This is a genomic window from Variovorax sp. OAS795 (assembly GCF_040546685.1).
Lineage (GTDB): Bacteria > Pseudomonadota > Gammaproteobacteria > Burkholderiales > Burkholderiaceae_C > Variovorax.
This window is the reverse complement of sequence record NZ_JBEPOH010000001.1, coordinates 3570822-4018003: the sequence shown is the minus strand read 5'-3', so window position 1 is coordinate 4018003 and position 447182 is coordinate 3570822. Positions and strand designations below refer to the sequence as shown.

421 protein-coding genes, 6 tRNA genes, 10 pseudogenes and 2 riboswitches (2 of these 439 cut by a window edge) are annotated in these 447182 nt (G+C 66.0%); of the genes and pseudogenes, 246 read left to right on the top strand and 191 right to left on the bottom strand.

Translation table 11 applies throughout. The annotated features are described in order from the left end of the window. The 4 genes in view from ABID97_RS19465 to ABID97_RS19450 are tightly spaced (at most 46 nt apart) and all read left to right on the top strand, a layout consistent with a single transcriptional unit that may run on beyond the window. Positions 1 to 37, top strand: the 3' portion of a protein-coding gene (locus tag ABID97_RS19465) for a CaiB/BaiF CoA transferase family protein (protein ID WP_354400109.1). 1139 nt of this gene lie to the left of the window's left edge; the window shows 37 of its 1176 coding nt (coding positions 1140-1176); the start codon falls outside the window, past its left edge; it ends in the stop codon at positions 35 to 37. Next, positions 34 to 1017: a hydroxymethylglutaryl-CoA lyase gene (locus tag ABID97_RS19460; RefSeq protein ID WP_354400107.1), complete on the top strand. Its 984-nt coding sequence runs from the start codon at positions 34 to 36 to the stop codon at positions 1015 to 1017. Before ABID97_RS19465 ends, ABID97_RS19460 begins: the two co-directional genes overlap by 4 nt. Beyond that, positions 1014 to 1394, top strand: a complete 381-nt coding sequence (locus tag ABID97_RS19455; protein WP_354400105.1) for a VOC family protein — start codon at positions 1014 to 1016, stop codon at positions 1392 to 1394. Before ABID97_RS19460 ends, ABID97_RS19455 begins: the two co-directional genes overlap by 4 nt. 46 nt (positions 1395 to 1440) lie before the next feature. After that, positions 1441 to 2418, top strand: a complete 978-nt coding sequence (locus ABID97_RS19450; protein WP_354400103.1) for a Bug family tripartite tricarboxylate transporter substrate binding protein — start codon at positions 1441 to 1443, stop codon at positions 2416 to 2418. A 23-nt stretch (positions 2419 to 2441) separates the two neighbouring features. Here the strand turns inward: ABID97_RS19450 and ABID97_RS19445 are convergent, their stop codons facing one another. Next, positions 2442 to 3008 (bottom strand): LuxR C-terminal-related transcriptional regulator, encoded by a 567-nt coding sequence (locus ABID97_RS19445; protein ID WP_354400101.1) that lies wholly within the window; start codon positions 3006 to 3008, stop codon positions 2442 to 2444. Positions 3009 to 3113: 105 nt separating this feature from the next. Here ABID97_RS19445 and ABID97_RS19440 point away from each other — a divergent pair, with 105 nt between their 5' ends. Both ABID97_RS19440 and ABID97_RS19435 read left to right on the top strand, forming a co-directional pair. Then, positions 3114 to 3917: a CoA transferase subunit A gene (locus ABID97_RS19440; RefSeq protein WP_354400099.1), complete on the top strand. Its 804-nt coding sequence runs from the start codon at positions 3114 to 3116 to the stop codon at positions 3915 to 3917. Between the two features lies 1 nt (position 3918). Beyond that, entirely contained in the window at positions 3919 to 4557 is a 639-nt protein-coding gene (locus ABID97_RS19435) for a 3-oxoacid CoA-transferase subunit B (protein ID WP_354400097.1), read from the top strand. On the opposite strand, the gene ABID97_RS19430 is transcribed toward ABID97_RS19435, so the two are convergent. After that, positions 4481 to 5443 carry a LysR family transcriptional regulator gene (locus ABID97_RS19430; RefSeq protein WP_354400095.1) on the bottom strand — a complete coding sequence of 321 codons (963 nt, stop codon included), beginning with the start codon at positions 5441 to 5443 and terminating at the stop codon, positions 4481 to 4483. The genes ABID97_RS19435 and ABID97_RS19430 overlap by 77 nt on opposite strands. Positions 5444 to 5580: 137 nt before the next feature. Here ABID97_RS19430 and ABID97_RS19425 point away from each other — a divergent pair, with 137 nt between their 5' ends. Genes ABID97_RS19425 through mmsB form a run of 5 tightly spaced genes read left to right on the top strand, consistent with a single transcriptional unit; the run spans position 5581 to position 10720 of the window. Then, positions 5581 to 7104, top strand: a complete 1524-nt coding sequence (locus ABID97_RS19425) for a CoA-acylating methylmalonate-semialdehyde dehydrogenase (RefSeq protein ID WP_354400093.1) — start codon at positions 5581 to 5583, stop codon at positions 7102 to 7104. Further along, positions 7101 to 7499, top strand: coding sequence for a lysozyme inhibitor LprI family protein (locus tag ABID97_RS19420; protein ID WP_354400091.1), 399 nt, complete (start codon positions 7101 to 7103; stop codon positions 7497 to 7499). The genes ABID97_RS19425 and ABID97_RS19420 overlap by 4 nt, the downstream gene beginning before the upstream one ends. Then, the gene (locus ABID97_RS19415) at positions 7496 to 8650 is read left to right on the top strand and encodes an acyl-CoA dehydrogenase family protein (RefSeq protein WP_354400090.1); all 1155 of its coding nucleotides are present in this window, start codon (positions 7496 to 7498) and stop codon (positions 8648 to 8650) included. Before ABID97_RS19420 ends, ABID97_RS19415 begins: the two co-directional genes overlap by 4 nt. 28 nt (positions 8651 to 8678) lie before the next feature. After that, the gene (locus ABID97_RS19410; RefSeq protein ID WP_354400089.1) at positions 8679 to 9794 is read left to right on the top strand and encodes an enoyl-CoA hydratase/isomerase family protein; all 1116 of its coding nucleotides are present in this window, start codon (positions 8679 to 8681) and stop codon (positions 9792 to 9794) included. A 32-nt stretch (positions 9795 to 9826) separates the two neighbouring features. Beyond that, entirely contained in the window at positions 9827 to 10720 is an 894-nt protein-coding gene (gene mmsB, locus ABID97_RS19405) for a 3-hydroxyisobutyrate dehydrogenase (protein WP_354400087.1), read from the top strand. A gap of 17 nt (positions 10721 to 10737) precedes the next feature. Here the strand turns inward: mmsB and ABID97_RS19400 are convergent, their stop codons facing one another. Beyond that, positions 10738 to 11664 carry a LysR family transcriptional regulator gene (locus ABID97_RS19400; protein ID WP_354400086.1) on the bottom strand — a complete coding sequence of 309 codons (927 nt, stop codon included), beginning with the start codon at positions 11662 to 11664 and terminating at the stop codon, positions 10738 to 10740. A 101-nt stretch (positions 11665 to 11765) separates the two neighbouring features. Here ABID97_RS19400 and metE point away from each other — a divergent pair, with 101 nt between their 5' ends. Together metE and ABID97_RS19390 are read left to right on the top strand one after the other, a co-directional pair. Beyond that, positions 11766 to 14111, top strand: coding sequence for a 5-methyltetrahydropteroyltriglutamate--homocysteine S-methyltransferase (metE, locus tag ABID97_RS19395; RefSeq protein ID WP_354400085.1), 2346 nt, complete (start codon positions 11766 to 11768; stop codon positions 14109 to 14111). A 48-nt stretch (positions 14112 to 14159) separates the two neighbouring features. Next, on the top strand, positions 14160 to 15023 hold the full coding sequence (locus tag ABID97_RS19390; protein ID WP_354400083.1) for a hypothetical protein: 864 nt from the start codon (positions 14160 to 14162) through the stop codon (positions 15021 to 15023). Here the strand turns inward: ABID97_RS19390 and ABID97_RS19385 are convergent. After that, a complete protein-coding gene (locus ABID97_RS19385; protein ID WP_354400082.1) occupies positions 14965 to 16476 on the bottom strand; it encodes a short-chain fatty acyl-CoA regulator family protein in 1512 nt (503 codons plus the stop codon). The genes ABID97_RS19390 and ABID97_RS19385 overlap by 59 nt on opposite strands. Positions 16477 to 16655: 179 nt before the next feature. On the opposite strand from ABID97_RS19385, the gene prpC reads away from it, so the two are divergent. The 5 genes from prpC (at position 16656) to ABID97_RS19360 (ending at position 21208) form a co-directional block, all read left to right on the top strand. Beyond that, the gene (prpC, locus tag ABID97_RS19380; protein WP_354400081.1) at positions 16656 to 17822 is read left to right on the top strand and encodes a bifunctional 2-methylcitrate synthase/citrate synthase; all 1167 of its coding nucleotides are present in this window, start codon (positions 16656 to 16658) and stop codon (positions 17820 to 17822) included. Positions 17823 to 17860: 38 nt separating this feature from the next. Then, a complete protein-coding gene (locus ABID97_RS19375) occupies positions 17861 to 19318 on the top strand; it encodes a bifunctional 2-methylcitrate dehydratase/aconitate hydratase (RefSeq protein WP_354400079.1) in 1458 nt (485 codons plus the stop codon). Between the two features lie 4 nt (positions 19319 to 19322). Then, the gene (locus tag ABID97_RS19370) at positions 19323 to 20201 is read left to right on the top strand and encodes an isocitrate lyase/PEP mutase family protein (protein ID WP_354400078.1); all 879 of its coding nucleotides are present in this window, start codon (positions 19323 to 19325) and stop codon (positions 20199 to 20201) included. A 175-nt stretch (positions 20202 to 20376) separates the two neighbouring features. Next, the gene (locus ABID97_RS19365; RefSeq protein ID WP_354400077.1) at positions 20377 to 20718 is read left to right on the top strand and encodes an alpha/beta hydrolase; all 342 of its coding nucleotides are present in this window, start codon (positions 20377 to 20379) and stop codon (positions 20716 to 20718) included. 214 nt (positions 20719 to 20932) lie between these two features. Beyond that, the gene (locus ABID97_RS19360) at positions 20933 to 21208 is read left to right on the top strand and encodes a DUF4242 domain-containing protein (RefSeq protein ID WP_354400076.1); all 276 of its coding nucleotides are present in this window, start codon (positions 20933 to 20935) and stop codon (positions 21206 to 21208) included. A gap of 43 nt (positions 21209 to 21251) precedes the next feature. On the opposite strand, the gene ABID97_RS19355 is transcribed toward ABID97_RS19360, so the two are convergent. From ABID97_RS19355 to ABID97_RS19345, 3 genes are all read right to left on the bottom strand, one after another. Beyond that, the gene (locus ABID97_RS19355) at positions 21252 to 21722 is read right to left on the bottom strand and encodes a cupin domain-containing protein (RefSeq protein WP_354400075.1); all 471 of its coding nucleotides are present in this window, start codon (positions 21720 to 21722) and stop codon (positions 21252 to 21254) included. Positions 21723 to 21786: 64 nt separating this feature from the next. Continuing rightward, positions 21787 to 22146 (bottom strand): group I truncated hemoglobin, encoded by a 360-nt coding sequence (locus tag ABID97_RS19350; protein WP_354400073.1) that lies wholly within the window; start codon positions 22144 to 22146, stop codon positions 21787 to 21789. A gap of 123 nt (positions 22147 to 22269) precedes the next feature. Next, positions 22270 to 25347: a helix-turn-helix transcriptional regulator gene (locus ABID97_RS19345; RefSeq protein WP_354400071.1), complete on the bottom strand. Its 3078-nt coding sequence runs from the start codon at positions 25345 to 25347 to the stop codon at positions 22270 to 22272. Here ABID97_RS19345 and ABID97_RS19340 point away from each other — a divergent pair. Genes ABID97_RS19340 through ABID97_RS19325 form a run of 4 tightly spaced genes read left to right on the top strand, consistent with a single transcriptional unit; the run spans position 25346 to position 29646 of the window. After that, complete coding sequence (locus ABID97_RS19340; RefSeq protein WP_354401817.1) at positions 25346 to 26278, top strand: DUF3348 domain-containing protein; 933 nt, start codon at positions 25346 to 25348, stop codon at positions 26276 to 26278. The two genes, ABID97_RS19345 and ABID97_RS19340, sit on opposite strands and share 2 nt — an antisense overlap. Further along, complete coding sequence (locus ABID97_RS19335) at positions 26275 to 28365, top strand: DUF802 domain-containing protein (protein ID WP_354400070.1); 2091 nt, start codon at positions 26275 to 26277, stop codon at positions 28363 to 28365. Before ABID97_RS19340 ends, ABID97_RS19335 begins: the two co-directional genes overlap by 4 nt. Next, positions 28365 to 29024: an OmpA family protein gene (locus ABID97_RS19330; RefSeq protein ID WP_354401815.1), complete on the top strand. Its 660-nt coding sequence runs from the start codon at positions 28365 to 28367 to the stop codon at positions 29022 to 29024. Before ABID97_RS19335 ends, ABID97_RS19330 begins: the two co-directional genes overlap by 1 nt. 4 nt (positions 29025 to 29028) lie before the next feature. Continuing rightward, positions 29029 to 29646, top strand: coding sequence for a DUF2894 domain-containing protein (locus tag ABID97_RS19325; RefSeq protein ID WP_354400069.1), 618 nt, complete (start codon positions 29029 to 29031; stop codon positions 29644 to 29646). A 9-nt stretch (positions 29647 to 29655) separates the two neighbouring features. Here the strand turns inward: ABID97_RS19325 and ABID97_RS19320 are convergent, their stop codons facing one another. The 5 genes from ABID97_RS19320 to ABID97_RS19300 are packed head-to-tail and all read right to left on the bottom strand — an operon-like array spanning position 29656 to position 32887. Beyond that, the gene (locus ABID97_RS19320; protein ID WP_354400068.1) at positions 29656 to 29967 is read right to left on the bottom strand and encodes a chaperone modulator CbpM; all 312 of its coding nucleotides are present in this window, start codon (positions 29965 to 29967) and stop codon (positions 29656 to 29658) included. A 2-nt stretch (positions 29968 to 29969) separates the two neighbouring features. Next, the gene (locus ABID97_RS19315; RefSeq protein WP_354400067.1) at positions 29970 to 30932 is read right to left on the bottom strand and encodes a DnaJ C-terminal domain-containing protein; all 963 of its coding nucleotides are present in this window, start codon (positions 30930 to 30932) and stop codon (positions 29970 to 29972) included. A gap of 47 nt (positions 30933 to 30979) precedes the next feature. Beyond that, positions 30980 to 31621, bottom strand: coding sequence for a histidine phosphatase family protein (locus tag ABID97_RS19310; RefSeq protein ID WP_354400065.1), 642 nt, complete (start codon positions 31619 to 31621; stop codon positions 30980 to 30982). Between the two features lie 16 nt (positions 31622 to 31637). Then, positions 31638 to 32210, bottom strand: coding sequence for a glutathione S-transferase family protein (locus ABID97_RS19305; RefSeq protein WP_354400064.1), 573 nt, complete (start codon positions 32208 to 32210; stop codon positions 31638 to 31640). Positions 32211 to 32248: 38 nt separating this feature from the next. Then, the gene (locus ABID97_RS19300) at positions 32249 to 32887 is read right to left on the bottom strand and encodes a CDP-alcohol phosphatidyltransferase family protein (RefSeq protein ID WP_354400063.1); all 639 of its coding nucleotides are present in this window, start codon (positions 32885 to 32887) and stop codon (positions 32249 to 32251) included. A gap of 255 nt (positions 32888 to 33142) precedes the next feature. Here ABID97_RS19300 and bla point away from each other — a divergent pair, with 255 nt between their 5' ends. Then, positions 33143 to 34036, top strand: coding sequence for a class A beta-lactamase (gene bla / locus ABID97_RS19295; RefSeq protein WP_354400062.1), 894 nt, complete (start codon positions 33143 to 33145; stop codon positions 34034 to 34036). Between the two features lie 19 nt (positions 34037 to 34055). Here bla and ABID97_RS19290 read toward each other — a convergent pair whose 3' ends face one another. The 7 genes from ABID97_RS19290 to ABID97_RS19260 form a co-directional block, all read right to left on the bottom strand. Next, positions 34056 to 35357 carry a UDP-N-acetylglucosamine 1-carboxyvinyltransferase gene (locus tag ABID97_RS19290; protein WP_354400060.1) on the bottom strand — a complete coding sequence of 434 codons (1302 nt, stop codon included), beginning with the start codon at positions 35355 to 35357 and terminating at the stop codon, positions 34056 to 34058. Between the two features lie 95 nt (positions 35358 to 35452). Next, positions 35453 to 35893 carry a helix-turn-helix domain-containing protein gene (locus ABID97_RS19285; protein ID WP_354400059.1) on the bottom strand — a complete coding sequence of 147 codons (441 nt, stop codon included), beginning with the start codon at positions 35891 to 35893 and terminating at the stop codon, positions 35453 to 35455. A gap of 80 nt (positions 35894 to 35973) precedes the next feature. Further along, complete coding sequence (gene trhA, locus ABID97_RS19280; RefSeq protein WP_354400058.1) at positions 35974 to 36594, bottom strand: PAQR family membrane homeostasis protein TrhA; 621 nt, start codon at positions 36592 to 36594, stop codon at positions 35974 to 35976. Between the two features lie 88 nt (positions 36595 to 36682). Then, complete coding sequence (locus ABID97_RS19275; protein ID WP_354400057.1) at positions 36683 to 38095, bottom strand: GTPase/DUF3482 domain-containing protein; 1413 nt, start codon at positions 38093 to 38095, stop codon at positions 36683 to 36685. Then, entirely contained in the window at positions 38092 to 38958 is an 867-nt protein-coding gene (locus tag ABID97_RS19270; protein WP_354400056.1) for a DUF2868 domain-containing protein, read from the bottom strand. The genes ABID97_RS19275 and ABID97_RS19270 overlap by 4 nt, the downstream gene beginning before the upstream one ends. A gap of 939 nt (positions 38959 to 39897) precedes the next feature. Continuing rightward, positions 39898 to 41757, bottom strand: a complete 1860-nt coding sequence (locus ABID97_RS19265; RefSeq protein ID WP_354400055.1) for an ABC transporter ATP-binding protein — start codon at positions 41755 to 41757, stop codon at positions 39898 to 39900. Between the two features lie 30 nt (positions 41758 to 41787). Continuing rightward, on the bottom strand, positions 41788 to 42729 hold the full coding sequence (locus ABID97_RS19260; protein ID WP_354400053.1) for a LysR family transcriptional regulator: 942 nt from the start codon (positions 42727 to 42729) through the stop codon (positions 41788 to 41790). Between the two features lie 99 nt (positions 42730 to 42828). Between ABID97_RS19260 and ABID97_RS19255 the strand changes: the two genes are divergently transcribed. After that, positions 42829 to 43647, top strand: a complete 819-nt coding sequence (locus tag ABID97_RS19255) for a DODA-type extradiol aromatic ring-opening family dioxygenase (RefSeq protein WP_354400052.1) — start codon at positions 42829 to 42831, stop codon at positions 43645 to 43647. 92 nt (positions 43648 to 43739) lie between these two features. Beyond that, a complete protein-coding gene (locus ABID97_RS19250) occupies positions 43740 to 44615 on the top strand; it encodes an alpha/beta fold hydrolase (RefSeq protein WP_354400051.1) in 876 nt (291 codons plus the stop codon). A gap of 17 nt (positions 44616 to 44632) precedes the next feature. Here ABID97_RS19250 and ABID97_RS19245 read toward each other — a convergent pair whose 3' ends face one another. After that, positions 44633 to 45598: an aldo/keto reductase gene (locus ABID97_RS19245; protein WP_503012782.1), complete on the bottom strand. Its 966-nt coding sequence runs from the start codon at positions 45596 to 45598 to the stop codon at positions 44633 to 44635. 41 nt (positions 45599 to 45639) lie between these two features. Continuing rightward, entirely contained in the window at positions 45640 to 46764 is a 1125-nt protein-coding gene (locus ABID97_RS19240; protein ID WP_354400049.1) for an ABC transporter substrate-binding protein, read from the bottom strand. 116 nt (positions 46765 to 46880) lie between these two features. Here ABID97_RS19240 and ABID97_RS19235 point away from each other — a divergent pair, with 116 nt between their 5' ends. Beyond that, the gene (locus ABID97_RS19235) at positions 46881 to 47810 is read left to right on the top strand and encodes a LysR substrate-binding domain-containing protein (RefSeq protein WP_354400048.1); all 930 of its coding nucleotides are present in this window, start codon (positions 46881 to 46883) and stop codon (positions 47808 to 47810) included. 20 nt (positions 47811 to 47830) lie between these two features. On the opposite strand, the gene ABID97_RS19230 is transcribed toward ABID97_RS19235, so the two are convergent. Then, entirely contained in the window at positions 47831 to 48664 is an 834-nt protein-coding gene (locus ABID97_RS19230; protein WP_354400046.1) for a CmcJ/NvfI family oxidoreductase, read from the bottom strand. 169 nt (positions 48665 to 48833) lie between these two features. Between ABID97_RS19230 and imuA the strand changes: the two genes are divergently transcribed. From imuA to ABID97_RS19210, 4 genes are all read left to right on the top strand, one after another. After that, a complete protein-coding gene (imuA, locus tag ABID97_RS19225) occupies positions 48834 to 49640 on the top strand; it encodes a translesion DNA synthesis-associated protein ImuA (protein WP_354400045.1) in 807 nt (268 codons plus the stop codon). Then, on the top strand, positions 49609 to 50958 hold the full coding sequence (locus tag ABID97_RS19220; protein WP_354400043.1) for a Y-family DNA polymerase: 1350 nt from the start codon (positions 49609 to 49611) through the stop codon (positions 50956 to 50958). Before imuA ends, ABID97_RS19220 begins: the two co-directional genes overlap by 32 nt. After that, positions 50951 to 54307 (top strand): error-prone DNA polymerase, encoded by a 3357-nt coding sequence (locus tag ABID97_RS19215; protein WP_354400042.1) that lies wholly within the window; start codon positions 50951 to 50953, stop codon positions 54305 to 54307. Before ABID97_RS19220 ends, ABID97_RS19215 begins: the two co-directional genes overlap by 8 nt. Before the next feature lie 74 nt (positions 54308 to 54381). Then, a complete protein-coding gene (locus ABID97_RS19210) occupies positions 54382 to 55320 on the top strand; it encodes a hypothetical protein (RefSeq protein ID WP_354400041.1) in 939 nt (312 codons plus the stop codon). Positions 55321 to 55358: 38 nt separating this feature from the next. On the opposite strand, the gene ABID97_RS19205 is transcribed toward ABID97_RS19210, so the two are convergent. From ABID97_RS19205 to ABID97_RS19085, 25 genes and pseudogenes are all read right to left on the bottom strand, one after another. Then, positions 55359 to 55664 carry a hypothetical protein gene (locus tag ABID97_RS19205; RefSeq protein ID WP_354400040.1) on the bottom strand — a complete coding sequence of 102 codons (306 nt, stop codon included), beginning with the start codon at positions 55662 to 55664 and terminating at the stop codon, positions 55359 to 55361. Between the two features lie 145 nt (positions 55665 to 55809). Next, complete coding sequence (locus ABID97_RS19200) at positions 55810 to 56262, bottom strand: OmpA family protein (RefSeq protein WP_354400039.1); 453 nt, start codon at positions 56260 to 56262, stop codon at positions 55810 to 55812. 7 nt (positions 56263 to 56269) lie between these two features. Further along, a complete protein-coding gene (locus tag ABID97_RS19195) occupies positions 56270 to 56716 on the bottom strand; it encodes a hypothetical protein (RefSeq protein ID WP_354400037.1) in 447 nt (148 codons plus the stop codon). Further along, the gene (locus ABID97_RS19190) at positions 56709 to 57710 is read right to left on the bottom strand and encodes a M35 family metalloendopeptidase (protein WP_354400035.1); all 1002 of its coding nucleotides are present in this window, start codon (positions 57708 to 57710) and stop codon (positions 56709 to 56711) included. Before ABID97_RS19190 ends, ABID97_RS19195 begins: the two co-directional genes overlap by 8 nt. Positions 57711 to 58063: 353 nt before the next feature. Beyond that, complete coding sequence (locus tag ABID97_RS19185; protein WP_354400033.1) at positions 58064 to 58273, bottom strand: hypothetical protein; 210 nt, start codon at positions 58271 to 58273, stop codon at positions 58064 to 58066. 82 nt (positions 58274 to 58355) lie between these two features. After that, positions 58356 to 58958, bottom strand: coding sequence for a hypothetical protein (locus ABID97_RS19180; RefSeq protein ID WP_354400032.1), 603 nt, complete (start codon positions 58956 to 58958; stop codon positions 58356 to 58358). A gap of 32 nt (positions 58959 to 58990) precedes the next feature. Beyond that, a complete protein-coding gene (locus ABID97_RS19175) occupies positions 58991 to 59275 on the bottom strand; it encodes a hypothetical protein (protein ID WP_354400031.1) in 285 nt (94 codons plus the stop codon). Between the two features lie 10 nt (positions 59276 to 59285). Continuing rightward, positions 59286 to 60797: a mannose-1-phosphate guanylyltransferase/mannose-6-phosphate isomerase gene (locus ABID97_RS19170; protein ID WP_354400030.1), complete on the bottom strand. Its 1512-nt coding sequence runs from the start codon at positions 60795 to 60797 to the stop codon at positions 59286 to 59288. 46 nt (positions 60798 to 60843) lie between these two features. Beyond that, positions 60844 to 61635 (bottom strand): LuxR C-terminal-related transcriptional regulator, encoded by a 792-nt coding sequence (locus tag ABID97_RS19165; RefSeq protein ID WP_354400029.1) that lies wholly within the window; start codon positions 61633 to 61635, stop codon positions 60844 to 60846. Positions 61636 to 61723: 88 nt separating this feature from the next. Continuing rightward, positions 61724 to 62971, bottom strand: coding sequence for a glycosyltransferase WbuB (locus ABID97_RS19160; protein WP_354400028.1), 1248 nt, complete (start codon positions 62969 to 62971; stop codon positions 61724 to 61726). Next, complete coding sequence (locus ABID97_RS19155; RefSeq protein WP_354400027.1) at positions 62968 to 64233, bottom strand: lipopolysaccharide biosynthesis protein; 1266 nt, start codon at positions 64231 to 64233, stop codon at positions 62968 to 62970. Before ABID97_RS19155 ends, ABID97_RS19160 begins: the two co-directional genes overlap by 4 nt. A 30-nt stretch (positions 64234 to 64263) precedes the next feature. Then, positions 64264 to 65196, bottom strand: coding sequence for a hypothetical protein (locus ABID97_RS19150; RefSeq protein WP_354400025.1), 933 nt, complete (start codon positions 65194 to 65196; stop codon positions 64264 to 64266). Positions 65197 to 65198: 2 nt separating this feature from the next. Further along, positions 65199 to 66158 carry a hypothetical protein gene (locus ABID97_RS19145; RefSeq protein ID WP_354400024.1) on the bottom strand — a complete coding sequence of 320 codons (960 nt, stop codon included), beginning with the start codon at positions 66156 to 66158 and terminating at the stop codon, positions 65199 to 65201. A gap of 8 nt (positions 66159 to 66166) precedes the next feature. Continuing rightward, positions 66167 to 67279 carry a glycosyltransferase gene (locus ABID97_RS19140; RefSeq protein WP_354400022.1) on the bottom strand — a complete coding sequence of 371 codons (1113 nt, stop codon included), beginning with the start codon at positions 67277 to 67279 and terminating at the stop codon, positions 66167 to 66169. Positions 67280 to 67286: 7 nt separating this feature from the next. Beyond that, entirely contained in the window at positions 67287 to 68615 is a 1329-nt protein-coding gene (locus ABID97_RS19135) for a hypothetical protein (protein ID WP_354400021.1), read from the bottom strand. 47 nt (positions 68616 to 68662) lie between these two features. Beyond that, the gene (locus ABID97_RS19130; RefSeq protein WP_354400020.1) at positions 68663 to 69640 is read right to left on the bottom strand and encodes a GDP-L-fucose synthase family protein; all 978 of its coding nucleotides are present in this window, start codon (positions 69638 to 69640) and stop codon (positions 68663 to 68665) included. A gap of 71 nt (positions 69641 to 69711) precedes the next feature. After that, positions 69712 to 70374, bottom strand: coding sequence for a sugar transferase (locus ABID97_RS19125; protein ID WP_354400019.1), 663 nt, complete (start codon positions 70372 to 70374; stop codon positions 69712 to 69714). Further along, the gene (locus ABID97_RS19120; RefSeq protein ID WP_354400018.1) at positions 70371 to 72659 is read right to left on the bottom strand and encodes a polysaccharide biosynthesis tyrosine autokinase; all 2289 of its coding nucleotides are present in this window, start codon (positions 72657 to 72659) and stop codon (positions 70371 to 70373) included. The genes ABID97_RS19125 and ABID97_RS19120 overlap by 4 nt, the downstream gene beginning before the upstream one ends. A 64-nt stretch (positions 72660 to 72723) precedes the next feature. Then, entirely contained in the window at positions 72724 to 73917 is a 1194-nt protein-coding gene (locus ABID97_RS19115) for a polysaccharide biosynthesis/export family protein (protein WP_354400017.1), read from the bottom strand. Positions 73918 to 73949: 32 nt separating this feature from the next. Continuing rightward, positions 73950 to 74906, bottom strand: coding sequence for an alpha/beta hydrolase family protein (locus ABID97_RS19110; protein WP_354400016.1), 957 nt, complete (start codon positions 74904 to 74906; stop codon positions 73950 to 73952). Next, positions 74899 to 75717, bottom strand: a complete 819-nt coding sequence (locus ABID97_RS19105) for a serine aminopeptidase domain-containing protein (RefSeq protein ID WP_354400015.1) — start codon at positions 75715 to 75717, stop codon at positions 74899 to 74901. The genes ABID97_RS19110 and ABID97_RS19105 overlap by 8 nt, the downstream gene beginning before the upstream one ends. Further along, positions 75714 to 76433, bottom strand: coding sequence for a 4'-phosphopantetheinyl transferase family protein (locus ABID97_RS19100; RefSeq protein WP_354400013.1), 720 nt, complete (start codon positions 76431 to 76433; stop codon positions 75714 to 75716). Before ABID97_RS19100 ends, ABID97_RS19105 begins: the two co-directional genes overlap by 4 nt. A 6-nt stretch (positions 76434 to 76439) precedes the next feature. Beyond that, positions 76440 to 79037, bottom strand: a complete 2598-nt coding sequence (locus ABID97_RS19095; RefSeq protein ID WP_354400012.1) for an acyl carrier protein — start codon at positions 79035 to 79037, stop codon at positions 76440 to 76442. 19 nt (positions 79038 to 79056) lie between these two features. Further along, positions 79057 to 81453 (bottom strand): annotated as a pseudogene (locus ABID97_RS19090) (non-ribosomal peptide synthetase); the annotation flags it as partial. Continuing rightward, the gene (locus ABID97_RS19085) at positions 81450 to 88892 is read right to left on the bottom strand and encodes an amino acid adenylation domain-containing protein (protein WP_503012781.1); all 7443 of its coding nucleotides are present in this window, start codon (positions 88890 to 88892) and stop codon (positions 81450 to 81452) included. The pseudogene ABID97_RS19090 and the gene ABID97_RS19085, both read right to left, overlap by 4 nt. 780 nt (positions 88893 to 89672) lie before the next feature. On the opposite strand from ABID97_RS19085, the gene ABID97_RS19080 reads away from it, so the two are divergent. The 3 genes from ABID97_RS19080 (at position 89673) to ABID97_RS19070 (ending at position 93157) form a co-directional block, all read left to right on the top strand. Continuing rightward, positions 89673 to 90557 carry a class I SAM-dependent methyltransferase gene (locus ABID97_RS19080; RefSeq protein ID WP_354400009.1) on the top strand — a complete coding sequence of 295 codons (885 nt, stop codon included), beginning with the start codon at positions 89673 to 89675 and terminating at the stop codon, positions 90555 to 90557. Positions 90558 to 90654: 97 nt separating this feature from the next. Next, complete coding sequence (locus tag ABID97_RS19075; protein WP_354400007.1) at positions 90655 to 92286, top strand: acyltransferase family protein; 1632 nt, start codon at positions 90655 to 90657, stop codon at positions 92284 to 92286. Positions 92287 to 92809: 523 nt separating this feature from the next. After that, positions 92810 to 93157, top strand: a complete 348-nt coding sequence (locus ABID97_RS19070; RefSeq protein WP_354400006.1) for a KTSC domain-containing protein — start codon at positions 92810 to 92812, stop codon at positions 93155 to 93157. A gap of 916 nt (positions 93158 to 94073) precedes the next feature. Here the strand turns inward: ABID97_RS19070 and ABID97_RS19065 are convergent. Next, positions 94074 to 94979: a GntR family transcriptional regulator gene (locus ABID97_RS19065; protein WP_354400005.1), complete on the bottom strand. Its 906-nt coding sequence runs from the start codon at positions 94977 to 94979 to the stop codon at positions 94074 to 94076. A gap of 202 nt (positions 94980 to 95181) precedes the next feature. On the opposite strand from ABID97_RS19065, the gene ABID97_RS19060 reads away from it, so the two are divergent. From ABID97_RS19060 to ABID97_RS18980, 17 genes are all read left to right on the top strand, one after another. Next, positions 95182 to 95640 carry an amidohydrolase family protein gene (locus tag ABID97_RS19060; protein ID WP_354400004.1) on the top strand — a complete coding sequence of 153 codons (459 nt, stop codon included), beginning with the start codon at positions 95182 to 95184 and terminating at the stop codon, positions 95638 to 95640. Then, on the top strand, positions 95525 to 96097 hold the full coding sequence (locus ABID97_RS19055; protein ID WP_354401812.1) for an amidohydrolase family protein: 573 nt from the start codon (positions 95525 to 95527) through the stop codon (positions 96095 to 96097). The genes ABID97_RS19060 and ABID97_RS19055 overlap by 116 nt, the downstream gene beginning before the upstream one ends. Positions 96098 to 96127: 30 nt before the next feature. Further along, positions 96128 to 97498 (top strand): NAD-dependent succinate-semialdehyde dehydrogenase, encoded by a 1371-nt coding sequence (locus tag ABID97_RS19050; protein WP_354400003.1) that lies wholly within the window; start codon positions 96128 to 96130, stop codon positions 97496 to 97498. A 37-nt stretch (positions 97499 to 97535) separates the two neighbouring features. Continuing rightward, positions 97536 to 97952 carry a cupin domain-containing protein gene (locus ABID97_RS19045; protein WP_354400002.1) on the top strand — a complete coding sequence of 139 codons (417 nt, stop codon included), beginning with the start codon at positions 97536 to 97538 and terminating at the stop codon, positions 97950 to 97952. A gap of 31 nt (positions 97953 to 97983) precedes the next feature. Then, the gene (locus tag ABID97_RS19040) at positions 97984 to 99057 is read left to right on the top strand and encodes an isocitrate/isopropylmalate dehydrogenase family protein (RefSeq protein ID WP_354400001.1); all 1074 of its coding nucleotides are present in this window, start codon (positions 97984 to 97986) and stop codon (positions 99055 to 99057) included. 84 nt (positions 99058 to 99141) lie between these two features. Next, positions 99142 to 100113, top strand: a complete 972-nt coding sequence (locus ABID97_RS19035) for a Bug family tripartite tricarboxylate transporter substrate binding protein (protein WP_354399999.1) — start codon at positions 99142 to 99144, stop codon at positions 100111 to 100113. A gap of 30 nt (positions 100114 to 100143) precedes the next feature. Continuing rightward, positions 100144 to 101142 (top strand): Bug family tripartite tricarboxylate transporter substrate binding protein, encoded by a 999-nt coding sequence (locus ABID97_RS19030; RefSeq protein WP_354399998.1) that lies wholly within the window; start codon positions 100144 to 100146, stop codon positions 101140 to 101142. A gap of 87 nt (positions 101143 to 101229) precedes the next feature. Then, positions 101230 to 102216 (top strand): Bug family tripartite tricarboxylate transporter substrate binding protein, encoded by a 987-nt coding sequence (locus ABID97_RS19025; protein ID WP_354399997.1) that lies wholly within the window; start codon positions 101230 to 101232, stop codon positions 102214 to 102216. Between the two features lie 2 nt (positions 102217 to 102218). Further along, positions 102219 to 103397 carry a 2-methylaconitate cis-trans isomerase PrpF gene (gene prpF, locus ABID97_RS19020; RefSeq protein WP_354399996.1) on the top strand — a complete coding sequence of 393 codons (1179 nt, stop codon included), beginning with the start codon at positions 102219 to 102221 and terminating at the stop codon, positions 103395 to 103397. Positions 103398 to 103399: 2 nt separating this feature from the next. Continuing rightward, the gene (locus ABID97_RS19015; RefSeq protein ID WP_354401810.1) at positions 103400 to 104140 is read left to right on the top strand and encodes a transporter substrate-binding domain-containing protein; all 741 of its coding nucleotides are present in this window, start codon (positions 103400 to 103402) and stop codon (positions 104138 to 104140) included. 186 nt (positions 104141 to 104326) lie between these two features. Further along, on the top strand, positions 104327 to 104578 hold the full coding sequence (locus ABID97_RS19010; protein WP_354399994.1) for a hypothetical protein: 252 nt from the start codon (positions 104327 to 104329) through the stop codon (positions 104576 to 104578). A gap of 152 nt (positions 104579 to 104730) precedes the next feature. After that, positions 104731 to 105054, top strand: a complete 324-nt coding sequence (locus tag ABID97_RS19005) for a 2Fe-2S iron-sulfur cluster-binding protein (protein WP_354399993.1) — start codon at positions 104731 to 104733, stop codon at positions 105052 to 105054. Positions 105055 to 105098: 44 nt separating this feature from the next. After that, positions 105099 to 105731: a VOC family protein gene (locus ABID97_RS19000; protein WP_354399992.1), complete on the top strand. Its 633-nt coding sequence runs from the start codon at positions 105099 to 105101 to the stop codon at positions 105729 to 105731. Between the two features lie 7 nt (positions 105732 to 105738). Further along, positions 105739 to 106206: a DUF3237 domain-containing protein gene (locus tag ABID97_RS18995; RefSeq protein ID WP_354399991.1), complete on the top strand. Its 468-nt coding sequence runs from the start codon at positions 105739 to 105741 to the stop codon at positions 106204 to 106206. Positions 106207 to 106244: 38 nt separating this feature from the next. Then, positions 106245 to 107003, top strand: a complete 759-nt coding sequence (locus ABID97_RS18990; RefSeq protein ID WP_354399990.1) for an SDR family NAD(P)-dependent oxidoreductase — start codon at positions 106245 to 106247, stop codon at positions 107001 to 107003. Between the two features lie 455 nt (positions 107004 to 107458). Next, positions 107459 to 108247 carry an SDR family NAD(P)-dependent oxidoreductase gene (locus ABID97_RS18985; RefSeq protein ID WP_354399989.1) on the top strand — a complete coding sequence of 263 codons (789 nt, stop codon included), beginning with the start codon at positions 107459 to 107461 and terminating at the stop codon, positions 108245 to 108247. A 184-nt stretch (positions 108248 to 108431) separates the two neighbouring features. Further along, entirely contained in the window at positions 108432 to 109217 is a 786-nt protein-coding gene (locus ABID97_RS18980) for an SDR family NAD(P)-dependent oxidoreductase (protein WP_354399987.1), read from the top strand. A gap of 93 nt (positions 109218 to 109310) precedes the next feature. Here ABID97_RS18980 and ABID97_RS18975 read toward each other — a convergent pair whose 3' ends face one another. The 3 genes from ABID97_RS18975 to ABID97_RS18965 all read right to left on the bottom strand — a co-directional run bounded on the left by ABID97_RS18975 (position 109311) and on the right by ABID97_RS18965 (position 112182). Beyond that, entirely contained in the window at positions 109311 to 110444 is a 1134-nt protein-coding gene (locus ABID97_RS18975; protein WP_354399986.1) for an ABC transporter substrate-binding protein, read from the bottom strand. Between the two features lie 48 nt (positions 110445 to 110492). After that, entirely contained in the window at positions 110493 to 111479 is a 987-nt protein-coding gene (locus ABID97_RS18970) for a cytochrome P450 (RefSeq protein ID WP_354399984.1), read from the bottom strand. 253 nt (positions 111480 to 111732) lie between these two features. Continuing rightward, positions 111733 to 112182: a nuclear transport factor 2 family protein gene (locus ABID97_RS18965; RefSeq protein ID WP_354399982.1), complete on the bottom strand. Its 450-nt coding sequence runs from the start codon at positions 112180 to 112182 to the stop codon at positions 111733 to 111735. A 207-nt stretch (positions 112183 to 112389) separates the two neighbouring features. On the opposite strand from ABID97_RS18965, the gene ABID97_RS18960 reads away from it, so the two are divergent. From ABID97_RS18960 to ABID97_RS18935, 6 genes are all read left to right on the top strand, one after another. Next, positions 112390 to 113283 (top strand): branched-chain amino acid ABC transporter permease, encoded by an 894-nt coding sequence (locus ABID97_RS18960; protein WP_354399981.1) that lies wholly within the window; start codon positions 112390 to 112392, stop codon positions 113281 to 113283. Then, a complete protein-coding gene (locus ABID97_RS18955) occupies positions 113280 to 114311 on the top strand; it encodes a branched-chain amino acid ABC transporter permease (RefSeq protein WP_354399979.1) in 1032 nt (343 codons plus the stop codon). The genes ABID97_RS18960 and ABID97_RS18955 overlap by 4 nt, the downstream gene beginning before the upstream one ends. Before the next feature lie 551 nt (positions 114312 to 114862). Further along, the gene (locus ABID97_RS18950; RefSeq protein ID WP_354399978.1) at positions 114863 to 115690 is read left to right on the top strand and encodes an ABC transporter ATP-binding protein; all 828 of its coding nucleotides are present in this window, start codon (positions 114863 to 114865) and stop codon (positions 115688 to 115690) included. 19 nt (positions 115691 to 115709) lie between these two features. After that, complete coding sequence (locus ABID97_RS18945; protein WP_354399977.1) at positions 115710 to 116429, top strand: ABC transporter ATP-binding protein; 720 nt, start codon at positions 115710 to 115712, stop codon at positions 116427 to 116429. Between the two features lie 91 nt (positions 116430 to 116520). Beyond that, positions 116521 to 117273 carry a Crp/Fnr family transcriptional regulator gene (locus ABID97_RS18940; RefSeq protein ID WP_354399976.1) on the top strand — a complete coding sequence of 251 codons (753 nt, stop codon included), beginning with the start codon at positions 116521 to 116523 and terminating at the stop codon, positions 117271 to 117273. Between the two features lie 115 nt (positions 117274 to 117388). After that, the gene (locus ABID97_RS18935) at positions 117389 to 117976 is read left to right on the top strand and encodes a hypothetical protein (protein ID WP_354399975.1); all 588 of its coding nucleotides are present in this window, start codon (positions 117389 to 117391) and stop codon (positions 117974 to 117976) included. 207 nt (positions 117977 to 118183) lie between these two features. Here the strand turns inward: ABID97_RS18935 and ABID97_RS18930 are convergent, their stop codons facing one another. The 4 genes from ABID97_RS18930 to ABID97_RS18915 all read right to left on the bottom strand — a co-directional run bounded on the left by ABID97_RS18930 (position 118184) and on the right by ABID97_RS18915 (position 121561). Continuing rightward, complete coding sequence (locus tag ABID97_RS18930) at positions 118184 to 119035, bottom strand: helix-turn-helix domain-containing protein (protein ID WP_354399973.1); 852 nt, start codon at positions 119033 to 119035, stop codon at positions 118184 to 118186. 116 nt (positions 119036 to 119151) lie between these two features. Beyond that, positions 119152 to 119982: an IclR family transcriptional regulator gene (locus ABID97_RS18925; RefSeq protein WP_354399971.1), complete on the bottom strand. Its 831-nt coding sequence runs from the start codon at positions 119980 to 119982 to the stop codon at positions 119152 to 119154. A gap of 21 nt (positions 119983 to 120003) precedes the next feature. After that, entirely contained in the window at positions 120004 to 120606 is a 603-nt protein-coding gene (gene wrbA / locus ABID97_RS18920) for an NAD(P)H:quinone oxidoreductase (RefSeq protein ID WP_354399970.1), read from the bottom strand. A gap of 4 nt (positions 120607 to 120610) precedes the next feature. Further along, entirely contained in the window at positions 120611 to 121561 is a 951-nt protein-coding gene (locus ABID97_RS18915; protein WP_354399968.1) for a quinone oxidoreductase family protein, read from the bottom strand. Between the two features lie 87 nt (positions 121562 to 121648). On the opposite strand from ABID97_RS18915, the gene ABID97_RS18910 reads away from it, so the two are divergent. The 12 genes from ABID97_RS18910 to ABID97_RS18855 all read left to right on the top strand — a co-directional run bounded on the left by ABID97_RS18910 (position 121649) and on the right by ABID97_RS18855 (position 135023). Continuing rightward, positions 121649 to 122350, top strand: a complete 702-nt coding sequence (locus ABID97_RS18910) for an NIPSNAP family protein (RefSeq protein WP_354399967.1) — start codon at positions 121649 to 121651, stop codon at positions 122348 to 122350. Between the two features lie 17 nt (positions 122351 to 122367). Next, a complete protein-coding gene (locus tag ABID97_RS18905; RefSeq protein WP_354399966.1) occupies positions 122368 to 123015 on the top strand; it encodes an NAD(P)-dependent oxidoreductase in 648 nt (215 codons plus the stop codon). 92 nt (positions 123016 to 123107) lie between these two features. After that, the gene (locus ABID97_RS18900; protein ID WP_354399965.1) at positions 123108 to 123830 is read left to right on the top strand and encodes a Crp/Fnr family transcriptional regulator; all 723 of its coding nucleotides are present in this window, start codon (positions 123108 to 123110) and stop codon (positions 123828 to 123830) included. Between the two features lie 133 nt (positions 123831 to 123963). Further along, positions 123964 to 125580: a tannase/feruloyl esterase family alpha/beta hydrolase gene (locus ABID97_RS18895; RefSeq protein WP_354399964.1), complete on the top strand. Its 1617-nt coding sequence runs from the start codon at positions 123964 to 123966 to the stop codon at positions 125578 to 125580. 193 nt (positions 125581 to 125773) lie between these two features. Beyond that, positions 125774 to 127009, top strand: a complete 1236-nt coding sequence (locus ABID97_RS18890; protein ID WP_354399962.1) for a LysR family transcriptional regulator — start codon at positions 125774 to 125776, stop codon at positions 127007 to 127009. Between the two features lie 230 nt (positions 127010 to 127239). Beyond that, positions 127240 to 128733 (top strand): aldehyde dehydrogenase family protein, encoded by a 1494-nt coding sequence (locus ABID97_RS18885; protein ID WP_354399961.1) that lies wholly within the window; start codon positions 127240 to 127242, stop codon positions 128731 to 128733. Between the two features lie 41 nt (positions 128734 to 128774). Further along, entirely contained in the window at positions 128775 to 129977 is a 1203-nt protein-coding gene (locus ABID97_RS18880; RefSeq protein WP_354399959.1) for an ABC transporter substrate-binding protein, read from the top strand. A gap of 43 nt (positions 129978 to 130020) precedes the next feature. After that, complete coding sequence (locus tag ABID97_RS18875) at positions 130021 to 130863, top strand: branched-chain amino acid ABC transporter permease (RefSeq protein WP_354399958.1); 843 nt, start codon at positions 130021 to 130023, stop codon at positions 130861 to 130863. An 8-nt stretch (positions 130864 to 130871) separates the two neighbouring features. Then, entirely contained in the window at positions 130872 to 131897 is a 1026-nt protein-coding gene (locus ABID97_RS18870) for a branched-chain amino acid ABC transporter permease (protein ID WP_354399956.1), read from the top strand. Then, the gene (locus tag ABID97_RS18865; RefSeq protein ID WP_354399954.1) at positions 131894 to 132649 is read left to right on the top strand and encodes an ABC transporter ATP-binding protein; all 756 of its coding nucleotides are present in this window, start codon (positions 131894 to 131896) and stop codon (positions 132647 to 132649) included. The genes ABID97_RS18870 and ABID97_RS18865 overlap by 4 nt, the downstream gene beginning before the upstream one ends. Further along, positions 132642 to 133343 (top strand): ABC transporter ATP-binding protein, encoded by a 702-nt coding sequence (locus ABID97_RS18860; RefSeq protein ID WP_354399953.1) that lies wholly within the window; start codon positions 132642 to 132644, stop codon positions 133341 to 133343. Before ABID97_RS18865 ends, ABID97_RS18860 begins: the two co-directional genes overlap by 8 nt. A gap of 27 nt (positions 133344 to 133370) precedes the next feature. Then, complete coding sequence (locus tag ABID97_RS18855; protein ID WP_354399951.1) at positions 133371 to 135023, top strand: GMC family oxidoreductase; 1653 nt, start codon at positions 133371 to 133373, stop codon at positions 135021 to 135023. On the opposite strand, the gene ABID97_RS18850 is transcribed toward ABID97_RS18855, so the two are convergent. From ABID97_RS18850 to ABID97_RS18805, 10 genes are all read right to left on the bottom strand, one after another. Continuing rightward, positions 134959 to 135435, bottom strand: coding sequence for a GMC oxidoreductase (locus ABID97_RS18850; protein ID WP_354399950.1), 477 nt, complete (start codon positions 135433 to 135435; stop codon positions 134959 to 134961). The two genes, ABID97_RS18855 and ABID97_RS18850, sit on opposite strands and share 65 nt — an antisense overlap. After that, on the bottom strand, positions 135423 to 136571 hold the full coding sequence (locus tag ABID97_RS18845; protein WP_354399949.1) for a GMC family oxidoreductase: 1149 nt from the start codon (positions 136569 to 136571) through the stop codon (positions 135423 to 135425). Before ABID97_RS18845 ends, ABID97_RS18850 begins: the two co-directional genes overlap by 13 nt. A gap of 157 nt (positions 136572 to 136728) precedes the next feature. Then, positions 136729 to 137739: a zinc-binding dehydrogenase gene (locus tag ABID97_RS18840; protein ID WP_354399947.1), complete on the bottom strand. Its 1011-nt coding sequence runs from the start codon at positions 137737 to 137739 to the stop codon at positions 136729 to 136731. An 80-nt stretch (positions 137740 to 137819) separates the two neighbouring features. Then, positions 137820 to 138686 (bottom strand): isocitrate lyase/PEP mutase family protein, encoded by an 867-nt coding sequence (locus tag ABID97_RS18835; RefSeq protein WP_354399946.1) that lies wholly within the window; start codon positions 138684 to 138686, stop codon positions 137820 to 137822. A 12-nt stretch (positions 138687 to 138698) separates the two neighbouring features. Further along, a complete protein-coding gene (locus ABID97_RS18830) occupies positions 138699 to 139412 on the bottom strand; it encodes a FadR/GntR family transcriptional regulator (RefSeq protein ID WP_354399945.1) in 714 nt (237 codons plus the stop codon). Between the two features lie 2 nt (positions 139413 to 139414). Continuing rightward, entirely contained in the window at positions 139415 to 140383 is a 969-nt protein-coding gene (locus tag ABID97_RS18825; protein WP_354399944.1) for a Bug family tripartite tricarboxylate transporter substrate binding protein, read from the bottom strand. A gap of 19 nt (positions 140384 to 140402) precedes the next feature. Continuing rightward, positions 140403 to 141539: a 2-methylaconitate cis-trans isomerase PrpF family protein gene (locus ABID97_RS18820; RefSeq protein WP_354399943.1), complete on the bottom strand. Its 1137-nt coding sequence runs from the start codon at positions 141537 to 141539 to the stop codon at positions 140403 to 140405. Between the two features lie 13 nt (positions 141540 to 141552). Then, on the bottom strand, positions 141553 to 142440 hold the full coding sequence (locus ABID97_RS18815; RefSeq protein ID WP_354399942.1) for a fumarylacetoacetate hydrolase family protein: 888 nt from the start codon (positions 142438 to 142440) through the stop codon (positions 141553 to 141555). 10 nt (positions 142441 to 142450) lie between these two features. Then, positions 142451 to 143527, bottom strand: coding sequence for a cupin domain-containing protein (locus ABID97_RS18810; RefSeq protein ID WP_354399941.1), 1077 nt, complete (start codon positions 143525 to 143527; stop codon positions 142451 to 142453). A 4-nt stretch (positions 143528 to 143531) separates the two neighbouring features. Next, entirely contained in the window at positions 143532 to 145205 is a 1674-nt protein-coding gene (locus ABID97_RS18805) for an FAD-dependent oxidoreductase (RefSeq protein WP_354401809.1), read from the bottom strand. A gap of 183 nt (positions 145206 to 145388) precedes the next feature. On the opposite strand from ABID97_RS18805, the gene ABID97_RS18800 reads away from it, so the two are divergent. The 7 genes from ABID97_RS18800 to ABID97_RS18770 all read left to right on the top strand — a co-directional run bounded on the left by ABID97_RS18800 (position 145389) and on the right by ABID97_RS18770 (position 152657). Next, the gene (locus ABID97_RS18800) at positions 145389 to 145580 is read left to right on the top strand and encodes a hypothetical protein (RefSeq protein WP_354399939.1); all 192 of its coding nucleotides are present in this window, start codon (positions 145389 to 145391) and stop codon (positions 145578 to 145580) included. Positions 145581 to 145631: 51 nt separating this feature from the next. Next, on the top strand, positions 145632 to 146132 hold the full coding sequence (locus ABID97_RS18795; protein WP_354399938.1) for a cytochrome P450 family protein: 501 nt from the start codon (positions 145632 to 145634) through the stop codon (positions 146130 to 146132). 74 nt (positions 146133 to 146206) lie between these two features. Continuing rightward, positions 146207 to 147385, top strand: a complete 1179-nt coding sequence (locus ABID97_RS18790; protein WP_354399937.1) for an alpha/beta hydrolase — start codon at positions 146207 to 146209, stop codon at positions 147383 to 147385. Positions 147386 to 147410: 25 nt separating this feature from the next. Continuing rightward, a complete protein-coding gene (locus tag ABID97_RS18785) occupies positions 147411 to 148922 on the top strand; it encodes an AMP-binding protein (RefSeq protein ID WP_354399936.1) in 1512 nt (503 codons plus the stop codon). A 32-nt stretch (positions 148923 to 148954) separates the two neighbouring features. After that, positions 148955 to 150175: an MFS transporter gene (locus ABID97_RS18780; protein WP_354399935.1), complete on the top strand. Its 1221-nt coding sequence runs from the start codon at positions 148955 to 148957 to the stop codon at positions 150173 to 150175. A gap of 19 nt (positions 150176 to 150194) precedes the next feature. After that, positions 150195 to 151364, top strand: a complete 1170-nt coding sequence (locus tag ABID97_RS18775) for an acetyl-CoA acetyltransferase (protein ID WP_354399934.1) — start codon at positions 150195 to 150197, stop codon at positions 151362 to 151364. Between the two features lie 57 nt (positions 151365 to 151421). Next, positions 151422 to 152657, top strand: a complete 1236-nt coding sequence (locus tag ABID97_RS18770) for an NAD(P)/FAD-dependent oxidoreductase (protein WP_354399933.1) — start codon at positions 151422 to 151424, stop codon at positions 152655 to 152657. 69 nt (positions 152658 to 152726) lie between these two features. On the opposite strand, the gene ABID97_RS18765 is transcribed toward ABID97_RS18770, so the two are convergent. The 5 genes and pseudogenes from ABID97_RS18765 to ABID97_RS18745 all read right to left on the bottom strand — a co-directional run bounded on the left by ABID97_RS18765 (position 152727) and on the right by ABID97_RS18745 (position 156048). Further along, positions 152727 to 152933 carry a type 2 periplasmic-binding domain-containing protein gene (locus ABID97_RS18765; protein ID WP_354399932.1) on the bottom strand — a complete coding sequence of 69 codons (207 nt, stop codon included), beginning with the start codon at positions 152931 to 152933 and terminating at the stop codon, positions 152727 to 152729. Positions 152934 to 152953: 20 nt separating this feature from the next. Beyond that, positions 152954 to 153590 (bottom strand): annotated as a pseudogene (gene leuD / locus ABID97_RS18760) (3-isopropylmalate dehydratase small subunit). Further along, positions 153590 to 154384, bottom strand: a pseudogene (locus ABID97_RS18755) (aconitase family protein). The pseudogenes leuD and ABID97_RS18755 overlap by 1 nt, the downstream one beginning before the upstream one ends. A 115-nt stretch (positions 154385 to 154499) precedes the next feature. Next, a pseudogene (locus ABID97_RS18750) lies at positions 154500 to 154993 on the bottom strand (aconitase family protein); the annotation flags it as partial. A 56-nt stretch (positions 154994 to 155049) separates the two neighbouring features. Further along, positions 155050 to 156048: a quinone oxidoreductase family protein gene (locus tag ABID97_RS18745; RefSeq protein WP_354399931.1), complete on the bottom strand. Its 999-nt coding sequence runs from the start codon at positions 156046 to 156048 to the stop codon at positions 155050 to 155052. Between the two features lie 301 nt (positions 156049 to 156349). Between ABID97_RS18745 and ABID97_RS18740 the strand changes: the two genes are divergently transcribed. The 3 genes from ABID97_RS18740 to ABID97_RS18730 all read left to right on the top strand — a co-directional run bounded on the left by ABID97_RS18740 (position 156350) and on the right by ABID97_RS18730 (position 159747). Continuing rightward, positions 156350 to 157141: an IclR family transcriptional regulator gene (locus ABID97_RS18740; protein ID WP_354401807.1), complete on the top strand. Its 792-nt coding sequence runs from the start codon at positions 156350 to 156352 to the stop codon at positions 157139 to 157141. A gap of 299 nt (positions 157142 to 157440) precedes the next feature. Beyond that, positions 157441 to 158406 (top strand): Bug family tripartite tricarboxylate transporter substrate binding protein, encoded by a 966-nt coding sequence (locus ABID97_RS18735; RefSeq protein WP_354399929.1) that lies wholly within the window; start codon positions 157441 to 157443, stop codon positions 158404 to 158406. Positions 158407 to 158475: 69 nt separating this feature from the next. Continuing rightward, positions 158476 to 159747 carry a cytochrome P450 gene (locus ABID97_RS18730; protein WP_354399928.1) on the top strand — a complete coding sequence of 424 codons (1272 nt, stop codon included), beginning with the start codon at positions 158476 to 158478 and terminating at the stop codon, positions 159745 to 159747. 185 nt (positions 159748 to 159932) lie between these two features. On the opposite strand, the gene ABID97_RS18725 is transcribed toward ABID97_RS18730, so the two are convergent. From ABID97_RS18725 to ABID97_RS18705, 5 genes are all read right to left on the bottom strand, one after another. Then, the gene (locus ABID97_RS18725; protein WP_354399927.1) at positions 159933 to 160919 is read right to left on the bottom strand and encodes a type 1 glutamine amidotransferase family protein; all 987 of its coding nucleotides are present in this window, start codon (positions 160917 to 160919) and stop codon (positions 159933 to 159935) included. Further along, a complete protein-coding gene (locus tag ABID97_RS18720) occupies positions 160916 to 161587 on the bottom strand; it encodes a TetR/AcrR family transcriptional regulator (RefSeq protein WP_354399926.1) in 672 nt (223 codons plus the stop codon). Before ABID97_RS18720 ends, ABID97_RS18725 begins: the two co-directional genes overlap by 4 nt. A 258-nt stretch (positions 161588 to 161845) precedes the next feature. Next, complete coding sequence (locus ABID97_RS18715; protein WP_354399925.1) at positions 161846 to 162778, bottom strand: electron transfer flavoprotein subunit alpha/FixB family protein; 933 nt, start codon at positions 162776 to 162778, stop codon at positions 161846 to 161848. Positions 162779 to 162791: 13 nt separating this feature from the next. Then, the gene (locus ABID97_RS18710; protein ID WP_354399924.1) at positions 162792 to 163541 is read right to left on the bottom strand and encodes an electron transfer flavoprotein subunit beta/FixA family protein; all 750 of its coding nucleotides are present in this window, start codon (positions 163539 to 163541) and stop codon (positions 162792 to 162794) included. Positions 163542 to 163566: 25 nt separating this feature from the next. After that, positions 163567 to 164739 (bottom strand): acyl-CoA dehydrogenase family protein, encoded by a 1173-nt coding sequence (locus tag ABID97_RS18705; protein ID WP_354399922.1) that lies wholly within the window; start codon positions 164737 to 164739, stop codon positions 163567 to 163569. A 107-nt stretch (positions 164740 to 164846) separates the two neighbouring features. Between ABID97_RS18705 and ABID97_RS18700 the strand changes: the two genes are divergently transcribed. Continuing rightward, the gene (locus ABID97_RS18700) at positions 164847 to 165779 is read left to right on the top strand and encodes a LysR family transcriptional regulator (RefSeq protein ID WP_354399921.1); all 933 of its coding nucleotides are present in this window, start codon (positions 164847 to 164849) and stop codon (positions 165777 to 165779) included. Positions 165780 to 165974: 195 nt separating this feature from the next. Here ABID97_RS18700 and ABID97_RS18695 read toward each other — a convergent pair whose 3' ends face one another. Then, positions 165975 to 166142 (bottom strand): hypothetical protein, encoded by a 168-nt coding sequence (locus ABID97_RS18695; RefSeq protein ID WP_354399920.1) that lies wholly within the window; start codon positions 166140 to 166142, stop codon positions 165975 to 165977. Further along, positions 166139 to 166315, bottom strand: coding sequence for a hypothetical protein (locus ABID97_RS18690; RefSeq protein ID WP_354399919.1), 177 nt, complete (start codon positions 166313 to 166315; stop codon positions 166139 to 166141). The genes ABID97_RS18695 and ABID97_RS18690 overlap by 4 nt, the downstream gene beginning before the upstream one ends. 274 nt (positions 166316 to 166589) lie before the next feature. On the opposite strand from ABID97_RS18690, the gene ABID97_RS18685 reads away from it, so the two are divergent. Then, the gene (locus tag ABID97_RS18685; protein WP_354399918.1) at positions 166590 to 167549 is read left to right on the top strand and encodes a tripartite tricarboxylate transporter substrate binding protein; all 960 of its coding nucleotides are present in this window, start codon (positions 166590 to 166592) and stop codon (positions 167547 to 167549) included. A 232-nt stretch (positions 167550 to 167781) separates the two neighbouring features. Here the strand turns inward: ABID97_RS18685 and ABID97_RS18680 are convergent, their stop codons facing one another. From ABID97_RS18680 to ABID97_RS18670, 3 genes are all read right to left on the bottom strand, one after another. Next, entirely contained in the window at positions 167782 to 168759 is a 978-nt protein-coding gene (locus ABID97_RS18680) for an NAD(P)H-quinone oxidoreductase (RefSeq protein WP_354399917.1), read from the bottom strand. A gap of 23 nt (positions 168760 to 168782) precedes the next feature. Then, entirely contained in the window at positions 168783 to 169385 is a 603-nt protein-coding gene (locus ABID97_RS18675; RefSeq protein ID WP_354399916.1) for a hypothetical protein, read from the bottom strand. Between the two features lie 114 nt (positions 169386 to 169499). Further along, entirely contained in the window at positions 169500 to 170093 is a 594-nt protein-coding gene (locus ABID97_RS18670; RefSeq protein WP_354399915.1) for a hypothetical protein, read from the bottom strand. 198 nt (positions 170094 to 170291) lie between these two features. On the opposite strand from ABID97_RS18670, the gene ABID97_RS18665 reads away from it, so the two are divergent. Then, positions 170292 to 171278 carry a tripartite tricarboxylate transporter substrate binding protein gene (locus ABID97_RS18665; protein ID WP_354399913.1) on the top strand — a complete coding sequence of 329 codons (987 nt, stop codon included), beginning with the start codon at positions 170292 to 170294 and terminating at the stop codon, positions 171276 to 171278. Positions 171279 to 171320: 42 nt separating this feature from the next. Here ABID97_RS18665 and ABID97_RS18660 read toward each other — a convergent pair whose 3' ends face one another. Beyond that, on the bottom strand, positions 171321 to 172064 hold the full coding sequence (locus tag ABID97_RS18660; RefSeq protein WP_354399912.1) for an SDR family oxidoreductase: 744 nt from the start codon (positions 172062 to 172064) through the stop codon (positions 171321 to 171323). 100 nt (positions 172065 to 172164) lie between these two features. Between ABID97_RS18660 and ABID97_RS18655 the strand changes: the two genes are divergently transcribed. Continuing rightward, positions 172165 to 173115 carry a LysR family transcriptional regulator gene (locus ABID97_RS18655; protein WP_354399910.1) on the top strand — a complete coding sequence of 317 codons (951 nt, stop codon included), beginning with the start codon at positions 172165 to 172167 and terminating at the stop codon, positions 173113 to 173115. A gap of 166 nt (positions 173116 to 173281) precedes the next feature. Here ABID97_RS18655 and ABID97_RS18650 read toward each other — a convergent pair whose 3' ends face one another. Then, entirely contained in the window at positions 173282 to 173602 is a 321-nt protein-coding gene (locus tag ABID97_RS18650) for a 2Fe-2S iron-sulfur cluster-binding protein (RefSeq protein WP_354399908.1), read from the bottom strand. 162 nt (positions 173603 to 173764) lie between these two features. Between ABID97_RS18650 and ABID97_RS18645 the strand changes: the two genes are divergently transcribed. From ABID97_RS18645 to ABID97_RS18570, 16 genes and pseudogenes are all read left to right on the top strand, one after another. Continuing rightward, positions 173765 to 175054 (top strand): aromatic ring-hydroxylating oxygenase subunit alpha, encoded by a 1290-nt coding sequence (locus tag ABID97_RS18645; RefSeq protein WP_354399906.1) that lies wholly within the window; start codon positions 173765 to 173767, stop codon positions 175052 to 175054. A 2-nt stretch (positions 175055 to 175056) separates the two neighbouring features. After that, on the top strand, positions 175057 to 175542 hold the full coding sequence (locus ABID97_RS18640; protein WP_354401806.1) for an aromatic-ring-hydroxylating dioxygenase subunit beta: 486 nt from the start codon (positions 175057 to 175059) through the stop codon (positions 175540 to 175542). Positions 175543 to 175593: 51 nt separating this feature from the next. Further along, positions 175594 to 176433, top strand: a complete 840-nt coding sequence (locus ABID97_RS18635; protein ID WP_354399905.1) for an enoyl-CoA hydratase/isomerase family protein — start codon at positions 175594 to 175596, stop codon at positions 176431 to 176433. Beyond that, positions 176430 to 177158 carry an SDR family NAD(P)-dependent oxidoreductase gene (locus ABID97_RS18630; protein WP_354399904.1) on the top strand — a complete coding sequence of 243 codons (729 nt, stop codon included), beginning with the start codon at positions 176430 to 176432 and terminating at the stop codon, positions 177156 to 177158. The genes ABID97_RS18635 and ABID97_RS18630 overlap by 4 nt, the downstream gene beginning before the upstream one ends. Next, the gene (locus ABID97_RS18625; protein ID WP_354399903.1) at positions 177155 to 178093 is read left to right on the top strand and encodes an alpha/beta hydrolase; all 939 of its coding nucleotides are present in this window, start codon (positions 177155 to 177157) and stop codon (positions 178091 to 178093) included. The genes ABID97_RS18630 and ABID97_RS18625 overlap by 4 nt, the downstream gene beginning before the upstream one ends. Before the next feature lie 2 nt (positions 178094 to 178095). Further along, entirely contained in the window at positions 178096 to 179571 is a 1476-nt protein-coding gene (locus ABID97_RS18620) for a 3-oxoacyl-[acyl-carrier-protein] synthase III C-terminal domain-containing protein (RefSeq protein WP_354399901.1), read from the top strand. 3 nt (positions 179572 to 179574) lie between these two features. Then, positions 179575 to 180777, top strand: a complete 1203-nt coding sequence (locus ABID97_RS18615) for an acetyl-CoA acetyltransferase (RefSeq protein ID WP_354399900.1) — start codon at positions 179575 to 179577, stop codon at positions 180775 to 180777. A 19-nt stretch (positions 180778 to 180796) separates the two neighbouring features. Beyond that, positions 180797 to 182356: an acyl-CoA synthetase gene (locus ABID97_RS18610; protein WP_354399899.1), complete on the top strand. Its 1560-nt coding sequence runs from the start codon at positions 180797 to 180799 to the stop codon at positions 182354 to 182356. 108 nt (positions 182357 to 182464) lie between these two features. Then, on the top strand, positions 182465 to 183205 hold the full coding sequence (locus ABID97_RS18605) for an enoyl-CoA hydratase/isomerase family protein (protein ID WP_354399898.1): 741 nt from the start codon (positions 182465 to 182467) through the stop codon (positions 183203 to 183205). Continuing rightward, entirely contained in the window at positions 183202 to 183993 is a 792-nt protein-coding gene (locus ABID97_RS18600; RefSeq protein ID WP_354399897.1) for an enoyl-CoA hydratase-related protein, read from the top strand. Before ABID97_RS18605 ends, ABID97_RS18600 begins: the two co-directional genes overlap by 4 nt. Positions 183994 to 183995: 2 nt before the next feature. Continuing rightward, positions 183996 to 185510, top strand: coding sequence for a 3-hydroxyacyl-CoA dehydrogenase (locus ABID97_RS18595; protein WP_354399896.1), 1515 nt, complete (start codon positions 183996 to 183998; stop codon positions 185508 to 185510). Positions 185511 to 185607: 97 nt separating this feature from the next. Beyond that, entirely contained in the window at positions 185608 to 186921 is a 1314-nt protein-coding gene (locus tag ABID97_RS18590) for a phytoene desaturase family protein (RefSeq protein ID WP_354399895.1), read from the top strand. Between the two features lie 59 nt (positions 186922 to 186980). Next, on the top strand, positions 186981 to 188636 hold the full coding sequence (locus tag ABID97_RS18585) for an acyl-CoA dehydrogenase family protein (protein WP_354399893.1): 1656 nt from the start codon (positions 186981 to 186983) through the stop codon (positions 188634 to 188636). 11 nt (positions 188637 to 188647) lie between these two features. Continuing rightward, a pseudogene (locus tag ABID97_RS18580) lies at positions 188648 to 189385 on the top strand (CoA transferase); the annotation flags it as partial. 34 nt (positions 189386 to 189419) lie between these two features. Beyond that, positions 189420 to 189863, top strand: a complete 444-nt coding sequence (locus ABID97_RS18575; protein WP_354401805.1) for a CoA transferase — start codon at positions 189420 to 189422, stop codon at positions 189861 to 189863. A gap of 87 nt (positions 189864 to 189950) precedes the next feature. Beyond that, on the top strand, positions 189951 to 190652 hold the full coding sequence (locus ABID97_RS18570) for a nitroreductase (RefSeq protein WP_354399892.1): 702 nt from the start codon (positions 189951 to 189953) through the stop codon (positions 190650 to 190652). A gap of 9 nt (positions 190653 to 190661) precedes the next feature. Here the strand turns inward: ABID97_RS18570 and ABID97_RS18565 are convergent, their stop codons facing one another. Further along, positions 190662 to 191285, bottom strand: a complete 624-nt coding sequence (locus ABID97_RS18565; RefSeq protein ID WP_354399890.1) for a TetR/AcrR family transcriptional regulator — start codon at positions 191283 to 191285, stop codon at positions 190662 to 190664. Positions 191286 to 191452: 167 nt separating this feature from the next. On the opposite strand from ABID97_RS18565, the gene ABID97_RS18560 reads away from it, so the two are divergent. The 9 genes and pseudogenes from ABID97_RS18560 to ABID97_RS18520 all read left to right on the top strand — a co-directional run bounded on the left by ABID97_RS18560 (position 191453) and on the right by ABID97_RS18520 (position 201341). Continuing rightward, a complete protein-coding gene (locus ABID97_RS18560; RefSeq protein ID WP_354399889.1) occupies positions 191453 to 192733 on the top strand; it encodes an NAD(P)/FAD-dependent oxidoreductase in 1281 nt (426 codons plus the stop codon). Between the two features lie 82 nt (positions 192734 to 192815). Further along, positions 192816 to 193568 carry an NAD(P)H-dependent oxidoreductase gene (locus ABID97_RS18555; protein WP_354401804.1) on the top strand — a complete coding sequence of 251 codons (753 nt, stop codon included), beginning with the start codon at positions 192816 to 192818 and terminating at the stop codon, positions 193566 to 193568. After that, a complete protein-coding gene (locus ABID97_RS18550; protein WP_354399888.1) occupies positions 193565 to 194446 on the top strand; it encodes an acyl-CoA thioesterase in 882 nt (293 codons plus the stop codon). The genes ABID97_RS18555 and ABID97_RS18550 overlap by 4 nt, the downstream gene beginning before the upstream one ends. Before the next feature lie 293 nt (positions 194447 to 194739). Then, a pseudogene (locus tag ABID97_RS18545) lies at positions 194740 to 195571 on the top strand (ABC transporter ATP-binding protein). Then, the gene (locus ABID97_RS18540; protein WP_354399886.1) at positions 195568 to 196359 is read left to right on the top strand and encodes an ABC transporter ATP-binding protein; all 792 of its coding nucleotides are present in this window, start codon (positions 195568 to 195570) and stop codon (positions 196357 to 196359) included. The pseudogene ABID97_RS18545 and the gene ABID97_RS18540 overlap by 4 nt, the downstream one beginning before the upstream one ends. Continuing rightward, positions 196352 to 198214, top strand: a complete 1863-nt coding sequence (locus ABID97_RS18535; RefSeq protein ID WP_354399885.1) for an AMP-dependent synthetase/ligase — start codon at positions 196352 to 196354, stop codon at positions 198212 to 198214. The genes ABID97_RS18540 and ABID97_RS18535 overlap by 8 nt, the downstream gene beginning before the upstream one ends. After that, the gene (locus tag ABID97_RS18530) at positions 198211 to 199083 is read left to right on the top strand and encodes a branched-chain amino acid ABC transporter permease (RefSeq protein WP_354399884.1); all 873 of its coding nucleotides are present in this window, start codon (positions 198211 to 198213) and stop codon (positions 199081 to 199083) included. The genes ABID97_RS18535 and ABID97_RS18530 overlap by 4 nt, the downstream gene beginning before the upstream one ends. Then, entirely contained in the window at positions 199083 to 200129 is a 1047-nt protein-coding gene (locus ABID97_RS18525; RefSeq protein ID WP_354399883.1) for a branched-chain amino acid ABC transporter permease, read from the top strand. Before ABID97_RS18530 ends, ABID97_RS18525 begins: the two co-directional genes overlap by 1 nt. Positions 200130 to 200195: 66 nt before the next feature. Beyond that, the gene (locus ABID97_RS18520) at positions 200196 to 201341 is read left to right on the top strand and encodes an ABC transporter substrate-binding protein (RefSeq protein WP_354399881.1); all 1146 of its coding nucleotides are present in this window, start codon (positions 200196 to 200198) and stop codon (positions 201339 to 201341) included. Between the two features lie 37 nt (positions 201342 to 201378). Here the strand turns inward: ABID97_RS18520 and ABID97_RS18515 are convergent, their stop codons facing one another. Next, complete coding sequence (locus tag ABID97_RS18515; protein WP_354399880.1) at positions 201379 to 201972, bottom strand: TetR/AcrR family transcriptional regulator; 594 nt, start codon at positions 201970 to 201972, stop codon at positions 201379 to 201381. Between the two features lie 142 nt (positions 201973 to 202114). Here ABID97_RS18515 and ABID97_RS18510 point away from each other — a divergent pair, with 142 nt between their 5' ends. From ABID97_RS18510 to ABID97_RS18485, 6 genes are all read left to right on the top strand, one after another. Further along, positions 202115 to 203278: an acyl-CoA dehydrogenase family protein gene (locus ABID97_RS18510; RefSeq protein WP_354399879.1), complete on the top strand. Its 1164-nt coding sequence runs from the start codon at positions 202115 to 202117 to the stop codon at positions 203276 to 203278. Positions 203279 to 203284: 6 nt separating this feature from the next. Further along, positions 203285 to 203962, top strand: a complete 678-nt coding sequence (locus ABID97_RS18505) for a transglutaminase domain-containing protein (RefSeq protein ID WP_354399878.1) — start codon at positions 203285 to 203287, stop codon at positions 203960 to 203962. 36 nt (positions 203963 to 203998) lie between these two features. Next, a complete protein-coding gene (locus ABID97_RS18500) occupies positions 203999 to 205171 on the top strand; it encodes a CaiB/BaiF CoA transferase family protein (RefSeq protein WP_354399877.1) in 1173 nt (390 codons plus the stop codon). Then, positions 205168 to 205725, top strand: a complete 558-nt coding sequence (locus tag ABID97_RS18495; protein WP_354399876.1) for a DUF2889 domain-containing protein — start codon at positions 205168 to 205170, stop codon at positions 205723 to 205725. Before ABID97_RS18500 ends, ABID97_RS18495 begins: the two co-directional genes overlap by 4 nt. Next, a complete protein-coding gene (locus ABID97_RS18490; RefSeq protein WP_354399875.1) occupies positions 205722 to 206537 on the top strand; it encodes an enoyl-CoA hydratase-related protein in 816 nt (271 codons plus the stop codon). Before ABID97_RS18495 ends, ABID97_RS18490 begins: the two co-directional genes overlap by 4 nt. 393 nt (positions 206538 to 206930) lie before the next feature. Further along, a complete protein-coding gene (locus tag ABID97_RS18485) occupies positions 206931 to 207797 on the top strand; it encodes an alpha/beta hydrolase (RefSeq protein WP_354399874.1) in 867 nt (288 codons plus the stop codon). A gap of 99 nt (positions 207798 to 207896) precedes the next feature. Here the strand turns inward: ABID97_RS18485 and ABID97_RS18480 are convergent. The 8 genes and pseudogenes from ABID97_RS18480 to ABID97_RS18445 all read right to left on the bottom strand — a co-directional run. After that, positions 207897 to 207998 (bottom strand): annotated as a pseudogene (locus ABID97_RS18480) (transposase domain-containing protein); the annotation flags it as partial. A gap of 82 nt (positions 207999 to 208080) precedes the next feature. Then, the gene (locus ABID97_RS18475; RefSeq protein ID WP_354399873.1) at positions 208081 to 208461 is read right to left on the bottom strand and encodes a tyrosine-type recombinase/integrase; all 381 of its coding nucleotides are present in this window, start codon (positions 208459 to 208461) and stop codon (positions 208081 to 208083) included. Continuing rightward, positions 208454 to 209083 (bottom strand): tyrosine-type recombinase/integrase, encoded by a 630-nt coding sequence (locus tag ABID97_RS18470; protein ID WP_354399872.1) that lies wholly within the window; start codon positions 209081 to 209083, stop codon positions 208454 to 208456. Before ABID97_RS18470 ends, ABID97_RS18475 begins: the two co-directional genes overlap by 8 nt. Further along, positions 209080 to 210006: a tyrosine-type recombinase/integrase gene (locus tag ABID97_RS18465; protein ID WP_354399871.1), complete on the bottom strand. Its 927-nt coding sequence runs from the start codon at positions 210004 to 210006 to the stop codon at positions 209080 to 209082. Before ABID97_RS18465 ends, ABID97_RS18470 begins: the two co-directional genes overlap by 4 nt. Next, positions 210003 to 211247, bottom strand: a complete 1245-nt coding sequence (locus ABID97_RS18460) for a site-specific integrase (RefSeq protein WP_354399869.1) — start codon at positions 211245 to 211247, stop codon at positions 210003 to 210005. Before ABID97_RS18460 ends, ABID97_RS18465 begins: the two co-directional genes overlap by 4 nt. Before the next feature lie 36 nt (positions 211248 to 211283). Beyond that, positions 211284 to 211763 carry a transposase gene (locus ABID97_RS18455; protein WP_354399868.1) on the bottom strand — a complete coding sequence of 160 codons (480 nt, stop codon included), beginning with the start codon at positions 211761 to 211763 and terminating at the stop codon, positions 211284 to 211286. 191 nt (positions 211764 to 211954) lie between these two features. Continuing rightward, on the bottom strand, positions 211955 to 212578 hold the full coding sequence (locus tag ABID97_RS18450; protein WP_354399867.1) for a hypothetical protein: 624 nt from the start codon (positions 212576 to 212578) through the stop codon (positions 211955 to 211957). A 151-nt stretch (positions 212579 to 212729) separates the two neighbouring features. Further along, on the bottom strand, positions 212730 to 213104 hold the full coding sequence (locus tag ABID97_RS18445; protein ID WP_354399865.1) for a helix-turn-helix domain-containing protein: 375 nt from the start codon (positions 213102 to 213104) through the stop codon (positions 212730 to 212732). 168 nt (positions 213105 to 213272) lie between these two features. Here ABID97_RS18445 and ABID97_RS18440 point away from each other — a divergent pair, with 168 nt between their 5' ends. From ABID97_RS18440 to ABID97_RS18415, 6 genes are all read left to right on the top strand, one after another. Next, complete coding sequence (locus ABID97_RS18440) at positions 213273 to 213686, top strand: zinc ribbon domain-containing protein (protein ID WP_354399864.1); 414 nt, start codon at positions 213273 to 213275, stop codon at positions 213684 to 213686. Between the two features lie 86 nt (positions 213687 to 213772). Then, complete coding sequence (locus ABID97_RS18435; protein ID WP_354399862.1) at positions 213773 to 214642, top strand: toxin-antitoxin system YwqK family antitoxin; 870 nt, start codon at positions 213773 to 213775, stop codon at positions 214640 to 214642. A 233-nt stretch (positions 214643 to 214875) separates the two neighbouring features. Next, positions 214876 to 215223, top strand: coding sequence for a DUF2958 domain-containing protein (locus ABID97_RS18430; protein ID WP_354399861.1), 348 nt, complete (start codon positions 214876 to 214878; stop codon positions 215221 to 215223). Between the two features lie 108 nt (positions 215224 to 215331). After that, positions 215332 to 215790 carry a hypothetical protein gene (locus ABID97_RS18425; protein ID WP_354399860.1) on the top strand — a complete coding sequence of 153 codons (459 nt, stop codon included), beginning with the start codon at positions 215332 to 215334 and terminating at the stop codon, positions 215788 to 215790. 170 nt (positions 215791 to 215960) lie between these two features. Then, positions 215961 to 216959 (top strand): DUF932 domain-containing protein, encoded by a 999-nt coding sequence (locus tag ABID97_RS18420; RefSeq protein WP_354399858.1) that lies wholly within the window; start codon positions 215961 to 215963, stop codon positions 216957 to 216959. Positions 216960 to 217185: 226 nt separating this feature from the next. After that, positions 217186 to 217764 (top strand): YqaJ viral recombinase family nuclease, encoded by a 579-nt coding sequence (locus ABID97_RS18415; RefSeq protein WP_354399857.1) that lies wholly within the window; start codon positions 217186 to 217188, stop codon positions 217762 to 217764. Positions 217765 to 217777: 13 nt separating this feature from the next. Here ABID97_RS18415 and ABID97_RS18410 read toward each other — a convergent pair whose 3' ends face one another. Continuing rightward, positions 217778 to 218011, bottom strand: a complete 234-nt coding sequence (locus ABID97_RS18410) for a hypothetical protein (RefSeq protein WP_354399856.1) — start codon at positions 218009 to 218011, stop codon at positions 217778 to 217780. Positions 218012 to 218261: 250 nt separating this feature from the next. Between ABID97_RS18410 and ABID97_RS18405 the strand changes: the two genes are divergently transcribed. The 5 genes from ABID97_RS18405 to ABID97_RS18385 all read left to right on the top strand — a co-directional run bounded on the left by ABID97_RS18405 (position 218262) and on the right by ABID97_RS18385 (position 220560). After that, positions 218262 to 218786, top strand: a complete 525-nt coding sequence (locus ABID97_RS18405; protein WP_354399855.1) for a hypothetical protein — start codon at positions 218262 to 218264, stop codon at positions 218784 to 218786. Continuing rightward, positions 218783 to 219097 carry a hypothetical protein gene (locus tag ABID97_RS18400; protein WP_354399854.1) on the top strand — a complete coding sequence of 105 codons (315 nt, stop codon included), beginning with the start codon at positions 218783 to 218785 and terminating at the stop codon, positions 219095 to 219097. The genes ABID97_RS18405 and ABID97_RS18400 overlap by 4 nt, the downstream gene beginning before the upstream one ends. Beyond that, the gene (locus tag ABID97_RS18395; protein ID WP_354399853.1) at positions 219094 to 219327 is read left to right on the top strand and encodes a hypothetical protein; all 234 of its coding nucleotides are present in this window, start codon (positions 219094 to 219096) and stop codon (positions 219325 to 219327) included. Before ABID97_RS18400 ends, ABID97_RS18395 begins: the two co-directional genes overlap by 4 nt. Further along, positions 219324 to 219605 (top strand): hypothetical protein, encoded by a 282-nt coding sequence (locus ABID97_RS18390; protein WP_354399852.1) that lies wholly within the window; start codon positions 219324 to 219326, stop codon positions 219603 to 219605. The genes ABID97_RS18395 and ABID97_RS18390 overlap by 4 nt, the downstream gene beginning before the upstream one ends. Positions 219606 to 219822: 217 nt before the next feature. Continuing rightward, the gene (locus ABID97_RS18385) at positions 219823 to 220560 is read left to right on the top strand and encodes a DUF7227 family protein (RefSeq protein ID WP_354401803.1); all 738 of its coding nucleotides are present in this window, start codon (positions 219823 to 219825) and stop codon (positions 220558 to 220560) included. A gap of 478 nt (positions 220561 to 221038) precedes the next feature. On the opposite strand, the gene ABID97_RS18380 is transcribed toward ABID97_RS18385, so the two are convergent. From ABID97_RS18380 to ABID97_RS18365, 4 genes are read right to left on the bottom strand one after another with little or no spacing between them, the layout of a single operon-like run. Next, on the bottom strand, positions 221039 to 221221 hold the full coding sequence (locus tag ABID97_RS18380) for a hypothetical protein (protein WP_354399851.1): 183 nt from the start codon (positions 221219 to 221221) through the stop codon (positions 221039 to 221041). Positions 221222 to 221273: 52 nt separating this feature from the next. Next, positions 221274 to 221507 carry a hypothetical protein gene (locus ABID97_RS18375; RefSeq protein WP_354399849.1) on the bottom strand — a complete coding sequence of 78 codons (234 nt, stop codon included), beginning with the start codon at positions 221505 to 221507 and terminating at the stop codon, positions 221274 to 221276. Positions 221508 to 221536: 29 nt separating this feature from the next. Further along, positions 221537 to 221809 (bottom strand): hypothetical protein, encoded by a 273-nt coding sequence (locus ABID97_RS18370; protein ID WP_354399848.1) that lies wholly within the window; start codon positions 221807 to 221809, stop codon positions 221537 to 221539. Next, on the bottom strand, positions 221806 to 221931 hold the full coding sequence (locus ABID97_RS18365; RefSeq protein WP_354399847.1) for a hypothetical protein: 126 nt from the start codon (positions 221929 to 221931) through the stop codon (positions 221806 to 221808). The genes ABID97_RS18370 and ABID97_RS18365 overlap by 4 nt, the downstream gene beginning before the upstream one ends. A 161-nt stretch (positions 221932 to 222092) precedes the next feature. Between ABID97_RS18365 and ABID97_RS18360 the strand changes: the two genes are divergently transcribed. The 3 genes from ABID97_RS18360 (at position 222093) to ABID97_RS18350 (ending at position 224502) form a co-directional block, all read left to right on the top strand. Further along, positions 222093 to 223058: a hypothetical protein gene (locus tag ABID97_RS18360; RefSeq protein ID WP_354399846.1), complete on the top strand. Its 966-nt coding sequence runs from the start codon at positions 222093 to 222095 to the stop codon at positions 223056 to 223058. 450 nt (positions 223059 to 223508) lie between these two features. Next, a complete protein-coding gene (locus ABID97_RS18355; protein ID WP_354399845.1) occupies positions 223509 to 223733 on the top strand; it encodes a hypothetical protein in 225 nt (74 codons plus the stop codon). Positions 223734 to 223884: 151 nt separating this feature from the next. Beyond that, on the top strand, positions 223885 to 224502 hold the full coding sequence (locus tag ABID97_RS18350) for a hypothetical protein (RefSeq protein WP_354399843.1): 618 nt from the start codon (positions 223885 to 223887) through the stop codon (positions 224500 to 224502). Between the two features lie 139 nt (positions 224503 to 224641). Here ABID97_RS18350 and ABID97_RS18345 read toward each other — a convergent pair whose 3' ends face one another. After that, the gene (locus ABID97_RS18345) at positions 224642 to 225040 is read right to left on the bottom strand and encodes a DUF6876 family protein (protein WP_354399842.1); all 399 of its coding nucleotides are present in this window, start codon (positions 225038 to 225040) and stop codon (positions 224642 to 224644) included. Further along, a complete protein-coding gene (locus ABID97_RS18340) occupies positions 225037 to 225306 on the bottom strand; it encodes a hypothetical protein (RefSeq protein WP_354399841.1) in 270 nt (89 codons plus the stop codon). The genes ABID97_RS18345 and ABID97_RS18340 overlap by 4 nt, the downstream gene beginning before the upstream one ends. Positions 225307 to 225541: 235 nt before the next feature. Between ABID97_RS18340 and ABID97_RS18335 the strand changes: the two genes are divergently transcribed. From ABID97_RS18335 to ABID97_RS18315, 5 genes are all read left to right on the top strand, one after another. After that, complete coding sequence (locus ABID97_RS18335) at positions 225542 to 225907, top strand: hypothetical protein (RefSeq protein ID WP_354399840.1); 366 nt, start codon at positions 225542 to 225544, stop codon at positions 225905 to 225907. Positions 225908 to 226526: 619 nt separating this feature from the next. Beyond that, the gene (locus ABID97_RS18330) at positions 226527 to 227021 is read left to right on the top strand and encodes a hypothetical protein (protein ID WP_354399839.1); all 495 of its coding nucleotides are present in this window, start codon (positions 226527 to 226529) and stop codon (positions 227019 to 227021) included. Positions 227022 to 227085: 64 nt separating this feature from the next. Next, positions 227086 to 227403 carry a hypothetical protein gene (locus ABID97_RS18325; RefSeq protein ID WP_354399838.1) on the top strand — a complete coding sequence of 106 codons (318 nt, stop codon included), beginning with the start codon at positions 227086 to 227088 and terminating at the stop codon, positions 227401 to 227403. Positions 227404 to 227527: 124 nt separating this feature from the next. Next, complete coding sequence (locus tag ABID97_RS18320; RefSeq protein ID WP_354399837.1) at positions 227528 to 228685, top strand: J domain-containing protein; 1158 nt, start codon at positions 227528 to 227530, stop codon at positions 228683 to 228685. Between the two features lie 1037 nt (positions 228686 to 229722). Further along, a complete protein-coding gene (locus ABID97_RS18315; RefSeq protein WP_354399836.1) occupies positions 229723 to 230076 on the top strand; it encodes an H-NS histone family protein in 354 nt (117 codons plus the stop codon). A 490-nt stretch (positions 230077 to 230566) separates the two neighbouring features. On the opposite strand, the gene ABID97_RS18310 is transcribed toward ABID97_RS18315, so the two are convergent. The 3 genes from ABID97_RS18310 to ABID97_RS18300 all read right to left on the bottom strand — a co-directional run bounded on the left by ABID97_RS18310 (position 230567) and on the right by ABID97_RS18300 (position 232401). Further along, positions 230567 to 231313 carry a hypothetical protein gene (locus ABID97_RS18310; RefSeq protein WP_354399835.1) on the bottom strand — a complete coding sequence of 249 codons (747 nt, stop codon included), beginning with the start codon at positions 231311 to 231313 and terminating at the stop codon, positions 230567 to 230569. Positions 231314 to 231439: 126 nt separating this feature from the next. Then, positions 231440 to 231976, bottom strand: coding sequence for a hypothetical protein (locus tag ABID97_RS18305; protein WP_354399834.1), 537 nt, complete (start codon positions 231974 to 231976; stop codon positions 231440 to 231442). 53 nt (positions 231977 to 232029) lie between these two features. Further along, positions 232030 to 232401: a DUF6697 family protein gene (locus ABID97_RS18300; RefSeq protein WP_354399833.1), complete on the bottom strand. Its 372-nt coding sequence runs from the start codon at positions 232399 to 232401 to the stop codon at positions 232030 to 232032. A 773-nt stretch (positions 232402 to 233174) separates the two neighbouring features. Here ABID97_RS18300 and ABID97_RS18295 point away from each other — a divergent pair. The 9 genes from ABID97_RS18295 to ABID97_RS18255 all read left to right on the top strand — a co-directional run bounded on the left by ABID97_RS18295 (position 233175) and on the right by ABID97_RS18255 (position 248569). After that, positions 233175 to 235805: a PD-(D/E)XK nuclease family protein gene (locus ABID97_RS18295; protein ID WP_354399832.1), complete on the top strand. Its 2631-nt coding sequence runs from the start codon at positions 233175 to 233177 to the stop codon at positions 235803 to 235805. Then, positions 235802 to 238993, top strand: coding sequence for a UvrD-helicase domain-containing protein (locus tag ABID97_RS18290; RefSeq protein WP_354399831.1), 3192 nt, complete (start codon positions 235802 to 235804; stop codon positions 238991 to 238993). Before ABID97_RS18295 ends, ABID97_RS18290 begins: the two co-directional genes overlap by 4 nt. 174 nt (positions 238994 to 239167) lie before the next feature. Further along, positions 239168 to 239917: a hypothetical protein gene (locus tag ABID97_RS18285; protein ID WP_354399830.1), complete on the top strand. Its 750-nt coding sequence runs from the start codon at positions 239168 to 239170 to the stop codon at positions 239915 to 239917. Between the two features lie 410 nt (positions 239918 to 240327). Then, entirely contained in the window at positions 240328 to 240597 is a 270-nt protein-coding gene (locus ABID97_RS18280) for a hypothetical protein (protein WP_354399829.1), read from the top strand. Beyond that, positions 240594 to 241826: a DUF6361 family protein gene (locus ABID97_RS18275; protein WP_354399828.1), complete on the top strand. Its 1233-nt coding sequence runs from the start codon at positions 240594 to 240596 to the stop codon at positions 241824 to 241826. The genes ABID97_RS18280 and ABID97_RS18275 overlap by 4 nt, the downstream gene beginning before the upstream one ends. After that, entirely contained in the window at positions 241711 to 243618 is a 1908-nt protein-coding gene (locus ABID97_RS18270) for a phospholipase D-like domain-containing protein (protein ID WP_354399827.1), read from the top strand. The genes ABID97_RS18275 and ABID97_RS18270 overlap by 116 nt, the downstream gene beginning before the upstream one ends. Further along, a complete protein-coding gene (locus tag ABID97_RS18265; RefSeq protein ID WP_354399826.1) occupies positions 243615 to 246590 on the top strand; it encodes a DEAD/DEAH box helicase family protein in 2976 nt (991 codons plus the stop codon). Before ABID97_RS18270 ends, ABID97_RS18265 begins: the two co-directional genes overlap by 4 nt. A gap of 160 nt (positions 246591 to 246750) precedes the next feature. After that, a complete protein-coding gene (locus ABID97_RS18260) occupies positions 246751 to 247122 on the top strand; it encodes a hypothetical protein (RefSeq protein ID WP_354399825.1) in 372 nt (123 codons plus the stop codon). Positions 247123 to 247801: 679 nt separating this feature from the next. Further along, positions 247802 to 248569 (top strand): hypothetical protein, encoded by a 768-nt coding sequence (locus ABID97_RS18255; RefSeq protein WP_354399824.1) that lies wholly within the window; start codon positions 247802 to 247804, stop codon positions 248567 to 248569. Here the strand turns inward: ABID97_RS18255 and ABID97_RS18250 are convergent. The 4 genes and pseudogenes from ABID97_RS18250 to ABID97_RS18235 all read right to left on the bottom strand — a co-directional run bounded on the left by ABID97_RS18250 (position 248509) and on the right by ABID97_RS18235 (position 251078). Further along, complete coding sequence (locus ABID97_RS18250) at positions 248509 to 248994, bottom strand: DDE-type integrase/transposase/recombinase (RefSeq protein ID WP_354399823.1); 486 nt, start codon at positions 248992 to 248994, stop codon at positions 248509 to 248511. The genes ABID97_RS18255 and ABID97_RS18250 overlap by 61 nt on opposite strands. After that, complete coding sequence (locus ABID97_RS18245; protein WP_354399822.1) at positions 248970 to 249446, bottom strand: helix-turn-helix domain-containing protein; 477 nt, start codon at positions 249444 to 249446, stop codon at positions 248970 to 248972. Before ABID97_RS18245 ends, ABID97_RS18250 begins: the two co-directional genes overlap by 25 nt. Positions 249447 to 249745: 299 nt before the next feature. Beyond that, positions 249746 to 249913 (bottom strand): annotated as a pseudogene (locus ABID97_RS18240) (transposase domain-containing protein); the annotation flags it as partial. 94 nt (positions 249914 to 250007) lie between these two features. Next, a complete protein-coding gene (locus ABID97_RS18235) occupies positions 250008 to 251078 on the bottom strand; it encodes a dienelactone hydrolase family protein (RefSeq protein ID WP_354399821.1) in 1071 nt (356 codons plus the stop codon). A gap of 424 nt (positions 251079 to 251502) precedes the next feature. Here ABID97_RS18235 and ABID97_RS18230 point away from each other — a divergent pair, with 424 nt between their 5' ends. After that, on the top strand, positions 251503 to 251778 hold the full coding sequence (locus tag ABID97_RS18230) for a hypothetical protein (RefSeq protein WP_354399820.1): 276 nt from the start codon (positions 251503 to 251505) through the stop codon (positions 251776 to 251778). Positions 251779 to 252213: 435 nt separating this feature from the next. Here the strand turns inward: ABID97_RS18230 and ABID97_RS18225 are convergent, their stop codons facing one another. From ABID97_RS18225 to ABID97_RS18165, 13 genes are all read right to left on the bottom strand, one after another. After that, positions 252214 to 253389 carry a YagK/YfjJ domain-containing protein gene (locus ABID97_RS18225; protein WP_354399819.1) on the bottom strand — a complete coding sequence of 392 codons (1176 nt, stop codon included), beginning with the start codon at positions 253387 to 253389 and terminating at the stop codon, positions 252214 to 252216. A 511-nt stretch (positions 253390 to 253900) separates the two neighbouring features. Next, positions 253901 to 255010: a trypsin-like serine peptidase gene (locus ABID97_RS18220; RefSeq protein WP_354399818.1), complete on the bottom strand. Its 1110-nt coding sequence runs from the start codon at positions 255008 to 255010 to the stop codon at positions 253901 to 253903. Beyond that, a complete protein-coding gene (locus ABID97_RS18215; protein ID WP_354399817.1) occupies positions 255007 to 256140 on the bottom strand; it encodes a hypothetical protein in 1134 nt (377 codons plus the stop codon). The genes ABID97_RS18220 and ABID97_RS18215 overlap by 4 nt, the downstream gene beginning before the upstream one ends. A gap of 131 nt (positions 256141 to 256271) precedes the next feature. Next, a complete protein-coding gene (locus tag ABID97_RS18210) occupies positions 256272 to 256802 on the bottom strand; it encodes a PIN domain-containing protein (RefSeq protein ID WP_354399816.1) in 531 nt (176 codons plus the stop codon). 16 nt (positions 256803 to 256818) lie between these two features. Then, entirely contained in the window at positions 256819 to 257976 is a 1158-nt protein-coding gene (locus ABID97_RS18205) for a helix-turn-helix domain-containing protein (protein WP_354399815.1), read from the bottom strand. A gap of 1 nt (position 257977) precedes the next feature. Further along, positions 257978 to 259375 carry a hypothetical protein gene (locus tag ABID97_RS18200; protein WP_354399814.1) on the bottom strand — a complete coding sequence of 466 codons (1398 nt, stop codon included), beginning with the start codon at positions 259373 to 259375 and terminating at the stop codon, positions 257978 to 257980. After that, positions 259372 to 259788: a hypothetical protein gene (locus tag ABID97_RS18195; protein ID WP_354399813.1), complete on the bottom strand. Its 417-nt coding sequence runs from the start codon at positions 259786 to 259788 to the stop codon at positions 259372 to 259374. Before ABID97_RS18195 ends, ABID97_RS18200 begins: the two co-directional genes overlap by 4 nt. 386 nt (positions 259789 to 260174) lie before the next feature. Further along, positions 260175 to 261422 (bottom strand): YagK/YfjJ domain-containing protein, encoded by a 1248-nt coding sequence (locus tag ABID97_RS18190; RefSeq protein ID WP_354399812.1) that lies wholly within the window; start codon positions 261420 to 261422, stop codon positions 260175 to 260177. Positions 261423 to 261616: 194 nt separating this feature from the next. Beyond that, a complete protein-coding gene (locus ABID97_RS18185; protein WP_354399811.1) occupies positions 261617 to 262516 on the bottom strand; it encodes a hypothetical protein in 900 nt (299 codons plus the stop codon). 252 nt (positions 262517 to 262768) lie between these two features. After that, the gene (locus tag ABID97_RS18180) at positions 262769 to 263794 is read right to left on the bottom strand and encodes a helix-turn-helix transcriptional regulator (RefSeq protein WP_354399810.1); all 1026 of its coding nucleotides are present in this window, start codon (positions 263792 to 263794) and stop codon (positions 262769 to 262771) included. A gap of 164 nt (positions 263795 to 263958) precedes the next feature. Continuing rightward, entirely contained in the window at positions 263959 to 265185 is a 1227-nt protein-coding gene (locus ABID97_RS18175) for a tyrosine-type recombinase/integrase (RefSeq protein WP_354399809.1), read from the bottom strand. 173 nt (positions 265186 to 265358) lie between these two features. Then, positions 265359 to 265432 (bottom strand) — tRNA-Gly (locus ABID97_RS18170). A 162-nt stretch (positions 265433 to 265594) separates the two neighbouring features. After that, complete coding sequence (locus ABID97_RS18165; RefSeq protein ID WP_354399808.1) at positions 265595 to 266005, bottom strand: hypothetical protein; 411 nt, start codon at positions 266003 to 266005, stop codon at positions 265595 to 265597. 40 nt (positions 266006 to 266045) lie between these two features. Here ABID97_RS18165 and ABID97_RS18160 point away from each other — a divergent pair, with 40 nt between their 5' ends. The 3 genes from ABID97_RS18160 (at position 266046) to ABID97_RS18150 (ending at position 268695) form a co-directional block, all read left to right on the top strand. After that, on the top strand, positions 266046 to 266228 hold the full coding sequence (locus ABID97_RS18160) for a hypothetical protein (RefSeq protein ID WP_354399807.1): 183 nt from the start codon (positions 266046 to 266048) through the stop codon (positions 266226 to 266228). Positions 266229 to 266259: 31 nt separating this feature from the next. After that, positions 266260 to 266994 (top strand): SOS response-associated peptidase, encoded by a 735-nt coding sequence (locus ABID97_RS18155; protein ID WP_354399806.1) that lies wholly within the window; start codon positions 266260 to 266262, stop codon positions 266992 to 266994. 66 nt (positions 266995 to 267060) lie between these two features. Continuing rightward, positions 267061 to 268695, top strand: coding sequence for an acyltransferase family protein (locus ABID97_RS18150; RefSeq protein ID WP_354399805.1), 1635 nt, complete (start codon positions 267061 to 267063; stop codon positions 268693 to 268695). Between the two features lie 33 nt (positions 268696 to 268728). On the opposite strand, the gene ABID97_RS18145 is transcribed toward ABID97_RS18150, so the two are convergent. Beyond that, positions 268729 to 269316: a hypothetical protein gene (locus ABID97_RS18145; RefSeq protein ID WP_354399804.1), complete on the bottom strand. Its 588-nt coding sequence runs from the start codon at positions 269314 to 269316 to the stop codon at positions 268729 to 268731. A gap of 128 nt (positions 269317 to 269444) precedes the next feature. Further along, on the bottom strand, positions 269445 to 270266 hold the full coding sequence (locus tag ABID97_RS18140; RefSeq protein ID WP_354399803.1) for a ferritin-like domain-containing protein: 822 nt from the start codon (positions 270264 to 270266) through the stop codon (positions 269445 to 269447). 256 nt (positions 270267 to 270522) lie between these two features. On the opposite strand from ABID97_RS18140, the gene alaS reads away from it, so the two are divergent. Genes alaS through ABID97_RS18125 form a run of 3 tightly spaced genes read left to right on the top strand, consistent with a single transcriptional unit; the run spans position 270523 to position 275496 of the window. Then, positions 270523 to 273147: an alanine--tRNA ligase gene (alaS, locus tag ABID97_RS18135; protein ID WP_354399802.1), complete on the top strand. Its 2625-nt coding sequence runs from the start codon at positions 270523 to 270525 to the stop codon at positions 273145 to 273147. Beyond that, positions 273147 to 274178 carry a 2-dehydropantoate 2-reductase gene (locus ABID97_RS18130; protein ID WP_354399801.1) on the top strand — a complete coding sequence of 344 codons (1032 nt, stop codon included), beginning with the start codon at positions 273147 to 273149 and terminating at the stop codon, positions 274176 to 274178. The genes alaS and ABID97_RS18130 overlap by 1 nt, the downstream gene beginning before the upstream one ends. Beyond that, complete coding sequence (locus tag ABID97_RS18125) at positions 274090 to 275496, top strand: D-amino acid dehydrogenase (RefSeq protein ID WP_354399800.1); 1407 nt, start codon at positions 274090 to 274092, stop codon at positions 275494 to 275496. Before ABID97_RS18130 ends, ABID97_RS18125 begins: the two co-directional genes overlap by 89 nt. Before the next feature lie 36 nt (positions 275497 to 275532). Here the strand turns inward: ABID97_RS18125 and ABID97_RS18120 are convergent, their stop codons facing one another. Then, positions 275533 to 276288: a transporter substrate-binding domain-containing protein gene (locus ABID97_RS18120; protein ID WP_354399799.1), complete on the bottom strand. Its 756-nt coding sequence runs from the start codon at positions 276286 to 276288 to the stop codon at positions 275533 to 275535. A 59-nt stretch (positions 276289 to 276347) separates the two neighbouring features. Continuing rightward, positions 276348 to 277166 carry a substrate-binding domain-containing protein gene (locus tag ABID97_RS18115; protein ID WP_354399798.1) on the bottom strand — a complete coding sequence of 273 codons (819 nt, stop codon included), beginning with the start codon at positions 277164 to 277166 and terminating at the stop codon, positions 276348 to 276350. Positions 277167 to 277447: 281 nt separating this feature from the next. Between ABID97_RS18115 and ABID97_RS18110 the strand changes: the two genes are divergently transcribed. Beyond that, entirely contained in the window at positions 277448 to 277912 is a 465-nt protein-coding gene (locus ABID97_RS18110) for a hypothetical protein (RefSeq protein ID WP_354399797.1), read from the top strand. Positions 277913 to 277998: 86 nt separating this feature from the next. On the opposite strand, the gene ABID97_RS18105 is transcribed toward ABID97_RS18110, so the two are convergent. The 4 genes and pseudogenes from ABID97_RS18105 to ABID97_RS18090 form a co-directional block, all read right to left on the bottom strand. After that, positions 277999 to 278961, bottom strand: a complete 963-nt coding sequence (locus ABID97_RS18105; RefSeq protein ID WP_354399796.1) for an MFS transporter — start codon at positions 278959 to 278961, stop codon at positions 277999 to 278001. Positions 278962 to 279073: 112 nt separating this feature from the next. Beyond that, positions 279074 to 279226: pseudogene (locus ABID97_RS18100) on the bottom strand (MFS transporter); the annotation flags it as partial. 11 nt (positions 279227 to 279237) lie between these two features. Further along, entirely contained in the window at positions 279238 to 280035 is a 798-nt protein-coding gene (locus ABID97_RS18095; protein WP_354399795.1) for a 2OG-Fe(II) oxygenase, read from the bottom strand. Between the two features lie 11 nt (positions 280036 to 280046). Next, positions 280047 to 280865: a 2OG-Fe(II) oxygenase gene (locus tag ABID97_RS18090; protein WP_354399794.1), complete on the bottom strand. Its 819-nt coding sequence runs from the start codon at positions 280863 to 280865 to the stop codon at positions 280047 to 280049. 70 nt (positions 280866 to 280935) lie between these two features. Between ABID97_RS18090 and ABID97_RS18085 the strand changes: the two genes are divergently transcribed. Together ABID97_RS18085 and ABID97_RS18080 are read left to right on the top strand one after the other, a co-directional pair. After that, positions 280936 to 281907, top strand: a complete 972-nt coding sequence (locus ABID97_RS18085) for a LysR family transcriptional regulator (RefSeq protein WP_354399793.1) — start codon at positions 280936 to 280938, stop codon at positions 281905 to 281907. 125 nt (positions 281908 to 282032) lie between these two features. Then, positions 282033 to 282383 carry an alpha/beta hydrolase gene (locus tag ABID97_RS18080; protein ID WP_354399792.1) on the top strand — a complete coding sequence of 117 codons (351 nt, stop codon included), beginning with the start codon at positions 282033 to 282035 and terminating at the stop codon, positions 282381 to 282383. Between the two features lie 77 nt (positions 282384 to 282460). On the opposite strand, the gene bglX is transcribed toward ABID97_RS18080, so the two are convergent. From bglX to ABID97_RS18060, 4 genes are all read right to left on the bottom strand, one after another. Beyond that, positions 282461 to 284734 (bottom strand): beta-glucosidase BglX, encoded by a 2274-nt coding sequence (bglX, locus tag ABID97_RS18075; protein WP_354399791.1) that lies wholly within the window; start codon positions 284732 to 284734, stop codon positions 282461 to 282463. A gap of 120 nt (positions 284735 to 284854) precedes the next feature. Then, positions 284855 to 285733, bottom strand: a complete 879-nt coding sequence (locus ABID97_RS18070; RefSeq protein ID WP_354399790.1) for a bile acid:sodium symporter family protein — start codon at positions 285731 to 285733, stop codon at positions 284855 to 284857. A 97-nt stretch (positions 285734 to 285830) separates the two neighbouring features. Next, a complete protein-coding gene (locus ABID97_RS18065; RefSeq protein ID WP_354399789.1) occupies positions 285831 to 286598 on the bottom strand; it encodes a class II aldolase/adducin family protein in 768 nt (255 codons plus the stop codon). A 23-nt stretch (positions 286599 to 286621) separates the two neighbouring features. Next, entirely contained in the window at positions 286622 to 287212 is a 591-nt protein-coding gene (locus tag ABID97_RS18060) for an HD domain-containing protein (protein ID WP_354399788.1), read from the bottom strand. A 124-nt stretch (positions 287213 to 287336) separates the two neighbouring features. On the opposite strand from ABID97_RS18060, the gene ABID97_RS18055 reads away from it, so the two are divergent. After that, complete coding sequence (locus ABID97_RS18055; protein ID WP_354399787.1) at positions 287337 to 288056, top strand: Crp/Fnr family transcriptional regulator; 720 nt, start codon at positions 287337 to 287339, stop codon at positions 288054 to 288056. 3 nt (positions 288057 to 288059) lie between these two features. Here the strand turns inward: ABID97_RS18055 and ABID97_RS18050 are convergent, their stop codons facing one another. The 3 genes from ABID97_RS18050 to ABID97_RS18040 form a co-directional block, all read right to left on the bottom strand. Beyond that, positions 288060 to 289226: an ABC transporter substrate-binding protein gene (locus ABID97_RS18050; protein ID WP_354399786.1), complete on the bottom strand. Its 1167-nt coding sequence runs from the start codon at positions 289224 to 289226 to the stop codon at positions 288060 to 288062. 76 nt (positions 289227 to 289302) lie between these two features. Beyond that, positions 289303 to 289836 (bottom strand): cupin domain-containing protein, encoded by a 534-nt coding sequence (locus tag ABID97_RS18045; RefSeq protein ID WP_354399785.1) that lies wholly within the window; start codon positions 289834 to 289836, stop codon positions 289303 to 289305. After that, positions 289833 to 290582 carry an NAD-dependent epimerase/dehydratase family protein gene (locus tag ABID97_RS18040; RefSeq protein ID WP_354399784.1) on the bottom strand — a complete coding sequence of 250 codons (750 nt, stop codon included), beginning with the start codon at positions 290580 to 290582 and terminating at the stop codon, positions 289833 to 289835. Before ABID97_RS18040 ends, ABID97_RS18045 begins: the two co-directional genes overlap by 4 nt. Positions 290583 to 290681: 99 nt before the next feature. On the opposite strand from ABID97_RS18040, the gene pdxR reads away from it, so the two are divergent. Then, positions 290682 to 292130, top strand: a complete 1449-nt coding sequence (gene pdxR, locus ABID97_RS18035) for a MocR-like pyridoxine biosynthesis transcription factor PdxR (RefSeq protein ID WP_354399783.1) — start codon at positions 290682 to 290684, stop codon at positions 292128 to 292130. Between the two features lie 16 nt (positions 292131 to 292146). On the opposite strand, the gene trmB is transcribed toward pdxR, so the two are convergent. The 4 genes from trmB to ABID97_RS18015 all read right to left on the bottom strand — a co-directional run bounded on the left by trmB (position 292147) and on the right by ABID97_RS18015 (position 295964). Continuing rightward, entirely contained in the window at positions 292147 to 292896 is a 750-nt protein-coding gene (gene trmB / locus ABID97_RS18030; protein ID WP_354399782.1) for a tRNA (guanosine(46)-N7)-methyltransferase TrmB, read from the bottom strand. Continuing rightward, entirely contained in the window at positions 292896 to 293819 is a 924-nt protein-coding gene (gene gluQRS, locus ABID97_RS18025; RefSeq protein ID WP_354399781.1) for a tRNA glutamyl-Q(34) synthetase GluQRS, read from the bottom strand. The genes trmB and gluQRS overlap by 1 nt, the downstream gene beginning before the upstream one ends. Positions 293820 to 293832: 13 nt before the next feature. Next, positions 293833 to 294921, bottom strand: coding sequence for an NAD(P)/FAD-dependent oxidoreductase (locus ABID97_RS18020; RefSeq protein WP_354399780.1), 1089 nt, complete (start codon positions 294919 to 294921; stop codon positions 293833 to 293835). Between the two features lie 89 nt (positions 294922 to 295010). Next, positions 295011 to 295964 carry a LysR family transcriptional regulator gene (locus tag ABID97_RS18015; RefSeq protein ID WP_354399779.1) on the bottom strand — a complete coding sequence of 318 codons (954 nt, stop codon included), beginning with the start codon at positions 295962 to 295964 and terminating at the stop codon, positions 295011 to 295013. 167 nt (positions 295965 to 296131) lie between these two features. Between ABID97_RS18015 and ABID97_RS18010 the strand changes: the two genes are divergently transcribed. The 4 genes from ABID97_RS18010 to ABID97_RS17995 all read left to right on the top strand — a co-directional run bounded on the left by ABID97_RS18010 (position 296132) and on the right by ABID97_RS17995 (position 298848). Beyond that, the gene (locus ABID97_RS18010) at positions 296132 to 296833 is read left to right on the top strand and encodes a pirin family protein (protein ID WP_354399778.1); all 702 of its coding nucleotides are present in this window, start codon (positions 296132 to 296134) and stop codon (positions 296831 to 296833) included. A 72-nt stretch (positions 296834 to 296905) separates the two neighbouring features. Beyond that, positions 296906 to 297316, top strand: coding sequence for a DoxX family protein (locus ABID97_RS18005; protein WP_354399777.1), 411 nt, complete (start codon positions 296906 to 296908; stop codon positions 297314 to 297316). A 31-nt stretch (positions 297317 to 297347) separates the two neighbouring features. Then, positions 297348 to 297899, top strand: a complete 552-nt coding sequence (locus ABID97_RS18000) for a flavodoxin family protein (protein ID WP_354399776.1) — start codon at positions 297348 to 297350, stop codon at positions 297897 to 297899. A gap of 25 nt (positions 297900 to 297924) precedes the next feature. Next, the gene (locus ABID97_RS17995; protein ID WP_354399775.1) at positions 297925 to 298848 is read left to right on the top strand and encodes a pirin family protein; all 924 of its coding nucleotides are present in this window, start codon (positions 297925 to 297927) and stop codon (positions 298846 to 298848) included. 31 nt (positions 298849 to 298879) lie between these two features. Here ABID97_RS17995 and ABID97_RS17990 read toward each other — a convergent pair whose 3' ends face one another. After that, on the bottom strand, positions 298880 to 299671 hold the full coding sequence (locus ABID97_RS17990; RefSeq protein ID WP_354399774.1) for a sulfurtransferase: 792 nt from the start codon (positions 299669 to 299671) through the stop codon (positions 298880 to 298882). Between the two features lie 61 nt (positions 299672 to 299732). Between ABID97_RS17990 and dnaE the strand changes: the two genes are divergently transcribed. Next, positions 299733 to 303251, top strand: a complete 3519-nt coding sequence (gene dnaE / locus ABID97_RS17985) for a DNA polymerase III subunit alpha (RefSeq protein WP_354399773.1) — start codon at positions 299733 to 299735, stop codon at positions 303249 to 303251. Positions 303252 to 303292: 41 nt separating this feature from the next. Here the strand turns inward: dnaE and tolA are convergent, their stop codons facing one another. From tolA to ribD, 10 genes are read right to left on the bottom strand one after another with little or no spacing between them, the layout of a single operon-like run. Next, entirely contained in the window at positions 303293 to 304213 is a 921-nt protein-coding gene (gene tolA / locus ABID97_RS17980; protein ID WP_354399772.1) for a cell envelope integrity protein TolA, read from the bottom strand. A 3-nt stretch (positions 304214 to 304216) separates the two neighbouring features. Next, positions 304217 to 304654: an ExbD/TolR family protein gene (locus ABID97_RS17975; protein WP_354399771.1), complete on the bottom strand. Its 438-nt coding sequence runs from the start codon at positions 304652 to 304654 to the stop codon at positions 304217 to 304219. Positions 304655 to 304669: 15 nt separating this feature from the next. Next, complete coding sequence (gene tolQ / locus ABID97_RS17970) at positions 304670 to 305392, bottom strand: protein TolQ (RefSeq protein ID WP_012748214.1); 723 nt, start codon at positions 305390 to 305392, stop codon at positions 304670 to 304672. Next, on the bottom strand, positions 305389 to 305847 hold the full coding sequence (locus ABID97_RS17965; protein ID WP_354399770.1) for a YbgC/FadM family acyl-CoA thioesterase: 459 nt from the start codon (positions 305845 to 305847) through the stop codon (positions 305389 to 305391). The genes tolQ and ABID97_RS17965 overlap by 4 nt, the downstream gene beginning before the upstream one ends. Further along, a complete protein-coding gene (locus ABID97_RS17960; protein WP_354399769.1) occupies positions 305844 to 307040 on the bottom strand; it encodes a pyridoxal phosphate-dependent aminotransferase in 1197 nt (398 codons plus the stop codon). The genes ABID97_RS17965 and ABID97_RS17960 overlap by 4 nt, the downstream gene beginning before the upstream one ends. Beyond that, positions 307037 to 307573, bottom strand: coding sequence for a transcription antitermination factor NusB (gene nusB, locus ABID97_RS17955; protein ID WP_055806086.1), 537 nt, complete (start codon positions 307571 to 307573; stop codon positions 307037 to 307039). Before nusB ends, ABID97_RS17960 begins: the two co-directional genes overlap by 4 nt. Next, a complete protein-coding gene (gene ribH, locus ABID97_RS17950) occupies positions 307570 to 308037 on the bottom strand; it encodes a 6,7-dimethyl-8-ribityllumazine synthase (protein ID WP_354399768.1) in 468 nt (155 codons plus the stop codon). The genes nusB and ribH overlap by 4 nt, the downstream gene beginning before the upstream one ends. Before the next feature lie 6 nt (positions 308038 to 308043). After that, positions 308044 to 309198 (bottom strand): bifunctional 3,4-dihydroxy-2-butanone-4-phosphate synthase/GTP cyclohydrolase II, encoded by a 1155-nt coding sequence (ribBA, locus tag ABID97_RS17945; protein WP_354399767.1) that lies wholly within the window; start codon positions 309196 to 309198, stop codon positions 308044 to 308046. Beyond that, on the bottom strand, positions 309195 to 309893 hold the full coding sequence (locus ABID97_RS17940; protein WP_354399766.1) for a riboflavin synthase: 699 nt from the start codon (positions 309891 to 309893) through the stop codon (positions 309195 to 309197). The genes ribBA and ABID97_RS17940 overlap by 4 nt, the downstream gene beginning before the upstream one ends. Positions 309894 to 309939: 46 nt before the next feature. Then, positions 309940 to 311067 (bottom strand): bifunctional diaminohydroxyphosphoribosylaminopyrimidine deaminase/5-amino-6-(5-phosphoribosylamino)uracil reductase RibD, encoded by a 1128-nt coding sequence (ribD, locus tag ABID97_RS17935; protein ID WP_354399765.1) that lies wholly within the window; start codon positions 311065 to 311067, stop codon positions 309940 to 309942. A gap of 166 nt (positions 311068 to 311233) precedes the next feature. Between ribD and pilV the strand changes: the two genes are divergently transcribed. From pilV to ABID97_RS17900, 7 genes are read left to right on the top strand one after another with little or no spacing between them, the layout of a single operon-like run. Continuing rightward, positions 311234 to 311833: a type IV pilus modification protein PilV gene (pilV, locus tag ABID97_RS17930; RefSeq protein WP_354399764.1), complete on the top strand. Its 600-nt coding sequence runs from the start codon at positions 311234 to 311236 to the stop codon at positions 311831 to 311833. After that, positions 311820 to 312785 carry a PilW family protein gene (locus ABID97_RS17925; RefSeq protein WP_354399763.1) on the top strand — a complete coding sequence of 322 codons (966 nt, stop codon included), beginning with the start codon at positions 311820 to 311822 and terminating at the stop codon, positions 312783 to 312785. Before pilV ends, ABID97_RS17925 begins: the two co-directional genes overlap by 14 nt. Beyond that, complete coding sequence (locus ABID97_RS17920) at positions 312782 to 313435, top strand: pilus assembly PilX family protein (protein WP_354399762.1); 654 nt, start codon at positions 312782 to 312784, stop codon at positions 313433 to 313435. Before ABID97_RS17925 ends, ABID97_RS17920 begins: the two co-directional genes overlap by 4 nt. 27 nt (positions 313436 to 313462) lie before the next feature. After that, complete coding sequence (locus ABID97_RS17915; protein ID WP_354399761.1) at positions 313463 to 314245, top strand: hypothetical protein; 783 nt, start codon at positions 313463 to 313465, stop codon at positions 314243 to 314245. A gap of 22 nt (positions 314246 to 314267) precedes the next feature. Next, a complete protein-coding gene (locus tag ABID97_RS17910; protein WP_354401802.1) occupies positions 314268 to 317414 on the top strand; it encodes a pilus assembly protein in 3147 nt (1048 codons plus the stop codon). Then, a complete protein-coding gene (locus ABID97_RS17905; protein ID WP_354399760.1) occupies positions 317411 to 317836 on the top strand; it encodes a type IV pilin protein in 426 nt (141 codons plus the stop codon). The genes ABID97_RS17910 and ABID97_RS17905 overlap by 4 nt, the downstream gene beginning before the upstream one ends. Beyond that, on the top strand, positions 317833 to 318363 hold the full coding sequence (locus ABID97_RS17900) for a GspH/FimT family pseudopilin (RefSeq protein WP_354399759.1): 531 nt from the start codon (positions 317833 to 317835) through the stop codon (positions 318361 to 318363). The genes ABID97_RS17905 and ABID97_RS17900 overlap by 4 nt, the downstream gene beginning before the upstream one ends. A 33-nt stretch (positions 318364 to 318396) precedes the next feature. On the opposite strand, the gene nrdR is transcribed toward ABID97_RS17900, so the two are convergent. The 3 genes from nrdR to ABID97_RS17885 form a co-directional block, all read right to left on the bottom strand. After that, positions 318397 to 318840 (bottom strand): transcriptional regulator NrdR, encoded by a 444-nt coding sequence (gene nrdR, locus ABID97_RS17895; RefSeq protein ID WP_106934830.1) that lies wholly within the window; start codon positions 318838 to 318840, stop codon positions 318397 to 318399. A 19-nt stretch (positions 318841 to 318859) separates the two neighbouring features. After that, positions 318860 to 320104 carry a serine hydroxymethyltransferase gene (glyA, locus tag ABID97_RS17890; protein ID WP_354399758.1) on the bottom strand — a complete coding sequence of 415 codons (1245 nt, stop codon included), beginning with the start codon at positions 320102 to 320104 and terminating at the stop codon, positions 318860 to 318862. Between the two features lie 41 nt (positions 320105 to 320145). Continuing rightward, a riboswitch (ZMP/ZTP riboswitch) is annotated at positions 320146 to 320271 on the bottom strand. 17 nt (positions 320272 to 320288) lie between these two features. Next, positions 320289 to 321137, bottom strand: coding sequence for a lytic transglycosylase domain-containing protein (locus ABID97_RS17885; protein ID WP_354399757.1), 849 nt, complete (start codon positions 321135 to 321137; stop codon positions 320289 to 320291). 596 nt (positions 321138 to 321733) lie between these two features. Between ABID97_RS17885 and ABID97_RS17880 the strand changes: the two genes are divergently transcribed. Beyond that, a complete protein-coding gene (locus tag ABID97_RS17880; RefSeq protein WP_354399756.1) occupies positions 321734 to 325549 on the top strand; it encodes a DUF748 domain-containing protein in 3816 nt (1271 codons plus the stop codon). A 190-nt stretch (positions 325550 to 325739) separates the two neighbouring features. Next, entirely contained in the window at positions 325740 to 328613 is a 2874-nt protein-coding gene (locus ABID97_RS17875; protein WP_354399755.1) for a DUF349 domain-containing protein, read from the top strand. 62 nt (positions 328614 to 328675) lie between these two features. Here the strand turns inward: ABID97_RS17875 and ABID97_RS17870 are convergent, their stop codons facing one another. The 5 genes from ABID97_RS17870 to ABID97_RS17850 all read right to left on the bottom strand — a co-directional run bounded on the left by ABID97_RS17870 (position 328676) and on the right by ABID97_RS17850 (position 332090). Beyond that, complete coding sequence (locus ABID97_RS17870) at positions 328676 to 329467, bottom strand: M90 family metallopeptidase (protein ID WP_354399754.1); 792 nt, start codon at positions 329465 to 329467, stop codon at positions 328676 to 328678. Between the two features lie 8 nt (positions 329468 to 329475). Further along, positions 329476 to 330258 (bottom strand): UDP-2,3-diacylglucosamine diphosphatase, encoded by a 783-nt coding sequence (locus tag ABID97_RS17865; protein WP_354399753.1) that lies wholly within the window; start codon positions 330256 to 330258, stop codon positions 329476 to 329478. A gap of 16 nt (positions 330259 to 330274) precedes the next feature. Further along, positions 330275 to 330787 (bottom strand): peptidylprolyl isomerase, encoded by a 513-nt coding sequence (locus tag ABID97_RS17860; RefSeq protein WP_354399752.1) that lies wholly within the window; start codon positions 330785 to 330787, stop codon positions 330275 to 330277. A 30-nt stretch (positions 330788 to 330817) separates the two neighbouring features. Further along, the gene (locus ABID97_RS17855) at positions 330818 to 331414 is read right to left on the bottom strand and encodes a peptidylprolyl isomerase (RefSeq protein ID WP_503012780.1); all 597 of its coding nucleotides are present in this window, start codon (positions 331412 to 331414) and stop codon (positions 330818 to 330820) included. A gap of 85 nt (positions 331415 to 331499) precedes the next feature. Then, positions 331500 to 332090, bottom strand: coding sequence for a tetratricopeptide repeat protein (locus ABID97_RS17850; protein WP_354399751.1), 591 nt, complete (start codon positions 332088 to 332090; stop codon positions 331500 to 331502). A 192-nt stretch (positions 332091 to 332282) separates the two neighbouring features. On the opposite strand from ABID97_RS17850, the gene cysS reads away from it, so the two are divergent. The 6 genes from cysS to ABID97_RS17820 all read left to right on the top strand — a co-directional run bounded on the left by cysS (position 332283) and on the right by ABID97_RS17820 (position 337768). Beyond that, positions 332283 to 333659, top strand: a complete 1377-nt coding sequence (gene cysS, locus ABID97_RS17845) for a cysteine--tRNA ligase (RefSeq protein WP_354399750.1) — start codon at positions 332283 to 332285, stop codon at positions 333657 to 333659. 17 nt (positions 333660 to 333676) lie between these two features. After that, entirely contained in the window at positions 333677 to 334327 is a 651-nt protein-coding gene (locus ABID97_RS17840; protein ID WP_354399749.1) for a DNA-3-methyladenine glycosylase family protein, read from the top strand. A gap of 16 nt (positions 334328 to 334343) precedes the next feature. Beyond that, a complete protein-coding gene (locus ABID97_RS17835; protein ID WP_354399748.1) occupies positions 334344 to 335324 on the top strand; it encodes an acetyl-CoA carboxylase carboxyltransferase subunit alpha in 981 nt (326 codons plus the stop codon). 11 nt (positions 335325 to 335335) lie between these two features. Beyond that, entirely contained in the window at positions 335336 to 336313 is a 978-nt protein-coding gene (gene tilS / locus ABID97_RS17830; protein ID WP_354399747.1) for a tRNA lysidine(34) synthetase TilS, read from the top strand. A 67-nt stretch (positions 336314 to 336380) separates the two neighbouring features. Then, positions 336381 to 337649 carry an aspartate kinase gene (locus tag ABID97_RS17825; RefSeq protein ID WP_354399746.1) on the top strand — a complete coding sequence of 423 codons (1269 nt, stop codon included), beginning with the start codon at positions 336381 to 336383 and terminating at the stop codon, positions 337647 to 337649. A gap of 26 nt (positions 337650 to 337675) precedes the next feature. After that, positions 337676 to 337768: transfer RNA gene (locus tag ABID97_RS17820), tRNA-Ser, on the top strand. Here the strand turns inward: ABID97_RS17820 and ABID97_RS17815 are convergent. Further along, positions 337736 to 338107, bottom strand: coding sequence for a hypothetical protein (locus ABID97_RS17815; protein ID WP_354399745.1), 372 nt, complete (start codon positions 338105 to 338107; stop codon positions 337736 to 337738). The two genes, ABID97_RS17820 and ABID97_RS17815, sit on opposite strands and share 33 nt — an antisense overlap. A 78-nt stretch (positions 338108 to 338185) precedes the next feature. Here ABID97_RS17815 and ABID97_RS17810 point away from each other — a divergent pair, with 78 nt between their 5' ends. The 11 genes from ABID97_RS17810 (at position 338186) to ABID97_RS17760 (ending at position 346562) form a co-directional block, all read left to right on the top strand. Next, the gene (locus ABID97_RS17810) at positions 338186 to 338935 is read left to right on the top strand and encodes a hypothetical protein (protein WP_354399744.1); all 750 of its coding nucleotides are present in this window, start codon (positions 338186 to 338188) and stop codon (positions 338933 to 338935) included. A 192-nt stretch (positions 338936 to 339127) separates the two neighbouring features. Then, on the top strand, positions 339128 to 339454 hold the full coding sequence (locus ABID97_RS17805; protein ID WP_354399743.1) for a hypothetical protein: 327 nt from the start codon (positions 339128 to 339130) through the stop codon (positions 339452 to 339454). After that, on the top strand, positions 339454 to 339618 hold the full coding sequence (locus ABID97_RS17800) for a hypothetical protein (RefSeq protein WP_354399742.1): 165 nt from the start codon (positions 339454 to 339456) through the stop codon (positions 339616 to 339618). The genes ABID97_RS17805 and ABID97_RS17800 overlap by 1 nt, the downstream gene beginning before the upstream one ends. After that, positions 339615 to 339887, top strand: coding sequence for a hypothetical protein (locus ABID97_RS17795; RefSeq protein WP_354399741.1), 273 nt, complete (start codon positions 339615 to 339617; stop codon positions 339885 to 339887). Before ABID97_RS17800 ends, ABID97_RS17795 begins: the two co-directional genes overlap by 4 nt. Before the next feature lie 306 nt (positions 339888 to 340193). After that, positions 340194 to 340325: a major capsid protein gene (locus ABID97_RS17790; RefSeq protein WP_354399740.1), complete on the top strand. Its 132-nt coding sequence runs from the start codon at positions 340194 to 340196 to the stop codon at positions 340323 to 340325. Positions 340326 to 340449: 124 nt separating this feature from the next. After that, positions 340450 to 341811, top strand: coding sequence for a hypothetical protein (locus ABID97_RS17785; RefSeq protein WP_354399739.1), 1362 nt, complete (start codon positions 340450 to 340452; stop codon positions 341809 to 341811). A 1-nt stretch (position 341812) separates the two neighbouring features. Beyond that, positions 341813 to 342112 carry a DUF2523 domain-containing protein gene (locus ABID97_RS17780; RefSeq protein ID WP_354399738.1) on the top strand — a complete coding sequence of 100 codons (300 nt, stop codon included), beginning with the start codon at positions 341813 to 341815 and terminating at the stop codon, positions 342110 to 342112. Then, complete coding sequence (locus tag ABID97_RS17775; RefSeq protein WP_354399737.1) at positions 342112 to 343302, top strand: zonular occludens toxin domain-containing protein; 1191 nt, start codon at positions 342112 to 342114, stop codon at positions 343300 to 343302. Before ABID97_RS17780 ends, ABID97_RS17775 begins: the two co-directional genes overlap by 1 nt. A gap of 487 nt (positions 343303 to 343789) precedes the next feature. Further along, complete coding sequence (locus ABID97_RS17770; RefSeq protein ID WP_354399736.1) at positions 343790 to 344668, top strand: rolling circle replication-associated protein; 879 nt, start codon at positions 343790 to 343792, stop codon at positions 344666 to 344668. A gap of 379 nt (positions 344669 to 345047) precedes the next feature. After that, positions 345048 to 345641: a recombinase family protein gene (locus ABID97_RS17765; RefSeq protein WP_354399735.1), complete on the top strand. Its 594-nt coding sequence runs from the start codon at positions 345048 to 345050 to the stop codon at positions 345639 to 345641. A 252-nt stretch (positions 345642 to 345893) separates the two neighbouring features. Beyond that, the gene (locus tag ABID97_RS17760) at positions 345894 to 346562 is read left to right on the top strand and encodes a hypothetical protein (protein WP_354399734.1); all 669 of its coding nucleotides are present in this window, start codon (positions 345894 to 345896) and stop codon (positions 346560 to 346562) included. Between the two features lie 55 nt (positions 346563 to 346617). Here ABID97_RS17760 and ABID97_RS17755 read toward each other — a convergent pair whose 3' ends face one another. From ABID97_RS17755 to ABID97_RS17740, 4 genes are read right to left on the bottom strand one after another with little or no spacing between them, the layout of a single operon-like run. After that, positions 346618 to 347427: a PPK2 family polyphosphate kinase gene (locus tag ABID97_RS17755; protein ID WP_354399733.1), complete on the bottom strand. Its 810-nt coding sequence runs from the start codon at positions 347425 to 347427 to the stop codon at positions 346618 to 346620. A 54-nt stretch (positions 347428 to 347481) separates the two neighbouring features. Then, on the bottom strand, positions 347482 to 347916 hold the full coding sequence (locus ABID97_RS17750; protein WP_354399732.1) for an RNA-binding S4 domain-containing protein: 435 nt from the start codon (positions 347914 to 347916) through the stop codon (positions 347482 to 347484). 2 nt (positions 347917 to 347918) lie between these two features. Continuing rightward, positions 347919 to 349340 carry a sensor histidine kinase gene (locus ABID97_RS17745; RefSeq protein ID WP_354399731.1) on the bottom strand — a complete coding sequence of 474 codons (1422 nt, stop codon included), beginning with the start codon at positions 349338 to 349340 and terminating at the stop codon, positions 347919 to 347921. Continuing rightward, entirely contained in the window at positions 349337 to 350017 is a 681-nt protein-coding gene (locus ABID97_RS17740; protein ID WP_354399730.1) for a response regulator, read from the bottom strand. The genes ABID97_RS17745 and ABID97_RS17740 overlap by 4 nt, the downstream gene beginning before the upstream one ends. Positions 350018 to 350144: 127 nt before the next feature. On the opposite strand from ABID97_RS17740, the gene ABID97_RS17735 reads away from it, so the two are divergent. The 3 genes and pseudogenes from ABID97_RS17735 (at position 350145) to ABID97_RS17725 (ending at position 353278) form a co-directional block, all read left to right on the top strand. Further along, entirely contained in the window at positions 350145 to 351104 is a 960-nt protein-coding gene (locus tag ABID97_RS17735) for a Bug family tripartite tricarboxylate transporter substrate binding protein (RefSeq protein ID WP_354399729.1), read from the top strand. Between the two features lie 120 nt (positions 351105 to 351224). After that, the gene (locus ABID97_RS17730; RefSeq protein WP_354399728.1) at positions 351225 to 351761 is read left to right on the top strand and encodes a tripartite tricarboxylate transporter TctB family protein; all 537 of its coding nucleotides are present in this window, start codon (positions 351225 to 351227) and stop codon (positions 351759 to 351761) included. Position 351762: 1 nt separating this feature from the next. Further along, a pseudogene (locus ABID97_RS17725) lies at positions 351763 to 353278 on the top strand (tripartite tricarboxylate transporter permease). Positions 353279 to 353786: 508 nt separating this feature from the next. On the opposite strand, the gene ABID97_RS17720 reads toward ABID97_RS17725, so the two are convergent. The 4 genes from ABID97_RS17720 to ABID97_RS17705 are packed head-to-tail and all read right to left on the bottom strand — an operon-like array spanning position 353787 to position 360329. Next, a complete protein-coding gene (locus tag ABID97_RS17720; protein ID WP_354399727.1) occupies positions 353787 to 356897 on the bottom strand; it encodes an efflux RND transporter permease subunit in 3111 nt (1036 codons plus the stop codon). Further along, positions 356894 to 358117, bottom strand: a complete 1224-nt coding sequence (locus ABID97_RS17715) for an efflux RND transporter periplasmic adaptor subunit (RefSeq protein ID WP_354399726.1) — start codon at positions 358115 to 358117, stop codon at positions 356894 to 356896. Before ABID97_RS17715 ends, ABID97_RS17720 begins: the two co-directional genes overlap by 4 nt. Continuing rightward, positions 358114 to 359607 carry an efflux transporter outer membrane subunit gene (locus ABID97_RS17710; protein ID WP_354399725.1) on the bottom strand — a complete coding sequence of 498 codons (1494 nt, stop codon included), beginning with the start codon at positions 359605 to 359607 and terminating at the stop codon, positions 358114 to 358116. Before ABID97_RS17710 ends, ABID97_RS17715 begins: the two co-directional genes overlap by 4 nt. Next, the gene (locus ABID97_RS17705) at positions 359604 to 360329 is read right to left on the bottom strand and encodes a CerR family C-terminal domain-containing protein (RefSeq protein ID WP_354399724.1); all 726 of its coding nucleotides are present in this window, start codon (positions 360327 to 360329) and stop codon (positions 359604 to 359606) included. Before ABID97_RS17705 ends, ABID97_RS17710 begins: the two co-directional genes overlap by 4 nt. Positions 360330 to 360486: 157 nt before the next feature. On the opposite strand from ABID97_RS17705, the gene ABID97_RS17700 reads away from it, so the two are divergent. The 8 genes from ABID97_RS17700 to ABID97_RS17665 all read left to right on the top strand — a co-directional run bounded on the left by ABID97_RS17700 (position 360487) and on the right by ABID97_RS17665 (position 368734). Next, entirely contained in the window at positions 360487 to 362028 is a 1542-nt protein-coding gene (locus tag ABID97_RS17700; RefSeq protein WP_354399723.1) for a sigma-54 interaction domain-containing protein, read from the top strand. 197 nt (positions 362029 to 362225) lie between these two features. Further along, positions 362226 to 363413, top strand: a complete 1188-nt coding sequence (locus tag ABID97_RS17695; RefSeq protein WP_354399722.1) for a substrate-binding domain-containing protein — start codon at positions 362226 to 362228, stop codon at positions 363411 to 363413. A 173-nt stretch (positions 363414 to 363586) separates the two neighbouring features. Further along, complete coding sequence (locus tag ABID97_RS17690) at positions 363587 to 364351, top strand: ABC transporter ATP-binding protein (RefSeq protein ID WP_354399721.1); 765 nt, start codon at positions 363587 to 363589, stop codon at positions 364349 to 364351. Next, entirely contained in the window at positions 364348 to 365067 is a 720-nt protein-coding gene (locus ABID97_RS17685) for an ABC transporter ATP-binding protein (protein WP_354399720.1), read from the top strand. The genes ABID97_RS17690 and ABID97_RS17685 overlap by 4 nt, the downstream gene beginning before the upstream one ends. Positions 365068 to 365221: 154 nt before the next feature. After that, positions 365222 to 366205, top strand: a complete 984-nt coding sequence (locus ABID97_RS17680; protein ID WP_354399719.1) for a branched-chain amino acid ABC transporter permease — start codon at positions 365222 to 365224, stop codon at positions 366203 to 366205. Between the two features lie 16 nt (positions 366206 to 366221). Continuing rightward, positions 366222 to 367289, top strand: a complete 1068-nt coding sequence (locus ABID97_RS17675) for a branched-chain amino acid ABC transporter permease (protein WP_354399718.1) — start codon at positions 366222 to 366224, stop codon at positions 367287 to 367289. Beyond that, entirely contained in the window at positions 367286 to 368176 is an 891-nt protein-coding gene (locus tag ABID97_RS17670; RefSeq protein WP_354399717.1) for an alpha/beta fold hydrolase, read from the top strand. Before ABID97_RS17675 ends, ABID97_RS17670 begins: the two co-directional genes overlap by 4 nt. A 51-nt stretch (positions 368177 to 368227) precedes the next feature. Next, entirely contained in the window at positions 368228 to 368734 is a 507-nt protein-coding gene (locus ABID97_RS17665) for a DUF1993 domain-containing protein (protein ID WP_354399716.1), read from the top strand. Here ABID97_RS17665 and hemH read toward each other — a convergent pair. Then, entirely contained in the window at positions 368731 to 369765 is a 1035-nt protein-coding gene (gene hemH / locus ABID97_RS17660) for a ferrochelatase (protein WP_354399715.1), read from the bottom strand. The genes ABID97_RS17665 and hemH overlap by 4 nt on opposite strands. Before the next feature lie 15 nt (positions 369766 to 369780). Here hemH and ABID97_RS17655 point away from each other — a divergent pair, with 15 nt between their 5' ends. Beyond that, on the top strand, positions 369781 to 370512 hold the full coding sequence (locus ABID97_RS17655) for an HAD family hydrolase (RefSeq protein WP_354399714.1): 732 nt from the start codon (positions 369781 to 369783) through the stop codon (positions 370510 to 370512). A 9-nt stretch (positions 370513 to 370521) separates the two neighbouring features. Here the strand turns inward: ABID97_RS17655 and ABID97_RS17650 are convergent, their stop codons facing one another. The 5 genes from ABID97_RS17650 to hpnC are packed head-to-tail and all read right to left on the bottom strand — an operon-like array spanning position 370522 to position 374112. Continuing rightward, entirely contained in the window at positions 370522 to 370827 is a 306-nt protein-coding gene (locus tag ABID97_RS17650; RefSeq protein ID WP_354399713.1) for an NIPSNAP family protein, read from the bottom strand. A gap of 36 nt (positions 370828 to 370863) precedes the next feature. Then, positions 370864 to 371166 carry a hypothetical protein gene (locus ABID97_RS17645; protein ID WP_354399712.1) on the bottom strand — a complete coding sequence of 101 codons (303 nt, stop codon included), beginning with the start codon at positions 371164 to 371166 and terminating at the stop codon, positions 370864 to 370866. After that, entirely contained in the window at positions 371163 to 372422 is a 1260-nt protein-coding gene (gene hpnE, locus ABID97_RS17640; RefSeq protein ID WP_354399711.1) for a hydroxysqualene dehydroxylase HpnE, read from the bottom strand. Before hpnE ends, ABID97_RS17645 begins: the two co-directional genes overlap by 4 nt. Further along, entirely contained in the window at positions 372419 to 373258 is an 840-nt protein-coding gene (gene hpnD, locus ABID97_RS17635) for a presqualene diphosphate synthase HpnD (RefSeq protein WP_354399710.1), read from the bottom strand. The genes hpnE and hpnD overlap by 4 nt, the downstream gene beginning before the upstream one ends. Next, the gene (gene hpnC, locus ABID97_RS17630) at positions 373255 to 374112 is read right to left on the bottom strand and encodes a squalene synthase HpnC (protein ID WP_354399709.1); all 858 of its coding nucleotides are present in this window, start codon (positions 374110 to 374112) and stop codon (positions 373255 to 373257) included. Before hpnC ends, hpnD begins: the two co-directional genes overlap by 4 nt. 127 nt (positions 374113 to 374239) lie before the next feature. Here hpnC and ABID97_RS17625 point away from each other — a divergent pair, with 127 nt between their 5' ends. The 13 genes from ABID97_RS17625 to ABID97_RS17565 all read left to right on the top strand — a co-directional run bounded on the left by ABID97_RS17625 (position 374240) and on the right by ABID97_RS17565 (position 389272). Further along, a complete protein-coding gene (locus tag ABID97_RS17625) occupies positions 374240 to 376162 on the top strand; it encodes a potassium transporter Kup (protein WP_354399708.1) in 1923 nt (640 codons plus the stop codon). Positions 376163 to 376260: 98 nt separating this feature from the next. Then, entirely contained in the window at positions 376261 to 377454 is a 1194-nt protein-coding gene (locus ABID97_RS17620; RefSeq protein ID WP_354399707.1) for an efflux RND transporter periplasmic adaptor subunit, read from the top strand. Beyond that, positions 377451 to 380606 (top strand): efflux RND transporter permease subunit, encoded by a 3156-nt coding sequence (locus tag ABID97_RS17615; RefSeq protein ID WP_354399706.1) that lies wholly within the window; start codon positions 377451 to 377453, stop codon positions 380604 to 380606. The genes ABID97_RS17620 and ABID97_RS17615 overlap by 4 nt, the downstream gene beginning before the upstream one ends. Positions 380607 to 380705: 99 nt before the next feature. Further along, positions 380706 to 380792 (top strand) — tRNA-Leu (locus ABID97_RS17610). Between the two features lie 26 nt (positions 380793 to 380818). After that, positions 380819 to 382135, top strand: coding sequence for a trigger factor (tig, locus tag ABID97_RS17605; RefSeq protein WP_354399705.1), 1317 nt, complete (start codon positions 380819 to 380821; stop codon positions 382133 to 382135). Positions 382136 to 382253: 118 nt separating this feature from the next. Continuing rightward, positions 382254 to 382862, top strand: coding sequence for an ATP-dependent Clp endopeptidase proteolytic subunit ClpP (gene clpP / locus ABID97_RS17600; RefSeq protein WP_354399704.1), 609 nt, complete (start codon positions 382254 to 382256; stop codon positions 382860 to 382862). A gap of 120 nt (positions 382863 to 382982) precedes the next feature. Next, positions 382983 to 384248 (top strand): ATP-dependent Clp protease ATP-binding subunit ClpX, encoded by a 1266-nt coding sequence (gene clpX, locus ABID97_RS17595; RefSeq protein WP_307581188.1) that lies wholly within the window; start codon positions 382983 to 382985, stop codon positions 384246 to 384248. Positions 384249 to 384367: 119 nt separating this feature from the next. Next, positions 384368 to 386806 (top strand): endopeptidase La, encoded by a 2439-nt coding sequence (gene lon / locus ABID97_RS17590; protein ID WP_354399703.1) that lies wholly within the window; start codon positions 384368 to 384370, stop codon positions 386804 to 386806. A 54-nt stretch (positions 386807 to 386860) separates the two neighbouring features. After that, positions 386861 to 386936, top strand: a tRNA-Gly gene (locus ABID97_RS17585). Between the two features lie 66 nt (positions 386937 to 387002). Then, positions 387003 to 387076 (top strand) — tRNA-Cys (locus ABID97_RS17580). 105 nt (positions 387077 to 387181) lie between these two features. Beyond that, positions 387182 to 387273, top strand: a tRNA-Leu gene (locus ABID97_RS17575). Between the two features lie 22 nt (positions 387274 to 387295). Then, positions 387296 to 387928, top strand: coding sequence for a DUF6806 family protein (locus tag ABID97_RS17570; protein WP_354399702.1), 633 nt, complete (start codon positions 387296 to 387298; stop codon positions 387926 to 387928). 42 nt (positions 387929 to 387970) lie between these two features. Beyond that, a complete protein-coding gene (locus tag ABID97_RS17565) occupies positions 387971 to 389272 on the top strand; it encodes an MFS transporter (RefSeq protein WP_354399701.1) in 1302 nt (433 codons plus the stop codon). Positions 389273 to 389282: 10 nt separating this feature from the next. Here the strand turns inward: ABID97_RS17565 and ABID97_RS17560 are convergent, their stop codons facing one another. From ABID97_RS17560 to ABID97_RS17550, 3 genes are read right to left on the bottom strand one after another with little or no spacing between them, the layout of a single operon-like run. Continuing rightward, a complete protein-coding gene (locus ABID97_RS17560; RefSeq protein ID WP_354399700.1) occupies positions 389283 to 390077 on the bottom strand; it encodes a PA3715 family protein in 795 nt (264 codons plus the stop codon). Then, the gene (gene murI / locus ABID97_RS17555) at positions 390074 to 390880 is read right to left on the bottom strand and encodes a glutamate racemase (RefSeq protein WP_354399699.1); all 807 of its coding nucleotides are present in this window, start codon (positions 390878 to 390880) and stop codon (positions 390074 to 390076) included. Before murI ends, ABID97_RS17560 begins: the two co-directional genes overlap by 4 nt. A gap of 58 nt (positions 390881 to 390938) precedes the next feature. After that, complete coding sequence (locus ABID97_RS17550) at positions 390939 to 392492, bottom strand: fumarate hydratase (protein WP_354399698.1); 1554 nt, start codon at positions 392490 to 392492, stop codon at positions 390939 to 390941. A gap of 197 nt (positions 392493 to 392689) precedes the next feature. On the opposite strand from ABID97_RS17550, the gene fumC reads away from it, so the two are divergent. Beyond that, the gene (gene fumC, locus ABID97_RS17545; protein ID WP_354399697.1) at positions 392690 to 394087 is read left to right on the top strand and encodes a class II fumarate hydratase; all 1398 of its coding nucleotides are present in this window, start codon (positions 392690 to 392692) and stop codon (positions 394085 to 394087) included. On the opposite strand, the gene ABID97_RS17540 is transcribed toward fumC, so the two are convergent. Continuing rightward, positions 394081 to 394698 carry an NAD(P)-dependent oxidoreductase gene (locus ABID97_RS17540; protein WP_354399696.1) on the bottom strand — a complete coding sequence of 206 codons (618 nt, stop codon included), beginning with the start codon at positions 394696 to 394698 and terminating at the stop codon, positions 394081 to 394083. The two genes, fumC and ABID97_RS17540, sit on opposite strands and share 7 nt — an antisense overlap. A gap of 101 nt (positions 394699 to 394799) precedes the next feature. Here ABID97_RS17540 and ABID97_RS17535 point away from each other — a divergent pair, with 101 nt between their 5' ends. Beyond that, the gene (locus ABID97_RS17535) at positions 394800 to 395717 is read left to right on the top strand and encodes a LysR family transcriptional regulator (protein ID WP_354399695.1); all 918 of its coding nucleotides are present in this window, start codon (positions 394800 to 394802) and stop codon (positions 395715 to 395717) included. A 13-nt stretch (positions 395718 to 395730) separates the two neighbouring features. Here ABID97_RS17535 and ABID97_RS17530 read toward each other — a convergent pair whose 3' ends face one another. Continuing rightward, positions 395731 to 396369 carry a YqhA family protein gene (locus tag ABID97_RS17530; protein ID WP_354399694.1) on the bottom strand — a complete coding sequence of 213 codons (639 nt, stop codon included), beginning with the start codon at positions 396367 to 396369 and terminating at the stop codon, positions 395731 to 395733. 177 nt (positions 396370 to 396546) lie between these two features. Between ABID97_RS17530 and acs the strand changes: the two genes are divergently transcribed. Together acs and ABID97_RS17520 are read left to right on the top strand one after the other, a co-directional pair. Beyond that, on the top strand, positions 396547 to 398544 hold the full coding sequence (gene acs, locus ABID97_RS17525; protein ID WP_354399693.1) for an acetate--CoA ligase: 1998 nt from the start codon (positions 396547 to 396549) through the stop codon (positions 398542 to 398544). Between the two features lie 140 nt (positions 398545 to 398684). Continuing rightward, complete coding sequence (locus tag ABID97_RS17520; RefSeq protein WP_354399692.1) at positions 398685 to 399185, top strand: LapA family protein; 501 nt, start codon at positions 398685 to 398687, stop codon at positions 399183 to 399185. Positions 399186 to 399218: 33 nt separating this feature from the next. Here the strand turns inward: ABID97_RS17520 and ABID97_RS17515 are convergent, their stop codons facing one another. Continuing rightward, on the bottom strand, positions 399219 to 399521 hold the full coding sequence (locus ABID97_RS17515; protein ID WP_354399691.1) for a c-type cytochrome: 303 nt from the start codon (positions 399519 to 399521) through the stop codon (positions 399219 to 399221). Between the two features lie 106 nt (positions 399522 to 399627). On the opposite strand from ABID97_RS17515, the gene ABID97_RS17510 reads away from it, so the two are divergent. Together ABID97_RS17510 and ABID97_RS17505 are read left to right on the top strand one after the other, a co-directional pair. Beyond that, the gene (locus tag ABID97_RS17510) at positions 399628 to 399882 is read left to right on the top strand and encodes a TIGR04438 family Trp-rich protein (protein ID WP_354399690.1); all 255 of its coding nucleotides are present in this window, start codon (positions 399628 to 399630) and stop codon (positions 399880 to 399882) included. A gap of 43 nt (positions 399883 to 399925) precedes the next feature. Then, complete coding sequence (locus ABID97_RS17505; protein WP_354399689.1) at positions 399926 to 400747, top strand: DUF3592 domain-containing protein; 822 nt, start codon at positions 399926 to 399928, stop codon at positions 400745 to 400747. Positions 400748 to 400754: 7 nt separating this feature from the next. Here the strand turns inward: ABID97_RS17505 and ilvD are convergent, their stop codons facing one another. Continuing rightward, positions 400755 to 402449 (bottom strand): dihydroxy-acid dehydratase, encoded by a 1695-nt coding sequence (gene ilvD, locus ABID97_RS17500; protein WP_354399688.1) that lies wholly within the window; start codon positions 402447 to 402449, stop codon positions 400755 to 400757. Between the two features lie 101 nt (positions 402450 to 402550). Here ilvD and ABID97_RS17495 point away from each other — a divergent pair, with 101 nt between their 5' ends. The 7 genes from ABID97_RS17495 to ABID97_RS17465 all read left to right on the top strand — a co-directional run bounded on the left by ABID97_RS17495 (position 402551) and on the right by ABID97_RS17465 (position 410077). Next, positions 402551 to 403489, top strand: coding sequence for a LysR family transcriptional regulator (locus ABID97_RS17495; protein WP_354399687.1), 939 nt, complete (start codon positions 402551 to 402553; stop codon positions 403487 to 403489). Positions 403490 to 403541: 52 nt separating this feature from the next. Then, positions 403542 to 404363 carry a prolipoprotein diacylglyceryl transferase gene (gene lgt / locus ABID97_RS17490; protein ID WP_354399686.1) on the top strand — a complete coding sequence of 274 codons (822 nt, stop codon included), beginning with the start codon at positions 403542 to 403544 and terminating at the stop codon, positions 404361 to 404363. Positions 404364 to 404488: 125 nt separating this feature from the next. After that, the gene (locus ABID97_RS17485; RefSeq protein WP_354399685.1) at positions 404489 to 405157 is read left to right on the top strand and encodes a GntR family transcriptional regulator; all 669 of its coding nucleotides are present in this window, start codon (positions 404489 to 404491) and stop codon (positions 405155 to 405157) included. Positions 405158 to 405206: 49 nt separating this feature from the next. Then, positions 405207 to 406679 carry a malonyl-CoA decarboxylase gene (locus ABID97_RS17480; RefSeq protein ID WP_354399684.1) on the top strand — a complete coding sequence of 491 codons (1473 nt, stop codon included), beginning with the start codon at positions 405207 to 405209 and terminating at the stop codon, positions 406677 to 406679. Between the two features lie 79 nt (positions 406680 to 406758). Further along, entirely contained in the window at positions 406759 to 407751 is a 993-nt protein-coding gene (locus ABID97_RS17475; protein WP_354399683.1) for a Bug family tripartite tricarboxylate transporter substrate binding protein, read from the top strand. Next, positions 407751 to 408530 (top strand): enoyl-CoA hydratase/isomerase family protein, encoded by a 780-nt coding sequence (locus tag ABID97_RS17470; protein ID WP_354399682.1) that lies wholly within the window; start codon positions 407751 to 407753, stop codon positions 408528 to 408530. The genes ABID97_RS17475 and ABID97_RS17470 overlap by 1 nt, the downstream gene beginning before the upstream one ends. An 11-nt stretch (positions 408531 to 408541) precedes the next feature. After that, the gene (locus ABID97_RS17465) at positions 408542 to 410077 is read left to right on the top strand and encodes a malonate--CoA ligase (RefSeq protein ID WP_354399681.1); all 1536 of its coding nucleotides are present in this window, start codon (positions 408542 to 408544) and stop codon (positions 410075 to 410077) included. Between the two features lie 13 nt (positions 410078 to 410090). Here ABID97_RS17465 and ABID97_RS17460 read toward each other — a convergent pair whose 3' ends face one another. Together ABID97_RS17460 and ABID97_RS17455 are read right to left on the bottom strand one after the other, a co-directional pair. Further along, on the bottom strand, positions 410091 to 411152 hold the full coding sequence (locus tag ABID97_RS17460) for a phenylacetaldoxime dehydratase family protein (protein ID WP_354399680.1): 1062 nt from the start codon (positions 411150 to 411152) through the stop codon (positions 410091 to 410093). Positions 411153 to 411168: 16 nt separating this feature from the next. Next, entirely contained in the window at positions 411169 to 412218 is a 1050-nt protein-coding gene (locus ABID97_RS17455; RefSeq protein ID WP_354399679.1) for a carbon-nitrogen hydrolase family protein, read from the bottom strand. 183 nt (positions 412219 to 412401) lie between these two features. On the opposite strand from ABID97_RS17455, the gene ABID97_RS17450 reads away from it, so the two are divergent. Further along, a complete protein-coding gene (locus ABID97_RS17450) occupies positions 412402 to 413364 on the top strand; it encodes an AraC-like ligand-binding domain-containing protein (protein ID WP_354399678.1) in 963 nt (320 codons plus the stop codon). A 28-nt stretch (positions 413365 to 413392) separates the two neighbouring features. On the opposite strand, the gene ABID97_RS17445 is transcribed toward ABID97_RS17450, so the two are convergent. From ABID97_RS17445 to ABID97_RS17430, 4 genes are all read right to left on the bottom strand, one after another. Beyond that, positions 413393 to 413818: a universal stress protein gene (locus tag ABID97_RS17445; protein ID WP_354399677.1), complete on the bottom strand. Its 426-nt coding sequence runs from the start codon at positions 413816 to 413818 to the stop codon at positions 413393 to 413395. Positions 413819 to 413902: 84 nt separating this feature from the next. Next, complete coding sequence (locus ABID97_RS17440; protein WP_354399676.1) at positions 413903 to 414766, bottom strand: sulfite exporter TauE/SafE family protein; 864 nt, start codon at positions 414764 to 414766, stop codon at positions 413903 to 413905. Between the two features lie 239 nt (positions 414767 to 415005). Further along, entirely contained in the window at positions 415006 to 415362 is a 357-nt protein-coding gene (locus ABID97_RS17435) for a cell division protein ZapA (RefSeq protein ID WP_354399675.1), read from the bottom strand. After that, on the bottom strand, positions 415359 to 415583 hold the full coding sequence (locus tag ABID97_RS17430) for a DUF904 domain-containing protein (RefSeq protein WP_145746536.1): 225 nt from the start codon (positions 415581 to 415583) through the stop codon (positions 415359 to 415361). Before ABID97_RS17430 ends, ABID97_RS17435 begins: the two co-directional genes overlap by 4 nt. Before the next feature lie 69 nt (positions 415584 to 415652). Continuing rightward, positions 415653 to 415900, top strand: a riboswitch (cobalamin riboswitch). Between the two features lie 93 nt (positions 415901 to 415993). On the opposite strand from ABID97_RS17430, the gene ABID97_RS17425 reads away from it, so the two are divergent. From ABID97_RS17425 to ABID97_RS17370, 12 genes are all read left to right on the top strand, one after another. Then, positions 415994 to 417931, top strand: coding sequence for a TonB-dependent receptor domain-containing protein (locus ABID97_RS17425; RefSeq protein ID WP_354399674.1), 1938 nt, complete (start codon positions 415994 to 415996; stop codon positions 417929 to 417931). Then, on the top strand, positions 417916 to 419352 hold the full coding sequence (locus tag ABID97_RS17420; RefSeq protein ID WP_354399673.1) for a cobyrinic acid a,c-diamide synthase CobB: 1437 nt from the start codon (positions 417916 to 417918) through the stop codon (positions 419350 to 419352). The genes ABID97_RS17425 and ABID97_RS17420 overlap by 16 nt, the downstream gene beginning before the upstream one ends. Beyond that, entirely contained in the window at positions 419333 to 419920 is a 588-nt protein-coding gene (locus tag ABID97_RS17415) for a bifunctional adenosylcobinamide kinase/adenosylcobinamide-phosphate guanylyltransferase (protein WP_354399672.1), read from the top strand. The genes ABID97_RS17420 and ABID97_RS17415 overlap by 20 nt, the downstream gene beginning before the upstream one ends. Further along, positions 419917 to 420786 carry an ABC transporter substrate-binding protein gene (locus ABID97_RS17410; protein ID WP_354399671.1) on the top strand — a complete coding sequence of 290 codons (870 nt, stop codon included), beginning with the start codon at positions 419917 to 419919 and terminating at the stop codon, positions 420784 to 420786. Before ABID97_RS17415 ends, ABID97_RS17410 begins: the two co-directional genes overlap by 4 nt. Positions 420787 to 420800: 14 nt before the next feature. Next, complete coding sequence (locus tag ABID97_RS17405) at positions 420801 to 421811, top strand: FecCD family ABC transporter permease (RefSeq protein ID WP_354401799.1); 1011 nt, start codon at positions 420801 to 420803, stop codon at positions 421809 to 421811. Further along, positions 421808 to 422590 (top strand): ABC transporter ATP-binding protein, encoded by a 783-nt coding sequence (locus tag ABID97_RS17400; protein WP_354399670.1) that lies wholly within the window; start codon positions 421808 to 421810, stop codon positions 422588 to 422590. The genes ABID97_RS17405 and ABID97_RS17400 overlap by 4 nt, the downstream gene beginning before the upstream one ends. Before the next feature lie 31 nt (positions 422591 to 422621). Further along, on the top strand, positions 422622 to 423191 hold the full coding sequence (gene cobO / locus ABID97_RS17395) for a cob(I)yrinic acid a,c-diamide adenosyltransferase (protein WP_354399669.1): 570 nt from the start codon (positions 422622 to 422624) through the stop codon (positions 423189 to 423191). Positions 423192 to 423195: 4 nt separating this feature from the next. Then, positions 423196 to 424137 (top strand): adenosylcobinamide-phosphate synthase CbiB, encoded by a 942-nt coding sequence (gene cbiB, locus ABID97_RS17390; RefSeq protein WP_354399668.1) that lies wholly within the window; start codon positions 423196 to 423198, stop codon positions 424135 to 424137. Then, on the top strand, positions 424134 to 425165 hold the full coding sequence (locus ABID97_RS17385; RefSeq protein ID WP_354399667.1) for an aminotransferase class I/II-fold pyridoxal phosphate-dependent enzyme: 1032 nt from the start codon (positions 424134 to 424136) through the stop codon (positions 425163 to 425165). The genes cbiB and ABID97_RS17385 overlap by 4 nt, the downstream gene beginning before the upstream one ends. 28 nt (positions 425166 to 425193) lie before the next feature. Further along, positions 425194 to 425547, top strand: a complete 354-nt coding sequence (locus tag ABID97_RS17380; RefSeq protein WP_354399666.1) for a CidA/LrgA family protein — start codon at positions 425194 to 425196, stop codon at positions 425545 to 425547. Further along, a complete protein-coding gene (locus ABID97_RS17375) occupies positions 425544 to 426272 on the top strand; it encodes an LrgB family protein (protein ID WP_354399665.1) in 729 nt (242 codons plus the stop codon). The genes ABID97_RS17380 and ABID97_RS17375 overlap by 4 nt, the downstream gene beginning before the upstream one ends. A gap of 64 nt (positions 426273 to 426336) precedes the next feature. Then, on the top strand, positions 426337 to 426813 hold the full coding sequence (locus ABID97_RS17370) for an OsmC family protein (protein ID WP_354399664.1): 477 nt from the start codon (positions 426337 to 426339) through the stop codon (positions 426811 to 426813). A gap of 22 nt (positions 426814 to 426835) precedes the next feature. Here the strand turns inward: ABID97_RS17370 and ABID97_RS17365 are convergent, their stop codons facing one another. Continuing rightward, a complete protein-coding gene (locus ABID97_RS17365) occupies positions 426836 to 427750 on the bottom strand; it encodes a LysR family transcriptional regulator (RefSeq protein ID WP_354399663.1) in 915 nt (304 codons plus the stop codon). 184 nt (positions 427751 to 427934) lie between these two features. On the opposite strand from ABID97_RS17365, the gene ABID97_RS17360 reads away from it, so the two are divergent. The 9 genes from ABID97_RS17360 to ABID97_RS17320 all read left to right on the top strand — a co-directional run bounded on the left by ABID97_RS17360 (position 427935) and on the right by ABID97_RS17320 (position 439915). Beyond that, positions 427935 to 428816 carry an alpha/beta hydrolase gene (locus tag ABID97_RS17360; RefSeq protein ID WP_354399662.1) on the top strand — a complete coding sequence of 294 codons (882 nt, stop codon included), beginning with the start codon at positions 427935 to 427937 and terminating at the stop codon, positions 428814 to 428816. Positions 428817 to 428966: 150 nt separating this feature from the next. After that, on the top strand, positions 428967 to 430217 hold the full coding sequence (locus ABID97_RS17355; protein WP_354399661.1) for an efflux RND transporter periplasmic adaptor subunit: 1251 nt from the start codon (positions 428967 to 428969) through the stop codon (positions 430215 to 430217). 40 nt (positions 430218 to 430257) lie between these two features. Next, a complete protein-coding gene (locus tag ABID97_RS17350; protein ID WP_354399660.1) occupies positions 430258 to 433533 on the top strand; it encodes an efflux RND transporter permease subunit in 3276 nt (1091 codons plus the stop codon). Positions 433534 to 433551: 18 nt separating this feature from the next. Continuing rightward, complete coding sequence (locus ABID97_RS17345; RefSeq protein WP_354399659.1) at positions 433552 to 435045, top strand: efflux transporter outer membrane subunit; 1494 nt, start codon at positions 433552 to 433554, stop codon at positions 435043 to 435045. Between the two features lie 79 nt (positions 435046 to 435124). Then, the gene (locus ABID97_RS17340) at positions 435125 to 436564 is read left to right on the top strand and encodes a cobyric acid synthase (RefSeq protein ID WP_354399658.1); all 1440 of its coding nucleotides are present in this window, start codon (positions 435125 to 435127) and stop codon (positions 436562 to 436564) included. Further along, positions 436561 to 437610: a nicotinate-nucleotide--dimethylbenzimidazole phosphoribosyltransferase gene (gene cobT / locus ABID97_RS17335; RefSeq protein ID WP_354399657.1), complete on the top strand. Its 1050-nt coding sequence runs from the start codon at positions 436561 to 436563 to the stop codon at positions 437608 to 437610. The genes ABID97_RS17340 and cobT overlap by 4 nt, the downstream gene beginning before the upstream one ends. A 5-nt stretch (positions 437611 to 437615) precedes the next feature. After that, the gene (locus ABID97_RS17330) at positions 437616 to 438410 is read left to right on the top strand and encodes an adenosylcobinamide-GDP ribazoletransferase (RefSeq protein ID WP_354399656.1); all 795 of its coding nucleotides are present in this window, start codon (positions 437616 to 437618) and stop codon (positions 438408 to 438410) included. Then, a complete protein-coding gene (locus ABID97_RS17325) occupies positions 438407 to 438958 on the top strand; it encodes a histidine phosphatase family protein (protein WP_354399655.1) in 552 nt (183 codons plus the stop codon). Before ABID97_RS17330 ends, ABID97_RS17325 begins: the two co-directional genes overlap by 4 nt. 60 nt (positions 438959 to 439018) lie before the next feature. Further along, a complete protein-coding gene (locus ABID97_RS17320; protein WP_354399654.1) occupies positions 439019 to 439915 on the top strand; it encodes an SDR family NAD(P)-dependent oxidoreductase in 897 nt (298 codons plus the stop codon). 16 nt (positions 439916 to 439931) lie between these two features. On the opposite strand, the gene nth is transcribed toward ABID97_RS17320, so the two are convergent. After that, positions 439932 to 440579: an endonuclease III gene (nth, locus tag ABID97_RS17315; RefSeq protein WP_354399653.1), complete on the bottom strand. Its 648-nt coding sequence runs from the start codon at positions 440577 to 440579 to the stop codon at positions 439932 to 439934. A gap of 140 nt (positions 440580 to 440719) precedes the next feature. On the opposite strand from nth, the gene ABID97_RS17310 reads away from it, so the two are divergent. Further along, complete coding sequence (locus ABID97_RS17310; protein ID WP_354399652.1) at positions 440720 to 441907, top strand: aminotransferase-like domain-containing protein; 1188 nt, start codon at positions 440720 to 440722, stop codon at positions 441905 to 441907. A 7-nt stretch (positions 441908 to 441914) separates the two neighbouring features. Here the strand turns inward: ABID97_RS17310 and ABID97_RS17305 are convergent, their stop codons facing one another. Then, positions 441915 to 442142, bottom strand: a complete 228-nt coding sequence (locus ABID97_RS17305) for a hypothetical protein (RefSeq protein WP_055796651.1) — start codon at positions 442140 to 442142, stop codon at positions 441915 to 441917. Positions 442143 to 442213: 71 nt separating this feature from the next. Between ABID97_RS17305 and ABID97_RS17300 the strand changes: the two genes are divergently transcribed. Further along, the gene (locus ABID97_RS17300) at positions 442214 to 442540 is read left to right on the top strand and encodes a DUF6172 family protein (protein ID WP_354399651.1); all 327 of its coding nucleotides are present in this window, start codon (positions 442214 to 442216) and stop codon (positions 442538 to 442540) included. A 319-nt stretch (positions 442541 to 442859) separates the two neighbouring features. On the opposite strand, the gene ABID97_RS17295 is transcribed toward ABID97_RS17300, so the two are convergent. The 3 genes in view from ABID97_RS17295 to mfd are tightly spaced (each overlapping or abutting the next) and all read right to left on the bottom strand, a layout consistent with a single transcriptional unit that may run on beyond the window. After that, positions 442860 to 443927, bottom strand: a complete 1068-nt coding sequence (locus ABID97_RS17295) for an Ldh family oxidoreductase (protein ID WP_354399650.1) — start codon at positions 443925 to 443927, stop codon at positions 442860 to 442862. Continuing rightward, entirely contained in the window at positions 443924 to 444634 is a 711-nt protein-coding gene (gene serB, locus ABID97_RS17290; RefSeq protein WP_354399649.1) for a phosphoserine phosphatase SerB, read from the bottom strand. Before serB ends, ABID97_RS17295 begins: the two co-directional genes overlap by 4 nt. Continuing rightward, positions 444631 to 447182, bottom strand: partial view of a transcription-repair coupling factor gene (gene mfd, locus ABID97_RS17285; protein WP_354399648.1) — the 3' portion only. The gene runs 931 nt beyond the window's last position; only the last 2552 of its 3483 coding nucleotides appear in the window; its start codon lies off the right edge, out of view — the gene reads right to left on this strand; it ends in the stop codon at positions 444631 to 444633. The genes serB and mfd overlap by 4 nt, the downstream gene beginning before the upstream one ends.

Here is a 447182-nt window from a genome sequence, read left to right as displayed (position 1 = left end):
GCCGGCGCGCCGCACCGAAGAAAGCGAGGCCGTATGAAGGCCGGCCACGGCAAGCGGCTCTTCATCAACGAAGTGGCCACGCGCGACGGCTTCCAGATGGAGAGCCGCTTCATTCCGACCGACGACAAGATCGCGCTCATAGATCGTTTGGGCACGCTCGGCTACTCGAAGATCGAGGTGACCTCGTTCACTTCGGCCAAGGCGATTCCGGCGCTGCGCGATGGCGAGGAAGTGATGCAGCGCATCGCGCGCCGGCCCGGCGTGATCTATACCGCGCTGGTACCGAACCTGCGCGGGGCCGAACGCGCGCTGGAAAGCCGCATCGGCGAATTCAACATCGTCATGTCGGTGAGCGAAACCCACAACCTCGGCAACCTGCGCATGACCCGCGAGCAGTCCTTCGCGCAGCTGGCCGAGGTCATCGCCCTGGCAAAGCGGGCCGGCGTGCCCGTGAACGTCTCGCTCTCCTGCGTCTTCGGCTGCCCGATGGAAGGCGAGGTGCCGCTGGCCGCGGTACTCGAATGGATCGACCGCTTCGCCGTGCTGCAGGTGCAGGGCATCACGCTGTGCGACACCACGGGCATGGCTTTTCCCACCCAGGTGCAGGCCGTTTGCGAAGCGGTGCTGGCAAGGCACCCCGCGATGCAATGGACGGCGCACTTCCACAACACGCGCGGCATGGGGCTGGCGAACACGGTGGCCGCGGTCGAAGCGGGCATCGAGCGGCTGGACATGTCGCTGGGCGGCATCGGCGGCTGTCCCTACGCACCCGGTGCCACGGGCAACGTGGCCACCGAGGATGTGGTGCACATGCTGCAGTGCATGGGCTACGACACCGGCATGGATCTTCAGGGGCTGGTCGACGCCGCATCGGCGCTCGAAGCCCTGGTGCAGCACGGCCTGCCGGGCCAGGTATCCCGCGCCGGCCACCGGCTCACGCGGCATGCGCCGCCGGTGGATTTCAACGACATCGCGGCGCGCGCGCATGCGCGCCGCGGCAAGGAGCTGCACGCATGATCGGCCACCTGGACCACCTGGTGCTCACCACCACCGACGAAGAGGCCTGCGTGCGCTTCTACACCGGCGTGATGGGCATGGCGCTGGAAACCTTCGGCCCGGGCCGCAAGGCCTTTCGCTTCGGCAGCCAGAAGATCAACCTGCACGTGAAGGGCGCCGAGTTCGAGCCCAAGGCGCAGTTGCCCACACCCGGCTCGCTGGACCTGTGCTTCATCGCGAGCGTGCCGCTCGAGGACGTGATCGCGCGGCTGCATGACAAGGGCGTGCCGATCCTCGAAGGCCCGGTGATGCGAACCGGTGCCACCTCGCGCATCCGTTCCGTCTATGTGCGCGACCCCGACCTGAATCTCATCGAGATATCCGAGCTGGCGGCCTGAACGCCCGCCGGAGCGCCAACCCTGTAAAAACATCGGAGACAAGACCATGAAACCCACCCGACACCTTCTCTCGGCCGCTAGCCTCGGCCTTGCATTGGCAGCCACCTCGGCCAGCGCCGACACCTGGCCCTCCAAGCCGATCACCTTCATCGTGCCCACCGCGCCGGCGGGGTCCACCGACATCATGGCGCGCATGGTGGCCGACCCGCTGCAGCGCGCACTCGGCCAGCCGATCGTGGTCGACAACAAGCCCGGCGCCAGCGGCAACATCGGCACCGAGGCCGTCGCGCGCGCCGCACCCGATGGCTACACGCTGCTGATGCAGTACTCGGGCTACCACGTCGGCAACCCCGCGCTCTTTCCGCAGATCAAGTGGAACCCGACCAAGGACTTCGTGCCCGTGGCGCTGGTGATGCGCGCGCCGCACGTCGTCGCGGTGAGCGGCAAGCTGCCGGTCGCCTCCCTGAAGGAGCTGATCGAATACGGCAAGAAGAAGAAGGAGGGCGGCCTGTTCTACGCCTCGTCCGGCAACGGCTCCATCCAGCACATCGCGGGCGAGTTGCTGTCGCGGCAGGCCAGGCAGCCGATGACGCACGTGCCCTACAAGGGCTCCGGCCCCGCCATCAACGACCTGATCGCCGGCAACGTCGACATGTTCATCACCACGCCGCCTTCGGTGATCGGCCACTTTGCTGGCGGGCGCATCAAGGCGCTGGCGTACACCGGCAGCAAGCGCCACCCGTCGATGCCCGACGTGCCCACCGCGGCCGAGGCGGGCCTCGCGGGCTACGAGGTGGAATCGTGGTTCGCGGTGTTCGCACCGGCCAAGACGCCGCCCGAGGTGGTCAACAAGCTCAGCGCCGAGATCAGGAAGATCGTCGAGAGCGAATCGTTCCGCAAGAAGGTGGACGAGCAGGGCGCCTTCGCGACCTACATGGACCCCGCGGCGCTGGGCAAGTTCGTCGACCAGGAACTGGCGGCCTGGGCGAAGGTGATCAAGGCGGCGGACATCAAGCCGGATTGAGCGGTTTTGCGGCCGAGGCGCGGTCAGCCCGCGATGAGCTTCTGCACCAGCTCCGCCGTGGTCGCCGCCGCATACTTGCGCATCAGCCGCGCGCGGTGCAGTTCCACCGTGCGGTGGCTGATGCCCAGGGCCTTGCCGATCTCCTTGGACGTGAGCCCGCGCATCACCTGCGCCGCCACCTCGCGCTCGCGCGGCGTGAGCTCGGCCTTCACGGCGCGGCGCGATCCCAGGTCTTCGAAGGTCCAGATGCCGGCCTCGTGCGGCGCGGCGCGGTTCATGGCATGGCCGGTGACGTGGCACCAGAAGGTTTCGCCGGCCATGGCGCCGTGCAGCCCACCCAGGCGCTTCATCATGCGGTTGTCGGCATAGCGGCCGCTGGCGTTGAGGAACGGCTCCATGCGCTTGCCGATGCGCTCGAACTCGACCACGCTCGGGTAGAGAATGCTGAAAGAATGCCCGACCAGCGCCGAGGGCGTTGCACCGAAGATCTCGCACACCCGCTCGTTGCAGGCCACGATGGTGCGGTTGCGCGAAACCACCATGCCGACGGGTGCATGCTCAAAGGCCAGCCGGTAATCGATCTCGTGCATCGGGGGTCACCATTACGAAATACTACGTATGCGACTACGTAGTATCGTTCAAGGCTCTTTCGCAACGCTTTCGCCAACTCTCCACCCATCCATCAAGGAGCCCGAGTGAACAAGATTTATCCCTCCGCAGACGCGGCACTCAAGGGGGTCGTGGCCGACGGGCAGACGCTCGCGGTCGGCGGCTTCGGCCTGTGCGGCATTCCCGAGGCGCTGATCGACGCGCTCAAGGACTCCGGCGTGCAGAACCTCACCGTCATCTCGAACAACGCGGGCGTCGATGGCTTCGGCCTCGGCAAGCTGCTCGAGACGCGGCAGATCAAGAAGATGATCGCGTCGTACGTCGGCGAGAACAAGGAGTTCGAGCGCCAGTACCTCGCAGGCGAACTCGCGCTGGAATTCACGCCGCAGGGCACGCTGGCCGAGAAGCTGCGCGCAGGCGGCGCGGGCATCCCGGCCTTCTTCACCAAGACCGGTGTCGGCACGCAGGTGGCCGAGGGCAAGGAACTGCGCGAATTCGACGGCGAAACCTACGTGATGGAACGCTCGCTGGTGCCCGACGTGGCACTGGTCAAGGCCGACGTGGCCGACAAGTCGGGCAACCTGCGCTTCCGCCTCACGGCGCGCAACTTCAATCCCGCCGCCGCCATGGCCGGCAAGATCTGCATCGTCGAGGTCGAGAAGATCGTCGAAGTGGGCGAGCTGGCCCCTGACGACATCCACCTGCCGGGCATCTACGTGCACCGCATCGTGCTGAACGCCAAGCCCGAGAAGCGCATCGAGAAACGCACCGTGAGCGCGGCCGCACCCACCGACGCCGCAGCCGCCAAGGTCGAGGCGCAGGCCGCCATCGCGCAGGCCGCCGCCGGCAGCGAAGTGCCTTCCACCGTCAAGAACAACAAAGGAGCCTGAGATGCCCTGGACCCAAGACCAAATGGCCGCGCGTGCGGCGCAAGAGCTCGAAGACGGCTTCTACGTGAACCTGGGCATCGGCATTCCCACGCTGGTGGCCAACTTCGTCGGCGACAAGGAAGTGTGGCTGCAAAGCGAGAACGGCATGCTCGGCATCGGCCCGTTCCCGACCGAGGACCAGGTCGATGCCGACCTGATCAACGCCGGCAAGCAGACCGTGACCACCATCCCCGGCTCGGCCATCTTCGGCAGCCACGACAGCTTCGCGATGATCCGCGGCGGCAAGATCAACCTCTCGATCCTCGGCGCGATGCAGGTCAGCGTGAAAGGCGACCTCGCCAACTGGATGATCCCCGGCAAGATGGTCAAGGGCATGGGCGGCGCCATGGACCTGGTGGCCGGCGTGAAGCGCGTCATCGTGCTGATGGAGCACGTCGCGAAGAAGAAGGACGGCACCGAGGACCTCAAGATCCTCGAGAAGTGCTCGCTGCCGCTCACCGGCGTGGGCGTGGTCGACCGCATCATCACCGACCTGGCCGTGATGGACGTGGTGCCCGAAGGCCTCAAGGTGGTCGAGCTTGCGCCGGGCGTGAGCTTCGATGCGCTGCAGGCGAAGACGGGGGCGCAGCTGATCCAGTAGTCGGCAGCAGCAGTCCACGCTGCGCCTGCGCCGTCTCGCGCAGGAAGTTCCACACAGCCTGCATCCGCACCAGGTGCTTGGTCTCCGCCGGCATCGACATCCAGAAGGTGCGCGTGAAATTCGCCTGGCCTTCCAGCACCGGGCGCAGGGCCGCATCCCGCTCGGCCACGAAGGCCGGCAGCACCGCAATGCCGGCGCCCGCGGCCACGGCCTGGTGCTGCGCGAGCACGCTGGTGCTGCGCAGCGCAAAGGCATCGGGGCGGTGCAGTTCGTCGAGATATTGCAGCTCCTTGCTGAAGAGCAGGTCGTCCACGTAGCTGATGAAGGTGTGGCCGCGCAGGTCTTCGCGCGTCGCGATGGGCTTGTGCGCGGCGAGGTACTGCTTCGACGCATAGAGCCGCAGCGTGTAGTCGGTGAGCTTGGTGACGACCACGGCGCCGCGCGCGGGGCGTTCCAGCGAGATCACGATGTCGGCCTCGCGCCGCGACAGGTGCACCAGCCGCGGCATCGCCAGCAGGTCGATGGTGAGCTTGGGGTGCTGCTGCGCAAAGCGTGCGAGCTGCGGCGCCAGCACCACGGTGCCGAAGCCTTCGGTGGCACCGATGCGGATCAGCCCCGACAGACCCTCCTGCGAGGCCGGCGCGGTGCTCTCCACCGCCCGGAACGCGCTTTCCATCGCCTCGACCTGCGGCTGCAGCTTGCGGCCCGCCTCGGTGAGCCGGTGGCCGCCCGCCTCGCGCGAGAAAAGCGGCGCGCCCACTTCCTTTTCGAGCGCCTGGATGCGCCGCGCCACCGTGGTGTGGTCGACCTCGAGCCGGCGCGCCGCGCTCATCAGCGTGCCTGAGCGGGCCAGCTCCAGAAAGTAGCGAAGGTTGTCCCAGTCCATGTGCATGCGTCTCCTTGGCAGACTTTGCGTTTTTGCAAAGCCGTAGCGCAATTTTGTCTATTGTCATGGCAAATCTGCAAAGCTAGGATGCGGCTTGAACCTGCCATCAGGCCCGTATTCACAGGAGACAAAACCCCATGGACGCCACCACCACCCCCAAGACCCAGGTCGCCACCGTCAAGTTGTTGATCGGCGGCAAGTTCGTCGAATCGAAGACCAGCGAATGGCGCGACATCGTCAACCCGGCCACGCAGGAAGTGCTGGCCCGCGTGCCCTTTGCCACCCAGGCCGAGCTCGACGCGGCCGTGGCTTCGGCCAAGGACGCCTTCAAGACCTGGCGCAAGACGCCCCTCGGCGCGCGCGCCCGCATCTTCCTCAAGTACCAGCAACTCATCCGCGAGAACATGGGCGAGCTGGCCGCGATCCTCACGGCCGAGCAGGGCAAGACGCTGCCCGACGCCGAGGGCGACGTGTTCCGCGGCCTCGAAGTCGTCGAGCACGCATCGAACATCGGCAACCTGCAGCTCGGCGAGCTGGCCAACAACGTGGCCAACGGTGTCGACACCTACACGCTGCTGCAGCCGCTGGGCGTGTGCGCCGGCATCACGCCGTTCAACTTCCCGGCCATGATCCCGCTGTGGATGTTCCCGATGGCCATCGTCACCGGCAACACCTTCGTGCTGAAGCCTTCCGAGCAAGACCCGATGGTCACCATGCGCCTTTGCGAGCTGGCGCTCGAAGCCGGCATTCCGCCCGGCGTGCTGAACGTGGTGCATGGCGGCGAGGCGGTGGTCAACGGCATCTGCGACCACAAGGACATCAAGGCGATCAGCTTCGTCGGTTCCACCAAGGTCGGCACGCACGTCTACAACCGCGCCACCTTGGCCGGCAAGCGCGTGCAATGCATGATGGGCGCGAAGAACCACGCCATCGTGATGCCCGACGCCAACAAGGAGCAGACGCTCAACGCACTGGCCGGCGCGAGCTTCGGCGCGGCAGGGCAGCGCTGCATGGCGGTGTCGGTCGCGGTGCTGGTGGGCGAGGCGCGCAACTGGGTGCCCGAACTCATCGCCAAGGCCAGGACGCTGAAGATCGGCGCCGGTACTGAAAAGGGCGTGGACGTGGGACCGCTGGTGTCGTGCGCCGCCTTCGACCGCGTCAACAGCCTCATCGAACGCGGCGTGGCCGACGGCGCCAAGCTCGAACTCGACGGGCGCAAGCCCACGGTGCCGGGCTACGAGAAGGGCAACTTCGTCGGCCCGACGATCTTCTCGGGCGTGAAGCCCGGCATGACGATCTATGACCAGGAAGTGTTCGGGCCGGTGCTGTGCGTGGCCGACGCGGAAACCATCGACGAGGCGATCGAGCTGATCAACAGCAACCCGAACGGCAACGGCACGGCGATCTTCACGCAGTCGGGCGCCGCCGCGCGCCGCTTCCAGGAGGACATCGACGTGGGCCAGGTCGGCATCAACGTGCCGATCCCGGTGCCGGTGCCGATGTTCTCGTTCACCGGCTCGCGTGCTTCCAAGCTCGGCGACCTGGGCCCTTATGGCAAGCAGGTCATCATGTTCTACACGCAGACCAAGACGGTGACGGCACGCTGGTTCGACGACAGCACCGTGTCGCACGGCGTGAACACCACGATCAGCCTCAAATGAGGCGCGGCCTTCGCCTTGCGGCCTGGGGTGCGGTCGCGGCGCTCGCCTTGCTCGCGGGTGGCGCGCAGGCGGCCGGTGACGCCGGACCGGACGACTGCAATCCCGACGGCAACCAGATGCAGCTGAATGCCTGCGCCGCGCGCGATTTTCGTGCGGCCGATGCTGCGCTCAACATCCGCTATGGCGAGGTGATGAAGACGCTGTCGCCGCAGCTGCGCGTCGACTTGCGCACCGAGCAGCGCGCCTGGCTCAGGGGCCGCGACCCGGCTTGCAAACGCGCCTCGAAAGCGAACGAAGGCGGCTCCATCTGGCCGCTGGTGTTCAACTCATGCCTGGAAAAATCGACCCGGAAAAGGACCGCCGAACTGGATCGCTGGAAGGGCCGCGAGCAATGAACTTCGAATTGTCCGAAGAGCAGAACGCCTTCGCGCAGAGCGCGCGCGACTTCGCCGAAGCCGAGTTCGCGCCCCACGCGGCGCAGTGGGACGCCGAGGCCATCTTTCCGAAGGAGGCCATCGCCAAGGCCGGCGAGCTTGGCTTCTGCGGGCTCTACGCACCCGAGCGCATCGGCGGCCTCGGGCTGCCGCGGCTCGATTCCGCGCTGGTGTTCGAGGAGATGGCCGCGGTCGATCCCTCGACCACGGCGTTCATCACGATCCACAACATGGCGACCTGGATGCTCGGCACCTGGGCGACCGACGCGGTGGCGCAGCAGTGGGGCGAAGACCTGACGAGTGGCCGCAAGCTCGCTTCCTATTGCCTCACCGAACCTGGCGCCGGGTCGGATGCGGGCTCGCTCAAGACGCGCGCCGAGCTGCAGGGCGATGAATACGTCATCAATGGCGGCAAGGCCTTCATCTCGGGCGCGGGCGCGACCGACGTGCTGGTGCTCATGGCGCGCACGGGCGGCGGCGGCGCGGGCGGCATCTCGGCCTTTGCGGTGCCGGCCGATGCGCCGGGCGTGAGCTATGGCAAGAAGGAGCACAAGATGGGCTGGAACAGCCAGCCCACGCGCACCATCAACTTCGACAACGTGCGCGTGCCGGCCCGGAACCTGCTGGGCAAGGAAGGCGAGGGCTTTCGCATCGCAATGAAGGGCCTGGACGGCGGGCGCATCAACATCGCGACCTGCTCGGTGGGCGCTGCGCAGGGCGCGCTCGACGCCGCGCGCCGCTACCTGCATGAACGCCAGCAGTTCGGCAAGCCGATCGCGAGCTTCCAGGCCCTGCAGTTCAAGCTGGCCGACATGGCGACCGAACTGGTCGCGGCGCGGCAGATGGTGCGGCTTGCGGCAAGCAAGCTCGATGCAGGCCACGCCGATGCCAGCACCTATTGCGCGATGGCCAAGCGCTTTGCGACCGACGCGGGCTTCAACATCTGCAACGATGCGCTGCAACTGCACGGCGGCTACGGCTACCTGAGCGAGTTTCCGCTCGAGCGTCTGGTGCGCGATACCCGCGTGCACCAGATCCTCGAAGGCACCAACGAGATCATGCGCGTGATCGTTGCGCGAAAATTGCTGGAAGGGGACAGCGACATCCGCTGAAACCCCGCATCCGGAACCCCTCAAGACAATGACCGACTCCGTAGTTCTGTTCGACGAAATCAAGACCGCCGGCGGCAAGCGCTTTGCCACCGCCACGCTCAACGTGCCCGCCTCGCTCAATGCGCTGTCGGTGGACATGGTGCGCCTGCTCACGCCCAGGCTGCGCGAATGGGCAGCCGACGACGCCGTCGTGGGCGTGCTGCTGCAGGCCGCGGGCGAGAAGGCCTTCTGCGCCGGCGGCGACCTGCGCCAGCTCTACCAGACGCTGCTCGAATGCGGCCCTGCGCGCAACCCCTATGCCGAAGATTTCTTCCGCGAGGAGTACGAGCTCGACCACCTGATCCACACCTTTCCCAAGCCATTGCTGTGCTGGGGCCATGGCATCGTCATGGGCGGTGGCGTGGGGCTGATGTCGGGCTGCTCGCACCGCGTGGTCACGGCACAGAGCCGCATCGCCATGCCCGAGATCAGCATCGGCCTGTATCCCGACGTGGGCGGCAGCTGGTTCCTCCGGCGCACGCCCGGCCGCACGGGCTTGTTCCTGGCGCTCACGGCCGCCAACCTCAACGCGGCCGATGCCATCTTCTGCGGATTGGCCGACGTGCTGGTGCCACATGAACGCAAGGGCCAGGTCCTCGAGGCCATTGCGGCGGCAAGCTGGCGCGGCGAGCAGAAGGCCGACCGGGCCGAGCTCTCGCGCATTCTTGCGCGCGCCGGCGAGGGCGCCGAAATGCCGCCCTCGAAGGTGCGCGAGCACTACGACACCATCAACGCGCTGATGGCCGGCGACGACCTGCTCGACATTGCGAACCGCCTGCGCAACCTGCAGAGCGACGACCCGTGGTTGCAGTCCGCATCCAAAACCTTCGTGAAGGGCGCCCCGAGCTCGGCCGCGCTGAGCTTCGAGCTCTGGCAGCGCGTGCACCGCATGTCGCTGGCCGAGGTGTTCCGGCTCGAATACTGGGCATCGCTGGGCTTTTGCGCGCACAAGGACTTTGCCGAGGGCATCCGCGCGGTGCTGATCGACAAGGACCGCAATCCGCGCTGGAACCCCGCCACCCTCGAGGAGATCACGCCGGCCTTCATCGAAGACCACCTGCGCCCACGCGGAGAGATGCCCGCCGAACTGGCTGCGCTGGCCTGAGCCGCTTCAACAAAATACACGGAGACAAGCAAATGAAAATCGCATTCATCGGACTCGGCCACATGGGCGGCCCCATGGCGCTGAACCTGCGCAAGGCAGGCTACACGCTCAAGGCCTTCGACCTTTCCGGCGAGGCCTGCAAGAAGTACGCGGGCGAAGGCCTGGCCATCGCGTCGTCGGCCGCCGAATCGGTGGCCGACGCGGACGTGGTCATCAGCATGCTGCCGGCCAGCGCGCACGTGGAAGCGCTGTTCCTCGGCAGCGCGGGCAAGCCCGCGCTGCTGGACAGCATCCGCGCCGGCGCGCTCGTGATCGACAGCAGCACCATCGCCGCCGCCACGTCGCGCAAGGTGGCCGAGGCCGCCGCGGCCAAGGGCATCGCGATGATCGACGCGCCGGTTTCCGGCGGCACCGGCGGCGCGATCGCGGGCACCCTGACCTTCATGGTCGGCGCCGAGACCGACGACCTGGAACGTGCGCGCCCCGTGCTCGAGAAGATGGGTGCCAACATCTTCCATGCCGGCGGCGTGGGCGCGGGCCAGACCGCGAAGATCTGCAACAACATGCTGCTCGGCATCCTGATGATCGGCACGTCGGAGGCGCTGGCGCTGGGCGTGGCCAACGGGCTCGACCCCAAGGTGCTGTCCGAGATCATGCGCCGCAGCTCCGGCGGCAACTGGGCGCTCGAAAAGTACAACCCCATGCCGGGCGTGATGGAAACCGCGCCCGCATCGAAGAACTATGCCGGCGGCTTCGGCACCGACCTGATGCTCAAGGACCTGGGCCTGGCGCAGGAAAACGCCACCGCCGTGCGTGCCGCCACGCCGCTGGGCGGCCTCGCCCGCAGCCTCTACGCCGCCCACAGCCTGGCGGGCCATGGCGCGCTCGACTTCTCGAGCGTGCTGAAGCTGGTGCAGAAGGCGTAGCGCGGCGCCGCGCCGCGTCAAAGCAGCTCGATCCCCGGCAGGCTCTTGAAGCAGCTCTCGCGCGTGATGCGCACGAAGTCCGCAAGCCACGGCTGGCCCGAAGTGCCCTGCGTGCAGGCCATGTAGAGCCGCCCGGTCAGGCCCTTGCTGCCCACGCGCCGCGCCGTCACGTAGCCGCGGTCCAGGTAGTTCTGCACCGCCCACAGCGGCAATGTCGCCACGCCGCGGCCGCTGGCCACCAGTTGCAGCATCGCGACCGTGAGCTCGGTCGTGCGCCGGTGCGCGGGGGCAACGCCAGCCGGTGCCAGCACCTGCCGCACGATGTCCAGCATCTCGTCCGGCACGGGGTAGGTGATGAGCGTCTGGTCTGCGAAATGCCGCGCCGTGAGGTGCGCCTTGGCAGTGAGCGCGTGGTCGTTGGCCAGCAGCGCCACGATCTCGAAGCGGAACAGCGCGTGGTAGTCCACCGTTTCGTCGGGATCTTGCTCCGAGACGATCGCCACCTCGGCGCGGTTCTGCATCACCAGCGCGATCGGGTCGGGATGAAAGCCCGAAACGATGTCGAGCTCGATCTCGGGCCAGCGCTGGCGAAAGGCGTCCATGGCCGGCATCAGCCAGTCGAAGCAGGTGTGGCATTCGACCACGATGCGCAGTTGACCGCTGCGTCCCAGGGCAAGCCGTGCCACGTCGCGCTCGGCTTCTTCCACCAGCGGCAGCGCGGTATCGGCCAGCTGCAAGAGCCGGAGCCCCGTGGTGCTGAACTGCGGCGGCACCGACTTGCGCTCGAACAGCTGCGCGCCGTACCGGTCTTCGAGCAGCTTGATCTGGTGCGACAGCGCCGACTGCGTGAGGTTGAGCAACTGCGCCGCGCGCACCAGGCTGCCGGTGTCACGCAGCGCCACCAGCGTGCGCAGGTGGCGTATTTCGAGGATCGACTGCAACATGAATGAATTTCAAGTGAAAGGGCAAAACGTTTCGTTTGAATCATATGCCTCAAAGCCCGACCATTGCGGATTCTCCAGATCCAGCGACCGGAATACCTGCAATGACCACCCGCATCCACACCCTCGGCTTTCCGCGCATGGGCGCCAACCGGGAACTGAAATTCGCACTCGAAAAGCACTGGCGCGGCGAGATCGACCGCGCCGCGCTCGAGGCCGTTGGCGAACAGCTGCGCGAGCGCCACTGGCAGGCCCAGCGCGACGCGGGTCTCGACTACGTGACCGTGGGCGACTTTGCTTTCTATGACCACGTGGCCAACCATGTCCAACTGCTCGGCTGCGAGCCGGCGCGCTTCGGCTTCAAGGGCAACGAGCCCGAGCTGCCCCGCTACTTCAGGATGGCACGCGGCGTGGAAAATGAAGCCGGCCACGTGCACGATGCCGGCTGCACCCACGGCAGCGAAGGCACCTTCGCGCTGGAGATGACCAAGTGGTTCGACACCAACTACCACTACCTCGTGCCGGAGTTCACCGCCGCCACGCAGTTCAGGCTCGCATCGGCGCGGCTGTTCGACGAGGTGGCGCAGGCGCAGCAGGCCGGGCATGCGGTCAAGGCCGTGCTGCTGGGCCCGCTGAGCTTCCTGTACCTCGGCAAGGAAAAAGAAGCCGGCTTCGACCGCTTCTCGCTGCTCGACGCAGTGCTGCCCGTGTATGAAGAGGTGCTGAACCGCCTCAAGCAGCAGGGCGTGGAGTGGGTGCAGATCGACGAACCCATCCTCGGACTGGACCTGCCCGATGCCTGGCGCAACGCCTTCGAGCGCACCTACTGGCAGCTGGCCCGCAGCGCCCCCAAGCTGCTGCTGGCCACGTACTTCTCGCCGCTCGCGGAAAACCTGCGCCTGGCCTGCCAGCTTCCGGTGGCCGGCCTGCACGTGGACGCCGTGCGTTCGCCCCAGGAACTGACCGGCGTGGCCGACTGGCTGTCGGCGCACAAGGTGTTGTCGGTGGGCATTGTCGACGGCCGGAACATCTGGCGTACCGACCCCGATGCGGCCCTGGCCGCGCTGCGCCCGGTGGTGGACAAGAACCGCGGCGAGCTGTGGCTCGCACCTTCGTGCTCGCTGCTGCATGTGCCGTTCAGCCTTGCAACCGAAAGCAAGCTCGATGCGGAACTCAAGTCGTGGCTCGCCTTTGCCGTCGAGAAGCTCGGCGAATTGCGCGTGCTGCGTGCCGTGCTCGACGGCCGCGAAGGCTCGGTGGCCGAAGAGCTCCAGGCCGCGCGCGCCGCGGCGGCCTCGCGGCGCGGCAGCCCGCGCGTGCACCGCGCCGACGTGGCGCTGCGGCTTGCACGCAGCGTGGCCGGCGACGACCAGCGGGCGTCCGGCTTCGCGCAGCGCCAGGCCGTGCAGCGCGCGCGCTTCGCGTTGCCCGCGCTGCCGACCACCACCATCGGTTCGTTCCCGCAGACCGCGGAGATTCGTGCGGCCCGCGCCGCATTCAGGCGCGGCGAGCTCGACCTCGCGGGCTACCGCGAGAAGATGCGCGCCGAGATCGCGCTGGCCGTGCGCAAGCAGGAAGCGCTGGGCATCGACGTGCTGGTGCATGGCGAGGCCGAGCGCAACGACATGGTCGAGTACTTCGGCGAGCAGCTCGACGGCTTTGCCTTCACTGCCAACGGCTGGGTGCAGTCTTACGGCTCGCGCTGCGTCAAGCCGCCGGTCATCTTCGGCGACGTGGCGCGCCCCGCGCCCATGACCGTCGAGTGGACCGCCTACGCGCAGGGCCTCACCAGGCTGCCGATGAAGGGCATGCTGACCGGCCCTGTCACCATCCTGCAATGGTCGTTCGTGCGCAACGACCAGCCGCGCAGCACCACCTGCGAGCAGATTGCCTGGGCGATCCGCGACGAGGTGGCCGACCTCGAGGCGGCCGGCATCGGCATCGTGCAGATCGACGAGCCCGCGATCCGCGAAGGCCTGCCGCTGCGCCGGGCGGGCTGGCCGGCCTACCTGAAATCGGCCACGCGCGCGTTCCGCATCAGCGCCTCGGGCGTGCGCGACGAGACACAGATCCACACCCACATGTGCTATTCGGAGTTCAACGACATCCTGCCGGAGATCGCGGCCATGGATGCCGACGTGATCACCATCGAGACCAGCCGCTCGGACATGGAGCTGCTGCGCGGCTTCGGCGGCGAGCAGGACGCGGGCGGCTTTCGCTACCCGAACGAGATCGGCCCCGGCGTGTACGACATCCATTCGCCACGCGTGCCCTCGGTCGACGAGATCGTGCGCCTGATGCGCAAGGCCGCCGGCGTGGTGCCGCACGGCAACCTCTGGATCAACCCCGACTGCGGCCTCAAGACCCGCGGCTGGCCCGAGACCGAGGCGGCGCTCGCGAACATGGTGGCGGCCGCGAAGCTGCTGCGCAGGGAGCTGGCAGCCGCCTGAAGCGGAAGGGACGGAAAGGCCGGGGCAGTGCCAATCAATAATGGCGCCATGCCCGCCTTTCCAGTTTCGACGAGACACTTTCTTCTCGCACCCGTTCTTCTGCTGTCCCTGCTGCTCGCGCCGGCGCTCGCGTCGTCGCAGGACCGCGCCCAGGCCCTGATGCAGTTCGAAGGCGTGCAGGCGCGCTACAAGGGTGCCTATGCGCCGGGCGCGGTGTCGCGCGATGCACGCCAGCTGCTGGAGCCGCCTGATCAGGCGATCGCCGGCAAGGCGCTCCAGGCCCTGGACGCCGCGGCTGCGCGCTCCTTCGACGTGTCGGCTTCGGTGGCCGCCGTCCAGCAGGAAGTGGCCGCTGCCGGCAGGGGCGGCGCAGCGCCGGGCCCGCAGGTGCAGGCCGCGGTGGCCCGCTTCTCGAAGCTGCGCGCCGACTACGCCGCGATGGACGACGCGGGCAAGCTGGAGTTCTTCAACCGCGAGCGCGCCAAGCCGGCCGATCCCGCGCGCACCGAACTGCTCGAGCGCATGGCCGTGGCCGACACGCGCGAAGTCGACTTCTCGAGCCAGCTGCTGCTGAGCTCCGTCGTCAAGCAACTGGCGCGCGGCAATGCCGGCCAGTTCACTTCCTTGCCCGACCGCACGCTCGACATGGCCGTCGACACGCTGTGGTCGCGCGGCATCACGTCGCCGCGCCCGCGCAACCTGCTGACGGTGGCGCGCGAGTTCGAGAAGCAGGTCACGCAGGCCTTGCTCGCGGCACTGCCCGATGCGGACATTGCTGCCTTGCTGGCCTGGCGCAACGACCCCCAGGCCGCGGCCGAGCGCGAAGCGCTGGTGGGGGCCTACCGCGCCGAGGTCAAGGCGAGCGGCGCCGTGGCGATCCGGACGCTGGTGCGCGGCTGGCCGCGTTCTTGACGGGGGCGCGTGCGGTGGCATGCCTGTCGGGCGCCACGGCGTAGGGCATGAAGCGGCTCTGGTTCTCGTCCACGTCGAGCGGCCGGCCCACGAACGGAAAGGCGCGCTGCGGGCAGGCCTCTCGCTCGCACACCTTGCAGCCGGGGCCGATGGGGGTCGGCACTTCGGGGTCGCGCAGGTCCAGCCCCTTGGCGTAGACGAGCCGCGTCGCGTGGCTGATGTCGCAGCCCAGGCCAATGGAAAACGTCTTGTCGGGCGAGCCGTAGCCGCGGAAGCCGTGCGACACCGTGCGCGCGATCCAGAGGTAGGCGCGGCCATCGGGCATGCGCGCCAATTGCGTCAGCACGCGGCCGGGCTGCGCGAAGGCCTCGTACACGTTCCAAAGCGGACAGGTGCCGCCGGTCTTGGAGAAGTGGAAGTGCGTGGCCGATTGCCGCTTCGAGATGTTGCCCGCGCGATCGACGCGCACGAGAAAAAACGGCACGCCGCGCGCCTCGGGCCGCTGCAGCGAGCTCAGGCGGTGGCAGATGGTTTCGAAGCCTACGCCGAAGCGCCGCGCGAGCTGGTCGATGTCGTAGCGCAGCTGCTCGGCCGCTTCGAGAAAGACACCATAGGGCAGCAGCAGCGCGGCCGCGAAGTAGTTCGCCAGGCCGATGCGCGCGAGTGAGCGCGCGGTGTCGCTCGACAGCGGGGCGTCGGCCAGCAGCTTGTCGATCATGCCGCCGGCATCGAGGAGCGCGAGCTGGGTTGCGAGCTGGAACGCATGCTGGCCCGGCTCCAGGTAGCGCGAAAGCCGCAGCACGCGCGTGGCCGGGTCGTAGCGGCGTTGCGCGCCGCCTTCGTCGTCTTCGGCCGGAATCACCCGCACGCCATGCGCGTCGAGCAGCCTTTGCGCCAGGCGGTCGCCGGGATTGCCGTCGCGCAGTAGCCATTGCGTGGAGAACGCCTCGGCCGCATCGTCGAGCGGCGCAATGTGGTTCTGGTGCGCAAAGAAGAAATCGCGCACCTCTTCGAAGGGCATCGGCCGCGCCTGCGGCATGCGCGCGAGATCGCCGCGGCCGTCGCCGAGCTCGGCCGCCAGAGCTTCGAGCCGCTCCATCGCATCGCGGTGCCGCTGGTGAAGCGCCACCAGCGCGCGGCCCACGGCCGGCATCTGCGTGGCCACTTCGCGCAGCTCGGCAAGCGCGACGGCATCGCCGCCGGGGTTGTCGGCCAGCGCTTCGCGCAGGCTGGCCACCAGGCGCGCCTCTTCGTCTTCCGAAAAGGCCTGGATGTCGACGCCCAGCGTGGCGTGCAGGCGCAGCAGCACCGGCACGGTGAGCGGACGCTGGTTCTGCTCGATCTGGTTCAGGTAGCTGGGTGACAGGCCGAGCTGCTGGGCCAGCGCGTATTGGCTCAGGCCGCGCTCCTCGCGCAGGCTCCGCAGGCGCACGCCCATGAAGGTCTTCTTCATCGTCGATCCATTCTTCGCAAGATTCGCAAGTTTGACGACAGTGCCTTCGCAATCATTCGCCAATTCAGTCCTTCATTATGGGCACGATCTTGCGTAAATTGCGAATATGCACTGACCGACCGATCGAGGTGCGTCCCAGGCCCGCCGCAGCTTCATCCACAAACATTCGAGGAGACGGCATGACATTGCTGACAGAGAACGCGCCCGCCACGGGCTTCAAGCCGAAGAAATCCGTCGCGCTTTCCGGCGTGGCCGCGGGCAACACCGCGCTGTGCACCGTGGGCCGCACCGGCAACGACCTGCACTACCGTGGCTACGACATCCTCGACATTGCCGATGTCTGCGAGTTCGAGGAAATCGCGCACCTGCTGGTGCACGGCAAGCTGCCCCATGCCACGGAGCTGCGTGCCTACAAGAGCCGCCTCAAGGCCATGCGCGGCCTGCCCGCAAGTGTGAAGGAGGCGCTGGAGCGCCTGCCCGCCAGCGCACATCCGATGGACGTGATGCGCACCGGCGTCTCGGCGCTCGGCTGCGTGCTGCCCGAGAAGGACGACCACTCGCTGCCCGGTGCACGCGACATCGCCGACCGGCTCATGGCTTCGCTCGGTTCGATGCTGCTCTACTGGTATCACTGGTCCACGCAGGGCCGGCGCATCGAGGTCGAGACCGACGACGAGTCGATCGGTGCGCACTTCCTGCACCTGCTGCACGGCAGGGCGCCATCGGCAAGCTGGGAGCGTGCCATGCACACCTCGCTCAACCTTTACGCCGAGCACGAGTTCAACGCCTCGACCTTCACCGCACGCGTGGTGGCGGGCACCGGCTCCGATGTGTATTCGGCCATCACCGGTGCCATCGGCGCGTTGCGCGGGCCGAAGCACGGCGGCGCCAACGAGGTGGCCTTCGAGATCCAGAAGCGCTACGACACGCCCGATGCAGCCGAGGCCGACATCCGCCGCCGCGTGGAAGCCAAGGAAGTCGTCATCGGGTTCGGCCACCCGGTCTACACCGTGTCGGACCCGCGGAACGCGGTCATCAAGCGCGTGGCGAAAGAGCTCTCGGACGAGGCCGGTTCCACCCGCATGTACGACATTGCCGAACGCATCGAGGCCGTGATGTGGGACGCGAAGAAGATGTTCCCGAACCTCGACTGGTTCAGTGCCGTGAGCTATCACATGCTCGGCGTACCCACCGCCATGTTCACGCCGCTCTTCGTGATCGCGCGCACCAGCGGATGGGCCGCGCACATCATCGAGCAGCGGCAGGACAACAAGATCATCCGGCCCAGCGCCAACTACACCGGCCCTGAAGACCTGGTCTTCGTGCCGATCTCCGACCGCCGCTGAAGGCATCGCACCGTTCAACGCAACAGAGAAGAAAAGCCATGTCCGCTCCCATCAGCAACACCCGCCCCGAACCCGACCAGGTGCTGGTCGACATCGTCGACTACGTGCTTGCGCACCGGCAGATCACCAGCGCGCTCGCTTTCGAGACCGCGCGCCATTGCCTCGTCGACACGCTCGGCTGCGGCCTCGAGGCGCTCGAGTACCCGGCCTGCACCAAGCTGCTCGGCCCGCTCGTGCCCGGCACGCTGGTGCCGCATGGCGCGAGGGTGCCCGGCACGCCGCACCAGCTCGACCCGGTCCAGGCGGCATTCAACATCGGCACGATGATCCGCTGGCTCGACTTCAACGACACCTGGCTCGCGGCGGAGTGGGGCCATCCGAGCGACAACCTCGGGGGCATCCTGGCCACGGCCGACTGGCTCAGCCGCAACGCCGTGGCCGCGGGGCGCCAGCCGCTCGTGATGCGCGACGTGCTCACGGCCATGATCCAGGCGCACGAGATCCAGGGCTGCCTGGCACTGGAGAACTCGTTCAACAAGGTGGGGCTCGACCACGTGGTGCTGGTCAAGGTGGCTTCGACCGCGGTGGTGGCGCGCCTGATGGGCCTCTCGCGCGACGAGATCGTCAATGCCGTGTCGCTCGCCTGGGTCGACGGGCAGAGCCTGCGTACCTATCGCCATGCGCCCAACACCGGCAGCCGCAAGAGCTGGGCCGCGGGCGACGCCACCAGCCGCGCGGTGCGGCTCGCGCTGATCGCGAAGACCGGCGAGATGGGCTATCCGAGCGTGCTCAGCGCCAGAACCTGGGGCTTCTACGACGTGCTGTTCAAGGGCCAGCCCTTCAGGTTCCAGCGACCGTACGGCAGCTATGTGATGGAGAACGTGCTGTTCAAGATCAGCTTCCCGGCCGAGTTCCACAGCCAGACGGCGGTGGAGGCCGGCATGGCGCTGCATGCGCAATTGCAGCGCACCGGCAAGACGGTGGACGACATCGAGCGCGTGACCATCCGCACGCACGAGGCCTGCATCCGCATCATCGACAAGAAGGGGCCGCTCGACAACCCGGCCGACCGCGACCACTGCATCCAGTACATGGTGGCGGTGCCGATGATCTTCGGGCGCCTCACGGCCGCCGACTACGAAGACGGCGTGGCGAGCGATCCGCGCATCGATGCGCTGCGAAGCAGGATCGTGTGCGTGGAAGACCCGCGCTTCACGGCCGACTACCACGATCCCGAGAAGCGCAGCATCGCCAACGCGCTGACCGTGGCGTTCAAGGACGGCACCAGCCTTGCCGAGGTGGTCGTCGAATATCCGATCGGCCACAAGCGCCGCCGCGCCGAAGGCATACCGCTGCTCGAAGCCAAGTTCCGCACCAACCTGGCGCGCCGCTTCGCACAGAAGCAGCAGCAGGCCATCCTCGACGTGTCGCTCGATGCGAAGAAGCTCGACGCCATGCCGGTGCACGCGTATGTCGACCTCTATGCCGCCGCGTGACCCCATGCCGACGAACGACGAGTCGCCGAAGAAAACCCTGCGCCGCCTGGCCGAGGCGCGACGCGGCGTGCTGGTGCCAGGCGCGTTCAACGCGCTTTCGGCCCGCGTGATCGAAGACCTCGGCTTCGAGGCGATCTACGTGACGGGCGCCGGCGTGACCAACATGCACTTCGGGTTGCCCGACCAGGCCTTCATGGGGCTGCACGACATCGCGGAGCACACCGCGCGCATCCGCGATGCGGTGAACCTGCCGCTGCTGGTGGATGCCGACACGGGCTTCGGCAATGCGCTCAACGTGCGGCATGCGGTGCGCGTGCTCGAGCGGGCAGGGGCCGACTGCATCCAGCTCGAAGACCAGGTGAGCCCCAAGCGCTGCGGCCATTTCGCGGGCAAGGCAGTGATCGGCACCGAAGAGATGCTGGGCAAGATCAAGGCCGCGGTGGATGCCCGCACCGATGCCGGCATGCTCGTCATGGCCCGCACCGATGCGGCGGCCGTGCACGGCTTCGAGGCGGCCATCGAGCGCGCGCAGCAGTTCAGCGAGGCCGGCGCCGACATCCTCTTCGTCGAGGCCGTGACGCAGGCCGACGAGGTGCGCGCCATGCCCCAACGCCTGGACAAGCCGCAGCTCATGAACATGGTGATCGGCGGCCAGACGCCCACCTTCGGCGCTGAGGAGCTCGGTGCGCTGGGCTATGGGCTGGTGCTGTACGCCAACGCCGCATTGCAGGGCGCAGTGGCTGGCATGCAACGTGCGTTGACCGTGCTGCGCGACAGCCGCCGCCTGGACGAAGACCCATCGCTGGTGGTGTCGTTCGCCGAACGGCAGCGCCTCGTCGGCAAGCCCTGGCTCGACGAACTGGCGCAACGCTACGCGGGGTGAAGTAGAACTGGGCCTAATTTCTTACGCGGGGGTGCGTACTTTCTTTCTCCTGACCGAAAGTTCCGCGCCATTGTTTCAATTTCATGAACACTGCGATTCGATTGACTAGGGTTTTCCCTTGTAATCGTGGTGCAAACTTCGAGGCATCCAAAGCCCGATCAAGAAGGAAATTGAAATGAAGACCTCGAACATCCTCGCCGCCGCCGCTCTCTCCCTGCTCGCCGCCGCTGGCGCCCACGCAGAAAGCTATCAAGGCGTGCAGCCCCTGACGTCCGGCTACAGCCGCGCCGACGTGGCGCCCCAAGCTGCCGCTGCCGCCCGCGAAGGCAATGTCTACAGCGACGCTGCCTCGGCCAACGTGGCGCCCGTGCTGGCTGCCTCGACCGACCGCGCCGCTGTTCGCAGCGAAGCCGTCGCCGCCGCACACGCACCCGGCCAGAACCTGCGCCGCGAAGCCTTCGCAGGCAGCGTGGTTCCCTCGCAAGCGCGCAGCTTCACGCGCCAGGCCGGCCTGTAAATCAGGCAGGCCCGGGAGCGGCGGCCACGGGCCGCTTGCGCCTGGCAACACGCAAAAGCCGGACGGTGCGAAAGCGCCGTCCGGCTTTTGTGCTTTGGCCCCCTGGAGCAATGGGTAGGCCGCAGGCTAGTACGAACGGCCAGTCGGGCAAAACGCATGCGCCGCAGCGCGTCCGCCGGTCCTACGATGGAAGCCCATCCGTGAAGGAGCTGCCATGCCTCTCTACCTGATCGAACGCAACTTTGCCGAACAGCTCGAGGTCTCGCCCGAGGGCGCGGCCGGCATCATGCGCATCAACGACGACGTCGGGGTCCGCTGGCTCTATTCGTTCCTGAGTGCCGACAAGAAGAAGACCTATTGCCTGTACGAGGCGCCCGGCGCCGAGATGATCCGTGAAGCCGCCCGGCGCAACGGGCTGCCGGCCGACGTGGTGATCGAGGTCGACGAATTGCGCCCGCCGGTGGTGCAGGCGGACTCTGTCGCGGCCTGAGGCCGCACCCGGGGCGGGCGGCGCCTGCCGCTCCCCCGTTCACTTACTTGGCCCGCGGGTCTTCGGCCGCATTGACGTAGGTGACGCCCCAGGGCCCGGTGCCGTGGAGCTGAACCACGGTCGCTTCCTCGGTCCATGCAAAGTGGGGCGTCTTGGGCTGCAGGATCATCATGCCGCCCGCGGTCACGGGCATCGACTTTTGCATGTCGAGCTTGTCGCCGACGCCCATGTGAAAGGTGCCCGACAGCACCGTCACCCGTTCGACGGCCGGGTGCCAATGCGCCGGAATCCGGTAGTTGGCCGGCATCTGGATGCGCACGGTGAACGGCACGGCCTCGCTCATCGGCCCTTCGATGACCGCCAGCTTCGCGCCTGGCGGCAGCGAGGGAACGTCGGCCCATTTCAGGTCGGCGGGCGAGATCATCCGGTGGTCGGGTGCCTGGGCCCAGCTGGTGGCGATCGCCGCGATCAGTGCGGCACCGATCGCCCAGGCGGCAGATGGTTGGCGTGTCATGTCAGTTCCTTTGCGAGTGGCCGGCGAAACGCCGCCGGGGCGCGGGCGAGAGCGCGGCTGTGTTCTACAGCCGCACCACGTCGCCCTTCAACGAATAGAGAATCGCGACCACCTCGTTCTTTTCGGCCTGGTCGTAGCCGTTCTTGGCCATCGCGGCAAGGATGTCGTCGATGGCGGCGACCAGTTCCTGCTCGTTGATGTTCATTCCCTTGTGCGCGCTCACCAGGTCCTTGCCGGTGTAGCACTGCGGGCCGCCGCTGCCGGCGCAAAGAAACTCGACCACGTGGCGCTCCACTTCGGCGCGGTTGCTGTTCGCGAAGCGCGAGCGGATCAGCGGGTTGCTGTAGTGGTTCTCGACGACGTCGGCAACGAGCCGCTGGATGCGCTCCTCGCCGCCGAGCCGTTCATAGAGGGTTGCGGGCATACGAATCACTCCTTCTGGTTGCCAGCCCGGCGGCGCCGGACCTGGAACAGACCATAGGACGGTCCCCCCGGCCGCGCATCGCCCGAATTGACCATTCGGCCGCCCGCAGCCGGTGGCTAATGGCTAGTGGCCCGGCAAGCCTTCGGCGCCCACGCGGTGGCGGTGCGCCCACGCGGCGGCTTCGGTGCGGCTGCGGCAATCGGTCTTCGAAAGGATGTGGCGCACATGGTGCGCGACGGTGTGCGGGCTGATGAACAGGCGCTCGGCGATGGCCTGGTTGGTGTGGCCCGAGCTGATCAGCCGCAGCACGTCGAGCTCGCGCCGGCTCAGGCCCTCGGGTGCCGCGCAAGAGGCCGTGGCGGCGCCTTCGAGTTCGCGCAGCAGCGCCTCCGAGCGGCGCGCGAGGCCGGCCATGCCGAGTTCGCGGGCCAGCGCGAGCGCCGCATCGAGCTGCACCCTCGCGGCGGCCGCGTCGCCGCCGGGCCGCGCCAGCCACCGCGCCCATTCGAAGCGGCTGTGCGCGAGCCAGGGCCGGCCGCCGCCTTGCCCGTCGAGCGCGGCCGCGGCCGCGAAGTGGGCCGCGGCGCTCTCATCGTCGCCCACCAGCGCGGCCAGCATGCCGCGGTAGCGGTCCACGGCGCCGAAGCAGGCGATGTTGGTCCCCGTGACCACGTTGCGCCCCGCGTAGGGCGCAAGCATGCGGTAGAGCGTCGCCGCGCGCGGCGCGTCGCCAAGGCGTGCGCAGACCTCGGCGGCAAAGACGGCGTTGGTGAGCCACATGCCGTCGCGTGCAATGCTCGCGAAGCCGTCGACCGCCAGCGCTTCGTAGGCTTCACGCGCGGGCTCCTGCAGTTCGAGTTCGGCGCAGATCAACGCGAGCCCGGGTTGCCACAGGCTGCTGCGCGGCACGCTGCCGACCAGCCCGCGCAGCACCGGCAGTACCTCGCCCAGGCGCCCCTGCTGGCGCCTGAGCACGAAGATCTGCAGGCTGTAGGCGCCCTGTGCATTGCCCGAGAGAAAGCGCTGCCCGATCGTGAAGGTCTCGCCGGCCAGCCGTTCGGAGTCCGCGAAGCGGCCTTCGTAGGCGGCAAGCAGGGTGAGGCTGGCCAGGCCCATGGCCTGCATGAAAGGCTGGCGGATCGCGTCGGCCACGCGTGCGTGGACCTGCGCGAGCGAGCGCGCCGCCTCCAGGGCGCCTTTCTCGACCAGGTCGCCGAAGTACCAGCCGCTCAGCGCGTCGACCCATTCGACATGGCCCGCGTGCTCGGCCACCTCGAAGGCCTCGCGCGCGCAGCGCAGGCGCTCGTCGAGCTGCTCGGGGTAGCCGCGCGCGGGCAGGATGGCGGCCAGCGCCTTGAAAAGCGGATGTGGCATCGCCAGCTCGCGCGCCAGTGCCACGGCGCGGTGCTGCGCCGCATTGGCCTCGTCCTGCCGGCCGCAGAAGATGCAGGCGCGGCACAGCGCAGCCAGCAGGTCGACACGCAGGGCGGCATCGAAGCGGCCGGCGCTCGCCAGCGCTTCGTCGAGCAGGGCGGCCGCCTGTTCGCCCGGCCCGCTGATGCGCCAGCCGTTGTTCTCGAAGCCGAGCGCCGCCTGCGCGAACAGCGCAGGGTCGCCGAGCGCGCGCGCCAGCGCGGCGGCCTCCAGGAACGTGGCGGCCGCGGCATCGTTCTCGCCGGCATGCGTCTGCACGGCGCCCAGCGCCAGCAGCAGGGCGCCATGCCGCGCGCGCTCCGCCGGCAGCCAGCGCTCCTGCAGCTGCAGGGCGAGCCGGTAGCAGCGCAGGGCTTCCTCGTACGCCATCACCGCGACTGCCTGGGCCGCGGCGCGCTGCGCGATGTCCAGCGCGCGCGCCGGGCTGCCCACGGGCAATGCCGCGGCCGCGTGGTAGGCCAGCTGTGCCAGCACAGCGTCGGACTCGGCGGCGTGGCGCGCCTCGAGCGACCCGGCAATGCGCCCGTGCAGCGCCACGCGCGTCCCGGCGGGCAGCTCGTCGTACAGCACCTCGCGGATCAGCACGTGGCTGAACTGGTACTGCGGCCCCGGCGGCAGGACTTCGATGATCCGGTGCGACAGGGCCTCGTCGAGCCGGCCCAGCAGCTCGGCCTCGCTGCCCGCCCCCGCCAGCTCGGCCAACAGCGGGAGGTCGAAGCCGCGGCCGATGCAGGCGGCAATCGCGAGCAGCGCGCAGCACGGCGCCGAGAGCCGGTTGAGCCGCCGGCCGATCACCGCGCGGATGCCGCTGGGCACGGTTTCGACCAGCGCCGCGGCGGCCTGCGGATCGTTGCCGTGGGGACCCTGGAGCACGAAGCGCAGCGTCTCGACCAGGTACAGCGGATTGCCCTCGGTGCGGCGGTGCATGGTTGCAATCACCGCCTGCGGCGGCGTCACGGCGCTCGCCGCGGCGACCATCCGTTCGGTTTCCTCCAGGCTCAGGCCCTCCAGCGGAAGACGGCAGAACTGCCGCGTGTTCAGCAGGTCGGCCAGCGTTGCGGCCAAGGGGTGCTGGCGCGACAGGTCCGCCTCGCGGTAGGAGCCGAGCAGCAGGATCCGGCTCTCGCCGAGCTCTTGCGCGATGAAGGCCAGGAGCCGAAGCGACGACGCGTCGGCCCAATGCAGGTTGTCCAGGATCAACAGCAGCGGGCGCACGGCCGCCACCTGGCGCCAGAAATGCGCCACCGCGGCAAACAGGCGAAAGCGCGCCTGGTCGCCTTCGCCGATGGCCGGCACCGTCGTGCCGGGCGGCAGGCGGTTGGCGAGCTCGGGTGCGATCTCGACCGCCGCCGCGGCGTCGCGCCCGAGCAGCGCGGGCAGCCGCTCGTCGCGGCAGGCTCGCAGGCAGGCCTGCATCGCGCGCGTCCACGGCAGGAACGGCGGCGCGCCGGGTTCCTCGAGGCAGCGGCCCCACAGGGCCAGCATCCCGCGCCGCACGGCCAGCGTGGCCGCCTCCTGCGCCAGCCGGGTCTTGCCGATGCCGGCCTCGCCACTCAGCATGACCACGCGGCCACGCCCGGCCAGCGCGCCGCCGAGCGCATCGTGCACCAGCTGCAGCTCGCCCCGGCGGCCGACGAAGGGCTCGGTCGCACCCGCCACCAGCGCCGGGCCTGCCGCAGGGGCGGCGCCACAGGCCGGACAGGGCGCCTCCGCGTGCAGGCAAATACGCCCGCAGCGAAGACAAGCGATCCGTTCCAGCGTGGCCATGCCGCTCCTTGTGCTTTGCCGGCCAGGGGCCGGTTGGGGCGAGTCTGCGCGCGGCGAGCGCCGAGAGGACTTAGGAATTACGCCACGCCCTGCACGCAGCCCGGGCCGGTCGGCGGCCGATGGCCTGAAAACGCCCGGTTACCGCCTGCCGCGTTACCGGAAGTTTCACCCGGCCCGGCGCATCTGGCGGGGCCTGTCGGCAGAGGTGGGCGGTGTAGACTGCCAGGTTTTGCGTTCTGGCGGTATGGCGCACGTTTCTCAGCGCACAGTTTTCAACGGTTCGGCGCTCGTTCGCCTGCTTTCCCGACTGGCCGACACCGGCGTTCGCGAACCCGCACAAGCCACTTCGGATCGATTGAGCCATTGGTTCGGCTGGACCGATGCCATTTCGCTGTCCGCGGCGCTGGACGGTGCTGCGTCGGTGCCGTCGTCGCGCCTGCGCACGGCGGCCGGTTCCGAAGAACGGGAATGCGCCGGTGCGCGGACCGCGCTGGCCAACGCCATTGCGGAAGACGGCGCGGTGGCGGCGGCAACCGATTTCGCGCCGCTGCGCCGCCGCTACCTCGCGCTGCAGCAGGCCATGGAAGCCGGCATCGGCCCCTTGCGTGGGCGCTTGCGTGCGACGCTCGCGGCCAGGTCACCGGCCATGGCAAGGCTGGCCGCGGTGGACGTGGTGATGGAACAGGTATTGGCTGCGCGCGAGCACAGCCTTCTGGCCGGCGTGCCCGCATTGCTCGAAAAACATTTCAACCGCTTGCGCGGGAACGGCGCGTCGACCACAGCCGAACCCGCCGGCGAACCCCATGCCGGCGAGTGGCTGCTCGTGTTCCGCAAGGACATGAAGAACCTGCTGCTCGCCGAACTCGATCTCCGATTCCAGCCGATCGAAGGGCTGCTCGAAGCCCTTCGCAAGGCAACCAGAGTGCCATGAACAGATTTCTCCACTACGCAGTTTTTGCCGCCGGCCTCGCCGTCGTGTGCTGGGTCGGCGCGGGCTACGCGGGTTCGCATCCGCTGGCGCTCGCCGTCACGATGATCGTCGGCGCGTTCTACCTCATGGGCGCGCTGGAGCTGCACCGCTTCCAGCAGGCCACGGCCACGTTGAGCCGCGCCGTGGACGGCCTGTCCGCCGCCCCGGCCGACCTTGGCGCGTGGCTGGCCCAGCTGCATCCGTCGCTGCGCAACGCAGTGCGCCTGCGCATCGAAGGCGAGCGTGTCGGCTTGCCCGGCCCTGCGCTCACGCCCTACCTGGCCGGATTGCTGGTGCTGCTGGGCATGCTGGGCACTTTCCTCGGCATGGTGGTCACGCTCAACGGCACCGGGTTGGCGCTGGAAACCGCCACCGACCTGCCAGCCATCCGGGCCTCGCTGTCGGCCCCGGTCAAGGGCCTGGGGCTCGCGTTCGGCACCTCGGTGGCCGGCGTTGCGGCCTCGGCCATGCTGGGCCTGGCCTCGGCCCTGTGCCGGCGCGAGCGGCTGCAGGCCGGGCAGATGCTCGACAGCAAGATCGCCACCGACTTGCGCGTGTATTCCGAGACCCATCGGCGCGAGGCGTCGTTCCAGTTGCTCGCGCAGCAGGCGCAATTGATGCCCCGGCTGGTCGACCAGCTGCAGGCGATGATGGGCGCGATGGAGCGCCAGGCCGAGGCCTTGAACGAGCGGCTCGCCGCGGGGCAGGCGCACTTCCACACGCAGGCCGAGACCGTGTACGCGGGCCTGGCTTCGTCCGTCGACCGGTCGCTGAAGCACAGCCTCACCGAAAGCGCCCGCCTTGCCGGCGCGACGATCCAGCCCGTGGTCGAAGCCACCATGGCCGGCATCGCACGCGAGACGGCGTCGTTGCACGACACCGTCTCGCGCACCGTGCAGCAGCAACTCGACGGGCTCTCGAGCCGCTTCGAGGCGGCGACGACACAGGTTGCCGGCACCTGGACGGCCGCGCTCGCCGCACATGAGCGCACCTCCGACACGCTGGCCACGGATCTGCGCGCGTCGCACGAGCGCTTTGCCGAGACCTTCGAGCAGCGTTCGGCCACGCTGGTCGAAGCCGTGTCGGCCCGCCTCGAAAGCACGGTGGGCAGCGTGTCGGACACCTGGGGCGGCGCGCTCGCGCAGCACCAGCGCGTGAGCGAAAAACTGTCGGAAGAAACGCACCAGTCTTTTGCCGCGGCGGCGGCCGGTTTCGAGCAGCACGCGGCATCGCTGCTGCGCACCGTGGACCAGGCGCACACCGATCTGCAGGCGCAGATCGCGTCGCGCGATGCGCAGCGCCTCACGGCGTGGACAGAAGCACTCGCGGCCATGGCGACCTCCCTGCAACAAGAGTGGCAGCAGGCCGGTGCGCACACGGCGGACCGGCAGCAGCAACTCTTCGAGACGCTGGCCCAGACCGCCCGCGACATGTCGGCCCAGGCCGAGGCTCATGCGAAAGGCACGGTGGCCGAGATCGCGCAGCTGCTGCAGGCCGCGTCCGAGGCGCCGCGCGTCGCGGCCGAGGTGGTGGCCGAACTGCGCCAGAAGCTGTCGGACAGCATGGCGCGCGACAACGCGATGCTCGAAGAGCGCAGCCGCATCATGGAAACGCTGGGCACGCTGCTCGACGCCGTGAACCACGCCTCCACCGAGCAGCGCGCGGCGGTCGATGCACTGGTCGGCGCATCGGCCGATGTGCTGGAGCGGGTCGGCAACCGCTTCACCGGCAAGGTCGAGGCGGAAACCGAAAAGATGGCCGGCGTGGCGGCGCAGATCACCGGCAGCGCCGTCGAAGTGGCGAGCCTCGGCGAGGCCTTCGGCCTGGCGGTGCAGCTGTTCAGCGAATCGAACGACAAGCTGGTGGCGCATCTGCAGCGCGTCGAAGGCGCGCTCGGCAAGTCGATCGCGCGCAGCGACGAGCAGCTGGCCTACTACGTGGCGCAGGCCAGGGAGGTCATCGATCTCAGCATCATGTCGCAGAAGCAGATCGTCGAAGACCTGCAGCAGATCGCCGGCCGGCAGCAGGCCATGGCAAGCGAAGCATGATGCGCGACGACCTCGACGCCGGCCTGGAGCCGAGCGTGCCGGTATGGGCGGTCTTCGGCGATTTGATGTCGGGCCTGGTCGGCGCCTTCGTGCTGATCCTGGTGGGCGCACTCGGCATGCAGCTGGACCTTGCGGCCAAGCTGCAGGCCGAAGTGCAGCAGCGGCAGGCCGAAACGCAGCGCCGCGAAGCGCTCGAGAAAGCGCTGGCAGGGCCGCTCGCGGCCGGCAGGGTCACGCTCGTCAACGGGCGCATCGGCATCAGCGGCAGCGTGCTCTTTGCCTTCAACTCGGCCGATCTGCAGCCCGAGGGGCGGCAGGTGCTCAAGAGCCTGGCCGCGCCCGTGGGCGCGTACCTTCGCGCGCGCGACGAGGTGCTGATGGTGAGCGGCTTCACCGACGACCGGCAGATGCGCCAGACGAAGGAAGGCAGCCGGCCCTTTGCCGACAACTGGGAACTCTCGGCCCAGCGCGCCCTGACCGTGACCCGCGCCCTGATCGAAGAAGGCATTCCCTCGTCCTCGGTGTTTGCCGCGGCCTTCGGCTCCGAGCAGGCCGTGGCGTCCAATGCCGACGCCGAAGGGCGGGCGAAGAACCGCCGCGTCGAGATGGCGCCGACGCCGAGGCAGCAGTCCGCCGCCGCCGCGAAGGCCCGTGAGTAGCGGCATGGACGAACCCGTGGCCACGCTCGATGCCTGGCGCGCGCGCGGCGCGCATCGGGTGGACCCGGTGCGCTTTCGACTCCTCGAGGCGATGGTCCGGCGCGCAGCCGGGCATGAGGGCGATGCGCGTCGCATCCTCGACCAGAAAGTGGCGGGGCTGCTCGCGGCGTATCGCGAGAAACTGGACGAGGCCCAACGCACTGTCGACGGCACGAAGCGGGAGGCCCCGGCAGTTCGGGGACCGCTCGCGCAACTCGTCGAGCACATCGCCCGGCAGTCGCCGCTGCAAGCCGAAGGACCTGGTGCAACCGATGCCGCGGCCGGGCCCGAGCTGAAGACGCTGCGCTACTTCAAGAGCACCTGGTCTCGGCTCAGTGCCGAGCGCCGCATCGCGCAGTCCCTGGCGAAGGTGCCGGAGAACGCCGGTCCGCTCAATTCGCATCACCTGGTGCATCGCTCGCTGATGCTGATGCACGAGCTTTCGCCCGACTATCTGAACCGGTTCATGTCGTACGTCGACACGTTGCTGTGGGTCGACCAGTTGATTGGCAGCAGCAATGCGCCGGCCGCGGCGCCGCGGGCAGAAGGCCAGAAGAAGGCCTCGCGCGGCAAGGCCGGCTGAGGCCCGCCCTCAGCGCAATCCGTGCGCGCGGATCACCGATTTCAGCCGCCGCACCTCGTGCTGCAGATCGAGAATCAACGCAGCCGCGTCCAAGCCCACGCCGAAGTCGCGCTCGAGCCGGCGCGCTTCGAGCGCGCATTGCAGGTCGGCGCTGGAAAACTGCCAGCGCTCGGGCGGCGCCTCGGCGATGGCGGCCTGCACGATGCCGACCTCGACAAGTTGCACCACCCATTGCGTGTCGGCGCCGCAGGCATGGGCCAGTTCGCTCGCGGCCAGCGGCTGCGATGCGCTGATCGCTGTTGTGACGGTAACGGTCGCCATGCTCACACTCCCAGATGCTGGCGTGGGTTGAACGAAGCCGATGCCTGCGCGAGCTGCTCGTAGGCCTTGCGCGTTGCGTCGGCGGTGGCGGGGGGCAGGGCGATCTCGAGCAGCAGGTACAGGTCGCCGGGCTGCTTGCCGCCGAGCCCGCGGCCCTTGAGCCGGAGCTTGAGTCCGTTGCGCGCGTTGGGCGGCACGGTCACCTCGACCGCGCCGCCGGTGGGCACGGGCACTTTCACCTGCGCGCCGAGCGCGGCCTCGGTCGGCGTGACGGGAAGCGTCATGTAGATGTCGCGCTCTTCCACGCGGTAGTGCCTGTGCGGCGCAATGCGCACCTCCAGGTACAGGTCGCCGGCCGGTTCACCGCCGTGGCCGGGCATGCCTTGCCCGGCAAGCCGGATGAACTGCCCCGGATGCATGCCGGGCGGAATCTTGACGCCCAGCGTGCGCGTCTTGAACGCGGGCCGGCCCTGGGCGTCGGGCTCCTGCGAGCGCAGCGTGATCTCGCGCTCGGCGCCGTTGAGCGCATCTTCCAGCGATATCTCGATGGCCGCGTGATGGTCCTCGCCGCGCGCGCGGTAGTTGCGCCTGGCCGCACCACGCCGTTCGGCCTCGCCGAAGAGCGACGAGAAGAAGTCGCTGAAGTCCGCGTGGTCGGCCGGGCCCTGGTTCGGCCCGCGGTGGAACTCGAAGCCGGTGTCCCAGTCCGGTGGCGGCTGGAAATCGCCCCCGGGGCGGCCGCCGCGCGCCACGCGGTCGGCCAGCGCGTCGTAGGCCGCGCGCTTTTCCTTGTCGCGCAGCACGTCGTTGGCTTCGTTGATGTCGCGCATGCGCTTCTCGGCGTCGGGCTCCTTGCTGACGTCGGGGTGGTACTTGCGCGCAAGCTTGCGGTAGGCCTTGCGCACCTCGTCGTCGGACGCGGTGCGCTCGATGCCCAGGGCGCTGTAGTAGTCCTTGAATTCCATGGCGGTCTGTGTGGAGTGAACGCCGAACAGTGCGCGCCCGGTCTCGTTCAGGCCAGGGCTGAATCGCCGTCGGCATGCCGCAGCAGCGGCGTTACGGTCCATGTGGGGCCGCTGCGCGAAAAACGCAATGGCTGCGCATTGCCGAGCAGGTCCAGGTCGATGGGCACCCCGATCAGCGCGGCGAGCGCGTAGAGCGTGCCGCCGTGTGCCACCACCAGCACCGGCGCGGGCTGCGCCAGTGCCGCATCGAGCGCCAGGCGCTTGCGCGCCACGAACTGCGCGAGGGTTTCGCCGCCTTCCGGTTCGCAGGCCCAATCGATGTTGGCCGACGAAGTGCCGATGAGCGCGCCGAAATTGCGTTCGCGCAGGGCCGCCTGCGGCGTGGGTGCCAGCCGGAGCACGGTGGCCACGGCATGCGCCGTGTCGTGCGCGCGCCGCGCGTCGCTGCAGACGATGGTACGGATCGGTTCACCGGCGAGCAGTTGGGCGGCGCGCGCGGCCTGCTGCAGCCCGAGCTCGCTCAGCGGCTCGTCCACCGCCTGGAAGATGCGCTGCGCATTGCGGCCGGTCTGGCCATGGCGCAGGAAGTAGAAGTGATCGCAGGCCGGCGCCAGCGGCTGTTCGGCGGCGGTGCGAACAAGTTGGTCGAGGCCGGCGGTCGCGCCGTGCGGGAAAGGTGCTTGTGACATGGAAAAGGAATGTGCGTCAGCCGAACTTCATGGCCTTGGGCCGTGCCTGCAGCCGGTCGACGTAGGCTTCGATCCTTGGCCGGTGGGTGCGGCCGCCGAAGGCGCGGTGCCAGATGAACATGGCGCCGATCATCACGTCGGCCGCAGTGAACCTGCCGAAGAGATACGGGCCATCGCCCAGTTCGCGCTCGACCGCATCCTTGGCCTGCTCGAAATTGGTCCAGCCGCGCGCGCTGTTGTTGCTGTGCAGGCCCAGCAGGCTGTCGCCCATGGCGGGCTCGAGCTGCGCGGTCGAATAGACCATCAGCGACAGGTAGCGCCCGCGGTCTGGCGAGCCCACGCCCGGCGCCAGCCGGGCCTGCGGAAACTTCTCGGCCACGTACATGCAGATGGCCGCGTTCTCGAACACGCGGGTGCGCCCGTCCACCAGCGCCGGCAGCTTGCCCGCGGGATTGATCCTCAGGTAGTCGGGCTTCTTGTGCGCTTTTTCGCGGATGAGCGTGGGCACGATCTCGTAGTCCGCGCCGGCTTCGTCGAGCATCCACTTGGCGACCTGTGCGCGGCTGTGCGGATCGAAATACAACTTCATGTGGCGTTCTCCTTTCGAGGGGTCGGCACGTGGCCGGATCAGAACTTGGGAATGCGCAATGTCTTGCTGATCATCAGCGTGCCCGACAGCGCAAAGAGCAGCGCGAGCGGATGCAGCTGCCAGGGGCCGAGCACCCATGCGCCGCCCCACACCGCGTCGCCGATGCGGCCCTGCCAGGCGGCGAAAGCCAGCACGCCGACCAGCACCACGCTCGTGGGTATGGGCGTGCCTTCGAAGTACTTCACCTTGTCGGCGCCCGCGGACAGCGCCTCGGCCGTGACGTTGTAGCGCGCGAGCCGGCTCACGCCGCAGCAGACGAAATAGATCAGCAGCAGGCAGTCCCAGCCGCCGTCCAGGCCCGCGGCAAAGGCCAGCGCGGCGGGCGCCACGCCGAAGGAAATCACGTCGGCCAGCGAGTCGAGCTCGCGCCCGAGGGCCGAATGCGTCTGGCGCCATCGCGCGATGCGGCCGTCGAACACGTCGAACACGAAGGCTGCGGGTGCGAGCGCCGCGGCCCAGAAGAAGTGGGCGAGCGAATGGCTCGCCATGAAGGCCATGGCAAGGAACACCGCACCCACGCCGCACGCCGCGTTGCCGAGCGTGAATGCGTCGGCCAGGTGAAAGCCGCGGATCATCGAGAAATGCCTGCGGGCCGGTGCGGGAGTGGGGGTGGTCATGGGGTGCTTCGGAGTCGGCGAATGCCCCGCACCTTAACGCAAGCGCGCACGCTTGCCTGTAGTCGCCATCCGACTCCGTGAGGTGCGCGCGGGCTGCGCTCCATGCGCAGGGTGCCGGCATCGATCCGGGGTTCGAGGCTGCGCCTTGGGTTACACCGGATACAGGCGAGACGCCCCTGCACTGGCTGGCGCTGGAGCCCGGGCGACGGCGCCCCTAGGATCGCTTTCGTTCCATCCACTCCGTCCGCAAACCAGATGACAGCTTTCACCCACCGCCGCACTTTCCTGCTTGCCGCCTCCGCGCTGCCGCTGGCCAGTGCCTGCACCGCATGGTCCGCGAAAGCACAGCTGGCTGCATCCGCCGGGGCAGAGCTCGCGGCGCTCGAACGCGCCGTGGGCGGCCGGCTCGGCGTGTACGCACTCGACACCGGCAACGGCGCACGCGTGCAGCATCGCGCCACCGAGCGCTTTCCGCTGTGCAGCACCTTCAAGGCCATGCTGGCCGCGGCCATTCTCGAACGCAGCACCCGCGAAAGCGGCCTGCTCGAGCGGCGCGTGAGCTACGGCCGGAGCGACATCCTGCCCAACTCGCCCATCACCGAAAAGCACCTGGGCCAGGGCATGAGCGTCTCGGCCCTGTGCGCAGCCACCCTCCAGTACAGCGACAACGCCGCCGCCAACCTGCTGATGAAGATGCTCGGCGGGCCCTCCGCCGTGACCGCATTCGCGCGCACCATCGGCGACCAGGCCTTCAGGCTCGACCGCTGGGAGACCGAGCTCAACAGCGCCATCCCGGGCGATCCGCGCGACACCACCACGCCCGAAGCCATGGCCGCGAGCCTGCAGCGGCTGGTGCTGGGCGATGGACTCGGCGCGGCGCAGCGCGACCAGTTCGCGGCCTGGCTGCTGGGCAACACCACGGGCGCCACGCGCATCCGTGCCGGCGTGCCGGCCGACTGGAAGGTGGGCGACAAGACCGGCGCGGGGTCTTACGGCACCGTGAACGACGCGGGCGTGCTGTGGCCGCCGACAGGCGCACCGCTGGTGCTGGCGGTCTACCTGACGTTTCCAGCGCGAAAGGATGCGGAGGGCCGCAACGACGTCATCGCATCGGCGGCGCGCATCGCGGTGAACGCGCTGCGGGCCTGAGGGCAACTGAGCGCGGCGCCTATTCCTCGCTCGTCCACTCCACCTGCGCGCCCAGGCTGCGGAGGTTCTCGGCAAAGCGGGGGTGGGCGCGGCGGATCGGCGTCGCGTTGCGGATCTCCGAGCGGCCCTCGATGCTGGCCGCCACCATGAAGAGCGCAATCGCCACGCGGATGATGTAGGGGCTCTCGACCACGGCCGGCGTGAGCGGACTGCCGCCGAAGCTGATGAGCCGGTGCGGATCGGACGAGAACACGTGGGCGCCGAACTTCGAGAGTTCGCCGGTCCACCCCAGCGCGCCGTCGTAGACCTTGTTCCAGAACATGGCATTGCCCTCGGCACGAACGCCCAGTGCAATGAAGATGGGCAGCAGGTCGACCGGAAAGTAGGGCCAGGGCGCAGCCTCCACCTTGGTGAGCACGTTGCTGGTGAATGGCGACTGCACCTTCAGCGAGCCCGCGCAGCTGGCGCGCGACCAGCCGTCTTCATGCGCGATGGTGACGCCGAACTTGGCGAAGGTGCGGTCGATCAGCGGAAAGTTCCCGGGGGCGCTGTTGCGCACCACCACGTCGCCGCCGGTGATGGCGCCCAGCGCGAGGAAGGTGGTGATCTCGTGAAAGTCCTCGTCGAAGCGGAACTCCCCGCCGCGCAGCATGCCGCCGCCATGCACCGTGAGCCGCGACGTGCCGATGCCTTCGATGCGCACGCCCAGCATGGCCATGAAGCGGCAGAACTCCTGCACGTGCGGCTCGGAGGCCGCATTGGTGAGCGTGGAGGTGCCGCCTGCTGCCGCGGCGCACAGCACGAAGTTCTCGGTCGTGGTGACGGACGCGTAGTCGAGCCAGTGTTCGGTGGGAGTCAGCGGTCCGTTGCACCGCACCAGCAGCGAGCCGCTGGCGCGTTCGACCTGGCCCCCGAAGCGGCGGAACACGTCGACGTGCGGATCGATCTCGCGCACGCCCAGGGTGCAGCCCTTGACGTTGTCCTCGAGCCGCGCGATGCCGAAGCGCGCGAGCAGCGGGGGCACCAGCATGATCGACGAGCGCATTTCCTCGGGCAGGCGGTCGCGCGTGGCATCGAAAGCGGTTTCGCGGTGGTGCAGGTCCAGCGTGCCGGTGGCATGGTCCATGTGCGCCTCGCTGCCCAGGCTGCGGAAGATGTCGAGGATCTTTCGCACGTCGGTGATGTCGGGCACGCCATGCAGCCGCAGCGGCTCGTTGGTGAGCAGCGTGGCGCACAGCACGGGCAGCACGGCGTTCTTGTTGGCGGAGGGGGTGATGCGGCCGCGAAGGGGCGTGCCGCCGTGCACGATGAGGTTGGACATGGAAGTTGCGGGACCAGGAGCGCGCCGGACTGCGATGGGATGAATGCCCGAACTTTACCCGGCCAGGTGGGCGCCCGCGTGCGGCCTGCCGTGCACTAATCCGCGTTCAGCTGCTCGGCCACTTCACGCAGCCGCAGGCCGCGCACGGATGCCAGGCCTTCGAGCTGCGCCTTGCGCGGCCGGGCCTTGCCCTGTTCCCATTTGTAGATCGTCTGGCCGGTCACGCCCACCAGCTTGCCGTAGGCCGCCGCCGAGAGGCCGAGCTTCTCGCGGTGCGAAGCCAGCCGGCTGGCACTGAAGCGACGGGCCGGTCCCGAGTCGCCCGACTCGTCGGCATCGGCCGCCTCCGGAACGCGTGCAGATGTTCGAGTGGCACGCCGCAATTCCTTCTCCAGTTTCTCGACCTGTCGGCGCAGGGCGGCGATCGAGGCACGATGGTGCGTGGATGCTTTTTTCAGCGTCTCGATCTCTGTGCGCACCTCCTTGCGGGCGACACGGGAAATCTCGGCTTTGAGGATGGAGGCGATATTTGGCATGGGCGCATTTTGCACATCTTGCGTGGTGCCGGGCTCCGCAGGTAGCAAAAAGTGCTAGTCCAAAGGCTTCGGCAACCGTCTCAGAGCACGAAGCAGCCGACCGCCACGCCATGGCTCGCGGTGCCCGCCAGCACGAAGAGGTGCCAGGTGCCGTGCGCATGGCGCAAGCCCCACCGGTTGCTGTAGAACACCGTGCCCACGGTATAGAGCACGCCGCCTGCCAGCAGCCAGGCCAGCCCGCCGCTCGCGAGGCGCGCAGCCAGCGGCACGGCCGCCGCCACGCCGAGCCACCCCATGCCGATGTAGAGCGCCAGCGGCGGCTTCGATGCGGCGCCGCCGCGCTGCAGCAATTCGCGGCCGATGCCGAAGAGCGCGGCGCTCCAGACCGCGGCCAGCAGCAGCCAGCCCCAGGGGCCGCGCAGCGTGACCAGCGCGAACGGCGTGTAGGTCCCCGCGATGAGCAGGTAGATGGCGCAGTGGTCGGCCCGCTCCCAGAAGCGCTTGCGGCGGCCGCGCGTGCTGTGGAACAGCGTGGACGCCGCATACAGCGCCACGGCTGAAAGCGAGAAGACCAGCGCGCCGGCAATCCGCGCCGGATCGCCCGTGGGCACGGTCCTGGCGAGCAGCAGCACCGTCGCGACCAGCGCGAGCACCAGGCCCAGCAGGTGCGTGTAGCCATTGAGCCGTTCGCCGGGATACATCGCTTCGGGGTGCAGTCTGGGTGGTGGAGGCAAAGGCCAGCGGATGCTAGGTTGGCCTTGTGACGGCGCGGTGACCGCCAGGACGCGCTCAGGCCTCGAACGCGCCCTGCAGCGTGCGCGCGATGTCGGCCGCGAGCGCATCGCGCTGCGGCGCCGGACGCCAGAAGCTGCGCATCGACCCGCCCGCCGATTCCCATTCCGGATGGCTGCGCGCGGGCCGCGCGGCGCGCACGGCGGCGGCCGTAGCGCGGGTCGGTGCGTCCTGCGTGGCACTCGTCTCCGCCGCGATGCGTCCGGTGGCCGCATGGCCGCGCCGCTCCAGTGCGCGCGTGAGCTTCAGGTGCCAGGCCACCAGTGCGAAGAGCACGCCGTCTTCCACGGTGAGCTCGTGCACGTTGCGCAGCCTGTTCGCCAGCTTGCGGCCCAACGGCCCCCAGCCTTGCGAGACGGCGCCGCCGATGGCACCGCCCACCGCGGCCCCGGTGCCCAGCGAAATGCCGGCCACCGCGAGGTCCGCCACCACGCCCACCGCCGCGCCGATGACCGCGCCCTTGCCCAGGCGCAGGCCTGCGTCCTTCATCGCTTCGGGGCTGAAGAAGTCGAGCGTCCAGCGCCCTTCGATGAGCGGCAACGGCGCCTCGCCGGCATCGTCGGGGCGAAAGCCATAGAGCGCGAGCAGGTCGTCGGTGCAGCGTTGCGCCTTGTCGAACACTTCTTTCTGCAACGCAGCGATGAAGGCCTTGCGGCGCGCCGCATCGGCGAACGCCTCGGCCGGCATGCTGCGGCGCAAGGCGGCGGCGTCGATCAGCAGCCCGGCGATGCGCGTGCAGGCCGCGCGGCGGCGTTCGGCCGCCTCGGCGGTCAATGCATCTACCACGCCGCGCAGCAACTCGCGCCGGTCGCGCAGCAGGGTGGCGAGGTCGTTGTACAGGTCGCGCTCCGCCCCCACGAACGGCGCTGCGGCATCGAAGCGCACCTGGACGTGCAGGCCGTAGGCCGACAGCAGCTCTTTCCAGGCCGGCTCGCGGCTTGCGGCGTCGCGCACGAAGTTCAGCACCGCCATCACGGGCCGGGCGCAAGCGTTGAGCAGCTCGATCTCGTCGCGAAACTTGGGCAGCACCGGCTCGCGCACGTCGATGACGAGAAAGGCCGCATCGATCTCGAGCATGGTGCGCAGCACCTTGGCCTCCTGCTCGAACACGCCGTGGGCTTCAGGGCCCTGCAGGAACAGCCGGATTCGCTCGGGCGGCGTGGCCTGCGGATCGAGGCCCGCGAGATGCTCGCGAAGCGCCACCGCGTCTTCGAGGCCGGGCGTGTCGAAGAAGCGCACCGCGGGCTGGCCGTTCACTTCGAGATCGGCCGATTCCACATGGCGCGTGGTGCCGGGCCGCTCGGAAACTTCGCCGAAGCTGGCGCGCCGTGTCAGCGTGCGCAGCAGCGAGGTCTTGCCCGCATTGGTGTGGCCGACCACGGCAATGCGGATGGCTTGCGCTGTCGTCATGGCTGGGTTCCCTGGCCCTGTAGCGCGTCTTCGCGTTTGTGCACGGCGGTCACGCGCGGCAGGCCGGTGCCCTGCAGCCACTCGATCCACCGCTGCGGGGCGCCTGCGTCGGCGGTATCCCTGGCCGCATCGGTGAGCCAGAGGCGGCATGCGCCGCAATGGGCCAGCAGGTCGCGCAGGAAGCGTTCGGTGCCGCGGTCGGGACTCGATGCGGCATGGCAGATGAGCAGCACGGAGCGCGGACGCGCCTGTGCCAACCGGTCGAGCAGGGCGCGGCGCGCCGGGGCGCTGCCGTCGATCCGCTGGATCTCGGTGGCCGCATCGGCATGCAGGCCTTCGGGTGGCCAGGGCGCATCCGCGGGCAGCTCGAAGCCGACCACGAAAAGCATGTCGCTGAGCTGCGAAGGCGCAAGCCCGCCTGGCGCCACGCCCGGTGCCCGGCCCGGGTCGGCATCGACGATGGTGGGGGGCGCGAGCACGGCGAAGCGCGCCTTCAGCTTGCTGTAGTAGGGCGCGTTCCAGTCGGGCTGAAGCGCAGCCCGGCGCCGGTGCCACACCATCGCGCTCAGCAGCACGAGCGCGAGCCGCGGCAGCAGTCCGTACACGACGATGCACCCGGTGAGCCACAGCGCCCAGGTGCGCTGGCCCGCGGCGTCGCGGGCGGCCGAGCGCACGGTGTCCGCATCGGGAACCGGAAAGCCCAATTGCGCCGGCGCCCAGCCCAGCATCTGCACGGCGCGCACGAAGAAGTCCGGATCGAGGATCGTCGTTTCCCAGCTCAGCGTGTAGCTGCGAAAAGCCAGCGCGAACAGCAGCGCGGCCAGCACCACCGCGAAAGACAGCGACCAGATGCCGTGGCTCACGAGCCCGAAGGCCCAGGGCAGCAGCCGGGCGCGCGTGAGAAAGCCCGGTGGCGGCGCGCACCAGCACCGGGGCCTGGCCGCGCTTGCCGCCGGCCACGCGCGCGGTCAGCGACAGCCAGATCCAGCCGAGCGAACTCGCATTGAACGAACCCAGCGGCAGCCACAGCCCCGCGAGCCAGAGCAGCAGCGTGAGCAGGTGGATGCCCAGCAGGCTCACGAGCGCGACGATCACGTTGATGTGCCGGTCGCCCCCGCCGGCCACGTTGCCAGCAAGCCCCAGGCCCGCAACGACGACCAGCGCGACCAGGCCGAGCAGCACCCACGGCCCCCATTGGCGCGCGCGGGACAGTTCTGCTTGCAGCCCGACGCGCTCGCCCAGTTCGAGCGCGCGCACCGTGATGCGTGCATGCGCGTGGGGTGTGCGGGAAGCGGCAATGCGCATGGCCTGCGCATCGTCGAGTGGACCCTTTTCCTCGGTCCATCGGATCGCCTCGGTGACTACCGCGTCAGGAAAAGCAGATTCGCGCAACGCGGTGTTGGTCAACAGGGTCCCTTCGCTTTTGGCGCCCCGGGGGAGACCGGGGCGCGCAAATTATGCCCGGCGCGCTGCGAAGGACCCATGAGAAACGGGGCCTCTTACGGCCCCGCTATGGTTCAGCGTGCGAGTCGAAAACGCGTGCGCGGTCTCAGCGAAGGCCGAAGAACGACAGCACGGCCACGACAACCACGATCAGACCGACGATATAGATGATTGAACTCACGGGGGAACTCCTCGTTGATGACGACAGCTTCAGCATGGCGCCCAGGGAGGCTGCCTGCTGTCGGCGAGGGGCGGCCTGTGCTGTAGGACTTGCGAAGACCTGGCCGAGCGCCGTGACCGCGCCACCTCATCCGCGACAAGCTGGCCGCATCTCAGTAACGCTTGCTGACAAGAAGCGCTCAAGCCCGCAGCGCCTCGTCGTCTTCGTCGAGCGAATCCCCCAGGAAGCCGCCGCTCTGGTGGGCCCACAGCCGTGCGTAGAGCCCGCCTTTCGCCATCAGCGAGCGGTGGTCGCCTTCTTCCACCACGCGGCCTCCGTCCAGCACGATGAGCCGGTCCATGGCCGCGATGGTCGAGAGGCGGTGCGCGATCGCGATCACCGTCTTGCCTTCCATCAGCCGGTAGAGGCTTTGCTGGATGGCGGTTTCCACTTCGGAGTCGAGTGCGCTGGTGGCCTCGTCGAGCAGCAGGATCGGCGCGTCCTTCAGCATCACGCGGGCAATGGCCACGCGCTGGCGCTGGCCGCCCGAGAGCTTGACGCCGCGCTCGCCCACATGCGCCTGGTAGCCGCGCCGTCCGCTCGCGTCGCCCAGCGACTGGATGAATTCGTGCGCCTCGGCGCGGCCGGCGGCGGCTTCGATCTGCGCCTCGGTCGCATCGGGCCGGCCGTAGGCGATGTTGTCGGCCACCGAGCGGTGCATGAGCGAAGTGTCCTGCGTGACCATGCCGATGTGGCTGCGCAGCGAATCCTGGGTCACATGCGCGATGTCCTGCCCGTCGATCAGGATGCGGCCGCTCTCCAGGTCATGAAAGCGCAGCAGCAGGTTCACCAGCGTCGACTTGCCCGCGCCCGAGCGGCCCACAAGGCCGATCTTCTCGCCGGGCCGCACGACCAGGTTCAGGTCGTCGATGACGCGGCGGCCCGCATCCGCGTAGCGGAAGCTCGCATGCTCGAAGCGCACCTCGCCGCGCGGCACCTCGAGCACGGCGGCATCGGGCGCGTCGAGCACGGTGCGCGGGCGCGACAGAGTCTTCATGCCGTCCTGCACGGTGCCGATGTTCTCGAACAGGCTGGTCATCTCCCACATGATCCAGTGCGACATGCCCTGCAGCCGCAACGCCATGGCGGTGGCCGCGGCCACGGCGCCCACGCCCACCGTGCCGTTCGACCAGAGCCACAGCGCGGTGCCGGCCATGCCCGCCGTCAGCCCCATGCTGAGCGTGTGGTTGACGATCTCGAAGGCGCTCACCAGCCGCATCTGCCCGTAGCCGGTGTACATGAACTCGCGCATGGCCTCGCGCGCAAAGCCGGCCTCGCGCTGCGTGTGGGAGAAGAGCTTGACGGTCGCGATGTTGGTGTAGGCATCGGTGACGCGGCCGGTCATCAATGCCCGCGCATCGGCCTGCGCCTTGCCCACTTTGCCCAGGCGCGGCACGAAGAACATCAGCGAGGCGGCATACAGCACCAGCCAGACGATGAACGGCAGCACCAGCTGCACGTCGAGCACGCTCACCAGCACGATGATGGTCGCCACGTACACGCCCATGGCCACCACCACGTCGGCCAGCACGAAGAGCGTGTCGCGCACCGCGAGCGCGGTCTGCATCACCTTGGCCGTGATGCGGCCCGCGAACTCGTCCTGGTAGAAGGCCATGCTCTGGCCCAGCATCACGCGGTGAAAGTTCCAGCGCAGCCGCATCGGCAGGTTCACCGCGAGCGTCTGGTGCTTGACGATGGTCTGCAGCGCGACCACGGCGATGCTGATCACCAGCAGCGCGGCCAGCCCCATGAGCGTGTCGCCGCGCTCCGCCCACAGACGTGCCGGCACCTGGCCGCCGAGCCAGTCGACGATGCGTCCGAGCACCGCGAACAGCAAGGCCTCGAAGGTCGAGATCACCGCCGTGAGCGCCGCCATGGCGGCCATCTTGAGGCGCAGGCCATGGGTGCAGGCCCACAGGAAGGCGAAGAGGCCCGCCGGAGGCGGCGACGGTTCGGCGGCGGGGTAGGGGTGGAGCAGTTTTTCGAAGAAGCGGAACAAGGCGGGCAGTCTCCAGGCGAAGCAGCGACTTTAGCCCCGGGCGGCATTCCCTTGCCCCGAAAGGGTGCGTTTGGCGGTGGCCGGCGGTTGGCCGCCCAGCCGCTCGCCCAGAAAGTCGATGAAGCTGCGCAGCTTGGGGGCCATGTACTGGCGGCTGGTGTACACCGCGAACAGCGTGACCGGATGCGGGGCGTGGTCGGGCAGGAGCCGCACCAGCCGGCCCGCCGCCAGGTCGTCGTCGACCAGCCATTCGGGCAGGAAGGCAACGCCCATGTCCGCGCGCACCGCATGCAGGGTGAGCGTGGTGTCGTCCGAGCGCATCACCGGTGCGAGCCGCAGTGGAAACATCCGGCCGCCCGGTCCCTTGAGCGAAAGATTCTCCAGGTTCACGTAGCTCGGCACGATGGCGCCGAGCCGGGCCACGTCGGCCGGCAGTACCGGGCTGCCCATGCGGCGCAGGTAGGCGGGCGTGCCGGCCAGGTGAAAGGGCACGCGGCACAGCGGCCGCGCGATGAGCGCCGGCGAGGGCTCCTGCGTGGCACGCAGCGCCAGGTCGTAGCCATCGGCCGCGAGGTCGACCTTGCGGTTTTCCAGGTGGATGTCGACCAGCACTTCGGGAAAGCGCTCGCGGTAGTCGGCCAGCACGCGCGCGAAGCGCGGCGTGGCACACCACACCGGCGCGCTCACCTTCAATTGCCCGCGCGGCGCCTCGCTCTTCTGGCCGATGGCGGCTTCGGCCGCATCGAGCAGGTCGAGGGCGCGCCGGCTCTGTTCGTACCAGGCGGTGCCGGCTTCGGTCAGGCTCAGGTGGCGGCTGGAGCGGTGCAGCAGGCGTGCGCCCAGCGACTTTTCGAGCTGCGCCACGTGCTTGCTTGCCATGGGCGGCGACATCGCGAGCCGCTCTGCGGCGGCCACGAAGCTGCCCGCTTCGACGACCTCTCGAAACACGCGCAGGCTGGTCAGGCGGTCCATGAAGATTTCCTCAGGAGAAATGAACCGATGCATCCTAGCGTGTCGATTTCTTCATGGGAAATGTCTACAGTCGATGCAACGCTTTCAAGGAGCATCGACTTGACCCACGACCACAATACCTCGCGCCTGCCCACGTACTTCATCTCCCACGGCGGTGGCCCCTGGCCCTGGATGAAGAAGGAGATGGGCGGCGTCTACGACCGCCTGGCCGCCGCGCTGGCCGACATGCCGCGGCAGATCGGCCGCACCCCCGACGCCATCCTCATGGTGTCGGCCCACTGGGAGGCGCCCGTCTTCACGGTGCAGGGCAACCCACGCCCGCCCATGATCTACGACTACGGCGGCTTTCCCGCCCACACCTACGAAGTGCGCTATGAGGCGCCCGGATCGCCCGAACTCGCGCAGCGCGTAAAATCGCTGCTTGCGGTGGCCGGGCTTCCCGCGGCCATCGACCCTGAACGCGGCTTCGACCACGGCATGTTCTCGCCCATGAAGGCGATGTACCCCGATGCCAATGTGCCGGTGGTGCAGCTGTCGCTCAAGCGCGGGCTCGATCCCGCGGAGCATCTCGCGCTCGGCCGTGCGCTGGCGCCCCTGCGGGACGAGAACGTGCTGATCGTGGGCAGCGGCCTCAGCTATCACAACCTGCGCAACTTCGGCCCGCAGGCGCATGGCGTCTCAAAGGATTTTGGCGACTGGCTCGACCACACCGCCGTCGAGGCGGCACCAGGGGAACGCGTGCAGCGGCTGCAGGAATGGGCCTCGGCCCCGTCGGCACGCATGGCGCATCCGCGCGAGGAACACCTGGTGCCGCTGATGGTCGCTGTCGGGGCCGCCGAGCAGGAGCCCGGCGAACGCGTGTATCACGAGGACGACTTCATGGGCGGGCTGGTGGTGTCGAGCTACCGCTTCGGTTGACAAAGCTGCCCGGGTGGGGGCTGCCGCGGATGCCAGGAACGGCATGCCACCGGTTCGCCGCAGCTTCCAATGCCAAGCGGCAGAATCTCACGATGTCTTCCATTTCCGCTCCAGATTCCAATACCGAAGCCCGCCTGCTCATCGAACGCATCGCTGCAAGCGGCACGCGCCATGACGTCGTCCATGGCGGTGTTCGCGTCTGCTGGCGCCGCTTCGGTGCCGAACATGGCGGCCGTCCCCCGCTGGTGCTGCTGCATGGCGGCCATGGCAGCTGGATGCACTGGCTGCGCAACGTCGAGGCGCTCTCGGCCGAGCACATGCTGTGGCTCCCGGACATGCCCGGGTTCAACGACTCCGATGCGCCGCCGCGCGTTGCGCCCGGCGAGGATTCGCTCGGCCCGCTGCTCGATGCGCTCGGCGGATCGCTCGACCAGTTGATTGGCGCGGGGACGCCGATCGACCTGGGCGGTTTCTCGTTCGGCGGACTCACGGCGGCGCGCTTCGCGGTGCGGCGCGGTGCGATCCGGCGGCTCGCGCTCGTGGGCAGCGGCGGGCACGGCACGGTGCGGCGCATGGCGGTGCAGATGATCAACTGGCGTGCCGCGCCGAACCGCGAAGAAGAGCGCGCCGCGCTGCTGCACAACCTTGGCGCACTGATGCTGCACGACAAGGCCGCCATCGATCCGCTGGCTTTCGAGATCCACGACATCTCCTGCCACGGCACGCGCTTTCGCAGCAAGGAGGTGTCGCAGGCGGGCGGGCTGCAGGCCGCGCTCGACACGCTCGGCGGACCGCAACTGCTGCTCTGGGGCGCCTGCGACGTCACCGCCGATCCGCGCCCGCTGGTGGCCAGGCTCACGGCCGGCCATCCGCAGCGCGAAGGCGTGGTGATCGACGGCGCAGGACACTGGGCGCAGTACGAGCGCGCCGACGAATTCAACCGGCTGCTGCTGCGCTTCCTGGGTTGACGGACAAGGGCCCCGGGCTAGGGGAGCCCGATCGCGCCCGCATGGCTGCGCCAGAACGCCGCATCCGGCAGGACACCGGCGCCGGCCGCGGCGTTGTCAGCCATGTGCTCGGCGCGGCTGGTGCCGGGAATGGTGCAGGTCACGGCGGGATGGCCGAGCACGAACTTCAGCAGCACCTGCGCCCAGCTCGTGCAGCCGATCTCGCCGGCCCACGGAGGCAGCGGCTTGTCGCGCAGCCGGCGCAACAGGCCGCCGCCGCCGAAGGGCATGTTGACGATCACCGCCACGCCGCGTTCGGCCGCAAGCGGCAGCAGGCGCTGCTCGGCCTCGCGCGCGTCGATCGAATAGTTGATCTGCAGAAAGTCGAGCTTCTCGGCACGCAGCACGGCTTCCACGTCGCCGTAGGCCGAGGCGGTGTAGTGCGTGATGCCGATGTAGCGCACGCGGCCCTTGTCCTTCCAGCGGCGCAGCGTGGCCAGATGGGTTTTCCAGTCGAGGAGGTTGTGCACCTGCATCAGGTCCATGCGCCCGGTGCGCAGGCGCGTGAACGACTGCGCCATCTGCGCGATGCCGGGCTCGCGGCCCGAGGTCCAGACCTTGGTGGCGAGAAACGCCGCCCCGGTTTTGACCTGCTTCGATGCGGCCAGCAGCTCGCCGGTGGTTTCCTCCGAGCGGCCGTACATCGGCGAGCTGTCGATCACCTTGCCGCCCGCGGCAAAGAGCGCCTCCAGCACGCCGGGAAGGCGCTTGTATTCGTCGGTGCCGGGGCGCTGGTCGAAGCCGATCCAGGTGCCGCAGCCGATCACCGGCAAGGCTTCCTGGGTGCCGGGGATGAGGCGGGAGTTCATTTGCATTGCGGGCCTGCCTTGGTGCTGCGCGAACGCGGGCAGCGCGGCACTGGCGCACAACGCAGCGCCGAGCCTGAGCAGCTGGGCGCGCGTGAGGGCAGGGGGCTGCGCATCGTTCGTGAAGGACGTCGTCATCACGAACGAAATTCTGCGCCAGGAAGCGCGCCCCCGGAAGCTCAGCGCAGGTAGCGCCCGTCGGCCTTGAGCATCGACAGCTCGGAGAACGTGAGGCCGCGGTGCTCGCCGGGCCGGTACGACACGGCAATGCCGCCGATGTCGAGGGTGCGGAACGACTCGAGTCCCTTGTGCAGCGAATCCGGCGTGGGGTTCGCTCCAGCGCGCTTCAATCCCTCGACCATGATCTTGGCCGCCACGTAGCCTTCGAGGCTGGCATAGCTGTACTCGGTCGCGCCGATTTTCTTCATCGCCGCCTGGTACTCGGCAATCACCGGCATGGCGCTGTTCCACGGATACGGTACGACCTGCGAAATGACCACGCCGGCTGCGTCCTTCTTGATGTCCTGGAACAGCTTCTGGCCGTTCAGCAGCGAGAACGAGTAGAAGGCCGTTTCGCCGCCCGCGGCACGGTAGGCCGAGATGAACTTGGCCGCCACCTCATTGGTGGCCGACAACACCACCGCCTTGGGCTTGAGCTTGGCCAGTTCGGCGGCGCGTTCGGCGGCGTCGGATCCGTCGTTCTTGATGGCCACGCTGCCCGCCAGTTTCTCGCCGCGTTCGGCCACGAACTTCTGCGTGCTTTCCAGCGCCGAGCGCGCGCCGGGATTGTCGTTGTGCGCAAAGCCGATGCGGGTGAGGCCGATGGTGAACAGGTGGTTCACGATGCGGGCGTATTCCTCGTCGTAGCTGATGCGTACCGGAAAGCCATACTCCGATGCCTTCACGACCGGGGCCGCGCCGGTGTACGGGCCGACGACGGGGATCTTGAGCTCGTTGGCCGCCTTCAGCGCGCCGACGGACGACGAGGTGCCGATCGGCATGAGGATGCCGATGGCGCCTTCCTTGGCGAAGGTCTTGACGTTCTCGGCGCCCTTGGCGGGATCGAAGGCGTCGTCGAGCTGGCGCAGTTCGACCGGCCGGCCATTGACGCCGCCGTTGGCATTCAGCGTGGTGAAGAAGGCGCGGATGCCGACCAGGGGTTCGGTCGACAGGGACGCGAGCGGCCCGGTCTGGACGTAGGTCTGCCCGATCAGGAGCTTGGTCTGGGCCTGCGCGGCGGGGGAGAGTGCGAGGACGAAGGCGGCCAGGGTCGAGGCGAGCGCGTGAATCTTTTTGTATTTCATGGTCACAAATTGTTAACTGGCTGATCTTAAGACGCCGGTGCCCAGCGGGTAAACCGCTCTGTGGTTGCGGCGCAGCACGTCCGCCGTCAGAATCCCGGCTCATATTCATCATGGGAATGCCACTTTCGCTCCTTCGCCTGTCCTCGCTGGACCTGGTGCGGGGCTTCGTGGCGGTGGGCCGGCGCATGAGCATTTCGCTGGCGGCACAGGACCTGTGCCTGACCCAATCGGCTGTCAGCAAGCAGGTCCACGCGCTCGAAGCGCAGCTGGGCGTGAAGCTGCTGCTGCGCGGGCACCGCTCGATTTCGTTCACGCCCGAAGGCGAGCGGCTTTTCCGCAGCGCGGACGGCGCGGTGCAGCAGCTGCAGGACGTGATGGGCGGCCTGCGCCAGGCCGGCGAGCAGCGCCCCGTGACGCTCAGCGCCAGCATCGGCATGACGGGGCTCTGGCTGCTGCCGCGGCTCAGCCAGGTGCAGAAGCTGCATCCGGGCGTGGACGTGCGCGTGTCGGCCAACAACCGGCTCGCCGACCTGCGCAACGAGGGCATCGACCTGGCCATCCGCTACACCACGCCCGCGCTGGCACCGGCCGGCGCGGTGCGGCTCTTCGGTGAAACCGTGGCGCCCGTGGCGCATCCGTCGCGCGGGTTGGAGCCGCTGCGCTCGGCCGGCGCCGTGTCGCGCCTGCACCTGCTGGACTTCGACGATCCGCAGCATCCGTGGTTGCAATGGAACGGCTGGCTCGCCTCGGTGGGCTGGGCCGATGCGAAGCCGCAGTCGGTGCTGCACTTCAACCAGTACGACCAGCTGATCCAGGCGGCGTTGGCCGGGCAGGGCGTGGCGCTCGGGCGGCTCGAACTGATCAGGCCGCTGCTCGACGAGAAGCGGCTGGTGCGGCTGGTCTCGCCGGTGCCCGCGCAGGCATCGGGGCACGCCTACTGGCTGATCCAGGCCGAGGCCGAGCCGCGCGAAGAGGTGCGCCACGTGGCCGCCTGGCTGGCCGCCGAGGCGCGGCTCTCAGGCGATGCGGCGGACGGCGGTTCCTGAGCCGCAGCACCGCGTCCGGCTCATTCGAACACCACCAGGCAGCGGGCCTCGATGCTCTGCCGCGGCGGCGCGCCGGCCGGTGCATCGGGATGGTCGAAGGCCGCATGCGGCGTGAAGCGCGAGACGCCGCCCAGTTGCGAGTCGTACTGCTTGAAGACCAGCGCCTCGTGCCGGTCCATCGCCGAAAAGTAAGACCACCGGTGCGCGGGCGAATGCGTGGCCAGGTAGATCTCGCCGGTGCGCTCGGGGTAGCGCACTTCGGCGGCCACGAGGTCCCCGGCCGTCACGGTGCGCGCGTCGCAGACGGCCAGCGGCGTGTCCAGCACCGGCCCCCTGATCGAGCGCCAGACGTTGACGATGCAGTAGCGCCGCACGGCCGCGGCTTCATCGGGGTCGGTCAGCACCATGCCGAGCCGGCGGCGGCCGGAGTCTTCGGTGTAGTCGTTGTGGATGCGGCCGTTGGCGGCGGCCTTGCCGTGGGTGGCGCGGCGGCCGAAGCTCAGGGCCGTGCGGTCGGCTTCGCGCTGGCGCACGAGGTGGTCGAACACGAAGGCCCGCGTGCTGCCTGTGACGGCGAGCGCCAGTTCCGCCACCTCGCGGTGGTAGACGGCCGTGACCTCGGCGTCGTCCAGGAAGTCCGAGACGGCGGTGGGCGCATCGCGCAGCACGAAGCCTTCGCACTCGATGTGGGGCGGCGTGGTGGCCGCGCGCGCATCCGCGATCGGCATCGGGCGCAGTTCGTAGCTGCCGCTTTCCCATGGCGTGCCGGGTGGTGGCGGAAAGATGTAGCTGAAGGGGCGCAGCAAGGAGGGCTGGAGGTAGTTGAGGCCGGCGGTGACGGTGGGCGGGTTCATGCGAGCTCCTTTTGCCTGCATTGGAGCCAATCCCGGGCGCCGGCTCAACCGACTTCTGCGCGCATTCACATGAACCATAGGAATATGAAATCAAGGAAACGAAGAATGCCATTCTTCGTTGTTGCGGGCCACGGAATACTGTATAAAAATACAGTTAACAGTCGCAATCATGGGCCTTCCTTTCCTCGACTCCTTTTCCGCTGCCGCCGGCCGCGGCGTCTGGCACGCCGACGAGCTCGGCCTGGCCGACGCACAGGTCGCCGCCACTGGCCACGCCGCGCTGGACGCGGAGTTGCCGGGGGGCGGCTGGCCGGTCGGCGCCATGACGGAGCTGCTGCAAGCCACGCCCGAGGCGCATGTCTGGCGGCTGCTGCTCCCCGCCCTGGCACGCGCGGTGGAAGCGCGGGGCGGCCCGGTGGTGCTGATCGGCGCCCCTTATGAACCTTGCGGGCCCTCGCTGGCGGCGCAGGGGCTGCCGGTGGAGGCGCTGATGTGGGTCCGAAGCGAAGCCCCGGCCGCGAGGCTGTGGGCCTGCGAGCAGGCATTGCGCTGCGCGGACGTGGCGGCCGTGCTGGCTTGGCTGCCGCAGGCGAGGGTGGGCGAACTGCGGCGGCTGCAGTTGGCGGCCGCCCAGCATGAGGTGCTGCTTTTCGTCTGCCGGCCCGAATCGGCCGCGCAGGGCGCGTCGCCCGCGCGGCTGCGGCTTCAGGTGGAAAGCTGCGCGCCCGACAGCGCGCAGATCGAATTGCGCATCCTCAAGCGCCGCGGCCCGCCGCTCGCCGCGCCTGTGATGCTGCCCGCGCGCAACGAGCGCATGGCCGCCTTGCTGGCCGCCGCGCGGCTGCGCCGCAAGCTGCGGCTGCAGCAGCAGGGCACGGTGCCAGCCGGCGAAGCGGCAGCGTCGGCCACGGTGGTGCGCATCGACGCGTGGAAGGGAGGCGCCAATGCACTGGATCGCATTGCGGTGGTCGCCTGAAACCGATGCCTCCGAAGCGCCGGTCCTGCCCACCCCGGAAGCGCTGGGCTGGTGGGCGCTGCAATACACACCGCATGTCGCGTGGCAGGACGAAGCGCTGATGCTCGAGGTCTCGGCCTGCGAGCGGCTGTGGGGCGGGCGCTCGTCGCTGATGCGGCAGCTGGCCCACGAGAACCCCGCGCCGGGCGCCGTGATGCGCGGCGCCCAGGGCGCCACGAGCCTCGTCGCGCTGGCCCGGCTGCGCCTGTTCGAGCGCAACGAGCATCGGCCCAGGGACATTCCCGCAGGCCTGCCGCTGGACACGCTGAGCGCCGCGCGCGAGCACCTCGACCTGCTCGCGCGGCTCGGCTGCCGCACCTGGGGCGATGTGGCTGCCTTGCCGCGCGGCGGCCTCACGCGGCGCTTTGGCGCGGGGCTGCGCGAAGCGCTCGACACCGCCTGGGGCCTGCGGCCCGAAAGCCACCGCTGGCTCACGCTGCCCGACGTGTTCGAGCAGAAGCTCGAGCTGCCCGCGCTGGCCGAAACCGCGCCCGAGCTGATGTGGTCGGCCAACCGCCTGCTCACGGCGCTGCAGTTCTGGCTGCGTGCGCGGCAGCGCGGCGCCCGCGCGCTCGAACTGCAATGGACGCTCGATCTCAAGCGCTTCAACGGCGTGAACCTGCCGCCGCACCAGCAGGTCACGGTGCGCACGGCCGAGCCCACGCAGGACATGGCGCACCTGCGCCGGCTGCTGTCCGAAAAGCTCGCCCTCACCACGCTGGCGGCGCCCGCGAGCTGGCTGCGGCTGCGCACGCTCGAAACCGATCCCTGGGCCGGCGCCAGCACCAGCTTCCTGCCCGAGGACAACCGCAAGGGCGACAAGCTGCACGAAATGGTCGAACGGCTCAGCGTGCGGCTCGGGCCGCAGCAGGTGGTGGTGCCCGCGGCCGCGGCCGACCACCGGCCGGAGCGCAAGCAGGCCTGGAGGCCCGCGCTGCAGAAAGCCAAGTCATCGCCGGACAAGACCCGCAAGGAAGCGAAGGCCGCGGCCTCGCAGCCCGATGCCATCTACCCGCCGTGGCTGTTGCCCGAACCGCTGCTGCTCGAGATGGACGGCGAGCGCCCCTGCTACCGCGGTCCGCTCGGCAAGCTGGTCGGGCCGCAGCGCGTGGAGGCGGGCTGGTGGGGCGGCAAGGAAGACGGCGGCCAACCCGCGATGCGCGACTACTACATCGCCGAAAGCCCCGGGGCCGGCCTGGTGTGGATCTTTCGCGAGCGGCCCTCTGCGCGGTTTTCACCGGGCGAGGTGCGCTGGTACCTGCAGGGGCTCTATGCCTGACCTGAGCGAAAAGCAGCTGCGCGGGCGCAACGCCGCCAAGGTGCATGCGCTGCCGTTGCCGTTGCGCAGGAAGTCTGCGCCGGCATTGCCGGACTATGCCGAGCTGCACTGCCTCACCCACTTCAGCTTCCAGCGCGGCGCCTCGACGCCCGAGGAGCTGGTCGAGCGCGCCTACCAGCTCGGCTACGCGGCACTGGCCATCACCGACGAATGCTCGGTTGCGGGCATCGTGCGCGCCCATGTCTGCCTGCGCGAACTGCCGGCCAAGCTGGAGGAATACGAGCGCGAGCACCCCGACGAGCCGCCGATCCCGCGCAACCCCGGTTTCCGGCTGCTCTTTGGCAGCGAGTTCCGCTTCGAGCGCTTCCGGCTCGTCGTCATCGCGAGCGGCACCGAGGGCTGGGGCAACCTCTGCGAATTCATCACCGCCGCGCGCAACACCGAGCTGCCCAAGGGCCAATACCGCGTGAGCTGGGAAGGCAGCGACGTCGCTTCGCTGCAGGATTGCCAGGTCCTCTTCGTGCCGCACCGCATGCCCGGCGGTGCCCTGGAGGCTGCCACGCTGCATGAAGACCTGATGGCCGCCAAGGCGCTCTACGGGGAGAACCTGTGGCTCGCGGTCGAGATGCTCAACGAGCTCGACGACGACCTGTGGTTCGTCGCGCTGATGGAGGCGGGCGAGCAGGCCGGCGTGCCGCTGGTGGCCGCCGGCGACGTGCACATGCATGCGCGTTCGGCCAAGCCGCTGCACGACGTGCTCACGGCCGTGCGCGAAGGCAAGACCGTGGCCGAGTGCGGCTTTGCGCTGCAGTCGAATGCCGAGCGCCATCTGCGCCAGCGCGTGCGGCTGGCCGAGCTCTACCTGCCCGGGATGCTGTCGAACACGCTGGCGGTGGCCGCGCGCTGCAGCTTCGATCCGGAGGTCATCCGCGAGAACTACCAGTACCCGCTCGAAACCGTGGGCAGCCGCGAGACGCCGGCCGAGACGCTGGTGCGCAAGACATGGGAGGGTGCGAGCGAGCGCTATCCGCACGGTGTGCCCGCCAAGGTGCGCGAGCAGGTGCAGAAAGAGCTCGACCTGATCCTGGAGCTCAAGTACGAGATGTTCTTTCTCACGGTGGAAGACATCGTGCGCTTCGCGCGCTCGCAGCACATCCTCTGCCAGGGTCGCGGCTCCTCCGCCAATTCAGCGGTCTGCTTCTGCCTGGGCATCACCGCCATCGACCCCGAGAAGGGCCACCTGCTGTTCGAGCGCTTCCTGAGCCGCCACCGCCACGAGCCGCCCGATATCGACGTCGACTTCGAGCACCAGCGGCGCGAGGAAGTCATCCAGTACATCTACCAGAAGTACGGTCGCGAGCGCGCGGCCATCGCGGCCGTCGTCATCTGCTACCGCTCGCGCAGCGCCTTGCGCGACGTGGGCAAGGCCCTGGGCATCGACCAGCGCCTGATCGACGAGTTCGCCAAGGACCACTACTGGTTCGACGACACCGTGCTTGGCGACCAGCTGTTCAAGGCGGCCGCGCGCGTCGGCGTGGAAGAAGACGAGCTCAGGCTGGTGCAATGGATCGAGATGACGCGGCGGCTCAAGGGTTTTCCGCGCCACCTGAGCCAGCACGTGGGCGGCTTCGTGCTCACGCACACCAGGCTCACGCGGCTGGTGCCGGTCGAGAAGGCGTCGATGAAAGACCGCTCCGTCATCCAGTGGGAGAAGGACGACCTCGAGGCCATGGGCATGCTCAAGGTCGACGTGCTCGCGCTCGGCATGCTCAGCGCCATCCGCCGCGGGCTCGACCACATGAACCGCTGGCGCGGCTCGGCGGTGCAGATGCACCACATCCGAAGCGACGACCAGAAGGTGTTCGACATGATCTGCGACGCCGACACCGTCGGCGTGTTCCAGATCGAGAGCCGCGCCCAGATGTCGATGCTGCCGCGCTTGAAGCCGCGCCGCTACGAAGACCTGGTGATCGAGGTCGCCATCGTGCGGCCCGGGCCGATCCAGGGTGGCATGGTGCATCCCTATCTCAAGCAGCGCGAGCGCCTGGCCAAGGGCCTGGCGATTCACTACGAGAAGGAAGAACTGCGGCCCGCGCTGGAGCGCACGCTGGGCGTGCCGATCTTCCAGGAGCAGGTGATGCAGATCGCGATGATCGCGGCCGATTTCACCGCCGACGAGGCCGACCAGCTGCGCCGCGCCATGGCGGCATGGAAGCGCAAGGGAGGCCTGGACAAGTTCCACGACAAGCTCGTGCAAGGCATGATCCGCAAGGGCTACAAGGCATCGTTCGCCGAGTCCATCTTCAAGCAGATCCTCGGCTTCGGTGACTACGGGTTTCCCGAAAGCCACGCCGCGAGCTTTGCCTTGCTGGTCACGGTGAGCAGCTGGCTCAAGAACTACGAACCCGCGTGCTTTCTCGCGGCACTGCTCGACTCGCAGCCGATGGGCTTCTACAGCCCGTCGCAGCTCGTGCAGGACGCGCGGCGGCATGGCGTGGAAGTGCGGCCGGTCGATGTCACCTGCAGCGCGCTGGACACCACGCTCGAAGCCCGCGCGCCCGATGCGCCGCGCATGCCGGCAGGCACCGACGCACGCTATGCCGATCGCCTGGGCAACGAGAACCAGCCCGCGGTGCGGCTCGGCCTGCGCCTGGTTTCGGGCCTCGGCGAAGCCGGTGCGAAGCGCCTGCTCCAGGCGCGTGCGCAAGCGCCGTTCACCAGCACCGAAGACCTGGCCCTGCGCGCCGAGCTCGACGGCAAGGACATGGCCGCGCTGGCCGCGGCCGATGCACTGATGCCGCTTTCGGGCCATCGGCGCCAGCAGGTGTGGGATGCCACGGCGCAGCGCCGTTCGCCCGCCCTGCTGCGCGGCGTGCCGATCAACGAGCAGGTGCTGCAGCTGCCGGCCGCACCCGAGGGCGAGGAGATCGTCGGCGACTACGCCGCGCTCGGCCTCACGCTGCGCCGCCATCCGCTTGCGCTGCTGCGCCCGCGCCTCGCGCGCATGAAGCTCATGAGCGCCGAGCAATTGCGCGCACTGCCCAGCGGCCAGACCGTGCGCGCCTGCGGCATCGTCAAGGGGCGGCAGCGCCCGGGCACCGCCAATGGCACCATCTTCGTCACGCTCGAGGACGAGACCGGCAACGTCAACGTCATCGTCTGGAGCCATGTCATCGAAGCCTGGCGCGAGCCGCTCCTGAAGTCGCACCTGCTGGCGGTGCAGGGCACCTGGCAGCGCGACGACGACAGCGGCGGCAAGGTGCAGCACCTGATCGCCACCGGCTTCAAGGACCTGACGCCGCTCATGGGGCGGCTGGCACAGAGCAACACCAGCCGCGACTTCCATTGAGGCAACCGGATCGAATGCAACCGATCGTTCCATGCCTCGCACGCCCCTCGACTTTTCGCTAACCTGCTTCTTCCATGTCCGCACTTGCCATTGATCCTGTCGCTGTCGGTCCGATCGGTCCGCCGCCGCCCGCGCCCGACGTGCCTGTTCCGGTGCCGCCGCCACCGCCGGTCGGCCCTCCGCCCGAAGGCGATCCGCCGCCGGTCCAGCCGCCCTTCACCGACCCCGGGTTTCCGCCGCCCGTGAAAGAGCCGCCCATGCAGCGCGCCGCCGCCGTGCCGTTCGGAAAACTCCATGCGCGGCGGCTGCGCGAAATCTACCGTTCGGCGGGCTGGCCCTGCTGCGACGCCATCGAGGTCGAACTGCTGGCGGGCGGGTTCCTGGAACGCGTGCGCACGCCGCTCGGGCACGAGACCTTGCGCGTGACCGATGCCGGCATTGCGCGCATTGCCACCACGCTCACGCTCAACCGCGCGGCGCTCTCGCCGCATGAAGCGCTGGTGGAACGCGTGGCGCGCGAGATGACGCGCGGCGGCCGCATCGCCTGGCGCGGCCTCGGCTTGCGGGCCCGCCTGCCCCCGCTCGAAGAGGGCGGCAAGCCGCGCTGGTGCGTGGCCCGGCCCGACGTGTTCTCGATCCGCAACACCAGCGTCGAAGCCTATGCGCATCCCATCGTGCACGAGGTGAAGGTGAGCCGGGCCGATCTGCTGGGCGACCTGCGCAAGCCCGACAAGCGTGCGGCCTATCTCGACCTGGGGGGCGAGTGCTGGTACGTGCTGGGCAACGATGCGCGCGGCCGCCCGATTGCCTCGGCCGACGAGGTTCCGCCCGAGTGCGGCGTGCTGGTGCTCGAAGGCGAACGGCTGGTGGTGGCGCGTGCGGCCGTGCATCGTGCCCTGGCGCGCATTCCGTTCGGCGTGTGGATGGCGCTTGCCAAGGCCCAGCCGATTGCGGGCTTCGACGACGATGCGCAGGACATGCTCGGCGAACTGGGCGCGGTGGGCTTGCAGTAGGGCCGGCAAGGCCATGAGGCTACGCCCAACGTCTGCTACTACGCGCCGTAAATTGCCAGCATGACGACGTAGGTGACCCACATAGCGCCCCACCCCAACATCAGCATGGATGCGAGAAAGGCCGCGAGGTAGACCAGCCTGAGCCAAATGGATGGGGCAGCCGGGACACAACGCCAATAGATCACAGCAGCCCATGCCAAAAGTACGACTGCTGTGATTGGAGCAATGTGATCGATGAACCAATTGATTCTGTGGCCCTTAACTGCCCTCGTCGCCGCGAAAATCACGGGCATCGCCAAGAACCACGGGAACACGTTCAGCAGGAGGCGCAATCCGGCTTTCATCGCATCGCCTCGCCCTTGAATGAAGCGGCCCGCGATAAACCGGTCGCAGACTGCGCGATAAATGCGCTCATCTGATTTTCATTAGCTGCAAGGATTCGTTGCACCGCAAAAACGGCATCTGGTGCGCACTCCAAATGCGCCTACCTCATCGCTGAGGCGAGGGCTTGTAGAGAGGATCCCCCATTTGGCATGCGCATTCATGGGGACAGGCTGGAAGGAAATCGATCTCCACCCGCTTGACGTCTTCTTTGCCCAGTGCACCGTTCGGATAGACATGACCCTTCGTAGGGAGGTTGACAGTCGGTGCGGTGAACCGAAGGTCCTCATTGAGGACTCGCGCGACGTTCTTGGCTCGCGCCATCGCCAAATTGCGGGGAGCATGCTCGCCCTGCTCAGCGGTAGCCTCTATGTTCATTTCCTGGCGATTGGGATATCTCTCGCGAAGCATGGCGGTCCAGTTGGCCAGCCTCAACACTTGTTCCGCCGAGACTCTGGAGGAATTCCACTCGAAAAACACGTCGATGCCCTTGACAGGACTGCAAGCGAAGGCCGCTGGTGCGGCGAGTGCAAGAAGAATCGCAACGAATCTACTCAGCATAGCGTTCTCAGCGCTTGACGCCAGGAATCGGAACAGGATTGCAATCTGGCACGTTCAGTGCCTTGAAATCGGGATTTATCTGAATCGTGGCGTAGTCGCTTCCGCCGTCAAGTGCGACCCGCTTTTCGCGATAGCCCTGAGACGTTGTCTCAACAGGAAGATCGAACGGAAGAAGCGCCTTGAGCGCACGCGCAGTGGTATCAGCCCGCTTTCTGGCCAGTTGCCTTGCGTCAACCGATGTTTTCGCGGAAGCGCCAGCCTCGACATAGGCATCCTTGTACCTCGAAAACTGCGAATTCGCGTGGTCGATCCACTCCGCCAGCTTGATGATTTGAGAACGATCCAAATCAGCCGATCCGTCCGCGAACGTCAAAGTTGTTTGCACGATGATTTGGCACGCTGACGAACTTCCGTACACAGCGAACAGTGTGAGCGCCGCCAGAGTTCTACGCATAAAACACCTCATCCCAAATGACGTAGCCGGCAATGTTGTCAGCGTTGGTTTTCACTTTGGCCCGGTCCTCCTGAACTGCTTTGCGGGATTCGCGGAGGTAGTAAATTGAATCGAAACTGCCGAAAGTATCGTCAAAGTGCGTCACCTCATGAATGAGAGTAGACAACTTCGAATCGACACCGGCCGAGGTATCACGAAGAAGGCAAAACGAGGTGTTAAACGCGATGGTATGTGTTGATGTGTCAGGCTTGCACACCATCGCGACCGTGGTCGCGCCATAGCTCGGAACAATACAGCTCAAGGTCTTGCCGTCGGGCGTGAGCCGCACAAAGTTCTTGCAGTTCAGTCCCCGCAGCACCTGTTCGCAGCCAGCCAAGCCTTTTCGAAGGTACTCGCGCATCGACTGGCCGGCAACGCCAAACCATTCTTGAACTCGGGCTTGATCGGCTTTTCCCCACCGTTCAAGTTCTGGAAGACGCTTTTTCGATATGACCGCTACCGCCTTGTCGCGCAAGTCCAGCATCAAAGTGCAGAACTCCTTGTTTGTCATGTTCGGGCAGATGTTTTCGGTCTGCTCGGCTTCCGGTGGGTGCTCCACCATCTCATCGACCACCTTCTTGCTCGCGGCAATGCTCGGCGAGTCTCCGGCGAACCAACCCGGTATGGCGGTATAGCTGGCATTGAACTCGCGAGTGCCTGCCAGCATGTCATCGAAGCTCGTGTTGTGAACCAACGTGGCAACGAGCGGGGGCGGAACGGGGCAGTGACAGATCACCACGTCACCTTCCAGCGCCATTTCGGCCCCGCGAAGCCAGCCTCTTCGGGGGCCCCCGGCCTTGGCGATGATGCCGACGCTGTTGCAGCCTTCGCAGTAAGCGCGTCCGCCGATCAGCGCGATCCGGTGCCCGAAGACGTCCATCATCGGACCGCTGTAGGGCAGCACCGCTCCGCCCGGGGCCGGTGGATCGCCGACGACGATGAATTTGCGCATCATTTTGAGAGTCTCCAGAGTTGGGGATGGAGACTTGTACGCGGGGGCGAGACGTGTCACTGGCAGCCGCAGCGAGCGACCATTGTTAGAGCGGCAATTTGTCACGTCCCTTGTCGGTTTTCGGGCGCAGGGCGCGCCTCAGAACAGCCCGGCCGGCTCGGCTTCCCGGCCGCAGCTGCAAATGATCAGCTCCTGCCGCTCGACCCGATTCGCTCCGCCGCCCACCGTGTAGTCGATGGCCAGGCTCTCCATCTCGAAGCCCTCGAAGCAGCGCCGAATGTTCGGATGGTCGTTCAGGCCGATGATCGCCTTGGCCTTGAGCTGGCGCAGCTTGTCGGGCCAACTGTCTCATCTGCTCACTCGGACGGCGGCCACCATTGATCGGCCGTCGTGCGAATGACGCGCGCCGCTTGGAGGCGGATGTCGCTGCCGTCGCGGTCCTTGTCGGAAGCCACGCGAAAGGGCCAGGTTGAAATGCGGCCCGCCAGCTGGCGCGGTTGCGGACGCCGCAACGGGGACAAAAACAGGACGCGTGCGGAGGGCGCAGGCGGGCTGGCGGTGGTCATGGTGTCGCCTTGAATGTTGCTCTTGGAGACGAGCCATTCTAGAGGAAATACTGTATGAACGTACAGTATATTTGCGCCCGGCTCAGATGTTCAGGAAGGGCGGCGACGCTCTGGGCATGTCAGGTCCGCTGCGCAGGTTCTGCGCAATGAACTCGCGAGCGATCGCATCGACATCGGCCGGCGCCGGCGCGGCGAAGGACATGCGGTATTTCAGCAGCCGGCCGTTGCGCGCCGTGAGGTAAGTGAAGGACTCGTAGCGCTTTCCGGTGCCGGCCTGCTGCACCCGGAAGCCCACGCGGCGCAGCGTCTGTTCCTCGATGCGCACATCGCTCACCGGGCCGACCTCCACCTTGGTGTACACATTGGCGCCGGCCAGGCGGACCTCTTCGACCGTGGCCTTGAAGTGTTCATCGAAGCGCGGGTCGTCCACGCCCGGCATCCATTGGCCCTGCTTCAGGTCGTACACATACACATCCACCCAGCCCACGCGGCTTTCGTAGCGATGGCTGATGCCCAGCCCCGGCTGCCGTGCCTCGTACGAGGTCGATCGCATGTACTGCCAGTACACGGCGCCCGTGCGCGCAGCCGCCGAGGGCGGTGGCTCGGTGGCGGTTGTGCCGGGCGGCACGGCGCAGCCCGAGAGCAGGGCGGCGGCGATCGACAAGGCAGGCCAGAGCTTCGTCATGGAGGGTCTGCCTGGCGCCGGGTGTCCGGCCCTCAGTCGAGCCGGACTTCGAAATACGCCTCGTCGGCTTCGCCCAGCGCGCGAAAGCCTGCGGTCTTGGCGGCATCGTAGGCCTTGGCCCAGCTCGCCGCCAGGGCGATTTCTTCCTTGGTGAGTTCGTTGGCGCTCGACTCGCTGGCGTTCTCGAAGGCTTTCAAGGCCGGCTTCACGCCATCGCCCAGCAGCTTGTCGAGCTCGCGCCGGAAGCGCGCCTCGGCGGCGGAAATGACGTCGGCCGGTGCATCGGGAAAGTCGATCAGGTTCACTGTGTAGCTCATGGTGCGGATGCTACGTGATGCCGATCGACTGCGCCGCCTTTGCCGATGGAATGGCTTCGGGTCCCGCAGCGGCCATGCCCGGCACCGCCTCGGGTTCGCTGCGCGTGCGGATGGCCGCGCAGCGCCCGTAGGTGTCGTCGAAGCGCACGATGTCGTCCTCGCCGAGATAGCCGCCGGTCTGCACTTCGATCACTTCCAGCATCGTCTTGCCGGGGTTCTCGAGCCGATGGATGGCGCCCAGCGGCAGGTAGATGGATTCGTTCTCCCGCACCAGCGAGACCTGGCCGTCGCAGGTGGCCTTGGCCGTGCCCTGCACCACGATCCAGTGCTCGGCGCGGTGATGGTGCATCTGCAGCGACAGCTTGGCGCCGGGAAGGACGGTGAGCCGCTTCACCTGGAAGCGGTCACCGAAGTCCAGCCTGTCGTACGCCCCCCAGGGCCGCACCACGCGCCTGTGCTGCGTCGCCTCGGCGTGGCCGTTGCGCGTGAGCATGCGCACCACCTCACCGACCTGCTGGGCGCAATCGGCGCTGGCCACCAGCACGGCGTCGGGCGTGTCCACGATGATCAGGTTGTCGGTGCCCAGCGCCACCACCGGCCGGTGCGGCGCATGGATGAAGGTGTTCCTTGCCCCCAGCGTGCTGGCCTTGCCGCTCAGCCGGTTGCCGGCGTCGTCCGCCGGATGCAGCGCGGCCACCGCGTTCCAGCTGCCGACATCGCTCCAGTTGCCGTCGAACTTGACGACCGCGATGTCACGGTGCTTCTCGAGCACGGCGTAGTCGATGCTGTCGCTGCGGCAGGCTTCGAAGGCTTCGCGGTCGAGCCGGTCGAAGCTGCCGTCACTCGAAGCGGCGGCGGTGGCGCGCTCGCACGCCTCCAGGATGTCGGGCGCGTGCGCGCGCAGGGCCGCAATGAGCACGCTGGCCCTGGCCAGGAAGATGCCTGCGTTCCAGCAGTAGCCGCCGTGCAGGATCAGCGATTCGGCCACGTCCGCGGCCGGCTTCTCGACGAAGCGCACCACGGCCCGGCTGCGGCCGTCGGCCGAGAGCGCGCCCGCCTCGATGTAGCCATAGGCCGTGCTGGCGAACGTGGGCGAGACGCCGAAGGTGACGATCTGCCCGGCCAGCGCCGCCTCGATGCCGCCGCGCACCGTCTGCGCGAACAGCGCGGTGTCGGGAATGTGATGGTCGGCGGGCGCGAACAGCAGCAGGTCGTCGCGGCCGGCGAGCAGCGCGGCCGCGGCAATGGCGGCGGCCGTGTTGCGCGCCACCGGCTCCAGGATCTGCCGGCCCGTGGCGCCGGCCTTCTCCACCGCCTCGCGCACCAGGAAGCGGTGGTCTTCCGAGGCGATGCAGGTGACGTTCCTGTTCAGGCTGCCGAGGCGCTCCAGCGTCAGTTGCAGCAGGCTCTTGTCGCCGATCAGCGGCGCGAACTGCTTGGGCAGGGTCTTGCGCGAAAGCGGCCACAGGCGCGTGCCGCTGCCGCCGCAGAGCACCACGGGGTGGATGGTCGGGGTGGTCACGGAGTCCGTCCTTCCTGTTGTCTTGAATGCGATGGATGGCGTTCGGTCAGAGCTGCCCCGTGTGGGTGGCCAGGCTCACCGCCTGGGCGCGCGAATGCACGTGCAGCTTCTTGTAGATGTTCTTGATGTGGGCATTGACCGTCTGGCCCGAGATGCCGAGCCGCAGGCTGATTTCCTTGGACACGTAGCCGCGCGCCACGCAGCGCAGCACCTCTCGCTCGCGCGCCGTGAGCGTCGCCTCGCGCACCGGGATCTCCATGGCCGGTGGCTCGCCGCCGCTGTGCAGGTTCATTCGCGACAGCAGCCGGCGCGCCAGCTTGGGCGTGATGGCCGCGCCGCCGTTGACCACCTGCAGAACGGCCTGGGCGAAGCTCTGGAGCCAGGCATGCTTGAGCAGGTAGCCGGTGGCGCCGAGTTCCAGCGCGTGGATCACGTGGGCGTCGTCCTCCAGTGCCGAGATCACGATGATTTCGCAGTGGCGCTGCAGCTTGCGCGCCTCGCGGATGAGGTCGAAACCCGACCCGTCGCCCAGCCGCAGGTCGACCATCAGCACGTCGAACTCGTGGGTCGCGAGGAGGCGCCGGCCGTCGCGTACGCTGCCGGCCTGGCCTTCCAGCTGGATGCGCATGTCGGACAGCAGTTCCTGCGCGATCACGCGCCGCATGAACTCGTCGTCGTCGACCAGCAGCACGCGCACCGGCGCATCTTCCTGGCCTGTGAGGAAGTGCGGCCACAGCGGCTCGGCGGGCGGGCAGACGCCCGGCGAATAGTTCGTGCGGCGTTCTGGCGCGCGGCCGAAATCCGAAACGCCGGAAGAATTCGAGGTGGTGTCGGACATGTGGAATACCCAGGTTGCAGTGGTGGGAGGTTTGCAGTGCTTTGCGGTTTCGCGGGTGGGTCGTTGGGGATGGAGTGAAGGTGCGCTTTCAGTCGGCGACACAGCGCAGCAGTTCCTTCTCCAGGCGCAGCAGGATGGCGTTGCGGTCCAGCTGCGTTTCTGCGAAGGAGCGGCCGGCCGCGCCCATGGCTTCGCGTTGCGGGCGGGACGCGGCGAGCCGCGCGATGGCATCCGACAGCGCATCCGCGTCGCCCGGGGCGACCACGAGGCCGCGCCCGGCCACCACGTTGCTCAGCTCGGTGCCCTCGTGGGCCGTGACGATCACCGCCTTGCCGCTCGCGAGCATGCCGCCCAGCTTCGACGGCATCACCAGGTCGGCCGCGTCGGCGCGCTGCGGCAGCACGTGGATGTCGGCCATGCCGAGCAATTCGTTGAGCCGCTCGGCTGGTTGCAGATCGAGAAAATGCACACGGTCCAGGTTGGCACAGGCGGCCTTCAGCGGCTCGCGGCTCGGCCCGTTGCCGCACAGGACGAAGTGGATGTGTCCGGCCGCGGCCAGTTGCCGCGCCGCATCGGCCAGCAGCTCGATGCCCTGCTTGTTGCCCAGGCTGCCCGCATAGAGCACCACCACGTCATCGGGCGGAATGCCCAGCATGGTGCGGTAGCCGTTCACCGGCGCGGCTGCTTCCGCAGTGCCGGCCGCTTGCGGGTAGATCGAGCGCACGTCCACCCAGTTGGGCAGCAGCACCAGCCGCGTTTCGTCGATGCCCTTGTCCCTGGCCTTGTCCAGCATGGCGGCGGAGATGGTCGAGACGCGGTTGAAGCGGCTCAGCAGCCAGCGTTCGACGGACAGCGCGAAGCGGCGCACCCGCGTGCCGCGCACCAGGCCGAGGCCGAAGGCGGCGTCGACCTCGTAGTCCTGGATGTGCAGCCACGACTTGATGCCCAGCATGCGCGAGAAGAAGAGCACGGTCGGTGCGCAGAACAGCGGCGGCTCCACCACGAAGACGAGGTCCGGCCGCCAGCGCATCTGCGCGAACAGCAGCGGCATGCTCGACAGCATGAAGGAGAAGAGGTGGGCCATGCGCGCGAGTGCACGCGGCCGTGCCGGCACCCACGTGGGTGCGCGCCAGACCGTGATGCCGTCGTACACCGTCTTGCGGTAGGCCCAGGCCGAATGCCCTTCGAATGGCGCCCAGTGCGGAAAGAACGGCGGTGACGCGATCACGCGGACATCGTGGCCCTTGGCATGCAGCCACTGCGCCATCTCGCCCGAATACTTTCCGATGCCCACCAGCTCCGGCGTGAAGTTCATGGAATACAGAAGAATTTTCATGACTGCTTTGTGGAGGAACCGCGAATCAGCCGCACGAGCGGAAAGAAGCCGAGCAACGCATGCATCCGCACCTCGTAGAGAAGGAGCTCGGAGAAGGCCGCAATGAAGAACACGTAGTGCGGCTTGTCCGGAACGACGGAGACAACGACGCCGTAGGACACGAGCCGCAGCGCCACCTCGGCCAGCGCCCAGTACCCCAGGGTGCTCATCGGCGTCTTGAGTGCGAGCAGCATCTCGTGGTGGACCGTGTAGGTGCGCACAAGGAAGTAGGGCGCGATGCACAGGAAGATCTCGAGTGCTTCGCGGCCCACCTTCAAGAGCGGCGCCGCGACCGTGATCACCACCGCAAGCCCTGCGAAGAGAACGCAGCCCAGCAGGAACGAATGCTTCGCCAGCTGCAGCTGCGAATCGTCGAAGTTGCTGGCATCGGAGCCCAGCATTGCCCGCGTCTTGGTGTAGAGAAAGGCCTGCACGAACTGCGACGGGGCTTCCGCCAGCAGGAAGGCGATCTTGAACGCCCCCACGTAGCCCAGCGGCATGAAGAACGCCACGACCAGCAGGTCCGACTTGCGCAAAAGGAACATCAGGATCGCATAGACCGTCGCGCTGCCCTGCGATGCGAGGCCGAGCGCCGGACCGCCGCGCGGCGGTCCGGCGGCCCAGCCCGTGTGCATGCAGGCCGCAGCCACCACCAGCAAGGCCAGCAGGTTGATGAGCAGCAGGTGCGTGACGTGCAGCTCGAGCCCGAGCAGGGAGAGTCCCGCGACCCCCAGTACCAGGATGGTCGAGCGGATGCCCGCTTCGAGGTTGAGCAGGCCCGCGTAGCCAAGGCCGCGGCTGTACGAAAGGCGCAGGCTGACGAACGCGAACACCGCGAGCGTTGCCACGACCAGCACAAAGGGCAGGTCGGCCACGGCCGTTCGCTGCAGCGTCAGGATGGCGGCCACCAGCAGCGTGGCCAACGGAAGCCCGATGGCCAGCGTGCGAACCACGTCGCCGCGGCGCACGCCGGGCGGAACGCTGGCCGCATGGCGCGAGAACAGCAGCGCGCTGCCCAGTGTGCCCACCACCAGTGCCACTTCCAGCACCGACTGGTAGATCGAGTACTGGCCAAAATCGGCCGGCGAGACGTACGCGGCCATCAGGAAGACAGCAAGAAATCCCGACAGGTAGACATAGAGCCGCGAAGCCAGCGCGCCCAAGCCGCGAAGCTGCAGGGTGCGCGCGCCGGCAAGGCCGAAAGTGCGGTGAAGCGGATTCATGGCCGTGCGTCGGTGGCGGTCAGCGGGGCGTCACTTGGGCGCCGAAGCGTCCGCGAGCCGGCCGCCGCCCGGTGCGCGCTGCGCGATCAGGCCGCGGCCGAAGGCCCAGTTCTTGGCGCGGCGCGCCAGATGCAGGACGTACGTGACCATGGCCACCGTGCGCACGCGGCCGTGCAGCACGTGCGGCATCGCGATCTTCGCGCCGCCCTGGAAGTGCAGGGCCATCGCGCCCACCAGCTCGCCGCCGGGCGTGACCAGGCAGGGCTGTCCGTCGACGATCTCGATGCGCTTGGCACCGCCCCGCACCTGGAACTCGTGGCCCATCAGGTTGCGCCCGCCGTTGATGTTGTGGTCGATGACGCGGCCGCCGAAGATCCGGTTGATGGGCGCCGTATTGCCGCTCGCCTGCGCCCACAGATGAAGCAGCGTCATGTCGGACACGCCGCCGCGCTCGCCCCGGCTGGCGAACCGGGCCGCGATGGCGCGCAGCTTCCGGCGTCCGGCGGGCGTTGCGTAGGTGTTGAGCACGAAGGCGATGAAGCTCTGCAGGCCCGCCGAGGTCCAGTAGCTCACGTGCGGCGAGATCTGGCACGGATCCCAGCCGTCCTCCGGGTGCATGAGCGAGCCCGAGAAATCGGCCTTGCCGGCGACGCGGCGGATGTGCGCGCCGACGCCGCGGAACAGCAGCACGTCGCTGTCGATGAGCACGAACTCCTGCAGGTCCGGATGGGCCTTGAGGTGCTGTGCCAGGAGGAAGTAGCGTCGAAAGCAGATCTTCTCGAACTCCGGCGTGTTGCTCGACAGGTGCACATAGCTGCTGCACAGGCGCTCGTAGGCGGGGCCGGCGTCGGTGCCCGACAGCACGATGAGGGATTCCTCTGCCCGCGCCGCGGATTCCCGGCACAGCAGAAGCGTCTTGTTCTGGCGGTCTTCCACCACGATGAAGACAGGGGCGTTGTTCATGGTCATGGCTGGTGATGGGCGTTCGATGCCACGGGTCGGGCGCGGGGGGCGGTGGCGCTGCGGATCAGCGCCAAGTGGGAGGGGAGAAAGCGGAAGCCGGCGTCCAGCGGGAGGTCGAGCGTGAACAGGCCGCCGCGCGCGTTCGCCTCGGCGATCCAGCTGCGCACCTGGTCCGCCGTGAAGCGCGGTGATGTCGGCTGGCCCCACGACTCGCCGAGCGGCGTCAGCACATGGAAGGTCAGTCCGGCCTGCATGCCGGATGTCGCGGCGGGCCTGGCCGGTGGCTGCATGAACTCGCCGGCCATGAGGTTCTGGCATGGTGCGGCCTTGGCGGCGAAGCGATCGGGGCCTTCGCCGGAATTGAAGGCCAGCCAGCGTTTTCCATTGCCGCTGCGGGCGGCGCTGCACAGCGCGTTCCAGCCTTCCGCCGACATGCCCCGGGTGTTGTAGACCCCGTCGAACCACCAGCCGGCGGCGAGCGTGCCGTAGCGCTCCGACCAGTCGCGGATCACCGCGGCCCACCGGCCGACGAAGGCGGCGGGCGGCGGCTGCTGCTCCGAGATGTCGCCCAGGCAATCCATCAGGTAGGCGTCGGACTGCGGGGCCCGGAACGGCAGGTAGAGCACCAGGGCGATGCCGCGGGCCTGCAGCGCACGGCCGATCTCGAGCGGCAGGTCGCGCGGCGGCCGGTTCGCGGCGCTTTGCGGACAGAGCTTCTCGAGCGCCGCATTGGGTGCGATGTACTGGCCGTTGTTCTGCCCGAGCGTGAGGATGAGGTGGGACGCCCGCATCTGGGCCAGCGAATCCGCGAAGCCCTCGACGTCGAACCGGGCAACGTCGGCGATCGAATGCTTGTCGGGCAGGTAGTGCACCATCACGCCGAAGCCCGGGGTCGTGGCCGATGCCACCGAAGCCACGCACGGGAGCAGCCATGCCGCGAGCAGCCGGCAAAGAGTGCGCACGCACCGCTTCATTGCACGGCTCCGGCCAGCGAGACGGCCTCGCGCTTGAGGGTGAGATAGCGCCTGGCCACCGTGCCGGGTGCGCAGGCCTCGGCATGCAGCCAGGCTGGCCGGGTCTCGCGATGCTCGGCCAGGTAGCGCGACAGTTCGCCCAGGTCGCAGGCATCTCCGCCCACGAGGAATGCATAGCCGCCGAACAGCTCCCGGTGCACCGGGATGTCCGACAGCAGGAGCGGCACGCCGAGCGTGGCGGCCTCGGCGGCCGAGAGGTTGAAGCCCTCGAACGCGGACAGCGAGATGAAGGCTGCCGCGCCGCAGTACAGCTGCGTGAGTTCCTTGCGCGACACCAGGCCGCGGTGCCGCACGCAGCGGCTGATCTCGGGTCCCATGGCATCGGCCATTCGCTGGACTTCGGCCGCGCCGTTGCCCGTGATGTCCAGCCAGTCGACGAGGCCCGCGCGCTTCATGCGCTCGAAGAGCTTGAGCGTGCCGATGAAGTTCTTGTGCGGGTAGTAGTGGTAGGACGCGATCAGGTAGCGGTCCGGGGCGCCCTTCGCATCGGCCGGCAGGGCGGACGCCGTGGCGCCGCTTGCCGCGGGAGCGGGCGCGCGCGTGGCATCCACCGGATTGAAGATGACCGTGGCGTGCTCGCAGTGCCTGAAATACCGCTCGAAATCCTGCTGGCTGCTGCGGCTGATGAAGACCACGTCGGCCTGGCTGCGCGCGGCGCGGCGCAGGCACCAGTCGAGCCACAGGCGTTTGGCGCGGCTGAAATACTCGGGGTAGGCCTTGTACTGCAGATCGTGGACGATCACGATCGAATCACGGTGCCGTCCGAACGGCGTGAACGGCAGGAAGTAGTTGGGGAACAGCGAAAACACCTGCTCGCCGGTGACCAGCGCCCGCAGCCGGTGGTAGTTGTAGAGCAGGATCTCCACCAGGAACCGGCTGGCCCGGAGGCGGCGCGCCGCGGCGAAGATGCGCGGATGCAGTTCGCTGACCGGTTGGATGCGGTCGCCCTTGCACAGGCGCATTCTTCGCAGCAGCAGGTCGGACACGTTCAGCACGCCGCCTGCGCCGCTGTTGAGCCGGATCGTGTCGTAGAACAGGTACTTGTACATGGCGATCTCAGATCGTGCGAGGGACGTACGGCCGTGGGGCAGGGCGGGGCCGGCGGAAGCGCGAACTCAGGATCCCGGCGAACGCCGCCGCGATGAGCCCCGATGCCGCAAAGGGTCCCCAGCCCAGGATCGGGCCCCGCATGAACGGCACATAGGCGGCCAGCAGCACCAGTGCGCACAGATAGCTGCCCGACACCGCACCGCGCGGATCGATGAGCCTGTCCAGGTAGCGGGCGCCTGCCGATACCAGGAGGCCGAGCAGCACGGGGCCCGCCAGCCCGAAGTCGAAGTACGCCGTGGTGAAGGGCGGCAGCGACAGGTTGGCCTGCGCAAAGTTGCCCAGGATGGACGGCCATCCGAGCGGATCGAATTCCGGATACAGCTTCAGGTCGCGCGGCAGGAAGAAGGAGAAAGCCGACAGCAGGTAGCGTCCGAATCCGAGATCGGGGTCGGGCGCGCGCTCCAGGATGCCCGCCACGATGAACATCGCATCGAAGTCCTGGCTGTACGGAAAGGTGGCGAGCGATTCGCCCCAGAAGCTCCCGCGCGACACCAGGTTGATCACCGGGCCCAGGGCCGCGATGGTGCCGAAGAGCACCAGTGCCAGTGTCCAGCGCCGGCCGCGGCCCAGCAGATGGATCAGGAGCGGCAGCAGGCCGATCAAGAGGATCTGGCGCGGCGTGTTGACGGGGTTCGCCGCAATGGCGGACATCGCCAGCGCCACGCCCGCGGCGCCCCAAGCCCAGACCGTGCGGCGGCGCAATGCATGGATGGCGAGTGCCACGAAGCACATCAGCACGACCATCTTCGGCATCGTCGAGAAGACGATGAAGTCGATCGGAAGGGCCTCTTCGTTGCCCAGCTCGCCGCGCGCGACGAAGTTCAGGTCGGGGCGGATGAGCAGTGCCCCGAAAGCCGCAAGAAGGCCGCCCAGCAACAGCAGCACCGGACCCGCTGCGCTGGGGGCCCGCGGCTGGGGTGCGGCGGACCGCGCGGGGAACGAAGGCGCCGGCGCCTCGGGCATGCCGAGCCGGGCGAGTTCCACGCCCGCCATGTAGAGCAGCAGGAGCGCCAGCGCCTGTGCGTGCGCCGGTGCGCTCACGACACCCGTGTCCCAGAAGTAGACGTCCTGGGCGATCTGTATCGCCGGCGCCAGCGAGAAGTAGGTGAGGACGGTGGTGTAGTGCAGCAGCAGGAACACGCTGGCGCCCGGCGCACGCAGCATCGCCAGCTGAACGAGCGACAGCACGCACAGGACAGCGTAGCCCCAGGCGGGATCGGCCCAGCCGCACAGGAACGCAGCCGCGATGCCGAACCAGAAGCAGAGTGTTCTCATGGCGTGCCTTGCAAGTCGTGGTTCTGTGAAAAAGAAGGGCGTGCGCCTCAGGCGTGCGCGATCTCCTGGACGGGCCGCAGCGCTTCCTGGTAGTCGGCATAGGTGCGGCGAAGGCCTTCGGCCAGCGGCACCGTGGCGCGCCATCCGAGGCTTGCGGCGCACGACACGTCGAGCAGCTTTCTCGGCGCGCCGTCGGGCTGAGAGGTGTCGAAGCGGATCCGGCCGCGATAGCCGACCACCTCGCGGACCAGCTCCGCCAGTTCGGCAATCGACTGGTCTTCGCCCATGCCCAGGTTGATGTGGGCGCACATGGGCGTGGTGTGCTGCTCGTACTCGGCCCGCGTGAGGCCCATCACCAGCAGGCAGCCATCGGTCATGTCGTCGACGTACAGGAATTCGCGACGCGCGCGGCCGGTGCCCCAGATCAGCACTTCGGGCGCGCCTTCCATCTTGGCGGCATGGAAGCGCCGGATCAGTGCCGGCACCACATGGCTGTTCTCGATGTGGTAGTTGTCGCCCGGGCCGTACAGGTTGCAGGGCATCACGCTGCGGTAGTCGATGCCGTGGGAGGCGCCGTACTGCCGGTTGTAGCTCTCGCAGAGCTTGATGCCGGCGATCTTGGCGATCGCATAGGGCTCGTTCGTCGGCTCGAGCTTGCCGGCGAGCAGCGCTTGTTCGTGAATGGGCTGGTCGGCAAGCCGCGGGTAGATGCAGCTGGAGCCGAGGAACAGCAGACGCTTGACGTTCGCAAGGAACGCCTGGTGCGTGACGTTGGCGGCGATCAGGAGGTTCTGGTAGATGAACTCCGCCGGATAGGTCATGTTGGCGTGGATGCCGCCGACCTTGGCCGCGGCCAGGTAGACCTGGTCGATGTGCTCGGTGGCGAAGAACCGGCGGACCGCCTCCTGGTCCAGCAGATCGAGTTCCTCGTGGCTGCGCGTGACGACCTCGTGCCCGAGGCCCCGCAAACGCTTCATCAACGACTGGCCCACCATGCCGCGATGACCTGCTACGTAGATACGCATACTGTTCTTTCGTTGAGGTTGAGATGTCGAAAAAATGGAGATGCAATCCGTGGCGCGGCGTGGCCCGGCGCCTAGCTGGAGCCGTGCCCCCCCGCCACCACGCGGAAGGTCTTCAGCAGGATCGCGATGTCCTGGTGGATGGACAGCGTGGTCACGTAGTCCACGTCCATCGCCACCCGCCGCCGGTAGCTGACCTGGTTGCGTCCGGAGATCTGCCAGAGGCCCGTGATGCCTGGCCGCACCGCGCAGTAGTGGTCCCAATAGACGCCGTACAGCTCCTTCTGCGCGAACATGCACGGGCGCGGGCCGACCATGCTCATGTCGCCCTTGAGCACGTTCCAGAATTGCGGCAGCTCGTCCAGGCTGTACTTGCGCAGGAAGGCGCCGAAGGGCGTCACGCGCGGGTCGTGGTCCAGCTTCTGGTACATGTCCCACTGGTGCCGGGCAGCCTCGTTCTCGCGCAGGTACCGCTCCAGGACCATGTCGGCATCCGGCACCATGGAGCGGAACTTGTAGAAGCTGAAGACATGCCCGTTGCGGCCATAGCGCGGCTGCTTGTAGATGGCCGGGCTTCCGGACGTCAGCAGCACGCCGATCCAGATCAGCGCATAAGCCCATCCGAAGCACAGGAAGAACGTGCTCGCCATCACGATGTCCGCGAAGCGCTTGGTGCCCATGAGCAGCGGCGAGTTGCCGCGCAATTGCACGTGGGCGCCAGTCCGGACAGTGGTCATGACCGCGCTCCCGCATGCGCGGGCGCGGGAAGTTCGGCCGGCGCGCCCGGGTAGTCATGCATCCTGAGCCGATAGCCTCCATAACGGTAGGCCAGGCCGCCGTAGTAGCGGCGTCGCGTGTCCAGCGCATTCAGCACCACGCCCTGGAAATGCGCGCCCGCATGCCGCAGCAGCTTCGCGCTTTCGGACAGGTCGCCCAACTCGTTCTCGCCGGCGCGCGCCACCATCAGCAGCGTGCCCATGAAGGTCGCCATCTCGGCGGTTTCCGACGCGAGCAGCGTGGGCGGCGTGTCGACGATCACGGTGTCGTAGCGGCCTGAAAGTCGTTCGAGCAGCTTTGCGAACGCTTCGCTCGTGAGCAGTGCCGTCGGGTCCGAGGGCAGCGCGCCGGTGGTGATCACGTCCAGGTTCGGCAGCACGCTGTGGTGGATGGCCGTGTCGACTTCGACCGAGCCCTGGATCAGCTCCGACAGCCCGCCGCGGCGCTTGAGGCCGAAATGGGGTGCCAGGCTGCTGCGCCGCAGGTCGGCGTCGATGAGCAGCACGCGGCGGCCGCTGGAGGCGAGCACGGCGGCGAGATTCGACGACACGAAGGTCTTGCCGGCGCCGGGCGTGGCGCTGGAGATCATGATCCGGTTGTTCGGCGCATTGGGTATCGCGAACTTCAGCGCCGTGCGCAGCCGCCGCAATCCCTCCAGCGCCTGGTCGTCCGGATGGAGCGCCGCCAGCAGGTGCACCCCGGGCTTGCCTTGCTGCACCGCGCGGTCCAGCAGCCGCTGCTGGGGGCTCAGCGGAACGGTGCTGTAGACGGTCAGGCCGGTGTAGGCTTCGATCTCGGCCGAGCTGGCGATGGTGTTGCGCCACGACCTGCGCATGAAGGCCGAGGCTGCGCCGGCAAAAAGACCTGCCAGCAGCGCGAGCACCATAGTGATCGCGGCCTTGGGCCGGATGGGCTTCTCGGGCACCACCGCCTGGTCGAGCACGCGGACATTGCCGATCTTTCCTTCCTTGGCGAGCCGCATCTGCAGCGAGCTGTTCAAGAGCGACACGTACAGGTCGGTGTTCACCTTGATGTCGCGCTGCATGCGCAGCGAGTTCTGCTGCAGGAGCGGCATGCGGCGGATGCGCTGCTCGACCGAGCCCAGGCCCTTCTTGAGCGAGGCGATCTGCGCATCGATCGTCTGCACGCTCGGGTCGCGGGCCGTGAAGCGCTCGGTGAGCTCGAGCCGCTTCTGCGTCGCATCCAGGAGCTTGGCCTGCAGCTCGACGTTCTGCGACAGCGCATTGCGGGCTTCGTCGTCCAGGCTGATCGTGCCGTTCTGGTTGCGGTATTGGTTGTAGGTTTCCTCGGACTGCTCCAGCTGCAGCTTGAGCTTGGGCAGCTCGGTGCCGAGGAAGTTGAGCGCGCGCTGGGCCTGCTCCGTCTTCTGGTCGATGTTGGTCCGCACGTACAGCCGCGCCACCTCGTTGAGCAGGTTCGCCAGCTGCAGCGGGTTGCCGTCGCGCCAGCTCACGTCCATGATCGAGGACTGCTTGCCTTTCTCGATCACGCGCAGGTCCTTCTGCAGCTCGAGCAGGGTGAGTTGCTTGGACTGCCGCACCAGTTCGAAGGCCGCACCCGGCCGGCCCGCGATGGAGCCCACCAGGAGGTGGATCGGCCCGCGCGGGGTCTTCGCATCGAGCGGCGTGCCGACCTTGCCCTCCAGCGTCGCATCCAGCTTGGGATGGGTGAGGGTGTAGGCGCCGTCCGCCTTGGCGGTCAGCAGGAAGCGCGTGCCCTCGAGTTCCGGCGGCACGTCCATCTGCGCCACCACGATCTGCTCGGTGCCGCTGACGTAGCCCGACAGGCCTGCGAAGCCGGGGTCGGAGAGCGTCTTCGAATGGCGCGCCAGCCAGGCACCCACGACCGGGATGTAGTGCGGCTGCGCCTCGATGTAGAGCTTGGTGTCCTCGATCGCCTGCTCGAGCACCAGGCGCGATTTCAGGATCTCCGCCTCGCCCGCGGTCGGCGTCTTGGCGTTCAGCGCGCTGCTGGCGGAATCTCCGACCAGCGTGCCGCCCGAGCGCTCGGAATCCTCGACCTGGATCAGCACGTTGGATTCGTACACGCGCGGCCCGAACATCGTGTAGGCCGCGCCGATCAGCAGCGCGACCGCGGTGATCTTCGCGATCTTCCACCGGTGGTCGAGCAGCAGGTCGAAGTGTTCCCTGAGCCTCGAGGGGGGACGGTCCGCGGCCATCGTTTCGGAAGGAGCGGGAATCATCGGCTGCCAGTGCGCGTTCATAGGGTCACCTTTTGTGTGTTGCCTGGACGGATAAGGGGCGAAGTGGAAGGGTGCGGGGGTTCGCTCAGCGACGGCTGGCGGTGCCTCCGAGGTTCACGACCTGTGCGGCGGGAAGAATCAGGCTGATCACCCGGTTCCATCGCACCAGCGGTACGGGGTCGATGTAGACCACGTCGCGCGGCTGCAGCTCGAAGCGGTCGGCCAGGGCCAGCGCCACAGGGTTCTTCGCGTCGAGATGGAACACCTCGGGCACATCGCCGCGCGAATTGCGGATGACGTAGATCTGCCCGGGCTGCGAGGTGTTCAGATCGGGCGCGCCTGCGTCTCCCAGCGCCTCGTTCAGGCTCAGCCTGCCGTTGCGCATCAGCAGGGCCGATGGATTGCGGATCTCGCCCATCACATAGACGCGGGTGTCCTCGCGGGTGCCGACGTTCACGATGTCGCCGTTCTGCAGCGGGATGCGGCTCGCGTCGTAGCCGAAGCGCTGGAGCATCGGGAGGTCGAGCGTGTAGGTGCGTTCGCCGCGCGTCAGGCTCACCCGCGAACGGTCGCCTACCGCATTGAAGCTGCCGGCGCGGTTGATCGCTTCGGCCAGCGTCATCGGCACGTCGGTGAAGATCTGCAGGCCCGGGGTGCGGACCTCGCCCTCCACGTAGGCGCGCCGGCTGCGGAACGACTGCACCCTGACGCTCACCAGCGGATCCTTCACGAACGGCGAGATCCGGCGCGCGATGAGGTCGGACGCGGCGCTTTCGGTCAGGCCCTCGATCTTCGTGCGGCCGATGTAGGGGAAGCTGACCTCGCCCTGGCCGTCGACGATGAAGCCGGGTGCCACGCTCACGCCCGTCGGGTCCGACTGCTGCGAGATGACGGCGCCCGCATTGGGCATCAGCTCCGGATGGCGGTAGACGACGATGCCCACCACGTCGCCCGGCCCTATGGTGTAGGCCGGCGCCTTGCCGAAGAGCTGCTGCACCTCGCTCGGCAGGGCCTGCGGCTTCTGCGCCGCCATGGTGCGGACCAGTTCGGGCGTGATGGCCACGATCTTCGGCTCGCCGCTCCCATCGCCGCCGGAGCCGCTCCAGCTCCCGCGCCCGGGATTGCTGAAACCCGGGATCCCGCAACCCGCCAGGCACAGCGGCAGCAGCACGGCCGCGATACCCATCCGGGCTCGCATGCGCACGCGTGCGAGCGGCGGAGCGGTGTCGGGTGGAACGCGTGCAACGCGCAAGGAACCGGCTTGATCGAGGTGTGCCATGGGAAGTCCTTTTGCTCTAGGGAAAAACTTGGTCACTGGGGTGCGTAGGCGCCGCATAGCGGTCGTTCGGCGGCCGCCGCGGCGGGGAACGGGCTGGTGCCCGGATTCGTGTGGGTGTTCGGGCTGCGGCGTTCCGTGCTGGCGTTGCGGGCGCAGGCCAGCGCCCAGTCGCCCACGGTCTGCATGTAGATCTGCTGCCCCTCCGCCGTGCAGAACGTGTGGTCCACGTTGCGCATGAACTGGTACTGCAGGGCCTTGGCGAACGGCTCGCGGCCGATCGCACCGAGCTGGTCGCGGTCGCGGTCGCACACATGCAGCGACCCCGAATACAGGAGCTGGAGCGCGACGTTCCGCTCAACGAGTTTCTTCATGGTGCTGCCGAACCAGGCGGCCCTGACTTCGGGCGGCTGCTTCTCAGTGAGAAAGCCGGGCAGCGGCTTTGCGGACGGGTTGCCGGTCAGGTGGCGCACCAGCCAGCGCTTGGCCTTGCCGGGAAAAGAGGGGTGAGCGGGCGCCGCCAGGGCGCGGCGCAGCGTGCGCTCCCAGCGGGCACGGCGTTCGGGGAAGGCAAAGCCGTCGAACAGCGAGAGCGCCACCACGCGGGCGTCCTCGGCCGCCACGGACACCGCATGCTCCACGCCCGAACACATGCCGACGATCACGAACTGCCGGATGCCCAGCATGTTCTCCATCAGGTCCATGGCGGCCTGGAGGTCGTGCACCGACCGGGTCTGCAGGTCGCTGGCCGTATCGAGCGCATCGCTGTCACCGACGCCGCCCAGGTCGAAGCGAAGGCTGGCCATGCCGCGCGCCGCCAGCGCGTTCGCCAGCTTGACGTTGATGCGGCGCGGCCCCACCCGGTGGTTGGCGCCCATGTTGAACAGCAGGCAGGCGGCCGTGGCCGGAGCCTGGTGCGTGGGCATGGCGACCATGCCCACCAGCGAGTTGCCGACTCCGAACCGGACCGGGCTGAGCGTTGCGTCATTCATAGAGAGCACCCTGCAAGCGATTGAGCGCGCCGGCCGGAACCATGGCGCTGTTGGGATAGGGGTCCGACGTCCAGTCGAGCCGGTGCTGGAAATACGCGAGCCGCACCGGCATGTGGCGGGACTGCTGTTCGGCCGCCCATTGCGCCGTGTGCTCGTCGCCGGGCGGCGTCAGCACCAGCGTGTCGTGCAGCGCGGTGAGCGGAAGCGATTCGGCCACCAGCGCAGCGAGCTGCGAACGCAGCTTGGGCGACAGCAGGGTGCCCAGCACTTCTTCCGGCATGGCGTCGGGCTCGCGCGCCAGGCTGCGGCGCCAGGCGAGGTCGGGGATGCAGAAGGTCGTATCGATCGCGGCCACATGGTCCTCGCGCAGGGCACGCGCATAGCGGCGGCCATCGATCACGGGTTCCCACAGCACCAGCCGCGCCGGATCGCAGCGTCCATTGCGCGCTGCCAGCACGGCGATCGTCGCGCCGAGCCGCGCACCAACCCAGACGATGCGGCTCGCCGGCGCCCGGCGGCGCAGCTCTTCGTGCGCCGAGCACAGGTCGCGGCGCCAGCCGTCCAGTTCACCGTCGGTCTCGTCGCCCGGCGAATCGCCCGAGCCGTGGAAGTCGAAGCGCAGCGTGGCCACACCCGCCCGTGCAAGCCGCTCGGCCAGCACCTTGAACAGCCGATGGGTCCGCAGCCCCTCCTGCCCGAACGGCGGGCAGACGAGCACCGCGGTGTCGCCCGGCTGCGCGTCTTCCGCGGCATGGAAGATGCCGAAGATCTGGCGCGAGGCCGGTCCGAACATGAAGGGGTGTGCGGTCACAGGCACATCTCCATGGCCGTGCTCGGAACGCTGGCATGGACGTGCGTCTGGCGCCATTCCGCGAGCGCTCCCACGCTGTCCGAACGGTAGGGCGCCGGCTGCAGCGCGATCCACAGGATGCGGCCGGCGACCGGCACCTCGACGCTGCGGCAGTCGGACTCCAGCCCGACCTCGAAGCATTCCGGCGGCACGATGAGCCCGAGGCCGATGGCCTTGAGGCACGCCTCCTTGCGCGTCCAGCAGGTCAGGAAGGCGCGATGGCGTTCCAGCGCAGGCAGGGCCGCGAGAGCTTCGAATTCCGTGCGCGTGAAATGCCGCTCGGCGAGTTCGAGGGCATCGGGTACCGTGCGCAGCTGTTCGACATCGACACCCAGCGGTCCGCGCCCGCCGATGGCGTAGAAGCCCAGCGCACGGCTATGGCTCAGCGAAAAGCGAACCCGGTGCCGCCCCAGCAGGGAGGGCTTGCCGAACGCGCTGTGGGTGAAGCGCAGTGTCTCGGCGCGTTCGCCCGTGTGCGCGGCCAACGCACGGCGCAGCGCCGCATGCGCCGCCACGTAGTGCCGGCGATCGTCCTCGAACTGGAACCGGCCGGCGCGCTCGCGCTCCTCGGCGGAAAGAATGTCCTCTGCCCCGGGGCCCGCATCGTCGTCCAGGTCGAGGTACCGGCACACCGGCGCCTCGACGGAGGAAAGGCCAAAGAAGTCCGCGTGTCCCATGGCTTGTCACTCCTTGCGCAGCCAGCTGCCGAGGGTGCGGCTGAGCAGGCCTTCGCCGCGTGCCGCGCTCTTCAGGTTGCCCAGGGGCAACTTCCCGAATTCGGAAGTTTCGGACCCGTCTGGCGACTGGTGCCCCGTGGTCGCGATCTGGCCCAGGTTCTCGAACAGGTAGCGGCGCGAATTCACGCGGTAGCCCAGCGTCCGCTCGGTCTGCTGGATCGCGCGCAGCACGAGCAGCGAATCTCCGCCCAGGTCGAAGAAGTTGTCGGTGGCGCGAATCTCGTTGACGTCGATCCCGATCACCGAGGCCCAGATCTGCGCCAGCTTGGCGTGCTCGGGGTTCAGCAGGGTGTCATCGTCCTTCTTCTGCGCACCCGCGGCCGCTGTGCTGCCCGGCGCCAGCGTCTTGATCGGCTCGATCGCGGCGAGCTTGCGCAGGTAGGCGGCGGTGGAAGAGCCCTCGGTGGTGGCGAGCTCCGCCAGCGTTGCCTTGGAGTGGTCGGCCACGCGGTACAGCACCTCGAGGTAGCGGTCGCGCAGTTGCGCCCCGGTCTCTCGCAGGTAGATGTCGGCGTTGTAGATCAGCGCGCCTTCCAGGCCGTGCGACTTGTCCAACAGCCACACGCCGATGTCGTCGGTGGCGCCGCGCTGCATCACGTGCATCTGCTGGTTCTGCAGGCTGCCGATGGCGCGCGGACGCTCGCGCGCATCCTGGAACGAGAACATCGCCTGGTAGGGGCCGACCGCACGGATGTGGTTCTCCAGGCCGGACTGCGCCATCAGCCGCTCGAACGGGACCTGCTGGAAGTTCATCATCGTGAGCAGCTCCTGCTTCACGTAGCGCATGAAGGCCGGCAGCGTGAGGCTGAAGTCGACCTCCAGCGAGACCGGCAGCACGTTGTTGAAGCAGCCCATCACGTCTTCCGTTTCCGGCTGCTGCCGGCCCCGGATCGGGTTCGCGATCACGATGGACCTGGAGCCGATGACCTGGCTCATGGTCAGCGCATAGACGCCGAAGGTCAGCATGCTGAGGGTCACGTCCATGCCGCGCGCAATTTCGCGCAGTTGCGCCGTCATGGTGGGCGTGACGTTGATCCAGTGGGCGCCGCCCTGGCCGCTCTTGCCTGCGCGGCGCGGCATGTCCGTGTTGGGCAGGCGGGGCAGCGGGGCGCTGGAAAAGCGCTGGCGCCAGAACTCCAGCTGCTGCTTACAGGCCGGCTCCTCCATCCACTGCTCGAGCCACTCGGCGTAGTCGCCGTGGGTGGTGGCGATCGCAGGCAGGCTGTGCGGCCGCCCGCGCTCCGCCGCTTCGTAGATGGCCGAGAGTTCGCGTTGCAGCAGGTCGAAGGACCAGCCGTCCCACACCAGGTGGTGCGGCACGAAGATGAACGCGTGGTCCTTCTCGGCGAGCTGGTACAGCGCCATGTGCGCCATCGGCGCGCGATGGATGTCGAAGGGCTCGTCGGCCATCTCCTGCACGCGCTCCATGAGTTCGGCTTCGCGCTGGTCGGCCGGCAGGCTGCGCAGGTCGATCACGGGCAACGAGAACTCCACCTCCTGCGCAATCACCTGGATCGGCTTGCCGGTGGCCGGATCCGTGCCCATGCTGGTGCGCAGCGAGGGCTGGCGGCGGATGATCTCCTTCATCGATGCCTCGAAGCGCGCGGCATCGAGGTCGCCGATCAGCCGGCGCACCGAGGGCGCGTTGTAGACCGAGCGGCCGGGGTACAGCTCTTCCATGAAGCGGATGCGTTCCTGCGACGGCGTGAGCGGCGCCGTCTTGCGGTCGAAGTTGCACGGCAGCGGCGCCTGCGCGCCGACGCCCGCACCCTGGAGCGCCTCGACGACCGTGGCCAGCCGTTCGGCCGTGGGCGCTTCGAACAGCGCCCGCAGCGGCAGCGTGATCTGGAACTCGCGGCTCAGGATCGTGGTGAGGCGCGCGGCCAGCAGCGAATGGCCACCCATCATGAAGAAGTCGTCCTTCATGTCCAGGCCCGGCAGGCTCAGCACCTTTTCCATGGCCGCGAGCACCTTGGCTTCGCGTTCGTCGCGGGGCGCCGCGCCGCGCTTCACCTCGTCGCGCGAGACCGCTTGCGGTGGCGGCAGCGACACCCGGTCGATCTTGCCGTTGGGCAGCGTCGGCAGCTCCTTGAGCGTGACCACATGCTGCGGCAGCATGAACGCAGGGAGGAACTCGCGCAGGTGCGCCATCAGCGCGTCCAGGTCGAAACTGGCGCCGGGGGTCAGCGCAAGGTAGGCCACCAGGCGGACATCGCCCGGATGGTCCTCGCGCGCCACGACCACGCTGCGCGAAACACCGGCCACTTCGCAGCAGCGGGCCTCGATCTCGCCGGGTTCGATGCGGTAGCCGCGCACCTTGACCTGGAAGTCGAGCCGGCCGAGGTGTTCGATCAGCCCGTCGTTGCGCCAGCGTCCGCGGTCGCCGGTGCGGTACATGGGCTTGTTGGTGCCGAAGACGCGAACCGTGACGAAGCGCTCGGCGGTGAGCTCGGGGCGCTCCAGGTAGCCCAGCGCAAGTCCGTCGCCCGCAATGCAGATCTCGCCCTCGCGGCACGCCGATGGGGCAGGGCTGCAGGTCGGCATCGAGGATCCAGATTTCGGTGTTGTCGACCGGATGGCCGATGGAAACACCGCGCGAGACCACCACGTCGGGGTCGACGCACCAGGCCGTGGAATACACCGTGGTCTCGGTCGGACCGTAGCCGTTCCAGAGTTCCGACATGCGCTCGCAGAGCGCGAGCGCCGTGCTTGGGCGCAGCGGCTCGCCGCCGGTCCAGCCCCGGAAGCCGGGCGCACCGGGCCACTGGGCGTCGAGCAGCAGCTGCCACATGCCGGGCGTGGCCTGCAGGAAGGTGATCTGTTCCTGTTCGAGCAGTTTGGACAGGCGGTTGCCGTCCATGGCCGTGTCGCGCTGCACCATCACGATCTCGGCCCCCGTGGCCAGCGGCAGCAGCAGGTCCGGCACCGCCATGTCGAACGACAGGGTGGTCACCGCGGCGATCCGGTCGCCCGCATGCAGACCCGAGACCCGGTGCATCCACTGGAGCAGGTTGGCCACGCCGCGGTGCGGGGCGTACACGCCCTTGGGCAGGCCGGTGGAGCCCGAGGTGTAGATGACGTAGGCGCCATCTTCGGGGCCCGCATCGTCATCGCTGGGCGGCAATGCCTCCGCTGACTCCTGGTGCCACGCGGTGTCGCTGTCGATCTCGAACAGCCGCTCGCCCGGATCGGCGCGCCAGTCGCGCGGCGCGCCCACCACCTCCGACGAGGTCAGCAAGAGGCTGATCGAGGCGTCCTTGGCATAGTGCGCGAGCCGGGCGTGCGGAAACGCGGGATCCAGCGGAACATAGGCCGCGCCCGCCTTGAGCACGGCCAGCAGCGACACCACCATCTCGAGGCTGCGCTCCAGGCACAGCCCCACGCGATGGCCACGGCGCACGCCGCGCGCACGCAGCGCACGGGCCAGCCGGTTGGACAAGGCATCGAGCTCCGCGTAGCTGCAGACGCGTCCGCCGTCGCGCACCGCGGGGCGGTCGGGCTGAAGCGGCACGCGCGCCAGGAAGCCGGCATGCGCGATCGGCGCGCCCCGCAGCGCAATGGGTGGCGGCTGCAGCGCGATCAGTGCCTGCGCCCCTTCGGCCGACAGCACCTCGAGGCGGCCGATCGCTTCGTCCGGCGTGCGCACGCCCGAGCGCAGCACGCACTCGAAGATGTCGAGCCAGCGTTGCACGGTGGTCTCGTCGAACAGGCCCGTGTTGTACTGCGCCTCGATCTGCAGCCCGCCGTCGAGCGGCCGCAGGTTCAGGAACATCTCGGTGTTCTCGTACTGGCGCGCGATCGTGTCCTGCGTGACCTCCAGCCCGGGGAACGCCTGGGCGCCGCTGGCCACGTCGGGGTCCACGTTGAACATCACGCTCACCAGCGGCAGGCGGCTCGGGTCGCGCTGCAGGGAAAGCTTGCCGAGCAGCGCGCCGTAGGTCAGCGCCTGGTGCTCGAAGGCGTCGAGCACGGCGGTGCTGCATTCGCTCATGAGGGCATCGAAGCGCAACTGGGCAGGTGCCGCGATGCGCAGGGGCAGCAGGTTCACACAGTGGCCGACCAGGCCCGGCATGTCGCGCGCAAGCTGGCCGGAGGCCGGAATGCCGACCACGATGTCGTCCTGTCCCGTGAGGCGGTGCAGCGTGGCGACGAAGCCGCTGAGCAGGCCCGCGAAGAGGCTGGCCCCGGCCTTGGCGCTCGCCGTGCGCAGGTTGGCGACGAGGCGGCGGTCGAGCAGGCGCTCGGCACGCCGCGAGTTGAAGGTGCGCGTGGCCGGACGCGGATGGTCCAGCGGGAGTTCGAGCACCGGCAGGGAACCGCCGGAGAAGCGCTCGAGCCAGTAGTCCACGTGCGGCTGCATGTCGGGATGCAGCGCTTCGGCCGCTTCCATGGCGGCGAAGTCGGAATACGAGGGGGCCGGCTGCAGCTGCTGTCCGCCGCCGGTCTGTTCCGCATACAGCTGGCCGAGCTGTTCCGTGATGACCATCCAGGACCAGCCGTCGCAGACCACGTGGTGGGCGGACATCACCAGCTCATGCTCGGCGCCCCCGAGCCGGTACAGCACGGCCCGGAACAGCGGCCCGTGCTCCAGCGAGAAAGGCGTGCACACGGCTTCGGCGTGCGCGGCCTCCAGGGCCTGCTCGCGTGCTTCGGGCGCGAGGCCGCTCAGGTCTTCCTGCTCCAGCGGGCTTTCGCCGGCCTGGCTCACCAGCATGCAGGTGCCGTCAGGCGAGATGGTGGACCGCAGCGACTGGTGCCGGGCGACCAGCCGCGCCACGGCACGCGCCATGGCTTCCCGGTCCAGCGGCCCGCGCAGGCGCAGCAGCACCGACTCGTTGTACGCCAGCGAGGCTTCGGTGCTCAGCGCCGCCCCGAGCCAGATCTCGCGTTGCGACTCCGTCGTGGGAATCACGCATTCGATGAAACCGCTGGTGGCGGGAGGGCGAAGAACGGCGTTCATGCTGCGGCCTTTCCATTGATGAGTTGACTGGGCGATGAGGTGTCCGGCACGTACCAGAAGGGCTGGCCGTCGATGTCGCGGGCCAGCACCGAGCCGTCTTCCTCGTGCGCCTTGCGGTAGTCGAAGCCGGTGATGACGGTGGCCCTGCGCGGCAGGAAGCCGGATTCCTGCATCTCGGCCACCGATTCCTTGAACACGCGGCTGATGGTCGCGATGTCTTCCGCGCTGTGCGCGCTGGTCAGGAAGCAGGGGAAGTTGTCCAGGATGTGGACGCCGCGGCTGCGCATCATGGCGAACAGCAGGTCCTGCAGCGGATGGTCTTCGAGCCAGCTCACGCGCCACAGCGATGCGAAGTGGCGCACGGCGATGGGCGCGCCCACCTCGGCGCACCAGGCCGTGAGTTCGCCGGCCATTGCGGCGGTGTTGGCCGTCAGCCCCGACTGCAGGGCGGGACCGGCTTCCTTCAGGTGCTCGAGCGAAGCCTTGGCCGCCGCGAGCGCCAGCGGGTGCCGCACGAAGGTGCCGGCGAAATAGGTCACCCCCACGCCGGGGATCGAGTCGTCGCCGTACTGCCAGGCGCCGCCGTCCAGCGCGTCCATGAAGGCGCGCTTGCCGGCAATCACGCCGACCGGAAAGCCGCCGCCGATCACCTTGCCGTAGGTGGCGAGGTCGGCGCGCACGCCGAACAGTTCCTGCGCGCCGCCCAGGGCCGTGCGGAAGCCGGTGATGACCTCGTCGAAGATGAGTGCGGCGCCTTGCTTCTCGGTGATGGCGCGCACCTCGTGCAGGAACTCGCGCGGCTGCAGGTCGGGGCGGCGGCTTTGCACCGGTTCGACCAGCACGGCGGCCAGGTCCTCGGCGTTCTCGCGGATGAAGGCCAGCGCTTCGGGGGTGCCGTAGTCCAGCACGCGGATGTCGCCGAACATGCCGCTCATCACGCCCGGCGCGGCCGAGAGGCCCTTGGCGCCCCTGCCGGCGCGCACCAGCACTTCGTCGAAGGTGCCATGGTAGGAGCCGGTGAACACGACCACGGTGCTGCGCCCCGTGACCGTGCGCGCGATGCGCAGCGCGGCCATCACCGCTTCGGAGCCGGTGTTGCACAGGGCGGCGCGGTCGTTGCCCGTGAGTTCGCAGATCAGCCGGGTCACGTCGGCGGCCAGCGGATGCTGCGGCCCGATCTCGTAGCCGGCATCGAGCTGCTTCTTCACGGCTTCCTGCACGAAGTCGGGCTGCCAGCCGAACATGTTCATGCCGAAGCCGTTCAGGGCATCGACGTACTCGTTGCCGTCCAGGTCCCAGAGCTTCGAACCCTTGGAGCGCTCGATGACGATCTGGTAGGTGATCTCCTTGGTCAGCGGCCGGAAGCCGTTGACCACGCGCGGGTCGGCCATGTGCGGGCGGTTGGCCTCGGTGAACTCCTTGCTCTTGCGGGTGCGCTGCACGTAGCGCCGCATGAAGGTGGCCAGCCGCGCCTTCTGCCGGCCGCTCGGCTCGGCGGTGCGCTGCGTGTGGATGCGCGCGATGGCGCCGAAAGCCTTGGTGACGTCGTAGCGCACGGGCTCCTTCGGTGCGCCGCCGTCGTCAGCCGCGGGCTGCGCGACAGGGACCACTGCCGGCTGTGCCGCGACGCCGGCCGTTGGCGCCGGTTGCGAAGGCAGGGCGGACGTGGCCGGGACGGTGTCCGCCGTCATGCCCGACAGCAGCGCGAGCTGCTGCCGCATGAGTTCCATCTGCTGCGCAACCAGCTGCGCGAGCGGCGTGGCACCGATGCCGATGCCACCGGCATGGAGCGCGGCGTTGATCGGCGGCAGGTAGGCGGCGGGCTGCACGGCGATGCTGGCCTGCGCGGCCGCCGGCATGGCGACCGGCATCGACGGCGACACGGCGGCGGGCGCGGCAGGCACGGCAGCTGCGGGCGCCACAACCGCGGCTTCGGGCGGCAGGCTCTCCTGCAGGAACGCCGCGAGCGTGTCGAAGTTGCGGTAGCTTTCCATGAGCTGGCGGAAGCTCAGGTTCACCTTGAAGCGCTTCTTGATCTGCGTGGCCACCTGGGTCAGCGTGAGCGAGTCCAGGCCGAGTTCGCCGAAGGCCGCATGTCCGTCGGCCTGTGCCATGTCGATGCCGGAGATGTCCTCGAACAGGGACCGCAGCCGGGCCCCCATGGGTTCGGCGGCTGGAGTGGACGCGGAAGAAGGTAGTGGCGGGGACGCTGCAGCGGTCACGATCGGCTCCAAGAGAAGAGGTGGAACGAAGGGCGCAGGCGAAGGCTGTGCGACAGCGGGCGCCTCGGGCGGCGAGACGGCCGGCACGGTGGCCGGGGTCGCTGCGGAGGCTGCGATGTCGACCCAGAAGCGCTTGCGCTCGAAGGGATAGGTGGGCAGGCGCACGCGCTGTGCGCCGGCGCGAACGGCGAGCCGCGACAGCTCGACGTCGGCGCCACAAGTCCAGAGGCGGGCCAATGCCAGCCGCAGCGTGCGCGCCTCGTCGGCCGGTTCGCCGTGCAGGAGCGACATCACTTCGGCCGCGCCGTGCTGGCGCACCAGCGTGGCGAGCGTGTTGCGCGGGCCCACTTCGATGAAGAGCGGCCGTGCCGCGTGCGCCATGGCGCTGCGCACCGCCGGCGAGAACTGCACGGTGCTGCGCAGGTGGCGGGCCCAGTAGGCCGGGCTGGTGGCTTCCGAATCTTCGAGCAGGCGGCCGGTGAGCGTCGAGAAGACCGGGATCGCCGGCGCATGCAGCGCCACCTCGCCGACCAGCGCCTCGAACGGCACGACGGCCGCGTCCATCATGGCCGAGTGGAAGGCGTGCGAGGTCTGCAGCGGCCGGGCCGCGATGTCGTCCTTCTGCAGCTCGGCCTGCAGGGCTTCGATGGCCTCGAAGGGACCGGCGACCACGCAGGCCGTGGGGCCGTTGTCCGCTGCCAGGGAGAGCGACGGGCCGAGCCTGGCCGCGAGCTCGGTTGCGCCCAGGCGCACCGACAGCATCGCGCCCGCCGGCTGCGCCTGCATCAGCGCGCCACGCCGGGCCACCAGACGGGCGGCGTCTTCCAGCCGCATCACGCCCGCCAGCACGGCGGCGACGAACTCCCCGACGCTGTGGCCGATGAGCGCATGCGGCCTTGCACCCAGCGACAGCAGCCGGCGTGCCAGCGCGTATTCGAGCGTGAAAATGGCGGGCTGCGTGACGGCCGTGGGCACCAGTGCCTCGGCGTCGGTGCCGAACATGCGCTCGCGCAGGTCGAAGTCGACCGCATCGCCGAAGGCCTTGATGCAGGTGTCGAACGCGGCGGCGAACACCGGATCGTTCGCATGCAGGTTCTTGCCCATGCCGGGGTACTGGGCGCCCTGGCCCGGGAACATCAGCACCGGCTGCGGCGCGCGCGCATCGATGCGTCCGCTGACGCGCCACGGGCCGTCGTTGCCACGCAGCGCGGCCACGGCCTCGGCCGCATTGCTGGCCACCACGGCGCGGCGGAAGGCGTGCGCCTTGCGGCCGACGCCCAGTGTGTAGGCGACGTCGGCCAGCGGCACGCCGGGCGTTGCCTCCAGGTGGGCGGCGAGCTGCTCGGTGGCGACGGCCAGCGCGGCCTCCGAGCGGGCCGACAGCGGCAACACCTGCGGGCCTTTCGCGCAGGTCGATGCGGGCCGCACGGGGGCTTCCTCGACCACGACGTGCGCGTTGGTGCCGCCGACGCCGAAGGAGCTGACGCCGGCACGGCGCGGCTCGCGGGCACGCGGCCACGGCTGCAGGCTGGGCGACACGTAGAAGGGCGTGCGGGCGAAGTCGATGGCCGGGTTCGGCGCGCTGAAATGCGCGGTCGGCGGAATCACTTCGTGGTGCAGCGAAAGGGCCGTCTTGATGAGCCCGGCGGCGCCCGCGGCCGTCACCATGTGGCCCACGTTGCTCTTGAGCGAACCGAGCGTGCAGTAGCCCAGCGCGTCGGTGTGCTCGCCGTAGGCGCAGGTCAGCGCCTCGACTTCGACCGGGTCGCCCATCGGCGTGGCGGTGCCGTGCGCCTCCACGTACGAGATGCTGCGCGCATCCACGTTGGCCGCCGCCAGCGCCGCACGGATCACGGCCGCCTGGCCGTCCACGCTGGGCGCGGTGAAGCTGGCCTTGCTGCCGCCGTCGTTGTTGACGCAGGCGCTGCGCAGCACGGCATAGATGGTGTCGCCGTCGGCCTGTGCGTCAGAGAGGCGCTTGAGCAGGACCACCGCGGCGCCGTCGCTGAACACCGTGCCCTGGGCCTGCGCGTCGAAACTGCGCGTGCGGCCATCGGGCGAGAGCATCGAGCCCTCCTGGTAGAGGTAGCCGCTGCGCGTCGGGCAGGTGACCGAGGCGCCACCCGCCAGCGCCATGTAGCACTGCCCGGTGCGCAGTGCGTGGAAGGCATGGGCCACGGCCACCAGCGAAGTGGAGCAGGCGGTGTGCACGCTGACCGCGGGGCCGGTGAGGTTGAGCCGGTTGGCCACGCGCGTGGTGATGTAGTCCTTCTCGTTCGCCAGCATCACCTGGAATTCGCCCACCGCTTCGATCAGGTCGGGCCGCGTGCTGACATGGCGCTGGAAGTAGCTGGCGTTGTACATGCCGGCATACACGCCGACGGGACCCGGCGCGGCGTCGGGCACGTAGCCCGCGCGCTCCAGGCACTCCCAGCAGATCTCCAGGAACACGCGCTGCTGCGGGTCCATCAGCGCGGCTTCCTTCGGGCCGATGCCGAAGAAGGCGGCGTCGAAATTCTCGATGCCCTCGATCACGCCGCGGGCCCGCACGTACGCCGGGTCGGTGCGCAGGGCCTCGCTCACGCCGGCGTCGAGCGTCTCGTCGTCGAAGAAGCTGATGGTGTCGCGGCCGGCGACGAGGTTGTCCCAGAACTGCTCGACGTCGGCGGCGCCCGGAAAGCGGCCCGCCGTGGCGATCAGCGCGACGGCGTCCGACAGGTCGCCATTGTCCGAAGTGGGCACCGATGCGCGCGATACGGCGGTGGTGGCGCGGGTGGCGGTGGAGGAGGTCGGCGCTGCCTCGCCCTCAGCCGGCTCCAGCGCCGCCGCCATGGCGCTCGGCGTCGGATGCCGGAAGAAAAGGTTGGTCGACAGCGGCTGCGCGCTGTCGCGCTGCAATTCCGCAAGCACCTGCAGAACCCGGAGCGAATCGCCGCCGAGATCGAAGAAGTTGTCGTTCCGCCCGACCTTGCCGAGGTGCAGCGCGCGGGCGAAGGCTTCGCACACCCGCTGCTCGGTGGCATTGCGTGCCTCCTCGAACGGCTGCGCGAGTTCGGGACGGTCGACCAGCGGCTCGGGCAGCGCCTTGCGGTCCAGCTTGCCGTTGGCGGTGACCGGCAGCGCATCGAGCCAGACCTGTGCAGACGGCAGCAGCGCGGCCGGCAGGCGTGCGGCCAGGTGGGTGCGCAGCGCGTCCCACGAGATCTTTTGCGAGCGCGCGACCAGGTAGGCCACCAGCCGCAGCTGGCCGTCGGCGTCCGGACGGGCAACGACCGCGCAGGCCCGCACCGCGGGGTGCGCGAGGATGGCCATCTCCACCTCGCCGGTCTCGATGCGGTGGCCGTGGATCTTGACCTGGCCGTCGCGGCGGCCGATGAACTCGATCGTGCCGTCGGGCAGCCAGCGGGCAAGGTCACCCGTGCGGTAGAGGCGCTCGCCGGCCCGGCCGAACGGATCGGGCACGAAGCGCTCTTCCGTGAGCGTGGGTTGCCCCAGGTAGCCACGCGCCAGTCCATGGCCGCCGATGCAGAGCTCGCCGATCAGGCCGGTCGGCAGCAAGGCCATCGAAGGGCTCAGCACGCGCAGCACCGTGTCCTTGATCGGCCGGCCGAGCGGTACCGAGCGCAGCTCCGCCGGCAGTGCATGGGGGATGCGGTAGGTGGCCGCGAAGGTGGTGCATTCCGTCGGCCCGTAGCCGTTGCTCAGCGTGAGCTGCGGGAGCGCAGACAGGGCACGGCGCACGTGCGGCACGGAGAGCGCTTCGCCGCCGGTGATCAGGTGCCGCAGGCCCGAGAGATGCGCCGGGTCGTCGTCGACCACCGCGTTGAACAGTGCGGCCGTCAGCCACGCGGTGTGCACGCCGTGCCGGGCGATGGTGGCGGCGAGGCCCGCGCCCGTGGGCACGCGTTCGCCGTGGATGACGCAGCAGCCGCCGTTGAGCAGCGGGCCCCAGATCTCCAACGTGGCCGCATCGAAGCCGAGCGGCGCGGCGTGCAGCATGGCGCGTCCTGGCGCCAGGTCGGCGTAGTCGACACCGATCACGAGGCGCAGGATCGCGCGATGGCAGATCTCGATGCCCTTGGGTGTGCCCGTGGAGCCCGAGGTGTACATCACGTATGCCACGGACTCGCCATCGACGGCCGGCGCGTGCCAGGGTGCGAGCTCCGTGCCATGCACTTCGTCGAGCAGCAGCGCAGGCCGCGATCCGGGCACCAGATGGCGCTGCGCGGAGGTCGCGATCACCTGCCGAGCCTCGGCTTCGTCCAGCATGTACGCGATGCGCTCGGGCGGAAAGTCCGTCGGCACGGGCACATAGGCGGCGCCTGCCTTCAGCACGGCGAGCTGCGCGACCACGGCGTCCATCGACCGTTCGAGCACCAGGCCGACGCTGTCGCCCGCCCGCACCCCGAGGTGCTGGAGGCGGTGCGCAAGCGCATCCGAATGCCGGTCGAGCTCGCCATAGCTCATGCGCGCATCGCCTTGCACCAAAGCGGTGGCGTCAGGGGCGGCGGCGGCCTGCCGGGCGAACATTCCGGCCACCGTGAGGCCGGGCTCCAGCGCAGACACCGCGGCGTTCCATCGCGACAGCTGCTGCTCGCGATCCGCGGCCGGGGCGGTGCGGATGTCGCCAAGCCGGGCGTCGCCGCCGTCCATCAGGTGGGCGGCGGTATCGGCGATGGCTGCGAGCAGTTGCGATGCTGACGCGGCATCGAGCAGGGTCGCTGCCGCGTCCGCGTGCAGACGTGGCGAGCCAGAGGCAGTGGAGAGCCAGAGCTGAAGCGGCGCCTGGAGCCCGGGGGCGGCGTTGCCGTTCAGCCAGAGTGAGGCCGGTGCCGCTTCGGCGGGGGCCGCTGTGGCTGTGCGGCGCTGGGCGTCGATCAGGGCCAGCCAGTCGCCTGGCACTTGGCCGGGTTCGAAAGGAACGAAAATCGCGACGGTGCCCGTGGTCCCGTTCACCTGCGCTGCGTGAAGGGCGGGCTCCTGCATGCCGAGCCACCGGGTCTGCAGCAAGAGCCAGGCTGCTGCGAAAGGCGTGTCCGGCAGCTGCGAGGTGGCGGCGATCCATCCGGCCCAGCGCCGGGCGTCTTCCGTTTCCAGCTCCAATACGCTTTCGATCCGTTCTTCCGATGCTTTCGAATTCAGGCGCGATGCAAATACATCATCCAATGAAAGATGAAGGGGCGCGAATTGCACCGGCAAAACGGGTTGGAGTTTCATGGAAGAAATGCAATAAGAAATGCATGCAATAGAACGACGGCGAATTACAATCTATTAAGAAGAATGGATGTAGTACAGAGGTTTGTATTTCGCTGGCAATACTAGAGACTTTGCTAGGGAGGGTGTAGGTCGGAAATCTCCAAGTTGCATTCTGGAAACGATCGTTACATATGCGTACTACCTTCCGTCACTTGAATAGGGTAGCCAGCGCTCTACTGTTGAGTCGGGTGCCAGGCGCAAGCGAGAAGACGGAGGTTTCAGGACTGCGTGGCAGCGCCTTTTCACGGAAAAGCGTTTAGCCTGGGATTGACTGTAGAAATTGCGCCCGTTGCTCGCATGAGCGATGCGCCCCCTTTTGAAGGAGACAATCGCCCCGTTCGGAGGGTGTCAAACCATGACAAAGCGCCTGCCTCCCGATACCGATGCTTGGTTCGGCGTGTGCACTCATTCCCACCGCAGCGCCGTGGGCAGCATCCGCAGTTCAAATTCGGTAGGACGACGGGGGATGGCTAGATGCGCTTCGAGCGCATCGAGGCCGGGTCATTTCGCGCCCCGCGCAATCGGGGCGGTGCGCTCTCCCTGCGGCACCGCGACCGGTGCGGGCGCCGGCGACTACTACCTATGGCCTAGGCTGGGGGGCAATTGGCATGTAGTAGATTTGTTATCAACTACCCGGGTCCTGTAATAGTTTTAAAAAAAACTGCAAGGATTCCGGGAGCCATGTGATTCTCTGCAACAACTCGACTTGCTAGTCTGGGGTCTTTGTTGAAGGAACACGCTATGCTAGGTGATATCTTATTGCCCAATGTGGCTCTCGAGAATTCCGGTAAATATTTCCATTCCAAACTTGAATGGACATCCGAGGCGATGATTGCAAATGCCACCTATTTTGGCAATGCGCAATGGGCCCAGGAATACCTGGATTACTGTCATCGCGACCCGCACTTCAAGAGCCGGTGGCTCGCCGCAGGCGGCGACTGGACCGGCAAGGTGGTCATCGATCTGGGCTGCGGGCCCGGCAACATCTTTGCCACGCTGGGCGGAGATCCCAAATTGCTGGTCGGCGTAGATGTGGCCCCCGGCTCCCTCGAACTGGCGGCGAAGCAGGGCTATACAGCGGTACTGGCCGATGCAGCGAAAACGCCTTTTCGCTCGAACGTGGCGGACATCGTCGCCATCAATGCGTCGCTGCATCATTGCGACGACATGGGTGCCGTGCTGCGCGAAGCCGCCCGGCTGGTCAAGCCGGATGGCCTGCTGATTACCGATCACGACCCGCAGCTCACCGCATGGGATTACAGGGGCGTGGCCAAGCTGATGTGGAATGCGCGCCTGTGGATCTATCGCGCCGCCAGGTATGGCTTTCACAAAACTGGCAGCCAACAATTGTGGGGTCTGCGAACCGAGGTCCACCACCAGCCCGGCGACGGTGTCACCAAAGAGTTTTTTTGTACGACGCTCGAGCCGCTGGGCTTCGAAGTCAGCGTCTATCCCCACAACCATCAAATTGGCGCCGAGGCGCTGTCGGGCCAGGTGGGCGCCGCGCAATGGAAATACCGGCTGGGCAATATGTTGTCCGGCCGCAGGCCATCGTCGCCCAGCAGCGCGCTGTCATTGATGTGCGTGGCCCGGCGACGGGGCGAACCGGCAGCGGTTGGCGCTTGAGCCGCGTGCCACGAGCGCCAACTCCGAGACCTGCCAGCCAGCATCGAGAACAGGAGAGACACGCAGAAGGAAGTATTCAGTTACATTTACCTTCTCCATGCAGAAAAACAGCCTTCGCCTCGAGCAACTCACCTCGCTTCGATTCTTTGCCGCTCTGGCGATCGTGTTCCACCATCTGGCCGGACAAATGGGCGTGGGAGCGGCGAGTGTCAACTTGGGCCAGGGCGTCTCGTTCTTCTTTGTTCTTTCCGGATTCATCCTTGCGTACGTGTACCCGCACCTGCCGGACCGCAAGGCAATCGCAGGTTTCTGGCGCGCCCGCGTCGCCCGGATCTGGCCGGCCCACGTCGCCAGCTTCCTGCTGGGATGGTGGCTGCTCGGCTACAAGATCGAGCCTGCCACGGCCATTGCGTACCTGGCGCTTGTGCAGGCATGGGTTCCGTCCTGGAACTTCTATTTCTCCTACAACGCCGTTGCCTGGAGCATCTCGACAGAGTTCTTCTTCTATCTGTGCTTTCCCTTTTTGCTGCACCGTTGGAGCACGACCTGGCGCGTCAAGCTGGGAGGGGCGGCGCTTCTGCTGCTCGTGCTGCTATGGGCCTGCAGCGCGTTGGCGCTTCCGGCATTGGTCTCCTCCAGTGGCGATGCGTTTCAGCCGTCGCAGCATGGCCTCATCTACATCAACCCACTCAGTCGGGTGCTCGAGTTCATTGTCGGGATGGCTGTCGCCCAGTTATTTCGAAACAAGCGATATGTGGTTGGCATGTCATTGGGCACCGCTCTCGAAATTGGTGGCCTCGTTCTTTGCATACTCAATATCTACGGCTCGAGGTATGCGGTTGAAGTGGTTGCCAGCATGGTTCCGGATGCCCCGGTAATCCAGTGGCTCGTGCACAGTTCTTCCCTCTTTTCGTTTGCGGCGCTCATCTATGTGATGGCACACGGCCGCGGCCGCGTTTCGGCGCTTCTGCAATTTCGCCCTCTGGTTCTTCTTGGCGAGATCAGCTTCTCGATGTACCTGGTTCATCAGATACTGATTTCTTACTATGCAAGCAACAAGGGACGCTTCGTGCGGGTCGACGAACACCTCGATCTTCTTGTCTTCTTCGGGGTGCTGGTTCTTCTCTCCTACCTGATGTGGCGTTGCGTCGAGATTCCTGCCAGGGCCGTGCTGACCGGCTCGCTGGGCCGGGTCAAGGTCGACCTCAAAAGATCGCTCGGCCCGGCGTTCGCCGCGCTCCTGCTGTGCATCACGCTGGCAACCGTACTCACACGGTCCGGCGGCGCCGACTTCATCAGCGAGAGAGAGGCCGCCCTGATGACGCCCGCATCAATGGCCTCGCAAACCGGCTCCGTATTCGGCAACCGCTTCGAGTTGCGGGGGCTCGATGTGCGATGCCTCGCGGATGGCATTGAACTCGACCTTGCATGGCGAAGCAGGATCGACCAGCCTTACGTCTACACGAACGCGATCCACCTGATCGATGCCAGCGGCGCGATCGTCGCGCAACAGGACTACGGCCAGCCAACGGGGGCGCCGGCGAAAATGGGCCAGATGTGGAAGGAGCACGTCTCTCTGCCGGCAAGCAAGCTGCGGCCTTCGATGACGTCGATCGCGCTCGCCGTGTACCGGGGAACCGACCTTCTTGCCATCGACAAGGGGAACACCGACTGGGGAGGCAGGCGACTGATCATTCCGTTGCCTGAATGCCAGCCGCGCCACAGTTGAACCTGCAGCCCGTTCCAAACACAGAGCGACTGCTTTGCGCCTTGCGCCCGTCGAGCGCTTGCGCCAAGGCATCGACCGTCAGGATCTTGGATTCTCGATTGGAGCGGGTGAAGGGAAGCTAAGTGTGGCGCGAAAGCCGCATGAAGCCTAGGTTCCGGCTATTTGATCCAGCTTTGTTCCCCGCCACATTCCCCGCTCTGGCGGGTTCGATTCCGGCCCTTACTGCGGCCGGTGGAGATCGCCGTATCGCGTGCGCTCAGGTTCGCGCATTGGTCAGCAAGACACTGCCGCTCCGCCGTCGCAAGCCCAGACATCCGGAACTAAAACCGCGACCCGATGCGTCAACGACGATGGCGGCCCACAGCGGACTGTCACTGGCTACATCCAATTGGAGGCTCCGTCGCGGCGCACGCACAATCTGAACCATGATTTTATCTGGATGTTGCTCGCTGCTTCGATCGTCTTTGTTAGAAGCAGACATCGCGTCAAGCTCGAACCGAGCAACTTTCATTGGGAGGTCACGTTGAGATTCATCATCCTTTCGGCGCTCGCCTTGATATGCCAGGTCGCCACGGCGGAAACCGTCCAAGTCAAATATCACGGCGTCGTTTCACTTGACGCGTTCGCGTGTGAGGATGTTAAAGAGAGCAGTGACGTTTCGCGCATTTGCTACGACAAAGCCGAGCGGTACATGGTCATTCGGCTCAGGACGACCCACTACCACTATTGCGAAATCGACGCCGCGACAGTGCAAGGCCTCCAAAGGGCCAGTTCGAAGCGGCTGTTCTTCGAAACCCGCATTCGCGGAAGCGGTGCGGACGGACCATTCGACTGCCGAACGCACCCTATCCCGAAGAAGTATCGGCAGTAAATTACTTGCGTCGGTAATCGGGGACCAGGAGCGGACCTTCGACCCTAGTTTTCAATGAAACAGATTTGAAGCCGTTCGATTTGGGAGCGCTACGTACAGGCCTGCTGAGCAGGCTTGAGCGTCAGCTTTCCGACGTCGTACCGCGTGGCCATGATGAGAAGCAACGGAGGTGCGGTCGCAACCGAGAGCGACGACTGGGATCTGTATCCCATCGCGGACGATTCCGACAGAAAGCGGCTCGCCCGGACCCTCAATGGCGTCGTCCCCGAGACACAGCGTGCGAGAGCTTGGCGTGGTTTCCCATCAACCGCGGTGCTTCTGGCGGTAACGGCGAAGGTGATCAGCTCGTCTTTCTCGCGGTTGGGAAAGGGCTTGGTCCGGAGATCTTCATTTGGAGTCATGAGACGTGCGATTTGGTCCGCGTCGCCGACGACTTCGCAGCCCTTGTCACCGGAGCCACTTGACGGCCATGCCTGCTGGTCGCGCCGTCGGGCAAAATTCGGCTATCGGACTACCCGCAGACCGGTGCCGTACTCGACTGTGTCGGCAACCACAGTGAAAACTCTAAGCATTGGCGGGTGCACGGCACCACGGTAGGAGGCCTTCTCTGAGCTGCCTCGGGCTTTGTGCAAACCGGCCGAGGCTCTTCGAGTGAGCTGAGAGGGTGCACTTCCGCTGGGCGTCGCGCCGACCCAGGGTGCCTGAGCGAATGTCATGGCACAGCTGCAGCTTGAACTGCGCAGAGTGCCTGCGATACGGACCTCTTGAAGACATGGACCTTCTCCTTCTATGAAGGCCCAGCCAGCGTATCAGTTCATCTTTCCCCAGTGGTCCAGTCGATGGGGTTCAGTCCAATCTAGGGTCAGAGATCAGCGGAACTCAACAGCTGGGCGTCTCCGGCCGCGCGCCATCGAAGCTAGTTGTGCGCTCGCTCGGCTTCTGCAGCCGCAGCTTTCTCTCTTGCTGCATCTCGAAGGTGCAGGCGCATGAAGTCCGCAGCTGCCTCACGACGATCTGCCAGCAGCATGTCGATCAGCGTCAAGTGTTCCTGGCAACGGCGGGCTGCTTGGTTTCTGTCGACGGCCTTGCGGTATTCCATCAGCCTTCGCACGCGGTTCAAACGCCGAAGCGAATCGAGGATGAAGAGGTTTCCTGAAAAGCTCGCGATGGTCTCGTGCAAATGGGTGTTTGCATCAAAGAGCTGAGCGGGCGATGCCGTATACACCGCCCCATCGACGAGGGCCTGTTGCTCAGCCCGGCAGACCTTCAGAGCGGCTTCGTCGAGGCGGTACGAGCTTTCGAGAAGTGCTGAAGGCTCGAGCAGCAAACGGAAGCGATAACTCTGCACGTACGCGCTTGAAGAAGACAGCGTCGGCAGAAACGCCCAGCCATGGCCTGGCAGTCTTTCGACCCAACCCTCATGGACCATGCGCCGCAGGATGCCTGTGAGCTGGTTGCGTGTAGGCCCGTAACGCCGAATCAATTCGTTCTCAGTCACCCGATCCGGCAATAGGCCGTTCAAGCGATCTTCAGCGATGCGCAGATAGGTCGACTCGCTGCTGTCATTCGCCGCATCCGGCGCAAGCGCCGAGGGGCTCGGGCTCCCCTCTCGGACGTCTGCCACGGCATACCCGCCATCGGCGTGCGCTTCGATCACCGACTGCGCAGCCAGGCGCTTCAAAGCCTCGCGCACCGGCGATCTAGAGACGCGGAAATGTTCTGCCAGCCCCCGCTCGGGCAGGCGTGTGCCCGTGGGCAACTGGTTGGCGGCGATGTACTGCTGAATATCCGCCGCGAGCTGGGTTGCGAGTTGACGCGTCATGCGCTTGTTTCAGAAGTGGGGCCTTGGTCCGAATCGTAGCACGGAGCCGCCATGCTAGTAGTGCTAGGAAGGTGCTTTGACAACTCATAAAACCCCGCGCCGTCGTGCGCTGCCTTGGGTTAATCCCTTAGGAGGTTCAAAGTCGGCCGTCTTGACATGGTCTTATGAGCTCTTAAAATACCATCAACGCTCGAAGCCAATCATGTTGTCCGTCACCACTCCCTCGCGATTTGATCTGCCCCCGGGAAGCACCGACTGCCATGTGCATGTATTCGATCCCGCGCGCTTCCACTTCGACTCGGCGCGGTCCTATACACCGCCAGCCGCCACCGCAGCAGACCTGATCGGCTTCCAGCAAAAGATGCGCATGCACAGGGTGGTCCTGGTGCAGCCCAGTTGCTATGGCTCCGACAACGCGGCCATGCTGGATGCCCTCGCTCAGTTCACCCCAGCTCAGGCCCGTGGCATTGCTGTGCTCGACTTCGAGCGCACCGATGCGACCATGCTGCATGCATTGCACGCCAGGCGGCGTGCGCGGCGTCCGGCTGAACTTCGCGACACAGAAGCAGGCCCGCCGGGGCGACGTTCGCGAGCAACTCGCAAAGGCGCATCGTGTGATAGAGCCACTGGGTTGGAGCTTGCAGCTCCATTGCCAGAGTGACCTGACCGCCGAACTCCTGCCCGAACTGTCCCGCATCGAATGCACGCTTGTGCTCGACCACTTCGCCGGCTTGCCCGCGCAGGACTGGGACCCTCGAGGTTCGGACTGGGCAGCGATCCGAACGCTCCTGAATCTGGGCAGGACGTATATCAAGCTCTCGGCGCCTTACCGGATCTCCGACGATGCGAGGCAGTCGGGCGTTGAACGGTTGGCGGCCGCCCTCGTTTCCGCTGCTCCGGAGCGGATGCTGTGGGGTTCGGACTGGCCGCACACCGGCGGCTCCGGTGTCCGGGCGACATCGTCGCAGGAGATCGAGCCATTCCGCCAAGTCGATGCAGGTGCCACGCTGAATCTGCTGGCCGACTGGGCGCCAACTCCCGAACTTCGCCATCGCATCCTCGTCACCAATCCGGCTGCCGTCTTTGGCTTCGATCCGCATCCCACCACTGCTGCCTAGCCTCTCACCCTTCCTGATCCAAGACCACTCATGATCAACACAACCAATCCCGTCACGGAAGTCATCGAGGCTCGCTTCGACGCCCACACTGCCGAGCAGGTCGAGCAACTATTGGAGGGCGCCGCAAACGCGCAGCGGCAATGGGCGCAAACCCCTTTGAGCGCCAGGTTGCCGCTGCTTCACCGAGTCGCTGGCGTGTTGCGCGAGAACAAGGCAGCGTACGCCCGCCTCATCACCATGGAGATGGGAAAGCCAATCGTCGAAGCCGAAGGCGAGATCGAAAAATGCGCCGTCACCTGCGAGTTTTATGCGGAGAACGCGCCCCGATTTCTGTCCGACATGACCGTCGAGAGCAATGCGACTGAGAGCTCCGTGGTGTTCGATCCGCTCGGCATCGTGCTGGCCGTCATGCCGTGGAACTACCCGTTCTGGCAGTTCGTGCGCTTCGCCGCACCAGCACTGGCAGCGGGCAACGGCGCGCTCCTCAAGCACGCCAACAACGTGCCCCAATGCGCGCTAGCCTTGCAGGACGCGTTCGTAAAGGCCGGCGCGCCCGAGGGCTTGGTCACGACGCTCCTGGTCGAAGCCTCCGAAGTGGCCGGGCTGATCGCCGACCGTCGTGTCGCGGCCGTCACGCTGACGGGTTCCACGGCGGTCGGCAAGATCGTTGCGGCGCAGGCCGGCGCCGTCATGAAGAAGCAGGTGCTCGAACTCGGCGGCTCCGACCCCTTCATCGTGCTGGCCGATGCCGACATCGAAGAAGCGGCCAAGGTGGCGACGAAGGCGCGATTCACGAACACCGGCCAAAGCTGCATCTGCGCGAAGCGCTTCCTGGTGGAGGAATCGGTCGCCGATCGTTTCGTCGAGGCACTGTGTGCGCACGCGTCCGAATTGAAGATCGGTGACCCCATGCAGCGCGACACCTCTGTCGGCCCGATGGCCCGAGGAAATCTCCGGGACGAATTGCACAGCCAGGTCCAGCGCACGATCGCGGCAGGCGCGAAGCTGCTACTTGGCGGCGCCCCGGTGGAGGGCCCGGGCTACTTCTACCCGCCGACGGTGATGGACCACGTTACGCCCGATATGGCGGCGGCGAAGGAGGAAACCTTCGGCCCGGCCGCTGCAGTCATCCGCGTCAAGGACGCCGACGAGGCAGTCCGTCTCGCCAATGCGACCGAGTTTGGCCTGGGCGCGGCGCTGTGGACGCGCGACCTGGAGCGCGCCAAATCATTGGCCCGTCGGATCGAGGCCGGCGCCGTGTTTATCAACGGATTGGTCGCCTCCGATGCGCGGCTCCCGTTCGGTGGCATCAAGCAGTCGGGCTATGGCCGTGAACTGGGCGAGTTCGGCATCCGTGAGTTCACCAATATCAAAACCGTCTGGATCGGCCCGACGCGCTGATCTCACCCCAGCATCTCTGTACCTCAAGGAATTCACCATGACCATCAAGACCCCCTCCGATGCTGTGCTTCTCAAGCCGGAAACCCTGACGACGCACGAGCGCGGTGGCGGGGCCCGGACCACGCCATTGGTCACCAAGGCCATCGGAACGCACAGTTTCATCACGGGCTACACCAGCTTCGACGGAGGCGTCGAGATTCCCTTTCACAGCCACAACTGCGAGGAGAGCGTGGTCCTGATGGAAGGCGATGCGATGCTGGACATCGATGGCTTGGAGTACCAGCTCAAGCCGCACGACGTCACCTACATCCCGCCGAACGTGACGCACCGCTTCCGCAATCTGTCCAAGACGCAGCCCATGAAGATCCTTTGGATCTACGCGAACGTCGATGCCACGCGCACTCTGGAGGCAACTGGCGTCACCAACCCAGTTTCCGCCGAACACAAGCAGTAACCCAACCTCACCTCTCCCGTAGGCACCCCCCATGAAGCTCCTCGTTTTGCCCGGCGACGGCATCGGTCCCGAGATCGTCGCATCCTCCATTGAAGTCCTCGAAGCGGTGAGCCAGCGCTTCGACCTGAACCTCTCATTCGACTATGACGATGTCGGATTCGTCAGCCTGAGGAAGCACGGCACCACCCTGCGCGAAGAGACGCTGGAGAAGGCGCGCAAGTACGACGGTATCGTTCTCGGCACGCAGTCGCATGCGGACTATCCAGCCCCGGAAAAAGGCGGTCGCAACATCTCCGGTTCGTTCCGCGTCCAGCTGGACCTCTACGCCAACGTGCGTCCAGCGCGGACTCGTGAAGCCCTTCCTTCGAACATGAAGGCGGGCAAGACCATGGACCTGGTCATCATGCGCGAGGCCACCGAGGGCTTCTACCCGGATCGCAACATGGCGCGCGGCTGGGGCGAAATGATGCCGTCACCGGATATGGCGCTGTCGGTCCGCAAGGTCACCCGCCACTGCTGCGATCGCATCGCCCGCCGCGCTTTCGAGTTGGCGATGAAGCGCCGCAAAAAGGTCACGGCCATCCACAAGGCCAACAGCTTCCACATGACCGACGGCCTGTTCCTCGAGTGCTGTCGCAACGTCGCGAAAGAGTTCCCAGAGGTCGCCTTCGACGACTTGCTGGTCGACGCATCCACCGCCTATCTCGTGCGCACCCCCGAGCGCTTCGACGTGCTGGTAGCCGAGAACTTCTACGGAGACATCCTCTCCGATCTGGCCAGCGAACTGTCGGGAAGTCTCGGTCTGGCGGGCTCGATCATGGCGGGCGATACGCTGTGCTGCGCCCAGGCCCAGCACGGGTCGGCGCCCGACATCGAGAACCAGGACAAGGCGAATCCGACGTCCATGATCCTGTCGGTCGCCATGCTGCTCGAATGGCTTGGCGAGCATCACAACCTGAAAGCATTCGCCGACGCCGGACTCGCCGTGCATGCGGCCGTCGAAAAGGTGCTGGCCGATCCCGAGACGCGTACCGCGGACATCGGCGGAAAGATGGGCACCAAGGCCTTCAGCCGCGCGGTCGTCGCTGAACTGATCCGGAAGTAATCCCTAGCACCCCTCCGCGCCGGAATCGGTACGCCCATCAGGTGGTACCGCTGGCGGAGCTTTGCCCAGAACAAGGAGACATCCATGCGCTACGTCCAACTCGCGGCCCTCGCGCTTGCGCTTGCGGGTCCTTCGATCGCACTCGCAGCGGGTCCGGGAGGCTATCCCTCGCGGCCCGTCACCGTGGTGGTGCCCTTCGCTCCCGGCGGGGGAAGCGACAACATTGCACGATACATCGTGAGCCGACTCTCAGAGCGCACGAAGGCCACCTTCATCATCGACAACAAGCCCGGCGCCGGCACGAACATCGGCAACGAGTTCGTCAGCCGGGCCGCACCAGACGGCCAGACGCTCCTGTTCGGGCAAGTCACGCTGGCGATCAATCCCTCCGTTTACAAGACGCTGCGCTACAACGTGCAGAAGGATTTCGTGCCGATTGCGCACATCGCGGACTCGCCCACGGTGCTGATCGTCACGAGTTCGTTGCCCGTGAAGAGCGTCAAGGAATTCGTCTCCTACGCGAAGAGCCATCCAGGCACGCTCAACTACGGGTCGGGCGGCAAAGGTACCTCGGTCCATTTGTCCGGGGAGCTGTTTAGCTCGCTGACGGGTGCGCAGATGGTGCATGTTCCATACCGCGGCAGCGCGCTGGCCATGACCGACCTGATCGGTGGCCAAGTGCAGTCGATGTTCGACACGGCGCCGTCGGCCTTGCAGCACATCAAGGGCGGCAAGGTGCGCGCCCTGGCGGTCACAGGAACGAAACGCGTCACCGATCTTCCGGACGTCCCCACATTCGCAGAGGCCGGGTATGCCGAATTCGATGCCCCTGCGTGGTACGGCCTGCTCGCGCCGGCGGCGACGCCCGCGCCAATCGTCCACTACCTCAACGGCGAGGTCGAACAGATCCTCAAGGAGCCAGCGACACAGCAGCGGCTGGCGCAACTGGGAGCGGCGCCGGTCGGCGGCTCGTCCGACGCATTCGGCAAGTTCATTCAAGCTGAATCCGCGCGCTGGAGCGCGGTGGCTCTCAAGGCAAACGTGACCCCCGACTGATCCGACCCAACACTTTCAAAAGGAATGACTATGAACCCCCGTCGCAACCTGATTTGTGCCGCCATCGGTCTCACGCTGACGCTGTCGACCGGCCATTCGATGGCGCAGGATCCCGCTCCGGATTACCCGTCCAAGGCTATCTCGATGGTCGTCCCCTACGCAGCAGGAGGCAGCTCCGACACCAGAGCCCGCCAAGTGGCCGCGAAGCTGGCCACCTACCTGGCCAAGCCGGTGATCGTCGAGAACAAGCCGGGCGCTGCCGGAAACATCGGCACGGAGTACATCGCTCGTGCGAACCCTGACGGGCATGTCATCGGCGTCGGCAACTTCGCGCCGCTGTCGGTGAACAAGGCGCTCTTCCCCAAGCTGAACTACGACCCCGCGACCGATCTGGTGCCAGTGGCGCTGATCGAGAAGGGTCCGTTGGTGCTGATGGTCAGCAACGACAAGTCGGACTTCAAGACCTACGGTGACTTGGTGAAGTGGGGCAAGGCGAACCCAGGAAAATTGAACTATGCGTCCGCTGGCGCGGGCGGCGCTTTTCATTTGGCCGGCGAGTTGCTCGAGGACGCTGCGGGGCTTCAAATGGTCCACATCCCGTATCGCGGTGGCGGCCCTGCAACTACTGACCTCATCGCTGGAAACGTCAACTTCATGTTCGACATGATTCCGGCGTCGCTCCCTTATCTGAAAGCCTCCCCGCCCAAGGCGAGAGCGCTCGCAATCGCCAACGAAAGGCGGCTGCCTCAGTTGCCCGAAGTTCCCACCTTCGCTGAACTGGGTGTCAAAGGAATGGAAGTTTCCAACTGGTTCGGCATCGTCGCGCCGAAGGGAACTCCACCCGCGGTGGTTGCGAAGCTCAATGCGGCCATCAATCGAGCTTTGAAAGAGCCTGATCTGGCCGAGCGCATCACCTCGCAAGGCAACGTGATCGGAGGCGGCACGCCGGAGGAATTCGGCTCCTTCATTACGGCAGAGACGGTGCGGTGGAGCAAGGTCATCAAGGAAAAAGACATCCGCCCGGAATAACGCATGTCGCAGTCCTCAAGAAGGCGCGATGCCGGGCATCTCATCCCGCGCGGATTGCTGTCAAACCCAATCAACTCAGGAGTTCTCATGGAATCAAACATCAAGCGTCGCACCTTTCTGGCTGCGGCGGGCGTCACCACCATAGGTGCACTGCTGCCCGGGCTGTCCGCGGCTGCCGAAGACTGGCCATCCAAGCCTGTCCGCCTCATGGTCCCATTTCCCGCCGGCGCGGGGGCGGATGCCATGGCTCGTCTTATTGGGCGAAAGCTGGAAGAGCAACTCGGCAAGCCCATCGTCGTCGAAAACAAGAACGGCGCTACGGGAACGATCTGTGCGGACTACGTCGCCAAGTCAGCGCCGGACGGCTACACCTTCATGCTTGCCCACGTCAGCGCCAACGCCATCGGTCCTCTGTTGGTAGCAAAGGGTCGCTTCGATCCCATCAAGGATTTCACGCCCATCGGCATGATCGGCATCACCCCGCACGTTCTGGCCGTCAATCCGAAGACAGGCGTCAACTCCGTGCAGGAGCTTATCGCTAAGGCAAAGGCGGAACCCGGGAAACTGACCTTCATGTCTGCAGGTATCGGCAGCGCACCTCATATCGGCGGGGAGGCGTTCAAGAGTCAGGCCCAGGTCGACATGCTCCACGTTCCGTTCAAGGGAACCGGTGAGGCCATGATCGCCTTGTTGGGCGGCGAGGTCGATATGACCTTCAGTTCCACTGGGTCCGCCATGCAGCACATTCGATCGGGAAAGCTGCGGGCCATCGCGGTCACGTCGCCCAAGCGTCTGCCTCAGTTGCCCAACGTGCCGACGATTGGCGAAACGCTCAAAGGCTACGAGTTAATGACGTGGTACGGGATCGCCGGTCCGGCAAAGCTACCACCCGCAATCGTCAGCCGGATGGAGGCCGCTCTGCAAACCGTGCTGAAGCAACCGGATGTCATCAAGAAGCTGGAAGAGCTCGACGCAGAAGTCCGTCCGGGCACCTCGGCGCAATTTGGAAGATTTTGGGCTGATGAAGTCGCTCGCTACCAGAAGCTCATTGTCGATACCAAGCTGAAAGCGTGAGGATGCCTCAACTTCGAATTCAAGCCACCTACATGCGAGGCGGCACAAGCAAGGGTGTGTTCTTCAGTCTGGCCGACCTTCCTGAGAAGGCCCGGAAGCCCGGTCCCGCGCGCGATGCATTGATGCTCCGAGTCACGGGCAGTCCAGACCCCTATGGGAAACAGATCGATGGCATGGGAGGTGCCACGTCCAGCACCAGCAAGGTTGTAATCGTTAGCCCAAGCACCCGTGACGACTGCGATGTCGACTATCTGTTCGGCGCGGTATCTGTCGAATCGCCCGTTGTTGACTGGAGTGGCAATTGCGGCAATCTCACATCGGCCGTCGGTCCCTTCGCGATCGAGCGGGGCCTCGTGCAAGCGCCTAGAGACGGCGTTGGCACTGTGCGCATCTGGCAAGCGAACATCCGAAAGAAGATCGTTGCTCAGGTGCCAATGCGCGACGGCGAAGTTCTCGAGACCGGGGGCTTCGAACTCGACGGCGTGACATTTCCAGCGGCCGAGATCAAGCTGGAGTTCTTGGAACCGGGGGCGGGCGAGGACGGCGAAGGTGGTGCGATGTTCCCGACCGGAAGAACTATCGACACGCTTGACGTTCCAGGTGTTGGAGTGGTGGAGGCGACCCTCATCAACGCCGGGAATCCGACGATCTTTGTCGACGCCGCAAGGCTTGGCCTGACGGGTGCAGAACTGCAACCCGAAGTCAACGCCGACCGCGCTCTGCTTGCCCGGTGTGAAGCGATCCGGGCGAACGCGACCGTTGCCATGAGTCTGGCAAGGACGGCCGCAGAGGCCACCGAAAAGCGTCCGCATACGCCAAAACTCGCGTTTGTCTCTCCGCCAGTTGCATACACGGCCTCGAGCGGCAAGCAACTTCGCACGGAGGACATGAATCTCTCCGCGCGGATTTTTTCTATGGGCAAGCTGCACCATGCCATGACCGGCACGGGAGCCGTCGCTATTGCGGTGGCTGCCGCCATTCCAGGAACCCTGGTAGCTCGCGTCCTTGGTGCGGGACGCTACGAGGCAATCCGGTTTGGTCATCCCTCTGGAACGCTGACCGTTGGTGCGGACGCGTCCGAGGCAAACGGCGCTTGGACTGTAAACAAGGCAATCATGAGCCGAAGTGCCAGGCGACTCATGGACGGTCAAGTCTTCTTGCCCGACGACTGGCACCAGTGAACATGGACTTCTCGCAGCATGACGTCCAGACGCTGGCCCCCACCGGAACCTTGCGTGCCACGATCAATCTTGGCAACCCTGTCCTGGCGCAACAGGTGGGAGACCAAGCCCCCACGGGAGTTTCGGTGGACCTCGCCCGTGCGCTCGCTAACCAACTTGGAATCGATCTTCAACTTGTCGTACTTGATGGTGCCGCCAAGGCCGTTGAGGCGGTGGCGAACGAGCAGGCTGACATCGGCTTCTTTGCTGTCGATCCGGACCGAGCGAAAGGCGTCGAGTTCACCGGTCCTTACGTGCTGATCGAAGGGTGCTACTTGGTGCGGGAGGATTCGCCCATTCAAGACAACGCCGAAGTCGATCGCGCAGGTATTCGAGTCGGCGTCGGGCAGGGCAGCGCGTACGACCTGTACTTGACGCGCATACTTCAGAACGCCGCCGTCGTACGTGGTTCGACATCACCGGCCGTCGTCGACACCTTCATCGAAATGAGCCTAGACGTGGCCGCCGGCGTGAGGCAGCAACTGGAATCGGATGCACTGAGGTTGGGCGGGTTGCGGCTACTTCCTGGTCGATTCATGGTCATACAGCAGGCCATGGGTCTGCCGAAGGCGCGCGGAACTTTGGCAGCATCTCTGCTGCGTGATTTCGTGGAAGACATGAAAGCGTCCGGCTTTGTCCAAGAAAGTTTGAAGCGAAACGGCATTGACGGCGCAATCGTCGCCAGGCCGTCGTGTCGCCCTTGAACGTCCGCTCTCGCCTGCGAATTCAACCGGACGATGCAACACACGGCTGTTCGATAGATCACATTCGTCAGTCGAAGGGATCCTGTCTCGAACAGGCGGAATACCGCCGCCAGAGCGTCGCCGTTGTCAGCGAGCAGCCCGTCGCCGCTTCAGCGATGGGATTGAACGTGGCCCAACGTGAAAGCCATGACATTCGGTATGAGTGCCGTGTATACAGATGTGGCCGGCTCGCCCAGCGCCGTGGCAATGGGCGTCGTGCCCACGGACAGTTTCGGCACGTTTGTCTCGGTGCTCCTGCTGGTTGGGGTGCTGGCGGGCGGACTCGGAACGATCTGGGGCGCGCTCGTTGGCGCGGCGTTCATCCAGTTCGTGCCCCGAAACTGGCCGATTCCATCTCCAAATCGGCACCAGCGGCTATCTTTGCAGCGGCCGTGCTAGCTTCGTTGTTCCTCATGCCGCAGGGGGTCATGGGCTTGATCAGGAAAGGCTTTGCCGGTTCACACGGCGAGCCGAACGTCCCCTGCACGGGGACTGACCTAAGGTGCGAGCGCGTTCACAGTCAGGGCATCGCCACCACACCAGTACAGCGTATGTTCAGGGTCACCTACATCCACCCAGACGGCCAGACCAGCGAGGTCGAAGCAGCCGACGGCGCCAACCTCATGACAGTGGCCACTGCTCACGGCATTGAGGGCATTGTCGGCGATTGCGGTGGCGTCATGAGCTGTGCCACCTGCCACGTGATCGTTCAAGCGCCTTGGGATGAAAAGTTGGGCGCGCGCAGCGAGAACGAGGACCAGATGCTCGACTACACCGCAGCGCCGCGCGAAGCGGCCAGCCGACTGTGCTGCCAGATCGTGATGAATGCCGCCATCGACGGCATCTGCGTGCGGATCGCCGATCCGCAGCTATAGGGCTGCGGCCCCACGCTTATCCATCCTTCCTGGAGATCCATTCAATGCAAGCCACCGTACCCGGACCGCTCGCGTCCGTTTCCCGCGTAAACGGCACTCCCAATCCCGGTCTTACGCCCATGATGCTGAATCATGCTGCGTGGGTGACGCCCGACGCGCAGGCCTCGGCCGATTTCTACACCCGTCTGATGGGCATGGAAATCGCCAGCACGGTGGTGGACGATCACGTCCCGTCCACCGGCGACAAGATCCCGTACTTCCACATCTTCTTCCGCATGGGTGATGGCTCGACGCTGGCTTTCTTCGAGGCGCCCGGTGTGCCGCCACCGGCCAAGGCCACGCATCCGGCCTACAACATCTTCAACCACGTAGCACTGCAGGCCAAGGACAGCGACGAAGTGCTCAAGTGGTATGAGTGGCTCACATCGCAGGGCGTGCCGGTGGTCGGCCCGACAGATCACAAGGGGATGATCCTGTCCATCTACTTCCACGACCCAGCGGGCATTCGCCTGGAGATCACCACGCCGCTGGACACGGAATGGAACCGGCACACCGAGAAGGGCTATGAAGACTTGAAGCGGTGGGTGGCTTGCAAGGAGCAGGCCAAGGCCGAGGGCCGTGACGTGCCCGAGGCATTGACCGAGATGATCGGAAATCTGCGCAAGCGTTATGACTGAGCGCGCCATGACGGCAGTCGCGCTTGAGCCGCTTTTCAGGATTAAGGCCGAAGTCACCGCACCGCCCCAGTTCGTGGGTGCCGTGCCGCACGGTTTCACACGCCGCGTGATGACCGTCAGCGGTGGTTATTTCACGGGCGAGACGCTGAGTGGCAAGGTGCTGCCCGGCGGTGCCGACGTGGTGCTGGAGCGGCCCGACGGCGGGCTGCATCTGGATGTGCGCCTGGTGCTGCAGACCGATCAGGGCGAACTGGTCTATATGACCTACAACGGGCGCCGCAACGGCCCGACACTCGAGGTCATGCGCAAGATCGTCAACCGGGAGTCCATCGAGCCGGGTGAGGACTACTTCCGCGTGGTGGTGCAGTTCGAGACCGCAGCGCCGCGGCTGCTGTGGCTCAACGACAAGGTCGCGGTCGGCACCGGCACCCGCGAATCCGATGGTCCAGTCTATGACGTGTGGGTCGTGGCGTGAGTGGCGGCCTGGGAAGATTCGCAGGCCGACCTGCCATCGTGACGGGCGCGGGCTCCGGCATCGGCAAAGCGATCGCGCTTCGTCTGGCCGACGAGGGCGCGCGCGTGCTGGCGGTGGACATCGACCCTGAGGCGTTGGCCGGTCTGCCGGTGTCAGACGTCTTCCAGACCGAGCTGGCCGACGTCAATGCAATCGATACGCCGGCTCGGATCGTCCAGCGCTGTGTCGATGCCTTCGGCAGCATCCGCGTCTTGGTCAATAACGCTGGCCTGGGCAACTGCCCCGCATTCCACGAAACCAGCGATGCAGATTACGACAAGTGGATCGACATCAACCTGCGCAGCAACTTCCGCATCACGCGGGAGGCTTTCCCCGAGCTGCTGAAGTCACGCGGCGTGGTGCTCAACATTGCGTCGTCGCTGGGCCTCGTCGGCTACCGTAGGCAGGCGGTGTACTCGATGGCCAAGGCCGGCGTCATTGGCTTGACGCGCAACCTGGCCGCTGATTACGCTGATCGCGGGATCCGTGTCAACGCCATCGCGCCGGGCATCATCGCCACGCCCCAGACCGCTACGCGCCTTGGCACCGCACGTTTCCACGCCAGCATCGTCGGCACCATGCCGATGGGCCGCCCAGGCCAGCCAGAGGAGGTTGCGGGTCCAGCGGCATTTCTGTGCAGCGACGACGCCGGCTTCGTGACCGGGCAGGTGCTGACCGTGGATGGCGGCCAAACCACCAGCGCTTACGTCAGCGACGCTATGGTGGCGTGCTGGGTAGACGCCCATCCGGAGTCATGAGCATCCAGGCGGGCCGCGCTGAGCTCCGTGCCTTGGTACTTGCAATCAGCCGTGAATGGGCCGTGGCATTTCGTTCCCCGCGGGGGCACCCAAGCATCCGGGTTCCCGAAAATAGCGACAGAACGTCATCTCGGAGACTTGAATGAAAAACCAGGAGCAGAAAGTTGCCGGTGGCCGCGCAGGAAGCGGCATTGGTGTTCGATTGCCATCGCGCTGGCAACGTCACCACGAACAAAGACAAGCTGAGACCGGCTCTCGGGCGTGTTGCGAACCGGCAGTTCTCGCCGTCCGAAGGGAGCGTGTGCAGACGCTGTTCGGTCCGCAAACAGTAGGCCGGGCATGAGCGATTGCGCTCCCATGCGGGACAGGCTTGGAAGCGCCACGCCGATAAAGCACTCTTGCTCTGCAGCCAGTGGCGCCCTGATGGCGTGCCGGCTTGAACCCCATCCTGAATCATGAAAATCTCATCTCACAGCCTTCCTCGTGTTGCATTGATCACCGGCGGCGCAAGCGGCCTTGGCTTGGCGGCGGGCCACCGGCTGGCGGCGGACGGGCTGACTATCGCTTTGGCAGACCTGGACACCGACAAGGCGCAAGCCGCGGCGCAACAACTGCCGGGCAGCGGCCACATCGGACTGCGCTGCGACGTTGCGGATGAAGCCAGCGTGAAAGCAAGCTTCGAAGCGGTTGTTGCGCGCCTGGGCGAAGTGAGCGTTCTGGCGTGTTTCGCGGGCATCCTGAGTACGGCGAGAAACCCCGGGCGACTGGCCACCACGGAGATCACCCTGGAGGAGTGGGACCGGGTGATGCAGATCAACGCGCGGGGCAGTTTCCTGTGCATTCGCGAGATGCTGCGCCGTGCCGCCGGCCAGCTGATGGAACACGGGCGCATCGTCACCGTCGCCTCGCTCGCGGGACAGATGGGTGGCATGCAAAGCGGCGCTGCGTACAGTGCCTCCAAGGGGGCGGTGCTTGCCTTGTCGAAAGTGGCGGCGCGTGAGGCGGCCTCCCTGGGCATCACGGTCAATACGATCTCACCGGGCCCGGTCGACACGCCCATGCTGCAACTGACCGTACCGCCGGGCCACGGCGACCAGAAATACCTGGGCACCGCCGGCGTGCCGCTCGGCCGAATCGGCCTGCCCGAAGAAATCGCCGCGGCGGTGAGTTACCTGGTGTCGCCGGGCGCGGCCTTCGTGACCGGTTCGACCATCGATGTCAACGGCGGCATGCTGATGCGCTGAATGCCATGAATGGATGCCCTTTTTCTCGCCTCCGGCACTACCCCGCAAGCTGTCCGGACACAGACGCCGTTGCCACTGGCGGCAGCGTACGCTTTCCACGCATGCGCCTGATCGAACCCGACGCCGCTTCTCACATGCACTCCTTCATCTTTCGGGCGCCCAGAGCGCTGCACGTGGCACTGCGATGAGCGAGGCCATCTTTGACGGCAAGGTCGCAGTTGTCACCGGGGCGGGCAGCGGCGTGGGCCTGGCAATGGTGCACCAACTGCTTGGCGCTGGCGCGAGGGTCGCCCTAGTCGACCGGGATGCTGCGGCGCTCGAGGACGCGGCGAGTGGCCTGGACAGGGCGCGCGTGCTGACGGTGTGCGCCGACGTGGCCAACGCTGCCGACGTGCAGCGCTACGTCGACGAGACGCTGGCCCGCTTCGGCCGCATCGACCTATTTCACAACAACGCGGCCATCGTCGGGCCGCAATCGCAACTGCTCGATTTCGACATCGACACCTTCGACCGCATCTTTGCAGTCAACGTGCGCGGCGTGCTGCTCGGCCTTCAGGCCGTGGGCCGCGTCATGCGGGCGGCGGGGCAGGGCACCATGGTCAACACCGCGTCCGTGTCGGGCCAGCGCAGCAGCCGGCCAGAGGCCGGGCTGGCCGTCTACGGCGCGTCCAAGGCGGCGGTGATCCGCATGACGCAACAGGCCGCGCTCGAGCTTGCACCGCACGGCATTCGCATCAACTGCGTCTGCCCGGGCCCCATAGACACGCCGCTGCTGCGTAGCACCTTCCAGATCGAGGGCCGCAGCGCCGAGGAAGCCGAGCGCGCGCTCAAGCTGCACTTTGCCAACCAGCCCTTGGGCAGGGCGGCCACGGCCGACGAGGTGGCTCATCTGGTGTTCTGGTTGCTGGGGCCGCAGGCCAGCTTCGTGACCGGCGGCGTCTACAATGTCGACGGGGGTTTGACGGCTTGACAAGTTGAGGGTTTGAGCCGTGGCCGATGCGCTTGGCCATGGCGCTTTCAGCCGCTGTCCACTGGGCACCCCGCCGGGCGCCCAGCGAGCCGCTCACGGTGTCGCCGAAACGAAGCTGCCGTTCTTGACCTGCAGCAGCACGCCGCCATAGCTGGGGTTGCGCCCGGCATCCACACTCCAAGTGCCATTGCCTAGCACCATAGGCACGTTGTTGAGCTTGGCCAATTCGTCGCGGATCTTCGTGCGGTCGGGCGCTGGACCGGCGTTACGCACCGCCTGAATCGCGACCTGGGCCAGTCCGTAACCCATGCCGGCCCAGTTGTCCGGGGCGATCTTGTACTTGGCAATGTACGCCTTCACGAACGCCTGATTCATCGGCGACGGGTTGGCCGGCGAGTAGTCGGACACGACGTACGTGCCCTCCACCGCCTTGCCGCCCGCCTTGACGAAGCCGGCCGACCCGAGCGTGGAAGGTCCGATGAACCTGACTTTGGGATCGAGCCCGGCCTGCCGGATCTGGATGATCACATTGGCCGACACCTCGGCGGGTGCCGCGATGAAGATGGCGTCGGTCGGGGTGGTGGCCACCTTGGTGGCCAGCGCCAGGAAGTTCGATTCGGACGAGACGAACTTCTCATTGGCTACGATCTGCGTGTTCGCCTTCTTGAAGTAATCGGCCAGCGCGTTGGTCTGCAGCACGTAGCCGTCGTTGCTCTGGTCGTGGATGAGCGTGACACGCTTGATGCCGAGCTGCTCGACAGCCAGCTTGCCCAGGTGGCCCATAAAATCGGTAGGCGTGGACTGGATCTTGAAGGCCCACGGGCCGGTGGCCAGAATGCCGGCCGAACTGCCGATGGCCATGATCGGCACCTTGAGTTCATTGGCCACCGGCGCGCCGGCCAGCGCTTCCCCGCTGATAGTCGGGCCCAGGATCAGCATCACGTTGTCGCGCTTGGCGAACTGGTTGACCAGGCTGATCACCTGCCCTTTCTCGCCGGCGGTGTCGCCTTCCACGATTTTGAACCTGTTGCCGCCCGGCAGGCCCGCCGCATTGGCTTCTTCCAGCGCGAGCTTCATGGCCGCCTGGATTGGGACGCCGCCGAAGGCGTAGGTCCCGGTTTGCGCGTTGAACACGCCGACCGGAATCTCCTTGCCCTGGGCAAAGGATGCGCTGGCCGCGACGAGCAGCACCGAGGCTACGACGGCGGTTTTGCGTGAGATGAGCATGGTGTGTCTCCTGGATGGGTTGCTATGGGATCGGTTTACTGATCCAGATCAGGCTGGCACGAGGCGCAAGGGCAGCGTGTCCAAGGTGCGCAGCGTGTTGACCGGGCGCCAGCGCGGCGTGCCTGCGGGTTCGATGGCTTTCACACGGCGCAGCAGCGCACCCAGAATGGTCTCGGCTTCGGCCCGCGCAATCATCTGGCCGATGCACACGTGCGCTCCGACGCCGAACGAGCGGTGCACTCCGATGGTCTGGCGACGGATGTCGAAGCGGTCCGGGTCGTCCCATTGGCGCGGATCGCGATTGGCCGCGCCCATGTGGTAGCCGACCTTGGTGTCGGCGCGCAGCCGCACGCCGCCCAGTTCCACATCGCGCGTGGTCACCCGGAACATCACCTGCGCCGGGGCCTCCAACCTCAGGGCTTCTTCGAAGGCGCTCTTGATCTTGCCGGGATCGGCCTTCACTGCATCGAGCTGATCCGGATGGCGCGAGAGGTACATCAGCGTGGAGCCGATGCCCGCCATGGTGGTGTCTACGCCGGCCCGAAAGAAGCTGCGCACGTGCAGCGGCGCCGTGCCCGCGGCCAGTTCTCCGGCGTCCTCGGCCAGGTAGATCTTCTCGCCGAAGCCGCCGGGCAGCATGTGCTCGCGCTGCAGCACCTGGGCATACCAGTCCATGATGGGTGAGGTGCGCTCCATGGCCGCGGCCAGGCGGGCGTTGTTAGGCCCGAGCTGGTTGAAGTTGAGCTCGCCGGTCTGCTTGATGCGCTCGGGCGGCACCGACACCCCCAGCACTTCGGGGAACACGCTGAGCACGAAGGATTCGGTGATGTCGGCCACGCCGTCGATCTCGCCGCGTGCGAGCGCGTCGTCGGCCACCTGTTCGGCGCGCGCGGCGAAGCGCTCGCGCCAGCTCTTGACCACCAGGGGCGACAGGATGCGCTGCAGCGCAGCGCGCACGCCGCCGTGTTCGGGCGGGTCCACTTCGCTGATCGGACTGCGCGCGCGCCACGCGCCCGGCTTGCGGATGTCGCTCATGCCCACCCCGCCGGCGACGGAGAAGACGTTCGTAGTCGTTGGCGACAATGCCCGCCTCTTCGTGGCGGCCGACGGCGTAGTAGCCGTGCGGCTGGATCCACACGGCGGGGCCCAGCTCGCGCATGCGCGTGAACAACGGGTACGGGTCGGCGATGTTCTCGTCCGAGAACGGATCCTCATTCAGCACGGGTGCGTCGGGAGCGCCGGTATGAAGGGTTTCGGTTGGCATGGTCTTGATCCTTGAATGGGGGTGTCAGTCCGGAAGCACGCGAACCGTGGCGTCACAGATTCGCCAGCCATCGGCGGTGCGCCTGAATCGCAGCGCGTACGTGCCGAACATGGCGATCCTTCCGGGGCCGTGGCGCCAGTCGGTGATGAGTGCACGGGCATGGCCGAGTGCGTCATCCGCATCCTCGCCGGGCTCGACATAGAAATCGGTGAACTGGTGGTGCATCCGCTGGCAAAACTTCTTCTGCATCACTTCGACCATCAGTGCACCGAGCCGCTCGCGTCCGCGGATGGTTTCAGGCGGCAGCCCGGATCCGCCCAACGACGCCGGCGGCGAGTTGCCGCGCGTCCAGGTCGCATCCGGCGTGAACAGTTCGACGAAGCGGGCGTCGCCGGCGTCCGCCCAGTGGCCATAGCGTGCGAAGAGCGAACGGATTTCCAGCTCGTCGTGGACAGGTAGGCAGGGAAATTTCAAATGGACTCCGATGGCTCGTCGACGTGTCGCAGGCGCGCCCGAGATCGGCGAACCACGGCAGCGGACTGGATGAGCGTCAGCCTATGCGCGGCGCGCAATCGGGTATGTCCCCCTGCGACGGGACGGGCCCTGCCTGGCACCCCCGGGAAAGTGCGTACCGGTCGGAGGGGACATACCGGGCGGCGGGCAACCCATATCCTGCAGGACATGCTGATGCAACAAGTGATCAACGGGATCGTGGTCGGCAGCGTGTATGGCCTCTTCGCGCTGGGCTTCACGTTGCTGTTCGGGATCAACCACATCATGAACATGGCCCATGGGTCCGTGTTCATGTGGGGCGCTTTTGCGGGCTTGTATGCGGTGATCGCATTGGACGCGCCGATCTACGTGGCGCTGCTGGCCGGTATGCTGGCGGGTGGCCTGATCTCGGTGGTTCTGGACTTCGTGGCCTTCCGGCCGCTGCGCAGACGCAATTCACCCGAGTTCTCGGCCATCGTCTCGTCCATCGGCGCCGATCTGGTGCTGCTGGCCATCGCGCAGAAGGTGTCGAACACCGCGATCCTGCGCTTTCCGTTCGATGCCTTTCCGGTGGTCATCTTCACCGTGCTGGGTTTGCGGATCCAGTTGCTTCAGCTGGTGATCATCGGGCTGGTGGTGGTCATGGTGTTCTCGCTGGTCTGGTATCTGTACCGCACCGGCTCCGGCCAGCGTATCCGCGCGGTGGCCTATTCCGAACAGACCTCTCGCCTCTTGGGCATCAACCCGGGGCCAGTGAACATGCAGGTGTTCTTCATCTCCGGCGCACTGGCGGGCATGGCAGGCGTGCTGATCGGTTTGGTCTTCAACTCGGTGCACTTCACCATGGGCGAGCCGCTGTTGCTGCGCGCCTTCGTGATCATCATCATCGGCGGATTGGGCAGCATTCCAGGGGCGCTGATCGCCGGCATGCTGATCGGCATCGTGCAGACGCTCAGCGTCGCTTACATCGGCTCGGGCGTTGCGGAGGCGATCGTATTCCTGTCGCTCTTCATCGTCATCGTGCTGCGGCCCACGGGCCTGTTCGGCCAGACCACTGCAGCGATGCGGGTGCAGCGCGCATGAACTTCCTCGCCACCTACCAGTCGCTGTTCGATCACATGCTGGTCAACATGCTGCTGGCCATGAGCCAGTACATCGTGCTACGCGCGGGCGTGTTCTCGCTGGGCACCGCGGGCTTCACCGCGCTGGGCGCCTACGGCAGTGCCATTCTCATCACCAAGGCCGGCTGGCCACCGGCGTTCGCCATCGTCTTCGGCGTGGCGCTGGGCACGCTGGCCAGTGCCCTGCTGGCCTTGCCGCTCGCGCGGCTGCGCGGCGTGTTCCAGGCCGTCGCCACGCTGGCCTTCGTGCAGATCGTGCTGTCGGGCACCCAGAACTGGCAGAGCCTGACCAACGGCGCGTTGGGCATCAGCGGCATTCCTCATTCGGTCGGCACCGGCACCCTGGTCCTGATCGGGGCGCTCGTCGTCGGGCTGACGGTGAGCCTGGGCCGCTACAGTTTCGGCCGCGCGCTGGACGTGATCCGCGAGGACGAGACCGTGGCGGTTTCCCTGGGCATCTCGGTGCCCTGGCACCAGCGGCGTGCCTTCATCATCAGCGGTGCGCTGGCCGGCCTGGCCGGCGGCCTGCATGCCAGCAGCAGCTACTCGATCATGCCCACCGACTACGGTTTCGCCCTGATGGTGGCAACCCTCGCGATGGTGGTCCTGGGTGGACGCACCACCGTGTGGGGGGCCATCGTGGGCGCGATCGTGTTGACGGCGCTGCCCGAGCTGTTCCGCGTCTTCGCCCAGTACCGCAACGTGGTGCAAGGCCTGCTGCTGATGCTGGTCATCGTCTACCTGCCGCGCGGCGTGGCCGACACGCTGATCGCGATGGCACGCGACCGAAGGCTGCGCGGCGCTCTCAACCCATCCCAATGGACCAACGAGGAGTTTCCCCATGACGAAGAAAGATCCCGCCACCACTATCAGCGCCGCAGACCGGCTGCTCGAGGTGACCACCGATCCGCTGCATCGGCAGATCCTCGAGAACTACCGGCGCCACGCCATTCTCGAAGTCACGGGCGAGTGGGAAGGCATCTTCGATGAAGACTCGGCGGTCGAACATCCCGTCTACCGCTTCAACATCACCGGCTACGAGGGCGTCGTCGCCGACGGTGCGGATGCCGTGAAAGGCATCTACCAGATGCTCAGGAAAACCTCGACCTGCGTCATCCTGGTCGAGGACGAGAAGCTGAACGTGTGCGACTGGGGCTTCGCCTCGGAATCGTTCTTCAACACCTACCAGCGGGGCACGGACCTCATCAAGCTCGGCCTCGCGGCAGAGAAGCCCGACGGTTACTACATCCTGCGCCAGCGCTTCGCGATGATCTGGCCCTACGACGAGCGCGGGCGCATGGCCGGCGAGCACGTCTACGAGGACAAGTCCTTCCGCGAGATCATCGAGATCCCCGTCGAGGACTATGTGACGCCCGACGAGGCGCGGGCGCGTCTGCTGCCGCTCCTTCGGCCGCTGCCGAAGTTCTCGCCTCCGCCCAAGGCGAGCAAGGCAAGCAAGGCAAGCAAGGCAAGCAAGGCAAGCAAGGCAAGCAAGGTGAGCAAGGTGAGCAAGGTGAGCAAGGTGAGCAAGGTCAGCGTTCATGCATAGCGCGCTGCGCGAACGGCCCGTCGTTCGCGCGCCAGCGCACCTTTCGCCACCGGCTGCCGCCGCGCCCGCCACGTTGGAGCTGGAGGGCGTGGCACGCCACTTCGGCGGCGTGCCCGCGGTCGACGGCGTCAGCCTGCGCGCGCCGGCAGGCCAGATCACGGGGCTGATCGGCCCCAACGGCGCCGGCAAGACGACGGTGGTGAACCTGATCACGGGCATCCTGCACCTTACCCATGGGCGAGTGCTGCTGGGCGGTGAAGACGTGTCGCGGCTGGAGGCGCCGCAGCTGGCGCGATGCGGCGTGGCGCGCACCTTCCAGAATATCCGCCTGGTGCCCGATGCCAGCGTGCTCGACAACGTGCTGGTGGGCTTTCACCGGCACGAGACCTCGGGCGCGATGGCCAATCTGCTGGGCCTGCCTTCCGCGCGTGCGGAGAGCCGGCGCCTGAAGGCGCAGGTGATGGCGCTGCTCGAGCGCTTCGGCATGGCCGACCTGGCGCAGCACCGTGCCGGCGCCTTGTCGTACGGGCATCAGCGCCGCATCGAGATGATGCGGGCGCTGGCCACCAGGCCGCGCCTGCTGCTGCTGGACGAACCCGTGGCCGGCATGAACGATGCCGAGGCACAGAGCCTGGCCCACATCTTCCGCGGCGTGGCCGACGAAGGCGTGGCCGTGCTGCTGATCGAACACAACATGCGCTTCGTGATGGCGCTGTGCACGCACATCTACGTCCTGGCCTCCGGACGGCTGATCGCCGAGGGCGGGCCGGATGCCGTCGGGCGCAACCCACGGGTGGTCGAGGCCTATCTGGGCACCTGACAACAGCAAAGCGACTCCCATGCTCGAAATCCGAAACCTCGACGTGCACTACCGCGGCATCCAGGCGCTGCGCAGCGTGAGCCTGAACGTGCGGCAGGGCGAAATCTTCTCGCTCATCGGACCGAACGGCGCGGGCAAGTCCAGCCTGGTTAATGCGATCTCGGGCATCGTGCCCGCGCAGGGCAAGATCCTGTTCGAAGGCCAGGCGCTGGGCCGCATGCCGGCGCACCGGCGCGCGCGCGCGGGCATCATCCAGGTGCCGGAGGGGCGACGCGTGATCGCGCCGCTGTCGGTGCTGGAGAACCTGGAACTAGGCCGGCAGGCGGCCGGCGTGCGCGGCAGCAGCGCGAAGGATCTCGACCAGGTGCACGCGCTGTTCCCGGTGCTGCTGCAGCGGTGCGATCAGCTCTCGGGATCGCTGTCGGGCGGCCAGCAGCAGATGCTGGCGATCGGCCGGGCGCTGATGGGACGCCCCCGCGTGCTGCTGCTCGACGAGCCCAGCCTGGGCCTGGCGCCTGTGATCATCAAGGAGGTGTTCCGGGCCCTGGTCGCGCTCAACGCGGCCGGGCTCACGATCCTGCTGGTCGAGCAGAACGCCCGCCTTGCCCTGGACACCGCGCATCGCGCGGCGGTGCTGGAGCAAGGCAGCGTGGTGCATCAGGGCGACGCCAAGGCGCTGGCCGACGACCCGGTGATCGCCGACCATTATTTCGGTCGCGCCGCGGCCGCCACGGCCTGATCGAAAGGCGCGCAGCACCCGTGCCCTGGGCCCGCGCCACGTGCGGGCCGTCTTGCCGGCACCGCTGGGCTGCAGAAATGGAGGCACCCGCATGTCGGCGCATCTGAACCGACTCCTTCAGCAATCCCTCTGGACGCATTGCCTCACTGCGGCCGAACTGGCACGGGTGCGCGCAGACATTCGTCAGCAACTCGTGCCGGCGGGAGGATTCGTGTGCCGCAACGGAGAGCCCGTCGACCACTGGCATGGTGTTGCCGACGGGCTGGTCAAGATCAGCAACGTGACGAGCGAGGGCCGCACGACCTCATACCAGGGCCTGCGCGCCGGCGGCTGGTTCGGCGAAGGCTCGGTGCTGAAGACGGAACCCCGACGCTATGACGTCGTGGCGTTGCGGGACACGGTCGTTGGCTGCTTGCCACGGAACACCTTTAGCTGGCTGTTCGAGCACAGCCTGCCCTTCGCCCACGTTCTGGTGAAGCTGCTCAATGAGCGCGTGGCGCACATCATGACCACGCTCGAACAGGACCGGCTTCTGGACCCATGCACGCGTGTCGCCCGCACCCTGGCGGCGTTCTTCAACCCCATCCTCTATGCCGAGAGCGACCGCTGCGTCAAGGTCAGTCAGGAGGAACTGGGGCACCTCGCCGGCGTCAGCAGGCAGCGCGTGAACCGTGCACTGCACAAACTCCAGGAACTCGGCATCCTGCGCAGCGACTACGGCGTCGTGACCGTGCTGGACGTTCGTAGGCTTGCATGTTTCGAGCCATTGGCGGGGCGGCAAGCCGAAGGCAATGTTCAGAATGTTTCAACGCGATTCGATGCCCTGCAATTGGTGCCGCGATGACAGTCTCCAGGGCTTTGAAACAGCACACTGGCATCGCGACGAGCGGTCGGCGCTTCTCATCTGGCCGCACCATTACCCGTCGCTCTTTACCAATCCCATGATGGAGACAATTTTCATGACACAGACCACGCACGCGCTGACGTTGAACGGGAACCTGACCTGGATCGAGGTTGAAAAGCGCATCGCAGTTGAGACAGACCCGGTCGTACTCGAGAACCTGAGCCTGGTTCGCGATCACATGAAGTACGAGTCCGTGGGAAACATCGAGGGGGTCCTCCAGACCCTCTGCTCGAGCCCCGAGTACCGGTTTCACCTTCCCGGCTTCGAGAGCGTCCATGGGAACGGAAGCCAGGAGTCGATCCGCAAGTTTTACGATGATCTGCTGGTCAAGGGGGGAGCCTACCAACTCCAGTTCATGGTGGATCGGGTGACTGCGGATCGGAATGCGGTCGTCACAGAGGGAGACTTCCTCTGGGCCTATCCCGGCCGGACTCTTGCCGCGAGGGGAATTTCTGTCGACGATCCCGAAGCGTACTACGCGGCACATTGCAGGCAGCTCATCGTCTGGCCGCGCCACGCCACGGAGCCCAAGCTCACCGGTGAGGAGATATGGGTTGATAGAGACATGTTCCTCGGCATTGCGAAGCGGAAGATCACCCACTTCATCGATGCGAATCCGGGCGACGAATGGCGCCTGAAGTGATTCGCCGTTTGGCGTCGCATCCCGGCCGTCATTCAGAGCCCTTGGTCGGTCGAAACAACCTCTGCACGCCCGCAGAAGTCAGCTCAGCATCTTGGGACGGGCTTCGATATTGGATGCGTTGCCAAGGAACGCCCCTCTTTTCCATTACAGGGATTCTGCGGATCTCCGCGGCCGCATCGAGCAGTCCGCCGGGTAGCGCCTGCGTCGTCAGTGCAGCGGTGCGGTCGCCCATTCGCTGGGCCGCTCCGCATGCCAGCGGCTCCAGCGTGCCAGATACCAGGTCAGCAATTCGCGCTCGCTGCCGATGGCCAGGCGGTGGTAGGCGCGCTTGCGATAGGTCTTAACGGTTTCTTCGCTCACGCCCAGATCCAGCGCGATGCCTACGGAAGACAGGCCATACAGAATGCGCGCGCACACCTCGGCTTCTCGGCGCGGAAGCTCGCTCATCGCAACGACACAGTTCTCTACGTCGACCAACACGGTCAGCGCGCCCGCCACGTTGGGTCGGCCATCGCACACTTCGGCATGCTTGCCTAAAACCGATACCAGCATCCCGGCCGAACGGCCCAGATGCTCGATCGCGCCTGCGGCGAAGGGCGTGTTCATTTCGGCGCGCAACACGGAAAGGCCAAACATACCCGCTGCACTGCGGCCGCACAGCAACACGCGGTCGCGCACGTGCGGATAGACACGAGGACGCAGATCGATGTAGCAGCGGTCGCTGAAATCCACACGGATGAGCGCGGGCGCTGGGTCGTCGGCGCGGCGTTGCGCTTCGCTCATGGCCGGGTCGTTCTTCCACAGCCCCTGGTTGACGTAGCTCTCGACCCTGTCGCGCGCCAAGTGTTCGGTGTCGATGCAGCCGGCGGCCAGCTCGGCCAGCCGGCCGTGGCCCAACCGGAAGGCAGCGAAGTGGTCGGCGCCGCAAAGGCGATGCAGGTAGCCGGCTAGCGCTCGCCCAAAGCCGTCGTGACCGATCGAATCGACCAATTGCGCCAGTGCATCCCCATCGTTGGGAGCCAGATCTGCCGCCTTTTCCTGAACCGTGACCGTCATCATCGTGGTGTCTCCTTTGTCTTGGGCACGCTGTGTCTGCCTGGCCCGGACCACTCCTTATGCCACCATATTCGTAATCAGATTACGGATATCGGAATTCCGATGAAACGGGACATACCCTAGATTGACCATCCCACGTGTCGGGAAATCTCGTCGACGCCTGCGCTCGGTGCCGTGGCAACGGGGCCGTCGTATCGGGTGTCGATCAGGCCGACCGACTCGATCACGGTCACCACTCCGGTAATGGCACCCGCATGGGCGAAGATGGGCGACGACAGTCCATGCAGCCCTGGGGTGAGGCTGCCTTGCACACGCGCCATGCGGTGCTGGCGCACCTGCTCGAACAAGGCGTCCACTTCGGCCGGCTTCATGGCGGCGAAGGCCGGGTTGGGCGTGGCCCCGAGGGGCGCAACGCCCGACAGCTCGCGCGCGATCAAGGCGCCCGTCAGGCTGCGCGGCAGGTAGGCACCGAACACGCGGCCTGTGGACGACCTCAGCATCGGCATCACCGAGCCGGGCCGACCGTTGATGATCGTCGCGTCGTTGGATTCCTCGAAACGCACGAAGGTCGGGCCGCTTGCACCCCATACGGCCAAGGCCACGGTGTGGCCGAACTGGTCGCGCAGTCGGGCCAGGGCGGGGGAGGCGACCCTCACCACGTCCAGATGACGTACGGCCGCCAAACCCAGGCGCACGGCCAGCGGACCCAACTTACAGCCGTCGGACGCGGTATCGCGCTCGGCCAGGCCGCTGCGAACCAGGCTGACCAGATACCGATGCGCCTTGGGCGGCTGCATGCCGGCGCGCTCGGCCACTGTCTTGAGCATCAGCGGCCCGCCCGTGTCGATCAGCGCGGACAGCACACGCACGGCCGTGTCCACGGCTTGCACGCCGCCGAACTCATCGGCGCGCACCGGCTTTTCACTCAGGGCTACTTGCGGCACCGGCATCGACTGCGCGCGAACGCCACCTCAGCCGCGCAGGACGGCCACAGCCTGCGCCGCACGGGCCAAGCGCTGTCCCTGGTAGCGCGCCAGGGACAGCTTCTCCTTGGGCACCTGGCCGCCCGCGGCGGTGAAGCTGAGTCCATACGGGTTTCCGCCTGCCGCCTTCACCAGCGGACTCGTGAAGCCGACCGGTACGATGATTGAACCCCAGTGATAGAAGACGTTTTGTAGGGCTAGCAGCGTGGATTCCTGCCCGCCGTGGGCATTGCCCGCGCCTGTGAAGGCGCATGCGGCCTTGTCCTGCAACTGGCCCGCGGTCCACTGCGGGCCTAGCGTGTCGATGTATTGCTTGAGTTGCGCCGCCGGCAGCCCGAAGCGTGTGGGTGAGCCCAATGCGAAGCCATCGGCCCAGGCCAGATCGTCTGGCGTGGCCTCGGGCACGTCGCGCGTGGCATCGAGGTGCGCTTGCCATTCCGGCCGAGCGGCCAGCGCTTGCTCGCCGGCAAGCTCTCTGGCGCGGCAGAGGCGGGTTTCGGCGCCGACGCTGCGCGCGCCTTCCTCCAAGGCCCGCGCGATCTGCCAGGTGTGGCCTGTGCTGCTGTAGTAGACGATGGCGATGCGGGTCATGGGTTCAGACGGTCAGGACGATCTTGCCGAAATGGCGGTTGGCACTCATGTGTGCGAGGGCCTCGTCGGCTTGCGCCAGCGGGTAGCGCCTGTCGATCGGCAGCTTCAGCCGGCCGGTGCCGATGGCATCTCCCAGGTCCCGCAGCATGCCGGCATTGAGTTCGCGAATCTCAGCAACGGACCGGCTGCGGAAAGTCACTCCGATGTAGGCTAGGCGCCGCAGCGCATGCAGCTGGAAGTCGAAGCTGCCCTCCGCGCCGCCGAGACGGCCGAGGTTGACGATGCGTCCGCCCACGGCCGCCGTCTGCATCGTCTGGGCGAATCCTTTGCCGGTCACCTGGTCGACGATCACGTCGACGCCTTTTCCGTCCGTCGCATCAATAGCCTGCTGATGCCAGCCGGCTTCGGTGGGGTCAAGCGCTAGCGTGGCGCCGAATTCGGCAAGGCGGGCGCGTTTGGTGGCGTCGGTCGAGGTGCCGATGACGTGCCGTGCACCCAGCAGGCGCGCGACTTGCAGTCCCATCAGGCCAACGCCGCTGCTGGCGCCATGAATCAACACGTCGCTGCCAGCCATCAAGCGGCCATGGGTGACCAGCGCATCGTGCATGGCCTGCAGCGCGAGTGTGAGCACGGTAGCCTCGTCGTAGGGCAGTGACGCGTCGGGGATGCGGATGGCGCGGCCGCCGTCGGTGACAGCGTATTCGGCGTATGCGCCGGCACCGGTGCACATCGCGCGGTCTCCTACCCGCCATGGCCCGGCCTGCTCGCCCACTTCAACCACTTCGCCGGCCCATTCCATGCCGATCACCTGGCCATCGCACGCGGCCAGGCCGGCCAGATCCGCACGATTGAGGCTGGCCGCCTTCACCTGGACCAGGATTTCGTGGGGCGCTGGCTGCGGGGTGGGCACATCAGCCAGCCTGGCGCCGTCGGGGGAGGAAACAATGGCTTTCATGCCGCACAGGTTAGGGCGCGGCACGGGTATCGTATGCCCCCCTCGGAAGGGACAGACGGGCGGCCGGCTTGGAGCTAAGGTCGACTCATGATCTACGAACTTCGCCTGTATGCAGTGGCACCGTCGCGCATGCCCGACGTGCATGCCCGCTTCGACGACCATCTGCCCGCGTTGTTCACGCGGCACGGCGTGAATTGTGTGGCCCGCTGGACGGCCCTGGCTGGCCCCGATGCGCCCCGCTTCGTGTATCTGCTGGCCTACAGAGACTACGCGGAAAGGGAAGCCACCTCGGCGTCGTTCTACCAGGACCCGCAGTGGCTGCGCATCCGCACGCAGACCAATGCCGGACACGAGATGGTGCAACGCCATGACCTGCTGTTTCTCAAGCCGCACGCTGCCTGGCTGCCGGACCCTTCGCCCGACACCGCCGTGGATGGCCTGCACGAGCTGGTGCAGCAGGAGATTTCGCCCGGCCTGAACGGCGAGGCCCACCGCTTTCTGGCCGACACGTGGCTTCCCGCGCTGCGTGAAGCCGGCGCGCGCGTGCTCGGTGTATTCGACATGGCCGCTGGCATCGGCATGCAGAAGATCGTGATGCTGTTGGCCTGGCCTGACGCGCAGACTTGGCATGCCGGCCGCAGCCGGATGGACCGCGATCTGGGTATGCAAGCGGCTCTGAGGGACCAGCGAGAGCGGTTGGGCACCACGGTCGTGCAGCGTGCCGAAGTCAACCTGCTGGCGCCCGCGGCCGGCGCGGTGATTCGCGCCGGCCTGGGCCGCCGCGCCTGAATGCAAAGAGCCACACCATGCGTATTGCATTGATCGGCGCCACCGGCCGCATCGGCCGTGCCGTGCTCGACGAGGCCCTGGCGGGTCGCCACGCGGTCCGCGCTCTGCTGAGGCCTGGCCGCGAGACGGCCGGTCTGCCGGCGCACGCGAGCCCTTGCTTCGTCGACGTGTTCGACGCCGCTGCATTGGCGCTCGCGCTGGTCGATGTCGACGCGCTGGTCAGCGCGTACCGGGTGCCGGCCATGGAAGCACATGACCGGCTGCCCGAGCTGACGGCGGCGCTCGTGCTGGCCGCGCAGCGCACAGGCATTGGCCGGCTCATCACGGTGGGCGGTTCGGGCATGCTGGGGCCTGCCGTGGGCCGCGTGCAAGACCAGGCCACGCCCGCCGAAGTCGGCATGCAGCTCAAGGTCAAGGCCCACGCCGACGCTGTCGGGGCGCTTCGCGGCAGTGCGTCCTCTTTGCAGTGGACGTGCGTCGAGCCACCCCGACAGATCGGTGCTTCGCCAGGCACCGGGCAGTGGCGCAGCGACGTCGGCCGCGCGAGCCGGGACGCGGGCCTGGCCCACCCCATCGGCTTCGCCGACTTCGCTGCCGCTCTGGTCGATGAACTGGCGCAGGGCCGCTACCAGCGCCAGGTGATGGCGGTCGGGGGTGCGGCGTGAAGCGCTCGGCCCCCGGGGCTGACGCGTGCTAGCGCGATCGGGCCTCTCCATCTCGGCAGACCCACGGATGCCAGCCTCACCTGCTTCACCACATGCGCCGCCACAACGCTGCCTGGCTTGACGCCTTCATCGACGGGTCGCCCTGGATGGCGCAACTGAGCGCTGCAGAGGCGGGCGTGGTCCGGGCGGCCGTGTTCGGCCGGCACATCGGCGCCGGCTGTACGGCCTGTGTGCGCGGCACACCGTCCCTGCACTGGCTGGGAGTCGCCGAGGGCATGCTCAACGTGGAAACCGTGGGCCTCGACGGACGCAGTGCCGTTTTGGCCGGCGTGCCGGCCGGCTCCTGGTTCGGCGAGGGCGCGGTTCTGAAGGGAGAGTTGCGACCCTATGAGGTCACTGCGGTCCAGGACAGCCTGGTCGCATTCCTGCCCAGAGACACGTTCCTGTGGCTGCTTCATGCCAGTCATCCTTTCGCCATCTGGATGATCGGCCAGCTGAATGCGCGGCTGGGCTACTGTCTCGCCCTGCTGGAGAGCTCGCGTCTCAAGGAGCCGACCGCGCGCGTTGCGCACTGCCTGTCCGAGATGATGAACAGTGACATCTACCCGGGATGCCGTCGGGAGCTGGTGATCTCCCAGGCAAAAGTGGGACAGCTCGCCGGGCTGTCGCGCCAGGTTGCGAACAGGGCCCTGCAGCAGCTGGTTGCCGCTGCAGCCATCCGGATGCAGTACGGCGCGCTCGAAATCATCGATCTGCCGCTGCTGCGCCGCATCGCCTGTGGTGCGCACGACGTTGCGCAGCTTCCGCCGAACTGAACCGAAGCTCCAGCCAGGACAGGCATCGGCAGCAGGGTTTGTCCCTGCCGGTTTTGTATGCGCGATGACATTCTGGCGTGAGGCTCGGGCGTCTACTTTGCTTTCTCAGTAACACCAAGAAAGAGAGACAGAAATGAAAGCTGAATCCTGCACTTATCTGGGGGCCGGAGCCGTCGCGCTCGCCGCTGCCTTACTGAGCGCCTGCGGGGGCGGTGGCAATTCGGGATTTGCCCTGGCGCCCGCAGCGCCGGCGCCCGATGCGCCGGCGCGCGTCACGGCCAAGGAGGCCTGCGACAAGCTGAACGGCAAGACGATTGGCGGGGCCGCCGTGACGGCAGAAGTGATGGCGGCGACCACTGACATCCCCTTGTCCTGCAGGGTGTCGGGAAAGTTGCAGCCATCGCTGAACTTCGAGTTGCGGCTGCCGAATGACTGGAACGGAAAGTTCCACTATCGCGGCGGCGGGGGTTACAACGGCTCGATTCCGTCGCTGAACTACTACGGCCTGCGTGCGCTTCAGTCGGGCTATGCGACAGTGTCCAGCGACAGCGGCCACCAGGGAGCGAATACGGACGCCAGCTTCGCGCTCAACAACGAACTGGCTGCACGGCTGTTCGGCAGTGAGTCCGTTCCGACCGTCACTGCAGCGGCAGTGAGCGTCCTCAGCGCCGCCTACGGACGCGTGCCGACCCGCAAGTACTTCGAAGGATGCTCCAACGGCGGCCGCGAGGGCCTCATGGCCATCCAGCGCAATCCGGATCTGTTCGATGGGGTCATTGCTGCCGCACCGGCCTACAACTGGGTCGGCTTCATCGGCCACTTCCACAAGATGGCCAACACCGTCGAAGCCGCGGACAACTCGTTGACGCGCGACAAAATTCGCCTGGTCGCATCGGCAGTGCGTGCCAGTTGCGACGCGCTGGATGGCGTCGCTGACGGCATCGTTTCCAATCAAAAGGCCTGCAACGCGCAGTTCAACTACCGCTCCCTGCGCTGCCCTGCAGGTGACGATTCGGGCTCGGGCTGCCTGTCTGACAATCAGTTGACCGTGCTGGATGCCTGGACGCAGGACGCCGTCTATCAAGGCAGCCCGAGCTACCGCAATTCGATGCACTCCCTCACCGGCAATGAGGACAGCGGAGGATTCGAAAGGTGGGTGACGGGGGCCAACGGTGTGCGAACCTCGGTGCAATTTGCGTTTGCAGACACGACCGTGAAAAACTATCTCGCACGCGATCCTTCGGCCAGTGCCCTGAGCTACAAGCCCTATGACCAGAACCTCACTGCACTCGATTCCATGGCGGCGCTGAACGACGCCACCAACCCGGATCTCCGGCCTTTCAAGCAGCGCGGCGGCAAGCTCATCCTGTGGCACGGGTCCAACGATGCGGTGTTCAGCCCGGAGAACACCGCGCGGTACTACGAACAGGTCAAGTCGGCCGTCGGAGGCCAGGGTGCACTCGACGAGTTCGTGCAGTACTACGAGAAACCCGGGGTGGAGCACTGCTGGGGGGGGCCGGGCGCCGACTACGTCGACCATCTGAAAGCGCTGGACAGCTGGGTCAGCGACGGCGCGGCCCCCAAGGGTCTGGTGGTCGAACGGCGAACGGTCAGCAACAGCATTTTCTCGGAGAACGTGGAGTTCTCACGGCCGCTGTGCAAGTATCCGGGCTACGCACGCTACGTCGGGCCGGCCAACGATGCGCAAGCCGCAACGCGAGCAAGCAACTTCGTTTGCACGGGCTCCTAGCACGCGATGCGGACAAGACTTGGACTACCACGAGGTAGTTCATTTAATCCTACGAAAAAATCGCATTCGAGCCGTTGAACTGGACATCAAGCTAGGAAAGCAAGTAGGACCACCGACGATCTTCACCGCTTTGCTGGCCCCACAGTGCAGACCATGGAACATGGACTCCTCGAAACGCGAGCCGCCGCACGCCATGACCGGGATGACGACGGTCTTCCAACTGAATCTGCGCCACTTGCGGGGGCTGCTGGCCGTGCAGAAGCACGGGAGCATCAGCGCGGCGGCGGCGGCTGTGAACCTGAGCCAACCGGCGCTCACCCAGGGAATCCTGAAGTTGGAGAACCAACTCGGCGAAGTGCTTCTCGAGCGTCGTTCCGACGGCATCGTTCCCACGTCCGCGGGCGAGCTCGTGCTGCAGCGGGCACAGGCCAGCCTGCGCCACCTGGCCGCGGGCGGCCGCCTGCTGGCCGGTGCCGGCTTTGACGCGGACCGGCGGCTGACCATGACCCAGGTGCGCGCGTTCCTGAGCCTCTTCAGGACCGGAAGCTTCGCGACAGCCGCCATCGAACTCGCGCTCTCGCAGGCCGCGGTTCACCGGGCCGTGCGCGAGCTGGAGGAGGCCCTGGGCCGCAAGCTGGTGGAGAGACGTGGGCGCGGCGTCCACGTCAATTTCGGCGGCCAGCGCTTTGCGCGCAGCTGCAGGCTGGCCATCCAGGAGCTGCAGGCGGCGATGTCCGAGCTCGGCCTGGACCCGCAGAACCCGACGGTCGCCATCGGGACCACGCCGATGGCCCGCGCCTTTTTGGTGCCGGAAGCGATGTCGCGGATGGTGGCCGAGAAATTTCCGGTCCGCTTCCGGGTGCTGGAGGGAAGCTGGGGGGAACTGGTGGAGTCGCTGCGCGATGGACTGGTCGACTTCATCGTCGGCGAACTGCCGGCCGAGAACGTGCCCGACCTGGTCACCACGGCGCTGCATGCCGAAGCGCCCATCATCGTCGCCGGACGGCAGCACGCGCTGAATGGGCAGCCGAGCCCGTCCAGGGAGACGCTCGCTGCCTGTTCGTGGATCATCGCGCCCGACACCTCGCCGCTGCGCGCGCAATGGGAACGCCTGTTTCCCGACAAGTGGCGACCCGAGGCTCCGGTGGAGTGCGAGTCCGTCATGATCATCAGCCGCCTGCTGACGGGCAGCGACATGCTGACGCTGGCCATGCGGGACCAGGTTGCGCTGCAGATTCGCAGCGGGCTGCTGACCCAGATCGGCGAGCCGCTCTCGGAGAACATGTCGACTGTTGGCGTGACCATGCGGCAGGGCTGGCGGCCCGCCCGGGCGCAGGAGCGGTTCCTTCAGCTCTTGCGTGCCGCATCGGCCAGCCTGGTGGCCGATGCGGGCCACGCGTCTGCGACCGAAGCCGCCTGGCGGATCTGACGCTTGGCCCCCGCTGGGCGCACTGCGCCATCAGCAGGACGGGAGCCGGACTTCCGTTTTCTGAATAGCCCACCGACGTTTTGAATGCGGTGATCGGGCGCCCAGGCCTACATTGGTCAGACCAAATAGCGCCGCCTTATGACGGTGCCACAGCGACTAGCAGAGACCAAAAGAGCCAGCCGTGGTGCGCGCGCCAGCGCGTGCTCAGCCATTCATCAGGAACCCACATCATGCAAGACAAGATCCAAAGGCCGCTTCCCGCCTTCCTGGGGCAGGGCCCCAAGCATTTGTTCATCAATGGCAGGCACGAGCCGGCACGTTCCGGCAAGACCTTCCAGACCATCAACCCGGCCACCGGCAAGGTGCTGGCCGAAGTGGCGGATGGCGGCGCCGAGGACATCGACCTTGCAGTCAGGGCGGCCCGCCGGGCGTTCGAAGGGCCCTGGAGCAAGTGGCGGCCCGCGCAGCGCCAGGCGTCCATGCTGCGCTTGGCCGACCTGGTCGATCAGCATTACGACGAGCTGGCGATGCTGGACACCCTGGACCTGGGCAACCCGATCACACGGACGATGGCCAACCGTACGCGCGCAGTCGCGCTGCTGCGCTACTACGCCGGCCTGGCGACCTCCACGCATGGAGAAACCATCCAGAGTTCGGCCATGCCTCACGACTCGCTGACCTACACGCTGAAAGAGCCCGTCGGCGTGGTCGGCGCGATCAACCCCTGGAACGGCCCGAGCGGCATGGCCATCTGGAAGCTCGGCCCCGTGCTGGCCACGGGCTGTACGCTGGTGCTCAAGCCCGCGGAGCAGGCGCCGTTGTCGCCGTTGCGGCTGGCCGAGCTCTGCATGGAAGCCGGCATTCCCGAAGGCGTGTTCAATGTCGTGTCGGGCCATGGCGAAGCCGGTGCCGCGCTGGCCGAGCACCCGGGCGTGGACAAGATCGCGTTCACCGGTTCCACCGAGGTCGGCCGCAAGATCGTGCGCGCCTCGGCGGGTAATCTCAAGCGGCTTTCGATGGAGCTGGGTGGCAAGTCGGCCAACATGGTGTTCGCCGACGCCAACATGGACCTGGCAGTGCCCGGCGCCGCGATGGCAGTGTTCGCGAACTCGGGCCAGGTCTGCGTCGCCGGCACGCGGCTCTTCGTGCAGAGGCCGATCTACGACGAGTTCATGGAGCGCGTCGCCGATTTCGCGAAGAAGCTGCGCGTGGGAGACCCGCTGGATTCCGAGACGCAGTTGGGCCCCCTGGTATCGGCCGAGCAGCTCGACCGCGTGTGCGGCTACCTGCAGGTGGGCATGCAGGAAGGCGCGCGCGCGCTCACCGGCGGCGCGCGACTGACGGAAGGGCCGCTCGCCGATGGCTTCTTCGTGCCGCCGACCGTGTTCGTCGATGCGCATGACGGCATGCGCATCGCCCGCGAGGAAATCTTCGGTCCGGTCGTGACGGCCTTGCCCTTCGACACCATCGAGGAGGCCATCGCCCGTGGAAACGACAGCGAATACGGCCTCGGCGGCGGCGTCTGGACGCGCGACCTCAACACCGCGCACCGCGTCGGCAAGGGCCTGCGTACCGGAACCGTCTGGGTCAATTGCTACAACGTGCTGGACCCGGCGGTCCCGTTCGGCGGCTACAAGATGAGTGGCTTCGGCCGCGAGTCGGGCAACGAGCACATCCAGGAGTACTACGAGACGAAGGCCGTGATGGTCAAGCTGGACTCGTAAGCCCGGCATCCGTCGGTTTCACATTCATGCAGGAGACAAAAATGAACAAGACCCTCAACTTCCTCTCCCGCGTGCGGCACTTGGCCGCCGCCACCCTGGTGCTCGCGGCAGCCGGCACCGCTGCCGCCGAGGATTTGAAAATCGGCACGGTGCTGTCGTTCTCGCAGGTGATGGGCGTGTACGGCAACATGGTGCTTGACGGCATGAACCTCGCTATCGAGGAAGCCGGCGGCAGCGTGGCCGGCCGCAAGATCGTCATCGTCAAGGAAGACGACAAGAACGATCCCAAGGTGGCGCTGCAGCTCGTGCGCCGCTACGTCAAGGACGAAAAGGTGGACTTCCTGGTCGGGCCGATCGCTTCGCATGTCGCGGCCGCGATCCGCGACGAGGTCCACCGTTCCAAGACCTTCCTGGTGATTGCCAATGCCGCGAATGAGGAGCTCACGCGCGAGCTTTGCAGCCCTTACCTCGTCCGCACGTCGTTCTCGACCTGGCAGATCAACCATCCCCTGGGCGAGTACGCGGCTGCCAACCTGGGCAAGCGCGCGGCGATGGTCGGGGCGAACTACGTCGCGGGCAAGCAGATGGGCGCCGCTTTCGCCGAGGGCTTCAAGAAGGCCGGAGGCGTGATCGTGGACGAGCAGTGGCCGGCGATGGGAACGGCCGATTTCGCAAGCGTGCTGACCCGGCTGCGCGGGCTCGGCGACCAGGTGGACGTGGTCTGGACTTTCATCCCCGGCAGCGGCACCGTCAACTTCATCAACCAGTACGCGCAAGCGAAGCTCAAGCCCAGGCAGGTGGGCATCCAGAGCAACGCGGACGAAACCTACTTCGACGCGATGAAGGACAACGCGATCGGGGTGATCGGTTCCGGCATCTACGTGCAAAGCATGGCGACTCCCCGCAACCAGGCCTTCGTCGCGGCCTACAAGAAGAAATACAACCGCGCGCCGACGCCGATCGACCTGGCGGGCTACGACTCGATGCGCCTGATCGTGGAGGCCGTTCGCACACTCAACGGCAAGACGGCGGACAAGCAGGCTGTGCACAAAGCCATCCTGGCGGCGGAGATCGACAGCCCGCGGGGCTACTTCAAGATCGATCCGGCAACCAACAACGCCGTCCAGAACATGTACATCACCAAGGTCGTCAAGCGCCCCGACGGCTCCTACAGCCACGAACTGCTCGAGACCATCGAGAAGGTGCGCGATCCGGGCACGTCGTGCAAGCTGAGCTGGGACTGACCGGGGCCTGGCATGAACACCGGTAGCCCTCATCGAGTACTTGGTGAACGGGTTGCAGGCGGGGCTGCTGCTGTTCGTCATCTCCGCTGGCCTGACCCTGAGTTTCGGCCTGATGCGCGTGGTCAACGTGGCACACGGCTCGTTCTACATGGTCGGCGCATTCGCCGGCATTGCCGTGGCGCAGCGCACGGGGTCGTTCGCGCTCGGCGCCCTCGTGGCGACCATCGCGGCGGCCATTACGGGCTGGCTGGTCGAGCGCACGCTCTTTCGTCGCCTCTATGCGCGGGGGCCGTTCCCGCAGATGCTGGTGTCCTTCGGCCTGATCTTCGTGTTGGACGAACTGGTTCGCATCATCTGGGGCGGCGAGATCCGCAGCCTGCCCAGGCCGGAATTCCTGAGCCATTCGTACGAGTGGCTCGGGGCCAGCATCGAGGGCTACCGGCTCTTCCTGATCGCCTTCGGTGCGCTCGTGAGCATCGGCTTCTTCCTGGGTTTGGTGCGAACGCCTTTGGGCGCCGCGGTGCGCGCCGCGGTGGACGATCGCGAGGCGTCCGAGCTGCTCGGGATGAAGGTGACGACACTCTTCAGCCTGGTGTTCCTTGCGGGCGCAGGACTGGCCGGGGCGGCCGGGTATGTCGCGATCCCGATCGTCAATGCCTTTCCGGGCATGGGGGACGACGTGCTGGTGTCCTGCCTGGTGGTCGTCGTCATCGGCGGTCTTGGATCGGTCTTCGGCTCGCTGCTCGCAAGCCTGCTCATCGGCTATGCGCTCACCGTGGGGCAGGTGCTGGTCGCGGGCTATGCGCCGGCGGTGATGTACGCGGTGTTGACGCTGGTTCTGCTGCTGCGCCCGCACGGACTCCTGGGCAAGGCGGAGGGCACATGAGCGCGGACATGAAAAAGCAGGGCACACGGCTGCACCTGGGCCTTCTGGCCGCAACAGGGGCGGCGTTGCTGTCCGTTCCATTTATTTCGGTCGGCTCGGGGACGGAGTTCACTGCCGACATCCTGATCTTTGCGATCATGGCCATCGGCCTGTATGTGCAGATCGGCCTGCTCGGGCTGGTGAACTTCGGCTTCAGCGCCTTCTACGGACTCGGGGGCTACCTGGGCGCCGTGCTGCTGATGCGAATGTCGCCGTCGATGCTGCCCTCGCTCGCGCTCACCGTGCTCGGCACGGCCGCGATCTCGGGCGTGTTCGGCTGGATCGCGTTGAAGACGCGCGACATCACCTTCACCATCATCACCCTGACGTTCGCGCAGCTCCTGTACGTGCTCGCATTGGCCGAAGACGGCTGGACGGGAGGCCACAACGGCCTGAGCGGCATCCCGCGGCCCAGGCTGCCGCAGTTCATCGCGGAACCGTTGGGACTCACGTTGAACACCGATGCGGGCTTCTACTACTTCGTGCTGGCCGTGTTCGCGCTCGTCGTGCTGTTCGTCCACACGCTCTCACGCTCGCGGCTGGGCGCCGTGTTCGCAGGCATCCGGGAGAACGAGGAGCGCATGACGGTGCTGGGCTATTCCACGCAGCAATACAAGCTGGCCGGCTTCGTCATCTCGGGCGCCATCGGCGGTCTGGCCGGGTACCTGAACGCCACGCTGTTCGGCTTCGTCGGTCCAGGCTCTTTGTTCTGGACCGTTTCGGGCGAAGCGATCCTGATGGTGATCCTGGGCGGCGCGGGCTTCCTGCTCGGGCCGATCGTCGGCGCGGTGCTGTTCGTGGGCCTGTCGCATTACGCCGTGGCCTACACCGACCATTGGAGGCTGTTCGTCGGACTCGCGTTCATCGCGCTGGTGCTTTTCGCGCCCGACGGGCTGGTGCGCATCCTGCGTGACCGGCTACGGCTACCGATGCAGGAGATGCTGAAGATCGGCAAGCGCAAGAGCGTCGCGTCGCCTGAGGAGCACAGGGCATGAATCCCGCCATCGAACTGAAAGGCGTCAGCAAGCGCTTCGGCGACTTCGGCGCCGTGAACGGCGTCGATCTGACGGTGCCGAAGGGACAGCGCTGTGCATTGCTGGGCCCCAACGGCGCGGGCAAGACCACGCTGCTCAACATGGTCAGCGGCCGGCTGTCGCTCAGCGCGGGGCAGATCCACCTCCAGGGCCATGACGTGAGCCGTGCCTCGCCCGGCGAGCGCGCGCGTCTCGGGGTCGGCCGCAGCTTCCAGAAGACGAACATCTTCCCGCAGCTCAGCCTGCTGGAGAACGTGCGGCTTGGCGTGCAGAGCCGCGGCGGCGCCAGGAACTGGGATCCGTGGAGGGCTGCCGGTGCCGACGCGGCGCTGAACGAAAGGGCCGCCGGCTGGCTGCGCCGAGTGAGCATTCGGCGCTCGCACGATGTGCGTGCCGACGAGCTGTCGTACGGCGAGCAGCGGCAGTTGGAACTCGCCATCACGCTCGCGACCGAACCACAGATCGTGCTGCTAGATGAACCGACCGCCGGGATGAGCCATTCCGAGACGGCGGTGATCCTGGAGCTCATGGCCGAACTGCTGGAAGGCCTGACGGTCGTGATCGTGGAGCATGACCTGAGCGTGGTCGACCGCATCGCGCACCGCGTCGTCGTTCTCGAGCGGGGGCGCGTGATCTGCGACGGCACCCCGGTCGAGGTGAAGGCCGACGCGCGTGTGCAGAGTGCCTATCTGAAGGGGGCGCATCATGCTTGAAGTGCGCAATCTCAGTGCTGGCTACGCGCGCTTCGGCGTGCTGGAAGACATCAGCTTCGACCTGGACGAGGGCCAGTTCCTCGGAATACTCGGGCGCAACGGCGTGGGCAAGACCACGCTGCTGAAGGCAATCGCGGGCCCAGTGCGACCGTCGGCAGGCCATGTCAAGTTCTGCGGTCGGAACGTCGCGGGCTGGACCACGTCCGACATTGCGCGCGCCGGCGTGGCAATGGTGCTGGATCGCAAGGGCATCTTCCGCAGCCTCTCGGTGATCGAGAACCTGCGGCTGGCTGCGCGCCTGCACAAGGAGAAGCAGCAGCGCTGGACTGTGGACGACGTCCTGCAGATGTTCCCGCGGCTGGCCGAGCGGGCCAACGCACCCGGCGGCGGACTTTCCGGCGGCGAGCAGCAGATGCTGGCCATCGGACGCGCGCTCGTATGCCAGCCGCGCCTGCTGCTGCTCGACGAGCCGACCGAGGGCCTGGCGCCCAAGATCGTCGAGGAGATGGTGGACCTGCTGCAGCGACTGCGCAAGGCAGGGCTGACGGCCATCGTCGTTGAGCAGCGCCTCGAGACGGTGCTTGACACCTGCGGCGACGTGATCGTCATGAGCCGCGGCATGCCCGCGTTGCGCACCTCTTCCAGCGACCTCCGGCAGCGGCCAGGCGTGCTGGAGGAGCATCTCGGGGTCTGATCTCCACCGCTTACTGGGCAGAACCAAATGCAAGGCTTCGACTACATCATCGTTGGCGGCGGCTCGGCCGGCTGCGTCATCGCGAACCGTCTCTCCGCGGACCCGGCGGTGCGGGTCGCACTGATCGAGGCGGGGCCGTCGGATCTGGGCTTCGCGGCTCGTCTAAAGGCAACGCTTCCGGTCGGCAACATCTTCTTGCTGCCGCATGCCAGGTACAACTGGCAGTACGAGTTCACGGGCGGCGTCGGTGTCGAGAACCGCACAATCCCTTGTCCCCGCGGCCGGATGCTCGGTGGCTGCAGTTCCGTCAACGGGTCCGTCTACATGCGCGGGCATCGCAGCGACTACGACGACTGGCGCGCAGCAGGCAACGAGGGCTGGGGCTTCGACGACGTGCTCCCAGCCTTCAAGAGCCACGAGAAACGTCTCTTCGGCGACTCTGCCTACCATGGGCGCGAGGGCGAACTCGACGTTCAGCAACCGCGCGCTGTCAATCCCCTGACCCGCGCCTTCGTCGGCTCCGCGGTGGCGGCCGGGCATCGCAGGAATGACGACTTCAACGGACCCGAGCAGGACGGCTTCGGGATCTGGGACGTGAACCAGCGCCACGGAACGCGCGTGTCGAGTTCCAGGGCCTTCTTGCATCCCGTGATGTCGCGCCGCAACCTGACGGTGCTCACCGACTGTTTCGTCGAACGCATCGACCTTTCGCATGGATCGGCGACCGGGGTGACCGTCGTGAAGGAAGGTCTTCGCGAATCCATCAGCGCCGCGCAGGAAGTGATCCTTGCCGGCGGCACCATCAACTCACCGCACCTGCTGATGCTCTCGGGCATCGGGTCTGCGCCCGCGCTCGAAACACAGGGTGTTCGCACGCACCATGACCTGCCCGGCGTGGGCCGCAACCTGCAGGACCACGCGTGCGCACCCGTCACGATGATGGACCCGAGCTCCCATGCCTACGCGCTCTCGTGGCAGTCCCTGCCACGGGTGCTCGCCAGCCCCTTCCAGTACCTGCTCGATCGCAGCGGCATGCTGGCGACCAATGCGGCCGAAGGGGGAGGGCTCTTCCGGACCCGCCCCGAGCTCGATCGGCCGGACGTGCAGGTCACCTTGCTCGCCGGCCTGAAAGACACCGCCCGGGCCATTCCGCGCGAGCACGGGATCATGCTGCTCGTCACGCTGCTGCGGCCGAGAAGCCGGGGCTCGGTGACGCTGGCGTCCTCGAACCCTGCGGACCGACCCCTGATCCACCCTGCGTTCCTTGAGCACGGCGAAGACGTGCAGACCCTGGTGGCCGGCGTTCGGGAGACCCGGCGCATCCTCTCCATGGCGCCCATCGCCGAGCACCTCGGCATCGAGCGCCTGCCTGGCCGGGCGCTTGGCTCGGACGAGGAACTGGCGCAGGCGATCCGCCGCACCTTGTTCACGGTGCATCACCCGGTCGGAACCTGCAAGATGGGACCTTCCAGCGATGCCGAGGCGGTCGTCGATGCACGGCTGCGGGTGCATGGGGTGGAGCGCCTGCGCGTCACCGACGCATCGATCATGCCGACCATTGTCGCCGGCAACACGAGTGCGCCGGCAATGATGATCGGTGAGAGGGCCGCATCCTTCATCCTCGGCCGAGAGCCGATGGCGCAGGGCAGCGTTGCCATGCCCAAAGCCGCTGTGGCTTGAGCCGATGCGGGCGTGCCGGCTGGGCGCGCCGCAGGCGAACCTCCCTGTTACCCGGCGGGGCGGGCGCGCCGCGGCCCCTCAGCAGATCAGCGGCCTTCTCTCCGATCATGATGGGCGGCACTTTGGTGTTGCCGCTGGGCGCCTCCGGCATCACGGACGCGTCGGCCACACGCAGGCCTTCGATGCCATGCACGCGCAGCGCGGCATCGACCAACGCCAGGGCATCGAGCCCCATTCTGCAGGTGCCGACAGGATGCGACGGATGCGCCGGGTGGCGCCGGATCAGCTGCGCGAGTTCGGCGTCGCCCTGTACCGTGCTGCCGGGGAAGAACTCGCTGTCCACCATGTCCTTCTGCGGGCTGGTTGCGTAGATGCGGCGACAGGGCCGCACGCCCCTTATCATGGTTGCCATGTCCTGGGGCGCCTGCAGCAGGTTGAACTGGATGCGCGGCGCGGCGCGTCGCGTGCATCAGCCGAGCGCAGCGAAACCACGCCTCGTGACACGGGGTTCAATGCGACTACCCGTATTGAGAAGCCGAACAGCGGCTGCGGCGTCAGGCCCGGGAACCACGGCGTGGCGGTGTTGTTGAGCGACATGCAGATCATCTGCATGTCGGGACGATCCTGCCCGGGCAGCGTGCAAGCGAAGATGTTGGCTGCGGCGCCGTTGGTGGCGAACGCGCCGTCGCGCCGGAGCCACCACCGCGCCCGGGACGTGGCGATGCGGTCGTAGCGCAGCCACTTCGTCAGGCTGACAAGGCCCTTCTCCCTGAACACCATGATCAGGTTGGGGTGTTCGGAAAAATTCTGGCCCATACCTATCAGGTCGAGCACGCAGTGGATGCCCAACGCTTCGAGATGCTGGCGCGGGCCGATGCCCGACAGCATCAGAAGCTGGGCCGAGTTGTAGGTGCCTGAGCAAAGGACGACCTCGCCGCTGGCAAAGGTCTGGTGCACGCCGTCGCCGTCGCGATTGCCGTCGCAGTACTCGACGCGACGGCATGCCGGAACTCCAGGATCAGCCGCTGCGTGCGGGCCTTGACGCGGATGGTGAGGTCGGGCCGCTGGGCGGCTCGCGTCACATAGGCGTGCGACGAGCTCGAACGCCGGCCGGCGCCAATCGTCGCTTCCATGCGGCTGATGCCGTCCTGCACCGCGCCGTTCGGGTCGTCCGTCCGTTCCGAAGCCCGCATAGACGGCGGCCTGGCGCAGCGGTTCGTACAGCATGTCCTCGTGCGTCATGGGTGTCACCTGCACCGGCCCGCCGCCGCCATGGAAAGGCTCCGGGCCGCGCCAGTGGGTCTCCATGCGCTTGAAGTACGGCAGCATGTCGTCGTAGCCCGAGCCTTGGAGCCCGCTCTCCGCGAGCCGGTCGTAGGCGCGCCGACGGCCACGGATGCAGATCAGCGCGTTGATCAATGAGGTGCCGCCGAGGGTCTTGCCGAGCGGGGTGTCGAGTGTGCGGCCGTTCAGCGCGGGTTCGGGCTCGGAACGGTAGTTCCAGCTGTAGGACGGATGGGCGAAGACCTTGCGGAAGGTGAGCGGCATGGCCAGGAAGGGGTGCTTGTCCCGGCCTCTGGCCTCCAGCAGCAGAACCCGCGGGTTCGGTCTTGCTCAGGCGTGCGACCAGCGCCGCGCCCGCGGACCGGGCTCCGACCACGATGAAATCGTAGCTGGTGGTCCATGTCGGTCGCTCGGGTGGCGGTCAACCGCCCAGATCATTCACCAGCACGATCTTGCCGAACTGCTCGCCTCGATCGACGATCCCGTAGGCCTCGTTCGCGCGCGACAAGGGCAACGCCCGGTCGACGATGGGCTGGATGCCGCCGGATTCCACCAAGTCAACCATGGCGGCGAAATCCCGCGGCGATCCCATCTTTGTGCCAAGGATGCTCAGTTGCTTGCGGTAGATGGGCCGCACGTCCACCTGCACGTCACCGCCGGCCGTGAAGCCGAGGAAGGCAATGCGTCCTCCCGGGGCGGCCAGTTCGACCAGGTGCTGGAATCCCGGGCCCATCGCACTGTCGATGATGACGTCGAAGCCCTGCGGCACCTGTTCGCGAAGATGCGCGGGCCAGTTTGGATCGCGGTAGTTCGCCGTGCCCGAGACGCCGAGCGAGCGCACGCGCGCAGCCTTCTCGTCCGAACCGCTGGTGGCGTACACCTGTGCCCCGAGTGCGAGCGCGAATTGCATCGCGAACAACGCAACGCCTCCGCCCACGCCAGTGATCAGGACACGCTCGCCCGCCTTGAGCCCGGCACGTGAGCGGACCGCCCTGAAAGCCGTGACGCCCGACAGCGGCAATGCCGCCGCATGAACCCAGTCGAGGTGCGCCGGCTTTGGGGCGAGCTGCACTGCGGGGACATTGATGGATTCGGCGAAGGTGCCGTCGCGCGGGGATCCGAGAGGGTAGAAGTCCGGTGCCGCCCGATCTTCTTCGGGACCCCAGGAGAGTCCGGGGTTGATGATGACTTCCCTTCCGACCAGCGATGCGTCCACGCCTTCGCCTACCGCGGCCACGATGCCGGCACCGTCCGCACCGGGAACCACCGGATACTTCAGAACGTGGTAGTCCCCCTTCTGAATCCACACATCGCGGTGGTTCAGCGCGGCACAGCGAATCAGCACGGTGGCTTCACCGGGGGCCGGCGGCACGCCGGGACGATCGACGCACACCAGCGGCGTACCGGGTCCCTGCAGAAGCAGTGCCTTCATCGGATTCCCCCGGTGAAGAAAGCAGGTAGAAAGGGGACGGACAACATGCTCAATTCATTCTTCCTTGTGAACGCGCCGCTTCAGCGGCCGTAGTTGCGATCCAGCTCATCGAACAGGTCCTTGCGCACCAGGGCCTGGCGTTCAGCGAAAGTGGCGACCAGCGCCGGGTCTTCGGCTAGGATTCCCTGCTGTTGCAAGTGGCTCAGCGCCGCCGTCATTCCACGCACCGCGCCTTGCAGCGCCGCGTTTGCATAGAGCACCATGCCGAATCCCATGCGGGCGAATTCGGAGGCAGCAAGCGCAGGCGTCTTTCCGCCGATCACCACGTTCACCACCTGCGGCAGCGGCAGCTGCGCGATGCGTTCAAGGTCGCCGACGCGGGTCGGCGCTTCGACGAACGTCACATCGGCACCGGCCTCCGCGTAGCGTTGCGCACGTTCGAGCGCGTCGTCCAGGCCATGCACCGCACATGCGTCGGTACGCGCGATCAGCAGGAAATCGTTCGAGGTGCGGGCATCCACCGCCGCCCGGATCTTGCCGACCATCTCGCTCGCATCGATGACACCCTTGCCAGCGAAGTGCCCGCACTTCTTCGGCATGACCTGGTCTTCCAACTGGATCGCATTGGCACCCGCGCGTTCCAGTGCCCGCACGGTCTGCCGCACGTTCAGGGCATTTCCGAAACCGGTGTCGGCATCCACGATGAGGGGCAACTGCACCGCATCGCGCACCGCTGCGGTGTGCTGGACGACGTCGCCCAGGTGGATGAAGCCGAGGTCGGGAATGCCGTAGAAGCTGTTCGTCACGCCCGCGCCGCTCAGGTAGACGGCTTCGAAACCGAGTGTTTCGATGAGCCGTGCGGCCAGCGCGTTTGCGCAGCCCGGCACGAGCAAACCACGGCGCTCGTTGAGTTTGGCCCGCAGGACGGCGCCGGGTGATGAGTTCATTGCAATATCCAATCAGAGCGTGCCCGGCCCCGCGTTCACGGCGGCCTTGCGGAAATAGGCATGCAGCTTGTCCAGGTGACCGGCCATCAGTGCGATCGCCTCGTCGGCTGACCGGCGGCGAAGGCAGCGCACGATCTTGCGGTGCGTCTGCGTCGTGGTGGGCCGCGGCCCCACGTCGTCCTGAGCCATGAGCTTGAAGACGAGGTCGGTCAGCGCAGAAACCATGATCACGAGCACTTCGTTGCGCGTGGCTTCGGCGAGGAGCCGGTAGAAGTCCAGCAGCTGGATGCGCCGACCCGTGAAGTCGCCTGCCTTGGCGAGCTCCTCGGTCCGCGTGATGCTTTCGTCCAGCCGATCGAACTCCGCCGCGGTCCCGCGCTCGCAGGCGAGCCGCGTCACGGCGGTCATCACGATCGTTCGGCTCTCGGTCAGGCTGGCGATCGACACGGCGCCGCGGCTGATGACATCGTTCAGCGACTGGGTCACGAGCGCAGGGTCGGCACCCCGAATGAAGGTGCCGCCCTTCGGCCCTTTGCGCAGCTCGATCAGGCCGCCGCGCTCCAGGCTGCGGAGCGCCTCCCGCACGCCCGAGCGGGACACGCCGTAGTGCTCAGCCAGGTCCCGCTCGGACATCAGCTTCTGGCCGGGCTTCAGTTCACCGCGCGCAATGCGCTCACGAATGTCGTCCGAAATGCCCTCGAAGAGGCGGGCTTCGCCGATCATCATGCTCACTCCGCAACCACGCCGGCGGCCTTGATCATGGTGGCCGTGACTTCCGCCTCCTTGGCGATCTCCTCGCGCAGCTGTCTGCCGTCCCCGGCAATGACGGTCAGGCCCTTGCTGATGACCTGCTGCTCGGCGAACTGGGGATCGGAGAGCACCTCGCGCACTGCCAAGCGGATCTGGTTGAGGATCTCGGGCGGCGTACCGGCGGGCGCGAAGAGGCCGTACCAGATCGACACCTTCGCATACGGATAGCCTTGCTGCGTCGTCGTCGTCACCTTCGGAAACTGCGAAATTAGAGCGTCGCCAGCGACCGCGATGGGCTTGATCTTGCCCGCTTGCACCAGCGGCAAGATGACGCCTGCGCTGGCTGAGCCGAGCTGCACCTCGCCCGCGGCAAGGGCGGTCAGATTTGGCGTCACGCCGTTGTAGGGGATATGTGTGATCTCGATGTTCTCGCGATCTTTCAGAACCGAGAACAGCAGGTGCGGCTGGCTGCCGTTGCCGAAGGATCCATAGTTGATGGTGCCCGGCTTCTTTTTCGCCAACTCCACGACTTCCTTCAACGTACTGGCAGGCAGCTGCGCGTTGGCGACGATCAACTGGTCGGCCTTCACCATCATGCTGATGGGCTCGAAGCTCTTGTCGGGGTCGTACGCCAGTTTCTTGTAGAGGAAGCGATTGCCGACCATCGTCTGGTTGACGGTGGCGAGCAGCGTGTAGCCATCCGGCGCTGCTCTGGCGACGTGCGCCGTGCCGATGGCCGAGCCGGCTCCCGTCTTGTTCTCCAGTACGACGGGTTGCTTCCAGCGTTCGGAAAGCTTCACGCCGATGGCGCGGGTCAGCACGTCGATCCCGCCGCCCGGGGCGAAGGGAACGATGATCGTGATGGGTTTGATCGGATAGCCCTGGGCTTGTACCGTAAGGGCGGCCGCGGCCAAGAGGCAAGCGGTGGCGAGGCGCCGAAGGATCATGGTAGCTCCTGGTGATTGTTTAGGCGTAGACATGCCCGTCGAACAGGCGGCGTGTGGTGCGATAGAAGGAGCCGTGGGCCACGTGCCAGCCTTCGGCGGTCTGGCCCACTTCCGCCGCCACGGTGAGGACACCTGACGGCATCGCGATGCGCAGCGCCGAGGGATCCCGGGCTGCGCTCGCGAGCCGGGCCGGAACGCTGCCCTCGATCTGCATCGCGACGGCGGTGCACAGAGAGCCGGTGAGGGGGAGGGCGCGGTGCGGCTGCCCGTTGGAGAGCATGCGCACGACGAGGTCGGCATCAGCGGCCTCGATCGTCTTCCCGCTGAGCGTGGTGCTGCGTTGGGGCGCGCTGACGATGGCGATGAGCGGGATCATCCGGATCGCGGCCGCGGCCTCGATGTCAGGAGCGATGCCCATCGCGACCGATGCCTGCAGGCGCAGCTCGGCCAGCGCGCTCATGGCCCGCACGTTCGATGCCAATTCGTCCGGCGACTCTCCGCCGGCCAAGCCCAGCTCGGTTGCGGCGACGAAGACGCAGGCGTTGGCGGCGTCCACCAGCGACGCGGTCACCCGCCCGACGCCGCGAAGCTCGAACTCCTGCGCCACCATGGCCGAGGGCAGCAGCTTGCCGGTGGATGCGCCGCCGGGCGAGAGGAAGTCCAGCCGCACCGGTGCGCCGGTGCCGTCCACGCCCGGGATGGCGAGCGTGCCTGTTTCGACACTTCGGCCCTCACGCACCTCGAAATGCGACGCGATGATCTTGCGGGTATTGGTGTTGTGGATGCGCACGCAGGCTTCGCCACCGGGCGGCGCGTGCACCAATCCCTCATCCACCGCGAACGGCCCGATCGCAGAAGACATGTTCCCGCAGTTGCCGCTGTAATCCACCATGGCGTCCTGCACCTGCACCTGAGCGAAGGTGTAGTCCACGTCGGCACCGGGCACCGAAGGCGGACCCACGACGCACACCTTGGAGAGCGAGGATATGCCGCCGCCCATGCCATTGAGCTGGCGCCCGTAGCGGTCGGGGGTGCCCATCGCCTTCATGAAGATGTCGTCCCATTCGGCGCGATCAGCGGGCAGATCGCGGGCGTGAAACACCAGCGCTTTGCTGGTGCCCCCGCGGATGAACGCTGCTGGATAGCGGCGGCGCATGCCATCCACCTCGTCAGTAAGGCCGCGGCGCGCGCTGTTCGCACTCGCCCACTGCCAGTGCCATGCTGCCGACAGCCTCGATCTCGATGCGCACCTTGTCGCCGACAGCCAAGGGGCCCACGCCCTCGGGTGTTCCGGTGGCAATTACGTCACCCGGCTCCAGCGTCAGTACCGACGAGACCAGCTCGATCAGCTCCGCGATCCCAACGATCATCTCGCTGGTGTTGGCGTCTTGCTTCAATTCGCCGTTGACCCACAGCCGGTTCTTCAGCGAGGAGGGGGCAGCGACGGCGTCGGCCGTCACGATCCACGGGCCGAGCGGGGTGAACGTCTCGAACGACTTGCGCATCGAACGCTCTTCCTCGGCAACGCCCTTTTCGATTCGCAGGGTGGCGTCGATCAGGCATGAGTAGCCGAAGACGTACTCCATCGCCTGCGCCCGCGGCACGTTCCGCGCTCGCTTGCCAATGATCACCGCCAGCTCCGACTCGTGGTCGAAGCGGCGCTCGGAGCCTTTGGGCAACAGCAGGGCCCCTCCCGCGCCGACGAGGGAGCCGGGTGCCTTGAGGAAGAAGCCTTGCTCGCGCGCGGAGCGGCCGCCTTTGGTGACGGCGCGGTCACCGAGTTCGCCGATGTGCTTCTGGTAGTTTGCGGGTGCCGCGAAGACATGCTGGGGGGCGGGATTGGCAGGCAGCAGCTTCACCGAAGCAAGCGGCAGCGCCTGGCCGGCACTGCGATAGTCGGCGAACTTCGAGCGCAACTCTTCCCAATGGCCCACGAGCCAATTGACGCGCTGCCGGGGCAGCTGCGAAAGAAACTCGGGCAGGGCCGAGGTCATGTCATAAACGGTGTTGCCGTCGACGACGCCGATGCGGTGGTCGTTAAAGGATGCGATCTTCATGGTGAGAGGCTCAAAGCAGTTTCTGATGGCCACCGTTGTCGGTGAGGGCTTCTTCGAAGTAGTAGCCGAGTGCCGACATCGCCGGGAAGTCGTTGACCTGGAACAGTTGGGCGTCTCCGCTAGATCGGTTCAGGTGTTCGTGCCAGGCCCAAGGGTTGATGGCGAGGAAGTCGCCGGCACTCCAGTCATAGGTGCGCCCGTCCACGATGGTGGTGCCCCGCCCCTGCATAACGTAGTAGAGCTTGCTGCCGGTATGGCGGCGCGCTTGTGTGTGAACGCCCGGCCGCAGCGTCTGCAAGCGCATCCCCATCGTGCTCATGGCCGGCCCGCCGTTCGTTGGGTTGCGGTACTCCAGCACCACGTCGTCAAAGGGGTCCGCGGGCAGCCCGGCCGCCTGCTCCAAAGCTGCCTGGGCGATGGCGCGTGGATAGGCGAGCAGCGGGTTCATCGATCCTCGCGGGCACTCGCCGGGCGGGCTCATCAGCCCGCTGCCGTAGCGCCGCCAGGAGCTGTCCGGCACCGTATCGACCTGCTGCTGCAGTGCGCCGGCCGGCTCGAAGAACGTTGCGTTCATCGCCCGCATCAGCGAGATGTCCAGCACATCCAGCCAGACCATCGGCGAGTCGCCGTGATACTCATGGTCGTGCCACATCATGCTGGGGGTGAGCACCAGGTCGCCCTCGTTCATCGGATAGCGCTCGCCGTTGACCGTGGTCATGGCGCCGCCGCCCCTCATGATGAAGCGGAAGGCGTTTGCGGTGTGACGATGATTGCCCGCGATTTCGCCCGGCAGGATCACCTGGATGGAGCCCCAGAAAGTGTGCGTCGTCCCGTACGGAAGGCCCGGGTTGTGCAGCCGCAGCGTGCGCCTGTTGCCTCCGGGCTCCAGTGCGAGCTGCTTGCCCAGCCGATCGAGCAGCGGCTTCAGGTCGGACCACTTCCAGTGCACCGTCTGCATCGCTGACTGCGGTGTGCGGGTGAAAAGCGGCGCATCGTCCGGCTGCTGCACGCGGCAGTTGAATTTCGCAAGATCTTCCTTCAGCGCTCGGCGGGCAGCCTCGTCGACCATGGTGTGCTGTTCGGCCATGGCGTCAAGCCTCCGCGATCACCGGCTCGAAGGAGATCGACGGCCGCTCGCCCGCGATCGCGCCGCGCACGGTGTCGACCAGTGTGGCGACGTCTTCGGGAAGGGCGTCGCCGCGCCATGCCACCTGGCCGTCGGGGCGCACCAGCACCAGCCGGCGTTCATAGAGCTTCTCGGCGGCGTCTCCCACGAGGTCGACCACTTGCAGCGGCAGTCGCACCTCGGCGGCTGCCTGCACGAGCAGGTCGGCCGCTGGCGGGTTTGCACCGAAGCGCAGCAGCACGAACGTCTTGCCGAACAGGTCCAGGGTTGATTTGTTCTCGCCGATCCAGGCGTGGGGCGCGCGCGATCCCGGTCGCGATGTCGGCGTGTAGCTGGAGGTCTGCAAGGGTGGCCGTGGCGTGCCGTCCGGCACCACGACGGGGGACCCTTCATAGACGTAGGCGAGATGAATGCCGATGGAATGCCACTCCCGACGCATCATCTCCGTGTACCGCTGGCCGTACTCGCGCCGAGCGGCTTCTGCCGCGGGGTCGCTGCCGTCGAACATGCGTGCATCCGGCTGCAGGAGCCGCGGCGACAGCATGCGTCGCAGGTTCTCGGTGGCTTCGCCGACGTTGCGAACGGCCACCGGCAACTGCTCGACCTCATAGCTGTCCAACAGGTGCTTGCCGCCCCAGCCGTTGATCATGGCGGCCAGCTTCCAGGAGAGATTCACGGCATCGAGCAGGCCGGTGTTCATGCCGAAGCCGCCGGTGGGCGAGGTGAGGTGAGCGGCGTCGCCGGCGATGAAGACGCGTCCCTTGCGGTACTGGCGCGCGACGAGCTGTCGCCTTACCCAAGGCAGCATCGAGAGGATCTCGAAGTCGAAGGGTTTGCCCACGGCTCTGATGATGGCGGCCCGGGCTTCCGCCTCGGTCAGCGTGCGCCTGTCCGCATCGCCGATCAGGGAGAACCGCCATTGGTCCCGGCCGTTGATTGCCACCAGCGTGGCCCAGGTGCCTTCCGGACCGATGAAGATGAAGCGGTAGCCCGGCTTCTTGTCGTGCAGCTGCTCCAGGTTGTCGCAGCGGAAGATGATGTTGGTGGTGTGGGTGAGCACGGCGTCGCCCACCATCTCGATGCCCAACTGATGCCGCACCACGCTGGCACCGCCGTCGCAGCCCACCAGGTAGTCGGCGCGCAGCATGCGCGTCTCGCCGGAAATGACGTCGCGCACGCGTGCTTCCACGCCGTCGCCGGTGTCCTCGAAGTCCAGCAGTTCCGTGTTGAATTCCAGCGCCACGCTGGATGAGCGGCGGGCGAAGCGCTGCAAGACCGGGTCGAAGAAGTTTTGCGGACAGCGCTCGCGCTTCTGCGGGCTGTGAACCGGCGGCTTCTCCTGGCTCGGGGGCAGAAATTCTTCGCGGCCGAACTCGTAGCCGTTGAGGTCGGTGACCCACGCGCAGTCCTGCGGGTAGTCGCGGTTGTAGCCGGCCGATTCGACCCAGTCCACGATGCCCCAGCGGCGGCAGAACTCCATTGATCGGATACCGACCAGATCCATCTTTGGCTGGGCAACGCTGCCGTCTCCTCTCTCGACCAGCGAGCAAGAGATGCCACGCCAACCGAGGTCGCCGGCCAGTGCCAGTCCCACGGGTCCGCCGCCGATGATGAGCACTGAGGGGGAGCAAGTCGTCATGGCGGTAAAGTAGCTGATGGCATCAAGTTGGTAGGACCACAATGGTAAGACCAAAATTGGGAAGATGCAAGGAGTGCGTTGATCACGCGGGGATCTCGTCACATGCGTATCGGTCGTATCGTTCGAGCCAGATCACCGGCCCGGCCTCGCGCAGGCAGGCAAAGAAGGCCGAGGCGATGACTGATGACCTGGTGGCGCGGGGCCATTTCGATGGCATCCACGATGCGGCCGAACACTTCATCATCACGGTGCTCCCGCCGACAGTGGGCATCCGACAACGCGCGGGCCATCGGCGACATGAACTTCAACGTCATGGGCGGCAACAACGCGCTGACACAGGCCGCCCTGGCGCGGGCGCAGCCCTACATGCAGTAGTACGAGGACAGCATGCAGCGCGCCGCGATGCAACCCGGCGGATTCGGCTAGATGATCCATGCGGCCGAGGACGCCGGCGACCTGCCCGAGGGAGTGGCCACGAACCTGACGCGCTCCTTCCCGCGAGGCGGCATCGACACGACGATCAGCGGCATCGGTGCGGCCCTGCACGGGCTGGCCAAGCATCCCGCGCAGTGGCATTGGCTGCGCGAAGACCCTGCGCGCGCGCAGGGTCTTCGACGAGGCGATCCGCCACGAATCCCCGTGCAGGTGATGTTTCGCACCACCTGCGAGGCGGTCACGCTCGGCGGGTGCCGCTGGCGCCCGACACAAACATGGCCGCCTTCATCGGGACGGCCAGTCGGGACACGGACAAATTGCGTAACGCTGACCGCTTCGACATTCAGCGCACATCGGCTGGTGGCCAGCTGGCCTTTGGCCAGGGCGCATACGCTGCGGTTCGACGGCATGCCGAAGTGGCGGCCCATTAACACGCTGCGCATCCTGGATCGCCTTCCGCTGGCGGTTGAGGCGGGCTTAGCCCGCGCGTGATCTGCCCCGGCCGGCCGCTTGGGTCACTCCTCAAGGGGACTGCGCGGGCTCTGCGCGCCACCTAAAGTACGACCATGAGTTCCACCTTCAACGTTCAGGCCGAATGGGTCCACCTGCAGTACAACGAGCAGGCCGCCTTCACCGAAACTTATGGCTTCTCCGGCAACCAGGGCGCCATCAACCTGGAAGCCATTCGCTTTCGGCCCGAAGGGCAGGCGAGTGACACACTGCTCGTCTTCATGCACCCGGCTTCGACGCTGCAACTGTTGCCGGTTCCGCGCGCCATGGCCGATACGGGGGCACACGTGCTGTGTGCCGCGAGCCGCTACGCCAAGAACGACACGGCATTGATCATGGAGAAAGTGCTGCTCGATCTGGGCGCCTACATCCGCCATGCCAAGACCGTCTGGGGTTACCGGCACGTGGTGTTGGTCGGTTGGAGCGGCGGCGGATCTCTGGCCGTCAGCTACCAGGCCGAGGCCGAAGACCCGCAGGTGACCGAGACGCCCGCCGGCGATGCGGTCGACCTCAAGGGGGCGGGGCTCATCCCGGCCGATGCGGTGATCTTCCAGGCCGCGCACCTCTCGCGCGCGCACCTGCTGTCCGAATCGCTGGATCCGTCCGTGAGCGACGAGCTGGACCCCGACACCCGGGATGTCGAGCTGGACATCTACGACCAGCGCAATCCGAATCAACCGCCCTACAGCGCCGAGTACATCGCGAGCTACCGCGCTGCCCAGTTGGCGCGCATGCAACGCATCACGGCATGGGCGCGCCAGCGCCTGCAGGTGCTCAAGGAACGCGATACGGGCGAACTGGAGCGGGGCTTCATCGTGCACCGCACCTTTGCCGATCCGCGCTTCGTCGACCCGACACTGGACCCCAACGACCGCCGGCCTTACTGGTCCTACATGGGCAACCCCGAGACGGTGAACACAGGACCGGTCGGCCTGGCGCGTTTCACCACACTGCGCTCATGGCTGTCGCAATGGTCGCTGGACGACACCTGTGCCAACGGCCTGAAAGCTGTGGCGCGGATGCGCGCACCGCTGCTCGTGATCGAGAACAGCGCCGACGACGCTGTACCGGCCACGCATCCGCAGACGCTCTTCGCCGCCGCAGCATCGCCCGACAAGCAATTCCACATCATCCGGGGTGCCACGCATTATTACGCGGGCCAGGCAGACCAGATGACCGAGGCGACGAAACTGATCCGCGTCTGGCTCGCTCAGCGCGACCTGCTCCCTGCGTGAGCTGGCAGCCCGCAGGAGTGATCCCGTGAGTCTTTTTTCACTGCTCGAGCGCAGCGCGCGCCGCTGGCCCGACGGCACAGCGGTTTGCGTGGGTGAGCGCCAGCACCAGACCTGGGGCGAGCTGAGCCAGCGCGCCCTGCGCCTGGCCGGCCGGCTGGCCTCAGGCAGCCGCATCGCCGTGGCCAGCGAGAACGCACCCGAGTTCCTGGAGCTGATGTTCGGCACCTGGGCCGCACGCGCGGCGATCGTGCCGATCAACTACAAGCTGCATGCGCTGGAGATGGCGCAGGTCCTCGAGGACGCCGACCCGGCGCTGATCTTCGCCTCGCCCGGGCTGGCGCCGGCGCTGCGCCTGGCGCTGCCGGCAGGCGCCGTGAGCCGGGTGGTGGAGATCGGCTCGGCGGCCTACGAGTCGCTGTTCGACACTGCACCCGCAACCGTGACGCATGCCGAACCCGAGACGCTGGCATGGCTGTTCTACACTAGCGGCACCACCGGCCGAAGCAAGGGCGCGATGCTGTCGCATCGCAACCTGATGGCGATGACGTTGGCGCATCTGGCCGACCTGGAACAACTGGACGTGAACGCCAGCCAGGTCCATGCCGCACCGATGTCGCACGGCTCGGGTCTGTACATTCCGGCCTCGGTCGCCTGCGGCGCGCGCCAAGTGGTGCCGGCCTCGCGCGGTTTCGATCCCGACGAATTTGTCGCGCTGTGCAGCGTGCACCCCGGCTGCGGTGCGTTCCTGGCGCCCACGATGGTTCAACGCCTTCGGCTGGCGGTGGAGGCGTCCGGACGCAAGCCACGCAACCTGCGCAGCATCGTCTACGGCGGCGGCCCGATGTACGTGGAAGAGCTGCGCAAGTCGCTAGCCGTCTTCGGCCCCGTGTTCGCACAGATCTACGGCCAGGGCGAATCGCCGATGACGATCACCGGCATGACGCGGGCCGACCACGAGACGGACGACGTGCAGGTGCTCGGCTCGGTCGGCAGCGCGCGCACGGGCATGGTGGTGCGCATCCTCGACGAGCAAGGCCGGCCGCTGGGGCCGAGCGAGATCGGCGAGATCGTCTGCCGCGGCGACACGGTCATGAGCGGCTATTGGAACAACCCTGACGGGACGGCTGAGGCACTGAAGGACGGCTGGCTGCACACCGGCGACATGGGCATGCTGGACTCGCAGGGCCTCCTCACGCTGCGCGACCGCAGCAAGGACGTCGTCATCAGCGGGGGCTCGAACATCTATCCGCGCGAAGTGGAAGAGGCGCTGCTCACGCACGCCGACGTCGCCGAGATCGCCGTCATAGGCGAACCGGACGAGGAATGGGGCGAAGTTGTGGTCGCTTTCGTGGTGCCGGCGCCGGGCAGCGCTCCCAACACGGCGTCTCTGGATGCACATTGCCTGGAGCGCATCGCGCGCTTCAAGCGGCCCAAGCGCTACGTCTTCGTCGACCGCCTGCCCAAGAACAACTATGGCAAGGTCCTCAAGCGCGAGCTGCGCCAGCAGTGCGCTCGCTCGTCGAGGGAAGCATCCTGAACGCTCGCGCCCCAACCGCGTACATCGCGCCCATGGGTGGCGTGCTGGTGGTGCTCGTCGTCACCTTGCTGACCGCGGCTCAGCCCATTGCCACCGACCTCTACCTAGCCGCACTGCCTTCGATCCGCAGCGAGTACGGCGCACCTGTGTCCGTGGTGCAACTCACGCTGTCGCTGGTGGTGCTGAGCTTCGGGTTGTCGCAACTCCTGTGGGGCCCGGCGGCCGACCGCTTCGGCCGGCGCCCGGTTGCCATCGCGGGCTTCGCGCTGTACGCTACCGGTGCGCTGGTGGGTGCATTGGCGCCGTCGATCGACGTGCTGATCGCGGCGCGCATCGCCCAGGGCGTGGGCGTGGCGGCATGCACGGTCTGCGGGCGCGCCATGGTGCGCGACCTGTTCGAACCCGCCCAGGGCACGCACGTGATGGCCTCTGCCATGACCGCGTTGGCCAGTGTGACGATGCTAGTGCCGGTCGTCGGTGCCTTGCTGGCGAGCCATCTGGGCTGGCGCGCGACGCTGCTGGCCATGGCAATCTTCGGCGCAGCGATGCTGTCGCTGGTGGCGCTGCGCGTGCCGGAGACCGTGCGTGCGCTCGACGTACAGGCCATGCGCCCTGTTTCACTGCTGTGTGGCTACGGCCTGATCAGCCGCCATCGCGGCTTTCAGGCATGGACGCTTCTGAGCGCCGCGGGCTACAGCGCCGCCTTCGGTTTCCTGTCGGGCTCGGCCTATCTGTTCATCGACACGTTCGGCGTGTCGCGCCTCGCGTTCGGCGCAGTCATCGGCTGCGCCTCGGTAGCCTACATGATCGGCACCATCCTTTGCCGCCGCTGGATGCGCCAGATCGGCCTGCTGCACGCGGTGCGACGTGCGGGTGCGCTGTCGATGGCGAGTGCAGCGGTGTTCATCCTGCCCCAACTGGTCTGGGTGCACACGCCGCTGACGCTGAGCATCGCCCTGTGGATCTCGTTCTTGGCCTATGGCGTGCACCAGCCCTGCGGTCACGTGGGCATTGCCGCATCCTTTCCGGAACGCGCCGGTGCGGCATCGGCTCTGGGGGGCTTCACGCTGGCCAGCGCCGCCGTCCTGTGCGGAACCTGGCTGGGCGCCATGTTCGTGCCCGGCAGCGCGGCGGTGCTGGCGTACACCATCGGCGTTCTCGTCGGTGCCACGGGCCTGTGCGCCCTCACGCTGGTGCAGCGGCACGGCCAGCCCCGCATCGCGCCGCAGGCCATGCCTGCAACCGTCCCGTAACACTATCCAGAGGTACATCATGAACGACACCGCACACATCGTTGGCTGGGGCCACACACCTTTCGGCAAGCACGACAACATCGACCTCGAACAGCTGATTCGCGACGCGGTGCAACCAGCGCTGGACAGTGCCGGGCTCGCCCCTGAAGACATCGAGGGCATCTTCTTGGGCCATTTCAACGCCGGCTTCGTCGGCCAGGACTTCACGGCGGCGCTGCCTGCCGTGGCGATGCCCGAGTTTCGCCACACGCCATCGGTGCGCACGGAGAACGCCTGCGCTACCGGCTCAGCGGCGATCTGGGCGGCACTGGACGCAATGGGCTCGGGCCGCATGAAGCGCACGCTGGTGATCGGCATGGAGCGCATGAACGGCCTGCGCACACCGGAGGTGGCGGCTACCCTGATCAAGTGCGCCTATGTGGCGGAGGAGGGCGCCGACCCGGCCGGCTTCGCCGGCATCTTCGGCGGCATCGCTACCCGATACTTCCAGCGTTTCGGCGATCAGTCCGACGCTCTGGCCGCCATAGCTGCCAAGAATCATTCGAACGGCATGCACAACCCCTATGCCCACATGCGGCGCGATTTCGGCTTCGACTTCTGCCGCCATCCATCGGACAAGAACCCTTTCGTCTCGGGGCCGCTCAAGCGTTCGGACTGTTCGCTGGTGTCCGACGGCGCAGCTGCGATGGTGCTGTCGAACGAACCAGTGTCCGGCGCCAGGGTCTTGCCGGTGCGCTGGCGCTCGCGCACCCAGGTCAACGACTTCCTGCCGATGTCGCGCCGCGACCCGACGCGCCTCGTGGGCGCCCGGATGGCGTGGCAGAAAGGCCTGGCCGATGCCGGCGCGACGCTTGACGATCTGTCCTTCGTCGAAACGCACGACTGTTTCACCATCGCCGAACTGCTGGCGTACGAAGCCATGGGCTTGGCACCGTACGGGGAGGGCGCGCGTGTCATCCTCGACGGTGTTAGCGCGCGTGATGGGGCGCTGCCGATCAACCTGTCGGGGGGGCTGAAGTCCAAAGGCCATCCCATCGGCGCGACTGGTGTATCGCAACATGTGATGGCCTGCATGCAGCTGTCGGGCACGGCCGGCGGCATGCAGGTGGCCGATGCACGCATGGGCGCCGTGTTCAACATGGGCGGCTCGGGCGTGGCCAACTACCTGAGCGTGCTGCAGCCGGCTTGATAGCAAGGCGCGCGTCGACGCGCGGCGCACCACCATTAGTCAGCCGAGGATCAAATAATGTCTGCCGCCATCGTTATCGCCGGCACGGGCCACGCCGGCTTCCAGCTGGCCGCTTCGCTGCGCCAGGAAGGCCATCGCGGAACGATTCATCTCATCGGCGATGAGGCAGGGCTGCCCTATCAGCGGCCACCTCTCTCGAAAGCGTATCTGCTCGGCAAGACGGATGCTGACGGGCTCCGGTTCCGGCCGCAGAAGTTCTTCGACGACCATGCCATCACGCTGGTACAAGGCCGGGTGGCAGCGATCGACCGCACCAACCGAACGGTCGCGGTCGATGAGGGCAGCACCTTCGGCTACGAACATTTGGTGCTGGCGCTGGGCGCCCACAACCGCAGGCTGCCCGTGCCCGGCTCGGACCTGGACGGCGTGTTCGGGCTACGGACGCAGGCCGATGCCGATCAGTTGGCCGCCCGCCTGCAGTCCGCGCGCGACGTCATCGTGTGCGGAGCAGGTTTCATCGGCCTTGAGTTCGCGGCTGTTGCCAGCGCCAAAGGCTGCAGCGTGCACGTGCTGGAACTCGAGGGCCGTGCCATGGCGCGCGCGGTGTCGATCGAGACCTCGCTGTGCTTCCGCGAGGCACACGAGGCGCAAGGTGTGATCTTCGACTTCGGCCAGGGTCTGGCGCACATCGAGAGCGTTACGGGCCAGGGCGTGACCCACGTGGTCACGACCGGAGGCCTTCGCCTGCCCGCAGACCTCGTGATCGTGGGCATCGGCGTGCTGCCCAACACGCTGCTGGCGGCCGAGGCCGGCCTGGAGATCGACGACGGCATCAAGGTCGACAACGGGCTGCTGACCTCTGATCCCAGCATCTCGGCGATTGGCGACTGCGCATCGTTTCACAGCGTGCATGCCGGACGGCGCTTGCGCATCGAGTCGGTGCAGAACGCCAGCGACCAGGCGCGCTGCGTCGCCCAGCGCTTGAGCGGCAAGGCGCCCGGCGCCTACGGCGCGTTGCCCTGGTTCTGGTCGGACCAGGGTGCGATGCGCCTGCAGATCGCGGGGCTGGCTCAAGGCGCCGACGCCACCGTGACCGTGGGCGACCGGCAAGCCCAGCGCTTCTCGGTGCTGCGCTTCCGGCACGACCGGCTGATCGCCGTGGAATCGGTCAACATGGCCGCCGACCACATGGCCGCGCGCAAGCTGCTGATGGGCCGAACGGCGCTGACGCCGCGCGAGGCGTCGGCGGCCGGCTTCGACCTACGGGCGTTCGAAGTCGCATCGCGCGCGTGAGCGGCGAGCGCAGGCTGGGCCCGTCTGGGCCGGCCTGGCCGAACGATGTCCCTTCCTTCCCCTGCTTCTTCAAGCCGTGGCTCCGCGCCGCGGAGTCGTGTGCTCCTCGCGTCCGAAAAGCTCAAGCACCGCCTGCCTGAGCCAGCGAATCGAAGGGTCTGCGTGGTAACGTAGATGCCAGAACTGCTTGATTGCATACGGCTTGATCTTGATCGGCGGCTCGACGATTCGCAGGTCTTCCAGCTTCGCGCAGTAGTCGGCGATGGAGCGCGGCACGGTGGCCGTGGTGCTGCAGGTCAGTTGAAAAGCCAGGGCGCGGCGACCCGGCGGCGGGCCTCGAACGCACGGATGCATTCGGCGCGTTGCAGCGTCAGGGGATGTCGCCCAGCCCCAGCAGCAGGCGGTTGCGGCGTTCGGAGTCCCATGTCGAAGGGGATTGAGCAGCCGTCGCCCGAGGTGATCGATTGCTTGTACAGGTCGATGGCAAGCATGGAACCCGGGGTGGCGGCCACGGCGGCGAACAGCGCGTTCACGGTGGCGTTGGGCAGCACGATGGGCAGCAGCCCGTTCTTGAAGCAGTTGTCTAAGAAGATGTCTGCGAAGGAGGGCGCGATCAGCGCTCGGATTCCGTGATCGCGCAGCGCCCAGACGGCATGCTCGCGGCTGGACCCGCAGCCGAAATTTTCCCGGGCCAGCAGGATCCGGGGCCGGCATAGCGTGGCTGGTTGAGTGCGAAGTCCGGATTGCGCGGACGCCGCGCAGTGTTCTGTCCGGGCTGACCCAAGTCCAGGTAGCGCCATTCGTCGAACAGGTTGTCGGCGAAGCCGGTTCGCCGGATCGACTTCATGAACTGCTTGGGATCAGTGCATCGGTGTCGACGTTCGCCCGGTCGATCGGCACGACGAGTGAACGCAGCGTGGTGAATGCGTCCATCAATGCGCTCCCGACAGGTCAGCGTTGGGGGACGCAAGCGTCGCCACATCGACGAATTGGCCCGCGATGGCCGCAGCGGCCATCGCGGGGCTGAGCGGGTGGCTGCGGCCGCCACACCCCTGGCGTCCCTCGAAATTGCGGTTCGAGGTGGAGGCACAGCACTCGCTCGGTGCCAGTCGGTCGTCGTTCATGCCCAGGCACATGGAGCAGCCGGGCTGCCGCCACTCGAAGCCGGCTCAGCGAACAGGCGGTCCAGGCCCTCGGCCTCGGCCTGCGCCTGCACAAGGCCGGAACCCGGCACCACCAGCGCCTGCTGCACTGGCCGCCACGCGGCGCCCCCGCACCACGGCCCCCGCGGCGCGCAGATCTTCGATGCGTGCGTTGGTGCACGAACCGATAAACACCTTGTTGATGGCGATGTCGACCATCGGGGTCCCGGGCCGCAGGCCCATGTAGCCAAGGGCGGCCTGGATGCCGGCTCGCCTGACGGCATCGGGCTCCTGCGCAGGGCCGGGCACCTGACCATCTATGGGCACGACCATGCCCGGCGACGTGCCCCAGGTCACCATTGGCCGCAGGCAGGTGGCATCGATCGTCACAGTGGCGTCGAACACGGCCCCGGCGTCGCTGCGCAGCGTGCGCCAGTCGGCCACCGCCGCCTCCTCCCACTGCGCGACGTGTGGCGCGTACGGCCGGCCTTTCAGGTAGGCCAGCGTGGTCTCGTCCACGCCAATCAGGCCGACGCGGGCGCCGGCCTCGATTGCCATGTGGCACATCGTCATGCGGCCTTCCATCGACAGCGCATCGATCGTGTTGCCCGAGAGTTCGATGGCGTAGCCCCGTGCAGCCGCCAGTACCCAGCACTCCGATAATGTGCAGGATCAAGTCCTTTGCGCTCACCCCACCGGGCAGCGCGCCATCGACCTGCACCCGCATGCGGCGCATCGGGCGCATGAGGAGGCATTGCGTGGCCAGCGCGTGCTCCACGTCAGACGTGCCGACGCCAAAGGCCAACGCGGCGAACGCGCCATGGGTGCTGGTGTGCGAGTCGCCGGCCACCACGGTCATGCCGGGCAGCGTAGCCCCTGTTCCGGCCCGACCACGTGGATGAATGCCTTGGCGTGCATCGTTCAGTTCAAAGTAGGTGATGCCAATCTCGCGGAAGTTCTCGCCCAGCTGCTGAACCTGCTGGCGAGACAGCGGGTCGCGATGCTGTCCGCGTTGGCGCGGTGGGCCAGCGTGGTCGGCACGTTGTGATCAGTCATGGCGATCACGGTGTCGCGCCGCCACGACCTGCGGCCGCCGAGCTGAAGTCCTTCGAACGCCTGTGGGCCAGTGACTTCGTAGACGAGGTGCCGATCGACGTAGAGAAGAGCTTCGCCGTCATCGGTTTGGTCGACCAGATGGCGCTGTCAGAGCTTGTCGAAGAGGGTCAGAGGTGCGGCCATGCGAATGCCACTCACGGGATCAGCAGCACCGAGCCGATGGCCTGACCTTGTTCGATGGTCCGATGGGCTTGCGCGGCATCGTCCAGCGCAAAGCGATGACTCACGGTCGGCTGGATCGCTCCTTGGCGCAGCAGGTCGAAGAGTTCGTCACAGGCCGACTGGCGCGTGGACGGCGTTGCACCCCAGAAGCCGAATCCGGGGCGGTGCAGCGCCAGGCAACCCTTCTGCGCCAGAAGCATGATGTCCACCGGCGGCACGGGCCCCGATGCGTTGCCGTAGTTGACTGCGGCACCAAAGGGCTTCAGGCAGTCGAAGGACTTGATGAAAGTATCGCGGCCCACGCCGTCGAACACGGCGGCCACGCCGTCGGGTGCAAGTTTGAGGGTGGCCGCCACGAAGTCCTCATGGCGGTACAGGATGGCATGCGCGACGCCGTGGCGGCGGGCGAATCCGGCCTTGGCCTCGGAGCCCACGGTGCCGATCACCGTCGCGCCCAGATGGCTCGACCATTGCGCAAGCAGGCTGCCCACGCCGCTGGCGGCCGCGTGGATCAGGATCGAGTCGCCGGGTTGTGGCAGATGGCAGCGATGCACGATCACAGCCGCCGTCAGGCCCTTGAGCAGCAGCGCCGCCGCCTGCTCGTCGCTCACGTCCTCGGGAAGATGGATCAGGCAGGAAGCAGGCAGGTTCCGCTGTTCCGCGTAGGCGCCGGTGTCCTGGAAGAACAGGCCGCCCGTGCCCGCGTAGGCCACCCGCTCTCCCACGGCAAAATCCAGCACGTTCGCGCCGACCGCTTCGACCACGCCGGCGGCCTCATTGCCCAGCACCAGCGGGAAGCCCGGGCCGTGGCCCAGATAGAAGCCACCGTTGCGCACGTTGATGTCGGAGAAATTCACGCCCACGGCCGTGTGGCGAACACGGACCTGGCCGGGGCCCGGTGCCGGCAGATCGACGTGCAAGGGCTGCAGGACTTCGGGCCCGCCATTGCGCTGGATACAGATGGATTTCATGTCTGGACAGATGCGTGGAAGGTGGGGCAGGCTGCACGCCTGGGCGCGAGCAGCAGAGGCACGCCGTGCGTGCGACTGGCTTGTACGCGTGAAGCCTGCGCAAGTGTGCGGGAGGCTGGCTCCGTGCGCCGTCCCCTGCGAAGGGGACAGAGCGAACGGCGCGAGGATAATCAGCGTGTGCCGCGTCGCCCCAGCTTGCGGCGACGCGTTTGTCACCGGCCGCAAGACACGGCCTGTGCTTCGGGCGGCCGGGCCTGCCAAGCCGCCCTGGCTCCTACAGATCAGATCGCAGACCTTGAAAATGCTTCGCTCAGAAGAGACTCCGCGCCGCAAGGTTCAGTCCGCCGAAATCGGGCTTGCCGTGCTTCACAAGCTGGCCGTGATGGGCGGAGCCGCCTCCATCACGGCGCTGTCGGCCGAGCTGGAGGAGAACCCGGCCAAGGTGCACCGCTATCTGGTCAGTCTCGTTCAATCGGGATTCGTCTATCAGGACCCGGATTCCTCGAGGTACGTGTTGGGTCCTGAGAGCATCTTTGTCGGTCTGATCGCGCAGCGCCAGGCGCAGCCGCTGCGGGCGGCCACTTCCGAGCTTGCCGCCTTGCTCGATTCATTGAACGTGACCTGCTTCGTCGCGCTGATGGGCGAGAACGGTCCGATGATCATGCGCTGGGATGATCCCCGCGAGCTCGTCACCGTCAACGTGCGCGTGGGGTCGGTGCTTCCTTTGCTCTGGTCTGCGACGGGCCGCGTGTTTGCAGCGTTTGCACCTTCCGCTCAGGTAGACCACCTCATGCGCGAGGAACTGCGGGTGGCTTCGGCTGCGCATCGCCGGGAGATCGGCACGCTCAAGGACGCCCGACGTGTCATCGACACGGTTCGCGAGCAAGGCGCGGCATCCGTCGACGGAACGCTGCTGGCCGGAATCAGCGGGCTGGCGGTTCCTGTGCTTTCAGTGGACGGACGCGCGGTAGCCGCCTTCGGAGCGCTGGGCGTGTCGGGCAATTTCGATGTGTCGCTCGACGGGCCCAACGCCCAGGCACTGAAAGCGGCGGGCTCGCGCGCAAGTCACAAGCTGGGCTTCCAGGCCGGCTGACCCTTCGGTCGAGGAGTGTCCGCCCGCTGCCCGTGTAAGGGCGGCTGCGGCAGGGTTGCCGCTTTCGAGCCAATGCGCCAGCGCATCCGGCGTCGGCCTCTGCCCAGAAGACCTGGGAGCCTGCTGCCCAGACGGCCGCCTGAACTTTCCCTCATCTGCGTTGCTGGCCGTGCCTGCCTGCCTTGTGTTCGAACGGGACAGCTACGGGTTAGTGCCTGTTTTACCTTTAGCGTAATCGATTTATCATTAATCGAGCCCAAGCCGCGTCGGCATGGGCGCCATTACATGGAAACACGAAGATGATTCGCCGTTCCTTCTGCTTTGCGCTCTCGAGCTATGCGGCCTGTGCAGTGAGTCCTGCGTTGGCGCAGGCCTGGCCCTCCAAACCCTTGTCAGTCGTGGTTGGGTATGCCCCCGGGGGCGGCGTGGACTTCGTCATGCGGGCCATCTCGCAAGGGCTCGGCGCGCAGCTCGGGCAGCCGGTGATCGTCGACAACAAGGCGGGCGCCAGCGGCGTCATTGCAGCCACGGCCGTCGCGAAGTCGGCAGGCGATGGCTACACGCTCTTCGGCACCGATGGCGGTGCGGTGGTGTTGAACAAGGTGCTGTTCGACAAGCTGCCGTATGACCCGGACAAGGATCTGGTGCCGGTGTCGCTGGTGATCCGTGCGCCCCTGATCCTGGTTGCGCATCCCTCATTCCCTGCGTCCGATCTCAAGTCGCTGATAGCACTCGCGAGGAGCCAGCGGCTGTCCTACGCCTCTGCCGGCAAAGGCACCTTCCACCACCTCGGCATGGAACTGCTGAAGCGGCGCGCAGGCTTCGAAGCGATCGACATTCCCTACAAAGGCGCTGGGCCGGCCGCCCAGGACGTAATCGCGGGCCAGGTGCCGCTCATGACGGTCGACTCGATCGTCGGATTGCCGCACCTGCGCGCCGGCAAGCTGAAGGCGCTTGCCGTGCTGACGTCATCGCGCGTCCCGGCGCTGCCGGACGTCCCCACGGCTGCTGAGCAGGGTGTGCAAGGCGCAGAAGTCTACGCATGGGTAGGCATTGTGGCGCCCAAGGGCACGTCCGAAGCCGTGGTGACCCGGCTGTCTGCTGCGATACAGGCTGTCGTCCAGAGCCCCGAGGTGAGCCGACGCTTCACCGAACTCGGTATGGAACCCTATGCGAACGCGCCCTCGGAGTTTGCGCAGTTCATCGACGCCGAGAGCAAGCGTTGGCGTCCCCTGGTTCAGCAGCTCGGACTCAAGCTGGACTGACCTTCTGCCGGCGCCACAGCGTGCCGGCCCTGAATCCTCAAGCCTTCATCTCAATAAGGAGCTGTGCTCATGCGCCCGCTGTCCCAAGATGCCTCCGCGCCCAGAACGGGCCCCACCACTCGCGCGAGTGCATTGTTCGACCCATTCTCCACCGCATATCAGAACGATCCGCATCAAGTGCTGGGTGAGATTCGCGAAACCGAACCCATTTTCTTCTCGCCCGCACTCGGCAGTTGGGTGGTCACGCGGCATGAAACGGTCAAGTCGATCCTGAGGGACACGGTGCACTTTTCCTCGAAGATCGTCTCCGACCCGCTCGTTCCGTTGTGCCCACATGCCCGCTCGATCATCAGCGAATCGAGCTACGACGTGCCGCCAATGCTGGTCAACAACGACCCGCCGACACACGCCCGATACCGCAGATTTTTCACGGAGCCGCTCAAGCGGCCGCGGATGCTCGCGCTCGAGCCCTTCGTGCGCAAGACGGTGAACGAAAAGCTCGATGCCCTGCTGGCCGCACCGGGCCCGGCGGATCTGGTGTCTGGCCTGACTTTCGAGACCCCCGCCCTGGTACTCTTTCGTGCCTTGGGCATCCCAGAGGAAGACGTGCCGTCTGTCAAGCGCTGGGCCGACAGCCGCATGGTCCTGCAGTGGGGCAAGCCGACCGAGGACGAACAGGTCCGAATCGCGAAGGGCACGGTCGACTTCTATAGCTACACCGAAGCACTGGTGCGGCGCAAGCTCGATGCGCCAGGCGACGATGTCGTGAGCGACCTCCTGGCCCAGCGCGCCGGCTCGGACGAAAACATGACCTTGCGCGAGATCACGGGCACGGTGTTCAACCTGCTGTTCGCCGGGCACGAGACCACCACCACGGCAGCCACTGGCATGTTCAACAACCTGCTGCGCAACCGGCCAATGTGGGAATCGATCGTCGCGGGCCAGCAGGACTTGGACGCGGTGGTGGAAGAGTCGCTGCGCTATTCACCGCCGATCATCGGCTGGCGGCGGCTGGTGAAAGCGAATGTGGAGGTGCTGGGCCAGCCGCTGGTGGTGGGGGATCGGGTGCTCATGATGTTCGGTTCCGCCAATCGGGATCCCGAAGTCTTCGAAGAGCCGGAGTCGTTCAGTCCGGGCCGCTCCAACATTGCGCAGCATGTGAGCTTTGGCATGGGTATCCACTACTGCGCGGGCGCGCCGCTTGCACGGTTGGAGCTGAGCGTGATGCTCGACATCGTATCCAAACGCCTGCCCGGGCTGCGGATCGTCGATGCACATGCGCTTGAGTACGTTCCCAACACGGTTGCGCATGCGCTGAAGAAGTTGTTGGTCACTTGGTGACCCTGAAGCGTGCAGCCCGTCCGGTTTCGGCAAGCCCACCACAAAGATGCGTCTGATTCAACCCGACACTGTTGGTCACCTGCAGACCTTCGTGTTCCGCGCGCCTCGCTCGCTTCGAGTTGAGTTGCGTAGGGCTGTACTGAGGGAAGGATCGGCGTTGCAGCCTGAGCCGAGATTCGGAAAAGTCATCGGACGGCCTCGCGCAAACGGGCCGCATGAAGATCCATCGAATAGGGACCATTGGAGCTGAGCAGACGTAGATGAGGTTCCCAAACCACCTTCGCGGCAGCCGGATTGATCGAGAGCAAAACGTCGTAGCCCGAGGCCCTCAGCACTTTGTCGAGATAGTAGGGCAGCCGGGTTTTCTTGCCCGGGATTTTGGGATAGTTGGTGGTAAGTGCTATCAGCTCCCCGAACTTCGATACCGTGGTCAGCTTTGCGCCACGGAACGGATGATTCGGAACTGCGCGGGGACTGCCGCTCTCGTCAATGCGGAACGCCGCAGACGTCATCGCGATCGGCGCGTGGCAGATCAGCGAAAGCACGACCTTGTGCTCGTAGGCCAGATTGATAATCTCGCCCAGCCATGGCGAATCCCGAAAGTCGACCATCGGCGCGTGACCGCCAGGAAAATGGATGAAATCGAAATCCGAGAGTGAAAAGGCGTCGTCGGGATTCCGGTGACGTTCGACCACGGTCTGCACCGAAAGATAGTTCGCCTTCGCCGAGCCGGCTAGCACCCTCTCGACCTCGCCTCGAAATTCGGCGACCTCGGGATCGGTGTTTGGCAGAACCCGAGATACCGGAAGGTCGCCGAGATAGCGAGCGGCGAGGCGGAGTTCGGCATCCCTGCGAGCCACGAGATCGGGACGGCGGCGCGCGAAGGATTTGGGCGCGAGCATCTGGGACACCATCGCTCCGGTGAAGCGGTCGGTCGCCATGAAGGGCAACGACAGGCCATTGATGTCGAGCTGGGGCTCGGCGCCATCCGGTGTGCAGAATGTGAACTCGTGGCTGTTACCGAATTCCTTCAGCACCTGCGCCAGTTCAATCAAGAAGAAGCCGGTTGAAATTGGGGCATGACCGGCGGGTTCGCTCAGCGGAAGTTGGTGCGCCGACGAAAGTATGACAAGCGCCTTGCGGGACGTAGAAGGCTGCGGGGAAATGATCATGAGCCGTTGCTGTTCTGTGTTGGGTGATGCGGGTCCGTTCCGCCGGACTGCGCGCCGGCGTCGAACGTGTTTTGGAAGACAGTGCGGAAAAAGGCCGGAAGCACGCTGGCCCCTGTCGTGAGGCCAACCGCTCTATCAAGTGCGAGGCCGCGCTCCATCGCCGTCAATCCTGCGGCGATGTCTTCCAACGGCGCGGGCGGTATCGCTCCGCTGAGCGCAAACATGCGGCGGGCCAGAGCGGCATAGAGCCTGCGTTGCTCAGACATGAGCGATGAATAGGCGACGCCGAAATCGGCATTGCGGACAGCGTGCATGAGAAGCTCGGATGACAGCAGTGCGTGCTCGGGGCTCGCGGACAGCCGCTCGGCCCATGTTTCGAGACTCGATAGCGCCTCCTCCACGTCACCAGCACTGTCAATAATCGCCGCCACGCGGCGCGCTTCGTCGTCCTTGTGGAGCTTGAGGACCTCAAGCAGCAGCGCTTCCTTGCTGGCAAAGTTCGAGTAGAAGGCACCTTGCGAATAGCCAGCGTCCGCCGCAATATCGCGCACCGAGGCGGCGTAGAGACCGCGCAGGGCCACCAGACGGCGCGCAGACTCGACGAGCCGCTGGCGGGTTTGTTCTTGGCTCTGCTCGCGGGTCAGGAAACGCGGTTGAAGATCTCTCATCCCGTTCAGATAGCGATCGACATTTGGTTTGCAAGACCCTGGATAGGTTTTTTGACCACCTGAGCGGGCACCCTGCCGAACCAGCCGAAGTCCCCCTTCACTGCATCGCCCCGCACCACTTATTGGCCGCACGCAGCGGCCGATGGGCAGGGTTGCATGCGCAAGCCGGACCGGCCCATGGGTGGTATGGGCGGAACCTTCGTAAGTGCCCTGACCCCGCGCATCGACGGATTGGGAACCGTCAGTATTCATGGTGTGTCAGAGCGCCTTCACCAGTTCCGGCACGGCCGTGAACAGGTCGGCCACCAGGCCGTAGTCGGCCACCGAGAAGATCGGCGCCTCTTCGTCCTTGTTGATCGCCACGATCACCTTGGAGTCCTTCATGCCGGCCAGATGCTGGATCGCGCCCGAGATGCCCGCGGCGATGTACAGCTGCGGCGCGACGATCTTGCCGGTCTGGCCCACTTGCCAGTCGTTGGGCGCGTAGCCCGCATCGACGGCCGCGCGGCTGGCACCCAGGCCTGCGTTGAGCTTGTCGGCCAGGGGCGCCATCACTTCGGTGAACTTCTCGGCGCTGCCCAGGGCCCGGCCGCCCGAGACGATGATCTTGGCTGCGGTCAGTTCGGGGCGTTCGCTCTTGGTGACCTCGCGGCCCACGAAGCTGGACTTGCCGCTGTCGGCCACGCCTTCGGCGGTTTCAACGGCTGCGCTGCCGCCGGTGGCAGCGGCGGCGTCGAAGCCGGTGGTGCGCACGGTGATCACCTTGGTGGCATCGCTGCTCTGCACGGTGGCAATGGCGTTGCCGGCGTAGATCGGGCGCTCGAAGGTGTCGGGGCTCACGACCAACGTGATGTCGGAGATCTGCGCCACGTCCAGCTTGGCGGCCACGCGCGGGGCGACGTTCTTGCCGTTGGCGGTCGAGGGGAACAGGATGTGGCTGTAGTTGGCCGCGATGGCCAGCACCTGGGCAGCAACGTTCTCGGCCAGGTTCTCGGCCAGGCTCGGGCTGTCGGCCACGATGACCTTGGCCACGCCCGCGATCTGCGCGGCAGCCTTGCCGGCTTCGGCGGCATTGGCACCCGCGACGAGCACATGCACGTCGCCGCCGCAGGCAAGCGCTGCGGTCACGGTGTTGAGGGTCGCGGGCTTGACGGTCGCGTGGTCGTGTTCGGCAATAACTAGTGCGGTCATGTCGTTATGTTCCTCAGATCACTTTGGCTTCGTTCTTGAGCTTGTCCACCAGGGTGGCGACGTCGGGCACCTTGATGCCGGCGCCGCGCTTGGGCGGCTCGCTGACCTTGAGGGTCTTCAGGCGGGGCTTGACGTCCACGCCCAGGTCTTCGGGCTTGAAGATGTCGAGCTGCTTCTTCTTGGCCTTCATGATGTTGGGCAAGGTGACGTAGCGCGGCTCGTTCAGTCGCAGGTCGGTGGTGATGACGGCCGGCAGCGTGAGGGAGATGGTTTCCAGGCCGCCGTCGACTTCGCGCGTGACGGTGGCCTTGCCGTCTGTCACTTCGACCTTGGAGGCGAAGGTGGCTTGCGGCAGGTCGGTCAGGGCGGCGAGCATCTGGCCGGTCTGGTTGGCGTCGTCGTCGATGGCCTGCTTGCCCAGGATGACGAGCTGGGGCTGTTCCTTCTCGACCAGCGCCTTGAGCAGCTTGGCGACGGCCAGGGGTTGCAGCTCTTCGGTGGTCTCGACCAGGATGCCGCGGTCGGCGCCGATGGCCATGGCGGTGCGCAGGGTTTCCTGGCACTTGGCATCGCCGCACGACACGGCGATGACCTCGGTGACCACGCCCTTCTCTTTGAGGCGCACCGCTTCTTCCACGGCGATCTCGTCGAAGGGGTTCATGCTCATCTTGACGTTGGCAATGTCCACCCCGGTGCCGTCGCTCTTCACGCGCACCTTCACGTTGTAATCGACGACCCGTTTGACAGGCACTAGAACCTTCATGTATGAAAGACTTCCGAGAAATGGATCAGTAGGAACGGGGCAGCTTCAGCACATGCTCGGCCACGTGCCCCAGGATCATGTTTGTGGAGATCGGCGCGACCTGGTACAGGCGCGTCTCGCGAAACTTGCGCTCCACGTCGTATTCGCAGGCGAAGCCGAAGCCACCGTGCGTCTGCAGGCAGGCGTTCGCGGCCTCCCAACTCGCCTTGGCGGCGAGGTACTTAGCCATGTTGGCCTCCACGCCGGCGTTCTGGCGCGCGTTGATCTTTTCACAGGCGCGCCAGCGCATCAGGTTGGCCGCCTCCAGCTCGATGAAGCACTCGGCCAACGGAAACTGAATCCCCTGGTTCTGCCCGATGGGGCGCCCGAAGACCTTGCGCTCGCTCGCGTAGTCGCGCGCCTTTTCCAGAAACCAGTAGCCGTCGCCGATGCACTCTGCGGCGATCAGCGTGCGCTCGGCATTTAGTCCGTCGAAGATGACCTTCAGGCCCTTGCCCTCCTGGCCCAGCAGCGCGTCTTCTGGCAGCTCCAGGTTGTCAAAGAATAGCTCATTGGTCTCGTGGTTGACCATGTTCAGGATGGGGCGCACCGTCAAGCCGTTGCCGATCGCCTTCTCGAGCTCTACGATGAAGCAAGAAAGGCCGTCGCTCTTTTTCTGCACCTGGTCCAGCGGCGTGGTGCGCGCCAGCAGGATGAGCAAATCACTGTGCTGCACGCGGGAGATCCAGACCTTCTGCCCATTGATGACCCAGCGTCCATCCTTCTTGACCGCCGTCGTCTTGAGCTTGGTGGTGTCGCTGCCGGTGGTCGGCTCGGTCACGCCCATGGACTGCACGCGCAATTCGCCCGAGGCGATTCGCGGCAGATAGCGGTCCTTTTGCGCTGGCGAGCCGCTGAAGACGATTGTGTTCATCACGTACATCTGTCCGTGACAGGCGCCCGAATTGCCGCCTGAGCGATTGATCTCTTCCATGATCACGGACGCCTCGGCCATCGACAGGCCCGGGCCTCCGAACTCCTGAGGGATCAGCGCTGCCAACCAGCCAGCCTTGGTCAATGCCGTGACGAAGGCTTCGGGGTAGCCGCGCTTTTCGTCAACCTCGCGGTGGTAGGACGCGGGGAACTGCTTGCACAGGTCACCAACCGCATCGCGGATTTCCTGGTACTGATCAGGAGTGGAGAGGGCGAAGTCGGTCATATCGGCACGAAATATTAAGAAAGTGCGCGATACTAATATTTGATCGAACCGTTGAAAAATAGAATTACTTGATGACTCGATCAGCTTTCGAGATAGAGGAGAAAGATGTGGACCTCAAGCAACTGCGCGCCTTCGTCACCGTCGCCGAGACAGGCAATGTCACTCGAGCGTCTGGCCTCCTGAACTTGGTGCAGCCTGCGGTGTCACGCCAGCTGCGCATGCTGGAAGAAGACATGGGGACCGAACTGTTCGATCGCACCCGCCGCGGGATGCAGCTCACCGTCTCGGGGAAAACCATGCTGGAGTACGCCCGGCGCATCCTCAACGAGGTGGCGCGTGCTAAGGCCGAAATCCAGCCCACCGAAGGCCCCGTCTCGGGCATCGTGACCATCGGTCTGCTGGCCAGCACCTCGGACCTTTTGGCGACGAGGCTGGCTGCCGAGGTCGCCCAGCGCTACCCGCACATACGCCTTCGGTTGACGATCGGTTACGCCGGACATCTGCAGGACTGGCTCGAGGCCGGAGACGTGGATGCAGCCCTGCTCTATGGCCAGAAGGAAACCTCCGCGCTGCACGTGAAGGCGCTGCTGGAAGAAAGCCTGTGGGTGGTAGCGCCAGCCTCTGCACAGTTGTCACGGAAGCGGCCGCTGCGGTTAACGCGCGTGGCGCGCGAGCCGTTCATCTTGCCCGCAGCACCACAAGGCTTGCGTGCGGCCATTGAGCACGTTGCGACAGAGGCTGGCGTGATGCTGCAGGTCTTTGCCGAGACCAACTCGCTGAGCGTTCAGAAAGAACTGGTCGCACATGGCCACGGCTGGACGATTCTTCCAGCAGTGGGGGTCACCCAGGAGGTCGAGCAGGGCCTGCTGAGCGCAGCCCCGCTTGCCCCCCCTGGCCTAAAGCGCACAATCGTGCTGGCGGCGCCGAGTAGTCGGCAGGCCACAGCGCCGGTGCGCTGCGTGGTTGCAACGTTGATGGATTGCGTCAAAACCACCTTCGAGGAGGGCAAATGGCTGGACTCGCGCTGGCTGGCCCATTGAGTTCGGAACGGGACATAGTTCATTTTCATCGGCCTTGATGATCTGCACGCTGTCCATCGAACGCACTCGCCCTGATTTGCTGCGCGTAGTGCGCCACCTTGCGCGCAGTGCAAGGCTGCTATCCCACGAAGGCCAGCGGCAAGGGCCGCGTCGTCAACTTCGCATCGCTGGCGGGAGTCCTTAGGCATCGCGCGCTCAGTGTCCGCCAAAAACGGGCGAACGCCGCTCGGCAAATGCGGCCACGCCTTGCGCAAAAGAGCTGTCATCGATCAGCGCCTGCTGGCGCTCGCATTCGAGGGTCAACTGCTGCTCCAGGCTGTTGCGACAGGCGGTCACCGCGAGTGCACGCGACTCCAGGATCACACGCGACGCGGAAGCAGGAAATGCGTGGAATCCAGTGGTCTTGTCGGACTTCTAATCGCGCCACATTCCTTGCTTATTGACATCCAGCGCAGAGTTTCTGGCTGCGAGTAGTGGCCGGCGGTGTCGAGCCAGCCGTCAACGAAGTTCAACTGATCAAGATCGATTTCGCCCATCACTAGCTTTTCGGTGGGCGAGCGCCTGCACGACGCGGCCCGGTTGCCCTGGGTGCAACCGCGCCAGGACAAGCATCGTGCCTCGCTCGAGCGTAACCGGACGACCGTAGTGCGACAGAACCTTGGCGCTTGCGGGCCGCTCGCGTCGGACCTGAAGCTATAGATATACCGGCGTGTCGGACTATTTTGAGCTAAGCTTCTTTCCACCTCCCCACCCATCGAAATGCAGTACAGCAGGAGACAACTTGTGAGCCTTCCGACTCGTCGTTCATTCATGGCGACCGCACTGGCACTTGCTGCAGGCGGCGCTGCGCGTGCGCAGACAACCAAGCCCAAAAGCTTGACCACCCTGATAGTTCCTTATCCGACTGGCGGCGCTTCAGACGCTACCGCGCGCGGTATGCAGCCCACCCTACAGCGCGTTCTTGAGCAGGCAGTAATTGTCGAGAACATCGGGGGCGCGTCCGGAACGATCGGTGTAAACAAGTTGCTTGCAGGCCCGTCCGACGGCTCAGCTCTGTTGTTGGCTGGTCCCACTGAGATTATTCTGGCCCCCCTCGTCGTACTCGGCGTGAAGTACAAATCCGAACACCTGCGCGCCGTGGCAGGCATCGGGTCCCACACCCTGGTTCTGGTAGCGAGGTCAGATCTTGGCGTCGGGACATTCGCGGAACTGGTCGAGCGCATGCGGGACAAATCCAAGCCGTCACTCTCCTATGGCAGCTTCGGAATCGGGTCCTATGCGCACCTGGCGATGGAGGACATGAAGACGCAGCTTTCCGTAGACGCCACACACGTGCCATACAAAGGCTCCGGAGTGCTCGTCACGGATCTTGCCGGTGGACACGTCGACTTCGGCCTCCTCCCGCTTGTCGGAAACGTGGCTGACCTGATCAAGTCCGGAAAGTTTCGCGCTCTCCTCGTCACTGACACATCGCGCAACCCGCAGCTCCCTCATGTCCCGTCGGCTTTGGAAGTCAAGGGTTTATCGAACTTTGAGTATGTCATCCGCGGGTACGTCGTAGTTCCGAGAGCGACGCCAGACGCAGTCGTTGAACGCCTTGCAGCCGCGGTCAACACCTGTATCGCAGATCCCGCTTTTCGGCAGTTCCTAGAAGGAACCGGGGCGACGCCGCCGGCACCGCACGAGCCATCCGAAGCCGAGCGTTGGTACAAGGCGGATATCGACCGATACCGCAAGCTTGCCAAGGCGATCAAGCTGGAGCCCTCTTGATCGATCGAGAATTTGCAGGCCTTGCGGGCCCGCAACATGAATTCCTCGAGAGGGCAGGGCTGCACTGCCATGTCCTGAGCCGCGCGGAACTGCAGGTTGAGCGCGGCCGCATGAGCGCAGTGTTCAACGCAACAGCGGTGGCTCCGCCTTGGCGTCCTATCTCAGCATCCTCACGGCTGCGTGATTGGCGTCGGAGAAGCTGTCGCCGCTTGCCCTCAGCAGAACCTGTTCATCAGACCACCAGCAGGATTTTGCCGATATGACCGCCGGCTTCCAGCGCAACGTGCGCAGCTGCTGCCTCGTGCAGGGCGAACCTGCGGTCGATCACAGGTCGAATTTTGCCGCTCGCGATGTGCGGCCAAATGCGAACCATCAGCGCGTTCACAATTGCAGCCTTGTAAGCAGGCGGCCGAGAGCGCAGGGTCGAACCGGTGATCTTGAGGCGGCGCTTCATCACCTCGTAGATGTCGAAATTCGCCATATGACCACCCAGAGCGGCGATAAAGACCAGGCGCCCGTAGTCCGCAAGTGCTGAAATTTCGCGCGGAACATAGTCTCCGCCGACCATATCGAGGATAACGTTCACGCCGGCTCTTTCCGTCGCGGTGCGCACTGCGGCGGCGAAGTCTTCCTTCCGATAATTAATCGCGCGCGTCGCACCCATTTCAATGCATGCAGCGCATTTTTCATCGGTGCCAGCGGTGGTGTAGACGGGATGGCCGAGTGCTGCTGCCATCTGTATGGCCGCAACGCCAATGCCGCTGGAGCCTCCCTGGACAAGGAGACTTTCTCCAGCCGTGAACTCACCCTCTTGCCACACGGCACCCCACACCGTGCAAAAGGCCTCCGGCAACGATGCGGCGTCAATCAAGGAAACGCCTCGCGGAACGGGCAGGCACTGGGTCGCAGGTACAGCACAGTACTCTGCATAACCCCCTCCTGGAAGCAAGGCGCAGACCTCCTGCCCGGCTTCAAAACCCGTCGTGTGCGGGCCAACTGCGACCACTGTACCGGACACTTCGAGTCCGGGCAGATCTGACGCCCCCGGCGGCGGCGGGTAGTTTCCCTGTCGCTGAACGATGTCACCCCGATTCAGTCCTGCCGCGGCGACCTTGATGAGGAGCTCTCCGGCAAGAACGCTGGGCACCGGCCGCTCGCAAAGGCGCAAGACTTCCGGAAGGCCGGGTTCAGAGATTTCGATAGCGCGCATGGACGCAGGAAGATTGGGAAGGCTCACCTTGATCGGAATGTGGATTGCTGATCGGGATTGAACTCTGGAAGAGGAATAATCAGCGGAATCAGTTTTTCACGAGCCTCTTGTGGGGAAATGAATTCGTCGGCCGGAATCTGAATGAATTCAGAGTCCATGTCGCTGCCGAACTCCCCCGTCAATCGTCCTCGTTTATCAAACGTCCAAAGCGCGACCGCACCTTCCGAGCGCCTCACGTAGTGGCCTGTCGGGTCAGCCTTCCGGCCCATAGCCACCACTTGGGCGCCAGTCACATGCTGAACTAGCGTTGAGCAGTAAGTGAAGGATTGCTCCGAGAGATGGATCACTTGGTCCTCGTGAAGAATCACGGAACCACCAAACTTGTCGTAGAAACCCCTGACTTCCTCGCGCCCTTTGAGTTCCACAAGAGTTCCTCCTAGCTGGATCCTGTAGTGCGGTTCGTCCACCATCATGGCCGGCTCGAAAATCTTGTCGATCAGTCGAACGACCTCCGATAGCGAGTGCCTTTTGTAAACCTGGAGGTAATGCCTTTGGAGAGGCGTCAATGAACTGCTCGCGAGCAAGCGATCCACGGACTGTAGGGATTTAGTGATGTCCGACTTCATTCGTATCTCCTCTTTGTTCGTCCATTAAGCCAAGCGGAAGGATAGGTTCGACAGCTCGTACTGACTATCGCGTGGGCAATGAGCGCAGCGCACAGCTGAACTTATCAATGCTCGCTATCGGCCTTGGAAGCGGATCTGCTCTACGGACTTCATTCTTGGCAAGAGCTTCTCGCGACATTCAGCGACGGTGATGAATTCCTCGGGGGGGCAGGGCCGAACTTTCATATCTGCACCGTGGAAGACCGTCTCGCCGGCCAAGAGGGCATCGCTGTTGTAAGGGAAGAAGCAGATGATGCTTTGGCTGACGATGTAGAACTTCGCGGGATCTTCGACGGTCACGCCCTGCGCCTGCAATTGAGCGCCTTTCCAGAAGCGATGGCTGATGTAGTCAGTCATCAGCCCGTCGTCGGAAACCATGATGTGTTCGTCGGTGTGGTAGATGACGGTGCTCTCGGTATCCACCATCATCCGATAGATTGCGGATACTTCAGTCATCCCCTTCGCTGAGAACAACTGCTCGCAGACATGAATGCGGTACACGGCGTCGGGCGCGGTCATTTCGGGAACCAGAATCTGCTCCCACATGCCGCACACCTCGAGATTGGCGTGGCGACGGTAGTTCTCGAGGATGGCCTTGTGGAATGGGTTAGCGCATCGCTCGATCGCATCGTCGACCACATGCATGCGCTGGTTGATGTCGTATTTCATCTGTCGTCTCCTTAACGGCTTGAGAGTTTCGCGACAAGGATATCCGCGCGAACTACAGCTGTCCCGGTGCGCTTGATGATCAGGCTGCGAAGCTGCACTGATCAATATCGTCTCCATAAAAGACCATGCGGTCGGACAATAGCGGGGCTTCTCTTCCCAATCCCAGGCCGGTGAAAAATCAACTACAGGAGACAACTCGTGAGCCTTCCCACTCGTCGTTCATTCATAGCGTCCGTTCTGGCGTTGATCGCAGCCGATGCGGCGCGCGCGCAGGTAGGCAAGCCCAATCAGGTGGTCACGCTGATCGTTCCATTTCCTGTAGGTGGCTCGGCGGACGCAACCATGCGCAACTTGCAGCCCCTTCTGCAGCGCGCACTCAATCAGACGGTGATTGTCGAGAACATCTCGGGCGCGTCCGGAACGATTGGCGTCGGGAAGTTGCTTGCAGCTCCCGCCGACGGCACGACTCTACTGTTCGCCGGCCCCAGTGAATCCATCCTGGCACCCCTCAGCATGAGCGGTGTGAAGTACAAGGCTGAAGACCTGCGCGCCGTGACAGGCATCGGAGCCACACGCCTGGTTCTGGTAACGCGGGGCAATCTGGGCGCAAACACATTCCGCGAATTGGCCGAGCGCCTGCAGGACAGATCCAAACCGTCGCTTTCTTATGGCAGCTTTGGGATTGGTTCCTTCGCGCACCTGGCCATTGAAGACATGAAGATGCAGCTCTCGCTGGACGCCATTCACGTGCCCTACAAAGGCGCCGGAACTTTCATTACCGATATTGCCGGCGGGCATGTCGATTTCGGCGTGCTGCCCCTGATCGGAAATGTGGTGGATCTGATCAAGAGCGGAAAGCTGCGTGCCCTCCTCGTCACTGATACATCACGCAGTCTCCAACTCCCAGACGTGCCGTCGCTCGCAGAAGTCAGGGAGCTGTCCAACTTCGACTATGTCATCAACGGGTACATCATGGTTCCAAAAGCGACTCCGACCGCAGCCGTGAAGACTCTGTCAGTCGCGCTCAACACCTGCCTTGCGGATCGCAATTTCCGGCAGTTCATGGAAGGATCCGGAGCTTTCCCGGCCGCGGTGAATGAGCCGCCTGAGGCCGAGCGGTGGTACAAGGCCGATATCGACCGATACCGCAAGCTTGCGAAGGCGATCAAGCTGGAACCCTCTTGATCGATCGAGAATTTTGCAGGCCCTTTCCGGACCCGCGATGCCTCAAATCTGCGCCATGCCGCCGTCGGCGGCCAGATCGACGCCCGTGATGAATGAGCTCTCGTCCGACGCCAGGAACAACGCTGCGTTTGCGACTTCGTCGGCCCGGCCCATGCGGCCGACGGGGATTTGTGGGGCCATCGACGCTGCAAAAAGCGCCGCCTTGTCATCCGGAACGCCCAACTTGCCGGCCATGGGGGTCTCAGTTGGCCCCGGGCTGAGGCTGTTGACGCGGATGTTCCGGCTTCGTAGGTCGTTCGTGAGGCTGCGCGCCAACGAGCGTACTGCCGCCTTGGTCGCGCTATAAACGCTGAACAGCGCTGTCCCCCGCGAATTGGCGATGGACGAGGTCAGCACGATGGAGGAGCCATCCTTGAGAAGAGGAAGCGCCTTTTGCACCGTGAAAAAGGCGCCCTTGACATTGATCGCGAACATGGAATCGAGTTGCTGTTCCGTCACGTCAGCGAACGGAATGAGGTTGGCAACACCCGCATTCGCGAACACGATGTCCAAGTGCCCGAAGCGCTTGCCGATCTCGGCATAGAGACGGTCGAGATCCGAAAGAGAGCTGACGTCAGCATGCAAGCCCGTCACGCCCAATTCCGAGGCGGCGACCTCAATTGCCTGCTTGTCGCGCCCACATATGATGACCTGGGCGCCTTCCGCAGCGAAGAGCCGGGCGGCAGCAAACCCGATGCCGCTGTTGCCGCCGGTGATGAGTGCAATCTTGTTGTCCAGTCGTCCCATGGTGAATTCATTCGTAAGTTGATCGAATTCCCAATCTATGTCCGAATAGTCGACCCTTCAACCTCCCAAAGAAGAACACCCTGTGCACCACCCCTTACCAGTGGACCGCTCGCACCTGGACGGTCTGATCGTCTTCCTGGCAGTCGCGGAGCTGCGCGGATTCCGTGGAGCAGCCCGCCATTTGGGCATCACGTCTTCCGCTGTGAGTCAGACCATACGAGCCCTGGAGGGACGGGTCGGCGTGCCACTGCTGTACCGGACGACCCGCAGCGTCGGCCTCACGCAAGCCGGCGAGCAGCTTTTGTCCCATACGCGGCCGGCGATAGAAATGTTGAACGCGGGATTCGCCGAGGCGGCAAACCTGGGAAGCGTTGTGAGCGGAAAGCTTCGGATTACGTCTCCGCGCGGGATGCTCCCGCTGTTGGCGAACAGGCTGTTCCCGGATTTCTTTCGGGCCTACCCGAAAGTCCAGTTAGAACTGTATGGGGAGGAGGGTGTCCTGGACATCGTGGAACACGGATTTGACGCTGGCATTCGGCGGCCCGCGCATGTCCCGGTGGATATGGTGGGTATCAGAATCACGCCGCCGGTGCGGCTTGTGGTGGTGGGCACGCCCTTCTTCTTCCGCAAGATCGGGCGTCCTGCCAGGCCCGAGGATCTGGGCAAGCTGCCCTGCATTCAGTCGCGACTGTCCCTGACCTCGCCCACGGCTTGGCCATTCATGGTGGAAGGGCAGCGCTTGGAGGTCGCGGTCGATGGGCCCTTGATCCTCAATGACGTCGAAATGATCATCCACGCGACATTGCGAGGGGTCGGCCTGGCGAGGGTTCCTTCAGCACTGGTCCTTGACTACTTGGCGCGCGGCGAAATGGAGACGGTGCTCGACGAGTTCGGATTCGATGAGGATGGTCTCATGCTGTTCTACCCGAGCCGGTCCCAGTCATTGCCAAAGCTAAAGGCGTTCGCGGACTTTGCCATCCCGCGGCTGCGGCAGGACTTCAGCGTGAAAGACTATTTGCCGACCTCTTTTCGGGACGGGTTCCCGCAATAGTTCGTTCTGCGGCTCAGGCCTTCTCGGCCATGAACTTGCTTGAGAGACAGGCGCGCCCTGCGCTCGCACAGTTGCGGGCCTTGAACCACGGCGGGATCATGTCATCAACAGGTCCTTACCTGCGCCCTGCAAGGGACGAAACCAAGGGTGTTCGGGTCGCGCCAGCTCAGGCCTGCACTTCCGGCAACTGAACGACGATACCGTCCAGTGCGACTTGCATTTTGATCTGGCAGCACAGCCGGCTGTTCTCGCGCGGGTCTGGCACGCCCTCGAGCATGAAGGTCTCCGTCTCCGATATCGCGGGCAGTTTGTCGGCCCAGTGCGCGTCGACGTAGGCGTGGCAGGTGGCGCAACTGCAGGAGCCGCCGCAGTCGCCGAGGATGCCTGGCACCGCGTTGTCCAGGGCGATCTGCATCAGCGTGCGGTCGGGGGGAGCAGTCACCCGATGGGTGGTGCCATCGTGCTCAATGAATGTCACTTGGAGCATGAGTTTCCTTACATCTCATAGAGGTTGATCGGAGCCGTTGTGGCTGAACTGATCGCTTTGTACTGTTGACATAGACCGTCCAGTCGGACTATTATTGATCCAACAGCGGCGCATCGCAATGCTTTTGCGTCTTGCAGAAACACTCTTTGTGAAGGTGACAACATGAGTACCTGTGCCTCGGTGATTCCCATCACCAACGCAAATCCAGAGCCTCGCGCGTGGGGCGATCTGGTCCGAGAGAACCAGGTGCACGGCTCGCTTTACACCGACCCGACGATCTTTCAAGAAGAGCTGCGCAAGATATGGTTTCGCACCTGGGTCTACGTCGGTCATGAAAGCGAAGTGCCCAAGCCCAATGACTACGTGATGAAGTCGATCGGGCCCGAGCCGATCCTCATGACGCGTGACCGTGAAGGCAGGATCCATCTCCTGCACAACCGTTGCCCGCACCGCGGCAATCGGGTGTGTATGACCGAGAAGGGGTCGGCCCGTTCGTTCACATGCCCGTATCACGGCTGGACCTTCACCAACGATGGTGCACTGCGCGGCTATCCGTTCCCCTCGGGCTATGAAGGTGTCGACAGGTCGGAACTTGGGCTTGGCAAGGTGGCGCGCGTCGCCTCCTACAAGGGCTTCGTCTTCGGATCGATGGCGCAGGAGGGACCTTCGTTGGAAGAGCACCTGGGCGCGGCGATGCAGGCCATCGATGCGCTGTGCCTGACCTCGCCCGAGGGCGAGGTGGAGGTCACGGCCGGCTTCCTGAAGCACAAGGTCAAGTCCAATTGGAAATTCCTGGTGGAAAACGAGACCGACGGCTATCACCCGTCGTTCGTGCATGCCTCGATCTTCGAGGTCGCGAAAAGCGGAATCGGTTCGCTCTACAGCAGCGACTCGACGGCGGTGTCGCGCTACTTCGGCCAGGGGCATTCCGAGAACGACCTGCGGCCCGAGTTCCGCAAGCGCGATGTCCCGATGAGCTGGTTCAACACCACCGCAGATCGTCTGCCCGAGTACACGCGGAGCATGGAAGCCGCCTACGGGGTGGAGCAGGCCCGCAAGATCATGATCGACGGCACGCCGCACATCATGATCTACCCGAATCTCTTCATCGCGGAGATTCAGATCTTCGTGATCCAGCCGTTGGCGTTCAACGAGTCCGTGCAGCACGTCACGGCGCTGCAGTTCAAGGGCGCGCCCGACCTGAATCGTCGTTTGCGTCAGCAGACCATGGGGTCGGTCGGCCCGGCCGGCTTCCTGCTGGCGGACGACGCGGAGATGTACGAACGAACCCAACTCGGCGTTCAGGCGAAGAGTCCGGAATGGCTGTATCTGGGCCGCGGCAAGCACCGCGAGCGCACCGATGAAAACGGCTATCTGATTGGCGACGCCACGGACGAGACGCCCACGCGCGGCATCTGGCGGCACTACCGCTCGCTCATGGAGGCGGCGTGAACATGAATGTCGAAGACCTGTTGCTTCACCATGAGGTGTCGCAGTTCATCTATCGCGAAGCGCGCCTTCAGGACAACCACGAGTACGACGCCTGGGAGGCCCTGTGGACCGACGACGGCGTCTACTGGATCCCCGCCAACGGCGACACCAGCGACCCGGAGCTGGAGATGTCCATCATCTATGACAACCGCTCGCGCATCGCATTGCGGGTGCGCCAGTTCCACACCGGCAAGCGCTACAGCCAGTCGCCGCGCTCGCCGCTGCGCCGGGTGATCTCCAACGTGGAGATTCTTGAAAACGACGGCACCGCCCTGGTGGTCACTGCGAACGCGATCGTGTTCGAGGCGCATGCGCGCGGCGACACGATCTGGGGCTCGCGCAACGAATACCAGCTGCGCCGCGAAGGCGGCACGCTGCGCATGGCCGGCAAGAAGGTGGTGCTGACCAACAACGAAAGGGCCCTCTATTCGATGGCCTTCCTGATCTAGATCCCTGAACCCGAGCCCGCACACCCCACGCCGCGAGGCAGGAGAAAAAAGATGACTGGAGACAAGCGAAGCGACAGCCCCTCGATCGAGGTGCTGGTTGCCGAAGGACCGGCACGGCTGGAATTGCATGCCGACGGCGTGGCCCACGTGCGGCTGAACCGGCCCGAAGCCTCAAACGGCCTCGACATGGAACTGCTCAAGGCGCTGCACGAGGTGCTGATGCAGGTGCACGGCGAGGGCCGTGTGCGCGCCGTGCTGCTCACGGGCGAGGGCAAGCACTTCTGCGCCGGCGGCGATGTTCACACCTTCCTGTCCAAGGGCGAGGCGTTGCCCGACTACATCCGCATGGCAACCTCCTACCTGCAGCTGGTGGTGGCGCTGCTGATGCGGCTCAACGCGCCGGTCGTCTGTGCGGTGCAGGGCTTTGCGGCCGGCGGCGGCGGCATGGGGCTGGTGTGTTCGTCCGATGTGGTCGTGGCGGGCGAATCGAGCCGCTTCCTGGCCGGCGCGACGCGCGTGGCGATGGTGCCCGATGCCGGCGTCTCGGTGACGCTCACGCAGTTGGTCGGTTTTCGCAAGGCGATGGACATCCTGTTGTTCAACCCGGTGATCGACGCCGCCGAGGCGTTGCGCATCGGGCTCATCTCGCGCGTGGTGCCCGACGAAGCACTGGCCGGCGAAGCGCTGTCGTTGGCGCGCCAACTGGCGGCCGGTGCCCCGGCGGCACTGGCGGCCACCAAACGGCTGCTGTGGAACGGGATCGGCCTCGGCGCCGAGGCCGCGATGCCCGAGGAGAACCGCACCCAGGCCCAACTGGCCGGGATGAAGGATGCGCTGGAGGGCCTGGCGGCGGTGATCGAAAAGCGCGCGCCGCGCTTCACGGGGAAATGAGCACCGTGCGCAGCGTGTTCCTCACCGGCGGCGCCAAGGGCATCGGCGCCGCGATCGCACGCCGGCTGGCGGCCGAGGGCGCATGCGTGACCATCGCCGACCTGGACATCGCGAGCGCGCAGGCCTTGGCTGCGGAGATCGGTGCCACTGCCGTCGAGCTCGACGTGGCCGACCTCGAGCGCGCGCATCGCATGGTGCTGGAGACCGGGCCGCACCAGATCCTGGTGAACAACGCCGGCATCGACCAGCATGCCTATTTCACGCAGACCCAGATCGCCGACTGGCGCCGGCTGCTGGCCGTCAATCTCGAATCGGTGTTCGCCACCACGCACGCGGCCTTGCCAGCGATGCAGGCAGCCGGTTTCGGCCGCATCATCAATATCGCCTCCGAGGCCGGCCGCATGGGTTCGCGCGGCGCGGCGGTGTATGCCGCCGCCAAAGGCGGCGTGATCGCCTTCACGCGTTCCATCGCGCGCGAAAACGGCCGCAAGGGCATCACGGCCAACGTGATCGCGCCGGGGCCGATCGACACACCGTTGCTGCGCGAAGCCGTGGCCGCTGGCGGCGACAAGCTGCTGGACGCCATGAGGGGCGCCACGCTGGCCGGCCGGCTGGGCACGCCCGAAGAAGTGGCTGCCGCGGTCGCTTTCCTGGCCTCCGACGCTGCGGCCTTCATCACCGGCGAGACCTTGGGGGTTTCCGGCGGCATGGGGTGCGGCCAATGAGCGAGCGCAAGATCACCGCTTCCGACGAACAGCTCGACGGCGTCATACGCCGCGTGCTGTCGGTCTACCGAAGCTGGGGCCGCAACGCCACGGTGACGCAGATGCGCGCCGATTGGGATGCGCTCTTCGGCGGCCAGCCCGTGGAGGCTGCGGTGCAGCCTGTGACCATCGACGGCCTGAGCGCCGAGTGGATCGCCGGCCCACAGGCAAATCCACAGCGCGTGGTGCTCTACTTTCATGGCGGCGGCTTCCAGGTCGGGTCGGTGCATTCGCACCGCGAGTTGATGGCGGGGATTTCCGAAGCCACCGGCTGCCGCGTGCTGGGCCTGGACTACCGGCTCGCACCCGAGCATCGTCATCCGGCGGCGCTCGATGACGCCTGCGCCGCCTACGACTGGCTGATCACGCAGGGCACGCAGCCCGCCGACATCGTCTTCGCAGGCGACTCGGCGGGTGGCAGCCTCGTGCTGGCCGCCTTGATCAAGCTGCGCGACGCGGGCCGTGCACTGCCCGCGGGCGCGGTGCTGATGTCCGCCTGGACCGACATGACGGCCTCGGGCGAGAGCTACGTCTCGCGCGCCCAGAGCGACCCGATCCACCAACGCCCAATGATCCTCGCCATGGCGCGCAATGCCCTCGGCGCCGAGGGCGATCCCCGGCATCCGTGGGTGTCGCCGCTGTTCGCTGAACTGCATGGCCTGCCGCCGCTGCTGATCCAGGTCGGCGACCGCGAGACGGTGCTCAGCGATTCGGTCGACTTCGCCGCGAAGGCCAAGGCGGCCGGCGTCGATGTGCGTCTGGAGGTGTGGGACCGAATGATCCACGTCTTCCAGCAATTCCCTGACGACCTGCCCGAAGCGCGCGACGCTCGGCGCGCCATCGGTGCCTTCGTTCGAAGCCTTTCTTCAACCCCTTCCATCACGAGAAAGTCCTGACCATGTTCGGAATCATCGGATACGGCGGCTACGTGCCCCGCCTGCGGCTTGTTCGTCGCGCGGCGGCCGAGGCCAATGCGTGGTACGCCCCCCAATTCGTCAACGCTGCCAAGGGCACGCGCGCCTTTGCCAACTGGGACGAAGACAGCATCACGATGGCGGTGGCCGCAGCGCGCGACTGCCTCGGCGCGGCGGACGATCGCTCGCGCATCGCCAGCGTGCTGCTGGCATCGGGCACGCTGCCGTTCGCCGAGCGGCTGAACGCCGGCGTGGTGTGCGAAGCGCTCACCCTGCGCGACGACGTGCAGGCGGCCGACGTCACCGGCTCGCAGCGTGCGGGCGTTTCGGCGCTGGCGCAGGCCGTGGCGCAGGTACGCAGCGGCGGTGGCGATGTGCTCGTGTTGGCATCCGACAATCGCAAGACGCGCGCAGCCAGTTCGCAGGAACTGGATTTTGGCGACGGCGCCGCCGCGCTTCAGATTGGCCGCGACAAGGTGCTGGCCGAGTACCTGGGCGCCGGCACGGTCACGGTCGATTTCGTCGACCACTTCCGTGCCGCGGGGGAGGACATCGACTACGCCTGGGAAGAGCGCTGGGTGCGCGACGAGGGCATCACCAAACTCGTGCCACGGGCCGTGAGGGCTGCGCTGGCCGAGGCGAAAGTCGAAGCTGCGCAGATCGACCACTTCATCTTCCCGACCACCTTCCAGAAGATGGACCAGCAACTGGCCAAGGCCTGCGGCGTGCGCGCCGAGGCGGTCACCGATTCCCTGGCCTCGCGCGTGGGCGACACCGGCCTGCCGCACGCGCTGCTGCTGCTGGCCCATGTGCTCGAGCGCGCCCAGCCTGGCCAGCACATCCTGCTGGCCCAGTTCGGCAGCGGGGCGCAGGCGATGGTCTTCCGCGTCACCGACGAAATCCGCAACTTCCGCCCGGCCAAGGGTGTGAGCGAATGGATCCGCCGCGGTGTCGAGGAGACCGCCTACACGCGTTTCCTGTCCTTCAAGGGCCAGCTCGATCTGGAGCGAGGCATGCGCGGCGAGCAGGAGCGCAAGACGGCACTGTCCACCGCGTACCGCCATCGCAGCGCGATCCTGGGTCTGGTCGCTGGGCGCTGCGAGGTGACCGGCAGCGTGCACTTCCCGCCGTCGCGCATCTCGTACGACCAGGGCAAGCCGCTGCAGGACACGCAGAAGCCCTACAAGCTGGCCGAACGCCGCGGCACCGTGTTGAGCTGGTCGGCCGAGTTTCTTTCGTTCCACCGCTCACCGCCGCACCGCTATGGACAAGTGGACTTCGACGGCGGTGGCCGCGTCCTCATGGAGTTCACCGACACCGGCGAGGGCGAGATCGATGCCGGCAGCGCGGTCGAGATGACGTTTCGCATCAAGGACATCGACGACCGTCGCGGCTACACCCGCTATTTCTGGAAAGCCACCCCGGTGCGCGCCGCCGCAACGGAAAAAGGATCGGAGTAAATCATGGCCGCAGGTATCAAGGACAAGGTCGCCATCCTCGGGATGGGTTGCAGCAAGTTTGGCGAGCGCTGGGACGCGAGCCCGGAGGACCTCATGGTCGAGGCCTACAACGAGGCCATGGCCGACGCCGGCATCGCGCCCGAGCAGCTCGACGCCGCCTGGTTCTCGACCCACATGGACGACGTCGGCACCGGCCGCGGCGGCACACCGATGGGCATCGCGCTGCGCCTGCCCAACATCGGCGTGACGCGCGTGGAGAACTTCTGCGCTGGCGGCTCCGAGGCCATCCGCGCCGCGGTGTACGCGGTGGCCGCCGGCGCGTGCGACGTCGCGATCGCGCTGGGCGTGGAAAAGCTCAAGGACACCGGCTACGGCGGCCTGCCGGTGGCCACGGTCGGCACCTACATTCCGCAGTGGTATCCCAATGCGGTGGCGCCGGCCAACTTCGCGCAGCTGGCGTCGGCCTACCGCAGCAAGCATGGCGTCGATGCGGCTCTGCTCAAGCGGGCGATTGCGCATGTCTCGGTCAAGAGCCATGCCAACGGCGCGAAGAACCCGAAGGCGCACTTCCAGAAGGCCGTGAGCGAAGAGACGGTGCTGAAGGCACCGATCATCGCCGAGCCGCTGGGCCTGTTCGACTGCGCCGGCGTGTCCGACGGTGCGGCCGCAGTGATCGTCACGCGGCCCGACATCGCACGCAGCCTGGGCAAGCGCGAGCTCGTGACCTTCAAGGCGCTGCAGATCGTGACCTCCAACGGCTGGGAGCTGCAGTCCAACGAATGGGACGGCAGCTACGTGCACACCGCGCGCATCGCGGCGCGGCGCGCCTACGCCGAGGCCGGCATCACCCGGCCGCGCGAGCAGATCAGCATGACCGAGGTGCACGACTGCTTCTCGATCACCGAACTGGTGACGATGGAAGACCTGGGCCTGTCCGATGTGGGCGGCGGCGTGAAGGACGTGCTCGACGGCATGTTCGATGCCGACGGAAAGATCCCGTGCCAGATCGATGGCGGCCTCAAGTGCTTCGGCCATCCGATCGGCGCCAGCGGCATCCGCATGCTCTACGAGATGTACCTGCAGCTGCAGGGCCGGGCGGGCCCGCGCCAGCTGAGCAATCCCTCGGTGGGCCTGACCCACAACTTGGGTGGACAACCTTCGCAGAACGTGTGTTCGGTTTCCATCGTCGGCCTGGAAGGCGCCTGACATCGTCCACAAGCAGATCATGACCGTCAGCCTTACTCAATCCATCCACCGCGCCCTGCAGCAGAACCCGCAGCGCGTCGCGACGATCGCCTATGGGCGCCGTCGGACCTACGCCGAGTTTGTCGGCCGCGTCCAGCGGCTGGCCGGCGGCCTGCGCAGCCTCGGCGTCAACAAAGGCGACAGGGTCGGCATCCTGTCGCTCAATTCGGACCGCTACCTTGAAGTCTTCATGGCGGTGTTCTGGATCGGCGCGGCGATCAATCCGGCCAACACCCGCTGGAGCGCAAAGGAGCTCGCCTTCTCGTTCAACGACTGCGAGACCACACAGCTCTTTGTGGACGACGCCCATCTGCCGTTGATGGACGAGGTGCGGGCCGAATCGCGCACGCTGCGCGAGATCATCTATCTCGGCAACGAAGCCTGCCCCGCGGGCATGGTCGACTACGAGCAATTGATGGCACAGTCCGACCCCGTGGACGACGTGGGCGCAGGCGGCTCCGACTTGGCCGCGGTGTTCTATACCGGCGGCACCACCGGCTTTCCCAAGGGCGTGATGGCCTCCCACGACAGCCTGATGGGTGCGGCCTTGAACCGGCTGGCCATGGGCTACCCCTTGGGCCCGGTGTACCTGCACGCCGCGCCCGTCTTTCACCTCGCGGGTGCCATGGGCGTCTGGTGGCAGTTCGTTGCCGGCGGTACGCACGTCCTGCTGCCGACCTTCAACGCGCTGCAGTTCATGGAGACGGTCCAGAACGAGCAGGTGACCGACACGCTGCTCGTGCCGACCATGATCCAGATGGTGCTGGACCATCCCGAGTTCAGCAAGTTCGACCTGAGCAGCCTGAAGTTCATGGTGTACGGCGCATCGCCTATCACCGAAACGCTGCTCGACCGCCTGACCGTCGCCTTCCCGCAGCTGGCACTGATGCAGGGCTACGGCATGACCGAGCTCTCGGGTTGCGTGAGCTACCTGCCGCCGTACTACCACACGGCCGACGGGCGCGAGCTGGGCAAGCTGCGTTCGGCCGGGCGTGCGGCGGCGTTGGCCGAGATCAAGATCGTCGGCGCCGACGGCAAGGAACTGCCACGCGGCATGGTGGGCGAGATCGCCGCACGCGGCATGTCCGCCATGACGGGCTACTGGAATCGCCCGGCAGACGACGCCAGCACCCTGCGCGACGGCTGGGTGCACTCCGGCGACGGCGCCTACATGGACGACGAAGGCTTCATCTTCATCGTGGACCGCATGAAGGACATGGTGGTCAGCGGCGGCGAGAACGTCTACTCGGCCGAGGTCGAGAACGCCGTCCTCAAGCACCCGGCCATCGCGGCGTGCGCCGTGATCGGCGTCCCGAGCGAGAAGTGGGGCGAGAGCGTGCATGCGGTCGTGGTGCTCAAGCCGGGCCAGAGCGTGTCGGAAGCGGAGCTGATCGCTCATTGCAAGACGCTCATCGCGGGCTACAAATGCCCACGCAGCGTCGAGGTGCGGACGGAGCTTCCGTTGTCCGGCGCAGGAAAGATCCAGAAGAACAAGCTGCGCGAGTCGCACTGGGCCGGCCGCGGCCGCCAGGTCGCCTGACCGGGCATGCAAATCCCTTCATCTGAAACGCCAAGGCATATGACTGTCCCTGCGAATCCGAATCCGGTGGTGTTGCTGGACCGGCCGGCCCCCCACGTGGCGCGTCTCTTGATCAACCGCCCCGACAAGCGCAATGCGATCGACCACGACGTGCGGCAGGCGCTCACCGTCGCGATCGCTGGCATCCGTGACGACGCCAGCGTGCGCGCGCTGGTGTTCGGTGGAGCGGCGGGGGTGTTCTCGGCCGGCGGCGATGTGCCGAGCATGCTGGGCCTGGTCGAGGCCGGCGCGCGGGCGCGGATGCAGCACGTTGCGCTGTTGTGCCGCATGGTCGCGGCCTTGCGCATCCCGGTGGTCAGCGCCGTCGAAGGCATTGGCGCCGGTGCGGCTGTCGGCCTCGCGCTGCTCGGCGATCACATCGTCGTTGGGGCGAGCACCCGTATCCTGTTTCCCTTTCTCCAGCTCGGGCTGGTGCCGGACTGGGGGCAGATGCTCACGCTGCCGCGCCGTGTCGGCGTGCGGGAAGCCAGGCGCATCCTCACGGCGGGCGAGCCTGTGCGCGGCGAGGAAGCACTGCGCATCGGGTTGGCCGACGTCTTGGTGGCCGATGACCAGGTGATGACCTGCGCCGTCGCGAAAGCGAGCGACTTCGCGCGGCTTCCGATGGGGGCCTTCGCGCGAATGAAGGACCGGCTCACGTGTGTGTCCTCCTCGCTCAATCTCGAGTTGCAGCGGGAGGAGGACGACCAGGCAGTGAGCCTGACCGGCGACGAATTTCGCGAGGGCTACGACGCCTTCAAGAACAAGCGGACCGCTGATTTCATCGCGCTGCCGGGAGTGAAGGCATGACGGGCAGCAACATGGGACCGGCCCCGGAGGGCGTGCAGGTCGAGCGCGACGGCGCCGTCGGCATCGTCGTGTTGAATCGACCCGAGAAGCGCAATGCGCTCGACATTGCGATGCGCCGTGCGATTGCCGAGGCGGTCATGGCGTTGGATCATGACGACGCGATCCGGGCCATCGTCATCACCGGCGGCACCGTGTTCGCGGCCGGCGCCGACCTGAACCTGCTGGTCGACAAGGGTGCGCAGCAGGTGGCCGGCATTGACCTGGGCCAGTACTGGGCGCCTGTGGCGCAATGCAGCAAGCCGACCATTGCAGCGGTCGCCGGTTTCGCACTCGGTGCGGGCTGCGAGCTGGCCATGATGTGCGACTTCATCGTGGCGGACCCGACGGCGCGCTTCGGCCAGCCGGAACTGGCGGTCGGCATCATGCCCGGCGCCGGCGGCACACAGCGCTTGCTGCGTGCCGTGGGCCGGCCGGTGGCCGCGATGCTCTTGCTGACCGGTGAGCAACTGACGGCCGAACGCGCCTTCCAACTTGGTCTGGTGGCCGAACTGGCCGAAGAGGGCCAGGCACTGGCGCGCGCAACGACGTTGGCCCGCAAGGCCGCGCGCATGCCGCCCAAGGCGGTCGCCGCCACGCGCCGCATGCTGCGCCAGGGCCCCGACCTGCCGCTCGACGCGGCCCTCGCGCTGGAGAACCGCGAGTTCCTGCTGCTCTTCGACACCCCCGACAAGACCGAGGGCATGCGTGCCTTCCTTGACAAGCGACGCCCGGAATTCACCGGCAAATGACCATGACAGACAAACTCAAGATCGCCGTCATCGGCGCCGGGACCATGGGTCGCGGCATTGTTCAGCTCTTCGCCCAGGCCGGACACCGGGTGCATTGCTTCGACAGCTTCGACGGTGCGGCGGACAAGGCCGTGGAATTCGTCGTCGGCATGATCGGTCGCGGTGTCGCGAAGGGCCGCATCGATGCCGATGAATTCGAGCGCATCCGCGGCCAGATCCATGCCGCGGCGACGATGCAGGACTTGGCGGATTGCGACGTCCTGATCGAAGCCATCGTGGAAGACCTGGAGGCCAAGCGCGCACTGTTCCGCAGCCTCGAGGCGGTCGTATCGCCGCAGGCGATCCTGGCGAGCAACACCTCGTCGCTCGTCGTGGCCGAGATCGCGGCCGCGTGCGAGCATCCGCAGCGGGTGGCGGGACTGCATTTTTTCAATCCCGTGCCGCTCATGAAGGTGGCCGAGGTGATTGCCGCGGTGCGTACCGCGCCGGCGGTGGTGACCACCTTGCGCGACCTGGTCGAGGGAGCGGGCCATCGCGCGGTGGTTGCAGCGGACCAACCGGGGTTCCTAGTGAACCATGCGGGCCGCGGCCTGTACACGGAGGGGCTTCGCCTGCTCGAAGAGCAGTCGGCCAGCGTGGACCAGATCGATCTTGTGCTGCGCGAGGCGGCAGGCTTTCGCATGGGGCCTTTCGAGCTGCTCGACCTCACGGGGCTGGATGTGTCGAGCAAGGTGATGAGTTCGATCTACGAGCAGTTTCAGCAGGAGCCGCGCTTTCGTCCTTCGTCGCTGGTGCCGCCGCGGGTGGCGGCCGGGCTGTTCGGTCGCAAGACGGGGCAGGGCTGGTATGCCTACGAGGGCGATGTGCGACAGGTTCGGCCGACGCCTCCGGTGCCGGCGCTGCCGGCCGGCCTTGAGGTCTGGGTGGCGCCGGAGGCCACGCAGCGCGACGCATTGAAGGCGCTGGTGGAGGCCGCCGGCGCGCGATGGGTCGAACGCCCGACGCCCGAGGCGCTTCTGATCGTCCAGCCCTGGGGCGGCGACGCCACCGGCGAGGCGGCGGCGCTCGGGCTCGACGCTGCGCATTGCGTCGCGATCGACCCGCTGCCCGGCCTGGGGCGCCATCGCACCCTCATGCTCACCGTGGCCACCGCGCCGGCCATGCGCGACGCCGCGCATGCGCTGTGCGCACACGACGGGGTGGGGGTCACGGTGATCAACGACAGCCCCGGCTTCATCGTGCAACGCGTGCTGGCAACCGTCGTCAACATCGCGGCACAGATCGCACAGCGCGGCATCGCGTCGGTGGACGACATCGAAGACGCGGTCAAGCTGGGGCTGGGCTATCCGCAAGGTCCGCTGTCCTGGGGTGACCGCATCGGCGGTGCGCAGGTGCTCGCGATCCTTCGACGCATGCTGGCAGTGACTGGCGATCCGCGCTACCGGCCCAGCCCCTGGCTCGAGCGGCGTGTGGCGCTGGGCCTGTCCCTCTGCACGGCCGAGGCTGCACGCCGATGACCGCTGTGCCGCAGGCCGCCACCGCTCGCCCGCGCGCATCGCGCCGCGCCGCCGTCATGCCTTACCCAACGAATCCATCCACAGGAGAAAAATCATCATGAGCGAGACCGTGATTCACCCCATCAGCTACGACGCTGTCGTGATCGGCGCCGGCGCCGGAGGCCTCTGCGTGGCCGCGCGCCTCGTGGCCGCGGGCAAGAAAGTGCTGGTGGCCGAGAGCCTCGGCCGCGTGGGCGGCCGCGCCTCGAGCGAGCAGATCGACGGCTTCACCGTCAACATCGGCGCCATCGCGATCGAGAAGGGGTCCACTTTTGAAGAAACCTTCGCCTTGCTCGATGTCGAGCTCGACCTGCGCGAGCCCAATCCCGCGACCGTCTTCCTGATCGACGGCAAGATCATCAACGTCGCCAAGGGCGGCTGGGGAATGCTGCTGGGCGGTTTCACCAAGCAGGCGGCGAAGATTGGCGCCAAGTTTGCGGATGCGCGCGGCGGCGACCTGCCCGAGGCCAAGCTCACCACCAAGGAGTGGTTGTCGCAGTACACCAAGAACGAGACTGTGCATGCGATCTTCCGCAACCTGTGCGCGGCCATCTTCGCGGCCAACTCGGACGAATTGCCTGCACGGGCCTTTCTGACCTACTTCGCAGTCAAGGGTGCGTTCAAGCGCTTCGGCTTCTGCCCGCGCGGCACGGTCGGGCTGTGGAACGACCTGACCGATGCGATCCGCCGCCGTGGCGGCGAGGTCTGGCTCGATGCGCCGGTGGCGGCGCTGAACGTCGAGCACGGCCGCGCGACGGGCGTCGACCTGGTCAAGGACGGCGTGACGCTGCGTGTCAATGCGCGCGCGGTGATCAGCAACATCGGGCCGCATGCCACGGCCCTGCTGCCGGGCGCAGAAGCCTTCGGCGGCGAATACATCGCGCTGGCGACCACCGGGCCGAAGCCTGCCGCCAACATCGTCATCAACTTCGCGACGCGTGAGCGCCTCTACGATGCGCCGGGCCTGGTCACCTTCGGGCGCACGCGTCGCCTGTGCAACATCGGTGAGCTGACCGCCACCTGCCCCGAGCTGGCGCCCGCAGGCTGGCACCAGTACGTGGCCTATGCCGTGCCGCACCCCGCGCTGGGTGACTTCGACAACGACGCCGAGGTCGAGGCCTCGATGCAGGACCTGCGCGATCTTTTCCCCGGCTTCGCGAACGCCAAGATGCTGTCGGTTCGCGTCATGCGCGACGGCTGGCCGGCGCAGCGCTCCTGCGGCGGCTACGACTTGCCGCAGACCACGCCGCTGCCGAACTTTTGGCATGTGGGCGATGCGGTCAAGCCCTACGGCGATGGCGGCACGCAGGCCTGCGCGGACACGGGCCGTTCCGTGGCCAAGCTGGCGCTCGATGCGCTGGCCGCGGCTTGAGGCGTTACGCCATGGCTGCGAACCAAGACATCCAGGCCTGCGCGTCGCTGCTGGCGCGTTTGCGCCCGCTCTTCGAGCAGGCCACGCAGGCCCTGGCGCAGTCCTGCGCCGAAGACGGCGTCTTCAGTGCGCGTCGCTTCGACGCGCAGCAGGTCGCCAGCTACGAACTGGCCTGGGCCTGCGCCGATTTGCTCGCGGCGGAGACGGCCATCCAGGGCGTCGGCAGCGGCGCGAATGCGCTCGAGACCGGCTTGGCGCTGGTCTTCGGCATAGACGCGATCGGCGCGGTGCTGGCGCGCACGGAAATGCTCTTTCTCGAGCTCGGACTCGACATCTCTCCAGTCCAGGCTTTTGCATCGGACGCCGCGTGGACCGGCTTGCGCCGTTCGGCTGGCAGTGCGGCCGCGCTGCAGGCGACGGGCCGGGCGCTGGCCGATGCTGGCGGCGATGTCGGCGGCGTGGTGCTCGACGAGGCGCATGCCATGGCGCAGGACGCCTTTCGTCGTTTTGCCGCGGATGTGGTGGCGCCGCAGGCGGAGGCGCTGCACCGCCAAGACCTCACCGTGCCAGACAGCCTGTTGCAGCCGCTTCGCGACATGGGTGTGTTCGGCTTGTCGGTGCCCGAGCGCTTTGGCGGCAGCGCGCCGAACGACCGCGACGACACGCTGCTGATGGTGCTGGTCACCGAGGCCCTGTCCGAAGCGTCGCTGGCGGGGGCCGGCAGCCTGATCACGCGACCCGAGATCCTGAGCCGCGCGCTGATGACCGGCGGCACCGAAGAACAGAAATCCCATTGGCTGCCGCGCATCGCGGCAGGTGATCCGCTGTGTGCGATTGCGATCACCGAGCCGGACTACGGCTCGGACGTCGCCAGCCTGATGCTGCGCGGCACGCGTGTCGAAGGCGGCTGGCGCCTGGACGGTGCCAAGACCTGGTGCACCTTCGCCGGCAAGGCGGGGCTGCTGATGGTGGTGGTGCGCACCGACCCAGATCGCTCGGCCGGCCATCGCGGGCTGAGTTTGATGCTGGTGGAAAAGCCGTCGGACGACGGCCATGCATTCGCCTATCGCCAGAGTGAAGCGCAAGGTGGCGGGGGCCTGACCGGCAAGGCCATCGCGACCATCGGCTATCGCGGGATGCATTCGTTCGAGTTGTCGTTCGACAACCTGTTCGTGCCCGACAGCCATGTGATTGGCGGCGCGGCGGGTCTGGGCAAGGGTTTCTATTTCACGATGGCCGGCATGATGGGCGGGCGCATGCAGACCGCGGGGCGGGCTTCGGGCGTCATGCGCGCTGCCATCCGTGCCACCTTGCGCTACACCGAGGATCGCAAGGTCTTCGGCGCGCCGTTGCTCGACTGTCCGCTGACGCTCGCCAAGCTAGCGCGCATGGGCGCCCGCTATGCCGCCTGCCAGCGGCTGGCCTACGCCGTGGCGCGAACACTCGACGAGGGCGGCGGCCGCATGGAGGCCAGTCTGGTCAAGCTGCTGGCGTGTCGCTCGGCCGAATGGGTGACCCGTGAGGCACTGCAATTGCATGGCGGCAATGGCTATGCGGAAGAGAGCCCGGTGAGCCGCTACTTCGTCGACGCGCGCGTGCTGTCGATCTTCGAGGGCGCGGAGGAGACGCTGGCGCTCAAGGTCATCGCACGCAGCCTGCTCGAGCAGGCGCTGGCCGACGCCACCCCCGCCCGAGCGGTAGCCCGCTTGCATTGAGGAGCGGCGCGATGGACAACGCCAACCTGCTGGAGGGCATGCGCGTGATCGAGGCCGCCGCCTTCGTGGCGGCGCCGCTCGGCGGCATGACGCTGGCCCAGATGGGCGCGGAGGTGATCCGCATCGATGCGCTGGGCGGCGGCCTGGACTACCGGCGCTGGCCGGTGACCCAGGACGGCATCAGCTTGTTCTGGGCCGGGCTCAACAAGGGCAAGAAATCCGTCACCCTCGACCTCGGCTCGCCCGAGGGCCGGGAGTTCGCGATGGCCCTCATCGCAGCACCCGGCGAGGATGCGGGCATGCTGCTCACCAACTTCCCGCCGCGCGGCTGGCTGGACCACGAGAGCCTTCGCGAGCGGCGCAGCGACCTGATCCAGCTGACCGTGCAGGGCGACCGCCATGGCGGCTCGGCCGTGGACTACACGATCAACCCCCGCATCGGCCTGCCGTACCTCACCGGCAGCGGCGGGGCCGAAACGGCCGTCAACCATGTGCTGCCGGCCTGGGACCTCGTCACCGGCCAGATGGCTGCGGCAGGGTTGCTGGCGGCGGAGCGGCATCGGCGGCGCCAGGGCGTGGGGCAGCATGTGAAGCTGGCGCTCGAAGACGTGGCGCTCGCTGCCATGGGCAGCCTGGGCTTTCTGGCGGAGGCGCAACTGGGGCAAGAACGAGGCCGCCACGGCAACCATCTGTTCGGTGCGTTCGGCCGCGACTTCTCGACCTCGGACGGCGTGCGCATCATGGTGGTCGGCCTCACAGGCAAGCAATGGCGTTCGCTGTGCGATGCGCTGGCGATGGGGGACGAGATGGCCGCGATCGGGCAGCGCGCCGGGCTCGATCTCGCGCGCGAGGGCAACCGTTTTCTTGCGCCGCGAAGAGATCGCGGCCGTGGTCGCACGCTGGATGGGCGCCAGGCCGTTCGCGGACGTGGCCGCGCAGCTCGATCGCCACGGCGTCTGCTGGGGCAAGTATCAAACCGTGACCCAACTCGTGAGCGGGGACGAATCCTGTTCATTTGCCAACCCGATGTTCGGCGAGATCGTGCAGCACGGCGTGGGCTCCCTGATCGCGCCGGGGCTGCCGCTCGATTTCTCTGCCGTGCCTCGGCGTGCAGTGCAGCCGGCGCCGCGGCTTGGGGCGGACACGGAGCAGGTGCTGTGCTCGGTTCTTGGCGTGGACAGCGCTGAGTTCGGGCGTCTGCATGACAGAGGCGTGGTCGGCGGGTGATTTCCGACGTCCTCGCATGTTTCCCAAACCCAATGAAGAACATCATGGAAAAGAAGTTTGCACTGCGTGTGCACCAGAGGTTCGCGCATGGCTGAAGCCTCCCTTGCATTCGACACGCTGCGTTCGCTGCTGAGCGAACGCCACAGCTGCCGGGCGTTCCTGCCTGCGCCACTCGCCCGCGAGCAGATCGAGCGCGTGCTCGATGCGGCTCAGCGCACCGCGTCCTGGTGCAACGCGCAGCCGTGGCAGGTCTACATCGCCGGTGGTCCGCGCTTGGAGCGGCTGCGCACGGCGCTGTTGGCCGCCGCGTCCGACGTACCAGCGCCCGACCTGTCGTGGCCGCGTGCGTACAACGGCATCTACCGCGAGCGTCGGCGCGAGTGCGCCATGGGTCTTTATGCGGCGGTCGGCATCGCAGAGGGCGACCGCGTCGCATCGGCGCGGCAGGCGAGCGAGAACTTCAGGTTGTTCGGGGCGCCGCATCTGGCCATCGTGACGGCGGACGAGGCGCTCGGCACCTATGGTGCGATCGATTGCGGCGCGTACGTCGCCAACTTTCTGACAGCCGCGCAGGCGCTGGGCGTGGCGGCGATTCCGCAGGCGGCGGTGGCTGCGCATCCCGCCGTGCTTCGTGCGCACCTCGACATTCCGCAAGAGCGCCGCATCGTGTGCGGCATTTCCTTCGGAATGGCCGACGCATCGCATCCGGCGAACAGCTTTCGCACCGCGCGCGCACCGGCCAGCGACTGCGTGGTGTGGGTCGGCGAGGGCGACGAAGGGGGCGGTTGATTCCACCACTCAGCGCTTGGGCGGGGCGGGCGGCACGAAGCGCTGCCCCTTGAACCCGTAAACGAACAACTGCGAGATGCGCGCGGCCAGTTCGCGCGGCGGTATTGCGCCGCTCTTCTCGTACCAGGTGAAGGTCCAGATGATCATGCCGAACAGCAGCATCGCGTAGGGACCGCGTGGCGAGCGCGCGGGCATGAGCTCGGGGTTGATCTCGTGCAGCACGCTCACGAGCAGGTCCACGATGCGGTTTTCGAGCTTGCGCACTTCGCGCCGTTGCGCATCGGGCAGGAACTTGATGTCATTCATCAGCACCAGGTGTTCGTTGCGCGAGTTGGCCCCTCGCGCAACGAAGGTCTCGACATACCGGTTGAAGCGCTCTTCGGCCGGTAGCGCCTGGGTCACAACGGTCTCGAGCTCGGCCAGTTGCGCCGTGATGTGCACGCGCACGATCTCGAAGAGCAGGTCTTCCTTGCGGGCGAAGTAGTGGTAGAGGTGCGACTTCGAGGCGCCGCAGGCTTGCGCGACCTCGATCATGGTGGATCCCTCGAAGCCCTTGCGTGCGAACAGTGCCGCGGCCTGGTCCAGGATCGACTGTCGTTTGTCCTCGTAGTCGTCTGCGCGTACGCGTGTCATGGCTTGGTCCTGTGAGGTGTGGATGCAATGGCAGTGCAGGCCGCGAGTCCTCCGATGAGACGCGGGCACGACTTGTCAATATTCCGCGGCAAGTCTATTATTAGACCGACAAGACGGTCTATATGCATTTGTTTGATTGTGGACGATTGAAATTCTTAGGGGACAGCATGCGTGAAAACGAAAATCTTCTGATCGTGGGGGCGGGCCATGCCGGTGCTGAGTTGGCGATGGCGGCGCGTCAGCAGGGCTGGGTCGGTCGCATCGACTTGATTGGCGACGAGGCCGTGCTGCCGTACCAGCGGCCCCCGCTGTCCAAAACATACCTGCATGGTGCGGCGAGCTTTGAATCGCTTGCACTGCGGCCTGCGTCGGCCTACGAGGCGGCAAGGGTTCAAGTGCATTCGGGCGTGCATCTCGTCCAGATCGACCGGGCGGGTCATCGTGTCCATCTCCAGGACGACCGGGTCATGCCCTACACGAAGCTGGCGTTGTGCATGGGGGGGCGCCCGCGCACGCTCGTGTTGCCTGGGCTGGACGAGGGTGCAAAGCCACGCAACCTGCACTACCTTCGAACGCTCACGGATGCCGATGCGATTCGCGCCGGGCTGAAAGAAGGCGCACGCCTGGTCGTCGTGGGCGGTGGCTATGTCGGGCTCGAGCTGGCGGCGTCGGCGCGAAAGTTCGGCGCCGAGGTGACGGTGATCGAGGCACTGCCGCGTGTGCTTGCACGGGTGACCGGTGCGCAGGTGGCGGCCTTCTACGAAGCCGTGCATCGCGAGGCGGGCGTGCAGCTGCGCACCGGGCTGTCCGTCGAACGCGCAGAACTGGCGGACGATGGCGCGATCACCGCGCTGGTGTGTGCTTCGGGCGAACGCATTGCCGCCGATATCGTGGTGGCCGGCATCGGCATGATTCCCAACGTGGAACTGGCGCAGGCGGCCGGACTCGCCATCGACGGCGGGATCGTGGTCGACGAGTTCTCGCAAACCTCCGACCCCGACATCTTTGCGGCGGGCGATTGCACCGCGCATCACAGTGCGCTCTACAACCGGCGCATTCGCCTTGAGTCCGTACCGAACGCATTGGAGCAGGCCAGGGCCGCCGCCTCGGCGTTGTGCGGCAAGCCCAAGCCCAACCACGCGGTGCCGTGGTTCTGGTCCGATCAGTACGACCTCAAGCTGCAGATGGTCGGCTTGTCGCAGGGGCATGAGGCCTGCGTGCTGCGAGGCGATCCTGCGTCGCGGCGCTTCATCGCCTTCTATCTGACAAAGGGGGTGGTGATCGCAGCCGATGCAGTGAACCGGCCAGCCGATTTCATGCTCGCCAAGCGGTTGGTTGCCGCGGGTGTGGCGGTGGAGGCCTCCGTGCTGGGCGACGAATCCGTGTCCCTCAAGGATTGTCTGCCGGCTTCGCCAGCGGCGCCCGCGACTGCCGCGCAGCTTGGGTAAGCCGGGGCAGCCCCGGTTGAGGCCACTTTCCATTGACTCACTGCAACAACGGATTCACGAGGAGGGCGCAAGCCCCTTGTCTATGAACATACTGATCGTCTACGCCCACCCGGAACCGAAATCCTTCAACCGCGGCCTGTTGGACCGCTCGATACAGGTGCTGCAGGAGGAGGGACACCAGGTCGTGGTGTCCGACCTCTATGGCATGGGCTTCAATCCGGTCGCCAGTGCCGAGGACTTCCGCGAGCGGCGCTTCCCCGATGCGCTGCAGTACGACCGTGAGCAGAAGCATGCCCACGAACACCAGGCCTTCGCGCCGGACATCCAGGCGGAGATCGACAAGCTGCTCGCGTGCGACATGTTGATCCTGCAGTTCCCGCTGTGGTGGTTCTCGGTGCCGGCCATCATGAAGGGCTGGTTCGACCGCGTGTTCGTCAATGGCGTGGTGTACGGCAAGGGCCGGCGCTTCGACGCCGGCGGCATGAAGGGGCGGCGCGCGCTCGTATGCACCAGCACCGCGTGCCTGCCCGGCATGGTCGAGCCCGATGGCTTGCTGGCCCATCTGGACGTGAATCTGTGGCACCTGCTCCATGGCACGCTGGCCTACGCGGGCTTCGAGGTACTGGCGCCGCATGCGTCGTGGTCCATCCACTACGCCACACCCGAGACGCGCGCCGGCTACATCGATGCGTTCTCCCAGCGACTGCGTGGCATCGGCCAGGAGGCGCCCATGCCGTTGCACCGGCTCGATGAATTCGGTGCGGACTGGCGCCTGAAGCCGGGCATCGCACCGCGCACGAACGGCCATCGCCGGCCCGAGCTGGCCGCGGAATGAACGACGGCGCTGTGGACAGCGCCATCACGCTGGCGCAGCGAATGGCGTTGGACCGGATCGCGCCGCAGACCTGGCGCAGCCGCCACAGCGACTCGAACCAGAACGGCCGCTCCTACGGAGGTCAGTTGCTGGGGCAGGCGTTCCATGCGGCGCTGCTTGATGCGCCGCCGCAGCGGGAGCCCACGGCGATGCAATTCCTGTTTCTGCAGGGCGCGATGCCGAACCAGCCGGTCGACTACACGGTGTCGGACCTGCAGAGGGGCAAGCGTTTTCACTCGGTCGGAGTTCGCGGGGCGCAGGGTGAGCGCACGGTGCTCCAGGCTCAGGTGAGTTGCGCGCTGCCTCTTCCCGGGCCGACGCACGCGCGGCCGAGCCTGGCGCCCGCCGACGAAGTTCCCGAGCGCCTGTCTCGTCTGGCGCAGGTGTCGTCGACGCTACGCGACCCGCTGGCGCTGATGGGTGGGTACGGCCGCGATGTAAACGACTGCATCGAGTTCCGCATTCCGGATGCCGAGCGCCAACTGGCCGGAGGCACCGCGGATCATCGTTTTCGGTACTGGATCAGGGTGCCTCACCGGCTGCCCGACGTGCCGCGGCTGCAGGCCGCGTGCTTTGCTTATCTGTCCGATTGGTGGCTCAACTTTTGCTGCATTGCCCCACATCTGAAGCGGGCGGGCGAGCGGCCAATCTATATCACCAGTCTCAACCATGGCGTGTGGCTGCACCGGGTGCCGCGCTGCGATGGCTGGCTGCACGTGGCATCCGAGAGCCTGCATGCGGCGCATGGGCGCGGACTCTGCATCGCGCACTACCACGACGTCCAAGGGCGGCATGTGGCGACAGCCAGCCAGGACTGCCTGCTGGCCTACCTTGACTGAGTGGGCTGCGAGCCGCTGAGCCGGTTGGAAATTGGGTCGTTCCTTAGACGGTCGCAGGCGACAGGACTCAGCTTTCGGTGTCGTTGGAGGACGCGGGCCGCGTCGTCACGCGCGATACGGCATGCGGATGAACGAAGGGGTTGGCATGCGCAGCCTGCAGATCCTAGGGTTAGCACCAGCCCTTTGAGGACTTGCGCCTTGCATAATCGACCTATTCGCAGTCCGACGGGACGGTCTATAAATGTTGTTGTGTTTGCCCATCGCCGACAAGGTCGGCCTCAATTTCTCGACTTATGGCTATCAGTCAACCCTCAAGCGATCCACCGAAGCCTGCGCTCGCCATCCACAACATCCAGGTGGTCTACGGCGGCGCCATCGAAGCCGTGCGCGACGTGTCGCTGGAAGTCCGGCCAGGTCAGATCGTGGCCTTGCTGGGCTCGAACGGCGCGGGCAAGTCCACGGTGCTCAAGGCCGTGTCGGGCGTGCTGGACGCCGAAGACGGCGAGATCGAGAAGGGCTCGATCCTGCTGCACGGCCAGGCCATCGAAAAGGCGCTGGCGCCCCGCCATCGTGCGTCAGGGCATGGTGCAAGTGCCGGAAGGGCGCCGCCTGTTCGCCACGCTGACGGTGGAAGAAAACCTGATCGCAGGCGCGCACCTGCAGGCTGCAGCCAGCCTCGCGCATGGACGCGAAGAAGTGTTCGCGTTGTTCCCGCGGATGGCCGACCTGCGCGGCACGGTCGCAGGCTACCTCTCCGGTGGTGAACAGCAAATGGTGGCCATCGGGCGTGCGCTCATGAGTCGGCCGCGCGTGCTGGCACTCGACGAGCCTTCGCTGGGTCTGGCGCCGCTGATCGTCAGCGAGATCTTTCAGAGCATCCAGAAGCTGCGTGACACCACCGGCCTGACGATCCTGCTGGTCGAGCAGAACGCCAACCGGGCCCTGGCCATTGCCGACTACGCCTACATCATGGAGAACGGTCGCGTCGTGCTGGACGGCACCAGCGAGCAACTGCGCCGCAACGCCGACGTGCGCGAGTTCTACCTTGGCCTGAGCTCGCAGCCCGGGCGCAACAGCATGAAAGACGTCAAGCACTACAAGCGCCGCAAGAGGTGGCTGTCATGAGCACGTCCGCGCAAACCCCCGTCCTGGAGGCGATCGGCATCTCCAAGCGTTTCGGCGGCGTCAAGGCCGTGAACGGTGTCAGCCTGCGGGTGATGCCAGGCGAGATTGTGAGCCTGATCGGCCCCAATGGCGCCGGCAAGACAACCACCTTCAACCTCGTCAGCGGCGTTCTACCGCCCAGCGAGGGGCAGATCCTGTTCAAGGGCCAGGACACGGCGAAGCTCAAGTCTTCCGAGTTCGCCCGCCTGGGCATCGGCCGCACCTTTCAGAACCTGGCGCTCTTCCGTCAAGGCAGCGTGATCGAGAACCTGCTGGTCGGGCGCCACATCCACTTCAACTACTCCGTGCTGGAGTCGCTCGCGTTCTGGGGCCGCCCCCGGCGCGAGGAGATCGCCGCGCGCGAAAAGGTCGAGCAGATCATCGAGTTCCTGGAGATCGAAGAGCTGCGCGACAAGCCGGTGAGCCAGTTGGCCTACGGCCAGCAAAAACGCGTCGAGCTGGGCCGGGCGCTGGCCTGCGAGCCCAGCTTGCTGCTGCTCGACGAAATCGTGGCGGGCATGAACCGTGAAGAGAAAGAAGACATTGCCCGCTTCACCCTGGACATTCGCGACGAATTTGGCGTCGCGGTGCTGATGATCGAACATGACATGCAAGTGGTGATGGACCTTTCGGACCGTGTGTACGTGCTGGATTTCGGTTGCCTGATCGCGCAGGGAACGCCGGCCGAAGTGGCTGCGAGCCCGGCCGTGCTGGCGGCCTACCTCGGCGAGGAGGGCAGCCATGTTTGAGCACGAACAATTGATTCGCGGCGAAGGCACGCTGCCGGCCTTGCTGCGCGCGCATGCCCTGGAGCGCGGCGCGCAGGTGGCGCTGCGCGAGAAGGTCAACGGCATCTGGCGCACGCGCACCTGGGCCGACTACTACCGCGACGCGCGCCGCACGGCGCTGGGCCTGATGAAGCTCGGCCTGCGGCGCGGTGACCGCATTGTCATCGCGGCCGAAGGGCTTCCCGAGTGGTTCTATGCCGACCTGGGTGCCCAGATGATCGGTGTTCAGGTGGTGGGCATCTATCCCACCAACCCCTGGGCCGAAGTGCTGTACATCGCGGGCCACTGCCAGGCGAAGGTGGCGATTACTGGCGACCAGGAACAGACCGACAAGGTGCTCGACGCGATGGCCAGCGACGCCGGCCTGCCGCATCTGCAGCATCTTTTTTGCGTCGACATGAAAGGACTGCGCCGCTATGAGCCGGGCCGGCCGCACAGCTTCGCGCACTTGATGGATCTGGGCGACCAGCTCGCGGCCGAAGACCCCGCCGCGGAAAGGCAGCTCGATGCCAGCATCGAGAGTCTGGTGCCGGACGACGTCAACATCCTGGTCTACACCTCCGGGACCACCGGGCCGCCGAAGGGCGCGATGCTCACGCACCGCAACTTCATCTATGGCACCTACGCCTATCGCGCGGCCCGACAGATGCACGACCAGCCGTTCGAGTCGGTGTGCTATCTGCCGCTGTGCCATGTGGCGGAGCGCGCCTACTCCACTGTGCAGCATCTGATCTCGGGCGGTTGCGTGAATTTTGCCGAGTCCGTCGACACGGTGGCCACCAACATCCGCGAGATCGCGCCGACCTTCTTTCTCGGCGTGCCGCGCATCTGGGAGAAGTTGCAGCAGGGCTTCGAGTTCAAGATGAAGGACAGCACCCGCCTGTCCCGCTGGGTCTACCGCGTCGGCATGAAGCGAGGGCGGGTGCTGTCCGATCGTCGTGCGGCAAAGGGCCGGCTCACGGCGCTGGGTGATCGGCTGGAATTCGGCTTCTGGCACGCCGCGCTGTTTCGCAACATGCAGCGCCACATGGGATTGAACCGTACCCACACCCGCATGTGCGGCGGGGCGTCGGTGTCGCCCGAGACCCTGCGCTTCTTCGACATCATCGGCGTGCCGGTGGGCCAGGGCTATGGACTGACCGAGTCCTGCGGACTGGGGTTCGTGCAAGTGCCTGGGCGCCCTTTCCTGAATGCCAGTTGCGGACCCGCGATGCCGGGGACCGAATGGAAGCTCGGCGCGGATGGTGAAGTCTTCCTGCGCTCGCCGGGCGTCTTCAAGGGCTACCTGTTCGACGACAAGGGCACGAGCGAGATCCTGCAGGCCGACGGCTGGCTCGCCTCCGGCGACATCGTGGAGCTGCGCGGCGAAGATGAAATCGCGGTGGTGGACCGCAAGAAGGCCATCATCATCACCAGCGGCGGCAAGAACATCGCACCATCGGAGATCGAGAACGCGTTGAAGGACAGTCCCTACATCCGCGAGGCCATCGTGGTGGGGGAGGGCAAGAAGTTCCTGGGTGGCCTGATCCAGATCGACTTCGACAGCGTGGGCCGGTGGGCCGCCGAGCGCGACCTGCAATACACCACGTTCAAGTCGGTGACGCTCCTGCCCGATGTCGTGGCGCTCATCCAGGGCGTGGTCGACGAGGTGAACTCGCGGTTTGCACGGGTGGAGAACATCCGCAGGTTCGTGCTCCTCGAAAAAGAGCTGGACCACGACGACGGCGAAATCACCGCCACACAGAAGGTCCGCCGCGGCCTCATCAACAAGAAGTTCGCGCGCGAGCTCGAACAGATCTACGGGCAAGCGTCATGAGCTATTTCATCGAACTGGTCGTCTCGGGCCTGGCGATCGGTGCCATCTACGGACTGGTCGCCATGGGCTTCGCGGTGATCTACAAGGCCACCGGCATCGTCAACTTCGCCCAGGGCGAGATGGGCATGCTCAGCGCCTATACCTCCTGGTCGATCGCGGTCACCCTGGGCACCGGCGCCGTGCTGACGGTGCTCGTGGCGGTGGTGGTGGGCGCGCTCCTGGGCCTGATCTGCGAGCGGCTCATCATGCGACCCATGCTCGGCGAATCGGTGCTGTCCGTCGTGCTGGTGACGGTGGGCCTGTCCGTGATGCTGCGTTCCCTGGTGACCCTGATCTGGGGCGCCTCGCCGCAAAAGTTCGCGGTGGCGGGCGCGGACACCATCGTGCAGCTGGGCGGAATCGGCATGCGTGTCAGCCAGATTGCCGTGATCGTGGTGCTGCTGCTGGCGCTGGCGGGCTTCTGGTTCTTCCTGAGCCGCAGCCGCTTCGGCGTGGCCATGCGCGCGGTGGCGGCGGACGAGAAAACGGCGCGCCTCATGGGCGTGTCCACCGCCCGCGTGCAGGCGGTGGCGTGGGCGGCGGCGTCCGGCCTTGCCGGTCTGGCCGGCGCCTTCTTCGCGGTCATCTATGGCCTGGCGCCCACCATCTTCGAACTCGGCCTGAAGGCGTTTCCCGCCACGGTGCTGGGCGGCTTCGACGCCATCCTGGGCTCGGGAGTCAGCGGCCTGGTGATCGGCGTGCTGGAAAACCTCGTGGGCGGCTACCTGCCCAGCACCCTCAAGGAGATCGCCGGCTTCGTCCTGATCCTGGTGGTCCTGATGGTGCGGCCCTTCGGTCTGTTCGGTGAAAAAAGAATTGAGAGGGTCTGATGCGCAGCGGTTTCTTCAAACAAAAGTACAGCGACCTGGTGGTCCTGACGGATTCGTCCGCGGTGAAAGCCTGGGTCGCGGTCTTGCTGGTCGTGCTGATCGGGGCGCCGTTCGTCATGAGCAACTACGTGCTGTCGCACATGACGGTGATCCTGTTCACGATCGTGGGCGCACTGGGCCTGATGGTGCTCACCGGGTTCACCGGGCTGATCTCGCTGGGCCACGTCGGCTTTCTCATGCTCGGCGGCTACGCCTATGCGATCGGTGTCACGCGACTGGGCCTGCCGCCCGAACTTGCGCTTGTGATGTCGGCAGTCGTGCCGGCCGCCTTTGGGCTGATCGTGGGCATTCCTTCGCTGCGCTTGCACGGGCTCTACCTTGCCATCACGACCCTGGCGTTTGCGCACATCGTGAGCGCCGGCATCCTGGCAGGCGGCAAGTTCACCGGGGCGGGCAGCGGGATCGCCGTCGAGCGCCCGGTGATGTTCGGCATGGATCTGTCCAGTGACAGGGCCTTCTACTGGTTCTGCGTGGCGATGTGCGTGCTGGCGGTGCTGGTGGTGTTGAACCTGCGGCGCTCCTATGTCGGCCGGGCGTTGGTGGCGATCCGCGACAACGACATTGCGGCGCGCACCATGGGTATCAGCCTGGTGCGCTACAAGCTGCTGGCCTTTCTCGTGAGCGCGGCGCTCACCGGCGTGGCCGGGGCGCTGATGGGCATGTACATGAGCATCGTCTCGGTGGAGGGCTATCCCTTCCTGCTGAGCATCGAGGCGCTGGCGGTGATCATCGTCGGCGGCATTGGCTCCGTGCTCGGTGCCATGCTTGGTGCCGTGTTCATCGTCAGCATGCCCGAGGTGTTCTCGGCGCTGATGGCCGGCCTCGGCGGTCGTCTGGCCGAACTGATGACGACCAGTGCGCACGAGGTCAAGACCATTCTCTATGGCCTGGCCATCGTCGCCTTCCTGCGCTTCGATCCGCGTGGCCTGCGCGGCATGTGGCACGACCTGCGCCACGCGTGGGTGTTCTGGCCGCTGCGCTACTGAATTCCGCGAGTTTTCCCAACGGCTGATTGCCACAACTATCAGGAGACATACATGAAGCACAAACTCTTGCGGCTTGCCGCCGCCAGCCTGTTGGCGGCCAGCGCCGCCGCGCCTGCATCGGCGCAGCAGCAGGGCGTGACGGACAGCGAGATCGTCATCGGCGACATCCTGCCGCTGACCGGTCCGCCCGCCATGCTGGGCGTCGCGCACAACCTGGGCGTGAAGGTCGCGGTCGCCGAGGCCAATGCCAATGGTGGCATCCATGGTCGCAAACTGCGCCTGGTCTCCGAGGACGACGGCTATGTGCCTTCCCGCACGATCCAGGGCGTCCGCAAGCTCCTGAACAGCGACAAGGTTTTCGCATTCACCTCGATCTCGGGCACCGCCCAGGCTCAGGCCGCGATGTCGCTCTTCAAGCAGGCCGGTGTTCCGGCCATGGCGCCCATCACCACCTACGAAGGGCTCTACAAGCCGGCCATCAAGAACGTGTTCGCGGTGGGCTACGACATGCGCGAAGCGGTCTACGGCCTGGTGGTCCAGATGGCGGAGCGCTACCCCGGCAAGAAATGGGCACTGATCTCGCAGGACGACGACTACGGGGAGAACGTCCGCGACGGGTTCGAGCGTGCGGCCAAGGAGAAGAAGCTGGAGCTGGTCTCCAGCCAGATTTTCAAGAAGGGCCAGTCTGACTTCTCGTCGGAAATCCTCAAAGTCAAACAGGCCGGCGCGGAAGCGTTGATGGCGGGTGGCGTGCTTGGCGAGAACGTCACCATGGTCAAGGAGCTCGAGCGCATCGGTCACAAGATCCCGGTCGGCGTGACCTACGTTTCGCGCGTGCCCGCCAGCGCCAAGATGATGGGCTCGGCTGGTGAAAACGTGTACACGGTTGACTACGTCTACCTGGAGAGCGCTCCGGAGGCGAAGGGCTTCATGGAGAAGCTCGATCGGCATCTTTCCGCGGAGGAACGCACGCGCGTGAACCGCTACTCGTTCACCGGTTACGCTGCGGCGCGCGCACTGTTCACGGCGATAGAGCAATGCGGCAAGGGGCTAACCTGGGACTGCACCAACGCTGAACTGGCCAAGATCAGCAAGCTGGAAACGGGTGCCATGACGCCGATCACCTTCTCGGCGACGAACCATCTGGCGGCCCCCAAGCTGTTCCTGCTCAAGGCCGATCCGGCCACCTCGACCTACAAACTGGTGCAGTGAGAACGGGGGAAGGGGCGCAGGGCGCGCCCCTCTCGTCTCAGCCCTTCTCTGCCAGAAAGCCGTTGAGAAACAGGCGCGCCATGCGGTCGCACAGTTCCTGGGGCTTCACCGGGCCGGTGGACGAATACCAGAAGTCGGTCCAGTTGAGCATGCCCACCAGCATCATGGTGTAGGGCTTGTACAGGTGGTCGGCCAAATGGGGATTGAGCTCGCGCAACAGGCCCGCGATGAGTTCGGCCAGCTGGCGCTGCAATGCAATGAGCGGCGCCTGCTTGGTCTTGGGAAGAAACTTCACATCGCTCATCGCAACCATGTGGCGGCGGCGCGACTGGACCGACTTCTGCATGTAGGCCTGGACCAGCCGCTGCATGCGCTCGCCCGGCTTGCCCTTGCCGGTCAGCGCTTCTTCCAAGGCCATGATCAGCCGCTGCAGGTGCTCTTGCAGCATCGCAAACAGCAGATCGTCCTTCGCCGGGAAGTAGTGGTAGAGCATCGACTTGGTCGCGCCGCATGCCTTGGCCACATCCTGCATCTTGGCCGCGGGATAGCCCTCCTTGGCGAAAAGGGCGGCAGCGCAGTCCATGATGGACTGGCTCTTGGATTCATAGTCGTCTGAACGTACGCGGGGCATGCGGTCCTCCTTGGGGCGGGAAGTGTAGCAAGCGCTGCTTGCGCAGACCCGATTACGCCTTTAAAATAAACCGACACGCCGGTCTATTAAATGATTCGGCTCGCCCGTTCTTCGAACTGAATCCATCACGCATCCATTTCCAATGACCGAATTCGAATTTCTGGAGCCCGACCTCCTCGACGAAGACTTGCGCATGGTGCGCGAACAGGTGCGGCGATTTGTCCGCGAGCGCATCGTTCCGTTCGCCGATGCCTGGGAAGCCTCGGGCGAGATCCCGCGCGAGCTGTTCCGGGATCTGGGCCGGCTCGGGTTCCTCGGCATGCGCCACCCTGTAGAGTACGGCGGTGGCGGCATGGGCCCGTTGGCATCCGTTGTCCTGGGGGAGGAGTTGGCACGCTCCGGCTACGGCGGCGTGGCCTCGGCCCTCACGGTGCATAGCGACATGTCTATTGGCCACATCGCGCACCGCGGCACGCACGAGCAGAAACTGAAGTACCTGCCCGCAGCCTGCGCGGGTGAGAAGGTGGGCGCCGTGTGCGTCACGGAGCCGAACGCGGGTTCGGACGTCGGCGGCCTCAAGACGCGCGCGCAGCGCGCGCCCGATGGCGGCTGGGTGCTCAACGGTTCCAAGACCTTCATCACCAATGGCGTGTACGGCGATATCTTCATCGTGGCAGCCCGCACCGATCCCGATGCGAAGGGCAGTCGCGGCATTTCGCTGTTCATCGTCGAGAAAGGCAACCCCGGCCTGAAGGTCGCGCGCCAGTTCGAGAAGCATGGCTGGCGCTCGTCCGACACCGCAGAGCTGTTCTTTGACGACATGAAACTGGCGCCCGATGCGTTGCTGGGAGAGGAGGGCAAGGGCTTCTACTACATCATGAGCACGTTCCAGAACGAACGGCTTGTGGTGGGCGCGCTCGTCTCGGGCACCTGCGCCCGCGCCATCGAACTGACGGTGGACTACATGCGGCAGCGCCAGGCGTTCGGCAAGACGCTGTGGGACCAGCAGGTGGTGCGCAACAAGCTTTCCTGGGTCGCGTCCAAGGCGGCAGCTGCACGTGCGCTCACCTACCAGTGCGCCCAGATGATTGCCGAGGGCAAGGACACCGTGCGCGAGGTGTCGATGCTCAAGGCCTTCGCAGCCGAGACCCTGCAGGAAGTGGTCCATACCTGTCTGCAGCTGCACGGCGGCACCGGCTTCATCATCGGCACGCCCGTCGAGCGCATGGCGCGCGACGCCCGCATCCTGACCATCGGCGGCGGTGCCACCGAGGTGATGCTAGAAGAAGTCGCCAAGCGCATGTGAGCGGCAATGAACGAGACGGAATTCACCCCCTACGGATGGCCCGAACCGGGCGACTGCTACCTGGCGGCAACGGAGTTCCTGGACTTCGGCGCTCCTTCGGTCGCGCAGTGTGTGGCCGATGCAGTCCGGGACGCGACGATGACGCCGCAGAAGGCCGTTCGGCTATTTGGCGCGGCGCGCGACCAGGTCCGCTACGACGCGGGCAACGTGCGGTTGACGCCGGCGTGTTTTCAGGCCAGCACCGTGGTGGCGAACGGCGAGGCCTTCTGCATCCGGAAGGCGGCGCTGCTGGTGGCCGCGGCGCGCTGCGCCGGGATCCCGCCGCGATCGGCTTGTCGGATGAGGGCAATCATTTCAGCACGCCGAAGATGCAGCAGGCGATGGGCGGGCGTGATGTGTTCATGCACCACGGCTGGGCCGCGCTCGCTCTACCTGGAAGGGCGCTGGGTGAAGACCGTGCCCGCGTTCAACAAGGAACTGTGCGCGCTGATGGGCGTCCCGCCGACCGAGTTCGACGGCACGCAAGACGCGGTGCTCCAGCAGTTCAAGGCCGACGGATCGGTGCACATGGAATACCTGCGCGATCACGGCATCTGGTCGGACGTGCACTTTCAACGCATCGAAGCCGACTGGACCGGCTACTACCCGCCGACGCTGTGGCGCGACCGCCGCGCCGGCGCATGAATTTTTCTGCTCTCCCTTCTTTTCGAAAGCTGCGTCATGTCCGGGCCTCTCTCCCACATCACTGTCATTGAACTGGCTGGCATCGGCCCGGGGCCGTTCGCCTGCATGATGCTGGCCGACCTGGGCGCCACGGTCGTTCGGGTCGATCGCCTGCCCGGACCTCCTTCCAAGGGTGGCCTGGAAGACCTGATGCGCAACGACAGCATCGTCGATCGCGGCCGGCGCTCGGTGTCGGTGAACATGAAGGACCCGCGCGGCGTCGAGGCGGTGCTCCGGCTGATGGCGCGCGCCGACATCCTGGTGGAAGGATTTCGCCCCGGCGTGGCGGAAAAGCTGGGCCTGGGCCCGTCGGTATGCCATGCGCGCAATCCACGGCTGATCTACGGCCGCATGACCGGCTGGGGCCAGACCGGGCCGCTGGCGCAGGCCGCCGGGCACGACATCAACTACATCTCCTTGTCGGGTGCGCTGCATGCCATGGGCGAGGCCGATCGCCCCCCCATGCCGCCGTTGAACCTGGTGGGCGACTACGGCGGTGGCGGCATGCTGCTGGTTGTGGGCCTGCTGGCTGCGCTGTCGGAGACCCAACGCTCGGGCAAGGGGCAGGTGGTCGATGCCGCCATGACCGACGGTGCGGCGCTGCTGATGGCTGCGCAATACGGGCTCATGGCCAAAGGCTTCTGGCAAGACCGGCGGGAAAGCAACTTTCTGGACGGCGCGGCGCACTTTTACGGCACCTATGAATGCGCGGATGGCCGCTACGTGTCCATCGGCGCCATCGAGCCGCAGTTCTACGGCAAATTGCTGACGCTGTGCGGCATCGACGATCCGCAGTTCCGGCGGCAATGGGCGCAGGAGGAATGGCCTGCGTTGCGCCGCAAGCTCGATGCCGTGATGCGCCAGCGCACACGTGACGAATGGTGCGCGCTGCTGGAAGGCACCGATGCGTGTTTCGCGCCGGTGTTGTCGATGGCCGAGGCACCCCTGCACCCGCACAACCGGGCACGAGGAACCTTCGTCGCCCCGCAGGGCGTCAGCCAGCCCGCGCCGGCGCCGCGATTCGACCGAACCCCTTCGGGGCTTCCGCTGCCCGCGCCGACGGTGGGGGCGCACACTGGGGAGCTGCTCGCCCACGCAGGCTTTGCGCCCGAGGACATCCGCACGCTGCACGAGGCTGGCGTGATACATCTTGCCGGCGCTTCTGCATGAGCCACGCACCGCCTCCCTCCGCACGAACGCCGCTGCATTCTCGTCGCATCCATTGCGAAGGTTTCCGGCGCGAGGATGGTCTGCTCGAATTGGAGGCCACGTTGATCGATACCAAGCCCATGCCGCTGCAATTGGTGAGCCGGATGGTCCCGGCCGAGGAACCCATTCACCAGATGCGCGTGCGCCTGGTGCTCAACGCACAGCGCGAGATCGTGGATGCGAGCGCGTTCAGCGAACACGCTCCCTATCTCACCTGCTCGGGCGTGGAAGCCGCCTATCGCCAGCTGATCGGTCTGCGCATCGAACCGGGCTTCACCCAGCAGGTGAAGCGCTTGTTCCGCGGTATCGCAGGCTGTACCCACATCACGGAACTCCTGCCCGTGATGGCCAGCACCGCCTTCCAGCTGTTCTGGGCCGATGGCAGCTTTGCCGCGCAAGACGCGCGCGCCAGCGAGCAGCGCCAAACGCCGCTGGGCGGCTGCCATGCCCTCCGGCTGGACGGCGAAGTCGTTCGAACCTATTTCCCTCAATTTCACAAGACACCTTCGCCATGAACGACGCCGTGCTTTTCGATGTCCAGGACGGAGTCGCTACGATGACCCTGAATGAGGGCGAGCGGCTAAATCCCTTGACGCAGTCGCTGCTTCAAGGGCTGCTCGGCGGACTGCGCCGCGTGCGCGAAGACCCGAACATTCGCGCCTTGCTGCTGACCGCCCACGGCCGTGGGTTCTGCGTCGGGGCGGACCTGCAGGAGTTCGGGCGCCGCGCCGCCGACCCGGCCAGCGGAACATTGAGCGACTACGTCGGCCAACTGCTGCGCGAGCAGGCCAGCCCGATCATGCTGGAGATGCGCGCACTGCCGGTTCCCGTCGTCTGCGCGATCAACGGAGTGGCCGCCGGCGGCGGCGTGGGACTGGCCTTGTCCGGCGACATGGTGCTCGCCGCGCGCTCCGCCTATTTCTACCTGCCGTTCATGCCTTCGCTCGGGCTGGTGCCGGACATGGGCTCCAGCTGGCTAGTGCCGCGCGCCGTCAGCCCTGCACGTGCGCTGGGCCTGGCACTGACCGGCGAGAAGCTTGATGCGCAACGGGCTGCGGAGTGGGGCTTGATCTGGGCGTGTACGGATGACGAGATTCTGCAAGAGGCGGCCCGGGCATTGGCGCTGCGCCTGGCGCGTCTGCCATCCCATGCGATCTTGGAGGCACGCGCACTCGCGTCGGCCGCCGGCCGCAACAGCCTGGAGCAGCAGCTGATCCTCGAATGCGAGCGCCAGCAGGCGCTGATCGATGGCGACTCTTTTGCGGAAGGCGTGCGCGCGTTCGCCGAGCGGCGTCCGCCTGTCTTTGTCGGGCGAAGAAATGCGTAGAAGCCACGAGGCGGCATGAGCCGCTCGAAGCCAGGCGCAGTCGCACCGGGCTTTTTTCATTGCGGGCCCACATGCGAGAAAGCCCGCCGCGCGATGCCACGGGGATCTTCGCATCCGACGGGCAGCGATGAGCGTGCAGTTTTCCTTGCGAGCTCCTTCGGGATGTCGGAAATGGCGGTGACGAGCGCTCCTTGTGGTTTGCCGGCGTTCACAGGCGCCAGTGGAAGGCCGCATGCCGGACACAGGCAGGATCGCTGCTCATTCGCGACCTCCGGATCGTGGATATAACGCGCGGCACCTGTCTCGTATGCGGCTGGTCGTTCCATCTTGACGAATTGATGTCTCTGGAAGCCGTCGGCTAGACTTCGGCCGTCCGCCAAGAGGAGACATTTGATGCGTGAAAACAAAGCCTCTGTGATCTCGCGCAAATTGCGCCGCTCCTGCGCTGTAGCGCTTGGAGTTTTGGCTGGAGTAACTCTCGCAACACCACCACGAGCTGCAGAAGACCCGACGAACCAGGTCGCACCACCGAACGCTTTGGTTTACCGGAGCATTGCCGGTCGCGATCTTCGAATCTTCGAGTTCCCCCCTGCAGACGCTGCGGGTAGTGCGCGGCCCGCCATCCTCTTGGTACAAGGCGGCGCATGGTCGCGCGGCAGCCCCGAACAGCTCTTCAGATCGGCGCGATACTTTTCTGAAAAAGGGTTTGTATCCGTGGTTCTCGAGTACAGACTGGCGGATGCAACGAATTCGCCAGTCGAATCGTTCTCGGACGTATGCTCCGCGCTCGCTTTCCTGAGAAAAAATGCCGGCAGGCTTGGCCTTTCGCCATCGAGGGTTGCACTGTGGGGAATCTCGTCGAGTGGCCAACTCGTGGCGTCTGCCGCGACGGTTGGCTGCGATTCTGCAGAGGGTAGCTCTGGCAATAGTGGTCCCGACGCAATACTGCTCGTCTCGCCCGTAGTGGACGCCGTCTCAGACGGGTTGTTTCGTGATCTGATGAAAGGACACGGAAAGCCTTCGTCTTTGTCCCCCACACACACTTTGGCCAGAAGTATTGCTCCGACTCTCATCATGCAGGGCGACGCAGATCAAACCACCCCAATCGAGCGGAGCAGGGTGTTCTGCGAGCGAGCGCGAAGCTTAGGAAGCCGGTGCGAACTTATCGCTCTTGAAGGACAGGGGCACGTGCTTGACAGGCCAACTCGAGACGGCGTCCTGGATCGTCAGGCTAGGTTTCTACGAGAGATATGGCAATGAGATGGATGAGGTCCAATAAGACTGCTCGCAGCGGCGCTTGTTGTCGACCCTGTACGGCTGCTCTGGACCTCTAAGCTGCCTCTGAGCTGCTCTGCCAGAGTGCGGAAGCAGCTTGTCGATGCGGCTGTTCAGTTGCGTGGGTAGGCGGGTGAGCACGTCCTTTAGATAGGCCCACGGGGCATGGCCGTGCAGCTTGGCAGATTACGCCGATCGCCGAACTATGCCAAGTGGGCTCGCCTTCTCCGGTAGTCGGCCTGTGATCGGTTCGGCATAGTTCGGCCACTCACAGCGTCTCGAGAAAGGCGAGCAGATGATCGTCTGGACGGAATCGGAGTCGTTTGTGTTGCTTGTACGGCTCGAGCTTTGCCAGAGCTGCCTCTTTGAGGGCGAGGTGGGCATGAAGGTAGGTCTGCGTGGTCTCGATTGATTCATGACCGAGCCACAAGGCGATCACCGAACAGTCGACGCCCGCCTGCAGGAGCTCCATTGCCGCGCTGTGCCTCAGGACGTGTGGTGATACGCGCTTGGACGCCAGCGATGGGCATGTCTTGCTGGCCACGCCCAGATGTTTAGCCAGCAGCGACTGGACGCTGTCAGCGCTGAGCTGGCCGCCGTGCAAGCTGGGGAACAGGGCGCTGGCGCCGTGCCGCACCGGCTCATTCACCCACGCCTGAAGCGCGATTCGGGCGTATCTGGTAAGTGGCGTACACCCGCTCCTTGCGGCCCTTGCCCACACACCGCACATGCGCACCGGTGCCGAGATGAATGGATTCCCGGGTCAAGCCAATCAGCTCTGAGAGGCGCAAGCCGGCCTGGGTCGCGAGCAGCAGCAATGTGTGGTCGCGGCGGCCGAGCCATGTAGTTCGATCGGGCGCGGCGAGGACTGCTTCGATCTCGGGACGCGTCAGAAAATGCACTTGACGCTTGTCGTGTCGTTTGCTCGGTATCGCGAGCACGCGCTGGATGAGGGCGCTGTGCGCCGGCTCCTCGAACGAGACAAACCGGAAGAAGGAGCGGATGGCAGTCAGGCGCAAGTTGCGTGTGACGACGCCGACACCGCGCTTCGTCTCAAGATCACTCAGAAACTCGCCGATGAAGGGCGCGTCCAGCTCATCGAGCGTCAGGGCCGATGGTGTCTTGCGAAGCCTCACCTGCGCAAACATGAACAGCAACCGAAACGTATCTCTGTAGGAAGCGATCGTGTTGGGGCTAACGTTGCGTTGACGCATGAGTCGGTCGGTAAAGTAGCGCTCGATCAAAGTGGCGACGTTGCAGCCGGGCTTCATGGTTGGGCCTCCCAGCGTCGGTCGAGGCGCTGCGCCGCCTCTTGCATCAACTCCGGACAGGCCGAGAGGTACCAATAGGTGTCCCGCACGCAGGTGTGGCCAAGATAGGTGGAAAGTGAAGGGAGCTTGTTCTCGACGTCGAGGCCTTCGCGATACCAGCTCAGCAGCGTGCAAATGGCGAATCGATGCCGGAAGTCATGCACGCGCGGTCCCGCACGATCGCCAGGACGCCGCAGGCCAATCTCACGCGACAAGCGCCAGAAGACGCGAAGAACGTACTGATGCAGCAGTGGTCCGCCTCGCTCCGCAACGAAGAAGTGGGGGTCGCGGCGCGTTGTTAGATGGGCATCGCGCCGTTGTGCGTAATTGCAAAGCGCTGTGCTTGTCGTTGGATGCACGGGTACGAGTCGAGACTTCCCAAACTTGGTCAATCGAATCGTCAGCACACCGGCGTCCAGGTCAACATCGTCACACTTGAGGCCGATCGCCTCGGACAGACGCATGCCTGTTACCGCGATGACGCCGAACAGACAGTGGTAGGTCCAGCGGCGCAGTGCGCCTGCTGGCGGCAAAGACAGGGCGGCCGCCAGCAACGCATTGACCTCTGCATCGCTGTAGACGTAGGGCTTGGCGCGCTTCAGCCCTGGCAGGAGGCCGGCCGGGGGCACTTCCGTCCTCGGATCGATGTTTGCGATGTGGCGCGCGAAGCCGCGCACATCTGTCAGCCGCAATGCCCAGGACGCATGCCGATCGGGCGGTAGTGTTGCCCACTCCATCGCAAGCTTCGTGGTGATGGTCGTGGCCTTGCGCTTCTCCATGAAGGAGACGAAGTCGGCGAGCCGTCGCGTCTGGTGCTGGTATTTGTATCCGAGCCCCTTGCGCATGCTCAGGTAACGCTCCAGCGCCGAATGTAGATCCGTCATTGCGCGCCTCCCGGCCACGGTAGGCTCAATGTGCGGAGCGCCTCGATGTCTACCTTTGCGTAGATCCGGGTGGTGTCGTGGCTCTTGTGCCGCAGCAGTTGGCCGATCTCCGACAAGGTTGCACCGGAGTGCAAGAGCTCAGTGGCGAGGCTATGCCGGAAAATATGGGCACCCTGGTGCGCGTACCCGCGGATGCCGGCGCGCTCCAGAGCGGTCTTGGCGATCATCGTGATCGCGCCCCCAGAGCAAAAGCCGACGTGTGGAGCAAGGCTGCGGAGAAACAGTTCACGACAGGACGACTTGGGTCGGCCGTCACGTAGGTAGGCGACCACGGCCGCGCCGACGTCTGGTGCGAGCGGCATCCTCGCGCGCTGCCGGCCCTTGGCGCGAACAAGCATCTCGCCAGCTCTCCAGTCGACGTCATCCAAAGTGAGAGTGGCGACCTCATCGGCCCGCAGGCCGAGCTTGGACAGCACCATCAAGATGGCGTAGTCACGGCGCCCTGTCGGGGATGCCCGGTCACAACCATCCAGCACCCTCTGAACCTGCGCTGCAGACAGATAAGTCGGAAGACTCGCGAACTTCCACTGCCTGATGGAGGGCACGCAGCCGGCCAGCGCGTGTGGATTCAATCCTGTGTGATGAAGGTATCGGAGAAATGCGCGCAGCGACCAGCACATCGCCTTGGCGGACCTCGAGCTCCAATCCTGGGCGTGACACTCGACATAGCGGATCACATCTTCCTGCTTGATCTTGCCGAGATCGGTAGCGCCAGCGGGGCAGACTTCACACAGAAACCGGCGGATCGCGGGCAGGTGGTGCACGATAGTCCTCGCCGTCAGACCGCGCTCGCTCCGCAGATAGTCGCCAAACTCCGCGAAGATCTGCTCTTGCGGTGTGTTGACCGAGACCGCCGCCGGCGCAATCGTGCCGGCGGTGCGCAGAGTCAACAGCCACCGCTTCAGCGCTGCCCGGTCGCCCAACTGGATGGACTGCTTCGCTCCTTGGTGCCGCAGGTAGCGCTCCACCATGCGCTCATCAAGGTTGGCCAGCCTGGCCCGATGGCTTGCCATCCAATCCAGGAGATTGCCGACCACGTTGAGGCAGCGCCAAGTGCCGATGCGCGACAGCCCGACTTCGACGAGACGTGCTGCATAAAGCTCGACAAGTTGCCCGTGGGCGCCGTTCTTGAGGCGCCGGAACAGCCGGCTCCTCTCCAAGTACTCTTGCGTAATCGTCATCGTGCTCTCCGTTGTTGAGGACGGAGGCAGGATGAACTATGCCGAACCGATCACAGGCCGACTACCGGAGAAGGCGAGCCCACTTGGCATAGTTCGGCGATCGGCGTAATCAGCGTTATGCCGCACGCGGCATAAGGCCGACTGCACCAGGCTCATGACGATCGCGGCGCGCTTGAACTCAAGACGGATCTCCTCGGCAGCAACAGCAGCGACCGCCGGTGCGGGCGCCGGCGCTGAGGGCGACGGTAGCGGGGGCAACGAGAGCGCGATGAACTGCGGTGCCGACTCGGCAATCGTCGTCGACGTTGCCGGTGGAACTGGACTCGCCCCGCGTCCGCGTCGCCATTGATGCACAAGGTTGTCGTTCAGCTGGAACGACAGTGCAACCGCCGCGACCGAAGCTCCTGGCTCTGCGCAGGCGGAGAGAACCTGCGCCTTGAACTCTGCGCTGTGACGGCGCCGTTGCTTCGGATTGACGTTCATTGATGATGTCCAGCTAACATAGATGGACAGCATGGTCTCCGGCTTGGCTTCAGTTCTCAAGGTGGGGCAACTGGCCGCTTACCCTGTCTCGGCATCATGGGCCCACTTCACTGGTACTGAAATTCCATCGCTCGCACCGATGCTGGTCGAGCCCTTCATCTCCACGCGCCATCCAGCGGACATCATCTCCGCATCCTCTGGTTCCTCGCCCGTTCTTGAGCCCGTCAGCCGTAGCTCTTTGCCAGTTGGACGGCTTCGCGCAGCTCTTGGATCGAAAGCTTCTCTTCCGTGTCGAGTTCGCCCGCCTCGAGCATCGTAATGACCTCGTCGACCTTCTTGCCGGTCAGAAACTGTGCGGCAGAAAAGACCGTGATGCGATGGGCTTGCTGCAGCAGGCGGCCTTCGTCCTTCAGTATCCGCGTTCTTTCCTCGTCCATGGCGCGATGCACACGCAACACCGCACCGGCGCAGTCAATGGTCTTCACGCGCCGTTCCTCCAGTTTCATGGCTGCGGCCGTGGCATAGGGAAGATAGCCGAGCAGCGCACCGGCATGGCGTTCACCGAAGGCTGCGAACCGATCCGCAACCAGGCTGTCCCCTCCCAGTGAAGACACCTTGATCACGCGATCGCGTGCCTTGCTGGCAATAGTCGCGGCTGCTTCCGCCGCCTGTCGATCTGTCCAGGTAAGCAATGGAACCGCATGGGTGCCTTTGGCGGACCAACGACCCGTCACGTTCAGGAACCTGTAGTGCTGACCACCATGGCGTTGATCCTCGATCGCAGCCGAGCCGTGCCCCGCATGCTCGATCACGAAGAAGGATTGATAAAGATGATTCGAAGTATCCATCGCCCCATTCTGTCTTTGCTTAGGCCACAAATGCCTTTGGCTCGGGCTTAGAACCCGCAACTGGCGACCATTCAAGCCTCTCTAACCTTCGTGGAAGTTGTATTGCAGAAATTTTCAGACCTATATGACTGAAGTGAGCACGTAGGAGAGTTCAACTCCTGCCAGAGGGTTTGCGCGCAGGCTTTGCGGGTTTGTTCAGGATTGCCTGGTTCTTCCTGCGCAGCAAACCGCCTTCCGATGTGGGCGCGTTCGTAGCAACGATCCCTTCGAAAAGCACAGGCAATGTCGTCCCCAAGCTGTGGCAGAGGGTCGCCAGGGTCATCAGGGAGGGGTTGATGTAGCCGCCTTCGAGCTTGGAGATTCGAGACCGTTCGACCTCCGCATCGAAGGCCAGCGCTACTTGGGTCTTGCCCGCAGCAAGTCTGAGTTTTTTCAAGTTCTTTCCCAGCGCCAGCGTTACCGCGTTTGGCAGTGTTCCGATCGCGGGTTCTGGTGAAGGGGTTGCTTTTCGACTGGCGGTTTTCATCGCCGTTGAGGGTCAAGAAATGTGCACCTCAGGGAAACGTCTTAAAGGACGCATATGAGAAAATGTGTTCTATAAGACATATTTGCGCTGGTTTGAGGATCTGCGGCCTGCAGATCGACAGGGGAGCGCTGCCGAGAACCAACTTCGTTTACCACCAGGAGATTTCCGATGACCAACTTCGTCCACTGCCGCGGCTGCGGTCACCAGATTCACGAAACCGCCCCCACTTGCCCCAAATGCGGCGCACCACAGGTGATCGCGGCGCAGGGCCCGCCAAGCGCGATGGCTCCGCTGGCATCGCTCTCGAGCGCCTACGGCCAAATCCCCTGGTATCGTCAGCGTTGGGCCTTGATCTGCATCTTCTTGCTGTTCGCGCCGGCCGCCGCCGTCATTGCCTGGAGCGGAGAGATCTATTACCTCGCGCGGGGCACCGTGAAGGCCTTTCCCAAAAGCGTGAAGGTCGTCATGACCGGCATGGCCATCTTCCTGTTGATCGCCGCGGGCTCCGACGAGGAGGCCTTGCAGGGCGCTGCCGGCATGGTGCTCATCGGCATGGCCATCGGACTGTCGCTGCGCAAGTGAGCGAGGCGCTTCCGCACCTCGTGTCCGAGGAGGGCGGCCCTCTTGGCCTTCGGCCGACATCCAAATTCAGCTTCCCAGGAAATCACATGCAAACTTTCAATCCCCTCATTCGTGAGCTCATCGCCATTTCCGGCGCCATCGTCTTTCTCAGCGGTTGCGGAGAATCCATCGACGCCCGACAGACGCAGGTTGTCAACGGTCTCATCTACAAGCGCAATGCCACTGATCCCTTCACCGGCACCCTCAAGAACTACCAGGGCATGGCTCGTTATGCGACCGGCTGCGAGGAGCCCACCGAAGTGCCGGTCAAGGACGGCCTCTTCGACGGAAAAATCACCTGCACCACGCAAGGCAGGAAGTCAGCGGAACTGGCCTTCAACGAAGGCAAGAAGCACGGCGACTGGCGAGTGTTCAATGATCGAGGCGAGGTCTACATCCAGGTGGGCTGGGACAACGACCGGAGAGACGGCATCGACAAGCTCTACGGTCCTCATGCCATCAACCCTTCCGAGCCCATCCGCGATCTGGTCTGGAAGAACGGGAAGCAAACCGGAACCGTCATCGACGACGGATCGTTCATGGTGTTTCGCTACCGCGATGGCCTGCGGGATGGAGAGCAGCTGGAGTACGGGGTGCATGGCGGCTCCAAGCTGTACCTGTACAAGAAGATCAACTTCGTGCGCGGACAGGCGCAAGGGATCGCCCAGGTCTTCAATCCACAGGGTCAACTGGTCCAGGAAGAAACCTATGAAAACGGCGATCGCGTTTCCGTCAGGGATGTGGGCAACCCCAAGCCTGCGGCCGAAGCGAAGCCACGTGCCACCATGACGCTTCGCGAGTGCGTGGATAGCAAGATCGCAGCGGTCCACAAAGCGGAGGGCGAAGACGCCATGATCCGCGCCGACACGCTCTCCGAGTTCGAAACGAACTGCACTACCGAACTGATCACAAAGTAGGGTCGGGTCGCCGAGTCGATTGGTATGGCCCGATCGGCCAAGCGCCAATCTACTCGACGATCCACTCAACGAAGCCCCCGCATGGGGGCTTTTTCATGTCCGTCGTTTCATGACTGCTCGGCGACGGGCAGAGCGGCATGCCACGTTCCGATCCGAGGGCAGTACCCCTCCGATCTTTCCTCGACATCCCGGCTGTCTCCATCCGTTCACCAGCCATTCACCCAGGAACTCCCTTGGATCTCATCACCACCGAACTGCGCCAGCAATTGTTGGCCAACGGCGAAGCCTCGCGCGCCAACCCTCACTTCGATCCACATCCCGTGGTCAAGTGGTTCAGCCCCTGTGGCGCCGCCACCTGGCTCATCACCGAGCTGGATCCCAACGACGAAGACACCGCCTATGGGTTGGGCGATCTCGGAATGGGCAGCCCCGAACTCGGCCATGTGTCGGTGCGCGAACTGACGTCCATCCGGCTGATGCGCGGCATGCTGGGCATCGAGCGTGACCTGCATTGGAAGGCGAACAAGCCCTTGAGCACGTACGCGCGCCTGGCGCGGCTTGCAGGCCGCATCGTCGACTGAGATTTTCCCGCCCCAGAACAGCCCGGCACGACCATGCGGTCGGCTGGGATTTTTGCCGTCTGTCCTGTCACTTCGCTTCCATCCACCTCTTGCAAAGGATCTTTCCCCTTGTCCTACATTCAATGTCCCCCATGCGGCTCGGACCGCATCGAAACCCGAGACGTCGCCCAGCGCACCGGCGGCACCCTGGGCGGTCTCGCCGGCGCTGCCGGCGGCATCGCAGGTGCGCTGCGCGGCGGCCGCACCGGCTTCGCCCTCGGCATGGCCGCGGGCCCCATCGGCGGAAGCGTCGGCACCGTGATCGGCGTCATTCTTGGGGGCCTGGGCGGCGGCGCGCTCGGCACCGAAGTCGGTGCCATCTTCGGCCGTGTGGTCGACGACCGTGTCCTGAACAACTGCCGCTGCATGGCCTGCGGCCACAGCTTCAGCGGCCGGCGGGGTGCCTCCGAGCCTCCGTTCTCACCATCGCCTCCGATGTCTTCGGGACCGTCCGGATCACCGTCCGGCATGGGACCCGAGCACGCGGACTTCGAGGACGATCACGATCCGGACTTCGATCACCTCTGATCCTTTGCCCGCGCATCCATGCCGTCTCCGCTGCGGCGTCGGGCATTGCTTTTTTCCTGAGCCCTCGCTCGCGCTCACTTCCCCTTCGTACGCGCACGTGCCCCAGCGCATCTCTGCGACTTCACGCGCAAAGGCTTCGTCGCGTGCGTCTTTCACTCAAGCAATCATCCATGGCACATCTCATCGAAACAATGGCCTTTACCGGCGACACCCCCTGGCACCTGCTGGGCCATCGGCTCCCGCCCAAGCAACCGATCGACGTCTGGGCCCGCAGCGCTGGCATGAACTGGACCATCCGCGAAACGCCCGTGCGCTACATGACCGAGGGTCCGGAGACAGCCCCGGCGCTTCAGACCCTCGAGACCTTTCAGGACCAGAAGGTGCTCTACCGCAGCGACACCCACGCCCCCCTGTCCGTCGTGAGCAGCCGCTACCAGGTCGTGCAGCCCCGGGCCGTGCTCGAGTTCTACCGCGACCTCACCGAGATCGGCGGCTACGAGATGGAAACGGCGGGGGTCCTTAAGGCCGGACGCAAGTTCTGGGCACTGGCACGCACCGGTAAGCAGGCCGTGCTCAAGGGCTCGGACATCGTCGACGGCTACCTGCTGCTCGCCACCTCGTGTGATGGAACCCTTGCCACCACCGTCACCCCGACGACCGTTCGGGTGGTCTGCCACAACACCTTGTCCATTGCGTTGGACGGCACGAGCAACGCGATTCGGGTGCCCCACAACACCCGCTTCGATGCCGACGCTATCAAGCAGAAGCTGGGGATCGCCGTCTCCCAGTGGGACCACTTCATGCACCGCATGAAGCAGCTGTCCGAACGCAAGGTCAAGGGCAAGGAATCGCTGGACTACTTCCTGAGCGTGCTCTGCGGACCGAATGCCAATGAGGTCATTCGCGAGCAGGGCAGCACTGGACAGCTCGGCCTGCCGCACGACCGTGCCCTGAAGACAATGCAAGCCCTTTACGAAGGCAGGGGACGAGGCGCCGAGCTCGCAGCCGCCAAGGGCACGGCGTGGGGCCTGCTGAACGCGGTGACCGAGTTCGTCGACCACGAGCGGAGGGCCCGCAGCCGCGAGTACCGGCTCGACAGCGCCTGGTTCGGCCAGGGCGCGGCGATCAAGCAGCGCGCCCTCGATCGCGCACTGCAGCTCACGTCCTGATCCCTTCCGCAGGGCATTTTCATCACCCCCCGTCCTCCCCTTAGGGGCCGCTCTCCTTCATGAGGGCGGTCCTTGTGCCGGTTGGGGCACGGAACCTTCAAAGGAAAACATCATGGTGAATACAGGTGCGGAGCGTCTGAGAACACCGCGTGCGACGGCCCGCCCTCTGCTCCAGTTGGTCGAGCCTCCGCCGACGCGGGAGCCTGGCCCTCATCGCTGGCCCCATATGTGTGAGACCGGCCTCGGCAACCTCGACGCCGCCGCGGCCCTCGGCCAGGATCCCTTCAAGTCTCAGGTCCGCCTCTGGATGGAGAAGACCGGCCGGCAGGACCTGCTGCACCCCGTCCGGCTCGAGAGCGACAGTCACGCGTACTGGAGCCGGTTGCTCGAGCCGATCGTGGCGGCCCACTACACCCTGCGGACCGGGCGAAAGGTGAGGCGCGTCAACACCACCGTGCGGCATCCCGAGCACCCCTGGATGTCCGGCACCGTCGTTCGCGAAGTCGTTGCCTCCTCCGAGGTCCAATTGCTCGAGTGTTTGTCGGTCGGCATGCAGATGGCCCCTCTGTGGACCCTGGGCGTTCCCGAGTACATCCGGCTTCGGGTCCTGCATCAGCTCGCCGTCACGGGTGCGCAGGCCGCCGATGTGGTCGTGCTGCTGGGCGGCCAGGACCTGCAGGTCTACCGCATCGAGCGCCACGCGTCCGAGATCGCGCGGCTCATCCGGCAGGAGCAGGCGTTCTGGCGCCATGTCGAGCGCGACCAAGCGCCGCCCGCGGTGGACGACGACGGAGCAGTGCCGTGAGCGTCCCGAGCCTTCAGCGTGGTCGCCCGAACGGCCACCACCGCCAGCGCCCCATTGTCCTCGCCTCGAGCGGCCGCAGGTCCAGGGTGTCGTAGCTCGTGAACGGCGCACCGGCGCGCCGGCGCAGTTCTCTCTCGAGTTCATGCGCGATACCGCGGGCGTGAAGGTCTCCGGCAAGTGCCTTCCTGCGCCACTCGGTCGCCATCGTGCTCAACACCTCGTCGGGCAGCTCCTGCTGTGTCGTCATGCCGAGATTGTGCCGTCAGAGCTCGCCGCCAGAGGGTCACCTGTGCGCGCAGGAGGGCACTGTGGTTTTTCTGCTCTTCTCAGCTCTTTTCTTCTCCACCAGCCCGCCTTGCGCGGGCTTTTTGACCTTTGACCCATGCATCACCTTCTCTCTTTCCACATTTTCCTGCTCGAGGTCGTCCGCCCTCGACCTCGCGATCCGAACGGCACGGCCTCCGCGTCGGCGCCTCCGTCCGCCGCGGAGGCCTGACATGGGCACCATCGTCTACCGGGCCACCAAGACCCAGGCCCTCCACGACGAGTTGGCCAGCGTCGGCACCCATGGCACGGTGCTGGCGCACCGCGTGATCGGCAACCGGTTGTGGTTCCTGGCCCAGACCCGCACCGGGGGCAACGCCGGACGCAAGTGGATCGGCCTCACCCTCATCGACTGCCGGCATAGCGAGGCGGCGGTCAAGAGCATGGACGAGACCGTCGGCCCTTGCTACTACGACTGTCCACTCGTGTTCCTTGCGCAGGCCGATGCGCCCATGGGCACATATGCGGGCGCCTGGCGCGAGCAGGTGCGTGCCTTCCACGCGAACCGGATGGCCAGGCGGGCGGCGATCCGGCCTGGCCTGCGCGTCGCGTACGGCGATCACACCTATGTGCTACGCCGCAGCCTCGGACGCCGGGGCTGGGACGTCGCGCGCGAGAGCGACGGCCTGGTCTTCCGCCTCAAATCCCGACAACTCGGCAACGCCACGGTGCTGCCATCTCTGGAAACCCAACCATGAACAACGATTTGCAGCGGCACGAGACGGTGCCGCCTTACACCCGCAACCTCGCGGCGACGGACCAGCTCAAGTGGTCGGCCGAGTTCGAGGTGCCGGCGATCGGCGCCGACATCCTGATCAGCATCAACAGCATCGGCCGCGCCAAGGTCGTGGGCTATGCGACGCAGGATGGTTATCTGGGCGTGATGACCGTGCCCTACAGCCCGCCGGCCTGGTGGGTGCGGCAGAACGGACCACCGGGCCTGGGGAATCTGGCGCTGGCGTTCGGGGCCGAGATCTCTCCGGTCACGTCGAAGGAGAAGACGCCATGAGCGGCCTGTCCCTGGTGTTCACGGCGGACGTCGCTGTTTTCGACGAAGAAGCCTTGCGTCGTGCGGCCTGCGCGCAGGCGGCCAAGGAAGGGCTCACCGAGGAGAGTTGGGCGTCCCTGCGCCAAGGCATGGCGAGCGACCTGATCATGCTGCTCGACCCGGGTTCGATCCCCGATGCGGGCTTCGAGATCCGGCACTCGGTGTGCGAGGCGATTGGAGACGGCGCATGAGGCAACCGTCGCCTCTGACCAATGTCGAGTTCGTCACGGACCTGATGCAGTTCAGCGCTCACGGGGCGTTGATCCAGGCTTTTGTACTGCAGGCACTGGACGCGTATTCGCAGAGGGTCGCGGCCGCCACGCCCGAGGCCTTGGACACCGCACTCGTGAGCGGCCATGCCTGGCATGGCTGCGCCTTGGAGGTGCGGAGGAAGCTGGCGCAAAGGCTTGGTGAGGAGGGCGCAGGTGCGCCGGGATCGGCTTCCGAGGATTCCCCTTCCGTCGGCTAGCTAAAGCCAACCGCTGCGCGATCAGTCGCTCGACCCGAGCGCCGTCCTGGCGCTCGCTTTTGGCCATCCCTGGCTTTTTTGGACCTTCGGGTCCCTTTTTTGATTCTGCGCGACCCGAAACCTTCCCGCCTGAAAGGCGCGGGGAGGGCGCGTGTTCGTTTCCTTCGCCGCGCCCGCGGTATTTCCACCCCCAACAGAGGATCTGAACTTGGCCCCCATGCATTCATGCGACCGACCGCAGCGATCCGTCGCTTCGGCCACACCGCCATCCACGTTCACCTATCACTTCACGCGCATCAGCCGCAATGCGAAGACCGGGCCGATCCCGGTCACCACGACCAGTGCGAACTCATGTCCACCTGGCTGCAGTCTCAAGCGAAACGGCTGCTATGCGGAGAACGGCCCCCTGGCGCTGCACTGGAGAGCCGTCTCCGAAGAAGGGCGCGGCGGCAGCTTCGATGACCTGCTTCAGGACATCTCCACGCTTCGGCGTCATGCGCTGTGGCGACACAACCAGGCAGGCGATCTGACGCCTTCCTCGCCGGGCGTGATCGACGGCAGGCTGCTCGCGAAGCTGGTACAGGCAAACAAGGGACGGCGTGGATTCACCTACACCCACTATGCGCCCACGGCGGCGAACCGCGCGGCGATCAGGAGCGCCAACGAACTTGGCTTCACGGTGAACCTGAGCGCGGAGACGCTCGCGCAGGCCGATGCCTATGCCGAGCTCGGGATTGCACCGGTCGTGGTCATCCTGCCACGCGGCACCACAAAGCCAAAGCGAACTCCCAGAGGTCGCCATGTCGTCATGTGTCCCGCCAGCCTGGGCAACACCGACTGCCTCAACTGCGGCATCTGCCAGCAACGTGATCGCGTTGCGATCATGGGGTTCCCGGCCCACGGGAGCGGTGCGAAGCATGTGCAGGGGGTTTTCTTCGGAGGGCGACCCTCGTGAGAAAGTCCGAAGAAAGCCCGTGCGCAGATCCTCATGGCGACACGTCCGCTCTGGACGAGGAGTTCCTCATGCGGGTGGACCAAGCCATGTTGGCTTGCAAGCAATCCGACCCGCATCGACTGGCACAAGTGCGGCGTGCGGCTGAGGAGGAAATGCGGTTGGACAACATGACGAACGCACATGGGCTTGAGCAACGCGGTCACGGCCGCAACGGAGTGAGATAGGTGCGACCCTGGGCATTTCTTTATCATGAAGGAATAGCCCGGGCTCCCACGACGTGTTTATTTTTTTGCTTGAGGCGGACGGAGATCAATCTCGTTGTTCAAAGCTTGACGTCGAACGACTCAATCATTGTTGGATCGGGCGTTGAGGACGATCCGAGGGTCGAGGTCGCTGTGATGACTCGCAAGGGTTACCAGCAGGTACTGCGCGAGCCACTCTTCGACCAGCCGCGCGCTCACAAGCTCGTATGGATTGACTAGCTGGGCTCCGGCACAGAACTGGCCCTCTTCGCTGACAAATCGATGACCGCATAGATGGCGGGCCGGCCGAACTTGAGCTCGGTCTCGTTCATGTACTTGCAGTCGGCCTCTGCGCGCTCTTTCAGGTCACCGTAGGTCGCGAAGTCCTTGCCGGTCGCGGTGTTGTGGATGGCGATCATGATGTGCTCCGGCGTGCGCTGTCCGCCTTCTCTTCTGCGAGGATCTCCGCGATCAGGCGCTCAGCCAACGCGTTGCGCTCCTCCTGTTCGCGAGCGTGCTGCCGCGGGTGATGAAGTCGATGGCGGGGTAGCGCATGCACGTGCTCATGGAGCCCCGCGGTAGATCGTCCAAGGCATCGAGGCAGTAGCCATTCAGCGCGGTGATGTGGCCGTCGGTGTTGAGCGCCTCGAAGTGACGCTCATCCAGGTCGCCCAGGATGTACGACCGAAGTCGGTAGAGGCGCATGCTCTCGGCTTCGATGATGGCGCGGTGGTTCACGAGGTGAGGGCGACGCGCAGCAGCTTGCTGTCCACTGCGCCGCGCGACTTGAGCTTCAGGGTCTCGCTGTTGCCGTGACAGGTGCCGTTGTCCACGAAGCCGGCCGAGATGATCGCGCCTTCGTTGGTGCTGTGCAGCTTGCGCTCCCAGTTGCGATCACCTCCGAAGCGGATCCGCTCTAGGGCTTCGGCCATGCGGTCGTGGTCGACGGTGCGGGGGAAGACGAAGACGACTTCTTCGTTGTCGATTTTGGCGACGATGTATTTCATGCGAGGGCCAGGAGGACGGAGAGAGAGAGGGCGGACACACCCATGGCGGAGAACCACCAGGCGCGGTTGTTCGGCGTGATCAGCACGCTGCCGAAGAGGAGGACGAGGAAGCAAATCGACATCGCTGTCGGAATAGCAGATCGCATGGGTGTCCTTGACGCGGTTGGCCTGTTCGCTTTCAACGAGGTGCTCCGAGCAGGGTGCAGGCGCGGGCATACTCGGCTCGCGTCCGGGAGGTTGGAGGCGCAAGTCAACAAGAGGGGGTGCGGTGGATTTGATAAAGGTGCTGCGCGACAAGACTGCTGCAACGGACGATGGCGACCACGCGGCTGGTCTCAAAGCCGTGCTGCTCCATATCGAGACAGCGTTCGCCCATTACTCCCGCGGAGAAACATCTGGGGATGACACAGCGTTCACAGATGCGATCTATCGATCCAACCAAGCCTTCGAAGGCAGCGTCAAAGAAGCGTATCGAGTTCTAACGGGCAATGATCCCGCAAAGAAAACTCCATTTGAGATAGAAAAATACCTAGAAGAACACCAGATTCTTCGGCGGCGCGTTTTGGAGCAACTTTCGAACTATCGATCGCAATGGCGAAATCCTTCAACGCACGACTACAAGCTGGATTTCGATCAGTCGGAATCTCTCTTCGCTATTGTTTCTGTAGCAGCGTTTGCTGCGATGCTAATTGAGGAAATTCAGCAAAAGCTAGCATTCAATAAATCTCAGGCAGAGGCAGAGGCAGCGGCGGCGGCGGCCGCAACCGCAGACTCGGCTAACGGCTCCGATTTCTCCTTCGATCTGCCCAGCGAGAAAATCGAACTCGTGCAGGAAGTCCGAGAACTTCTGAACCAGTTTTGTTCTCTTCACTTGCCGGTTGCCGTCGACGGGAAAGCGATTACAGAATCGCAGTCTATTGGCGCGATCATGGGATTTCTCGCGTCTGCAGCGCCTCACTTGCAAGCTCGATCAGAGGTTCAAATCGGCTCTGCCTCCGTGGATTTAGTCGTTTCACGAAACGGTGAGTCCGTATTCATCGAAATAAAGAGGCGGCTTTATATTAGCGATGTGCCGAGAAATCTCACGCAACTTGAGCGCTATCTTGAGCTCGGCAAACAGCGCGAAGGGGTGTTGCTCTATCTACCTGACCTACCTAGCGAGTTAGAGGTGATCCCCTTTGCGGTGAGTAATGCGGTCATTACGATTATGGCTCCTCCAGGGTTTATAAAGACGTCAGAGAGTCCGTAAGGCTTAGTTTTGAGAAAAGGCCTCGGCTCCGCTCGATCGATTTGAATTTGTCGCCGGGTGGCTCTCCCTACATACGAAGGAGTCCATCCACCGCCGGCGCGGTGGATTCAGTTGAGGACGTTCCGAGCTGGCCGGCTTGGTGGGGTAAAGACCCAACGGCGCGTGAAAGTTTTCAGGGCGCACGCCGCCGGCACGCTGTGGGTTCCGACGTTCCAGAACTCCACTTTGTGGTCATGTCATCGCCCATCTTTTTGCTAGGTGCTGAAGAGCATCAGGTGGGGCGCCCGGGCTGGTTCCGTGCGATGCCATCCGAGCGGGCCTTGCTTCCCGCCTGGACCATCGAAGCCGGATTCCCGGGCGCCCCGCCTGATGCCCCTCGCCGGTTCGAAGCTGGACCGTGCCATTGAACTTGGCCAACGGCGCGACCTTTGGCAGCAGTAGGATGTGTGTATGTGGAAACCCGCAAAATCTGTTGTGATGGCCGGCCACACGTTGAGCGACATGGAGGTGTGGCTGAACGAGTTCGGCCACGCATTCCTCGATTTGTGCGACGACAAAGCCGATGGTTGGCTCAGCGGTTTGGCTTTAAAGCTCTATCCGCTGGCCGGCGATCGCGCGCCGCGTCAAGCCGCCAAAATTGCGTATGTCACTCGAACCTACGACGGGCCCTGCTGACCTTGGGCTGGCCACGAGCGTCTCCCGCTGGCAGTCAGAAGCCGCTAGCAAGCGGCTGAGCCAGGCGTTAAAGCCGTGACAAATGCCCCTTGCCTTGATCGCAGGCGCTCGACTACCGTGTCTTCACGCGAGCTTCGCGCAAGGAACGGTGATGTTTACCTGTGATCTTGGAGGAATGGCTGTCGCGGAAGACGGCATGACCGGCACTAAAGCTTCGAGGAGATTCCGGTTCATGAATGCCGCGTCGATAGGCGCAACTGCTTGGATCTGTTCCGTGTTTCTTTTCGCCCTTTCAGGATGCAAGGGGCAGGATCCAATTGCGGCGTTCCAGACAATCAACAAGCCTTGCGAGGCGGCGCTCGGTGTAACCGAGGACGTGGTTACGAAACTCTCCCGAAGTTGGTTGAGGCAGACTCACTTTCCGGGATCCTACGTGCACAACGTCAAAAGCACCGATTCGCAGGTCACCCCCTATACCGCCACTATCGACTTTCGCTACCACACGCTGAGCCTTGCTCGCGACAGTGAGGAGGAGGCAAAGGCGATCAATTTTCCTGACCAGAAGGGCCTTAGGATTGATGACCGATGGGTGATCCACTACGCATATGTGAATTCGACCTGGATAGTCGAAAAGGTCCAGAACTCCTCCAGGATAACAAGCCCCGTAAGCGGCACCAGCGAAGCGCAGCCGTTCTCTGACAGTACGGTGGAGTACTTAGTAGCCACGCGCAAGATCGCGATTGCGTGCCGACCGCCGGCTGCACATTGAGGCCGCTTGGTTGCTCGTTGCCCAATGCTGCAAACCCGGGCGAGAACTGAACGGCTGCTTCGTAGCGCTGTCAATTTCGGCTTCCGCCCGCAACGACCCTTGAGGTCAGTGTCTCTCGCTCGAAGCGTTGATCGCCCATTCACCGCTGGCCCGGCAACAGAAGGGACATGTTCTCTAAGTAGAACAGCCACTCTCCGTTGGGATCGTCCTTCGTCACCGGGCGCTCCGGGCAATCGGTGTAGCCGATCACGCGCCGGAACAGCGGCGGCTCGCCGTCGTCAGCGTTGACGACGAGGATGGCGCGCGAGTCCTTGACGGTCAGTCGCACGAACACGATGCCGAGGTCGCGCACGGCCTTCAAGATCTCGGGCTCGGTGGCCAGGATGTCGAACAGCCAGTAGGCGCCGCGGCCGGCGTTGAAAGCGAAGTGGCGCACGCCCGGCGTGTAGGTTACGTCGTGGTTCAGCGGGTGGTAGTAGGGGAGGTCGCTGTCGTGGAACTGGTTGAGCTCGTTGAGCAGGTCTTGGCCGTTTTTCATTCGGTGTCTCCTTCGACCACTGTCGAGTTCGCGATGAGCCAGCGCAACCGGTGCGAGACCAACTCGTGGTCGTTGCCGTCGAAATCGGCATCGCAGGTGGGATTGCCGCGTGGAGAGAACAGGAAGTTGGCCCCGAAGAGGCTCTCGTCTGCGAGACGGCTGGTGCCGCCGAACGCTGCGGGGTCGCTGTCGAACGGCGCGCCATGCGTGCCGACATACACCCCTTGCGCCACAAAGGCGGGCCACCAGGCAACACCAGCCGCCAAAGCAGCAGATGGTTCCACAGTCTGGTGGAGTCGTCGACTTAGGATCGCCGCGGCGGCCGCGCCACCAGCCCAGGTTGTAAGACACATTCTCCGGCGGCACGGTGGGCCACATGACGTTGAGGGCCTCGATGGCATTGGCGCGCTGCAGCGCAGTGACTTGGATCATGGGGAGCTCCTTGGGTTGGTGTGCGGAAATCGTCTAGAGTCCTGCCGCGGGCGTACCGCGGAGGTGCACATGGCAGACGAGGAAAAAATCAAGGTGGCAGTCCCGCAGGCGCGCGAGTTCTCATCTCTCGAACGCAAGGTCCTATTGGTTGGCGGCATCGTCGCGCTCGTGCTCCTCGTGCTGCACTTCCCGTTTGAGGGCTACAACACCGAATGCAACGTGGATAGCTTTGATGCACTGGAGGTGTGCTTCAAGCGACGAATCGCAGACGGCAGTGATGAGGCGCCGTTCTGGTACTGGCGCAGCATCGGCGCTCTGGTCCCGCAGCTGGCCCCACTCAAGCTGTTGCTCGTGTGGGAGGGCTTTGTCGTCCTGGTCGCCGCTGCAGTAATCCTCTTATTCAGAGGGAAGGGCGAGGCCAAGCCTCAGCCCTGAATGGGGTGCCGGTTACAGGGTCCGGCGTCTACCGCGTGCTGAGATCAGCTGTGCCCCGACAACGCTTACGCCCGCCTCAAGCTGGCGTCCGGTTTGTCCTGTGGGTCTTCCCGTAGCCAAGGCGCGAGCCTGTGGCGTTGTCGGGGACTGCGTTGAGCTACGCAATCAAATGCGGTGTGGCGACTGATTCGAACCCGAACGCCTCTTCCGTTCTTGGGCAAAACCGTGTCATGGTTCCCGATGGCCAGGCGGGGTGTCGGCCGAGAGAGTCGCTGCGCCAACAACACGCAGCTCCTCGAACCTCAAGTTCGTTTGGGGGATTTACTTCTTCATCTTGGGCCTCCTCTTCAAGCGTGGTCGCTCTTTCGCCGGGTTTTGCGTCGGCGCTCAGGAGCGACGAAGCCGCTACGGGGGAGCGGGGTGATGGGTGGTCATCGACAGGCAGCTTGGGCCCGACAAGGGTGTGGGCGAGCGGGTGGGCAGCGGCTCAGGGCGTGTGCCTGGCCAGCGCCGCGCTCGCCGCCCTTGTCGGGGTTGGCCTGCGTGACAGCATTTGGAGTGGGGTGAGGCGCCGTGGTGGGCGTCGCGTAGCATTGCCGCCCATCTACAGGAGGTGGAGATGGACGAAGTTTGGAAGCAGTTCGGCAGCCCAGTGTTTTGGATTTGCACCGTGGTCGTGGGGCTACTAAGCGCTCTGGTGATGCACTATGTCCTGAGAGGGATGGACAGGTGGTTCGATGGGTGGAGTTCAGCGAGAAAGGCACGACGGGAAGCGAAAAATGAACGCTTCAGAGCCGAGCTGAAGCTGCTCTCTGAGAACGCTGACATGGTGCCGCTTTACGTTGCCACCGAGAATCGCCTGCGAACGAGGGCGATCATGCTAAGTTTTGCATGTTCCGTGATCTTCGGATTCACCTTTGGGAGCTTGACAAGGGGTGGCCCTGTCCTGTCGACGTCGGCCTTCGCTCAGTTCGGCGTCCTAATGCTGTGTTCGCTGGTGTTCCTGTGGCGAGGAGTCGTGCATTTCGGTAATTCCATCCGACACGGCGAAGTCCTCGACTCGCTATTTACCAAGCTCAGTTTGGAGAGGACCGGGAAAAAGCTCGTGGAATAGGTCGCCTGCGCCGGCCGGCGTCCGGTCAGAATCTCCGCCTCAACAACGCCAGGAAGACAAAACGATGTTCAAGGTTCTCGAAAAGGGCGGCCGGACGGTGCCAATGATCTGCTGCGACATCTGCAAGAGTTGGATCGATGACGTCGGCCTTGCGGCGGCAGTGTTCGAGTCCCCGGCCAAAGACGGCGACGTCCAAGAGGTTTGGATGGCTCACAAAGGTGGCTGCCTCGACAAAGCTGAAGCTGAGATTCGCGCCGATGGCAAGCGGACAGGGTGGCAGGAACTGGGCAAGTACCTCGGGGATGCTCTGCACAACGCTGGGCTCACGCCTGAGCGGATGCTGGCGGCGAAAGCCGACGACGACGAGTTCGGCATTCTGTAGCTTTTGGCCTTCGCCGGCACTCAGTCGTGAAGAAAATCACGTTTGCGATGAAGTAGGGCGGTCTTTGTCTGAGATCGCGCACCGTAAGCGGCTGTAACATGCGGGGGCAACTCTCCAGCGCCAGATGACTTCCCGCACCTACTACGACACGCTTCAGGTTTCGCGGTTTGCTTCGGCGTCAGTCATTCGCGCCGCGTACAGGGTGCTCAGCCAGAAGCACCATCCAGACAAGCATCCGGGCAACTCGGAAGCTGCCCACCAGAATATGAAGCGGCTGAACGAAGCCTACGAGGTGCTCTCAGATCCGCAACGCAAAGCTTCATACGATGCCTTGATCGGGACGCTCGGTAGAGAAGGGGCTGCTGCAGCCCCAGCAACTGCGCCCCCGTCGGCTCCGACTCCTCCCCCGGCTTCAGCGCCGGCTCAACAGGCAGGGCCACGCGCGGCTGCATCGGATGCTGATGCGGATTCGCGCGCCGGTGAGCGAGACTTTCATGGCCAGCGTCGAAGTGACTCAGGGGCTAGTGCAGGTCAACGCGGCTATTACGGGGAGCCAGGCGGAAATTTCATGCCCGCCGCAAGCAAGGCCATCCTGATCATCGGCGCGATCTTTGCTCTGCTTGCGTTTTTCGGTTCGCTGCCGCCGTCCCGATCTCAGGTGGCAGCACCGACTCAACCCGCCGGCGCTTCCAGCTCAACCGCCGCCCCATCAAAGTACCCGCGCTGCGCCGGTAGTTTAGAAATGGCTCGCTGCGAAAAAATGGAGGCTGATTTGGCTGCAGAAGCGGCCTCGGCAACGCGACAGCGTGCAGCTCAGCTCGACGCGGACCGCGCGAAGAACATGCAAATAGCGAATTCGAGTGCGCCAGGCAAACCCTTCCCATCGGGAGCGGCGTCTAAACCACCGGTCAGGGTCGTCGCCCCTGTGGTTGCTCGCCAGCGCGACTACTCCTGCCTTTCAACCGTCACTTTGAACCTCAATTCAACAAACTATTCGGGAATCATCAACGTCGAGTTGCGATCTGGGGTTCGGCCAGGATCTACGGTACTCGAGCGGTCGGAGGTCTTCACAGCCGGAACCGTAAGGGTCACGAATGTCTGCCCTGGAAACTACTTCTTCGCGTTTTCAACCTACGACTCTCCGACGGTGAGCACGACCAGGTATTTTGATGTGCAGCAGGACAGCAATGGGTACTCTATGCCGGAGATCACCGTGACTTTCAGCAAGTCCCTTGCACCCGAATCTCAGCGCGTGGGCACAACCGCCAGGAGTTCCCTCTAGCCTCGATATGCAGACCGGTTGGGACACTCTTCACACCGACGTGACGTCGGAATACCGAGAGGGGTTTGAAAATGAGCGAGCAACCGGTCGACCACGCCTACGGCTTGGCCGTGGAGATTCAACTCACGGGCGAAGACCTTTTGATGGTGACGATGTACCCAGGGCAGCCTGAGCACGTTGTCCCAACGCCGAGGCACATCTCTCGCCAGTTGGTTCACGGCAAGATGCTCGCAAGCATCCCTTTCCACCGCGAGGCGACGTCCTCGGAGTACGCCGCTTACTTACGCGAGCACGGCTTGGACGCCTTGTAGGCGAAGGCAAGAGCCATCGGCGAAAGGACGTCGACTACGAAACGATTTCCGCCAAAGTGCTGACTGATTCGGATGACTCAACGTATCGGATATTGGCGTCTCTGTTCACCAGTGCGTTCGCCGACTCCGTCATACCCGAGCATGACGACGATCAGAAAGTGCGTGTCACGCTGAAAGACCTCGAGTATTGAATGCTGCTCAGCACGCAACACGACAGCCGGGCGGCGCCCTAGGCGCTATGCAGGGGGATTGAGATTCACCGGCCCCCTGAAACACACTACGTGTGCCGGTTCAGACAGGCACCATAGATTTCGAGACCGATCCGAGGGCGCGACGGCTGCTTACGCTGCAAGTGGACTTCGGGTATTGAAGCGGTCTTTGAAATTTGCCTCGACCTTGTCGGGGCATTGGTCGATGTTGAGAAGGGTGCGCGGTGTGAGAGCGGTCGTGTCGACGGGATACGCAACCCTCCGAACCCAACACGTGAGTCATCGCTTGTACTGACTGGAGACCGACGCGACGCGCTTGGGAATACTCTCCGTTATCGCCCTTGTCAAGGTTCATATGGGTGATGCGGCGCGTTGGCAGCGGGACTAGCGGTTAGCGATTAGAGGCAAGAGTCCCCACCCAAAAGGGGAGCGGGATTGCGAAATGCGACTTGCGCCGACAGGCCGTTGTTGTTCGATGGTCTATGCTCCGCATTCTTTTTCTTCTCGAATGCAAATTATGACCAAAACATTCCTTCAGGTTCAAAAGCAGATCGAACAGCTGCAAAAGGAAGCCGAGCAATTGCGCAGGAAGGAAGCAGACGGCGTACTCAGCCGCATTAAAGAGGCGATTGCTGTGTATGGCTTCACCGCGGCTGATCTTGGCCTTGGCAAGGCATCTGGCAACGTCGCTCTCGCCAAGCGAGGCAATGTCAAAAAGGGTCGCAAGTCCACCAAGCCTGCCACCGCGGCTGGGGCGCCAAAGTTCAAGGACGAACAGGGCAATGTCTGGAGCGGTCGCGGTCCCCGCCCCACGTGGTTCAAGGCTGCGCTCGAGGCCGGCAAGTCCGCGGACGATCTGCGCGCCAAGTAAACACTGCGGCGGCTCAGTCGTGCGGGCCGCTGATTGTCGCCACCTGCGTGGATGCTCCATCCCGGCGGTTGGATTAGACATCGTTGCTCATCGTTGAGTGAAATGTAGTGGTCAGTCGTTCGCCATTCAACTGGTTTGACGCCAGCCTGACTCAACAGAATCTCCTCAGAAGTGGACCAATCCCTGGTCCTTCGGGGCGATCCAGGAAATGTCCTGGTCCACTGTTCCCGAGCTCTTCGTCCCACAAGCAGCGGCGGAAGTCTCTCGATTCGGCCCGAAGATCCGCTGTTTTGGCGATGCAGGGCAATCACGGTGCAGAACGGCACAACGAGCAAGCTCCCTATGAGCCGCCGCCCGACGAACCTGCCCCGGTCCAGATTCCGGAGTCGAGCTGGTACACCTAAGAACTGGTCATCGCCGCGCTGCCTCCGAACCTAGGGCGGCGCCAGCGATCACGGCAAAGGTGATGAAGCGGCGGAAGAACTCACTCTCAGGGTCGGCCGGCGATCAACCTCGCCTCGGCTTGCGATGCTAGGTTTTCTGCCATTGCAAACAGGACCATCTCGCCTCGGGCCAGCGGAAGGCTACCGCTCAAGGACTTTGTGGCGCGTTTCAGGAGCTCGATGTAGGCCGAAAAGAACAGCTTGTCTTTCGGAAGAACCTCCCAGCCGCGGGCCTTGCCGGCCGCGATCAGCTGTGCCCCCACGCGCTTTATGACTTTGTTTTGGCTTTCAAGCTTCGGGAAGAGAACCCCTTTCTGATCCTCCCGCAGTGCCAACACTTGCAACGCGTTCAGAGACACCGCCACCCGTGCATCGAAGATGGCCGCACTTGTCGCATCGGCTGCAGTTGCAATCTTTGACCATGAGGCAATGCCGTGGAAGTTCGGCGTACCTCCTGACGCAATGGTCGCAGCATACGCAGAGAGCGTGCCGAGCTTGTTGCCACGAATGCCGCCCCAGACTCGAACGTAGTAGTCCGCAATTGCATGTTGATAGGACGGGTTGGTCGCCCAAAGCCCAGTCATCTTTTGCTTCAAGTCCAGATTTTCATGGAACGAGTTCGCACCGGCGACGGTTATGGGGAGGTGTTGATGCAGTTGGTGGTGCGTAAGGGGCCATTTGTAGCTAGTTGCCAACGCAGATTCCTCTCGCGCGATAAACGCAGTGACGATCTGGGTCAGGGTCTGGGATGCTGCGAGGGAAATGGATGGAGAGATCGGCATAGAGATGAACACGGGGCGTGGAGGAGGTGAGTGGCACCGGACCCGGCTGGTGGTTAGAACCATCGAGGCAGATTTCGAGCTTTCAGATTTAGCTGACTGCTGTTAGCAATGCAAGCATCGAGTTGCGACACGGCGTAGTCAGCGGTCACCGGCCGTCGTTGCGAGGTCGGCAATAAACCAGTCCTTAGCGAACTGGTTGACATCCTCCATCTGTTTGCTAAGGACACCCAGCATTCCCCCCGTCCAGGTCTCATATGCAGCCGTGCCGTCCAGCTTTCGCAAATTCTGCGGGAACGTCCGAATCGTGTACACAGGATTCTGGTCACCAAATTCCTTGCCGAGCTGCTCGTAGAACGCGCCGTCGAGGTAAAACTTCGGCGAGCCTCTGTATGCAAGAACTACTCGTTCGAAGCGCTTGGACTTGTGCGATTCCGCGCTCTGGAAAAGCGCTCTCATGACATCCAACGTCGCTGCGTCGGCGTCGACCTTGCGAAGGTCAATGACCAGCACGGACGGCATGACTCCGTACTGGTGGTACGCCCAGAGCGAGACCTTCTCGTTCCTCGTGTCCTTTGCAAGCCTTTCGCTAACGGGCCGATGAACTCCAAAGTAGTTCCAGGCAGCCAGGGCTAGCGCACAGGCCGCAACGGCGAGGAATAGGCGGCGCTTTTTCATTGCTTTTTCTCCTGGTACTCAGCAGCCTTTGCACGCGATCGGCAACGTCCGCGTCAGATATCGCGCATTTCCACGACTCGCGAAACCTCAGCCAAGGGTCGCCGTGAATCCGCCACATGTCTATTGAACGCCGGCCCAGAGGTGTATGAGGCAGCCGCCCTGAAATGACCTTGGTACTCCCAGCGATTCACGTCCCGCTTCAGGAATACGGGAATGGCATCGAGCTGTTGCGCCAGCAACTCGCCGGTGGGTTCAATGATGGCTCCTCGCCCGCACAGGATGACTCGAGGCGCCCGCGGGTTCAGCGCCTGCGTGAGGCACGCGGCAACTACCGCGCCGTTCCTCGTAGGCAAGTAGGATTGTTTGCTTCCACCCACCTCAGCGTGAATCTCGTTGCGGGTGTAGTCGCGGCCAATGCTAAACATGCGAACTCCTTCCAGTAGCATGGATTCGATCATTCTGCCGTGTCGACGAGCAGGAATCGAAGATCGTGATGAACTTCCGGTCCTGGCCGACTGTAGCCGGATGCGTTGTCGTCGAGAAGGGCCCACATCAGACACTGCCCGTGCTCGAAAGCAGACGTATGCCATTGGCCAATCGGTTCGAATCAACTTGGTGATTCGCTCTTCAGAGATAGCAAGGAATTGAAGAAGTAAATCGCTGTATACATGTCGTCTTGTGTGTCGCCACGTCAGCCTTGTCAAAACGGCTGCCCGGCGCGGCAACGAGGTAGGGGATGACTGCTGGGTCGTAGTTGACGACCGTGTTCAGGTCGTAGACCCCCTCAGGATCGCGCCACAAGCCCGATCCATGCGCGCGAGCCTCGGGTTCGGCAGTGGAAGGGCTCCGAGCAACAGAAGGGCGAGCAAGCTCTTCACGCATTGATGCGATCGCGGAGCGCTTGGGGGCTAAGGATGCGGGCCCGGCAGTGGGTTGCCCAATTCGTTGCTCTTATTGATGCGCGGCATGGGTATTGATCGTGATGTAAGGATGTTGCGATCTTCAGCCAAGCCTTGTTCAGCGCATCCAGCAGGATCTTGGCGAATTGTTTTGACCTTGCGGTGTGAGGAAAGTCACAACTCTCATCGGCGCACCCCTCGGCTTGCCTGATCCCGCAGTACTCTTGCATGAGGCGAGCGAACCCTTCTGTCACAGTGCCATAGGAGCGCAGTACGTTGCCTGCAACGAGGAGAAGAACATGAGGGTGACATTCGGATTGAGGCTTGATGAGCGTCAGGGCCCTGCTGACCATGCGCACTTCATGGCGCCGCAGGTGGGACGCCAGGGACTCCTGGGCTTGCTGGAAACGTACCTGGGCCTGTCCGGTCCCGAGGTGCCGCACGCGGCGCGGGTCGCCGCCTATCTTGGCTTTCTCGTCAAGGCGAATGATGGGCAGCGCTTCTACTCGCTCTCGCTCAAGGCCGACGATGTCGGCACCGCAGCAATGCTCCTTCAATGGCGCGACGAGTGGTACTTGGCCGGCTGGGCCGGCAATGCCCTGGATACCTCGCCCAAGAAGCTTCAGGACATGGCCGTTACCGAGGCCCTCGCCGACGGCGCTATGTCGCCGGGCGAAGGCGAGCGCTTGAACCAAGTGGTGACGATGCTGCGTGCTGGCAACCGAATCCCGGTGGCCAGCGTCCAACTCGTCGAAGACATTTCTCTCTATCCCTTCGCTTGGCGCCAAGTGCTGGGACTCCTGGAAGTCCATGCAGCGCCGCCCATGAATGCCACCGCGCGGGGCGACCTCGGACGGCTCCAGGGCATGGTTGTGAACGCGGTCGAGACCGGGCGCGTGGCCGAAACGTTTGAGCTTGCAGGTGACGGCAGCTTCCGCGTTGCGCAGGCACGGTCTTGCGAAATGGCGGAGCACTGGCTGAGCGCAATCTGTCGTGCCGAGGAGGCCGACCGGCTGGTTCTTTGCGAGGAGGGCGGCGACGCACTCGACGCCACGTTGTCGGCAACCGGCGGTTCGGCCTGCGGGTTTGGCGCACCGAGTGACCTGCGGCCGGCGCTGCAGACCATCGGGTTGGCGCTGGAAACGTGCTGGACCCCAGTCGATGTCCCTCGCATGATGGAATTCCTGGTCCATCCCATCTCTCCGCTCGGTTTCGCGGCGGGCCGCGCACTGGCGAGAGCGCTTGCGGACAAGCCCGGCATTGGCAGCGACAGCTGGGAAGCAGCCAAGGCGGTCACTGCGGAAACCGAGAAGGGAAAGGAAGTTCTGGCGGACGTTGCCTTCTGGCTCGAAGGAGACCGCTGGACCCGCGAGGAGGGCGCACCGGTCGGACACCTGGCGGCGCGCGCTGTGCGCATCGGCGACCTCCTCACCCGGCTCGTGCTCGCCTCGGGCGACGAGCCGACCGGCGCGAGTTCGGCCATCGGGCAGTGCAAGGCGGTCATCGCCGGGCTGGAAGAGTTTCAGCGCCAGGGCATCGAACGCCTGGGCCCGCGGCAAATCGAGCAACTGCTCGCGGAGTCGACCCCTGGCGGCGCCACCAATCCGCATGCGACCTCGCAGGTGGGCTGCCTGAAATCCGCAGTCACTGCCGCGGTTTGCAACATCGAACCGGTGGCCGAGGTGGTCTGGTGGATGCCCTCCACGCCGGCGCTGCCGCACCCGCATCCCTGGTCACAAGCGGAGGTTGCCGCGCTGGGCATGCTTGGCCTCGAGCTGCGGGACCCGGCCGCGGAACTGGCCGCACTTTCGAAGCAGTGGCTGCGCCCCCTCCTTGCTGCCACGAAGCGATTCGTGCTGGTCCTGCCGCCGCCCGGCCGCGAAGAACACCCCGTCTGGCAGCTCATCAAGCAGCTCGCTCCTGGCGTCAAGGCCGACAGCATCGACCGGGAACTTCACAATCTGGAGCTGGCAGCGCTGGCGCCGGTCGTGCCGCGCGTGCGACTGACTGCAGCTGACCAGTTCATCGAGTTGGGCAGACCCATCGCGAGTCGACGGGAAAAGCAGTCCTTCTCGAACCTCAATGACATCTTCAACAACCCGGCACTCGCAGTGCTGAAGGATGTCGCCAGCCTTCGCACAGGCACGGTCCTGAGCGTCGCGGAAGGCAACCAACTCCTGGGCACGCTGGGCCACCGAGTGATCGAGAAGCTGTTCCAGCAGCCTGGGACCCTGGCATGGAGTGCCGAACAGGCGACGGCCTGGTTCAACGACATGGTCGACCCGCTCCTCACAGCCGAAGGGGCGCCGCTCCTCATGCCGGGAGAGTCGCTGAAGCTCCACCGCTTCAAGCACATCTGCCGCAAAGCCGTCTGCACGCTCTTGGCCCACCTTCAGCGGGCCGGCGCGCTTCGCGTGCGCACCGAGCTCGAACTCGACGGCACGTTTGCCGGGCATCCGTTCGTGGCCAAGCTCGACATGCTGGTCGACCTTCCCGAGGACCGCACGGCGCTGCTGGACCTGAAATGGAGTCGCGCCAAGAACTACAAGGATGTGCTGCGCACGGGCCGCTACCTGCAGCTGGCGCTCTATGCCGGCGTGGTGCGGGAACACTTCAAGGCGCTGCCGGCGACGGTGGGCTACTTCATCTTCGACGGTGCCGAGCTCATGGTCACCCAGGGCGGCGTTTTCCCGAACGAGACAGTGGTGGCCGCGAAGAGCGGCGTGCCCGCGTCGCTCGAAGCCATCCTGGCGCTGGCGATTGCCACGTGGAAGTGGCGACAGGCCCAGTGGGCCGAAGGCAAGGTCGAGTGGGTCGACAAGCGTTTCGGCAAGCTGGCCGAACTGGGTGAGGCAGGGACGCTCGCCCTTGAAGAAGTCGGTCGCTATGACGGCGATCATCTCGTACTCCTGGGAGCTTGGGAAGAATGAACCCGGTCGAATTTGTCAGCGCAGGTGCCGGCAGCGGCAAGACCTACAGGCTCACACAAATCATCTCGGACGCGCTGGCCGCCGGCGACGCGCGGCCGCACGCCATTGTTGCCACAACGTTCACGGTGAAGGCGGCCACGGAGTTGCGCGAACGCGCCCGCTCGAAGCTGCTCGACGCTGGGCGACTGGACTTGGCCTCGGCCGTGGGCCAGGCTCGCATCGGCACCATCAACAGCGTCTGCGGCAACCTGCTCACGCGGTTCTGTTTCGAAGTCGGGATGTCGCCGGACCAGACGGTGCTCTCAGAGTCCCAGGCGCTGGCGTTGCTCACAGAGACGCTGGACCTCGTGCTTGACGATGACAGTCGGTCGGAACTGATGGACTTGGGGCGTCGCCTGGCCTTCGACGAAGCCAAATGGGCCAAGCCCATCGCAGCCGTCGTGAAGGCGGCACGAGAAAACGAGATTTCTGGTGACGCGCTGCGGGCCATGGGGCCGGCGAATGCAGATGCGATGCTGGCCAACTGGCCGAAACCCCGAGAGGGCGACCACACGGGCGCACTGGTGGCGGCGATTCGCCAGGCGGCGGATGCCGTAGAGGCTCGCATCGAGCAACTGACGGCAGAAGGTGCCAAGGTCTTTGCCAACATGACCAAGGGCCTGGAAGAGCTCCGTGTGCGGCAGCGCGACTTTGCGAACGGCAGCTGGACCTGGCAGAGCTGGGTCAGTACCGGCGGCGTCGATGTCGGAGCGAAGCTGGTGCATCTGCTTGCGCCCATCGAAGATGCCGTCAAGGCGCATGAGGTGCACCCGCAGTTCCATACCGACGTGCGTCGCTACCTTGAACTCGTGTTCGGCCTGGCGGCGGACACCCTCGACTCGTATGCGCAGGTGAAGCTCGCGCGCGGCGCGCTGGACTTCGTGGACCAGGAGGTGCTGTTGCTGTCAGCGCTGCGCGACAGCCCCGAAGTCCGGGAGGCGCTTGCGGGAGAACTCGACCTGGTCGTGGTCGATGAGTTCCAGGACACGAGCCCGCTCCAGTTGGCGCTGTTCGTTGAGCTGGCGAAGCTGGCCAAGAAGTCGGTCTGGGTTGGCGACCCGAAGCAGGCCATCTACGCCTTCCGCGGTACGGACTCAACGCTTGTCACCAAAATCATTGAGGCGATTGAAGGGTGGGGCGGCGAGCTCGGTGAGCCGCTCACCGTCTCACGCCGCTCGACGCCGGCGCTGGTGTCACTGACGAACGCGGTGTTTGGTTCGGCGTTCGAGCCGGACATCAAGTCGGAGGCGGTTCGCCTCGATCCCTCCAGGGAAAACCTGGGCGCGACGCATGTTTCGCTCTACAACTGGCTGTTCCCAAGCAGAAACGCTGGCACCGACCACGACGAGGTGGGGCGCGCGATAGCCGAGCTCCTCGCCAGCGGCCAGCAGGTGGTGGACAAGGAAACCAAGGTCGCTCGTGCGCTCGCGGCTGGAGACATTGCAGTGCTGTGCCGGACGAACAAGGAGATTGACCGGGCGGTCGCGTCACTGTCGCGCTGGGGCGTTCCATCGGCGAGCGGTCGGGCCGGCCTGCTGAGGACGCCTGAGGCGCTTTTCGTGGTCGCCTGCCTGCGCCGCCTCCAGGATGCGACCGATACCGTCGCGAGCGCGCTCATCATCGCGCTCTCCGGGGGCAATGACCCGGCGGACTGGTTGAACAACCGCATCGATTTCCTGGCCACGGGGGCCAAGCCATCGGAGTGGCAGCTCGCCGGCGAGAGCGCGCACCCGTTGCTCCTTCGATTGGCCGAACTGCGGCCGCGCCTGAAAGCGCTCACGCCATCGGAAGCCATGCGCTTGGCCAAGGCTGAGTCGCACGTGGCCGAGCTGGCCAGCTGCTGGTCACACGGGGCGCAGGACGCAGGCATGCGCATCGCGAACGTCGAGGCGCTGGTCGACATGGCCAAGACCTATGAGGACGAGTGCACGTCGGCCAAGAAGCCCGCCACTGTCGGTGGTTTGCTTCAATGGCTCCAGCACCAAGCTTCCGAAGGCGGTGACTCCCGCGCTGTTGCCGCGGAGGGCGCCGTCACCGTTCTGACCCATCACGGCGCCAAGGGGCTCGAGTGGCCGGTGGTCGTTCTGACCAGCTTGGACTGGGAAGCGAGAACCGCTCTTTGGGAAGTCCGTGCGCGCTCGAAGAACTTCGATGCGCAGCAACCGCTGCGTGACCGCTTCATCCACTTCTGGCCCTACCCGTACGGTAAGTGCTCCCCGCCCGAAGCTGCCTTGGCAGCGCAGGCGTCCGATACCGGTCTTGCCATGGCAAAGTCCGGCCGGGACGAAAACATGCGTTTGTTCTACGTCAGCATGACGCGCGCACGCGATGCGGTGGTGCTGGCATACACGACCCGCAAGGGGGCCCTCGCCTGGGTGGAGGAGGTCGGCGCCGCCGGCGTGCTCATCGGCCAATCAGGGCCGCTCACGCTCCCGGATGGCAGCCAAATCCAGCGGGTGAGCCGTGCCTGGAGCGCCGACGAGTGCAAAGTCCAGCCCGAAGCGCGCGCGCCGCAGACATTGAACTGGTTCCGCCGGGACACGGTCCGCGGGCCCTTGCCGCTCTGGGTCAACCCGAGCAGCGCACATGCGGGCATGCCTTACCGCCGCGGTGAACTCGAAAGGGTTGGAGAGCGCATTCACATTCGCGCGGCTGTAGACATGGAGGCCCTTGGTCAGGCGCTGCATTTGTGCATCGCGCAAGCTGGAGCAAATAGCACCATTTCGCTCGAGGGCGTAGAACTCATTCTTCAGCGGTGGGGCGTGGCCGGCGCCGTCGAGAAGGAAGCGGTGCTCGCACAAGTTTCCGCCTTCCAGGGCTGGGTCGCGCAGCGCTGGCCCGGTCGCCCGGTGCACGTTGAGGTGCCCATCGAGGTCAATCTCCCCAACGGCACGCGACTGCGTGGCCGCATCGACTTCCTTGTGGACACACCGGAAGGCTGGGTGCTGATAGACCACAAGGCGAATCCGCGCGGCGCGGCAGCCGACGACGCCCTGGTGCTCAAGCATGGACGCCAGCTCGGCTTCTACGCGGACGCACTGGTTGAGGCGACCGGTCGGCCCGTGGCGGGCCAGTGGCTTTTCCTGCCAGTGGCTGCGCAGGCGGTCGAGGTACTCGAGGGTGGCTTGCAGCTGGCGCAGGTCGCGTGACGGCTGCCCCCCGCGGATGACGGAGCACTCTAAAAACCGCTGTGCTGCCTGTTCTCCACGCGACAGCGGAGCAGAAGTGCTTCCGTCTTGTCCTTGGAAGATTTGTTGGTTTGCTCCTCGGCCCACGGGGCGGGAAGTGCGCTCAAAAAGAGAGATTTGCAAAGGAACGAGTTTATGGATGAAGATGTCGCCGCGCTTCGAACGGCCATTCAAGAGTTCGTGAGTTCACATCGGCAACGCCCTTTTGGAATTCTTCGCGAGATCGGCGTGCAGGCAGAGCTGAAGCGGCTCGTCGACCATCACCTTGGGGGACGAACGCATGTTCTGGCGACAGTAATCGACGAGCCGGGCGGCGCCCGGGCGATCGAAGTCGAGACCGATCGCGTGCGTCTAGAGGCCAAAATTTGCTTGCCCCAGGAGTTCGCGGAAGACGCGGAATTGACGCGCGATCGTACCGATCTGCTGATCTACCGCGCTGCGGGCGTGTCTTTGTTCAGACATCGTTCCGGTCCTGGAGACATTGTTTACAAGACGCTGCCAGAATCCGTATCGGCTGCCGTGGAGATAAAGGCCAGCCCTTCGATTCAGCTTAATCAAAGAATCCGCTATGCCTCTGACATCGTGCGACTGCTGAAGCTCCGGAATTGCGGCATTGCTGGTTTCTTCTTGCTACTCGACAAGTCCAGCAGCCTTTACCGAGAGCCGGATTGCACACTGAGCGCCATGGCAGGCATTAATTGGGCGCCTACACCGGAGGCCAGCTCTCTCGGCGGGATTCTGAACGCGGAGGACCCGGCTTGGGCCGACATCGTCGTGAGCGCGAATGAGCCGCTTGATGAGCGGACGAAGTACATCGAGATCTGGGATGTGTCTGCGGAGGAGGGACGACCACAGCGGCTGTTCGCCTACCGAGCTGTCGCTTGAAGCAACCAAGCGCCTTGGTACGCATCGACCAGAAGGCGCATTCTGGAAAGGTGGCTTTTCCGAGTGCGACAAGCGCGGACACCTTCGAATCGCCCAACGATCGGACGGCACTCTTGCGTCCGGCGGAAAGATCAAAAGCCGCATCCGGTCCAAAGAGTGAAGGATGCTTGCCGCGTAAACCGTTGCATGAGGCTTTTATCCATGCCACTGCCTTAGCCGACGAGACGACTTTGCGTCAGTTGTGCTCCGCGCGCGACCCGTTGTTTGAACGCCCAGAACAGAGCCCGCACCGATAGTGGGTCGCAGATTCCCAAAGCCGCTCCGTCGTCGGCCCGAGTCGGTGTGCAAGATGAGTGGCGTTGACAAGCCTCAATCCCGCTCGGCATCAAAAAACTGCGAGAGAAAAAGAAATGACAGTTCAGAGCTATACCGACTCATCCGCCATATTCAGCGCGGTTGTTCAAGACCGCACGAGGTGCAGATTGCCGACCGCAAACCAGATCGAGCACGCGGGTGCGTTTGTAGCCCGTATCGGCTTTTCTGAGCTAAGTGCCATCGACCGCGAAGTACTGCCGAGGCTAGTTCATGGCCGTCTGGAGAGCATGATGAACCTCCTTTCCAGCCGAGCCACCGTCAGCCTCGCGCTGTCAGTGTCTTCGGTCTGCCTTGGCCTTGAATGACAGCGGCCAGTCGTTGGGAGTGGCTGGACTTTGACGAGGCCGAGTCAAAGCAAGTCCGAGACTTCCTGAGCCAAGGCGTCGATGGGGAGGGTGTCGACCCTTTGAGGCTCGGTGCCTCGGTTCGTGACCGCATGGCGGATCACCTGTTTCCCGGTACTTCCACCCAGTACACGCGACTTCGGTACGTATTATTGACCTCGGCGATCTTGCGCAAGAAGGGCGCGACGATTGGCAATCTCCCGCAGAGCCAGACCATGCTCAACGTGGCGCTCGGCATGGCGAACCCCGATGAGAAGGGCGTCATCGGCAGGCGCAGGCCTGAGCGGGATTTCGTGCATTTGTACTGGAGCGCCTTGCGCACCTGGAAATTGCTCACGCCAGTGACGGCAGATCCTCGGGATATCACCGTGCCCAATGGCCTCGTTGCGATGCAGTCGAAGGTCGCCACAGACGAAGAGGGCAGTCCGCTGCTGGAGCATCGCGTCCAGTGGGACCCGAAGGTGGTGATGCTTGCCGATCAATTCTGGGGCGATCCGAGTGAGACGACGCGGCCGAGCATCCACTGCACCCGGGCCGAAGTGAACTTCATCCTTGGCCAGTGGGAGGCACTGCCTGGCAATCCACCATTGGCCGTCATGGCATCACAACTAAAAAAGGGGCGACGGCTGTCAATGGTTAACTATCCATGGGAGATGGCCGTTGGGAGTTGTGCCGATACGCGCGCCGACTTCGCCCGTGCCAAAGCAGTAAGCCTGATCTGCTGGAGCGCCCAACTGGCGTACAACTTTGCGCTCCTCGAGGCAGCCCGGAGATTGGAAGCCAAAGGCCAGGAGACGACCACTTGGCAGCAGCAGAACCAGGACCTTGGCGCAACGCAGAAGCGCATTGACAAGCTCTTTACAACATGGAAGGAGGCTTTCGACTCGGAACGGGCGACGCTCGCGCCGTGGACCGAGCCCTCCCATTGGGAGCCACTCGGCAGCGAGAGCTCGCGCACCTTTCTGGCCAGCACGGCCCAGAGGCTCGTTGCCGGCAGCACAGCCCTGAAATCGGCACAGTGGTCAGCCTGGGTCAGACAGAGAGAGACGGTCAATCCGGCGCCGAAGCTCAGCAATGACCACCATCTCGCTGCTTGGTCGGGCACGCCCGAGATGGCGCGCCGGTGGGATTTCCGCTGGGGCGCCAGCGTGCGAAGATTCGTCCAAGACGCGGAGAATCCGCGTGGTTAAGCGAGCCATCCCGCTCGATCCGGATGGGCGCTCAACGTTGCGCGAAGTGCTGTTGCCGCCGGATGGATATCGCCTGGACAGTGCCTTGGGCACTGCATATAGCCTTGACGCCGAAACGCTCGTCACCATTCCGCTTTTCGCTGCGGGACTTGGTGCCGAAGACCTTCAGAAATCTGTCGGCATCTCGAAGGTCTATGACCTCGGCGCCCGCCTCACACTCCTGGTGCAGGGAGACCGGATTGGAATATCGAAACGCTGTGCAACTTCCCGGCCGTTGCTGAAGCTTGTCGGTGATGCGGTCGTTCCCTGCTCGATCAAGGACGGCTCCTTTCACCCGAAGTTGTTTGTGCTGGTGTTCGACTCCATCGAGAAGCCCGACAAGCGCCTTTTTCGCATCGTCGTCGCGACCCGCAATCTCACGACCGACAACTCGTGGGATTCGGTGGTTGTCCTCGATGAAGCGCCGAACGGCGTGCGCATCCCGGGACTCGCCGAAGCTGTCAGCGGACTCGCGCAGTTCGTGAACGATCCATCGCACTCTGCTGTCAAGCTGTGTACGCAGTTGGGCGATGCGCTGAGGAACATATGCTTCCAGCCACTGCCGGGCGTCACTGATCTGGAACTGCGACTGTTCCATCGCGGCAGCAAAAACGCTGAGGAGGTTCTTAAGAAAATTAAGGGCGATGACTTGTTGATCATCTCGCCATTCGTGCGTCAGGGTTTTCTCGACCAAATTGCGGCGCAGGCCGGTGTTGACAAGGCGCATCGCTGGCTCGTGACCCGGCCGGTTGATGTGCCGGACAGCGCGTTCATGAACTACCGAGTGTTCAAGATCGCCGATGCAGCGGTGCCGGTCCACAACGTGTCCGACCCGCAGCAAGGCGCACAGGGACGGCTGGTCGGGCTACACGCAAAGATTTATCTTGCTTCGTCGAAGAGCGGGGGCACGCGAATCGTAGTCACAAGCGCCAATGCCACGCCATCCGGATGGACACGAAATGTCGAGGTGGCCGTTACCGGGGTAGCGAAGGCAAAAGCGCTCCAGGTGCCGGCGCTGCTTGCACAGGGTGAGCCGGACGAGGAGCGCACCTTCCGCAGCCTGCTGGACGAGCTGACCCCGATGGCGGTTGCAAGCGAGACGCCCGACCCTGAATGGGTCCGTCGGGCGCGAAGCGTTCTGGCTGGCGCCGTCGCAGTTGGGCGGGTTAGGAAAGGGCCGCCGCGAATCCTCGGAATCACCCTCGATTTTCGAGCGGACAGGTTCGACTGGCCACAGGGCGTCGAGATCACCATGCATCCGTTCGGCTACAGCGACTGCTGCATTCGCCTGCTGCTCGCGAACACCCGCATGTCCGGCGACCTTGGGATCGAGCCTGGCATCGAACTCACGCCATTTGCAGTCCTGACCCTTCGCTGTGGTGATGGTCCGCCGCTGGAGATCGTGCTTGCTATGCAACTGCAGGGAGATCTCGACTGGCTCAGGGATGATGCCCGCGCGACGCTGGCTCAGTTAGCAAGGCCAGATCTGTACCGTGAACTGCTTTGGTACTTCGGTGTAAGGGGTCACGGCAGCGGCTCCAAGAATGAGCCCACCGTCAAAAGCTCGCCGGCAACGAAGCCTGAAAGTGCCCCTAGTCTTCCCATCCTTGAGAAGGTGTTGCTACGCGTGCATGGTCCCAATGCAAAGGCGGAGATCGCGACAATCGATGGCCTTCTGGCAGCCCTCGGCGACGACGTAGAGGACGAGCGCTTGGCCACCATGTGGCGGCTCGTGAAGGAGTCGTTGAGATGAGCGCTTCGGACCTGCTTGCCGACTTGAACCTGCAGGAGTTCCAGAAGCGGACCGTGAAGCACGTTTATGACCGCATGTTCGAGGGCGGTCAGCGCCGTTTTCTCGTCGCTGACGAAGTTGGTCTCGGAAAGACCAAGGTAGCGCAAGGCGTGATTGCCCAGGCGATCGCCGGCCGTCGTTATCCGAATGTGCTTTATGTTGCTTCCAGTGGGCACATCGTCAGCCAGAATCTGCACAAGTTGAAGACCAGGCGCTTGACACCTGAATTCTTCGGCTCTCTATGCTTGCTGGCCGAGAAGGTATACGAGCAGCGCGTCCAAGGCAAACTGATCGGGCTGACACCGATCAAGGATCTGCGAAGCGACCATTTCGGTTCCGTGCGAGAGCGTGCGCTTCTGTACAAGCTGCTCATGCGCCGCTACCGGTCGCTGATGATGGAGCCGGCAGTTCGTGAGTTCTTCCGGGGCAATCGGGTCAGCGAAGAGACTTTCAATCACTACGCCCGAGGATCCTTGCCGATTGCGTTACAGGATGATTTCGAGCGAAACCTCGAACCCGAGATCGTCGACCGGTTGAAGGATCCTCAACTGCGCAAGAAGCACAAGCGGGCCATCGTTGGCAAGCTGCGTGCAGTGCTTGCGAAATGCGCTCTTCAAAAGCTGAATCCAGTCTTGATCGTCGTCGATGAAATTCAGCGGTTCTCAGACGGGCTCTTGACCAGCAAGCCCACGCCGCAAGTCGAATACCTTCTCGAGCGGCCGATGCTCGTCCTCTCGGCAACGCCATACCAGCCTGGCGTACCGGGCGACCATTCCGGTAAGGATCCACACAAGGGCTTTCTCGAACTGGTCGAATTTCTGAATCGTGATCAGCCGAACAGGGTCGAAAAGGTTAAGCAGGCACTCTCGGCGATGCGTGAGGCGTTGCTGGCACCCGACATTCGCAAACCTGTGCTGCAGCAGGCCGTGGAAGACCTCGGCAATCATCTGCGGGATTTCATGGTTCGCACGGAGCGCCCATTCGACGCCCACGTCGAGCGAATCGCGGTGGATGCACACCCCGGCGGGGCCGACCTTGATGCCCTGCGCCAGGCGATGAATCTTCTCAAGAAAGCCATTCCCTCTGCGAAGAACAAGCGCCATCGCTTTGCCGAGCTCGTCGATCTCTGGAAGTCCACGCCGTACGTCGTCAGCGCGCTGAGCCACCGATACGTCACAGGCAGGGACTTCGCAGGGGTGCTCGGCACACGCCTGCCGACACCGGCTGCACTCACCTCTTCGCAGCTCTGTCGAAAGACGCCACTGGTCGACCCTGTGCACCCGCGTCTGCGAGCCATGATTAAGGAGATGGGAAGTGATGCGGGGGCGCGCCGGCTGTGGCTTCCTCCAACGCGGTCGTATATTGACGATCCTTCCCGGCCGTTCGAGGACCTGCCGTCGAAGACCCTGGTCTTTACGTCTTGGGGGGCAGCGCCCCCGGCGATCGCGACTGCATTGAATCTGTGCTTCGAGCCACGGCCTGGTCGCGAAAAAGACCTCGAGTTTTCCCGGTCAAATAAGCTTGACGGGCAAAGCACGCCCGTGCGCTCCGTCTACGTGCTTGGTGCGCCTCTCTGGCGATTCGCCGAAGACAGCGATCCGTTTGAAGCCATGCGAGGCGTCGGGAAGGCGCTGCCGCCGTCGAAGCTGATTGCGGAGATTCGGGAACAGCTCGTTGGAGCGGGGCGTCTCAAGGTGTCCCGCGCTTCGCGCCCGCAGAACGTCGTCGACGTTGCACTTGGACTCAACGCGCAGCCAACCTATCCGCACCCATCGGCTCAGAACGCTTCGTTCCTTAGGCCAGCTCGGGACCTCATGAAGGAAGTCGAGAACGTCGACCAAATCATGGTTGCCAGCGCGGACGCCAATGAGCTCGCGGAACTTGCTGCCGCAGCGCCGGGCACATGTGCCTACCGGGCTCTGCGCCGTGCCATTCCGGGATTGGAAAAAGACAAGCGCGCGCTGTTCGGCGCTGCAATTGCGATCGGGAACAGCATCACGCGCCTCTTCCAGCGTCCCGCTGCCGTGGCGATCGTCGAAGGTGGTCGTTCGAAGGCAAGGATGCCGTACTGGCGCCGCGTCCTTCGTTTCTGCCTGGATCACGACCTTCAGAGCGTGCTGGACGAGTATGTTTTTCTTCTTGTGCGTGACAGTTCGGAAAAGGACGCTGATAAATTGGCGGACGATGTCGCGGAGGCGATTCATGTTGCGTTGAGCACGGTGGGGGGGCTTCATGTCGCGCGTCCGAGGGCGAAGGGAAAATCGCCTTATGGCGCTGCGATGTACGCCCGAGCCCTGGGGGAGCATGACAGTCCAATGGATGACGAACCGAACGCGCAGAAGAACACCAAAAGCAAGTCTAAGAAGTTGGCACGCGCGAAGGGCCGGCATGCCAATCCTCTGCTGACAGCGTTCAACTCTCCGTTTCCACCGTTCGTGTTGACCACAACGTCAACAGGTCAAGAAGGGCTCGATATGCACCGGTACTGCAAGCTGCTCGTGCATTGGAATCTTCCGAATTCGCCACTGGCCCTAGAGCAACGCGAAGGAAGAATTGATCGTTATCTCAGTCTGGGCGTGCGGACGAACATTGCGGAGCTCGGCTTTCCGCCGAGCGTGGCATCTTTGCCAGCAAACCCCTGGGAACTGCTCTTGCTGGCGGCCGAGGCGCAGACTAGCAAGCACAGCAGCATCCTCGCACCGCTATGGCATTTTGGCGAGGGCCAGCCCATCAAGGCCATCGCGCTCAACGTCCCGTTTTCCAGAGAGGAGACAGCTTGGAAGCGCCTGTTGGAGGAGGCCAGCTGGTATCGCCTGGTGCTGGGCCAGCCCGAGCCTCATGCGCTGCTGGAGCGACTCTCAAACGCCAGTGAGAGCAATCGCCGTGAAATCGAGGGCGTTCGACTGGATTTGACCCCACGTGTTGGCAGCTAAATCTACCCCTGACGAGAACGGCTTGCCGCAATAGCTTGAAACCGCGTCGATCGATGTTTGAGGAAGACTTTGGCAACGTGGTGGAGACGCCGAGAATTTGTGGTCGTCATAGCGTCGCAACCAGGCACGCGATTGCACCACCAAGGTGTCGTAACCGGGGGTGACAGCCTGGCTGCGGACCAATTGCAGCGTTCGCCAACTCTATGCCGTCGCTCTGCTCGGCAATCTTTCCTATGCGACGGCAGCAGCCAGGAAACTGGAGGAACTGCGTGTGAAAACCATCGACTGCGCCAGGGCGGTGCTGCGAGTGCATCGCGTGGATGATGAGGAAAGAGCTCTGACGTTGAAAGAGGAAGGTCGTCTGCTGCTGCAGGCCCATCGCGTCACGGTCTTTTCCTCGGCACAGTTTCTGACCGGCAAGAAGGCCGATGAAATCATCGCGTTGCTGGAGACGGAGGAGCTCGATACTGAAGAAAAGCTGTCAGTTAAAGAGGTGCGTGAGGCCGTCCGGCTTGCAAAGAGCTACGGCTGACTATTTACGAATTGGGCGCGAAGCAGCAGGCAACGAATAAATGACTTTCTCTGTATGGCGCGGTGGGGCATGGCGCGTCACCAGCCCTCTTTCGCCTCACATCCACACCAGAGTCCTAGCTTGAGCTGTGCTCGCGCTCGTATGTGTGGGCGGGCCGGGCCATGTTGGCCTGCAAGCAGTCCGACCCGCGTCGAATCACGCAAGTGCGGCGTGCAGTTGGGGAGGAAGCGCGGTTGGACAACATGACGAACATGCATGGGCTCGATCAGCGACGTGGAAAACGGCCGCGCCGAAACGAGTAAGACTGATCACAGATCGGTCTTACGGAGTGCTGCTTAGGCCGCCGTTGAGACAGTCTTTCTTTTGCGCAATGTTGTTCATCGCCGCGAAGACCATGTAGCAAACCCTGCGGCAGGTCCGCGTCGCGGATCGGCTGCGACCCTGCGACTCGAGCCCTGACCAGGGAACGCATCTGCCCAGTCGGCGAGCTTGACAGAGAATCGAGCGACGCAGACCTTCATCGCCTTGCTTTCCACGCGGGGCGAGCTCATCCCGATTAACATCAGCCAATATAAGTAAACGCCATATGCATAAATCGTCATCGCCTCTCGACTTGACCGCAATACCCTATTCGCAACGCCAACTGGTAGTAGTCCAAGCTGACGAGGTCGTGGCCGCAATGCGTGAATCTCGATCAAATGGCTCCACAATTGCCTCATCGGATCTAGCGAAGGTGGTAAAGGCTGGCTCCTTGCTCATCGGGGGAATCACGGTATGGGTAGGCGCCGCGGCTGTGCTCGCGAAGGAAGCGTACGACGCCTGGGTGAAAGCGCGTGACTCAGGATTGAACGTGATGCAAATCAGTAATACCGAAGCGAGTCAACTCAGCTTTCCTCCTGGTCATCCGCGCCCGGGAACCCTTTATGTCGCGCATCCAGCGACTTCAACGGTTTACTACACCACTGCAATGTTTCACCGCATGGCGTTTGAGCACAAGTTCACCGAAGCCGTAGAGCTTCTCATGAGCCTTGGCGCATCGCATATCGAGGTCGAACACGTACACGGCTGGTCCCGTGAGTTCTCTGCCACGATGGCAACTCTAGTCCCAACTGTTTCGGCGGAGGCATCTGCATCCTCGAATACTGCCCGGTCATCATCTCTACTTTTCAAGGCAGACTTCGACAATGACCATGAACCGAGTGTTCCTAGCGACCTCGCTTGGTACGCCCATGAGCCGACTTGGCGCAGCATCGCTCATGGCCGTTTGAAGTACGGCATGAAAGAGTTTTCGCTTGGTGTCTCATACCAAGACGACTACGGCGTGAATGCTGGTCTGAAGTTAAAGGCAGAGAAGGCAGGACTCGATATGGGAGGCGCCTTTGAAGATCACTTGCGCACAACGTGGACCATCTCTGGCAGCTTCAATGAGTGCAAGGGGAAACCCTGAGTGACTCCAAATTCACTAAACGACGCTTTCGTCCGAATCAAGTTTTCTGAGGCCCAAATAATATTCTTCTCGTCAACGCGAAGATGCGCCCGCGTCACTCTTAGGCGTCGTTCGTCCTTCCCCTTGGTCTGGGCGCGGTACGGTGCACAAGCCCGCGGGGTCACCTTCCAGTACCGGCAGAAGGCGTGGAAGCGGTCGTTGAAGCGGACCTCGCGGGTCTGCAGGTCGTGCTCGCTGACGAGGGCCCGCGCGTTGTCCACAAGCACCTCCTGTGGAGTGCCGCCGAAGTGCCGGAACGCGCCTTCCAGGCCCTGCAGCCACGCCGACTGGCGCTCGTGCAGGAACATGGCGACGAAGGTGCGTCGGGAGTAGCCCAGCGTCGCGACGAACAGATGCACCTTCAGCGGTTCGTCGGCCACCGGCACGCGCACGGTGCCGCGAAGTCGATCTGCAACTGCCGCCCGGGCGGCGTCTCGTAGCGCACCGTCGCCACGCTCTGCGCCAGGACCTCGCGGCGCAGATGCGCCACCGCACGCTCGACCGTGCGCAGGCTGACCGCGACGCCGTGCACGCGCAGCAGCTCTTGGCGCACGACATCGCAGTTGCCGCGATGCTGGCGGAATTGCCCGGCAAGCCACTCGGCATGCTCGGTCAAGCGGCCGGTCCGCGGTGGCGACTCATAGGGCTGCCAGCCACCCTGGCGCAGGTATCGCCGCACGGTGTTGCGGCTGCAACCCAACTCGTTGGCGATGCGCTTGGCGCCCCAGCCGAGCGACGCCAGCTTGAGCATCGCCTCCACGTCCTCCGGTGCCTGCATCGCCTGCCTCCAATCGATCCGTTCGGATCGTGGAGCTTGCTCGAACACGTTGCCTTCCATCTTGGCCTCCTGCAATGAGGGGGGTCAATTCCTCATGTCGTCAGGGGGCAGTTTGTCGTGTCGCCTGACATCTGTCTCAAACGTGTTCCTTCGCGCACATGAATGCTAGTGCAGTGTGCGCCCTCGCGAAACACTCGACTTAATGTTGACAACGCAGTCGCACGGTGGTGGCGCCGCTGAGGAGTTATAAGCAACGACGCATCAGTCGTTATGTGTCCTAGCAGGTGCAGATTGCAATGTAAGCAGTCAATAAACCACGCCCTTGCGCGTGGTGTCGGAACCGGTGCGCGCAGGGCGGCCTACGCGCTGCCGAGCTCGGTGTTCCAGGGCAACAGCGCCTCGTAGTCGTCGACGGTCTGTGCCAACGGCAGCTTCTTGAACAGCGCGACGAGGTAGCGGTAGGGCTCGACGTTGTTGGCCTTGGCCGTTTCAATCAGCGAGTAGAGATTGGCGCTCGCATTGGCACCGCCGACGGCGCTTCGGCTACGGTCGGCCGAGGCAGTGAAAACCTCCTCGTCACGTCAGTATGCCGAACGCGACGGCGATGTCATTGGTGAGTCGCTACTTGACTGCCTGCGTCGGTGATGTAGACAGCAGGTGATCCGTGAGGAACTGCAGCCACACGTCGAAGCCGACCTTCGGGTTGCCACGGTGGCCGTACAGCGTTCCAAAAGTGCGGCAATCGACCTTCATGGTGTTCAACCCTTCGGGCGTACCGGGGTACTCCTTGCCGTTCGACTCCAAGATGAACTTGTTGCCGACACGCACGTTGCCACACTTGCTAGTGTTCTGGTAGTTGGTCTGACGCAGCGGGGTAGGTGCGTCCCAGTCATGGTTGGCGTCTTTCAGCACCTTGAACGTCACATTGCCACCGCGCTCGTTCATCCACTTGGTCTGGCGCTCGCAGGTCTCCGGCGGCGTCACGTCGTCCTTGTCGCCAGACACCAGCAACACTGGGATTTTCTTGAAGCGCTCAATGTCCGAACGGTCGACGCACGATGCGTAGAGGCCCACCGAAGCGTCAAAGTTGACGGCGCTGAATGCGGGCAGGTTCATCTTGTCTTGCACGATGGCCTCGATGTACGGGCGCGTGACGTTGATGGCCGCAGCCCCGCCCATGCTTTCACCGAGGAAGCCGAACCTGGCGTCCTTCCATTCCTCGGCATTCTTCAGTTGGGCCATGGCAGCGATGGCATCGATGGCCATGTTCACCGCGTCGCCGCCCTTTATGCGTGCGACTTCGTAATCGCCGCCGCTGCGGTCCATGCCACGAGCGCGCCAGTTGTCCAGCACTACGGCGTTGATGCCGTTCTCGGCGAGGTACTTCGCATACTCGCTGTGGCGCTTGTCGAGGCCGCCAGCACCGGGGCTGATGACGACCAGCGCTTGGCGATTGTCACCCTTGACGCGAGCAAAGTATGCAGGCACCTTGACGCCCTCGCACTTGAAGCTTGGCGTCTTCCAGAAGCCCGTGCACTTCTGCGACGGGATCTTCTCGCTATCGAGTCCTCTGGTGGAGAAGACGTCGGCACCGAAACCGAAGCTGCCGAACAGTTGGGCGCATGCGGTCCCACACAAAGCAGCCCCCAAAAAAACGGCAGTGATCGAGCGGTGCAGGTTTCGATTGGTCATGTTGAACTTTGGTGAGGCGGTTAAAAGCATTCGATACCGCGGCAAGGCCATGGCCGTCGCGCTTCCGGTTGGGGATGCTTGGTGAATCTGGTCCGTGAGCAGCGGCAGGTTCGGTCAGGCGATGGTTGCAGCGCGCCCATTCGCCTGACTCTATATCGGCGACAGCACCCGGGTCTTGACCTCGGCCAGTTGCACGACACGATTGGCCCCCCTCGTTTAGCCGGTCGAAGGCAGTGTTGCCGAGCGTCGGCTTCAAGTCCGTGGCGCTCTCGGCGGCGCGACGGGCCGCCAAACCGTGATGTATTTGGCAGAATTGGTTCTAAATGATAAGCAAATAGGCGCGACGGTCACCCTTCAGATACATTCCGCGAACCAAAAATGGCCGGCATTTTTGGCAGAGCAAGAGCCGGCATCGGAGGTTCGAATGTCGCTCCTGTTCTTGATGAGGCTTCTGCACACCCCGCTTCCCGTTCGGGTTGTCCTGCCGGAAGAAGTCCGAAATGTCTCGGTGCTGCTGGCCACAGGCTTGATCGTGGCCGAGATCACGGCGCTCAAGCCGACCGGCCCCTACGCTGCATCGCTGATGGCGACGGTGACCGGCATTACCGATGAGGGCCTCACCGAGATCGCGAAGATGGGCGACCTGCCAAAATTCGTAAAGACTTCGATGCAATTCGCCCGCGGATTGCGATTGATGTGACCTGAGACTCGCCAGTTGCGCTCAGCCCATCTTCGGCAGCCCAGACTCGAGACCGAAGGCCATTCCACTCACTTTCGCCTTCGCTGGCTCGGGCTTTTCCTCCCGCGCGCCAAGGTCGAGATCCTCGACCATTCTCTGCCGCTCGAGCAAGCCTGCGCCATCGCGGCCTGGTAGGTCCCCCTGGGCCTCGACCAGCATCCAGAGCAATTGGGCGCCTTAATCTGATTGGCTGCGTTAGGGGTGGCGGTTGCACGACACAAGACGGCAAGTATCGTTTCACAGAACTCCTGCACAGACTTCGCTCTGATTTGACTTGGGGCACGCACACTGCCTCTCGACAGCGGTTCGGCGTTGGTAGAGGCAGGGGAGAAAATAGCCGCTCAGGGAACTGCCTCGATGCCGACCGCTGTCACCCCATACCGGCGCGACCGATCACTACTGAGGCCAGAGCCCTGCGTTGTCGAGCAAAGCGTCGTTCCTCTTGGCCTTGACGGGCCGACTGCTCCTGCGAGGCCTGCGCTGCTCTCTCGGCAAGCGCGGTCTACCCGCATTCGTGGTCTTCTGCGGGAACGCTGATGTGCCGAAGGTTTGCACCCGCTCCAAGTCGATCTGCAGCAACTGGTCGCACTTGGTCAGGTACTCCGCGCCGTGCACGAGCAGCCAGTCGCGCTTTTTCAAGTCAATCGCATCGATCGTACCCAGGTACGGGTAGCGGTAGGCGTTCTTGCGGCAGTGGTGAACGCCACCCCGTCCCGACGTGGCACTCTCCACCCAACGGTCCCCCACTTTCAGGCCGCGGTCGTACGGGTCCCGCACCCGCGATCCGTCGAACAGCAAGATCAGGTGGTAGTGAAAGCGCTCCAGGTCCGTGTACTCCAGGCTCCACATGTAGCCCACCAGGTCCTTGAATCTCCGATTCTCGCGGCGACCATTCCACAAACGCCGAAAGTCCTTACGCACCTGTGAGAGCGTCAATTCCGCCTTGAATGGCTTTTGATACTTCAGGTCCAGTCGCGCTACCTCCACCCGCGAGCACTTCTTGAATACTGCCTCCAGAAACGCGTGACCCGTATCGTAGTTTCGGCGGCAGTTTCGCTTCCTCTCATACTCGCTGCGCTGAAAGCCTCGGCCCTCGGCTTTGCTGCGTACCGTCGAGATCAGCCAGTTCTCCAACTCCCAGTTGCGCATCCCCGGATGTCCTGACATCGCCTGCGGGTTGCGGGAGTGCGTCGCTTGAAAATCAAGCGCATCCATGGCCTCGTAAAGAATGGTGCTGCAGAGGCTGGGATTGAACTCAGAATCGCGATTATCGAGATACACACGCTCCATGAACGCCTGCAGCAAGCCCGAGTACCGGGACAAATACAAGTCGCTCAGGACGGGGCGTCCCGTTTTGCGCTCCCGCAACTGCCGAGCGGGAGCCGTGCTGGAGCAGATGTCTCGCACAAACTCGTCAATCGAAGGCCGGACAGAGTCAAACTCGTCAGTGATGACGATTACCCCATCTTCTGTCATGAAGGCAGCCTCATTGAGGAGGAGGCCTTCATAGAACGGGTCGTCGAATAGTGGCCGACCGAGCGTCGGCTCTTGGGAGAGGGAAGATTTATTCATGGGGATCAGTTTCTTCAATGGCCCTGATCCCCATGAGTGCCAGATGCACTCGATGGAACATCAAGGCTCTGTGCACAGGAGAAGTCGATAGATGGTGCGGGCATCTGTCTCTAGCTTTCCTCTCGGAAGGAGAGAAAAGGAGGGGGACTTCCTAGCTGACTATGTTGATATCTTGGTTGTCCTTATTAATCTCATCCTTTTCCAATATTCAAGGTTCAGAGGCATCGTGATTTCGATTGCGAAAAGAATGCCTCCTGCGATTGACTGCCTACTTTTTTCTGGCATGGGGGTGGTACAAAGTTACGCCGGAGAAGGGCCATAAACGTGCGCACTAAGTCGCGCGCGCCTCAGCCTCGACACAGGACTCGATACGTGTGCCGTCTTCCGCAAAGAATGAGGTGATTGCAGTATTTTTCCCCGAGATGCCTTTCTCCCTTGATTCCCAGCCACGTGCTGGATGGCATCGTTCGTGTTGGCGACGTTCGTCGTAGCCCGCATCGGGCTTTTTCTCTCAGGGTGCTGCTGCCGTAGTCAGCTCGGCCAGCGAGCTTGCCGCGACGGCCGAATTGCGCGCGGACGACAACGCGTCTCCGAGATGCACCCCAACAAGCTTGCCGTCGGCTATTCGGATCAGCGGAGAGCCGGAGCTGTTGCCCATGGTGTTCGCATCGTGCTCCAGCGCCGCGCCGGTCACCGACACAATGCGGCCCATCGATATCACCATGCGTGACTCAGACGCGTGCGAATCCGGGCAACGGCCGAAGGCCCTGTCAATGTCCTGCGGCCGATCGGTGTTGGTGTTCACGGACGGGAAGCCCAGCAGCGCCACCGGCGTGTTGCCAGAGAGTGGGGCCGTCGCGAGAGTCAACTCTGCTGGCGCCTTCGTCCCTGCTGGCCATGCAGTCAGGATGAGGTCCAGGCTCGGGTGGCGACGCCAGGTCGCATCAGCCGGCAAGGCCACCCGCCGTACCCCACCACCGCCGAACACAGCCTCCACCCGGCGACCCAGCTTGAGCTTGCGTACGTTGGGTGACCCAGCGGGCTCCGTCGCATCGAGCATGACATGCCCGTTGGTGACGAGGCGCCCTTGCAGCACAAAGATCGTGCCCATGAGTTGCGGCGCGCCGCCGGCCAGAACCAAATACAGACCACCGACCGCTTCAGACAAATGCGGATATTGTGTCAGTAGGGTGCTGGCTGTAGCGCGGCGAGATTGCGACAACGAGTCATGACAAGCCTTGGCGAGTCCGCCGTCGCAATCAGGACAGACCGGAAACGCTGGCTCTTCAGGATTGACGATGCGATCCGTGTAATTGCCGTGCATGCCAAACGCCTTGTTGATGCGCAGCGACAGTTGCTTGACGTCTCCCTGGGGCAGAGGCGTCGCAGTGATCGGCACAGTGGCTCGGACAGTGCGAACCTCCTCGTCTGTGAACAGCCGCGCGTCATTTCCCCCCTGGCGCGACGCCATCAAGGCCTGGAGCTGACGCTGCTGCGTTGGCTGCAGGCGTTCGATCCGCGACGCTATCTGCTCGGCCTGCGCCCATGCGCACCCCATGCTGGTCCCCAGCACCGTGACGAGTGTGCCTTGGCACAGCCTTTGCAGCGCGTGCTTGTTCATTCATCGCCTTCGATGGCCTTCTTCGCGTCACCCAGGCCCGACGCCACATCTCCCCAAGCCTCGGTCCAAGCCACGATGCGGCCCCAGCCCGTGCCCGGGGGCGTCTTGCCTTCCGCCACATCGACCAGAGCTTGTTGCGCCTCGCGCAGGCCCTTGGCCAACATTTGCGGCGACGGTGTGGTACGTAGTGCGTCGTATTCGCCGAGTTGACGGTGGATGCGCAAAGCCATGTCCATGGTGCGCGCCTTCTCTTCCGGCGTGCGCGCGGTGGGTGCGGCCACCGAAAAGGCTTGAAAGCGCAGATACGGTTGGCGCAGCGACGCCCACTTTTGCCATAGCAATTGCGCGGCGAGTTTGTTCGGCTCGGGAATCACGTAGTCCGCTGGGGCGTCATCAGGCTTCTCGATGTAGGCTTTGCAGAACACGTGCCTCTTGCCCGCGTTGCGGCACAGGTCGTCGTATTCAGCACTGGTCTGGTCGAGTAGGTCGATCAAGTCGGCCACTGCCTGCTTGTTTGCGGCGACATAGATCTGCAGCGCTCTGGCGCGGGCCGCCTCGTCCTGCATTCCCATCACGGCTACCACCGCTTTGTTCAGGCCATCGATTACAACCTTGACCGTCAGGATGCCAGCGAGCAGGCCTGACTCCGGCACGGCTGCCATTTTGATCGACAGCAATCCGGCCACCTCGTCGGCGCAATCAGACGGCTCCGTCGACTTCTTGGGCATCCTTAACTTGGCTTGGCGCTCTTCTATGGTCGCTATCGATTCCCACAGGCTCGCGACGTCCTGATCGGGCTTTTTGAGCAGATCATTGACAGATTTACCATACCGCCCTAGCACGCCCACGCCGGCACGTGCGTCCGCCAACGCGCCCGTGCCCTTGCAGACGAAATCGCCGAACTCCTTCTCTGCCGTACCGCCGCCGGCTTGGTTGCTCACGATCACGTTGTTGGCATACGCGATCCGAGCCACGCGTGTGCGCTGGTCGGCCAGCAGCTTCACGCTGGCCTTCGCGGAGTCCATGGTTTCGGTGAAGCCTTCACCCGCCTTTACATAGGCTGACGTCGCGTTGCACCCGCCCAGCGCCAATGCGACTGGCGCGCAAAGTACGACCCAGAGATGCTTCATGGTTCCCTCCTGTAGTGTCGCCGGCGAGCACGATAGCTCGGCGAAAGATGCTAAGAGGGTGGCTGCTCCACCGCATCCCACAATTGAGGGATGCCCAATAAGGCGCGGCGCAAGGCGGACGTTTTATCGAATCATTCGAAGATGTTGAGATGGGTCACCAGTTGGCGTTCGTCCTTGAGAACGCCCATGCACGCGTTGGCCTGGGCTGATTTGAAAGCCTTGCGCAGGTCGTCATCGGACATCTTTGCGCGCTTCGCAGACTCAAGGAACAAGCGCGTACTACTTGAAAGCGCCAGCGTCGGGAAATCGGCTTCGGCGCGCTTGCGGGCCTTTCGATCGTCGAGCACGACGGCGACGCCAAACTCTTGGGCGACCGCAATGGCTGCGCTCTCTCCGATTCCCAGTCCACCGACTCCGGATACTGCTGCCAATTGCACGAATAGGTCGTACGCCGTCTCCGACATCCGCACTCGGGTGAGCAGGCCTTGCGTTGCCAACTGATCAAGCTCTGCTGTGAGGTCATTGCCTGGTATTGGATGGTATCTGAGCTCCGAGATGACGCGCTCCTCCAACAAGCATGGATGCGTCAGACCCCGCAGCAGGCGTGGTGCGGCGGCAGTGCCCAACAGGTTGATGACGGCGCTTGTGTCGAGAACGAACATCTAGTGGCTGGTCGGCTTAGATCTGGAAGTCAAAGACATCTTCTCCTTCGGACGAGAACTTGCTCAGCAGCCGTCGCGTCGTCACTAGGTCCACATCAAGCATGTGCGCCACCTGTTCGAAAGACAGCAGATCTCTGTCGACCGCGGCACCGGCGAGGAAGTAGGTGTGAGGAGTAAAGACCGGAGGCAACTCGCTCGCGACTTCCTGCTTGACTACCTTCGTGTGCTCGGCCGCCAGCCCCTTGTCGCGCAGGGAGTCGTACAGGCCTCGTGGGACCAGGCCAAGAGCTTCGAGCCGGCGGGTCATGGCCTCTACGGAGACCATGAAATACAGCGCCATCACGATGATGTGGCGGACTGTGAATTTACCGGACACATCGCGTACTTCTAAGTGCTTGCGCCGCACGGAGGAAGCAGGCATCAGCAGGGATCTTGCGAACGTATCGCAGAAGCGCTCTTCTAGGTCGTATTCTTCATCACCCACGCGCAAGACCGTCACGCCTGGCTTTCGCAGCAGTAGGTGTCCGCATTCGTGAGCAGCGGTTAGCCTTCGGCGCTCCACTGGGTGATTTGAGTTGAGGATGATGAAGCCACCATGCGCCGGGTCGTACGCGACCGCGCCGCTTATCCCACTCGGTAGCGGCCTTTCGAAGACGCGCACTCCCAATTCGGACTCCAGCATCTGTAGAAGATTGGTGACGGGGCCGATGCCGAGCCCGAGTCGTTGGCGGAGGGCCATCGCTGCATCTTCAGCCTGTTGCTCGATTCTTTCGTCCCGGTCGAGTCGAATGAGAGGGTAGTCCTGCTTGGCCGGTTGGCACGAAACGATGGCCTCAAGCTCAAGGGTGCCGCTGGCCAACCGCGTCAGCTTTCGTGCGACGATGGCCTGGTCATCGGTGACTGCGAGATTCGGAGAGGATCGGAACTTAACCTCCAAGTCTAGGGGTTGCTGGTCGGCGCCGAGCAGTTCGACCTCAGAGACTTGGTACGCTTCGGCAAAGGTCCGCAACTGGCGTGCGTCGATCGACCGCTTTCCCGACTCCATCGCCGCAATGGTCGTACGCGCAATACCGGTAGCTTGCGCCGCTGCCTCCTGCGTCTGTCGCGCGTTCATGCGCGCATTGCGCAGTCTGGCGCCGAGCGTCTCGGGGCGGATCTTGATGTCTAGAGCCATCTCAGGCTCTCGCCATGGCGGCAGGCCAGGAGTCAACGCCGCACTGCTCAAGGAATGACTGCCACTGCAGGGTGTGTCGGGCCAGGAACTGGTTGAGTTCGGTGCGTACCTCGCTCACAGGGCGGCTTTGTGCGGCCGCGATATTGGCGGCTTCCGCCCAAACGCTCAAGGCATCAGGCGTCGATGCCAGGTCGGCGAGTCGTTGCATGCTGCGGATGCCGTTGGACGCCAAGTCTTCAAAGGCTTTGTAGCCGCGCGGTTGCGCGACGTTTGTCCGAAGAGCTTCTTTCATGTCGAATGCAGTCAGGTTCTCGTATAGGTAGGGAGTCGGATCCTCGATGCCGGCAGCCATCGCAGCGCTTCGACGCAAGATGCAGTTGCCGCAGACCCCGCAGTGGATGCGCTTGACACCATCACTCGAATTCCGCTGGTCGTGCGAGCAAGACCAGTGTTCCAGCATCCAGTTCTCGGCGTCAGGAGCGATCTCATTAAGCTTGCCCAGCACGTCGCCCTTGGTCGTGAACAATCCGGGGTGCAGGAAGCGAACCGTGCTGCCCGTGAGGTGCTCAAGCAGCTTAGCTAGGCGGCTCGTAAATCCGGGATGGCAGCTACGGTGCGGCGCTTCACTGCCCAATGGAACCAGCGAGCCTCCGATGGAGCCCTGACCATTCTCGGGGATAACGACCTCGCTCGAGCCGGCAGTGATGGCTCCATACGCTGACAGCGTGTAGTAGACGAAGGGCCGCGTGCGGAAGGTGCATTCAGCATGGTGGGGGTCGTCAATTTTCAGCGGCACTCGCAAAGCCCGAACATGGTCGTGGCGCGACTGCTGTCGGAACTTGTGCCAACCGCCGGACATTTGCCTAGCGTCCGCATAAACGCACACAAGCTCCACCTCCCTGTCCGCGTGTTGCAGCAGTCGCAGTTGCGCAAAGGAGTCCAAGCCGTGGCTGTAGGGGATGAACCGAGTCGACGGGTTGGGCGTCAGGGCAAGGTAGCCGTCGTGCGGCATCCGGAACTTACGCCTGCGAGCCCTGAACTCGAAAACCCACTCGTCCCCGGTCAAATAGGAGAGGGTTTGTGCCAGCAACGCCTTAGTCTTCGATTGTCGCCACAGCGTGGTGTCAAACACTGGGACTTCGAGCGTAAGCCGCCGCGACCAGCCTTCACTCATGGAGCGGGTGAATTGACGATCGGCGCAGCGCACAGCTGCCACAACGGTCATGAGGTCGTAGGTGAACGGCGTAGGCGGCGTGAAGCAGTAGTCTTGGAGTAGCCGCGTGTTGATGCCGATCTCTTCGTCGACAACCAGCGTTCTGGCGGCCGGCCCATCTGCTTGGTCTACGCGCTCGACTAGACGCAGCGCTCCATGCTTACTGAAACGAGGCAGCGGTTTCATGGGAGCGGTATCTCCATGTCAAGCAGCGCCTTGCCCAGGGGCTTCTTCGGAGGCTGCTGCCGTCCCAGTTCGATGGTGCAACCGGCTTGGTGTTGGACTAGGCACGCTCGAAGTTGGCGGGCCTGGTTGGCGCCTGCGTGCTGTCGTACCGCAGCAGCCATATGCTCAATGCCCGATTCGACCATTTGCCGCAGTAGTTCACGCTTGGCGCATTCAGCAATCTCGGGCGCTCCCGGCCGTTGAAGGCAAGCGGCACGCGCAAGTTCCAAGAATCGCTGCTCCAAGGGGGTACAGACGGCGCCCTCGTATGAGGACAGTGCGCCGACCTGAGTTTCGGGGAACAGCTGCCCATGACTGCCGCCGCATGCCTTGTCCACTTCCGCGAAGAATTGAGGACGGATGCGCGCATCCATGTCCTGAACTGCAGCGCGCGAGAGGTCGTATGCGAGCCGATCGTGGTCGGCCGCACGCTCAGCGTGCCGAACTGCGGTTCGCCAGTATCGCGACAGCGCAGGAGTCCGATGAAGGTCATCACGCATGCAGTCCGCCCCTGAGGAAGTGGTCCTGCGTCGCAGTTTAGTCCTCTAGACAATGTCGCACAAGAGTTTTTGGAAAATGCGACATTGTCTGGAATCGGGTGAGGGTGCTCTCGGTTTGTGAAATTAATGTGGTCCTGTGAGTGCGGCGCGTTGGGGCCTGAATCGCGAAGAAGGCTCAAAAGGCGCGGGCGAACCGTACGCGGAGCCCATGAGCATCCGGGCGGCGCCAGGCCAAGGGCGCCCAAAAATGCCGACAGACGCTAGAGCAAAAGCCGGAGAGCCTCGAGCTCTAGCCCCAGCTGCCGTGCCTTTTCCTGCTGCCCGCGCTTGGTTTGCAGCGACCGGAATTGAGAGGTTTCAAAAGCCCGGGCGCCGGATCGCTTGGGCTTTAAGCACAGGTCTTTAAACACCAAGTATTCGAGCCCGTACTTCAGGAGCTTCGCGCGCGATTGCAGGTCATTGCGGTGAATGATACCAATCCCTGCGCGGTTGTACTCATTCAGCGATTGCCGACAGTCAAAGATTTTCCCGCGGCCATGCGACATGTTCCTCCAGAACTTTTCGAGCTCTTGAATCCGGATCGCTACATCCCTGCCGGCCCGCGCATCGAACAACAGAATCAGATGAAAATGATAGCCGCGCATGTATGTGTACTCCAACTTCTTGATGTAGCCGGCCAGCGAGGCAAAAGTCGAAGCGTACTTCTTTGCGCGTGAAATGTTCCAAAATCGCCTCACGTCCTCGCGTGCCTTGGCGAGGTCGGGCCAATGGCCGGGAAGGTATCCCAAATCCACCCGAACAACCAGCAACTCAGGCAATTCGATAAAAAGTTTGTCTAAAAGCGCTTTCCCGGACTTGTAATGCTCGGTCGCAGCCTCCTTGCGACGTGATAATTGACGTGCATGCGCCTTGCTTCGCAATTCCGTTCGGATCGCTTCGAAGAGTCGGCGCTCCTCCAATTTCCTCCGCCCTAGGTTACGCCTTTCCATCATTTGGTATTGAGCATCCTCCAGGCCTAGGACCGGCCGTGTCCATTTCTCAGGCGAAGCCAAGGAGGGGGTGGGCCCGTTCTCCGTCGGAAACGCAAAGTCGAAAAGCACGCGCGAAAAAAGATCAAAAGATGGGCTGTAATCCAGCTTGTTCAATTGCTGGAAGACGCGGAGCTGCTCAACGATTTGTCGGAATCTTTGGGTGTAACCGTCCCAGGTTAGGGATTTGGCCGGGTCCGGCCACCAGTAGGAACCGCGAGGCATCCACTGCTCCAGATCATCCGTTGCTCGTATCGCAGCAACGAGTCGATCAACAGCGTAGAGCATTTCCACTCGGACCTGCTCATCAAGCACTGCGGATTGCATGCCGGCGCCGTCGCTTCTTGGGTCCTGCGCAGCATGGTCCGCGGCAACACCTCGATAGAGCTCGGCGTCAGTCAGCGCGTCGATGCGGGGTGGCTTTTGGGGCATGACATCGCGGCGCAAGGCACCTGCAGCAGGCCGCCAAGCGGTGGTCAAAGAATTGAGAATCGCACCTTGACAGGCACGGTGAGAATTTTCTCGCACATCTTAGCCGGTTTGGTGTACAAATTAGCCGGTTTGTTTAGAGCGCAGCAGCAAGAAGGAAGCCCGGGGTGAGAGGTGGTACGGGGAGTTCGATACACCAAGGTGGTGCGATCATTGGGCCGCTAAAGGTTGGCTCTCCTGACGCTTTAGCTTGCACTCTGCACGTCGAGGAACTGAGCCTCAAGAAGCCAAGTGGCGTAGCGTTTGCAAAACTGTGGATAGCTAAACGTCTGCAGCGCGCCGTACCGGTCGCGGTATGCTTTCCATGCATCCCGCCGCTTCCGACCGCCGCGAATCCAATCATGGACTGCGACAAAGTTGGGCTCGACTCGACTGGCTTTGTCCGGCCGCATAGCGGCTAGAAGTTCTGCGCCATTTAGTTTTTCGATATGCTCCCAACTCCAACCAGCCTGCTTGGCAAGCTGGGTGAAAGCTGTGACCGTGCCCTGAGCAACATTGAACTCCCTAGCCGTTGCGTTGCGGTTTTTACCTAATTGCAGTCGATGGCGCAAAATTTCCCTAATTAAGAAGATGCTCAGGGCTTTTGGACGGAGTCTTTTAACTTGTAGGTCGATCGTCTTGGGGTAATTCTTTTGCAAGTTCGGCGGTATCGGGGGTGACAAGGAAATATCGGAAGCCGCCGTCAAATCGGTAGGAGCGATCTCATTGGTGATTTGAAATTCCATCGACCCCTTGTTTTCTTGATTTTTTTCACCTGTAAGAATTTGCGAGAGACTATGGTTTTTCGTCAGTGATGCGCGTCTCCGGATCCCTTCGTTGGATGCTCTCTCCAATTCGATTCTCAGGCTTTGAATTCCGAAGAGTTCCAAGGCTATTTCTTCTGTTTTGGTTAAGCCACGTGTCGGGACGGCGTGCTGAGAGCGTTGCTGGGCTTCGGTACGAAGCAAGGCTCTCCAAGCGATTTCCAAATTGGCGACAAGGTCAAGCAGGTTGATCGATTCGCCGGTGGATTCAAGGCCCCATTTCCGTATGATTGAAACGCGACTCCCAACGTCAGTCTTGTCGAATGGAAAATTTGCAGTCAACGGTATCTCTGTAATTCAGTAGAAATCTGAGGCCTCAGGGATCATTAGTGGGCCGAGAGTCGATCCATGCATCGAGTTCATCTTCGCGGCATCCCATGGCGCTCGGCCGATCTGCATTGGGCTGGGGAAGACCGAATTGAAATTGCGGCTTTTGGTATTCTGCCGCTTGTAGAAGCTCGAGCGCGACAGGCCGGTACGGGCGATGGCAGTAGCCGTGTGCTCAGCTTGGCGAGGGGGTGCGCCATCCTCGGCTCATAGGCGCGATGCGCGCGTCCTCGCTGTGAGCCAGTTTTCAATTTCGCTTTCCAGCCAGCCGACGCTTGAACTGCCGAGCTTCACTTGTTTGGGAAAAGTGGGGTCGTATCGCGGGGAGTTTGGGTCGAGTCGATCATAGATGGCCGAGCGCGACAACGAGGTTCGGGCCTCGACTTGGCGTCGGCGCAAGATCACTGTGGCGGTGTTGTGCCGATCGGGTTCGACCGAAGTCTCTATGCTCTTCTTCGGTGATTGGTGAGCGTTGCCGTTCTGTTGGGAGGATAGACGCTTCGCTCTTGGCGGGGGGGTAGACGCCGAGATTGGTGTGGTCACGGGGGCAGCGAAGTCAACTTGCGCTGTCGTCGCTTTTGGGGCTTCGAACGAGTCTGCTTTCACCGGCTCGCGTTGGTGATCGGCTGCAAATGCTTTCGCTGATGTTGCAGCTTTTGTGGCCGAGGCTTTCGGTCTCGGCGCTGAGAGGATGGAAAGAATGCTTGGATCTTCAGCCGTACGAAGCCGATGCGCCTTGAGGTAATCCAAGGCATCTTCGCGACGAATGAAGATGTTCTTCCCTGCGCGGCTTTCGTTGATGTGATGCTGGTCAAATGCGATGAGTTTGCCGGATGCGATTGCGTGCTGCAGCGCGAGGCGGTGTTTCTCCTGAATTTGGAGAATCTGAAGGCCGTTGGCCGCGACCTCTTCTTCGCTCACAAACACTGGTTTCCAGGGGAGACGATCAGGATGCTTCAGATAGGCGTCCATGAACACCTCTCGATCTTGCGCGGACATGCCGGCGCGAGGTGGCAAGCCCGGCAAAATGTGAAGTAACGTAGCCCGCTCCCCGGTTGTCATGTCGGACTGCATTTCCAGATCCAAGGTGGGCAACTTGACGAGCTTTTTCTGTAGCCAAGCATAGTCTTCGGCCTCGCGCAGACTCGGACAGATGGACTTGGCGATGAGTCTGGTCAAGTCCCAAAGATCGATGGGATCGCCGGGAGGGAGTTGGATGTCGATCTTCTGCACGCGCGACTTTCTTGGAAAGTACTTTCAGGATGCTCGGTTGTTAGCGCAAGAGGGGCAAGGCTTCGAATGTAGCAACCCTGAATCGATGTTGTCGATGTGTAGAGGCCGCTGAAAATCGTCGCTTGCTGCCATCAGCCGAGGGCTGATCGTTTGAAAGCATCGCATCAGGGGGTTGCGGGCTTGGTCGCTCGGAGCTGATCAAGATAGTCGGCCCATAGCGTCATCATCTTGCGGCGTTGCGCTTTGAATTGAGCTCGGTTGTAGGCCGCGCCCAGAGGGCCACTTTTTCCATGAGCCAGCTGCTCCTCGATCACTTCCGGATTGACATGAAGTTCCTCGACCATAATTGTTCTCGCCATGGCTCGGAAGCCGTGAGCTGTCATCTCTGTGTTGTCGAAGCCCATGCGCCGCAACGCCGTGTTAACCGTGTTGTCGGACATTGGTCGCTCGGCTGTGAGAAGGCTAGGGAACACATAGCGGCCATGTCCGGTTAGTACGTACATGCGCTTCAGCGAGGCAACGGCTTGTGGGGCGAGGGGGACCATGTGGGGCTCGCCGCTGAGCTTTGCTTGTTTTGTTCGCTTCATTGAAGCTGCCGGTATGGTGATTTGGCAATTTTTGAAGTCGACCCATGCCCATTCCATTCCCCGTATGTTGCCAGGGCGTTGGAAGAGTAGGGCAGAAAGAAGCAATGCTTCTCGCGTTGCCGGAAGTCCGTGATAGCTGTCGATTGCTCGCATCAGGTCGCCGGCCTTCGCGGGGGCGAGCACCGCAGCCATGTTTTTTACGATCACGGCACCTAATGCCCCGCGCAGCTTGGTTGCTGGATCGTCTTCGCAGCGACCGGTGGCAATGCCGTAGCGAAAAACTTGCCCAGCGTACTGACGAAGTGAGACGGCAGTCTCGTTCAGTCCTTTGCTTTCCACTCGGCGTAAGGGGTCCAGCAGCACGCTGGCTGTGATGTCCCGAAGGGGGAGTCCGCCGATCCAGGGGAAGAGATTGCTTTCCTGCAGCCGCAGCCACTTGGTGCTGTGCGCTTCACTCCAGCCCTTGGTCTTGACGGCGTGGAACTCGCGGGCCACCTTTTCATAGGTTGTAACCGCGTTAACACGAACTGCGGCCTTGTTTAGTCTGCGACGTTGAGTGGGATCGGCTCCAGTCTGAAGAACCTTTCGAGCCTCATCGCGACTGGCTCTCGCATCTTTGAGCCTGACAGTTGGGTAGCTGCCGATCGCGAGACGCTTCTCTTTGCCATCGAACGTGTACTTCCAAAACCAGCGTTTCGAGCCGTTTGGCGCGGCTTCGAGATACAGGTTTCCCCCGTCCGTGAATCGCGCTCGTCTCTTCTCAGGCGGGCACGTTGCGTTCTTGCAGGTGAGTTCTGTCAGCATAGGGGAACAAGGGGGTCATGTGAGCGTGAGTATGCCCATGTTCCCCGTCGTGTGCCCCTGAATCATGTTGGCTTCCGTCGGATTCTGTTGGACCGATTGGGACGATGATTCTTTCTAAGTCATTGATTGACAAGGACTTTTAGGAAGCACTAGGATCGCTTTGGACCCATAAGTGGAGCGGGTGAAGGGAATCGAACCCTCGTATGAAGCTTGGGAAGCTGCCGTTCTACCATTGAACTACACCCGCATTTTGGCGACCCGTTGATCACCAACGTTCGACCTGAGCACGTCGTTCCCATGGCTGCGGGAAACGTCTGCCAAGAGTATAGGTCCATGTGCTTCGAGGTCCAGAGCGAACGGCAGTCGATTGGAGTTGCCGTAAAGAGCTTTCCCGCCTCGTTCAGGCAGCTCAACGCTCTCGGAAGTGTGCGGATCTTGAATTTCCTCGTGTGACATTGGTGGGCTCACCCGGATCTCCACGTGATCCAACGCCTGTAGTCGGGGCAGGGCGCGGGATCGGACGGCAGAACCACCGTTGAGGATAGGTGTCCGTCTTGATGTTCTTGACGGCTCGTCCGCGGGGATTGATCTCTGTTCCTTCGATGAGCAATCCACTGCGTACCTCCACCACGCAAGCGCGGTTGAGCAGCGGGATCACATAGCTGTCGCCGTCCTCGGCGAGCAGCATTGCGATCATCAGACTGCGCCCCCGCCGGGGATCGTGAAGGCGCGGAATGTAGACCAGCTCCCCGGTGCGGCGCGTGAGCCTCACCGCTTCCTTGGTGGAAAGCGCCTGGCCCTCGAACAGGTATCTGAACACTTCGCAATACACCTGTATGAATGTACAGTAGTATTGCCAAATGGAAAACGTGCCTGCAAACCTCTGGATCGCCGCCTGCGCGCACCGGCTGCAGCAGCAGTGGCATAGCGTCGACCCCCTTGAACTGGAGGACGTCGCCCGCGATCTATGGCGCGACGAACGACTGCGATCGTTGCCGCCCGAGGCGGCGGCCGTTGAGTGGCTGCGGCCAATCACCGAGTGACATCGCACGATCGAGACTCAAGAATGAGCCTATGTGCACCCGCTACATCAGCCCGGAAGAACGCGAGATGGAAGCCTTCTGGAAGGTCGACCGAAGGTCCGGTCGACGCGAGAATTGGGACCACTTGCTGACAGTGTTTCCGCTGTCGCTGGCCAGCTTCATCCGGCGTGCAGATGGCGTGGAATACGCACGCGAGCTGGCGGTGGGGCAGTGGGGGCTGATCCCGCCCTGGTCGAAGACGAACGTGCCAGTGACCGCGCGCGGAACGCGCCTGAGCACGGTCAACGCGCGCATCGAGGGCATGGAAAAGTCGCCGGCCTACAAGGATGCCTGGGCGCTCGGCAAGCGCTGCATCATCCCGGCCGCCAGCTTCGACGAGCCGAACTGGGAGACCGGCAAGAACGTCTGGTGGCGGTTTCGCCGTGCTGATGGTGCGCCTTGGGGTTTGGCGGGCCTGTGGCGCACATGGACCGACAGCGACAGCGGCGAGGTCTGGGACAGCTACACGATGCTGACGATCAATGCCGACGGACACCCTCTGATGGGACGCATGCACAAGCCCGATCCGAAGGTGGCGCCCGACAAGCAGGACAAGCGCTCGGTGATTCCCCTCGAGGCGTACGAGGTCGACCCCTGGCTGGATGGAACCGTGGACGAAGCCAGGAAGCTCTTGAAGTTGGCGCCGGTCGAAACCTTCGATGCGCAGCCGGTGCTGCCCGAAGGAACAGAGCCTGGGGCGCTGGGCCGCGAAATCGCAGCGGACTGATTCCGCCAGTGCAGGGTGGAAACGCTGGTACGAGGGAAGGCAATATCCAGTTACATTTGCGCCTCCATGCAGAAAAATGGTTCACGCCTCGAGCAACTGACGTCGCTGCGCTTTTTTGCCGCCCTGGCGATCGTCTTTCAGCATTTGCGCGGCGAAATGGGAGTGCCGGACGTAGATATCGGGTTGGGCCAGGGCGTCTCGTTCTTCTTTGTCCTGTCCGGATTCATCCTTGCGTACGTGTACCCGCACCTGCCGGACCGCAAGGCAATTGCGAGTTTCTGGCGCGCCCGCATCGCCCGGATCTGGCCGGCCCACTTTGCCAGTTTCCTGCTGGGATGGTGGCTGCTCGACTACAAGATCGTGCCGGCCACAGCCATTGCGAATCTGGCGCTTGTGCAGGCATGGGTGCCATCCTGGAATTTCTTTCTCTCCTACAACGCTGTTGCCTGGAGTATCTCGACAGAGTTTTTCTTCTATCTCTGCTTCCCCTTTTTGCTGCACCGTTGGAGCGCAACCTGGCGCGCCAAGCTGGCGGGCGCTGCCCTGTTGTTGCTTGTGCTGGTATGGGCGTGCGGCGCCTTGGCTCTCCCTGTAGTGACACCCACGAATCTCAATGCGTTCGAGCCCACGCAGCTCGGTGTTCTCTACATCAGTCCGCTCAGCCGACTGCTCGAGTTCATCGTCGGGATGGCCGCGGCGCAGCTATTCCAGACCAGGAAATACACGACAGGCAGGCGCATGGGCACTGCGATTGAAATCGGGGTGCTGCTGCTTTGTTTGCTGAATGTCATTGCTTCACACTATGCGCTTGAGGCGATCGACGCCATGTTTCCCGACGCTCCGATCAATCAGTGGATTGGGCCCAGTTCGTCCTTCTTGTCCTTCGCCGCGCTGATCTACGTGATGGCACACGGCCATGGCCGCGTTTCGGCGTTTCTTGAACAGCGCCCACTGGTTCTTCTCGGCGAGATCAGCTTCTCCATGTACCTGGTTCACCAGATTCTGATCTTGTACTTTTCGAACAACAAGGGAAGCTTTGCGCGCGTTGGCGGACAGCTGGATCTTGTCGTGTTCTTCGGGGTGCTACTTCTTCTGTCTTACCTGATGTGGCGATGCATCGAGCTTCCTGCCCGCGCAGTGCTGACCGGCTCGGCGGGTTCTGTCAGGCTCGACTTCAAAAGATTGCTCGGCCCGGCCTCCGCCGCCCTCCTGCTGTGGATCACGGTGGCAACCGTATTCACACGGTCCGGCGGCGCCAACTTCATCAGCGAGCGAGATGCTTCTTTGATGACGCACGCGCCGATCGCCCCGCACTCCGGCTCCGTGTTCGGCGGCCGATTCGAATTGCGGGGCCTCGATGTGCGATGCCTTCCGGATGGCATCGAACTCGACTTTGCATGGCAAAGCAGGATGGACCAGCCCTTCGGCTACATGAATGCGCTGCACCTGGTCGACGCCAGCGGCGCGATCCTTGCGCAACAGGACTATGGCCAGCCTACGCGGACAGCGATGGTGAAAGCGGGCCAGATCTGGAGGGACCGGGTTTTTCTTCCAGCAAGCAAGCTGCAGCAGTCGACGACGTCGATCGCGCTCGCCGTGTATCGCGGAGCCGACCTTCTTGCCATCGACAAGGGGAACACGGACTGGGGAGGCAGGCGACTTGTCATTCCGCTGCCGGAGTGCCAGTCTCCGTTGAACTAGGCGTGCGCATCCGGGGCGCCGCAGGCGCCACGCCTACAAATCCCTGCGATGCCCTCCGTGGAACCTGCTTTCGAAAAGCGGCAGCCGGTTCTGGTCTTTCGCAGCCAGCAGGCACTTGCTTGCGGCCACGGTGGCTTCCTTCAGCAACTCGCGGTCCAGCGCGTCTGGCGGGGGACCCTGGTCGCGAAAGTAGGCAATCTGCTTCTGGTGCAGGTTGTTCGCCGCTTCGCGCGAGCGGTGTTCCAGCTCTTTCCACAGCCTCAGGTACATGATGGTTGGCGGTACGAGTTCCTGTGCAGGCAAAACGGCAGACAAGGCGAGGGCGTTGCGTGGGGGAGCACCGCTTTTCGGATCCGCGCACCCTTGTTCAGCGCGAGCCCGCGTGGTCGACGCACTTGCAACCACCGGCTCCTGGCCGATGCCTGTGGCAAACCACCGGTAGGTGTTCTTTCGCCTGCCGACCCGCCCCGTGGTCCGAACGAACAGGTACCCCGAGCTCGCGTTGCCCATGTCGTCCACGGGTATGCCGGCGGCTCGGAGCGCTGCGACTCGGTCCTTGATGCTCAAGTAGAAGGACAACTGCAACGTGATAGTTGCGTTGTGGATGATCTGGCTGACCATTGGCTACGCTCACATTCGTTGAGAAGCGCGCAGCATGTCTTCAGCAGGTCAGCAAGTGAAGATCGGTTGTGGCCCAGAAGTGTGAAATTTTTCACAAACTTCTAACATTTATCGCCCCGGAGCTAACTTCAGCGCAAGAAAACATGCTCCATGAATTGCCTGATCGGATATTGGATCACCGTTTCAACCCGGGCCGGCAGTTCCAGCGGCCGCATGAGCATCTTGAGCGTGGCCCCGGGGCTCAGGTTGGTGCGCACCGTGCCATTGATGCGCGCGCTCAATTGCTGGATATAGGCGGCGTCCCCGGCCCGCTCGGGGCACCGGGTACGCACGACGTGGCGCACGGCACAGTCGGCATCCTCGCTCTTGAGCTCCAGCGTGCGCCGGCCGATGGTGCGCAGTACGCGAAGGCGGCCCAGGCTTTCCTCTTGCCGATAGCGGCGGAAGAAACGCAAGAAGTGCTTGTAGTGGCTGACCTCGTCCGCCGCGATGCGGCTCGCCAGGTCGCGCAGCACCGGCTCGGCCGTCGCGCGTGCCAACGCCCGATAGTAGCTGGCGGTGCCGGTCTCGACCACGCAGCGCGCTGCCAACTCGAGCCCGCGCGTGGGCGAGAGCAGTTCCACCTTGCAGTAGGTGGCGTATTCCGCGAGGAAGCCGCGGTAGGCGGTCTCCCAGTCGAATTCGGGCCACACATGGGACACATAGGCGCGCAAGGCCCGGCCGTGCTGCAGCTCCTCGGCTTCCCAGTGGCGGGTCAGCCAGGCGGTGACTTCGGCGTCGCCGTGGAAGAAGTCGACGAGGTTCTGGGTGTACAGGTCCGATCCGCTTTCGATGAACGAGGCGGAGGCAACCAGGTAGAACAGACTTTCATCCTGGCGGACCTCCGTGCGCGCAATGCGCAAAAAGTCCAGGTCTTCGATCTTCCAGTGTGCCGCTTCGTGAACTGCCATGCATGCGCCTCGATTCATGTCCGAACTGATGGCTAGGACGAAGCCCGGCGCATTTGGTTCTGCACGCTAATTCCCCAGTCAGCTTTCGCAGTGCCTGGCCGTGGGCGCGCTCGCGGCCCCGAGGGCCCCTGGCCCTGCGACGAAACCTATAATCGTTGGTTCCAGCAAATCAAGCAGTCAGGTCGGTTCGACGCCGTGGTTTCGACGAGAGGGTCGCCATTGCCAGGCCGCCCTGGGCAGCAGACGAAATCCAAAGATGAGCCAGCCCACATTCACGGTCGCGGACATTCGCAAGACCTTTCTCGATTTCTTCGCTTCCAAGGGCCACACGGTGGTGGCCTCCAGTTCGCTGGTGCCGGGCAACGATCCCACGCTCATGTTCACCAATTCGGGCATGGTGCAGTTCAAGGACGTGTTCCTGGGCGAAGACAAGCGCCCCTACGTGCGCGCGGCCTCGGTGCAGGCGTGCCTTCGCGCCGGCGGCAAGCACAACGACCTGGAGAACGTGGGCTATACCGCGCGCCACCACACCTTCTTCGAGATGCTGGGCAACTGGAGCTTCGGCGACTACTTCAAGCGCGAATCGCTCAAGTGGGCGTTCGAACTGCTGACGGAGGTCTACAAGCTGCCGGCTGAAAAACTCTGGGCCACGGTCTACATCGAGGACGACGAAGCCTACGACATCTGGACCAAGGAGATCGGCTTGCCGCCCGAGCGCGTGGTGCGCATCGGCGACAACAAGGGCGGCCGCTACATGTCCGACAACTTCTGGATGATGGCCGATACGGGCCCCTGCGGCCCGTGCTCGGAGATCTTCTACGACCACGGCCCCGAGATCCCCGGCGGCCCGCCCGGCAGCCCCGATGAAGACGGCGACCGCTACATCGAGATCTGGAACAACGTGTTCATGCAGTTCGACATGCAGCCCGACGGCTCGGTCAAGAAACTGCCCGCGCCCTGCGTCGACACCGGCATGGGCCTGGAGCGCCTCGCGGCCATCCTGCAGCATGTGCACAGCAATTACGAGATCGACATCTTCGATGCGCTCATCAAGGCCGCAGCGCGCGAAACCGGTGAAAAAGACCTGGGCAACAACTCGCTGCGCGTGATTGCCGACCACATCCGCGCGACCTCGTTCCTGGTGGCCGACGGCGTCATCCCATCGAACGAAGGCCGCGGCTACGTGCAGCGCCGCATCGTTCGGCGCGCCATCCGCCATGGCTACAAGCTGGGCCAGAAGAAGCCGTTCTTCCACAAGCTGGTGCCCGACCTCGTCAAGCTCATGGGCGACGCGTATCCCAAGCTCGTGGCGGACGAAAAGCGCATCGTCGACACGCTGAAGGCCGAGGAAGAACGCTTCTTCGAAACGCTGGCCAACGGCATGGAAATTCTCGATGCGGCACTGGCCGGCGATGCGAAGACGCTGCCGGGCGACGTTGCCTTCAAGCTGCACGACACCTACGGCTTTCCGCTCGACCTGTCGGCCGACGTGTGCCGCGAGCGCGGCGTGAGCGTCGACGAAGCCGGCTTCACCGCCGCGATGGAAAAGCAGAAGGCCGCGGGCCGTGCCGCCGGCAAGTTCAAGATGGACCGCAACGTCGAATACGGCGGCGCGGGCAATGTCTTCACCGGCTACGAGCACCTGGAGGAAAGCGCCAAGGTGGTGGCGCTGTATGTCGAGGGCGCGGCCGTGCAGGAACTCAAGGAAGGCCAGTCGGGCATCGTGGTGCTCGACACCACGCCGTTCTATGCCGAGAGCGGCGGCCAGGTGGGCGACCAGGGCGTGCTCATCGCCGAAGGCGTGCAGTTCGGCGTGGAAGACACGCAGAAGATCAAGGCCGACGTGTTCGGCCACCATGGCACGCAAGCCCAGGGCACGCTGAAGGTGGGCGACACGGTCAAGGCCGCAGTCGACGGCGAACGCCGCGCGGCCACCATGCGCAACCACTCGGTCACCCACCTGATGCACAAGGCCCTGCGCGAGGTGCTGGGCACGCACGTGCAGCAGAAGGGCTCGCTGGTCGATGCCGACAAGACCCGCTTCGACTTCGCGCACAACGCACCGGTCACGCACGAGCAGATCCTCGAGATCGAGAAGCGCGTGAACGCCGAGGTCCTGGCCAACACCGAGACACATGCGCGCGTGATGGACATGGAGTCGGCGCAGAAGACCGGCGCCATGATGCTGTTCGGCGAAAAATACGGCGAGAGCGTGCGCGTGCTCGACATCGGCTCAAGCCGCGAACTCTGCGGCGGCACCCACGTGGGCCGCACCGGAGACATCGGCCTGTTCAAGATCGTGAGCGAAGGCGGCGTGGCGGCCGGCGTGCGCCGCATCGAAGCGGTCACGGGCGCCAATGCGCTCGGCTACCTGCAAGACCTGGAAGCCACGGTGCAGAGCGTGGCTGCCACGCTCAAGTCGCCGGCCGCCGAGCTGCAGGGCCGGCTCACGCAGGTGCTGGAGCAGGTGAGGGCGCTGGAGCGCGAAGTGGGTTCGCTCAAGGGCAAGCTCGCGTCGTCCAAGGGCGACGAGCTCCTTGCGCAGGCCGTCGACGTCAACGGCATCAAGGTGCTGGCCGCCAAGCTCGATGGCGCCGACGCCAAGACGCTGCGCGACACCATGGACAAGCTCAAGGACAAGCTCAAGACGGCCGTGGTGGTGCTGGCCGCGGTCGATGGCGCCAAGGTGCAGGTCGCCGCGGGCGTCACGAGCGACACGGTGGGCAAGGTCAAGGCTGGCGAGCTGGTGAACTTCGTGGCGCAGCAGGTCGGCGGCAAGGGCGGCGGCAAGGCCGACATGGCCATGGCCGGCGGCACCGACCCCGCGGGCGTGCCGGCCGCACTGCAATCGGTGCGAGCCTGGGTGGCGGAACGCACCTGATGGCGGCCACCGGGGTGCTCGGCCGACCTCCCGGCGAAGTGCTGGTGATGGGGGCGGGCACCATCGGTTGCTACATCGGCGGCAGCCTGGCTGCGGCGGGCGTTCCGGTCAGCTTCGTGGGCCGTCCGCGCGTGCTGCGCGGCCTCGCGGAGCACGGCCTGGCGCTGAGCGACCTCGAAGGCGCGGCGCATCGCCTGCCGGCCGCCACTTTGCGCCTGAGCGAGCAGGTGCCCGCGGGTGCCACGCCTTCGCTGGTGCTCCTGTGCGTGAAGAGCGGCGCCACGGCGGAGGCCGCCGCCGAGCTGGCCTTCGCGCTGCCGGCGGGCACCACGGTCCTTTCGTTCCAGAACGGCATCTCCAACTCTGCCGCGGCCGCGCAGGCAGGACCCACGCTCAGCGTGCTGCCGGGCATGGTGCCGTACAACGTGGCCGAGATCGCACCGGGCGCCTTTCACCGCGGCACGGCGGGACGGCTGGCCGCACAGGACGACGCCGCGCTGCGGCCCTGGTTGCCGGTGTTCGAACGCGCCGGCGTGCCGCTCGACCTTCACGCCGACCTGCTGCCGGTGCAATGGGGCAAGCTGCTGCTGAACCTCAACAACCCCGTCAACGCACTCTCGGGCCTGCCGCTGCGCGATGAGCTGCTGCAGCGCGGCTTCCGGCGCTGCTTTGCCGCGCTCATCGACGAGGCGCTGGCCGTGCTCGGCCATGCCGGCATTGCGCCCGCGCAGGTGGCCGCGGTGCCGGCGCAGCGGCTTTCCACCGTATTGAGGCTGCCCGACTGGTTGTTTCGCATCGTCGCGGCGCGCATGCTGCGCATCGATGCCAAGGCGCGCTCCAGCATGGCCGACGATCTTGCGCTCGGCCGCAGGACCGAGATCGACGCGCTCAGCGGCGAGGTGGTGAGGCTCGCGCGCGACCACGACCTGGAGGCGCCGCGCAATGCTCGGATCTCCGCGCTGCTCGAAGACTGGCCGCGCGAGCCCAGGCCCTGGACGGCACGGCAATTGCAAGACGCACTCGGCCTTTAGCGCGCAAGAACCTGTACCCTCTCGGGCCATTGCCGTGCGCGGCATTCAAGGGGTTGTTCTCATGCAGGTTTTGATCCTCGGCAGCGGTGTCATCGGCACCTCGGTGGCTTACTACCTGACGCGGGCCGGCCACGACGTGACGGTGCTCGAACGCCAGCCCGCGCCCGCGCTGGAGACGAGCTTCGGCAACGCGGGCGAGGTGTCGCCCGGCTACTCCGCGCCCTGGGCCGGGCCCGGCGTGCCGCTCAAGGCCGTCAAGTGGATGCTCATGCAGCACAGCCCGCTGGTGGTCAAGCCGATGCTCGATCCGGCCATGTGGCGCTGGGGCCTGTCGATGCTGCGCAACTGCACGCAGGCGCGCTATGAGCTCAACAAGGGCCGCATGGTGCGGCTCGCCGAATACAGCCGCGACTGCCTGAAGGCGTTGCGCGCGGACACCGGCATCCGGTATGACGAACGCGCGCTCGGCACCCTGCAGCTCTTTCGCACCCAGAAGCAGCTCGACGGCATCGCCAAGGACGTGGAAGTGCTGAAGGCCTCCGGCGTGCCCTACCAGGTGCTCGACCGCGAAGGCTGCGTGCGGTATGAGCCCGCACTCGCAGCGGTGAGGCAGAAGTTCGTCGGAGGCCTGCGCCTGCCGGGCGACGAGACCGGCGACTGCTTCAAGTTCACGCAGGCCCTGGCCGTGATGGCCGAGGCGGCCGGTGCGAAGTTCCGCTTTGGCGTGGGCATCCAGGCCATCGAGCGCGATGCCGGCGGCGTCATCGGCGTGCGGACCGATGCCGGCCGCTTCACCTCGGAACGCTACGTGGTGGCACTGGGCAGCTACTCGCCGGCCATGGTCAAGCCGCTGGGCATCGACCTGCCGGTGTATCCGGTCAAGGGCTTCTCGATCACGGTGCCCATCTCCGACGCCGCCGGCGCACCTGAATCCACCGTGATGGACGAGACCTACAAGGTCGCCGTCACGCGGCTCGGCGACCGCATCCGCGTGGGCGGCACCGCGGAGCTTTCGGGCTTCGACCTCAGGCTCGATGCGGCGCGGCGCGGCACGCTCGAGCATGTCGTGACCGATCTTTTTCCGAAGGGCGGCGATGTGCGCGAAGCTTCGTTCTGGACCGGGCTGCGCCCGATGACGCCCGACGGCACGCCGGTGATCGGCGCCACGCGCATTCCCAACCTGATGCTCTGCACCGGGCACGGCACGCTCGGCTGGACCATGGCGGCCGGCACCGGCCGCGTCATGGCCGACCTGATCGGCGGCAGGCCGCCGGAGATCGACATGGAAGGCCTGACCGTGGCGCGCTACGGCGCGTAGCCGATCGCGCAGCACCCCCGGCCGGCGCGCGCCAAGCTAGGCCGCAGGCGCGACGATCGCGCCTTCGATGCCGTGGCGCGCGAGCGCATCGGCCACGAAGCCGCTGGCCTTCATCTCCTCGACGAAGGCCGCGAGCAGTGCCTGCGCCTCCGCACCGCGGCTGGCCGGCGTTCCCATGGCCTGCTGGATCACCATGAAGCGGCCCGGCAGCACGCGCACGCCCGCTTCGCGCCGGGCTTCGGCTTCGAGCATCTGCCGGATGCCGGCGGCCACTTCGACCTGCCCCGAACGCAGGGCCGCCATGGCCGCGGCCGCGCCCTGGAGCCGCACGACCTCGGCCTGCCTGAGTTCGCGCGTGAGGAACAGGTCGTAGGCGCTGCCCGAGCCGACCGAGATGCGCTGGCCCGCGCCGTCGACCTGCGCGTTGTCGGTGAGCGCCGAATCTTCGCGAACGAGATAGCTGCCTTCGATCAGCACATACGGCGCGGTGAAGAGCAACCCGTCGCTGCGCGCCGGGTCGATGGCGAAGAAGCCGATGTCGGCCTTCTCGTTCTTGACCGCATCGACCGAGGCGGCCGCCTTCTCGAACACCACGAGTTCGATGGCCACGCCGAGGCGGCGCGCGAACTCGCGCGCGAGTTCAATCGAGACCCCCACCGGCTCGCCAGTGGCCGCGTCCTTGTTCGCGAGGATCGGGTTGCCGAGATTGATCGAGGCGCGCAGCGTGCCGCCGGGCGCGAATGCGGCAACGAGGGCGGGAGCTAAGGGCAGTGGCGGCTGTGGCTGGGTCATGGCGTCCATCGGATGGGGGAAGGAGTGAACACCAGTTTAGCGGCCGCCATGGCTGCGCATCAGCGTGCCGTGATCGGCTCCAGGCCCGTCTTCGCAATGGCCGGCGCCGCCTCGGGCGAGTTGAGGTAGCGGATCAGCTGGCGCGCCGCATCGGGCTGCCTGGAGGCCGTGGCAATGCCGGCCGAGAACACCGTCACGCGCTGCACCTCGGCCGGCAGTGGGCCGACGTAGTCGATGCCTTCGATCGGCAGCAGTTCGCTCACCTGCTGCAGCCCCAGCGCCGCGTCGCCGCGCGCCACCACGGTGCCCACGCGCTCGCTCAGGATGCGCTTGCTCTTGGGCTTGACCTGGTCCTCGATGCCGAGCTTCTTGAGCAGCTCGGTTTCATAGTACGTGCCGCTGGCGCTGGCCGAATAGGCGATGGAAGTCGCCGCCAGCAGCGTGCGCTTGAGCGCATCGACCGTTGCGATGTCAGGCTTGGGCGCGCCCTTGCGCACCGCAAAGCCTATCGAAGACCGCACCAGGTCGACCTGGCTTCCCGCCACCACCTTGCCGTCTGCCACCAGCGCATCGAGCGCCGGCCGCGCGAGGATCACCACGTCGGCCGGTTCGTTGCGCGACAGGCGGCTCGGAATGGAATCTTCCGCATTGCCCATCGAAGCGCCATAGGCCGTCTTGACCGTGCGGCCGCTGCTGCGCTCGAAGCCCGGGCGCAGGTCGTTGTAGGCGGCCGTGAAGCCACCCGAGGTCATCACGTGGATGTCGCTGCCCGCGCGTGGCGCGTTGCCGAGGCTGCCGCATCCGGCAAGCACGGCCGCCGCGGCCAGCAGGGCGGCGCGGCGGGTCAGGCGATGCAGGGGGAAAGGCTGGGTCTTCATGGTGTCTCCTGGTGCTTCCCCTCCATCGTAGGCAGCGAGGCTGTCAAACGGCCTTCAGTTGCTTCGGGGTAAGTACGGAGGCGGCGGCCTGGTCAAGTCCCCCAGCGCACAGCCTTGATCTCTCGGGCTTGGCTTGGAAGCGGCCTGTACAGCTATCGATTGCATAGCCGAATCGCAGCCCCGACCGATCCGGCCGTCCTGCCATGAGGGCTTTTGACTACAAGGAGGGTTTCCAAGCGCGTCTAGCTTGGCCTTGTCGAAACATCAACAAGGAGAATCCGATGAAGCTGAAACAGCGCATTGCACCGACCCTGGTGGCGGTCCTCATGGGCGCCTGCGTCGCACCTCTGGCCTTGGCGGCCGGTGGTGGCGGCGGGGGCGGTGGGGCCGGCGGCGGTGGAGGTAGCGGCGGTGGGGCCGGTGGCAGCGGCAGTGCCGGTGTAGGCGCCGCAGCCGGTGCTGGCGGCAACGGTGCGGGTGCGGCCAGCGGGTCCAACGCCTCCGCCAATGCCGCAACGCCGGCGACACCCGCCACGCCTGCAACGCCCGCCACGGCCACCTCGCCTGCGACGCCGGCCACGCCTGCGACACCGGCAACGCCATCGCCGCAATCTTCATCGTCCTCGACCTCGACCACGATGTCCGCAACACCCGCAACACCCGCGACGCCCGCGGTGCCGGCGTCCAAGTCGAGCACCGGCACGACGACGCCCGCTGTGCCCGCAACGCCGGCAACGAAGAGGTAGGAAGGTCGATCGGAGGGCCGGCCGGCCCGCCGCGGCGGCGCGTCTCTCCGCGCCGAGCTTCTCGGACCCCGCAATACAGCCTGGGCTCAGGACACCGGCGCCGGCCGCATCATCTTGAAAACCCCGGCGACAAACCACGCGTAGCTCCAGGCGCAGCACAGCGCAAGCACACCGAAGACAGCCTGGAATGCATGAGCCGCAGGCCAATTGGCGGCTCTTAGCAAGTCAATGCCCGATCCAACCGCCCACTGTGCAAGGAATACTCCGACAAAAAGCACGAGGTTGAAGGCGGAAATCGCTCGTCCGGCCAGCGCGGCAGGAAAGGCGGCCCCAACGGCAGGATGCGTCAAGGACAGCACGCTGGACAAGACGCAGTAGATTGCAAATGCGATCCACCCAGCCTCAGGCCCGAGCCATGCGAACACGCCGAGGGCCGCAATGCTCAGCGGAGTGCCCCATATCATGAGGCGCTCGGCGCCAAGGCCAAGCGCGTGAAGCCGCGGGTTGATCAGACCCCATCCCCAGAAAACGAACAGCATGGTCAGATTGATCGCAAACAAGCCTGTGGCCGCCTCCTGCGGGGTGCGGCCGGTCACCTCGGTGAGCCAGGGCCCCACCCACAGCGTTTGAAGCGCCACGAGAATCCCGTAGTTCACAAAACCCAGCCATGCGATGCGCCGAAAGTAGGGGTGGGTAAAGATCGGGCGATAGCTTTGTATCAAGGGCATCCGCTCGGCCGTTCGCTGCGCCTCCGCGCCGGGCACCAGCCAGGCGGTGCCCAGCATGGTCAACGCGAAACAAAGGGCCAGGCCGATGAAGATCACTCGCCAGCCATAAGTCGGCAGTAGCCATTGCACAGGCAGCGTGGCCATCAAAAGGCCCAATGAGCCTGCCATCAGCATCCAGGAATTTGCAGCCTGCTGCCGCTTGGCATCCAGCCAAATCCTGGCTCCGGTCAATGGGGCAATCAGGCATGCGCTCACACCGATGCCTCCGATGAAACGCGCCAGAAGCATCATGCCGAAGCCGTTCGCAATCGCGAACGCCAAGCAGCTTGCTACTGCGCCACTCAGGCAGGCCAGAAGCACCCGTTTCGGGCCCGTAGCGATCGAGCCAATTTCCCAGCGGCAGTTGCAGCACTGCGAACCCGAGGAAATAGGCGCCGCCCAGAAGCCCGAGTTGCCCCGCCGTCAATCCCTGCTCGCGGGTGAGGGTCGGTGCAAGCGTGGCGGTGACTCCCCGCACGAGTGAGGACAGAAAATATCCGGCGGCAAAGACGACGAAGACAGGCACGGCGCGACGGGCGTTGATCATTGGTATCTCCATCAACTCCAGAACGTGAGCGGTTGTTTATGACCGCGATAGCCGAGAAAGCTCGATACGGTCAATCGGTCAGATCCGCTACTGCTCGCGACCGCATGGAGCTTGCGAGCGTTAAAGAGAATCAGGTCACCGACTCTTGGCTTCAACACGATGTCGGGTGCGCCCAATGGCTCGATCTCCATTCCATAATTGGAGCCTCTGCGTCGCAAAAACTCGGCGTCGGAGATCTCATCGCGCCACATCAGCAACTCCCCACCTTTCTCGGGCACATCCACATAGACGTTGACAGCCATCTGCATGTGCAAGTCATTGGCTTCACGATCATGTGGTGCGAGCCGCGCGAGCATGTCGTGGTGGGCCAGAAGGGAAGCGCCAGGCCGCATGTTCCGCGAGAGACCGACGAACATCTTGCGATCAGACAATGTCTGAAGGTTCGCACCCTTCGGCCATATTTCGTCGACCACACAACGGAATACGTCGATCGGGCTTTGATAGGGCTCGCAGGCTTTCCGAAGGATTTCGATGTTGGGAATCGCTGTTCGAAAGTAATGGTCGACGAGTTCTTGCTTTCCGCCTGTTTCGAAGAAAGACATGCCTATGCGACCAACAGTGGGTGCGTTCAAGTAGTCGTTGTATCCGGCGCGCTGCAGGCCTGAGGCGATGAGCCGGCAAGTCGCGGGGCGTGTGAAGTTGGCAACGCGAATAATGAGCGCCTCTCCACTGAGGAGGCTCTCGATCAGAGGTAACGTCAGTTTCCCGGACGCAGCGATGACCGCAGGTTGTTCCAAGATCTCATTCATTGGCGACTCCATCAACTCCAGTAGGTAAGGGCCTGCTGCTTGCCGCGGTAGCCGACAAAGCACGACACCGTGAGGCGGCTTCTTCCCGTTCCGGGCGAGACGGCATGCATTTTTCGCGAATTGAAGATCAGGAGATCCCCGGGCTCGGGTCTGACCTCGACATCCGGTGGCCCCAGCGTCTCGATGGGAAGGCCATAGTCGTTGCCCCTCATGCGATCGAACTCGGCCGCAGGAATTTCCCGGTCCCACATGAGCAAGGCGCCGCCCGTTTCTGGCATCTGCAGGTAGACGTTTGCGCCGAACTGGGCCTTGAGGCTTGCAGCCTCCGGACAACCTCGAGCGTCTTCCGAGAAGATGTCGTGATGCGCAAGAAAAGTCGTCCCAGCGCTGACCATCCTGGACAGCCCGATATACATTTTTCGCTGGTCCAGGGTTTGCAGGTTTGCACCGTATGGCCAGATCTCATCCAGAGTGCATCGAAAGATGTCGATCGGGGAGCAATAGGGTTCGCAAGCACGGCGAAAATCGCGGACGTTCTGTTGAGCCTCCGAGAAGTACTGCTCGATGAGATCGGTACGTCCTTCAGTTTCGTAAAAGGCCATGCCGATCCGCCTTACGCTGGGAACGTTGAGGTACGAAGAATAGCCAAAGCTTTCGGCCCGCTCGGCAAGCAGTGCGCACACATGCGCAGGGACGAAGGCTTTGACCTGGATCACAGCCAGCTTCTGCTCGGCCAGCGCAACGATCATGTTGGGCTTTAGTTGGTCTGCTGTAATTTTTAGCACCGACTCTCTCGGCGCGACGATGGACTCGACTGCAAGTGCTTCCATTTCTCTCCCTTGTTTTCAGCGCTTCCGCTTTTCATGGACGGACGCGAGTTTCGCGATCTGCCGAGTTCGCGTGAAGAACGTTCAGCTTCGCTACACTGAGGAAAAAAATTCTGCAATGGAGATCCAATTGCGACATCTGCAACTGCTGTCACTTTTCTCGGAAGTCGTTCGGAAACAGTCTTTTGCGGCGGCGGCCCGGGAGTTCGGTCTCACGCCTTCCACCGTCGCCAAGGCTGTCGCACGGCTGGAGGAGTCCTTGGATGTTCGGCTCTTTCATCGCACCACTCGATGCGTCACTCCCACGTCGGACGGCGAGCGCCTCTTTGCTCGTTGTCAGAGAGTGATCAACGAGATGGAGGCGTTGGAAAGCGAGATGCTTGGTGGAAAGGACCGGCCGTCGGGTGTCTTGCGCCTCGATCTGCCTATCGTCTATGGCCGGCAGGTCGTGTTGCCGCTGCTTGCGCGATTGGCGCGGAAGTGCCCGGATCTGAGATTCGATGTGAGCCTCTCCGACGCTTTTGTGGACCTGGTCAGAGAGGGCGTGGATATGGCCGTGCGGATCGGCACCATGTCCGATTCGGGATTGGTTGCGCGCCGCTTTTCCCAGCAGCAATGGATTCTTTGCGGCTCCCCGGCCTATTTGAGAGAGCAGGGCACCCCGAAAGATCTGAAGTCGCTGAGTGATCACCGAGCGGTCGTCTTCCGCATGCCTACGAGCGGCAAGGATCAAGAGTGGCGTTTCAAAGGGCATGCTCGACAGCGTTCGCCGATCTCGCCTCCGTACGCGCGCTTTTCCGATGGCGAATCGATGGCGCATGCGACCGAACTGGGCATGGGTTTGGCCCAGTTCCCGGATTACATGGTTGCCGAGGCTCTGAAGCAGGGCCGACTGGTCGAGGTGCTCAAGTCGCATCGACCAACTCCGACGCCAATCCACGCGGTCCTTCCTGCAAACCGGATGGTTCCAATTCGCGTGAGACTGCTTCTCGAAGAGCTATACAGACTCGAGGCGGGCGGGGCATGCCAGCCAAAGATGTCCTGACGGAGTGACCGAGGTGCCGCGCGATTGTTTCGATCCCGTGAACGCCGTGATTCATTTTGCGGCGTTTTTTCATGGTGCTTCGGGCTCAAACTTCATCTCACCAACCCACTCATTAGGAGATTGAAATGAATGCCTCGAAGATCCTCGCTGCCGCTGCCCTCTCGCTCCTGGCTGCTGCCGGTGCGCACGCAGAAACCTACGAAGGCGTGCTGACCGTGAACTCCGGCGTGTCGCGTGCCGAAGTCGCTCCGCAAGCCGTTGCCGCCGCTCGCGCCGGCAACCAGTACGGTGAAGGTTCCAGCGCCGGTGCGCAAGCCTTCACCTCGACCGCCGACCGCTCGGTGATCCAGGCCGAAGCCGTTGCCAAGGCGCACGACCCGCTCGCCAGCCTCGACCGCCGCGCGTTCTACCGCGACGAAGTGCCGCAAGCCTACAAGAAGCCCAGCGTGTCATTCACGCGCCAGGCTGGCCTGTAAGCCATCGTCCTGGCTGTCCGATCGACGCAGTGAACAACGGGCCTTCGGGCCCGTTCGGCGTTGCGGCGCAGCCCGAATCACTCCCGCGTCAGCGCAAAGCTCTTGCGGATGCCGCCCGTGGCCGAAGGCGCCACCCACAGATCGAACTCGCCGGGTTCCACCGTCGGCTTCATGTCGCGGCCGATGAACCGCAGGTCTTCGGCTGCAAGCGTGAACTCGACCACCTGCGATGCGCCGGGCGCGATGCGCACCTTGCGGAAATTCTTGAGCTCGCGCACGGGGCGCGTCACGCTCGCAGCGCGTTCGGCCACATAGAGCTGCACCACTTCCTCGGCCTCGCGCCGGCCGGTGTTGGTGACCGTGGCGCGCACGCGCAGCGTGCCGCCGAGCGGCAACCGGTCCTGGCTCGTCTCCACGCCGTCGTAGCGCACCGGCGCATAGCCGATGCCGTAGCCGAAGGGGTAGAGCGCCTGGTTCGTGGTGTCGACATAACGGGTCTTGAAGGCCATCGCCTGGTCGTTGTCGGGCAGCGGCCGGCCGGTGCGCTTCTGCCCATAGTAGAAGGGCACCTGGCCCGAGGTTTGCGGAAAACTCACCGGCAGCCGGCCGGAAGGATTGAAGTCGCCGAACACCACGTCGGCGATGGCACTGCCCGTCTGCACGCCCAGGAACCAGGTGACCAGGATGGCGTCGGCGTTGCGCACTGCGCCCCTGAGCGCCATGGCGCGGCCATTGCTCAGCAGCACGACCACGGGCTTGCCGGTGGCGGCCACGGCTTCGGCCAGGTCCTGCTGGGCCTGGGGAATGCCGATGTCGGTGCGCGAGCGCGCCTCGCCGGACATGAGCTGGCCCTCGCCGATGGCGAGCACCACCACGTCGGCATCGCGCGCGGCTGCCACCGCGGCCTCGATGCCGCCGGCCAGCGGCGCATCGATGCCCGAGCCGCGCACCACCGCCAACGCCGCGGGATCGCGCAGCGCGGCGCGCAAGCCGTCTTCGATGCCGACGGGCGCCGTCTGGCCGGGGAACAGGCTCCAGGCGCCGAGCAGGTCCTGCGTTCCCGACGCGAAGGGCCCGATCAGCGCGATCTTCTTGCCGGACCGGGGCAGCGGCAGCACCGCGCGCTCGTTCTTCAGCATCACGATGGCGCGGCGGGCGTCCTCGCGCGCAAGGGCGATGTGCTCGGGGTTCTCGGCGCGGGCCTGGGCCGGTGCGGCTTCGAGTCCTCGAAGCGGCTGGTCGAACAGGCCGAGCTTCTGCTTGACCCACAGCACGCGGCGCACTGCATCGTCCAGGCGCGCCATCGGCACTTCGCCCGCGGCCACGAGTTCGGGCAGGTAGCGCATGTACAGGCCGCTCTGCATGCTCACGTCGGTGCCGGCCAGGAACGATTGCCTGGCGGCCTCGCGTCCGTTGGCCGCGTAGCCGTGCGCGATCAGTTCCTCGTCGGCGGTGTAGTCGGACACCACGAAGCCCTTGAACTTCCATTCGTCGCGCAGCACGCCCGTCAGGAGCGCAGGGTTGGCGATCGACGGAATGCCCGATATCTCGTTGAAGGCGCTCATGATCGACAGCGCCCCCGCATCCAGTGCGGCGCGGAACGGCGGCAGGTACACCTGGCGCAGCGTGCGCTCGGAGATGTCGGTGGCCGCGTAGTCGAGCCCGCCTTCCGCGGCGCCATAGGCCGCGAAGTGCTTGGGCGTGGCCAGCAGCGAGTCGCCGCGTGAAAGGTCGCTGCCCTGGAAGCCGCGCACCCGTGCCGCCGCGAACAGGTTGGCCAGGTACACGTCTTCGCCCGCGCCCTCGATGCCGCGTCCCCAGCGCGCATCGCGCGCAATGTCCACCATCGGCGCGAAGGTCCAGCGAAAGCCATCGGCGCTGGCTTCCACCGCCGCCGCGCGCGCGGTGCGCTCGGCAAGCTCGGGCTCCCAGCTCGCGGCTTCCGCCAGCGGCATGGGGAAGATGGTGCGAAAGCCGTGGATCACGTCGGCGCCGTAGAGCAGCGGAATGCCCAGGCGCGATTCGCGCACGGCCACCTCCTGCAGCACGCGCTTGCGTTCCAGTCCCTGGTTGTTGAACAGGCCGGTGAGCCGGCCGGCGCGCACATCGTCGATCTCCTGCTGCCCGTTGCGCTGGGCGGCCTGCGGATTGCCGGGGATGTCGGTGTCGGCGGGGCCGTAGAGACTGAGCTGGCCCACCTTCTCCTCGACCGTCATGCGGGCGATGAGCGAATCGATACGGGCGTCCGCGCCCTGGTTCTCCGCGGGGGTGGGAGGGGCTGCGTGGGAAACGGGGGAGAGGAAACAGGCCAGGCCCAGCAGGGCCGCCATGGCGGGGATTCGAACGTGCATGGCCCGCCATTCTCACGCCAAAGCGGTTCGGGGCCGTTCGGCGGGGCTTTGGCGCTGTTACATCCGGTTCGGCGGGAGCAGGCTTTTTCGTCCCGCGATTGCCTCAGTTGGATGCCCGCATCAACGCGCAGGCACAACCGCTGTTGGCCGCCGGCGCAACACCAGCCAGCCGAACAGCGGTGCAGTGATGTACATCACCACCGAGTAGATGGCCGCGGGCAGCGCGAGCTGGAAGCTCCCCAGCACGCTCACCGCGATGAAGATGGCCAGGGTGGAGTTGTGGATGCCGATCTCATAGCTGATGGCCGTGGCCAGCGGCTTGTCGAGGCCCGCGGCGCGGCTCAGGTAGTAGCCGGCCAACAGGCTCACGAGGTTGAACATCAGCACCGGCAGGCCGATCTCGGCGAAGGTGGCGGTGATGTTCTTCCACTCGTTCGCGATGGCCAGCACGGTGACCACCGCGAGCACCGCGGCACTGAAGATCTTGGTCGGCTTTTCCATGCGCGCCGCGAAGCCGGGCCTGCGCGAGGCCACGAACATGCCGATGGCCACGGGCACCAGCACGATGGCGATCACCTCCACCAGCTTGCGCGTCTGCAGCGGCACCACCTGGCCGCCCTGCGCGAAATGCCCGATGGCCCAGTTCGCGATGAGCGGCAGCGTGACGATCGAGAGCAGCGTGTTGACCGCCGTGAGTGAGATGTTCATGGCGACGTTGCCGCCGAACAGGTGCGAGAACAAATTGGCCGAGATACCGCCCGGCGATGCCGCGAGCAGCATCAGTCCGATCGCGAACACCGGCGAGAGACCGAAGCCGACGATGATGGCGTAGCAGGCCAGCGGCAGTCCGACGACCTGCAGCGCGAGCGCGATGGTCACCGCCTTGGGGTGCTTGAAGAGACGCCGGAAGTCGGCGAGCGAAAGCGAAAGCCCGAGCCCGAACATCACGAGCGCCAGCGCGCCGAACAGGAAGCGGGTCACGATGAGCGTAGCGTCCATGCCTTGTTGTCTCCTCTATCTGCTTGTTCTAAAAAAATGGCTGCCCGCACCTGTCGCGCAGGCGCTGGCAGCCGTGGAAACCGGGAATCGGCGCGTCTTATTGCTTGTAGCTGTCGTCGATGCGGTCGAGCTTGCGGATGAGCGAAGGCCAGACGAACTGGCCGCCCAGGCCGCCGGTCTGCACCTTCATGGCCTGGCCCACGCCTTCGACGATCTGCGGGTTCACGTGCGTGAGTTCGCTGCCGCCCGACTGCGCGGCAATCTGGATCTGGCAGGTGGTCTCGAAGACGTACATCGACAGGAAAGCGTCCGAGATGGTCTTGCCGCAGGTGAGCAGGCCGTGGTTGCGCAGCATGAGGTAGTTGGCGCTGCCCATGTCGGCCTGCAGGCGCGGTTTCTCGTCGTCGCGGAAGGCCACGCCCTCGTAGTCGTGGTAGGCCAGCGAGGCCAGCACGAAGGTCGATTGCTGGCTGATCGGCAGCACGCCGTTCTTCTGCGCGCTCACGGCAATGCCGGCCTTGGTGTGGGTGTGCAGCACGCACTGGATGTCTTCGCGCGCGGCATGCACCGCGCTGTGGATCACGAAGCCGGCGGGGTTCACGGGGTAAGGCGACTCGATGATCTTGTTGCACTGCTGGTCGACCTTCACCAGGCTCGACGCGGTGATCTCGTCGAACATGAGCCCGTAGGGGTTGATGAGGAAGTGGTGCTCGGGGCCGGGAATGCGCGCGCTGATGTGGGTGAACACCAGGTCGCTCCAGCCGTAGAGCGCCACCAGCCGGTAGCAGGCCGCAAGGTCGACGCGCAGCTGCCATTCTTCGGCGGACACGAGTTTCTGGATTTCGGGTTGGGAGGCTGCGTTCATGGTGAGTGGGTCCTTGTGGGTGTTCAGGCGGCCGCCGGTTCTTTCATCGCGGCCTTGTAGATGCTCTCTTTCGGCTCGGCCATCAGGCGTTGCAGCATCGGCGCGAACTCGCTGATGGGCAGCGTCTCGGCCTTGGGGTCGAAGGCGGGGTTGTCGTACAGCGCGCAGAACTCGGCCGTGCGCTCGTAGTGCGGATGGCTCTTGAAGTTGTCGCGCATGTCGCGGTCCAGCCCGATGTGGTGGAAGAAGTAGTGGCCCTGGAAGATGCCGTGGTGCTGCACCATCCAGTGGTTGGCCTCGCTCACGAAGGGCTTGAGAATGGCCGCGGCAATGTCCGGGTGGTTGAAGCTGCCGAGCGTGTCGCCGATGTCGTGCAGCAGCGCGCACACCACGTACTCCTCATCGCGGCCGTCGCGCAGTGCGCGTGTCGCGGTCTGCAGCGAATGGGTGTAGCGGTCGACCGGAAAGCCGCCGTAATCGCCTTCGAGGATCTGCAGGTGCCTGATCACGCGGGCCGGCAGGCCGCCGGCAAATTGCCTGAACTCGCCGCCGATCAGTTGCCAGTCTTCGCGCGTGCTCTCCTGCATGCTCTTGAAACTTGCCCGTTCGCTCATCGTGTCGTCTCCGTGTTCTTGTGGGATGGCGGCCACTGTAGACCTGTGCTTGACGTTGAACTGTCAAGAATTTGACAATGCAGGACTCTGGTAAACCCCGCCCCCCACGACCATTCGCCCCGCCATGCCCGCTCCCAAGCTGCGTCTTTCCGCCCCGCACCGCGCCGCGATGGAGCGCAATCCATGGTTCACGAGCATGCCGCGCGCGCAGCGCGATGCGCTGGTCGGTGCGGCCGAAGTCATTCACCTGCGGCGCGGCGCCATGGTGTTTCGCCAAGGCGATCCGGTGCACGCGGCGGGCGGCGGGTTCTACGGACTCGCGGCGGGCACCATCAAGATCTCGTCGCTGCGGCAGGACGGGCGCGAAGCCATTCTTGCGGTGCTCGAGCCCGGCAACTGGTTCGGCGAGATCACGCTGATCGACGGCTCGCCGCGCACGCACGATGCGACCGCGCTCGAGTCGCTCGACCTGTTGGTGGTGCCGCGCGAAGCCTTTGCACAGCAGATGCGCGACGTGGTCTTTGCGAACGCCATCGCCGCCATGCTCGCGGCGCGCGTGCGCATGCTCTACGGCCTGACCGAGGACGCCACGCTGCGCAGCCTGCGTGCGCGCGTGGCGCACCGGCTGCTGGTGCTCGCGCGCGGGGACGCCACGCAGTCCGTCCACCTGCGCCGCACGCTGAAGCTGCCGCAGGAGGCGCTGGCCATGATGCTCGGCGTCACGCGGCAGACGCTCTCGAAGGAACTCAACGCGCTCGCGCGCGACGCCGTCATTTCGCTGGGCTACGGGCGCATCGACCTGTTGTCGGTCGATGCGCTGCACGCGCTGGTCGGAAGCGGATGAAGCTCAGCGCAGCACGCGTCCGTCGGCCGAGATGCTGATGAGGTCGATGTTCCTCGAAGCATCGCGAAGCCCCGGGCGCAGGTTGACGCGAAAGCCGCCCACGTCGTAGTCGGTCATGGCGGTCATCACGCGCTGCAGGCTCGAGGTCGTGAAGCCTCGCCCGGCGCGGCGCACGGCTTCGCCCACCACCTTGGCCGCGATGTAGCCCTCCAGGCCTTCGTACGACGGTGTCTGGTCCGAGGTGTCCACCGCGGCGCGGTATTCCTTGACGATGGGAATGGCCGAGGGCCGTGGCGAGGGCACCACCTGCGAGATCACGATGCCGCCGATGTCCTTGCCCAGCTCCGCATAGAGCGGGTCGATGCCCACGATCGAGAAGGCCATGAAGCTGCCGGCATAGCCGCTCTTGCGCAGCTTGCGGATCGCATTGGCCGTGGTGCCCGAGAGCGACACCAGCACGATGGCCTGGGGCGTCTGCTGCTGCACCGTCTTGAGCGCCGCATCGAGCTTGTCGCCGCCGCCGACGGGCACCATGGCGGTGGCCACCAGCGCGGGCAGCTTGAGTTCGGTGATGGCCTGCTGCACGGCGGCGAGGCCGGCGCGGCCCATGGCGTCGTCGTCGCCCACCAGCGCGACGCGCGTCTGCCCCACGGTCGCGCACTGGCGCACGATCTTCAGGGCCTCGTCGATCATGCCGGGACGCACGTGGAACACGTTGGGATGGCTCGCCTCGCGCAGCGTGTCGGCGGCGGCGAAGGGCGCGAACAGCAGGTTGCCTTGCTGCGCCGCCACGGTCGCCGCGGCGGCGCTGCTCGCGGTGCCCACGAAGCCGAACAGCATGTCGGCCTTGTCGGCACCCAGCAGGGTGCGGGCATTGGCTGCGGCGCGGGCCGCGTCGTAGCCGTCGTCGAGCTGCAGCAGCTTGAGCTGGAGCCCGCTCGCGGCATTGCGCTCGTTGAAGTCGCCCACCGCGAGCCGGCTGCCCGCGGCAAAGGCCAGCCCGATCTCGCTGGCCGCGCCGGTCAGGGGCACCGACTGGCCCAGCAGCACGACCCGTGCGCCTGCTGCAATCTTGGCGGATTGCGCGAGCGCCGAAAGAGGAAGACCGCCGCCTGCGCCCAGCAGCATTGCGCCGCACGCAGTCATTACTTTCCGCCGAGAGCTATTCATGTGCCACCCTTCATACAAATTAGTAAAAAAGTGTAGCAAGTTCGATGCCCGCGGGAAAGGCGGGTTTGCGCGACTTTCAGTCGGGCGGCAGCACCAGGGGCCCGCAGTTCTCGTCGGCCACGAACACCGCCAGCAGCCTGGCGTGGCGAGCGGGATCGGGGTTCTCCGCAAAGAGGTGCAGCGTGCGCGGCGGCTCGAAGAAGGTCTCGCCAGTCTTGTAGGTGCCCACCGGGCCGCCGCCGAGCTGGGAGCGGATCGTGCCTTCGAGAATGACCGCGGTCACCGAGCCCGGATGCCGATGGGCGGGCGAGTAGGCCAGCGGCGGAAAGTCGACGAGCACCGTGGTCACCGATTTGCCCGGCACGTTCGGCAAGGCTTCGCAAGAAAGCACCCGGGACGACACCGCGGGCCTCGCCTCGGCGCCCGAGCCCGCGGGCGTTGGCGCGGACGAGAACATCGGCCGTGCCACGCTGCTGCAGACGTCGGCCAGCCACTGCGCCGCCTCCTGCCGGTCCCCGTGGGGCATCAGCGCCCAGCCGGCAGCCAGCGCGAGCGACAGGGCCGCAAGCCCGGCACCGAACGCGCCGCGGCGAAGCGGTGGCGCCTTCACGATGCCGCTCCCTGGCGCTGGCGCAGCCGCAGCGAAGGATGCCAGCCGAGTTCGCGCCTCGCCTTCGCGCTGCTGACGTCGGGACTGTCTTCGGCGATGTTGAAGATCCCCCCTTGGGAATGCTTCAGTGCCAGCACCGCCGCCCAGGCCGCGGCTTCCACGTGGACCGGGCATGTGCCCCGAGGCCCGCTGTGGGGTGTTCCCGGGCCGTAGAACTGGCCGTAGCGCAGCACCGTGCCCGCGAGGCCCGGCGTGGCGAGCACGCTGCTTTCCAGCGCCGCCACGCCGTCCACGCTGACGCGGCGGGTGCCTTCCGCCTCGAGGTCGAGCGGATGCGCCTCGACATGGGGCAGCGGGCCGGGCGCGTACAACCACGCGATGCTCTGTGCTACCAGCCGGCGGGTGCCGGCCGCGAGCGACGCGGCCACGAGGTTGCGTGTGCCTTCGGTGCGCACGCTGGCGTTGCGGTGGGCGGCATCGGCCATGAGCGCTGGATCGAGATCCCGCGGCAGGTCGGTGAGCTGGTGGATGACGGCGGCCGGCGCAATGCGCACCAGTGCCGCGCGCAGGGCCTCGGCGTCGAACACGTCGACGATGACCGGCCGTGCGCCGTGCGCCTCGAGCGCATGCGCGCGCTCGGCGCGCCGGGTGCTGCCGTAGACCGTGTATCCCGCCTCGACCAGCAGCGGCACCAGCGCCTTGCCGATCGCGCCGGAAGCACCCGCCACGAATATCTTCTCGCTCATTTGCATGTCCTTTTCTCTTCCTGGCCTGTTCGACCGGGTCCAGCTTAGGTTCTCCATGCCCCACCTCAAAGAGCCAAGATTCGCCAAAATGAGCAGGCCATGATCGAAGCGAAGAATTCTTCTGCCGCCCTGCTCGGGATCGACCGCGCGGCCTCCGCGCCGCTGTACCGGCAGGTCTACGAGCGCTTCAGGGCGGCCATCGAAACGGGTGTGCTTCGCCCGGGTGACCGCGTGGCGTCCGCCCGCAACCTGGCGAGCGAACTGGGCGTGGCGCGCGGCACCATCGAGACGGCCTACAACCAGCTCGCAGGTGAAGGCTATTTCTCGCCGCAAGGCCAGGCAGGCACGGTGGTTTCGCCCTCGCTCCCTGTGCGGCGGCCGGCGCGGCGCGGGCCTCAAAGAGGCGGGCCGGACCCCAGCGCCGGGCAGGCACTTGCCGAGCCCGCTGCGCCGCCGCCCCTGCAGCTGGGCATCCCGGCGCTCGATGCCTTTCCGCGCAAGCTCTGGGCGCGCCTGGCTGCGCGGCGCGCCCGAGCCACAAGCGCGGCCGACATGTTCTATGGCGACCCCTCCGGCCATCCGGCGTTGCGCACGGCCATCGCCGCCTACCTGCGCGTCTCCCGCGGCGTACCGTGCCAGCCGTCGCAGGTCGTCGTGACCGGCGGCTATCGCGCTTCGCTCGCGCTCGTCTCGCACACGCTGCTCGCGAAGGACGACCGCGTGTGGGTGGAAGACCCGGGCTACATGCCCACGCACGAGGTGCTGCGCAGCGCCGGCCAGCGCCCCGTGCCGGTGCCGGTCGACCCGCAAGGCATGGACGTGGCGCGCGGCCTGCGCAAGGCGGCAGACGCCAGGATGGCCGTCGTCACGCCGTCGCACCAGGCGCCGCTGGGGGTCTCGATGTCGCTCGCTCGACGGCTGCAATTGCTCGACTGGGCCTCCGAGGCCAAGGCCTGGATCATTGAGGACGACTACGACGGCGAGTACCGCTACGCCGGCGCGCCGCTGCCCGCACTCAAGAGCCTCGACGGGCACGATCGCGTGCTGTATGCCGGCAGCTTCTCGAAGGTGCTGTTCCCCGGCCTGGCGCTGGGCTACCTGGTGGTGCCCGACGCATTGCGCGATGCCTTCGGCGTTGCCGCCGGCACCTGGTCCAACGGAAGCCCGCAGATCACGCAAGCGGTGGTGGCCGACTTCATGCGCGAAGGCCATTTCTCCCGCCACCTGAAGAAGATGCGGCTCCTCTATGCACGCCGTCGGGGCATGCTCGCAGCCGCATTGCGCAAGGCCTTCGGCGACGGCGTGCGCATCGACCTGCAAAGCGGCGGCATGCACCTGATCGCACGCTTCGCGCAGCGCCGGGAAAGCGACGAGGAGCTGGCCCGCCGCGCGCAATGCGCGGGCCTGAACTGCCAGCCGCTGTCCAGGCGAGGCACGGCGGCTTTCGATGACGAGGGGCTGCTGATGGGCTTCACCAACGTTGCTTCGGCCGCAGAGGCGCAGCAGCTTGCGGCGCGATTGCGCACGGCGCTGGGTCGCGGACCCTGAACAGGAAGGTCGCGGTTCAGGCGCGCTGGAACACCAGGTCCCAGACCCCGTGGCCCAGCTTCAGGCCACGGTTCTCGAACTTGGTCAGCGGCCGGTAGGCGGGCTTGGGGGCGTAGCCTTCGGCCGTGTTGCGCAGCAGCGGTTCGGCCGACAGCACCTCGAGCATCTGCTCGGCATAGGGCTGCCAGTCGGTCGCGCAATGGATGTAGCCGCCCGGGCGCAGGTGCTCGGCCAGCTTCTTCACGAACCCGGGCTGGATCAGCCGGCGCTTGTTGTGGCGCTTCTTGTGCCACGGGTCGGGAAAGAACACATGCACGCCGGCCAGCGAATCGGGCTGCAGCATGTGGTCGAGCACGTCGACCGCATCGTGCGCGCAGATGCGGATGTTGGTGATCGATTGTTCGCCGATGCGCTTGAGCAGCGCGCCCACGCCGGGCTCGTGCACTTCGCAGCAGAGAAAGTGGGTCTCGGGCATCACCGTGGCGATGTGGGCGGTGGCCTCGCCCATGCCGAAGCCGATCTCGAGCACCGTGGGCGCAACGCGGCCGCCGAAGGCTGCCGTCAGGTCGAGCGGCTCGGGCCGGTAGGGAATGAGGAACAGCGGGCCGAGTTCGGCAAAGGCGCGCGCCTGGCCGTCGGTGGTGCGGCCCGCGCGCTTCACGAAGCTCTTGAGGCGGCGGTGCAGCGGATGCGGCTTGTTGTCGTCGTCGCCCGCGTTGTCGTCGCTGGGGGGGAGGTCGTGGGGCACGGTGTCGGAAGAGGTCATTACGGCCGCGAATTGTAGAGATGGCCCCATTCGGGCACCCAGCCGGCCAATGCGACGGCGCAGGTGCTCCCCTGCGCAGGGCCCAGGCCGAGTACGCGCGCGGCGGCGTCGAGAGACGCGAGTGCGGCCGCAGGCGTGGCGGTGTCGATGGCGGTCGCGCCGTTCTGCTTGGAGAGCTTGTCGCCGTCCGCGCCACGCACCAGCGGCGTGTGCAGGTAGCTGGGTGTGGGCAGGTCGAGCGCGCGCTGCAAGAGGACCTGGCGCGCGGTGTTGTCGGCCAGGTCTTCGCCGCGGACCACGTCGGTCACGCCTTGCTCGGCATCGTCGACCACCACCGCGAGCTGGTAGGCCCAGGGGCCGTCGGCGCGGCGCAGCACGAAGTCGCCGACCTCGCGGCTGACATGCTGGCACTGGCGGCCCAGGCGGCGGTCGGTCCAGCAGAGCTCGCCGCGCGGCAACGCTGGCTGGGTGGATTCGAACTTCTCGGCGGCAAAGCGCCATGCCCGCGCGGGCTTGCCGTGCAGGCCGTTGCGGCAGGTGCCTGGATAGACCCGTTCGCCATGGCGGGTGTGCGGCCGGCCCAGGCGAGCCAGCGCGTCGTCGATGTCCTTGCGCGAACAGCCGCAGGGGTAGGCGAGGCCGAGCGTTTGCAGCCTGGCGAGTGCAGCCTCGTAGCGCTCGGTGCGCGTTGTCTGCCATACCGGCGTTTCATCGGGCAGCAGGCTGCACTCGGCCAGTTGCCTGAGGATGTGCTCGCCCATGCCGGGCAGGCAACGTTCGGTATCGGCGTCCTCGATGCGGATCAGCCAGCGCGCCTTGGGGCCGCGGGCGCGCACGTCGAGCCAGCTCGCAAGCGCCGCCACCAGCGAGCCGGCATGCAGCGGGCCGGTGGGGGAGGGGGCGAAGCGGCCGGTCTCCCGCATCCCTTGTCGGATTTCAGGCCGCTGCCAGCGCCAGCGACAGGCCCGAAAGAAACGCGTCTTCCACCCGGTGCCCGGTGCACCAGTCGCCGGCCACGCCGATGCGTGCCTTGGCGTCCCAGAGATGGCTCTTGCCGACGGGGACCTGGGTCTGGGCTTCGGTCCAGCAGCGTGCCTGGGCGTGCGTGGGCGCGGCATGGATGCCGGTGATCTCGGCGAAGGCGCGCAGCAGCTTGGCCTCGACGCGTGCGGCATCGTCGCGCAGGTGTTCCTGCGACCAGGCGGCGCTGGCCTGCAGCGTCCAGCGCTCGACGCGCTCACGGCCCGGCTTGGACGACTCGCGTGCGAGCCACGCCACGCGGTGGTGCGTGCTGCGCGCCGCATTCCATTGCGGGCCCAGGTGCGACATGGTGGGCTGGTTGGCCTGGGGGAAGGCGATCATCAGCGTCCAGCAGGGCGCGATGCGCACCGGTTCGATCTTCTGGCTGATGGCTGCGGACAGCTTGCCATCGCCAAGCAGTGCGCGCGTGCGCGAAGGCGGTACCGCCAGCAGAACGCCGTCGAAGCCCGAGTACACGTGCTGCGAATCGTCCTCGCCCGCGGTGCGCAGCTGCCAGCGCCTGGCATCGAGCGCATCGGGTTCGATCTGCGTGACCTGCGTGTTGGGAACGAGGCTGGCGCCGAGCGGCGCGGCCCAGTGGCCTACCAGCGCATCCATGCCGGGCTGGGCCACCCAGTGCGATTCGCGGCCGGGCAGGGCGGCCTCGGCCACGCGGCCGTGGGCATCGAGCACGCGCACGAGGTTGGCGCTCCAGGGGCGGCAGAGATTGGGCGTGGCTTCCAGCGCCAGCGCAAAGCGGGGATCGCGCACGGTGAAGTACTGCGCGCCGCTGTCGAAGCGGCCGAAGGCGGTGTCGACGCTCGCCATGCGCCCACCGGGGGCGGCTTCGCGTTCGAACACCGTGACCTTGTGGCCGGCCTGCACCAGCGTGCGGGCGCAGGCCACGCCGGCAATGCCGGCGCCGACGATGGCGTAGTGGCGCGGGGCGGCGGGGCTTCGGTGGCGGTCGGCCTTTGCCTTCTTTGCAGTTGCGCGAGTGGTCATGGGGGACTCTTTTCTTGTGTACGGGGAAACGGGTGGATGTGACAGGACTCTACAACGGTCTGCGCAGGGTGCTTCCGGGCGGTGGGCGTTCAGCGGCCCCGATGCCGCTCCAGCAGCGCGCGGCGCGTGGCCTCGTGCTCGAATTGCGCGAGCCACCATTCGAGCGCGCGGCCGGGCCCGCCGGCGCTGCGCACGCGCCATGCGCAGTGCATGGTCGCGAGCGGCGGAAGCCGTTCGGTCTTGCGTTCGACCAGGTGCCCGGCCTCGATGTACGGGCGCGCCATGGGCTCGGGCAGAAAGCCGCCGCCCAGGCCGTGCAGCTGCGCGTTCAGCTTGGCGTGCATGCTGGGGACCGTGAGCACGTCCTGTCCGCCGACGAGGTTGACCGTCATGCTCGGCCCGCTGCGTACCGAGTCGGCAGCGGCCACCGCACGGTGCTGGCGCAGCACCGCATCGGTCAACGGCTCGGGCAGGCGCGCGAGCGGATGGTGCGGCGCCACCGCATAGACGAAGCACAGTTCGCCGATCGGCCGGCTGCGGATGCCCGTGGCGGTGAAGGCCAGGCTCGCCGCATCGAGCACCGCGCCAATGGCCAGGTCGGCCTCGCCGCTGGTCAGCGCCTCGATGGTGCCGAGCAGCGTCTCGTCGCGCAGCTTGAGCCGCGTGGGCGGGTCGAGCGCGAAGAAGGCGGTGGCCAGGTCGAGCAGCGGATCGCGCGCGATCACGCTGTCGACCGCGATGGTGAGCATCGGCTCCCAGCCGGTGGCCACGCGCTTCACGCGGTTGGCCACCGCATCGATCTCGCCCAGGAGCCGCGCCGACTCGCGCAGCAGCTCGGCGCCGGCTTCGGTGATGCGGGCCTGCCGCGTGCTGCGGTCGAACAGCAGCACGTCGAGCGCGTCCTCGATCTGTCGCACGCGGTAGCTGAGCGCGCTGGGCACCAGGTTGAGTTCGCGGGCGGCGCCTGCAAAGCTGCCGGTGCTGGCCACGGTCTGCAGCATGGCGAGGGCGTCGGGGGTGAGTACGTCTCTGGCGCTGGGCATGTGGATTGCGCGATCGAATGATCAAAAAATTTGAATGATGCCATCAAAACCCGGCGCTTTTGCAGCCGGGGCGGGGGCCTAAAGTTCTTCACATCCGCTGCGCATCCGGCGCGGCATACGAAGAAGGCCCGGGCATCCCCTCGGGGGCAGGGCCAAGGAGATCGACGATGTTGCAAGTCCGTAAATCACAGGAACGCGGTTATGCCGACCATGGCTGGCTGCGCTCGTTCCACAGCTTTTCCTTTGCCGGCTACTACGACCCGGCCTACATGGGTTTCGGCAACCTGCGGGTCATCAACGAAGACCGCGTGGCCGCCGGCGCCGGCTTCGGCACCCATGGCCACAAGGACATGGAAATCATCAGCTATGTTCTCTCGGGCGAACTGGCGCACAAGGACAGCATGGGCAACGTGGAATCCATTCCGCCGGGCGACGTGCAGCGGATGAGCGCGGGCCGCGGCGTGATGCACAGCGAGTTCAACCATAAGGCCGACGAGACCACGCACTTCCTGCAGATCTGGATCCAGCCCAACGTGCGCGGCATTGCGCCGGGCTACGAGCAGAAGCAATTCAGCGACGCTGAGAAGCGCGGCAAGCTGCGCCTGGTGGCCTCGCCGGACGGCGCCGACGGTTCGGTGACCGTGCATGCCGATGCGCGCCTGTTCGCGGGCTTGCTCGACGGCGACGAGAAGGCCAGCCTGGCGCTCGACCCGGCGCGCAAGAGCTACGTGCACCTGGTGCGCGGCGAGCTCGAAGTCAATGGCCAGAAGCTCGCGGGCGGTGACGCCGCGATGCTCGAAGGCGAATCGCAGCTCACGCTGGCTGCCGGCAAGGACGCCGAAGTGCTGGTGTTCGACCTGGCCGCCTGATCCACCGCCGGGTGCCTTGTGCACCCGGCATTCTTGTGCCTTTCATTTCATCAACCGAGGAGTTTTTCAACCATGGCAAATACCACCACCCACCCCTTCAACGCAGCCCAGGACGCCCTGGCGCTGGTCGGTCGAATCCTGATCGCCACGCTGTTCATTCCGGCCGGCTTCGGCAAGCTGATGGGCTTCGCGGGCACGGTCGGCTACATCACCAAGGCAACGGGCCTGCCGCTGCCCGAAGTGGGGGCCGCGATCGCGATCATTGTCGAACTGGGCCTGGGCATTGCGCTGCTGGTGGGCTTCAAGACGCGCTGGACGGCGCTGATCATGGCGGTCTTCACGGTTGCCACGGCCCTGTTCTTCCACAAGTTCTGGGTCGACGCGACGCAAAATATCCAGTTCTTCAAGAACATGTCCATCGCCGGTGGCCTGCTCGCCTTCGCCGCTTTCGGCCCCGGCCGCTTCAGCATCGACAAGCGCTGATGCCGAACCTCGACACAAGGAGTTCCCCAACATGGCAAACATCGTCGTCGTCTTCCATTCCGGCTACGGCCACACCCAGCGCATTGCGCAAGCCGTGGCGGAGTCGGCCGGCGCGCAGCTGCTCGCCATTGACGCCGATGGCAACCTGCCCGAAGGCGGCTGGGAGACGCTGGCCGCGGCCGACGCGATCGTCTTCGGCTCGCCGACCTACATGGGCGGCGTGAGCTGGCAGTTCAAGAAATTCGCCGATGCCTCGTCCAAGGTCTGGTACACGCAGGGCTGGAAGGACAAGCTCTTTGCGGGCTTCACCAACAGCGCCACCATGAACGGCGACAAGGTCGCGACCATGGCCTACCTGTGGACGCTTGCGATGCAGCACAGCGGCCTCTGGGTCAGCATGGGCATCCTGCCGACCAACAACAAGGCGGCCACGCGCGATTCGATGAACTACGTTGGCGGGTACGGCGGCCTGCTGACGCAATCGCCTTCGGACGCGAGCCCGGCCGAGATGTTCAAGGGCGACTTCGACACCGCGCGGGCGTTCGGCGAGCGCATCGCCGAGGTGGCAAGATCGCGAGCCTAGAACCCATCCATACCCGGAGCGCACGATGACCGACCCCACCGCACAGACCCAACTGCTTCAGCCGCACGACAAGGACCTGGGCGGTGGCTTCAAGGTCAGGCGCCTGCTGCCCGCGGCACAGCGCCGTTCGGTGGGTCCCTTCGTCTTCTTCGACCACTTCGGGCCCGCCACCGAGCAGCCCGGCACCGAGCACGACGTGCGCCCGCACCCGCACATCGGCCTTTCCACCGTCACCTATCTTTTCGAGGGCGCGATGATGCATCGCGACAGCCTCGGCAGCGTGCAGGAGATCCTGCCCGGCGCCATCAACTGGATGACCGCGGGCCGCGGCATCGTGCACTCCGAGCGCAAGCCCGACCGCCTCAAGGCCGACACCTACGTGAACCACGGCCTGCAGCTCTGGGCCGCCTTGCCCCAGGTGCACGAAGAGATCGCGCCGAGCTTCGAACACACGCCCGCCGTCGATATTCCCGAACTGGTGGAGCAGGGCGTGGCAGTGCGCGTGCTGGTGGGCGAGGCGTTCGGCAAGCGCTCGCCGGTCAAGACGCTCTCGCAGACCCTCTACCTCGATATTGCGCTGCCCGCGGGTGGGCGGTTCGAACTGCCGCCGCTGGCGCCCGAACTCGCCGTCTACGCGGTGGATGCCGACGCCAGCGTCGGCGGCGAGCCGATCCCCGCGCACACCATGGCGTTGCTTCCCGACGGCCAGGGCGCGGTGCTCGCTTCAACCACCGCGGTGCGCCTGATGGTGATCGGCGGCGAGCCGCTCGACGGGCCGCGCTACATCACCTGGAACTTCGTCTCCAGCCGGCGCGACCGCATTCTGGAAGCCGGGTCCGACTGGGCCGCCCAGCGCATGGGCCATGTGCCGGGCGAGACCGAATTCATTCCGCTGCCGGGCAAGCCTTTTGGCGTGCGCGAGCCGGACGTGGGCACCACGCCGGTCTGATCTCCAGGGCTCCGGGCCGGCAAGCCGCCGGCTATTTCTTCAGGCCGCGACCCAGGTCGATGTCTTCCGAAGCGCGCGCGCTGGCATCGGCCGCGCGTGCGGTCAGGTCGGGCGCCAGCGCGCGCCGGCCGTCGAACACGAAGCAGTCGCCGTGGTAGTGCGCACCGCCGACCTCTTCGAAGTATTTCAGGATGCCCCCTTCGAGCTGCAGCACGTTCTCGACGCCCTCTTCGCGCATCAGGATGGCCGCCTTCTCGCAGCGGATGCCGCCGGTGCAGAAGCTCACCACCGTCTTGCCCGCAAAATCGGCGCGATGCGCTTTCAATGCGGGCGGGAACTCGGTGAACTTGCTGATGCGCCAGTCGATCGCGCCGTCGAAGCTGCCTTCGTCGACCTCGAAGTCGTTGCGCGTGTCCAGCAGCGCAATCTCGCGGCCCGCATCGTCGTGGCCCTGGTCGAGCCAGCGCTTCAGCGTGGGGGCGTCCACGCCCGGCGCCCGTCCGGCGGACGGCTGGATGGCCGGGTGGTCCATGCGGATGATCTCGCGCTTGAGCTTCACCAGCATGCGGCGGAAGGGCTGCGCGGCGGACCAGCTTTCCTTGGTTTCGAGGTCGGCAAAGCGCGCATCGGCACGCAGTCTCGCCAGGAAGCCGTGAAGGGCGTCGGGCAGGCCCGCCAGGAACAGGTTGATGCCCTCGGGCGCGAGCAGGATCGTGCCCATGAGGCCCAGGGCCTGGGCGCGCTCGCGCAGGTCTTCACGCAGCACGGGGCCGTCGTCGATGGCCACGAATTTGTAGGCCGCAATATTCAAAATCTCTTGCACGGGGCGCAATTGTAGGGATCGCCAACCCACATCGTGGAGTGCCGGTTTCTACAATAGGCAGATGTTTGTCCACCTGCGCCTGCACACCGAATTTTCCGTCGTCGACGGCACCAACCGAATCGACGAAGTGGTCAGGGCGGCCGCTGCCGACAAGCAGCCGGCACTCGCCATCACCGACCTGAACAACCTGTTCGGCGCGGTCAAGTTCTACAAGGAGGGGCGAGGCAAGGGCGTCAAGCCGGTCATCGGCGCCGAGATTTTCATCGAAGGGCTGGGCAAGGAGCCCGGCGTGCTCTCCCGCATCGTGCTGCTGGTGCAGAACACCGAGGGCTATCTCCACCTGTCCGAACTGCTGGCGCGGGCCTGGACGCAGAACGTGGGCCGGGGCCAGTCGCAAGCTGCCTGCAAGCTCGAATGGCTCCAGGAGCTGCAGGGCGGACTGATTGCGCTCTCGGGCGCACAGGCGGGCCCGCTGGGCGCGCCGCTGTTGCAGGGGCAGGAAGAACGCGCCGCCGAACTGGCGCTGCAGCTGGCGGGCATGTTCCCGCACCGCTTCTACATCGAACTGCAGCGCGCGGGCCGCCCCGAGGACGAGCCGCATGTGGTTGCCGCCGTGAAGCTCGCGGCGCGGTTGCGCCTGCCGGTGGTCGCCACGCATCCGGTGCAGTTTGCCGAGCGCCAGGACTACGAGGCGCATGAGGCCCGCGTCTGCATCTCGGAAGGCGAGATCCTGGGCAACCCGCGCCGCGTGCGCAAGTTCACCGAGGAGCAGTATTTCAAGTCGAGCGCCGAGATGGAGGCGCTTTTTGCCGACGTGCCGAGCGCGCTCGCCAACACGGTCGAGATCGCCAAGCGCTGCAACCTGACGCTGGTGCTCGGCAAGCCGCAGCTGCCCGACTTTCCAACGCCTTTCATCAGCGAAGGCGTGCGGATGCCGATCGACGAGTTTTTCCGCCAGGAGTCGTTTGAAGGTCTGGAAGCGCGTCTTGCGCATCTTTACCCCGACGCCGCAAAGCGCGATGCCGAGCGCCCGCGCTACGTGGAACGGCTGGAGTTCGAGATCAACACCATCTTGAACATGGGGTTCCCGGGCTACTTCCTGATCGTGGGCGACTTCATCAAGTGGGCCAAGAACAACGGCTGTCCGGTCGGCCCGGGCCGGGGTTCGGGCGCGGGATCGCTGGTGGCCTATGCGCTGAAGATCACCGACCTGGATCCGCTCGAATACAAGCTGCTGTTCGAACGATTCCTGAACCCCGAGCGCGTCTCGATGCCCGACTTCGACATCGACTTCTGCCAGGGCAATCGCGACCGCGTGATCGACTACGTGAAGGACAAGTACGGCCGCGATGCGGTGAGCCAGATTGCCACCTTCGGAACCATGGCCGCGCGCGCCGCCATCCGCGACGTGGGCCGCGTGCTGGACATGAGCTACATGTTCTGCGACGGCATCAGCAAGCTCATTCCCAATAAGCCGGGCCAGCCCGTCACGATCCAGTACCCGCCCAATCCGAAGGTGGAGGGCGACAAGAACAACTACGCCATCGAGATGGAGCCGCAGCTTGCGGCGCGCATCGAGAAGGAAGAAGAAGTGCGCATGCTGGTCGAGCTGGCGCAAAAGCTCGAAGGCATGACGCGCAACATCGGCATGCACGCGGGCGGGGTGCTGATTGCGCCGGGCAAGCTCACCGATTTTTGCCCGCTCTACCAGCAGCCCGGCAGCGACTCGGCCGTGAGCCAGTACGACAAGGATGACGTGGAGGCCATCGGCCTCGTGAAGTTCGACTTTCTGGGGCTGGCCACGCTCACCATCCTCGAGATTGCGAAAGACTTCATCGTCAAGCGCCACAAGGGCCAGGAGAACTTCGCGTACGAGAACATCAGGCTCGACGACCGCGAGACCTACAAGCTGTTTTCCGAAGGCAAGACGGAAGCGGTGTTCCAGTTTGAAAGCCGCGGCATGCAGGGCATGCTGAAGGACGCGAGGCCCACGCGCCTGGAGGACCTGATTGCGCTCAACGCGCTGTACCGTCCGGGCCCGATGGACCTGATCCCGAGCTTCGTGGCGCGCAAGCACGGCCGCGAAGAGGTGGAGTATCCGCACCCGGCCGTGGCCGAGATGCTGTCGGAAACCTACGGGATCATGGTCTACCAGGAGCAGGTGATGCAGACCGCGCAGATCCTGGGAGGCTACTCGCTTGGCGGCGCCGACCTGCTGCGCCGCGCCATGGGCAAGAAAAAGCTCGAGGAGATGGCCGAGCACCGCGAGAAATTCCGTGCGGGCGCACTCGCGACACACGGCATTCCGCAGGACAAGGCCGACGAGATCTTCGACCTGATGGAGAAGTTCGCGGGCTACGGCTTCAACAAGTCGCACGCCGCCGCGTATTCGCTGCTGGCGTACCACACGGGTTGGCTCAAGGTCCACTACACGGCCGAGTTCTTCTGCGCCAACATGACCGTGGAAATGGACGACACCGACAAGCTCAAGGTGTTGTTCGAGGACGCGCAGAAAAACTTCGGCATCACCTTCGAGCCGCCGGACGTGAACCGAGGCAACTACCGTTTCGAGCCCGTCACGGACAAGGTGATCCGCTACGGCCTGGGGGCCGTCAAGGGCACGGGCCAGTTCGCGGTAGAGGCCATCGTGCGCGCGCGCGAGGAGGGCGGTCCGTTCAAGAGCCTGTTCGATTTCTGCGTGCGCATCGACCGCCAGCGCATCAACAAGCGCACGGTCGAGGCGCTCATCAAGGCCGGCGCTTTCGACGCGATCCAGCAGAACCGCGCCTCGCTCATCGCCTCGGTCGACCGCGCCTTCGAGTTCGCGTCGGCCACCGAGGCCAATGCGGCGCAGGTCGACATCTTCGGCGACAGCGAGCATGGCTCGGCCACGCAGGAGCCCGAGCTGGTCGACGCCACGCCCTGGGGCGTGAAAGAGCGGCTCACCTACGAGAAGACAGCCGTGGGCTTCTACCTCTCGGGCCACCTGTTCGACGAGGTGGCGCACGAGGTGCGGCGCTTCTGCAAGCGCGAGATCGGCGACCTGATGGACTCGCGCGACCAGCAGGTGATCGCGGGCATCGTGAGCGACTTCCGCGTGATCAACGGCCAGCGCGGGCGCCTCGCGATCTTCAAGCTGGACGACAAGTCCGATTCGATCGACGCCACGGCCGACGAGGCGCTGATCAACGCGAACCGCAACACCCTGAAGGACGACGAACTGGTGATCGTGAGCGGCCGGCTGCAGCCGGGGCGCGGCGGTTTCGAGGCGCGCTTCCAGGTGCAGCAGGTGTGGGACCTGGCCACGGCGCGATGCCGCTTCGGCAAGTTCCTGCGGGTGGCCGTGAACGGCAAGGCGCCGGACATCGCGCGGCTGGTGAAAGACTTTCCTCCGCGCACCGAGCAGAGCGAACACGGCGACCTGGTGCAGGGGCTGCCGGTGCGGCTCTCGATGGCGCGCGGCGGTGCGCAGGTCGAGCTGCAGTTGGGCGAGCGCGCCAGGTTCTTCCCGACCGACGCCGCGCTCGCGAGCTGGACCGCGCAGGCGGAAGCCGGAAAGGCCTCGGTCATCTACGAATGAGCGGCGAGGCGGCCGGGCGCGCGTAGCGCCTGGCCGGCCTGCTACCGCTTGGGACGCAGCGAGACGATCAGCGACGGGAAGATGCGCCCGTCGGTGTCGCGCGGCAGCTTGTCGGTCTTGTGCAGGCCGCGCTCGGCGGCTTCGTCCCAGGCGGGCAGTCCGCTCGACTTGGTGAGCTTGACGCCGACGATGGTGCCGTCCGGTGCCAGGTTCACCTCGAACTCTGCCGCGGGATTGCCGTTCACCGTGTCGGCATCGGGGAAGGTGATGTTCGGCCGCACGGCCGCGGCGATGCGCCCGGCATAACCGCTCGACGGTCCCGACGAACGCAGGGCCGTGCCCTTCGAATCGTCGGCGCCGCTCGCACCGGCCATCCCCTGCATGCGCTTGAGCGTTGCGGCGCGGTCGGCCGCAGCCTGCTTGGCGGCAGCTTCGGCTTTCTTGGCCTCGGCCTGCTTGGCCTCGGCTTCCTGCTGCTTCTTCTGCTCGGCCAGCTTCTTCTGCTGCTCCTTCTTGCGCTCGGCCTCGTCTTCGGCACGCTGCCTGGCCTCGAGCTCCTTCTTGCGCTGCTGTTGCTGGCGCTCGAGCTCGCGCTCCTTCTGCACCTTTTCTTCCTTGAGCTTCTTCTCGCGCTCCAGGGCGATGTCGGGTGCGCGCGGCGGCGGCGCGGGTTCCGGTGCCTTCACTTGCGGAGGCGGCGGGGGTGGCGGCGGCGCGGGCGGCGGCGGTGCGGGAGTGGGCGTCGGGGCTGGCGGCGCGGACAGGCGCGGCGCGGCCTGCTGCACGGTGGAAGACCACAGCTCCGCATCGACCGCGCCTTCGTCGGCGTCGCTGCGCCAGCGCACACCCCATGTCAGTGCCGCGATCAGCAATGCATGCGCGACCAGCGCGAGCAGCACCGCGCGCGGCGTGCCGCGCTGCGGCGGTGGTGCGAACTCGGGGCGATCCAGGGCGAGCGACATGCCTTATTTGCCGCCCGTGGTGGTGACGGACAGGCCCACGCGCTCGATGCCGCTGCGCTTGAGCTGGTTCATCGCCTTCACGACGGTTTCGTACTTCACGGACTTGTCGGCGCTGATGACCACGGGGCGCTGGTCGTCGCCGCCCTGGGCGGTCTTGGCGGCGGAGCCGATCTGGGTCATGGGGATCGACGCGCCGCCGCTGCCGGTGGACGAGTCTTTCTTGATCTGCACTTCATCGTCGCTCTTGATGACGATCTCGATCGGCTTGTCGGGCTGCTTGTTGGCGCGGTCGACCGATGGCAGGTTGATCACGCTCGGCGTGATGAGCGGTGCCGTGACCATGAAGATGATCAACAGCACCAGCATCACGTCGATGAACGGGACCATGTTGATCTCGTTGATCGTGCGGCGGCCTCGGCCCCGGGATGAAACGGCGGGCATGCGCTGGACCTCCGTTCAGCGGTTGGCCGGAGCCGCCGAGGTTGCCGACGCCACCGCGGCCGGGTTGGCCGAGAGGTTGCGCTGCAGGATGTTGGAGAACTCCTCGATGTAGGTCTCCAGGGCAATCGCGATCTTGTCGATCTCGCGCGCGAAGCGGTTGTAGCCCACGACGGCCGGAATGGCGGCGAACAGGCCGATGGCGGTGGCCACCAGCGCTTCGGCAATGCCGGGCGCCACGGTGGCCAGCGTCACCTGCGCCAGCGCGGCCAGGCCGGTGAAGGCATGCATGATCCCCCAGACCGTGCCGAAGAGGCCGACGTAAGGCGAGACCGAACCCACGGTGGCGAGGAACGAGAGGTTCTGCTCGGCCGCGTCGAGCTCGCGCTGGAAGCTCGCGCGCATCGCGCGGCGGGCGCCGTCGAGCAGCGTAGGGGCGTCGCTCACGTGGCGCTCGCGCAGCTTCTGGTACTCGCGCATGCCAGAGGCGAAGATGCGCTCCATGGGCCCCGCGAACTTGGCATTCTGCGCGGCCGAGGCAAACAGCTCGTTCAGGCTGGTGCCCGACCAGAACTCGCGCTCGAAGTCGTCGTTGAGCGCGCGCATGCGGCGCAGCGCGAAGTATTTGCGGATGATCGCGGCCCAGCTGGCGATCGAGACGATCACGAGCAGCAGCACGACCAGTTGCACCACGAAGCTCGCGTGGAGCAGGAGATTGATGATGGAGAGGTCTTGGTTCATGGCTTGAAAGGTTGAGTCATGGAGCCGCCGCAGCGCTCGAGGGTTCCCGTAACTTGGGCCGGTATGCGCGCGGGGCGCAAGGTGGAGGCGTCCACCCAGCCGATGCGGATCGTGCCTTCGCACAGCAGCACAGGTGCGGCGGCACCGCTTCGCTCCTGCTCAGTTTTTGATAGCACGCGCTGACCGATTATCAACGACGCCGTGCCCAGTTGTCGGAGATCGGCTGTAACCAGCAGTTCGTCGTCGAGGCGGGAAGGGCGATGGTATTTGAGCTGCGTTTCGCTCACCACGAACTGGCCGCCGGTTTCCTCGCGCAGCTTTCGCTGCTCCACGCCCAGCGAGCGCAGCCATTCGGTGCGGCCGCGTTCCATGAACTTGAGGTAGTTGGCATAGAACACGATGCCGCCGGCGTCGGTGTCTTCCCAGTAGACGCGGATCGGAAACGCGTAGCTCATCGGGCCGGGTTCGCAATCATGGTGCGCAGGCGTTCGACGGATTCCTGCAGGTGCGCCATCGAGCTGGCGGTGGAAAACCGCACGAACTTGCCGGTCTCGGCGTTGCCGAAATCGCGGCCCGGCGTCACGGCGACATGGGCCCGCTTCATGGTTTCGAAGGCGAAGTCCCAACTGCCCGAGATGCCCAGCTTCTCGGCCACTCGGGTGCAGTCGGCCCAGGCATAGAAAGCCCCGTCGGGCACCACGGGCACATCGAGGCCCAATGCATCGAGCTGCGGAATGAACCAGTCGCGGCGCGCCTTGAATTCCGCGCGGCGGCGTTCGTATTCGGCAATGCTCGGCGCCTCGAAGCAGGCCAATGCTGCGTATTGCGACACGGTGCTGGGGCAGATGAAGAGGTTCTGCGCAAGCCGCTCGATCACGGGCACCAGCGCTTCGGGCACCACCAGCCAGCCGAGGCGCCAGCCGGTCATGTTGAAGTACTTGCTGAAGCTGTTGATGCTGATGACGTTGTCGTCGATGGCGAGCGCCGTCTGCCCGAAGGCCTCGTCGTGCGAGAGGCCCAGGTAGATCTCGTCGATCAGCGTGATGCCGCCGCGCTGCGACACCACCTCGTGGATGCGGCGCAGTTCGGCGGGCGCGATCGAGGTGCCGGTCGGGTTGGACGGCGAGGCGAGCAGCACGCCGCGGGTCTTCGGGGTCCACGCGGCCTCCACCTTGGCGGCGGTGAGCTGGAAGCGCTCTTCGGCCGTGGTGGGAATCAACACGGCGGTGCCGTCCGCGGCGCTCACGAAATGGCGGTTGCACGGGTAGCTCGGGTCGGGCAGCAGGATCTCGTCGCCGGATTCGATCAGTGCGAGGCAGGCCAGCTGCAGCGCGGCCGAAGCGCCCGCGGTCACCACGATGCGGCGCGCCGGCACATCGACGCCGAAGCGCTGCGCGTACCAGCCGCTGATGCGCTCGCGCAGCAGGTCGAGACCGGTGGCCTGGGTGTACTGCGTGGCGCCGGCGCGCACGGCGCGCGCGGCGGCTTCCTGCACCAGCGGCGGCGCGGTGAAGTCGGGCTCGCCGATGTTGAGGAAAATCATCGGCCGGTCCGTGTGGGCCACCTCGCGCGCGAGCACGCCGGCGGCCTTGGCGACCTCCATCACATAGAAGGGTTCGATGCGCTGTGCGCGCGCCGAAATCTTCACGTTCTCGCCTTGCCGGAGGCCCGGTCGGCCTCGACCTCGGCGGCACGCAGCTGCGGCGCCAGGCCGTTGAGCACGGCGTTCACGTACTTGTGGCCGTCGGTGCCGCCGAATTCCTTCGCAAGCTCGATGCATTCGTTCAGCACCACGCGCCATGGCACGTCCAGGCAGTGCTGGAACTCGTACACGCCGATCCACATCACGGCATGCTCGATGGGCGAAATTTCTTCGAACTTGCGGTCGAGCAGCGGGCGGATCAGCGCGTCGAGCTGCTCGGCGCCTTCGATGGAACCATGCAGCAGCGCGTCGTAGTGCGCGGCATCGGCCTTGTGAAAGCCCGCGAGATCGCGCGTGAAGTGATCGATCTCGGTCGGGTCGTTGCGGCCCACCAGGTGCTGGTAGAGCGCCTGCAGCGCGAACTCGCGCGCGCGGCTGCGGTTCGACTTGGCCGAGGCCTTGCGCGCGCCGGTGCTGGTGAGTCCGGTGCGCGCCTGGCGGGGCTTGGCGCCTGCTGTCTTGTTGTTGTCTTCGGTCATTTGAGGGAGGCCAGCAACTGCGCCATCTCGACAGCCACCTGGGCCGCATCGCGGCCCTTGTCGGTCTGCCGGGCAACGGCCTGCGCCATGTTTTCGGTCGTGAGGATCGCGTTGGCGATGGGAATGCGATGGTCGAGCGCGATGCGGCTCACGCTCGCGCCCGATTCATTGGCCACCAGTTCGAAGTGGTAGGTCTCGCCGCGGATGATGCAGCCCAGCGCCACCAGCGCGTGGTAGCCGCCGCGCGCCGCCATCGCCTGCAGCGCCACGGGCACTTCGAGCGCGCCGGGCACCTGCACATGATGGATGTCGGCCGCCGCCACGCCCAGCTTCTCGAGCTCGGCGAGGCAGGCCGTGGCCAGCGCATCGGTGATGTCGGCGTTGAAGCGCGCCTGCACGATGCCGATGCGCAGCCCTTTTCCGTCGAGCGGCTTTGCATCCGCACCCTTGTTTGCACCTTGCATGTGGAGTCAGTCTTTCGTGAGGTAGCCGGCAATCTCGAGGCCGTAGCCCGCGGCCATGCTCGGCATGCGGCGGGGCGTGCCGAGCAGGTTCATCTTGTGCACGCCGCATTCGCGCAGGATTTGCGCGCCGATGCCGTAGCTGCGCAGGTCCATGCGGCCGCGCTCGGGGGCTTGTGCGGGTCGCGCGGTGCCATCGAACTGCGCAAGAAGCTCGCCGGCGGTTTCGCCGCAGTTGAGCAGCACGGCCACGCCCTTGCCCTCGTTCGCGATGTGCGCGAGGCTGGCGTCGAGGCTCCACGAGTGCAGGGAGCGGTTGATCTCGAGCGCGTCGAGCACCGAGAGCGGCTCGTGCACGCGCACCGACACCGTGTCTTCGGGCGCCCACTTGCCGCGCACCAGTGCCAGGTGCACGCCGCGGCTGGGCTTGTCGGTGAAGGCATGGGCGGTGAAGCTGCCCCAGGCGGTCTGGATCTCGCGGCAGCCGACCTTCTCGACCAGCGATTCGGTGCGGCTGCGGTGCTCGATGAGCGCGGCAATGGTGCCGATCTTGAGCCCGTGATCGGCCGCAAAGACCTGCAGGTCGGGCAGGCGCGCCATGGTGCCGTCCTCGTTCATCACTTCGCAGATCACCGAGGCGGGCGAGCAGCCGGCCATGGCCGCGAGGTCGCAGCCGGCTTCGGTATGGCCGGCGCGCATCAGCACGCCGCCATCCACCGCCTGCAGCGGGAAGATGTGGCCAGGCTGCACCAGGTCGCTGGCCACGGCGTTGCGCGCCACCGCCGCCTGCACGGTGCGTGCGCGGTCGGCGGCCGAGATGCCGGTGGTCACGCCCTCGGCCGCTTCGATCGACACGGTGAAGGCGGTGGAGTGCTTGGCGCCGTTGCGGGACACCATGGGCGGCAGCTGCAGCCGCTCGCACATCTCGCGCGAAAGCGTGAGGCAGATCAGCCCGCGCGCATGCCGCGCCATGAAGTTGATGGACTCGGGCGTGATGTGGTCGGCCGCGATGACGATGTCGCCCTCGTTCTCGCGGTCTTCCTCGTCCACCAGGATCACCATGCGCCCGGCGGCGAGATCGGCCACGATCTCCTCGACGGAGGAGATCGGCGCGGGTGCCCGCGAAGTGCGGGGCGCGCCGATGGGCGTGACGGAAGCGTTCATTCGGCTGTGTCCTTGGAGTACGTGGATGGCATGGAGGCCATGGAAGCCATGGAAGCCATGGAAGTGGGCGCGAGAACGCCGGCCTGGAGCATGCGCTCCACGTAGCGCGCCACGGTATCGATTTCGAGGTTGACCCGGGAGCCTGCCTGGAGGCTGCCGAGCGAGGTGTTCTCGACGGTGTGCGGAATCAGGTTGATGCTGATCTCGCTGCCCTCGGCGCTGTCGGCCACGCTGTTGACTGTCAGGCTCACGCCGTTGATGGTGATGGACCCCTTGTAGGCGAGAAAGCGCGCCAGGGCGGGCGGCGCGACCACGCGCAGCTCCCAGCTTTCGCCGACTGGCGCAAAGTGGCTCACCGTGCCGATGCCGTCCACATGGCCCGAGACGATGTGGCCGCCCAGCCGGTCGCTGGCACGCAGCGCCTTCTCCAGGTTGATGCGGGCACCCGGTTCGGTGAGGCCCGCGGTCTTGTCGAGGGATTCGGCGGAGATGTCGATGGTGAACTGCTGCTGCGCCGGATCGAGGGTGGTGACGGTCATGCAGGCGCCGTTGAGCGCGATGCTGTCGCCGAGCCCGACGTCGTCGAGATAGCCGCCGGGCACCGAAATGCCGAGTCTTTTGCCGTAGGAGGAGGAGGGGCCGAGGTCGTGGATGGCGGCGATGCGCCCCACGCCGGTGATGATTCCGGTGAACATTCGCACATTTTCGCAGACTCGCCGGCCCTCCGGCTTTTCGTCTCGCCTAGAAGCTGTCGCGCCCTTTCACCCGCGACACGATCCGCAGATCCGGCCCGAGCATCTGCACCGACCTGAATTCGAGCGGCAGGGCGCCTGCCAGGGCGGTGAGCGGTCCTTCGGCATGCAGGCGGCTCGCCATGTCCAGGCCGCTGCCGATCAGCTTGGGCGCGAGATAGACCAGCAGCTCGTCGACGCAGCCTTCGCGGATCAGGGAGCCGTTGAGCTTGTGGCCGGCCTCCACGTGCAGCTCGTTCACGCCGCGCTGCGCGAGGTCCTGGAGCATCGCGGCCAGGTCGACTTTTCCGCCCGCGTCGGGCAGGCAGGTGACCGTGGCGCCGCGGGCCTCGAGGGCCTGTGCGCGGGTTTCGTCGCGCGCAGCGGCATAGATCCACACTGGCCGGCCTGCTATGAAAACATGAGCGTCGGGCGGCGTCTGGAGCTGGCTGTCGACCACCACCAGGTGAGGCTGGCGCGGCGTGTCGACCAGGCGCACGTCGAGACGCGGGTTGTCTTCGAGCACGGTGCCCACACCGGTCAACACCGCACTGGCGCGGGCGCGCCAGGCATGCCCGTCGGCGCGCGCGGCTTCGGCGGTGATCCACTGGCTCACGCCGTTGGCGAGGCCAGTCTTGCCGTCGAGCGAGGCCGCGACCTTGAGGCGCACCCACGGCAACTTGCGGACCATGCGGCTGAAGAAGCCGATGTTGAGTTCGCGCGACTCGGCGGCGCCGGGGCCGGTTTCGACCGCGACGCCGGCCGCGCGCAATCGCTCGAAGCCCTGGCCCGCCACCAGCGGGTTCGGATCGGCGAGCGAAGCCACCACCCGGCCGATGCCCGCCGCAATCAGGGCATCGCAGCAGGGCCCGGTGCGCCCGTGGTGCGCGCAGGGCTCGAGGGTCACGTATGCGGTTGCGCCCTCGACCGCATGGCCCCTGGCCGCCGCATCGCGCAGCGCCATCACTTCGGCATGCGGCCCGCCGGCCTGCTGGGTATGGCCCTGGCCCAGCACGGTTCCCTGTGCATCGCACAGCACGCAACCGACGCGGGGGTTGGGGTCGGTCAGCAACAGCGCTTCAGAAGCGAGCCGCAATGCGGTGGCCATGTGCTGTGCGTCTTGATCGGGAGAGGGCATGGGCTGCGTGAAGAATTAATTAACACCGGAGCCGCCGGATCATACGAGCGGCAGTCCAAGGCGGACGAACGGCAAATGCCCCGTGGAAGGCGGCGCCTACGCTCCGGAATCGATGGCGGAAATATATAGAAGCAACCCAAGTTGCAGGACGGGAGGACATCGACAAATGACGACCACCAGGCGCTCCAGCATGGGCTTTTCGCTCGTGGAAGTGCTCGTTTCCGTCGCGGTGCTGGGCATCGGACTGCTCGGCACGATCGGCATGCTGCTCGGCGCAGTGCGCGCGGGCAAGGAGGCCGCAACCTTCAACGCGGCGGTCGGGCTGGTCCGCGACCTGGGCGAGAAGGTTCGCATGAACCCGGGCGTTGCGGCGGGCAGCGGCGGTGCCAACACTTACCTGGTTGAGCGCTCGGCCATCGACGACGGCGCGAAGCCCGCAGCCGCGGGCTGCGCAGCGCCCGGTGCGTCCTGCGACGCGGCCGCAATCGCCGCATGGGACATCGACGAATGGACGCGCCGCGTGGGCAAGGCATTGCCCGGCGCCCGGGTGCGCGTGTGCTTCGACGAAAAGCCATGGAACGCCACGTCCGGCGAATACGCATGGGCCTGCAGCCAGACTGGCCGCAACCTCGTCGCGAAGCTCGGCTGGGTGCCGCACGCCGACGCGGCGCCCGTCGACAAGGGCGAACCGCAGCGCGAGCCGCCGCCCCGTCTGGTGATGCAGTTGGTCTCCGGCGGAGCGGCGAGCGGCCATGACGGTTCCTGATCGTGGGCGCCAGCGCGGCATGACGCTCGTCGAGCTGCTCGTCGCCATGGCCGTGGGACTCCTGGTGGTGCTTGCGGCAACGGCCACGTTCGTCGGCAGCAGGCAACTGTTCGCCGCCAACGCGGAAGCCCAGGGTGTGGAAGATTCACTGCGCTTTGCGGCCTTCGTCGTGCGCGGGGTCGTGCGGCAGGCCGGCTATTCCGACTACGCCCCCGACCATGCCGAGGCCGACGGCAGCGTGGTCATCGCCAGCAGCGCCAACCTGTCTGCTCCCGCAGACGATCCTTCCGGCCTCGACATCGTCGGCGCGAGCAACGCCCGGGTCGCCGCCACGGGCGAAAGCCACGGCACGCACAACAGCAAGGGCGTGAACGGAAGCGACTCCCTGCGCGTACGGTTCTTCGGCCGCAGCCGCGCGGGGGGCGACGGCACCGCGCCCGATGGCACGATGGTCGATTGCATGGGGATCGCGCAGCCCGGTCCGTCGGCCGCCAGGCCGGCGCTTGCCGACCGCGCCTGGAGCTTCTTCCATGTCGCCGAAGCAGCCGACAAGGAGCCGGAACTCTATTGCAAGTACCACAGCGAGACGCAGGACACGTTCAGGTCCGAGGCGCTCGCGCGCGGCATCGAGGTGTTCAAGGTCGTCTATGCCTACGACGGCAACGGCGATGGCGTGCCGGAACGCTGGCTCGATGCCGCGCAGCTCGAGGCGCAGGCGGGATCGGCCGCTGCCATCGGCAGCGAATGGCGCAAGGTGGTCGGCTTGCGCATCGGCATGGTCGCGCGCAGCGCCCGCAACAACAGCTGGCCCCGACTGCAGCGCGAGACGCTCTATCCCCTGGGAACGGATTTTTCAGGTGCGAGCTTCAAGCCGCCGGCCGACGGCCGGTTGCGGCGCACGTCGACATTCACCGTCATGCTGCGCAACGCCATGAAGGAGCCGGCGCGTTGAGTGCGGCCGGCCGCTCGCCGCAACGAGGCTTCTCCTTGATCGTGGTGCTGCTGATGCTGGTCATCGCGATGGTGCTGGGCATCGGTGCGGCACAGCTTTCGCTGGTAGGCGAGCGCAGTGCCCGCAACGACCGCGATGCCGAGGTTGCGTTCCAGGCCGCGGAAGCCGCGCTCGTCGATGCCGAACGCGACGTGCTCGGACCCAATCCCGCCAGCGCGCAGCGGCTGTGCCTTTTCAACGGCACCGATGTCTCGGCCTTCGTTCCCGGTTGCGGCGTCGCGGGCATGCAGCAGGGACTGTGCGCACCGGCCGAGGTCGGTGACAAGCCCCCATGGATGACCATCGACTTTGCCGCCGGCAATGCCCGGTCCGTGGCCTATGGCACCTTCACCGGACAAAGCTATGCCGCGGGCGACGATGCCGCGAAGGCGCGTGCCGGGACATTGCCCGCGCGCTCGCCGCGCTACATCGTGGAGGCGGTTCGCAACTTCGGCGGCTGGCAGTCGAACCAGCTGCAGAGCGCGAGCGCAGGCAAGGCTTCCTATCTCTTTCGTGTGACGGCCATCGGCTACGGCATGCAAGAGGACACGCAAGTGGTCCTGCAGACCAACCTGTACAAGCCGGGCGCGAGCCCCGGCTGCCCTTCGTGAGCTTTCTCACATCGAAACGGAAACCCCATGCGCTTTCTTGAAGGCCGCGGCCTTGCTGCTGCGGTTGTTGCCGCCTCGGTGCTGTGCACCGGCTCGCATGCGTGGGCGGCCGCGCCCGTCGAGCTTCCGAGCGAACCGTTGTCGTCGCTGGCAACGCGCGCCGATCCGAACCTGATGCTCGATCTCGCGCTGGAATTCTCGAACACTGGCGCCGCCTACCGCGACAGCTTCGACTGGAAGAAGGTCTACCGCGGCCATTGGGATCCGATGGCCTGCTACGGCTATGCGGCCGCCGATGGCTATTTCAGGCGCATCGCGCCCGCGGCAAAGCTCGCGGGCGGCGAGATCGCATGCACCAACCAATGGAGCGGCAACCTGTTGAACTGGGCCGCCACTTCCACCCTCGACGTGCTGCGCCTCGGACTGACGGGCGGAGACCGCGTGGTGGACGAAGCCGACCGCACCGTGCTTCAGCGCGCGGTGCTGCAAGAGGACTTCTATCGCAGCAGCCATTTCCCCGACAAGGCCGTGACGGGCAATCTCGACAGGCTCACGCCCCTCGTGGCCGACACCCCGCACCGGCGTTCGCGCCTCGGGCACGATCCACATCAACCACTGCCTGGACCGCATGTTCGTCGGGCCGAGCGCCAGCGGCAGTTGCGCGAGCCCGGGCACCGACCTGCAATACGGCCCGGGCGCGGTGGCCGCACCTTACTTCGCGCGTGCCGAGGTCTGCACCACGGCGGAGGCCGCGACGCGCGCCGATCTCTGCCTCCGATACCCCAGTGGCCAATTCAAGCCGGTGGGTGAAATCCAGCGCCATTCGCACCGCATGCGCTTCGCCGTCTTCGGCTACCTGCTCGACAATGACCTGGGGCGGCATGGCGGCGTCCTGCGCGCGCCGATGAAGTACACAGGGCCTCGCAAGCGCGACGCGAGCCTCGACAGCGTGGACAACCCCCAGGCCGAGTGGCATGCGACGACCGGCGTCTTCATCGACGATCCCGATGCGGCCTTCGCGCAGGGAAGCCGCTACAGCGGCGTCGTCAACTACCTGAACCGGTTCGGACGCGGCGGCGCTTACAAGCGATTCGACCCGGCGGGCGAGCTCTACTACGAGTCGCTGCGCTATCTGCAGGGCAAGGCCTCCACGCCCGAAGCCATGGCGGGTGTGGCCGCAACGGACGATCCGCGCAAGGACGGGCTGCCGGTCTCCAACGGCACCGCGTCTTGGCGCGACGAAAGCAGCAGGGGCAGCTGGGACCCGGTCGCAGCGAGCTGCCGCAGGAACCACATCCTGGCCATCGGCGATCTCGAAACCCATGACGACCGATCGCTGCCCGGATTGCCCGGCCGCAGCTTCAGCGCCGCGTCGTTCGAGCCCGATACCGCCTACTGGACAAGCCTCGTCGGTGCGTTCGAGAACCGCGAATCGCTTCTCTACACGCATCCTTCGGGCAAGGCCGGGCTGGCCACCACGGGCAACCGTGGCCTTCCCGCCTTCAACTACAAGGGCGGCGCGCAGCTGGCATCGAGCACCATCGCGGGGGCTGAAACGGGCGCGGAGAGGGGCTCGTTCGGCATGGCGGGGCTGGCCTACTGGGCCAACACGCAGAAGATACGGACCGATCTTGCGGGCGTGCGGGTCCAGACCTTCGGCATCGACCTGGACGCCGCAGGGCAGGGCACCATCCGGCAGGCCCAGCGCGGCAGCGCGCTGTATCTCGCATCGAAATACGGCGGCTTCGCGGACAGCAACGACGACGGCAATCCGTTCCGTTCGTCGGGCGGGATCGGTGCCGCGGACCTGGCCAGCAATGCCGAATGGGCCGAAGGCCTCGACGATGACGGACAGCCGAAGCCGTCCAACTACTTCCTCGCCGGTGAGCCGCAGCAACTGCTTGCCGCGATCCGCAAGGTGTTCCAGGCCGCAGCCGCGCCATCGGGCGGGAGCACGGCGGACCCGGCCCTGTCGTCGAGCCGCATCGGCGCGGCAGGGAGCAATCTTTATGTGGCCCGCTTCAGCGGGCGCAGGTGGTCGGGGACGCTGCTGGCCTATCCGCTCGCCTACGACGCAGGCGCGGGAACCGTCCGTCAAGCCGATGCGCCGGCCTGGGACGCGGGGGCTTTGCTGACCGGCAATGCATCGGCCCTGCCTGCGGTGCCCGCGCGGGATCCGGCGGAGAGGAACATCCATACGCTCTCCGCAGACGGCTTCGGCATTCCTTTCAAATGGGACGCGCTGGACAAGGCCATGCAAAGCCAATTGCACGCACTGCCCTACGCAATGCCTCCGGTGTCCGATGGCCTGGGCGCCGAACGCCTGGCCTATCTGCGCGGCGACCGGCGCAAGGAGTCGTCCGTGGCCGGCGGCATGTTCCGCGTGCGCGACTCGGTGATGGGCGACGTTGCAAATTCCAACCCGCTCTTCGTCGGCGCGCCGAACCCGAACCTGCGGGGCATCGGGTACGACCAGTTTCTCAACGTGCACCGGGGAAGGACGCCGGCCGTGTACGTCGGTGCGAACGACGGCATGCTGCATGGGTTTTCGGCGGCCACGGGGAAAGAGCTTTTCGCCTATGTTCCCCGCTCGGTGTCCTGGAAGCTGCCTGGCTACACCTCACCCTCTTATTCGCACCAGGCCTACGTCGATGGCTCGCCTGTGGCGGCGGAGGCCCGGATGGCCAACGGCGACTGGAAGACGGTGCTGGTTTCCGGGACGGGGGCAGGGGCGACCGGCGTTCTTGCACTCGATGTTTCCGAACCCGCGGCCTTTGCGGCGGACAAGGTGCTGTGGGAGTTCACCGGCGCGGACGATGGCGACATGGGCCACGTGCTCCAAGCGCCGCGCATCATGAAGTTCCGCCTCTCGGCAGCGACGCGCACCCAGCCTGCGGCGCATGGCTGGTTCGCGGTGGTGCCGTCGGGGTTCAACAGTGCCAACCCGGAGCAGCGCGCGGCGCTTTTCCTGCTGTCGCTCGACAAGCCGCCCGGGGCCGCATGGAAGCGCGGCCTCAACTATCACAAGGTCGTGCTGCCCGCGCCCGTGGACCGCACGCTCGTGAATGCGCTGGGCGCCCCCGGCGACTTTGCAGCGGCGGACGGCTGGGCGCGCTGGCTGTATGCGGGCGACACGCAGGGAAACCTGTGGAAGTTCGACTTCACCGGCAATGCGCCGTGGAGCGAAACCAATGCACTCGCCCTGGCCGGCCTTCCGTTGATGATCGCGACAACGGGCGGGGCCGATGCGAAGCGGCAGCCCATCACCGTGGCGCCTGAAGTCGGGGCCGGGCCGAACGGGGGCGCCATCGTGCTGTTCGGTACCGGCAAGTTCGTGAGCGCGGAGGACACGGGCCGTGCCAGCCACGGCGTGCAGACCCTGTATGGCGTGTTCGACAACGGCACCGCGATTCCGGGCAGCGAATCGCGCACGCGGCTCCAGCCGCGCCGGTCCGTCGCGACGCCAGGCCAGCCGTTGCCGGCGATCGTGGGCGATCCGTTCGTCTATGGCGACGCAACCAGCGGCGCTGCGAGCCGCCGCGGCTGGTATTTCGACTTTCCGGGTGGGCCCGACTCGGGCGAGCGGCAGGTCTCGCGATTGGTGCTGAGCGACGGGTACCTGTTCTTCAACACGCTGATCCCTGGTGCCGAGGCATGCGGCGCCGCCAGCGGGGGCCGCAGCTGCGCGGTCAATGCCATGACCGGACTCTCGCAGGGCGGCACCTGCGTGCCTTCGAGCGTCGGGCTGCTGTCGTCGCCTTTGCTGGTGGAATTGGGAGAGGGCGCCTACACGGCCACGGATTCGTTCGGCCGCCGGACGGGGACGAAGAAGCTCTCGGTCATCAACGCCAGTGTCCCGGGCGGTTCGGGCGGGCTGCGAATGTCCGTTGCCCAACCCGTGGAAGGCGGCCGGGCCTCGCAGGTGGCCGGGCGCCTGAACTGGCGGCAGATCGCCGACTTCCGGAGCGTGAAGCCATGAAGACCCACAACAGCCATGCTGCGTGCACCCGCGGCTTCACCCTGATCGAGGCGATGATCGTGGTGGCCATCGTCGCCGTCCTGGCCGCGGTTTCCTATCCGTCCTACCTGGACTTCATGCGCAAGGGCTGGCGCGCCGAAGCGCGGTCGGCGCTGGTGCAGCAGATGCAGCAGCAGGAGCGCGGCTATACCTCGAGCGGGCAGTACAAGCGCTACGAAGGCGGGTCCGGCGACGGCGGCGCAGCCGGCAGGTATCGGGTCGAGAGCGGCAACTGCGAAGGGCAGGGCAGCATCGATCGCTGCATACGGCTGACCGCAACCCCGAGGGCGGGCCTGTCCGATCCCGAGGTCGGGGCGATCTGGATCGACAGCATGGGCGGCAAGGGTTGCGACGGCACCTCGGCCAGCAGATGCTGGCAATGAGGCGCGGGGGGTTCACGCTGGTGGAGTTGCTGGCGGTCATCGCCATCGTGGCGATCCTGGGCTCGCTCGGCGTTCCGACGTTTCGCGATCTGCTGCTCAACCAGCGGCTTGCGGCTGCTGCCAACGGCTTCGTCGCCGCGCTGAACCTTGCCCGCACGGAGGCCATCCAACGTTCGCAAAGGGTCCACGTCGCGGCGCTGAACGGCAACGACTGGTCCACCGGCTGGGCCGTACGGGCGGGGCCCGACACCGCATTGCAAACCGTGCGCGAGTTCGAGAAGCTTCCGAACGGCGTCGGCATCGATGCGGGGCTCGGCGATGGATTCGTGCAGGGGCTGGACTACGACAGCAACGGCTTCTCGCGCCGGGCGGGCAGCTCGGGCTTCGGCGCCGGCTGCCTGACCCTGAAGGCCGAGACCGGCCGCAGGGCGTCGATCGTCGTGTCGGCGTCAGGACGCGCGAGGGTCTGCAATCCCGACCTCAAGGGAGACTGCGGAAGCGGCGCCTGCGGCAAGGAAGGCCAGTGACGCCGCCGACCGGATGGCGGCGGAACGTCGCGCTCAGATGTCCCGCAGCAGCTGCCTGAACTCGTCCACGTCCTCGAAGCTCCGGTACACCGAGGCAAAGCGCACATAGGCCACCTTGTCGAGCTTCTTGAGCTCGCGCATCACGAGTTCGCCGACTTTGGTCGAATCGATTTCGCGCAGGCCGCTGGCGAGCAGCTTCTGCTCGATGCGCAGCAGCGCGTTGTCGATCTGCTCGATGCTCACCGGCCGCTTGCGCAGCGCCAGCATCATCGAGGCGCGCACCTTGGATGAATCGAAGTCGGCACGGCTGCCGTCCTTCTTGACCACCACCGGAAAGTTGACGTCCGGGCGCTCATAGGTGGTGAAGCGCTTGTCGCAGGCGCTGCACTGGCGGCGCCTGCGCACGAAGTCGGCGTCTTCGGACACGCGGGTCTCGACGACCTGCGTTTCGAGATGACCGCAAAAAGGACATTTCATGCGGCCACGTCTTCCGGGATCAGCGGTAGACCGGGAACCGGCTTGTCAGCGCGTGGACCTTGGCGCGGACCGCATCGATGTTGGCGGCGTCGCGCGGGTTCTCCAGCACGTCCGCAATGAGGTTCGCGGTGATGCGCGCCTCTTCGTCCTTGAAGCCGCGCGTGGTCATGGCGGGGGTGCCGATGCGCACGCCGCTCGTCACCATCGGCTTTTCGGGGTCGTTGGGAATCGCGTTCTTGTTGATCGTCATGTGGGCGCTGCCCAGCACGGCTTCGGCTTCCTTGCCGGTGATGCCCTTGGAACGCAGGTCGACCAGCATGACGTGGCTTTCGGTGCGCCCGCTCACGATGCGCAAGCCGCGCTCGGTCAGCGTGTCGGCCACGATCTGGGCGTTCTTCACCACCTGTTGCTGGTAGGCCTTGAACTCGGGCGCCATGGCTTCCTTGAACGCCACCGCCTTGGCCGCGATCACATGCATCAGCGGACCGCCTTGCAGGCCCGGGAAGATGGCGCTGTTGATGGCCTTCTCGTGCTGCGACTTCATCAGGATGATGCCGCCGCGCGGACCGCGCAGGCTCTTGTGGGTGGTGGAGGTCACCACGTCGGCATGGGGCACCGGATTGGGATACACGCCCGCGGCCACCAGGCCGGCGTAGTGGGCGATGTCGACCATGAAGATCGCGCCCACGTCCTTCGCCACCTTGGCAAAGCGCTCGAAATCGATGCGCAGCGAGTAGGCCGAAGCCCCCGCGATGATGAGCTTGGGCATGTGCTCATGCGCCTTGCGCTCCATCGCGTCGTAGTCGATGGCCTCGTTGGCGTCCAGGCCGTAGCTCACCACGTTGAACCACTTGCCGCTCATGTTGAGCGGCATGCCGTGGGTCAGGTGGCCGCCTTCGGCCAGGCTCATGCCCATGATGGTGTCGCCGGGCTTCAGGAAGGCCAGCATCACGGCTTCGTTGGCCGAGGCGCCGCAATGCGGCTGCACGTTGGCGGCGTCGGCGCCGAAGATCTGCTTGATGCGGTCGATGGCCAGCTGCTCGGCCACGTCGACGTGCTCGCAGCCGCCGTAGTAGCGCTTGCCGGGGTAGCCCTCGGCGTACTTGTTGGTGAGTTGCGAGCCCTGTGCCTGCATCACGGCCGGCGAGGCGTAGTTTTCGCTCGCGATCAGCTCGATGTGGTGTTCCTGGCGCGCGTTTTCGGCCTGGATGGCAGCCCAGATTTCGGGGTCGGTCTGTTCGACCAGGATATTGCGGTGGTACATGGCAGTCCTTTGAAGACGAGGTCCTTGTTCTTCAACCAAACAAGGGCTGCCCAGGCGAACGGCTGAACGCCTGTATGGATGCCAGGCGGCACGCTTCCCAGTGGTATTCCACGTCAGCGCGTGGCACCGCGGGGGTGCTGCGCCTATCGCCAGTCGCGTACGGGGTGGAGTGTAGCGCAGGCCTTCAGGAAACGTCCGAAAGCAGGGCCAGTTTCTGTGGGTCGGCGGCAGGCTCGGAGGCCTGCTGCGGCTTGGAGGGCGTCGTGATGGGGATCGGCTGCGCACGCGGCACCGGCGTCGCAGTGGTGGGTGGGTTGCGGCCGTTGGCCACCTGCACCAGCCGTTCGTGCTCGGCGAGCACCTTGGCTGCATAGCCGCCGTCGTCTTCCAGGTTGGCGGCGCCCACGTAGTAGCGCAGGCCGCCCTGGAGCGATCCGGCGCGGGCGATGCATTCCTGCAGCACCTTCACGCCCACGCGCATGTTGGTCACCGGGTCGAAGGCGGTGAGCGTGCCGCCCGCGCTTTCGTACTTGTCGCCATGCACGCGCGTCATGACCTGCATCAGCCCCTGCGCGCCCACCTGGCTCTGGGCGAACGGGTTGAAGCTCGATTCGACCGCCATGATCGCGAGGATCAGCGTCGGGTCGAGCTTGGTGCGGCTGCCGAGCTGGTAGGCCTCCGCAACCAGCACGCTCAGGGGTTCGGCCGCCACGCGGTATTTCTTGCTCAGCCAATAGGCCACGGCGGCCTGCTGCTTGGGCAGGTCGGCCGGACTGGCGGCCGTGGTACGCACGATGGCGGTCGGTTCGAGGTCGGTGGCTTCGGGTGCGGGCTTGCGCGATTGCAGCCAGCCCATCAGCTGTTCTTCACCCGTCTGGCGCAGGTCGGGGCGGGCCACGAGGGCGAGGACCGCGAACACCATGGCAAGGCCGACCAGTGCAAACCCGTTGTGGGTGATTTCAAAAAAGCCGTCTGCCACATCGGACGCAAAGGTCCGGAGCCCGCGGGCCGTGGCATCAAACGCCTTGCTCATCGCTCTTCCTTTCTGTGCGGCACCTGTTCGCAACGCCGGAAGGCGGTGGATGAAGGCTGCGGCGCTTGGATTGGTACGAATCAGGCTCCGCGCGTGGAGATGGAGGGGTAGGAGCGCGGCGGCCTGATCAAGCCGGTTGGGATTCGGCGGCGGATTCAGGTGGTCCCTGCTGGGTCTGGGGCAGCCAGGGGCAGGCGGATTCTAGCGTGGCTAAATACCCGGTCAAGCATATAGAACCTTCGCTTTATGCTATTACATATTTAAACAGGCAAATTGCGGCCTCCGCTCCCCCGTAGGGGTAATCCCTTGAGGATTGGCATTGCAAAGCTGGGGAGGGAGGCCTAATCTGGACACGCCTGAGTGATTCAGGCGTTTTCCGAAGCCAGAGAGTCCGAGGTGCAAGTTGAGGGCTCGAACGGCAGAGGATCCACGGCGGCAATCTCTTGCTGCCAGCACGGCAGGAACCATTGACTTCCGGTCGCGCGAATCGATGGCATGGGTCTCAGGCCCGCCATCAAGCCCGGTAATGAGACATTCGTCGAGTTGCCGGGCTTTCTTGTTTCTGCCCAGTGCTTCGTTTGCGGCACACTGCCGCGATGGACGCAGCTTCGCTTAGACAAAACAAATGGGTGCGACGCGGGGTCGTCGCGGTACTCGCTCTGCTGGCACTCTGGATCGTGGCTTGGCTCGCGGTGCCGCCCATCGCGAAGAGCCAGTTGCAGAAGATCGCGAGCGACAAGCTCGGTCGCCAGGTCACGGTCGGCAAGATCGACTTCAAGCCCTGGACCCTCGAGCTCGCGCTGCACGACCTGCGCATCGCCACGGCCGACGGCAGCCGGCCCCAGGTGGCGATCAAGCGCATCTACGCCGACGCCGAGCTGCAATCGCTCGTGCGGCTGGCGCCGGTGATCGACGCGGTGACCATCGACTCGCCGGCCATCCTGCTCACGCACCTGGCCGACGGCAAGTACGATATCGACGACATCCTGGCCAGGCTGGCGGCCGCGCCGCCGTCCGACCCGAACGCCGAGCCCGCGCGCTTTGCGATCTACAACATCTCGATCAAGAACGGCGCGGTCGACTTCGACGACCAGACGGTCAAGCGCAAGCATGAGCTGCGCGACTTCGCGCTCGACGTGCCGTTCCTGAGCAATCTCGCCTCCAAGCGAGACATCAACACCGAGCCCAAGCTCGCGTTCGCGCTCAACGGCAGCAAGTTCGATTCGGCGGCCCTCACCACCCCGTTCGCAAAGAGCCGCAAGACCGATGCCCATGTGCAGTTCAAGGGACTCGACCTCGCGCCCTACCTGGGCTACATGCCCGGCGGCCTGCCCGCGAAGCTGCAGGCGGGCAGCCTCGACGCCGACCTGAAGATCGATTTCGAGCAGGCCGCGACCGCGGGCCTCAGGATCACCGGCACGGTCGAGGCGCACGGCGCCAAGCTGGTCGACCCACGGGGCCGCGACCTGCTGGCCTTCGAGTCCCTCAAGCTCGCGCTGGCCGACGTTCGCCCGCTGGAGTCGGTGTTTCGCCTGAGCGAAGTTGCGCTCGCCAATCCGCAGCTCGCAGTCGCGCGCGACGCCCAGGGCCGGCTCAACCTTCTGGCCACCGATCCGGCCACGGGCACCGCGGAAAAGGTGGCACCGCCCGCGCCTGCGGCCAGCGCCCCGGACGGAAAGCCGCCCGAGAAGCCGAAGCTGCGGGTCCAGGTCGACAAGATCGCCCTCAGCGGCGGGCGCATCGGATGGCGCGATGAAACGGTCCAGCCTGCGGCGGCCCTGGAGGCGAGCGCGCTCGGCCTCGACCTGACCGGCGTCACCTGGCCCATGGAGAAGCCTGCCCAGTTCAGCGGCAGCACCGCAATCGGCGGCGCAAGCCTCAAGTTCCAGGGCAGCGCCACCGACAAGAAGGCCGACGTGCAGACCGAGGTCGATGCGCTGCCGCTGTCGCTCGCGGCGCCCTACCTGGCGCACAGCCTGGAGCCCACGCTCGACGGCAAGCTCAGCGGGCAGATCGACATCGCCTGGAACCAGCCCGATCTCCGGTTCAAGGCGCGCCGCCTGGCCGCCGACGGCCTGGCACTGACGCAAGCCAAGACGGCGCTGGCGAGCGTCGGCCGCTTCGAGCTGGTCGATGCCGAGGTCGACATGACGAAGCACACGCTGGACGTCGCCTCGTTCACCGCCACCAACCCGAAGGTCAACATCGAGCGCGACAGCGAAAAGCGCTGGATGTTCGAGCGCTGGCTCAAGGCGCCGGCCGCCGGCAACGGGGCCGCCGCGCAGGCCAAGGTGGCTGCGCCCAAGCCTGCCGGCACCGGTCCCGAAGCCGCGCCGCCGGGCGCCAACACCAAGCCCTGGGCCTTGACCATCGGCACGCTGGCGGTCAAGGACGGCACGCTGTCGTATGCCGACAAGGCCAGCGCCGCGCCCGTGGCCGTCGAGATCACGGCGCTCAATGTCGAGGCGAAAAAGGTCGCTCCCGGTACCACCACGGCGTCGCCGCTGCAGGTTTCGGGGCGCATCGGCTCGCGGAGGTCGGAGCCGGGACACTTCGAATACAAGGGCAACCTGGTGCTCAAGCCGCTCGCGGCCGAAGGCCGGCTCGAGGTCGCGTCGTTTCCGGCGCATGCGTTCAAGGCCTACTACGGCGACGCGCTCAACGTGGACATCCGCCGCGCCTTCGCGAGTTACCGGGGCACCGTGCGCTATGCAAGCGCGCCGGCCGGCATGACCCTCAAGCTGGCCGGGGACACGGCGGTCGACGATTTTCGCGCCAACAGCATCTCGCTCACCCAATCGCCCGGCTTTGACCGCAATACCAACCAGTTGCTGAGCTGGAAGACGCTGAGCCTGCGCGGACTGCAGGTGAGCCTGGCCCCCAACGCGGCGCCGGCGGTCGATGTGCGGGAAACCACGCTGACCGACTTCTTCGCCCGCGTGATCGTGGACCCGACGGGGCGCCTGAACCTGCTCAACCTCACCAAGAAGGGCGAGGCGGAGGCCAATGCGGCCGCCGCGGCGAGTACCGAGGCAAAGACGAAAAGAAGTCTCGGCGGAACGAACACGACCACCCGGGCCCCCGCTGCGCGGTCAGGTGGCGCGCCGGTGTCCGCCGAGTCCATGGTCGGAGGCGGTGCGGAGCCGGCCCCGCCAGCGCCGGCGCCCGTGGCCACAGCCCAGGCCGACGCCGATACCGGACCGAAGCCGGTCATCAACTTCGGCCCCATGAGCCTGGTCAATGGCCGCATCGACTTCACCGACCTGTTCGTCAAACCCAACTACTCGGCCGACCTGAGCGCACTGACCGGCAAGCTCAGTTCGTTTTCGTCGAATCCGCCCAAGGGCGAAAGCGGCCGCCCCGCCATGGCCGACCTGGAACTGCGCGGCAAGGCGCAGCAGACTGCCGCGCTGGAAATCACCGGCAAGCTCAATCCGCTGGTCAAGCCGATCGAACTCGACATCACGGCCAAGATGCGCGACCTGGACCTGGCGCCGCTCTCGCCCTACTCGGTGCGCTACGCGGGCCACGGCATCGAGCGCGGCAAGATGAGCATGGACGTCAACTACAAGGTTGCGCCCGATGGCCAGCTGACGGCCACCAACAAGCTGGTGCTCAACCAGCTGCAGTTCGGCGAAGAAGTGCAGGGCGCGCCCAACAGCCTACCGGTGCGGCTCGCCGTGGCGCTCTTGGCCGATCGCAACGGCGTGATCGACGTCGACCTGCCGCTCAGCGGTTCGCTCAACGACCCGCAATTCAGCATCGGGCCGCTGATCTTCAAGGCGGTGATCAATCTCATCGCCAAGGCGGCGACGGCACCGTTCAATCTCCTGACGGGCGGCCTCGGGGGTGGCAGCAGCGAATCCAGCACCATCACCTTCGATGCCGGCAGTTCGGTGCTAGGCGCCAGCGCGAAGGAAAGCCTGGACAAGGTCGTCAAGGCATTGACCGACCGCCCCGCGCTGCAGATGACGGTGGTCGGCACGGCCAGCCTCGAGCGGGAGCGCGACGCCTACCAGCGCCAGCGCCTGCGCCAGCTCGCGCAGGCCGAGAAGCGGCGCATGGCCGTGCGCGGCGGCCAGGCGGGCACCGACGTGCCGCCCGTCACCGATGCCGAATACCCCGAGCTGCTGACCGCCGTGTACAAGCGCGCCGACGTGGCCAAGCCGCGCAACATGGTCGGACTCGCCAAGGACCTGCCGGTGAACGAGATGGAAAACCTGCTGCTCGCGGGCATTCCCGTCGACGAGGAGTCGATCCGGCAACTGGCCGTCGAGCGCGGGGCCGTGGTGCGCGACTACCTGCTCGCGCAGAAGCTGCCGAGCGAGCGGCTGTTCCTGGGCGCCGTGAAAACCACCGCCAGCGGGGCCGACTGGAAACCCGGTGCCGAACTCAAGCTGGCGACCAAGTAACCGCGCGGGCTTGGTTTTTCCTCCGGCCGCGCCTATATAAACAGGCTGGCGCCGCAGCCATTCCAGAGGCCAACTGGCGGCTGTTGCGGCATGTAATTCAACCGCCCGCCACAACTGGGTGAAAATGTCGCTGTGCGCCGGCCTTTGCCGGCGCCTTCGCTTTCTCTCTTCAGACAACGATTTCGCGCAAGTGACCTCTACTTCTTCCAAGCCCCACGACCTCCAGGCCCTCGACACGCTCACCGGCGGCGCCTTCACCGCGCCAACTTCGGGCGAGCGCGCCGCGCGCATCCGCGACTGGCTCGCCGGCAACCCCGCGCCCGAGCAGATGCAGGAAGTCTTCAAGGAGCTGAGCGGCCGCGACAAGGGCGCGGCACGCCTCCTGCGCGAAAAGCTCGACGAACTCAAGCGTGCCAAGGGCCAGGAGGCCATTGCGGCCGAGTGGGCGCAAAAGGCCGAGGGGCTGCTTGCCCAGTCCAAGCTCAACATCGCCGATGCGCTCGCCTGGCAGCGCGACGCCGCCAAGGCGGGTGCGCCGCTGTCGCGCGAGCCGCTGGCCGGCTTCAAGGTGCAATTGGCCGAGCGCGTCAAAGGCATCGAAGACCTGCAGCACCGCGCGCAGGTGCACCGCGAAGCCGCCGTGCTGCTCGCCCAGCGCTTCGAAGTGCTGTCGACCAAGAGCTGGCAGGACGCCCAGGCTGCCGAGGAATCGCTGCGCGCCGACGTAACCCACTGGCAGCAGCAGGCCGATGAAATCACGGGCGATGCCAACTGGAACAGCCTGGACGCCAGGTTTGCACCGCAGCTCGAATCGTCGAAGGCGCAGCTGCTGGTCGTGTCCGATGCATTCCACGGTGCGCTGGCCCAGGCGCAAGCCGCCGCGGCCGATCCCGCGGCCCCTCTGCCGCCGGTGCCCGTCTGGTCCGATGAACTGCGCGCCGCGCGTGGCGAAGTCGTGGCGCCCAAGGCCGCGCCGGCCAAGTCCGCCGCACCCAAGGTCGATCCGTCCGTGCGCGCCGCCGCGCAGGACGCCGTCCAGGCCGCACTCGCCAAGCTCGAGCAGGAAACCGCCGAAGGCCATGGCAAGGCCAGCGCCGGTGCGGCCGCAGCGCTGCGCGCGGTGCTGAAGGAGCACGGCAAGCTGGTCGATGCCCCGCTGGAGGCCCGCGTGCACGCAGCGCTGGTTGCCGCCGGCGAACTCGAAGGCTGGCAGCGCTGGAGCGCCGACAAGGTGCGCGAAGACCTCGTCGCCAAGGCCGAAGGCCTGCTCAAGCGCCCCGAAGGGCAGGCACTGGGCGGCCGCAAGATGCAGGAGACGCTGCGTTCGCTGCGCGACCAGTGGAAGCAGGCCGACCAGGGCGGCGTGCCGAACCACGCCCTCTGGAAGCGTTTCGACGAAGCCTGCAACGAAGCCCACAAGGTGGTGGAGGCCTGGCTTGAAAAGGTTCGCGCCGATGCCGCGGAGCACCGTGCGCACCGTGTCGCGCTCATCGAAGAAGTCAAGGCCTGGGCGGCCGAGCACGCCGAGCCTTCCGACCTGAAGGCGCACAACCGCGCGCTGCACCAGTTCGCCGACCGGTGGCGCGATGCGGGCCACGTGGGCGAGAAGGTCTTCGCCGAGCTGCAGCCGCAGTGGAACGAAGCTTTCGGTGCCGCACGCGCTCCCTTCGAAGCGGCGCAGAAGGCCAGCATCGAACGGCGCCACGCCATGATCGCCGAGGCTGCCGAGCTCGGCGCCCAGCCCATGCTGCGCATCGATGCGGTCAAGGCCCTGCAGCAGCGCTGGCAGGCCGAAGCCCAGGGCGTGCCACTCGACCGCCGCCATGAACAGAAACTGTGGGACGCGTTCCGCGCGCCCATCGATGAAGCCTTCAATCGCAAGACGGCGGAGCGCGAGAAGTCCGCAACCGCGATGAGCGAACACGATCGCCATGTGCTGGAGGCGTCCAAGGCGCTCGACGCAGCCAACGCCGGCGGCGACGTGCAAAAGATCCGTGCCGCCATCGCGCGCCTGGAAGCCGCGCTGCGCGGCGAAGCGCCCCCGCCGGCACCCGCCGCCAAGCCCGGCCAGGCGCCGGCCGCTTCGAGCGACGGCCCCGGGGTCGGTGCCACCGAAATCGTTGCACCGGGCCAGGCGGCGGCCGAATTCGGCGAAAGCGCCGAGCAGGCGCCGGGATCGAGCGATGCCGAAGCGCTGCCGGGCACGCACACCGCGCCGCCGCCGGCAGCCGCACCCGATCTCGTGGCACCGGCAGACGGTGCCGATGCGTCGGCGCGCGCCGATGGCGCCGCCCATGCAGACAGCGAACCTGCCGCGGCCGAGGAGGCCAAGGCGCCGCCCGCAGCGCCGAAGCCGGCGCCCAAGCCGGTGGTCGCCGTGCGTGGCGATGACCGTCCTGGCAACAAGAAGGCCGAAGCCGTGCCCGCGGGCCGTGCCGGCGGCCGGTTCGGCGACCGGCGCGATGGCGCTCGCCCGGGCCCCGGCGGTCCGGGCCGTCCCGGCGACCGCGGCGCTCCTCGTTCCGATGCCCGCGGTGACCGCGGTGCACCGGCCGGCCGCTTCGGCGACCGTCCACCCCGCTTCGAGGACCGCGGCCCGCGGCTCGGCGATGCCGCCTTCCGCGCCCAGCGCGAAGCACTCGAACGCGCCGACATGGCGCTGCGCAAGCTCGCGGCACAGGCGCACGGCGAGGCGCTCACGCAAGTGCTCGGTGCATGGGAGCAGCGCGATGCATCGAAGCTCCCCAGCGTCCAGGAACTGGGACGCGCGGTAACGCCCGCGGTGCGCAGCGGCTGGTCCCAGGCCGTCGGTTCGGCGCCCAAGGCCGCGCCCGACGAGGCCGCCGAAGCACTGCTGCGCCTCGAAATGGCCGCCGAGGTGCCCACGCCCGCCGAGCAGCTCGATGCACGCCGCGCGCTGCAGCTCAAGCTGCTGACCAAGCGCGGCGATCCGCCGCCGGCCCAGACCTGGGGCCAGGACGCCGGCAAGGTGCTGGCCGCGGCGCACGATGCCGCGAGCGCACGCCGCCTGCAGAACGCCCTGAAGGCGCTGCTGCGCAAGTAAGCGGGTTGCGCCGGCCGGTAAAAAGCGCCCCTGAGGGGCGCTTTTTTTATTGCCGGAAACGGTCAGGCCAGGTTGCGTCCGAAGAATTCGTCGAACAGCGCCAGCACCGAGGGGAAGTCCCGCGCAAAGGCCTCGCGATTCACGAAGTAGGCCTCGCACGCCACGGCAAAAAATTCACTGATCGACACCGCGCCGTAGTCGTCGAGCCAGGGACGCTCGGTGCCGAAGCGGTCGGCAAGAATCGTCTTCTCGCGAAAGTCCTCGTACGCCGGCTGCAGCACGGCGAGCCACGCGGCGCGCGATTCGCGCGCAGTGCGCTTGCCCGCGAAGCCGGGCGGCAGCGGCGGACAGCCGTCGGCATCGCCGCCGCGCATGTCGATCTTGTGGGCGAACTCATGGATCACGACGTTGTAGCCGCCATCGGCCGTGACGCTGCTCGCGAGCACGTCCTGCCAGCTCAGCATCACCGGGCCGCGGTCCATGGCCTCGCCGGCCACAACCTCGTCGTATTCATGAACTACCTGCGCATCGTCGACGATCTTGCGGCGCGCGACCACCTCGGAAGGATGCACCACGATGCCGACGAAATCGTCGTACCAGTCCAGCCCTCCCTTCAGGTTCAGGACCGGCAGCACCGCCTGTGCGGCAATCGCCAGCGCCACCTCGTCGGTGATGACGAAACCCTGCGTGCCATGGAATTCCTTGTCGCGCAGGAATTCGGCCGCCAGCGTGCGCAGGCGCTGCTGCGCGTCCTCGGGCAACGCGCTGAGAAAAGCGTAGCGCGCGAGCGTGGCGTGCCAGGCGTTCTCCGGAATCGGGGGCAGGGCGCGCAGCCGGCGCAGCCACTTGAACATGGGCCGCGCTAACGCAGGTCGACGCGCTGCGCGCCGGCCGGGGAAAGGCACAGCAGTTGCGCACGCGGCGGATGGGCCGCGGCGTCCCAGTCGCTCAGCACCAGGCGCCTGAGGCCGTCTCCCAGGTCGTGATCTGCGGGGCGGTGCGTGTGGCCGTGCACCAGCGTTCGGGCGCGCGCCTGGCCGAGCCACTGGCGGGCGGCGCCGCCGTCCACGTCGGCCCAGCGCGCCGAGGGGTCGCGCTTGCGGTCTTCGCTTTGAGCGCGCATGGAGCGCGCCAGCGCGCGGCGCTCGGCCAGCGGCCGCGCGAGGAACGCCGCCTGCCATTCGGGCGTGCGCACCTGGGCGCGAAACGCGAGGTAGTCGGTGTCGTCCAGGCAAAGAATGTCGCCGTGGCTCAGAAGCCAGCGTTCACCGTGCAGCACCAGCACCGTGGGGTCGTCCAGCAGCGTGAAGCCGCTTTGGGCCGCGAGCGCCGGGCCGACGAGAAAGTCGCGGTTGCCGTGCATGAAGTACACCGGCAACCGCTCGGCCGTGCGGCGCAGCAGTTCTGCGCACTCGGCCTCGAAGCCGGGCAGGGCGGCGGCGTCATCGCCCACCCACACCTCGAACAGGTCGCCGAGGATGACCAGCGCGTCGGCCGGCGTGGTCTGCAGGTAGCCGCGCCAGGCCTCGAAGGTGGCGGGCTCACCGGCCTGCAGGTGCAGGTCGGATATCAGGTCGACGGTGCGCCATGCGGGCGGGGCGAGCAGCTCCCTGAAAGCCGCAGGTGCCGCGACGTCGGTGCCCATGCCGCGCGCGCCTTCTTTATTCCGAGACGACCACGGCCTTTTCGATCACGACGTCTTCGAGCGGCACGTCGTCATGGAAGCCCTTGCGGCCCGTCTTCACGGCCTTGATCTTGTCGACCACGTCGGTACCGCCGGTGACCTTGCCGAACACCGCGTAGCCCCAGCCCTGGGCCGAGGGAGCGGTGTGGTTCAGGAACCCGTTGTCGGCCACGTTGATGAAGAACTGGGCCGTTGCCGAGTGCGGCGCGCTCGTGCGCGCCATCGCCACGGTGTAGTTGTCGTTCTTGAGGCCGTTGTTGGCTTCGTTCTCGATCTCGGCGCCGGTGGGCTTTTGCTTCATGCCGGGCTCGAAGCCGCCGCCTTGCACCATGAAGCCGGGAATCACGCGGTGGAACACCGTGTTGTCGTAGTGACCGTTCTTCACATAGCTGACGAAGTTCTCGGCCGACTTCGGTGCCTTGGCGGCGTCGAGTTCGAGCGTGATCACGCCGTAGTTCTTGATGTGGAGTTCGATTTTGGGGTTGCTCATGAGGGAGTCCTTCTTTCGGATGTTCGGAAACTACTTCGCCAGGGTGGCGGACTTGATGATGATGGGCTCGAGCGGCACGTTCTGCATGCCGCCCTTGTTACCGGTTTGCACGGCGCGGATCTTGTCGACCACTTCGGTGCCGCCCACGACGCGGCCGAACACGGTGTAGCCGTAGCCGTCGGGATTGGGTGCGTTGAGCGAGTCGTTGTTCTTCACGTTGATGAAGAACTGCGAGGTGGCCGAATTCGGGTTGCCGGTGCGGGCCATCGCGATGGTGTAGCGGTCGTTTTTGAGACCGTTGCCGGCCTCCAGGGCGATGGGCGCGCGCGTTGGCTTTTGTTGCATTTCAGGCGTGAAGCCGCCGCCCTGGATCATGAAGCCATCGATCACGCGATGGAACACCGTGCCGTCGTAGTGCTTGTCCTTGACGTACTGCAGGAAGTTCTCGACCGTCTTGGGCGCCTTGGCCTGGTCGAGCTCGACCAGGATGTCGCCGGCCGAAGTGTCGAGCTTCACGCGGGGGCCGGCCTGCGCATGCGAGGCGCCGGCAAAGGCCAGTGCCGATGCAAGCACCAGGGCGGCGCGGCGGCTGAAAAGTGCGGACGGGAAAAAGGCTTGGGTCTTCAAGAAAAGCTCCGTGTGCGAATGATGTGGGGCGCCGGCAAGGCAATGCAAGCGGCCGCGGCGCAATGCGCCTAGGCAGCGCCGGTGGCTACTTGCTTGCGCGGCCGACCGGCTTGCGCACCTCGGGCGGCGCCGCGGGCAGGACCGCGGCGTCGGCCTGGGTCTTCGGCGTGAAGATCTCGCGGAGCAGCGTGAGCTTGGGCCCGACGCTGGCGTTGGTGCTGGCGAACTGCTGCGCCCGCACATACTCCTGGGCTGCGAGTCGGGCGTAGACGTCACCCAGGTTCTCGTGCGCGGTGGCGTAGTTGGGGTTGAGCTTGAGTGCCTGCTCCAGTGCTGCGCGCGCCTGGTCGAACTTGCTCTGCGCTGCGTAGAGCGCGGCCAGGTTGTTGTAGGGCTCCGGCAGTTCCGGAAAGTCTTGCGTGAGCTGCGTGAACGCGGCAATGGCCTCGTTCTGCTTTTTCTGCTCGGTGAGGATCACGCCGCGCAGGAAGCGCATCTGCGGGTCGCGCGGCTTGCCGGCGATGTAGGCATCGGCCTTGGCAAGCGCCTCGTTCGGCTTGCCCTGGCGCAGCAACGCATTCACGTCGTCGTAGTCGTTGGCATACGCGGCCGAACCCCACAGGCTGAAAAGCAATGCGAAGGCGATGGAGAGTTTTGGAAACGCGACGTGCTTCATGAAGCCTCGGCAGGATTGGGGAAATGCGGGCCTCGAAAACACCCGGAAGGACACGGCAGCTGCCGTTTATACTGCTCTGCATTGTAGCCGAGGGGCCATGTCCAACCCCTCGCGGCCACTGTCCCGCCACCCCTGAAATACACCCTCGTTCGCCCGTGCCGCACGTGCGCGAAGCGACGCTTTCCGAGCCTCATGAGTCTGCGCATCTACAACACGCTCTCGCGTGAACTGGAGGAATTCTCCCCATTGCAAGCCGGCAAGGTGCGCATGTACGTTTGCGGCATGACGGTCTACGATCTCTGCCACCTGGGACATGCCCGCTCGATGATCGGGTTCGACCTGGTGCAGCGCTGGCTCAAGTCCAGCGGCTACGAGGTGAACTACGTCCGCAACATCACCGACATCGACGACAAGATCATCCGCCGCGCGGTCGAGAACGGCGAAACCATCCGTTCGCTCACCGATCGCATGATCGATGCGCTGCATGAAGACGCCGACGCACTCGGCATCGCGCGTCCCACGCACGAGCCGCGCGCTACCGACTACATCCCGCAGATGCTGTCCATGATCGGCACGCTCGAGCAGAAGGGCCTGGCCTACCGCTCGGGCAACGGCGACGTGAACTACGCGATTCGCAAGTTCCCGGGCTACGGCAAGCTCAGCGGCAAGTCCATCGACGAGCTGCATGCCGGCGAGCGCGTGGCCGTGCTCGACGGCAAGGACGACCCGCTCGACCCCGTGCTCTGGAAGAGCGCAAAGGCCAGCGAACCCGACGAGGTGAAGTGGGCCAGCGAGTTCGGACCGGGCCGCCCCGGCTGGCACATCGAATGCTCGGCCATGGCCTGCGAACTGCTCGGCGAAACGCTCGACATCCATGGCGGCGGCGAAGACCTGCAGTTCCCGCATCACGAGAATGAAATCGCGCAGAGCGAAGGCGCGACCGGCAAGCCGCTGGCCAACTACTGGATGCACAACGGCTTCATCGTGACCGACAACGAGAAGATGTCCAAGAGCCTGGGCAACTTCTTCCTGATCCGCGATGTGCTCAAGAAGTACGATGCCGAGACCATCCGGTTCTTCGTGGTGCGGGCGCACTACCGCCGTCCGCTCAACTACAGCGACGTGCATCTGGACGACGCACGCAATTCGCTCAAGCGGCTCTACACGGCGCTCGACCTGGTCGCGCCCGCGGACGTGGGCATCGATTGGAGCGACCCGTATGCGGCCCGCTTCAAGGCCGCGATGGACGAAGACCTCGCCACGCCCGAAGCGGTTGCCGTGCTGTTCGACCTGGCCGGCGAGGTGAACCGGACGCGCTCTGCGGCACAGGCGGGGTTGCTGAAGGCATTGGGCGGCTGCCTCAATATCCTCCAGAGCGATCCGACGGGCTTCCTGCGCGCGGGTGCCACGCTGGACGAAGCCACGATCCAGGCCCGCATCGATGCCCGCGCAGCCGCCAAGGCCGCGAAGAACTTCGCCGAGGCCGACCGCATCCGCGCCGACCTGCTGGCAGAGGGCATCGTGCTCAAGGATTCGCCCACGGGCACCACCTGGGCCGCGGCGCAGTGAACGGAACCACGAATCCCATGCCCGCTTCAAAAAATCCGGCGATCCAGATCTACACGCCGGACTATTGGGAAGAGGCCTGCAAGCACCTGGCCAAGAAAGACCGCGTGATGAAGCGGCTGATCCCGAAGTTCGGCGATGCCTGCCTCGAGTCGCGCGGCGATGCATTCACCACGCTGGCACGCAGCATCGTCGGCCAGCAGATTTCGGTGAAGGCGGCGCAATCGGTCTGGGACAAGTTTGCTGCGCTGCCGCGAAAGATGACGCCCAGCAACGTGCTCAAGCTCAAGGTCGACGACATGCGCGGGGCGGGGCTCTCGGCCCGCAAGGTCGAGTACCTGGTCGACCTGGCCATCCATTTCGACTCCGGCGCGGTGCACGTCGATGCCTGGAAGGACATGTCGGACGAACTCATCATCGATGAACTCGTCGCCATCCGCGGCATCGGCCGCTGGACGGCCGAAATGTTCCTCATCTTCCACCTGATGCGCCCCAACGTGCTGCCGGTCGACGACCTCGGCCTGCTCAACGGCATCAGCGTGAATTATTTTTCGGGCGATCCCGTGAGCCGCAGCGATGCCCGTGAGGTGGCCGTGGCGTGGGCGCCTTATTGCAGCGTTGCGACTTGGTATATTTGGCGCTCGCTCGACCCGGTACCGGTCGCATACTGAACAACAGGAGAAGACGTTGGCGAAACGAACCTTCCTCGACTTCGAGCAGCCCATTGCTGAACTCGAATCCAAGATCGAAGAACTGCGCTATGTACAGACCGAATCGGCGGTCGACATCTCGGAGGAAATCGACCAGCTCGGCAAGAAGAGCCAGCAGCTCACCAAAGACATCTACAGCGACCTGACGCCCTGGCAGATCACCAAGATCGCGCGGCATCCGGAACGCCCCTACACGCTCGACTACGTCAACGAGATCTTCACCGATTTCGTCGAACTGCATGGCGACCGGCACTTTGCCGACGACCTCTCCATCGTGGGCGGCCTCGCGCGCTTCAATGGCACGCCGTGCATGGTGCTGGGCCACCAGAAGGGCCGCGACACCCGGGAGCGCACCGCGCGCAACTTCGGCATGAGCAAGCCCGAGGGCTACCGCAAGGCCCTGCGCCTCATGAAGACGGCCGAGAAGTTCAAGCTGCCCGTCTTCACCTTCGTCGACACGCCGGGCGCCTACCCGGGCATCGATGCCGAGGAGCGCGGCCAGTCCGAAGCCATCGGCCGCAACATCTTCGAGATGGCGCAGCTCGAAGTGCCCATCATCGTCACCATCATCGGCGAGGGCGGTTCCGGCGGCGCGTTGGCCATCTCGGTCGGCGACCAGCTCGTGATGCTCCAGTACTCCATCTACTCGGTCATCAGCCCCGAAGGCTGCGCCTCCATTCTCTGGAAGACCAGCGACAAGGCGCAGGAGGCGGCCGATGCCCTGGGCATCACGGCGCACCGCCTCAAGGCGCTGGGTCTCGTCGACAAGATCGTCAATGAGCCGGTTGGCGGCGCGCACCGCGACCATCGCCAGATGGCCGCATTTCTGAAGCGCGCGCTCAACGACGCCTTCCGCCAGGTCAGCGACCTGAAGCCCAAGGAATTGCTCGAGCGCCGCTACGAACGCCTGCAAAGCTACGGGCGCTTCAACGACACCAAGGCCGACAACGGCAGGTAAGCAAGGGGCCCATGAACGAAGCCTTCGAACGCGCGATGGCCGCGTTCGAGCCGGCGCATCTGCCGCTGGCGGTGGGCTTCAGCGGCGGCGCGGATTCCACGGCCCTCCTGGCCGCCTGCGCTTCCGTGTGGCCGGGGCAGGTGGTGGCTTTCCACGTGCACCATGGCCTGCAGGCCGCAGCCGACGATTTCGAACGGCATTGCGCTGAAGTATGCGAACGGCTCGGTGTGCCGCTGGTGGTGCACCGCGTCGATGCCAGGCATGCGCCTGGCGACAGCCCCGAAGATGCGGCGCGACGCGCCCGCTACCAGGCCTTTGCAACGATGGCCCGCGCGGGCGCAGCGGGCGGAGCCATCCAGTCGGTCGCTCTCGGGCACCATGCCGACGACCAGGTCGAAACGCTCTTGCTGGCCTTGTCCAGGGGCGCCGGGCTTCCGGGCCTGGCTTCGATGCCCGCGTGTGCACGGCGCCACGGACTCGACCTTTACCGGCCGCTGCTGGCCGTGCCCGGCGCGGACATCCGCGCGTGGCTCAAGGATCTCGACCTGCCGTGGATCGAGGATCCGACCAACGAGAACGAGCGCTACACCCGCAACCGGATCCGCGCCGTGCTGCTGCCCGCGCTGGCGCGCACATTTCCCCAGTTCCGCACCACCTTCGCGCGCAGCATCGGCCATGCGGCGCAGGCGCAGGAGCTGCTGGGCGAACTCGCCGCGCAAGACCTTGCCGCGGTGGGCGATCCGCCGCGCACGGGCGCCCTGCAGGCGCTTTCGCGCGCGCGGCAGGCCAACGTGCTGCGGCACTGGCTCATGCAGGCGCACGGCTGCGCGCCGAGCGCGGCGCAGCTCGACCAACTGCTGGACCAGGTTCGCGCCTGCACCACGCGCGGCCATCGGATCCACCTCAAAGTGGGCAACGGTTTCATCGAGCGCAGGGGCGATTTCCTGCATTGGTACAATTACGGGCCCTCGCCCAAGGCTTCGCGCTGACGGCTTGCAGGGCGCCGCGCTTGCACTCCGGAGTGAAGCGGCCCTTTCTTTTTCTCTGAATTCACCCATGGCATTGATCGTTCACAAATACGGCGGTACGTCGATGGGCTCGACCGAGCGCATCAAGAATGTCGCCAAGCGCGTCGCCAAGTGGGCGCGCGCCGGCCACCAGATGATCGTGGTCCCGAGTGCCATGAGCGGCGAGACCAACCGCCTGCTCGGCCTGGCCAAGGAACTGGCGCCGAGCAAATCCAGCGAGGCCCATGGCCGCGAGCTCGACATGCTCGCTTCCACCGGCGAACAGGCCTCGTCGGCGCTGCTGGCCATTGCGCTCCAGGCCGAAGGCATGGAAGCCGTGAGCTACGCGGGCTGGCAGGTGTCGGTGCGCACCGACAACTCGTACACCAAGGCCCGCATCGAAAGCATCGATGACGAGCGCGTGCGCGCCGACCTGGACGCGGGCAAGGTGGTCGTCATCACCGGCTTCCAGGGTGTGGACGACAGCGGCAACATCACCACGCTCGGCCGTGGCGGCAGCGACACCTCGGCCGTCGCCATTGCGGCCGCCATGAAGGCGCACGAGTGCCTGATCTACACCGACGTGGACGGTGTCTACACCACCGACCCGCGCGTGGAACCCGATGCGCGGCGCCTCTCGACCGTGAGCTTCGAAGAGATGCTCGAAATGGCGAGCCTGGGCTCCAAGGTGCTGCAAATCCGCTCGGTCGAATTTGCCGGCAAGTACAAGGTTCCGCTGCGCGTGCTCTCGAGCTTCACGCCATGGGACATCGACATCAATGAAGAGGCCAAGTCCGGCACGCTGATCACTTTCGAGGAAGACGAAAACATGGAACAAGCCGTCGTATCCGGCATCGCTTTCAACCGCGACGAGGCCAAGATCTCGGTGCTCGGCGTGCCCGACAAGCCGGGCATCGCGTATCACATCCTCGGTGCGGTGGCGGACGCCAACATCGAGGTCGACGTGATCATCCAGAACCTCAGCAAGGACGGCCGCACCGACTTCAGCTTTACCGTGCATCGCAACGAGTATGCGAAGACCGTCGACCTGCTCCGTTCGAAGGTCATGCCCTCGCTGGGCGCGACCGAGATCGTGGGCGACACCAAGATCTGCAAGGTCAGCATCGTCGGCATCGGCATGCGCAGCCACGTCGGCGTGGCCAGCAAGATGTTCCGCGTGCTGAGCGAAGAGGGCATCAACATCCAGATGATTTCGACCAGCGAGATCAAGACCTCGGTTGTCATCGACGAAAAATATATGGAATTGGCCGTGCGCGCATTGCACAAAGCCTTCGATCTGGATCAACCGGCCGCCTGACGGTGGCATAATCTCGGCTTCTTTCAGGAACTGTGACCGAGTGGCCGAAGGTGCTCCCCTGCTAAGGGAGTATGGGGTGTAGAGCCTCATCGAGGGTTCGAATCCCTCCGGTTCCGCCAAGCTGATGAAGCCTCGTTGATCTTCGGATTGACGGGGCTTTTTTCATGCTCGGGAAATGCTGCCAGCATGGCTTTGAAGCCATCGGCGGCTTTTTTTTCGTCTGCGTTTTCCGATGCCTCAAGGTCTTCCGCCATTGCCGCGATGAACGCCCGAGTGGGGTCTTCGCCAGCGATGGCTCGCAGCTTGCCGCGCGTGCGCCACGTGCATGGCCGTTCACCTTTTCGCATCGCGATCAGGTTCGATGGGTTCATTTCCATCATCGCAGCTAAACGCCTTAAGCCTCCAGCTACCTCGGCGGCCTCGTTGATAAGAATTTCCAATGGTGTAAGTGTTGTCATAAATGATTACGGCCCTTAGGATCGTGTTGTCAGAAATGAGTACGTTCTCAATCTGACAACTATCTTAAAGGAGCCGCCATGTCCCGTTCGCAAGTGTCTTTTGCTGCCTTTGCGCAGCGCATCGTCTGTCCTCCCCCACCTGCTTCGGCTAACGGCTCGGTTCTGAGCTTGGCGGCTCCTGCTGAGCCCGGGGTGGGGGTGGACACCCCGCTTCGCGTCCTGGTGGCGTGCGAATACAGCGGTCGCGTCAGTGCTGCTTTTCGGGCGAGGGGGCATCACGCATGGTCTTGTGATCTGTTGCCTACGGAGGGTGATCCTGCGTGGCATATCCAGGGCGATGTGCGGCACGTGTTGGGCTTTGGTTTCGATCTGATGATCGCCCACCCTACGTGCACCAGGCTGACGAACAGTGGGGTGCGCTGGTTGCACCAGCCGCCTGTTGGCAAGACAAAGGCCCAGATGTGGGCGGAGCTTGAGGAAGCGGCTGCCTTTTACTGTGAGCTGCGCAACGCCCCGATACCGCTTAAGTCGATAGAGAACCCGATCATGCATCGCTACGCCCGCGAGTTGATCAAGCCCGGTACGCGACAAGTGGTGCAGCCGTGGTGGTTTGGTGATCCGGAGTTCAAGGCAACCGGTCTGGAGTTGATTGGCCTTCCTCCGCTCAAGCCTACCAGGATGCTCACGCCTCCGAAGTCAGGCACCCGCGAGCACGCAGCGTGGTCGATTGTTCATCGCGAGTCTCCTGGACCTGATCGGTGGCGCCGTCGTAGCACCACCAGGCAAGGCCTTGCTGACGCTATGGCTGCGCAGTGGGGTGCGCTGTGACCGCCGCTCAACGCTGGTCCCTCATTCGCAGCCGCGAGTTCTGGCTGCAACGCTGGTTGTTCTGACGTGCCAGCGTTGCGCCCTGTGAGGGCTATCCCGCTCACCCATAGAAGGCTCCGGCTGGGGTGCATCGGGCGCAACGCTGGCACGTCGCCGCAACCCGCCGCAAACAGCGGTTTTTAGGAGCCTCTCATGTCTCAGTTCAGTTCCATCATCGAAGTCCTCGCCGTCGAAAACGAGGAGCGCAAAAGCAAGCGCACCGGCAATACCTACACCCACTTTGCTGCTCGCTGCGTGCTGCGCAACGAAAAGAACGAGGTCGTCACGGTTGGCACGCTGCGTAGCGATCAGATCGTCCCCGAGCTTCGCGACCAAGTGAAGGTTGGCCTCTACGCCGCGACCTTCTCCCTCCGCGTGGCCGACTTCGGCGACCAGAAGGGCGACATTGTCTCCATCCTCACCGGCTTTGTGCCCGCACAAGGTCGCATGCCGCAACCCGCTCCACAGAAGGCCGCCTAATGCTCGCCGCGCTCGCCTTGCTGCTCGCTGGGTTCCTTGCCGGCATGGGCATCTGCGGTTTCATCTGGGCATCTGGCGAGCGCGCGGCCAGGCGTGAGCGGATCGAGCGTGCGCGTCGGCGCGATCACGCAGCGGTTCCCGCGATGCTCTGGAGTGGCGAATGAATTGCGCCGCTATCACTGCCGATGACCTGCTCGTGATCGGGCAGTGGTTTGGGGCCACCAGCGTGTGCTTCTGCGTTCTCGGACTCTCGCTTTTCAAGTTCATCGAGTTCGGCCTTGATGCTGTGGCCAACGTTGTTCGGAAGCGTGGTGCTGCCGCGCCGTTTGCTGCGCGTGCTGCCGCTTTTGAGAAGCTTGCCGCGCGATGGTCAAGGCTGTCTGCTCGCATTGTCGAGCGCAACAGGCGCGAAGCTGAGAGGTCGCAATCGTGATTGGCTGGTTGGCTCGCACCTTCGGTCGCAGTTTCGTTTGGAAGCTCGGCGCTATCGCCGCAATTGCAGCTGTGGCGCTCGTCGAAAGCTGGTTTCGTGGCTGACCCCACCGTCATCCAATGCTCGTCCGCATGCACGGTCACCGTGGTGCACGAGCTTCACATTCCTGTCCTCGATCTGAGCATCGGGGACGCGCAAATGATCGGGGGCGCCATCGTCCTCGTCTGGGCAATTGGCTACGGGTTCCGGGTAGTCAGTCGCCAAATTCAAAGCTCCGGACACAACCACCAAGAAAGTGAGTGAACCATGGACGTGACTGCTGTTGTTACTGCGATTGCCGCTGTGTCGGCTTCCGTGATCCTGGTCGGCAATGCCGACCTCATCGTGCGCGTGGGCGTCAAGGCCTTCTCGTACGTGCGCTCGGCAATCGGGCGCTAAGCGTTGGTGCGGTGCAGGGGACGCCCTGCCCGCCCTTTCCAAAGCATCGATTTCCGGTGCTTCGTAAAGGGCCCGAAATGGACATCGGCGGTATCTACATCCTCATTGCTTTGTTAGGTGCCGCATGGCTCATCTTCTCCGCTTGATCGTCGGTTGTCTCGCCTTGTGGTCCGGCGCCGCGTTTGCCCTCTTGCCCACGACGACGGGCTATAAATGGCCTGGTGACAACGTCACGCTTTATCCGACCATTGAAGCTGCCTGTCGGGCGTGGATTGCTGCAGCGCCCAACGGAGCGAACTACAACTACTCCGGCAATGCCGGATTGATGTGCCAGGTCGTGCCCAAGGCTGGCGGTGCTGCAACGTCCTGGGGTGAGGTGAGTGCTTCTTCTGGCGCATGTCCTGCACACAGTGTCCTCGTCAGTGGTGGTTGCAAGTGCGATACCGGCTACGAAGAGCGCGACGGTCAGTGCCAGACGCCTCAGAGCGTTTGCGTTGCGAAGGCCACGCTGCCCGCGATCCCTCCTGGTGTTACGCAAGAGTTTTCGACCACGAAGCCCAGCAGCACGAGCGGTATGTTCCAGCCGCGCAATGTGTGTATTGACGGGTGCCAGGCCAACGGTAAGCCGTCTTATTGGGCGTGCGGCGGCACCAGTTGCACCATGCATTTCGAAGCTGCTGCGTATACCGGCGCTCCGTGCTCTGGCGATGGCGCCGGCATCCCGAACGTCGAGCCTGCGCCGACGCCACCAGCCGAGCGTTGCCCTGATGGCAAAGTGCCTGGCAGTGTCAATGGCACGAACGTTTGCGTCACGCCTGGCGAAGCTGGCTCATCGAGCGGCACCACCGGCAGCACCACGAACACCGGCACCAATCCCGATGGCACGCCGGCGCCGAGCAGTGGCAGCGGCACCGGGAGCACGTCGAACACCTCGTGCAATGGCACCACGTGCAGCACCACGACGACGACTACGACGACCACCACGAACGGCAGCGGGCAGACCAGTACCAGTCAGCAGACCAGCACCACGGCGCAGCCTCAGCGCGATTACTGCGCCGCCAATCCCAAGGCCAAGGAATGCGCTGGCTCGCCGCCAAGCTCGTTCAGCGGCGCGTGCGCTGGCGGCTTCACCGCGAAGAGCGACGATGCGGTTATCAACGCCATGGCCGAAGAGACCTTTCGGCAGAACTGCAAGGTCAATCCCGACGATGCGGAAACGACGCTGGCCAAAACAGAGCGGGTGAAGACGGGCAACCAGACCACCGACAACCCGAACAACGTTTCGCTGTCCGTCAGTCCTTCCAGCATCGACACCAGCGATGCAATCGGCGGCGGCGGTGGTTGCATCAGCGACAAGGTCATCAACGTTGCCGGCGGGACTGTCGTCTTGCCGCTGTCGCGCTCCTGCGATTCGTTCCCGATGCTCGGCAACCTGCTTGTGGCTATTGGCTTCCTGGTCGCCGCCGTCATCATCATCAGAGGTTGAAATGCCCGCCATTCTTCTTGCCCTTGGCACGCTGTTGCTCCAGATCGTCGGCTCGCTCGCGGGCCGTGTCCTTGTCGCGCTCGGTATTGGTGTGGCGACGTACACCGGCATGAGCACGACGTTCGCCTGGTTGAAGTCTCAGGCCGTGAGCGCGTTCATCGGCTTGGGGCCTGAGGTCGTCGGCATCCTCGGGATGCTCAAGGTCGGTGTGTTCATCAACATCATCTTCTCGGCCCTGCTCGCCCGTGCGGTCATCAACGGCATCCAGGGCGACACCTTCAAGCGCTGGATTCACAAGTAATGCTGTACCTGCGCACCGGGGCGAACGGCTCCTTTAAGACCGCCCTCACCCTCTGGGATGTGCGGCAGATGCAGTTGAAGGAGGGCCGGCAGGTTCTCTTCGTCAAGGATCGGTTCGTTGCCAAGCCCATCCTCACCGAGGAGTTCGGTTGGACGCCCATCGAATTCAAGGACTGGCTCAACTACCGCAACTGCATCATCCTGGCCGACGAGCTGCACCGCGATCTGCCCAAGGTCTCCGAGAGCAGCAAGCGGCCCGAGCACATCGAGATGCTGGCCGAGCATCGGTCGTTCGGTCACGATTTCTTTCTGCTCGATCAGCATCCGCTCAACATCGACCCGTTCGTGCGGCGATTGATCGGCCCGCCTGGCTACCACCAGCACTTCGTCCGGCTGCTCGGTGCCGCCAATGCCGTGAGCGTGCTGGAGTTCAATGCGACCGACACGGTGTGCGAGAAGCCTGGTGCGGTCAAGCGTGCCCAGACGTCGACGCGCAATCCGGAGAAAGAGGCGTACACCTGGTACGAGAGCGCATCGCTGCACACCGGCAAGCTGCGCATCCCGAAACAGGTGTGGACGCTGCTCATGTGCGTTATCGCCTTCGCGGCGGTCGTGTACTTCCTGGTCACCAAGTTCATGCCTGGCAGCACCGGCACCAAGCCCGAGGTTGCGTCAACGAGCTCGAGCTCGAGCTCGAAGGCTGGCTCGTCTGGCTCGGTTCCTGCGGCTGGCGACGAACGCAAGCCGATGACCACCGCCGAGTACATTGCTTCGTATCAGCCGCGGCTGCCTGGCCTGATGCACACAGCGCCGGCCTACGACAAGCTGACGGAGCCGAAGCGTGTTCCTGTGCCTGCCGCATGCGTCGAAATGAAGTCGGTCGGCTGCAAGTGCTACACGCAGGACGCGACGCCTTACCCGGTGGATCTGTCGATGTGCCGCCAGTTGGTCGCACAGGGTGCGTTCCTTGCGTTCCAAGCTGAGGGTGAGGCAAAGACCTCGGCCGCTGCCATGGTGCCCGCCCAAGGCCCGCAAACGGCTGCTGCCGAGCCTTCGGGCATCGTCTTGATCGATGGGGGCGGCAAGTCGACCGGCGCGTCCACGACCGTGGCCACCGCACCGGCACCAGCGCCACAGGCTCGGGTGCGTCCGGGCTCCCCGTGGTCGTTTCAGCCCTCCGGCGGTTTCTGATGCGCTGCTTCCCTGCTAAGCGGATGTTCCATGGCGTGCAGCCATGGCCGGTGGATCGCGTGCGGGCCGTAGGCACGTTGCAGGGCGTGGCCGTCGAGTTCAAGACGTGCGCTGCATGCGGCAATGACTTTACCGGCCCGGGCCTGGAGTGCTGGCGCTGTGAGGGCGACGATCTGGCGCCGCGCGCTGCGGTCGAAGGGCTGAGGTACGAAGCCCGAGGCCGCGCGCAGCGCGGCCTAACTTGTTCTTAAAACACTTTGGAACACCCTATGCGTTGGCTCTGCATTTTCCGTTGGTGGGACGGGTCAATCTCCGAAGGATTGGTCTCGCTCGGTCAGATGAATTCCTTGTTGCTCAAGGTCTGGAACGACGACAACTTTCACGGCTGCTGCCTCTCGTTTGAGGACGTCGCAGCGTAGGCAAAAAAAGACCCGGCAACGCGTCAACGTTCCGGGTCGGATCGGCATCGAGAACTTAGGAGAACACCATGCCAATGGAAAAGTATGTTAACGGTCTTTGGTTCGAAGGGGTAGTGGTCCCTGACAAGTGGGTTATCCGCACCTGGGAGGCTAACGGCGTCATGGAGCGCAGTGCGGCGCCTTACGTCATGTGGCGTGAGCTTCACGACTTCGGATTCAAGCGCGACGGTTGGACACCCATTCGCGACCTTGATCCCGTCGAGGATGCCGAGCTCATCGAGGAACGTCGTCAGAAGTCGCTCGAATCGGCTGCTAGGCGCGCCAAGACGACTTGCCGAAGGGTAATCATCACTGAAGGCTTTAACGAGCTTCTGACGCTCACGTATCGCGAGAACCAAACAGACCGCGAGCTTTGCAAGAAGCACTTCAAAGAATGGGTCCGGCGCATGAAGCGTGCTCTCGGCGGCCAGTTCCGTTACTGCGCAGCATTCGAGAAACAGGATCGCGGCTCGATGCACGTCCACATGGCCACGCACAAACTGCCGAAGAACCCGCTCTACGAAGGTGTCCGCATCAAAGCGTTCGAGCTAGGCACAAAGGTGTGGCGCTCTATCGTCGGCGAGGGCAACGGGCTGTGCTTCGTGGGAGGAAAGAAGCGCGGCAAGTGGCACCAGAAGTGGACCCTCGCGAAGATGGCGGCCTATGTCTCGAAATACATCATGAAGGATTTCGAGGATGCGCCTGCTGAGTCGAATCGCTACAGCCGCAGCGATGGTGTACAGGTGGGTGAGGTGCATACGATGGAAGTCGAGTGCAGCTACGCCGATCTCGTCGGCCTTTGCTACGAATACCTGCCCGGCGACACCACGATTGCCTTGCGTGCGAATCGCTTCAATGACCGGTTGTGGTTCTGCAAGGAGGCGGCTACTTGCAGTGCCCCCAGTTGACCGTTGCTTTTCGTGGCGCACCGGCCTCAGGTGGTGGTCTTGGGTTGTCTCGGGCGTCTTTTTGAAGCGCTTGCCATTTGCACTCATTGATGCTTACAAGCTCGCTGTAGGGCTTGGCTTGATCAGCCGTACTTATCCGTGCACCTGCGTTTTCGATGTCTTCTTTGGCGCATGGTGTTGGCGTCCAGTAGGCGAACTTCTCGGGGGTCTCACAGCGACGAAGGTTCATGTCCGCGTGGGCCATCTGCGTGAGGCTGAGTAGTGCTAGGGCTGTAAAAAGCTTCGTCATGTGTCGAAATGTACAGGGCCTAAGCGCGTGGGGATTGGGCGTTTCTTATCAGGGAGGTCGCGCCTTTGATCCCGCCTCGTGGGGCGAAACATGACGATGTACGGATATGCGCGTGTCTCCACGCGCGAACAAGAAACGCATCTCCAGCTGGATGCACTCAACAGGGCTGGGTGTGACGTAATCTTTCAGGAAAAGGCCAGCGGGGCATCACAGAGGGGGCGGCCAGAGTTAGCGCGCTGCTTGCTTGCGTTGGGACGTGGCGACGTGTTGGTGGTCTACAAGATCGATCGCATCGCACGAAGCCTGTTTGATCTGTTGGACATACTGCGGCGGCTGGAGAAGGTGGGCGCGACGATCAAAAGCGTGACAGAGCCGCTGGACACGACGAACAGTATGGGTGTCTTCGTCGTTCAGATGTTGGGTGCCGTAGCGCAGCTTGAGAGGTCGATGATTCGGGAGCGATCCATTGCGGGACAGATCGCGGCACGGGAGCGGGGAAGGGAGCCCGGTCGGGTGCGAAGCCTGGAGAAGGAAGTGGAGGCTCGGGCGGTTGCTGAGTACCGCGAGGGTGGCGTGACGTACCGGGAATTAGCCGAACGCTACGGGGTGTCGGAATCCGCCGTGAAGCGTGCTGTGTACCGTGTCACGAAGGGTTCGGACTATCTCAAGCGTGGCAAGGTGTAGGGGCGTAAACATCCGGTTCCGCCAAGCCAAGCGCTCCAGCGCTTTAAAACGCCCCGCAAGGGGCGTTTTTCATTGGTGGGCGAGGTTTTCGCAGGGCCGGGCGAGAATCCATGCGCTCCGTATTCCTCTAGCAGCACCCGAAAGCATTCAGCCGCTTCCACCGTCGCAGCCTCCCAACAGAAATGGCCCAAAAGTAACCATCTGTATGGTTAAATCGGCGCAAATACCGCGAAAGAGGACGAGGGAAATTCCATGAAGCTGCTGCTGAGCATCGTGTGCGCCGTTGTTGCCTTGGCCGGGTGCGTCAGCACGCCGCCAACCCCGACGGAGCCTGGAACCGGATCGGGACTGAGCTATGTGCCCATGGTGGGGATGGAGGGCGTCGACAGGGCCCGCTACGACAGCGACGTGGCCGATTGCCGCACCGCGGCGACGCGGATCACCGCGCGCAGCGAAAGCGGCGACGCCATGTGGCTGGCGCTGGGCCTCGGCCTGCTCACCGTGCACGGTCAGGGCATCGTGGCTGCGGCGGCGCAGGGCGGCATTGCGGCTGCGACCATCGACATGTCGTACCGCCCCGATGCGAGCGTGGTCGCCGAGCACCAGCAGATCGCGATCGTGCACTGCATGGCCAAGCGCGGCTATCGCAATCTCGACCCGAACGTGCGCGACACGTTCTATGGCCACTCCTTCAATCCGGAGGTCGTCCTGGCGCCGCGCCGCACTGGCGTGGACACGTATAATGCCGAAGTCGCCGCCAAGGCAGGGCAGTGCAGCATCCAGCCGCGCGCGGAGCTGACCGCCAAGGGGCCGGGCTACGAGTCCTACAGCGTGCCGTGCGCGAACGGCGCGACCTGGGCCGTGCGGTGTGAATTCGGCAAGTGCCGCGTGCTGGGGCAATCGGCCGTTCGCCGCTCCTGAGTTCCGCAAGCCGGCGCGCCATCGGCAAGCGGCCCAAGCTCGGCCCATCAGCTGATCACTTGATGATCATGCCCTTGAGCGCGGGGTCAGCGGGTGGCGCCTCGAGCTTCATGTCGCGCAGCGTCTTCATGAGCAGCTTGGCAATCATGAGATTGCGATGCCGCTTGTGGTTGGCCGGTATCACGTACCAGGGCGCATGCGCCGTCGACGTGGCCCGCAGTGCTTTGCCGTAGGCATCCTGGTAGGCGTTCCACTTGGTGCGGACTTCGAGGTCACCCATGCTGAACTTCCATTGCTTGCCCGGCGTGTCGATGCGCGCCTGCAGCCGTTCGCGTTGCTCGTCCTTGTCGATGTGCAGCATGCACTTGACGATGACCGTGCCGGTCTCGACCAGCAGGCGTTCGAAATCGTTGATCTGCGCATAGCGCCGCTTGCTTTCGGCCTTGTCGATCCAGCCCTCGACCACGGGCACCAGCACGTCTTCATAGTGGCTGCGGTTCCACACCGCGATCTCGCCCGCGCGGGGCACCACGGCATGGCAGCGCCAGAGATAGTCGCGCGCGCGTTCGTCCTCGCTCGGCGCCTTGAAGGCCGTGACCCTGACGCCCAGTGGCGAGGTGCGCGAAAAAACCCAGCGCACGGTCCCGTCCTTGCCGCTGGTGTCCATGCCTTGCAGCACCAGCAGGACCTTGCGCCGGCCTTCGGCATGCAGCAGGTCCTGCATTTCGTCGAGTTCGCCCGCGAGCGCATCGATCTCGGCGACTTGCGCGGCTTCATTGCCGTCGAGAAACGGCGTTTCGCCGGGGTTCACCTGGGAGAGCTTGAACTTGCTGTCGTCGACGCGGTATTTCTTGAGGCTGGCCATGGACCGGAGCTCCGTGCAAAGACACGCAGCGTACGCGATCGGCCGCGGGCCAGCTCAGCGATCGGTCTCGTCGGGGTCGATGGACGCGCTCCACCGGTTGTCCCAGTCGGCATGGCGTGCCGCACCGTCGAGCTCGCGGCGGTCGCGCTTGGTGGGCCGTCCCTGTTCGATCGCCAGTGCCGGCTCGCTCCCCATGCGGCGCTGCTCGCGCGCGGCAGCCTGCGCGGCGATGCTCTCGGGCGTTTCTTCGTACAGCTGCTGAGCCACGGGTGCCGGGCCGCGCTGGCCACTGAGGCCACGCACCATGACCGTGCGCGTCACGGCGCCCAGGCGGATGGCGACGGTGTCGCCTGCCTTGACCTCGCGCGAGGCTTTGGCGATGTCGCCGTTGACCTGTACCCGGTTCTTGCCGATCTCGTCCGCGGCCAGGGAGCGCGTCTTGAAGAAGCGGGCGGCCCAAAGCCATTTATCGATGCGCAAGCGATCCATATTCAGGAATTGTGAGGGTGGACAGGGAGCCGCACGACAGCGTCGAGCCCGACCACCTGTGCGGAATTTTCCTGCACGCTGCGGTTGTCCAGGTCGATGCGCCCGCCCAGCGCGAGCACGATCTCGCGGCATATCGCCAGGCCCAGCCCCGAGCCGTTGCCCGTGTCGCCGGCAGAGAAGGGCGCGAACAGGCGCTGGCGCAGTTCGGCCGAAATGCCCGGGCCCTCGTCGCGCACCGTGAGCACGGCTTCATCGTCTTCGCAGCGCACCATGACGGAAAGCGCGGCGCCCCGCGGGCTGTGCTTGATCGCGTTGTGCAGCAGGTTGCGCGTGAGCTCCTGCAGCATCCAATGGTGTGCACGCACCGTCACGGGCTGGTCGACCGCCAACTCGAAATCCAGCGCCTTGTCGGCGATGAGCGGCGACAGGTCCAGCGCAATCTGGCGCACCACCTCGCCGAGTTTCAGGGGAACCGATTCCGGCTGCTGCCTCAGTTGTTCGACCTTGGCGAGCGAGAGCATCTGGTTGGCGAGCGTGGTGGCGCGCTCCACCGTCTGGTTGATTTCGCGCAGCGCCTGTTCGGGCGCCACGTCGCCGCGCCGTGCCGATTGCACCTGTGCCTTCAGCACCGCCAGCGGCGTGCGCAGCTGGTGGGCGCTGTCGCGAACGAAGCGCTTCTGGTGGTCGAGCAGGCGCTGCAGCCGGCCCATGACCTCGGTGGTGGCATCGACCAGCGGCCGCAGTTCGCGCGGTGCGTCGGGCGCATCGATGGGCGAGAGGTCGTCGGCTGCGCGCTTCTCGATGGCTTCGCCGAGCTCCCGCACCGGCCGCGTGGCGCGCTGCACCACCAGCACCGTGACCAGCGCGATGACGCCCATCAGCAGCAGCTGGCGCCACAGCATGTCCACGAGCAGCTTGCGCACCAGCGTTTCGCGCAGTTCGAGGGTCTCGGCCACCTGCACCACGGCCATGCCGCGCCCGCGCCCGCTGGCGACCGGCTGCAGCAGCACCGCCATGCGAACCGGCTGGCCCTGGAAGCGCGCGTCGTAGAAATCGACCAGCGCCGCATAGGCTCCGCGATCGGGGATGCGGCCGCGCCAGAACGGCAGTTCGCCAAAGCCCGAGACCATTTCGCCGTCGAGCGCGGAGACGCGATAGAAAAGACGGCTGCGGTTGTCGGCCTCGAAAGCCTCGAGCGCGGAATAGGGCACGATCGCGCGCAGCCGCGCGGCGTCGTCGTAGCCCTCGACGTCGAGCTGCTCGCCGATGGTCTTGGCCGATGCGAGCAAGGTCCGGTCGTAGGCCGTGGTGGCCGCCGCCAGGCTCTGCCGGTACAGGCTCACGCTGTTGATCACGATGAACAGCGCCACCGGCGCGAGAATGCCGAACAGCAGCCTCGCGCGCAGCGACAAGGCCGTCTTCATGGTTCGGCGCGCAAGAGGTATCCCAGGCCGCGCAGCGTCATCAGCGCGGCGCCGGTGCCCACGAGCTTCTTGCGCAGGCGATACACCACCACCTCGACGGCTTCGTACTGCACGTCGGTCTCGCCCGGAAACACCAGCTCGAAGAGCCGCTCCTTGCCGACCGCGTGGCCGGGCTTCATCATCAGGGCCTTGAGCAGCGCCAGTTCGCGCGGCGTGAGTTCCAGGATGCCGCCGCGGTGATAGATGGCGCCGCTTTCGGGCTCGAAGCGCAGGCCGCCGACTTCCTGCGGGTTCAGGATCACGTCGGTGCCGGCATTCTGGTGGCGGCGGCGCAACGCGCGGATGCGCGCCTCCAGCTCGTCGAGGTCGAAGGGCTTGGGCAGGTAGTCGTCGGCGCCGGCGTTCAGGCCCATGATCCGGTCGCCCACGGTGCCCCGGGCGGTCAGGAGCAGCACGGGCGTGCGCAGCCCCGCGGCGCGCGCCTGCGCCAGCACCTGGAGGCCGTCCAGGTTGGGCAGGCTCAGGTCGAGCGCCACCACGTCGGGCTCCAGTTCCCGCCATTGCGCCACGGCCAGGGCGCCGTCGCCGCAGATGCGCACGTCGATCTTGCTGCGGGCGAGGGCGCGCTGCAGGGTGACCTGCATCGAGGGATCGTCTTCGACCAGCAGCAGCTTCATGGGGTGTGGTGGGGCAATGGTACTTCGGTGTTTTCCCCAGTCCGGTGGACAGCCAACTGACAGCGGGGCGGCGCATGATAGCGGCTCAGGTCCAAGTCAGGTTTTCTTTAGTTACCAGGAGACATCGATGCGTCGCGACACCTTTTTGAAGTCATTGGCCGCGCTGGCCGCCGCCGGAGCGCTGCCGTTGTCGGCACGCGCCGCAGCCAACGTCAAGATGATGATTCCAGCCAACCCGGGCGGTGGCTGGGACACCACGGGCCGCGCGCTGGGCAAGGCACTGTCCGAAGCCAAGCTCGCTGACACGGTCACCTACGACAACAAGGGCGGCGCCGCCGGCGCGCTGGGCCTGGCCCAGTTCGTGAACGGCTCCAAGGCCGATCCGAACGCGCTCATGGTGATGGGCTCCGTCATGCTCGGCGGCATCATCACCGGCAAGCCGCCGGTCAACCTGTCGCAGGCCACGCCCATTGCGCGCATGACCACCGAATACAACGTGTTTGTGCTGCCGGCCAATTCGCCGTTCAAGACCATGAAGGACGTGGTCGATCAGCTCAAGAAAGACCCGGGCAGCGTGAAGTGGGGCGGCGGTTCGCGCGGTTCCACCGAGCACATTGCCGCGGCCATGATCGCGCAGAAGGTCGGCGCCGATCCGTCCAAGATCAACTACGTGGCCTTCCGGGGCGGCGGCGAGGCCACGGCGGCCATCCTGGGCGGCAACGTCACCGTCGGCGGCAGCGGCTACAGCGAGTTCGCCGAGTACATTGCCGCCGGCAAGATGAAGGCCATTGCCGTCACCTCCGCCCAGCGCCTGCCCGGCATCAACGTGCCCACGCTCAAGGAGCAGGGCATCGACGTCGAGATCGGCAACTGGCGCGGCGTGTATGGCGCCCCCGGCATCACTGCGGACCAGCGCAAGGCCCTGACCGACATGGTGCTGGCCGCGCTCAAGAGCCCGTCGTGGGCCGAATCGCTCAAGAAGAACGACTGGACCCCGGCCGTGCTGTCGGGCGACGCTTTTGCCAAGTTCGTCGACGACGACTTCGCCAGCCTGCGCGCCATCATGGTGAAGTCCGGGATGGTTTGATCTCGCTCGCCCCCAGGCTACGCGCACTTCGTGTCGCTTCAATGGGGACGGGTGGGGAGCTCTTTTGAATCGCGGGCCTTTCAGTAGGCCCTCTTTTTTCCCTGACTGTGGGAGCAAAAAATGACAACTCCAGAATCCTCGGTCTCGCCGCAACCTGCGGCTCTTTGGCCGCAAACCCTGGTCGGCGCCGGTGTGCTGCTGACCGGCCTGGCACTGGCTTTCGGCGCCATCAGCATTCCTTCCGAGGCCGGCTACGGCGGCGTCGGGCCCAACTTCCTGCCCTGGCTGGTGGCCTGCGTGCTCACGCTTTGCGGCGGCTGGATCCTCTGGGAAGCACGCACCGGCGGCTTTCGCGAGCTCGATGCCCCGACGGGCGCCGAGCAGGCCTTCTGGCCCGGATTCGTCTGGGTGTCGGCGGGCCTGCTGCTCAATGCGGCGCTCATCACCCAGCTCGGCTTCATCCTGAGCTGCACGCTGTGCTACGTGCTGGCGGTGCAGGGCCTGCGCCGCGCGAGCGGACATCCTTCGGCCAACCTGCCGCGAACATGGGCCATCGATCTGCTGACCGGCGCGCTCATTGCCGCGCCCGTGTTCTGGATGTTCACAAAGTTCCTGGCCATCAACCTGCCGGGCCTCACGACGACGGGTTGGATCTGACATGGAAATCTTCAACGCACTCATGACGGGTTTCGCCACGGCGATCACCCCGGTCAATCTGCTCTGGTGCCTGGTGGGCTGTGCCTTGGGCACGGCCGTGGGCGTGCTGCCGGGCATCGGCCCGGCCGTCGCAGTGGCCATGCTGCTGCCGATCACGGGCAAGGTCGACATCACGGCCTCCATGATCTTCTTCTCGGGCATCTACTACGGCGCCATGTACGGCGGCTCGACCACCTCGATCCTGCTGAACACGCCGGGTGAAACGGCCAGCATGGTCACGGCGATGGAAGGCAACAAGATGGCCAAGAGCGGACGCGCGGGCGCCGCGCTCGCCACTGCCGCCATCGGCTCCTTCGTGGCCGGCACCATCGCCACGGTCATCGTCACGCTGTTCGCGCCTTTCGTGGCCGAGTTCGCCGTGAAGCTCGGTCCGCCCGAATATTTCCTGCTGATGCTGCTGGCCTTCACCACTGTGAGCGCGGTGCTGGGCAAGAGCACGCTGCGGGGCATGACGGCGCTGTTCATCGGCCTGGCAGCCGGCTGCGTCGGCCTCGACCAGATCTCGGGCCAGGGCCGCTACACGGGCGGCATTCCCGAACTGCTGGACGGCATCGAGATCGTGCTGGTGGCGGTGGGCCTGTTTGCAGTGGCCGAAGTGCTGTACGCGGTGCTCTACGAGGGCAAGGTGGTCGAAGGCCAGAACAAGCTGAGCCGCGTCCACATGACCAAGCGCGACTGGAAGCGCTCCATTCCCGCATGGCTGCGCGGCACCGCCATCGGCACGCCCTTCGGCTGCATTCCCGCAGGCGGTACGGAGATTCCGACTTTCCTGAGCTATGCGATGGAAAAGAAGCTGGCCAAGAATTCGGAAGACAAGGCCGAGTTCGGCACGGCAGGCGCCATCGAAGGCGTCGCCGGACCCGAGGCCGCCAACAACGCGACGGTGACCGCGGCGCTGATCCCGCTGCTCACGCTCGGCATCCCGACGTCGAACACCACCGCCATCCTGCTCGGCGCGTTCCAGAACTACGGCATCCAGCCGGGCCCGCAGTTGTTCACCACATCGGCCGCATTGGTCTGGGCGCTGATCGCCTCTCTCTACATCGGCAACGTGATGCTGCTGGTGCTGAACCTGCCAATGGTGGGCCTTTGGGTCAAGCTGCTGAAGATTCCCAAGCCGCAGCTCTATGCCGGCATCCTGATCTTCGCGACGGTGGGTGCCTACGGCATGCGCCAGAGCGCGTTCGAACCTGTTCCTGCTGTATGGCATCGGCCTGCTCGGCGTGGTGATGCGGCGCTTCGACTTCCCGACCGCTCCGGTGGTCGTGGGCATGATCCTCGGGCCGCTTGCAGAAGCGCAACTGCGCAATGCGATGTCGATCGGCGAGGGAAGTGCAGCGGTGTTCTTCCAGCGGCCGATGTCGATCGCGCTGGTGGTCATCATTGTGGCTGTGCTGGTGTTGCCGCGCGTTGCCAAGCGGATGAGTGATCGGAAGCTGGCTCGGTTGGCGGTCTGATTTTCATGCCCTCTCGCGCTCTTGTTCCGGGCGCGAAGGGACGCTTTTTTTGGACGCTGCGAAGCGTTTGCTTCCCGAGGCCGGGATTCCGCCCGGCGGCGGACTCACTTTCTTTTGCTTCGCCAAAAGAAAGTAAGCAAAGAAAAGGCGACCCCACTGTCTGCGACCCCTTCGCTTTGCTACGGGGCAACCTGCGGTGCTCGGGTTTCGCGGGGTCCCGCAGAACTCGCTTCGCTCAAACAGCTGCGAGCCCTGATCCGCGAAACCCTGCGCTCCTCGGCGCATACAGAGGGGCTTGGGTGCCGAACGGGCCTTTGCTTCGCTCGGCCACCAGGCCACCGCGGCGCGGGGCGCCCCGGTGGTTGGTATTGGCTGCTGGTACTGAATTTGGGCCGAGCGGGAGCGAAGGCTGCCCGCTCCCACCCCGAAAGTGAGTCCGCCGCCGGGCGGATATCCCGGCCTCGGAAAACAAACCCCGCACAGCGTCAAAAAGTCTGAACGAACAGCGTCAACCAGCCGACCGCTCCACCAGGTCATCATCGATGTGCGGATCAGCCGGCTGCCCCCGCACCTTCCGCACGGTCCGCCGGATCCAGTGCTCGATGTCGTCCACATAAGTGAATACGGCTGGCACCACCAGCAAGCTCAGCACGGTCGACGTGATCAACCCGCCGATCACCGCCATCGCCATCGGCGAGCGGAAGCTCGAGTCGGCGGCACCCAGGCCGACGGCAATCGGCAGCATGCCCGCACCCATGGCCAGCGTGGTCATGATGATGGGCCGGGCGCGCTTGTGGCAGGCGTCGCGCAGGGCCTCCCAGCGTGTCATGCCGTGGTCGCGGCGCGCCACGATGGCGTATTCCACCAGCAGGATCGAGTTCTTGGTGGCCACGCCCATCAGCATGATCAACCCAATCAGTGACGGCATCGACAGCGCCTTCTGCCCGATGAGCAGGCCTACGAACGCGCCGCCGAGCGCCAGCGGCAGTGCGCAAAGAATCGTGACCGGATGCAGGAAGTCCTTGAACAGCAGCACCAGCACGATGTAAATGCACAGCACGCCCGTGAGCATCGCAAGGCCGAAGCTGTTGAACAGCTCCGTCATCACCTCCGCGTCGCCCACCTCGGTCACGCGCACGCCGGCGGGCAGCTTCTGGATCGAGGGCAGCGCCGTGACCGCGCTCTTGGCGTCGCCGAGGCCGACACCCGATAGCTCGATCTCGAAGTTGACGTTGCGCGAGCGGTCGTAGCGGTCGATCACCGCGGGGCCGCCTTCCATCGTCAACGAGGCCACCTGGCTCAGCATGACCGGGCCGCGCGCGCTGGGCACCGAGAGGCGGCCGAGCAGGTCGAGGTTCTGCCGCGCCGAATCTTCGAGCTTCACCACGATGGGCACCTGCCGCTGCGCGAGGTTGAGCTTCGCCAGCGCCTGGTCGTAGTCGCCCAGCGTTGCCACGCGCAGCGTCTCGGCAATGGCGGAACTGGTCACGCCCAGGTCGGCAGCGCGCGCGAAGTCGGGGCGCACGGCGATCTCGGGCCGCACGAGGCTTGCGGTGGAGGTGATGTTGCCGAGGCCGGGCACCGTGCGCAGGTCTTTCTCGACCGCGCTGGCTGCGCTGGCCAAGGCGGCAGGATCTTCGCCGGTGAGCGCGAGGATGTATTTTTCGCCCGAGCCGCCGAGGCCCACGGTGCTGCGCACGCCGGGCAGGGTTTCGAGCGCCGCGCGGATCTGGTTTTCGATCACCTGCTTGCGCGGGCGGTCGCCGCGCTCGTCCAGCTTGATGGTGAGCGTGGCCTTGCGGGTTTCGGGTGTGCCGAAGTTGGCGAACGGATCGCCGCCCGCGCTGCCGCCCGCCACCGTGGTGTAGACGCTTCGCACATGCTTGATCTGCATCACGCGGCGGCGCGTTTCCTCGGCGGCTGCGGTGGTCTGGGCGAGCGTGGAGCCCGGCGCCAGCGAGAGGTAGATCTGCGTCTGCGAGTTGTCGTCCGGCGGAATGAAGCCGGTCTTCAACAGCGGGATCATCGCGAGCGAACCGAAGAAGAAGAGGGTGGCCAGCACCATGGTCTTGAAGCGGTTGTGGGTGCTCCATTCCACTGCGCGCATGTAGGCCGTGAGCCAGCGCGGCTCCTTTTCGGCGCCGACCACGGGCTTGAGGATGTAGGCCGCCATCATCGGCGTGAGCACGCGCGCCACCACCAGCGACGCGAACACCGCCAGCGATGCGGTCCAGCCGAACTGCTTGAAGAACTTGCCCGCGATGCCGCTCATGAAGGCGGTGGGCAGGAACACCGCGATGAGCGTGAAGGTGGTGGCGATCACCGCCAGGCCGATCTCGTCGGCGGCCTCCATGGCGGCTTCGTACGGCGACTTGCCCATGCGCAGGTGTCGCACGATGTTCTCGACCTCCACGATCGCGTCGTCCACCAATATGCCCACCACCAGAGAAAGCGCGAGCAGCGAGATCACGTTGACCGAGAAGCCCAGCAGGTGCATGCCGATGAAGGCCGGGATCACCGACATCGGCAGCGCCACGGCCGAGACGAACGTGGCGCGCCAGTCCCGCAGGAACAGCCACACCACGATCACCGCCAGGATGGCGCCTTCATACAGAAGGTGCAGCGAGCCGTCGTATTCTTCTTCCACCGGGTCGACGAAATTGAAGGCCTCGGTCAGCTCGATGTCGGGGCGCTGGACGCGCAGGTCGGCCAGCGCCTTCTGGATTGCGCGGCCCACTTCCACTTCGCTGGCGCCGCGGCTGCGGGCCACTTCGAAACCGACCACCGGCTTGCCGTTGAGCAGCGCGGCGGCGCGGGGCTCCGCGATGGTGTCGCTGATGCGCGCCACCTGGTCGAGCCGGATGCGGCGGCCGTCGGAAAGCGCAATCTGCATGTCGGCGAGCTGGTCGGCCGACTGCACGGTGGCCAAGGTGCGCACCGGCTGCTCGCTGCCGCCCAGGTCGATGCGGCCGCCGGCGCTTTCGGTCTGCACCTGGCGCAGCTGGCGCGAGATGTCGGCCGCCGACGCGCCCAGCGCCTGCAGCTTGGCGGGATCGAGGTCGACGTGCACCTGGCGCGTGACGCCGCCCACGCGGTTGACTGCGCCCACTCCGGGCAACGCGAGCAGCTTCTTGGTGATGTCGTTGTCCACGAACCAGCTCAGCGCCTCGATGTCCATGCGTGCCGAGGCGATGGTGAAGGCGAGCACCGGCTGGGCCGCGAAGTCGAGCTTGGTGACCACCGGGTCGCGCACGTCGGCCGGCAGGTCGGCGCGCACGCGCTGCACCGCGGAGCGCACGTCGTCCACGGCTTCCTGCACCGGCTTCTCGAGCCGGAACTCGACGATCAGGGTGGCGGCGCCGTCCTGCACCTTGGTGGTGATGTGCTTCAGGCCCTGCACCGTGGCGATGGAGTTCTCGAGCTTGCGCGCGACGTCGGTCTCCAGCTGCGAAGGCGCGGCGCCGGGCAGCGCCGCCGAAACCGTCACGGTCGGCAGGTCGATGTCCGGGAAGTTCTGCACCTTCATCGCGTTGAACGACAGCAGCCCGCCGAAGGTGAGCAGCACGAACAGCATCACCGCCGGAATCGGGTTGCGGATGGACCATGCGGAAACGTTCATGGGCGTGCCTTCGTTTCGTTGTCCGGCTTGCCCGCGGGGGCCGATGCCGGCGCCGCGGCCGGCTGTGCGCCCGCGGCGGCGGGTGCGGATGCCGGCACCACCCGCACCAGGTCGCCGTCGTTCAGGAAGCCGGCGCCCTGCACCACGATCTGGGCGCCTTCGGGCAGGGCGCTGGTGATCTCCACGCGCTCGCCGACACGGCGGCCGGTCTGCACCTTGAGCTGCGCCACGCGGTTGTCGGGCAGCAGCATGAAGACGTTGTTGAAGCCGTCGCGCGGGACGATGGAGGCTTGCGGCACGGTGGGCGCGGAGCTGCGGCCGAGTTCGAAGTCGCCGCGCGCGAACATGCCGGCCTTGATGCCGGTGTTCTGCTGCACGTTCGGCAGGTCGACATAGACCAGCGCCGCGCGCGTTTGCGGATCGACCGTCGGCGCGATGCTGCGCACCTTGCCGCGCACCTGCGCGCCGCTGGCGCTGACCACGAACGCGGTGGTGCCCACCGCGATGCGGCTGAGCTCGGCCGAGGTGACCTCGGCACGCCATTCGAGCCGGCCCTGGCGGATCAGCCGGAACAGCTCGGTGCCCGCGCCCACCACGCTGCCCACCGTCGCGGTGCGCGACGAGATCACGCCGTCGTCGGGCGCCAGCACCTGCGTGTTGCGCCCGCGGACCTGCTGCGCCGCGAGCACGGCCTCGGCCGCCTCGACGCGTGCCTTGGCCGTCTGCTCGGCCGTCTGGTACTGGTTGATCTGCTGCTGGCTCAGCGCGCCGGTCGCCTGCAGCGTGCGCGCGCGCGCCGCGTTGCCCGCGGCATCGGCCGCCGTGGCCCTCGCTTCGGCCAGCGAGGCCCGCGATTGCGCGATGTCCGCCTGCACCGTCTCCGGCGAGAAGACGGCGAGCACCTGGCCCTTCGTGACCACGTCGCCCACGTTCACGCGCACTTCGGCGAGCTTGAGGCCCGTGGATTCGGAACCCACGCTGGCCTCCTGCCAGGCGGCCACGTTGCCGTTGGCCGCCAGCGTGAGCGTGAGCTCGGTGAGCTCGGGCTTGGCAACCGTGACCGTCAGGGTCGGGCGAGCCGCCGGCGCCCCCGGCTTGGCCTTGTCCGCCGCGGCCTGGGTTTCGCTCGCAGGCTTGCGCACCAGCCACACGGCCGCCGCAATGACGATGACGAGCGCCAGCAGCGCGAGGGCAAGGGTGGAGCGTTTGATGCTTTTCATGGCGACGTCGCGACCTTGGCGGCCGGGTTGGAAGTCAGGGAGGTCGATTCGGGGCGAGCCCAGCCGCCACCCATCGAGCGATAGAGCGCAACCCAGGCTTCGGTGCGCTCGCGTTGCAGCGAGACGCGCGCGGTTTGGGCGGCGAAGAGCGTGCGGCGCGAATCCTCGAGCTCGAACAGGCTGGCCAGGCCGCTCTGGTAGCGCGCCTGCGTGGCATCGAACGAAGCCTGGTAGTTCTTCACCGCGGAGTCGGCGTCGGTGGCGCGTGCATCGGTGGCATCGAGGTTGACCAGCGCTTCCTCGACCTCGCGCACCGCCTGCCGAACGTTCGCGCGGTAGAGCGACACCGCTTCCGTGTAGCGCGCCTTGGCCGCATCGCTGTTGGCCGCGCGCGCACCGCCATCGAGCAGCGGGACCGTGAGCGACACCGGGCCGATGGTCCAGGTGTCGAGCGACTCGCGGAAGCCGCTGGTGCGGATCTGCATGCGGCCGATGGAACCCGAGATGCTGAGCTTGGGATAGCGCTCGGCTTCGGCGGAGCCCACGTCGGCACTGGCCGATGCCACGCCCAGCTCCGCCGCATAGACGTCGGGCCGCTGCGAGATGGCCTCGGCCGGCACGCTCGCGATGCTGCCCACCACGGGCAGCGCACGCTGCGCGGGCGAAGCGGCGAGCTTCTGTTCGAGCACAGGCTCGTCGACGCCGCTGAGCGCCACCAGCGCCTTGCGCTGCACCGCGCACAGGGCGCGCTGCTGCGTGAGGCGGCCCGACGCATCCGATGCGCTGGCGCGTGCCAGCGCCGCATCGGCCGGTGCCGTGAAGCCGGCGCGCGCCGACAGGTCGGTGAGCCGCGCGGTCTCGCCGCGCGATTTCGCATCCGACTCCGCCACGCGCAGCTGCTGCTGGCACGCGCGTTCGGCGAAATAGGCGTTGGCCGTTTCGGCCGCGACGGCCACGCGTGCGTCGTGCCACTTGGCGGTGGCGCTGCCGAGCTTCTGCTCGGCCGAATCTCGATCGGCGCGCAGGCGGCCGAACAGGTCGATCTCCCATTTCGACTGCAGCCCCGCCTGGAGCGTGGTCACGGGCGCGATGGCTGCGCTGCTGCTGGCGGACGAGGAGGCCGCGCTGCCGCCCGCGCCGAACGAAGAGCCCGAGACGCCGCGGCTGGCCGACAGCGTGCCGTCCAGGCTGGGCAGCAGCGCCGCGCCAGCCTGCACGCGCGTGGAGCGTGCCTCGGCCACGCGCGCCGCGGCGCTCGCGAGGTTGGGGCTGGCGGCTTCGGCCGCGGCAATCAGTTCGACCAGCAGCGGGTCGTCGAGCTGGCGCCACCAGTCGGCCAGCGAAACCACCGAGCCGCCGTGGGGCAGCGGCGCATGCCACTGCGCGGGAAAGGGCGCCTCCACGCTGGCCGGCGGGCGCGTCAGGCCGCAGCCCCCAAGGGCAAGGCCGAGCGGCAGGCAGACGGCGGCAAACCATCGGAGTCGTCTCATGTCTTCTTTCTCCCGGAACGGACGGCAGCAACGGCCACGGGCTTGGCGGCGGCTTTGCGGCGCAATGCTTCGGCCTCGACCAGCGCGATGGCGTAGCCCGTGAGGCGCTGCGCCCAGGTGTCCACGTTTTTCGGCGTGTTCAGCAATGAAGGGCGGATCGCATCGACCAGGTCCTGGCTCACGAAGAGCTGCACCGCGAGCCCGGTGATGGCGAAAGTCAGGCGATGCACGTCGTCGTCCGGGCGCGCAAGGCCGAGGCGTCGGCACAGCACGCCCGCGATGGCGATGTGCGGCGCCTTGATGTCGCGCTCGAATTCCTTGGCCCACTGGCTGGTGGGCTCGAGCATCTCGCGCATGTGCAGCTGGATGCATTGCCGCACGATCTCGCCCTGCTTGAGCGGCTCGACCATGCGCGTGAAGAAGATGCGCAGTGCCTCTTCGATCGGCAGGTCGGGCGCGTCGTACAGCGAAACGAAGTCGCCGGCATTGCCGCCCATCGGTTCGCCGAAGGTGGCGGCGTACAAGCCGGCCTTGTCGCCGAAGTAATAGCTGATGGCCGAGATGTTGACATCCGCCGCGCGCGCAATCTCGCGGGTCGACGTCTTGGCGTAGCCGTTGGCAGCAAAGAGCGCAAGGGCCGCATAGAGGAGGCGCTGGCGTGCTTCGACACCGTCGCTGCGCGCTGCGCGGGCGGAAAGGACTTGGAGGGCGGGGGCGCTCATGCCGGCGATTAGAACATGCAGGCAATCAAACGATTGATTTACTTATGGCCGCATGAGGGCTTTCGCCTCACCGCCGGCAGATGCGCATTCTGGGCATTTTCCGAACGCGCATTGATGCTCGATTCGCGGCCGATTGATGCGCGCTACGATCCGATCCATGTCCGCAGTTACGCCCGTTCCCGCACCGCCCCCGCTGCCTGCCCTGCCTCTGGATGCCGACGGCATCCTGGCGCTGGCGGCGCGATCGATGTTCCATTTGTTCTCGAGCATCAGCCAGGGCATGTTCCTGGTCGACCGCAGCGGGCGCATCGTGTGGGTCAACGAAGGCTACCGGCGCTTCCTGCCCGCACTGGGCTTCTCGTCGATCGACCAGTTCATGGGCCACATGGTCGAGGACGTGATTCCCAACACGCAGATGCGGCGCGTCCTGGAAACCGGGGAGCCGATCTTGGTCGACCTGCTCACCAACAAGGCAGGTACTTTCGTTGTCAGCCGGATTCCGCTGCGTGCTGAAAGCGACGGGCGCGAGGGCAGCGCGGGCGAGGTCATCGGCGCCATCGGCATCGTGCTGTTCGACCAGCCCGAAACCACGCTGCAGCCGCTCATCAGCAAGTTCGCGCTGCTGCAGCGCGACCTCGACGACGCGCGGCGCGAACTCGCGAGCCAGCGCAACAACCCGCTCTACCAGCATGCGGCCGATGGGCAGCGGCGCTCCAAGTACACCTTTGCGAGTTTCATCGGCAGCAGCCCCGCGGCCGTGGAGGTGAAGCGCCATGCGCGCCGCGCGGCCCAATCGACGAGCCCGGTGCTGCTGCTCGGCGAAACGGGTACCGGCAAGGAGCTGCTCGCGCATGCGATCCATGCGTCGTCGGCAAGGGCCAAGGGGCAGTTCGTCAGCGTCAACATCGCGGCCGTGCCAGACACCTTGCTGGAGGCCGAGTTCTTCGGCTTCGCGCCCGGTGCCTTCACAGGCGCCGACCGCCGCGGCCGCGAAGGCAAGTTCAAGCTTGCCGACGGCGGCAGCCTGTTCCTGGACGAGATCGGCGACATGCCGCTCGGCCTGCAGGCCAAGCTGCTGCGCGCGCTGCAGGAGGGCGAGATCGAGCCGCTCGGCTCCAACAAGCTGGTGCCTTTCGATGCCCGCGTGATTGCCGCCACCTCGCGCGACCTGCCCGAGCTGGTGCGGCGCGGCCAGTTCCGCGAAGACCTGTACTACCGCCTTAACGTGCTGCCGCTGCGCGTGCCGCCGCTGCGCGATCGCCGCAGCGACATTCCGGCGCTGGTCGAGGCACTGGGGGAGGACATGGCGCTGCGCAGCGGCGAGGCGCCGCCCGAACTCACGCCCGATGCGCTGGCGCTCCTGGCCGGCCAGCACTGGCGCGGCAACATCCGCGAGCTGCGCAACGTGCTCGAGCAGGTGACGATGCGAAGCGATTCGCAGCGCATCGATGCCGCGCAGCTCGAACGCATCCTGCGCGAGGCGGGGCTGGAGCAGATCGAACTGCCCGCCGCGTCGCAGGCGGCCGGCAGCGACGAGGGCGACCTGCTGCGTCCGCTGGCACAACAGATCGCGGAGCTGGAGCGCAAGGCGATCGCCGCGGCGCTGGCGTCCACGGGCGGAAACAAGCTGGCGACGTCGAGGCTGCTCGGCATTTCGCGCGCCACGCTGTACGAGCGGATGACCAGCCAAGGTCTTTGACGGCGTGGGGGGCGGAGGACGAAGCACCCTCGAAAACCCTGACTGAAAAACATGCAGTTGACTGAAATAAATACACAACGAGTGTTCCAAGTTCAGTCGATCCGGGCTTGTTCCCAATGAAGAACCCTTTGTAATCAACAGGTTGGTACGTGGCACGAACTGTGCAATATTCAGTCACCTATTTCAGGAGACAAAGAATGAACCGTCGCCACCTCGTCGCATTGGCCGCACTCGCCACCTGCGCCGCAACCGCCCCCGCATGGGCCCAGTCCAACGAAATCCGCATTGCGCACATCTACAGCAAGACCGGTCCGCTCGAGGCCTATGGCAAGCAGACGCAGACCGGCCTGATGATGGGCCTGGACTACGCCACCGGCGGCACGATGATGGTCAACGGCAAGAAGCTCGTGGTCATCGAGAAGGACGACCAGGGCAAGCCCGACCTGGGCAAGTCGCTGCTCGCAGCCGCTTACTCCGATGACAAGGCCGCGCTCGCCGTGGGCCCCACGTCTTCGGGCGTGGCGCTGGCGATGCTGCCCGTGGCCGAGGAGTACAAGAAGGTCCTGGTGGTCGAGCCCGCGGTGGCCGATTCGATCACCGGCGACAAGTGGAACAAGTACATCTTCCGCACCGGCCGCAATTCGAGCCAGGACGCCATCTCCAATGCCGTGGCCGTCGACAAGGCCGGCGTGACGGTGGCCACGCTGGCGCAGGACAACGCCTTCGGCCGTGACGGCGTGAAGGCCTTCGGCGCGGCCCTCAAGAAGGCGAAGCTGGTGCACGAGGAATACCTGCCGCCCGCCACCACCGACTTCACGGCCGGTGCGCAGCGCCTGATCGACAAGCTCAAGGACCAGCCCGGCCGCAAGATCATCTGGATCGTCTGGGCCGGCGCGGGCAACCCCTTCAAGATCGTCGACCTCGACCTGAAGCGCTACGGCATCGAGATTGCGACCGGCGGCAACATCCTGCCGGCCATGGCCGCCTACAAGAACCTGCCGGGCATGGAAGGCGCGGCGTACTACTACTTCGGCATCCCGAAGAACCCGGTCAACGAAGCCCTGGTGTCGGCCCACTACAAGGAGTTCAAGACACCGCCGGACTTCTTCACGGCGGGCGGTTTCTCGGCCGCGATGGCGGTGGTCACGGCGCTCAAGAAGACCGCCGGCGACACCGGCACCAACAAGCTCATCGGCGCCATGGAAGGCATGAGCTTCGACACGCCCAAGGGCAAGATGACCTTCCGCAAGGAAGACCACCAGGCGATGCAGTCGATGTACCACTTCAAGATCAAGGTGGACCCGGCGTTCGCGTGGGGCGTGCCCGAGCTGGTGCGCGAGATCAAGCCCGAAGAGATGGACATCCCGATCAAGAACAAGCGCTGAGCAAGAGGCCACCGCCGTGGGGCCGCAGGGTGCCGTCCTTGCGGGCAGCGGTGGCAGCGACACCCGCTACGCCGCGCGGCTGCGCCCGCGGCGGGGCGCGGGGCGCGCCCATGCCTGAAGCGATCGGCAGCCTTCGAGCCGGTCCGCACCACTTTCATTTGCCATGACCAACGATGCTTGAGACGAAAGACCTGACCATCCGCTTCGGCGGCCACGTGGCCGTCAACGGCGTGAGCTGCGCCTTCGCGCCGGGCACGCTGACGGCCATCGTGGGACCCAACGGCGCGGGCAAGACCACCTACTTCAACCTGATCTCGGGCCAGCTCAAGGCCAGCGCGGGCACGGTCTCGCTCGACGGGCAACTGCTCTCGGGCCTGTCGCCGTCGGCGCGCACGCATGCGGGGCTGGGGCGCGCCTTCCAGCTCACCAACCTGTTCCCCAACCTCACGGTGCTGGAGAACGTGCGCCTGGCGGTGCAGGCCACGCGCGAGGGCGCACACCGGCGCGGGTTCAACCTGTGGAGCATCTGGAGCGACCACAAGGCGCTGACCGAACGCGCCGAGCAGATCCTGGCCGACGTGGCGCTCAAGTCGCGCGAACATGCCACGGTGGCCAGCCTGCCGCACGGCGACCAGCGCAAGCTCGAAGTGGCGCTCCTCATGGCGCTCGAGCCCAAGGTCTTCATGTTCGACGAACCGACCGCCGGCATGAACGCGGCCGAGGCGCCGGTCATCCTCGACCTGATCCGCAAGCTCAAGCGGGACAAGACCAAGACCATCCTCTTGGTCGAACACAAGATGGACGTGGTGCGCGAACTCGCGGACCGCATCATCGTGCTGCACAACGGCGCGCTGGTGGCCGACGGCGAGCCGGCCGAGGTGATTGCCTCGCCAGTGGTGCAGGAGGCCTACCTGGGCATCGCGAAGGAACCGGCATGAACCTGCTCGAACTACAAGGCGTGCAAACGCACATCGGGGCGTACCACATCCTCCACGGCGTCGACCTCGCGGTACCGAAGGGCCAGCTCACGATGCTGCTGGGCCGCAACGGCGCGGGCAAGACGACCACGCTGCGAACCATCATGGGCCTGTGGCATGCATCGGCGGGCACGGTGCGCTTCGGCGGCAAGGACATCGCGGCCATGCACACGCCGCAGATCGCGGAGCTCGGCATTGCCTACGTGCCCGAGAGCATGGGCATCTTTTCCGACCTGACGGTCAAGGAGAACATGCTGCTCGCCGCGCGCAGCGCCAAGAACGCCGCGCAGATCGACGACACGCGGCTGAAGTGGATCTTCAAGCTCTTTCCCGCGGTGGAGAAGTTCTGGAACCATCCGGCCGGCAAGCTCTCGGGCGGGCAGAAGCAGATGCTCGCGGTGTCGCGCGCCATCGTCGAGCCGCGCGAGCTGCTGCTGATCGACGAGCCCAGCAAGGGCCTCGCGCCCGTGATGATCAACAACATGATCGACGCCTTCGCCGAGCTCAAGAGAAGCGGCGTGACGATCCTGCTGGTGGAGCAGAACATCAACTTCGCCCAGCGCCTGGGCGACAACGTCGCGGTGATGGACAACGGCCGCGTGGTGCACAGCGGCGGCATGGCGGCGTTCTCCGCGGATGCGCAATTGCAGCAATCTCTTCTGGGTCTCGCGTTATGACGTATTCAATGTCTTGTTCCCTCTCCCTCTGGGAGAGGGCTAGGGTGAGGGTGGACGGCCTGTGTGGTGGTCGTGTCCTCATGTCGACGCCGCTGGCCCTCACCCCAACCCTCTCCCGCAAGCGGGAGAGGGAGCCAGAAAAGGGAGCGCAGCAATGAAGGCACTCGATTTCGACTGGAAGCCCTTGCTTCTCGCGCCCATCCTCGCCGCGGTGGCGCTGCCGCTCACGGGTTCGTTCTCGACCTGGCTCACGCTCACGGTCGCGGGCCTCGCAATGGGCATGATCATCTTCATCATCGCGTCGGGCCTCACGCTGGTGTTCGGCCTCATGGACGTGCTGAACTTCGGCCACGGCGTGTTCATCGCGCTCGGCGCCTTCGTGGCCAGCAGCGTGCTCGGCCTGATGGGCGACTGGACCGGTTCGGGCGAGCTGTGGCGCAACCTCGTCGCCGTGTTTCCGGCCATGCTGGTGGCCATGGCGGTGGCGGGCGCCGTGGGGCTGGCGTTCGAGCGCTTCATCGTGAGGCCCGTGTACGGCCAGCACCTGAAGCAGATCCTCATCACCATGGGCGGCATGATCATCGGCGAGGAGCTCATCAAGGTGATCTGGGGACCGGCGCAGGTGCCGCTGCCGCTGCCCGAGGCCCTGCGCGGCTCGCTCCTGATCGGCGATGCGGCCATCAGCAAGTACCGGCTGCTCGCGGTGGCGGTGGGCATCGTGGTGTTCGGCCTGCTCGCATGGACGCTGGGCCGCACCAAGATCGGCCTCTTGATCCGTGCCGGCGTGCAGGACCGCGAGATGGTCGAGTCGCTCGGCTACCGCATCGGCCGGCTGTTCGTCGGCGTGTTCGTGGTGGGCAGCGCGCTGGCCGGGCTGGGTGGCGTGATGTGGGGTCTGTTCCAGCAGAACCTGGTGCCGCAGATGGGCGCGCAGGTCAACGTGCTGATCTTCATCGTGATCATCATCGGCGGGCTCGGCTCGACGGGCGGCGCGCTGATCGGTGCGCTGCTCGTGGGGCTCATGACCAACTACATCGGCTTCCTGCTGCCCACGCTCACGCAGTTCGCGAGCATCCTGCTGATGGTGGCCGTGCTGCTGTGGCGGCCGCAGGGCGTGTACCCGGTGGCCAACCGTTGAGAAAGAAGAAGCCGCCATGTTCCTGAAACGACTTCTCTCCAACGACACGCCCCGAAGCCGCCTGCTGGCGCTTTTGCTGGTGGTGCTGTTCATCGCGCTGGCCTTTGCGCCTTTCATCTTCCCGGGCGTGAAGGCGCTGAGCGTCGCGGCCAAGATCCTGGTGTTCGTGGTGCTGGTCGCGAGCTTCGACCTGCTCCTGGGCTACACCGGCATCGTGAGCTTTGCGCACACCATGTTCTTCGGCATCGGCGCCTATGGCATCGCGATTTCCGCGACGCGGCTCGGGCCCGGCTGGGGCGCGGTGCTGCTGGGCCTCGGGGCGGCGCTCGCGGTCTCGCTGGTGCTCTCGTTCGCCATCGGGTTGTTTTCGCTCAGGGTGCGCGCGATCTTCTTCGCGATGATCACGCTGGCGGTGGCCTCGGCGTTCCAGACGCTGGCCTCGCAGCTGTCGGATTTCACGGGCGGCGAAGACGGGCTCACCTTCAAGCTGCCCGAGCTGATCTCGCCGAGCTTCGAGTTCGCCGAAGAACCGTTCCTCGGCGTCTCGCTCGACGGCCGGCTGCTGTGCTACTACATGCTCTTCGTGACCGCCGTGGTGCTGGTGCTCGCGCTGCTGCGCATCGTGAATTCGCCCTTCGGCCGCGTGCTGCAGGCGATCCGCGAGAACGAGTTCCGCGCCGAGGCCATCGGCTACCGCGTGGTGGTCTACCGCACCACGGCGGCCGTGCTGTCGGCGCTGTTCGCCACGCTGGCCGGCGCCATGCTCGCGATCTGGCTGCGCTACAACGGGCCCGATACCTCGCTGAGCTTCGAGATCATGATCGACGTGCTGCTGATCGTGGTGATCGGCGGCATGGGCACGATCTACGGCGCGGCCATTGGCGCGGTGCTGTTCGTGCTGGCGCAAAGCTACCTGCAAGACCTGCTGCGCGTGGGCAGCGAGGCCGCGAGCGGACTGCCGTGGCTTGCTGCGCTGCTGTCGCCCGACCGGTGGCTGCTGTGGCTGGGGGTGCTGTTCGTGCTCTCGGTGTATTACTTTCCGACCGGCATCGTCGGCAAGCTCAGGGCGAGGGCCGCGCGATGAGCACCGATCCTTCCGTTCAGGTGGTCTCCCGCTACGCGCAGCTCGCGGGCCGCGAGGTCCACTGGCTCGAATGGGGCGCGGCGGACGCGCCGGTGATCATCGCGTGGCATGGCCTGGCGCGCACCTGCCGCGACATGGACGAGCTGGCGCAGCACTTTGCCGCCCGTGGCTTCCGCGTGATCTGCCCCGACACCATCGGCCGCGGGCTGAGCCAGTGGAGCCCGCTGCCCGACGAGGAATACCAGCTGTCTTACTACGCCCGCATGGCGGCTGCGCTGTGCGACGAATTGCGCCTGGACCGCGTGCACTGGGTCGGCACCTCCATGGGCGGCGCCATCGGTACGGTCTGCGCTTCGGGCTTGTTCGAGCCGCGCATGAGGGCGCGCATCGCGAGCCTGGTGCTGAACGACAACGCGCCGCAGCTCGCGCAGTCCGCCATCGAGCGCATCCGCGCCTACGCAGGCCAGCCGCCCGCGTTCGATACCGTGGCAGAGCTCGAGCTGTTCTTCCGCACCGTCTACAAGCCCTATGGCTGGCTCAGCGATGCGCAGTGGCGCCGCCTGACCGAAAGCTCCACGCGCCGCCTTCCCGACGGCCGCGTGACGCCGCACTACGACCCGGCCATGGTCCGGCAGTTCAGCGCGCACGACAACGACTACCTGATCTGGCCGCACTACGACGTCATCGAGGTGCCGGTGCTGTGCCTTCGCGGCGCCGAATCCGACCTGGTGCTGCCCGAAGTCACGCAGCAGATGCAGGAGCGGGGGCCGGGCGCCGCCGGGCTGTTGCAGGTGATCGAAATCCAGGGGTGCGGCCACGCGCCCGCGCTCAACGTGCCGGAACAACTGGACCTGGTCGAAGGGTTTATCAACGCCGCCGGTCGCTGAAGGCGAGTCGGCGGGACAATCGCCGCCGATTCCAACCACAAGGATTTACCCATGGCGCTTTCGCTCTACGACCTCTCGGTGCCGGTCTTCTCGCGCGGTCTTGGCCAGCTCACCCATGTGCTCGAGAAGAGCCTGGCGCATGCCAAGGCCAACGACATCGATCCCGCGGCGCTCGTGGATGCGAAGCTCGCACCCGACATGATCACGCTGGCGGGCCAGGTCCAGCGGGCGAGCGACGCATCGAAACTCGGCGTGGCGCGCATCTCGGGCATCGCGGCGCCGAGCTTTCCCGATGAGGAAAAGACCTACGACGAACTGCTGGCCCGCATAGCGAAGACGCAGGCGTTTCTCGCCACCGTGGACCGCACGCTGATCGACGGCCAGGAAGAACGCCAGGTGACCATCAAGTCGCGCGAAGGCGAGGCGCATTTCACGGCACAACGCTATCTGCTGCAGTTCGCGCTGCCGAACTTCTTCTTCCATGTGACCACCGCCTACGACGTGCTGCGGCACAAGGGCATGCCCATCGGCAAGATGGACTACCTGGGGAAGTTCTAGGGCCCTGTGGCGGGCCGGGTGGGCCAGCCCGCGAGGTTGCGTTCGGCAATGCCTGCCAGCGCGGTGATCCATGCGGGGCTGTCGTTCAGGCAGGGGATGTAGCTGAAGGCCTCGCCGCCCGCATGCATGAAGGCTTCGCGGCCTTCCATTGCAATTTCTTCCAGCGTTTCCAGGCAGTCGGCCGGAAAGCCCGGGCACACCACGTCGACCCGCTTGACCCCGCTCGCGCCGAGTTCGCGCAGGGTGAGTTCGGTATAGGGCTCGAGCCACCTGGCGCGGCCGAAGCGCGACTGGAAGGTGACGCGATGTTGTGCGGCCGACAGTCCGAGGCGCACGGCCAGCAGGCGCGCGGTTTCCAGGCACTGCGCCTGGTACGGATCGCCGAGCGCGATGTTGCGCGCCGGAATGCCGTGGAAGCTCATCAGCAGCACCTCGCCGCGTCCTTCGCTCTTCCAGTGGCGCTCGATGCGCTGCGCCAACGCGTCGATGTAGGCCGGATCGTCGTGGTACTCGTTGACGAAACGGAACTCCGGAATGCGGCGCTGCCGGCGGCTCCAGTCGCTCACCGCATCAATCACGCTGGCCGTGGTGGTGGCCGAATACTGCGGGTAGGCCTGCAGCACCAGCACGCGCGTGACGCCATCGGCCAGCAGCGTGTCGAGCCGCGAAGCAATCGAGGGGCTGGCGTAGCGCATCGCGTCGCGCACCGCCACGCGGTGGCCGCGTTCGCCGAGCCAGCCGGCGAGCAGCGTGGCTTGTTTTTCCGTCCATACCTTGAGGGGCGAACCCTCGGCCATCCAGATGCTCGCGTACTTGGCGGCCGACTTGGCGGGCCGCACGCGAAGGATGATGCCGTACAGGATCACGGCCCAGAGCAGCCTGGGAATCTCGACCACGCGCGGGTCTCCGAGAAACTCCGCAAGATAAGGCCGCACGGCAGCCGCGGTAGGGGCGTCGGGCGAGCCGAGGTTGCACCAGAGTACGGCGGTGCGCGGGGCGGTGGAACTGTTGTTCCCGTTGTCTTGAGGCATGCGATATTCTCGGGCATGACTTCCGTTTCCACCGCGCTGGCGGGCGCCGAGCCGCTCGATGTCCAGCGCATCTCGGCGATCTCGCTCGACCTCGACGACACGCTGTGGCCGATCTGGCCGACCATCGAGCGTGCCGAGACCGTGCTGCAGGAATGGCTGTTGCGCGAAGCGCCCAAGACCGCGTCGCTGCTGCTGACGCCGGGCGTCCTGCGAGAACTGCGCGAAGCCACGGCCAAGGAGCGGTCGGACCTGGCGCACGACCTCAGCGCGCTGCGCCGCGAATCGATCCGCACGGCGCTGAAGCGCGCGGGCGAAGACCCGGCGCTGGCCGATCCGGCCTTCGATGCCTTCTTTGCCGAACGCCAGCGCGTGACCCTGTACGACGATGCGCTGCCGGCGCTCAAGTGGCTCAGCGAGCGCTATCCGCTGGTGGCCATTTCGAACGGCAACGCCGACGTCCACCTGACCGGCGTGGGCCGCTGGTTTCGCACTGCGTTCAACGCGCGCGCCTTCGGCAGCGGCAAGCCGCATGCGCCGATCTTCCGCGCCGCCGCCGCATCGGTCGGCCTGCTGCCCAAGGACGTGCTGCACGTGGGCGACGACGCGGAGCTCGACGTCGTGGGCGCGCTCAACGCCGGCATGCAGGCCGCCTGGCTGGTGCGCGACGAGCGGCCGTGGGTGCACGGTGCGCGTCCGCAACTGATCGTGCCGAACCTGCACGCGTTGTGCGTGGCGCTCGGCGCCTGACTTTCCGTTCTACGAGAACACGGGGCGGAAGAAGCTGCGCTCGTAGCTCAGGATGCAGCGCGTGTCTTCGGCATACCTGAAGGCCGCCTGGCACTCGGGGTCCCGCATCGAATCGGCGCGGTACTGTTCGTAGGCCGCCAGGCTCGGGAAGCTGAACATTGCCAGCGCCACGTTGTTCGCGCCTTCCGACGGCAGGAAGTAGCCGTGGTGTTGCCCGCCGAACTTCTCGACCAGCGGGATCCAGAGCTTGCCGTAGTGCTCGAATTCCTTGAGCTTGTAGGGATCGACGATGTAGCGCAGGTAGCAGGTGACCATGGTTCTTTCCGTGAAGGGCAAGCGGCTGTCGGGTGTTCAGTCCAGCTTGAAATGCGCGCGCAGCGCCGCGCAGAATTCGGCGGTGCCGCCGAGCGAGAAGGTCACGGTGTCCAGTTCCGGCGTTTCGCGCGCCTGCTGCAGGTCGAAGTCCCAGGCCGCCCCGTCTTCCAGGGCGCCTTGCGCTTCCGGAAAATTGGCGTTGGCCCAGGCCAGGACCTGCGCGACTTCGGCCAGCACCTCGCGCGTCTTCGTGGGCGATGTCGTCGCCATCGCGTCGAAGGTGCCGTGGCCTTCGGTGTCTTCGCTGTAGTCGAAATCCAGGTAGCGCAGTTCGGTCATGGTGAAGTCGATGCATGGGCTGCGGCCAGTCCGCTGCGGACTGCGCCTTCGAGTGTGGCGGGGTAGGGGCCTTCGGTGTAGTCGCCGCAGGCCTGCAACCCCGGCGCGATTTTCGCTGGGGGCCGTACGAGCCCCGGCGTGCAGGCGAAGGTGGCGCGCTTCTCGACCACGGTCTGCACGGGCTGCAATCCGGCCTGGCCCAGCTGGGTTGCGGCTTGTGCAATGGCTTGGTGTTCCAAGGCTTCGCGCGGCGTGTCGTTCGCGCTCACGACCATCGCCAGCACGCCTTCGGGACCGCCGAGCTGGCCGCGGTCGAACACGAACTGGGCCGGCGCGGCCTTGGGGTCGCTGCGCAGCGCCAGCATCGGCTCCGCGAGCGGCGTGGCGCCGCGCAGGTAGATCGTGGCGATGGCCTCGAAGCGCAACGCCTCGGTGGTGTCGCACCAGCGGTCGGCGGAAAGACCCGAGGCGCGAACGAGCCGCGTGGCGTCCCACGGCGCACAGGCCAGGACCACGTTGTCGAATCGCTCGCCATCGACACGCCATGTCGCGCCCTCGGGCCAGATCGCATGCACGCGGACGCCGATGCGCAGCGTGGCCTCATGTCGGGCGAGCCACGCCAGGGCGGCATCGGGCAAGAGCGCGCCCAGGTCCGCGCGTGGAAGCAGCAGGTCGGCACCGCCGCTGCCGCTGAAGAGCGCGTCGTGCAGCACCCGCAGGAACACCTCGCCGCTGGACTGGTCGACCGGGGTGTTGAGCGCGGAGACGCACAGCGGCGCGATCAGCTCTTCCATCACGCGCGGCGTGAGGCCCGCGCAGAGCGTGGCCACGGTGGTGCCCGGGTCGCAGCGGAACCCGCGCAGGCGCCATTGCACCGCGGTGCGCAGCAGCGTGGACTTGTCCCGCCAGGTCCAGCCCTCTGCCGTGAAGATGCCGGCCAGCAGGTCGAGCGGCGCCGGCAGCCGCGGCAGCTTCAGCCCGCCGCCATCGGCGAAGCGCAGCGAGAGCGGCAGCCGGAGCAGCGCCTGTTCCACGTCGACACCGACATCGCGCATCAGCTGCAGGGTGGCGGTGTAGGCGCCGATGAGGATGTGCTGCCCGTTGTCCAGCGTCAGCCCATGCATGCGGTCGACGCGCCGCGCGCGCCCGCCCGCCATGTGCGCCGTCTCGAACAGCGTCACGGCCTGGCCGAGCCGCGTGGCTTCGACCGCGCAGGCGAGGCCGGCCCAGCCGGCGCCGATGACGGCGGTCTTCAAATGCGCCCCAGCGCCTGGACTTTCCACGCCAGCCAGAACTTGCGCACCGGCGTCAGGCTCACGCGCTGGTTCAGCACCTGGAAGTCGTCACGCTCGATCTCGCGCAGCAGCGTGCGATAGATGCTGGCCATCATGAGGCCGGGCTTCTGCGTGCGGCGGTCGGCGGCGGGCAGCAAGGCCAGGGCCTCGTCGTACGCCGCATGCGCGCGCTGGGCCTGGAACTTCATGAGCGCCACGAAGCGCTCCGAATGCACGCGGTTGAGGATCTCGTGCGCCTTGACGTCGAACTTCTGCAGCTCGTTCACGGGCAGGTAGATGCGGCCGCGCAATGCGTCTTCGCCCACGTCGCGAATGATGTTGGTGAGCTGCAGCGCCAGCCCGAGCTTGTGCGCGTAGGCGGTGGTCTGCGCATCGGTCTGGCCGAAGATGCGCGCCGCGACTTCGCCCACCACGCCCGCCACCAGGTGGCAGTAGCGCGCGAGGTTCGGAAAGTCGAGGTAGCGCGTCTGGTCGAGGTCCATCTGGCAGCCGTCGATCACCTCGTTGAGCTGCCGGGGCTCGATGCCGTAGGCGGCGGCATGCGGCACAAGGGCCTGCATCACCGGGTGGCGCGGCGGGCCGGAGAAAGACTGCGCCACCTCCGTGCGCCACCAGGCCAGCTTGGTGGCCGCCACGCCAGGGTCGCTGACCTCGTCGACAACGTCGTCGATCTCGCGGCAGAAGGCATAGAACGCGGTGATCGCGGCCCGGCGCGGCTTGGGCAGAAACAGGAAGGCGTAGTAGAAACTGCTGCCCGAGGCGGCGGCCTTATCCTGTACGTATTGCTCGGGAGTCATCGGAAGGGCGCTTTCATGGCCGGCAATTGTCTCCGCATCCGGAGGGCGCGCCAGGCCAGCAAGGGCGCGTCGGATCTGCCGATCGTGGGGCGCTGCGAGAAGGTGTCGAAGCCCAGGTCTTCGATCTTGTCGAGGATGCGCAAGCCGCCCTGGACCACGAAGCGCAGCTCCCAGCCCGTGCGGCCGGGCAGGCGATGGACCAGCGGCGCACCCCGGGCCATGAGCTCGCGGGCCCAGGCGCATTCGATCGCGATCAGGTTGATGGCTTCCTGCGGCGGGGGCGCGTCGCCAAGCGGCATGAAGGCCCTGAAGCTTTCGGGCGTCAGGCCGCGGCGGGCGCAATCGGACAGCGGCGCGTAGAAGCGGCCGCGCGGCAGGTCCACGCTCGTGTCCTGCCAGAAATTGATGAGTTGCAGCGCGCTGCAGATGGCGTCGCTTTGTTCCAGCGCCTTCGCGTCGTGCACGCCATACAGGTGCAGCAGCAGGCGGCCGACGGGATTGGCGGAGCGGCGGCAGTAGTCGAGCAGCTCGGCGCGGTCGGCGTAGGTTCCGCCGCCGCTCGTCTTCTCGATGTCCTGCATGAAGGCGCTCAGCAGGTCGGCCAGCAGGGCTTCGGGCAACTCGAACTGCGCGATGCTGTGGGCCAGCGGTCCGAACACGTAGGGCCAGCGCGCGGAGCCGGGCACGCTCCCGCGCGCGGCGGCGCGGAGCTCTTCGCGATAGGCCCGAAGGTCTTCCAGCCGCTCCTCGGGCGAGGCATCGCCTTCGTCCGCGATGTCGTCCGCCGTGCGCGCGAAATGGTAGATCGCCGCTATCGGCGGTCGCAGGTGGGGTGGGCACAGCCAGGAGGCCACGGGGAAATTCTCGTAATGCGCCGGCGGCGCGGCAATGGGTGAGGGTTCAGGCACGCGGCAATTGTCCGCGACACGCGCGGCGGCACTATGCTCGCGGCGTCAGCTCCCAATCCAATTCCAAGATTCCATGAATGCACAGGCACAGGTTCCGGCCGTCCAGAGTCCGACGCACGGCGAGGCGTCTCATGCGGCGGGACCGGGCCTGACGCTTGCGGCGCTGGGCGTGGTGTTCGGCGACATCGGGACCTCGCCGCTCTATGCCTTCAAGGAAACGCTGAACCCCGAGCATGGCGTGGCGTTTTCGCCCGATACGGTGCTGGGCCTGCTCTCCCTGATCTTCTGGGGCCTCCTGTTCGTGGTCACGCTCAAGTACGTGGTGTTCGTGCTGCGTGCCGACCACGACGGCGAAGGCGGGATTCTTGCCCTGCAGGCGCTTGCGCGCAGCGCGGCCGGGGGGTCCCAGGCGCGGCCGTGGCTGTGGAACGCCATCGGCGTGCTCGGCCTCGTCGGCGCTGCCATGTTCTACGGCGACAGCCTGATCACCCCGGCCATTTCCGTGCTGTCGGCGGTCGAGGGGCTGGAGGTGCAGGCGCCGGTGCTGCAGCGTGCGGTGATCCCGGTCACCATGCTCATCCTGCTGGGGCTCTTTGCGGTGCAGCGCAAGGGGACCGGCGCGGTCGGCAAGGTGTTCGGCCCTGTCATGGTGCTGTGGTTCGGGGTGCTCGCCGTCGCGGGCGGCTGGCAGGTGCTGCAGCATCCGCAGGTGCTGGGCGCGCTCGATCCGCGCCGGGCCATCGGCTTCCTGGTCGAGCACCGGCTGCAGTCGCTCGCGGTGCTCGGCGCGGTGTTCCTGGCCTTCACTGGCGGCGAGGCGCTGTACGCCGACATGGGCCACTTCGGCACGCGGGCGATCCGGCGCGCGTGGCTCTTCATTGCGCTCCCGGGGCTGGTGCTGAATTATTTTGGCCAGGGCGCCCTGGTGCTGGCGGATCCGTCGGCCATCGACAACCCCTTTTTCAGGCTCTTTCCCGCCTGGGGCGTCTTGCCGATGGTGGTGCTGGCGGCCATGGCCACCGTGATCGCCTCGCAGGCGGTGATCTCGGGCGCTTTTTCGCTCACGGCCCACGCCATGCGCATGGGCTACCTGCCGCGCATGCGGGTGGTGCAGACCTCGGGCGCGGCCATCGGCCAGATCTACGTGCCGGTGGTCAACTGGCTGCTGATGACCGGGGTGCTGTTGCTGGTGCTGGGGTTTCGCAGCTCGGAGGCGTTGTCGGCGGCCTACGGCATCGCGGTGTCGATCACGATGGTGACGACCACGCTGCTGGCAGGCATCGTGGCCTGGGGGCTTTGGCGCTGGAACCGGGTGGCGGTGGTGCTCGGGGTCGCGGCCTTCGCCCTGGTCGACCTGACTTTCGTCGCGGCCAACAGCCTCAAGATCGCCGAAGGCGGCTGGCTCACGCTGGCCGTGGCGGCCGGGGTGATGGTGCTCTTCACCACCTGGTCCAAGGGGCGCCGCCTGGGGCTGGAAGCCGCCATGGCCGAAAGCCTGCCGCTCAGGCCCTTCTTCGAGTCGCTCGCGCTCGACATGCCGCACAGGGTGAAGGGCACGGCAGTGTTCCTGAACGCCGACGCCACGGCGGTGCCCCATGCCTTGCTCCACAACCTCAAGCACAACCAGGTGCTGCACGAGCAGGTGATCGTGCTGCGCGTGCTGGCCTGCGACACGCCGCGCGTCGATGCGCGCCTCCGCATCGAGGCCGAGCACCTGACGGATTGCATCTGGGTGGTCACGGCGCGCCATGGCTTCATGGAGCGGCCCGACGTGCCCGAGTTCATGCGGATCTTCGCCTACCAGAAAGGGCTGGCCATCGATTCGATGAAGACCTCGTACTTCGTCTCGCGGGCGTCGGTCGGCGAGGAGAACCTCCCGGGCATGAACCCCGTGCGCCGCGCGCTCTTCGGTTGGCTGCAGCGCAACGCGGGGAGGGCGTCGGACTATTTCGAGCTTCCGGACAACCGTCTGGTCGAAATGGGGCAGAGAACCTAGCCGGCGTTCAAACCGCGATTGACAGCCCTTGAGGTTTACCCTAGATTACTAACCAGTGGGTCAGTAATTGACCAGGTTCGACCTTTCCAGGGTGTCTCATGACCGCCTCTTCCGGCTTTTCTCCTGCCCGCGGCGCCATTGCATGGCTGCTGCTTCCCGCCTTGTTCCTGGTCGGCTGCTCGCAGTCGAAACCAGCCGAGGAGCCCGTGCGAGCGGTCAAGCTGGTGACGGTGGGCACCAGCGACTTCGATGCCCAGCCCGAGTTCTCGGCCGAGGTCCGCGCCCGGGTCGAATCGCGTCTCGGCTTCCGCGTGGGGGGCAAGATCACCCGGCGCCAGGCCGAGCTCGGCCAGCATGTGCAGGCCGGCCAGGTGCTGGCCCAGCTCGACCCGCAGGACTACCGGCTGGCGGCCGATGCGGCGCGGGCCCAGCTCGCCGCGGCGCAGACCAACCGCGATCTCGCCGCGGCAGACCTCAAGCGCTACCGTGAACTGCGCGAGCAGAACTTCATCAGCGGCGCCGAGCTGGAGCGCCGCGAGTCCACCTGGAAGTCCGCGCAGGCCCAGCTCGAGCAGGCGCAGGCCCAGCTTTCGTCGCAGGGCAACCAGGCGAGCTACACCACGCTGGTGGCGGACGTCGCCGGCATCATCACCGCCATCGAAGCCGAGCCGGGGCAGGTGGTGCAGGCCGGAACGCCGGTCGTCCGCATCGCCCAGGACGGGGCGCGCGACGTGGTGTTTGCGGTGCCCGAAGACCGCGCCGGGCTGATCAGGCCCGGTTCGCCCGTCACGGTGCGCGGCTGGTCGGGCGGCGCCGAGCTGCAGGGCCAGGTGCGCGAGGTGGCCGCCAGCGCCGACGCGGTCACGCGCACCTATTCGGTCAAGGTGGCCATCGATGCGGCCACCTCGCCGCCGCTCGGTGCCACCGTCTATGCGCGCCCGCAGGCGCTGGCCCGCACCGGTGTCGCGGTCATGAAGCTGCCGACCAGCGCGTTGCGCCAGGAGGGCAAGGGCACCGCGGTCTGGGTGCTCGACAAGGCGACCATGACGGTGCGCTCGCAGCCGGTGCAGGTGGCCACGGCCGACGGCAACGAGGCCGTGATCGGCGGCGGGCTCGCGCCCGGCATGATGGTCGTGGCCGCGGGCGTGCACGTGCTCTCGCCAGGGCAGAAGGTCACCGTCTACCAGAGCAAGGAGGCTGCCGCGGCAGCCGCCAATGCGAAGGAGCCGGCACAGCAAGCCGGGGCCGCTTCGGCCACGAAGAAGGAGATCGCAGCAGGTGCGGCCAAATGAGCCAGGGCGCTGCGAACACCGACAAGCCCGCCGGCTTCAATCTCTCCAAATGGGCGCTGGACCACGCGCCGCTCACGCGCTACCTGATGGTGGTGCTGATGGTGCTGGGAGCCTTTGCCTACTTCCAGCTCGGGCAGGACGAAGATCCGCCGTTCACCTTCCGGGCCATGGTGGTGCGCACCTACTGGCCCGGCGCCACCGCGCAGCAGGTGGCCGAGCAGGTCACCGACAAGCTCGAGCGCACGCTGCAGGAGGCACCCTACGCCGACAAGATCCGCAGCTATTCGAAGCCGGGTGAGTCGCAGATCATCTTCCAGATCAAGGACTCGTCCAAGGCCGGCGACGTCGCCAATGTCTGGTACACGGTGCGCAAGAAGATCGGCGACATCCGCAACACCTTGCCCGCAGGCGTGCAGGGGCCGTTCTTCAACGACGACTTCGGCGACGTCTATGGCGTGATCTACGCGCTTGAAAGCGAAGGCTTCAGCTACGCCGAGCTCAAGACCCTGGCCGACGAGGTGCGCCAACAGTTGCTGCGCGTGAAGGACGTCGCCAAGGTCGACCAGTTCGGCGTGCAGGACGAGAAGGTCTACATCGAGATCTCGCAGAAGCGCGTGGCCCAGCTCGGGCTGGACTTCAGCGCGGTGCTGGCGCAGCTGGGCTCGCAGAACGCGGTGGAAAGCGCGGGCACGATCCAGTCGCCGCTCGACGTGGTGCAGGTGCGCGTGGCAGGGCAGTTCACCAGCGTGGAGCAGCTGCGCGAGATGCCGATCCGCGGCAGCTCGGGCAACCAGATCAAGCTCGGCGACATTGCCGACATCCACCGCGGCTACATCGATCCGCCGGCCGTCAAGGTGCACCACCAGGGCAAGGAAGTCATCGCGCTCGGCGTCTCCATGGCCAAGGGCGGCGACATCATCGCGCTGGGCAAGGCGCTGCGCGCCACCACCGCGACCATCGACCAGCGCCTGCCGGCCGGCGTGAAGCTCGCGCAGGTGCAGGACCAGCCGGTGTCGGTGGCCAGCTCGGTCAACGAGTTCGTCGGCGTGCTGATCGAGGCCGTGGCCATCGTGCTGGCGGTGAGCATCATCTCGCTCGGCCTGCACAAGGGCGGGCGCTTCGGCTGGTACATCGACGTCCGGCCCGGGCTGGTGGTGGCCATCACGATCCCGCTGGTGCTGGCCGTGACCTTCCTGGCCATGAACTACTTCGGGATCGGGCTGCACAAGATATCGCTGGGGTCGCTCATCATCGCGCTCGGCCTGCTGGTGGACGACGCGATCATCGCCGTCGAGATGATGGTGCGGAAGATGGAGGAGGGCTACGACAAGGTGCGCGCAGCCACCTTCGCCTACGACGTGACCGCCAAGCCCATGCTCACCGGCACGCTCATCACCGCCGCGGGCTTCCTGCCGATCGGCATCGCCAAGTCGGTGACCGGTGAATACACCTTCGCGATCTTCGCGGTGACGGTGATCGCGCTGGTGCTGTCCTGGATCGTCTCGGTGTACTTCGTGCCCTACCTGGGCACGCTGCTGCTCAAGGTGAAGCCGCACGACCCCGATGCGCCGCCGCACGAACTGTTCGACACGCCGTTCTACAACGCCTTCCGCCGCACGGTGAACTGGTGCGTGCAGCATCGTTGGCTGACCATCCTCGCCACGGTGTTCATCTTCGGGCTGGGCATCGTCGGCATGGGCAAGGTGCAGCAGCAGTTCTTCCCGGATTCGAGCCGGCCCGAGATCATGGTGGACATCTGGTTCCCCGAGGGCACCTCGTTCCCCGCGAACGAAGAGGTTGCCAGGCGGGTCGAGCAACGCATCATGAAGGAAGAGGGCGTGAAGACGGTGAGCACCTGGATCGGCTCCGGCGTGCCGCGCTTCTACCTGCCGCTGGACCAGGTCTTTCCGCAGACCAACGTCTCGCAGCTCATCGTGCTGGCCAAGGACCTGAAGGTGCGCGAAAGCCTGCGCATCAAGCTGCCGACCCTGCTGGCGCAGGAGTTCCCTGAAGTGCGCGGCCGCGTGAAGCTGCTGCCCAACGGGCCACCGGTGCCCTACCCGGTGCAGTTCCGCGTCATCGGCACCGAGCCTGCGCAATTGCGCATGCATGCCGACGAGGTCAAGGCCGTGCTGCGCGAGAACACCAACATGCGCGGCGTGAACGACAACTGGAACGAATCGGTCAAGGTGATCCGGCTCGAGGTCGACCAGGCCAAGGCGCGCGCGCTCGGCGTCACCAGCCAGGCAATCGCCCAGGCCTCCAAGACGATGTTCTCTGGCACCACCGTGGGCCAGTACCGTGAGAACGACCTCTTGATCGACATCGTGCTGCGCCAGTCCGCGGACGAGCGCGAGGCCATCTCGGACATCGGCAACGCCTACCTGCCCACCACCACGGGCCGATCGATCCCGCTGACGCAGATCGCGCGGCCGGTGTTCAGCTGGGAGCCGGGCGTGATGTGGCGCGAGAACCGCGACTACGCCATCACCGTGCAGGGCGACGTGGTCGAGGGCCTGCAGGGCGCGACCGTGACCGAGCAGCTGCTGCCGAAGCTGCGCCAGCTCGAAGCCGGCTGGCACGCGGCCGGCGAGGGCGCCTACCGCATCGAGGTGGCCGGCGCGGTCGAGGAAAGCAGCAAGGGCTCGGCGTCCATCGTGGCCGGCGTGCCGATCATGCTGTTCCTGGTGTTCACGCTGCTGATGCTCCAGCTGCACAGCTTCAGCCGTTCGCTGCTGGTGTTCATCACCGGGCCGATGGGCATTGCCGGGGTGGCAGGCGCGCTGCTGCTGCTGAACCGGCCCTTCGGCTTCGTGGCGCTCCTGGGCGTGATCGCGCTGATGGGCATGATCCAGCGCAACGCGGTGATCCTGATCGACCAGATCGAGAGCGACCGCGAGGCGGGCGTGCCGGCCTGGGACGCGATCGTCGAATCGGCCGTGCGGCGGCTGCGGCCGATCGTGCTCACGGCCGCGGCGGCGGTGCTGGCGATGATCCCGCTCTCCCGCAGCGTTTTCTGGGGCCCGATGGCCGTGGCCATCATGGGCGGGCTGATCGTGGCAACCGTATTGACCCTGCTGGCACTGCCGGCAATGTACGCCGCGGCGTTCCGTGTCAAGCGGGAGCCGAAAGAGGCTCCGATTAGCGCTTAAAATAGCGGGTTGACCGATTTCAGGCGGACGGTCTTTGGGCAGCGGCTACCCGTTGCACCAGGGCCGTCCGCTTTTGCATTCACCTGAAAAATGGCAATAGCGCGGGTGGCGAAATTGGTAGACGCACCAGGTTTAGGTCCTGACGTTCGCAAGAACGTGCCGGTTCGAGTCCGGCCCCGCGCACCAGCCACACCCCTCACAAGGAAGACACCATGACCGTGACCGTTGAAACTCTCGAGAAGCTCGAACGCAAGATCACGCTGACCCTGCCGGTCGGCACCATCCAGTCCGAAGTCGATTCGCGCCTCAAGAAGCTCGCGCGCACCGTCAAGATGGACGGCTTCCGTCCGGGCAAGGTGCCGATGAACGTCGTGGCCCAGCGCTATGGCTACTCGGTCCACTACGAAGTCATGAACGACAAGGTCGGTGAAGCCTTCTCGCAAGCCGCCAACGAAGCCAAGCTGCGCGTGGCCGGCCAGCCCCGCATCACCGAGAAGGAAGAGTCGCCCGAAGGCCAGCTGGCCTTCGACGCCGTCTTCGAGGTGTTTCCCGAAGTCAAGATCAACGACCTGGCCGGTGCCGAAGTCGAGAAGCTCTCGGCCGAAGTGGGCGACGACGCGATCGACAAGACGCTCGACATCCTGCGCCGCCAGCGCCGCACCTTCGCCCAGCGCGCGCAAGACGCCGTGGTGCAGGACGACGACCGCGTGACGGTCGACTTCGAAGGCAAGATCGACGGCGAACCCTTCCAGGGCGGCAAGGCCGAAGACTTCCAGTTCATCGTCGGCGAAGGCCAGATGCTGAAGGAATTCGAAGATGCCGTGCGCGGCATGAAGTCCGGCGACAGCCGCACCTTCCCACTGTCGTTCCCGGCCGACTACCACGGCAAGGACGTGGCCGGCAAGCAGGCCGACTTCATGGTCACCGTGAAGAAGATCGAAGCCTCGCACCTGCCCGAAGTCAACGAACAGCTGGCCAAGTCGCTCGGCATTCCCGACGCAACGGTCGAGGGCCTGCGCGCCGACATCAAGAAGAACCTCGAGCGCGAAGTGAAATTCCGCCTCTTGGCCCGCAACAAGAATGCCGTGATGGACACCTTGCTGGCCAACGCCGAGCTCGACCTGCCGAACGCCAGCGTGCAATCGGAAGTGAACCGCATGGTCGAAGGCGCCCGTGCCGAGCTCAAGCAGCGCGGCATCAAGGACGCGGACAAGGCGCCGATCCCCGACGAAGTCTTCCGCCCGCAGGCCGAGCGCCGCGTGCGCCTGGGCCTCGTGGTGGCCGAACTGGTGCGCGCCAACAACCTGCAGGCCAAGCCCGAGCAGATCAAGGCCCACATCGACGAGCTGGCCGCCAGCTACGAAAAGCCCGCCGACGTCGTGCGCTGGTATTTCAGCGACAACAACCGCCTGGCCGAAGTCGAGGCCGTGGTCATCGAGAACAACGTGACCGAGTTCGTGCTCGGCAAGGCCAAGGTCAACGAAAAGTCCGTGACGTTCGACGAACTGATGGCACAGCAGCAGGGCTGATCGCCACCCGGCAGCCGCAGACGCGAATGGGGCTTGTGCTTTGCGGCACGAGCCCCATTTCACTCAGGCGTACAGTCAGAAACGAACAGCGAACGAACCCCTTCCGGAGAGCAAATCAATGAGCGCACAGGAAATCACAGGCCTCGGCATGATCCCGATGGTCATCGAGCAGTCGGGCCGCGGCGAGCGGTCCTACGACATCTACTCGCGTCTTCTCAAGGAACGCATCATCTTCCTGGTGGGCGAAGTCAACGACCAGACCGCCAACCTCGTGGTGGCGCAGCTGCTGTTCCTGGAGAGCGAGAACCCGGACAAGGACATTTCGTTCTACATCAACTCCCCGGGCGGCAGCGTGAGCGCCGGCATGGCCATCTACGACACCATGCAGTTCATCAAGCCCGACGTGTCGACGATGTGCATCGGCTTTGCGGCCAGCATGGGCGCCTTCCTCCTGGCGGCCGGCGAAAAGGGCAAGCGCTTCTCGCTGCCCAATTCGAAGATCATGATCCACCAAGTGCTCGGCGGCGCGCGCGGCCAGGCCACGGACATCGAGATCCATGCCCGCGACATCCTGCGCACCAAGGACCAGATGAACCGCATCCTGGCCGAACGCACAGGCCAGCCGCTCGAAAAAGTCAAGTCGGACACCGAACGCGACTATTTCCTGACGGCGGACGAAGCCAAGGACTACGGCCTGGTCGACCAGGTCATTGCAAAACGCAGCTGATCGGCAAGCCCGCCCCGCGGCGCCGGTGGCGCCAAAAAGGCACAAACGGCGTTTTCCACGAGGGAAACGCCGTTTTTGTTTAGTTATCATTGTCCCTACCCCTTTACGAGGCACCTGTCCATGGCCGAAAAAAAAGGCTCCTCCAGCGAAAAAACGCTTTATTGCTCGTTCTGCGGCAAGAGCCAGCATGAGGTCAAGAAGCTGATCGCGGGCCCTTCGGTCTTCATCTGCGACGAGTGCATCGATCTTTGCAACGAGATCATCCGCGACGAGCTCCCGGCCGGCGACGAGGCGCGCGAGGCGCGCAGCGACCTGCCCACGCCGCTGGAGATCAAGACCAACCTGGACAACTACGTGATCGGCCAGGAGCCGGCCAAGCGCATGCTGTCCGTGGCGGTCTACAACCACTACAAGCGCCTGCGCCACAAGGAAAAGGCCAAGGGCGACGACGTCGAGCTCAGCAAGAGCAACATCCTCCTGATCGGCCCCACGGGCTCGGGCAAGACGCTGCTGGCGCAAACGCTCGCCCGCATGCTCGACGTGCCCTTCGTCATGGCCGATGCCACCACGCTGACCGAAGCCGGCTACGTGGGCGAAGACGTCGAGAACATCATCCAGAAGCTGCTGCAAAGCTGCAACTACGAGGTCGAGCGGGCCCAGCGCGGCATCGTCTACATCGACGAAATCGACAAGATCTCGCGCAAGTCGGACAACCCCTCCATCACCCGCGACGTGTCGGGCGAGGGCGTGCAGCAGGCGCTGCTGAAGCTCATCGAAGGCACCATGGCCAGCGTGCCGCCCCAGGGCGGGCGCAAGCACCCGAACCAGGACTTCCTGCAGATCGACACGACCAACATCCTGTTCATCTGTGGCGGCGCCTTTGCCGGCCTCGAGAAGGTCATCGAGAACCGCACCGAAGCCTCTGGCATCGGCTTCGGCGCCTCGGTCAAGAGCAAGGCGCAGCGCAGCATCACCGAGGTGTTCCGCGAAGTCGAGCCCGAAGACCTGATCAAGTTCGGCCTGATCCCCGAACTGGTGGGCCGCATGCCCGTGGTGGCTTCGCTGGCCGAGCTCAGCGAAGACGCGCTGGTGCAGATCCTGACCGAGCCCAAGAATGCCGTCGTCAAGCAGTTCACGAAGCTGCTGCAGATGGAGGGCGTCGACCTCGAGATCCGTCCCGCGGCGCTCAAGGCCATTGCGCGCAAGGCGCTTGCGCGCAAGACCGGCGCGCGGGGACTGCGCTCCATCCTCGAGCAATCGCTGATCGACACCATGTTCGAGCTGCCGAATGCCACCAACGTCGACAAGGTTGTGGTCGAAGAATCCACAATCGATGAAAACAAGCCGCCGCTCCTCGTGTACCGCGAGGCGGCCAAGAAGGCCTGAATGAACGCGGCGCCGGCGCTTTCCACCGAGGCCGCCGGCGCCTTCGACAAAGAACGTGTGCACGGGCTTGAAATGCCCGCCGGCCCATCCATCTTTGCCTGATCAATCAAAGGATATTCATGTCCGGTCATACCCCCCTGCCTGCCGACGCGATCGACCTGCCGCTGCTGCCGCTGCGCGACGTCGTCGTGTTCCCCCACATGGTGATCCCGCTCTTCGTGGGGCGGCCCAAGAGCATCAAGGCACTCGAGCTGGCCATGGAGGCCGAGCGCCGCATCATGCTGGTGGCGCAGAAAGCCGCCGCCAAGGACGAGCCCTCGGTCGAGGACATGTTCGAGGTCGGCTGCGTCTCCACCATCCTGCAGATGCTCAAGCTGCCCGACGGCACCGTGAAGGTGCTGGTCGAGGGCCAGCAGCGCGCCCGCGTGAACCGCATCGACGACGGCGAGACCCATTTCACCGCCAACGTGACGCCGGTCGAGGCGCCTGAAGGCGGCGAAAAGGGCACCGAGGTCGAGGCGCTGCGCCGTGCCGTGATGCAGCAGTTCGACCAGTACGTCAAGCTCAACAAGAAGATCCCGCCCGAGATCCTTACCTCGATCTCGAGCATCGACGATCCCGGCCGCCTGGCCGACACCATCGCGGCCCACCTGCCGCTCAAGCTCGACAACAAGCAGGCCGTGCTCGACCTGGCCGACGTCAAGTCGCGCCTGGAGAACCTGTTCGGCCAGCTGGAGCGCGAGGTCGACATCCTCAACGTCGACAAGAAGATCCGCGGCCGCGTGAAGCGCCAGATGGAAAAGAACCAGCGCGACTTCTACCTCAACGAGCAGGTCAAGGCGATCCAGAAGGAGCTCGGCGAAGGCGAAGAGGGCGCGGACATCGAGGAGATCGAGAAGAAGATCAAGCTCGCCAAGATGCCCAAGGAAGCGCTCAAGAAGGCCGAGGGCGAGCTCAAGAAGCTCAAGCTGATGTCGCCCATGTCGGCCGAAGCCACGGTGGTACGCAACTACATCGACGTGCTGGTGGCCCTGCCCTGGAGCAAGAAGACCAAGATCAAGCACGACCTGGCCAATGCCGAGGCGGTGCTCAATGCCGACCACTACGGCCTGGAGAAGGTCAAGGACCGCATCCTCGAATATCTCGCGGTGCAGCAGCGCGTCGACAAGGTGAAGGCGCCGATCCTCTGCCTGGTGGGCCCGCCGGGCGTGGGCAAGACCTCGCTCGGGCAGTCGATCGCCAAGGCGACCGGCCGCAAGTACACCCGCATGGCGCTGGGCGGCATGCGCGACGAGGCCGAGATCCGCGGCCACCGCCGCACCTACATCGGCGCTCTGCCGGGCAAGGTGCTGCAGGGCCTGAGCAAGATCGGCACGCGCAATCCGCTGTTCCTGCTCGACGAGATCGACAAGCTCGGAACCGACTTCCGCGGCGACCCGTCGAGCGCGCTGCTCGAGGTGCTCGACCCGGAGCAGAACCACACCTTCGGCGACCACTACGTCGAGGTCGACTTCGACCTGTCCGACGTGATGTTCGTCGCCACCTCGAACTCGATGAACATCCCGCCGGCGCTGCTCGACCGGATGGAAGTCATCCGCCTCTCGGGCTACACCGAGGACGAGAAGACCAACATCGCGATCAAGTACCTGCTGCCCAAGCAGATGAAGAACAACGGCGTGAAGGAAGACGAGCTGCTCGTCACCGAAGAGGCCGTGCGCGACATCGTGCGCTACTACACGCGTGAAGCCGGCGTGCGTTCGCTGGAGCGCGAGCTCTCCAAGATCTGCCGCAAGGTGGTGAAGGCCCTGCTGCTCAAGAAGATGACGCCGAAGGTCACGGTCGACGGCAGCAACCTCAACGACTTCCTGGGCGTTCGCAAGTACAGCTTCGGCCTCGCCGAGAAGCAGAACCAGGTCGGCCAGGTGGTCGGGCTGGCGTGGACCGAAGTGGGCGGCGACCTGCTCACCATCGAGGCCGTCACCATGCCCGGCAAGGGCGTGATCAGCCGCACCGGTTCGCTCGGCGACGTGATGAAGGAATCGGTCGAGGCCGCGCGCACCGTGGTGCGCAGCCGCTCGCGCCGCCTGGGCATCAAGGACGAGGTATTCGAGAAGCGCGACATCCACATCCACGTGCCGGACGGCGCAACGCCCAAGGACGGCCCGAGCGCGGGCGCCGCGATGACCACGGCCTTCGTGTCGGCGCTCACCGGCATCCCAGTGCGCGCGGACGTCGCCATGACCGGCGAGATCACGCTGCGCGGCGAGGTCACGGCCATCGGCGGCCTGAAGGAAAAACTGCTGGCGGCGCTGCGCGGCGGCATCAAGACCGTGCTGATTCCCGAAGAGAACGCAAAAGACCTTCAGGACATTCCCGAGAACGTGAAGAACGGCCTCGAGATCGTGCCCGTGAAGTGGATCGACAAGGTCCTGGAGATCGCGCTCGAGAAGATGCCCGAACCCTTGTCCGACGAAGAGGTTGCTGCCTCCGCCGCTGCCGTGGCCGAACTGGCCAAGCAGCGCGAAGCGCGTGCCTCCGAAGGCTCCGTCAAACATTGATCGGCGGAACTTGCCGGGCCCCGAAAAAGTGTTCTATAATTCGAGGCTCGAAACGCGGGAATAGCTCAGTTGGTAGAGCGCAACCTTGCCAAGGTTGAGGTCGAGAGTTCGAGACTCTTTTCCCGCTCCAGTTTTTGAAAAAGGGAAGCACTGCTTCCCTTTTTTTCGCGAGTTCGATTTCGTTTTTCAGCAGCGTGGCGCGATAGCAAAGCGGTTATGCAACGGATTGCAAATCCGTCCAGCCCGGTTCGACTCCGGGTCGCGCCTCCACCATCTCCTGATCAATTCGATCCACCCTCCTTCAAAAAACAGCCCCGCCAACCTGCGTTGCCGGGGCTCGTTTCGTTTGGGTTATCGTCGATGTTCAAACCCGAGGCCCGGATGGTGAAATTGGTAGACACATCGGACTTAAAATCCGCCGCTTCCTTAATCGGGGCATACGGGTTCGACCCCCGTTCCGGGCACCATATTTAGACAAGGGAGCACTCCATGCCTCGTTACAACGCTCCATTCGAGATCCACGTGCACGGCGACGTGGCGCTGCGGTCCGACGTCACCTTCGACCAGATCCAGGAAGCGCTCAAGCCGCTCTGGGCCTATTCGGGCGCCAAGTCGCTGGCCGACGGTGCCACGAGCACCTACGAAGAAGAGCCCGGCATCCGTTTCGAGCAGAAGGAGCACATGCTCCAGATGTGCTGGACCGTGCCGGGCGATGACGACTTCCGCCAGGCCCTCGATGAAATGTGCATGGCCCTCAATGAACTGTCGGAGCGCGGCGCCGCCATCGAAGTCACCTTCTACGACACCGACTTCGACGAGGAAGAGGGCGACCCGGACGAAGAATCGCGCGACGATTTCCTGATGCTGTTCGTCGGCCCGAATCCGGCCGCGATCATGCAGGTGCAGCGCGACCTGCTGGTGGAAGACGTCGTCAACCTGATGGAACGCCACTTCGATGGCGCCGAGCTCGGCGGCGTGGTGGCCGAGATCGACCGGCTCTTCAGCGACCGCTTCGACGCGCTCGTGAATTCGCTCGAGATCGGCAAGCGCCCGCGCGGCACGGGCGGCAGTGGCAGCGGTGGTGGACATGGCGGCGGACGCCGTCCGCGCCACCTGCACTGACACGGGTCCATCCGACTCACGGCGCCGCGATTTCACCGCCGCATGGCGCTGTTCCCGTCTTCTGCCCTGAACCCTGGCGTGCGCAAGCGCGAGGTGTTCGGCTGGGCGATGTACGACTTCGCCAACTCGGGCTACACCACCGTCGTCATCACGGCGGTGTTCGCCGCCTACTTCGTCGGTGGCGTCGCCAAGGGCGCGCCCTGGGCCGCCTTTGCATGGACCGCGGCGCTCAGCGTCTCCTATGCCATCGTGATGCTCTCCATGCCCGCCATCGGGGCTTGGGCCGACCGCCGCGCGGCCAAGAAGCGCGTGCTGGCCGTGGCGACGGCGGGCTGCGTGCTCGGCACGGCCGCACTGGCGCTCACGCCGGGCTTTTCGGGCACCACGGGCGTCGCGGTGGCCATGGGCCTGGTGATCGTGTCGAACACTTTCTATTCGTACGGCGAATCGCTGACCGGCGCGTTCCTGCCCGAGCTCGCCACGGCCGAGGGCATGGGAAAGGTCAGCGGGTGGGGCTGGGCCTTCGGCTACGTCGGCGGCATGCTGGCGCTCGGCACGTGCCTGGCGTACGTGCTGGCCTCGCAGGCAAAGGGGCTGCCGGCATCGCACTTCGTCCCGGTCACGATGCTGATCACGGCCGCCATCTACGGCACGGCCGCTTGCGCCACCTTTGCGCTCCTGCCCGAGCGCGCGAGGCCCCGTGCGACCGACACCGCATCGAGCGCCTGGCGGCAGTTGCGGGCCACGTTCCGCGAGGCACGCGCCTACCGCGACTTCATGTGGCTCCTGGTCTGCACGGTGTGCTACCAGGGCGGCGTGGCAGTGGCCATCACGCTCGCGGCGATCTATGCCGAGCAGGTGATCGGCTTCGTGGCGAGCGAGACCATGGTGCTGATCTTCGTGCTCAACATCGCGGCCGCGGTCGGCGCCTTTTCGTTCGGCTATGTACAGGACCGCATCGGCCACAAGATCGCGCTGGCCGGCACGCTGGTGGCATGGATCGCGGTCTGCGTCATCGCGGCCCTGGCGACCACCAAGGGCGCCTTCTGGTGGGCCGCCGCCATCGCCGGGCTTGCCATGGGCTCCAGCCAGTCGGCTGGCCGCGCGATGACCGGCTACCTTGCGCCGCCGCGGCAGCTGGCCGAATTCTTCGGGCTCTGGACTTTTGCGACGCGGCTCGCGAGCATCATCGGCCCGCTGATGTACGGGGCCATCACCTGGGCCGCGGGCGGCAACCAGCGCATTGCCATTCTCTCGACGGCGGTGCTGTTCATTGCAGGGCTCGTGCTCCTGCTGCCCGTCGACATGGCGCGCGGCCGGCAAGCCGCGCTGCGCAATCGCTAGGCCCTGCGGCTCAGGGCATCTGCTGCTGCAGCAGCTTGGGCACCCGGTAGCGCTCGCCGTCGTAGCGCAGCGTCACGGTGTTGAACCGCGCGGGGGCGGCTTTCTCGGTGCAACCCTGGTCTTCCTGCGGCTGCGCATGGCTCTGGACCAGCGTGCGCGCGAGCTGGAGGTCGGCATAGCCGTTGCTGGACGATTTGCCGACCGACAGCATGGTGCGCAGCTTCTCGAAACGGCCGCTGCAGGTGCTGTCCCACTCGCCGCTGTCGCGGTCGAGCTCGACTTCCTGCAGCACCTGGCGCAGCTTGTTGCCGTGGTGCACGTAGAGGCGGATGGTTTCGCTCGCGGCCGAACTGCCCGGCGCCGTGCCCCTGTAGCGCACGCGCACCCCGAAGGCGCGCGTGTCGGAAGCCAGCACATAGCGCGAAGTGTCGATGCGGATGTCCTGGATGGCGGTCGCCTTGTCCTCGTCCAGCGCCTCGGGCTGGACGATCCGGCCGATCACCATGTCGCGCTCGGTGTTGCCGTTGTCGGGCCGCTGGATCAGCAGCAGCTCCAGGTCGAAGATCCTGGCACCCGTGCTGCTGGTCTCGCGCGGCACCGGCAGCACCACGATGCTGCGTCCCGGAAACGCCGGCCAGGGCTTGCATGCCGCCAGGCGTTCGTCGAGCACGCGGGTCGGATGCAGCTTGGCGTGCATGCGCTCGGCCAGTCCGCTCTCGCAAGCGGCATGGACGAGGCCCGCGCCCGAAAGGCACAGCACGGGCACAACGAGGCGCAAGGCGGTGCGCATGCGGATCGGCGTCACGCGGCGGCCGTTGCCGGTGCATCGCTCGGCCGCGGCTGCCGCAGCCAGTGCGCGGCTGCGGCTTCGAGCACGGCAAGATCGCCGCTGCCCTGCAGCAGCAGCCCGCCCTGGCCGCCGTCCGCCAGCTGGCCAAGGGAGGCCAGCACGCGGCGGGTCTGCTGCGCGACGGGTGCACCGGTATCGATGAAGCGGAGCGAGGGCGGCGCATGGCGCTGCAGTTCGCTCTTCACGAGCGGGTAGTGCGTGCAGCCGAGCACGACGGTGTCGACTTCGCCCGTCGCATGTCCGAACGGACCGGCCTCGGCCATGTAGCGGGCGCAGAGCGCCTCGATGGCCGCGGTGTCGAAGCCTTCGATGGCCTTCACGAGGCCGTCGCATGGCACGGCGCGGACCGTCGCGGTGCCCGCGAAAGAATCGCGCAGCGCGGCATATTTGGCGCTGGCCAGCGTCCCGCGCGTGGCCATGACCGAGATGTGTCCCGTGCGGCTCGTCGCCACCGCGGGCTTGAGCGCGGGCTCCAGGCCCACGATGGGCAAGGCCGGATGCTCCGAGCGCAGCAGGTGGATCGCCGCCGTGGTGGCCGTGTTGCAGGCCACCACCAGCGCCTTGATGCCGTGCGCGTCGATGAGCTGCGCGGCCACCTGGCGCGAACGCTCGGTCACATAGGCGTCGCCGCGCTCGCCGTACGGCGCGAAAGCCGTGTCCGCAAAGTACACGAAGCTTTCGTGCTGCAGCTCGGCACGCAGCGCCGCAAGCACGCTGAGGCCGCCCACGCCGCTGTCGAAGACACCTATGTGAGGCATCAGAAAACCTCCGTGCTGCGCACTGCGGTGCACGCGCCTTCGGGCGGCCGGGCGTCGCTCAAGCTTCTTCCATCATGATGGTCTTGAACTCGCCGCTCGCAATGCGCTTCTGCCACTCGGCCGGGCCGGTGATGTGCGCGCTGGTTCCGCCGGCATCCACCGCCACCGTCACGGGCATGTCGACGACGTCGAATTCGTAGATGGCTTCCATGCCCAGGTCTTCGAAGCCCACCACCTTGGCGGTCTTGATGGCCTTGCTCACCAGGTAGGCGGCGCCGCCCACGGCCATAAGGTAGGCGCTCTTGTGCTTCTTGATGGCCTCGATGGCCACGGGGCCGCGCTCGGCCTTGCCGATCATCGCGATCAGGCCGGTTTCGGCCAGCATCATCTCGGTGAAGCCGTCCATGCGCGTGGCGGTGGTCGGGCCCGCGGGGCCCACGGCCTCGTCGCCGACCGGGTCGACCGGGCCGACGTAGTAGATGACGCGGTTGGTGAAGTCCACCGGCAGCTTCTCGCCCTTGGCCAGCATGCCCTGGATGCGCTTGTGCGCGGCGTCGCGGCCGGTCAGCATCTTGCCGTTGAGCAGCAGCGTCTCGCCGGGCTTCCAGCTCGCCACTTCGGCGGGCGTGAGCTTGTCGAGGTCGACGCGCTTGCTCTTGTTGGCGTCGGGCGCCCAGTTCACGTCGGGCCAGAGGTCCAGCGAGGGCGGATCGAGGTAGACCGCGCCGCTGCCGTCCATCACGAAGTGCGCATGGCGCGTGGCCGCGCAATTGGGAATCATCGCCACCGGCTTGCTGGCCGCGTGGGTCGGGTACATCTTGATCTTGATGTCGAGCACGGTGGCCAGGCCGCCCAGGCCCTGCGCGCCGATGCCCAGTGCATTGACCTTCTCGTACAGCTCGATGCGCAGCGCCTCCACCTTGCTGAGCTCGGCGCCCGAGGCTTTCTTGGCCTGCAGCTCGTGCATGTCGAGGTCGTCCATCAGGCTTTCCTTGGCCATCAGCGCGGCTTTCTCGGCGGTGCCGCCGATGCCGATGCCCAGCATGCCCGGGGGGCACCAGCCGGCGCCCATGGTCGGCACCGTCTTGAGCACCCAGTCGACCACGCTGTCGCCGGGGTTCAGCATGACCAGCTTGCTCTTGTTCTCGCTGCCGCCGCCCTTGGCCGCGACCGTCACTTCGACCGTGTTGCCCGGAACGATCTCGGTGAAGATCACCGCGGGCGTGTTGTCCTTGGTGTTCTTGCGGTCGAACTGCGGATCGGCCACCACCGAGGCGCGCAGCGTGTTGTCGGGATGGTTGTAGCCCCGGCGCACGCCTTCGTTGATGGCGTCGTCCAGCGAACCGGTGAAGCCGCCCCAGCGCACGTCCATGCCCACCTTGAGGAACACGTTGACGATGCCGGTGTCCTGGCAGATCGGGCGGTGCCCGGTCGCGCTCATCTTGCTGTTGGTGAGGATCTGCGCAATGGCGTCCTTGGCGGCGGGGCTCTGCTCGCGTTCGTAGGCGCGGGCCAGGTGGGCGATGTAGTCGGCGGGGTGGTAGTAGCTGATGTACTGCAACGCGGCGCTGATCGATTCGATCAGGTCGGCCTGCTGGATCGTGGTCGTCATGGTGGGGGATGCTTTTTGGGAGTGTGGAAACGCCCCCCGATTATCTCAGCCGGCGCGCCGACCCCGGCGGGGTATGGCATGGGTCAGGCAGCGGGCGTATCGTGGGCCGGGCGGCGGGGCCAAAGTCCTCGCCAGATGCGAGCCATTCTTATCGGCGCCATACTCGCCACACCCAAGACTGCGGAGCTTCCTTCATCATGACGACTTCCCCCAAGACCCGTGCCGAGCGCGACACCTTCGGCCCGATCGACGTGCTGGCCGACAAGCTGTGGGGTGCGCAGACACAGCGCTCGCTGCAGAACTTCGACATCTCCGGCGAGCAGCAGCCGCGCGAGATCATCAAGGCGCTGGCGCAGGTGAAGCGCGCGTCGGCCGTGGTCAACCACGCGCTCGGCCTGCAGGACGAGAAGAAGACCCAGGCCATCGTCGCCGCGGCCGACGAAGTCATCGCCGGCAAGCATCCGGGCGAATTTCCGCTCGTGGTGTGGCAGACCGGCTCGGGTACGCAGACCAACATGAACGTCAACGAGGTGCTGGCCAACCGCGCCAGCGAACTGCTCGGCGGCGAACGCGGGGAGGGGCGCCTCGTGCACCCCAACGACGACGTGAACCGCAGCCAGTCGAGCAACGACGTGTTCCCCACGGCCATGCACGTGGCCGCCGTCGAGGCCATCACGCACAGGCTGCTGCCTGCCATCGCGAAGCTGCGCGGCACGCTCGATCAAAAGGCCAAGGACTTTGCCGGCATCGTGAAGATCGGCCGCACCCACTTGCAGGACGCCACGCCGCTCACGTTGGGCCAGGAGTTCTCGGGCTATGTGGCGCAGCTGGCGCACGGCGAGGCGCATGTGCGTGCCGCGCTGCCGCACTTGTGCGAGCTGGCGCTGGGCGGCACGGCCGTCGGCACCGGGCTCAACGCGCCCAAGGGCTACGCCGAGCAGGTGGCGGCCGAGCTCGCCACGCTCACGGGCCTGCCCTTCGTGACTGCGCCCAGCAAGTTCGAAGCCATGGCCAGCGTCGATGCGCTGGTGCATGCGCACGGCGCGCTCAAGACGCTCGCGGCCAGCATGAACAAGATCGCCAACGACGTGCGCTGGCTCGCGAGCGGGCCGCGCAGCGGCATCGGCGAACTCAGCATCCCCGAGAACGAACCCGGCTCGTCGATCATGCCGGGCAAGGTCAACCCGACGCAGAGCGAAGCCATCACGATGCTGGCGGCCCAGGTGTTCGGCAACGACGTCGCCATCAACATCGGCGGCGCCTCGGGCAACTTCGAGCTCAATGTGTTCCGCCCGATGGTGGCGCACAACTTCCTGCAGAGCGTGCGCCTCCTGGCCGACGGCATGGTGAGCTTCAACGACCATTGCGCCGTGGGCATCGAGCCGAACCGCGAGCGCATCACGGAACTGGTGCAGCGATCGCTCATGCTCGTGACCGCGCTCAACACGCACATCGGGTACGACAAGTCGGCCTACATCGCGAAGAAGGCGCACAAGGAAGGCACGAGCCTGCGCGAAGCGGCCATCGCTTCGGGCCACCTCACGGCCGAGCAATTCGACCAGTGGGTGGTGCCCGAGAACATGACCGGTCAGTAGCCGACCGTGTAGCGCTGGCGCGAGTGCGCCGGCTTTTCGAGTTCGTCGATGAACGCGATTGCGTAGTCCTCGAAGCTGATCCAGCTGCGGCCCTCGGCGCTCACCAGCAGGTCGTCCGTGCCCAGGCGGAACTTGCCCGTGCGCTCGCCTTCGACGAATTCGGCGGAAGGCGAGAGAAAGGTCCAGTCGAGTTCCTTCTCGCTGCGCAGCGTGTCCAGGAACGCGCCGCCCGCGGAGGCCTCGGCCTTGTAGGCCTCGGGAAAGTTCGGCGTCTCGATCACCTTCAGCCCCGGCGCCGCGAACAGGCTGCCGGCGCCGCCCACCACCAGCAGGCGCTTCACGCCGGCGCGCTTTGCCGGCTCGATGATGGCGGCCGCCGGCACGGTGGAAAAGTGCGCGGCGCTGAACACGGCGTCGTGCCCGGCCAGCGCCTTCTCGAGCGCGGGCGCGTCGAGCACGTCGACGTCGATGGCCTTCACGTTCGCGCGGCCCGAGAGCTTGTCGCTCGCCTTGCGTGCGATGGCCGTCACGGTGTGTCCGCGGCGCAGGGCCTCTTCGAGAAGTCGGCCACCGGCACGTCCGGTGGCGCCAATGATGGCGATGTGGCTCATGAATGCTCCTGGAATGTTGATGCGAAGAGACTCATCTTAGGTTTCTGCTTTCGAAAGAAATACCTCGAAATGCGCGCTTGTTTATTCCTAAAATCGTTCGAATGGACCGATTGAATGCAATGCGGGTGTTCGTCACGGTGGTGGATTCGGGCAGCCTTTCGGCCGCGGCCGACAAGCTCGATCTTTCGCGGCCGGTGGTCACGCGCTATGTGGCCGAGCTCGAGCAGTGGACCGGCGCGCGCCTCTTGCACCGCACCACGCGCCGGCTGAGCCTCACGGCGGCCGGCGAAGAGCTGCTGCCGCGCTGCCGCCAGGTGCTCGAACTGGCGGGCGACATGCAGGCCGCGGTGCGGCATCCGGCGGAGGCGCCCCAGGGCCAGTTGCGCGTCACCTGCAGCACCTCGTTCGCGCAGGCGCAGCTGGCGGGCGCCGTGGCCGACTACGTGCGGCTCTATCCCGGCGTGGCGGTCGACCTGGTGCTGCTGGACCGTGCGGTGAACCTGGTGGACGAGCGCATCGATCTCGCCATCCGGGCGGCAGCGGAAATCGATCCGAACCTCATCGCGCGGCGGCTCACCGATTGCCGTTCGGTGGTCTGCGCGTCACCCGCCTACCTGAAGGAGCACGGCCGGCCGTCGCGGGTCGAGGAACTGGCCGAGCGCAATTGCCTCACGCATTCGTACTTCGGGCGCAGCCTCTGGAATTTCACGCGCAAGGACACCGGGGAGCCGGTGTCCGTGGCCGTGGGGGGCAACCTGTCGACCAACGATGCGGTGAGCCTGATGCACCTTGCGCGGGCCGGTGCCGGCATTGCGATGCTGCCGACCTTTCTCACGGCCGGCCACTTGAAGGCTGGTGAACTGGTGCCGCTCTTTGCCGAATGCGAACCGCAGGTGGTGGGCTTGTACGCGGTGTATGCGTCGCGCAAGCACATGCCGGCCGCGCTTCGCACGATGCTCGACTTCCTCGCCGCGCGGTTCACCGGCGTGCCCGCGTGGGACCTGCCGCCCGCGGGCTAGCACCGGCCCGGGGTCAGTGCGATCCGCCCGCCTTCGGTGCATTCGACGTCATGAGCTTGTCGGTGTAGGCAATGGCCATGGCCGAGAACAGGAACGCAATGTGGATCACGGTCTGCGCAATCAGCACGCGGTCGGTGTAGTTGTCCGCATTGATGAAGGTCTTCAGCAGGTGGATCGAGCTGATGCCGATGATGGCCGTGGCCAGCTTCACCTTGAGCACCGAGGCGTTCACATGGCTCAGCCATTCAGGCTGGTCGCGGTGGCCTTCCAGGTCCATGCGGCTCACGAAGGTCTCGTAGCCGCCCACGATCACCATGATGAGCAGGTTGGAGATCATCACCACGTCGATCAGCGCCAGCACCACCAGCATGATCACCGTCTCGTTGAGCGTGTCCACCGACGCGGTGGTCTTGTAGCCGATGCTGGTGACCAGCGCCTTCAGCGCTTCCTTGCTGCCGAACGCCGCCTCGACCAGGTGCAGCAGTTCGACCAGGAAGTGCACCACGTACACCGCCTGCGCCACGATCAGGCCCAGGTACAGCGGCAGCTGCAGCCAGCGGCTCGCGAAGATCAGCTTGGGCAGCGGACGCAGCGGCGAGCCACGGGCGGGAACGGGGGTCGGGGGGCGGTCGAAGGGATCGGGAGCGGACATTGGAGGGCTGGTTGGGAACGACCGGCGATTCTAGAGGTGCCCCCGTGACCGGCCCGTGATAACCCTGCGGACTAACATCGAACTGGATCAAGCTGTCAGTGACGCGTAAGTGACACGTCAGTGACCCGTAAGTGCGCCCGTCGACATTACGGCCGCACCCACCCAGGAGACAAGACAATGAGCAGCGCATCCAAGAACATCGAATCCGTGCTGGTCGAGAACCGCGTGTTCCCGCCCGACGCCCGCGCCAGCGCCGGCGCCCGCATCTCCGGCATGGCCGCCTACGACGCCCTGTGCAAGGAAGCCGAGCAGGACTTCGAGGGCTTCTGGTCCCGCCTGGCGAAGGACAACCTGCAGTGGACCAAGCCCTTCACCAGGACGCTGGACGAGTCGAAGGCGCCGTTCTACGAGTGGTTCGGCGACGGCGAGCTCAACGCCAGCGCCAACTGCCTGGACAGGCACATCGGCACCCCCGTGGAGAACAAGACCGCCATCGTCTTCGAGGCCGACGACGGCGCCGTCACCCGCGTCACCTACAAGGAACTGCTCGCCCGCGTGAGCCAGTTCGCCAACGCCCTGAAGGCTGCCGGCATCCAGAAGGGCGACCGCGTCATCGTCTACATGCCCATGACCGTGGAAGGCGTCATCGCCATGCAGGCGTGCGCGCGCATCGGCGCCACCCACAGCGTGGTGTTCGGCGGCTTCTCGGCCAAGGCCCTGCAGGAGCGCATCATCGATGCCGGCGCCGTGGCCGTCATCACCGCCAACTACCAGCTGCGCGGCGGCAAGGAACTGCCCCTCAAGGCCATCGTGGACGACGGCATCGCCATGGGCGGCTGCGAGTCGATCAAGACCGTGTTCGTCTATGAGCGCACGCCCACGGCCTGGAACCGCGTCGAGGGCCGCGACAAGAGCTTTGCCGAGGCGCTCCAGGGCCAGAGCACCGACTGCGCGCCCGTGCCGGTGAACGCCGAGCACCCGCTGTTCATCCTCTACACCTCCGGCTCCACCGGCAAGCCCAAGGGCGTGCAGCACGCCACCGGCGGCTACCTGCTGTGGGCCAAGCTCACCATGGACTGGACCTTCGACATCCGGCCCGAGGACGTGTTCTGGTGCACGGCTGACATCGGCTGGATCACCGGCCACACCTACGTGGCCTACGGCCCGCTCGCGGCCGGCGCCACCCAGGTGGTGTTCGAAGGCATCCCCACCTTCCCGCACGCGGGGCGCTTCTGGCAGATGATCGAGCAGCACAAGGTCAGCGTGTTCTACACCGCGCCCACCGCCATCCGCTCGCTCATCAAGGCGGCCGAAGGCGACGAGAAGGTGCATCCGAAGAACTGGGACCTGTCGAGCCTGCGCATCCTCGGCTCGGTGGGCGAGCCCATCAATCCCGAGGCCTGGATGTGGTACCACCGGAACATCGGCCGCGAGCAATGCCCGATCGTCGACACCTTCTGGCAGACCGAGACCGGCGGCCACGTGATCACGCCGCTGCCGGGCGCCACGCCGCTGGTGCCGGGCTCGTGCACGCTGCCGCTGCCGGGCATCATGGCCGCCATCGTGGACGAGACCGGCAAGGACCTGCCCAACGGCGCGGGCGGCATGCTGGTCATCAAGCGGCCCTGGCCCTCGATGATCCGCACCATCTGGAACGACCCCGAGCGTTTCAAGAAGAGCTACTTCCCCGAGGAGATGGGCGGCACGATCTACCTGGCGGGTGACGGCGCCGTGCGCAGCGCCGACCGTGGCTACTTCCGAATCACCGGGCGCATCGACGACGTGCTCAACGTCTCGGGCCACCGCCTGGGCACGATGGAGATCGAATCGGCGCTGGTGTCCAAGACCGACCTGGTGGCCGAGGCCGCGGTGGTGGGCCGTCCCGACGACGTGACGGGCGAGGCGGTGTGCGCCTTCGTGGTGCTCAAGCGCAGCCGCCCGACTGGCGAGGAGGCCAGGCAGATCGCCAACGAGCTGCGCAACTGGGTCGCCAAGGAGATCGGTCCCATCGCCAAGCCCAAGGACATCCGCTTCGGCGACAACCTGCCCAAGACGCGCAGCGGCAAGATCATGCGCCGCCTGCTGCGCAGCATCGCCAAGGGCGAGGCCATCACGCAGGACACCTCCACGCTGGAGAATCCGGCCATCCTGGATCAGTTGTCACAGACCAATTGACGGGCTGTGTAGGACACGGCCGTTAAAGGAAAGCAGGGGCCATGGCGGCCCGCGGCCTGAGGTAAAACCAGCGCAGCCGCCGTGCGCCGGGACGCACACGGCGGGTTCCGTTGTGTTCGATCCTTGCGAAGGAGGCCCCCATGGGCGTGAGATCTGCTTTCCTGTTCGTCATCCTGCTGTTGATCGCGGCCCTGGCCGCGCTCAACTGGGGAACACTGTCGACGCCCGTGCCGGTTTCGCTGGGCTTCATGACGATCACTGCGCCGCTCGGCCTCATGATGCTGGCACTGACGGTCGCGCTCGGTGTGTTCTTCCTGGTCTACGTGCTGTACCTGCACAGCTCGGTGCTGCTCGACGCCAAGCGCCACAACAAGGAAATGCAGGTGCAGCGCGACCTGGCCGACAAGGCCGAGGCCTCGCGCTTCACCGAGCTGCGCAATTTCCTCGAAGTGCAGGAGAACCGGCACATGGCGCAGAACGCCGAGCGGCATGCCTCGCTGCTGACGCGGCTCGGCCAGCTCGAAGGCGTGGTGCGCCAGCGCTCGGAGCAGTCCGACAACACGGTGGCCGCGCACATCGGGCAGCTCGAAGACCGCATCGAGCGCCGGCCGCTCCCCACGGACATCGATCCGCGGGTCTGAGGGCGATGCGGGCCTGTGCACGGCCCGCAAGGTTCAGCGCGTCAGCACCCAGGCTGCGAGCTTCTTGGCGTCGGCTTCGCTCACCTGCGTGTTGGCCGGCATCGGCACCGGTCCCCACACGCCTGAGCCGCCCTTGATGATCTTCGTCGCGAGCATGTCCGCCGCGGCGGCGTTGCCCTTGTACTTGGCCGCCACGTCCTTGAACGCGGGCCCGAGCACCTTGCGGTCCACCGCATGGCAGCTCATGCAGTTTTTCGACGTTGCCAGCGCCAGGTCTGCGAAGGCGGGTGCCGCCAGGCCCAGGCCCAGGACGGCGAACGACAGGAGTCTCTTCATGGGGATGTATTTCGTAATGGCTGGGTTACATTCGATCCAACGCGATTGTAGGTAGCGCCGTGCACCGGCCTCCGGAAGCGTTTCCAACAAACCCGAGGGATTCGCGATGCTTTTTCTGTTGCTGGGCCTGGTCGGCGTGGCCCTGAAATACCTGGAGGTGGGCATGGTCGCCGGCTGGAGCTGGTGGATCGTGCTGTCGCCTTTTGCCATGGCCATGGCGTGGTGGGCGTGGGCCGATTCGTCGGGCTACACCAAGCGCAAGGTCATCGAGCGCGAAGACCGGCGCAAGCAGGCCCGCATCGACCGCCAGCGCAGCAACATGGGCCTGCCGGGCAGCAAGGGCCAGCGGCCCAAGCGCTGAGCCGCGCGGACGGCCCGACGACCCCACGCACGACGGCGCCCCGATGGATGACGAAGCGACCCGGCAAGCGATGCTGGTGTTCGGGCTGTCGCTGTTTGCCGGGCCGGCCATTGGTGGATTGGCGGGTTGGCTCAAGGGCATGTTCTGGGGCGTGGGGATCGGTGCGCTGCTGATCGGCTGCGCCGGCCTCTATGGGGCTGCGACGATCGGCTGGAGCCGCTACCAGTCCATCGCGGGCACAACCAGCGTGCAGGGCAGCCTCGTCGAATTCGTCGACGAACGGAGCAAAGACGGCAACGGCCGCACCACGGTCTCGCGCGCGCCGGTCATCGAATACATCGCGGCCGACGGCCAGAAGCGCCGCGTCAAGGGGCTCGGCGGCGGGCTGCCCGACAAGGAGTGGGGCGATCCGGTCGAGGTGCGCTACAGCGTGGCCGACCCCGCGCAAGCCTTGGTGGCCGATTTCCAGAACATGTGGGGAGGCGTCTGGGGATTGGGCCTCTTCGGGCTGTTTCCGATGATGTTCGGGCTCTTCTTCACCGGCATGGCCATCAAGGAGGGGCGCCGCCCGGCCAGTGCACCAGCGGTGCGCACGGCCACGCCCGCGCAGCAGCGCTGGCGCACGCGCGGCACCGTGGGGGCCAACCTTGTGTTCCTGGCCGGGTTCGCAGTCTGCTTTCTCTATCCCGACGAGCGCCTGGGCCGCGCGCTGGGTGCGGGCTTCATGACCATCGGCGCCGGCGCCTTGCTGCACTTCATCGTGCAGAGCCTGCCGCCGTCGATGGAATTCGAGTTCCGCAGCATCCTCGCGATCGTCGGCCTCGGCTTCCTGGCCTTCGGCTACGGCGCGTGGATGATGGCCTGAACGCGGCTCAGAACTTGTCGAGCACCGCGCCCGAGCTCGCGCTCGAGGCATTGAATGCGAACTTGGCCTGCACGCCGCGGGTGTAGCGCGGCGCCGGCGGCTTCCAGCCTTCGCGGCGCTTGGCAAGCTCGGCCTCGGGCACGTTGAGTTCGAGCACCAGCTTGTGCGCGTCGATGGTGATCGAGTCGCCTTCGTTCACGAAGGCAATGGTGCCGCCGGCTGCCGCCTCGGGCGCGACGTGGCCGACCACCATGCCCCAGGTGCCGCCCGAGAAGCGGCCGTCGGTGATGAGGCCCACGCTCTCGCCCAGGCCGGCGCCGATGAGCGCGCCGGTGGGGGCCAGCATCTCGGGCATGCCCGGGCCGCCCTTGGGACCCAGGTAGCGCAGCACCATCACGTCGCCGGCCTTGATCTTGCCGTCCAGGATGGCCTTGAGCGCCGACTGCTCGTCGTCGAATACGCGCGCCGGGCCGGTGATCACCGGGTTCTTCAGGCCGGTGATCTTGGCGACCGCGCCTTCGGGCGACAGGTTGCCCTTGAGGATGGCCAGGTGGCCTTCGTCGTACATCGGCTTGTCGATCGGGCGGATCACGTCCTGGTCGGCGCGCGGCACGTCGGGCACGTCCTTCAGCACTTCGGCAATCGTCTGGCCCGTGATGGTGATGCAGTCGCCGTGCAGGAGGCCCGCATTCAGCAGCACCTTCATGACCTGCGGAATGCCGCCGGCCTGGTGCAGGTCGACCGCGAGGTACTTGCCCGAGGGCTTCAGGTCGCACAGCACCGGCACCTTCTTGCGCATGCGCTCGAAATCGTCGATGGACCACTCGACCTCGGCCGCGTGCGCGATGGCCAGGAAGTGCAGCACCGCGTTGGTGGAGCCGCCGGTGGCCATGATGACGGCCACGGCGTTCTCGATCGCCTTCTTGGTCACGATGTCGCGCGGCTTGATGTCCTTCTTGATTGCCTCGATCAGCACCTTGGCCGATTCCTTGGCCGAGTTGGCCTTCTCGTCGTGCGGGTTCGCCATGGTCGAGGAGTAGGGCAGCGAGATGCCCAGCGCCTCGAACGCGCTGGACATGGTGTTGGCCGTGTACATGCCGCCGCAGGAGCCCGTGCCCGGAATGGCGCGCTTCTCGATCTCGTGCAGGTCTTCGTCGCTCATGTTGCCGGCGGCGTTCTGGCCCACGGCTTCGAACACGCTCACGATGTTGAGGTCCTGCCCTTTGTAGCGGCCCGGCAGGATGGTGCCGCCGTAGACGTAGATGGCGGGCACGTTGGCGCGCAGCATGCCCATGAGGCCGCCGGGCATGTTCTTGTCGCATCCACCGACCACCAGCACGCCGTCCATCCACTGGCCGCCCACGCAGGTCTCGATGCAGTCCGAAATGACTTCGCGGCTCACCAGCGAATACTTCATGCCTTCGGTGCCCATGGCCATGCCGTCGGAGATGGTGGGCGTGCCGAACACCTGGGCATTGCCGCCGGCTTCCTCGATGCCCTCGATGGCCGCATCGGCCAGCTTCTGCAGGCCCGAGTTGCACGGCGTGATGGTGCTGTGGCCGTTGGCGACGCCGACCATCGGCTTCTTGAAGTCGCTTTCCTCGTAGCCCATGGCGTAGAACATCGAGCGGTTCGGCGCGCGGCTCTTGCCTTCGACGATGTTGGCGCTGCGGCGGTTGATCTGGATCGGCTTGGTGTCCATGGTGTCTCTTGTGTCGTGGGGGAGATCGGGGGACACAAGTATCGGACTTCTCACTGATTCATTCCAATCCATTTTTTAATGCGGATTGATATGCTCGGCATATGAAGGAAACTCTGATCGACCTGCGCGCCTGGCGCCAGTTCGTGGCCGTGGCCGAAGAGCTGCATTTCGGACGCGCCGCCGCGCGGCTGCACATGACCCAGCCACCGGTCACCCAGGCCATTGCGCAGCTCGAGAAAACGCTGGGCGTGCAGCTGTTCGACCGCACGCGCCGGCGCGTGGCGCTCACGCCCGCCGGCGAGGCGCTGCTGCCCGATGTGCGCGAACTGCTGGCGCGGGCGCAGGCCCTGCCCGAGCGCGCGCGGGCCGCGGCGGCGGGGCAGGTGGGGCGCGTTCGCATCGCCTTCGTCTCCACCATCGGCTTCGAGAAGCTGCCGGCCTGGGTGCGCGAGTTCCGCGTGCTGTGCCCGGAGGTGGCGCTCGAACTGGTGGAGGCCACAGGCGACGTGCAGCTCGAAGCGCTTGCGCGCGGCGACATCGACGCCGGCCTGATGCTGCATTCGCCGGGGGCCGCGCCTCCGGGGCTCGCCCGGCTGCCGGTCGAGCAGGAATCGCTGGTGCTCGCCATGCCGGAACAGCATCGGCTGGCGGACGCGACACCCGTGCCGCTGGCCGAGGTGCTGGCCGAACCGCTGGTGATCTTCCCGCGGCGCATCGTGCCTTCGCTGCACGATGCGGTCATCGGCCTGTACCACGCGGCCGGCCGGGTGCCGCAGGTGGCGCAGGAGGCCATCCAGATGCAGACCATCGTCAACCTGGTGTCGGGCGGCATCGGTGTGGCCTGGGTGCCTCACAGCGTCATGCAGTTCCGGCGTGCGGGCGTGGTGTACCGGCAGGCGCAGGCGTTCAAGGGCGCGGGCCGCGCCCGGGTGGCGCTGCCCGCCTGCGAGACCAGCCTCGTGTGGCCTGCGCCCGCCACGCAGCCGGCGCTGGCGCGCTTCGTGGCGTTCGTGCGGGAGCGCACGCACAAGGACGGCTGAGCCGGCGTGCCGTGCCAGCGGGCGCCGCGCGCCCCGGGGCACAATCGGCGCCATGCTCATGTATCCGCAGATCAATCCCGTCGCCCTGCAGCTCGGACCCGTTGCCATCCACTGGTATGGCCTGACCTACCTGGCCGCGTTCGCACTGTTCTATTTTCTCGGCACGCGCCGCCTGAGGCATGAGCCATATCGCTCGCTTGCCGGCGCGGGCGCGTGGCAGCGCAAGGACATCGAGGACATTCTCTTCCTGGGCGTGATGGGCGTCATCGTGGGCGGGCGGCTCGGCTACTGCCTGTTCTACAAACCCGACTTCTATCTCACGCATCCGCTCGAAATCCTCTACGTGTGGCAGGGCGGCATGAGCTTTCACGGCGGCCTCTTGGGCGTGATCGGCGCGATGCTCTGGTTCGCTCGTTCGCGCGCCCGGCCGTTCTGGCAGGTGATGGACTTCGTCTCGCCCTGCGTGCCGACCGGCCTGGCCGCGGGCCGCGTGGGCAACTTCATCAACGGCGAACTCTGGGGCCGCTTCAGCAGCCCGGACCTGCCCTGGGGCATGGTGTTTCCGCAGAGCGGCTCGATGCTGCCGCGCCATCCCTCGCAGGTCTACCAGTTCCTGCTCGAGGGCCTTCTTCTGTTCGCCATCATGTGGCTCTACGCACGCAAGGAACGCAAGGAAGGGCAGGTGGCCGCGGTGTTCCTGATCGGCTACGGCGTGCTGCGGTTCGTTGCCGAATACTTCCGCGAGCCCGACGATTTTCTCGGCCTTCGCGCCCTCAGCCTGAGCCAGGGCCAGTGGCTCAGCGTGCCCATGGTGATCTTCGGCATCGGCCTGTGGCTCTGGGCGGCTCGCCGCCCCCGGCTGGCGAGGGCCTGAGCCAGCGGCGGCGCTCAGGGTAAGTCCGGGCCGGGCACGGGCTGCGCGGCCTTGTGCCGGACCGGACGGCGGCTCACAATTACCCGTAATTACAGGAAATTACGCCCTTTCTTGCTGCCTGAACCATGCGCCTGGTCCCCAACTCCCTGCACGACGAAGTGGCCGCCACGCTGCGCGAGCAGATCTTCGCGGGTGTGCTGGTGCCGGGCAGCTTCCTGGACGAGGCCGCGCTGTGCGAAAGGTTGTCGATCTCGCGCACCCCGTTGCGCGAGGCGCTCAAGGTGCTCACGGCCGAAGGCCTGCTGCGGCACGAACCGCGGCGCGGCTGCTTCGTGCGCGAGGTGACGGAGCGCGACCTGGACGAGATCTTTCCGGTCATTGCGCTGCTCGAGGGCCGTTGCGCCTACGAGGCGGCCCGCAACGCGAGCGATGCGGAGCTCAGCGAACTGGACACACTGCACGAACGGCTGGTGCGCCACGCCAAGGCCAAGCGCATCAACGACTACTACGCCACCAACCACCTGATCCACGAAGCCATCATCCAGCTGGCCGACAACAAGTGGCTGGCGCAGGTGATCGGCGACCTGCGCAAGATCCTCAAGCTCGCGCGGCTGCAACAGCTGCATGCGCCGGGCCGGCTGGAGCAGAGCCTGTCGGAACACCTGGCGGTGTTCGCGGCGCTCAAGGCGCGCGACAGCGAAGGCGCGGACGCCGCCATGCGCACGCACCTGACGCGCCAGCGCGAGGCATTGCGCGCGGTGGCGCGGCAGCAGAAATCCAGGGTGATGTCATGAACCGCGTGATGAAAGACATCTCCGCAAACCAGGGCGTTGGAGTTTGTCGATGAGTGCGACCGAGTGGTTCCAGGCGCGTTTGCGTTCTGGCGAGAAGTCCGGCAGCAAGGTGCCCGTGGCACCCGAGGGCGCTGCGCGCAGCGCGCCGCGGACCAGCGCCAAGCCCAGCGTGCGCTCGACCGCCGAGCGCATGCAGGCCACCTTGCGCAGGGCCGACGAAGCGCTGTCGCCGCGCGCGCTGCGCCGCGTGCTCGCCGCCTTGCAGGCCGTGATCGATCCGCGCGTGAGCGAGGTCGAGGGCGGGCGCCGGGCCCATGCCATTGCCACCGCTTATGCCAGCGCCACGCCCGAGGAGCGGCGCGACTACTGGGCACTGATGAGCGAGCATTTCGCGGCCGATCCGCAAAAGCTCAAGTCCGCGCGCGACCAGCACCAGGCCGCGGTCGGAACGCCCGACGAAGGCCAGGCCGAGCTGAAGCTGCGGCGCGCGCTGGTGTCGCCGCGCATGCGTCTCTTGCAGCGCTTCGCGGTCGAGCCGGAGGGCATGCGCTTCCTGGTCGACCTGCGTGCCGAACTGCTGCCGTTCCTCAAGTCCGACAAGCGGCTGATCGCGCTCGACGCCGAGCTGGAACACCTGTTCTCGACCTGGTTCGACGTCGCGTTCCTCGAACTGCGGCGCATCGACTGGAACTCCCCGGCGTCGCTGATCGAGAAGCTGATCCGCTACGAGGCGGTGCACGACATCAAGAGCTGGACCGACGTGAAGAACCGGCTGGACGACAGCGACCGCCGCTGCTACGGCTTCTTCCATCCGCGGCTTCCCAACGAGCCGCTGATCTTCGTCGAGGTTGCGCTGGTCGACCGCATCAGCGACGGCATCGCGCCGCTGCTCGACGAAGCCGCGGTGCCCATGCTGCCTGCCAAGGCGACGACCGCCATCTTCTATTCGATCAGCAACACCCAGAACGGCCTTCGGGGCGTGAGCTTCGGCGATTCGCTCATCAAGCGCGTGGTCGAGACGCTGCAGGAAGAGCTCCCGCGCCTGAAGGTCTTCGCCACGCTCTCGCCGGTTCCGGGCTTTCGCAGCTGGCTGGCCCGAAACGCGGCAGAGCTGCTGCCGCGCCTGGACGAAAAGCGCGAGGCCGAAATCGGCCGCCTCGTCGGATCGCTGCCGCCGACTGCCGACCGGCTGCTCGCGGCGGTGGAGAACACGGCCGGCCTCGATGCGAGGTCGCCGCTGCGCCAATGGCTGCTGCAGGCCGCGGCCGAATACCTCGGCCACGCGCTGGTCGACGGTACGCCGGCCGATCCGGTGGCGCGTTTTCACCTGGGCAACGGCGCGCGCGTGGAGCGGCTCAACTGGGCCGGCGATCCATCGCCCAAGGGGCACAGGCAGTCTTATGGACTCATGGTGAATTACCTCTACGATCTCAAGCGCCTGGACAAGCATCGCGCGTGGTTGGCAGAGGGGAAGGTGGCGGTTTCGGGGGATGTCGAAAGCCTGTTCTTCAAAAAAGGCTGAGATCTGAAAGAAAAAGTCCGGCGCGCGAGGCGCCGGCGGCCGCAAGGCGCGGCTCATCCACAACGACAGGAGATGACAGATGACTCAGAGTTTTCAACGACGCGACGTGCTGCGCCTGGCCGCGGCCGGTGCCGCCGTTCTGTGCGGCGGCGCCGCGCGTGCGCAGGGGAGCGGCTGGCCAACGCGGCCGGTGAACATGATCGTGCCGTTTCCGGCCGGTGGCGGCACCGATGCCTTCGCACGTCCGCTCTCGGCGCAGTTCGCCAAGGTGGCCGGCCAGACGCTGGTCATCGACAACCGCGGCGGCGCCGGGGGCACGGTGGGCGCCAGCATCGCGTCCAAGGCCCAGCCCGACGGCTACACGCTCTTCATGGGCGCGGTGCACCACGCGATCGCACCGTCGATCTATCCCAAGCTCGACTACGACATCGAGAAGGACTTCGTGCCGCTGATGCTGCTGGCCAACGTGCCGCAGGTGGTGGTGGTCAATCCGCGCCGCGTCACGGCCAACACCCTGCAGGAATTCGTTGCCGCCGCCAAGCGCAACCCCGGCAAGCTCAACTACGGTTCGGCCGGCTCCGGCACTTCGCACCACCTGGCGGGCGAACTGTTCAAGCTCCAGACCGGCACCTTCATCACCCACATTCCGTACCGTGGCGCGGGCCCCGCGCTGTCCGACCTGATTGCCGGCAACGTCGACCTGATGTTCGACGGCCTGGGTTCTTCCGCCCAGCACATCAAGGGCGGGCGCATCAAGGCCCTGATGGTGGCGGGCAGCAAGCGCAACCCGGCGTTCCCCGACGTGCCCTGCGCCGCCGAAGTGGGCCTGCCCGACTACACCGTCACCACCTGGTACGGGCTCTGGGCGCCCAAGGGCACCCCGGCCGACATCCAGGCGAAGGTCGTCGAGGACATGAAGAAGGCCCTCGCGACCGACGAGCTCAAGGCCATCTGGGCTCAGAACGGCTCGGAGATCCCGAACCTCACCATGGCGTCGTACGGCGGCTTCGTCAACGCCGAGATCAAGCGCTGGGCCGCGGTGGTGAAGGCCTCGGGCGCCAAGCTCGAGTAATGGAAGAGCGCCAGGTTTCGCTGCGCCGCGAGGGTGCCACCGCGTTCGTCACCTTGTCGAACGCGGGGCGCCTCAACGCCATGACGCGCGGCATGTGGCGCCAGCTGCGTGCCGTGTTCGACGGTATCGCAGAGGCGCCCGATGAGGGATTGCGCTGCGTCGTGATGCGCGGCGAAGGCGGCGCCTTCTGCGCCGGGGGCGACATTTCCGAGTACCCCTCGTTCCGCTTCGGCGAAGCCACGCTGCGCGAATTCCACGAGAGCGACGTCTGGGGTGCGCTGCAGGCCGTGCTCGACTGCCCGCTGCCGGTGGTGGCGCAGATCGAAGGCGCGTGCATGGGCGCGGGCATCGAGATCGCGAGCTGCTGCGACATCCGGCTTGCCGGTGCCTCCGCGAGGTTTGGCGCCCCGATCGCGAAGCTCGGATTTCCGATGGCGCCGCGCGAAGCGGCGCTGGTCCATGGCGCCATCGGCGACGTGCTGGCGCGCGACATGCTGCTGGCCGCCGGCGTGCATGGCGCACAGCGCCTTTATGACGCCGGCTTTCTGCTGCAGGTGCTGCCCGACAACGAGGTGGCGGCGGCCGTGCTGGCCCATGCCCAACGCATCGCGTCGCTGGCGCCGCAGGCCGCGCGCCTGCACAAGCGCACCTTCGCCATGCTGAGGGCCGGAGCGCCAGCCACGCAGGCCTTGCTCGCCACCGCCTACGATTACGCCGACTCCGCCGAGCACCGCGAAGGCATCGACGCCTTTCTCGCCAAGCGCACTCCGAATTTCTGAAGAAACTCCCGATGAAGACGAAAGCCAACTCCAACCTGTTCGCCGCGCTGCGCGCGGCCTTTCCCGCGGACCTCGACGGCATTGCCGTGGAAACCGAGAACGGCCTGTTCTATTCGTGGCGGGACCTCGAGCGCGGCAGCGCCATGATGGCGAACCTGCTCGGCGCACTGGGCTTGGAAGAGGGCGCCCGCATCGCGGTGCAGGTCGAGAAATCGGTCGAGGCGATGATCCTCTATCTCGCCACGCTGCGTGCCGGCTATGTGTTCCTGCCCCTCAACACCGCCTACCAGAGCGCCGAGATCGAATACTTCGTCGGCAACGCCGAACCGGCCGTGGTGGTGTGCACCAGCCGCAATGCCCCGTGGGTCGGGCCCATCGCCAACGCCGCGGGTACGCGGCATGTGTTCACGCTGGACGACGACCGCACCGGCACGCTGCTCGAAGTGGCCGCGCAATGCAGCGACCAGCATCAGGTCGCGGCAAGGAATGAGGACGACCTCGCCGCCATCCTCTACACCAGCGGCACCACCGGCCGCAGCAAGGGCGCGATGCTTACGCACGGCAACCTGCTGTCGAACGCCGAGGTGCTCAAGGACTATTGGGGCTGGACGAAGGGCGACGTGCTGGTCCATGCGCTGCCCATCTTCCACGTGCACGGGCTTTTCGTGGCGCTGCACGGGGCACTGCTCAACGGCAGCAAGATGATCTGGTTCTCGAAGTTCGACCCGAAGCGCGTGGTCGAGAAGCTGCCCGAGGCCACGGTGTTCATGGGCGTGCCCACGCTCTATGTGCGGCTCCTGGCCGAGCCCGGGCTCACGCGCGATGCAGTGCGCAACATGCGCCTCTTCATCGCGGGCTCCGCGCCGCTGCTCATCGAGACCTTCGACGAATGGCGCGAACGCACCGGCCACACCATCCTGGAGCGCTACGGCATGAGCGAGACGGTGATGCTCACTTCCAATCCCTTCAGCGCCGCGCAGGGCGAGCGCCGCGGCGGCACGGTCGGTTTCGCGTTGCCGGGCGTGCAGCTGCGCGTGCGCGACGACAGCGGCCGCGACTGCACGACCGACGAGATCGGCAACATCCAGGTCAGCGGCCCGAACGTGTTCATCGGCTACTGGCGCATGCCTGAAAAAACGAAGGAAGAGTTCACCGCCGACGGTTTCTTCAAGACCGGCGACGTCGGCAAGATCGACGGCCGCGGCTACATCACCATCGTCGGGCGCAGCAAGGACCTGATCATCAGCGGCGGCTACAACGTCTACCCGGCCGAGATCGAGGGCTACATCAACGAACTGCCCGGCGTGGCCGAGAGCGCGGTGGTCGGCGTGCCGCACCCCGACTTCGGCGAAGTGGGCGTGGCCATCGTCGTTCCCAAGCCTGGCGCGGCGGTCGACGCGGACGCGATCGTTGCGGAACTCAAGGCCAGGCTCGCCAACTTCAAGATTCCGAAGCGCTGCTTCGTGGTAAATGAGCTGCCGCGCAACACCATGGGCAAGGTCCAGAAGGCGCTGCTGCGGGAGCGGCACAAGGGGCTGTTCGCCTAGTGCCTGTCGTACGCTAGGCCGGGCCCAGCCCGTTCACGAGCCCGCTGCGCGCGTGGCAGTTGATGTACTCGTAGCTCTGCTCGTCCGCCTTCAGCACCGACACCTCGTGGTACACGCGCAGCTGCAGCTCAAAGTTCAGCGCCTGCACGTAGCGCATGAAGCTGCCGAAGATCGCGACGTGGGTCGGGTGCGATTCGGCCCAGCGTTCCATGTCGGCCAGCGAGCGCCAGAAGCTCAGGCCAAACGATTTTTCGAGCGTCGACCCCTTGGCATCCAGGTGGTGCATGTAGCGGTTGCTGTAGCAGCCGATCCCAAGGCCCTGGTCGCGCAGGAAGTCCATGCCTTCGCGCAGCACGGGTTCCATCTCTTCGAGATAGAGCGTGCGTTCCTGGCCCGTGGTGTCGACCCATTCCTGGCCGGAGCGGATCATCGCGATGTTCTCGTGGCCCGCCACGCGCACGCGCTGCCCGGGTGCGGGAGCGCCTGCAACGATGGCCCGCACGCCCGAAGGCGCCATGGCATCGGTCTGCGACAACGGGATCCGGTCGCGCATCGATCCCCAGTAGCCATGCTCCTGCAGCTCGCCGCTCACGCCGCCCATCACCACGCCAACGCCTTCGAGGCGGTCCGGCGTGTTGAACATGGTCTCGAAGCGCTCGGCGCGTGGCGAGACGATCTCGCGGAAGTAGCCGAGGCCATCGCTCAACCGTTCGTCCGAGCGCCACCATGCATCGACCCCGGGCGCCGCGCACCAGCACGCATGCGCGGCAGGGTCGTCCCAGTAGGCGATGGCGATCATGTTGTCGAAGCCGTCGGCGTCGACATGGTGCGCAAAGTCGTGGTGGCCCGGGCCGTCGGGCAACGCGAAGCCGGCTGCGATCTTCATCAGCGCCTCGCAGGCACGGCCCTGCATGGCGGCGCCGCGCGACTGCACGCCGAAATAGCCCATCACGACCTGCTTGACCGCGGCGGGCGCGCGCGCCGACCAGACGGGGTAGGGCGGCGCATAGTCGTCCTCCACGCGGCGATGGCGCGTGCGAGGGCATTTCAAGTGCTCGGCAATGGCGGATTCCATGGCGTGCCTCCGTGTCTCAGGCGGCAAGCGGTTGCGGGCGCGGCTGGGCGGCCGGCTCGGGCGTGGCGACGATGGCCTCGAACGCGCCGCCTTCGGCCTCCGGTGCGTGTTGCACCACCATCGGCTCGCGGCGCGCCTTGTTCAGCAACAGCTGCGTGACGTCGGGCCGCGAATAGTGGCCGCTCGGGTCCGCCGCCGCCTTGGCGAGCGAGATCATTCCAAGATCGATGTCGGCAATCACCAGGCCCTCCTGGTCTTCGGCCAGCGGCGTGCCAAGCGGCGATCCGTCCGGTGCATAGATGCGCGCAAAGCCGCCGCCCACGCGCAGCATCTGCTGCTTGCCCGCATCGGTGCACATGAGGTCGCTCATCGCCTGCGAGACGGTGGCGCACGGTGCGACGACGAAGCACTGGCCCTCGGCCGCGTACACCTGGCTCGCGGCATTGTTGAGCTCGGGGCCGAGCGCATAGGCCGCGCCGCGGTAGAGCGAAAAGCTCGGCCAGGCGCCGCAGTGGATCTGCTCGTTCTGCGCATACATGGCGTACTTGCTGAGCGGCTGGAGATGCTCCCAGCACGACAGCGATCCGATGTTTCCGATGGGTGTTTCGACCACGGCCAGGTCGGAGCCGTCGCCCTCGCCGTAGACGGTGCGCTCCACGTGCGTGGGCTTGAGCTTGCGGCGCGTCTGCACCGTGTTGCCCTGGTCGTCGAACAGCGCCTGCGCAATGTAGAGGCTGCCTGCGGCCTTTTCGCTGTAGCCCAGCGACACCCAGATCTTGAGCTTGCGCGCCGCTTCCCTGATGCGGTCGAACTCGGCCGAGCCCACCACCAGCGAGTTGTCGTGGTAGCGCTGCACGAACTGCATGCCCCACGCCGGCGAGTCGAGCCAGATCCACCAGGGGTAGCCCGGCACCCAGGTTTCGGGAAAAGCGATGAGCTTCACGCCCTGGCCGGCCGCCTGGGCCATGAGGTCGATGGTCTTGTCGATGGTGCCGTCGAGATCGAGGAACACGGGCGCGGCCTGCACGGCGGCGACGCGCAGCTTGGGATGAACGGTGGTGGGCATGGCAGGTCTCCAGGAGCTTTGGGGGGTGATGAAACAACTTCGCACACGCCGCACCGGGTTTGCGCGGTGGCATGCGGGTTGCTTCAAGCGTAGATTCGCCGCCGCGAAACGCCTTGATCCGGACTTGCGGCGTTCTTGTTCCAGCGTTGCATGCCTCTTCGTCCAGTCACCCCAGGAACCCCGATGAACTCCCTGCTCAGCACCGATGCCGTTCCGCGCGGCCAGCGGCTTGCCTACTGGACCGACATGATCTGCAACGTCTACGTGCAGCTGGGCTGCGACCCGGTGCGTGAAGGCGACACGGGCGATTTCGAGGGCAGCATCCGCCAGCACACGCTGCCGAGCCTCGATGTGTCGGTGGTCAATTCGGGCCCGCAGAAGGTCATGCGCACCCCGGGCCACATCTCGCGCTCGGGGGACGACTATTTCCTGGTCAGCATCCAGGCGCGCGGGCGAGGCGTGGTGCGGCAGGACGGGCGCGACGCCGTGCTGGCGGCGGGCGACTTCGCGCTGTACGACAGCACGCGTCCCTACGAGCTGCTGTTCGACGACAGCTTCGAGCAGATCGTGCTCAAGCTCCCGGGCGAGCGCCTGCGCAGCGAGCTGCACGACACCGAGGCGCTGACGGCCACCACCGTGTCGGGCCGCGAGGGCGCAGGGCACCTGCTGCTCGGCATGATCCGCACGCTGCGCGAAGACATCGATGCGCTGCAACCCGCCTCGGCGCTGGCGGTGGCCAATGGCGTCCAGAGCATCCTGGTCGCGGGTCTGCAGACGCTGCCCGCCGCGCGCTCGCCGGGCCTGAGCAGCCTCACGGCCTACCACCTGGCACGCGTGAAGCGGCGCATCGACGAGCAGCTGGCCGACCCCTCGCTCTCGGTGGGCAGCCTCGCGGCGGAACTCGGCGTGTCGTCAAGCCATATCCACCGCGTCTTCAAGAGCGAGCCGCTCACGCCGTCGCAGTACATCTGGGAGCGCCGGCTCGAAGCCTGCAGCCGGGATCTGCTCGATCCGCGCCTGGCTGGGCGGCCCGTGGCCGACATTGCCTACGGCCGCGGCTTCAACGATGCCGCGCACTTCAGCCGCACCTTTCGCGAACGCTTCGGCTGCTCGCCGCGCGAGTGGCGGCAGCAGCGCGTTCAATAGCCGCACAAGAAGCGGCCTGGTGCTCGCCTTACTGCACCAGCATCACGGTGGTGTCGGTCTCCGAGATTACCTTGGTGGCCACCGAGCCCATCAGCGCGCGGCCGAAGATGCCGTGGCCGTGGGTGCCGAGCACGATGAGTTCGGCGTGCGACGCGGCGGCCGACTTGAGGATTTCTTCCGCCGCGTGCCCGTGGCGCTTGTCGATCGCGTAGTTGCTCACGCCGTTCTCGGCGAACTGCGCCTTGACGGGTTCGATCACCTTGGCGTTTTCTTCGGCGTAGTAGTCGGCGATCACCTCTTTGCTGAGGTGGCGCGCGACATGGCCCGAGATGCCGGTGCAGACGTGCACGATGACCAGGTCATGGCCATCCACGAACATGGCGCGGTTGGCGAGCAGGTAGCGCAGGGCCTTCTGGGTGTAGGCGCTGCCGTCGACGGCGATGAGGATTTTCATGCGACCGTTATACGGCCGGGGCCACGGCGTCGCAACGGGAGTCACCCCGGCGCCAAGGGGCTTTGGCGCAGTCGGGCAGCAGGCCTAGCCTTGCAGGCCCTTCCAGAGCATGTAGGCCGCCAGCAGGTAGAGGATGCTCGCGAACACGCGCTTGAGCTTCTTCACCGGCAGGTTGTGCGCGGCCTTTGCGCCCAATGGCGCTGTGAGCACGCTGCACACCGCGATCACCACGAGCGCGGGCAGCCAGATGTAGCCGAAGGATCCGTCCGGAAGGCCTTGCACCGATTGCCCGCTGATCACATAGCCCAGCACGTTGGCCACTGCGATAGGAAAGCCGAGCGCGGCGCTGGTGGCCACCGCGTTGTGGATGGAGATGTTGCACCAGGTCATGAACGGCACGCTCACGAAGCCGCCGCCCGCGCCGACCAGGCCCGAGATGAAGCCGATGGCCCCGCCCGCCGACAGCTGCCCCGCGGTGCCTGGCATCTGGCGCGTGGGCTTGGGCTTGCGGTCGAGGAACATCTGCGTGGCCGAGAAGCCCACGAACAGCGCGAAGACGATGGCCAGCACCGTGCCCTTGAGCAGCGAGAACACGCCCAGGCTGCCCAGCAGGCTGCCGATGACGATGCCGGGCGCGAGGCGGCGCACGATGTCCCAGCGCACCGCGCCGCGCTTGTGGTGCGCGCGCACGCTGGACACCGAGGTGAAGATGATCGTGGCCATCGAAGTGGCAATGGCCATCTTCACCGCCAGATCGGATGCCACGCCGCGGTGGCCCATGATGATCGTGATGAACGGCACCATGAGCATTCCGCCGCCGATGCCCAGCAGCCCCGCCAGAAAACCGGTGCCCAGGCCGAGCGCGGCCAATTCGGCGATCAGGAGGGGGTCGAGCAGGGAATTCACGCAGCGGGCCTTGAAAAAAAGCAACGGCCCCGTGCAGCGCATGCAGGGGCCGTCTCAACGAAAAAAGGTGTCTGCAAGTGGGCGCCGAACCCGCATCCTGAACCAGGGTTCAGGTGGGCGAGGGCAGCAAGACTTCGGGTTCATCTAACGCGAGATGATCACGCCCGTCAAGCGATGTACCAAGCCCGGCTCCGGAGAGCATTGGAACAAGGAAATATTAAGCCCGACGCGCACCGCAGACAGTTCGGATTTTACGCCTCTGGCGGCCCGAACGCCGACGCTCAGAGTAAATGGTCGTCGCCCGCAAGGGCTTGATCGAGTTTATGGATGAGTTGCGCGGCCTTGGCATCGGCTTCGCCGGCATCGGCATCGGCAGCGGGCGCTGCGGCGGCAGGTGCCGACGCGGGGGTGCTTGCCGCAGCGGCCGCCGCGGCGGTCTGCTGCGCGGCCAGGTCGAACGCGAGGTTCAGCGAGGCCAGCACCGCGATGCGATCGCGCGCCTTGACCTTGCCCGCATCGCGGATCTTGCACATGGCCGCATCGACGCGATCGACGGCTTCGCGCAACTGCGCCTCGCCGCCATCGGGACAGCCGAGCAGGTAGCTCTGGCCCATGATCTGAACTTCGATCTGCTTCATGCGGGGGAGTCTTGGGAGGGTGGTTCGGCCGGCAGCCGCTCGAGCAGTGCGTCCAGGCGCGTGCGGGCCGCGGCAAGCCGCGACTTGAGTGCGTCGCGCTCGCGCGTGAGCGCTTCGACCTGCTCCTGCAGCAGCGCATTGGTGCGCTGCACCTCTTCATGACGCACGAGCAGGCGGTCCACACGCTCGGCGATCTGGTCGATGGGGCTGGAGGCGGGCATGGTTGGCGATTGTAGTTTCCCGCCGGACAGCGCACGGCGCAACTTTTGGCTTACTGCGCGGCGAAAGCCCTAGAATCCCGCCCGTTGGTGCCTGCGTCGTGGTTCACACGCCGCGGTTCAACGGGAAGCAGGAGTGAACGCCCGCCGGAAACGGAACCGGGCCGAAGCCGCCTGCGCTGCCCCCGCAACGGTCAAGCAGTCGACGCCTCGAGCGTCAGCCTCATCCATCCAGCCACTGGGTGCCCTGAAACAGGCACCTGGGAAGGCGGTGAGGCCGCACTGCCAGCCCGGATACCGGCCAACGAGGCGGCTGCCGCATGCGCGATCGATGTCGATGCACGCGGCAGCCATTGCGCCCAAACGCTGGCGGGGAGGCCGGCGACGGGCATAGACGTTCGTTCGCTTCACTCATGACTTCCTGTGGTTTCCTTTCCTCCGGCCGTGTTCCCGCGCGCCGCCGCTTCGCCTGCCTGCCGCTCGCGCTGGCCTCCGCTTTCGGCGGCACGGCCCTGTTTCAACTTCCCTTGACGGCGCATGCGCAGCAAGCCGCAGCCGCTCCGGCGCTCGGCGAAACCGTGGTCACGGCCAACCGCACGCCCCAGCCGCTGTCCGATCTCGTGGCGGACGTGTCGGTGGTCGACCGGCAGACCATCGAGCGCAGCGGCGCGGTCGGCGTGGCCGATGTGCTGGCGCGCCTGCCCGGCGTCGAGATCACGCGCAACGGCGGCGTAGGCAACACCACCAGCCTCTTCATCCGCGGCGCGGAGACGCGCTTCACGGCCGTGTACGTCGACGGCGTGCGCGTCGACTCGCAATCGACCGGCGGCGCCGGATGGGAAAGCATTCCACTCTCGCAGATCGACCGCATCGAAGTGCTGCGCGGCCCGGCTGCGGCGGTGTATGGCTCCGATGCCGTCGGCGGCGTGATCCAGCTCTTCACCCGACGCGGCGAAGAAGGCGTGTTTCCCTATGCAGGCGTCGGCTTCGGCAGCCATGGCCTGCGCAAGGCCGAGGCGGGCGTGAGCGGGAAGTCCGGTGCGCTGGACTATTCGCTGGGTGTCGCGCATGAGGAGAGCAGGGGCTTCAACGTGCAGCCCCTGGACAAGCGCACGCCGTCGAGGGACGGCTACACCAGCCCCGACCGCGACGGCTACCGCAGCAACTCCGGCAACCTGCGCCTGGGCTACCAGCTCACGCCCGACCAGCGGCTCGAGGCCACGCTGCTCTACAGCGACATGGAAGCAGGCTACGACGCCCAGGTCAGTTCCAGGACCCGGCCGCCGATCCAGTTCAGGAACGACATCGGCAACAACACGCTGCGCACGGCCGGTCTTTCGTGGTCGGCCAAGTGGAACGACGTCTACAGCACGCGCGTGCAGCTCACCGATTCGCAAGCGGTCTACAAGACGCAGCCTTCGTTCTACCGCACCGAGACGAACCTTCGCGGCTACGTGTTCCAGAACGAATTCCGCTTCGGCGCGCACCTGGTGACGGCGACGCTCGAGCGCCGCGAGGACGCGCTGGAAAACGCACCGACCCTCTTCAGCGGCCTGCTGGCAGGCAAGCGCTCGCAGGATGCGGTCTCGCTCGGCTACGGTTTCGTGCAGGGCGCGCATTCGCTCCAGCTGCACGTGCGCCGCGACGACGACAGCGAGTTCGGCGGCAAGACCACCGGCAGCGCGGCCTACGGCTTCTCGATCACGCCCAGGCTGCGCGCCACCGTGTCGGCCGGCACGTCGTTCCGCGCGCCCACGCTGTACCAGCGCTTCAGCGAATACGGCACGCCCAGCCTCAGGCCCGAGTCGGGACGCAACGTCGAGCTGGGCCTTCAGTACACCGACGGCGGCACGCATGCGGGCATAGTGGTCTACCAGAACCGCGTCAACAACCTGATCGTGTTCGACACCAACTGCCGCTCCGGCGCGGGCTGCTATGCCAGCACCGCGCGCGCCCGCTACCAGGGCGTGACGCTGTCGGGCGGCCATCGCATCGGCGACGTGACCCTGCGCGCATCGGCCGACTTCCAGGACCCGCGCGACCTGGCCACCGACAACCTGCTGGCGCGCCGCGCACGCCGCCACGGTACGCTGGGTGCCGACTGGCGCGTGGCCGGCTGGACGCTGGGCGCAGAGATCCAGTCGTCGAGCAAGCGCTTCGACGACGCCGCCAACACCCGCACCCTGGCGGGCTACACGGTGCTCAACCTCGTGGCCAGCACGCAGATCACGCGCGACCTCGGCCTGGTGGCGCGCGTGGACAATGTGGGCGACAAGGACTACACGCTGGCGCGCGGCTACGCCACCGGCGGCCGCAACGCATACCTCGGCCTGAAGTGGACACCGCAGTAAGCCAACCCGGCCCATCCGGCGCAAACGGCGAACCCTTCGCTGCAGCGCATGCCTGCGCCGCCGTGCTGGTGGCGGCGCCGGCCTCGGGGCAGGGCAAGACCACCGTGGCGGCCGCGCTGGCGCGGCTGCACGCGCGCCAGGGACGGCGTGTGCGGGTCTTCAAGTGCGGGCCCGATTTTCTCGACCCGCACTGGCTCGCGCTTGCGAGCGGCGCACCGGTGCATTCGCTCGACCTCTGGATGACCGGCGAGGCCGATTGCCGGCGGCGGCTGCATACTGCGGCCGGCGAAGCCGACCTGCTGATCGTCGAAGGCGTGATGGGCCTGTTCGACGGCAGCCCCAGCGCGGCGGACCTGGCCGAGCGCTTCGGCCTGCCCGTGCTGGCCGTGATCGATGCGCAGGCCATGGCCGGCACCTTCGGTGCGCTGGCCTATGGGTTGCAGAATTTCCGCCCCGCGCTGCCATGGGCCGGCGTGCTGGCCAACCGCGTGGCCGGCGAGCGGCATGCCGGCATGCTCGAAGCGGCCTTGCGCGAACCGGCGCAATGGCTCGGCGCCTTGCCGCGTGGCGGCGATTTTTCGTTGCCCGAGCGGCACCTGGGCCTCGTCGCCGCGCATGAGCTCGTCGACGCGATGGCACGGCTCGATGCCGCCGCCGACGCACTTGCGGCAACGCCCCTGGGCCAACGCGCGATCGGCGCGTTGCCGCAGGTGCGCTTCGAGGCGCCCCGGGCCGAGCCGGAGGCACGTTGCCCGCGCTTGCTCGAAGGCCGCACCATCGCGGTCGCGTGCGACGCGGCCTTCGCCTTCATCTATCCCGCCAACCTCGACGTGCTCGCGGCGCTGGGTGCGCGGGCGGTCTTTTTCTCGCCGCTCGCAGGCGACGCGCTGCCCGCATGCGATGCGGTCTGGCTGCCCGGCGGCTATCCCGAGCTGCATGCGAAGGCGCTGTCGGCCTGTGCCGCGCTGCGCGAAGCGCTCGCCGCCCATGCAGGCGCCGGCAAGCCGGTATGGGCCGAATGCGGCGGCATGATGGCGCTGTTCGACCAGCTGCAGACGGCGGACGGCGCAGCGTATGCGCTCTGGGGCCTGCTGCCGGGCCGCGTGACCATGCACAAGCGGCTGGCCGCACTGGGGCCGCAGCAACTGCGTCTGGGCGGCCATGTGCTGCGGGGCCACACCTTTCACTATTCGAACTCCGAAACGTCGCTGACGCCGGCCACTTTCACGGCCCGGCCGGACGTGGAGCCGGCCGCGGGCGCACGCGCCGGCGAGGCCTTCTACCTGCACGGTGCGGTGCGCGCGAGCTACTTTCATGCGTGGTTCGCTTCGAGCCCCGAAGCGACCGCCATGCTCTTCGGCGCCGCACCCATCGCGTTCGAACGCAACACCCCGAAGGACGATGCGCATGCCCATGCCTGAGCACGAACTGATTCTTGGCGGCCAGAAGAGCGGCAAGTCGCGGCGCGCAGAACAGCGTGCCACCGATTGGCTGGGCGAGGCGCCCGCGACGCGGCGCGCCGTGCTCGTCGCCACCGGCCAGGCCCATGACGAAGAGATGCGCGAGCGCATCGCGCGCCACCAGGCCGACCGCGCGCAGCGCGTGCCCGCGATGCGCACCGTCGAAGAGCCCATCGAACTCGCGCGCGAGATCGTCAACCGCAGCGCGGCCGACACGCTGGTGGTGGTCGACTGCCTCACGCTCTGGCTCACCAACCTGCTGATGCCGCCGCAATCGGAATCCGCGCGGCCTGCCACGCACACGCCTTCGGCGCACATCGCCATGCTGATCGTCGCACTGCGCGAAGCGCGCGGCCCGGTGGTGCTGGTCGGCAACGAGATCGGCCTGGGCGTGATTCCGCTCGGCGGCGAAACCCGCGCCTTCGTCGATGCACTGGGCCGCCTCAACCAGGACGTGGCCGGCGCCTGTGGCCGGGTCACGCTGATGGTGGCGGGATTGCCGCTGACCCTGAAGGCACCCACTGCATGACAAGACACTGGATCCGCTCTTTTTCGCTTGCGATCGGCCTCGGCGTTTTCGCGCTGGCCGCGCACGCCCTGGACGTGGTCGACGAGCGCGGCGTCACGGTGAGCCTGCCGCAGCCGCCGCAGCGCATCGTCACGCTGCTGCCGTCGTTGACCGAAGGCGTCTGCGCACTGGGGGCGTGCGGCCGGCTGGTGGGCATCGACAACTATTCCAACTCGCCGAACGCGGTGCTTGCGTTGCCGCGGCTGGGCGGCGGCATCGACCCCAATGTCGAAGCCATCGTCGCACTGCGTCCCGATGCGGTGCTGCTTGCCAAGTCGTCCCGCGTGACCCAGCGTCTCGAGGCGCTGGGCCTCAAGGTGGTGGTGCTCGAACCGAAGAGCCATGCCGACGTGCGGCGCGTGCTCGACAAGCTCGACCAGGTGCTCGGCACGCATGAAGCCGCGAACATCTGGCGCACGATCGATGCCAGCGTGTCGGCCGCGGCCCAGTCGCTGCCCGCCGGCGCGAAGGGCCAGCGCGTCTACTTCGAGGTCAACAGCGCCCCCTATGCGGCGGGCGAATCGTCGTTCATCGGCGAGACGCTCGCGCGGCTGGGCATGAAGAACATCGTGCCCGCGTCGCTCGGGCCTTTTCCCAAGCTCAATCCCGAATACGTCGTGCGGGCCAATCCCGATCTCATCATGGTCAGCGTGCGCAGCGCGGCGGGCATGGAACAGCGACCCGGCTGGAGCGGCATCCGTGCGGTGCGCGAAGGGCGCATCTGCCGCTTCGATGCCGCCCAAGCCGACGTGCTCGTGCGCCCCGGCCCGCGCATGGACGAGGCGGCCAGGATCATGGCCCGGTGCATCGCGGAGAAGGCCGGTTGAGCCGCGCGGACCTCATGCCCACGCACCATCGGCGCCGCGCCTGGCTCGTCGGCCTTGCCCTGCTGGGCCTGGGCGGCGCGCTGGCCCTGTTCGGCCTGGGCATCGGCAGCACCGGCTTCCAGAGCCTGGTGGCGGCACGGCACGATGCGGTGGCGCTGCAGATCGTCTGGGAGATCCGCCTGCCGCGCACGCTCGGGGCCTGGCTCGCGGGTGCGTTGCTCGGCCTCGCAGGGGCCGTGGCCCAGGGCCTGTTCCGCAATCCGCTGGCCGATCCCTATCTGCTCGGCAGTGCCTCGGGCGCCTCGCTGGGCGTGGCGGTGGCGCTCATGCTGTTCGGCGGTTCGGCCGCCAGCATGCAATGGGCGATGCGCCTGGGGCTCACCGGCGCGGCCTTCGTGGGCGCGGTGTGCGCGGTGATGCTCACGCTGGTGCTCGCGCGCGGCGTGCAGCAGACGCTGCGCCTGCTGCTCGCGGGCGTGATCGTCGGCGTGGTGCTCGGCGCCGCCAAGGACCTGATCACCATCGCCTCGGCCGACATCCTGCAGGCGCTGCAGGGCTTCATCCTGGGCAGTACCGGCCTGGTCGGCTGGAGCGCGTGCGCGGTAATGGCCGCGGTGGGCGCGGCCTGCCTGCTGCTGGCCTGGGCGCTCGCGCCGGTGCTCGACGGCCTCGCGCTCGGCGAGGCGACGGCGCGCAGCCTGGGCCTGCCGCTCGGCGCCATGCGCGCCGCGCTGGTGGCGGTGCTCGCGCTGGCGACCGGCGCAGCCGTGGCGCAGACGGGACTGATCGCCTTCGTGGGCCTGGCCGCGCCGCACCTGGTGCGTTCCGTGGTCAAGGCCACGCATGCGGGACTGATCGTGCTGTCGGCCGCGATGGGCGGCCTGCTGCTCATGGCCGCCGACCTGCTGGCGCGCTGGCTCATCGCGCCGCAGGAGCTGCCGGTGGGTGTGCTCACGGCCGTGCTCGGCGGCAGCTACCTGCTGTGGCTCATGCACCGGCGCAGCGTGCGGGGCGGCGTGGCATGACCGCACCCATTCCCGCACTCGAAGCGCGCGGCGTGAGCGCCACGCTCGGCAGCGCCGAGGTGCTGCACGGCATCGACCTGAAACTCGCGGCCGCGCGCTGGACCAGCATCGTCGGGCCGAACGGCGCTGGCAAGTCGACCTTGCTCAAGGCCCTGGCGGGATTGCTCGCGCACCGCGGCGATGTCTTTCTCTTCGGCGAAGCATCGGCCAAGGTGCCGGGCCGCGTTCGCGCACAGCGCCTCTCGTGGCTGGGCCAGAGCGGCGCGGCGGGCGAGGGCAGCGCCGACGACCTGATGGTCTACGACATCGCGATGCTCGGCCGATTGCCGCACCAGCGCTGGCTTGCGGCGCCGAGCAAAGCCGACCGCGATGCGGTGGAGCGCGCGCTGCGCAGCACGCAGGCCTGGGAGTGGCGCGAACGGCCGCTGGGCCAGCTCTCGGGCGGCGAGCGCCAGCGCGTGCTGCTGGCCCGCGCGCTGGCCGTGGAGGCCGAGCTGCTGCTGATGGACGAGCCGCTCGCCAACCTCGACCCCCCGCACCAGTCCGACTGGATGCAGACCACGCGCGCCCTGGTGGCCGAAGGCCGCACCGTGGTCAGCGTGCTGCACGAACTCCCCATGGCGTTGGCCGCCGACGAACTGGTGGTGATGAACCACGGCCGCGTCGTGCACCACGGCGCCAGCAGCGACCCGGCCACGCACGCCGCCCTCGAAGAAGTGTTCGACCGCCGCATCCGCGTGCACCGCGTGGCCGACCAGTGGATCGCACTGCCGAACTGACGAGCATCATCAACACACAAGGCCACCACACATGCACATCGAAACTCCCCCCGGCGAAAAACCCTACGACAAGGCCGAAGGCGAACGCCGCGGCATCGTCATCGTCAACACCGGCGACGGCAAGGGCAAGAGCACCGCGGCCTTCGGCCTCGCGCTGCGCGCACACGGCCGCGGCAAGACGGTGAAGATCTACCAGTTCATGAAAGTGCCGTCGGCACGCTTCGGCGAGCACCGCATGTTCGAGCAGATCGGCATTCCGATCGAAGGCCTGGGCGACGGCTTCAGCTGGAAGAGCCAGGACCTCGCGCACTCGGCCCAGCTGGCGCGCGACGGGTGGGAAAAAGCCAGGGCGGCGATCCTGTCCGGCGAATTCTTCCTCGTGGTGCTCGACGAGATCACCTATCCGCTGATCTACGGCTGGCTGCCGCTCGACGGCGTGCTCGAAACGCTGCGCACGCGGCCCAGGCACGTGCACGTGGCGCTCACCGGACGCCGCTGCCCGCCGGAGATCGTCGAACTGGCGGACACCGTGACAGAGATGGCCATGGTCAAGCACGCCTTCAAGGCTGGCATTCCGGCGCAGCGCGGCATCGAGGACTGAACGGGTGCCTGCCATCGCGGCGCTGTGGCTCGCCTTGGCCATCGACCACTGGCTGGGTGAACCCGCCGCGCGCTGGCATCCCATGGTATGGATGGGGCGGTACCTTGGCTGGACCGGTTCCCGCTTCGCCCCGCATGCCGCCGATGCGAAGCCGCGCGACCTGCGGCTGTTCGTCGCGGGCGCGCTGGCCTGGATCGTCGGCGCGATGCTCACAGGTGCGCTGGCATTGGCGCTGCAGCGGGGCGCCACGCAATGGCTGCCCGGCTCGGTGGCCACCGTGGTGCTGGCCCTCGCATTGAAGCCGCTCTTCGCATGGCGCATGCTGCGCGGCGAAGTGCTGGCGGTCGAGACGGCCTTGGCGGTGTCGCTCGATGCGGGCCGCGCGCAGCTCGCGCGGCTGGTGAGCCGCGATGTCGCCGTGCTCGGCGAACGCGAGGTGCGCGAAAGCGCCATCGAATCGCTGGCCGAGAACCTCAACGATTCGCTCGTGGCGCCGCTGTTCTGGTTCGTGCTGCTGGGCCTGCCGGGCGCCGCGGTCTACCGCTTCGCCAACACCGCCGATGCCATGTGGGGCTACCGCGGCGAACGTGGTGGCCGCGACTGGACCTGGGTCGGCAAGTGGGCTGCACGCGCCGACGATGTACTCTCCTGGCTGCCCGCGCGGCTCACGGTGTTGCTGCTCGCGCTCGCGGCATGGCGGTGGCCTGCCGGCATCGCGCGCGAGGCGCGCCGCACGCCGTCGCCCAACAGCGGCTGGCCGATGTCGGCGATGGCGTTGTTGCTTGGCGTGCGGCTTGCCAAGCCCGGCGTCTACGCGCTGAATGCGAAAGGCCGCGCGGCCGAGGCACCCGACACGCAGCGCGCCGCGCAACTGTGCGGCAGGGCGGCCGTGGCGCTGGCTGTGTGTGCATCATTGGCCATCTTTGCGATCACCAGGCAGGCATGACAGAGGAACACGAACACGCAGGCATTGAATCCGCGGTGCACGGCGGCCCCGACGCGGCCGGCACGCCGTGGCACGATTTCTCGACCAACGGCAATGCCACGGGATCGTGCCCGGCGGTGCTGGCGGCGCTGCGCACGGCGAACGCGGCCCACTATCCCGACCCCGCGTATGCCACGCTGCGCAACGCCCTTGCAAAGTTTCATGGCGTCGCGCCCGAACGCGTCGTGGTCGCGGCCAGCGCCAGCGAATTCATCCACCGCATCACAGCCGCCTTCGCGCAGGGCGGCGGCCGCGAAGTGCGGTTGCCACCGCACGGCTACGGCGACTACGAGCGTGCGGCGCTGGCATGGGACTTGAAGGCAGAGCGGTCTCCCCAGCCGCACGGCGCTCTGGCGCTGCGCTGGTGCTGCGAACCTTCGAGCCCGCTCGGCCAGCCAGAGCCCGATCTGGTCACGCATGCGTCCGGCACGGGCGCCTGCGTGCTCGACATGGCCTACGAGCCGCTGCGCCTCGAGGGCGCCCCATCGCTCACCGCGGCCGCGCGTGATCGCGTGTGGCAGCTGTGGACGCCGAACAAGGCGATGGGCCTGACCGGCGTTCGCGCGGCCTATGCCATCGCGCCCGCCGATGCGGCAGCTTCACCGCTGATGCGGCGCCTCGCGGGGCTGGCCCCTTCATGGCCGATCGGCGCGCATGGCGTGGCATTGCTCGAAACCTGGATCGATGCCGAAGCCCAGGCCTGGCTCGCGCAAAGCCTGCACACCTTGCGCGCATGGAAGGCGCAGCAGCGCGCTCTCTGCGAATCGCTGAGTTGGCAGTGCCTGCCCGGCGATGCCAACTTCTTCTGTGCGCGCACCGACGTGCCGTACCGCCGGCTGGCTACCGCCCTGCGCGCCGAAGGCATCAAGCTGCGCGACTGCGCTTCCTTCGGGCTGCCGGGATGGGTGCGCCTGGGCGTGCTGCCGCCGCAAAGCCAGCAGGCATTGAAGGAAGCCTGGACACGCGCCCTGGCCAGCGACGAACATTGAAGCCCGACACCACCCGCAGGACATCCGCATGCTCTACGCCATCACCGCGCTCTTTCTTTGCCAGCTGGCCGGCGAGCTGCTCGTGCAGTGGCTCGGCCTGCCGGTTCCCGGTCCGCTGATCGGCATGCTGCTGCTCTTCGTCGCGCTGCTCGCGCGTGGCCGCGTGCCGGAAGCGTTGGGCGAAACGGCGGGCCATCTGCTGCGCAACCTCATGCTGCTGTTCATTCCCGCGGTAACCGGCGTCATGCTGCATTTCGAGCGGGTGGGGCGCGAATGGCTGCCATTCCTCGCGGCCGGCATCGTGGGCGCGGCCTTCACCATGACCGTGACCGCGCTCACCTTCCGCTGGATGATCCGCTTCACGGGCAAGGACGCCGAATGACCGCGCCCGCGAAGCTGTCGGAGATCTGGGTCTTTCTCGCGCAGTCGCCGTTGCTGTGGCTGTCGCTCACACTGATCGCATACCTGGGCGCGCTGTGGCTGCACCAGCGCAGCGGCAGCAGGCCGCTGGTCAATCCGGTGCTGGTGTCGGTGGTCGCCATCGTGGGCGTCCTGCTCATCACGCGCACGCCCTACGACACGTACTTCGAAGGCGCCAAGTTCGTGCACTTCCTGATCGGGCCGGCCACGGTGGCACTGGCGGTGCCGCTCTATGGGCAGCTCGGCCGGCTGCGGCGCCTGTGGCTGCCGATCGGCGTGGCGCTGCTGGTGGGCTCGGTGGCGGCCATCGTGTCGGCCATCGGCATCGCCTGGGTGCTGGGCGGATCGCACGAGCTGATGATGTCGCTCGCGCCCAAGTCGGCCACCATGCCGATCGCGATGGGCGTGGCCGAGAAGATCGGCGGGCTGCCCTCGCTTGCCGCGGTGGCGGCCGCCGTCGCGGGCATCTCGGGTGCCATCGTGGCGACCGGGCTCCTGAACCTGCTGCGCATCGAGGAGCCCGCTGTTCGCGGCTTCGCGGTGGGCATGGCGGCGCACGGCATCGGCACGGCGCGTGCCATCCAGGTGAACGAAACGGCCGGCGCATTCTCGGCGCTGGCCCTGGGGCTCAATGGCATCGCGACGGCGCTGCTGGTGCCGTTGCTGGTCAGGCTGCTGGGTGCCTGAGGACGGGCAGATGGGCTCCTGACGCAGAATAATGCGCATCTCACGATGCTGGAGGAGCAAACGCATGGCCCGGTACACCGCAGAAATCCTCTGGCAGCGAGGCGATCAGGACTTCCTCGCCAACGCCTACAGCAGGCGGCATACGATGCGTTTCGACGGCGGTGCGGAGGTGCCCGGCTCGTCGTCGCCGCACGTGGTGCCGCTGCCGTTCTCCGATGCCGCGGCGGTCGATCCCGAAGAGGCTTTCGTCGCCTCGCTGTCGAGCTGCCACATGCTGTGGTTTCTCACCATGGCGGTGAAGCGCAAGTTCATCGTCGACCGCTACTTCGACGCGGCGAGCGGCACCATGGACAAGAACGCCGAAGGCAAGCTCGCGATGACGGTGGTCACGCTCCGGCCCGAGGTCACATTTTCAGGCGATACCCTGCCCACGCGCGAGCAGATCGAACACATGCACCACCGCGCGCACGAGGAGTGCTTCATTGCCAACTCGGTCAAGACCGAGGTGCGCTGCGAGCCGGTATTCGCCACCGCCGGCTGAAGCGGCCGGCCAGCGAACGAACTCAGCGCCGCTGCAGCCTGGGGCTCTTGGCAAACAGTTCCGCGGCCCAGTCGACGAACGCCCGCACCTTGGCGCTCAGGTGGCGGTTGGGCGGGTAGACCACGTGGATCGGCAGCGGGTCGCGGTGCCACTCCGGCAGCACCTCGATCAGCTCGCCGCTTTCCAGCAGCGGCTCGGCCATGAAGGTGATGCACTGCGAAATCCCGAAGCCGCCGATCACGGCCGCCATGTGGGCGTTGCTCTCGTTCACGGACACACGGTAGGGGCCGTTGAGCTCGATGGTCTCGTCCCCCTTCTTGAACTCGTGCGGGTAGATGCGCCGCGTGCTGCCCGAAAAGTAGCTCACCACGTGGTGGCGCTTCTCGATGTCGTTCGGATGCTGCGGCATGCCGTAGCGCTTGACGTAGGCCGGCGAGGCCACGGTCACGAAGTGCAGGGTGCCGATGCGCCGGGCCACCAGCGACTGGTCGCTGAGTTCGCCGGCCCGGATCACGCAGTCCACGTTGTCGGTGATGAGGTCGACCGTGCGGTCGCTCACGCCCAGGTCGACCTGGATCTCGGGATAGCGGTCGCAGAAGGTGGCCAGCGCAGGCAGGATGATCAGCCGCGCCACCGAAGTCCCCACGTCGATGCGCAGCCGCCCCGTGGGGTTGGCCTGCGCGTTGGTCATGCTGGCCTCGATGTCGTCGAAGTCGTTCAGGAGGCGCGCCGCGCGCTCGTAGTAGGCCGCGCCGTCCGGCGTCACCGTCACGCGCCGCGTGGTGCGGTTGAGCAGCTTCACCCGCAGGCGCGACTCCAGCGCCTGGATCTGCTTGGTGACCGTTCCCTTGGGCAGGGCGAGCGAGTCCGCCGCCCGGGTGAACGTGCCTGCTTCCACCACGCGGACAAAGATCCGCATTGCCTGGATTTGATCCATTGATGACTGTTCCTGGGAGCCCGGCCATTGCCGGGAGGACGCGGATTCTCACACAAGGTGACAATCCCACAGCGTTTCCCGGATTGTTAGCCGTTTGGAAACAGAGTAGGGCCGGCTTGCCTGTTTAACGCCACACTGGCCGCCTTATATTTCAACCATCGCCAATCCTCCTGAGGTTGCCTCCATGTCACCCCGCCCGTCGTCCCGCTCTGCCGAAGCCGCCGCTCTCGCCGCGGCCGAAGGCGTGGAAGCCGATCTTTCGATCGAGCTGCCCGGCCGCGACCCCGTGGACGCCCGGGTGTACGGGCAGCGCCCCCGGGGCGAAACCGTGCCGCTGGTGCTGCACTTCCACGGCGGCACCTTCGTCTGCGGCAACCTGGACAACGGGCGCAACGTGGCGCGGCTTTTGGCCGGCGCGGGCGCGGTGGTGGTGTCGGTGGCCTATCCGCTGGCGCCCGAATCGCCTTTTCCCGAGCCCATCGAAGTGGGCTACGCCGCGCTCGAGTGGCTCTACAAGCAGCGCGTGAAGCTGGGCGGCAAGGGCGCCCGGGTGTACCTGGCCGGCGAGGAAGCCGGCGGCAACCTGGCGGCCGGCGTGGCGCTGATCGCCCGCGACCGGGCGCATCCCCCGCTGGCCGGGCAGATCCTGCTGTCGCCCATGCTCGACCCGTGCGCCGGCACCGCATCGCTGCGCAAGGCCACCAGCGACGAGGCCGAGTGCCGCTGGGCCAAGGGCTGGGAAAAGTACCTGAGCTGCCCCTCGAACGCAATGCACCCCTACGCGGTGCCGAGCGGATCGCTGCGTCTCTCGTCCCTGGCGCCGGCGCTGGTGCTGGTGGGCGCCGACGATGCGATGCGCGACGAGGCGATGACTTTTGCCGGCCGACTGCGGGCCGCGGGCATCGAGGTCACGAGCAGCGTGCTGCCCGGCGCCGCGAACTGGCCCAAGGCGCTGTACGACCCCGAGCCCTCGGGCTGCAAGGCCTGCGAAGCCAGCGTGCAGCAGCATTTCCGCGAATTCTTCAGCGCCACCACGCCGCCCCCGGCAGCGCCCAAGCCCAGCTAGGCAGGCCTGTCGCGGCAGCCTGGCTGACGACGCGACGCCGCCCCTCGGCCCACCGGTAGCCCCGGTCATTTTCGAGTTCCGCCTCCTGGTGCCACAAGCACCGGGATGGCCTGTTGCATCCCAAGAAGTCATCGAGAAGGACGAATCACCATGTCGAACAACAATCAAAAACTTTCTTCCGCCGCGCGCAAGGGCCTGTGGCCCGCCGTGACCGGCCTGACCGCCGTGCTGGCGGTGGCCGCCGCGGTGCTCGGCATGCACAGCTTCAAGGCCGAGGCCACGGCTCCCGCCGCGGCGCAGCAGGGCACGCCGGTGTCGGTGGCCGCCGTGGCGTCGAGCGAGATCAATGCCTGGGACGAGTTCTCCGGCCGGCTCGAGGCGGTGCAACGGGTGGATGTGCGCTCCCGCGTGGCCGGCGCCGTGCAGGCGGTTCACTTTCGCGAAGGCGCGCTGGTGAAGCAGGGCGACCTGCTGATCACCATCGACCCCGCACCCTACGCGGCCGAAGTGGAGCGCGCCGAAGCGCAAGTGGCATCGGCCCAGGCCCGCCAGGCTTTCAGCCGCAGCGAGCAGGAACGGGCCAAGCGCCTGTGGGACCAGCAAGCCATCGCCCAGCGCGAATACGACGAGCGCGTGAATGCCAGCCGCGAGGCCGACGCCAACCTGCGCGCTTCGCAGGCCTCGCTGCAATCGGCGCGCCTGAACCTCGGCTACACGCAGGTGCGTGCGCCGGTTTCGGGCCGCATCGGCAAGCTCGAAGTCACCGTCGGCAACCTGGTGGCCGCGGGCCCCGGCGCGCCGGTGCTGACCACGCTGGTGTCGGTGAGCCCGATCTACGCGAGCTTCGATGCCGACGAGCAGGTGATCACGCGGGCCCTGAAAGACCTGCCGAGCGGCGCCAGCGCACGCGGCCAGATCGAGAGCATTCCCGTGCAGATGGGCACCTCGGGCTTCGACGGCACGCCCTTCATCGGCAAGCTGCAGCTGATCGACAACCAGGTCGACGCGCGCAGCGGCACGGTGCGCGTGCGTGCCTCCTTCGACAACAAGGACGGTGCGCTCATTCCCGGGCAGTTCGCCCGCATCCGCATGGGCCAGGCACGCAATGACACCGCGCTCCTGGTGAGTGAACGCGCCATCGGCACCGACCAGAACAAGAAGTTCGTGATGGTGGTGGGCGAGGACAACAAGGCGATGTACCGCGAAGTGACGCTCGGCGCATCCATCAACGGGCTGCGCGTCGTGAGCAAGGGCCTGAAGGCCGGCGATCGCGTCGTGGTGAATGGCTTGCAGCACATCCGTCCGGGCGCCCTGGTGGTGCCGCAGACCGTGACGATGGACGCCAAGGCCGATACCAAGCAACAACAACCGGAACGCGTCGCGGAAGCCGCGAAGTCCTGAACTCGGAGGGGAGCGCGTTTGCGCTCGCCGGAGAAACAACATGAATCTCTCTAAATTCTTCATCGACCGGCCGATCTTTGCCGGCGTGCTGTCGGTCCTGATACTGATCGCCGGCCTGATCGCGCTGCGCGGCCTGCCGATCTCGGAATACCCGGAAGTCGCTCCGCCCTCCGTGGTGGTGCGCGCCCAGTACCCGGGTGCCAACCCGAAGGTGATTGCCGAAACCGTGGCCACGCCGCTCGAAGAGCAGATCAACGGCGTCGAAGGCATGCTCTACATGGGCAGCCAGGCCACCACCGACGGCGTGATGACGCTCACCGTCACCTTCCGCCTCGGCACCGATCCCGACAAGGCACAGCAGCTGGTGCAGAACCGCGTCTCGCAAGCCGAGCCGCGCCTGCCCGAAGAAGTGCGCCGCCTCGGCATCACGACCGTCAAGAGCGCGCCCGACCTGACGATGGTGGTCCACCTCGTCTCGCCGAACGACCGCTACGACATCAACTACCTGCGCAACTACGCGGTGCTGAACGTGAAGGACCCGCTCGCGCGCATCGAAGGCGTGGGCCAGGTGCAGATCTTCGGCGGCGGCGACTACTCGATGCGCGTCTGGCTCGACCCGCAGAAGGTCGCGCAGCGCGGCCTCTCGGCCAGCGACGTGGTGGCCGCCATCCGCGGCCAGAACGTGCAGGCCGCGGCCGGCGTGGTCGGCGCTTCGCCGGGCCTGTCGGGCGTGGACATGCAGCTGTCGATCAATGCGCAAGGGCGCCTGCAGAGCGAGGAAGAGTTCGGCGACATCATCGTCAAGAGCGGCACCGACGGCGCCGTGACCCGCCTGCGCGACATCGGCCGCCTCGAGATGGGCGCCGCCGACTACTCGCTGCGCTCGCTCCTGAACAACGACCCGGCCGTCGGCATGGGCGTGTTCCAGGCACCGGGCTCCAATGCGCTCGACATCTCGTCCAACGTTCGCAAGACGATGGCCGAGCTCAACAAGAACATGCCGGAAGGGCTGGAATACCGCATCGCCTACGACCCGACGCAGTTCGTGCGCGCATCGATCGAGTCGGTGATCCACACGCTGCTCGAAGCCATCCTGCTGGTGGTACTGGTCGTGATCCTGTTCCTGCAGACCTGGCGCGCGTCGATCATTCCGCTCCTGGCCGTGCCGGTGTCGGTGATCGGTACCTTCGCGGTGCTGCACGTCCTCGGTTTCTCGATCAACGCGCTGAGCCTGTTCGGACTGGTGCTGGCGATCGGCATCGTGGTGGACGACGCCATCGTGGTGGTGGAGAACGTCGAGCGGAACATCGAGGCGGGCCTCACGCCGCGTGAAGCGACGTACCGCGCGATGCGCGAGGTGTCGGGCCCCATCATCGCGATCGCGCTGGTGCTGGTGGCCGTGTTCGTTCCGCTGGCTTTCATCAGCGGCCTCACGGGCCAGTTCTACCGCCAGTTCGCGGTGACCATCGCGATCTCGACGGTGATCTCGGCCATCAACTCGCTCACGCTGTCGCCCGCGCTCGCCGCCTTGCTGCTGCGCAGCCACGATGCACCCAAGGACGCGCTGACGCGCGGCATGGACAAGGTCTTCGGCTGGCTGTTCCGCGGCTTCAACAGGCTCTTCAGCCGGGGTTCGGAAGCCTACAGCGGCGGCGTCAAGAGCGTGATCTCGCGCAAGACGCTGATGCTGGTGATCTACCTCGCGCTGATCGGCGTGACCTTCGGCCTCTTCAAGGCGGTGCCGAGCGGCTTCGTGCCGGCGCAGGACAAGCAATACCTGATCGGTTTTGCCCAGCTGCCCGACGGCGCCACGCTCGACCGCACCGACGAAGTGATCCAGCGCATGGGCGAGATCATGAAGAAGAACCCGAACGTGGAAGACGCCATCGCCTTCCCGGGCCTGTCGATCAACGGCTTCACCAACAGCTCGAACTCGGGCATCGTGTTTGCCACGCTCAAGCCCTTCGACCAGCGCAAGCGCGCCGACCAGAGCGGCGGTGCGGTGGCCGGGCAGCTCAACGGCGCCTTCGCGAGCATCCAGGACGCGTTCATCGTGATGTTCCCGCCGCCGCCGGTGGCGGGCCTGGGCACCACGGGCGGCTTCAAGCTGCAGCTGGAAGACCGCGCCTCCGTGGGCTACGACCAGATGGACGCGGCGGTGAAGGCCTTCATGGCCAAGGCCTATGCCGCACCCGAACTCACGGGCATGTTCACGAGCTGGCAGGTCAACGTGCCGCAGCTGTATGCGGACATCGACCGCACCAAGGCGCGCCAGCTCGGCGTTCCGGTGACGGACATCTTCGACACCATGCAGATCTACCTGGGCAGCCTGTACGCGAACGACTTCAACAAGTTCGGCCGCACGTACAGCGTGCGCGTGCAGGCCGATGCGCCTTACCGCGCCCGCGCCGAAGACGTGGGCATGCTGAAGGTGCGCTCGACCTCGGGCGAGATGGTGCCGCTGTCGGCATTGATGAAGGTGAATTCGACCTTCGGGCCGGAACGCGCCATGCGCTACAACGGCTACCTTGCCGCCGACATCAACGGCGGCCCGGCGCCCGGCTATTCGTCGGGACAGGCGCAGGACGCGATCACCAAGATCGCGGCCGAGACGCTGCCCAAGGGCGTGACCTTCGAGTGGACCGAGCTGACCTACCAGGAGATCCTGGCCGGCAACTCCGCCTTCCTGGTGTTCCCGCTGGCGATCCTGCTGGTGTTCCTGGTGCTGGCCGCGCAGTACGAAAGCCTGACGCTGCCGATCGCCATCATCCTGATCGTGCCGATGGGCATCCTGGCGGCGATGACGGGCGTATGGATATCGGGGGGTGACAACAACGTCTTCACGCAGATCGGGTTGATCGTGCTGGTGGGGCTGAGTGCGAAGAACGCCATTTTGATCGTGGAGTTTGCGCGCGAGCTCGAGTTTGCCGGACGCACGCCCATACAGGCCGCGATCGAAGCCAGCCGGCTGCGCCTGCGCCCGATTCTCATGACCTCGCTGGCCTTCGTGATGGGCGTGCTGCCCCTCGTGCTGTCGACCGGCGCGGGTTCGGAAATGCGCAAGGCCATGGGCGTGGCAGTGTTCGCCGGAATGATCGGCGTGACGGCCTTCGGCCTGTTCCTGACGCCGGTGTTCTATGTGCTGATGCGCCGCCTCGCGGGCAACCGCCCGCTCAAGCTGCATGGCGACGTGCCGCACGGCGAAGACTTTGCCCATCCGGCCGCACCGGCACCGTCGTCCCACGGTGGTTCGGGCGGTGGCGGCCTGCACCCGCTGCCTGCTGCCCCGCGCCCTTCGCACGGCTCGCATGACTGATCGAGAAGAAAGCCCATCATGAATATTTCAGTACAACCTTGGGTCAAGCCGCTTCGCACTGCCTTGCTGCCGCTGGTGGCGGCCCTGGCTCTGGCCGGCTGCGCCAGCGTGCCCTCCGGCATGCCGGAGATCCCGACCACGGCCCAGTTCAAGGAGCAGGGCGCCGCCCCGCCCGCGGGCTGGACCCGTGCCGTGCCTTCCGAAGCCCAGTCGCGTGGCGCATGGTGGCTGGCGTTCAACGACCCGGTGCTCAATGCGCTGGTCGAAAAAGCCGACGTCAGCAACAACAACATCCAGGCCGCCGCGGCCCGGCTCGCGGAAGCACGCGCCCTGGCGCGCAGCGCGCAGGCCGACCGCCTGCCGCAGATCGGCCTGGGCGCGGGTGCCAACCGTGGTGCGGGCCTGGACAAGGCCACGGCCAGCACACGGCCGGGCACCATGACCAACATCGGCGCCACGTTCTCGTACGAGCTCGACCTGTTCGGCCGGCTCTCGGGCGCGAGCAATGCGGCCAAGCTCGATGCGGCCAGCCGCGAAGCGCTGCTGCAAAGCACGCGCCTCGCGGTGCAGGCCGAGGTGGCGCAGACCTACCTGCAGCTGCGCGCCCTCGATGCCGAGCGCGCGCTGGTGCGCGAGCAGGTCGAGGCCTACCGCGACACGCTGCGCCTGACGCAGCGCCGCCAGCAGGCCGGCGACATCGCCGAGCTCGACGTGGCGCGCGTGCAGACCGAGGTGTCGTCCACCGAATCGGACGCGCTCGCGCTCGACCGGCAGCGTGCCCAGGTGGAGCATGCGCTGGCGGTGCTGGTGGGCGACTCGGCCTCCAGCTTCGGCCTGCGGACCGACGAATGGGCCACCGCGCTGCCGTCCGTTCCGCCCGGCGTCCCGGCCACGGTGCTGACGCGCCGCCCGGACGTGTCGTCAGCGCAGAACGCCGTGCTCGCGGCGCAGGCCCGCGTGGGCGTGGCACAGGCGGCGTGGTTCCCGGACATCTCGCTGACCGGCGCGGCGGGCTATGCATCGCCAGAGATCGGCGACCTGTTCAAGTGGTCGGCCCGCTCGTGGGGCGTGGGGGCGCTGCTCTCGCTGCCGATCTTCGACGGCGGCCGCCGCGAAGCCGGCGTGCAGGGTGCCAATGCCCAGCTCGATGGCGCGCTTGCCAACTACCGCAACCAGGTGCTGGTCGCGTTCCAGGAGGTCGAAGACCAGCTCTCCGCCATCCGGATCCTGCAGGAACAGTCGGCCGTGCAGGCCCAGGCCGTCACCTCGGCCCAGCGCGCGACCAGCCTGTCGGACACGCGCTACCGCAACGGCTACATCAGCCAGCTCGACCTGCTAGACGCCCGCCGCAGCGAGCTGCGCAACCGGCGCCAGGCGCTGCAGGTGAAGTCGGCGCAGTACCAGGCGGCCGTGGGGCTGATCCGCGCCATCGGCGGCGGCTGGGAGGTTCCGTCCGCAACGGCGCGGGGGCAGCCCGGCGGAACTGCCGCGCTGCAGACCGCGGCGCGCTGAAACACCAAGGGGCGCAAGCCCCTTTTTCTTTGCCGCTTCGGCTTCGGAGACGGCATGCGGCGGCAACGACAATAGCCGCATGACAACCCGATGCGTGATGGTTCTGGGCACGACCAGTGGTGCCGGCAAGAGCTGGCTGGTGACCGCGCTGTGCCGCTGGTATGCGCGGCAGGGCCTCAAGGTCGCGCCTTTCAAGGCGCAGAACATGAGCAACAACGCCCGCGTGGTCGATGGCGGGGAGATCGGCAGCGCGCAATACTTCCAGGCGCTGGCGGCGCGGGCCGTGCCCGACGTGCGCATGAACCCGCTGCTGCTCAAGCCCGAGCGCGACACCCACAGCCAGGTGGTGCTGATGGGGCAGGTGAGCGAAGAGCTCACGGCCATGCCCTGGCGCGGGCGCAGCGAGCGCGTCTGGCCGCAGATCGCGGAGGCCTTCGATGCCCTGCGCGCCGAAAACGACGTGGTGGTGATCGAGGGTGCGGGCTCGCCGGCCGAGATCAACCTGATGGCGAGCGACATCGTCAACCTGCGTGTCGCCCGCCATGCCGACGCGCGCTGCCTGCTGGTGACCGACATCGACCGCGGCGGTGCCTTTGCGCATCTCTACGGCACCTGGGCATTGATGCCCGAGAGCGACCGCGCGCTGCTGCGCGGCTTCGTGCTCAACAAGTTCCGCGGCGACGCCTCGCTGCTGGCCCCGGCGCCGCAGCAGCTGCAGGCGCTGACCGGCATCGCCACCGTTGCGACGCTGCCAATGTGGTGGCAGCACGGCCTGCCCGAAGAGGATGGCGTGTTCGACGACCGAAGCCACGCGAGCGGACCTGTCACGCGCACGGTGGCCGTCGTGGTGTACCCGCGCATCAGCAACCTCGACGAGTTCCAGCCGCTCAAGAACGTGCCGGGTGTCCGGCTGGTCTGGGCGCGCTCGCCGGCGGACGTGGCCGGGGCCGGCTGGATCGTGCTGCCTGGCTCCAAGCACACCAGCGGCGATCTCGCCTGGCTGCGCGCGCAGGGCCTGGACCGCGCCATCGCCGCGCACGCGGCCGGGGGTGGCGCCGTGCTGGGCGTCTGCGGCGGGTTGCAGATGCTGGGCGAGGCGCTGGTCGATCCGCACGGCATCGACGGCAACGCGCCCGGCCTGGGCCTGCTGCCGTTGGTGACGGTGTTCGAGCGCGAGAAGACCGTGCGCCACCGCTCGGCCGTTTTCGGCGCGTTGAACGGGCCATGGGCTGCGCTGTCGAACGTGCCGGTGGCCGGCTACGAGATTCACCACGGCCAGACCGCGGTCCACCCGCAGATGGCGCAAGACGGCCAGGCGGTGATGCCCGAGGGGCTGGCCTGGCAGAACGCACGCGGCAATGTGCTGGGCCTGTACCTGCACGGCCTGTTCGAGGACGAGGCCGCGCTGCACGCGCTCTTCGGCGCCGCGGCCCCTACGCTCGACGCCACCTTCGACGGCCTCGCCGATTTCATCGACACCCACTTCGAGCCCGGCGTACTGCAGGGCCTGATCGCATGACCGACCACGACGACACCATTCCTTCCATCGCCGACATCCGCGACGACGCGCTTGCGGCGCGCCTGCAAAGCGCGATCGACAACAAGACCAAGCCGCTCGGCGCGCTGGGCCGGCTCGAGAGCCTGGCCTTGCGGATCGGGGTGGTGCTGGGCAGCGAAACGCCCGTGCTCGAAGCGCCGCAGATGCTGGTGTGCGCGGGCGACCACGGGCTGGCGGCGCGCGGTGTCTCGGCATTTCCGAGCGACGTGACCTGGCAGATGGTCGAGAACTTCCTGGCCGGCGGCGCGGCCGTCAGCGTGCTGGCGCGCCAGCATGGGCTCGCACTCACGGTGGTCGACTGCGGCGTGCGGCGCGATTTCCAGGCGCGCCCCGGCCTGGTGTCGCGCCGGATCGCCGCCGGCACCGCCGACGCATCGGCCGGCCCGGCCATGACGGCCGCGCAGTGCGCCGAGGCCATCGCCAACGGCCGCGAGGTGGTGCGCGCGCTGCCCGGCAATGCGGTGCTGCTCGGCGAGATGGGCATCGGCAACAGTTCGGCAGCGGCCATGCTGCTCGCGCGGCTGGCGGGGCTCGACATCGATGCCTGCACCGGCGCCGGCACCGGCTTGGACGCCGAGGGATTGGCGCGCAAGCGCACCGTGCTGCGCGACGTGCTGGCGCTGCATGCATCGGCGGTGTCGCCGCTCGATGCACTGGCCGCATTCGGCGGTTTCGAAATCGCCACGCTGGTCGGCGCGGTGCTGCAGGCGGCACAGGAGCGCCGGGTGATCGTGGTCGATGGCTTCATTGCCAGCGCCGCGGTGCTGGTGGCGCAGGCGCTGCAGCCGCATGTGGCGCAGCGCTGCGTGGCGGCGCACAGTTCGGCGGAACCCGGACATGCACTGCTGCTGAAGCACCTCGGGCTCGAGCCGCTGCTGAACCTCGACCTGCGCCTTGGCGAAGGATCGGGTGGCGCGCTGGCCTGGCCGCTGCTCGAATCGGCCTGCCGCATCCTGCGCGAGATGGCCAGCTTCGAAGCGGCCGGCGTGTCGCGCAAGGACAGCTGAAGCGCATGAACGGCGTTCGCCACTACCTGCTGGCCCTGCAGTTCTTCACGCGCATGCCGGTGACCGGCCGGCTCGCCGAATGGGTCGGATTCAGTCCGCAGATGTTGCGCGCGAGCGCGGCGCATTTTCCCGGTGTCGGCTGGCTGGTGGGTGGCGTTGGCGCGGCGGTCTTCGTGCTCGCGTTGCATGGCCTGCCCGGCACGGCCGGGGCGCTGGCCGCGGCGCTGCTGAGCATGGCCGCGACGGTACTGCTCACGGGCGCCTTTCATGAAGACGGGTTGGCCGACGTGGCCGACGGCTTGGGCGGCGCGTCGGACCGGAACCGCGCGCTGGAGATCATGAAGGACTCGCGCATCGGTGCCTTCGGCGCCATCGCGCTGGTGCTGGCGCTCGGACTCAAGACCGTGCTGCTCGCGTCGATGGCGGGGCAGGGCGCGGCGGCGCTGGCGTGCGGAATCGCCGGTGCGCATGTGCTTTCGCGCCTGGCGCCGCTGTTCCTGATCCGCTGGCTGCCCTACGTGGGCGACAGCGGCGCCAGCAAGGCCAAGCCGCTGGCCGATGCGATCGGCAGCGGTGCCTTGCTGGTGGGCGTGCTCTGGTCGCTTCCCGCTGTCGCGCTGGTGCTGCTGACGCAGGGCCCCGCACGGACGATCGCCGTCGTGCTGGCTTGCGCGCTGGCGGCACTGGCCATGGCGCGCATGTTCCGGCGCCGGCTGCAGGGCTTCACCGGCGACGGGCTCGGCGCGACGCAGCAGGTCTGCGAGCTCGCGATCTACCTGGCACTCGCGTGGCAGGCATGAAGCTGTGGCTGGTGCGCCACGCGCAGACCGATGCGGCGCCGGGTCTTTGCTACGGCGCGACCGATGTGTGCGCGCCGGCCGAGGCCACGCTCGCGGTGGCAGAGGCGGTGGTGCCCCGGCTGCCGGCGGGCGTTGCGCTGGCGCATTCGCCCTTGCGGCGCTGCGCCGAACTGGCACAGGCGATTGGCATGCTGCGCCCGGACCTTGCCCTGCGCGCCGAGCCACGCCTGGCTGAGATGGACTTCGGCGCCTGGGAAGGACGGCCCTGGTCGGCGATCGCACGCGCGGAGTTCGATGCCTGGACCGGCAATTTCGCCGAAGGCATCCCCGGCGGGCATGGCGAAAGCACGGCGCGCTTCATGCAACGCACAGGCGCCGCTTTCGACGAGTGGCGCGCGGCGGGGCAGGACGCGGTGTGGGTCACGCATGCGGGCGTGATGCGCGCGGTGCAACTGCTGCGCCGCGGTGTGCGGCGCGTCGACGACGTCGCGCAGTGGCCATCCGAGCCCATTGACTACGGGGCGTGCCAGCTGATCGAATACGGCTGACGCAATGGCAGCGCGGCACGCGCGCCGTCTCGCCGCACTCGAAGGAAAGGGGCAACAGCGATGCAAGCCGAAGACAGCAACCTTCCATTGAAAGGCCGCGTGGCCGTGGTCACCGGCGCGAGCCGGGGCGCCGGCCGCGGCATCGCGGTGGAGCTGGGCGCCGCAGGCGCCACCGTGTACGTGACGGGCCGCAGCACACGCGCGCAGCCGGCCGAAAGCTACGGCCAATTGCTCGCTCTCTCGCAGCTCGAAGCCCTGCCGGGCAGCGTCGACGAAACGGCCGAGGAGACCACCCTACTGGGCGGGCAGGGCATCGCGGTGCGCTGCGACCACACCCAGGAAGACGACGTGAAGCGGCTCGTTGCACAGGTGCAGCGCGAGCAAGGCCGTCTGGATCTGCTCGTCAACAACGCCTGGGGCGGCCACGAGACATTCACGGGCGTGTTCGAGGCACCGTTCTGGGAGCATCCGCTGTCCTACTGGGATTCGATGTTCGACCGCGGCGTGCGCAACCACCTGCTGGCCAGCCGGTGCGCAGCGCCGATGATGGTGGCGCAGAAGGGCGGCCTGATCGTGACCACCACCTTCTGGGACCGCGGCAACTACCTGCGTGGAAACCTGTTCTACGACCTTGCCAAGTCGGCCATGACGCGGCTGGCCTTCGGCATCGCCGAGGAGCTGCGCCCGCATGGCGTCGCGTCGCTGGCCGTCTCGCCGGGCTGGATGCGAACCGAGTTCGTGCTGGCGGGCCACAAGACCGACGAGGCGCACTGGCACGAGCGGCCGGCGCTCGCGCGGACCGAGTCGCCGCGCTATCTCGGCCGCGCGGTCGCCGCGCTGGCCGGGGACGCAAAGGTCATGGCGAAGTCCGGCGGCGTGCACCGCGTGGCCGACCTGGCGCGCGCGTACGGCTTTACGGACATCGACGGCCGACAGGTCGAGGCTTTCGAGCTCTAGCGGCGAACGGCCCGGTTCAGGCCGACTTGGGCCGCGGCGTCTTCGGCTTGTAGTCGCAGTAGGGCGCTACCGCGCATTCCCAGCACTTGGGCGTGCGCGCCACGCAGATGTAGCGCCCGTGCAGGATGAGCCAGTGGTGCGCATGCAGCCGAAACTCGAAGGGCACGCGCTTCTCGAGCTTCAGTTCCACTTCGAGCGGCGTCTTGCCCGGCGCCAGCCCGGTGCGGTTGCCGACGCGGAAAATGTGCGTGTCGACCGCGATGGTCGCCTCGCCGAATGCCACGTTGAGCACCACGTTGGCGGTCTTGCGGCCGACCCCCGGCAGCGCCTCGAGCTCGGCGCGCGTGCGCGGCACCTCGCCGCCGTGCTGCTCCACCAGGATGCGGCAGGTTTCGATCAGGTGCCTGGCCTTGCTGCGGTAGAGCCCGATGGTCTTGATGTATTCCTCCAGGCCTTCCACGCCCAGCCGGAGGATGGCCTGCGGCGTGTTCGCCACCGGAAAGAGCTTGCGGGTCGCCTTGTTCACGCCCACGTCGGTCGCCTGGGCCGAGAGCAGCACGGCGGCCAGCAGTTCGAAGGGCGTGGCGTATTCGAGCTCGGTTTCCGGGGTGGGGTTGGCCGCCTGCAGCGTGGCGAAGAAGAGGGGAATGTTGTCTTTTTTCATGGGTCAGGGGAGGCCGGCGCCCGCCAGCGATGCCAGGCTGTGCGGCGATAGACGCAATATATCGTTGAAAGCCGATGGCCTTACGCAGCTTTGTTGCCCGCGTCTTTCGCGACAATGGCGTCCAGAAAGTGAGACCTCCCATGCAATTCGCTTCCCGCCTCGACAACGTCGAAACCTCCGCCATCCGCGAACTCTTCAAGCTCCTGGGCAAGCCCGGCATCATCAGCTTTGCGGGCGGGTTTCCCGACAGCGCCATGTTCGATGTCGAGGGCCTGAAGGAGGCGAGCCAGAAGGCACTGACCGACGAACCCGGCGGCGCGCTGCAGTACGGCGCCACCGAAGGCTACGAACCGCTGCGCGCGCAGCTTTCCGCCTTCATGAAGACCAAGGGCGTCGACGTGGAGCCCGGCGGCCTCATCGTCACCACCGGCAGCCAGCAGGCGCTCGACCTTTTGGGCAAGACCATGATCTCGCCCGGCGACAAGGTGATCGTCGAGGGCCCGACCTTCCTGGCCACCATCCAGTGCTTTCGCCTGTACGGCGCAGAGCTCATCAGCGCGCCCATCGACGCCAACGGCGTGAAGACCGACGAGCTCGAAAAGCTCATTGCCGAGCACAAGCCCAAGTTCGTCTACCTGATCCCGACCTTCGGCAACCCGAGCGGCGCCATGCTGACGCTGGAGCGCCGCAAGAAGGTGCTCGAACTCGCGGTCAAGTACCAGACGCTGATCGTCGAGGACGACCCCTACGGCGACCTCTACTTCGGCGAGGCACCGCCGCCATCGATCATGGCGTTGAGCAAGGACGTGCCGGGCAGCCGCGAGCTGCTCGCCCATTGCGGCAGCCTGAGCAAGGTGCTGAGCCCGGGCCTGCGCATCGGCTGGATGATCGCGCCCGCCGAACTGCTGGCCAAGGCCACCATGTGCAAGCAGTTCAGCGACGCGCACACCAGCACCTTCGCCCAGGCCACCGCCGCGCAGTACCTCAAGAGCGGCCGCATGCCGGGCACGCTGGCGCACGTGCGCGAGGTCTACGGCCAGCGCGCGCAGGCGATGGGCGCGGCACTGAAGCGAGAGCTGGGCGACGCCGTGAGCTTCACGCAGCCGCAGGGCGGCCTGTTCTTCTGGGCCCGCCTCACGGGTGCCAACGGCAAGTTGGCCGACGCGGGCGAACTGGCCAAGCGTGCCATCGAGCAACTCGTGGCCTTCGTGCCCGGCGCGCCGTTCTATGCCGAGAAGCCCGACCTGTCGACGTTGCGGCTGAGCTTTGCGACGGCGGACGTGGCGAAGATCGAAGAGGGCGTGAAGCGCCTCGGCCAAGCGCTGTAGCCTCCGGTCATGGCGAGCGGTGCAGCCGCGGCGCCGCCAGCAGCGCGAGGTTCTCCGCAATGGCCGCATCCACGTTCGGATGGCGGCCTTTCATCTTCGACAGCGTCATGATGGTCTGGAGCGCCTTGAGGTCCTTGACCGATGGCGCGACCTTGATCTGCGCGATGGCGGCCGATGCGTTGCCGCCGTTGACCAATGCCATCACCTTGCTTGCCCAGTCGTTCGCGCGCGCCATGTCTTCACCTGCTTTCAATTGAACCGCCGACTGTACACAGGACAGCCGGGTCGCATTGGTTACCATCACCCATGAGAAAAACCTTTCAGCTTCAGGTCGAGGGCAAGCACCCCGACCGCCTCCTCGAAGCCATCAAGCACGAGATCCGCAAGTACATCAAGCGCGAGCGCCGCCGCGTCCTGCCCGAAGGCAGCGATTTCTGGGACTTCGATTGCAAGTTCGGCACCTCGGCGGAAACCGCCGAAACCGTGCACCTGTCGGCCATCACCGGTCTGATCGACGGCGTCGTCAAGGACGCCGGCAAGCAGTTCTACGTCGAAATCCTGGCCAAGCCCGGCAAGCGCACACCGCGTCCGGCCGGGCAGCGGTCGCAAGAAGAGCCGTCCGAAGAGGACTGATTCCTCCGCGAGTGATCGGGGTCACTCAGCTCAGGGCGCGTGCAAAGGCCACCGGGTACTCCCCTCCGCGAATGTCCCCCGCCTTCGGCTCCTCCTTTATTTCGCTGCGGGGAGCACCCGGCGCCCTGTGCACACCAGGCGCTGCGGTTGTTCCGCTCGATCAAAGACCGCTCTGAGAAACGATCCCGTCGATGGGGTGCCTTGCGCAGCGAAATAAAGGAGGAGCCCGAAGGGCGGGGGACATTCGCGGAGAAAGGTACCCCGTCGGCGGGAGCGCCGCCCTGAACAGCGCAACTTCAAATAAATCGCAGACTGTTTCCTACAGCAATGCCTGCGCGAGTTGCAGCCCGTAGCGCTGCTCCGCACCCTGCAGCGCACGCGCAATCGACGGGTGCAGCCGAACCCCGTTCTTCGATTGCGCTTCGCGGCGCTTCAGGCCGCCTTCACCCGGCAGGCGCACCGGCTTCGCGGGATCGATCGGCCGGTTGTTGCGGCATTGCGCCGCCACATGGTCCATCTGGCGCAGGAAGGCCTCCTTGCCGCCGAAGGCGTGCAAATCGTGCAGCGTGACGTGCACCGTCGCGCCCCAGCCTTCGGCCGGATCGGCCCGGCCGTGGCCCGCGAGGCCGGCCGTCAGCGTCTCGACCAGCAGCGCCATGCCGTAGCCCTTGTGCCCATGGCTCAGGCCGCCGACCGGCAGCAGCGTGCCGGGCGGCTGGTCGAACAGCACCTGCGGATTGTTCGACGGCTTGCCGGCGGCGTCGATCAGCCATTCCTCGGCAAAGGTCTCGCCGGCCGCGCGCTTGCGGTTGCTCATGCCGTTGGTGGTGATGGAGGCCGAGATGTCGACCATCACGCCGCCCTGCGAGAGCGGAAAGCCCATGGCCAGCGGATTGGGCGTGAACACCGCCTGGGTGCCGCCGAAGGGCGCGACGCTCGCGGTGTTGGGGTCGGAGCAGGCCAGCAGCATCAGCATGTCTTCCTGCAGCGCACGCAGCATGTAGACCGCGAGGCAGGCGATGTGGTGGCTGCGGCGGATCACGAGCGAGGCGGTGCCGAGCTCGCGCGCGCGCGGCAGCAGCAGGTCCAGGCCCTGGTCCATGAGCCAGGGTCCGGGCAGGCGCTTGCCGTCCCACAGCACGGCGGCGGGGCGGTCGGACAGCACCTCGGGGGCGCCGTCGCGCGCCATGCCGCCCGATTCGATTTCCTTCACGTAGCCGGCCAGGAGCGCCAGCCCGTGCGTGTCGTGGCCCAGCAGGTCGCCTTCGACCAGCGTGCGGGCCACGCTGTCGGCCATCGATGCGGCGAGGCCGGCCTTCTGCAGCAAGGCGCTGCCGTAGTCGCGGAGTGCGTCGGCACTGTAGAGCGGGGCGGTGTTGTCGGTCATTTCAGGATCTCCAGCAGGCGGTCCAGGCCGCCCTCGTTGATGGCCACCATGGCCTGTTCGCGCACCTTGGGCTTGGCGTGATAGGCCACCGAAAGGCCGGCTTCGCCCATCATCGGCAGGTCGTTGGCACCGTCGCCCACTGCAATGGTTTCTTGCGGTGAAATGCCCATCAGCGAGGCCACCTCGAGCAGCGTGCGGCGCTTCTCGGCACCGTCGCAGATGTCGCCCCAGCTTTGCTGCACCACCTGGCCGGTGAGGCGGCCGTCGGCCTCGTCGAGCAGGTTGGACCGCGCGAAGTCGATGCCCAGTCGGTCTTTCACGCGGTTGGCAAAGAAGGTGAATCCGCCCGAGACCAGCAGCACCTTGAGGCCGGCCGCCTTGCACGCCGCCACAAGCTCGGCCGCGCCCGGATTGAGCTCCAGGCGCTGGTCGTACACCTGCTGCAGCGCCTCGACCGGCACGCCCTTGAGCAGCGCCACGCGGCGGCGCAGGCTTTCTTTGAAGTCCTTGATCTCGCCGCGCATCGTGGCCTCGGTGATGGCCGCCACTTCGGCCTTCTTGCCGACAGCATCGGCGATCTCGTCGATGCACTCGATGTTGATCAAGGTCGAGTCCATGTCGAACGCGATCAGCTGGAAGTCGGCGAGCTTCAGCGGCGGCTTCACGCGCTGGATGACGAGGCCGGGAGAGATTTCTGTCGCGCTCATGCGGGGGCGGTTTCCTTGACGATGGGTTGTCCGAGGCTGCGCAGCACGTCGCGCACCATCTGCGCGCGCTCCTTCGGCTCCTTGAGTTCGCGTTCGATGCGCAGCTTCTCGTTGCCTGCGAGCTTGATGTGCTTGTTCTTCTGGATCAGGTGGATGATGGCCATCGAATCGACCGGCGGGTCTTTCTTGAAGGTGATGTGGATCACGCCGGGCGCCGCATCGACCTTGACCACGCCATAGGGCCGTGCCAGCACGCGCAGGCGGTGCGTGTCGATGAGCGTCTGCGCCTGCGGCGGCAGCTTGCCGAAGCGGTCGACGATTTCTTCCAGCAGCGTGTCGATCTGGTCGGGCGTCTTCGCGGTCGCGAGCTTCTTGTAGAACGACAGGCGCAGGTGCACGTCGCCGCAGTAGTCGTCGGGCAGCAGCGCGGGCGCATGCAGGTTGATCTCGGTCGTGACCGAGAGCGGCGCGAGCAGGTCGGGCTCCTGCCCGGCCTTGAGCGCGCGCACGGCTTCGCCCAGCATCTCGTTGTAGAGCTGGAAGCCGATCTCCATCATGTTGCCGCTCTGGTTCTCGCCCAGCACTTCGCCGGTGCCGCGAATCTCCAGGTCGTGCATCGCAAGGTAGAAGCCCGAGCCCAGTTCTTCCATCTGCTGGATGGCGTCGAGCCGCTGGGCCGCCTGCTTGGTCAGGCCCTCGGTGTCCGGCACCATGAGGTAGGCATAGGCCTGGTGGTGCGAGCGCCCGACGCGGCCGCGCAGCTGGTGCAGCTGCGCCAGGCCGAACTTGTCGGCGCGGCTCATCACGATGGTGTTGGCGGTCGGCACGTCGATGCCGGTCTCGATGATGGTCGAGCACAGCAAGAGGTTGTAGCGCTGCGCCACGAAGTCGCGCATCACGCGTTCCAGCTCGCGCTCCGGCATTTGGCCGTGGGCCACCGCAATGCGGGCCTCGGGAAGAATCTCCTCGAGCTTCTGGCGCCGGTTCTCGATGGTCTCGACCTCGTTGTGCAAAAAGTAGACCTGTCCACCGCGCTTGAGTTCGCGCAGCACGGCTTCGCGGATCACGCCCGTGCCCTCGTTGCGCACGAAAGTCTTGATCGCCAGGCGCCGCTGCGGGGCGGTGGCGATCACGCTCAGGTCGCGCAGGCCCTCGAGTGCCATGCCCAGCGTGCGCGGAATGGGCGTGGCGGTGAGCGTGAGCACGTCGACCTCGGCGCGCATCGCCTTCATCGCCTCCTTGTGGCGCACGCCGAAGCGGTGCTCCTCGTCGATGATCAGCAGGCCCAGGTTCTTGAACTTGATCGACGGCGACAGCAGCTTGTGCGTGCCGACCACGATGTCGACCGAGCCTTCGGCCAGGCCCTTGGCGGCCGCGGTGATTTCCTTGGCCGAGCGGAAGCGGCTCATCTCGGCCACCTTGACGGGCCACTTGGCGAAGCGGTCGACCAGCGTCTGGTAGTGCTGCTCGGCCAGAAGCGTGGTGGGTGCGAGGAACGCCACCTGCTTGCCGCCGGTGATCGCGATGAAGGCGGCGCGCAGCGCGACCTCGGTCTTGCCGAAACCCACGTCGCCACAGACGAGGCGGTCCATGGGCTGGGGCGAGATCATGTCCTGCACCACGGCGTGGATCGCGGCCTTCTGGTCGGCGGTTTCCTGGAATCCGAAGTCGTTGGCGAACACCTCGTAGTCTGCGGCCGAATAGCGGAAGGCATAGCCCTCGCGCGCGGCGCGGCGGGCGTAGATGTTGAGCAGTTCGGCGGCCGAGTCGCGCACCTGCTCGGCGGCCTTGCGCTTGGCCTTTTCCCACTGGCCGGAGCCCAGCTTGTGCAGCGGTGCCTCGTCGGCGCTGACGCCGGTGTAGCGGCTGATCTGGTGCAGCTGCGAGACGGGCACGTAGAGCGTGGCCTTGTCGGCGTACTCCAGGTGCAGCATCTCCTGCAGCAGCGGCTTGCCTTCGGCATCGACGCCCTGGCCCAGGTCCATGTGGACCAGGCCGCGGTAGCGCCCGATGCCGTGGGCGGTGTGGACCACCGGGTCGCCGACGTTGAGTTCGGACAGGTCCTTGATCAGCGCCTCGACGTCGCTGACCTGTTCCTGCTTCTTGTTGCGGCGCCGGGTGGTGGGCGCGGTGGCGAAGAGCTCGGTCTCGGTGACCAGGTCGATGCCCTGTTCGCGCCATGCGAAGCCCGAGGCCAGCGCGGCGGTGGCGATGCCGATCTTTTCGTCGGCCGACGCTTCGAACTCGGCCAGCGAGTCGAACGCCGGCGGGCTGACGCCGCTGGCGCGCAGGAAGTCGAGCAGGCTTTCGCGGCGGCCTTCGCTCTCGGCGATCAGCAGCACGCGGTGCGGCGTGGCCTTGATGTGGGCCTTGAGGCCGACCAGCGGATCCTCGGCGCCGCGCACCACCGCGAACGGCGGCAGCCGGTCGAATTCGGCATACGGGGTGTCGGTGGCGATGTCGCCGCGGATGGCGAGCTGCGCATGCGGCTTGGCGCGCTGGTAGAACTGCTCGGCATTGAGGAACAGCGCCTCCGGCGGGAGCGCCG

Excerpts from the sequence above, each read along its gene's own strand:
- ABID97_RS19460 (WP_354400107.1), top strand. The coding sequence starts at position 34 with ATGAAGGCCGGCCACGGCAAGCGGCTCTTCATCAACGAAGTGGCCACG.
- ABID97_RS19455 (WP_354400105.1), top strand. The coding sequence starts at position 1,014 with ATGATCGGCCACCTGGACCACCTGGTGCTCACCACCACCGACGAAGAG.
- ABID97_RS19450 (WP_354400103.1), top strand. The coding sequence starts at position 1,441 with ATGAAACCCACCCGACACCTTCTCTCGGCCGCTAGCCTCGGCCTTGCA.
- ABID97_RS19445 (WP_354400101.1), bottom strand. The coding sequence starts at position 3,008 with ATGCACGAGATCGATTACCGGCTGGCCTTTGAGCATGCACCCGTCGGC.
- ABID97_RS19435 (WP_354400097.1), top strand. The coding sequence starts at position 3,919 with ATGCCCTGGACCCAAGACCAAATGGCCGCGCGTGCGGCGCAAGAGCTC.
- ABID97_RS19430 (WP_354400095.1), bottom strand. The coding sequence starts at position 5,443 with ATGGACTGGGACAACCTTCGCTACTTTCTGGAGCTGGCCCGCTCAGGC.
- ABID97_RS19425 (WP_354400093.1), top strand. The coding sequence starts at position 5,581 with ATGGACGCCACCACCACCCCCAAGACCCAGGTCGCCACCGTCAAGTTG.
- ABID97_RS19420 (WP_354400091.1), top strand. The coding sequence starts at position 7,101 with ATGAGGCGCGGCCTTCGCCTTGCGGCCTGGGGTGCGGTCGCGGCGCTC.
- ABID97_RS19415 (WP_354400090.1), top strand. The coding sequence starts at position 7,496 with ATGAACTTCGAATTGTCCGAAGAGCAGAACGCCTTCGCGCAGAGCGCG.
- ABID97_RS19410 (WP_354400089.1), top strand. The coding sequence starts at position 8,679 with ATGACCGACTCCGTAGTTCTGTTCGACGAAATCAAGACCGCCGGCGGC.
- mmsB (WP_354400087.1), top strand. The coding sequence starts at position 9,827 with ATGAAAATCGCATTCATCGGACTCGGCCACATGGGCGGCCCCATGGCG.
- ABID97_RS19400 (WP_354400086.1), bottom strand. The coding sequence starts at position 11,664 with ATGTTGCAGTCGATCCTCGAAATACGCCACCTGCGCACGCTGGTGGCG.
- metE (WP_354400085.1), top strand. The coding sequence starts at position 11,766 with ATGACCACCCGCATCCACACCCTCGGCTTTCCGCGCATGGGCGCCAAC.
- ABID97_RS19390 (WP_354400083.1), top strand. The coding sequence starts at position 14,160 with ATGCCCGCCTTTCCAGTTTCGACGAGACACTTTCTTCTCGCACCCGTT.
- ABID97_RS19385 (WP_354400082.1), bottom strand. The coding sequence starts at position 16,476 with ATGAAGAAGACCTTCATGGGCGTGCGCCTGCGGAGCCTGCGCGAGGAG.
- prpC (WP_354400081.1), top strand. The coding sequence starts at position 16,656 with ATGACATTGCTGACAGAGAACGCGCCCGCCACGGGCTTCAAGCCGAAG.
- ABID97_RS19375 (WP_354400079.1), top strand. The coding sequence starts at position 17,861 with ATGTCCGCTCCCATCAGCAACACCCGCCCCGAACCCGACCAGGTGCTG.
- ABID97_RS19370 (WP_354400078.1), top strand. The coding sequence starts at position 19,323 with ATGCCGACGAACGACGAGTCGCCGAAGAAAACCCTGCGCCGCCTGGCC.
- ABID97_RS19365 (WP_354400077.1), top strand. The coding sequence starts at position 20,377 with ATGAAGACCTCGAACATCCTCGCCGCCGCCGCTCTCTCCCTGCTCGCC.
- ABID97_RS19360 (WP_354400076.1), top strand. The coding sequence starts at position 20,933 with ATGCCTCTCTACCTGATCGAACGCAACTTTGCCGAACAGCTCGAGGTC.
- ABID97_RS19355 (WP_354400075.1), bottom strand. The coding sequence starts at position 21,722 with ATGACACGCCAACCATCTGCCGCCTGGGCGATCGGTGCCGCACTGATC.
- ABID97_RS19350 (WP_354400073.1), bottom strand. The coding sequence starts at position 22,146 with ATGCCCGCAACCCTCTATGAACGGCTCGGCGGCGAGGAGCGCATCCAG.
- ABID97_RS19340 (WP_354401817.1), top strand. The coding sequence starts at position 25,346 with ATGCCGCTCCTTGTGCTTTGCCGGCCAGGGGCCGGTTGGGGCGAGTCT.
- ABID97_RS19345 (WP_354400071.1), bottom strand. The coding sequence starts at position 25,347 with ATGGCCACGCTGGAACGGATCGCTTGTCTTCGCTGCGGGCGTATTTGC.
- ABID97_RS19335 (WP_354400070.1), top strand. The coding sequence starts at position 26,275 with ATGAACAGATTTCTCCACTACGCAGTTTTTGCCGCCGGCCTCGCCGTC.
- ABID97_RS19330 (WP_354401815.1), top strand. The coding sequence starts at position 28,365 with ATGCGCGACGACCTCGACGCCGGCCTGGAGCCGAGCGTGCCGGTATGG.
- ABID97_RS19325 (WP_354400069.1), top strand. The coding sequence starts at position 29,029 with ATGGACGAACCCGTGGCCACGCTCGATGCCTGGCGCGCGCGCGGCGCG.
- ABID97_RS19320 (WP_354400068.1), bottom strand. The coding sequence starts at position 29,967 with ATGGCGACCGTTACCGTCACAACAGCGATCAGCGCATCGCAGCCGCTG.
- ABID97_RS19315 (WP_354400067.1), bottom strand. The coding sequence starts at position 30,932 with ATGGAATTCAAGGACTACTACAGCGCCCTGGGCATCGAGCGCACCGCG.
- ABID97_RS19310 (WP_354400065.1), bottom strand. The coding sequence starts at position 31,621 with ATGTCACAAGCACCTTTCCCGCACGGCGCGACCGCCGGCCTCGACCAA.
- ABID97_RS19305 (WP_354400064.1), bottom strand. The coding sequence starts at position 32,210 with ATGAAGTTGTATTTCGATCCGCACAGCCGCGCACAGGTCGCCAAGTGG.
- ABID97_RS19300 (WP_354400063.1), bottom strand. The coding sequence starts at position 32,887 with ATGACCACCCCCACTCCCGCACCGGCCCGCAGGCATTTCTCGATGATC.
- bla (WP_354400062.1), top strand. The coding sequence starts at position 33,143 with ATGACAGCTTTCACCCACCGCCGCACTTTCCTGCTTGCCGCCTCCGCG.
- ABID97_RS19290 (WP_354400060.1), bottom strand. The coding sequence starts at position 35,357 with ATGTCCAACCTCATCGTGCACGGCGGCACGCCCCTTCGCGGCCGCATC.
- ABID97_RS19285 (WP_354400059.1), bottom strand. The coding sequence starts at position 35,893 with ATGCCAAATATCGCCTCCATCCTCAAAGCCGAGATTTCCCGTGTCGCC.
- trhA (WP_354400058.1), bottom strand. The coding sequence starts at position 36,594 with ATGTATCCCGGCGAACGGCTCAATGGCTACACGCACCTGCTGGGCCTG.
- ABID97_RS19275 (WP_354400057.1), bottom strand. The coding sequence starts at position 38,095 with ATGACGACAGCGCAAGCCATCCGCATTGCCGTGGTCGGCCACACCAAT.
- ABID97_RS19260 (WP_354400053.1), bottom strand. The coding sequence starts at position 42,729 with ATGGACCGCCTGACCAGCCTGCGCGTGTTTCGAGAGGTCGTCGAAGCG.
- ABID97_RS19250 (WP_354400051.1), top strand. The coding sequence starts at position 43,740 with ATGTCTTCCATTTCCGCTCCAGATTCCAATACCGAAGCCCGCCTGCTC.
- ABID97_RS19245 (WP_503012782.1), bottom strand. The coding sequence starts at position 45,598 with ATGACGACGTCCTTCACGAACGATGCGCAGCCCCCTGCCCTCACGCGC.
- ABID97_RS19240 (WP_354400049.1), bottom strand. The coding sequence starts at position 46,764 with ATGAAATACAAAAAGATTCACGCGCTCGCCTCGACCCTGGCCGCCTTC.
- ABID97_RS19235 (WP_354400048.1), top strand. The coding sequence starts at position 46,881 with ATGCCACTTTCGCTCCTTCGCCTGTCCTCGCTGGACCTGGTGCGGGGC.
- ABID97_RS19230 (WP_354400046.1), bottom strand. The coding sequence starts at position 48,664 with ATGAACCCGCCCACCGTCACCGCCGGCCTCAACTACCTCCAGCCCTCC.
- imuA (WP_354400045.1), top strand. The coding sequence starts at position 48,834 with ATGGGCCTTCCTTTCCTCGACTCCTTTTCCGCTGCCGCCGGCCGCGGC.
- ABID97_RS19220 (WP_354400043.1), top strand. The coding sequence starts at position 49,609 with ATGCACTGGATCGCATTGCGGTGGTCGCCTGAAACCGATGCCTCCGAA.
- ABID97_RS19215 (WP_354400042.1), top strand. The coding sequence starts at position 50,951 with ATGCCTGACCTGAGCGAAAAGCAGCTGCGCGGGCGCAACGCCGCCAAG.
- ABID97_RS19210 (WP_354400041.1), top strand. The coding sequence starts at position 54,382 with ATGTCCGCACTTGCCATTGATCCTGTCGCTGTCGGTCCGATCGGTCCG.
- ABID97_RS19205 (WP_354400040.1), bottom strand. The coding sequence starts at position 55,664 with ATGAAAGCCGGATTGCGCCTCCTGCTGAACGTGTTCCCGTGGTTCTTG.
- ABID97_RS19200 (WP_354400039.1), bottom strand. The coding sequence starts at position 56,262 with ATGCTGAGTAGATTCGTTGCGATTCTTCTTGCACTCGCCGCACCAGCG.
- ABID97_RS19195 (WP_354400037.1), bottom strand. The coding sequence starts at position 56,716 with ATGCGTAGAACTCTGGCGGCGCTCACACTGTTCGCTGTGTACGGAAGT.
- ABID97_RS19190 (WP_354400035.1), bottom strand. The coding sequence starts at position 57,710 with ATGATGCGCAAATTCATCGTCGTCGGCGATCCACCGGCCCCGGGCGGA.
- ABID97_RS19185 (WP_354400033.1), bottom strand. The coding sequence starts at position 58,273 with ATGACCACCGCCAGCCCGCCTGCGCCCTCCGCACGCGTCCTGTTTTTG.
- ABID97_RS19180 (WP_354400032.1), bottom strand. The coding sequence starts at position 58,958 with ATGACGAAGCTCTGGCCTGCCTTGTCGATCGCCGCCGCCCTGCTCTCG.
- ABID97_RS19175 (WP_354400031.1), bottom strand. The coding sequence starts at position 59,275 with ATGAGCTACACAGTGAACCTGATCGACTTTCCCGATGCACCGGCCGAC.
- ABID97_RS19165 (WP_354400029.1), bottom strand. The coding sequence starts at position 61,635 with ATGTCCGACACCACCTCGAATTCTTCCGGCGTTTCGGATTTCGGCCGC.
- ABID97_RS19160 (WP_354400028.1), bottom strand. The coding sequence starts at position 62,971 with ATGAAAATTCTTCTGTATTCCATGAACTTCACGCCGGAGCTGGTGGGC.
- ABID97_RS19155 (WP_354400027.1), bottom strand. The coding sequence starts at position 64,233 with ATGAATCCGCTTCACCGCACTTTCGGCCTTGCCGGCGCGCGCACCCTG.
- ABID97_RS19150 (WP_354400025.1), bottom strand. The coding sequence starts at position 65,196 with ATGAACAACGCCCCTGTCTTCATCGTGGTGGAAGACCGCCAGAACAAG.
- ABID97_RS19140 (WP_354400022.1), bottom strand. The coding sequence starts at position 67,279 with ATGTACAAGTACCTGTTCTACGACACGATCCGGCTCAACAGCGGCGCA.
- ABID97_RS19135 (WP_354400021.1), bottom strand. The coding sequence starts at position 68,615 with ATGAGAACACTCTGCTTCTGGTTCGGCATCGCGGCTGCGTTCCTGTGC.
- ABID97_RS19130 (WP_354400020.1), bottom strand. The coding sequence starts at position 69,640 with ATGCGTATCTACGTAGCAGGTCATCGCGGCATGGTGGGCCAGTCGTTG.
- ABID97_RS19125 (WP_354400019.1), bottom strand. The coding sequence starts at position 70,374 with ATGACCACTGTCCGGACTGGCGCCCACGTGCAATTGCGCGGCAACTCG.
- ABID97_RS19120 (WP_354400018.1), bottom strand. The coding sequence starts at position 72,659 with ATGAACGCGCACTGGCAGCCGATGATTCCCGCTCCTTCCGAAACGATG.
- ABID97_RS19115 (WP_354400017.1), bottom strand. The coding sequence starts at position 73,917 with ATGGCACACCTCGATCAAGCCGGTTCCTTGCGCGTTGCACGCGTTCCA.
- ABID97_RS19110 (WP_354400016.1), bottom strand. The coding sequence starts at position 74,906 with ATGAATGACGCAACGCTCAGCCCGGTCCGGTTCGGAGTCGGCAACTCG.
- ABID97_RS19100 (WP_354400013.1), bottom strand. The coding sequence starts at position 76,433 with ATGGGACACGCGGACTTCTTTGGCCTTTCCTCCGTCGAGGCGCCGGTG.
- ABID97_RS19095 (WP_354400012.1), bottom strand. The coding sequence starts at position 79,037 with ATGCCGACCTGCAGCCCTGCCCCATCGGCGTGCCGCGAGGGCGAGATC.
- ABID97_RS19085 (WP_503012781.1), bottom strand. The coding sequence starts at position 88,892 with ATGAAACTCCAACCCGTTTTGCCGGTGCAATTCGCGCCCCTTCATCTT.
- ABID97_RS19080 (WP_354400009.1), top strand. The coding sequence starts at position 89,673 with ATGCTAGGTGATATCTTATTGCCCAATGTGGCTCTCGAGAATTCCGGT.
- ABID97_RS19075 (WP_354400007.1), top strand. The coding sequence starts at position 90,655 with ATGCAGAAAAACAGCCTTCGCCTCGAGCAACTCACCTCGCTTCGATTC.
- ABID97_RS19065 (WP_354400005.1), bottom strand. The coding sequence starts at position 94,979 with ATGACGCGTCAACTCGCAACCCAGCTCGCGGCGGATATTCAGCAGTAC.
- ABID97_RS19060 (WP_354400004.1), top strand. The coding sequence starts at position 95,182 with ATGTTGTCCGTCACCACTCCCTCGCGATTTGATCTGCCCCCGGGAAGC.
- ABID97_RS19050 (WP_354400003.1), top strand. The coding sequence starts at position 96,128 with ATGATCAACACAACCAATCCCGTCACGGAAGTCATCGAGGCTCGCTTC.
- ABID97_RS19045 (WP_354400002.1), top strand. The coding sequence starts at position 97,536 with ATGACCATCAAGACCCCCTCCGATGCTGTGCTTCTCAAGCCGGAAACC.
- ABID97_RS19040 (WP_354400001.1), top strand. The coding sequence starts at position 97,984 with ATGAAGCTCCTCGTTTTGCCCGGCGACGGCATCGGTCCCGAGATCGTC.
- ABID97_RS19035 (WP_354399999.1), top strand. The coding sequence starts at position 99,142 with ATGCGCTACGTCCAACTCGCGGCCCTCGCGCTTGCGCTTGCGGGTCCT.
- ABID97_RS19030 (WP_354399998.1), top strand. The coding sequence starts at position 100,144 with ATGAACCCCCGTCGCAACCTGATTTGTGCCGCCATCGGTCTCACGCTG.
- ABID97_RS19025 (WP_354399997.1), top strand. The coding sequence starts at position 101,230 with ATGGAATCAAACATCAAGCGTCGCACCTTTCTGGCTGCGGCGGGCGTC.
- prpF (WP_354399996.1), top strand. The coding sequence starts at position 102,219 with ATGCCTCAACTTCGAATTCAAGCCACCTACATGCGAGGCGGCACAAGC.
- ABID97_RS19015 (WP_354401810.1), top strand. The coding sequence starts at position 103,400 with ATGGACTTCTCGCAGCATGACGTCCAGACGCTGGCCCCCACCGGAACC.
- ABID97_RS19010 (WP_354399994.1), top strand. The coding sequence starts at position 104,327 with ATGACATTCGGTATGAGTGCCGTGTATACAGATGTGGCCGGCTCGCCC.
- ABID97_RS19005 (WP_354399993.1), top strand. The coding sequence starts at position 104,731 with ATGTTCAGGGTCACCTACATCCACCCAGACGGCCAGACCAGCGAGGTC.
- ABID97_RS19000 (WP_354399992.1), top strand. The coding sequence starts at position 105,099 with ATGCAAGCCACCGTACCCGGACCGCTCGCGTCCGTTTCCCGCGTAAAC.
- ABID97_RS18995 (WP_354399991.1), top strand. The coding sequence starts at position 105,739 with ATGACGGCAGTCGCGCTTGAGCCGCTTTTCAGGATTAAGGCCGAAGTC.
- ABID97_RS18985 (WP_354399989.1), top strand. The coding sequence starts at position 107,459 with ATGAAAATCTCATCTCACAGCCTTCCTCGTGTTGCATTGATCACCGGC.
- ABID97_RS18980 (WP_354399987.1), top strand. The coding sequence starts at position 108,432 with ATGAGCGAGGCCATCTTTGACGGCAAGGTCGCAGTTGTCACCGGGGCG.
- ABID97_RS18975 (WP_354399986.1), bottom strand. The coding sequence starts at position 110,444 with ATGCTCATCTCACGCAAAACCGCCGTCGTAGCCTCGGTGCTGCTCGTC.
- ABID97_RS18970 (WP_354399984.1), bottom strand. The coding sequence starts at position 111,479 with ATGAGCGACATCCGCAAGCCGGGCGCGTGGCGCGCGCGCAGTCCGATC.
- ABID97_RS18960 (WP_354399981.1), top strand. The coding sequence starts at position 112,390 with ATGCTGATGCAACAAGTGATCAACGGGATCGTGGTCGGCAGCGTGTAT.
- ABID97_RS18955 (WP_354399979.1), top strand. The coding sequence starts at position 113,280 with ATGAACTTCCTCGCCACCTACCAGTCGCTGTTCGATCACATGCTGGTC.
- ABID97_RS18950 (WP_354399978.1), top strand. The coding sequence starts at position 114,863 with ATGCATAGCGCGCTGCGCGAACGGCCCGTCGTTCGCGCGCCAGCGCAC.
- ABID97_RS18945 (WP_354399977.1), top strand. The coding sequence starts at position 115,710 with ATGCTCGAAATCCGAAACCTCGACGTGCACTACCGCGGCATCCAGGCG.
- ABID97_RS18940 (WP_354399976.1), top strand. The coding sequence starts at position 116,521 with ATGTCGGCGCATCTGAACCGACTCCTTCAGCAATCCCTCTGGACGCAT.
- ABID97_RS18935 (WP_354399975.1), top strand. The coding sequence starts at position 117,389 with ATGACACAGACCACGCACGCGCTGACGTTGAACGGGAACCTGACCTGG.
- ABID97_RS18930 (WP_354399973.1), bottom strand. The coding sequence starts at position 119,035 with ATGATGACGGTCACGGTTCAGGAAAAGGCGGCAGATCTGGCTCCCAAC.
- ABID97_RS18925 (WP_354399971.1), bottom strand. The coding sequence starts at position 119,982 with ATGCCGGTGCCGCAAGTAGCCCTGAGTGAAAAGCCGGTGCGCGCCGAT.
- wrbA (WP_354399970.1), bottom strand. The coding sequence starts at position 120,606 with ATGACCCGCATCGCCATCGTCTACTACAGCAGCACAGGCCACACCTGG.
- ABID97_RS18915 (WP_354399968.1), bottom strand. The coding sequence starts at position 121,561 with ATGAAAGCCATTGTTTCCTCCCCCGACGGCGCCAGGCTGGCTGATGTG.
- ABID97_RS18910 (WP_354399967.1), top strand. The coding sequence starts at position 121,649 with ATGATCTACGAACTTCGCCTGTATGCAGTGGCACCGTCGCGCATGCCC.
- ABID97_RS18905 (WP_354399966.1), top strand. The coding sequence starts at position 122,368 with ATGCGTATTGCATTGATCGGCGCCACCGGCCGCATCGGCCGTGCCGTG.
- ABID97_RS18900 (WP_354399965.1), top strand. The coding sequence starts at position 123,108 with ATGCGCCGCCACAACGCTGCCTGGCTTGACGCCTTCATCGACGGGTCG.
- ABID97_RS18895 (WP_354399964.1), top strand. The coding sequence starts at position 123,964 with ATGAAAGCTGAATCCTGCACTTATCTGGGGGCCGGAGCCGTCGCGCTC.
- ABID97_RS18890 (WP_354399962.1), top strand. The coding sequence starts at position 125,774 with ATGACCGGGATGACGACGGTCTTCCAACTGAATCTGCGCCACTTGCGG.
- ABID97_RS18885 (WP_354399961.1), top strand. The coding sequence starts at position 127,240 with ATGCAAGACAAGATCCAAAGGCCGCTTCCCGCCTTCCTGGGGCAGGGC.
- ABID97_RS18880 (WP_354399959.1), top strand. The coding sequence starts at position 128,775 with ATGAACAAGACCCTCAACTTCCTCTCCCGCGTGCGGCACTTGGCCGCC.
- ABID97_RS18870 (WP_354399956.1), top strand. The coding sequence starts at position 130,872 with ATGAAAAAGCAGGGCACACGGCTGCACCTGGGCCTTCTGGCCGCAACA.
- ABID97_RS18865 (WP_354399954.1), top strand. The coding sequence starts at position 131,894 with ATGAATCCCGCCATCGAACTGAAAGGCGTCAGCAAGCGCTTCGGCGAC.
- ABID97_RS18860 (WP_354399953.1), top strand. The coding sequence starts at position 132,642 with ATGCTTGAAGTGCGCAATCTCAGTGCTGGCTACGCGCGCTTCGGCGTG.
- ABID97_RS18855 (WP_354399951.1), top strand. The coding sequence starts at position 133,371 with ATGCAAGGCTTCGACTACATCATCGTTGGCGGCGGCTCGGCCGGCTGC.
- ABID97_RS18850 (WP_354399950.1), bottom strand. The coding sequence starts at position 135,435 with ATGGCAACCATGATAAGGGGCGTGCGGCCCTGTCGCCGCATCTACGCA.
- ABID97_RS18845 (WP_354399949.1), bottom strand. The coding sequence starts at position 136,571 with ATGCCGCTCACCTTCCGCAAGGTCTTCGCCCATCCGTCCTACAGCTGG.
- ABID97_RS18840 (WP_354399947.1), bottom strand. The coding sequence starts at position 137,739 with ATGAAGGCACTGCTTCTGCAGGGACCCGGTACGCCGCTGGTGTGCGTC.
- ABID97_RS18835 (WP_354399946.1), bottom strand. The coding sequence starts at position 138,686 with ATGAACTCATCACCCGGCGCCGTCCTGCGGGCCAAACTCAACGAGCGC.
- ABID97_RS18830 (WP_354399945.1), bottom strand. The coding sequence starts at position 139,412 with ATGATGATCGGCGAAGCCCGCCTCTTCGAGGGCATTTCGGACGACATT.
- ABID97_RS18825 (WP_354399944.1), bottom strand. The coding sequence starts at position 140,383 with ATGATCCTTCGGCGCCTCGCCACCGCTTGCCTCTTGGCCGCGGCCGCC.
- ABID97_RS18820 (WP_354399943.1), bottom strand. The coding sequence starts at position 141,539 with ATGCGCCGCCGCTATCCAGCAGCGTTCATCCGCGGGGGCACCAGCAAA.
- ABID97_RS18815 (WP_354399942.1), bottom strand. The coding sequence starts at position 142,440 with ATGAAGATCGCATCCTTTAACGACCACCGCATCGGCGTCGTCGACGGC.
- ABID97_RS18810 (WP_354399941.1), bottom strand. The coding sequence starts at position 143,527 with ATGGCCGAACAGCACACCATGGTCGACGAGGCTGCCCGCCGAGCGCTG.
- ABID97_RS18805 (WP_354401809.1), bottom strand. The coding sequence starts at position 145,205 with ATGACGACTTGCTCCCCCTCAGTGCTCATCATCGGCGGCGGACCCGTG.
- ABID97_RS18800 (WP_354399939.1), top strand. The coding sequence starts at position 145,389 with ATGACCTGGTGGCGCGGGGCCATTTCGATGGCATCCACGATGCGGCCG.
- ABID97_RS18795 (WP_354399938.1), top strand. The coding sequence starts at position 145,632 with ATGATCCATGCGGCCGAGGACGCCGGCGACCTGCCCGAGGGAGTGGCC.
- ABID97_RS18790 (WP_354399937.1), top strand. The coding sequence starts at position 146,207 with ATGAGTTCCACCTTCAACGTTCAGGCCGAATGGGTCCACCTGCAGTAC.
- ABID97_RS18780 (WP_354399935.1), top strand. The coding sequence starts at position 148,955 with ATGGGTGGCGTGCTGGTGGTGCTCGTCGTCACCTTGCTGACCGCGGCT.
- ABID97_RS18775 (WP_354399934.1), top strand. The coding sequence starts at position 150,195 with ATGAACGACACCGCACACATCGTTGGCTGGGGCCACACACCTTTCGGC.
- ABID97_RS18770 (WP_354399933.1), top strand. The coding sequence starts at position 151,422 with ATGTCTGCCGCCATCGTTATCGCCGGCACGGGCCACGCCGGCTTCCAG.
- ABID97_RS18745 (WP_354399931.1), bottom strand. The coding sequence starts at position 156,048 with ATGAAATCCATCTGTATCCAGCGCAATGGCGGGCCCGAAGTCCTGCAG.
- ABID97_RS18740 (WP_354401807.1), top strand. The coding sequence starts at position 156,350 with ATGCTTCGCTCAGAAGAGACTCCGCGCCGCAAGGTTCAGTCCGCCGAA.
- ABID97_RS18735 (WP_354399929.1), top strand. The coding sequence starts at position 157,441 with ATGATTCGCCGTTCCTTCTGCTTTGCGCTCTCGAGCTATGCGGCCTGT.
- ABID97_RS18730 (WP_354399928.1), top strand. The coding sequence starts at position 158,476 with ATGCGCCCGCTGTCCCAAGATGCCTCCGCGCCCAGAACGGGCCCCACC.
- ABID97_RS18725 (WP_354399927.1), bottom strand. The coding sequence starts at position 160,919 with ATGATCATTTCCCCGCAGCCTTCTACGTCCCGCAAGGCGCTTGTCATA.
- ABID97_RS18720 (WP_354399926.1), bottom strand. The coding sequence starts at position 161,587 with ATGAGAGATCTTCAACCGCGTTTCCTGACCCGCGAGCAGAGCCAAGAA.
- ABID97_RS18715 (WP_354399925.1), bottom strand. The coding sequence starts at position 162,778 with ATGACCGCACTAGTTATTGCCGAACACGACCACGCGACCGTCAAGCCC.
- ABID97_RS18710 (WP_354399924.1), bottom strand. The coding sequence starts at position 163,541 with ATGAAGGTTCTAGTGCCTGTCAAACGGGTCGTCGATTACAACGTGAAG.
- ABID97_RS18705 (WP_354399922.1), bottom strand. The coding sequence starts at position 164,739 with ATGACCGACTTCGCCCTCTCCACTCCTGATCAGTACCAGGAAATCCGC.
- ABID97_RS18690 (WP_354399919.1), bottom strand. The coding sequence starts at position 166,315 with ATGGGCGAAATCGATCTTGATCAGTTGAACTTCGTTGACGGCTGGCTC.
- ABID97_RS18685 (WP_354399918.1), top strand. The coding sequence starts at position 166,590 with ATGGCGACCGCACTGGCACTTGCTGCAGGCGGCGCTGCGCGTGCGCAG.
- ABID97_RS18680 (WP_354399917.1), bottom strand. The coding sequence starts at position 168,759 with ATGCGCGCTATCGAAATCTCTGAACCCGGCCTTCCGGAAGTCTTGCGC.
- ABID97_RS18675 (WP_354399916.1), bottom strand. The coding sequence starts at position 169,385 with ATGAAGTCGGACATCACTAAATCCCTACAGTCCGTGGATCGCTTGCTC.
- ABID97_RS18670 (WP_354399915.1), bottom strand. The coding sequence starts at position 170,093 with ATGAAATACGACATCAACCAGCGCATGCATGTGGTCGACGATGCGATC.
- ABID97_RS18660 (WP_354399912.1), bottom strand. The coding sequence starts at position 172,064 with ATGGGACGACTGGACAACAAGATTGCACTCATCACCGGCGGCAACAGC.
- ABID97_RS18650 (WP_354399908.1), bottom strand. The coding sequence starts at position 173,602 with ATGCTCCAAGTGACATTCATTGAGCACGATGGCACCACCCATCGGGTG.
- ABID97_RS18645 (WP_354399906.1), top strand. The coding sequence starts at position 173,765 with ATGAGTACCTGTGCCTCGGTGATTCCCATCACCAACGCAAATCCAGAG.
- ABID97_RS18640 (WP_354401806.1), top strand. The coding sequence starts at position 175,057 with ATGAATGTCGAAGACCTGTTGCTTCACCATGAGGTGTCGCAGTTCATC.
- ABID97_RS18635 (WP_354399905.1), top strand. The coding sequence starts at position 175,594 with ATGACTGGAGACAAGCGAAGCGACAGCCCCTCGATCGAGGTGCTGGTT.
- ABID97_RS18630 (WP_354399904.1), top strand. The coding sequence starts at position 176,430 with ATGAGCACCGTGCGCAGCGTGTTCCTCACCGGCGGCGCCAAGGGCATC.
- ABID97_RS18625 (WP_354399903.1), top strand. The coding sequence starts at position 177,155 with ATGAGCGAGCGCAAGATCACCGCTTCCGACGAACAGCTCGACGGCGTC.
- ABID97_RS18620 (WP_354399901.1), top strand. The coding sequence starts at position 178,096 with ATGTTCGGAATCATCGGATACGGCGGCTACGTGCCCCGCCTGCGGCTT.
- ABID97_RS18615 (WP_354399900.1), top strand. The coding sequence starts at position 179,575 with ATGGCCGCAGGTATCAAGGACAAGGTCGCCATCCTCGGGATGGGTTGC.
- ABID97_RS18610 (WP_354399899.1), top strand. The coding sequence starts at position 180,797 with ATGACCGTCAGCCTTACTCAATCCATCCACCGCGCCCTGCAGCAGAAC.
- ABID97_RS18600 (WP_354399897.1), top strand. The coding sequence starts at position 183,202 with ATGACGGGCAGCAACATGGGACCGGCCCCGGAGGGCGTGCAGGTCGAG.
- ABID97_RS18595 (WP_354399896.1), top strand. The coding sequence starts at position 183,996 with ATGACAGACAAACTCAAGATCGCCGTCATCGGCGCCGGGACCATGGGT.
- ABID97_RS18590 (WP_354399895.1), top strand. The coding sequence starts at position 185,608 with ATGAGCGAGACCGTGATTCACCCCATCAGCTACGACGCTGTCGTGATC.
- ABID97_RS18575 (WP_354401805.1), top strand. The coding sequence starts at position 189,420 with ATGCGCTGGCGATGGGGGACGAGATGGCCGCGATCGGGCAGCGCGCCG.
- ABID97_RS18570 (WP_354399892.1), top strand. The coding sequence starts at position 189,951 with ATGGCTGAAGCCTCCCTTGCATTCGACACGCTGCGTTCGCTGCTGAGC.
- ABID97_RS18565 (WP_354399890.1), bottom strand. The coding sequence starts at position 191,285 with ATGACACGCGTACGCGCAGACGACTACGAGGACAAACGACAGTCGATC.
- ABID97_RS18560 (WP_354399889.1), top strand. The coding sequence starts at position 191,453 with ATGCGTGAAAACGAAAATCTTCTGATCGTGGGGGCGGGCCATGCCGGT.
- ABID97_RS18555 (WP_354401804.1), top strand. The coding sequence starts at position 192,816 with ATGAACATACTGATCGTCTACGCCCACCCGGAACCGAAATCCTTCAAC.
- ABID97_RS18550 (WP_354399888.1), top strand. The coding sequence starts at position 193,565 with ATGAACGACGGCGCTGTGGACAGCGCCATCACGCTGGCGCAGCGAATG.
- ABID97_RS18540 (WP_354399886.1), top strand. The coding sequence starts at position 195,568 with ATGAGCACGTCCGCGCAAACCCCCGTCCTGGAGGCGATCGGCATCTCC.
- ABID97_RS18535 (WP_354399885.1), top strand. The coding sequence starts at position 196,352 with ATGTTTGAGCACGAACAATTGATTCGCGGCGAAGGCACGCTGCCGGCC.
- ABID97_RS18530 (WP_354399884.1), top strand. The coding sequence starts at position 198,211 with ATGAGCTATTTCATCGAACTGGTCGTCTCGGGCCTGGCGATCGGTGCC.
- ABID97_RS18525 (WP_354399883.1), top strand. The coding sequence starts at position 199,083 with ATGCGCAGCGGTTTCTTCAAACAAAAGTACAGCGACCTGGTGGTCCTG.
- ABID97_RS18515 (WP_354399880.1), bottom strand. The coding sequence starts at position 201,972 with ATGCCCCGCGTACGTTCAGACGACTATGAATCCAAGAGCCAGTCCATC.
- ABID97_RS18510 (WP_354399879.1), top strand. The coding sequence starts at position 202,115 with ATGACCGAATTCGAATTTCTGGAGCCCGACCTCCTCGACGAAGACTTG.
- ABID97_RS18505 (WP_354399878.1), top strand. The coding sequence starts at position 203,285 with ATGAACGAGACGGAATTCACCCCCTACGGATGGCCCGAACCGGGCGAC.
- ABID97_RS18500 (WP_354399877.1), top strand. The coding sequence starts at position 203,999 with ATGTCCGGGCCTCTCTCCCACATCACTGTCATTGAACTGGCTGGCATC.
- ABID97_RS18495 (WP_354399876.1), top strand. The coding sequence starts at position 205,168 with ATGAGCCACGCACCGCCTCCCTCCGCACGAACGCCGCTGCATTCTCGT.
- ABID97_RS18490 (WP_354399875.1), top strand. The coding sequence starts at position 205,722 with ATGAACGACGCCGTGCTTTTCGATGTCCAGGACGGAGTCGCTACGATG.
- ABID97_RS18485 (WP_354399874.1), top strand. The coding sequence starts at position 206,931 with ATGCGTGAAAACAAAGCCTCTGTGATCTCGCGCAAATTGCGCCGCTCC.
- ABID97_RS18470 (WP_354399872.1), bottom strand. The coding sequence starts at position 209,083 with ATGAAGCCCGGCTGCAACGTCGCCACTTTGATCGAGCGCTACTTTACC.
- ABID97_RS18465 (WP_354399871.1), bottom strand. The coding sequence starts at position 210,006 with ATGACGGATCTACATTCGGCGCTGGAGCGTTACCTGAGCATGCGCAAG.
- ABID97_RS18460 (WP_354399869.1), bottom strand. The coding sequence starts at position 211,247 with ATGACGATTACGCAAGAGTACTTGGAGAGGAGCCGGCTGTTCCGGCGC.
- ABID97_RS18455 (WP_354399868.1), bottom strand. The coding sequence starts at position 211,763 with ATGCTGTCCATCTATGTTAGCTGGACATCATCAATGAACGTCAATCCG.
- ABID97_RS18450 (WP_354399867.1), bottom strand. The coding sequence starts at position 212,578 with ATGGATACTTCGAATCATCTTTATCAATCCTTCTTCGTGATCGAGCAT.
- ABID97_RS18445 (WP_354399865.1), bottom strand. The coding sequence starts at position 213,104 with ATGAAAACCGCCAGTCGAAAAGCAACCCCTTCACCAGAACCCGCGATC.
- ABID97_RS18440 (WP_354399864.1), top strand. The coding sequence starts at position 213,273 with ATGACCAACTTCGTCCACTGCCGCGGCTGCGGTCACCAGATTCACGAA.
- ABID97_RS18435 (WP_354399862.1), top strand. The coding sequence starts at position 213,773 with ATGCAAACTTTCAATCCCCTCATTCGTGAGCTCATCGCCATTTCCGGC.
- ABID97_RS18420 (WP_354399858.1), top strand. The coding sequence starts at position 215,961 with ATGGCACATCTCATCGAAACAATGGCCTTTACCGGCGACACCCCCTGG.
- ABID97_RS18415 (WP_354399857.1), top strand. The coding sequence starts at position 217,186 with ATGTGTGAGACCGGCCTCGGCAACCTCGACGCCGCCGCGGCCCTCGGC.
- ABID97_RS18410 (WP_354399856.1), bottom strand. The coding sequence starts at position 218,011 with ATGACGACACAGCAGGAGCTGCCCGACGAGGTGTTGAGCACGATGGCG.
- ABID97_RS18405 (WP_354399855.1), top strand. The coding sequence starts at position 218,262 with ATGGGCACCATCGTCTACCGGGCCACCAAGACCCAGGCCCTCCACGAC.
- ABID97_RS18400 (WP_354399854.1), top strand. The coding sequence starts at position 218,783 with ATGAACAACGATTTGCAGCGGCACGAGACGGTGCCGCCTTACACCCGC.
- ABID97_RS18395 (WP_354399853.1), top strand. The coding sequence starts at position 219,094 with ATGAGCGGCCTGTCCCTGGTGTTCACGGCGGACGTCGCTGTTTTCGAC.
- ABID97_RS18390 (WP_354399852.1), top strand. The coding sequence starts at position 219,324 with ATGAGGCAACCGTCGCCTCTGACCAATGTCGAGTTCGTCACGGACCTG.
- ABID97_RS18385 (WP_354401803.1), top strand. The coding sequence starts at position 219,823 with ATGCATTCATGCGACCGACCGCAGCGATCCGTCGCTTCGGCCACACCG.
- ABID97_RS18380 (WP_354399851.1), bottom strand. The coding sequence starts at position 221,221 with ATGATCGCCATCCACAACACCGCGACCGGCAAGGACTTCGCGACCTAC.
- ABID97_RS18375 (WP_354399849.1), bottom strand. The coding sequence starts at position 221,507 with ATGCGCCTCTACCGACTTCGGTCGTACATCCTGGGCGACCTGGATGAG.
- ABID97_RS18370 (WP_354399848.1), bottom strand. The coding sequence starts at position 221,809 with ATGAAATACATCGTCGCCAAAATCGACAACGAAGAAGTCGTCTTCGTC.
- ABID97_RS18365 (WP_354399847.1), bottom strand. The coding sequence starts at position 221,931 with ATGTCGATTTGCTTCCTCGTCCTCCTCTTCGGCAGCGTGCTGATCACG.
- ABID97_RS18355 (WP_354399845.1), top strand. The coding sequence starts at position 223,509 with ATGTGGAAACCCGCAAAATCTGTTGTGATGGCCGGCCACACGTTGAGC.
- ABID97_RS18350 (WP_354399843.1), top strand. The coding sequence starts at position 223,885 with ATGTTTACCTGTGATCTTGGAGGAATGGCTGTCGCGGAAGACGGCATG.
- ABID97_RS18345 (WP_354399842.1), bottom strand. The coding sequence starts at position 225,040 with ATGAAAAACGGCCAAGACCTGCTCAACGAGCTCAACCAGTTCCACGAC.
- ABID97_RS18335 (WP_354399840.1), top strand. The coding sequence starts at position 225,542 with ATGGCAGACGAGGAAAAAATCAAGGTGGCAGTCCCGCAGGCGCGCGAG.
- ABID97_RS18330 (WP_354399839.1), top strand. The coding sequence starts at position 226,527 with ATGGACGAAGTTTGGAAGCAGTTCGGCAGCCCAGTGTTTTGGATTTGC.
- ABID97_RS18325 (WP_354399838.1), top strand. The coding sequence starts at position 227,086 with ATGTTCAAGGTTCTCGAAAAGGGCGGCCGGACGGTGCCAATGATCTGC.
- ABID97_RS18320 (WP_354399837.1), top strand. The coding sequence starts at position 227,528 with ATGACTTCCCGCACCTACTACGACACGCTTCAGGTTTCGCGGTTTGCT.
- ABID97_RS18315 (WP_354399836.1), top strand. The coding sequence starts at position 229,723 with ATGACCAAAACATTCCTTCAGGTTCAAAAGCAGATCGAACAGCTGCAA.
- ABID97_RS18305 (WP_354399834.1), bottom strand. The coding sequence starts at position 231,976 with ATGAAAAAGCGCCGCCTATTCCTCGCCGTTGCGGCCTGTGCGCTAGCC.
- ABID97_RS18300 (WP_354399833.1), bottom strand. The coding sequence starts at position 232,401 with ATGTTTAGCATTGGCCGCGACTACACCCGCAACGAGATTCACGCTGAG.
- ABID97_RS18295 (WP_354399832.1), top strand. The coding sequence starts at position 233,175 with ATGAGGGTGACATTCGGATTGAGGCTTGATGAGCGTCAGGGCCCTGCT.
- ABID97_RS18290 (WP_354399831.1), top strand. The coding sequence starts at position 235,802 with ATGAACCCGGTCGAATTTGTCAGCGCAGGTGCCGGCAGCGGCAAGACC.
- ABID97_RS18285 (WP_354399830.1), top strand. The coding sequence starts at position 239,168 with ATGGATGAAGATGTCGCCGCGCTTCGAACGGCCATTCAAGAGTTCGTG.
- ABID97_RS18280 (WP_354399829.1), top strand. The coding sequence starts at position 240,328 with ATGACAGTTCAGAGCTATACCGACTCATCCGCCATATTCAGCGCGGTT.
- ABID97_RS18275 (WP_354399828.1), top strand. The coding sequence starts at position 240,594 with ATGACAGCGGCCAGTCGTTGGGAGTGGCTGGACTTTGACGAGGCCGAG.
- ABID97_RS18270 (WP_354399827.1), top strand. The coding sequence starts at position 241,711 with ATGACCACCATCTCGCTGCTTGGTCGGGCACGCCCGAGATGGCGCGCC.
- ABID97_RS18265 (WP_354399826.1), top strand. The coding sequence starts at position 243,615 with ATGAGCGCTTCGGACCTGCTTGCCGACTTGAACCTGCAGGAGTTCCAG.
- ABID97_RS18255 (WP_354399824.1), top strand. The coding sequence starts at position 247,802 with ATGCGTGAATCTCGATCAAATGGCTCCACAATTGCCTCATCGGATCTA.
- ABID97_RS18245 (WP_354399822.1), bottom strand. The coding sequence starts at position 249,446 with ATGGAAGGCAACGTGTTCGAGCAAGCTCCACGATCCGAACGGATCGAT.
- ABID97_RS18235 (WP_354399821.1), bottom strand. The coding sequence starts at position 251,078 with ATGACCAATCGAAACCTGCACCGCTCGATCACTGCCGTTTTTTTGGGG.
- ABID97_RS18230 (WP_354399820.1), top strand. The coding sequence starts at position 251,503 with ATGTCGCTCCTGTTCTTGATGAGGCTTCTGCACACCCCGCTTCCCGTT.
- ABID97_RS18225 (WP_354399819.1), bottom strand. The coding sequence starts at position 253,389 with ATGAATAAATCTTCCCTCTCCCAAGAGCCGACGCTCGGTCGGCCACTA.
- ABID97_RS18220 (WP_354399818.1), bottom strand. The coding sequence starts at position 255,010 with ATGAACAAGCACGCGCTGCAAAGGCTGTGCCAAGGCACACTCGTCACG.
- ABID97_RS18215 (WP_354399817.1), bottom strand. The coding sequence starts at position 256,140 with ATGAAGCATCTCTGGGTCGTACTTTGCGCGCCAGTCGCATTGGCGCTG.
- ABID97_RS18210 (WP_354399816.1), bottom strand. The coding sequence starts at position 256,802 with ATGTTCGTTCTCGACACAAGCGCCGTCATCAACCTGTTGGGCACTGCC.
- ABID97_RS18205 (WP_354399815.1), bottom strand. The coding sequence starts at position 257,976 with ATGGCTCTAGACATCAAGATCCGCCCCGAGACGCTCGGCGCCAGACTG.
- ABID97_RS18200 (WP_354399814.1), bottom strand. The coding sequence starts at position 259,375 with ATGAAACCGCTGCCTCGTTTCAGTAAGCATGGAGCGCTGCGTCTAGTC.
- ABID97_RS18195 (WP_354399813.1), bottom strand. The coding sequence starts at position 259,788 with ATGGATGCGCGCATCCGTCCTCAATTCTTCGCGGAAGTGGACAAGGCA.
- ABID97_RS18175 (WP_354399809.1), bottom strand. The coding sequence starts at position 265,185 with ATGCTGACAGAACTCACCTGCAAGAACGCAACGTGCCCGCCTGAGAAG.
- ABID97_RS18160 (WP_354399807.1), top strand. The coding sequence starts at position 266,046 with ATGGAAAACGTGCCTGCAAACCTCTGGATCGCCGCCTGCGCGCACCGG.
- ABID97_RS18155 (WP_354399806.1), top strand. The coding sequence starts at position 266,260 with ATGTGCACCCGCTACATCAGCCCGGAAGAACGCGAGATGGAAGCCTTC.
- ABID97_RS18150 (WP_354399805.1), top strand. The coding sequence starts at position 267,061 with ATGCAGAAAAATGGTTCACGCCTCGAGCAACTGACGTCGCTGCGCTTT.
- ABID97_RS18145 (WP_354399804.1), bottom strand. The coding sequence starts at position 269,316 with ATGGTCAGCCAGATCATCCACAACGCAACTATCACGTTGCAGTTGTCC.
- ABID97_RS18140 (WP_354399803.1), bottom strand. The coding sequence starts at position 270,266 with ATGGCAGTTCACGAAGCGGCACACTGGAAGATCGAAGACCTGGACTTT.
- alaS (WP_354399802.1), top strand. The coding sequence starts at position 270,523 with ATGAGCCAGCCCACATTCACGGTCGCGGACATTCGCAAGACCTTTCTC.
- ABID97_RS18130 (WP_354399801.1), top strand. The coding sequence starts at position 273,147 with ATGGCGGCCACCGGGGTGCTCGGCCGACCTCCCGGCGAAGTGCTGGTG.
- ABID97_RS18125 (WP_354399800.1), top strand. The coding sequence starts at position 274,090 with ATGCTCGGATCTCCGCGCTGCTCGAAGACTGGCCGCGCGAGCCCAGGC.
- ABID97_RS18120 (WP_354399799.1), bottom strand. The coding sequence starts at position 276,288 with ATGACCCAGCCACAGCCGCCACTGCCCTTAGCTCCCGCCCTCGTTGCC.
- ABID97_RS18115 (WP_354399798.1), bottom strand. The coding sequence starts at position 277,166 with ATGAAGACCCAGCCTTTCCCCCTGCATCGCCTGACCCGCCGCGCCGCC.
- ABID97_RS18110 (WP_354399797.1), top strand. The coding sequence starts at position 277,448 with ATGAAGCTGAAACAGCGCATTGCACCGACCCTGGTGGCGGTCCTCATG.
- ABID97_RS18095 (WP_354399795.1), bottom strand. The coding sequence starts at position 280,035 with ATGAATGAGATCTTGGAACAACCTGCGGTCATCGCTGCGTCCGGGAAA.
- ABID97_RS18090 (WP_354399794.1), bottom strand. The coding sequence starts at position 280,865 with ATGGAAGCACTTGCAGTCGAGTCCATCGTCGCGCCGAGAGAGTCGGTG.
- ABID97_RS18080 (WP_354399792.1), top strand. The coding sequence starts at position 282,033 with ATGAATGCCTCGAAGATCCTCGCTGCCGCTGCCCTCTCGCTCCTGGCT.
- bglX (WP_354399791.1), bottom strand. The coding sequence starts at position 284,734 with ATGCACGTTCGAATCCCCGCCATGGCGGCCCTGCTGGGCCTGGCCTGT.
- ABID97_RS18070 (WP_354399790.1), bottom strand. The coding sequence starts at position 285,733 with ATGGACGCTACGCTCATCGTGACCCGCTTCCTGTTCGGCGCGCTGGCG.
- ABID97_RS18065 (WP_354399789.1), bottom strand. The coding sequence starts at position 286,598 with ATGAACGCAGCCTCCCAACCCGAAATCCAGAAACTCGTGTCCGCCGAA.
- ABID97_RS18060 (WP_354399788.1), bottom strand. The coding sequence starts at position 287,212 with ATGAGCGAACGGGCAAGTTTCAAGAGCATGCAGGAGAGCACGCGCGAA.
- ABID97_RS18055 (WP_354399787.1), top strand. The coding sequence starts at position 287,337 with ATGCCCGCTCCCAAGCTGCGTCTTTCCGCCCCGCACCGCGCCGCGATG.
- ABID97_RS18050 (WP_354399786.1), bottom strand. The coding sequence starts at position 289,226 with ATGAATAGCTCTCGGCGGAAAGTAATGACTGCGTGCGGCGCAATGCTG.
- ABID97_RS18040 (WP_354399784.1), bottom strand. The coding sequence starts at position 290,582 with ATGAGCGAGAAGATATTCGTGGCGGGTGCTTCCGGCGCGATCGGCAAG.
- pdxR (WP_354399783.1), top strand. The coding sequence starts at position 290,682 with ATGATCGAAGCGAAGAATTCTTCTGCCGCCCTGCTCGGGATCGACCGC.
- trmB (WP_354399782.1), bottom strand. The coding sequence starts at position 292,896 with ATGACCTCTTCCGACACCGTGCCCCACGACCTCCCCCCCAGCGACGAC.
- gluQRS (WP_354399781.1), bottom strand. The coding sequence starts at position 293,819 with ATGCGGGAGACCGGCCGCTTCGCCCCCTCCCCCACCGGCCCGCTGCAT.
- ABID97_RS18020 (WP_354399780.1), bottom strand. The coding sequence starts at position 294,921 with ATGACCACTCGCGCAACTGCAAAGAAGGCAAAGGCCGACCGCCACCGA.
- ABID97_RS18015 (WP_354399779.1), bottom strand. The coding sequence starts at position 295,964 with ATGCCCAGCGCCAGAGACGTACTCACCCCCGACGCCCTCGCCATGCTG.
- ABID97_RS18010 (WP_354399778.1), top strand. The coding sequence starts at position 296,132 with ATGTTGCAAGTCCGTAAATCACAGGAACGCGGTTATGCCGACCATGGC.
- ABID97_RS18005 (WP_354399777.1), top strand. The coding sequence starts at position 296,906 with ATGGCAAATACCACCACCCACCCCTTCAACGCAGCCCAGGACGCCCTG.
- ABID97_RS18000 (WP_354399776.1), top strand. The coding sequence starts at position 297,348 with ATGGCAAACATCGTCGTCGTCTTCCATTCCGGCTACGGCCACACCCAG.
- ABID97_RS17995 (WP_354399775.1), top strand. The coding sequence starts at position 297,925 with ATGACCGACCCCACCGCACAGACCCAACTGCTTCAGCCGCACGACAAG.
- dnaE (WP_354399773.1), top strand. The coding sequence starts at position 299,733 with ATGTTTGTCCACCTGCGCCTGCACACCGAATTTTCCGTCGTCGACGGC.
- tolA (WP_354399772.1), bottom strand. The coding sequence starts at position 304,213 with ATGTCGCTCGCCCTGGATCGCCCCGAGTTCGCACCACCGCCGCAGCGC.
- ABID97_RS17975 (WP_354399771.1), bottom strand. The coding sequence starts at position 304,654 with ATGCCCGCCGTTTCATCCCGGGGCCGAGGCCGCCGCACGATCAACGAG.
- tolQ (WP_012748214.1), bottom strand. The coding sequence starts at position 305,392 with ATGAACCAAGACCTCTCCATCATCAATCTCCTGCTCCACGCGAGCTTC.
- ABID97_RS17965 (WP_354399770.1), bottom strand. The coding sequence starts at position 305,847 with ATGAGCTACGCGTTTCCGATCCGCGTCTACTGGGAAGACACCGACGCC.
- nusB (WP_055806086.1), bottom strand. The coding sequence starts at position 307,573 with ATGACCGAAGACAACAACAAGACAGCAGGCGCCAAGCCCCGCCAGGCG.
- ribH (WP_354399768.1), bottom strand. The coding sequence starts at position 308,037 with ATGCAAGGTGCAAACAAGGGTGCGGATGCAAAGCCGCTCGACGGAAAA.
- ribBA (WP_354399767.1), bottom strand. The coding sequence starts at position 309,198 with ATGAACGCTTCCGTCACGCCCATCGGCGCGCCCCGCACTTCGCGGGCA.
- ABID97_RS17940 (WP_354399766.1), bottom strand. The coding sequence starts at position 309,893 with ATGTTCACCGGAATCATCACCGGCGTGGGGCGCATCGCCGCCATCCAC.
- ribD (WP_354399765.1), bottom strand. The coding sequence starts at position 311,067 with ATGCCCTCTCCCGATCAAGACGCACAGCACATGGCCACCGCATTGCGG.
- pilV (WP_354399764.1), top strand. The coding sequence starts at position 311,234 with ATGACGACCACCAGGCGCTCCAGCATGGGCTTTTCGCTCGTGGAAGTG.
- ABID97_RS17925 (WP_354399763.1), top strand. The coding sequence starts at position 311,820 with ATGACGGTTCCTGATCGTGGGCGCCAGCGCGGCATGACGCTCGTCGAG.
- ABID97_RS17915 (WP_354399761.1), top strand. The coding sequence starts at position 313,463 with ATGCGCTTTCTTGAAGGCCGCGGCCTTGCTGCTGCGGTTGTTGCCGCC.
- ABID97_RS17910 (WP_354401802.1), top strand. The coding sequence starts at position 314,268 with ATGCGCTTCGCCGTCTTCGGCTACCTGCTCGACAATGACCTGGGGCGG.
- ABID97_RS17905 (WP_354399760.1), top strand. The coding sequence starts at position 317,411 with ATGAAGACCCACAACAGCCATGCTGCGTGCACCCGCGGCTTCACCCTG.
- ABID97_RS17900 (WP_354399759.1), top strand. The coding sequence starts at position 317,833 with ATGAGGCGCGGGGGGTTCACGCTGGTGGAGTTGCTGGCGGTCATCGCC.
- nrdR (WP_106934830.1), bottom strand. The coding sequence starts at position 318,840 with ATGAAATGTCCTTTTTGCGGTCATCTCGAAACGCAGGTCGTCGAGACC.
- glyA (WP_354399758.1), bottom strand. The coding sequence starts at position 320,104 with ATGTACCACCGCAATATCCTGGTCGAACAGACCGACCCCGAAATCTGG.
- ABID97_RS17885 (WP_354399757.1), bottom strand. The coding sequence starts at position 321,137 with ATGAGCAAGGCGTTTGATGCCACGGCCCGCGGGCTCCGGACCTTTGCG.
- ABID97_RS17880 (WP_354399756.1), top strand. The coding sequence starts at position 321,734 with ATGGACGCAGCTTCGCTTAGACAAAACAAATGGGTGCGACGCGGGGTC.
- ABID97_RS17870 (WP_354399754.1), bottom strand. The coding sequence starts at position 329,467 with ATGTTCAAGTGGCTGCGCCGGCTGCGCGCCCTGCCCCCGATTCCGGAG.
- ABID97_RS17865 (WP_354399753.1), bottom strand. The coding sequence starts at position 330,258 with ATGGGCACCGACGTCGCGGCACCTGCGGCTTTCAGGGAGCTGCTCGCC.
- ABID97_RS17860 (WP_354399752.1), bottom strand. The coding sequence starts at position 330,787 with ATGAGCAACCCCAAAATCGAACTCCACATCAAGAACTACGGCGTGATC.
- ABID97_RS17850 (WP_354399751.1), bottom strand. The coding sequence starts at position 332,090 with ATGAAGCACGTCGCGTTTCCAAAACTCTCCATCGCCTTCGCATTGCTT.
- cysS (WP_354399750.1), top strand. The coding sequence starts at position 332,283 with ATGAGTCTGCGCATCTACAACACGCTCTCGCGTGAACTGGAGGAATTC.
- ABID97_RS17840 (WP_354399749.1), top strand. The coding sequence starts at position 333,677 with ATGCCCGCTTCAAAAAATCCGGCGATCCAGATCTACACGCCGGACTAT.
- tilS (WP_354399747.1), top strand. The coding sequence starts at position 335,336 with ATGAACGAAGCCTTCGAACGCGCGATGGCCGCGTTCGAGCCGGCGCAT.
- ABID97_RS17825 (WP_354399746.1), top strand. The coding sequence starts at position 336,381 with ATGGCATTGATCGTTCACAAATACGGCGGTACGTCGATGGGCTCGACC.
- ABID97_RS17815 (WP_354399745.1), bottom strand. The coding sequence starts at position 338,107 with ATGACAACACTTACACCATTGGAAATTCTTATCAACGAGGCCGCCGAG.
- ABID97_RS17810 (WP_354399744.1), top strand. The coding sequence starts at position 338,186 with ATGTCCCGTTCGCAAGTGTCTTTTGCTGCCTTTGCGCAGCGCATCGTC.
- ABID97_RS17805 (WP_354399743.1), top strand. The coding sequence starts at position 339,128 with ATGTCTCAGTTCAGTTCCATCATCGAAGTCCTCGCCGTCGAAAACGAG.
- ABID97_RS17800 (WP_354399742.1), top strand. The coding sequence starts at position 339,454 with ATGCTCGCCGCGCTCGCCTTGCTGCTCGCTGGGTTCCTTGCCGGCATG.
- ABID97_RS17795 (WP_354399741.1), top strand. The coding sequence starts at position 339,615 with ATGAATTGCGCCGCTATCACTGCCGATGACCTGCTCGTGATCGGGCAG.
- ABID97_RS17790 (WP_354399740.1), top strand. The coding sequence starts at position 340,194 with ATGGACGTGACTGCTGTTGTTACTGCGATTGCCGCTGTGTCGGCTTCC.
- ABID97_RS17785 (WP_354399739.1), top strand. The coding sequence starts at position 340,450 with ATGGCTCATCTTCTCCGCTTGATCGTCGGTTGTCTCGCCTTGTGGTCC.
- ABID97_RS17780 (WP_354399738.1), top strand. The coding sequence starts at position 341,813 with ATGCCCGCCATTCTTCTTGCCCTTGGCACGCTGTTGCTCCAGATCGTC.
- ABID97_RS17775 (WP_354399737.1), top strand. The coding sequence starts at position 342,112 with ATGCTGTACCTGCGCACCGGGGCGAACGGCTCCTTTAAGACCGCCCTC.
- ABID97_RS17770 (WP_354399736.1), top strand. The coding sequence starts at position 343,790 with ATGCCAATGGAAAAGTATGTTAACGGTCTTTGGTTCGAAGGGGTAGTG.
- ABID97_RS17765 (WP_354399735.1), top strand. The coding sequence starts at position 345,048 with ATGACGATGTACGGATATGCGCGTGTCTCCACGCGCGAACAAGAAACG.
- ABID97_RS17760 (WP_354399734.1), top strand. The coding sequence starts at position 345,894 with ATGAAGCTGCTGCTGAGCATCGTGTGCGCCGTTGTTGCCTTGGCCGGG.
- ABID97_RS17755 (WP_354399733.1), bottom strand. The coding sequence starts at position 347,427 with ATGGCCAGCCTCAAGAAATACCGCGTCGACGACAGCAAGTTCAAGCTC.
- ABID97_RS17750 (WP_354399732.1), bottom strand. The coding sequence starts at position 347,916 with ATGGATCGCTTGCGCATCGATAAATGGCTTTGGGCCGCCCGCTTCTTC.
- ABID97_RS17745 (WP_354399731.1), bottom strand. The coding sequence starts at position 349,340 with ATGAAGACGGCCTTGTCGCTGCGCGCGAGGCTGCTGTTCGGCATTCTC.
- ABID97_RS17740 (WP_354399730.1), bottom strand. The coding sequence starts at position 350,017 with ATGAAGCTGCTGCTGGTCGAAGACGATCCCTCGATGCAGGTCACCCTG.
- ABID97_RS17735 (WP_354399729.1), top strand. The coding sequence starts at position 350,145 with ATGCGTCGCGACACCTTTTTGAAGTCATTGGCCGCGCTGGCCGCCGCC.
- ABID97_RS17730 (WP_354399728.1), top strand. The coding sequence starts at position 351,225 with ATGACAACTCCAGAATCCTCGGTCTCGCCGCAACCTGCGGCTCTTTGG.
- ABID97_RS17720 (WP_354399727.1), bottom strand. The coding sequence starts at position 356,897 with ATGAACGTTTCCGCATGGTCCATCCGCAACCCGATTCCGGCGGTGATG.
- ABID97_RS17715 (WP_354399726.1), bottom strand. The coding sequence starts at position 358,117 with ATGAAAAGCATCAAACGCTCCACCCTTGCCCTCGCGCTGCTGGCGCTC.
- ABID97_RS17710 (WP_354399725.1), bottom strand. The coding sequence starts at position 359,607 with ATGAGACGACTCCGATGGTTTGCCGCCGTCTGCCTGCCGCTCGGCCTT.
- ABID97_RS17705 (WP_354399724.1), bottom strand. The coding sequence starts at position 360,329 with ATGAGCGCCCCCGCCCTCCAAGTCCTTTCCGCCCGCGCAGCGCGCAGC.
- ABID97_RS17700 (WP_354399723.1), top strand. The coding sequence starts at position 360,487 with ATGTCCGCAGTTACGCCCGTTCCCGCACCGCCCCCGCTGCCTGCCCTG.
- ABID97_RS17695 (WP_354399722.1), top strand. The coding sequence starts at position 362,226 with ATGAACCGTCGCCACCTCGTCGCATTGGCCGCACTCGCCACCTGCGCC.
- ABID97_RS17690 (WP_354399721.1), top strand. The coding sequence starts at position 363,587 with ATGCTTGAGACGAAAGACCTGACCATCCGCTTCGGCGGCCACGTGGCC.
- ABID97_RS17685 (WP_354399720.1), top strand. The coding sequence starts at position 364,348 with ATGAACCTGCTCGAACTACAAGGCGTGCAAACGCACATCGGGGCGTAC.
- ABID97_RS17680 (WP_354399719.1), top strand. The coding sequence starts at position 365,222 with ATGAAGGCACTCGATTTCGACTGGAAGCCCTTGCTTCTCGCGCCCATC.
- ABID97_RS17675 (WP_354399718.1), top strand. The coding sequence starts at position 366,222 with ATGTTCCTGAAACGACTTCTCTCCAACGACACGCCCCGAAGCCGCCTG.
- ABID97_RS17670 (WP_354399717.1), top strand. The coding sequence starts at position 367,286 with ATGAGCACCGATCCTTCCGTTCAGGTGGTCTCCCGCTACGCGCAGCTC.
- ABID97_RS17665 (WP_354399716.1), top strand. The coding sequence starts at position 368,228 with ATGGCGCTTTCGCTCTACGACCTCTCGGTGCCGGTCTTCTCGCGCGGT.
- hemH (WP_354399715.1), bottom strand. The coding sequence starts at position 369,765 with ATGCCTCAAGACAACGGGAACAACAGTTCCACCGCCCCGCGCACCGCC.
- ABID97_RS17655 (WP_354399714.1), top strand. The coding sequence starts at position 369,781 with ATGACTTCCGTTTCCACCGCGCTGGCGGGCGCCGAGCCGCTCGATGTC.
- ABID97_RS17650 (WP_354399713.1), bottom strand. The coding sequence starts at position 370,827 with ATGGTCACCTGCTACCTGCGCTACATCGTCGATCCCTACAAGCTCAAG.
- ABID97_RS17645 (WP_354399712.1), bottom strand. The coding sequence starts at position 371,166 with ATGACCGAACTGCGCTACCTGGATTTCGACTACAGCGAAGACACCGAA.
- hpnD (WP_354399710.1), bottom strand. The coding sequence starts at position 373,258 with ATGACTCCCGAGCAATACGTACAGGATAAGGCCGCCGCCTCGGGCAGC.
- ABID97_RS17625 (WP_354399708.1), top strand. The coding sequence starts at position 374,240 with ATGAATGCACAGGCACAGGTTCCGGCCGTCCAGAGTCCGACGCACGGC.
- ABID97_RS17620 (WP_354399707.1), top strand. The coding sequence starts at position 376,261 with ATGACCGCCTCTTCCGGCTTTTCTCCTGCCCGCGGCGCCATTGCATGG.
- ABID97_RS17615 (WP_354399706.1), top strand. The coding sequence starts at position 377,451 with ATGAGCCAGGGCGCTGCGAACACCGACAAGCCCGCCGGCTTCAATCTC.
- tig (WP_354399705.1), top strand. The coding sequence starts at position 380,819 with ATGACCGTGACCGTTGAAACTCTCGAGAAGCTCGAACGCAAGATCACG.
- clpP (WP_354399704.1), top strand. The coding sequence starts at position 382,254 with ATGAGCGCACAGGAAATCACAGGCCTCGGCATGATCCCGATGGTCATC.
- clpX (WP_307581188.1), top strand. The coding sequence starts at position 382,983 with ATGGCCGAAAAAAAAGGCTCCTCCAGCGAAAAAACGCTTTATTGCTCG.
- lon (WP_354399703.1), top strand. The coding sequence starts at position 384,368 with ATGTCCGGTCATACCCCCCTGCCTGCCGACGCGATCGACCTGCCGCTG.
- ABID97_RS17570 (WP_354399702.1), top strand. The coding sequence starts at position 387,296 with ATGCCTCGTTACAACGCTCCATTCGAGATCCACGTGCACGGCGACGTG.
- ABID97_RS17565 (WP_354399701.1), top strand. The coding sequence starts at position 387,971 with ATGGCGCTGTTCCCGTCTTCTGCCCTGAACCCTGGCGTGCGCAAGCGC.
- murI (WP_354399699.1), bottom strand. The coding sequence starts at position 390,880 with ATGCCTCACATAGGTGTCTTCGACAGCGGCGTGGGCGGCCTCAGCGTG.
- ABID97_RS17550 (WP_354399698.1), bottom strand. The coding sequence starts at position 392,492 with ATGACGACCACGATCCAGCAGGCCGACCTGATCGAATCGATCAGCGCC.
- fumC (WP_354399697.1), top strand. The coding sequence starts at position 392,690 with ATGACGACTTCCCCCAAGACCCGTGCCGAGCGCGACACCTTCGGCCCG.
- ABID97_RS17540 (WP_354399696.1), bottom strand. The coding sequence starts at position 394,698 with ATGAGCCACATCGCCATCATTGGCGCCACCGGACGTGCCGGTGGCCGA.
- ABID97_RS17535 (WP_354399695.1), top strand. The coding sequence starts at position 394,800 with ATGGACCGATTGAATGCAATGCGGGTGTTCGTCACGGTGGTGGATTCG.
- ABID97_RS17530 (WP_354399694.1), bottom strand. The coding sequence starts at position 396,369 with ATGTCCGCTCCCGATCCCTTCGACCGCCCCCCGACCCCCGTTCCCGCC.
- acs (WP_354399693.1), top strand. The coding sequence starts at position 396,547 with ATGAGCAGCGCATCCAAGAACATCGAATCCGTGCTGGTCGAGAACCGC.
- ABID97_RS17520 (WP_354399692.1), top strand. The coding sequence starts at position 398,685 with ATGGGCGTGAGATCTGCTTTCCTGTTCGTCATCCTGCTGTTGATCGCG.
- ABID97_RS17515 (WP_354399691.1), bottom strand. The coding sequence starts at position 399,521 with ATGAAGAGACTCCTGTCGTTCGCCGTCCTGGGCCTGGGCCTGGCGGCA.
- ABID97_RS17510 (WP_354399690.1), top strand. The coding sequence starts at position 399,628 with ATGCTTTTTCTGTTGCTGGGCCTGGTCGGCGTGGCCCTGAAATACCTG.
- ABID97_RS17505 (WP_354399689.1), top strand. The coding sequence starts at position 399,926 with ATGGATGACGAAGCGACCCGGCAAGCGATGCTGGTGTTCGGGCTGTCG.
- ilvD (WP_354399688.1), bottom strand. The coding sequence starts at position 402,449 with ATGGACACCAAGCCGATCCAGATCAACCGCCGCAGCGCCAACATCGTC.
- ABID97_RS17495 (WP_354399687.1), top strand. The coding sequence starts at position 402,551 with ATGAAGGAAACTCTGATCGACCTGCGCGCCTGGCGCCAGTTCGTGGCC.
- lgt (WP_354399686.1), top strand. The coding sequence starts at position 403,542 with ATGCTCATGTATCCGCAGATCAATCCCGTCGCCCTGCAGCTCGGACCC.
- ABID97_RS17485 (WP_354399685.1), top strand. The coding sequence starts at position 404,489 with ATGCGCCTGGTCCCCAACTCCCTGCACGACGAAGTGGCCGCCACGCTG.
- ABID97_RS17480 (WP_354399684.1), top strand. The coding sequence starts at position 405,207 with ATGAGTGCGACCGAGTGGTTCCAGGCGCGTTTGCGTTCTGGCGAGAAG.
- ABID97_RS17475 (WP_354399683.1), top strand. The coding sequence starts at position 406,759 with ATGACTCAGAGTTTTCAACGACGCGACGTGCTGCGCCTGGCCGCGGCC.
- ABID97_RS17470 (WP_354399682.1), top strand. The coding sequence starts at position 407,751 with ATGGAAGAGCGCCAGGTTTCGCTGCGCCGCGAGGGTGCCACCGCGTTC.
- ABID97_RS17465 (WP_354399681.1), top strand. The coding sequence starts at position 408,542 with ATGAAGACGAAAGCCAACTCCAACCTGTTCGCCGCGCTGCGCGCGGCC.
- ABID97_RS17460 (WP_354399680.1), bottom strand. The coding sequence starts at position 411,152 with ATGGAATCCGCCATTGCCGAGCACTTGAAATGCCCTCGCACGCGCCAT.
- ABID97_RS17455 (WP_354399679.1), bottom strand. The coding sequence starts at position 412,218 with ATGCCCACCACCGTTCATCCCAAGCTGCGCGTCGCCGCCGTGCAGGCC.
- ABID97_RS17450 (WP_354399678.1), top strand. The coding sequence starts at position 412,402 with ATGAACTCCCTGCTCAGCACCGATGCCGTTCCGCGCGGCCAGCGGCTT.
- ABID97_RS17445 (WP_354399677.1), bottom strand. The coding sequence starts at position 413,818 with ATGAAAATCCTCATCGCCGTCGACGGCAGCGCCTACACCCAGAAGGCC.
- ABID97_RS17440 (WP_354399676.1), bottom strand. The coding sequence starts at position 414,766 with ATGCGCTGCACGGGGCCGTTGCTTTTTTTCAAGGCCCGCTGCGTGAAT.
- ABID97_RS17435 (WP_354399675.1), bottom strand. The coding sequence starts at position 415,362 with ATGAAGCAGATCGAAGTTCAGATCATGGGCCAGAGCTACCTGCTCGGC.
- ABID97_RS17430 (WP_145746536.1), bottom strand. The coding sequence starts at position 415,583 with ATGCCCGCCTCCAGCCCCATCGACCAGATCGCCGAGCGTGTGGACCGC.
- ABID97_RS17425 (WP_354399674.1), top strand. The coding sequence starts at position 415,994 with ATGACTTCCTGTGGTTTCCTTTCCTCCGGCCGTGTTCCCGCGCGCCGC.
- ABID97_RS17415 (WP_354399672.1), top strand. The coding sequence starts at position 419,333 with ATGCGCATGCCCATGCCTGAGCACGAACTGATTCTTGGCGGCCAGAAG.
- ABID97_RS17410 (WP_354399671.1), top strand. The coding sequence starts at position 419,917 with ATGACAAGACACTGGATCCGCTCTTTTTCGCTTGCGATCGGCCTCGGC.
- ABID97_RS17405 (WP_354401799.1), top strand. The coding sequence starts at position 420,801 with ATGCCCACGCACCATCGGCGCCGCGCCTGGCTCGTCGGCCTTGCCCTG.
- ABID97_RS17400 (WP_354399670.1), top strand. The coding sequence starts at position 421,808 with ATGACCGCACCCATTCCCGCACTCGAAGCGCGCGGCGTGAGCGCCACG.
- cobO (WP_354399669.1), top strand. The coding sequence starts at position 422,622 with ATGCACATCGAAACTCCCCCCGGCGAAAAACCCTACGACAAGGCCGAA.
- ABID97_RS17385 (WP_354399667.1), top strand. The coding sequence starts at position 424,134 with ATGACAGAGGAACACGAACACGCAGGCATTGAATCCGCGGTGCACGGC.
- ABID97_RS17380 (WP_354399666.1), top strand. The coding sequence starts at position 425,194 with ATGCTCTACGCCATCACCGCGCTCTTTCTTTGCCAGCTGGCCGGCGAG.
- ABID97_RS17375 (WP_354399665.1), top strand. The coding sequence starts at position 425,544 with ATGACCGCGCCCGCGAAGCTGTCGGAGATCTGGGTCTTTCTCGCGCAG.
- ABID97_RS17370 (WP_354399664.1), top strand. The coding sequence starts at position 426,337 with ATGGCCCGGTACACCGCAGAAATCCTCTGGCAGCGAGGCGATCAGGAC.
- ABID97_RS17365 (WP_354399663.1), bottom strand. The coding sequence starts at position 427,750 with ATGGATCAAATCCAGGCAATGCGGATCTTTGTCCGCGTGGTGGAAGCA.
- ABID97_RS17360 (WP_354399662.1), top strand. The coding sequence starts at position 427,935 with ATGTCACCCCGCCCGTCGTCCCGCTCTGCCGAAGCCGCCGCTCTCGCC.
- ABID97_RS17355 (WP_354399661.1), top strand. The coding sequence starts at position 428,967 with ATGTCGAACAACAATCAAAAACTTTCTTCCGCCGCGCGCAAGGGCCTG.
- ABID97_RS17350 (WP_354399660.1), top strand. The coding sequence starts at position 430,258 with ATGAATCTCTCTAAATTCTTCATCGACCGGCCGATCTTTGCCGGCGTG.
- ABID97_RS17345 (WP_354399659.1), top strand. The coding sequence starts at position 433,552 with ATGAATATTTCAGTACAACCTTGGGTCAAGCCGCTTCGCACTGCCTTG.
- ABID97_RS17340 (WP_354399658.1), top strand. The coding sequence starts at position 435,125 with ATGACAACCCGATGCGTGATGGTTCTGGGCACGACCAGTGGTGCCGGC.
- cobT (WP_354399657.1), top strand. The coding sequence starts at position 436,561 with ATGACCGACCACGACGACACCATTCCTTCCATCGCCGACATCCGCGAC.
- ABID97_RS17330 (WP_354399656.1), top strand. The coding sequence starts at position 437,616 with ATGAACGGCGTTCGCCACTACCTGCTGGCCCTGCAGTTCTTCACGCGC.
- ABID97_RS17325 (WP_354399655.1), top strand. The coding sequence starts at position 438,407 with ATGAAGCTGTGGCTGGTGCGCCACGCGCAGACCGATGCGGCGCCGGGT.
- ABID97_RS17320 (WP_354399654.1), top strand. The coding sequence starts at position 439,019 with ATGCAAGCCGAAGACAGCAACCTTCCATTGAAAGGCCGCGTGGCCGTG.
- nth (WP_354399653.1), bottom strand. The coding sequence starts at position 440,579 with ATGAAAAAAGACAACATTCCCCTCTTCTTCGCCACGCTGCAGGCGGCC.
- ABID97_RS17310 (WP_354399652.1), top strand. The coding sequence starts at position 440,720 with ATGCAATTCGCTTCCCGCCTCGACAACGTCGAAACCTCCGCCATCCGC.
- ABID97_RS17305 (WP_055796651.1), bottom strand. The coding sequence starts at position 442,142 with ATGGCGCGCGCGAACGACTGGGCAAGCAAGGTGATGGCATTGGTCAAC.
- ABID97_RS17300 (WP_354399651.1), top strand. The coding sequence starts at position 442,214 with ATGAGAAAAACCTTTCAGCTTCAGGTCGAGGGCAAGCACCCCGACCGC.
- ABID97_RS17295 (WP_354399650.1), bottom strand. The coding sequence starts at position 443,927 with ATGACCGACAACACCGCCCCGCTCTACAGTGCCGACGCACTCCGCGAC.
- serB (WP_354399649.1), bottom strand. The coding sequence starts at position 444,634 with ATGAGCGCGACAGAAATCTCTCCCGGCCTCGTCATCCAGCGCGTGAAG.